General features: G+C 72.0%; 412 protein-coding genes, 8 tRNA genes, 3 rRNA genes, 5 pseudogenes and 2 riboswitches (2 of these 430 running past the window's edge). Of the genes and pseudogenes, 276 read left to right on the top strand and 152 right to left on the bottom strand.

The features are described from left to right. Both OG245_RS06635 and OG245_RS06630 read left to right on the top strand, forming a co-directional pair. Positions 1-283, top strand: partial view of a hypothetical protein gene (locus tag OG245_RS06635; RefSeq protein ID WP_371622607.1) — the end only. 689 nt of this gene lie to the left of the window's left edge; only the last 283 of its 972 coding nucleotides appear in the window; the start codon falls outside the window, past its left edge; its stop codon occupies positions 281-283. Between the two features lie 46 nt (positions 284-329). Next, complete coding sequence (locus OG245_RS06630; RefSeq protein WP_371622606.1) at positions 330-1901, top strand: APC family permease; 1572 nt, start codon at positions 330-332, stop codon at positions 1899-1901. A gap of 77 nt (positions 1902-1978) precedes the next feature. Here OG245_RS06630 and OG245_RS06625 read toward each other — a convergent pair whose 3' ends face one another. Continuing rightward, on the bottom strand, positions 1979-3376 hold the full coding sequence (locus OG245_RS06625) for a GntP family permease (protein WP_371622605.1): 1398 nt from the start codon (positions 3374-3376) through the stop codon (positions 1979-1981). Positions 3377-3387: 11 nt separating this feature from the next. After that, positions 3388-3897 (bottom strand): gluconokinase, encoded by a 510-nt coding sequence (locus OG245_RS06620; protein WP_371622604.1) that lies wholly within the window; start codon positions 3895-3897, stop codon positions 3388-3390. 150 nt (positions 3898-4047) lie between these two features. Between OG245_RS06620 and OG245_RS06615 the strand changes: the two genes are divergently transcribed. From OG245_RS06615 to OG245_RS06605, 3 genes are all read left to right on the top strand, one after another. Next, the gene (locus OG245_RS06615) at positions 4048-4749 is read left to right on the top strand and encodes a FadR/GntR family transcriptional regulator (RefSeq protein ID WP_371622603.1); all 702 of its coding nucleotides are present in this window, start codon (positions 4048-4050) and stop codon (positions 4747-4749) included. 71 nt (positions 4750-4820) lie between these two features. Then, on the top strand, positions 4821-5906 hold the full coding sequence (locus OG245_RS06610; RefSeq protein WP_371622602.1) for an S-(hydroxymethyl)mycothiol dehydrogenase: 1086 nt from the start codon (positions 4821-4823) through the stop codon (positions 5904-5906). Continuing rightward, on the top strand, positions 5906-6535 hold the full coding sequence (locus OG245_RS06605) for an MBL fold metallo-hydrolase (RefSeq protein WP_371622601.1): 630 nt from the start codon (positions 5906-5908) through the stop codon (positions 6533-6535). Before OG245_RS06610 ends, OG245_RS06605 begins: the two co-directional genes overlap by 1 nt. Positions 6536-6547: 12 nt before the next feature. On the opposite strand, the gene OG245_RS06600 is transcribed toward OG245_RS06605, so the two are convergent. Further along, on the bottom strand, positions 6548-7486 hold the full coding sequence (locus tag OG245_RS06600) for an RluA family pseudouridine synthase (protein ID WP_371622600.1): 939 nt from the start codon (positions 7484-7486) through the stop codon (positions 6548-6550). Between the two features lie 62 nt (positions 7487-7548). Then, positions 7549-7636 (bottom strand) — tRNA-Leu (locus tag OG245_RS06595). 183 nt (positions 7637-7819) lie between these two features. Here OG245_RS06595 and OG245_RS06590 point away from each other — a divergent pair. The 3 genes from OG245_RS06590 to OG245_RS06580 all read left to right on the top strand — a co-directional run bounded on the left by OG245_RS06590 (position 7820) and on the right by OG245_RS06580 (position 10493). Beyond that, positions 7820-9154, top strand: coding sequence for a M20/M25/M40 family metallo-hydrolase (locus OG245_RS06590; protein WP_056703072.1), 1335 nt, complete (start codon positions 7820-7822; stop codon positions 9152-9154). A gap of 153 nt (positions 9155-9307) precedes the next feature. Next, on the top strand, positions 9308-9541 hold the full coding sequence (chpH, locus tag OG245_RS06585) for a chaplin ChpH (RefSeq protein WP_015607544.1): 234 nt from the start codon (positions 9308-9310) through the stop codon (positions 9539-9541). 139 nt (positions 9542-9680) lie between these two features. Next, positions 9681-10493 carry a chaplin gene (locus tag OG245_RS06580; protein ID WP_371622599.1) on the top strand — a complete coding sequence of 271 codons (813 nt, stop codon included), beginning with the start codon at positions 9681-9683 and terminating at the stop codon, positions 10491-10493. A 70-nt stretch (positions 10494-10563) separates the two neighbouring features. Here the strand turns inward: OG245_RS06580 and OG245_RS06575 are convergent, their stop codons facing one another. Next, a complete protein-coding gene (locus OG245_RS06575; protein ID WP_003970138.1) occupies positions 10564-10752 on the bottom strand; it encodes a DUF5703 family protein in 189 nt (62 codons plus the stop codon). Between the two features lie 47 nt (positions 10753-10799). Between OG245_RS06575 and OG245_RS06570 the strand changes: the two genes are divergently transcribed. After that, a complete protein-coding gene (locus OG245_RS06570) occupies positions 10800-11465 on the top strand; it encodes a hypothetical protein (protein ID WP_371622598.1) in 666 nt (221 codons plus the stop codon). A gap of 89 nt (positions 11466-11554) precedes the next feature. Here the strand turns inward: OG245_RS06570 and OG245_RS06565 are convergent, their stop codons facing one another. Then, a complete protein-coding gene (locus OG245_RS06565; protein ID WP_371622597.1) occupies positions 11555-13864 on the bottom strand; it encodes a helix-hairpin-helix domain-containing protein in 2310 nt (769 codons plus the stop codon). Then, positions 13861-14844: an aldo/keto reductase gene (locus tag OG245_RS06560; RefSeq protein ID WP_371622596.1), complete on the bottom strand. Its 984-nt coding sequence runs from the start codon at positions 14842-14844 to the stop codon at positions 13861-13863. The genes OG245_RS06565 and OG245_RS06560 overlap by 4 nt, the downstream gene beginning before the upstream one ends. A 138-nt stretch (positions 14845-14982) precedes the next feature. Between OG245_RS06560 and OG245_RS06555 the strand changes: the two genes are divergently transcribed. After that, on the top strand, positions 14983-16032 hold the full coding sequence (locus OG245_RS06555) for an LLM class F420-dependent oxidoreductase (RefSeq protein ID WP_371622595.1): 1050 nt from the start codon (positions 14983-14985) through the stop codon (positions 16030-16032). 225 nt (positions 16033-16257) lie between these two features. Continuing rightward, positions 16258-17046, top strand: a complete 789-nt coding sequence (locus OG245_RS06550) for a ferritin-like domain-containing protein (RefSeq protein ID WP_371622594.1) — start codon at positions 16258-16260, stop codon at positions 17044-17046. 55 nt (positions 17047-17101) lie between these two features. On the opposite strand, the gene corA is transcribed toward OG245_RS06550, so the two are convergent. After that, positions 17102-18094, bottom strand: coding sequence for a magnesium/cobalt transporter CorA (gene corA, locus OG245_RS06545; RefSeq protein WP_371622593.1), 993 nt, complete (start codon positions 18092-18094; stop codon positions 17102-17104). 55 nt (positions 18095-18149) lie between these two features. On the opposite strand from corA, the gene OG245_RS06540 reads away from it, so the two are divergent. The 4 genes from OG245_RS06540 to mshC all read left to right on the top strand — a co-directional run bounded on the left by OG245_RS06540 (position 18150) and on the right by mshC (position 21737). Next, positions 18150-18872 (top strand): histidine phosphatase family protein, encoded by a 723-nt coding sequence (locus tag OG245_RS06540; protein WP_371622592.1) that lies wholly within the window; start codon positions 18150-18152, stop codon positions 18870-18872. Positions 18873-18942: 70 nt separating this feature from the next. Then, positions 18943-19533, top strand: a complete 591-nt coding sequence (locus OG245_RS06535) for a DUF3090 domain-containing protein (protein ID WP_371622591.1) — start codon at positions 18943-18945, stop codon at positions 19531-19533. Beyond that, complete coding sequence (locus OG245_RS06530) at positions 19497-20336, top strand: SCO1664 family protein (protein WP_371622590.1); 840 nt, start codon at positions 19497-19499, stop codon at positions 20334-20336. The genes OG245_RS06535 and OG245_RS06530 overlap by 37 nt, the downstream gene beginning before the upstream one ends. A 171-nt stretch (positions 20337-20507) precedes the next feature. Further along, complete coding sequence (gene mshC, locus OG245_RS06525) at positions 20508-21737, top strand: cysteine--1-D-myo-inosityl 2-amino-2-deoxy-alpha-D-glucopyranoside ligase (protein ID WP_371622589.1); 1230 nt, start codon at positions 20508-20510, stop codon at positions 21735-21737. Between the two features lie 87 nt (positions 21738-21824). On the opposite strand, the gene OG245_RS06520 is transcribed toward mshC, so the two are convergent. From OG245_RS06520 to OG245_RS06495, 6 genes are all read right to left on the bottom strand, one after another. After that, positions 21825-22877 (bottom strand): PAC2 family protein, encoded by a 1053-nt coding sequence (locus OG245_RS06520; protein ID WP_371622588.1) that lies wholly within the window; start codon positions 22875-22877, stop codon positions 21825-21827. A 187-nt stretch (positions 22878-23064) separates the two neighbouring features. Continuing rightward, complete coding sequence (locus OG245_RS06515; protein ID WP_371622587.1) at positions 23065-24123, bottom strand: LLM class flavin-dependent oxidoreductase; 1059 nt, start codon at positions 24121-24123, stop codon at positions 23065-23067. A 141-nt stretch (positions 24124-24264) separates the two neighbouring features. Next, entirely contained in the window at positions 24265-25875 is a 1611-nt protein-coding gene (locus OG245_RS06510; protein WP_371622586.1) for an FAD-dependent oxidoreductase, read from the bottom strand. Positions 25876-25889: 14 nt separating this feature from the next. Beyond that, positions 25890-27434 (bottom strand): glycerol kinase GlpK, encoded by a 1545-nt coding sequence (gene glpK, locus OG245_RS06505; protein ID WP_371622585.1) that lies wholly within the window; start codon positions 27432-27434, stop codon positions 25890-25892. Positions 27435-27488: 54 nt separating this feature from the next. Next, a complete protein-coding gene (locus tag OG245_RS06500; protein WP_371622584.1) occupies positions 27489-28280 on the bottom strand; it encodes an MIP/aquaporin family protein in 792 nt (263 codons plus the stop codon). Positions 28281-28622: 342 nt separating this feature from the next. Next, positions 28623-29387, bottom strand: a complete 765-nt coding sequence (locus OG245_RS06495; RefSeq protein WP_032752890.1) for an IclR family transcriptional regulator — start codon at positions 29385-29387, stop codon at positions 28623-28625. Between the two features lie 239 nt (positions 29388-29626). Here OG245_RS06495 and metH point away from each other — a divergent pair, with 239 nt between their 5' ends. The 3 genes from metH (at position 29627) to OG245_RS06480 (ending at position 35915) form a co-directional block, all read left to right on the top strand. Continuing rightward, complete coding sequence (metH, locus tag OG245_RS06490) at positions 29627-33139, top strand: methionine synthase (RefSeq protein ID WP_371622583.1); 3513 nt, start codon at positions 29627-29629, stop codon at positions 33137-33139. Positions 33140-33282: 143 nt separating this feature from the next. Then, on the top strand, positions 33283-33993 hold the full coding sequence (locus OG245_RS06485; protein WP_371622582.1) for an HAD family hydrolase: 711 nt from the start codon (positions 33283-33285) through the stop codon (positions 33991-33993). Between the two features lie 323 nt (positions 33994-34316). Next, entirely contained in the window at positions 34317-35915 is a 1599-nt protein-coding gene (locus OG245_RS06480) for an ABC transporter substrate-binding protein (RefSeq protein ID WP_371622581.1), read from the top strand. A gap of 136 nt (positions 35916-36051) precedes the next feature. Here OG245_RS06480 and OG245_RS06475 read toward each other — a convergent pair whose 3' ends face one another. Together OG245_RS06475 and OG245_RS06470 are read right to left on the bottom strand one after the other, a co-directional pair. Then, positions 36052-36723 (bottom strand): response regulator transcription factor, encoded by a 672-nt coding sequence (locus OG245_RS06475; protein ID WP_003970158.1) that lies wholly within the window; start codon positions 36721-36723, stop codon positions 36052-36054. A gap of 9 nt (positions 36724-36732) precedes the next feature. Further along, complete coding sequence (locus OG245_RS06470) at positions 36733-37578, bottom strand: RecB family exonuclease (RefSeq protein WP_371622580.1); 846 nt, start codon at positions 37576-37578, stop codon at positions 36733-36735. A 177-nt stretch (positions 37579-37755) separates the two neighbouring features. Here OG245_RS06470 and OG245_RS06465 point away from each other — a divergent pair, with 177 nt between their 5' ends. The 3 genes from OG245_RS06465 (at position 37756) to OG245_RS06455 (ending at position 40759) form a co-directional block, all read left to right on the top strand. Then, complete coding sequence (locus OG245_RS06465) at positions 37756-39006, top strand: site-2 protease family protein (protein ID WP_371622579.1); 1251 nt, start codon at positions 37756-37758, stop codon at positions 39004-39006. Positions 39007-39078: 72 nt separating this feature from the next. Continuing rightward, positions 39079-39996: a tRNA (adenine-N1)-methyltransferase gene (locus tag OG245_RS06460; RefSeq protein WP_371622578.1), complete on the top strand. Its 918-nt coding sequence runs from the start codon at positions 39079-39081 to the stop codon at positions 39994-39996. A gap of 181 nt (positions 39997-40177) precedes the next feature. Continuing rightward, positions 40178-40759, top strand: a complete 582-nt coding sequence (locus tag OG245_RS06455; RefSeq protein ID WP_371622577.1) for a hypothetical protein — start codon at positions 40178-40180, stop codon at positions 40757-40759. 52 nt (positions 40760-40811) lie between these two features. On the opposite strand, the gene OG245_RS06450 is transcribed toward OG245_RS06455, so the two are convergent. Then, the gene (locus OG245_RS06450; protein ID WP_073745426.1) at positions 40812-41123 is read right to left on the bottom strand and encodes a ferredoxin; all 312 of its coding nucleotides are present in this window, start codon (positions 41121-41123) and stop codon (positions 40812-40814) included. Positions 41124-41363: 240 nt separating this feature from the next. Here OG245_RS06450 and arc point away from each other — a divergent pair, with 240 nt between their 5' ends. The 6 genes and pseudogenes from arc to prcA all read left to right on the top strand — a co-directional run bounded on the left by arc (position 41364) and on the right by prcA (position 47295). Further along, positions 41364-43130 carry a proteasome ATPase gene (gene arc / locus OG245_RS06445; RefSeq protein WP_371622576.1) on the top strand — a complete coding sequence of 589 codons (1767 nt, stop codon included), beginning with the start codon at positions 41364-41366 and terminating at the stop codon, positions 43128-43130. 235 nt (positions 43131-43365) lie between these two features. Then, a complete protein-coding gene (dop, locus tag OG245_RS06440; RefSeq protein ID WP_371622575.1) occupies positions 43366-44877 on the top strand; it encodes a depupylase/deamidase Dop in 1512 nt (503 codons plus the stop codon). A 130-nt stretch (positions 44878-45007) separates the two neighbouring features. Further along, the gene (locus OG245_RS06435) at positions 45008-45226 is read left to right on the top strand and encodes a ubiquitin-like protein Pup (RefSeq protein ID WP_003970166.1); all 219 of its coding nucleotides are present in this window, start codon (positions 45008-45010) and stop codon (positions 45224-45226) included. Between the two features lie 151 nt (positions 45227-45377). Continuing rightward, positions 45378-45567 (top strand): annotated as a pseudogene (locus OG245_RS06430) (endonuclease domain-containing protein); the annotation flags it as partial. Beyond that, on the top strand, positions 45519-46364 hold the full coding sequence (prcB, locus tag OG245_RS06425) for a proteasome subunit beta (protein WP_371622574.1): 846 nt from the start codon (positions 45519-45521) through the stop codon (positions 46362-46364). The pseudogene OG245_RS06430 and the gene prcB, both read left to right, overlap by 49 nt. Before the next feature lie 127 nt (positions 46365-46491). Then, complete coding sequence (gene prcA / locus OG245_RS06420) at positions 46492-47295, top strand: proteasome subunit alpha (protein WP_371622573.1); 804 nt, start codon at positions 46492-46494, stop codon at positions 47293-47295. A gap of 54 nt (positions 47296-47349) precedes the next feature. Here prcA and OG245_RS06415 read toward each other — a convergent pair whose 3' ends face one another. Beyond that, complete coding sequence (locus tag OG245_RS06415; RefSeq protein ID WP_371622572.1) at positions 47350-48384, bottom strand: LacI family DNA-binding transcriptional regulator; 1035 nt, start codon at positions 48382-48384, stop codon at positions 47350-47352. Positions 48385-48519: 135 nt separating this feature from the next. Between OG245_RS06415 and OG245_RS06410 the strand changes: the two genes are divergently transcribed. The 12 genes from OG245_RS06410 (at position 48520) to OG245_RS06355 (ending at position 60885) form a co-directional block, all read left to right on the top strand. Next, positions 48520-49779: an MFS transporter gene (locus OG245_RS06410; RefSeq protein WP_371622571.1), complete on the top strand. Its 1260-nt coding sequence runs from the start codon at positions 48520-48522 to the stop codon at positions 49777-49779. Between the two features lie 9 nt (positions 49780-49788). Then, the gene (gene pafA / locus OG245_RS06405) at positions 49789-51150 is read left to right on the top strand and encodes a Pup--protein ligase (RefSeq protein ID WP_026290808.1); all 1362 of its coding nucleotides are present in this window, start codon (positions 49789-49791) and stop codon (positions 51148-51150) included. A gap of 313 nt (positions 51151-51463) precedes the next feature. After that, positions 51464-52402: an FKBP-type peptidyl-prolyl cis-trans isomerase gene (locus OG245_RS06400; RefSeq protein WP_371622570.1), complete on the top strand. Its 939-nt coding sequence runs from the start codon at positions 51464-51466 to the stop codon at positions 52400-52402. 43 nt (positions 52403-52445) lie between these two features. After that, a complete protein-coding gene (locus tag OG245_RS06395; protein ID WP_371622569.1) occupies positions 52446-52817 on the top strand; it encodes an FKBP-type peptidyl-prolyl cis-trans isomerase in 372 nt (123 codons plus the stop codon). A 162-nt stretch (positions 52818-52979) separates the two neighbouring features. After that, a complete protein-coding gene (locus OG245_RS06390) occupies positions 52980-53933 on the top strand; it encodes a helix-turn-helix transcriptional regulator (protein WP_371622568.1) in 954 nt (317 codons plus the stop codon). Between the two features lie 10 nt (positions 53934-53943). Next, positions 53944-54900 carry a helix-turn-helix transcriptional regulator gene (locus OG245_RS06385; RefSeq protein ID WP_371622567.1) on the top strand — a complete coding sequence of 319 codons (957 nt, stop codon included), beginning with the start codon at positions 53944-53946 and terminating at the stop codon, positions 54898-54900. Positions 54901-54922: 22 nt separating this feature from the next. Then, entirely contained in the window at positions 54923-55234 is a 312-nt protein-coding gene (locus OG245_RS06380) for a hypothetical protein (RefSeq protein WP_371622566.1), read from the top strand. A 77-nt stretch (positions 55235-55311) separates the two neighbouring features. Next, entirely contained in the window at positions 55312-55509 is a 198-nt protein-coding gene (locus OG245_RS06375; RefSeq protein WP_018959516.1) for a hypothetical protein, read from the top strand. Positions 55510-55726: 217 nt separating this feature from the next. After that, the gene (tatA, locus tag OG245_RS06370; protein WP_371622565.1) at positions 55727-56023 is read left to right on the top strand and encodes a Sec-independent protein translocase subunit TatA; all 297 of its coding nucleotides are present in this window, start codon (positions 55727-55729) and stop codon (positions 56021-56023) included. Positions 56024-56072: 49 nt separating this feature from the next. After that, positions 56073-57038, top strand: coding sequence for a twin-arginine translocase subunit TatC (tatC, locus tag OG245_RS06365; protein ID WP_371622564.1), 966 nt, complete (start codon positions 56073-56075; stop codon positions 57036-57038). Between the two features lie 19 nt (positions 57039-57057). After that, entirely contained in the window at positions 57058-57951 is an 894-nt protein-coding gene (locus OG245_RS06360) for a diacylglycerol kinase (RefSeq protein ID WP_371622563.1), read from the top strand. A gap of 93 nt (positions 57952-58044) precedes the next feature. Further along, entirely contained in the window at positions 58045-60885 is a 2841-nt protein-coding gene (locus OG245_RS06355; RefSeq protein WP_371622562.1) for a DEAD/DEAH box helicase, read from the top strand. 147 nt (positions 60886-61032) lie between these two features. Here the strand turns inward: OG245_RS06355 and OG245_RS06350 are convergent, their stop codons facing one another. From OG245_RS06350 to OG245_RS06340, 3 genes and pseudogenes are all read right to left on the bottom strand, one after another. Continuing rightward, entirely contained in the window at positions 61033-61470 is a 438-nt protein-coding gene (locus OG245_RS06350) for an SPW repeat protein (RefSeq protein ID WP_371622561.1), read from the bottom strand. Between the two features lie 174 nt (positions 61471-61644). Next, positions 61645-61809: pseudogene (locus OG245_RS06345) on the bottom strand (ADP-ribosylglycohydrolase family protein); the annotation flags it as partial. A gap of 280 nt (positions 61810-62089) precedes the next feature. Then, entirely contained in the window at positions 62090-62737 is a 648-nt protein-coding gene (locus OG245_RS06340) for a fasciclin domain-containing protein (protein ID WP_371622560.1), read from the bottom strand. Between the two features lie 316 nt (positions 62738-63053). Between OG245_RS06340 and OG245_RS06335 the strand changes: the two genes are divergently transcribed. The 5 genes from OG245_RS06335 to OG245_RS06315 are packed head-to-tail and all read left to right on the top strand — an operon-like array spanning position 63054 to position 68467. Next, positions 63054-64337, top strand: a complete 1284-nt coding sequence (locus OG245_RS06335) for an NAD(P)/FAD-dependent oxidoreductase (RefSeq protein ID WP_371622559.1) — start codon at positions 63054-63056, stop codon at positions 64335-64337. Then, positions 64334-65056, top strand: a complete 723-nt coding sequence (locus tag OG245_RS06330) for a DUF1365 domain-containing protein (protein ID WP_371622558.1) — start codon at positions 64334-64336, stop codon at positions 65054-65056. The genes OG245_RS06335 and OG245_RS06330 overlap by 4 nt, the downstream gene beginning before the upstream one ends. Further along, the gene (locus OG245_RS06325) at positions 65053-66318 is read left to right on the top strand and encodes a class I SAM-dependent methyltransferase (protein ID WP_371622557.1); all 1266 of its coding nucleotides are present in this window, start codon (positions 65053-65055) and stop codon (positions 66316-66318) included. The genes OG245_RS06330 and OG245_RS06325 overlap by 4 nt, the downstream gene beginning before the upstream one ends. Next, entirely contained in the window at positions 66315-67667 is a 1353-nt protein-coding gene (locus OG245_RS06320) for a class I SAM-dependent methyltransferase (RefSeq protein WP_371622556.1), read from the top strand. The genes OG245_RS06325 and OG245_RS06320 overlap by 4 nt, the downstream gene beginning before the upstream one ends. Then, positions 67664-68467 carry a DUF1295 domain-containing protein gene (locus OG245_RS06315; protein WP_371622555.1) on the top strand — a complete coding sequence of 268 codons (804 nt, stop codon included), beginning with the start codon at positions 67664-67666 and terminating at the stop codon, positions 68465-68467. The genes OG245_RS06320 and OG245_RS06315 overlap by 4 nt, the downstream gene beginning before the upstream one ends. 69 nt (positions 68468-68536) lie before the next feature. Here the strand turns inward: OG245_RS06315 and OG245_RS06310 are convergent, their stop codons facing one another. From OG245_RS06310 to OG245_RS06290, 5 genes are all read right to left on the bottom strand, one after another. Next, on the bottom strand, positions 68537-69904 hold the full coding sequence (locus OG245_RS06310; RefSeq protein WP_371622554.1) for a deoxyribodipyrimidine photo-lyase: 1368 nt from the start codon (positions 69902-69904) through the stop codon (positions 68537-68539). Between the two features lie 49 nt (positions 69905-69953). Further along, a complete protein-coding gene (locus OG245_RS06305; protein WP_371622553.1) occupies positions 69954-70706 on the bottom strand; it encodes an anti-sigma factor domain-containing protein in 753 nt (250 codons plus the stop codon). Then, positions 70703-71287: a sigma-70 family RNA polymerase sigma factor gene (locus OG245_RS06300; protein ID WP_371622552.1), complete on the bottom strand. Its 585-nt coding sequence runs from the start codon at positions 71285-71287 to the stop codon at positions 70703-70705. The genes OG245_RS06305 and OG245_RS06300 overlap by 4 nt, the downstream gene beginning before the upstream one ends. Before the next feature lie 113 nt (positions 71288-71400). Continuing rightward, complete coding sequence (locus OG245_RS06295; protein ID WP_371622551.1) at positions 71401-71838, bottom strand: ABA4-like family protein; 438 nt, start codon at positions 71836-71838, stop codon at positions 71401-71403. Further along, a complete protein-coding gene (locus tag OG245_RS06290; RefSeq protein WP_371627822.1) occupies positions 71835-72764 on the bottom strand; it encodes a hypothetical protein in 930 nt (309 codons plus the stop codon). Before OG245_RS06290 ends, OG245_RS06295 begins: the two co-directional genes overlap by 4 nt. Positions 72765-73047: 283 nt before the next feature. Between OG245_RS06290 and OG245_RS06285 the strand changes: the two genes are divergently transcribed. Then, positions 73048-73767 carry a MerR family transcriptional regulator gene (locus tag OG245_RS06285; RefSeq protein ID WP_371622550.1) on the top strand — a complete coding sequence of 240 codons (720 nt, stop codon included), beginning with the start codon at positions 73048-73050 and terminating at the stop codon, positions 73765-73767. Between the two features lie 381 nt (positions 73768-74148). Here OG245_RS06285 and OG245_RS06280 read toward each other — a convergent pair whose 3' ends face one another. Together OG245_RS06280 and OG245_RS06275 are read right to left on the bottom strand one after the other, a co-directional pair. Next, entirely contained in the window at positions 74149-75000 is an 852-nt protein-coding gene (locus OG245_RS06280) for a siderophore-interacting protein (RefSeq protein WP_371622549.1), read from the bottom strand. A gap of 52 nt (positions 75001-75052) precedes the next feature. Further along, entirely contained in the window at positions 75053-75961 is a 909-nt protein-coding gene (locus OG245_RS06275; protein ID WP_371627821.1) for a 5'-3' exonuclease H3TH domain-containing protein, read from the bottom strand. 320 nt (positions 75962-76281) lie between these two features. Here OG245_RS06275 and OG245_RS06270 point away from each other — a divergent pair, with 320 nt between their 5' ends. The 4 genes from OG245_RS06270 to OG245_RS06255 all read left to right on the top strand — a co-directional run bounded on the left by OG245_RS06270 (position 76282) and on the right by OG245_RS06255 (position 81594). Beyond that, entirely contained in the window at positions 76282-77358 is a 1077-nt protein-coding gene (locus tag OG245_RS06270) for a glycine betaine/L-proline ABC transporter ATP-binding protein (RefSeq protein WP_371622548.1), read from the top strand. Beyond that, complete coding sequence (locus OG245_RS06265) at positions 77351-79972, top strand: ABC transporter permease/substrate binding protein (protein ID WP_371622547.1); 2622 nt, start codon at positions 77351-77353, stop codon at positions 79970-79972. The genes OG245_RS06270 and OG245_RS06265 overlap by 8 nt, the downstream gene beginning before the upstream one ends. Positions 79973-80135: 163 nt before the next feature. Then, positions 80136-80681 carry a helix-turn-helix domain-containing protein gene (locus OG245_RS06260; protein ID WP_371622546.1) on the top strand — a complete coding sequence of 182 codons (546 nt, stop codon included), beginning with the start codon at positions 80136-80138 and terminating at the stop codon, positions 80679-80681. Between the two features lie 202 nt (positions 80682-80883). Next, the gene (locus tag OG245_RS06255; RefSeq protein WP_371622545.1) at positions 80884-81594 is read left to right on the top strand and encodes a helical backbone metal receptor; all 711 of its coding nucleotides are present in this window, start codon (positions 80884-80886) and stop codon (positions 81592-81594) included. Here the strand turns inward: OG245_RS06255 and OG245_RS06250 are convergent. Further along, positions 81533-82720, bottom strand: coding sequence for a TDT family transporter (locus OG245_RS06250; RefSeq protein WP_371622544.1), 1188 nt, complete (start codon positions 82718-82720; stop codon positions 81533-81535). The two genes, OG245_RS06255 and OG245_RS06250, sit on opposite strands and share 62 nt — an antisense overlap. A 70-nt stretch (positions 82721-82790) precedes the next feature. On the opposite strand from OG245_RS06250, the gene OG245_RS06245 reads away from it, so the two are divergent. Both OG245_RS06245 and OG245_RS06240 read left to right on the top strand, forming a co-directional pair. After that, complete coding sequence (locus tag OG245_RS06245) at positions 82791-83726, top strand: LysR family transcriptional regulator (protein WP_371622543.1); 936 nt, start codon at positions 82791-82793, stop codon at positions 83724-83726. A gap of 57 nt (positions 83727-83783) precedes the next feature. Beyond that, on the top strand, positions 83784-84758 hold the full coding sequence (locus OG245_RS06240; RefSeq protein ID WP_371622542.1) for a DUF2510 domain-containing protein: 975 nt from the start codon (positions 83784-83786) through the stop codon (positions 84756-84758). 56 nt (positions 84759-84814) lie between these two features. On the opposite strand, the gene OG245_RS06235 is transcribed toward OG245_RS06240, so the two are convergent. After that, positions 84815-86017: an amino acid deaminase/aldolase gene (locus OG245_RS06235; RefSeq protein WP_371622541.1), complete on the bottom strand. Its 1203-nt coding sequence runs from the start codon at positions 86015-86017 to the stop codon at positions 84815-84817. Between the two features lie 1079 nt (positions 86018-87096). Between OG245_RS06235 and OG245_RS06230 the strand changes: the two genes are divergently transcribed. Both OG245_RS06230 and mycP read left to right on the top strand, forming a co-directional pair. Then, a complete protein-coding gene (locus OG245_RS06230) occupies positions 87097-87966 on the top strand; it encodes a hypothetical protein (protein WP_371627820.1) in 870 nt (289 codons plus the stop codon). After that, positions 87963-89144, top strand: a complete 1182-nt coding sequence (gene mycP / locus OG245_RS06225) for a type VII secretion-associated serine protease mycosin (protein ID WP_371622540.1) — start codon at positions 87963-87965, stop codon at positions 89142-89144. The genes OG245_RS06230 and mycP overlap by 4 nt, the downstream gene beginning before the upstream one ends. A gap of 31 nt (positions 89145-89175) precedes the next feature. Here mycP and OG245_RS06220 read toward each other — a convergent pair whose 3' ends face one another. Then, a complete protein-coding gene (locus tag OG245_RS06220) occupies positions 89176-90126 on the bottom strand; it encodes a DMT family transporter (RefSeq protein WP_371622539.1) in 951 nt (316 codons plus the stop codon). Positions 90127-90192: 66 nt separating this feature from the next. On the opposite strand from OG245_RS06220, the gene OG245_RS06215 reads away from it, so the two are divergent. The 3 genes from OG245_RS06215 (at position 90193) to OG245_RS06205 (ending at position 92446) form a co-directional block, all read left to right on the top strand. Then, on the top strand, positions 90193-90798 hold the full coding sequence (locus tag OG245_RS06215; RefSeq protein WP_371622538.1) for a TetR/AcrR family transcriptional regulator: 606 nt from the start codon (positions 90193-90195) through the stop codon (positions 90796-90798). Positions 90799-90886: 88 nt separating this feature from the next. Beyond that, the gene (locus OG245_RS06210; protein WP_371622537.1) at positions 90887-91615 is read left to right on the top strand and encodes an SseB family protein; all 729 of its coding nucleotides are present in this window, start codon (positions 90887-90889) and stop codon (positions 91613-91615) included. 117 nt (positions 91616-91732) lie between these two features. Next, entirely contained in the window at positions 91733-92446 is a 714-nt protein-coding gene (locus OG245_RS06205) for an MIP family channel protein (protein ID WP_371622536.1), read from the top strand. 253 nt (positions 92447-92699) lie between these two features. Here OG245_RS06205 and OG245_RS06200 read toward each other — a convergent pair whose 3' ends face one another. Beyond that, positions 92700-93062, bottom strand: coding sequence for a DUF1844 domain-containing protein (locus OG245_RS06200; RefSeq protein ID WP_371622535.1), 363 nt, complete (start codon positions 93060-93062; stop codon positions 92700-92702). Between the two features lie 382 nt (positions 93063-93444). Between OG245_RS06200 and infC the strand changes: the two genes are divergently transcribed. From infC to OG245_RS06095, 21 genes are all read left to right on the top strand, one after another. After that, entirely contained in the window at positions 93445-94161 is a 717-nt protein-coding gene (gene infC / locus OG245_RS06195) for a translation initiation factor IF-3 (protein WP_371627819.1), read from the top strand. Positions 94162-94281: 120 nt separating this feature from the next. Next, complete coding sequence (rpmI, locus tag OG245_RS06190; protein WP_003970213.1) at positions 94282-94476, top strand: 50S ribosomal protein L35; 195 nt, start codon at positions 94282-94284, stop codon at positions 94474-94476. 107 nt (positions 94477-94583) lie between these two features. Further along, a complete protein-coding gene (gene rplT / locus OG245_RS06185) occupies positions 94584-94967 on the top strand; it encodes a 50S ribosomal protein L20 (RefSeq protein WP_003970214.1) in 384 nt (127 codons plus the stop codon). Positions 94968-95093: 126 nt separating this feature from the next. Further along, entirely contained in the window at positions 95094-95939 is an 846-nt protein-coding gene (locus OG245_RS06180) for a TrmH family RNA methyltransferase (protein WP_371622534.1), read from the top strand. Positions 95940-96106: 167 nt separating this feature from the next. Beyond that, complete coding sequence (locus tag OG245_RS06175) at positions 96107-97273, top strand: ATP-binding protein (protein WP_371622533.1); 1167 nt, start codon at positions 96107-96109, stop codon at positions 97271-97273. Positions 97274-97388: 115 nt separating this feature from the next. After that, positions 97389-98528, top strand: a complete 1140-nt coding sequence (gene pheS, locus OG245_RS06170) for a phenylalanine--tRNA ligase subunit alpha (RefSeq protein ID WP_371622532.1) — start codon at positions 97389-97391, stop codon at positions 98526-98528. Then, on the top strand, positions 98528-101041 hold the full coding sequence (gene pheT, locus OG245_RS06165; RefSeq protein WP_371622531.1) for a phenylalanine--tRNA ligase subunit beta: 2514 nt from the start codon (positions 98528-98530) through the stop codon (positions 101039-101041). The genes pheS and pheT overlap by 1 nt, the downstream gene beginning before the upstream one ends. Positions 101042-101463: 422 nt before the next feature. Then, the gene (locus tag OG245_RS06160) at positions 101464-102810 is read left to right on the top strand and encodes a transcriptional regulator (protein WP_371622530.1); all 1347 of its coding nucleotides are present in this window, start codon (positions 101464-101466) and stop codon (positions 102808-102810) included. Between the two features lie 86 nt (positions 102811-102896). Continuing rightward, positions 102897-103427: an NUDIX hydrolase gene (locus tag OG245_RS06155; protein ID WP_371622529.1), complete on the top strand. Its 531-nt coding sequence runs from the start codon at positions 102897-102899 to the stop codon at positions 103425-103427. Between the two features lie 284 nt (positions 103428-103711). Next, positions 103712-104578: a diiron oxygenase gene (locus OG245_RS06150; RefSeq protein WP_371622528.1), complete on the top strand. Its 867-nt coding sequence runs from the start codon at positions 103712-103714 to the stop codon at positions 104576-104578. Beyond that, positions 104578-105423 (top strand): hypothetical protein, encoded by an 846-nt coding sequence (locus OG245_RS06145; RefSeq protein WP_371622527.1) that lies wholly within the window; start codon positions 104578-104580, stop codon positions 105421-105423. Before OG245_RS06150 ends, OG245_RS06145 begins: the two co-directional genes overlap by 1 nt. Position 105424: 1 nt before the next feature. Further along, positions 105425-106099: a 4'-phosphopantetheinyl transferase superfamily protein gene (locus OG245_RS06140; protein ID WP_371622526.1), complete on the top strand. Its 675-nt coding sequence runs from the start codon at positions 105425-105427 to the stop codon at positions 106097-106099. A 29-nt stretch (positions 106100-106128) separates the two neighbouring features. Continuing rightward, a complete protein-coding gene (locus tag OG245_RS06135; RefSeq protein WP_371622525.1) occupies positions 106129-106956 on the top strand; it encodes a class I SAM-dependent methyltransferase in 828 nt (275 codons plus the stop codon). Between the two features lie 11 nt (positions 106957-106967). Beyond that, on the top strand, positions 106968-107921 hold the full coding sequence (locus OG245_RS06130) for a 3-oxoacyl-[acyl-carrier-protein] synthase III C-terminal domain-containing protein (RefSeq protein WP_371622524.1): 954 nt from the start codon (positions 106968-106970) through the stop codon (positions 107919-107921). A gap of 5 nt (positions 107922-107926) precedes the next feature. Beyond that, a complete protein-coding gene (locus tag OG245_RS06125) occupies positions 107927-109297 on the top strand; it encodes a hypothetical protein (RefSeq protein WP_371622523.1) in 1371 nt (456 codons plus the stop codon). Continuing rightward, complete coding sequence (locus tag OG245_RS06120) at positions 109294-110568, top strand: diaminopimelate decarboxylase (RefSeq protein WP_371622522.1); 1275 nt, start codon at positions 109294-109296, stop codon at positions 110566-110568. Before OG245_RS06125 ends, OG245_RS06120 begins: the two co-directional genes overlap by 4 nt. Before the next feature lie 17 nt (positions 110569-110585). Further along, the gene (locus OG245_RS06115) at positions 110586-110846 is read left to right on the top strand and encodes an acyl carrier protein (RefSeq protein ID WP_371622521.1); all 261 of its coding nucleotides are present in this window, start codon (positions 110586-110588) and stop codon (positions 110844-110846) included. 11 nt (positions 110847-110857) lie between these two features. Next, complete coding sequence (locus OG245_RS06110) at positions 110858-111712, top strand: hypothetical protein (protein ID WP_371622520.1); 855 nt, start codon at positions 110858-110860, stop codon at positions 111710-111712. Further along, complete coding sequence (locus OG245_RS06105) at positions 111709-112320, top strand: hypothetical protein (RefSeq protein WP_371622519.1); 612 nt, start codon at positions 111709-111711, stop codon at positions 112318-112320. The genes OG245_RS06110 and OG245_RS06105 overlap by 4 nt, the downstream gene beginning before the upstream one ends. Next, the gene (locus tag OG245_RS06100; RefSeq protein ID WP_371622518.1) at positions 112307-113476 is read left to right on the top strand and encodes an acyl-CoA dehydrogenase family protein; all 1170 of its coding nucleotides are present in this window, start codon (positions 112307-112309) and stop codon (positions 113474-113476) included. The genes OG245_RS06105 and OG245_RS06100 overlap by 14 nt, the downstream gene beginning before the upstream one ends. A 44-nt stretch (positions 113477-113520) precedes the next feature. Next, positions 113521-113916: a holo-ACP synthase gene (locus OG245_RS06095; protein WP_371622517.1), complete on the top strand. Its 396-nt coding sequence runs from the start codon at positions 113521-113523 to the stop codon at positions 113914-113916. 113 nt (positions 113917-114029) lie between these two features. Here the strand turns inward: OG245_RS06095 and OG245_RS06090 are convergent, their stop codons facing one another. Both OG245_RS06090 and OG245_RS06085 read right to left on the bottom strand, forming a co-directional pair. Beyond that, a complete protein-coding gene (locus OG245_RS06090) occupies positions 114030-115169 on the bottom strand; it encodes a LuxR C-terminal-related transcriptional regulator (protein WP_371622516.1) in 1140 nt (379 codons plus the stop codon). A 32-nt stretch (positions 115170-115201) separates the two neighbouring features. Next, complete coding sequence (locus OG245_RS06085) at positions 115202-115966, bottom strand: thioesterase II family protein (RefSeq protein WP_371622515.1); 765 nt, start codon at positions 115964-115966, stop codon at positions 115202-115204. 1104 nt (positions 115967-117070) lie between these two features. Here OG245_RS06085 and OG245_RS06080 point away from each other — a divergent pair. Beyond that, positions 117071-117658: a pyridoxamine 5'-phosphate oxidase family protein gene (locus tag OG245_RS06080; protein ID WP_371622514.1), complete on the top strand. Its 588-nt coding sequence runs from the start codon at positions 117071-117073 to the stop codon at positions 117656-117658. Positions 117659-117871: 213 nt separating this feature from the next. On the opposite strand, the gene OG245_RS06075 is transcribed toward OG245_RS06080, so the two are convergent. Further along, entirely contained in the window at positions 117872-118411 is a 540-nt protein-coding gene (locus tag OG245_RS06075; RefSeq protein WP_371622513.1) for a TetR/AcrR family transcriptional regulator, read from the bottom strand. Between the two features lie 88 nt (positions 118412-118499). Here OG245_RS06075 and OG245_RS06070 point away from each other — a divergent pair, with 88 nt between their 5' ends. Both OG245_RS06070 and asnB read left to right on the top strand, forming a co-directional pair. After that, positions 118500-119762: an MFS transporter gene (locus OG245_RS06070; protein ID WP_371622512.1), complete on the top strand. Its 1263-nt coding sequence runs from the start codon at positions 118500-118502 to the stop codon at positions 119760-119762. 59 nt (positions 119763-119821) lie between these two features. After that, a complete protein-coding gene (gene asnB, locus OG245_RS06065; RefSeq protein WP_371627818.1) occupies positions 119822-121693 on the top strand; it encodes an asparagine synthase (glutamine-hydrolyzing) in 1872 nt (623 codons plus the stop codon). 93 nt (positions 121694-121786) lie between these two features. On the opposite strand, the gene OG245_RS06060 is transcribed toward asnB, so the two are convergent. Beyond that, positions 121787-122647, bottom strand: coding sequence for a 3-hydroxybutyryl-CoA dehydrogenase (locus OG245_RS06060; RefSeq protein ID WP_371622511.1), 861 nt, complete (start codon positions 122645-122647; stop codon positions 121787-121789). A gap of 232 nt (positions 122648-122879) precedes the next feature. Between OG245_RS06060 and OG245_RS06055 the strand changes: the two genes are divergently transcribed. Then, a complete protein-coding gene (locus OG245_RS06055) occupies positions 122880-124148 on the top strand; it encodes a glycoside hydrolase family 10 protein (protein ID WP_371627817.1) in 1269 nt (422 codons plus the stop codon). Between the two features lie 95 nt (positions 124149-124243). On the opposite strand, the gene OG245_RS06050 is transcribed toward OG245_RS06055, so the two are convergent. Both OG245_RS06050 and OG245_RS06045 read right to left on the bottom strand, forming a co-directional pair. Next, the gene (locus tag OG245_RS06050) at positions 124244-124477 is read right to left on the bottom strand and encodes a DUF1918 domain-containing protein (RefSeq protein WP_371622510.1); all 234 of its coding nucleotides are present in this window, start codon (positions 124475-124477) and stop codon (positions 124244-124246) included. A 47-nt stretch (positions 124478-124524) separates the two neighbouring features. Continuing rightward, on the bottom strand, positions 124525-125592 hold the full coding sequence (locus tag OG245_RS06045) for a DMT family transporter (protein WP_371622509.1): 1068 nt from the start codon (positions 125590-125592) through the stop codon (positions 124525-124527). Between OG245_RS06045 and OG245_RS06040 the strand changes: the two genes are divergently transcribed. Further along, complete coding sequence (locus tag OG245_RS06040; protein ID WP_371622508.1) at positions 125591-127051, top strand: PLP-dependent aminotransferase family protein; 1461 nt, start codon at positions 125591-125593, stop codon at positions 127049-127051. The two genes, OG245_RS06045 and OG245_RS06040, sit on opposite strands and share 2 nt — an antisense overlap. On the opposite strand, the gene OG245_RS06035 is transcribed toward OG245_RS06040, so the two are convergent. Both OG245_RS06035 and OG245_RS06030 read right to left on the bottom strand, forming a co-directional pair. Beyond that, positions 127048-130302, bottom strand: a complete 3255-nt coding sequence (locus OG245_RS06035) for a lantibiotic dehydratase (protein WP_371622507.1) — start codon at positions 130300-130302, stop codon at positions 127048-127050. The two genes, OG245_RS06040 and OG245_RS06035, sit on opposite strands and share 4 nt — an antisense overlap. Positions 130303-130402: 100 nt before the next feature. Beyond that, complete coding sequence (locus OG245_RS06030; protein WP_371622506.1) at positions 130403-130636, bottom strand: hypothetical protein; 234 nt, start codon at positions 130634-130636, stop codon at positions 130403-130405. A gap of 549 nt (positions 130637-131185) precedes the next feature. Between OG245_RS06030 and OG245_RS06025 the strand changes: the two genes are divergently transcribed. From OG245_RS06025 to OG245_RS06010, 4 genes are all read left to right on the top strand, one after another. Beyond that, positions 131186-131761, top strand: coding sequence for a histidine phosphatase family protein (locus tag OG245_RS06025; RefSeq protein ID WP_371622505.1), 576 nt, complete (start codon positions 131186-131188; stop codon positions 131759-131761). Between the two features lie 192 nt (positions 131762-131953). Then, positions 131954-133123, top strand: a complete 1170-nt coding sequence (locus OG245_RS06020; RefSeq protein WP_371622504.1) for a serine hydrolase domain-containing protein — start codon at positions 131954-131956, stop codon at positions 133121-133123. Between the two features lie 75 nt (positions 133124-133198). Continuing rightward, complete coding sequence (locus OG245_RS06015) at positions 133199-133696, top strand: peptidylprolyl isomerase (protein ID WP_215109274.1); 498 nt, start codon at positions 133199-133201, stop codon at positions 133694-133696. Between the two features lie 201 nt (positions 133697-133897). Next, positions 133898-134437 carry a hypothetical protein gene (locus tag OG245_RS06010; RefSeq protein ID WP_371622503.1) on the top strand — a complete coding sequence of 180 codons (540 nt, stop codon included), beginning with the start codon at positions 133898-133900 and terminating at the stop codon, positions 134435-134437. Between the two features lie 39 nt (positions 134438-134476). On the opposite strand, the gene OG245_RS06005 is transcribed toward OG245_RS06010, so the two are convergent. After that, entirely contained in the window at positions 134477-134875 is a 399-nt protein-coding gene (locus tag OG245_RS06005; protein ID WP_371622502.1) for a DUF5997 family protein, read from the bottom strand. Positions 134876-134933: 58 nt separating this feature from the next. On the opposite strand from OG245_RS06005, the gene OG245_RS06000 reads away from it, so the two are divergent. Both OG245_RS06000 and OG245_RS05995 read left to right on the top strand, forming a co-directional pair. Then, positions 134934-135734: a LysR family substrate-binding domain-containing protein gene (locus OG245_RS06000; RefSeq protein WP_371622501.1), complete on the top strand. Its 801-nt coding sequence runs from the start codon at positions 134934-134936 to the stop codon at positions 135732-135734. A gap of 221 nt (positions 135735-135955) precedes the next feature. Beyond that, positions 135956-137308 (top strand): hypothetical protein, encoded by a 1353-nt coding sequence (locus OG245_RS05995; protein WP_371627816.1) that lies wholly within the window; start codon positions 135956-135958, stop codon positions 137306-137308. Here OG245_RS05995 and OG245_RS05990 read toward each other — a convergent pair. From OG245_RS05990 to OG245_RS05980, 3 genes are all read right to left on the bottom strand, one after another. Next, on the bottom strand, positions 137287-138285 hold the full coding sequence (locus OG245_RS05990; protein WP_371622500.1) for a MerR family transcriptional regulator: 999 nt from the start codon (positions 138283-138285) through the stop codon (positions 137287-137289). The two genes, OG245_RS05995 and OG245_RS05990, sit on opposite strands and share 22 nt — an antisense overlap. A 3-nt stretch (positions 138286-138288) precedes the next feature. Beyond that, positions 138289-139059 carry a HEAT repeat domain-containing protein gene (locus OG245_RS05985; protein WP_371627815.1) on the bottom strand — a complete coding sequence of 257 codons (771 nt, stop codon included), beginning with the start codon at positions 139057-139059 and terminating at the stop codon, positions 138289-138291. Positions 139060-139143: 84 nt separating this feature from the next. Next, complete coding sequence (locus tag OG245_RS05980; RefSeq protein WP_371622499.1) at positions 139144-139752, bottom strand: GPP34 family phosphoprotein; 609 nt, start codon at positions 139750-139752, stop codon at positions 139144-139146. Between the two features lie 179 nt (positions 139753-139931). Here OG245_RS05980 and OG245_RS05975 point away from each other — a divergent pair, with 179 nt between their 5' ends. After that, a complete protein-coding gene (locus OG245_RS05975) occupies positions 139932-140261 on the top strand; it encodes a deoxyxylulose-5-phosphate synthase (RefSeq protein WP_371622498.1) in 330 nt (109 codons plus the stop codon). A gap of 351 nt (positions 140262-140612) precedes the next feature. Continuing rightward, positions 140613-140957, top strand: coding sequence for a hypothetical protein (locus OG245_RS05970; protein ID WP_007445858.1), 345 nt, complete (start codon positions 140613-140615; stop codon positions 140955-140957). 134 nt (positions 140958-141091) lie between these two features. On the opposite strand, the gene OG245_RS05965 is transcribed toward OG245_RS05970, so the two are convergent. From OG245_RS05965 to OG245_RS05955, 3 genes are all read right to left on the bottom strand, one after another. Further along, a complete protein-coding gene (locus OG245_RS05965; protein ID WP_371622497.1) occupies positions 141092-141610 on the bottom strand; it encodes a pyridoxamine 5'-phosphate oxidase family protein in 519 nt (172 codons plus the stop codon). A gap of 78 nt (positions 141611-141688) precedes the next feature. Further along, complete coding sequence (locus OG245_RS05960; protein ID WP_371622496.1) at positions 141689-142147, bottom strand: SRPBCC family protein; 459 nt, start codon at positions 142145-142147, stop codon at positions 141689-141691. Continuing rightward, complete coding sequence (locus OG245_RS05955) at positions 142147-142500, bottom strand: ArsR/SmtB family transcription factor (protein WP_371622495.1); 354 nt, start codon at positions 142498-142500, stop codon at positions 142147-142149. The genes OG245_RS05960 and OG245_RS05955 overlap by 1 nt, the downstream gene beginning before the upstream one ends. 115 nt (positions 142501-142615) lie before the next feature. Between OG245_RS05955 and argC the strand changes: the two genes are divergently transcribed. The 5 genes from argC to OG245_RS05930 are packed head-to-tail and all read left to right on the top strand — an operon-like array spanning position 142616 to position 147527. Beyond that, complete coding sequence (gene argC / locus OG245_RS05950; protein WP_371622494.1) at positions 142616-143644, top strand: N-acetyl-gamma-glutamyl-phosphate reductase; 1029 nt, start codon at positions 142616-142618, stop codon at positions 143642-143644. Further along, positions 143641-144795 carry a bifunctional glutamate N-acetyltransferase/amino-acid acetyltransferase ArgJ gene (argJ, locus tag OG245_RS05945; protein ID WP_371622493.1) on the top strand — a complete coding sequence of 385 codons (1155 nt, stop codon included), beginning with the start codon at positions 143641-143643 and terminating at the stop codon, positions 144793-144795. The genes argC and argJ overlap by 4 nt, the downstream gene beginning before the upstream one ends. Further along, entirely contained in the window at positions 144792-145769 is a 978-nt protein-coding gene (gene argB, locus OG245_RS05940; protein WP_371622492.1) for an acetylglutamate kinase, read from the top strand. Before argJ ends, argB begins: the two co-directional genes overlap by 4 nt. After that, positions 145766-146965: an acetylornithine transaminase gene (locus tag OG245_RS05935; protein ID WP_371622491.1), complete on the top strand. Its 1200-nt coding sequence runs from the start codon at positions 145766-145768 to the stop codon at positions 146963-146965. Before argB ends, OG245_RS05935 begins: the two co-directional genes overlap by 4 nt. A 25-nt stretch (positions 146966-146990) precedes the next feature. Beyond that, on the top strand, positions 146991-147527 hold the full coding sequence (locus tag OG245_RS05930; protein WP_371622490.1) for an arginine repressor: 537 nt from the start codon (positions 146991-146993) through the stop codon (positions 147525-147527). Positions 147528-147537: 10 nt separating this feature from the next. Here OG245_RS05930 and OG245_RS05925 read toward each other — a convergent pair whose 3' ends face one another. Next, the gene (locus tag OG245_RS05925) at positions 147538-148239 is read right to left on the bottom strand and encodes a L,D-transpeptidase (RefSeq protein WP_371622489.1); all 702 of its coding nucleotides are present in this window, start codon (positions 148237-148239) and stop codon (positions 147538-147540) included. A gap of 225 nt (positions 148240-148464) precedes the next feature. Here OG245_RS05925 and OG245_RS05920 point away from each other — a divergent pair, with 225 nt between their 5' ends. The 3 genes from OG245_RS05920 to OG245_RS05910 all read left to right on the top strand — a co-directional run bounded on the left by OG245_RS05920 (position 148465) and on the right by OG245_RS05910 (position 152273). Continuing rightward, positions 148465-149658 carry an argininosuccinate synthase gene (locus tag OG245_RS05920; RefSeq protein WP_103507470.1) on the top strand — a complete coding sequence of 398 codons (1194 nt, stop codon included), beginning with the start codon at positions 148465-148467 and terminating at the stop codon, positions 149656-149658. A gap of 113 nt (positions 149659-149771) precedes the next feature. Beyond that, positions 149772-151202: an argininosuccinate lyase gene (gene argH / locus OG245_RS05915; RefSeq protein ID WP_371622488.1), complete on the top strand. Its 1431-nt coding sequence runs from the start codon at positions 149772-149774 to the stop codon at positions 151200-151202. A 99-nt stretch (positions 151203-151301) separates the two neighbouring features. Next, positions 151302-152273: an aldo/keto reductase gene (locus tag OG245_RS05910; RefSeq protein ID WP_371622487.1), complete on the top strand. Its 972-nt coding sequence runs from the start codon at positions 151302-151304 to the stop codon at positions 152271-152273. A 30-nt stretch (positions 152274-152303) separates the two neighbouring features. Here OG245_RS05910 and helR read toward each other — a convergent pair whose 3' ends face one another. After that, positions 152304-154469: an RNA polymerase recycling motor ATPase HelR gene (gene helR / locus OG245_RS05905; RefSeq protein WP_371622486.1), complete on the bottom strand. Its 2166-nt coding sequence runs from the start codon at positions 154467-154469 to the stop codon at positions 152304-152306. A 275-nt stretch (positions 154470-154744) separates the two neighbouring features. Between helR and OG245_RS05900 the strand changes: the two genes are divergently transcribed. Beyond that, entirely contained in the window at positions 154745-155296 is a 552-nt protein-coding gene (locus OG245_RS05900) for a TetR/AcrR family transcriptional regulator (protein WP_371622485.1), read from the top strand. Beyond that, positions 155293-156837 carry an MFS transporter gene (locus OG245_RS05895; protein WP_371622484.1) on the top strand — a complete coding sequence of 515 codons (1545 nt, stop codon included), beginning with the start codon at positions 155293-155295 and terminating at the stop codon, positions 156835-156837. The genes OG245_RS05900 and OG245_RS05895 overlap by 4 nt, the downstream gene beginning before the upstream one ends. Before the next feature lie 72 nt (positions 156838-156909). Here OG245_RS05895 and OG245_RS05890 read toward each other — a convergent pair whose 3' ends face one another. Then, positions 156910-157581 (bottom strand): lysophospholipid acyltransferase family protein, encoded by a 672-nt coding sequence (locus tag OG245_RS05890; RefSeq protein WP_371622483.1) that lies wholly within the window; start codon positions 157579-157581, stop codon positions 156910-156912. A gap of 263 nt (positions 157582-157844) precedes the next feature. On the opposite strand from OG245_RS05890, the gene OG245_RS05885 reads away from it, so the two are divergent. The 3 genes from OG245_RS05885 (at position 157845) to OG245_RS05875 (ending at position 160230) form a co-directional block, all read left to right on the top strand. Further along, a complete protein-coding gene (locus tag OG245_RS05885) occupies positions 157845-159002 on the top strand; it encodes a glycerophosphodiester phosphodiesterase (RefSeq protein ID WP_371622482.1) in 1158 nt (385 codons plus the stop codon). A gap of 134 nt (positions 159003-159136) precedes the next feature. Then, positions 159137-159709, top strand: coding sequence for a sigma-70 family RNA polymerase sigma factor (locus tag OG245_RS05880; RefSeq protein WP_371622481.1), 573 nt, complete (start codon positions 159137-159139; stop codon positions 159707-159709). A gap of 17 nt (positions 159710-159726) precedes the next feature. Then, positions 159727-160230: a GNAT family N-acetyltransferase gene (locus tag OG245_RS05875; RefSeq protein WP_371622480.1), complete on the top strand. Its 504-nt coding sequence runs from the start codon at positions 159727-159729 to the stop codon at positions 160228-160230. Positions 160231-160266: 36 nt separating this feature from the next. Here OG245_RS05875 and OG245_RS05870 read toward each other — a convergent pair whose 3' ends face one another. Both OG245_RS05870 and OG245_RS05865 read right to left on the bottom strand, forming a co-directional pair. Next, positions 160267-160707, bottom strand: coding sequence for a hypothetical protein (locus OG245_RS05870; protein ID WP_371622479.1), 441 nt, complete (start codon positions 160705-160707; stop codon positions 160267-160269). Between the two features lies 1 nt (position 160708). Beyond that, entirely contained in the window at positions 160709-161068 is a 360-nt protein-coding gene (locus OG245_RS05865) for a hypothetical protein (protein WP_371622478.1), read from the bottom strand. A gap of 597 nt (positions 161069-161665) precedes the next feature. Between OG245_RS05865 and OG245_RS05860 the strand changes: the two genes are divergently transcribed. The 8 genes from OG245_RS05860 to OG245_RS05825 all read left to right on the top strand — a co-directional run bounded on the left by OG245_RS05860 (position 161666) and on the right by OG245_RS05825 (position 173253). Further along, on the top strand, positions 161666-162778 hold the full coding sequence (locus tag OG245_RS05860; protein WP_371622477.1) for a methionine ABC transporter ATP-binding protein: 1113 nt from the start codon (positions 161666-161668) through the stop codon (positions 162776-162778). Further along, entirely contained in the window at positions 162775-163446 is a 672-nt protein-coding gene (locus OG245_RS05855) for a methionine ABC transporter permease (RefSeq protein ID WP_371622476.1), read from the top strand. The genes OG245_RS05860 and OG245_RS05855 overlap by 4 nt, the downstream gene beginning before the upstream one ends. An 83-nt stretch (positions 163447-163529) precedes the next feature. Then, on the top strand, positions 163530-164396 hold the full coding sequence (locus tag OG245_RS05850; RefSeq protein ID WP_371622475.1) for a MetQ/NlpA family ABC transporter substrate-binding protein: 867 nt from the start codon (positions 163530-163532) through the stop codon (positions 164394-164396). A gap of 101 nt (positions 164397-164497) precedes the next feature. Continuing rightward, positions 164498-165184, top strand: a complete 687-nt coding sequence (locus tag OG245_RS05845; RefSeq protein WP_371622474.1) for a GNAT family N-acetyltransferase — start codon at positions 164498-164500, stop codon at positions 165182-165184. A gap of 109 nt (positions 165185-165293) precedes the next feature. After that, the gene (gene cbiE / locus OG245_RS05840) at positions 165294-166532 is read left to right on the top strand and encodes a precorrin-6y C5,15-methyltransferase (decarboxylating) subunit CbiE (RefSeq protein WP_371622473.1); all 1239 of its coding nucleotides are present in this window, start codon (positions 165294-165296) and stop codon (positions 166530-166532) included. Positions 166533-166865: 333 nt separating this feature from the next. Then, entirely contained in the window at positions 166866-170732 is a 3867-nt protein-coding gene (cobT, locus tag OG245_RS05835; protein WP_371622472.1) for a nicotinate-nucleotide--dimethylbenzimidazole phosphoribosyltransferase, read from the top strand. Between the two features lie 331 nt (positions 170733-171063). After that, positions 171064-172365 (top strand): uroporphyrinogen-III C-methyltransferase, encoded by a 1302-nt coding sequence (cobA, locus tag OG245_RS05830; protein ID WP_371622471.1) that lies wholly within the window; start codon positions 171064-171066, stop codon positions 172363-172365. A gap of 69 nt (positions 172366-172434) precedes the next feature. After that, a complete protein-coding gene (locus tag OG245_RS05825; protein ID WP_371622470.1) occupies positions 172435-173253 on the top strand; it encodes a TrmH family RNA methyltransferase in 819 nt (272 codons plus the stop codon). A 55-nt stretch (positions 173254-173308) separates the two neighbouring features. On the opposite strand, the gene OG245_RS05820 is transcribed toward OG245_RS05825, so the two are convergent. Beyond that, the gene (locus OG245_RS05820) at positions 173309-174643 is read right to left on the bottom strand and encodes a protein kinase (RefSeq protein WP_371622469.1); all 1335 of its coding nucleotides are present in this window, start codon (positions 174641-174643) and stop codon (positions 173309-173311) included. A 616-nt stretch (positions 174644-175259) separates the two neighbouring features. Here OG245_RS05820 and OG245_RS05815 point away from each other — a divergent pair. The 3 genes from OG245_RS05815 to OG245_RS05805 all read left to right on the top strand — a co-directional run bounded on the left by OG245_RS05815 (position 175260) and on the right by OG245_RS05805 (position 177105). Then, on the top strand, positions 175260-175466 hold the full coding sequence (locus OG245_RS05815) for a hypothetical protein (protein WP_215110628.1): 207 nt from the start codon (positions 175260-175262) through the stop codon (positions 175464-175466). A 305-nt stretch (positions 175467-175771) separates the two neighbouring features. Continuing rightward, on the top strand, positions 175772-176734 hold the full coding sequence (locus OG245_RS05810; RefSeq protein ID WP_371622468.1) for a phosphotransferase family protein: 963 nt from the start codon (positions 175772-175774) through the stop codon (positions 176732-176734). A gap of 65 nt (positions 176735-176799) precedes the next feature. Continuing rightward, entirely contained in the window at positions 176800-177105 is a 306-nt protein-coding gene (locus OG245_RS05805; RefSeq protein ID WP_371622467.1) for a zf-TFIIB domain-containing protein, read from the top strand. A gap of 110 nt (positions 177106-177215) precedes the next feature. Here OG245_RS05805 and OG245_RS05800 read toward each other — a convergent pair. The 5 genes from OG245_RS05800 to OG245_RS05780 form a co-directional block, all read right to left on the bottom strand. Further along, positions 177216-177290 (bottom strand) — tRNA-Val (locus OG245_RS05800). Positions 177291-177313: 23 nt separating this feature from the next. Further along, a tRNA-Val gene (locus OG245_RS05795) sits at positions 177314-177385 on the bottom strand. Positions 177386-177404: 19 nt separating this feature from the next. Beyond that, positions 177405-177476: transfer RNA gene (locus OG245_RS05790), tRNA-Val, on the bottom strand. A gap of 1 nt (position 177477) precedes the next feature. Further along, positions 177478-177551, bottom strand: a tRNA-Cys gene (locus OG245_RS05785). A gap of 38 nt (positions 177552-177589) precedes the next feature. Continuing rightward, a tRNA-Gly gene (locus OG245_RS05780) sits at positions 177590-177662 on the bottom strand. A 145-nt stretch (positions 177663-177807) separates the two neighbouring features. On the opposite strand from OG245_RS05780, the gene OG245_RS05775 reads away from it, so the two are divergent. The 3 genes from OG245_RS05775 (at position 177808) to OG245_RS05765 (ending at position 180598) form a co-directional block, all read left to right on the top strand. After that, entirely contained in the window at positions 177808-178866 is a 1059-nt protein-coding gene (locus OG245_RS05775) for a chorismate-binding protein (protein WP_371622466.1), read from the top strand. Then, the gene (locus OG245_RS05770) at positions 178863-179684 is read left to right on the top strand and encodes an aminotransferase class IV (RefSeq protein ID WP_371622465.1); all 822 of its coding nucleotides are present in this window, start codon (positions 178863-178865) and stop codon (positions 179682-179684) included. The genes OG245_RS05775 and OG245_RS05770 overlap by 4 nt, the downstream gene beginning before the upstream one ends. Before the next feature lie 77 nt (positions 179685-179761). Further along, a complete protein-coding gene (locus tag OG245_RS05765; protein WP_371622464.1) occupies positions 179762-180598 on the top strand; it encodes a GNAT family N-acetyltransferase in 837 nt (278 codons plus the stop codon). A gap of 22 nt (positions 180599-180620) precedes the next feature. On the opposite strand, the gene OG245_RS05760 is transcribed toward OG245_RS05765, so the two are convergent. Then, positions 180621-181139 (bottom strand): DsbA family protein, encoded by a 519-nt coding sequence (locus OG245_RS05760; RefSeq protein ID WP_371622463.1) that lies wholly within the window; start codon positions 181137-181139, stop codon positions 180621-180623. 166 nt (positions 181140-181305) lie between these two features. Here OG245_RS05760 and OG245_RS05755 point away from each other — a divergent pair, with 166 nt between their 5' ends. After that, the gene (locus OG245_RS05755; RefSeq protein WP_371622462.1) at positions 181306-181785 is read left to right on the top strand and encodes a hypothetical protein; all 480 of its coding nucleotides are present in this window, start codon (positions 181306-181308) and stop codon (positions 181783-181785) included. A 166-nt stretch (positions 181786-181951) separates the two neighbouring features. Next, positions 181952-182107, top strand: a complete 156-nt coding sequence (locus OG245_RS05750; protein ID WP_371622461.1) for a hypothetical protein — start codon at positions 181952-181954, stop codon at positions 182105-182107. A 36-nt stretch (positions 182108-182143) separates the two neighbouring features. Here the strand turns inward: OG245_RS05750 and OG245_RS05745 are convergent, their stop codons facing one another. Next, the gene (locus OG245_RS05745) at positions 182144-182740 is read right to left on the bottom strand and encodes a CGNR zinc finger domain-containing protein (protein WP_371622460.1); all 597 of its coding nucleotides are present in this window, start codon (positions 182738-182740) and stop codon (positions 182144-182146) included. 270 nt (positions 182741-183010) lie between these two features. Beyond that, positions 183011-183424: an SsgA family sporulation/cell division regulator gene (locus OG245_RS05740; RefSeq protein WP_003959770.1), complete on the bottom strand. Its 414-nt coding sequence runs from the start codon at positions 183422-183424 to the stop codon at positions 183011-183013. A 190-nt stretch (positions 183425-183614) separates the two neighbouring features. Here OG245_RS05740 and OG245_RS05735 point away from each other — a divergent pair, with 190 nt between their 5' ends. Together OG245_RS05735 and OG245_RS05730 are read left to right on the top strand one after the other, a co-directional pair. Next, positions 183615-184070, top strand: coding sequence for a TIGR02611 family protein (locus OG245_RS05735; protein WP_371622459.1), 456 nt, complete (start codon positions 183615-183617; stop codon positions 184068-184070). A 55-nt stretch (positions 184071-184125) separates the two neighbouring features. Then, positions 184126-184197: transfer RNA gene (locus tag OG245_RS05730), tRNA-Val, on the top strand. A 109-nt stretch (positions 184198-184306) separates the two neighbouring features. On the opposite strand, the gene OG245_RS05725 is transcribed toward OG245_RS05730, so the two are convergent. Beyond that, complete coding sequence (locus tag OG245_RS05725; protein WP_371622458.1) at positions 184307-186892, bottom strand: SCO7613 C-terminal domain-containing membrane protein; 2586 nt, start codon at positions 186890-186892, stop codon at positions 184307-184309. A 140-nt stretch (positions 186893-187032) separates the two neighbouring features. On the opposite strand from OG245_RS05725, the gene OG245_RS05720 reads away from it, so the two are divergent. Continuing rightward, positions 187033-187104, top strand: a tRNA-Val gene (locus OG245_RS05720). 65 nt (positions 187105-187169) lie between these two features. Here the strand turns inward: OG245_RS05720 and OG245_RS05715 are convergent. Then, on the bottom strand, positions 187170-187895 hold the full coding sequence (locus OG245_RS05715; RefSeq protein WP_371622457.1) for a 3'-5' exonuclease: 726 nt from the start codon (positions 187893-187895) through the stop codon (positions 187170-187172). 226 nt (positions 187896-188121) lie between these two features. On the opposite strand from OG245_RS05715, the gene OG245_RS05710 reads away from it, so the two are divergent. The 3 genes from OG245_RS05710 to thrS all read left to right on the top strand — a co-directional run bounded on the left by OG245_RS05710 (position 188122) and on the right by thrS (position 192038). Further along, positions 188122-188718, top strand: coding sequence for a DUF4365 domain-containing protein (locus OG245_RS05710; RefSeq protein ID WP_371622456.1), 597 nt, complete (start codon positions 188122-188124; stop codon positions 188716-188718). Continuing rightward, a complete protein-coding gene (locus OG245_RS05705) occupies positions 188718-189962 on the top strand; it encodes a hypothetical protein (RefSeq protein WP_371622455.1) in 1245 nt (414 codons plus the stop codon). The genes OG245_RS05710 and OG245_RS05705 overlap by 1 nt, the downstream gene beginning before the upstream one ends. A gap of 99 nt (positions 189963-190061) precedes the next feature. Further along, a complete protein-coding gene (thrS, locus tag OG245_RS05700; RefSeq protein WP_032794016.1) occupies positions 190062-192038 on the top strand; it encodes a threonine--tRNA ligase in 1977 nt (658 codons plus the stop codon). Positions 192039-192066: 28 nt separating this feature from the next. On the opposite strand, the gene OG245_RS05695 is transcribed toward thrS, so the two are convergent. Then, on the bottom strand, positions 192067-192744 hold the full coding sequence (locus tag OG245_RS05695; protein WP_371622454.1) for a potassium channel family protein: 678 nt from the start codon (positions 192742-192744) through the stop codon (positions 192067-192069). Positions 192745-192810: 66 nt separating this feature from the next. Here OG245_RS05695 and OG245_RS05690 point away from each other — a divergent pair, with 66 nt between their 5' ends. Further along, on the top strand, positions 192811-193386 hold the full coding sequence (locus OG245_RS05690) for an HIT domain-containing protein (protein ID WP_371622453.1): 576 nt from the start codon (positions 192811-192813) through the stop codon (positions 193384-193386). Positions 193387-193512: 126 nt separating this feature from the next. Here the strand turns inward: OG245_RS05690 and OG245_RS05685 are convergent, their stop codons facing one another. Together OG245_RS05685 and OG245_RS05680 are read right to left on the bottom strand one after the other, a co-directional pair. Further along, entirely contained in the window at positions 193513-195183 is a 1671-nt protein-coding gene (locus OG245_RS05685; protein WP_371622452.1) for a hypothetical protein, read from the bottom strand. Positions 195184-195335: 152 nt separating this feature from the next. Beyond that, entirely contained in the window at positions 195336-197561 is a 2226-nt protein-coding gene (locus OG245_RS05680; RefSeq protein WP_371622451.1) for an elongation factor G-like protein EF-G2, read from the bottom strand. Positions 197562-197928: 367 nt separating this feature from the next. Between OG245_RS05680 and pgsA the strand changes: the two genes are divergently transcribed. The 15 genes from pgsA to OG245_RS05605 all read left to right on the top strand — a co-directional run bounded on the left by pgsA (position 197929) and on the right by OG245_RS05605 (position 213421). Continuing rightward, the gene (gene pgsA / locus OG245_RS05675) at positions 197929-198657 is read left to right on the top strand and encodes a phosphatidylinositol phosphate synthase (RefSeq protein WP_371622450.1); all 729 of its coding nucleotides are present in this window, start codon (positions 197929-197931) and stop codon (positions 198655-198657) included. Beyond that, positions 198654-199574 (top strand): phosphatidylinositol mannoside acyltransferase, encoded by a 921-nt coding sequence (locus tag OG245_RS05670; protein ID WP_371622449.1) that lies wholly within the window; start codon positions 198654-198656, stop codon positions 199572-199574. Before pgsA ends, OG245_RS05670 begins: the two co-directional genes overlap by 4 nt. After that, positions 199571-200731 carry a glycosyltransferase family 4 protein gene (locus tag OG245_RS05665; RefSeq protein WP_371622448.1) on the top strand — a complete coding sequence of 387 codons (1161 nt, stop codon included), beginning with the start codon at positions 199571-199573 and terminating at the stop codon, positions 200729-200731. The genes OG245_RS05670 and OG245_RS05665 overlap by 4 nt, the downstream gene beginning before the upstream one ends. Before the next feature lie 91 nt (positions 200732-200822). Further along, positions 200823-201371 (top strand): hypothetical protein, encoded by a 549-nt coding sequence (locus OG245_RS05660; RefSeq protein WP_371622447.1) that lies wholly within the window; start codon positions 200823-200825, stop codon positions 201369-201371. A 154-nt stretch (positions 201372-201525) separates the two neighbouring features. Further along, positions 201526-202446 (top strand): pyridoxal 5'-phosphate synthase lyase subunit PdxS, encoded by a 921-nt coding sequence (pdxS, locus tag OG245_RS05655; protein WP_018960500.1) that lies wholly within the window; start codon positions 201526-201528, stop codon positions 202444-202446. A 6-nt stretch (positions 202447-202452) separates the two neighbouring features. Further along, complete coding sequence (gene pdxT / locus OG245_RS05650) at positions 202453-203046, top strand: pyridoxal 5'-phosphate synthase glutaminase subunit PdxT (RefSeq protein WP_371622446.1); 594 nt, start codon at positions 202453-202455, stop codon at positions 203044-203046. A gap of 61 nt (positions 203047-203107) precedes the next feature. Next, entirely contained in the window at positions 203108-203863 is a 756-nt protein-coding gene (locus OG245_RS05645) for a YebC/PmpR family DNA-binding transcriptional regulator (protein WP_371622445.1), read from the top strand. Between the two features lie 173 nt (positions 203864-204036). Continuing rightward, positions 204037-204651, top strand: coding sequence for a crossover junction endodeoxyribonuclease RuvC (gene ruvC, locus OG245_RS05640; RefSeq protein ID WP_371622444.1), 615 nt, complete (start codon positions 204037-204039; stop codon positions 204649-204651). After that, positions 204648-205274: a Holliday junction branch migration protein RuvA gene (ruvA, locus tag OG245_RS05635; RefSeq protein ID WP_371622443.1), complete on the top strand. Its 627-nt coding sequence runs from the start codon at positions 204648-204650 to the stop codon at positions 205272-205274. Before ruvC ends, ruvA begins: the two co-directional genes overlap by 4 nt. A gap of 29 nt (positions 205275-205303) precedes the next feature. Next, entirely contained in the window at positions 205304-206392 is a 1089-nt protein-coding gene (gene ruvB / locus OG245_RS05630; protein ID WP_371622442.1) for a Holliday junction branch migration DNA helicase RuvB, read from the top strand. Between the two features lie 166 nt (positions 206393-206558). Further along, positions 206559-207062, top strand: a complete 504-nt coding sequence (yajC, locus tag OG245_RS05625; RefSeq protein ID WP_371622441.1) for a preprotein translocase subunit YajC — start codon at positions 206559-206561, stop codon at positions 207060-207062. A gap of 150 nt (positions 207063-207212) precedes the next feature. After that, positions 207213-208985, top strand: coding sequence for a protein translocase subunit SecD (gene secD, locus OG245_RS05620; RefSeq protein WP_371622440.1), 1773 nt, complete (start codon positions 207213-207215; stop codon positions 208983-208985). A 1-nt stretch (position 208986) separates the two neighbouring features. After that, on the top strand, positions 208987-210075 hold the full coding sequence (gene secF / locus OG245_RS05615; protein ID WP_371622439.1) for a protein translocase subunit SecF: 1089 nt from the start codon (positions 208987-208989) through the stop codon (positions 210073-210075). Positions 210076-210078: 3 nt separating this feature from the next. Further along, the gene (locus OG245_RS05610; protein WP_371622438.1) at positions 210079-210630 is read left to right on the top strand and encodes an adenine phosphoribosyltransferase; all 552 of its coding nucleotides are present in this window, start codon (positions 210079-210081) and stop codon (positions 210628-210630) included. Between the two features lie 217 nt (positions 210631-210847). Continuing rightward, positions 210848-213421: a bifunctional (p)ppGpp synthetase/guanosine-3',5'-bis(diphosphate) 3'-pyrophosphohydrolase gene (locus OG245_RS05605; RefSeq protein WP_371627814.1), complete on the top strand. Its 2574-nt coding sequence runs from the start codon at positions 210848-210850 to the stop codon at positions 213419-213421. Positions 213422-213487: 66 nt separating this feature from the next. Here OG245_RS05605 and OG245_RS05600 read toward each other — a convergent pair whose 3' ends face one another. Together OG245_RS05600 and OG245_RS05595 are read right to left on the bottom strand one after the other, a co-directional pair. After that, positions 213488-214717: a DUF349 domain-containing protein gene (locus OG245_RS05600; protein ID WP_371622437.1), complete on the bottom strand. Its 1230-nt coding sequence runs from the start codon at positions 214715-214717 to the stop codon at positions 213488-213490. Between the two features lie 225 nt (positions 214718-214942). Continuing rightward, positions 214943-215734, bottom strand: a complete 792-nt coding sequence (locus tag OG245_RS05595; RefSeq protein ID WP_371622436.1) for a peptidylprolyl isomerase — start codon at positions 215732-215734, stop codon at positions 214943-214945. Positions 215735-215883: 149 nt separating this feature from the next. On the opposite strand from OG245_RS05595, the gene OG245_RS05590 reads away from it, so the two are divergent. The 4 genes from OG245_RS05590 (at position 215884) to OG245_RS05575 (ending at position 220233) form a co-directional block, all read left to right on the top strand. Beyond that, positions 215884-216573, top strand: a complete 690-nt coding sequence (locus tag OG245_RS05590; protein ID WP_371622435.1) for an MBL fold metallo-hydrolase — start codon at positions 215884-215886, stop codon at positions 216571-216573. Positions 216574-216588: 15 nt separating this feature from the next. Next, the gene (hisS, locus tag OG245_RS05585; protein WP_371622434.1) at positions 216589-217851 is read left to right on the top strand and encodes a histidine--tRNA ligase; all 1263 of its coding nucleotides are present in this window, start codon (positions 216589-216591) and stop codon (positions 217849-217851) included. Positions 217852-218163: 312 nt separating this feature from the next. Beyond that, entirely contained in the window at positions 218164-218802 is a 639-nt protein-coding gene (locus tag OG245_RS05580) for a vitamin K epoxide reductase family protein (protein WP_371622433.1), read from the top strand. 63 nt (positions 218803-218865) lie between these two features. Then, positions 218866-220233, top strand: coding sequence for a replication-associated recombination protein A (locus OG245_RS05575; protein WP_371622432.1), 1368 nt, complete (start codon positions 218866-218868; stop codon positions 220231-220233). 18 nt (positions 220234-220251) lie between these two features. On the opposite strand, the gene OG245_RS05570 is transcribed toward OG245_RS05575, so the two are convergent. Continuing rightward, positions 220252-220953 carry a DUF2470 domain-containing protein gene (locus OG245_RS05570; protein WP_371622431.1) on the bottom strand — a complete coding sequence of 234 codons (702 nt, stop codon included), beginning with the start codon at positions 220951-220953 and terminating at the stop codon, positions 220252-220254. Between the two features lie 191 nt (positions 220954-221144). Here OG245_RS05570 and rpsD point away from each other — a divergent pair, with 191 nt between their 5' ends. Then, positions 221145-221759: a 30S ribosomal protein S4 gene (gene rpsD, locus OG245_RS05565; protein ID WP_007457953.1), complete on the top strand. Its 615-nt coding sequence runs from the start codon at positions 221145-221147 to the stop codon at positions 221757-221759. 17 nt (positions 221760-221776) lie between these two features. Here rpsD and OG245_RS05560 read toward each other — a convergent pair whose 3' ends face one another. Further along, entirely contained in the window at positions 221777-223990 is a 2214-nt protein-coding gene (locus OG245_RS05560) for an AAA family ATPase (protein ID WP_371622430.1), read from the bottom strand. 223 nt (positions 223991-224213) lie between these two features. Here OG245_RS05560 and OG245_RS05555 point away from each other — a divergent pair, with 223 nt between their 5' ends. The 13 genes from OG245_RS05555 to nusB all read left to right on the top strand — a co-directional run bounded on the left by OG245_RS05555 (position 224214) and on the right by nusB (position 237606). Next, entirely contained in the window at positions 224214-224675 is a 462-nt protein-coding gene (locus OG245_RS05555; protein ID WP_007457957.1) for a DUF948 domain-containing protein, read from the top strand. Positions 224676-224682: 7 nt separating this feature from the next. Next, positions 224683-225030 (top strand): DUF6167 family protein, encoded by a 348-nt coding sequence (locus OG245_RS05550; protein WP_371622429.1) that lies wholly within the window; start codon positions 224683-224685, stop codon positions 225028-225030. Then, entirely contained in the window at positions 225030-227699 is a 2670-nt protein-coding gene (alaS, locus tag OG245_RS05545; protein ID WP_371622428.1) for an alanine--tRNA ligase, read from the top strand. The genes OG245_RS05550 and alaS overlap by 1 nt, the downstream gene beginning before the upstream one ends. Positions 227700-227707: 8 nt before the next feature. Further along, the gene (gene ruvX / locus OG245_RS05540) at positions 227708-228181 is read left to right on the top strand and encodes a Holliday junction resolvase RuvX (protein ID WP_371627813.1); all 474 of its coding nucleotides are present in this window, start codon (positions 227708-227710) and stop codon (positions 228179-228181) included. A 100-nt stretch (positions 228182-228281) separates the two neighbouring features. After that, positions 228282-230054 (top strand): endolytic transglycosylase MltG, encoded by a 1773-nt coding sequence (mltG, locus tag OG245_RS05535; protein WP_371622427.1) that lies wholly within the window; start codon positions 228282-228284, stop codon positions 230052-230054. Then, positions 230051-230878 carry a shikimate dehydrogenase gene (locus OG245_RS05530; protein WP_371622426.1) on the top strand — a complete coding sequence of 276 codons (828 nt, stop codon included), beginning with the start codon at positions 230051-230053 and terminating at the stop codon, positions 230876-230878. The genes mltG and OG245_RS05530 overlap by 4 nt, the downstream gene beginning before the upstream one ends. A gap of 145 nt (positions 230879-231023) precedes the next feature. Further along, entirely contained in the window at positions 231024-232208 is a 1185-nt protein-coding gene (gene aroC, locus OG245_RS05525) for a chorismate synthase (RefSeq protein ID WP_371622425.1), read from the top strand. Next, positions 232205-233842, top strand: coding sequence for a 3-dehydroquinate synthase (aroB, locus tag OG245_RS05520; protein WP_371622424.1), 1638 nt, complete (start codon positions 232205-232207; stop codon positions 233840-233842). Before aroC ends, aroB begins: the two co-directional genes overlap by 4 nt. Further along, positions 233839-234279 carry a type II 3-dehydroquinate dehydratase gene (gene aroQ, locus OG245_RS05515; protein ID WP_371622423.1) on the top strand — a complete coding sequence of 147 codons (441 nt, stop codon included), beginning with the start codon at positions 233839-233841 and terminating at the stop codon, positions 234277-234279. Before aroB ends, aroQ begins: the two co-directional genes overlap by 4 nt. 143 nt (positions 234280-234422) lie before the next feature. Further along, a complete protein-coding gene (locus OG245_RS05510) occupies positions 234423-235334 on the top strand; it encodes a Pro-rich N-terminal domain-containing protein (protein ID WP_371622422.1) in 912 nt (303 codons plus the stop codon). Positions 235335-235448: 114 nt separating this feature from the next. After that, positions 235449-236555, top strand: a complete 1107-nt coding sequence (locus OG245_RS05505) for a M24 family metallopeptidase (protein WP_371622421.1) — start codon at positions 235449-235451, stop codon at positions 236553-236555. Positions 236556-236605: 50 nt separating this feature from the next. After that, a complete protein-coding gene (gene efp / locus OG245_RS05500) occupies positions 236606-237172 on the top strand; it encodes an elongation factor P (RefSeq protein ID WP_007453234.1) in 567 nt (188 codons plus the stop codon). A gap of 2 nt (positions 237173-237174) precedes the next feature. Continuing rightward, positions 237175-237606 carry a transcription antitermination factor NusB gene (gene nusB / locus OG245_RS05495; RefSeq protein WP_007453233.1) on the top strand — a complete coding sequence of 144 codons (432 nt, stop codon included), beginning with the start codon at positions 237175-237177 and terminating at the stop codon, positions 237604-237606. 214 nt (positions 237607-237820) lie between these two features. Here nusB and bldD read toward each other — a convergent pair whose 3' ends face one another. After that, the gene (gene bldD / locus OG245_RS05490) at positions 237821-238321 is read right to left on the bottom strand and encodes a transcriptional regulator BldD (protein WP_003970358.1); all 501 of its coding nucleotides are present in this window, start codon (positions 238319-238321) and stop codon (positions 237821-237823) included. A gap of 222 nt (positions 238322-238543) precedes the next feature. Between bldD and pyrR the strand changes: the two genes are divergently transcribed. The 14 genes from pyrR to OG245_RS05420 all read left to right on the top strand — a co-directional run bounded on the left by pyrR (position 238544) and on the right by OG245_RS05420 (position 255201). After that, complete coding sequence (gene pyrR / locus OG245_RS05485) at positions 238544-239128, top strand: bifunctional pyr operon transcriptional regulator/uracil phosphoribosyltransferase PyrR (protein ID WP_371622420.1); 585 nt, start codon at positions 238544-238546, stop codon at positions 239126-239128. A gap of 96 nt (positions 239129-239224) precedes the next feature. Next, entirely contained in the window at positions 239225-240211 is a 987-nt protein-coding gene (locus OG245_RS05480) for an aspartate carbamoyltransferase catalytic subunit (RefSeq protein WP_047175695.1), read from the top strand. Positions 240212-240213: 2 nt separating this feature from the next. Next, on the top strand, positions 240214-241500 hold the full coding sequence (locus OG245_RS05475; protein WP_371622419.1) for a dihydroorotase: 1287 nt from the start codon (positions 240214-240216) through the stop codon (positions 241498-241500). After that, on the top strand, positions 241497-242105 hold the full coding sequence (locus OG245_RS05470) for a hypothetical protein (protein WP_371622418.1): 609 nt from the start codon (positions 241497-241499) through the stop codon (positions 242103-242105). Before OG245_RS05475 ends, OG245_RS05470 begins: the two co-directional genes overlap by 4 nt. Further along, a complete protein-coding gene (gene carA, locus OG245_RS05465; RefSeq protein WP_371622417.1) occupies positions 242102-243241 on the top strand; it encodes a glutamine-hydrolyzing carbamoyl-phosphate synthase small subunit in 1140 nt (379 codons plus the stop codon). The genes OG245_RS05470 and carA overlap by 4 nt, the downstream gene beginning before the upstream one ends. Beyond that, a complete protein-coding gene (gene carB / locus OG245_RS05460; protein WP_371622416.1) occupies positions 243234-246542 on the top strand; it encodes a carbamoyl-phosphate synthase large subunit in 3309 nt (1102 codons plus the stop codon). The genes carA and carB overlap by 8 nt, the downstream gene beginning before the upstream one ends. 94 nt (positions 246543-246636) lie before the next feature. Then, positions 246637-247749: a quinone-dependent dihydroorotate dehydrogenase gene (locus OG245_RS05455; RefSeq protein WP_371622415.1), complete on the top strand. Its 1113-nt coding sequence runs from the start codon at positions 246637-246639 to the stop codon at positions 247747-247749. After that, entirely contained in the window at positions 247746-248585 is an 840-nt protein-coding gene (gene pyrF, locus OG245_RS05450; RefSeq protein ID WP_371622414.1) for an orotidine-5'-phosphate decarboxylase, read from the top strand. Before OG245_RS05455 ends, pyrF begins: the two co-directional genes overlap by 4 nt. 246 nt (positions 248586-248831) lie before the next feature. Further along, positions 248832-249155 carry an integration host factor gene (locus OG245_RS05445; protein WP_003970367.1) on the top strand — a complete coding sequence of 108 codons (324 nt, stop codon included), beginning with the start codon at positions 248832-248834 and terminating at the stop codon, positions 249153-249155. Positions 249156-249193: 38 nt separating this feature from the next. Further along, positions 249194-249787 carry a guanylate kinase gene (gene gmk, locus OG245_RS05440; protein ID WP_371622413.1) on the top strand — a complete coding sequence of 198 codons (594 nt, stop codon included), beginning with the start codon at positions 249194-249196 and terminating at the stop codon, positions 249785-249787. Positions 249788-249849: 62 nt separating this feature from the next. After that, on the top strand, positions 249850-250122 hold the full coding sequence (gene rpoZ, locus OG245_RS05435; RefSeq protein WP_003970369.1) for a DNA-directed RNA polymerase subunit omega: 273 nt from the start codon (positions 249850-249852) through the stop codon (positions 250120-250122). Positions 250123-250270: 148 nt separating this feature from the next. Further along, positions 250271-251482: a bifunctional phosphopantothenoylcysteine decarboxylase/phosphopantothenate--cysteine ligase CoaBC gene (gene coaBC / locus OG245_RS05430; RefSeq protein ID WP_371622412.1), complete on the top strand. Its 1212-nt coding sequence runs from the start codon at positions 250271-250273 to the stop codon at positions 251480-251482. 232 nt (positions 251483-251714) lie between these two features. Continuing rightward, positions 251715-252923 (top strand): methionine adenosyltransferase, encoded by a 1209-nt coding sequence (gene metK, locus OG245_RS05425; protein WP_003970371.1) that lies wholly within the window; start codon positions 251715-251717, stop codon positions 252921-252923. A gap of 133 nt (positions 252924-253056) precedes the next feature. Next, positions 253057-255201: a primosomal protein N' gene (locus tag OG245_RS05420; protein ID WP_371622411.1), complete on the top strand. Its 2145-nt coding sequence runs from the start codon at positions 253057-253059 to the stop codon at positions 255199-255201. Between the two features lie 113 nt (positions 255202-255314). Here OG245_RS05420 and OG245_RS05415 read toward each other — a convergent pair whose 3' ends face one another. Next, positions 255315-255878 (bottom strand): hypothetical protein, encoded by a 564-nt coding sequence (locus tag OG245_RS05415; protein ID WP_371622410.1) that lies wholly within the window; start codon positions 255876-255878, stop codon positions 255315-255317. 432 nt (positions 255879-256310) lie between these two features. On the opposite strand from OG245_RS05415, the gene fmt reads away from it, so the two are divergent. The 4 genes from fmt (at position 256311) to OG245_RS05395 (ending at position 260817) form a co-directional block, all read left to right on the top strand. Continuing rightward, positions 256311-257243 carry a methionyl-tRNA formyltransferase gene (gene fmt / locus OG245_RS05410; RefSeq protein WP_371622409.1) on the top strand — a complete coding sequence of 311 codons (933 nt, stop codon included), beginning with the start codon at positions 256311-256313 and terminating at the stop codon, positions 257241-257243. 138 nt (positions 257244-257381) lie between these two features. Next, positions 257382-258815 (top strand): RsmB/NOP family class I SAM-dependent RNA methyltransferase, encoded by a 1434-nt coding sequence (locus OG245_RS05405; RefSeq protein WP_371622408.1) that lies wholly within the window; start codon positions 257382-257384, stop codon positions 258813-258815. 189 nt (positions 258816-259004) lie between these two features. Further along, a complete protein-coding gene (gene rpe / locus OG245_RS05400) occupies positions 259005-259688 on the top strand; it encodes a ribulose-phosphate 3-epimerase (RefSeq protein WP_371622407.1) in 684 nt (227 codons plus the stop codon). A 133-nt stretch (positions 259689-259821) separates the two neighbouring features. Further along, entirely contained in the window at positions 259822-260817 is a 996-nt protein-coding gene (locus OG245_RS05395; RefSeq protein ID WP_371627812.1) for a sugar-binding transcriptional regulator, read from the top strand. Between the two features lie 70 nt (positions 260818-260887). Here the strand turns inward: OG245_RS05395 and OG245_RS05390 are convergent, their stop codons facing one another. Further along, positions 260888-261964 carry a terpene cyclase gene (locus OG245_RS05390; RefSeq protein ID WP_371622406.1) on the bottom strand — a complete coding sequence of 359 codons (1077 nt, stop codon included), beginning with the start codon at positions 261962-261964 and terminating at the stop codon, positions 260888-260890. Positions 261965-262272: 308 nt separating this feature from the next. Here OG245_RS05390 and OG245_RS05385 point away from each other — a divergent pair, with 308 nt between their 5' ends. The 9 genes from OG245_RS05385 to OG245_RS05345 all read left to right on the top strand — a co-directional run bounded on the left by OG245_RS05385 (position 262273) and on the right by OG245_RS05345 (position 275729). Continuing rightward, positions 262273-263739: a GuaB1 family IMP dehydrogenase-related protein gene (locus tag OG245_RS05385; RefSeq protein ID WP_371622405.1), complete on the top strand. Its 1467-nt coding sequence runs from the start codon at positions 262273-262275 to the stop codon at positions 263737-263739. Between the two features lie 166 nt (positions 263740-263905). Further along, positions 263906-265363, top strand: coding sequence for an aldehyde dehydrogenase family protein (locus OG245_RS05380; protein WP_371622404.1), 1458 nt, complete (start codon positions 263906-263908; stop codon positions 265361-265363). A gap of 139 nt (positions 265364-265502) precedes the next feature. Continuing rightward, complete coding sequence (locus tag OG245_RS05375) at positions 265503-265961, top strand: Lrp/AsnC family transcriptional regulator (protein WP_007453204.1); 459 nt, start codon at positions 265503-265505, stop codon at positions 265959-265961. 204 nt (positions 265962-266165) lie between these two features. Beyond that, complete coding sequence (locus OG245_RS05370) at positions 266166-266963, top strand: carbon-nitrogen hydrolase family protein (protein ID WP_371622403.1); 798 nt, start codon at positions 266166-266168, stop codon at positions 266961-266963. A 52-nt stretch (positions 266964-267015) separates the two neighbouring features. Further along, positions 267016-268710: a flavin monoamine oxidase family protein gene (locus OG245_RS05365; RefSeq protein ID WP_371622402.1), complete on the top strand. Its 1695-nt coding sequence runs from the start codon at positions 267016-267018 to the stop codon at positions 268708-268710. A 161-nt stretch (positions 268711-268871) separates the two neighbouring features. Beyond that, positions 268872-269684 (top strand): CoA ester lyase, encoded by an 813-nt coding sequence (locus OG245_RS05360; protein ID WP_371622401.1) that lies wholly within the window; start codon positions 268872-268874, stop codon positions 269682-269684. A 382-nt stretch (positions 269685-270066) separates the two neighbouring features. After that, positions 270067-271503 (top strand): aminopeptidase P family protein, encoded by a 1437-nt coding sequence (locus OG245_RS05355; protein ID WP_371622400.1) that lies wholly within the window; start codon positions 270067-270069, stop codon positions 271501-271503. 102 nt (positions 271504-271605) lie between these two features. Then, positions 271606-273048: an aminopeptidase P family protein gene (locus OG245_RS05350; protein WP_371622399.1), complete on the top strand. Its 1443-nt coding sequence runs from the start codon at positions 271606-271608 to the stop codon at positions 273046-273048. Continuing rightward, the gene (locus OG245_RS05345; protein WP_371622398.1) at positions 273045-275729 is read left to right on the top strand and encodes a LuxR C-terminal-related transcriptional regulator; all 2685 of its coding nucleotides are present in this window, start codon (positions 273045-273047) and stop codon (positions 275727-275729) included. Before OG245_RS05350 ends, OG245_RS05345 begins: the two co-directional genes overlap by 4 nt. Before the next feature lie 91 nt (positions 275730-275820). Here OG245_RS05345 and OG245_RS05340 read toward each other — a convergent pair whose 3' ends face one another. The 12 genes from OG245_RS05340 to OG245_RS05285 form a co-directional block, all read right to left on the bottom strand. Then, complete coding sequence (locus OG245_RS05340; protein WP_371622397.1) at positions 275821-277173, bottom strand: hypothetical protein; 1353 nt, start codon at positions 277171-277173, stop codon at positions 275821-275823. 264 nt (positions 277174-277437) lie between these two features. Then, positions 277438-278673, bottom strand: a complete 1236-nt coding sequence (locus tag OG245_RS05335; protein ID WP_371622396.1) for an MDR family MFS transporter — start codon at positions 278671-278673, stop codon at positions 277438-277440. 45 nt (positions 278674-278718) lie between these two features. Continuing rightward, a complete protein-coding gene (locus tag OG245_RS05330; protein WP_371622395.1) occupies positions 278719-280185 on the bottom strand; it encodes an amidase in 1467 nt (488 codons plus the stop codon). After that, a complete protein-coding gene (locus OG245_RS05325) occupies positions 280178-280384 on the bottom strand; it encodes a hypothetical protein (RefSeq protein WP_018960563.1) in 207 nt (68 codons plus the stop codon). The genes OG245_RS05330 and OG245_RS05325 overlap by 8 nt, the downstream gene beginning before the upstream one ends. A 41-nt stretch (positions 280385-280425) precedes the next feature. Further along, a complete protein-coding gene (locus OG245_RS05320) occupies positions 280426-281319 on the bottom strand; it encodes an ornithine cyclodeaminase family protein (protein ID WP_371622394.1) in 894 nt (297 codons plus the stop codon). Continuing rightward, positions 281316-282542 (bottom strand): aminotransferase class I/II-fold pyridoxal phosphate-dependent enzyme, encoded by a 1227-nt coding sequence (locus OG245_RS05315; protein WP_371622393.1) that lies wholly within the window; start codon positions 282540-282542, stop codon positions 281316-281318. The genes OG245_RS05320 and OG245_RS05315 overlap by 4 nt, the downstream gene beginning before the upstream one ends. After that, positions 282542-283423: an alpha/beta hydrolase gene (locus OG245_RS05310; protein ID WP_371622392.1), complete on the bottom strand. Its 882-nt coding sequence runs from the start codon at positions 283421-283423 to the stop codon at positions 282542-282544. The genes OG245_RS05315 and OG245_RS05310 overlap by 1 nt, the downstream gene beginning before the upstream one ends. A gap of 29 nt (positions 283424-283452) precedes the next feature. Next, positions 283453-284343: a hypothetical protein gene (locus tag OG245_RS05305; protein ID WP_371622391.1), complete on the bottom strand. Its 891-nt coding sequence runs from the start codon at positions 284341-284343 to the stop codon at positions 283453-283455. 15 nt (positions 284344-284358) lie between these two features. Further along, positions 284359-285219, bottom strand: coding sequence for a CoA ester lyase (locus OG245_RS05300; protein WP_371622390.1), 861 nt, complete (start codon positions 285217-285219; stop codon positions 284359-284361). Continuing rightward, on the bottom strand, positions 285216-286163 hold the full coding sequence (locus OG245_RS05295; RefSeq protein ID WP_371622389.1) for an isopenicillin N synthase family dioxygenase: 948 nt from the start codon (positions 286161-286163) through the stop codon (positions 285216-285218). Before OG245_RS05295 ends, OG245_RS05300 begins: the two co-directional genes overlap by 4 nt. Continuing rightward, positions 286160-286663 (bottom strand): MaoC family dehydratase, encoded by a 504-nt coding sequence (locus tag OG245_RS05290; protein ID WP_371622388.1) that lies wholly within the window; start codon positions 286661-286663, stop codon positions 286160-286162. The genes OG245_RS05295 and OG245_RS05290 overlap by 4 nt, the downstream gene beginning before the upstream one ends. After that, complete coding sequence (locus tag OG245_RS05285; protein ID WP_371622387.1) at positions 286660-288264, bottom strand: 2-isopropylmalate synthase; 1605 nt, start codon at positions 288262-288264, stop codon at positions 286660-286662. Before OG245_RS05285 ends, OG245_RS05290 begins: the two co-directional genes overlap by 4 nt. A 314-nt stretch (positions 288265-288578) precedes the next feature. Between OG245_RS05285 and OG245_RS05280 the strand changes: the two genes are divergently transcribed. Continuing rightward, a complete protein-coding gene (locus OG245_RS05280) occupies positions 288579-289973 on the top strand; it encodes an MFS transporter (RefSeq protein WP_371622386.1) in 1395 nt (464 codons plus the stop codon). 77 nt (positions 289974-290050) lie between these two features. Continuing rightward, positions 290051-293569 carry a carboxylic acid reductase gene (car, locus tag OG245_RS05275; RefSeq protein ID WP_371622385.1) on the top strand — a complete coding sequence of 1173 codons (3519 nt, stop codon included), beginning with the start codon at positions 290051-290053 and terminating at the stop codon, positions 293567-293569. An 89-nt stretch (positions 293570-293658) separates the two neighbouring features. Here car and OG245_RS05270 read toward each other — a convergent pair whose 3' ends face one another. The 3 genes from OG245_RS05270 to OG245_RS05260 form a co-directional block, all read right to left on the bottom strand. After that, entirely contained in the window at positions 293659-294564 is a 906-nt protein-coding gene (locus OG245_RS05270) for an LLM class flavin-dependent oxidoreductase (RefSeq protein ID WP_371622384.1), read from the bottom strand. Between the two features lie 179 nt (positions 294565-294743). Then, entirely contained in the window at positions 294744-296132 is a 1389-nt protein-coding gene (locus OG245_RS05265; protein ID WP_371622383.1) for a uracil-xanthine permease family protein, read from the bottom strand. Between the two features lie 167 nt (positions 296133-296299). Continuing rightward, the gene (locus tag OG245_RS05260) at positions 296300-297529 is read right to left on the bottom strand and encodes an MFS transporter (protein ID WP_371622382.1); all 1230 of its coding nucleotides are present in this window, start codon (positions 297527-297529) and stop codon (positions 296300-296302) included. A 158-nt stretch (positions 297530-297687) separates the two neighbouring features. Here OG245_RS05260 and OG245_RS05255 point away from each other — a divergent pair, with 158 nt between their 5' ends. Further along, positions 297688-298878, top strand: coding sequence for an ROK family transcriptional regulator (locus OG245_RS05255; protein WP_371622381.1), 1191 nt, complete (start codon positions 297688-297690; stop codon positions 298876-298878). Positions 298879-298949: 71 nt separating this feature from the next. On the opposite strand, the gene OG245_RS05250 is transcribed toward OG245_RS05255, so the two are convergent. Together OG245_RS05250 and OG245_RS05245 are read right to left on the bottom strand one after the other, a co-directional pair. Further along, a complete protein-coding gene (locus OG245_RS05250; RefSeq protein WP_371622380.1) occupies positions 298950-299696 on the bottom strand; it encodes an SDR family oxidoreductase in 747 nt (248 codons plus the stop codon). A 163-nt stretch (positions 299697-299859) separates the two neighbouring features. After that, positions 299860-302223: a chitinase C-terminal domain-containing protein gene (locus OG245_RS05245; RefSeq protein WP_371622379.1), complete on the bottom strand. Its 2364-nt coding sequence runs from the start codon at positions 302221-302223 to the stop codon at positions 299860-299862. A 290-nt stretch (positions 302224-302513) separates the two neighbouring features. Then, a riboswitch (FMN riboswitch) is annotated at positions 302514-302644 on the top strand. 173 nt (positions 302645-302817) lie between these two features. Between OG245_RS05245 and ribD the strand changes: the two genes are divergently transcribed. The 10 genes from ribD (at position 302818) to OG245_RS05195 (ending at position 311396) form a co-directional block, all read left to right on the top strand. After that, a complete protein-coding gene (gene ribD, locus OG245_RS05240) occupies positions 302818-303918 on the top strand; it encodes a bifunctional diaminohydroxyphosphoribosylaminopyrimidine deaminase/5-amino-6-(5-phosphoribosylamino)uracil reductase RibD (protein WP_371622378.1) in 1101 nt (366 codons plus the stop codon). Next, positions 303919-304527, top strand: coding sequence for a riboflavin synthase (locus OG245_RS05235; protein ID WP_371622377.1), 609 nt, complete (start codon positions 303919-303921; stop codon positions 304525-304527). Continuing rightward, complete coding sequence (locus OG245_RS05230; protein ID WP_371622376.1) at positions 304524-305168, top strand: nicotinamide riboside transporter PnuC; 645 nt, start codon at positions 304524-304526, stop codon at positions 305166-305168. Before OG245_RS05235 ends, OG245_RS05230 begins: the two co-directional genes overlap by 4 nt. Further along, complete coding sequence (locus tag OG245_RS05225; protein WP_371622375.1) at positions 305165-306463, top strand: bifunctional 3,4-dihydroxy-2-butanone-4-phosphate synthase/GTP cyclohydrolase II; 1299 nt, start codon at positions 305165-305167, stop codon at positions 306461-306463. Before OG245_RS05230 ends, OG245_RS05225 begins: the two co-directional genes overlap by 4 nt. Positions 306464-306504: 41 nt before the next feature. Further along, complete coding sequence (ribH, locus tag OG245_RS05220) at positions 306505-306990, top strand: 6,7-dimethyl-8-ribityllumazine synthase (RefSeq protein WP_007453188.1); 486 nt, start codon at positions 306505-306507, stop codon at positions 306988-306990. 35 nt (positions 306991-307025) lie between these two features. Continuing rightward, on the top strand, positions 307026-307298 hold the full coding sequence (locus OG245_RS05215; RefSeq protein WP_371622374.1) for a phosphoribosyl-ATP diphosphatase: 273 nt from the start codon (positions 307026-307028) through the stop codon (positions 307296-307298). Positions 307299-307389: 91 nt separating this feature from the next. Then, positions 307390-308238, top strand: a complete 849-nt coding sequence (gene hisG, locus OG245_RS05210) for an ATP phosphoribosyltransferase (RefSeq protein ID WP_371622373.1) — start codon at positions 307390-307392, stop codon at positions 308236-308238. 32 nt (positions 308239-308270) lie between these two features. After that, positions 308271-308741, top strand: a complete 471-nt coding sequence (locus OG245_RS05205; protein ID WP_371622372.1) for a PH domain-containing protein — start codon at positions 308271-308273, stop codon at positions 308739-308741. Positions 308742-308934: 193 nt separating this feature from the next. Then, positions 308935-310293: a hemolysin family protein gene (locus OG245_RS05200; protein ID WP_371622371.1), complete on the top strand. Its 1359-nt coding sequence runs from the start codon at positions 308935-308937 to the stop codon at positions 310291-310293. Continuing rightward, positions 310290-311396, top strand: coding sequence for a hemolysin family protein (locus OG245_RS05195; RefSeq protein ID WP_371622370.1), 1107 nt, complete (start codon positions 310290-310292; stop codon positions 311394-311396). The genes OG245_RS05200 and OG245_RS05195 overlap by 4 nt, the downstream gene beginning before the upstream one ends. Positions 311397-311440: 44 nt before the next feature. Here OG245_RS05195 and OG245_RS05190 read toward each other — a convergent pair whose 3' ends face one another. Together OG245_RS05190 and OG245_RS05185 are read right to left on the bottom strand one after the other, a co-directional pair. Next, positions 311441-313345, bottom strand: coding sequence for an AAA family ATPase (locus OG245_RS05190; RefSeq protein ID WP_371622369.1), 1905 nt, complete (start codon positions 313343-313345; stop codon positions 311441-311443). A 357-nt stretch (positions 313346-313702) separates the two neighbouring features. Continuing rightward, positions 313703-314332, bottom strand: a complete 630-nt coding sequence (locus OG245_RS05185) for a uridine kinase (protein WP_371622368.1) — start codon at positions 314330-314332, stop codon at positions 313703-313705. 186 nt (positions 314333-314518) lie between these two features. Here OG245_RS05185 and OG245_RS05180 point away from each other — a divergent pair, with 186 nt between their 5' ends. The 3 genes from OG245_RS05180 (at position 314519) to OG245_RS05170 (ending at position 317157) form a co-directional block, all read left to right on the top strand. Beyond that, complete coding sequence (locus tag OG245_RS05180; RefSeq protein ID WP_371622367.1) at positions 314519-315883, top strand: peptidase C39 family protein; 1365 nt, start codon at positions 314519-314521, stop codon at positions 315881-315883. 91 nt (positions 315884-315974) lie between these two features. Further along, a complete protein-coding gene (locus tag OG245_RS05175) occupies positions 315975-316757 on the top strand; it encodes an SAM-dependent methyltransferase (RefSeq protein WP_371622366.1) in 783 nt (260 codons plus the stop codon). Positions 316758-317004: 247 nt separating this feature from the next. Further along, on the top strand, positions 317005-317157 hold the full coding sequence (locus OG245_RS05170) for an SCO1431 family membrane protein (protein ID WP_371622365.1): 153 nt from the start codon (positions 317005-317007) through the stop codon (positions 317155-317157). A gap of 92 nt (positions 317158-317249) precedes the next feature. Here the strand turns inward: OG245_RS05170 and OG245_RS05165 are convergent, their stop codons facing one another. Then, entirely contained in the window at positions 317250-318521 is a 1272-nt protein-coding gene (locus OG245_RS05165) for a glycoside hydrolase family 18 protein (RefSeq protein WP_371622364.1), read from the bottom strand. A gap of 385 nt (positions 318522-318906) precedes the next feature. Between OG245_RS05165 and OG245_RS05160 the strand changes: the two genes are divergently transcribed. After that, positions 318907-320079: an acyl-CoA dehydrogenase family protein gene (locus tag OG245_RS05160; RefSeq protein ID WP_371622363.1), complete on the top strand. Its 1173-nt coding sequence runs from the start codon at positions 318907-318909 to the stop codon at positions 320077-320079. A 427-nt stretch (positions 320080-320506) separates the two neighbouring features. Here OG245_RS05160 and OG245_RS05155 read toward each other — a convergent pair whose 3' ends face one another. After that, on the bottom strand, positions 320507-320905 hold the full coding sequence (locus OG245_RS05155; protein ID WP_371622362.1) for a hypothetical protein: 399 nt from the start codon (positions 320903-320905) through the stop codon (positions 320507-320509). A 202-nt stretch (positions 320906-321107) separates the two neighbouring features. Here OG245_RS05155 and OG245_RS05150 point away from each other — a divergent pair, with 202 nt between their 5' ends. From OG245_RS05150 to fxsA, 4 genes are all read left to right on the top strand, one after another. Continuing rightward, the gene (locus tag OG245_RS05150) at positions 321108-321548 is read left to right on the top strand and encodes an Lrp/AsnC family transcriptional regulator (protein ID WP_371622361.1); all 441 of its coding nucleotides are present in this window, start codon (positions 321108-321110) and stop codon (positions 321546-321548) included. A 67-nt stretch (positions 321549-321615) separates the two neighbouring features. Continuing rightward, complete coding sequence (locus OG245_RS05145; protein ID WP_371622360.1) at positions 321616-323262, top strand: amidohydrolase; 1647 nt, start codon at positions 321616-321618, stop codon at positions 323260-323262. A gap of 582 nt (positions 323263-323844) precedes the next feature. Continuing rightward, entirely contained in the window at positions 323845-324681 is an 837-nt protein-coding gene (locus tag OG245_RS05140; protein WP_371622359.1) for a polyprenol monophosphomannose synthase, read from the top strand. A 46-nt stretch (positions 324682-324727) separates the two neighbouring features. Next, positions 324728-325336 (top strand): FxsA family membrane protein, encoded by a 609-nt coding sequence (fxsA, locus tag OG245_RS05135; protein WP_371622358.1) that lies wholly within the window; start codon positions 324728-324730, stop codon positions 325334-325336. A gap of 160 nt (positions 325337-325496) precedes the next feature. Here fxsA and OG245_RS05130 read toward each other — a convergent pair whose 3' ends face one another. From OG245_RS05130 to OG245_RS05115, 4 genes are all read right to left on the bottom strand, one after another. Beyond that, on the bottom strand, positions 325497-325871 hold the full coding sequence (locus OG245_RS05130) for an RNA polymerase-binding protein RbpA (RefSeq protein WP_003959706.1): 375 nt from the start codon (positions 325869-325871) through the stop codon (positions 325497-325499). 266 nt (positions 325872-326137) lie between these two features. After that, the gene (locus OG245_RS05125; protein ID WP_371622357.1) at positions 326138-327511 is read right to left on the bottom strand and encodes an MFS transporter; all 1374 of its coding nucleotides are present in this window, start codon (positions 327509-327511) and stop codon (positions 326138-326140) included. 46 nt (positions 327512-327557) lie between these two features. After that, entirely contained in the window at positions 327558-328319 is a 762-nt protein-coding gene (locus OG245_RS05120; RefSeq protein WP_371622356.1) for a glycerophosphodiester phosphodiesterase, read from the bottom strand. Next, a complete protein-coding gene (locus OG245_RS05115; protein WP_371622355.1) occupies positions 328316-329035 on the bottom strand; it encodes a YitT family protein in 720 nt (239 codons plus the stop codon). Before OG245_RS05115 ends, OG245_RS05120 begins: the two co-directional genes overlap by 4 nt. A gap of 102 nt (positions 329036-329137) precedes the next feature. Between OG245_RS05115 and OG245_RS05110 the strand changes: the two genes are divergently transcribed. Continuing rightward, positions 329138-330637 carry a PLP-dependent aminotransferase family protein gene (locus OG245_RS05110; RefSeq protein WP_371622354.1) on the top strand — a complete coding sequence of 500 codons (1500 nt, stop codon included), beginning with the start codon at positions 329138-329140 and terminating at the stop codon, positions 330635-330637. Between the two features lie 84 nt (positions 330638-330721). Here OG245_RS05110 and OG245_RS05105 read toward each other — a convergent pair whose 3' ends face one another. Continuing rightward, a complete protein-coding gene (locus OG245_RS05105) occupies positions 330722-332407 on the bottom strand; it encodes a hypothetical protein (protein ID WP_371622353.1) in 1686 nt (561 codons plus the stop codon). 37 nt (positions 332408-332444) lie between these two features. Beyond that, positions 332445-332639, bottom strand: coding sequence for a hypothetical protein (locus tag OG245_RS05100; protein WP_003970432.1), 195 nt, complete (start codon positions 332637-332639; stop codon positions 332445-332447). Positions 332640-332963: 324 nt separating this feature from the next. Here OG245_RS05100 and OG245_RS05095 point away from each other — a divergent pair, with 324 nt between their 5' ends. The 8 genes from OG245_RS05095 (at position 332964) to OG245_RS05060 (ending at position 347547) form a co-directional block, all read left to right on the top strand. Continuing rightward, a complete protein-coding gene (locus OG245_RS05095; RefSeq protein WP_047175649.1) occupies positions 332964-333356 on the top strand; it encodes an ankyrin repeat domain-containing protein in 393 nt (130 codons plus the stop codon). Positions 333357-333645: 289 nt separating this feature from the next. Beyond that, positions 333646-335064, top strand: a complete 1419-nt coding sequence (locus OG245_RS05090) for a HEAT repeat domain-containing protein (RefSeq protein WP_371622352.1) — start codon at positions 333646-333648, stop codon at positions 335062-335064. Between the two features lie 90 nt (positions 335065-335154). Then, positions 335155-335730, top strand: a complete 576-nt coding sequence (locus tag OG245_RS05085; RefSeq protein ID WP_371622351.1) for a DUF4240 domain-containing protein — start codon at positions 335155-335157, stop codon at positions 335728-335730. A gap of 490 nt (positions 335731-336220) precedes the next feature. Next, entirely contained in the window at positions 336221-339997 is a 3777-nt protein-coding gene (locus tag OG245_RS05080) for a hydantoinase B/oxoprolinase family protein (protein WP_371622350.1), read from the top strand. An 82-nt stretch (positions 339998-340079) separates the two neighbouring features. Continuing rightward, positions 340080-341609 (top strand): hypothetical protein, encoded by a 1530-nt coding sequence (locus tag OG245_RS05075; RefSeq protein ID WP_371622349.1) that lies wholly within the window; start codon positions 340080-340082, stop codon positions 341607-341609. Continuing rightward, positions 341606-341740: a hypothetical protein gene (locus OG245_RS05070; RefSeq protein WP_371622348.1), complete on the top strand. Its 135-nt coding sequence runs from the start codon at positions 341606-341608 to the stop codon at positions 341738-341740. Before OG245_RS05075 ends, OG245_RS05070 begins: the two co-directional genes overlap by 4 nt. Next, positions 341737-342681 (top strand): hypothetical protein, encoded by a 945-nt coding sequence (locus OG245_RS05065; RefSeq protein ID WP_371622347.1) that lies wholly within the window; start codon positions 341737-341739, stop codon positions 342679-342681. The genes OG245_RS05070 and OG245_RS05065 overlap by 4 nt, the downstream gene beginning before the upstream one ends. A 96-nt stretch (positions 342682-342777) precedes the next feature. After that, the gene (locus OG245_RS05060; RefSeq protein ID WP_371622346.1) at positions 342778-347547 is read left to right on the top strand and encodes a hypothetical protein; all 4770 of its coding nucleotides are present in this window, start codon (positions 342778-342780) and stop codon (positions 347545-347547) included. 98 nt (positions 347548-347645) lie between these two features. On the opposite strand, the gene OG245_RS05055 is transcribed toward OG245_RS05060, so the two are convergent. Continuing rightward, positions 347646-347999 (bottom strand): hypothetical protein, encoded by a 354-nt coding sequence (locus tag OG245_RS05055; protein WP_371627811.1) that lies wholly within the window; start codon positions 347997-347999, stop codon positions 347646-347648. 622 nt (positions 348000-348621) lie between these two features. On the opposite strand from OG245_RS05055, the gene OG245_RS05050 reads away from it, so the two are divergent. The 4 genes from OG245_RS05050 to OG245_RS05035 are packed head-to-tail and all read left to right on the top strand — an operon-like array spanning position 348622 to position 353261. Then, entirely contained in the window at positions 348622-351783 is a 3162-nt protein-coding gene (locus OG245_RS05050) for a nitrate- and nitrite sensing domain-containing protein (RefSeq protein WP_371622345.1), read from the top strand. Beyond that, positions 351780-352223, top strand: a complete 444-nt coding sequence (locus OG245_RS05045; protein ID WP_371622344.1) for a roadblock/LC7 domain-containing protein — start codon at positions 351780-351782, stop codon at positions 352221-352223. The genes OG245_RS05050 and OG245_RS05045 overlap by 4 nt, the downstream gene beginning before the upstream one ends. Positions 352224-352234: 11 nt before the next feature. Then, the gene (locus OG245_RS05040; protein WP_365081478.1) at positions 352235-352672 is read left to right on the top strand and encodes a DUF742 domain-containing protein; all 438 of its coding nucleotides are present in this window, start codon (positions 352235-352237) and stop codon (positions 352670-352672) included. Beyond that, positions 352653-353261, top strand: a complete 609-nt coding sequence (locus tag OG245_RS05035) for an ATP/GTP-binding protein (protein WP_371622343.1) — start codon at positions 352653-352655, stop codon at positions 353259-353261. Before OG245_RS05040 ends, OG245_RS05035 begins: the two co-directional genes overlap by 20 nt. Positions 353262-353409: 148 nt before the next feature. Here the strand turns inward: OG245_RS05035 and OG245_RS05030 are convergent, their stop codons facing one another. The 4 genes from OG245_RS05030 to OG245_RS05015 form a co-directional block, all read right to left on the bottom strand. Then, the gene (locus OG245_RS05030) at positions 353410-354600 is read right to left on the bottom strand and encodes a lipid-transfer protein (protein WP_371622342.1); all 1191 of its coding nucleotides are present in this window, start codon (positions 354598-354600) and stop codon (positions 353410-353412) included. Further along, positions 354597-355082 carry a Zn-ribbon domain-containing OB-fold protein gene (locus OG245_RS05025; protein ID WP_371622341.1) on the bottom strand — a complete coding sequence of 162 codons (486 nt, stop codon included), beginning with the start codon at positions 355080-355082 and terminating at the stop codon, positions 354597-354599. The genes OG245_RS05030 and OG245_RS05025 overlap by 4 nt, the downstream gene beginning before the upstream one ends. A 191-nt stretch (positions 355083-355273) precedes the next feature. Continuing rightward, positions 355274-355669: an Mpo1-like protein gene (locus tag OG245_RS05020; protein WP_371622340.1), complete on the bottom strand. Its 396-nt coding sequence runs from the start codon at positions 355667-355669 to the stop codon at positions 355274-355276. Between the two features lie 132 nt (positions 355670-355801). Then, positions 355802-356599, bottom strand: a complete 798-nt coding sequence (locus OG245_RS05015; protein ID WP_371627810.1) for a M15 family metallopeptidase — start codon at positions 356597-356599, stop codon at positions 355802-355804. Positions 356600-356733: 134 nt separating this feature from the next. Between OG245_RS05015 and OG245_RS05010 the strand changes: the two genes are divergently transcribed. Continuing rightward, on the top strand, positions 356734-357297 hold the full coding sequence (locus OG245_RS05010) for an NUDIX domain-containing protein (protein ID WP_371622339.1): 564 nt from the start codon (positions 356734-356736) through the stop codon (positions 357295-357297). A gap of 48 nt (positions 357298-357345) precedes the next feature. Here OG245_RS05010 and OG245_RS05005 read toward each other — a convergent pair whose 3' ends face one another. Then, on the bottom strand, positions 357346-359709 hold the full coding sequence (locus OG245_RS05005) for a glycoside hydrolase family 31 protein (protein WP_371622338.1): 2364 nt from the start codon (positions 359707-359709) through the stop codon (positions 357346-357348). Positions 359710-359928: 219 nt separating this feature from the next. Between OG245_RS05005 and OG245_RS05000 the strand changes: the two genes are divergently transcribed. Together OG245_RS05000 and OG245_RS04995 are read left to right on the top strand one after the other, a co-directional pair. Continuing rightward, a complete protein-coding gene (locus OG245_RS05000; RefSeq protein ID WP_371622337.1) occupies positions 359929-361908 on the top strand; it encodes an acetoacetate--CoA ligase in 1980 nt (659 codons plus the stop codon). A 285-nt stretch (positions 361909-362193) separates the two neighbouring features. Continuing rightward, complete coding sequence (locus OG245_RS04995) at positions 362194-363123, top strand: hypothetical protein (RefSeq protein ID WP_371622336.1); 930 nt, start codon at positions 362194-362196, stop codon at positions 363121-363123. An 81-nt stretch (positions 363124-363204) separates the two neighbouring features. Here OG245_RS04995 and ptsP read toward each other — a convergent pair whose 3' ends face one another. Next, the gene (gene ptsP / locus OG245_RS04990) at positions 363205-364875 is read right to left on the bottom strand and encodes a phosphoenolpyruvate--protein phosphotransferase (RefSeq protein WP_371622335.1); all 1671 of its coding nucleotides are present in this window, start codon (positions 364873-364875) and stop codon (positions 363205-363207) included. A 76-nt stretch (positions 364876-364951) separates the two neighbouring features. Further along, positions 364952-365401, bottom strand: a complete 450-nt coding sequence (locus tag OG245_RS04985; protein WP_371622334.1) for a PTS glucose transporter subunit IIA — start codon at positions 365399-365401, stop codon at positions 364952-364954. A 707-nt stretch (positions 365402-366108) separates the two neighbouring features. Between OG245_RS04985 and OG245_RS04980 the strand changes: the two genes are divergently transcribed. The 13 genes from OG245_RS04980 to OG245_RS04920 all read left to right on the top strand — a co-directional run bounded on the left by OG245_RS04980 (position 366109) and on the right by OG245_RS04920 (position 381434). After that, positions 366109-367634 (top strand): 16S ribosomal RNA (locus tag OG245_RS04980). 303 nt (positions 367635-367937) lie between these two features. After that, positions 367938-371062, top strand: a 23S ribosomal RNA gene (locus OG245_RS04975). Between the two features lie 77 nt (positions 371063-371139). Then, positions 371140-371256 (top strand): 5S ribosomal RNA (gene rrf, locus OG245_RS04970). Together the 16S, 23S and 5S rRNA genes form the textbook arrangement of a ribosomal RNA operon. Positions 371257-371406: 150 nt before the next feature. Further along, the gene (locus OG245_RS04965) at positions 371407-372015 is read left to right on the top strand and encodes a CDP-alcohol phosphatidyltransferase family protein (protein WP_018957757.1); all 609 of its coding nucleotides are present in this window, start codon (positions 371407-371409) and stop codon (positions 372013-372015) included. A 111-nt stretch (positions 372016-372126) separates the two neighbouring features. Beyond that, complete coding sequence (locus OG245_RS04960; RefSeq protein ID WP_371622333.1) at positions 372127-374622, top strand: sugar phosphate nucleotidyltransferase; 2496 nt, start codon at positions 372127-372129, stop codon at positions 374620-374622. A gap of 98 nt (positions 374623-374720) precedes the next feature. Next, positions 374721-375635, top strand: coding sequence for a DUF881 domain-containing protein (locus tag OG245_RS04955; RefSeq protein WP_371622332.1), 915 nt, complete (start codon positions 374721-374723; stop codon positions 375633-375635). Further along, positions 375632-375964: a small basic family protein gene (locus tag OG245_RS04950; protein WP_003970459.1), complete on the top strand. Its 333-nt coding sequence runs from the start codon at positions 375632-375634 to the stop codon at positions 375962-375964. The genes OG245_RS04955 and OG245_RS04950 overlap by 4 nt, the downstream gene beginning before the upstream one ends. A 20-nt stretch (positions 375965-375984) precedes the next feature. Continuing rightward, the gene (locus tag OG245_RS04945) at positions 375985-376794 is read left to right on the top strand and encodes a DUF881 domain-containing protein (protein ID WP_371627809.1); all 810 of its coding nucleotides are present in this window, start codon (positions 375985-375987) and stop codon (positions 376792-376794) included. A 190-nt stretch (positions 376795-376984) separates the two neighbouring features. Then, complete coding sequence (locus tag OG245_RS04940; RefSeq protein ID WP_371622331.1) at positions 376985-377764, top strand: FHA domain-containing protein; 780 nt, start codon at positions 376985-376987, stop codon at positions 377762-377764. 42 nt (positions 377765-377806) lie between these two features. After that, positions 377807-378550, top strand: a complete 744-nt coding sequence (locus OG245_RS04935) for a MerR family transcriptional regulator (protein WP_371622330.1) — start codon at positions 377807-377809, stop codon at positions 378548-378550. A 53-nt stretch (positions 378551-378603) separates the two neighbouring features. Beyond that, complete coding sequence (locus OG245_RS04930; protein WP_006123076.1) at positions 378604-379077, top strand: bifunctional nuclease family protein; 474 nt, start codon at positions 378604-378606, stop codon at positions 379075-379077. A 168-nt stretch (positions 379078-379245) separates the two neighbouring features. Beyond that, complete coding sequence (locus tag OG245_RS04925) at positions 379246-379872, top strand: MerR family transcriptional regulator (RefSeq protein ID WP_371622329.1); 627 nt, start codon at positions 379246-379248, stop codon at positions 379870-379872. Between the two features lie 101 nt (positions 379873-379973). Further along, on the top strand, positions 379974-381434 hold the full coding sequence (locus OG245_RS04920) for a DNA polymerase IV (protein WP_371622328.1): 1461 nt from the start codon (positions 379974-379976) through the stop codon (positions 381432-381434). On the opposite strand, the gene OG245_RS04915 is transcribed toward OG245_RS04920, so the two are convergent. After that, positions 381356-381727, bottom strand: a complete 372-nt coding sequence (locus tag OG245_RS04915) for a PRC-barrel domain-containing protein (RefSeq protein WP_371622327.1) — start codon at positions 381725-381727, stop codon at positions 381356-381358. The two genes, OG245_RS04920 and OG245_RS04915, sit on opposite strands and share 79 nt — an antisense overlap. 132 nt (positions 381728-381859) lie before the next feature. Beyond that, a riboswitch (glycine riboswitch) is annotated at positions 381860-381957 on the top strand. A 193-nt stretch (positions 381958-382150) separates the two neighbouring features. On the opposite strand from OG245_RS04915, the gene gcvP reads away from it, so the two are divergent. Continuing rightward, a complete protein-coding gene (gene gcvP / locus OG245_RS04910) occupies positions 382151-385036 on the top strand; it encodes an aminomethyl-transferring glycine dehydrogenase (RefSeq protein WP_371622326.1) in 2886 nt (961 codons plus the stop codon). 103 nt (positions 385037-385139) lie between these two features. On the opposite strand, the gene OG245_RS04905 is transcribed toward gcvP, so the two are convergent. Together OG245_RS04905 and OG245_RS04900 are read right to left on the bottom strand one after the other, a co-directional pair. Continuing rightward, the gene (locus tag OG245_RS04905) at positions 385140-385343 is read right to left on the bottom strand and encodes a DUF5999 family protein (RefSeq protein WP_371622325.1); all 204 of its coding nucleotides are present in this window, start codon (positions 385341-385343) and stop codon (positions 385140-385142) included. 329 nt (positions 385344-385672) lie between these two features. Continuing rightward, complete coding sequence (locus tag OG245_RS04900; protein ID WP_371622324.1) at positions 385673-386257, bottom strand: hypothetical protein; 585 nt, start codon at positions 386255-386257, stop codon at positions 385673-385675. Positions 386258-386741: 484 nt separating this feature from the next. On the opposite strand from OG245_RS04900, the gene OG245_RS04895 reads away from it, so the two are divergent. Further along, positions 386742-388247 (top strand): glutamate--cysteine ligase, encoded by a 1506-nt coding sequence (locus OG245_RS04895; protein WP_371622323.1) that lies wholly within the window; start codon positions 386742-386744, stop codon positions 388245-388247. 54 nt (positions 388248-388301) lie between these two features. Here the strand turns inward: OG245_RS04895 and OG245_RS04890 are convergent, their stop codons facing one another. Further along, positions 388302-388655 (bottom strand): hypothetical protein, encoded by a 354-nt coding sequence (locus tag OG245_RS04890; RefSeq protein ID WP_371622322.1) that lies wholly within the window; start codon positions 388653-388655, stop codon positions 388302-388304. A 529-nt stretch (positions 388656-389184) separates the two neighbouring features. Here OG245_RS04890 and OG245_RS04885 point away from each other — a divergent pair. Continuing rightward, a complete protein-coding gene (locus tag OG245_RS04885; protein WP_371622321.1) occupies positions 389185-389964 on the top strand; it encodes a CPBP family intramembrane glutamic endopeptidase in 780 nt (259 codons plus the stop codon). A gap of 48 nt (positions 389965-390012) precedes the next feature. Here OG245_RS04885 and OG245_RS04880 read toward each other — a convergent pair whose 3' ends face one another. From OG245_RS04880 to OG245_RS04870, 3 genes and pseudogenes are all read right to left on the bottom strand, one after another. Then, a complete protein-coding gene (locus OG245_RS04880; RefSeq protein ID WP_371622320.1) occupies positions 390013-390834 on the bottom strand; it encodes a PhzF family phenazine biosynthesis protein in 822 nt (273 codons plus the stop codon). A 74-nt stretch (positions 390835-390908) separates the two neighbouring features. Next, positions 390909-391157 (bottom strand): annotated as a pseudogene (locus OG245_RS04875) (MFS transporter); the annotation flags it as partial. 161 nt (positions 391158-391318) lie between these two features. Then, positions 391319-391714: a RidA family protein gene (locus OG245_RS04870; RefSeq protein WP_371627808.1), complete on the bottom strand. Its 396-nt coding sequence runs from the start codon at positions 391712-391714 to the stop codon at positions 391319-391321. 135 nt (positions 391715-391849) lie between these two features. Here OG245_RS04870 and OG245_RS04865 point away from each other — a divergent pair, with 135 nt between their 5' ends. After that, positions 391850-392851, top strand: coding sequence for a helix-turn-helix transcriptional regulator (locus tag OG245_RS04865; RefSeq protein WP_371622319.1), 1002 nt, complete (start codon positions 391850-391852; stop codon positions 392849-392851). 31 nt (positions 392852-392882) lie between these two features. Here OG245_RS04865 and OG245_RS04860 read toward each other — a convergent pair whose 3' ends face one another. The 3 genes from OG245_RS04860 to OG245_RS04850 all read right to left on the bottom strand — a co-directional run bounded on the left by OG245_RS04860 (position 392883) and on the right by OG245_RS04850 (position 394321). Beyond that, complete coding sequence (locus OG245_RS04860; protein ID WP_371622318.1) at positions 392883-393389, bottom strand: FBP domain-containing protein; 507 nt, start codon at positions 393387-393389, stop codon at positions 392883-392885. Positions 393390-393513: 124 nt separating this feature from the next. After that, entirely contained in the window at positions 393514-393945 is a 432-nt protein-coding gene (locus OG245_RS04855) for an RNHCP domain-containing protein (protein WP_371622317.1), read from the bottom strand. Positions 393946-393970: 25 nt separating this feature from the next. After that, positions 393971-394321, bottom strand: coding sequence for an RNHCP domain-containing protein (locus OG245_RS04850; protein ID WP_371627807.1), 351 nt, complete (start codon positions 394319-394321; stop codon positions 393971-393973). Between the two features lie 550 nt (positions 394322-394871). On the opposite strand from OG245_RS04850, the gene OG245_RS04845 reads away from it, so the two are divergent. Beyond that, the gene (locus tag OG245_RS04845) at positions 394872-395303 is read left to right on the top strand and encodes a DUF4240 domain-containing protein (RefSeq protein ID WP_371622316.1); all 432 of its coding nucleotides are present in this window, start codon (positions 394872-394874) and stop codon (positions 395301-395303) included. A 430-nt stretch (positions 395304-395733) separates the two neighbouring features. Further along, entirely contained in the window at positions 395734-396333 is a 600-nt protein-coding gene (locus OG245_RS04840) for a PadR family transcriptional regulator (protein WP_371622315.1), read from the top strand. A gap of 132 nt (positions 396334-396465) precedes the next feature. Here OG245_RS04840 and OG245_RS04835 read toward each other — a convergent pair whose 3' ends face one another. Together OG245_RS04835 and OG245_RS04830 are read right to left on the bottom strand one after the other, a co-directional pair. Next, entirely contained in the window at positions 396466-396897 is a 432-nt protein-coding gene (locus OG245_RS04835; RefSeq protein ID WP_371622314.1) for an SRPBCC family protein, read from the bottom strand. 79 nt (positions 396898-396976) lie between these two features. Next, a complete protein-coding gene (locus tag OG245_RS04830; RefSeq protein ID WP_371622313.1) occupies positions 396977-397171 on the bottom strand; it encodes a hypothetical protein in 195 nt (64 codons plus the stop codon). A gap of 243 nt (positions 397172-397414) precedes the next feature. On the opposite strand from OG245_RS04830, the gene OG245_RS04825 reads away from it, so the two are divergent. The 3 genes from OG245_RS04825 (at position 397415) to OG245_RS04815 (ending at position 400256) form a co-directional block, all read left to right on the top strand. Then, complete coding sequence (locus OG245_RS04825; RefSeq protein ID WP_371622312.1) at positions 397415-397957, top strand: Clp protease N-terminal domain-containing protein; 543 nt, start codon at positions 397415-397417, stop codon at positions 397955-397957. Between the two features lie 151 nt (positions 397958-398108). Further along, positions 398109-399140 carry a DMT family transporter gene (locus OG245_RS04820; RefSeq protein ID WP_371622311.1) on the top strand — a complete coding sequence of 344 codons (1032 nt, stop codon included), beginning with the start codon at positions 398109-398111 and terminating at the stop codon, positions 399138-399140. A 159-nt stretch (positions 399141-399299) separates the two neighbouring features. Then, the gene (locus OG245_RS04815; protein WP_371622310.1) at positions 399300-400256 is read left to right on the top strand and encodes a DMT family transporter; all 957 of its coding nucleotides are present in this window, start codon (positions 399300-399302) and stop codon (positions 400254-400256) included. 62 nt (positions 400257-400318) lie between these two features. On the opposite strand, the gene OG245_RS04810 is transcribed toward OG245_RS04815, so the two are convergent. Continuing rightward, complete coding sequence (locus OG245_RS04810; RefSeq protein ID WP_371622309.1) at positions 400319-401014, bottom strand: pyridoxamine 5'-phosphate oxidase family protein; 696 nt, start codon at positions 401012-401014, stop codon at positions 400319-400321. A 36-nt stretch (positions 401015-401050) separates the two neighbouring features. On the opposite strand from OG245_RS04810, the gene OG245_RS04805 reads away from it, so the two are divergent. Beyond that, complete coding sequence (locus tag OG245_RS04805) at positions 401051-402382, top strand: aminotransferase class I/II-fold pyridoxal phosphate-dependent enzyme (protein ID WP_371622308.1); 1332 nt, start codon at positions 401051-401053, stop codon at positions 402380-402382. Here the strand turns inward: OG245_RS04805 and OG245_RS04800 are convergent. Beyond that, positions 402369-403511: a DMT family transporter gene (locus tag OG245_RS04800; RefSeq protein ID WP_371622307.1), complete on the bottom strand. Its 1143-nt coding sequence runs from the start codon at positions 403509-403511 to the stop codon at positions 402369-402371. The genes OG245_RS04805 and OG245_RS04800 overlap by 14 nt on opposite strands. A gap of 74 nt (positions 403512-403585) precedes the next feature. Between OG245_RS04800 and OG245_RS04795 the strand changes: the two genes are divergently transcribed. Beyond that, positions 403586-404512 (top strand): LysR substrate-binding domain-containing protein, encoded by a 927-nt coding sequence (locus OG245_RS04795; protein ID WP_371622306.1) that lies wholly within the window; start codon positions 403586-403588, stop codon positions 404510-404512. A 94-nt stretch (positions 404513-404606) separates the two neighbouring features. Here OG245_RS04795 and OG245_RS04790 read toward each other — a convergent pair whose 3' ends face one another. Then, on the bottom strand, positions 404607-405077 hold the full coding sequence (locus tag OG245_RS04790) for a pyridoxamine 5'-phosphate oxidase family protein (protein ID WP_371622305.1): 471 nt from the start codon (positions 405075-405077) through the stop codon (positions 404607-404609). 170 nt (positions 405078-405247) lie between these two features. Here OG245_RS04790 and OG245_RS04785 point away from each other — a divergent pair, with 170 nt between their 5' ends. Then, on the top strand, positions 405248-405928 hold the full coding sequence (locus OG245_RS04785; RefSeq protein WP_371622304.1) for a cysteine hydrolase: 681 nt from the start codon (positions 405248-405250) through the stop codon (positions 405926-405928). Here OG245_RS04785 and OG245_RS04780 read toward each other — a convergent pair. From OG245_RS04780 to OG245_RS04745, 8 genes and pseudogenes are all read right to left on the bottom strand, one after another. Further along, positions 405915-406360, bottom strand: a pseudogene (locus tag OG245_RS04780) (Rieske (2Fe-2S) protein). The gene OG245_RS04785 and the pseudogene OG245_RS04780 sit on opposite strands and share 14 nt — an antisense overlap. Before the next feature lie 295 nt (positions 406361-406655). Then, positions 406656-407645, bottom strand: coding sequence for an alpha/beta hydrolase (locus OG245_RS04775; protein WP_371622303.1), 990 nt, complete (start codon positions 407643-407645; stop codon positions 406656-406658). Positions 407646-407705: 60 nt separating this feature from the next. Further along, complete coding sequence (locus OG245_RS04770) at positions 407706-408419, bottom strand: C39 family peptidase (RefSeq protein WP_371622302.1); 714 nt, start codon at positions 408417-408419, stop codon at positions 407706-407708. Positions 408420-408555: 136 nt separating this feature from the next. Then, positions 408556-409578 carry a winged helix-turn-helix domain-containing protein gene (locus OG245_RS04765; RefSeq protein ID WP_371622301.1) on the bottom strand — a complete coding sequence of 341 codons (1023 nt, stop codon included), beginning with the start codon at positions 409576-409578 and terminating at the stop codon, positions 408556-408558. 179 nt (positions 409579-409757) lie between these two features. Further along, the gene (locus OG245_RS04760; protein WP_371622300.1) at positions 409758-411383 is read right to left on the bottom strand and encodes a hypothetical protein; all 1626 of its coding nucleotides are present in this window, start codon (positions 411381-411383) and stop codon (positions 409758-409760) included. An 81-nt stretch (positions 411384-411464) separates the two neighbouring features. Then, positions 411465-411959, bottom strand: coding sequence for a hypothetical protein (locus OG245_RS04755; RefSeq protein WP_371622299.1), 495 nt, complete (start codon positions 411957-411959; stop codon positions 411465-411467). An 804-nt stretch (positions 411960-412763) separates the two neighbouring features. After that, complete coding sequence (locus OG245_RS04750) at positions 412764-413075, bottom strand: EthD family reductase (protein ID WP_371622298.1); 312 nt, start codon at positions 413073-413075, stop codon at positions 412764-412766. Further along, the gene (locus tag OG245_RS04745; RefSeq protein WP_371622297.1) at positions 413068-413265 is read right to left on the bottom strand and encodes a hypothetical protein; all 198 of its coding nucleotides are present in this window, start codon (positions 413263-413265) and stop codon (positions 413068-413070) included. Before OG245_RS04745 ends, OG245_RS04750 begins: the two co-directional genes overlap by 8 nt. 140 nt (positions 413266-413405) lie before the next feature. Between OG245_RS04745 and OG245_RS04740 the strand changes: the two genes are divergently transcribed. Beyond that, positions 413406-413702: a winged helix-turn-helix transcriptional regulator gene (locus tag OG245_RS04740; protein WP_371627806.1), complete on the top strand. Its 297-nt coding sequence runs from the start codon at positions 413406-413408 to the stop codon at positions 413700-413702. A gap of 492 nt (positions 413703-414194) precedes the next feature. Continuing rightward, entirely contained in the window at positions 414195-414728 is a 534-nt protein-coding gene (locus tag OG245_RS04735; protein WP_371622296.1) for a GNAT family N-acetyltransferase, read from the top strand. A 420-nt stretch (positions 414729-415148) separates the two neighbouring features. On the opposite strand, the gene OG245_RS04730 is transcribed toward OG245_RS04735, so the two are convergent. Beyond that, complete coding sequence (locus OG245_RS04730) at positions 415149-415808, bottom strand: ABC transporter permease (RefSeq protein WP_371622295.1); 660 nt, start codon at positions 415806-415808, stop codon at positions 415149-415151. A gap of 362 nt (positions 415809-416170) precedes the next feature. Here OG245_RS04730 and OG245_RS04725 point away from each other — a divergent pair, with 362 nt between their 5' ends. From OG245_RS04725 to OG245_RS04695, 7 genes are all read left to right on the top strand, one after another. Next, complete coding sequence (locus tag OG245_RS04725; protein WP_371622294.1) at positions 416171-417046, top strand: HipA family kinase; 876 nt, start codon at positions 416171-416173, stop codon at positions 417044-417046. Continuing rightward, complete coding sequence (locus OG245_RS04720) at positions 417043-417426, top strand: DUF3037 domain-containing protein (protein WP_371622293.1); 384 nt, start codon at positions 417043-417045, stop codon at positions 417424-417426. Before OG245_RS04725 ends, OG245_RS04720 begins: the two co-directional genes overlap by 4 nt. 220 nt (positions 417427-417646) lie before the next feature. Then, positions 417647-418408, top strand: coding sequence for a 3-oxoacyl-ACP reductase FabG (gene fabG / locus OG245_RS04715; RefSeq protein WP_030582031.1), 762 nt, complete (start codon positions 417647-417649; stop codon positions 418406-418408). Positions 418409-418439: 31 nt separating this feature from the next. Then, positions 418440-419195 carry an SDR family oxidoreductase gene (locus OG245_RS04710; protein ID WP_371622292.1) on the top strand — a complete coding sequence of 252 codons (756 nt, stop codon included), beginning with the start codon at positions 418440-418442 and terminating at the stop codon, positions 419193-419195. Positions 419196-419313: 118 nt separating this feature from the next. Beyond that, complete coding sequence (locus OG245_RS04705; RefSeq protein WP_371622291.1) at positions 419314-420894, top strand: ABC transporter substrate-binding protein; 1581 nt, start codon at positions 419314-419316, stop codon at positions 420892-420894. 92 nt (positions 420895-420986) lie between these two features. After that, positions 420987-421670, top strand: a complete 684-nt coding sequence (locus OG245_RS04700; RefSeq protein WP_371622290.1) for a uracil-DNA glycosylase — start codon at positions 420987-420989, stop codon at positions 421668-421670. A gap of 115 nt (positions 421671-421785) precedes the next feature. Further along, on the top strand, positions 421786-422307 hold the full coding sequence (locus OG245_RS04695; protein ID WP_371622289.1) for a hypothetical protein: 522 nt from the start codon (positions 421786-421788) through the stop codon (positions 422305-422307). A 30-nt stretch (positions 422308-422337) separates the two neighbouring features. Here OG245_RS04695 and OG245_RS04690 read toward each other — a convergent pair whose 3' ends face one another. Further along, positions 422338-422808, bottom strand: a complete 471-nt coding sequence (locus OG245_RS04690) for a hypothetical protein (RefSeq protein WP_371622288.1) — start codon at positions 422806-422808, stop codon at positions 422338-422340. Positions 422809-422982: 174 nt separating this feature from the next. Next, on the bottom strand, positions 422983-423495 hold the full coding sequence (locus OG245_RS04685) for a DinB family protein (RefSeq protein WP_371622287.1): 513 nt from the start codon (positions 423493-423495) through the stop codon (positions 422983-422985). A gap of 143 nt (positions 423496-423638) precedes the next feature. Here OG245_RS04685 and OG245_RS04680 point away from each other — a divergent pair, with 143 nt between their 5' ends. Next, positions 423639-424544, top strand: a complete 906-nt coding sequence (locus OG245_RS04680; RefSeq protein ID WP_371622286.1) for a Gfo/Idh/MocA family protein — start codon at positions 423639-423641, stop codon at positions 424542-424544. Here the strand turns inward: OG245_RS04680 and lnt are convergent. The 4 genes from lnt to OG245_RS04660 form a co-directional block, all read right to left on the bottom strand. Further along, positions 424468-426162, bottom strand: a complete 1695-nt coding sequence (lnt, locus tag OG245_RS04675; RefSeq protein WP_371622285.1) for an apolipoprotein N-acyltransferase — start codon at positions 426160-426162, stop codon at positions 424468-424470. The genes OG245_RS04680 and lnt overlap by 77 nt on opposite strands. A 173-nt stretch (positions 426163-426335) precedes the next feature. Then, positions 426336-426848: a nuclear transport factor 2 family protein gene (locus OG245_RS04670; RefSeq protein ID WP_371622284.1), complete on the bottom strand. Its 513-nt coding sequence runs from the start codon at positions 426846-426848 to the stop codon at positions 426336-426338. Between the two features lie 82 nt (positions 426849-426930). Next, positions 426931-427800, bottom strand: coding sequence for a universal stress protein (locus OG245_RS04665; protein WP_371622283.1), 870 nt, complete (start codon positions 427798-427800; stop codon positions 426931-426933). Positions 427801-427880: 80 nt separating this feature from the next. Next, complete coding sequence (locus OG245_RS04660; protein ID WP_371622282.1) at positions 427881-428936, bottom strand: ferric reductase-like transmembrane domain-containing protein; 1056 nt, start codon at positions 428934-428936, stop codon at positions 427881-427883. Positions 428937-429174: 238 nt separating this feature from the next. Here OG245_RS04660 and OG245_RS04655 point away from each other — a divergent pair, with 238 nt between their 5' ends. Then, positions 429175-429846, top strand: coding sequence for a hypothetical protein (locus OG245_RS04655; RefSeq protein ID WP_371622281.1), 672 nt, complete (start codon positions 429175-429177; stop codon positions 429844-429846). Positions 429847-430237: 391 nt separating this feature from the next. After that, positions 430238-430888 (top strand): sigma-70 family RNA polymerase sigma factor, encoded by a 651-nt coding sequence (locus OG245_RS04650; RefSeq protein ID WP_371627805.1) that lies wholly within the window; start codon positions 430238-430240, stop codon positions 430886-430888. Here OG245_RS04650 and OG245_RS04645 read toward each other — a convergent pair. From OG245_RS04645 to OG245_RS04630, 4 genes are read right to left on the bottom strand one after another with little or no spacing between them, the layout of a single operon-like run. Next, entirely contained in the window at positions 430885-432213 is a 1329-nt protein-coding gene (locus OG245_RS04645; RefSeq protein ID WP_371622280.1) for an MFS transporter, read from the bottom strand. The two genes, OG245_RS04650 and OG245_RS04645, sit on opposite strands and share 4 nt — an antisense overlap. Positions 432214-432223: 10 nt before the next feature. Next, a complete protein-coding gene (locus OG245_RS04640) occupies positions 432224-433447 on the bottom strand; it encodes an ATP-grasp domain-containing protein (RefSeq protein ID WP_371622279.1) in 1224 nt (407 codons plus the stop codon). Continuing rightward, complete coding sequence (locus OG245_RS04635) at positions 433444-434574, bottom strand: pyridoxal-phosphate dependent enzyme (protein WP_371622278.1); 1131 nt, start codon at positions 434572-434574, stop codon at positions 433444-433446. Before OG245_RS04635 ends, OG245_RS04640 begins: the two co-directional genes overlap by 4 nt. Then, positions 434571-435311, bottom strand: a complete 741-nt coding sequence (locus OG245_RS04630) for a class I SAM-dependent methyltransferase (RefSeq protein ID WP_371622277.1) — start codon at positions 435309-435311, stop codon at positions 434571-434573. Before OG245_RS04630 ends, OG245_RS04635 begins: the two co-directional genes overlap by 4 nt. A 380-nt stretch (positions 435312-435691) precedes the next feature. Here OG245_RS04630 and OG245_RS04625 point away from each other — a divergent pair, with 380 nt between their 5' ends. Together OG245_RS04625 and OG245_RS04620 are read left to right on the top strand one after the other, a co-directional pair. Beyond that, positions 435692-439897, top strand: a complete 4206-nt coding sequence (locus tag OG245_RS04625; RefSeq protein ID WP_371622276.1) for a molybdopterin-dependent oxidoreductase — start codon at positions 435692-435694, stop codon at positions 439895-439897. 18 nt (positions 439898-439915) lie between these two features. After that, positions 439916-440482 (top strand): AAA family ATPase, encoded by a 567-nt coding sequence (locus OG245_RS04620; protein ID WP_371622275.1) that lies wholly within the window; start codon positions 439916-439918, stop codon positions 440480-440482. Between the two features lie 187 nt (positions 440483-440669). Here OG245_RS04620 and OG245_RS04615 read toward each other — a convergent pair whose 3' ends face one another. Beyond that, complete coding sequence (locus tag OG245_RS04615; protein WP_371622274.1) at positions 440670-441542, bottom strand: undecaprenyl-diphosphate phosphatase; 873 nt, start codon at positions 441540-441542, stop codon at positions 440670-440672. 178 nt (positions 441543-441720) lie between these two features. After that, positions 441721-442443, bottom strand: coding sequence for a TVP38/TMEM64 family protein (locus tag OG245_RS04610; protein ID WP_371622273.1), 723 nt, complete (start codon positions 442441-442443; stop codon positions 441721-441723). A 49-nt stretch (positions 442444-442492) separates the two neighbouring features. On the opposite strand from OG245_RS04610, the gene OG245_RS04605 reads away from it, so the two are divergent. The 4 genes from OG245_RS04605 to OG245_RS04590 all read left to right on the top strand — a co-directional run bounded on the left by OG245_RS04605 (position 442493) and on the right by OG245_RS04590 (position 445628). Continuing rightward, positions 442493-443206, top strand: a complete 714-nt coding sequence (locus OG245_RS04605) for a DNA alkylation repair protein (protein WP_371622272.1) — start codon at positions 442493-442495, stop codon at positions 443204-443206. A gap of 76 nt (positions 443207-443282) precedes the next feature. Then, on the top strand, positions 443283-443438 hold the full coding sequence (locus tag OG245_RS04600) for a hypothetical protein (RefSeq protein ID WP_371622271.1): 156 nt from the start codon (positions 443283-443285) through the stop codon (positions 443436-443438). A gap of 95 nt (positions 443439-443533) precedes the next feature. Further along, positions 443534-444709: an elongation factor Tu gene (tuf, locus tag OG245_RS04595; protein ID WP_371622270.1), complete on the top strand. Its 1176-nt coding sequence runs from the start codon at positions 443534-443536 to the stop codon at positions 444707-444709. A 73-nt stretch (positions 444710-444782) separates the two neighbouring features. Beyond that, positions 444783-445628 carry a spermidine synthase gene (locus tag OG245_RS04590; RefSeq protein ID WP_371622269.1) on the top strand — a complete coding sequence of 282 codons (846 nt, stop codon included), beginning with the start codon at positions 444783-444785 and terminating at the stop codon, positions 445626-445628. Between the two features lie 45 nt (positions 445629-445673). On the opposite strand, the gene OG245_RS04585 is transcribed toward OG245_RS04590, so the two are convergent. Beyond that, on the bottom strand, positions 445674-446765 hold the full coding sequence (locus OG245_RS04585; RefSeq protein ID WP_371622268.1) for a hypothetical protein: 1092 nt from the start codon (positions 446763-446765) through the stop codon (positions 445674-445676). A 121-nt stretch (positions 446766-446886) separates the two neighbouring features. On the opposite strand from OG245_RS04585, the gene OG245_RS04580 reads away from it, so the two are divergent. Next, the gene (locus tag OG245_RS04580; RefSeq protein ID WP_364872413.1) at positions 446887-447324 is read left to right on the top strand and encodes a DUF4442 domain-containing protein; all 438 of its coding nucleotides are present in this window, start codon (positions 446887-446889) and stop codon (positions 447322-447324) included. Between the two features lie 86 nt (positions 447325-447410). Here the strand turns inward: OG245_RS04580 and OG245_RS04575 are convergent, their stop codons facing one another. Further along, positions 447411-447941 (bottom strand): gamma carbonic anhydrase family protein, encoded by a 531-nt coding sequence (locus OG245_RS04575; RefSeq protein ID WP_371622267.1) that lies wholly within the window; start codon positions 447939-447941, stop codon positions 447411-447413. A gap of 176 nt (positions 447942-448117) precedes the next feature. Between OG245_RS04575 and OG245_RS04570 the strand changes: the two genes are divergently transcribed. The 3 genes from OG245_RS04570 to OG245_RS04560 all read left to right on the top strand — a co-directional run bounded on the left by OG245_RS04570 (position 448118) and on the right by OG245_RS04560 (position 450203). After that, positions 448118-448867 (top strand): acyltransferase, encoded by a 750-nt coding sequence (locus OG245_RS04570; protein WP_371622266.1) that lies wholly within the window; start codon positions 448118-448120, stop codon positions 448865-448867. Positions 448868-449031: 164 nt separating this feature from the next. Next, on the top strand, positions 449032-449604 hold the full coding sequence (locus OG245_RS04565) for a helix-turn-helix domain-containing protein (protein ID WP_371622265.1): 573 nt from the start codon (positions 449032-449034) through the stop codon (positions 449602-449604). 44 nt (positions 449605-449648) lie between these two features. Next, positions 449649-450203, top strand: coding sequence for a YbaK/EbsC family protein (locus OG245_RS04560; RefSeq protein ID WP_371622264.1), 555 nt, complete (start codon positions 449649-449651; stop codon positions 450201-450203). Between the two features lie 45 nt (positions 450204-450248). Here the strand turns inward: OG245_RS04560 and OG245_RS04555 are convergent, their stop codons facing one another. After that, a complete protein-coding gene (locus tag OG245_RS04555) occupies positions 450249-451070 on the bottom strand; it encodes an aminoglycoside N(3)-acetyltransferase (protein WP_371622263.1) in 822 nt (273 codons plus the stop codon). 46 nt (positions 451071-451116) lie between these two features. After that, positions 451117-451548 carry a CoA-binding protein gene (locus OG245_RS04550; RefSeq protein WP_371622262.1) on the bottom strand — a complete coding sequence of 144 codons (432 nt, stop codon included), beginning with the start codon at positions 451546-451548 and terminating at the stop codon, positions 451117-451119. Between the two features lie 75 nt (positions 451549-451623). Here OG245_RS04550 and OG245_RS04545 point away from each other — a divergent pair, with 75 nt between their 5' ends. From OG245_RS04545 to OG245_RS04530, 4 genes are all read left to right on the top strand, one after another. Next, the gene (locus tag OG245_RS04545; RefSeq protein WP_371622261.1) at positions 451624-452250 is read left to right on the top strand and encodes a YigZ family protein; all 627 of its coding nucleotides are present in this window, start codon (positions 451624-451626) and stop codon (positions 452248-452250) included. A 154-nt stretch (positions 452251-452404) separates the two neighbouring features. After that, positions 452405-452572 (top strand): hypothetical protein, encoded by a 168-nt coding sequence (locus OG245_RS04540; protein WP_371622260.1) that lies wholly within the window; start codon positions 452405-452407, stop codon positions 452570-452572. After that, positions 452569-453738, top strand: coding sequence for an exonuclease SbcCD subunit D (locus tag OG245_RS04535; RefSeq protein WP_371622259.1), 1170 nt, complete (start codon positions 452569-452571; stop codon positions 453736-453738). The genes OG245_RS04540 and OG245_RS04535 overlap by 4 nt, the downstream gene beginning before the upstream one ends. Further along, complete coding sequence (locus OG245_RS04530) at positions 453735-456788, top strand: AAA family ATPase (RefSeq protein ID WP_371622258.1); 3054 nt, start codon at positions 453735-453737, stop codon at positions 456786-456788. Before OG245_RS04535 ends, OG245_RS04530 begins: the two co-directional genes overlap by 4 nt. A gap of 21 nt (positions 456789-456809) precedes the next feature. Here the strand turns inward: OG245_RS04530 and OG245_RS04525 are convergent, their stop codons facing one another. Beyond that, the gene (locus OG245_RS04525) at positions 456810-457256 is read right to left on the bottom strand and encodes an Lrp/AsnC family transcriptional regulator (RefSeq protein ID WP_371622257.1); all 447 of its coding nucleotides are present in this window, start codon (positions 457254-457256) and stop codon (positions 456810-456812) included. An 88-nt stretch (positions 457257-457344) separates the two neighbouring features. On the opposite strand from OG245_RS04525, the gene OG245_RS04520 reads away from it, so the two are divergent. Next, a complete protein-coding gene (locus OG245_RS04520; RefSeq protein WP_371622256.1) occupies positions 457345-457839 on the top strand; it encodes a rhodanese-like domain-containing protein in 495 nt (164 codons plus the stop codon). A gap of 34 nt (positions 457840-457873) precedes the next feature. Here OG245_RS04520 and OG245_RS04515 read toward each other — a convergent pair. The 3 genes and pseudogenes from OG245_RS04515 to OG245_RS04505 form a co-directional block, all read right to left on the bottom strand. Then, positions 457874-458745 (bottom strand): annotated as a pseudogene (locus OG245_RS04515) (ATP-grasp domain-containing protein); the annotation flags it as partial. A 55-nt stretch (positions 458746-458800) separates the two neighbouring features. After that, positions 458801-460489: a DUF885 domain-containing protein gene (locus tag OG245_RS04510; protein ID WP_371622255.1), complete on the bottom strand. Its 1689-nt coding sequence runs from the start codon at positions 460487-460489 to the stop codon at positions 458801-458803. 99 nt (positions 460490-460588) lie between these two features. Beyond that, a complete protein-coding gene (locus OG245_RS04505; RefSeq protein WP_371622254.1) occupies positions 460589-461068 on the bottom strand; it encodes an Lrp/AsnC family transcriptional regulator in 480 nt (159 codons plus the stop codon). A gap of 59 nt (positions 461069-461127) precedes the next feature. On the opposite strand from OG245_RS04505, the gene OG245_RS04500 reads away from it, so the two are divergent. Continuing rightward, positions 461128-461373 carry the beginning of a PLP-dependent aspartate aminotransferase family protein gene (locus tag OG245_RS04500; protein ID WP_371622253.1) on the top strand. Its footprint extends 1002 nt past the window's final position, so 246 of the gene's 1248 nt are visible here — the first part of the coding sequence; its start codon is at positions 461128-461130; its stop codon lies off the right edge, out of view.

Genomic DNA, 461373 nt, shown 5'->3' with positions numbered 1-461373 from the left:
GGACCCGGCCGCCTCCGAGCACTGGTCCGGACGCCGGGCCCGCCAGGTGATGAAGGCCGCCTTCGACTGGTGGCTGGAGTGGGAGCGCGAGGACCACCCGCGCCACCGTCTCGACCTGAACTTCCTGGCGCACGCCAAGGTCTGCGAGGGACGGCCCGCCGAGGCCGCCGCCCTCTTCCACCGCATAGGCCCGTACGCCACCGCCGCGCCCTGGTCGTACGCGGGCCGGGAGCCGCACGCCGCGTTCGTCGCCGCGCGCGCCTACGCGCTCGGCACCCCGTGAAGCACGAAAGGCACCACCCCACCACGAAGAAGGGATCCATCCCGCCATGTCGAGGGGCAGTTCATCCATCAGCGAGACCGGCACCACGTCGGGGAGGGCCGACACCGGCGGGATCAACACCTACAAGGGCGAGGAACGAGCCCTGCGGGCGGACCGGCTCGGCACCCCCGGCCTCCTGCTGTCGGTCGTCGCGGCCAGCGCCCCCCTGATGGTGGTCGCCGGAGTGATGCCCACGGTCTTCGGCGTGATGGGCATCGTCGGCCAGCCGCTGCTCTACATCATCCTGGGCGTCGTCCTGATGCTGTTCGGCGTCGGCTACGCGGAGATGAGCCGGCACGTCCACAACGCCGGCGCGTTCTACGCGTACATCGCCCGGGGGCTCGGCCCGACCGCCGGCGCCGGCGCCTCGCTCGTGGCGCTGGTGGCGTACAGCGCGATGCAGGTCGGCATCTACGGAATCCTCGGCTTCGAGGTCTCCGGCATCTTCGCCACGTATCTCGACATCGAGCTGGCGTGGTGGATCCCGGCCCTGGTCGCGGCGGCCGTCGTCGGCGTCCTCGGCTGGCTGAAGATCGACCTCAACGCCAAGGTGCTCGGCGTCCTGCTGGTCATCGAGTGCGCGCTCGTCGTGATCTTCGACATCGCCGCCGTGAGCAAGCCCGGCCCGGAGGGCCTGTCGCTGCACGCCTTCAACCCCGAGACCCTCACCGGCGCCGGGCTCGGCACCGCGCTCTGCTTCTGCATCGCCGCGTTCGTCGGCTTCGAGCAGGCCCCGGTGTACGCGGAGGAGACCAGCCGACCGCAGATCGTGGTGTCCCGGGTGATGTTCCTCGCGGTGGGCTACGCCGCGCTGTTCCTGGCGATCAGCTCCTGGGCCCTCACCGTCGCCGCCGGACCCGGATCCATCGCCGACACCTCCCTCAAGGAGGGCCCCGGCATGCTGTTCGGCCTCACCGAGGCGCGGCTCGGCTCCACCTTCACCGACGTCCTGCACATCCTCTTCGTCACCGGGATGTTCGCCGCGCTCCTCAGCTTCCACAACGTCGTCGCCCGCTACGCGTTCGCGATGGGCCGCGAGGGCCTGCTGCCCTCCCGCTTCGGCCGCACCAACCGGGCGAGCGGCGCCCCCGGCACCGGCTCGCTGCTCCAGACCGCCGTCTCCGTGGTGATCATCCTGGCGTTCGCGTTCACCGACGACAACCCGGTCGGCGACCCCACCGCGCCCGTCCTGCGGCTGTTCACCTGGATGGGCAACGTCGGCGCGCTCGGCGTCATCCTGCTGATGGCCGCCGCCTCCTTCGCCGTCATCGCCTTCTTCGTCAAGCGTGGAGCCGGCCGCGCGCAGGCCCCGCGCCTGGTGGCCTCCGGCCTCGCCGGACTCGCACTCCTGTCGATCGCCGTCTTCACCGTCCGCGACTTCGACGTCCTCGTCGGCTCCGGCACCGGCTCGGCCCTCAACTGGCTGCTGCCGGGCGTGATCATCCTGGCGCTCGTCGGAGGCCTCGTGTACGGGGCGGTGCTGCGCTCGGTCAAGCCCGAGGTGCACGCCCGCATCGGCCTCGGCAACGAGGCGTTCCAGCTGGAGAAGGCGGCCGAGAGCGAGTCGGCCCGCCGCTGACGGCCCCCGCGGTCACGCGGAACGCCCGCCCCGGTGCCGTACCGGGGCGGGCGTTCCGCGTGACCGCGGGGGAGGGGCTACAGCAACAGCGACAGCAGCAGGATGAAGGCCATGGCCACCACGGAGATGATCGTCTCCATCACCGACCAGGTCTTCACGGTCTGGCCGACGTCCATGCCGAAGTACTCCTTCACCAGCCAGAACCCGGCGTCGTTGACATGGCTGAAGAACAGCGAACCGGCGCCGACGGCCAGCACCAGCAGGGCCGCGTGCGAGGTCGACATGTCGGCGGCCAGCGGGGCGACCAGACCGGCGGCCGAGATGGTGGCGACGGTGGCCGAGCCGGTGGCGAGGCGGATCGCGACGGCGATCAGCCAGCCGAGCAGCAGGGCCGGGATCGACCAGTTCTCGGAGAACTCCAGGATCATCTGGCCCACCCCGGCGTCGATCAGCGTCTGCTTGAAGCCGCCGCCCGCGCCGACGATGAGCAGGATCCCGGCGATCGGGGCGAGGGACTTCTCCACGGTGCCGGCGAGCCGGTCCTTGGTGAACCCGGCCGCCCGGCCCAGCGTGAACATCCCGACGAGGACGGCCGCGAGCAGGGCGATCAGCGGCGAGCCGATGACCGCGGTGACCTTCTGGAGACCGTTCTCGGGGTTGTCGACCACGATCTCGACGAGCGCGTTCAGCAGCATCAGGACGACCGGCAGCAGGATGGTCGCCAGGGTCGCGCCGAAGCTCGGACGGCGGTCCAGGTCCTCGGAGGGGCGCTGCGGGATCATGTTCTCCGGCGGCTTGATGTCCACCCAGCGCGCGGCGTAGCGGGAGAAGACCGGACCGGCGATGATCACCGTCGGGATGGCGACCAGCACGCCGAGCGCCAGCGTCACGCCGAGGTTGGCGTCCAGGGCGTCGATCGCGACCAGCGGGCCGGGGTGCGGCGGGATCAGCCCGTGCATCACGGAGAGTCCGGCCAGCGCGGGGATGCCGATCCGCATCAGGGAGTAGTTGCCGCGCTTGGCGACGAGCAGGACGACCGGGATCATCAGCACGATCCCGACCTCGAAGAACAGCGGCAGACCGATGATCGAGGCGATCAGCACCATCGCCCAGGGCATGACCCGGCCGCTGGCCTTCGCGAGGATGGTGTCGACGACCTGGTCGGCCCCGCCCGAGTCGGCGAGCAGTTTGCCGAGGATCGCGCCGAGCGCGATCAGGACGCCCACGCCCGCGACGGTGGAGCCGAGGCCCGCGGTGAAGCTGAGGATCGTGTCGGCCGGGGCGGCTCCCGCGAAGGAGCCGAGCGCCAGCGAACCGATGGTCAGCGCCAGGAACGCGTGCATCTTGAGCTTGGTGATGAGGAGAACGATGACGGCGATGCCCGCCAGGACGGCGATGCCCAACTGAGCGTTGCCTGCCGAGGTGATCGGTTCGGCGGCGTCCGCTGCCAGCATCTCGACGCTGAGACTGGTCACGGTGATGGTCCTTAACTATCGAGCCGGCGCAGCGCGGCGACGGCTCGGCGGGTGATTTCCTCGGGAGTGCCGGACACGTCGACGCTCACCCCGGCCTCGTCGGCCTGGAGCGGCTGCAGCGTCGCGAACTGCGAGTCGAGCAGCGCGGTGGGCATGAAGTGGCCCTTGCGGTCCGCCATCCGCTCCTCGATCAGCGCCCGGTCACCGGTCAGATGCAGGAAGACGGCGTCCGGCGCCCCGTCCCGCAGCCGGTCCCGGTAGACGCGCTTGAGCGCGGAGCTGGAGACGACCCCGCCGACCCCGGCCCGTCCGTGCGCCCACGCGCCGATGGCGTCCAGCCAGGGCCACCGGTCGTCGTCGTCCAGGGGGGTGCCGGCCGACATCTTGGCGATGTTCGCCGGGGGATGGAAGTCGTCGCCCTCGGCGTACGGAACGCCGAGCTCGGCGGCGAGCAGGGGACCGATCGTGGTCTTGCCGGTTCCTGCTACGCCCATCACCACGACGACGTGGGGGGTGCTCATGGGGGGTGCCGTGTTCATGGAGGTGTCTCGCTGTCTTCTTCGACATCGGTCCGTCGCGCTACTGAAACCTATTAGGTACGACTTATTCAAGAGTCTGTGACGTAAACGTCGTACTTATTGTTCCCGAGGGTCTCCCCGTAGGCTTGACCCATGACCACACAGAGCCAGGGGCTGCATACGCATGTGCTGGACACCCTGGGTCTGGAGATCTCCTCCGGCCAGTGCCCGCCCGGCAGCGTCCTGCGCACCGACGAGCTGGCCCAGCGCTTCGACGTCTCCCGTACGGTCGTGCGCGAGGTGGTCCGGGTCCTGGAATCGATGCACCTGGTCGAGTCCCGCCGCCGCGTCGGTGTGACGGTCCGCCCCACCGAGACCTGGAACGTCTACGACCCCCAGGTCATCCGCTGGCGCCTGGCCGGCGCCGACCGCCCCCGCCAGCTGCGCTCCCTCACCGTGCTGCGCTCCGCGATCGAGCCGGTCGCGGCGGGCCTCGCCGCCCGCCACGCCACCGCCGCGCAGTGCGCCGAGCTCACCGAACGCGCCCTCGGCATGGTCGCCACCTCGCGCGGCCAGCAGCTGGAGGGCTACCTCGAACACGACATCGCCTTCCACCGGATCGTCCTCAACGCCTCCGGCAACGAGATGTTCGCCCGGCTCGGGGACGTCGTCGCCGAGGTCCTCGCGGGCCGCACCCACCACCAGGTGATGTTCGAGGACCCCGACCCGGCCGCCGTCACCCTCCACGTCCGCCTCGCCGAGGCGGTCCGCGAGGGCGACCCGGACGCCGCCGAACGGATCACCAAGGAGATCGCGGTCGGCGCCCTGCACGAGCTGGACGTCCTCGCCCCGTAGCGGGTCCCCCAAGGCGTACGGTTGGCCGCGATCGATCATCGCGAAAGCTCAGGAACAGGGAGAGCACGGTTATGGCGCAGCAGGTGCAAGGGGTCATCGCACCGGGGAAGAACGAGCCGGTCAGGGTCGAGACGATCGTGATTCCGGACCCCGGCCCCGGCGAGGCGGTCGTGAAGATCCAGGCGTGCGGCGTCTGCCACACCGACCTGCACTACAAGCAGGGCGGCATCAACGACGAGTTCCCCTTCCTCCTCGGCCACGAGGCCGCGGGCGTCGTGGAGTCCGTCGGCGAGGGCGTCACGGACGTCGCCCCCGGCGACTTCGTCGTCCTCAACTGGCGTGCCGTGTGCGGCCAGTGCCGCGCCTGTCTGCGCGGCCGCCCCTGGTACTGCTTCGACACCCACAACGCCAAGCAGAGGATGACCCTGCTCGACGGCACGGAGCTGTCGCCCGCGCTGGGCATCGGCGCGTTCGCCGAGAAGACCCTCGTCGCCTCCGGCCAGTGCACCAAGGTCGACCCCGAGGTCTCCCCGGCCGTCGCCGGGCTGCTCGGCTGCGGCGTCATGGCGGGCATCGGCGCCGCCATCAACACCGGCCAGGTCGGCCGGGGCGACTCCGTCGCCGTCATCGGCTGCGGCGGCGTCGGCGACGCGGCGATCGCCGGGTCCCGGCTGGCCGGCGCGGCGAAGATCATCGCGGTCGACATCGACGACCGCAAGCTGGAGACGGCGAAGAAGATGGGCGCCACCCACACCGTCAACTCCCGCTCCACCGACCCGGTGGAGGCCATCCGCGCCCTCACCGACGGCAACGGCGCCGACGTCGTCATCGAGGCCGTCGGCCGCCCGGAGACCTACCAGCAGGCCTTCTACGCCCGCGACCTCGCCGGCACGGTCGTCCTCGTCGGCGTCCCCACCCCGGACATGAAGCTCGAACTGCCGCTCCTGGACGTCTTCGGCCGCGGCGGCTCGCTCAAGTCCTCCTGGTACGGCGACTGCCTGCCCTCCCGCGACTTCCCGATGCTCGTCGACCTCCACCAGCAGGGCCGCCTCGACCTCGCCGCGTTCGTCACCGAGACCATCGGTCTGGGCGACGTCGAGCAGGCCTTCGCCCGGATGCACGACGGCGACGTCCTCCGCTCGGTGGTGGTCTTCTGATGACCGCCCGCATCGACCACCTGGTCACCTCCGGCACCTTCGCCCTCGACGGCGGCGAGTGGGACGTCGACAACAACGTCTGGATCGTCGGCGACGACACCGAGGCGATCGTCATCGACGCCGCCCACGACGCCGCCGCCATCGAGGCCGCGCTCGGCGGCCGTACGCTGCGTGCCATCGTCTGCACCCACGCGCACAACGACCACGTCGACGCCGCGCCCGCCCTCGCGGACGCCACCGGCGCCCCGATCCTGCTGCATCCGGACGACCTGCCGCTCTGGCAGCAGACCCACCCGGACCGCGCCCCCGACGGCCCCCTGGCCGACGGCCAGGAACTGACCGTCGCGGGCACCACGCTCACGGTCCTGCACACCCCGGGCCACGCCCCCGGCGCGGTCTGCCTGTACGCCCCCGGGCTGGGTACGGTCTTCACCGGCGACACCCTCTTCCAGGGCGGTCCCGGCGCCACCGGCCGGTCCTTCTCGTCGTTCCCGACGATCATCGACTCGATCCGGGACCGGCTGCTCACCCTGCCCGGCGACACCGCCGTCCGCACCGGCCACGGCGACCCCACCTCCATCGGCGCGGAGGCCCCGCAGCTCGACGAGTGGATCAAGCGCGGCCACTGAGCGCCGCGCGCCTCACCCCTCCGGCCAGGCGGAGAGCCGCAGCCCGCTCGTGAAGCGGCGCGGCTCCCCGCCGACCGGATCGGTGAACTCCAGCACCCGGGCCAGCAGCTGCAACGGCCGCGAGAAGTCGTCGGCGGCCCCTTCCTCCTCCACCACCGGATACAGCGGATCGTGGACGATCGGCAGCCCCAGCGCGTTCATGTGGACCCGCAGCTGATGGGTCCGCCCGGTGGCCGGCAGCAGCCGGTAGCGCCCGGTCCCGCCCCGGTGCTCCAGCAGCTCCACCCGGCTCTCGCTGTTCGCCTCGCCCGGCTCCTCACGGGCGGCGAGCACCCCGCGCTCCTTCACGATCCGGCTCCTCATGGTCCGGGGAAGGACGAGCTCCGGATCGTACGGGGCCACCGCCTCGTACTCCTTCCGCACCAGCCGGTCCCGGAACAGCGTCTGGTACGCGCCCCGGTCCGCGGGCCGCACCACGAACAGCACGAGCCCCGCGGTCAGCCGGTCCAGCCGGTGCGCGGGCTGGAGCGCCGGCAGATCCAGCTCCCGCCGCAGGCGGGCCACCGCGGTCTCGGTGATGTGCCGCCCCCGGGGCACGGTCGCCAGGAAGTGCGGCTTGTCGGCGACGACGAGCCGCTCGTCCCGGTACACGACGCCGACCGGGAACGGCACCGTCTCCTCCGGTGCGAAGTCCCGGTGGAACCAGAGACACCGCCCCGCGGTATACGGCTCGTCACCCCGCACGGCGACCCCGTCGGCCCCCACGAACCGCCCGGCCGCCAGCATCTCCGCCACCCGGGCCGCCCCGATCGCTCCGCCGAACCGCCCGACGAGATGGTCCCCGACACGGCCCCAGAGCCCTGCGGGATCCTCCGGCAACCGCACCCGCACCGCGTCGATCCCGTGCCGCTGGGGGAGCGGCGCGGGAGGCGGCTTCCTGCGGCCTCGCATCGTCGCCCCTCTCCGTGGTCGCCCGGTGACGCAAAAGAGCCCCACCGAAGTGGGGCTCCTGCTGGTGTCCGAGGGGGGACTTGAACCCCCACGCCCGATAAAGGGCACTAGCACCTCAAGCTAGCGCGTCTGCCATTCCGCCACCCGGACAAGGTGTCTGTCTCGCGGGCCGTGCCCGTTCCGACGTGGAAAACCATAGCAAACATTCGAGGGTGCTCGATCACGCCCCGATGGCTGTGAACGGTGCGTGACGGGGGGTGCGCGGCCTTGGGCGCGGGCCATGGGCGCGGGAGGATGAAGAGGAGCACCACAGCGACAGCGGAAGGAATCAGCGTGAGCGAGAGCAGCACGGGCAAGGCCGTCACCGGTGGCAACGCCGAGAGGGAGGTCGTCGACCTCTGTCGTGACCTGATCCGGATCGACACCAGCAACTACGGCGACCACTCCGGCCCCGGTGAGCGGCTCGCGGCCGAGTACGTCGCGGAGAAGCTCGCGGAGGTCGGCCTGGAGCCGCAGATCTTCGAGTCGCACAAGGGCCGGGCCTCCACGGTCGCCCGGATCGAGGGCGAGGACCCCTCCCGCCCGGCGCTCCTCATCCACGGGCACACCGACGTCGTCCCGGCCAACGCGGCGGACTGGACGCACGACCCGTTCTCCGGGGAGATCGCGGACGGCTGCGTCTGGGGCCGGGGCGCGGTCGACATGAAGGACATGGACGCGATGACCCTCGCGGTCGTCCGCGAGCGCATGCGGACAGGACGCAAGCCCCCGCGCGACATCGTGCTCGCCTTCCTCGCGGACGAGGAGGCCGGCGGGACGTACGGGGCGCGCTACCTCGTCGACAACCACCCCGGGCTCTTCGAGGGCGTCACCGAGGCGATCAGCGAGGTCGGCGGCTTCTCCTTCACCGTCAACGAGAACCTGCGGCTGTATCTGGTGGAGACGGCCCAGAAGGGCATGCACTGGATGAAGCTGACCGTGGACGGCACCGCCGGACACGGATCGATGATCCACAAGGACAACGCCATCACGGAGCTGTCCGAGGCGGTCGGCCGCCTGGGGCGGCACAAGTTCCCGGTGCGGGTCACCAAGACGCTGCGGCACTTCCTGGACGAGCTCTCCGACGCGCTGGGCACCGAGCTGGACCCGGAGAACATGGACGAGACGCTCGCCAAGCTCGGCGGCATCGCCAAGCTCATCGGCGCCTCCCTCCAGAACACCGCCAACCCCACGCAGCTCGGCGCCGGCTACAAGGTCAACGTCATCCCGGGGCAGGCGACCGCCCACGTCGACGGCCGGTACCTGCCCGGTTACGAGGAGGAGTTCCTGGCGGACCTGGACCGCATCCTCGGGCCCAACGTCCGGCGCGAGGACGTGCACGCGGACAAGGCCCTGGAGACCACGTTCGACGGCGCTCTGGTCGACGCCATGCAGACCGCGCTGGTCGCCGAGGACCCCATCGCCCGTGCCGTGCCGTACATGCTCTCGGCCGGCACCGACGCCAAGTCCTTCGACGACCTGGGCATCCGGGGCTTCGGCTTCGCTCCGCTGAAGCTGCCGCCGGAGCTGGACTTCGCCGGGATGTTCCACGGCGTCGACGAGCGGGTCCCGGTCGACGGCCTGCAGTTCGGCGTGCGGGTGCTCGACCGGTTCATCGACCACTCCTGACCGCTCCGTGACCGATTCACCGCTGATTCGTCCACCTGTGCGGACATGTCCGAACGAGTGAAACGAGCCGTTCACACGTAGCCCCGGGAAATCCTCCTCGTTACAAGGTTTGCGGTCCGCGGCTGGGACCGCATTTTCCAACTAGGAGGAATCATGATCAAGAAGGTCGTCGCAGTTGCGGCTGCTACGGGTGGCCTCGTTCTCGCGGGTGCGGGCATGGCTTCCGCCGACGCGGGCGCCCAGGGTGCTGCCATCGGCAGCCCCGGCGTGCTCTCCGGCAACGTCGTCCAGGTTCCGGTCCACGTGCCGATCAACCTGTGCGGCAACACGGTCTCCGTGATCGGTCTGCTGAACCCCGCCTTCGGCAACACCTGCGTCAACGCCTGACGTTGAACGTCGACCCGTAAGGGTTTGAGCTCGACCGGTCCCGGAGTGCACTCCATGCACTCCGGGACCGTTCGGCATTCGGCTCCCGCACGGTCATGTCCGGGGGCTTTTCGGAAGCCAGAAGGCAGGAAACGAACCTATGCGACAGGTCACTCGTAAAGGCCTGATCACCATGGCGGCTGCGGGCGGAGTGCTCGCGCTGAGTGGCGGATACGCCCACGCCGACTCCGGGGCGGCCGGTACCGCCTCCGGCTCACCGGGCGTGCTGTCCGGCAACTCGGTCAGCGTCCCGATCGACATCCCGGTCAACGCCTGCGGCAACTCCGCCAGCGTCGGCGGTCTGCTCAACCCCGTCTTCGGCAACGACTGCGGAAACGGATCAGCAGAATCCGACCACTCCGGGAACCGCTCGGCGGCTCCCCAGGAGCGCTCCGTCCAGGGAAGCTCCGGAAACGGCGCCCGGGCCGGCGACACCACCGCCTCGGACGGGCACTCCGACGCGTCGGACCGGTACTCCGAGCCCGGCACCGGCCGTCACCGGGCCCCGGGCGGCGGCGCCACGGCCGAGGGGATCGCCCAGGGCTCGCCCGGCATCCTCTCCGGCAACCTGATCCAGGCGCCGATCGACATCCCCGTGAACCTCTGCGGGAACAGCGTCACCGTCGTCGGTCTGCTGAACCCCGTCTTCGGCAACAGCTGCTCCAACGACGCCGAGGTTCCGCCCCCGCCGCCCGAGCAGCCGGAGAAGCCCCCGGTCACGCCGGAGAAGCCGGTCACCCCGCCGGCCAACCAGCCGCCCGAGCCGAATGTCCCCGAGACCCAGCACATCCCCGGGGAGCAGCTCGCGCAGACCGGTGGGGGCGGGCTCGAACTGCTCATCCCGGCCAGTGCCGGACTGCTGCTCGCCGGCGCCGGATCGGTTCTCTACCGCCGCTCGCGCAGCGCCGCCTGATCCGGGCGGGCGCACCACGGCACAGCCCGGGTGAGGGAGCGGGCCCCGCGGCCACGGGGCCCGCTCCCTGTCACCAGGTGGCCCGCAGCTGACGGATGATCCGTCTGCGCAGCCGCACCCTGCGGCTGCCGTCCCTGCGGAGCGTCAGGCGGTCCAGTTCCCAGTGTCCGTACTCGGCGTGGTCGGTCAGGAGTCGGGCCGCTTCCTTGCGGGAGACCCCGCGCGGCACGTACACGTCGACGAATTCGTATTCCGGCATCGCATCTATTGTGCGGGCAGAGCCCCGGTACGGATAGCGTCTGCACTATGTCTGATGCTGCGCAGCCCACCGCTGCCGAGGTACGCGCCGCCGCCGAGGCGGTCAAAGCCGCGATCGACCGTCACCTCGGCGCGGTCGAACGCCGCACCGGGGACGACGACCCCGCCGTCTACGACGCGTTCAACGCCCTTGCCGCTGCCGCCGAGGTCTACGACGAACTCCTCTACGAGCGCTACGACGAAGTCACCCCCTTCGAGATCCCCGGCGCGGACGACTCCCTGCCTCCCTACGCCGGTCCCGCCGAGCCCAGCGCGCTCAGCGTTCTGATCCGGCGCGACTACGTGGTCGCGGAGCCCCCGCGGCTGCTCGCACAGGCTCAGCGCCTCGCCGACCTCGACGCGGGTCCGGGCGGCGGGCAGGGCACGGCCCCGGTGGTCGGCACCAGTGTCCACGCCGCGCTCGGCGTGCTCTTCGGCGAGTACGAACCGGACGAGATCGCCTCCCGGCACAAGGAGTTCGGCCTGGAGGAGGGCGACTCCACCCTCTGGGTCTCGGCCGGGGAAGCGCCGCCGGAGCCGGGGGAGTGGCTCGGCGCCCCGTTCGAGGACGCCGACCCCGAACTGGTGGTCTGCCGCTTCGACGTCAGCGCGGTCTTCGACGACGAGGACGAGTCGGACGAGGACTTCCCCGGGCCTCCGGCGGGCGGCCTCTGACCCTTCCCCCTCCTCCCGCACCGGACAGCGGTGGGGCCCCGGCGCACAACGCGCCGGGGCCCCACCGCTGTCCGGACCGGCCCGACCGCTCAGGACGAGGCGTCGGGCGTCGGCAGCGCCTCCAGCAACGCGCGCAGCCGTGTCGTGCGCTCCTGGGCCGGAACCTGCGCCACCGCGTGCGGGAGCGCCTGGTCCACCCCGTGCACCACGGACAGATGCCGCTCGCCCCGGCCGAACGCCGTGTACACCCACGGCCTGCTCAGCCCCTGCGCGGCGTCGCCCGGCAGCACCACGACCGCGGCGGGCCAGCGCATCCCGGCCGCCTGGTGGGCGCTGAGGGCCCAGCCGTGCCGCACCGACGACTCCACCCGCTCCTGCGGTACGACGACGGGGACGCCCCCGCAGTCCAGCCGCAGCCCCTCGGCGTCGGCCGAGCGCACCACCCCGGGCACCGCCCGGCCGGGCGCGGGCACATGGACCACGCGGTCGCCCGGGTCGAAACCGCCGAACCGGCCGGGCCCCGGGTTGAGCCGCTGCTTCAGCGCCTCGTTCAGCGCCCTGGTTCCGGCGGACCCGCCATGGCCCACGGTGATCACCTGGGTCTCCTCGGCGGGGATGGAGAACGCCCGGGGCACCGAGTCCGCGACCAGCTGCACGGTGCGGTGGACCGCCTCGCCCGCGTCGCGGACCGGAACGATCACCACCTCCTTGCCCGGGGCGTCGACCTGATGCAGCTCGCCGATGCCGATGCCGGAGACCAGCTCGCCGATCGGTCCGGGGTCCGGGGTGCGGGAGACGACCTGCGGACAGGCGTGGGAGGCCAGCACATCGGCGAACACCCGCCCGGCGCCCGCCGAGCCCAGCACACCCGGGTCGCCGCTCAGCACCAGCCGGGCGCCGTCGGCCAGCGCCTCGACCAGGACGGCCGCACCCTCCACGTCCAGCTGCGGGGCGTCCAGCACGACCAGCAGGTCCAGGGCGAGCGCCCCGTCCTCGTCCCGGCCGGGGCCCTGCGCGCCGGAGAGCAGGCCGGCCAGCGTGACCGCCGTGTCCGGATCGCCGGTGGCCGCCGCGAGCCTGTGGCGGCCGTCCTCGCTGTGGGTGGCGCCCAGCGCCCGCAGCCCCAGGCCGCGCGCCGCTGCGATCAGGGCGGCGGGCTCGGCCCGGGCCGCCTCGCCGCCGCTGTGCGCGACCAGTCCGGCCGCCGCGGCCGCACGGATCAGCTCGGCGGCCGACGGGCCGGGGGCCGCGGCGGCCGCCTCCGCCCAGTCGTCGGCCTTCTCGCAGGCGTTGGCCAGCCGGGCCAGACCATCGGCGAGGCTCTCCTCGGCCAGGGCGTAGCGGTCCAGGCCCAGCAGCACCTGGACCGGCTCCCGGGCCGCGTCGGCCTCCTCCGCGAGGCCCGCCCCGTCCGCTTCGCCGTCCTCGGCCCCGGTGTCGTCCGGCGCCGGCTCGTCGTCCTCCTGGAAGAGCAGGGCGACGCCCTCCTCGACGGCGTCCCGCACCGCCGCCTCCGGATCACCGACCGCGCGCTCGGCGAGCGCCGCCCGCACGGTCTCGGCGTCCAGTGCCGTGTGGCCCCGGAGTGCGGCACGCTCCAGCACCCAGCCGACCAGGGCCGCCGTCCTGCGGCCGTCGTCCGGGCCGCAGTCGGCGCCCAGCAGAGCCCGAGCGAAGCCGTCGGCCTGTTCCGGCCGCACGCCGGGCACGGCCAGCAGCTGCCAGGGGTCGGTGCGCAGCAGCTCGGCCGCCTGCTCGCCGAGCGCGCCGGCGGCCGGGCGGGCCAGCGCCTCGGGGGCCCCGCCCTCCGTGAGCACCGCGCGCACCGCGTCCAGGACCTCCGGCGTGGCGGCCCGCGCCGCGGGGGCGGCCCCGGGCGCGGGGGCACGGGACGGCTTGGCGGCCTGCTCGGGGCGGCGGGAGGCCGGGGGCGCGGCGGGCCGGTCGAAGAACGCGGTGCCCGCCTTCTCGCCGCTCTCCACGGCCCGGACGGCCGCGAGCAGATCGGCCGCCGTGCCGCTCAGTCCCGTTCCCGCGGCGATGGGCGCGGCCTTCTCCGACTTGCGCTTCTCGATCCGCTCCCGCAGCTCCCGTTGGGCGGCCAGCTCGGCCTGCGCCTCCGAGAGCTCGGCGGCGGGAGCGGCGTCGGCGGTCGCGGCGTCAGCGGTCGCTTCGGCCGTCCCGTCCTCCGCATCGCCCTCCGCATCGCCCTCCGCGTCATCCTCGACGTCCGCCGGAGTGCCCGACGGCTCGGTGTCCTCGGACGCGTCGGGAACGTCGGGCCCATCGGGCGCTTCGGCGTGCTCGGGGCCTTCGGCACCGGTCTCCGGCGGGGACACGGCGTCCTGTGGTGTGTCCGTGCCGACGGTGCCGGGGGTCTCCCCGGGAAGCGCAGTCACAGCGTGCTCCAGTCCTGGTCGGGATAGCGGTGCACGGGCGCCGACACATCGTCGAGCGCCTGGCAGATCTCGTAGGGAAGACTAAGCGCCTCCACTGACAAAGCCTCCGCGAGCTGCCCGGCGTTGCGCGCACCGACGATCGGCGCGGCCACCCCGGGCCGGTCCCGGACCCAGGCCAGCGCCACCTGGAGCGGACTCGTCGCCAGCCCGTCCGCCGCCGTCGCCACCGCGTCGGTGATACGGGCCGCCGCGTCGTCGAGATACGGCTCGACGAACGGGGCGAGCCGTGTCGACGCCCCCCGGGAGCCGGACGGGGTGCCCTGGCGGTACTTGCCGGTGAGCACGCCGCGCCCCAGCGGCGAGGACGGCAGCAGCCCGATCCCGAGGTCCAGCGCGGCGGGCAGCACCTCGCGCTCGATGCCCCGCTGGAGCAGCGAGTACTCCATCTGCGTACTGGCCAGCCGCGTGCGCACGCCGGGCGCGGCGAGCTGCCAGGTGGCGGCCTTCGCCAGCTGCCAGCCGCAGAAGTTCGACACGCCCGCGTACCGGACGCGCCCGGAGGAGACGGCGAGGTCCACCGCCTGGAGGGTCTCCTCCAACGGGGTCGCCGGGTCGAAGGCGTGGACCTGCCACAGATCCACGTAGTCCGTGCCGAGCCGCTCCAGGGAGGCGTCCAGGGCGGCCAGGAGATGGCCACGTGAACCGTTGAAGCGGCGATAGGGGTCCGGCACGTTGCCCGCCTTCGTGGCGAGGACCAGATCCTGACGGGGGACCAGGCTCCCGACGAGCCGCCCGAGCAGATATTCGGCCTCGCCGCCCTCGTACACATCGGCGGTGTCCACCAGGGTGCCGCCCGCGTCCCAGAAGGCCTTGAGCTGGTCGGCGGCGTCGTGCTCGTCCGTGTCCCGGCCCCAGGTGAGGGTGCCGAGCCCGATCCGGGACACGCGAAGGCCGGTACGGCCGAGATGCCTCTGCTCCATGGGCGCTGAGATTACTGGCCATGACCCCACGGGGCGCAGGCCTGTGGACAACGGGAGGTCGCGTGGGCCTGCCGGATCGCCGCCGGCCGCGCTAGAGTCGCGCGGAAGGGACGTTACTGATCAGTAAGGGGAGCGGCTATGCGGCTCGGCATCAATCTCGGTTACTGGGGCGCCGGCATGGACGGCGACAACCTCGCCGTCGCGCAGGAGGCCGACCGGCTCGGCTACGACGTCTGCTGGGCGGCCGAGGCGTACGGCTCCGACGCCCCGACCGTGCTGACCTGGGTCGCGGCCCGGACCGAGTCGATCGACGTCGGCTCCGCGATCATGCAGATCCCGGCCCGCCAGCCCACCATGACGGCGATGACCGCCGCCACCCTCGACTCGCTGTCCGGCGGCCGTTTCCGCCTCGGCCTCGGGGTCTCCGGCCCGCAGGTCTCCGAGGGCTGGTACGGCGTGAAGTTCGACAAGCCGCTGGCCCGCACCCGGGAGTACGTGGAGATCGTCCGCAAGGCGATGACCCGCGAGCGCGTGTCGTACGACGGAGCGCACTGGACGCTGCCGCTCCCCGACGGCCCGGGCAAGCCGATCAAGCTCACCGTGCACCCCCAGCGCGAGCACATCCCGCTCTACATCGCCGCGATCGGCCCCAGGAACCTGGAGCAGACCGGCGAGATCGCCGACGGCGCGCTGCTGATCTTCCCCTCCGCCGAGCACCTGGAGGAGACCGCGATCCAGCCGCTGCGCGCGGGCCGGGAGAAGGCCGGGAAGACGATGGAGGGCTTCGACGTCAGCCCGACCCTTCCGCTCGCCGTCGGCGACGACGTGACCGGCCTCGCCGACATGTTCCGCCCGTACACCGCGCTGTACGTCGGCGGCATGGGCAGCCGGAAGCAGAACTTCTACAACCAGCTCGCCCAGCGCATGGGATACGAGAAGGAGGCCGCCGAGATCCAGGACAAGTACCTCGGCGGGGACAAGGCGGGGGCCGCCGCCGCCGTTCCGCACCAGCTGATCGACCAGACCGCACTGCTCGGCCCCGTCGAGCGGATCGCCGAGCGGATGCAGGCCTACGCCGCCGCCGGGGTCACCACGCTCAACCTCGCCCCGGCCGGCTTCACGCTGGAGGAGCGGCTCACCGCCCTGCGCGCCGGCACGGACGCCCTGGAGCGCTCCGGACTCGCCTGACGGATCCCGGGACAGCACTACGGCCGTGGTGGGGGCTCGGGGGTCTTCCCCGCCACGGCCGTCACCCGGAACAACGCGCCGCGCGCCCAGGGGTTACGCCGCCGCACCGGGCGCCGTGCCCGGCCGCTCCGGTTGCCGACCGTCCCGCGGCGCATTTGACTCTCCCTGCGCACTACCGCTCCGCGGAGTTGGATTCCGCGGGCAACGGGTACGGAGGTGGCCGTCATGCTCTCAGCGCAGACCCTGTTCCAGGAGATCCTGGACGACGACGAGTCCTACCGGCTCTTCTGCTCCATCGCCGCGAGCGGTGAGGCCCAGGGGGGCTGGGAGAACGCCCGCATCGCCGCCCTCGTCCCGGAGAGCGGCCGCGACCTGGCGCCCAGGATCGTCCGGCACGGCGCCGACGAGGACAAACACGGCCGGATCTTCAACGCGCTCCTGAAGAAGCGCGGACTGCCGCCCGTCGAGGTCCCGCCGGAGACCGACTACACGATGCTGCTGGAACAGCAGGGCATCGGCCTCGCGCACTCCCGGCTGCGCGGCGAGGAGCGGCTCACCGAGCGCGACATCATCACCTATCTGGCCCACAGCCGCGTCACCGAGCAGCGCGCCTCCGAGCAGATGCGGCTGCTGCGCCGGTACTTCGCCGACCACCCCGACATCGGCCGCGCGGTGAAGATGATCTCCCACGACGAGGACAGCCACCTCGCCTACTGCCACGAGGAACTCCTCCGCCTCGCCCGCGCCGGGCACGGCCGGACCATCCAGCGGACCATGCGCGAGTGCGCCCTGGCCGAGATCCGCGTCTACCGAGACGTCAGCCTCGCCGTCATGGCCCACATGGGCCGCGTGCTCGGCTGGTCGCGGCCCAAGGCCGCCGTTCTCGCCGCGGGCATCCACGCGGTGTACGCGTACGAGCGCCTCGTCGGCTGGCGGCGCATGGTGAGCCTGGAGATGCCGCGGCACCGCGACGCGCTGGGCAGCCCCGCCGCGCCGGAACACGCGTACGTCTGAGCGCGGACGGCCCGCGAAGACGTCCGAGCGCGCAGGGTTCGCGGGCGCCGGGCGGTCAGAGCCAGCCGCGCCGCTTGAACAGCCGGTAGAGACCGAACACGGCGCACGCCATCGCCGCGACCACCGCCGGGTAGGTCCACACCCAGTGCAGTTCCGGCATGTGGTCGAAGTTCATGCCGTAGACGCCCGCCACCATCGTCGGAACGGCGGCCATGGCCGCCCAGGCGGAGATCTTGCGCATGTCGTCGTTCTGCCGCACGCCCATCTGGGCCAGATGCGCCGACAAGATGTCCGAAAGCAGCCGGTCCAACCCCTCCACCTGCTCGTTGGCACGCGTCAGGTGGTCGGCCACGTCCCGGAAGAACGGCTGCGCGTGCTCGTGGACGAACGGCACGCCCGCCCCCGAGAGGCGGGCCATCGGAGCGGTCAGCGGCCCGGCGGCCCGGCGGAACTCCAGCACCTGCCGCTTGAAGGTGTAGATCCGGGCCGCGGTGTTCTTCGAGTCGCCGCCGCTCGGGGCGAACACCTGCGCCTCCAGCTCCTCCAGGTCGAGCTGGAGCTCACCGGACACGTCCATGTAGTGGTCCACGACCGCGTCGCTGACCGCGTACAGCACCGCGGTCGGGCCGTGCTTCAGCACCTCGGGTTCGGCCTCCAGCCGGCGGCGCACGGCCGCCAGCGGGGCGGCCTCGCCGTGCCGGACCGTCACCACGAACGCGTCGCCTATGAAGACCATCAGCTCGTCGGCGCTGACCGTGTCGCTCTCGGGCTCGTAGACGATCGGCTTGAGGACCGCGAACAGGGAGTCGTCGTACACCTCCAGCTTGGGCCGCTGATGCGCCCGCAGAGCGTCCTCCACGGCCAGCGGATGCAGCCCGAACTCGTCCCGTACGAGGTCGAACTCCTCCTCCGTCGGCTCGTGCAGCCCGATCCACAGGAACGCGTCGTGCGAGGCCCTCGCCTCGTCCAGGGCATCGGAGAAGTCGTCGGGCCGTTCGGTGCGGCGCCCGTCCCGGTAGATGGCACAGTCCACGATCACGGCGGGCATTCTTCCCCCTGAACCGGCCGTCACGCACCTTCTCCGTCCCTCTACGCTGGCGGGTATGCCCACCCTGATCCTCGTACGCCACGGTCGCTCCACCGCCAACACCGCCGGAGTGCTCGCGGGCCGCACCCCCGGCGTCTCCCTCGACGAACGCGGCGCCGAACAGGCCGCGGCCCTCCCCGCGCGGCTCTCCGCGGTGGTCCCGGTCCTCGCCGTCAGCAGCCCCCTGGAGCGCTGCCGGCAGACGCTCCAGCCGCTCCTCGACGCCCGCCCCGGCCTGCCCCTGCACACCGAGGACCGCATCAGCGAGTGCGACTACGGCGACTGGTCGGGGCGGAAGCTGGCCGAACTGGCCGACGAGCCGCTGATGTCCGTCGTCCAGCAGCACCCCTCCGCGGCGGCCTTCCCGGGCGGCGAGTCGATGCGCGCGATGCAGGCCCGCGCCGTCGACGCCGTACGCGACTGGAACGACCGGGTCGAGGCGGAGCACGGCGAGGACGCCACCTACGTCATGTGCTCGCACGGCGACATCATCAAGTCCCTCGTCGCCGACGCGCTGGGCATGCACCTGGACCTCTTCCAGCGCGTCCACGTCGACCCCTGCTCGGTCACCGCGATCCGCTACACCCGGCTGCGCCCCTTCATCCTGAGGCTCGGCGACACCGGCGACCTCGCCTCCCTGGCCCCCCGCGAACAGTCCATCGGGGCGGACGCCACCGCGTCCCCCACCGGCGACGGCGCGGCGGACGCGACGGTCGGGGGCGGCGCGGGCGCACCGTGATCGCTCCGGGCAGTAGGGTGGACGCGCCGTAGCGCCGCCCAACCACCATCGAAGCTCAAGGGAGCAGGACGTGTCCCGTCAGGTGTTCCTCTACGACCCGCCGGACCGATTCGTGGCCGGTACGGTCGGGTTGCCTGGCCGCCGTACGTTTTTCCTGCAGGCGTCCTCGCAGGGCCGGGTCACCAGCGTCGCCCTGGAGAAGGCCCAGGTCACCGCTCTCGCCGAGCGGATCGACGAACTGCTCGACGAGGTCGTACGCCGCACCGGGGGCAACTCCCCGGTGCCCGCCGTGGCCCCCACCGACGTCTCCGACACCGCGCCGCTCGACGTGCCGGTCGAGGAGGAGTTCCGGGTCGGCACCATGGCCCTGGCCTGGGACGGCGAGGAACAGCGCATGATCGTCGAGGCGCAGGCCCTCGTCGAGCTCGACGCCGAATCCGAGGACGACCTCGCGGAGGCCGAGGAGAAGCTCCTCCAGGACGAGGAGAACGGCCCGCCGATGCTCCGCGTCCGGCTCAGCGGCGCCCAGGCCCGCGCCTTCGCCAAGCGGGCCCTGGACGTCGTCAACGCAGGCCGCCCGCCGTGCCCGCTGTGCAGCCTGCCGCTCGATCCGGAAGGACACGTATGCCCGCGCCAGAACGGATACCGTCGCGGAGCCTGACGGACGGCGAGCTGCTCACCCTGCTCACCGAGGGCACGATCACCGTCCTCGGGCAGGTCGGCGGCGCGTCCAACGCGGTGCTGCACTGCACGGTGGCGTACGACGGCGAGGAGCGCACCTGCGCCTACAAGCCGGTCGCCGGGGAGCAGCCGCTGTGGGACTTCCCCGACGGGACCCTCGCCCAGCGGGAGGTCGCCGCGTACGAGATCTCCCGGGCCACCGGCTGGGACCTCGTGCCGCCGACCGTGCTGCGGCAGGGGCCGTACGGGCGGGGCATGTGCCAGCTGTGGATCGACGGCCCCGCACCCGACGAGGACGCGCCCTCGCTGCTGGCGCTCGTCGAGGGCGAGGAGCCCGGTGACGGCTGGAAGGCCGTGGGCTTCGCGGACGTGGGGGAGGGGAAGACCGCGCTGCTGGTCCACGCCGACGACGCCCGGCTGCGGCGCCTCGCCGTCCTGGACGCGGTGATCAACAACGGTGACCGCAAGGGCGGGCACCTGCTGCCCGCTCCCGGCGGACGGCTCTTCGGCATCGACCACGGCGTCACCTTCAACGCGGACGACAAGCTGCGGACCCTGCTCTGGGGCTGGGCCGGCGACCCGCTGACCGAGGAGGCGCTGGCGGTGCTGGGCCGGCTCGACGGTGAGCTGGCGCCGGGCACCGCCCTCGCCACCCGGATGGCCGAACTCATCACGCCGGCCGAACTGGAGGCCCTGCGGCAGCGGGTCGCCGGGCTGGTCGAGAGCGCGGTGCACCCGCGGCCGAGCGGCCAGTGGCCGCCGATTCCCTGGCCGCCGGTCTAAGGGCTGTCCCGCAATCCCCGGCGGGCGCGCGACGACAGCTGGCACGCACGGGAAGCCCCGGCGCCCGCGGGGCTTGTACCGCCTGCCGGAGGTTTCGCGCAAGAGGGCCTCTTCGGACAGGTTTCCGGAGCCGGTTCGTATCCGGAAGCATCGTCCGGTTACGCTCATGACATGCATGCCTGGCCCGCTTCTGAGGTCCCCGCCCTGCCTGGCAAGGGCCGCGACCTTCGGATCCACGACACCGCGACCGGCGGACGGATCACCCTTGACCCCGGTCCCGTCGCCCGCATCTACGTCTGCGGCATCACGCCGTACGACGCGACCCATATGGGTCATGCGGCGACCTACAACGCGTTCGACCTCGTTCAGCGCGTGTGGCTCGACACCAAGCGGCAGGTCCACTACGTCCAGAACGTGACCGACGTGGACGATCCGCTCCTGGAGCGGGCCGTGCGCGACGGTCAGGACTGGACCGAGCTCGCGGAGCGCGAGACGGCGCTCTTCCGCGAGGACATGACCGCCCTGCGGATGCTGCCCCCGCAGCACTACATCGGAGCGGTCGAGGCGATACCGGGCATCGTGCCCCTCGTCGAACGCCTCCGGGACGCGGGCGCCGCCTACGACCTGGACGGCGACGTCTACTTCTCCGTCGACGTCGACCCCCACTTCGGCGAGGTCTCCGGCCTCGACGCCGAGGCGATGCGGCTGCTCTCCGCCGAGCGCGGCGGCGACCCCGAGCGCCCCGGCAAGAAGAACCCCCTCGACCCGATGCTCTGGATGGCCGCCCGCCCGGGTGAGCCGAGCTGGGACGGGGCCTCCCTGGGCGAGGGCCGCCCGGGCTGGCACATCGAGTGCGTCGCCATCGCGCTCGACCACCTCGGCATGGGCTTCGACATCCAGGGCGGCGGCTCCGACCTCGCCTTCCCGCACCACGAGATGGGCGCCTCCCACGCCCAGGCGCTGACCGGCGAGCACCCGTTCGCCAAGGCGTACGTCCACGCCGGAATGGTCGGCCTGGACGGCGAGAAGATGTCCAAGTCGCGCGGCAACCTGGTCTTCGTCTCGACGCTGCGTCGCGACGGCGTGGACCCGGCGGCCCTCCGGCTCGCCCTGCTCTCCCGCCACTACCGCTCCGACTGGGAGTGGACCGACCAGGTGCTGGCCGACGCCGTCGAGCGTCTCGCGCGCTGGCGGGCCGCCGTCTCGCGCCCCGACGGACCGTCCGCCGACGCGCTGGTCGAGGAGGTCCGCGAGGCTCTCGCGGACGACCTGGACAGTCCTTCGGCGCTCGCGGCCGTGGACCGCTGGGCCGCGCTCCAGGCCGCGGAGGGCGGTACGGACGAGGGCGCTCCGGGCGTCGTCTCGCGCACGGTCGACGCCCTGCTGGGGGTCGCGCTGTAGGACGGAGCCCGGCTCCGGACACACGAACGGGGCGCCGCACGGGATCGTCTCCCGTGCGGCGCCCCGCTGTGCGTCACCGGCGCCCGGTCACTCCTCGTCGGAGGCGTCCCCGGAGCCTTCGCCGGGGTCGTCCCCCGGCGCCGCGTCAGGACCCCTGGCGCCCTTGTCGTCGGGGGCCTTCCCGCGCCCCGTCTCCGGACGCGGCGGCTTCGGCGGGCGGGTGCGGCCGCTGGAGGGGTCGCGCAGATACGGCACGTCCCCGCTCTCCGTCGCATGGCCGCCCGGCCCCTGCCCGGGGCCGCCGTCCCGCCGTCGCAGATAGCGCTCGAACTCCCGGGCGATGGCCTCGCCGGACGCCTCGGGAAGCTCCGCGGTGTCCCGCGCCTCCTCCAGCGTCTGCACGTACTCGGCGACCTCGCTGTCCTCCGAGGCCAGCTGGTCCACCCCGAGCTGCCAGGCCCGCGCGTCCTCGGGCAGTTCGCCCAGCGGGATGCGCAGCCCGATCAGATCCTCCAGGCGGTTCAGCAGGGCCAGCGTCGCCTTCGGGTTCGGCGGCTGCGAGACGTAGTGCGGGACCGCCGCCCACAGGCTGACCGCGGGCACCCCGGCGTGCGTGCACGCCTCCTGGAGGACCCCGACGATGCCCGTGGGGCCCTCGTACCGCGTCTCCTCCAGGTCCATCGTCCGGGCCAGGTCCGCGTCCGAGGTGACCCCGCTCACCGGCACCGGCCGGGTGTGCGGGGTGTCGCCGAGCAACGCGCCCAGGATGACGACCATTTCGACGCCCAGCTCATGGGCGAAGCCGAGGATCTCGTTGCAGAACGACCGCCAGCGCATGGACGGTTCGATGCCGCGCACCAGGACCAGGTCCCGGGGCTTCTCCCCGCCCACGCGCACCACCGACAGCCGTGTCGTCGGCCAGGTGATCTTCCGCGTACCGCCGTCCAGCCACACCGTGGGCCGGTTGACCTGGAAGTCGTAGTAGTCCTCGGCGTCCAGCGCCGCGAACACCTCGCCCTTCCACTCCCGGTCCAGATGACCGACCGCTGTGGAGGCGGCGTCCCCGGCGTCGTTCCAGCCTTCGAACGCGGCCACCATGACCGGGTCGATCAGCTCGGGCACCGACTCGAGCTCGATCACCCGGGCCTCCTTCCGATGTCTCCATACGTACGGAGCAACCTTACGGCTTCCGGGGGCCCCCGCCGCAGCCCTCTTGCACGGCCGGGTGAACCCTGCCACCAGGAGTGGATCATCGGCCGGATCAGTGCATCATGGCCCCCCGCGGCACGGCGGCCGGCCGCCGTGCCGCGGGGGGCCGGCTCCCGCGTCAGCGCCGCGGCGAGGACGGCGCCTCCCGCCGCACCACCGGGGCGATCTCCTCCGCGAACCGCTGGAGCGTCTCCAACTGCTCCGGCCGGCCCAGCCCGAAACCGTCCACGGTGATCGACTGGAGGTCGTGGCGGTAGACCTCGTGCCAGCCGAGGATCTTGTCGATGATCTGCTGCGGACTGCCGATCAGCTGCGGGCCGTCCGCGATCGCCTCCTCGATCGTGCGGAAGGGCGTGTTGTAGCCGGCCCTGCCCTCCAGATGGGGCTTGAAGGTCTGCCGCACCCGCGCCTCGTACAGCTCCTTGTACCGGTCGACGGCCGCCTGGGAGCTGTCGGCGATGAGGAGTCCGCCCGATCCCGCCGCCACCTCGGCGTCCGCCGGATCGTGCCCGTACGCCTCGAACCGCTCCCGGTAGTGGGCGATGAGCCCGGCGTACGCCTCGCGCGGCTGGATGGCGTTCGCGGTGAACAGCGGGTCGCCGTGCTTGGCCGCCAGCTCGGGGGAGTTGAGGCTCGTCGCCGAGCCGTGCCAGACGCGCGGCACGCCCGCGTACGGGCGCGGCACCGTCGTCACGTTCTTCAGGGGCGGCCGGAACTCGCCCTCCCAGTCGACGCCCTCCTCGCTCCACAGCCGCCGCAGCAGCTCGTACTTCTCCTTCTGGAGGTCCCACTGCCGTGCCTCGTCGAGCCCGAACAGGTCGAAGTGGCCCGCCTCCGCGCCCTTGCCGACGACCAGTTCGACCCGGCCCCGGGAGATCTGGTCGAGCGTCGCGAAGTCCTCCGCCACCCGGACCGGGTCGAGGATCGCGAGGACGGTCACCCCGGTGAGCAGCCGGATGGTGCTCGTACGGGCCGCGATCGCGCCCAGCACCACGTTCGGACTGGAGGAGAGGAAGGCCCCGGCGTGCCGTTCGCCCACGGAGTAGGCGTCGAAGCCGAGCCGCTCCGCCACGGCTGCCGTGTCGATCACCTCCTCGAACCGGTCGGCGGCCGGAAGGAGTTCACCGGTGAGCGGGTGCGGCTCGTGGCCGATCAGGGAGAGCACGGAGAATTTCATGAACTCCACTGTCCCCGGGGCACGTTGCGGGCGTATGGCGGGAGTGTGGCGCGTGCGCCGGGGCGTTCGCGCACGTCGACGGGGGCGGTCCCGGTGGGGCCGCCCCCGTCGACGTGCCCACGGCGGACCGTGGGGAACCGGTCAGTCCCGGTCGGCCAGCAGCTTCTCGACGCCGGCCCGGACGTCGTCCGTCGCCAGGCCCCGGATCGTCAGCGTGGTCCGGCGGCGCAGCACGTCGTCCGCCGTCTCGGCCCACTCGTGGTCCCGGGCGTAGGCGACCTGGGCCCAGATCTCCGGGGCGTCCGGGTGGACGCGCTCGGCCAGCTCCGGGCTCTCGTTCGCCAGCCGGGCGATGTCGAAGGCGAGGGAACCGTAGTGCGTGGCCAGGTGCCGGGCGGTGTCCGGCGCCATCCGGGGGCCGGGCGTACCGCCGTCGACCAGCAGGCGGTGCGCCACCGCGTTCGGGTTGGCGATGCCGGGCAGCGGCAGCTTCCTCGGCAGCCGGTCCATCGGCTCCATGTCCTCGGCGAGCGGGTGGCCGGGAAGGGCGGCCAGCTTGTTCATCACCGTACGGCCGATGTGGCGGAAGGTCGTCCACTTGCCGCCGGCGACCGACAGCATCCCGCCGCGGCCCTCCGTGACGACCGTCTCGCGCTTGGCCTTGGAGGTGTCGCCGGGGCCGCCGGGCAGCACCCGCAGCCCCGCGAAGGAGTACGTGATCAGATCGCGCGACAGCTGCTGGTCCTTGATCGAGAACGCCGCCTCGTCGAGGATCTGCGCGGTGTCCGCCTCGGTCACCGCGACGTCCGCCGGGTCGCCCTCGTACTCCTCGTCGGTCGTGCCGAGGAGCAGCATGTCCTCCCAGGGCAGGGCGAACGTGATCCGGTACTTGTCGATCGGGGTGGCCAGCGCCGCCCGCCACGGCCGGGTCCGCTTGAGCACCAGGTGCGCGCCCTTGGACAGCCGGATGGAGGGGGCCGCGTTCGGGTCCTCCATCGTGCGGAGGTGGTCGACCCAGGGGCCGGTCGCGTTCAGCACCAGCCGGGCGTCGACGCCGAACTCGGTGCCGTCGGCGCTGTCCTTCAGCTCGGCGCCGGTGACCCGGCCCCGGGTGAAGCGGAGCCCGGTGACGGCCGCGTGGTTGAGGACGACCGCGCCCGCGTCGACCGCCGCGCGGACCGTCATCAGGGCCATGCGCGCGTCGTTCATCTGGTCGTCGCGGTAGACCGCGACCGCCTTCAGGTCGTCCGTACGCAGCTCGGGCACGTCGCGCTGCGCCTTGGCCGGGGAGATGACGTGGCCGACGCCGTCGCCGAACGCGGAGAGCGCGGAGTAGGCGAAGACGCCCGCGCCGAGCTTGGCCGCGCCGTGCGGGCCGCCCTTGTAGACCGGCAGGTAGAAGGTGAGCGGGTTGGCCAGGTGCGGGGCCACCTCGCGGGAGACCGCGCGGCGCTCGAAGTGGTTCTCCGCGACCAGCTTGACCGCACCGGTCTGGAGGTAGCGCAGACCGCCGTGGAGGAGCTTGGAGGAGGCGGAGGAGGTGGCGCCGGCGAAGTCGCCGGCGTCCACCAGCGCCACCCGCAGCCCGGACTGCGCGGCATGCCAGGCGGTGGAGATGCCCAGGATGCCGCCGCCGATGACCAGGAGGTCGTACGTGGCCCGGGACAGCTGCTCCCGGGTCTCGGCGCGGCTCGGCAGCGAGCCGGAGGCCGGGTGCGTTCCGAGGGCGGGAACGCTCTGCAGGGTGGTCATGGTGATGCTCCTCGTCAGCTTTCTTCGTCCTCGACCCAGCCCATGGTCCGTTCGACGGCCTTGAGCCAGCTCTTGTACTCACGGGCACGGGTGTCCGCGTCCATGCGGGGTGTCCACTCGGCGGCCCGGCGCCAGTTGGCGCGCAGCGCGTCGGTGTCCGGCCAGAAGCCGACGGCCAGACCGGCGGCGTAGGCGGCGCCGAGGCAGGTGGTCTCGGCGACCATGGGGCGCACCACGGGCGCGTCCAGGAAGTCGGCGAGCGTCTGCATCAGCAGGTTGTTGGACGTCATGCCGCCGTCGACCTTGAGCGCGGCCAGCTCGACGCCGGAGTCCTTCGTCATGGCGTCGCTGATCTCGCGGGTCTGCCAGGCGGTGGCCTCCAGGACGGCACGGGCGATGTGCGCCTTGGTGACGTAGCGGGTGAGACCGGTGATCACCCCGCGGGCGTCGGGGCGCCAGTAGGGGGCGAACAGCCCGGAGAAGGCGGGCACGAAGTACGCGCCGCCGTTGTCCTCGACCGAGGAGGCCAGCGTCTCGATCTCGGCGGCCGACTTGATCAGGCCCATCTGGTCGCGCATCCACTGCACCAGCGAGCCGGTGACCGCGATGGAGCCCTCCAGCGCGTACACCGGGGGCTTGTCGCCGATCTGGTAGCCGACGGTGGTGAGCAGCCCGTTGTACGAGTTCACCGGGGTGGAGCCGGTGTTCATCAGCATGAAGGTGCCGGTGCCGTACGTGGACTTGGCCTCGCCCTCGGCGAAACAGGTCTGGCCGAAGAGCGCCGCCTGCTGGTCGCCGAGCGCGGAGGCGACGGGGACGCCGTCGAGGATGCCGCCCTTGGCGTGGCCGTACACCTCGGCGGAGGAGCGGATCTCGGGGAGCACCGCCGCCGGGATGCCGATGGAGTGGAGGATCTTCTCGTCCCACGCCATGGTGTGCAGGTTCATCAGGAGGGTGCGCGAGGCGTTGGTGACGTCGGTGACGTGCACCCCGCCGTCGGTGCCGCCGGTCAGGTTCCAGATGACCCAGGAGTCCATGGTGCCGAAGAGGATGTCGCCGGCCTCGGCGCGCTCGCGCAGGCCCTCGACGTTGTCGAGCAGCCAGCGGACCTTGGGCCCGGCGAAGTACGAGGCGAGCGGCAGCCCGGTCTCGCGGCGGAACCGGTCCTGGCCCACGTTGCGGCCGAGCTCCTTGCAGAGCGCGTCGGTGCGGGTGTCCTGCCAGACCAGCGCGTTGTGCACCGGCTCACCGGTGTTCTTGTCCCACATCAGGGTGGTCTCGCGCTGGTTGGTGATGCCGATCGCCTTGACGTCGGCGGAGGTGATGCCGGCCTTGACGATGGCGCCGGCGACGACCTCCTGGACGTTCTCCCAGATCTCGGTCGCGTCGTGCTCGACCCAGCCCGGCTTCGGGAAGATCTGCTCGTGCTCCTTCTGGTCGACGGAGACGATCCGGCCGTCCTTGTCGAAGACGATGCAGCGGCTGGAGGTGGTGCCCTGGTCGATGGCCGCGATGAACGGCCCGGTGCCGTGGGTGCCGGTGGTGTGTGCGTCGGTCACGGTGTGCTCCCGGAGGTCTGTGAGGTGAAGAGGTGCGGCTCGGGCTGGAGGGGCCTACGCGAAGGCGAGGTTGTAGAGCCCGCCGGCGAGTGCGCCGCCGACGAGCGGACCCACGATGGGTACCCACGCGTAGCCCCAGTCCGAACCACCCTTGTTCGGCAGCGGCAGCAGGGAGTGCACGATGCGCGGACCGAGGTCGCGGACCGGGTTGATGGCGTAGCCGGTCGGGCCGCCGAGCGAGAGGCCGATACCGACGACGACCAGGGCGGTGATCAGCGCGCCGAGCGTGCCGAGGCCGTTGCCCTCGTCGTTGAGGCCCTGGGTCAGGATCGCCAGGACCAGCACGGCGGTCGCGATGATCTCGGTGATGACGTTCTGGGCGCCGTTGCGGATCTCGGGGCCGGTGGAGAAGACGCCGAGCACCGGGCCCGCCTTCGGGGCGGCGGCCTGGTCGACCATGCCCTCGTCGGTGGACTTCGTCCCGATGATCTCGGGGTCGGTGAGGTGGGCGTGGAACTGCCCGTAGTAGACCGCCCAGACCAGCAGGGCGCCGATCATCGCGCCGAGCAGCTGCGAGCCGAGGTACAGGGGGACGTCGCCCCACGCGGTGCCGCCCTCGATGGCGAGGCCGACCGTGACCGCGGGATTGAGGTGGGCGCCCGATACGCCGCCGGCGAGATAGGCGCCGGTGAGGACGGCGAAACCCCACCCGAAGGTGATGGCCAGCCAGCCCGCGTTCCGGGCCTTCGAGCTCTTCAGCGTGACGGCGGCACAGACACCGCCGCCGAGCAGGATGAGTACGGCGGTACCTATGGTCTCGCCGATGAAAATGTCGGAGCTGGACACCCGCGACTCCTTTGTCCTTCGTCCAGGGGAGAGCGGAGCACCGGTCCCGCCGGTGATCCGCGCCCCAGATGGGTATCCACGAAGCGTGGGCAGCCCACCTGTAAGGGCTTGACCGGCCCTTGGCACTGTCACACCCTAACGCGTATTGCCGTTAGGCGTTCGACAATGCCGACCGTTGAACGGCAGTGTTTCCCCCGAGTGAAGGAAGCGTCAAGGGTTCTGTGGCGCACGACTCGGTGCGCGACGCGATCGTTACCGCGCAGGCTCCGGGCGCCCCCGGGCGTGGGAGGTCACCGGCCGGTACGGAGGGCGGGGAGGGGCGGGACGGGCCGTGCGGGGCGCTCAGAAGCGGCCGGCGCCCAGATCCCGGGATACCGCGCGGGCGCAGTCGCGCACGGCCGCGATCAGCTCGGGACGCAGCGTCCCGCCCGGGGCCACCCGCTCCACCGCGCCGGTCACGGCGACCGCCCCGACGGGCATCCTGCGCCGGTCGTGGATCGGGGCGGCCACCGCGGCCACGCCCTCCCAGGTCTCCTCGGCGTCGGCGGCCCAGCCCTGGGCCCGGATCAGGTCGAGCATCGACTCGAAGGCGTCGGCGGCGGTGACGGTCCGCCCGGTGAAGGAGCGGCGCTCCGCCTCCATGACCTCGCTGTGGGCCACCGGGTCGTACGCGGACAGCACCTTGCCCAGCGCCGTGGAGTGCAGCGGCTGCATGGCCCCGACCTCCAGCACCTGGCGGCTGTCGTCGGGCCGGAAGACGTGGTGGACGATCAGCACGCCGTGCTGGTGCAGCACCCCGAGGTGGACGCTCTCGCCGCTGGAGCGGGCCAGGTCGTCCGTCCAGACCAGGGCGCGCGCCCGCAGTTCGTGGACGTCCAGATAGCTGTTGCCCAGCCGCAGCAGCTCCGCGCCCAGCTGGTAGCGGCCCGACGCCGCGTCCTGCTCGACGAAGCCCTCCAGCTGGAGCGTGCGCAGAATGCCGTGCGCGGTGCCCTTGGCCAGCCCCAGCGAGGAGGCGATGTCGGAGAGCCCGAGCCGGCGCTCGCCGCCCGCCAGCAGACGCAGCATCGCGGCCGCCCGCTCCAGCGACTGGATGTTCTTGGCCATCGCGCCGTACTCCTCCACCTCGGTTCGACAATGCTGAACACTATCGGTCGATGCCGACCTGCGTCGGACTCCGGGGGAAAGTCTCCGCCACCGGGCCGCACCCGCCGCACCCGCACAGCATGCAGTCCGTCCCATGGACGCACCTACGGTCCTGGGCCGCGTCCGGCTACGCTGGCGAGGTGCGCCTTCCCCAAGAAGGACGCAAAGCCGACAGCCGTCGCATCCCTGGGAGATCATCCATGGCCTCGTTGCCGACATCCGCCGCCGACAGCCGGACCCGCGCCGACGCACTGCGAGAAGCACTCGCCACCCGTGTGGTGGTGGCCGACGGGGCGATGGGCACCATGCTCCAGGCACAGGACCCCACGCTGGAGGACTTCGAGAACCTCGAAGGCTGCAACGAGATCCTGAACGTCACCCGGCCCGACATCGTGCGCTCGGTCCACGAGGAGTACTTCGCGGTCGGCGTCGACTGCGTCGAGACCAACACCTTCGGCGCGAACCACTCCGCCGCGAACGAGTACGAGATCGCCGACCGGATCTTCGAACTCTCCGAGTCCGGCGCCCGGATCGCCCGCGAGGTCGCGGACGAGTTCGCGGGGAAGGACGGACGCCAGCGCTGGGTCCTCGGCTCGATCGGCCCCGGCACCAAGCTGCCCTCGCTCGGCCACATCACCTACGACGTCCTGCGCGACGGCTACCAGAAGAACGCCGAGGGTCTCCTCACGGGCGGCTCCGACGCCCTGATCGTCGAGACGACCCAGGACCTGCTGCAGACCAAGTCCAGCATCATCGGCGCGCGCCGGGCGATGGACGCCCTCGGCGTCCACGTGCCGCTGATCTGCTCCCTCGCCTTCGAGACGACCGGCGTCATGCTGCTGGGCTCCGAGATCGGCGCCGCCCTGACCGCCCTGGAGCCGCTGGGCATCGACCTGATCGGGCTGAACTGCTCGACCGGCCCGGACGAGATGAGCGAGCACCTGCGCTACCTCGCCCGCCACTCCCGTACGCCCCTGATGTGCATGCCCAACGCCGGGCTGCCCGTCCTCACCAAGGACGGCGCGCACTTCCCGCTCGGCCCCGACGGTCTCGCCGACTCCCAGGAGAACTTCGTCCGGGACTACGGCCTCTCCCTCATCGGCGGCTGCTGCGGTACGACGCCGGAGCACCTGCGGGCCGTCGTCGAGCGCGCCCGGGGGCTCACGCCGACCGAGCGGGACCCGCGCCCCGAGCCCGGCGCGGCCTCTCTCTACCAGACCATCCCCTTCCGCCAGGACACCGCCTACCTGGCGATCGGGGAGCGCACCAACGCCAACGGCTCCAAGAAGTTCCGCGAGGCCATGCTGGAGGCCCGCTGGGACGACTGCGTGGAGATGGCCCGCGACCAGATCCGCGAGGGCGCGCACATGCTCGACCTCTGCGTCGACTACGTGGGCCGCGACGGCGTCGCGGACATGGCGGAGCTGGCCGGCCGCTTCGCGACCGCCTCCACCCTCCCGATCGTGCTGGACTCCACCGAGCTGCCCGTGCTGCGCGCCGGTCTGGAGAAGCTCGGCGGCCGGGCCGTGCTGAACTCGGTGAACTACGAGGACGGCGACGGCCCGGAGTCCCGCTTCGCGCAGGTCAGCGCCCTGGCCTCGGAGCACGGGGCCGCGCTGATCGCCCTGACCATCGACGAGGAGGGCCAGGCCCGTACGGTCGAGCACAAGGTCGCCATCGCCGAGCGGCTGATCGAGGACCTCACCACCAACTGGGGCATCCACGAGTCGGACATCCTCATCGACACCCTGACCTTCACCATCTGCACCGGCCAGGAGGAGTCCCGCGGCGACGGCATCGCCACCATCGGGGCGATCCGGGAGCTGAAGAAGCGCCACCCGGACGTCCAGACCACGCTGGGCCTCTCCAACATCTCCTTCGGCCTGAACCCGGCCGCCCGGGTCGTGCTGAACTCCGTCTTCCTCGACGAGTGCGTCAAGGCGGGCCTGGACTCCGCGATCGTGCACGCCTCGAAGATCCTGCCGATCGCCCGGCTGGAGGAGGAGCAGGTCACGGTCGCCCTCGACCTGATCTACGACCGCCGCGCCGAGGGCTACGACCCCCTCCAGAAGCTCATGGAGCTGTTCGAGGGCGTCAACATGAAGTCGATGAAGGCGGGCAAGGCCGAGGAGCTGATGGCCCTGCCGCTGGACGAGCGCCTCCAGCGCCGCATCATCGACGGCGAGAAGAACGGCCTGGAGGCCGACCTCGACGAGGCCCTCCAGGACACCCCGGCCCTCGACATCGTCAACAACACGCTGCTGGAAGGCATGAAGGTGGTCGGCGAGCTGTTCGGCTCCGGCCAGATGCAGCTGCCGTTCGTGCTCCAGTCGGCCGAGGTCATGAAGAGCGCGGTGGCCCATCTGGAGCCGCACATGGAGAAGACCGACGACGACGGCAAGGGCACGATCGTGCTGGCCACCGTCCGCGGCGACGTCCACGACATCGGCAAGAACCTCGTCGACATCATCCTCTCCAACAACGGCTACAACGTCGTCAACCTCGGCATCAAGCAGCCCGTCTCCGCGATCCTGGAAGCCGCCGAGGAACACCGCGCGGACGTGATCGGCATGTCCGGCCTCCTGGTGAAGTCGACGGTGATCATGAAGGAGAACCTCCAGGAGCTCAACCAGCGCAAGATGGCCGCCGACTTCCCCGTCATCCTCGGCGGCGCCGCGCTGACCCGGGCCTACGTCGAGCAGGACCTGCACGAGATCTACGAGGGCGAGGTCCGCTACGCCCGGGACGCCTTCGAGGGCCTGCGCCTCATGGACGCGCTCATCGGCGTCAAGCGCGGTGTGCCCGGCGCGGTCCTGCCCGAGCTGAAGCAGCGCCGGGTGCCGAAGAAGGACGTCGCGGTGCTGGAGGTCGAGGAGCCCGAGGGCGCGGTGCGCTCGGACGTCTCCACGACCAACCCCATCCCCGAGCCGCCGTTCCGGGGCACCCGCGTCATCAAGGGCATCCCGCTCAAGGACTACGCCTCCTGGCTCGACGAGGGCGCCCTGTTCAAGGGCCAGTGGGGCCTCAAGCAGGCCAGGACCGGCGACGGACCGACGTACGAGGAGCTGGTGGAGACCGAGGGACGCCCGCACCTGCGCGGCTGGCTCGACCACCTCCAGTCCAACAACCTCCTGGAAGCGGCCGTCGTCTACGGCTACTTCCCCTGCGTCTCCAAGGGCGACGACCTGGTCCTCCTCCACGACGACGGCTCCGAGCGCACCCGCTTCACCTTCCCGCGCCAGCGCCGCGGCCGCCGCCTCTGCCTCGCCGACTTCTTCCGCCCCGAGGAGTCCGGCGAGAGGGACGTCATCGGCCTCCAGATCGTCACCGTCGGCTCCCGGATCGGCGAGGCCACCGCCGAGCTGTTCGCCGCCAACTCCTACCGCGACTACCTGGAGCTGCACGGCCTGTCCGTCCAGCTCGCCGAGGCGCTCGCCGAGTACTGGCACGCCCGGGTCCGCAGCGAGCTGGGCTTCGCGGGCGAGGACCCCGCGGACGTCGAGGACATGTTCGCGCTGAAGTACCGCGGCGCGCGGTTCTCGCTCGGTTACGGGGCGTGCCCGGACCTGGAGGACCGGGCGAAGATCGCCGACCTCCTCCAGCCGGAGCGGATCGGCGTGCACCTCTCCGAGGAGTTCCAGCTCCACCCGGAGCAGTCCACCGACGCCATCGTCATCCACCACCCCGAGGCGAAGTACTTCAACGCCCGGTAACCCCGTGTTCCCGCCGCGGCCTCGCGTCCTTCGCGCGCCGCGGCCGGACACGTCGTACACTGGTCGGTCCAGTGCAGGCCGGTCGCCCTCCCGTTTCCGGGAATGGCGGCCGGCCTTCTCGTCCCTTACGGAAGGTGTGCCGGATGACCAGTACGGTCCCCGCGTCCTTGACCCGCACGGCCGAAGGCGCCGCCCTGCAGGCGGTCCTTCTCGACATGGACGGAACCCTGGTCGATACCGAGGGCTTCTGGTGGGACGTCGAGAAGGAGGTCTTCGCCGGCCTCGGGCACCGGCTGGACGAGTCCTGGCGGGACGTGGTCGTCGGCGGTCCGATGACCCGCAGCGCCGGCTATCTCATCGACGTCACCGGCGCCGACGTCCGGCTGGACGAGCTGACCGTGCTGCTCAACGACGGATTCGAGAAGCGCATCGAGCGCGGGGTGCCGCTGATGCCGGGCGCCGAGCGGCTGCTCGCCGAGCTGGCCGCGTACGAGGTGCCCACCGCGCTCGTCTCCGCCTCCCACCGCCGGATCATCGACCGGGTGCTGGAATCGGTGGGCCGTCACCACTTCGCGCTCACCGTCGCCGGGGACGAGGTCACCCGGACCAAGCCCCACCCCGAGCCCTATCTCACCGCGGCCGCCGGCTTCGGCGCCGACCCCTGGCGCTGCGCCGTCATCGAGGACACCGCGACCGGAGTGGCCGCCGCCGAGGCCGCCGGCTGCCGGGTCGTCGCCGTGCCGTCCGTCGCCCCCATCGCGCCGGCGGCCGGACGCGTGGTCGTCGGCTCCCTGGAAGAGGTCGACCTCGCCTTCCTGCGCAAGCTCATCACCCAGGCGGGCGGAACGGGCTGACCCGAGCCCGGCGTGCGCCCGCGCCGGTCGCCCACTTGTGAACGAACAGCGGATGTTCCGGTCAGGGCCGTGTGCGTTCCGACAACGTTCCGTGGATGTGGATCAGTCGCGGGGTGCATCTGTGAAGAGCCCTGATGGGTGACCTTCCTCACCCGTGGGCCTCCGCTGGGCCGTCGGGATCGGGTGGGCTGTCCGTAATGGTGGCCGTATGTCGCCCCCTTCGTGCGTCGGGTGAGCGGGAGCCGCCCGCCGGACGGTCGGAGGGGTCACCCGCGGCTACTAGCTTTGATTCCTCACCTGCCGGGATGAGGGAGAACGTCCAGATGAACCGCAAGACCCTGGTGCTGCCGGCCGTCGTCGGCCTGCTCGCCCCCGTGCTCGCCGCCTGCGGCAGCACGGACAGCGGCGCCGGTGGCGAGGGGGCCATCGTCGTCGGCACCACGGACCAGCTCGTGGCCTCCCAGGAGAACCCCGCCCCGCTCGACCCGGCCATCGGCTACGAGGCGGGCGTCTGGAACGTCCTGCGGCAGACCGTGCAGACCCTGACCACGGTGCCGGCCGGCGGCGGCGAGCCGGTGCCCGAGGCCGCCCGCAGCTGCGCCTTCACCGACACCGCGAACGAGAGCTACCGCTGCACCCTGCGGGCCGGCCTCACGTTCGCCGACGGGACGCCCGTCACCGCCGAGGACGTGAAGCACTCCATCCAGCGCGTCATCGACATCGACGCGGACAGCGGGCCGGTCGGACTGCTCGCCAACATCGACATGGTCGAGACCAAGGGCGACGACCAGGTGATCTTCCACCTGAACACACCCGACGCGACCTTCCCGTACAAGCTCGCCACCCCCGCCGCCGGCATCGTCCCGAAGGCGCAGTACCCGGCGAAGGCGGGCCGCACCGGCCTCCAGGTGAACGGCTCCGGCCCGTACACCATGAAGCCGCAGGTCGAGGACGGCCGGGTCGTCAAGATCGCCTTCACCAAGAACCCCTCGTACAAGGGCGAGCTGAAGGTTCTCAACGACAAGGTCGAGATGGACCTCTTCCCCGACGCCGAGGCCATGGGCAAGGCGCTCGACGAGGAGAAGATCCACATGATGACCCGGGCGATGTCGCCCCAGCAGGCCGGCGACATGCTCGTGAAGCCGGAGGAGGGCGTCGAGCTCACCGAGCTGCCCGGTCTGGCCATCAGCTACGTCGGGTTCAACACCAAGGACCCCGTGGTCAGCAAGCCCGTCCGCCAGGCGATGGCGCAGATCGTCGACCGGGGCGAGATCGCCGGCAAGGTCTACGGCACCACCGCCGAACCGCTCTACTCGCTGATCCCGTCCAGCATCGCCGGGCACACCAACGCCTTCTTCAACAAGTACGGCGAGCCCAGCACCGCCAAGGCCGCGGCGATCCTCCGCGGCGCCGGGATCAAGACACCGGTGAAGTTCACCCTGCACTACACCAGCGACCACTACGGCCCGGCCACCGCCGAGGAGTTCAAGGCGATCCAGCAGCAGCTGAACAGCTCGGGCCTCTTCGACGTCTCCGTCCAGGGCAAGGAGTGGTCGCAGTACCGCCCGGAGCAGAAGCGCGGCGACTACGCGGCGTACGGCATGGGCTGGTTCCCCGACTTCCCGGACCCGGACAACTACACGGCGCCCTTCCTGGACGAGAACAACTTCCTCAACTCGCCCTACCGGTCGCGCGAGGCGCAGAAGGTCCTCATCCCGCAGTCCCGCCGCGAGACCGACCGCACCGCCGCCGCCGTCACCTACGAGAAGCTCCAGGACATCGTCGCCACCGATGTGCCGGTGCTGCCGATCTGGCAGGGCAAGCAGTACGTGGCCTCCCGCGACGGGATCGCCGGGGTGGAGCGGTCCGTCAGCGCCACCTCCGAGCTCCAGCTCTGGGAGCTGAACCGGCCCGGCGTCTGAGACCCGACCGGAAAGCCGTCCGGCCCGCCCCTCCTGTTCCAAGGACGGACGCGGGCCGGACGGCTTCGTCGTGTGCGTGTGCGCGCGAGCTACCGCGTGTGCGTGCGGGCTGCTGCGCGTGCGTGCGCGAGACCGGCTACTGCGCGCCGGGACGCACCAGCCCGCTCTCGTACGCGTACACCGCGGCCTGCACCCGGTCCCGCAGGCCCAACTTCGTGAGCACATGGCCGACATGCGTCTTCACCGTCGTCTCGCTGACGAACAGGTCCGCCGCGATCTCCGCGTTCGACAGGCCCCGCGCCACCAGCTTCAGCACCTCGACCTCACGGTCCGTCAGCGTGTGCAGGGCGTCCGGCACCGGGTCCTCACCGGACGGCAGGTGATCGGCGTACTTGTCCAGCAGCCGACGCGTGATGCTCGGCGCGAGCATCGCCTCGCCCGCCGCCACCACCCGGATCGCCTGCACCAGCTCGGCCGCCGGAGCGTCCTTCAGCAGGAATCCGCTCGCCCCGGCACGCAGCGCCTCCACCACGTACTCGTCGAGATCGAAGGTGGTCAGCACCAGCACCTTCGCCGGGCCGTCCTTCCCGGGGCCGGTGATCTGACGGGTCGCCTCGACCCCGTCCATCCGCGGCATCCGGATGTCCATCAGCACCACATCGGGCTGCAGCGCCCGCACCTGATCGATGGCCTGCAGACCGTCACCGGCCTCACCGACCACCGCCAGATCGCCTTCGGCCTCCAGGATCATCCGGAAACCGGTGCGCAGCAGAGGCTGGTCATCGACCAGAAGGACGCGGATCGCCACAGGAACTCCTTAAGGGCCCTCAAGGGCCACGGCACGGCCGGCCTCGGCCTGGACCGGTCCCATTCTGCCCTGGCCATCCTCACCCGGATCCGCAGGGCGGACCGACAGCGGGTATACCGGGGGAGTCCCGCCGAATTCCGGACACACCGCCTGGTGGTCGCACCAGCCGCACAGCTTCGTCGGCCGGGGCCGCCAGTCACCGGTCTCCGTCGCCAGCGAGATCGCGTCCCACAGCGCCAGCAGCCTGCGCTCCACCCGCTCCAGATCCGCCACCACCGGGTCGTACGTCATGACGTCCCCGCTGCCCAGATACACCAGCTGGAGGCGGCGCGGCACCACACCCTTCAGCCGCCAGATCACCAGCGCGTAGAACGTCATCTGGAACAGCGGACCATCGGCGTACTCCGGCCGCGGCGCCTTCCCCGTCTTGTAGTCGACGATCCGGACCTCACCGCTCGGCGCGACGTCCACCCGGTCGATCACCCCGCGCAGCCGCAGCCCCGACTCCAGCTCCGTCTCGACGAACAGCTCACGCTCCGCCGGCTCCAGCCGCGTCGGGTCCTCCAGCGAGAACCACCGGTCCACCAGCCGCTCCGCCTCACCCAGCCAGCGCGTCAGGCGCTCGCCCTCGGTGTCCCCGGCGAACAGCCCGGTCAGCTCCGGCTTCGACTCCAGCAGCCGGTCCCACTGGCCGGGGATCAGCGCCCGCGCCCGCGGCGCCGTCCGGTCGGCCGCCGGGGCGTCGAAGAGCCGCTCCAGCACCGCATGGACCAGCGTGCCGCGGGTAGCCGCCTCGCTGGGCTTCTCCGGCAGCCTGTCGATGACGCGGAAACGGTAGAGCAGGGGACACTGCATGAAATCGCTCGCCCGCGACGGCGACAGGGACGAAGGCGGCCGGGGCGGCCGCGGCACGGAGGTCATGTCTGAAGACCCTACGGCCCGCCACTGACAGCGAGCGGCATACCATCGACGGCAGCCCCTCGCACACTGCATGATCGTGGCCAACGCCACTCACCGAACCGAAGGGACCCCGTGGACGACAGCGGCGACAGCGGGCGGCCGCAGCCCGGCGCAGGGGGAACGGCCCCCGGCACCGATCCCGACAACGGCAAGCCGAAACGCCCCGAGGAGCCGGGCGGCGGCCTGCTCATGGGCCGGCCCTTCGGCGTGCCCGTCTACGTCGCCCCCAGCTGGTTCGTCGTCGCCGCCCTGATCACCTGGGTGTTCGGCGGCCAGCTCGACCGCGTGCTGCCCGAGCTGGGCGCCGCACGCTATCTCGTCGCCCTGTTCTTCGCCATCGCCTTCTACGCCTCCGTACTCGTCCACGAACTGGCCCACACGGTCGCCGCGCTGCGCTACAAGCTCCCGGTCCGCCGCATCCAGCTCCAGTTCTTCGGCGGCGTCTCGGAGATCGAGAAAGAGAGCGAGACACCCGGCCGCGAGTTCGTCCTCGCCTTCGTCGGACCGCTCCTGTCCCTGGTCCTCGGCGGCGTCTTCTACGGCGCGATGCAGTTCGTCGAGCCCGGCACGGTCCCCGGCGTCCTGGTCGCGGGCCTGATGATCTCCAACCTCATCGTCGCCGCCTTCAACCTGCTGCCGGGCCTGCCGCTGGACGGCGGCCGGATGCTCCGCGCCGTCGTCTGGAAGATCACCGGCAAGCCCATGAGCGGCACCATCGCCGCCGCCTGGGTCGGCCGCGGCCTCGCCGTCGTCGTCCTCGTCGGACTGCCGCTGCTCACCCACACCGGAGCGCTCGGCGGCACCGCCCAGGACATCGGCGGGGTCGAGACCGTCATGGACGCCCTCCTCGCCGCGATCCTCGCGGGCATCATCTGGACCGGCGCCGGGAACAGCCTGCGCATGGCCCGCCTCCGCGAGCACCTGCCCGACCTCCGGGCCCGCACCCTGACCCGCCGAGCCGTCCCCGTCGAGTCCGCCACCCCGCTCTCCGAAGCGCTGCGCCGGGCCAACGAGGCGGGCGCCCGCGCCCTGGTCGTCGTCGACGGACAGGGCAACCCCAAGGGCGTCGTCCGCGAGGCCGCCATCGTCGGCGTCCCCGAGCACCGCCGCCCCTGGGTCGCCGTCAGCGGCCTTGCCCAGGACCTCACCGACGGCATGAAGGTCCCCGCGGAACTGGCCGGCGAGGCCCTCCTGGACCGGCTCAAGGCCACTCCCGCCACCGAGTACCTGGTCGTCGAGGAGACCGGCGAGATCTACGGAGTCCTCTCCACCTCCGACGTGGAGCGCGCCTTCGTCAAGGCCATGGCCCGCCCCGGCGCCTGACAGCGCTCCCGGGCCGTCGGCCGGCGCGGCCCGGGCGGTCGGCGGCCCGGGAATCACCGGTAGGCTGGTCACATGTCTGAACCGACCGGTGCCGCCCGCCGACGTGGGCCCTTCAAGGTCGGGGACCAGGTACAGCTCACCGACCCCAAGGGCCGCCACTACACCTTCACGCTCGAAGCCGGAAAGAACTTCCACACCCACAAGGGTTCTTTCCCGCACGACGAGCTGATCGGTGCTCCCGAGGGCAGTGTTGTCCGCACCACGGGAAACGTCGCCTATCTCGCGCTGCGCCCCCTGCTCCCCGACTACGTCCTGTCCATGCCCCGCGGCGCCGCCGTGGTCTACCCCAAGGACGCGGGGCAGATCCTGGCCTTCGCCGACATCTTCCCCGGCGCCCGCGTCGTGGAGGCGGGGGTCGGATCCGGCTCGCTCAGCACCTTCCTGCTGCGCGCCATCGGCGAGCAGGGCATGCTGCACTCCTACGAGCGCCGCGAGGACTTCGCCGAGATCGCCCAGCAGAACGTCGAGCGCTACTTCGGCTCCCCGCACCCGGCCTGGCAGCTGACCGTCGGTGACCTCCAGGACAACCTCTCCGACACCGACGTCGACCGCGTCGTGCTCGACATGCTCGCCCCCTGGGAGTGCCTGGAGGCCGTCTCCAAGGCCCTGGTGCCCGGCGGCATCCTCTGCGCCTACGTCGCCACCACGACCCAGCTCTCGCGCACCGTCGAGTCCATCCGCGAGATCGGCTGCTTCGCCGAACCGCAGCCCTGGGAGTCGATGATCCGCAACTGGCACGTGGAGGGCCTCGCCGTCCGCCCCGACCACCGGATGATCGGCCACACCGGCTTCCTGGTCACCGCCCGCCGCCTCGCGGACGGCGTCGAGCCGCCGCTGCGCCGCCGCCGCCCGTCCAAGGGCGCCTACGGCGACGACTACGAAGGACCCGGCAGCCAGAGCCGTGGAGGCCCCGCCGCCGAACGCGGCTGATCCTTCCAACGCACCGGTGCCGCCGCGCAGTTCCCCGACCGACCGGGGAACCGCGCGGCGGCGCCTTTTCGTTGCCCCCGCCGTTCCGCCCGGATGTGAGGTGTGGCACGATGCCGGCAACCCCACGGAGGTGTCCCCACCCCCTCGCCGGGCTTCCAGGAACCATCAGGAGACATACCGCGTGCAGACCCCCGCGCTCCCGGATCTCGCCCACACCGCCACCAGGCCGGTGCACTGGCTCGCCACGGCCGCGGCGATGGCCGGAGTCGTGGCGCTGGCCGGGCTGCTCCAGCCCCGTACGGCCACCGCGACCGCCACGGCCCCCGAGCAGCGGACCACCGCGCAGCACGGCGCCCCCGTGCCCGCACCCGACCCGGCCGGCGTGGAGTTCCCGCTGGAGTGCGGCGGCGCCGGGACGACCGTCGCGAAGAAGGCCTCCGGCGACCTCGACGGCGACGGACGGCCGGAAACCGTCGCCGTGGTGCACTGCGACGCCGGATCGGGGACCCCGCCCGGCGGCATCTACGTCCTGACACAGAACAGCGGGGCCGCGCCCCGGGTCGTGGCGACCCTGGTGGACCCCGCCGACAGGAAGACCGTCGGGGACTTCGCCGTACGCGACGGAACCGTCTCGGCGACCCTCCTCGGCTACTCCTCGCTGGAGGTGCCCCGCTGCTGCCCCGACCAGGAGGAACAGGCCTCCTGGCGATGGCAGGGGAAGGCGTTCGTCCGCACCTCCGGGGACCTCGCGCGCAGCGTCTGACCACGCCCCCGCGGGGCTCCGGCCGGGACCGGGGCGCGAGCCCCCGTACCGGCTAGTCGGCGTCCGGCCCGTACACCTCGACGCTGTCCTTGACGCGCCGCACGTGGATGCAGTCCCCGGGGCACTCCTTGGCCGAATCGACGACGTCCTGGAGCAGCGGCAGCGGCACCGGAGTGGTCGCCCCCGGGTTCTGCAGGAGCTCGTCGTCGCCGCTCTTCACATACGCCAGACCGTCGATGTCCAGCTCGAAGACGTCGGGGGCGTACTGCACACAGATGCCGTCGCCCGTACAGAGGTCCTGGTCGATCCAGACCTCCAGGTCCTGGGTGTCACTGTCGCCCGGCGAGTCCTGCTGCACGGTCATGTGTCCTGCCGTTCCTGCGTATCTGAACCAATTGGAGCGAGCCCTGACGGGTGTTGAACAGTTCGACGATACAACCGGCGGCTTTCCGGTGCCGAAGGGTGGGTATTCCCTTGACGTGAGGGAGAGCGCAAGGGTGAAGATCGGACACGCCCCGCAGTCTTTGTGATCTAGGGGTTTCAATCACCACCCACCCAGGTAGGGTCAGGAAGCGTCCAGCTCCCCATGGAGGAGGTGAGGACCGTGGCAGCCCACGACGACGACATCAACCGCGGCACCCGGCCCGCGCGAGGGTCAGAGGACCCAGCCGGCCAGGTTGCCTATCTCGAGCAGGAGATCGCCGTCCTGCGACGTAAGCTCGCCGACTCTCCGCGTCATACGAGGATTCTCGAAGAGCGGATCGTCGAGTTGCAGACGAACCTGGCGGGCGTGTCCGCGCAGAACGAGCGGCTCGCCAACACGCTCCGTGAGGCGCGTGACCAGATCGTGGCCCTCAAGGAGGAGGTCGACCGGCTCGCGCAGCCGCCGGCCGGCTTCGGTGTCTTCCTGCAGGCCAACGAGGACGGCACCTGCGACATCTTCACCGGGGGCCGCAAGCTCCGGGTGAACGTCAGTCCCAGTGTCGAGCTCGACGAGCTCCGGCGCGGCCAGGAGGTCATGCTCAACGAAGCGCTCAACGTGGTCGAGGCCATGCAGTTCGAGCGCGCCGGGGACATCGTCACCCTCAAGGAGATCCTTGAGGACGGCGAGCGCGCCCTGGTGGTCGGGCACACCGACGAGGAGAGGGTGGTGCGGCTCGCCGAGCCGCTGCTGGACATCACCATCCGCTCCGGCGACGCCCTGCTCCTGGACTCCAGGTCGGGTTACGTCTACGAGGTGGTCCCCAAGAGCGAGGTCGAGGAGCTCGTCCTCGAAGAGGTCCCGGACATCGACTACGACAAGATCGGCGGCCTGGGCGACCAGATCGAGCTGATCCGCGACGCGGTCGAGCTTCCGTACCTGCACCCCGACCTCTTCAAGGAGCACGAACTCCGCCCGCCGAAGGGCATCCTGCTCTACGGTCCGCCCGGCTGTGGCAAGACCCTCATCGCCAAGGCCGTCGCCAATTCGCTCGCCAAGAAGGTCGCCGAGGTCACCGGGCAGCCCACGGGGAAGAGCTACTTCCTCAATATCAAGGGCCCCGAGCTCCTCAACAAGTACGTCGGCGAGACCGAGCGGCACATCCGCCTGGTCTTCCAGCGTGCGAGGGAGAAGGCGAGCGAGGGCACCCCCGTCATCGTCTTCTTCGACGAGATGGAGTCCCTCTTCCGTACCCGCGGCAGCGGCGTCAGCTCGGACGTGGAGAACACCATCGTCCCGCAGCTGCTCGCCGAGATCGACGGTGTGGAGGGCCTGGAGAACGTCATCGTCATCGGCGCCTCCAACCGCGAGGACATGATCGACCCCGCCATCCTGCGCCCCGGCCGTCTCGATGTGAAGATCAAGATCGAGCGTCCGGACGCCGAGGCGGCGAAGGACATCTTCGCGAAGTACCTCACCCCGGGGCTCCCGCTGCACGCGGACGACCTGGCCGAGCACACCGGCTCCCGGCCGGCCGCCGCCCACGCGATGATCCAGTCCGTCGTGGAGCGGATGTACACGGAGTCCGAGGAGAACCGCTTCCTGGAGGTCACCTACGCCAACGGCGACAAGGAAGTCCTCTACTTCAAGGACTTCAACTCCGGCGCGATGATTCAGAACATCGTCGACCGGGCGAAGAAGATGGCCATCAAGGCATTCCTGGAACAGGGCCAGAAGGGACTGCGGGTCGCTCATCTCCTGCAGGCCTGCGTGGACGAGTTCAAGGAGAACGAGGACCTGCCGAACACGACCAACCCGGACGACTGGGCCAGGATTTCCGGCAAGAAGGGTGAGCGGATCGTATTCATCCGCACACTCGTCACCGGAAAGCAGGGCGCGGACACCGGACGCTCCATCGATACGGTGGCCAATACCGGCCAGTACCTGTAAAACGCGGACCGGCTGCGGAAGCCCCCAGGGGCCTCCGCAGCCGGTTTCATTCCCCCGTTCCGGCCCTGCCGGAGCAATGTCGTAATGGAGCTCCCCACCGGCGCAGAGGCGCTCTAGGCTCTGCGGTACCGCCGAGTCGCGCAGTGCGGTGACGGGCACCGCACACGCACCGGACTCAGCAGCGGTACTTGAGCGTCGTCCCCGGAGGGGGCCGACGCCGGGCAAGGAGGGCCGCATGACCGTACGGCGAGTAATGGGCATCGAGACGGAGTACGGGATCTCCGTCCCCGGCCACCCCAACGCCAATGCCATGCTCACCTCGTCCCAGATCGTCAACGCCTACGCGGCGGCGATGCACCGGGCGCGCCGCGCCCGCTGGGACTTCGAGGAGGAGAACCCGCTGCGTGACGCGCGAGGCTTCGACCTCGCCCGGGAGACCGCCGACTCCAGCCAGCTGACCGACGAGGACATCGGCCTGGCCAATGTCATCCTCACCAACGGCGCCCGGCTGTACGTCGACCACGCGCACCCCGAGTACAGCTCCCCGGAGATCACCAATCCGCGCGACGCGGTGCTCTGGGACAAGGCCGGCGAGCGGATCATGGCGGAGGCGGCCGAGCGGGCGGCCGCCATCCCCGGCGCGCAGCCGATCCACCTCTACAAGAACAACACCGACAACAAGGGCGCCTCCTACGGCACGCACGAGAACTACCTCATGCAGCGGGAGACGCCGTTCTCCGACATCGTGCGGCATCTGACGCCGTTCTTCGTCTCGCGCCAGGTCGTCACGGGCGCGGGCCGGGTCGGCATCGGCCAGGACGGCAACGAGCACGGTTTCCAGATCAGCCAGCGCGCCGACTACTTCGAGGTCGAGGTCGGGCTGGAGACCACGCTCAAGCGTCCCATCATCAACACCCGGGACGAGCCGCACTCCGACGCGGAGAAGTACCGCCGGCTCCATGTGATCATCGGCGACGCCAACCTCTCGGAGATCTCCACCTATCTCAAGCTCGGCACCACGTCCCTGGTGCTGTCCATGATCGAGGACGCCTTCATCAACGTCGATCTCGCGGTCGACCAGCCCGTGCGCACCCTGCACCAGGTCTCCCACGACCCGGACCTGCGGCAGCTGATCACGCTCCGCAGCGGCCGGACGCTCACCGCGGTCCAGCTCCAGATGGAGTACTTCGAGCTGGCCCGCAAGTACGTCGACGAACGGTACGGCGCGGACGCCGACGAGCAGACCAAGGACATCCTGACCCGCTGGGAGGACACCCTCAACCGGCTGGAGACCGATCCGATGAGCCTGGCGGGCGAGCTGGACTGGATCGCCAAGCGGGAGCTCATGGAGGGCTACCGCCGCCGCGACGCGCTGGACTGGGACGCGCCCCGGCTGCATCTGGTGGACCTCCAGTACGCGGACGTGCGGCCCGACAAGGGCCTCTACAACCGCCTGGCGGCCCGCGGGAAGATGAAGCGCCTCCTGGACGAGGACGAGGTCACCAGGGCCCGTGCGAAGCCCCCGGAGGACACCAGGGCCTACTTCCGCGGGCGCTGTCTGGAGCAGTACGCCGACGACGTGGCGGCGGCCTCGTGGGACTCGGTGATCTTCGACCTGCCGGACCGCGACTCCCTCCAGCGGGTGCCCACCCTGGAACCGCTGCGCGGCACGAAGGAGCACGTCAAGGACCTGCTGGACCGCTGCCGGACGGCGGAGGAGCTGGTCCGGGCCCTGTCGGGCGGCTGAAAGGCCTCCGGGCTGGGAATCAATCACCTGAGGCGCGGGCGTTGCATCAACTACCGGGTCAAATATCGGGCCCCGTGGGTAGGGTCTGATCAAGAGCTTCGATTGCTTCGAACCGAGCGGGGTGAGCTACATGGCGACCAAGGACACCGGCGGCGGACAGCAGAAGGCGACACGTTCCACCGAGGAGGTCGAGGAGCAGGCGCAGGACGCGCAGGCGTCCGAGGACCTCGCGGAGCGCCAGGAGAAGCTGAGCGACGACGTCGACTCGGTCCTGGACGAGATCGACGACGTCCTGGAGGAGAACGCCGAGGACTTCGTCCGGTCGTTCGTTCAGAAGGGTGGACAGTAGTTCACCAGTGTGAACGCCCGGACGTGTTCCGGGCGCTCACGCGGACATCGGGGGAGAGGGGTGACGGCGTGCGCCACCGTGCGCGCCGTCACCCCGCCCACCGACCCGGGGGCCGGTTCCCGGCCCCGCCGGATCGGTGCGGACAACCTCCGCCGAACATGTGGATCACTCCCGCCTGGCGGGTAGGGTCCGTGGCGTACGTGCTTGCTTCAACGGCAATTCGGCCATCGGCAGGTCGGGGGATGATCCTGACTCTCCTGCGCAGGGCCATCGCATACCTGGAGGGAAACGCGTGGAAGCCAACACTCGTAGCACCGGGCGTCTACCAGCTGCCTTCCTGACGCCGGGTTCGTCCTCGTTCATGGACTTCCTGTCCGACCAGTCGCCCGAGATGCTCCCGGGCAACCGGAGCCTGCCGCCGCTCCAGGGGCCCATCGAGGCGCCGCACGGGACGACCATCGTCTCGGCGTCCTTCCCCGGTGGCGTGGTCCTGGCCGGCGACCGGCGCGCCACCATGGGCAACATGATCGCCTCGCGCGACATGCAGAAGGTCTTCCCGGCCGACGAGTACTCCGCGGTCGGCATCGCCGGCACCGCCGGACTGGCCGTGGAGATGGTCAAGCTGTTCCAGCTGGAGCTGGAGCACTTCGAGAAGGTCGAGGGCGCCCAGCTCTCCCTGGAGGGGAAGGCCAACCGCCTCTCCACCATGATCCGCAGCAACCTCGCCATGGCCATGCAGGGCCTCGCCGTGGTGCCCCTCTTCGCCGGCTACGACGTCGACCGCGAGAAGGGCCGCATCTTCTCCTACGACGTCACCGGCGGGCGCAGCGAGGAGAGCGGCTACGCGGCCACCGGCTCCGGGTCGATCTTCGCCCGCAACGCGATGAAGAAGCTCTACCGCGAGGACCTGACGGAGGACCAGGCCCTCACCCTGGTCGTGCAGGCGCTGTACGACGCGGCGGACGACGACTCGGCGACCGGCGGCCCCGACGTGGCCCGCCGCATCTTCCCGATCGTCACCGTCATCACCGACGAAGGCTTCCGGAGGCTGACCGACCAGGAGTCCTCCGCGATCGCGCGCTCCATCCTGGAACGCCGACTCGAGCAGCCCGACGGCCCGCGCGCCGCGCTGCTCTGATCCGGACCCCTGGGGCGTGGTTCGAAAGTCCCGCCTGCTCGGCGGCGCCCGGGCGGACGGCGCTACTTCCGAAACACGCTCCAGCTTCCCGACGCACTCGTCACTGACAGAAAGGGACGGATAGCCGGTGTCGACGCCGTTCTATGTCTCACCCCAGCAGGCCATGGCCGACCGGGCGGAATACGCCCGCAAGGGCATCGCCCGTGGTCGCAGCCTCGTTGTGCTGCAGTATGCCGACGGCATTGTGTTCGTCGGCGAGAACCCGTCCCGCGCACTGCACAAGTTCAGCGAGATCTATGACCGGATCGGCTTCGCGGCCGCCGGCAAGTACAACGAGTACGAGAACCTCCGCATCGGCGGGGTGCGCTACGCCGATCTGCGCGGATACACCTACGACCGGGACGACGTGACGGCCCGTGGGCTGGCCAACGTCTACGCCCAGACGCTCGGCACCATCTTCTCCAGCGCGGCCGAGAAACCGTACGAGGTGGAGCTGGTGGTGGCCGAGGTCGGCAGCGCGGCCGAGGGCGACCAGATCTACCGGCTGCCGCACGACGGCTCCATCGTGGACGAGCACGGCTCGGTCGCGGTCGGCGGCAACTCCGAACAGATCAGCACCTTCCTCGACCAGCGCCACCGCGACGGCATGACGCTGGCCGAGGCGCTCAAGCTGGCCGTCCAGGCGCTCTCGCGGGAGCCGGGCGGCGGCGAGCGGGAGATCCCCGCGGAGCGCCTGGAGGTCGCGGTCCTGGACCGCACCCGTCCCCAGCAGCGCAAGTTCAAGCGGATCGTCGGCCGACAGCTGGCCCGGCTGCTGGACACGGAGGCCGCCGGCAGCACGCCGACGGACGCCCCGTCCGACACCGAGGACGCCGACAGCACGGACGCCACCGACAGCGGCCCCGGCTCCACGGAGGAGACGGACAAGTAGGCGAGCGACGCCTTCAGGGGCGTCGTGCCCCCGGGTCCCGGCCCGGGGGCACCGTCATGTCCGGGCAGCGGGCGGCGGTGCCGTGGACCCGCGCACGACGAGCCGGACCGGCAGGCCGCCCCGCTCGACGGGACGGCCGTCCAGCACCGCGAGCAGCGCCTCCATGCCCCGTTCCCCGACCCGCTCCGCCGGCAGCCGCACCGTGGTCAGCTCCGGCTCCAGCGCGGTGGCCAGCGCCAGGTCGTCGAATCCGGTGACGGACAGCTCGTCCGGCACCCGCAGCCCCAGCCTGCGGGCCGCCTTGCAGGCACCGGCGGCCAGGATGTCGTCGTCGCAGACGATCGCGGTGGGCCGGTCCCCGGCGGCCGACAGGGCCTGCTCGACCGCCTCGCGCCCCGCCCCCACCTCCAGCGGGGCGCGCACGGTGCGCACCGTGGCGCCTCCCGCCGCTCCCAGCGCCTCGTGCAGTGCCCCGGCGCGCACCGCGAACGTCCAGGTGTCCACGGCGGACGCCAGATGGAGGAAGCGGCGGTGGCCGAGGCGCAGCAGATGGTCCGTCACCTGCCGCATCCCGTCGGCGATGTCGAGGTTCACATGGGCGGCGGGCCCGGCGTCCGAGGGATCGCTGTCCAGCATCACCAGCGGCAGATCCGCCCCGTGCAGCGCGCCGAGCGCGTCGGCGGCCATCGAGGACGCGATGACCCCGTCGAGCGCCGCGCGGGCCGAGGCGAACGGGTCGCGGGCCGGGCCCGTGCCGTCGGGCGAGGGGTAGAGCACCACGCCGAAACCGTGTTCGGCGGCGAGCGCCGCCGCCCCGGCGTACACCCGCGCGAAGAACTCGTTGGTGAGCGCGGGCACCACCAGCAGTGCGGTCCTGGTGCGGCCGAGCCGCAGACTGCGGGCCGCCAGATTGGGCCGGTAGCCGATCTCCGCCGCGGTGTCCCGGACCCGCTGGGCCGTGGTCTCCGACACCCTGCCCAGCCACTTCTCGCCGAGCACCAGGGAGACCGTCGCCTGCGAGACGCCCGCCGCACGGGCCACGTCGCGGCTGGTGGGCCGGGCGGGGACGGGCTGCTGCGCGCTGGTCACTCGTGCCTCCGTGCGAGATGTTTCCGTAACGCCGCGAGGTGGACCCGCGAACTGCGCACATGGTACGTATGAACCTCGACGTTATACGTAACACCTCGGGGGCGGCACAGCCGGTCGGGGCGGAGAGGGGCGGGAATGGCCGCGGGATATCTGGAGATCCTCCGGGCGCGGCATGCCGCCCGGCTGCTGACGGGCACCCTGGTGGGGCGGCTGCCCAACGGCACCGCGCACATCGCGATCGTGCTGTTCACCCGGGCCGAGGGCGGCAGCTACACGCTGGCCGGCGCGCTCGCCGCCGCCTACGGACTGGCCACCGCCGTCGGGCAGCCGCTGCTCGGCCGGGCGGTCGACCTCCACGGGCAGCCGCGCGTCCAGCTCCCGGCCGCCGTCGTCTCCGCGCTCGGCATGTCCCTGCTGGCCCTCACCGGCCTCTCCTCGCTCCCGCTGGCCTACCTCGCCGTCGTCATCGCCGGGGTGGCCACACCGCCGTTGGAAGGCGGCCTGCGGGCCCTGTGGCCCAGCGTCCTCAAGGGCGAGGGCCAGGTGCACCGGGCCTACGCCATGGACGCCGTGGCGCAGGAGATCATGTTCACCGTCGGCCCGCTCCTGGTGACCCTGCTCGTCTCGCTCTGGTCACCGGCCGCCGCCCTGCTCGTCATCAACGCCATCGGCGTGCTCGGCGCCCTCTCGGTCGTCCTGTCCGAGCCCTCGCGCACCTGGCGCTCCGCACCCCGCGAGGCGCACTGGCTCGGCGCCCTGCGCTCACCCGGACTCCTCGCCCTGCTCGGCGCGTTCTTCTTCGTCGGGCTCGCCCTCGGCTCCATCACGGTGGCCGGGGTGGCGTACGCGGACGACCACGGCCGGGAGTCGGTGTACGGCTGGCTGATGGCCGCGCTCGGCCTCGGTGCGCTGATCGGCGGCCTCGCCTACGGGGCGCGGCAGTGGGCCGGTGCGCCCGAGAGGCAGCTGCGGGTCATCGTCGGGCTGCTGGCGCTGGGCTATCTGCCGTTGACCCTCACCCCCTCGGTGCCTGTCATGGCCGCGCTCGCCGCCCTCGCCGGAGTGTTCCTCGCGCCGGCCATCGCCTGCTCCTTCATCGTGGTCGACCGGCACGCCCCGCGCGGCACGGTGACCGAGGCGTTCTCCTGGCTCGTCACCACCTTCGGCGTAGGCGCGGCGGCCGGTACGGCCGTCGCCGGACCGGCCGTCGAACTCGGCTCGACCGCCTGGAGCTTCGCCGTCGCCGGGGCCGGTGGAGTGGCGGCTCTGATCGTCCTGCTGGCCACCGGGAGGGTCCTGGCGGGTGTCTCCCGTACGCCCGCCGTCGTGGCGGGATCGGAAAATGATCGAAACGGAGCCGTCGAACCCGGTTTCAGCTCAGGCCATAAGGCGTAATGTTCAGTCATGGACCGCCGCATTTTCGGGCTGGAGAACGAGTACGGCGTCACGTGCACGTTCAGGGGACAGCGCCGACTGTCACCTGACGAAGTGGCGCGCTACCTCTTCCGCCGTGTTGTGTCATGGGGCCGCAGCAGCAATGTCTTTCTGCGGAACGGCGCCCGCCTCTACCTCGACGTGGGATCGCATCCGGAATATGCAACCCCCGAATGCGACAACGTGACCGAACTGGTCACGCACGACAAGGCGGGCGAGCGCATTCTCGAAGGCCTGCTCGTCGACGCCGAACGCCGCCTGCACGAGGAGGGAATCGCGGGCGACGTCTATCTCTTCAAGAACAACACCGACTCGGCGGGAAACTCCTACGGCTGCCACGAGAACTACCTCGTCGCCCGCCACGGAGAATTCTCCCGGCTCGCGGACATCCTCATTCCGTTCCTCGTCACCAGGCAGCTGATCTGCGGTGCGGGCAAGGTGCTCCAGACCCCGCGCGGCGCGGTCTACTGCGTCAGCCAGCGCGCCGAGCACATCTGGGAGGGCGTCAGCTCCGCGACCACCCGCTCCCGGCCGATCATCAACACCCGCGACGAGCCCCACGCCGACGCCGAGCGGTACCGCCGCCTCCACGTCATCGTCGGTGACTCGAACATGTCCGAGACGACCATGCTGCTCAAGGTCGGCGCCACCGACCTGGTGCTCCGCATGATCGAGGCGGGCACGGTGATGCGCGACCTGACCCTGGAGAACCCGATCCGGGCGATCCGTGAGGTCAGCCACGACCTCACGGGGCAGCGCAAGGTGCGCCTGGCCAGCGGCCGGGAGGCCTCGGCCATCGAGGTCCAGCGGGAGTACTACGAGAAGGCCGTGGACTTCGTCGAGCGCCGGGGCATCCGCACCGGCACCGTGGACCAGGTCCTGGAGCTGTGGGGCCGCACCCTGGACGCGATCGAGGCAGAGGACCTCGACCGGATCGACACCGAGATCGACTGGGTCATGAAGTACAAGCTCATCGAGCGGTACCGGGCCAAGCACAACATGACCATGTCGAATCCGCGGGTCGCCCAGATAGACCTCGCCTACCACGACATCCACCGTCGCCGAGGCCTCTTCTACCTCCTGGAGCGCAAGGGGCAGACCGCCCGCATCTGCAACGACCTGAAGATCTTCGAGGGCAAGTCGGTGCCCCCGCAGACCACCCGGGCGAGGCTGCGCGGCGACTTCATCCGCAGGGCCCAGGAGCAGCGGCGGGACTTCACCGTCGACTGGGTCCACCTCAAGCTCAACGACCAGGCGCAGCGCACGGTGTTGTGCAAGGACCCGTTCCGCTCCGTCGACGAGCGGGTGGAGAAGCTGATCGCCGGCATGTGATCCGGCGCCACCGCATCACGGCCCCGGCCTCCAGGACCCACCGGTCCTGGAGGCCGGGGCCGTCCGTGCGGGGTCCGGCCCCAACCGGATCGGAGGGCCTGGGGGTTGTCCCGCTTCTCCCGGTGGATCGGCGCGCGGCGTCAGACGCGGTGCATCGCACGGCGGAGGGACGTCCGCATACTGGATGTATGCGGACGTTCCGACAACGCGGCGAGGTGCCGTGGCTGTCGTCGCGTGCCCGCCGGGAATCGCGGGACAACCCTTAGAGTGTTGCGGGACCGATCGACCGTGCCCCCTGAGATCTGAGGAACCAGTGCGCCGAATTGCCGGCCTTCTTCTCGCCCCCCTCCTGCTGCTGTCGGCAGTGGCGTGCGGCAGCGACGACAAGGCCTCCGACTCCGCCTCGTCCAAGAACGGCGTCCCCGCGATCACCGCGGGCGCCAAGTTCGGCGAGAAGCCCACCCTCTCCAAGGGGAAGGGTGGCCCGCCCAAGGAGCTGAAGACCGACGTCATCAGCGAGGGGGACGGCGCGAAACTCAAGAACGGCGACGCGATCCAGGTCAACTACCTCGGTCAGGCGTGGGACTCCACCAAGCCGTTCGACAACAGCTTCGACCGCAAGCAGCCCTTCGATCTGACGCTCGGCGCCGGAATGGTCATCCAGGGCTGGGACAAGGGCCTGGTCGGCCAGAAGGTCGGCAGCCGTGTCGAGCTGGTCATCCCGCCCGAGCTCGGCTACGGCGAGCAGGGCCAGGGCGACATCAAGCCCAACGCCACGCTCGTGTTCGTCGTCGACATCCTGAAGGCCACCCAGATCCCGGCCTCCGCCAAGGGCACCGAGGTCGCCCAGGACAACGCCGACCTGCCCAAGGTCGGCGTGAAGACCGACGGCAAGGCCCCCACGGTCACCATCCCCAAGGGCGACCCGCCGAAGAAGCTCGTCTCCAACTACGTCCTGGAGTCCGACGGCGAGGTCGTCAAGGAGTCCGACAGCGTCGTCGTGAACTACGTCGGCATGATCTGGAAGGGCGCCAAGGAGTTCGACAACACGTACACCACGGGCAAGACCCAGACCTTCCCGCTGTCCCAGGTCACCCTCAAGGGCCTGAAGAACGGCCTGGTGGACAAGAAGGTCGGCAGCCGGGTACTGCTCGTCATCCCGCCGGACCAGGCCTTCGGGGACCAGCAGCAGCAGGCCATCCCGAAGAACTCCACCCTGGTCTTCGCCGTGGACATCCTCGCCAAGGTGTAACACTGTCCCGGTTGTCCAGTTCATCATTTAGAGGAGCAGTTCAGTGAGCATCGAGAAGCCCGAGGTCGACTTCCCGGGTGGCGAGCCGCCGGCCGACCTGCAGATCAAGGACATCTGGGAGGGCGACGGCGCGGTGGCCCAGGCGGGCCAGACCGTCTCCGTCCACTACGTGGGCGTGGCCTTCTCCACCGGCGAGGAGTTCGACGCCTCCTGGAACCGCGGCACCCCGCTGCAGTTCCAGCTCGGTGCCGGTCAGGTCATCTCCGGCTGGGACCAGGGAGTGCAGGGCATGAAGGTCGGCGGGCGTCGCGAGCTGATCATCCCCGCGCACCTCGCCTACGGCGACCGCGGCGCCGGCGGCAAGATCGCCCCGGGCGAGACGCTGATCTTCGTCTGCGACCTCGTCGCGGTCTGATCGGTTCCGGTTGTACGCGTGAGGGCCCCCGCCGTGCGGCGGGGGCCCTCACCGTTCTCCGGCGGGCCCGTCACCGTTCTCCGGTCGGCGGCCCGCCTTTTGGTCCCCACACCCCGGGGCGGTACGGTCGACGGTCGTAGAGCAACAAGAGAAAGGGCGTCGATGGCGATTGCCAAGGCCGAGCGGTTGATGAACCTCGCGCTGTGCCTGCTGGGGACCCGGCGCCCGCTCAGCAAGCGCGAACTCCGCGGATCCATCGAGGCCTATCTCGAAGCGGGCTCCGACGACTCCTTCAACCGGATGTTCGAGCGCGACAAGGACGATCTGCGCGAGCTCGGCCTCGTCATCGAGACCGTCGAGAACCTCGACGGCGACACCGGCTACCTGGCCCGCCGCGACAGCAACCGGCTGCCCCCCATCACCCTGGACGCCGAGGAGGCCGCGGCCCTCGGCCTCGCCGCCAAGGTCTGGCAGCAGGCCCGCCTCGCCGGAGCCGCCAGCGGCGCCCTCCAGAAACTGCGGGCCGCCGGGATGCCTGAGGCCGAGGACGCCTACGAGGTCCACAGCGCCCTCGAACCCCGCATCCCCGTCCACGAGGCCGCCTTCGAGCCCCTCATGCTGGCGTGCCGCGACCGCCGGCCCGTCACCTTCGACTACCGCAAGGCCAACTCCGCCCGCCCCGAGCAGCGCCAGGTCGAACCCTGGACCCTCGAATGCTGGCGCGGCCACTGGTATCTGGCGGGCTGGGACCGCGGGCGCGGCGCCGAACGCGTCTTCCGGCTCTCCCGCATCACCGGCAAGGTCCGCTCCCGCGCCGGGGCGTTCAGCGCCGAGGTGCCCGACGTCGTCACCGTCCGCGAGACCGTGGAGAGCTGGGCCGGCGAGACCGCGACCCGTACCGCCCGGATCAGGCTGCGCGCCGGAGCCGGCTACCCGCTGCGGTCGCGCGCGATAACCGTGAGGGAACGCGGCGACGGCTGGGACGAGCTGGAGATTCCGTACGGGCACGGCCTCGACGCCTGGCTCGTCGAGTTCGGCCCGGACGTCGTCGTGGAGGAACCCGCCGATCTGCGGGCCGATGTGGTGGACCGGCTCCGCGCCGTGGCCAAGGACTAGGGGCAGGGAAATGGCCACGAACGCGATCGACCAGACCCGTCGGATGCTGTCCCTGGTGACGTATCTGCGCGAGCGCCCCGGAGCCCACGTCCAGGACGTGGCGCGGGCCTTCGGGATCACCGAGGACGAGCTGATCTCGGACCTCGACGTCCTGCCCATGTGCGGCACCAGCTTCCGCGGCGGCGACCTCCTCGACATCGACACCGACGGCGACCGGATCTGGTGGCACAACCCGGACGACGTCGCCGAGCCGCTCCGCCTCGCCGCCGACGAGGCCACCGCGCTCCTCGTCGCCGCCCGCGCCGTCGCCACCCTGCCCGGCCTGCGCGAGAGCGACCGGCTCGCCCTCGTCCGCGCCACCGCCAAGCTGGAGACGGCCGCCGGCGAGTCGGGGGCGGCCAGCTCCCGGCTCTCGGTGACCTTCGAGGCGGAGGGCGGCGTCTTCGCCGACGTCGACCGGGCCATCTCCGAGCGCCGCCGGCTCTGGCTGCGCTACTACTCGCCCGCCCGCGACGAACTCACCGAGCGCGAGGTCGACCCGATCCGGCTGTTCGCCGTCGGCCACACCTACATGGAGGGCTGGTGCCGGCTCTCCGAGGCCCGCCGGACCTTCCGCCTGGACCGGGTCGCCGAGATCCGCCTCCTCGACGCCCCCGCCGCCCCGCCCGAGCTGGAGCTGCGCGACCTGTCCGCGGGGCTGGTCCAGCCCGCCGCCGAGGACCCGGAAGTCGTCGTCGAGGTCGGCACCGGCGGCCGCTGGGTCGCCGAGTACTACCCGCACGACTCCGCCGAGGAGCTCCCCGACGGCGGCCTGCGGATCACCCTGCGCACCCCGGACCCGGCCTCCCTGCGCCGGCTCGCCCTGCGGCTCGGCGGCGACGGCCGCATCGTCGCCCCGCCGGAACTCGCGGACAGCGCCCGCGAGGCCGCCCGCGAGGCCCTCGCCGCCTACGAGGGCGCGGTCTGAGACCCGAGGAGGGGAGACAACGATGAACCGGACGCCGCTGTTTCCGGCCGCCGTCACCGGAATCCGCCCGGCGCCCCTGCCCGGCGCCGGGCCCGTCCGCGTGCCCGTATCCGCCGCCGTACGCTTCCGGGCCGCCTGCCCCGACTGCCGCGGGCGCTTCGAGCTGGCCGCCGCGGCGCTGCGGCTCGCCATCGGCGCCACCAGCCGTACCACCTTCTACACCTTCACCTGCCCCGAGTGCGGCGCCTCGGTCCGCAAGCCCGCCGGGGAGCGCATCATCGAACTGCTCACCGGCGGTGGCGTACGGACCCTGCGCCTGCACACCGCCCTGTAGCGCCCCGACCGCAGCCGCCCGTCGGACAGCCCCGTCGGACAGCCCCGTAGGAAGCCCGTAGGAAGAGGCACCGCCGTATGTTCTGGCCCATGCTCGCCATCGCCCTGGGATTCCTGGGCATCGCCGTGCTCGGTGTGCTCGGCGTCAAGGTCTTCGTCGAAGCCCAGCGCCTCGGCCGTCAGGTCACGGTCACCACGGAGCGGATCAACCGGGCGTCGGAGGACCTCGAACGGGCGGCGACCCGCCTCGCGACCACGGGCGAAGGCCTGCGATAGCGGACCCGGGGGCCTGATGTTCGACAGCACCGGAGGGTACGCTGCATGGGTCGGCCCAGGCAGGGAGGTGCGGGTCGCAATCGGGAGTACGCACGCGCATTGCCTCGCGTTTACCCCTGCGGGTTACGATCGCTGCCAAGCGCAACGATCGGACATACGCCCGGTCGAACGGATAGCGAGCCCACCTCCAGCCGCCTCAGTGAGAAGGAAGTCGCACATGATCGGCAATCTGAAGCCCCTCGAGATCGTTCTGATCATCGCTGTCATCCTGCTGCTCTTCGGTGCCAAGAAGCTTCCCGACATGGCGCGCTCGCTCGGCAAGTCGGCCCGCATCCTCAAGAGCGAGGCCAAGGCCATGAAGAAGGACGACGCGACGACCGCGACGCCCACGACGGAGACCGTCGAGGACCCGACGCCCCCGCAGTCCACCACCGCGCGCACCATCCAGGCCGCTCCGGGAGACGTCACCAGCTCCCGCCCGGTCAGCGAGGCCAAGCCCACCACCCAGAGCTGACAGCTGACGCGCTCCGCCGACAGCCGCCGCACGAGACGAGGGAAGTGGGTTGCTCAAGTCTGCCCGCAAGCAGGAGAAGGACGACGAGGGGCGGATGCCCCTCCTCGATCACCTGCGTGAGCTGCGTAACCGGCTGCTGAAAGCCGTGCTCGCGATCGTCGTGGTGACGATCGTGGCAGCGTTCTTCCAGAAGGAGATCTACGACTTCCTTCTGCGCCCCCTTCTCGAATCCGTCGGGTGCAAGGACGGCGTGGTCGTCGCCGTCAACGGCAAGCCCTGCGCGCTGCTGAAGACCAACACCCTGCTGGCGCCGTTCACCAACGCCCTCAAGGTCGCCCTGATGTCCGGCGTCCTGCTGGCCACCCCGGTCTGGCTGTATCAGCTGTGGGCCTTCGTGGCTCCCGGGCTGCACCAGGGCGAGAAGCGCTACGCCTACGCCTTCGCCGTCGTGGGCGCGCCCCTGTTCCTCTCCGGCGCCTACCTCGCGTACGCGATCCTGCCGCAGACCGCCGAGATCATGCTCGGGTTCAGCCCCGAGAACGTGCAGAACCAGATCGAGCTCGACAGCTATCTGGACCTGCTGGTCCGCATGGTGATCGTCTTCGGCCTCGCCTTCGAACTGCCGCTGCTCCTCATCGCGCTGAACATGACCGGTGTCGTCTCCGGCAAGCGGATGCTCGGCTGGTGGCGCGGAATGATCGTGGGCCTCACCGCTTTCGCGGCCATCGCGACCCCCGGCGGTGAACCGGTTTCCATGCTGCTCCTCGCCGGTCCGCTCGCGGTCCTCTACTTCATCGCCGTCGGCTTCTCCCTGCTGAACGACAAGCGGCGCAACCGCAGGAACCCCGATGCCGAGCTCAGCGACGACGAGGCCTCGGATCTTGATCTGACGCCCGAGCCCGTAGGCGGCGTCGAGAGCGTCTCCGGCTCCCGCGCCGCACTTCCGGGCCAGGCGTCCGGCGGGGCGGACGGTGCCGGATCGCACCGGCTGAATGGTTACGACGACATCACCTGACCTTGTAGGGTCCGGAAGGGTGACCAGCGAGATCACCCTCTTCGTCAATCCCACCGCAGGACGCGGCCGGGGCGCGCACGCCGCGCAGCCGGCCGCTTCCGCGTTGCGGGACGCCGGATTCTCCGTCGTGACGGTGCTGGGCGAGGACGCCGACGACGCCCTGCGCCGGGCCCGCGAGGCCGTCGCGGCGGGGACCGGGGCGCTGATAGCCGTGGGCGGGGACGGTCTGATGTCCCTCGCCCTCCAGGCCGTCGCCGGGACCGCCACCCCGCTCGGCGTCGTCGCCGTCGGCACCGGCAACGACTTCGCCCGCGCGCTGGGGCTGCCGATACGCGACCCGGCCGCTGCCGGACGGCTGGCCGCCCGGGCGCTCAAGGAGGGCGGTCACCGCGACATCGACCTGGGGCGGGTGGGCGACCGCTGGTTCGGTTCCGTCCTCGCCTCCGGCTTCGACTCCCGGGTCAACGACCGGGGCAACCGGATGCGCTTCGTCGGCGGCCGGTTCACGTACGACCTCGCGATCCTCGCCGAACTGGCCGCCTTCCGGCCGATCCCGTACCGGATCCGGCTCGATGGCAAAGAGGCCACCGAGATCGAGGCCACCCTCGTCGCGGTGGGCAACGGAACCACGTACGGCGGGGGCATGCGGATCTGCGCCGACGCGGAGATGGACGACGGCCTCTTCGACGTGACCGTGGTGGGGCGGTGCACCCGCACCACGCTCCTCAAGGTCTTCCCGAAGGTCTACCGGGGCACGCACCTGGACCACCCCGCCGTCACCGTGCACCGGGTCTCCTCGATCGAGCTGGCGGCGGCCGGGGTCACGGCGTACGCGGACGGTGAACCGCTGGGCGCGCTGCCGCTCACCGCCACCTGTGTGCCGGGCGCCGTGCGGGTGCTCACCGGGAGCTGAGCAGGCGCCGGCCGGGCCCCGGGCGAGGGATGGGCCAAGGGCATTTAAAGATCGCGCTGAGTGTCGGAGGTGACGGGTAGGCTCGTAACCAAGATGACAGAGGACCTCTCACCAGCTGAGCGATACCAGGCTTCTCGGGACCGTGCGGCCGAGATGGCGACGGCCCTCGGGCCCTTCCGCGAGATGTACGAGTTCGGACTGGACCCGTTCCAGATCGAGGCCTGCCAGGCCCTGGAGGCGGGCAAGGGGGTGCTGGTCGCGGCCCCCACCGGGTCGGGCAAGACGATCGTCGGCGAGTTCGCCGTGCACCTGGCCCTGGAGCAGGGCCGCAAGTGCTTCTACACGACACCGATCAAGGCGCTCTCCAACCAGAAGTTCGCCGATTTGGTCAAGCGGTACGGCGCCGACAAGGTCGGCCTGCTGACCGGCGACAACAGCGTCAACTCCGAGGCGCCGGTGGTCGTGATGACCACCGAGGTCCTGCGGAACATGCTGTACGCGGGCTCCCAGTCGCTCTCCGGCCTCGGCTACGTGGTCATGGACGAGGTGCACTACCTCTCCGACCGCTTCCGGGGCGCGGTGTGGGAGGAAGTGATCATTCATCTCCCGGAGTCGGTGACGCTGGTCTCCCTGTCGGCGACCGTCTCCAACGCGGAGGAGTTCGGCGACTGGCTGGACACTGTGCGCGGCGACACCGAGGTGATCGTCTCCGAGCACCGTCCGGTGCCGCTCTGGCAGCACGTGATGGCCGGACGCAGGATGTACGACCTCTTCGAGGAGGCGACCGACCACGGGGGGCGCGGCGCCGGACGGCGCGAGGTCAACCCGGACCTGGTCCGTCTCGCCCGGCAGGAGAGCCAGAACGTCTACAACCCCCGTGACCGCCGACGGGGCAAGATGGTGCGCGAGGCCGACCGCGAGCGCGAGAGGCGACAGCGCGGCCGGATCTGGACGCCCGGCCGGCCCGAGGTCATCGACCGGCTGGACAACGAGGGCCTGCTGCCCGCCATCACCTTCATCTTCAGCCGGGCCGGCTGCGAGGCCGCCGTCCAGCAGTGCCTCTACGCCGGTCTGCGGCTCAACGACGAGGACAAGCGCCGGCTGGTCCGGGAGATCGTCGAGGAGCGGACCGCGTCCATCCCCGGCGAGGACCTGCACGTTCTCGGCTACTACGAGTGGCTCGAAGGCCTGGAGCGGGGCATCGCCGCGCACCACGCGGGCATGCTGCCGACGTTCAAGGAAGTCGTCGAGGAGCTGTTCGTCCGCGGCCTGGTGAAGGCCGTCTTCGCCACCGAGACACTGGCGCTCGGCATCAACATGCCCGCGCGTTCCGTGGTGCTGGAGAAGCTCGTCAAGTGGAACGGCGAGCAGCACGCCGACATCACCCCCGGCGAGTACACCCAGCTCACCGGCCGGGCGGGACGCCGCGGCATCGACGTCGAGGGCCACGCGGTGGTCCTGTGGCAGCGCGGCATGGACCCGACGGCACTGGCCGGCCTCGCGGGCACGCGTACCTATCCGCTGCGCTCCAGCTTCCGTCCCTCGTACAACATGGCGGTCAACCTGGTGCAGCAGTTCGGGCGGCACCGCTCGCGGGAACTGCTGGAGACCTCGTTCGCCCAGTTCCAGGCGGACAAGTCCGTCGTCGGGATCTCGCGTCAGGTGCAGCGCAACGAGGAGGGCCTGGAGGGCTACAAGGAGGGCATGACCTGCCACCTCGGCGACTTCGAGGAGTACGCGCGCCTGCGGCGCGACCTCAAGGACCGCGAGACGGAGCTGGCCAAGCAGGGCGTGGCGCAGCGGCGGGCGGCGGCGGCCTCCTCCCTGGAGAAGCTGAAGGCCGGAGACATCATTCACGTGCCCACGGGGAAGTTCGCGGGGCTCGCCCTGGTGCTGGATCCCGGCCTGCCCGCCGGGCGGGCCAACGGGCACCGCGGGTTCGACCACCACGACGGGCCGCGTCCGCTGGTGCTGACGGCCGAGCGGCAGGTCAAGCGGCTGGCCTCGATGGACTTCCCGGTGCCGGTGGAGGCGCTGGACCGGATGCGCGTCCCGAAGTCGTTCAACCCGCGCTCGCCGCAGTCCCGGCGTGATCTGGCCTCGGCGCTGCGGACGAAGGCGGGTCACATCGTGCCCGACCGGCACCGCAAGGGCCGGGCGCCGGCCGCCGACGACCGCGAGATCAGCCGGCTGCGGACCGAGCTGCGCGCCCACCCGTGCCACGGGTGCGACGAGCGGGAGGACCACGCGCGGTGGGCCGAGCGCTACCACCGGTTGCAGCGGGACACCCGGCAGCTGGAGAAGCGGATCGAGGGGCGGACGAACACGATCGCCCGGACCTTCGACCGGATCGTCGCGCTCCTCACCGAGCTGGACTACCTCCGGGGCAACGAGGTCACCGCGAACGGGCGGCGGCTGGCCCGGCTGTACGGGGAGCTTGACCTGCTCGCCAGCGAGTGCCTGCGGGAGGGGGTCTGGGAAGGGCTCAACCCCGCTGAGCTGGCGGCGTGCGTCTCGGCCCTGGTGTACGAGGCGCGGCAGGCCGATGACGCGGTCGCGCCGAAGCTGCCGTCGGGTCCCGCCAAGGTCGCCATGGGCGAGATGGTGCGGATCTGGGGGCGGCTGGACGCCCTGGAGGAGGACTTCAAGATCAACCAGACGGAAGGGGTCGGGCAGCGCGAGCCCGATCTCGGCTTCGCCTGGGCGGTCTACATGTGGGCCTCCGGCCGGACGCTGGACGAGGTGCTGCGCGAGGCGGAGATGCCGGCGGGGGACTTCGTGCGGTGGTGCAAGCAGGTGATCGACGTGCTGGGGCAGGTGGCCGCGGCGGCTCCCCGGGACGCGGGGGAGGGGGCGAGTTCGGTGGCGAAGAACGCGCGCAAGGCGGTGGATGCGGTGCTGCGGGGCGTGGTGGCTTACAGCTCCGTCGGCTGACGCATACGGGTGCGGGGCGGGTGGTGCGCCCGCGGCGGGCTGGTTCGCCTGTCCGCCCCTTCCCGAAACCGGGGCTCCGCCCCGGACCCCGCTCCCCAAACGCCGGAGGGGCCGGGTCGGGAGCGGGGCTGTCGGGGTGCTTCGGGGTCAGGTGTCGCGGGTTTTGGCCGCTGCTCCCGCGCAGACCATGCCCAGCAGTACGGCCAAGCCGCCGACGATGATGTTGTTGATCACGATCCCGGCGTCCGGGCTGCTGCCCACCACCCAGCTCGACACGATGATCCACGCACCCATCGCGCAGATCGCCCAGCTCAGGCCGTACATGCGCTCCGGCATCGCGGTGAAGCCGAGAGCCAGTACCGCGATGGCGATGCCCATCACCAGGTTGTGCGTGACCAGGGCCGGCTGGCTGGCCGTGAAGTGGAGCACCCACGGGGAAACGGCGCAGTAGAGGCCGAGCAGGAAGACCGGCGCGTCCACCAGCGCCACATCGCGACCGCCCATCACGCGGTCGTACCGCGCACGCATTTCGGAGGCATCGGGGTGGCCCGATAGGTCACTCCTCGCGTGTGAGACGTTGCTCATGAGATCTCGTCTCCTTCGTCGTGCGGGCCCCGCCGCCGTACGGATGGATGCGGCAGGCACCCTCATCCCCATAGTGCTCTTATCCGGCGCTTATGTGTACTTTTCGGGCGATGTTATGGGCGGGGATTCTCAGGTGCTCCCGGAGTCCAGCCGGCCTGCCAGGGCGCGAAGGTCCCCCGCGGTCAGCCGACGGTCCCCGTGGCCGGGCATCGGTAGGTGCAGGGGCTCGGTCCAGCGGGCGGTGAACACGCCGGCGGGGCCGAACTCGAACGGGGCGCCGAGCGCGTCCCCGGCGGCGGACCCGACCACGGCTCCGGCCACACGGTCGCCACGGCCCAGGGGTTCACGGTGTGTCGTCCGGTCAGGCTAAGGGCTGTCCCGTAATCCCTGGCGGGCGTGCGACGACAGCTACGGCACCTCGCCGCGTTGTCGGAACATCCGCATACATCCAGTATGCGGACGTCCCTCCGCCTTGCGATGCACCGCATCCGACGCCGCACGCTGATCCACCAGTGATCACGGGACAGCCCTTAGGGCAGCACCCACGCACGACGAGGGGCGGGGAGCAGCGGCGTACACCGCGGCTCCCCGCCCCTCGGTCCCGTGGGGGGCGGTGGGGTTACTTCGGGGGCATCAGGACCGAGTCGACGATGTAGACCGTCGCGTTGGCGGTCGGGACGTTGCCGCAGACGACCTTCGAGGAGTCGTTCACGGTGTACTCGACGCCCGAGCCGGCCGTCGTCAGCTTGCTCTTCTCCAGCGTGTCGAAGGATCCCTTCTCCAGCTGCTGCGGCGTCAGCTTCTCGCCCACCACGTGGTAGGTGAGGACCTTGGTCAGCTCGGCCTTGTTCGCCAGCAGTGCGTCCAGGTCGGCCTTCGGGATCTTGGCGAAGGCGTCGTTGGTCGGGGCGAACACCGTGATGTTCTCGGCGTTGTTGAGGGTGTCGACCAGGCCTGCCTGCTTCACGGCGGCCACCAGCGTCGACAGCTCCTCGTTGTTCGAGGCGGCCGTGGCGACCGGGTCCTTCGCCATGCCGTCGAACGAGCCCGCGCCTTCCTTCGGCACCGACGAACAGGCCGGACCGAACGGCTCGTCCATGGTCGCCGAGTCATCGGCCGAGGGGCTCGCCGGCGCGGACGAGCTGGGGGTCGAACCCGCCGCCGAGTCCTTGGAGGAGTCGTCCGACGAGCAGGCGGTGAGGGCGAGCGGCAGCACGGCCGCTGCGGACACGGCGACGGCTGCGCGGCGGAAGAGGAGCGTGTTCATGGCGTTTCTCCTGGGTGGTAGGGCGTGTGCGTGTGTGTCAGGTGAAGCGAGACAGCGAAGAGAAAGAGGGGAGTGGGCCACGGGACGGGCGGGACCGCCGGGGCGGAAGTGCCCCGGTCATCCACGCGTCGTTCCGGCCTGCTCTCACACAAGGGGTTCGACGCCGGTCGGCCGGCGGATTGGTCCCGGGCCCTCATTCACCCGTTCGGAGTAGATGCGCTGATCGACCAATCCATCCGGCCGCCGGCCACGAATGCAGGGTGAGGAGCACTCCAGCAGCGCTCCGATCTGTGCGGAAGGACCGGAGGGAGCCGGAATGGCAGGGGAGCGACGGCGGACGGCCGTGGTCGGATCCGGAGTGGCGGGACTGACCGCCGCCCACGTTCTCCGGGACGCCCACGAGGTGACGCTGTACGAGGCGGAGGACCGCGTCGGAGGCCACGCCCACACGCACGACCTGGGCGCGTCCGACGGCCGGGTGCACCGCGTCGACTCCGGGTTCATCGTGCACAACGAGCGGACCTACCCCCACCTGCTGCGGCTCTTCGACGAACTGGGCGTCGCCACCCAGGAGTCCGAGATGTCGATGTCCGTACGGTGCGAGGGATGCGGCCTCGAATACGCGGGGGCGCGCGGCCCGGCCGGGCTCTTCGCCCAGCCGCGTTCCGCCATGCGCGGCCCCTACCTGCGGATGCTCGCCGAGGTGCCGCGCTTCCACCGCGCGGCGCGGGCCCTTCTGGAACTGCCGGAGAGCGGGACGGGCGGGCCGAGTGGGATGACGCTGGGGGAGTTCGCCCGGCGCGGGCGCTTCTCGCCCTACTTCCACGCCCACTTCCTCACGCCCGTGGTCTCCGCCGTCTGGTCCTGCGACCCGGTGACCGCCCTGCGCTACCCGGCCCGCTATCTCTTCCGGTTCCTCGCCCACCACGGCATGCTCACCATCGGTGACTCCCCGGTCTGGCGCACCGTCACCGGCGGCTCCCGCGCTTACGTCGACCTCCTCGTCAAGCGGCTCACCGCCGTGCGCACCGCGACCCCGGTGCGCGCGATCACCCGGCACGCGGACGGCGTCGAGATCACCACCGAGGACGGCACGAGAACCCCGTACGACTCCGTCGTCATCGCCACCCACCCCGACCAGGCGCTGCGGCTGCTCACCGACCCGACCGACGCCGAGCGCGACACGCTCGGCGCGTTCCGCTACTCCCGCAACCCGACCCTGCTGCACACGGACACCACCCTGCTGCCGCGTGCCCGGGGCGCCAGGGCCTCCTGGAACTACCTGATGCCCTCGTGTGCCGCCGACGCCGACCGCGTCACCGTCAGCTACGACATGAGCCGGCTCCAGCGGCTCGACGCGCCCGAGACCTTCGTGGTCACGCTGAACGGCGCCGACCGCGTCGACCCCGCCTCCGTACGCGCCCGCATGGTCTACGAGCACCCCGTCTACACCCCGGAGTCCGTCGCCGCCCAGGACCGCCTGCCCGCCCTGTCCGGTCCCGTCACCGCCTACGCGGGGGCGTACCACGGCTGGGGGTTCCACGAGGACGGCTGCCGATCGGGGGTCGGCGCCGCGGCGGCCCTGGGGGTGAGGTGGTGAACGCCCTCTACCCGTGCACGATCACGCACGTGCGGAACCGGCCGACGCGGTACGCGTTCCGGCACCGTACGTATCTGTGGCTCATCGACCCCGACCGGCCGCCCCGGCTGCCACGCCTCCTGCGACCGCTGGCCCGGTTCGACCCCCGCGACCACTTCGGCGGCACCGCCCCCACCATCCGGGCCGGGCTGGAGGGCTTCCTGCGGGCGCGGGACGTGGAGCTGGGCGGGGGCACCGTCACCATGCTCACCCAGGCCCGGGTGTTCGGGTACGTCTTCAACCCGATCACCGTCTACTGGTGCCACCGCGCCGACGGGAGTCCCCTCTGCGTCGTCGCCGAGGTGCACAACACGTACGGCGGACGGCACGGCTACCTCCTGAACCCCGACGGAAGCGACCGGTCCGTGGCCGACAAGGAGTTCTACGTCTCGCCGTTCTTCCCCGTGGACGGCGGCTACCGGATGCGGCTGCCCGAGCCCGGGCCCCGGCTCGACCTGAGCATCCATCTGGAGCGCGACGGGGCCCGTCCGTTCACCGCGACCGTCCGGGGCCGACGCCGGCCCGCCGGCCCCCGGGAGCTGGTGCGGCTCGCCCTGCGCCACCCCCTCTCCACCGTCCTCGTCTCCGCCGCGATCCGCCTGCACGGCATCCGGCTCTACCTGCGCGGGCTCCCCGTGCAACCCCGTCCCCCGCACCGCCCACAGGAAGGCATGCAGTGACCGCGCCCACCTCCGCGCTGCCGGCTGAACACACTCCCGGGACCGACCCGGAACGCTGGCCCGACATCATCGCGCCGCCCCGGACCTCCCGCGCCCGGACCGCCGTCGCCGAACGCATCGTCCGCCGCGCTCTCGCCCGGCTCCCCCTGCGCGCCCGGCTCGCGGGCAGGGACGACATCGGCCTCGGCGGGCCGCTCATGGACATCCGCGACCCCGACGCCTTCTTCCGCCGGATCGGCGCGAGCGGACTCATCGGCTTCGGCGAGTCCTACATGGCCGGGGAGTGGGACGCGCCCGACCTGGTCGGCGTGCTGACCGTGCTGGCCGACAACGCCGCCGACCTCGTCCCCCGGTCGCTGCAACGCCTGCGCGGCATCTGGGCGCTGCGCAGGCCCGCCGCGCAGCTGAACACCCCCGAAGGCTCCCGGGACAACATCAGCCACCACTACGACCTGTCCAACGAGCTGTTCGCCCTCTTCCTCGACGAGACGCTCTCCTACTCCTCCGCCGTCTTCCGCGGCTTCCCCGCCGAGCACGAGCTGCTGCCCGCCGCCCAGCACCGCAAGATCGACCGGCTGCTGGACGCCGCCGGGGTCACCGCGGGCACCCGCCTCCTGGAGATCGGCACCGGCTGGGGCGAACTGGCCATCCGCGCGGCCGCCCGCGGCGCCCGGGTCGTCACCGTCACCCTCTCCGCCGAACAGCGCGAACTGGCCCGCGCCCGGATCCGCGAGGCCGGGTACGCGGACCGCGTGGAGGTCCGGCTGAGCGACTACCGCCACGTCACCGGCGACTACGACGCGATCGTCAGCGTCGAGATGATCGAGGCGGTCGGCGAGGAGTTCTGGCCGGTCTACTTCCAGACCCTGGACCGGCTGCTCGCCCCCGGCGGGCGGGTCGCCCTCCAGGCCATCACGATGCCCGACGACCGGCTGCGCGCCAGCCGCTCCACGTACACCTGGATCCACAAGTACATCTTCCCCGGCGGGCTGCTGCCCTCCACCGAGGCCGTGGAGCGGATCACCACCGGCCACACCCGCCTGCGCACCACGCAGCGCATCCGCTTCGGCGCGCACTATGCCGAGACGCTCCGGCTGTGGCGGGAGAGGTTCACCGAGCGGGCGGCCGAGGTCGACGCCCTCGGCTTCGACGCCGTCTTCCGCCGGATGTGGACCTTCTACCTCGCCTACTCCGAAGCGGGCTTCCGCTCCGGCTATCTCGATGTGCAGCAACTGCTTCTGACCCGCGAGGAGACCGCGTGACCACGACCGCACCCAAGCCCCCCGCCCGGCGTACCCCGACCGGGGCCGCCCAGCGCGTCGAACCGCTGATCGAGCGGTTCCTCGGTGGCCCGCCGCCGGTCCGGGTGCGGATGTGGGACGGCAGCGAGACCGGGCCCAGGGACGCCCCCACCGTCCATGTGCGGACCCGCAGAGCGCTGCGCCGCCTGCTGTGGGAGCCGGGCGAACTCGGGCTAGCCGAGGCCTACATCACCGGCGACATCGACCTGGACACCGACCTCGGCGACGGGCTGCGGGCCATGCGCCGCGCCGCGCGCGACCGCGGCCTGACCGCGCCCGCGCCGGCCCTCGCCGACCGGCTCAGGGCGGCGGGCCTCGCTCTGCGCCTCGGTGCGGTCGGTCCCCGGCCGCCGGTCCCCGCCGCCCGCGCCGGACTGCGCGGGGCCCTGCACAGCAAGGCCCGCGACCGGGCGGCGATCAGCCACCACTACGACCTCTCCAACGCCTTCTACACGCTGCTCCTCGACGAGACGATGGCGTACTCCTGCGGCTACTGGACCAGCGACGCGCCCGGCTACGGCGCGGCCGACGCGCAGCGCGACAAGCTGGAGCTGATCTGCCGCAAGCTCGGACTGCGGCCCGGCGCACGGCTGCTGGACATCGGCTGCGGCTGGGGTTCGCTGACCCTGTACGCGGCCGAGCGCCACGACGTCCGCGTCACCGCCGTCACCCTCGCCGCCGAACAGGCCGCGTACGTACGGGAGCAGGTCACCGCACGCGGCCTCGACGATCGGGTCGAGGTGCTGAACATCGACTACCGGGACATCGCGGGGCGGCCGGAGACCCGGGGCGCGTACGACGCCGTGTCGACCATCGAGATGGGCGAGCACGTCGGGGACGCCGAGTACCCGGCGTTCACCGCGATCCTGCACGACGCGCTGCGGCCGAAGGGCCGGGCCCTGGTCCAGCAGATGTCCCGGGGGACGACCGCGCCGGGCGGCGGCGCGTTCATCGAGTCGTACATCGCCCCCGACATGCACATGCGGCCGCTCGGCGAGACCGTCGGCCTGCTGGAGGGCGCCGGGCTGGAGGTGCGGGACGTCGAATCGCTGCGCGAGCACTACGTGTGGACGGTGGAGGCCTGGCGGCGCACCCTGGAGGAGCGCTGGGCGGAGTTCGTCGCGCTGGTGGGGGAGGAGACCGCGCGGGTGTGGCGGCTCTACCTCGTCGGCGGCGCGCTCGCGTTCGAGGAACGGCGGATGGGCGTCGACCAGATCCTCTCCGTACGGCCCGATCCGGTCGGCTCCGCGGCCATGCCCGCCACCCGGCGCGAGTGGTCCGTACCGGAGGACCCGGGAGCGGAGCGGTGAGCGGCTTCGTCTGGCACGAGTTCGCGAGCGGGCTCGCGGGCGCGGCCGTCGCCGCCCTCGGCGTCATGCTCGTCACCTTCGCCGTCGCCGTGCGCAAGGGCGTGCACCGCATCGTCGACATCGCCTGGGGCGTCGGGTTCGCCGCCGTCGCCCTGGTCTCCTTCGCCCTGTCGGCGGGCGTCGGCGACGACGGCCGCCGGCTCCTGGTGACCGCGCTGACCGTGATCTGGGGTCTGCGCCTGGCGATCCACATCGGGCGGCGCGGCCGGGGCCACGGGGAGGACCCGCGCTACGAGAAGATGCTGGCCAAGGCCCCCGGCAACCCGAACCTCTACGCCCTGCGCAAGGTGTATCTGCTCCAGGGGGCGCTGGTCTGGCTGGTCTCGCTCCCGGTACAGGCCGCGCAGTACCTCACCGCTCCGCTCGCCTGGTGGGCCTGGGCGGGGGCGCTCCTGTGGGCGGTCGGTCTCGCCTTCGAGGCGATCGGCGACGCGCAGCTCGCCCGGTTCAAGGCCTACCCCGCCAACAAGGGGAAGATCATGGACCGGGGGCTGTGGTCCTGGACCCGCCATCCGAACTACTTCGGTGACTTCTGCGTCTGGTGGGGCCTCTTCCTCTTCGTCTGCCAGGCCCCGGCCGCCGCTGCCGCCACCGTCGTGGCCCCGCTGGTGATGACCTTCCTGCTGACCAAGGGCAGCGGCGCGGCCCTGCTGGAGCGTCATATGGCCGACCGGCCCGGGTTCGACGCGTACGTGGCGCGGACGAGCGGCTTCTTCCCCCGGCCGCCGCGCCGGACCTGAGCACACGAGGAGGGCCCCCTACCGCGGCAGCGGTAGGGGGCCCTCCTCGATGCCGTGTCGTCCTACGGGTCAGTCCAGGCCCCGGGCGTGCTCGAAGCGGGACCGCGCCTCGGCCAGGTCCACCACCGGGTCCGGGTAGTCCAGCCCCGCCCGGTCCAGGCCCTGGAGCTTCCACGGCTCGTGGATCGCGGCCCCCTCCAGCTCCACCAGCTCGGGCACCCAGCGCCGTACGTAGTCACCGCGCGGGTCGAAGCGCTTGCCCTGGATCACCGGGTTGAGCACCCGGTTGGGCCGGGTGTCCGTCCCGGTGCCCGCCACCCACTGCCAGTTGAGCTGGTTGTTCGCCACGTCGCCGTCGACCAGCAGGTCCAGGAAGTGCCGGGCGCCCACCCGCCAGTCCACGTACAGCGTCTTGGTGAGGAAGCTCGCGACCAGCATCCGGCCCCGGTTGTGCATCCAGCCCTCGTGCGCGAGCTGCCGCATCGCCGCGTCCACCAGCGGATAGCCCGTCCGCCCGGCCTTCCAGGCGTCGATCTCGTTCTCGTCGGAGCGCCAGCGGTCGTGGCGCGGCCGGTAGTCGGACCAGGAGGCGTCCGGCCGGTCCGCGAGGACCTGGTGGTGGAAGTCGCGCCAGGCCAGCTGCCGCACGAACGCCTCGCCGCCGGACCCGCCCTTCTCCCGGGCGCGGTGCACCAGTTCGGCGGCGGAGACCGTACCGAAGTGCAGATGGGGGGAGAGCCGGGACGTCGCGTCGCCGGCCAGGTCGTCGTGGCCGTCCTCGTAGTCGGCCATCGGCCCGTTCACCCAGGCCGTGACCAGTTTCCGGCCCGCCTCCTCGCCGCCCCGGGCGAGACCGGGGGAGAGGTTCTTGACGGTGTCCCGGTCCGGGAGCGGATCGCAGGCCACGCCGTCCGGCACCCGTACCGCGCGGGGAGCGGTCAGTGTGCCCCGTACTCCCTCCGCCTCCCAACGGCGGAAGTACGGGGTGAACACCGCGAAGTGGCCCTTGCCGCCCGTCGGGACCACCCGGCCCGGAGCGAGCGCGGTGACCACCGCGTCATGGAGGCGCAGCTCGCACCCGGCGCCCGCGAGGGCCTCCCGGATCCGCTCCTCGCGCCGCGTCGCGTACGCGCTGACTCCGGCGGCGACGTGCACGGAGGCGGCCCCGGTCCGCTCGACGACCCGTTTCACCTCGGCGGCGATCTCGCCCTGCCGGACGATCAGCCTGCCGCCCCGGTGGCGGAGTCCGGCGTCCAGGTCCGCCAGGCAGTCCGCGAGGAACGCCAGCCGGTTGGGCGCGTCGAACCCGGCGCGGTGGACGGCGTCGTCCCGGACGAACAACGGGACGACCTCGTCCGCGTCGCGCAGGGCGGCATCCAGCACCGGGTTGTCGTGCAGCCGCAGGTCGGAGGTGAACAGCACCACCGCGACACTCATGGAACAGGCGCTCCTTCGCATGGTTCGTGGGTGATTCGTGGGTGAAGGGTCAGGCGGTCGGGAAGTCCATCAGCGCCACCGGGGACGAGGTCGGCTCCTCCGAGCCTCCGGCGGGTTCGACCGTGATGCCCATCCCGGACGCCCGGTCCACCGGCCCGTCCAGCAGGACAGCGTCGTCGCTCGCCTTCGGGTCCATCAGACCGGCCGAGCGCATCGTGCCCTCGTCGTTGAACCAGATCTGGTAGACCTTGCCGCTCGGCGGCCGTGCCATCCCCGAGGCCAGGAACACCGCGCGGTTCTGGCTCGACGAGACGACGACGGTGCCGTGCGCGCCGCCGGTCAGCTCGGCCGAGGAGGTCTTCGCGTCCGGGGCGGAGAGCACCTGGGCCAACGCCTCGTTCTGCCGCTGAGCCAGGTCCGCCTCCTGCCGCGCGTCCTGCGCCACCTGGTTCTGCCAGACCGCGACCCCGCCGAACGCGGCGGCCGCGGCGACACAGGCGGCGAGCGCGAAGGCGTACCACCGGCCGGTGCGTCCGCTCCCGCCGGTCCGCGTCCGACCGCCGTGCGCCGGATTCTCCTGGCGTACGGTCGTGATCTCCCGCAGCACCCTCTCGCGCAGCTCGCGCGGCGGGGTCTCGGCGACGGCGAGGCCGAGCCGGGCGGCGGTGGCCGACAGCTCCCGCACCTCCTGGGCGCAGGCCTCGCAGTCCTCCAGATGCCGCTCGAACGCCAGCCGTTCGGGCTCCGGCAGCGCATGCAGGGCATAGGCCCCGGTCAGCGTGTGCAGTTCTGCCGTGTTCACGCGCTCACCCCCAGGCAGTCGCGGAGGCGGATGAGGCCGTCGCGAAGTCGTGTCTTGATGGTGCCCAGCGGCACGGCGAGCAACTCCGAGACCTCACGGTAGGTCAGGCCCCGGTAGTAGGCCAGGGTCACCGACTCCCGTTGCAGCTCGGACAGCGTGCGCATGCAGCGCCGTACCTGTTCTCTCTCCAGCCGGGTCTCGACCTGCTCGGACACCTCGTCGAAGGCGGGCGTCCGGTCCAGCAGGGCCGCCTTGTGCTCCCGGGCGGCAGCGGACTCGGCCGAGCGGACCCGGTCGACGGCCCGGTGGTGGGCCACGGTCAGCACCCAGTTCATCGCGCTGCCCCGGGAGGCCCGGAAGCGCGGCGCGGTGCGCCACACCTCCACCAGCACCTCCTGCGCCACCTCCTCGGACTGCGCCGGGTCGCGGAGCACGCTGCGCACCAGGCCGAGCACGGGCCCGCTCACCGCGTCGTACACCGCGGCGAACGCGTCCTGGTCGCCCCGCGCGACCCGCACCAGGAGCTCCTGGAGATCGGGACCGGGCGAGGGCACCCCACTGATGTGTACGGCTTCCTTCACGCGGTTTTCCTCCCGGGACGATCGTCGCTTCCGGTAGTGATTCGGAGCCGAGGCGCGTGCGGATTGGTCGGATGCCCGCGATCTTTCCAGACGGGACCCCGGGAGGACGCGACTCAGCCGGTGAGCGCCGCGCGCCGCCGCAGACGGACGGCGCGGACGGCGAGGAAGATCAGCAGCCCGAACGGCGACAGCAGGATCGTCAGGACCAGCAGCGGACCCATCAGCAGCGGCGACAGCCCCAGCTTCCGGCCCTGGAGATACATCCACTGCCCGACCAGCAGGTCCCAGGCGATCACCTGCGCCCAGACGGTCCCCGCTCCGCCGGCCAGCGCCGTGAGCTCGCGGAAGGTGTCGATGTCCGGGCTGCTCACCGCCGCCCAGAGCTCCGGGAACACCGGGACGGCCATGACGACGTAGACGGCGAGCACGGGCAGCACGGTCAGCGGCGAGGCGGCGACGCGGGCCGTTCCGGACCAGGTGGGGGCGAAGATCATCAGCAGCCAGAACGGGGCGGCCAGATAGAACGTGATCTCGAACAGTGCGCCGGTCATGCGACGGGCTCCTTGTCGTCGTTGGTGTTGCCGTCGGTGGTGCGGGACGGGCAGGTGGGAGCGGCCGGGCGCAGCGCGCTCCAGGTTCCGCACGCCACCGCCGCGAGGAGGACCCCGGCGGCGGCCAGCGTGGCCCCGTCCGGGTGGATCAGCGGCTGGCCCCGGAGCGCCTGCCAGGTGATGAGCGCGACGAGCGCCGCGTAGCCGGCCACGGCGACCCGGACGAGGCGCAGCCGCACCCCGGCGTCGCGCAGCGGGGCGAAGCGGGGCGCGAGGAGCACCAGGACGATCAGGAGGAGCGGCAGCAGCTGGAGGGCGTGCATGCCCACGAAGTGCGGGGCCCGCAGATCGCCGCCGGTCGTCGACCAGCCGGTCAGCGGCATGGCGGGGCCGCCGTCCGGCACCCCCACGGAGTGCGCGCCGACGATGTCGGCGGTGTCGAGGTTTCCCGACGCCCGCTGGCTCTCGCTCGGCTGCCCCATCAGGAAGCCGAGGGCCGCGCCGGCCAGAGCGATCAGCAGCCCGCCCCGGACGGCCAGGGCCGTCGCCCGGTCGGCGATGCGGGTGCGCAGCAGCAGGACGGCGATCACCAGGCTGGCCCCCCACAGGACGACGACGGTCTGCCCCATCGCGTCCCACAGAGCCGCGTCGAGCGGGGTCGCGGAGTTGAAGTGGCTGCGTCTGCCCCGGACGACCTGGACCGTGATCAGTACCATCTCGCCCAGGCTCGTCAGCACGACGGCGTTCCCCGCCCACCGGCCGACGCGCCGCCCGCGTGTGGACAGGGTCAGCATCCAGGCCAGGGTCAGGCAGTACGCGGCGAAGGACACGGCGAACTTGAACGGCTTCGCCCAGATCGGTGCGCCGACCAGGACCCGGTCGTCGACCACGAGGCCGACGGCGGAAACGAGCGCCAGAATGACCATCGCGGCGGAGCAGACGACTAAGGGGCGATGCCAGGAACGCCATGGCGACGACATGGGAGACCTCCTGTGACGATGGGTGCGGTGACGGTGCGTCCAGTGACGGTGACTTCACTGACGGTGCGTTCGATGACGGTGATATGAGTGATGATGTGATCAGTATGGATAGTCGCGCTGTCTGCTATCCGATAGGTGGACTATCTATGATGAGTGCGGTTTCTGGCAAGGGTGAAAGGGCGAACACGCGGTGCGCATCGGCGAATTGAGTCGCAGGTCCGGGGTCCCGGTGCCGACGATCAAGTACTACCTACGGGAAGGGCTGCTGCCGGCAGGGGAGTTGACCAGCCCGAATCAGGCGCACTACGGCCCCGGACACGAGCGCCGACTCCGCCTGATCCGGGCGCTGCTGGACGTGGGCGGTCTCTCGCTCGCCGACATCGGCGAGGTCCTGGAGGCCATGGACGACCCCGAACAGCCGGTGCACAAGGTGCTCGGCATCGCGGCGGACGGCGTCACACCGGCCGGTGAGGACGAGGAGGAGGCGGGGGCCGACCTGGAGGAGGCGCGGGAGGAGGTGGCCGGGCTGCTGCTGCGGAGGGGCTGGCACGCCGACGAGCGGGGTCCCGCCGCCGAATCACTCGCGAGGGTCCTGGCCGCGCTGCGCCGGGCCGGGCACGGCGGGTACATCGACCTGCTGGACGTCTACGCGGCTGCCGCCGAGCCGGTCGCCCGCGCCGACCTCGACTACGTACAGCGGCGGGTGGCCCGCGAGGACCTGGTCGAGAGCGTGGTCGTGGGGACCGTCCTCGGCGAGGCGATGTTCGGCGCGCTGCGGAGACTGGCGCACATCGATGTGTCCTTCCGGCGCTTCGAGTCCCCGGGGTACCTCTCGGGGCCGGTCGGGCGGGAGGGCTTCCGCACCGCGGAGGGGGACGGGGACGGGGACGGGGTGCGTGGCGGCGGGGCTGGTGTGCGCCGTGCGGAGGCCGGCCCTACGGACGCCTGAAGCCGGGGGGCGGGGGCCGAGGGCTGAGAGGTGGCGGCGTGGCGCCCGTCGGCCAGGTTGGCCTGCGTGTGGCCCCGGCGGCGCGGGTCGGCGTCGCGTATCCGGTGCGGCCGCCTCGGCGCTGCGTATCCGGTGCGGTGGCACGGGCGCGCTTGCCGTGACGCCGGGCTCGTCCGTCGCGGCCCTCGCGTACCTGGTGCGCCGGCCCCGGTGCGGTGGTCCCGGCCCGGTTGCCGTGGGGCCGGGGCTCCCGCGCCGTGCCCCTGCACGTGGACCCCGCCCGCCGCGGGTGCGGCGGACGGGGTCCGGTGGTCTGCTCGGCCGGGCCGCCCCGGGCGGGCCGACGGGTGGCTCGGGGCGCGGCCGGTGTCGGGGCGGGTGCTACGGGGCGGTGGTGCCGCTCTCCTGCTCGCGCTCCACCTGCTCGTTCCACTCGCGCTTGACGGCGCGCCAGGCGTCGTCGTCCTTGCCGAGGCGCCAGTAGCCCGAGATCGACAGCCGCGACAGCGGGATCTGCCGCTCCATGCGCAGATACCGGCGGATCTCCTTCACGAAGCCGGCCTCCCCGTGCACGAAGGCCTGGATCTCGCCCCCCGGGAAGTCCAGCCCCTTCACGGCGGCGGTCAGCAGCTCGCCGACGGGCCGGTCGCCGCGGTGCAGCCAGGTCACGGTCACCCCGTCGGGCGTCACGATCTTCTGCTCCTCGGTGGCGTCCGGCACCTCCACGAAGGCGTGCACCAGCGCACCCGACGGCATCTGCTCCAGCGCCGCCGCGATCGCCGGCAGCGCGCTCTCGTCGCCGGCCAGCAGGTGCCAGTCCGCCGACGCCTCGGGGCCGTAACCGCCGCCGGGGCCGAGGAAGGTCACCTGCTCGCCCACCCGGGCCCGCTGCGCCCACGGTCCCGCGAGACCCGCGTCGCCGTGCACGACGAAGTCGACGGCCATCTCGCGGGCGACCGGGTCCCACGAGCGCACCGTGTACGTGCGGGTGGTGGGCCACAGCTCGCGCGGGTACTCCTCGCGGATCGCGGCCAGGTCGAACGGGTGCGCGTAGTCGGCGCCCTCGGGCGCGAAGCACAGCTTGATGTAGTGGTCGGTGAAGCCGGAGAGGGTGAAGTCAGCGAGCCCTTCGCCGCCGAGGACCACCCGCACCATGTGCGGGGTGATCTGCTCGGTGCGCACGACCTGCGCACCCTGAGCCGTGGGTCCCTGCCGGGCCGGGCGGTCTGCCACGAGGTACTCCCTGGTTCGAGAACGTGAGGTTAGGTATGCCTAAGTTAACACCTCAGTGCTGAAGGGTGGTCAGGAGTCGCTGAAGCGCTCCACCGAGCCCCCACCGCTCCGCCAGCGCCTCCAGGGCGGCCGGGTCGCGCGGCTCGCGGGGCAGCGCCGGGTCGAAGTCGGGCAGGGGGACGTCCCCGGCCACCCGGACCACCTTCGGGGCGACGGCCACATAGGCGCGCGACTCGTCCAGCCGCTTGCGCTGCGACGGGGTCAGCTTCGCCTTCGGATCGTCCACCGCCGCCATGATCCCGTCGAGGTCGCCGTACGCGTCCAGCAGCTTCGCCGCCGTCTTCTCGCCGATGCCGGGCACGCCCGGGAGCCCGTCGCTCGGGTCGCCGCGGAGCAGCGCCAGGTCGACGTAGCCCGCGCCGTCCACGCCGTACCTCTCGCGCAGCCAGGCCTCGTCGGTCACCTGGAGGGTGCCGACGCCCTTGAGCGGGTAGAGCACCCGCACCTGTCGGGCGTCGTCGACCAGCTGGTACAGATCGCGGTCGCCCGTGACGATGTCCACCGGTCCGGTCGCCCGCCCCGTGAGGGTGCCGATGACGTCGTCCGCCTCGTACGGCGTGACGCCGACCCGGGCGATCCCGAGCGCCGCCAGCACGTCCTCGATGATCGGGACCTGCGGGGACAGCGTGTCGGGGATCTCCTCCTCGTCCGTCTGTCCGGCGGGCGTCTCCTCGGCGACCCGGTGCGCCTTGTACGTCGGGATCAGGTCGACCCGCCACTGCGGGCGCCAGTCGTTGTCCCAGCAGGCGACCAGGTCGTCCGGCCGGTGGTCCTGCACCAGGCGGCCGATGAAGTCGAGGAGGCCGCGCACGGCGTTCACCGGTGTGCCGTCCGGCGCGCGCACCGAATCGGGCACCCCGAAGTAGGCGCGGAAGTAGAGGGAGGCGGTGTCGAGGAGCATCAGGCGTCGCGTCACAGACCCGATGATGCCCCACCGCGCCCACAGTCGCTCCGGGTAACCGCTTACTGTCGCTCCGTCGCAGGTCAGTGACCTGGATCACTGTTGTGTTTGGGCTGTGTAAGCGAGGGCAGGCGCGCCATCGGAGCGAACCACGTCGCATTTTCAACTAGTGCATGTGCCACGCGGACAGAACCCGCACCGCTCCACGGTCTGCCGTAGGGGGTGGCAGACCGTTTTTCGGTTCAACGCGTGAGGTGTATGTGTCCAGGCTGCAAGCCGAGCACTTGTACAAAGTCTTCGGCAGACGACCCGATGAAGCCGTGCGGAAGCTCGAGAGCGGCTCCGACCGCGACGAGTTGCGCGCCGAGGGAACGACCGCAGCGGTGATCGACGCCTCGTTCACCGTGGAGCCGGGTCAGATCTTCGTCGTCATGGGGTTGTCCGGCTCGGGCAAGTCCACCCTGCTGCGGATGCTCAACGGTCTGCTCGACCCCACCGCGGGCCGGGTGCTCTTCGACGGTCAGGACCTGACCGCCCTGAGCCCCCGCGAGCTGCGGAACGTCCGCTCCACCAAGATCAGCATGGTGTTCCAGCACTTCGCGCTCTTCCCCCACCGGAGCGTCATGGAGAACGCCGCGTACGGCCTGGAGGTCCAGGGCGTGCCGCGCGAGGAGCGCGAGCAGCGCGCCACCGAGGCCCTGCGGCTGACCGGCCTCGAAGGCTGGGAGAAGTCCTGGCCCGACGAGCTGTCCGGCGGTATGCAGCAGCGCGTGGGCCTCGCCCGCGCGCTGGCCACCGACGCCGACCTGCTGCTCATGGACGAGTCCTTCAGCGCGCTCGACCCGCTGATCCGCCGTGACATGCAGGACCAGCTGCTGGAGCTCCAGAAGCGCCTGAAGAAGACCATCGTCTTCATCACCCACGACCTCAACGAGGCCATGCGCCTGGGCGACCGGATCGCCGTCATGCGCGACGGGGAGATCGTGCAGCTCGGCACCGCCGAGGACATCCTCGTCACTCCGGCCAACGACTACGTCGCCTCCTTCACCCAGGACGTCGACCGCTCCCGGGTGCTCACCGCGGGCGCGATCATGGCCGAGGCGCACACCGTGATGGGCACGAAGGCGGCGGACGGCAAGGAACTGCGCACCCCGCAGGACGTGCTGGCCGCGGCCCCCGCCACGGTCCCGGAGTCCACGCCGATCATCGACCTGTTCACGCCCTGCTCGCAGAGCGCGAACCCGGTCGCGGTGACCGACGCCAAGGGCAAGCTCGTCGGCGTCGTCCCCAGCGCCCGGCTGCTCGCCGTCCTCGGTGAGCCGATGACCCCGGCCGAGGCCCCCCGCGACACCGAACCCGCGGCAGCGGACGGCGTGAAGAAGGTGGCCAGTGTTTAGGCTCCCCCTCGGCGAATGGGTCGACTCCGCGGTCGACTGGCTGCAGACCCACCTCGCCTGGCTCTTCGACGCCATCAGCTCGCTCGTCAGCGGCATGTTCGACGGCATAGCCGCCGTCCTGTCCGCCCCCGCACCGCTGATCTTCGCGGGCATCGTCGCCGTCATCGCCTGGTGGCTGCGCGGCCTGCCCGCGGCGCTGCTCACCTTCGTCGGGTTCGCCCTCATCGACTCCGTCGAACTGTGGGACGAAGCGATGGACACCCTCACCCTGGTGCTCGTCGCGACGCTGGTCACCCTGGTCATCGCCGTACCCCTGGGCATCTGGGCCTCCCGGTCCAGGACGGTCAGCGCGATCACCCGGCCGGTCCTGGACTTCATGCAGACCATGCCCGCCATGGTCTACCTGATCCCCGGCGTCATCTTCTTCGGCGTCGGCGTGGTCCCCGGCATCATCGCCACCATCATCTTCGCGCTGCCCCCGGGCGTCCGGATGACCGAACTCGGCATCCGCCAGGTCGACGGCGAACTGGTCGAGGCGGCCGAGGCCTTCGGCACCACCTCGCGCAACACCCTGCTGCGCGTCCAGCTGCCGCTCGCCCTGCCCACGATCATGGCCGGAATCAACCAGGTCATCATGCTCGGCCTCTCCATGGTCGTCATCGCGGGCATGGTCGGCGGCGGCGGCCTCGGCGGCTCCGTCTACCGCGCCATCGGCAACGTCGACGTCGGCCTCGGCTTCGAGGCGGGCATCTCCATCGTCATCCTCGCCATGTACCTGGACCGGATGACCGGCGCGCTCGGCACCGAGGTCTCCCCGCTGGGCCGCCGCGCGGTCGCCAAGGCCCAGGCCATGGCCGAGGGCTGGAAGATCTGGACCTACCGCCCGCAGCCCCGTATCGCGGCCGTCGGCATCGTCGTCCTCGCGCTCGTCGCGGGCAGCATGAGCATGTTCGGCGGCTCGAAGGACGACACCGCCGGCAAGAGCGCGCGGATCGGCGACGGCAAGAAGGTCAGCATCGGCTACATCCCGTGGGACGAGGGCATCGCCTCCACCTTCCTCTGGAAGGAGATGCTGGAGCAGCGCGGCTTCGAGGTCGACGTCAAGCAGTACGAGGCCGGCGCGCTGTACACCGGCATGGCCAACGGGCAGATCGACTTCCAGACCGACTCCTGGCTGCCGGTCACCCACGCCAGCTACTGGGCGAAGTACAAGGACCGCCTGGAGGACCTCGGCGCGTGGTACGCCCCGACCTCGCTGGAACTCGCCGTCCCCGCGTACATGAAGGACGTCCGGACGATGGACGACCTGAAGGGCCGGGCCTCCGAGTTCAAGGACCGGATCGTCGGCATCGAGCCGAGCGCCGGTGAGATGGGCCTGCTCAAGGACAAGCTGCTGCCGGGCTACGGCCTGGACAAGGAGTACAAGCTCATCGACGGCTCCACGCCGTCCATGCTGGCCGAGCTGAAGCGCGCGTACGCCAAGGAGGAGCCCATCGTGGTTCCGCTCTGGTCGCCGCACTGGGCGTACAACGAGTACGACCTCACCAAGCTGAAGGACCCCAAGGGCCTCTGGGGCAAGGGCGACGGCGTCCACAGTCTGGCGCGCAAGGGCTTCTCCGCCGAGAACCCCGTGGTCAGCAAGTGGATCAAGGACTTCAAGATGAGCGAGAAGCAGCTCACCAGCCTTGAGGCCCAGATCCAGAAGTCCGGCTCCGGCAAGGAGCAGGACGCCGTCCGCATCTGGCTGGAGGACAACCCGGGCGTCGCCGACAAGTGGACCCCGGTCCCGAAGGACGCCAAGGCCGCCGGCGGCAAGGACGAGCGCGACCGTGCCGTCGAGGTCGCCTGGTTCCCCTGGGAGGAGGACATCGCCGCCACGTACCTGTGGAAGGCGGTCCTGGAGGAGCGCGGCTACAAGATCAACCTCAAGCAGTTCGAGGTCGGCCCGATGTACGCCGCGATGTCACGCGGCCAGATCGACGTGCAGTTCGACGGCTGGCTGCCGTACACCCAGAAGAACTACTGGGACAAGTACGGCGACAAGCTGACCGACATCGGCTCCTGGTACGGGCCCACCTCCATCGAGGTCGCCGTCCCCGACTACGTCAAGGACGTCAAGACCCTCGACGACCTCAAGGGCAAGGGCTCCGACTTCAAGGGCCGGATCGTCGGCATCGAGCCCGGCACCGCCACCATGGAGAACCTCAAGAAGAACGTCCTGCCGAGTTACGGCCTGGACAAGGAGTACGAGGTCCTCGACTCCTCCACGCCCGGCATGCTGGCCGAGCTGAAGCGCGCGTACGCCAAGAAGGAGCCCATCGCGGTTCTGCTGTGGACCCCGCACTGGGCGTACAACGAGTACGGCATGACCAAGCTCAAGGACCCGAAGAAGGCGTTCGGTGAGGGCGACCGCCTGCACACCATCGCCTCCAAGGAGTTCCCGAAGCAGTACCCGCAGCTGACGAAGTGGTTCAAGGACTTCAAGCTCAGCGAGAAGCAGCTCGCCGGCCTGGAGAACGAGATCCAGAAGCGCGGCGTGGGCCACGAGGAGGAAGCCGTGAAGGCCTGGATGGACGACAACCCGGGCATCGCGGACACCATGGCGCCCCAGTAGGGGCCCACGGGCACGAAAGCAGCAGGTCGAAAGGGGTGGCCCCCGCCTTCGGGCGGGGCCACCCCTTCCGGCTGCCCGGGGTCGTTTACCGGACGTCGTGCGCAACCATGTGCGTAAGGTGCTGGCAACCGGGAGGATGGCGGAGGCGGGAGGGAGCCGGGACATGGACGACAAGGACACACCACGGGTGGGCGCCGCCGTCCGGCGACGGCGCAGAACCCTGGGGCTCACGCTGGCCGCGGTCGCCTCGCGCAGCGGCCTCTCCGTGCCCTTCCTCAGCCAGATCGAGAACGAGCGCGCCCGCCCCAGCGCCCGCTCCCTCGACCGGGTCGCCGAAGCGCTGGAGACCACCACCGGGCGTCTGCGGGCCGCCGCCGACTCCGCGCGCGCCGTCGACGTCGTCCGGGCCGGGGAGGGCGAGGGCGTACGCCGCCTGGTGCGCGGCCGGCATCAGCTCAGCGCCCTGGAGTTCACCGGCGAACCGGACCTCGGGCGCGAGTGCCAGCACCGCAACGACGAACTGATGTACGTCGTCGAGGGTGCCGTCGACGTCGAGGCCGAGGGCCAGGTCCACCGCCTGGAGCGTGGCGACACCCTGTTCCTCTCCGGCGGGGTCCGCCACCGCTGGCGTGCCACCGTGCCCGGCACCCGGCTCCTGGTCGTCGCGGTGGCCGAACACATCGACGCCACGTTCGACTCGCGCCGCTGACCCCGTACGGATGCGCCCGGCAGGGCGCCGAGTCCGTACGGTGCCCAGCCCGTCCGGGGTGAGTCGTCCGGTGCCCAGCCCGTCCGGGGTGAGTCGTCCGGTGCCCAGCCCGTCCGGGGTGAGTCGTCCGGTGCCCGGTCCGTCCGAACCGGGTCCGTCCGGGGCGGTTCCGGCTCCCCCTCCACCCGCGAAAGGCCCGCCCGTGCGCGTCGTCTCCCTGGTCCCCTCGCTCACCGAGGCCGTCGCCCACACCGCACCCGGGCTGCTCGTCGGGGTCACCGACTGGTGCACGCACCCCGCGGACCTCACCGCCGCCCGCGTCGGCGGCACCAAGAACCCGGACGTGGCCGCGATCGCCGCCCTCGCCCCCGACCTCGTGATCGCCAACGAGGAGGAGAACCGGGTCCCCGATCTCGACGCGCTCCGGGCGGCCGGGCTCGACGTCCTGGTCACCGAGGTCCGCACCCTGGACCAGGCCCTCGCCGAACTGCACCGCGTCCTCGTCGACGGCTGCGGGCTCGCCCGGCCCCGCTGGCTGGACGAGGCGGAGGCCGCCTGGGCGGCGCTGCCCGCGCCCTCCGGGAGCCCGCGCCCCGCCGTCGTACCGATCTGGCGCAGGCCCTGGATGGTCCTGGGCCACGACACCTTCGCCGGCGACCTCCTCGCCCGCCTCGGCGTCCGCAACGTGTACGCCGACCACCCCGAGCGCTACCCGCGCATCCCGCTCGACGAGCTGAACGCCTCCGGGGCCGAGCTGGTCGTGCTGCCCGACGAGCCCTACCGCTTCACCGCGGACGACGGGCCCGAGGCCTTCCCCGCCCTGCCCGCCGCACTCGTCGACGGGCGGCTGCTCACGTGGTACGGGCCGTCGCTGGCCGAGGCGGCACGGGCGCTGCCGTCAGCGCTCCGCTGACCACCCCGAGCGCCGTCCGCGCCCCGGCCGCCGCCCACGCCACGACCAGCGCCCCGTACAGCGCCACCGCCAGCCAGGTCAGCGCGTCGAGACCGGTGTGCCGCGCCAGACCCGCCGCGCCCGTCACACAGGTGCCGACGGGGAAGGTGAACGCCCACCACGTCATCGCGAAGCCCATGCCGTTCCGGGCGGCCCGCACCACCATCGCGGTCGCCAGGGCCAGCCACAGCAGCGCGAAGCCCATCACCGGCACTCCGTACAGCACGGCGAACGCGCCGAACGCGGACGCGTAGGGAGCGCCGACCGCGCCCGGGGCGACGTCGGCCAGCTGGTTGACGGCGGTCGTCGACTGTCCGAGCGGCCCCAGCACCAGAAAGAGCGTCGGGGTCAGCGCGAGCGGCAACGGGCCCTGGTGGACCAGCCGGGAGAAGACCAGCGGCAGCACGACCAACGTGGCCAGCAGCGACAGGCCGAACATCGCGTAGCAGGCCAGCAGCAGCGCCTCGCGCCCCTGCCCGGCGGCGACGTGCGGCACCAGCAGCGCGCCCTGCGACGCCGACACCATCGGGGCGACCAGCGGCAGCAGCCAGACGGGGGACGCGGTCCCGGGCGCGGGACGGTGGCGTACGACCATCAGATACGGCACCACGACCGCGGCCACCAGACCGATCGCCGTACCCGCCACGAACAGCACCACGTCCACCGCGAGCGCCGCCCGCGCGCCCACCACGTCCTGGCCCACCGTCAGAGTGGCCCCGCCGACCGCCATCAGCGCCATCGACAGACAGCCGTAGAACGGGGCCACGGCCGGGTCCAGCAGATGGGCCCGCGCCTGGTCACGGTGGCAGAGCCAGTGCCCGGCACGGGCGGCGAGGACGGCTAGGAGCAACAGGGCCGACAGCGCCCACACCACGGTGCACGCGGCGCGCAGCCCGGGAACGTCCACCGGAAGCATCGCGCCGGCGCTCGCGACGATCGCGGTGCCCATGACGCTCGCGTACCAGTTGGGGCCGATGTGCCGCAGGAACGGCAGGCGCGTCCCGTCGCCCGGCGCCTCGGCCGGGCGGGCCAAAAGCGCGGCGGGAGGCGACGGTACGGCGGTCCGGGTCACCGGAAAGATGGTCATGCCACGATTCTTCGCGGCCGGGCCGCGGCCCACCAGGGACCCCGTTCCTATGAGGTCATAAGCTGGCTCTATGACCGGCGACGACGCACACGCACCCCACGTTTCCCTCTCCCACCGGGTCCCCGACCTCGGGGCGCTGGAACTGCTGCTCGCCGTCGCCCGGCACGGCAGCCTCGGGCGGGCCGCCCGGGACGTCGGCATCACCCAGCCCGCCGCCTCCAGCCGCGTCCGGTCCATGGAGCGCCTGCTCGGCGTCGCGCTCCTGGACCGTTCCCCGCGCGGCTCCCGGCTCACCGACGCGGGCGCGCTGGTCACCGACTGGGCGCGCCGGGTCGTCGAGGCGGCGGAGGCCTTCGACGCCGGCGCCCAGGCGCTGCGCGACCGCCGCGACTCCCGGCTGCGGGTCGCCGCCAGCATGACGATCGCCGAGTACCTGCTGCCGGGCTGGCTGATCGCGCTGCGCGGCGAGCGGCCGGACACGGCGGTCTCGCTCCTCGTCGGCAACTCCGCGGCCGTCGCGCGCCGCCTGGTCACCGGCGAGGCCGACCTCGGTTTCGTCGAGGGCCTGTCGATACCGGAGGGCCTCGACGGCACCGTCATCGCCCACGACCGCCTCGTCGTCGTGGTCGCCCCCAGCCATCCCTGGGCCCGCCGCCGCACCCCGCTGCTGCCCGGCGAACTCGCCGCCACCCCGCTGATCCTGCGCGAACACGGCTCCGGCACCCGCCAGGTCCTGGACGCCGCGCTCGCCGTGCACGGCGGACTGGCCCAGCCGCTGCTGGAGCTCTCCTCCACCACGGCGGTCAAGGGCGCGGCGGAGAGCGGCGCGGGCCCCTGCGTCCTGAGCGAACTCGCCCTCGGCGAGGAGCTGTCGTCCCGCCGCCTCGTCAAGGTCCCCGTCGCGGGCGTACGGCTGCGCCGCCAACTGCGCGCTGTCTGGCCCGGCGGCCACCGCCCCACCGGCCCCGCCCGCGACCTGCTGTCCCTGACCGCCCGCGACGCCTGACCCGCGAACCCCCAGAGCCCCGGCCGCCGTGTCCGAGCCGGACCCTAGAGTGGGGGGATGAGCTACGCGACGCCGCCCGGCTGGTATCCGGACACGGGTGCATCCGGCCTGGAGCGCTGGTGGGACGGCACGGCCTGGACCGGGCACACCCGCACGCCCGGCGCCGCCCACGCCGCACCGGAACAGCCGCCGGCACCCGCGGGGTTCGGCCCGCCGTCGCCTCCGCTCCCGCACCAGCGCGGTCCGATCGACCAATCCGGCGGCGGCAGCCGGACGAAGGTCCTGGCGATCACGCTCTCGGGGGTGCTGGTCCTGGGCGCGGCCGTCGCCGGGGCCGTGCTGCTGGGCCGCGACGAGGGCGGTACGCCCGCGGCTCCGACGGCGACCACCTCCTCCGCGGCCCCCGTCACCGCACCCACGGCCACGTCCTCCTCCGCCGGCCCCGACTCCGGCCCCGGTCCGGACGAGGACCCCACGGTCCTCGTCGACCAGCTCAACGGGGTCACCCTGCCGGTGCCCAAGGGCTGGGAGAAGCCGGAGAACACCTCCGACGACGCCGCCACCATCCGCACCGAGCAGTCCTACGACTGCCCCGGAGGCGCGGCGTTCTGCTACCACGGCACGGTCAGCACCCGCACCGCCCGGGGCGGCGAGACCGATGTCCGGGCCCTGGCCGAGGCCGACATCGCCACCGCGGCCGACAGGGCCTACGAGGAGGACAGCCTCGGCCGGCGCACCCACGGCGGTATCACGTCCCACCAGGTGCTCAAGGCCCAGGAGCTGACCGTCGCCGGCCGCACCGGCTACCTGGTGCGCTGGCAGGTCACCACCGGCAAGGGGCCCGGCGGGTATGTGCAGTCCCTCGTCTTCCCCTCCTCGGTGGGCGCCGGGACACCGGTGATCGTCAGGTTCGCCTTCGACGCCGAGGTCTCCGCCCTGCCGCTGTCCCTGATGGACACGATCACCCGGGGCATCCGCCCGCTCGGGGACAGCGCGACGAGCGCCGGCGTGGGCGCGTCCATCGGCCCCTGAAGCCCGGATCGCCCACGGGCGCGGGCTCAGAGGCCGGATCGCCCACGGGCGCGGGCTCAGAGGAAGGTGCGGCCCTCGCCCCGGTACGTCGGAACGCTCGCCGTGACCCGGTCGCCCTCGATCAGGTGCAGCGCGTCGAAGCGCTCGCACAGCTCCCCGGCCTTGGCGTGCCGGAACCAGACCTTGTCGCCGATCAGCAGGTCGTCGGCGGGGGAGCCCAGCAGCGGCGTCTGGACCTCGCCCGCGCCCTCCTGCGGGTCGTAGCGCAGCCCCTCCGGCAGATACGGCACCGGCGAGCGGTCGGCGCCGGCCGCGCCGGACGCCGGATAGCCGCCCCCGAGCACCGTCACCACACCCACGCCGGGCCGACGCACCACGGGCTGTGCGAACAGGGCCGCGGGCCGGCCGGTGAACGACGTGTAGTTGTCGAACAGCCGGGGCACGTACAGCCCCGAACCGGCAGCGATCTCCGTGACCGCGTCCTCGGCCGCCGTGTGCTGCACACTGCCGGTCCCGCCGCCGTTGACGAACACCAGCTCCGGCGCGACCGCGCGGACCGCCCGCACCACCTCGGCCCGGCGGACCGCCAGTTCCCTGCGGGCGGCCGACTGCATCAGCCGGATCGCCCGGGACCGCAGCGGCCGACCCGTCAGCGCGTCGCCGACCCCGGCGACATGCCCCTCGTACGCCATCAGCCCCACCAGCCGGAAGCCCGGCCTGCGGGCCACCGAGCGGGCCAGCTCGGCGAGCTGCGCGGGGGAGCGCAGAGGCGAGCGCAGCGCCCCGATCCGGACCCGGCCGCCCAGCATCCGCAGCGAGGTGTCCAGCTCCAGGCAGACCCGGATCTCCTCCCGGCCGCCCGCCCGGGAGGCGTCGATCAGCTCCAGCTGGGCGTGGTCGTCGACCATCACGGTCACGGCCGCGGCCAGTTTCGGATCGGCGGCCAGCTCGGCGAAGGCGGACCGGTCGGCCGACGGGTAGGCGAGCAGGACGTCGTCGAATCCGGCCCGCGCCAGCCACAGCGACTCGGCCAGCGTGTACGACATGATCCCGGCGAATCCGGGACGCGCGAGAACCCGCTCCAGCAGGGCCCGGCACCGCACCGACTTGCTCGCCACCCGGACCGGCTTCCCGGCCGCCCGCCGCAGGAGATCGTCGGCGTTGGCGTCGAACGCCTCAAGATCGACGATCGCGATCGGGGCGTCGAGATGGGCGGTGGCCCGGTTGTAACGGGTCCGGTCAGCGGCGCGGGCAGTCATGGCCGCAGCTTGCCAGAGAGCCGCTACGGCTGGGTAGGGGGACGATCAGGACAGATCCTCCGCCGATCGTCCGCCGACCGGGGCGTCCCGTTCCCCGCCGCCCGCCCGCAGCCCGTAGAGTGACGTGCACGCGAGCACCAACGGGCCTGTCAGCGGCGGTGATCCGTGGTCGGTACGAGGACGTGTATGCGGGGGGCCGGATGAGTACCGAAGCGCAGCGCGCCCCTGTGCCGCCCCGCCCGACCGTCCCTCCCACGGCGTCCGCCCCCGCGCCCTCGACACCCGCTTCCGCGACCCCGCCGGCCTCGCGGACCGCACCGCCTCAGCAGGTTCGTCCGGAGGCCACCGCGCAGGGTGCTCCGGAGTCCCCGGCCGACGCGGCTGCGTCGGCCCCGCAGGGAGCGCCCGCGGCCCCGGCTCCGGTCCAGCAGGCTTCCCCGCCGCACCTGCCCGCTCAGGCCCCGCAGGCTTCTGCGCCTCGCCCGGGCGCTCCGGCTCAGCGGGCCCCGCGGGCCCCGCAGGCCCCGCCGGTTCGTTCGGCTGCACCGGCTGCACCGGTCCCGCTGGACCCGAAGGCCCCGCCGACCCGCTTCACTCTGGCGGCCAACGCCGCCCCGCAGGCCCGCCCGGCCCCGCCTGCCCGTCCGGCCGCACCGGCCTCGCAGGCCGCCCCGGCCACTTCCGCCCGTCCGGCCGTCCCAGCCTCGCAAGCCACACCGGCCCCTTCCGCTCCGCAAGCCACACCGGCACCTTCCGCTCCGCAAGCCACACCGGCACCTTCCGCTCCGCAAGCCACACCGGCACCTTCCGCTCCGCAGGCCGCCCCGGCCGCTTCCGCAGCACCGGCCCCGCAGGCCCCTCCCGTCCCGCAGGCCCCACCGGCCCAGCGCCCCGCGCCTGCCAGGACGTCCGCGTCCGCGCCCGCCTCCACGAGGCCCACGCACCCGGCCCCGCCCTCCGCGGGTTCCGCGAGCCCTCCGCTTCCCGCTCCGCCTCCGGCACCGCTTTCCGCTCCGCCACTCGCACCGCCCGCCGGCCCGCCGCCCGTCACCCGGCGCAGGCCCGTCGGAGCCGTCGACCTGACGCCCGCGCCGGGAGCCGTTCCGCCGCCCCCCGGCGGCTACCGGACGCCGGTCCGCTACGGCTACCCGGAGACACCGGCCGAGACCACCACCCGGCTGCGGCCGGTCCGGCCCCGGCAGCGGTGGCGTACCGCAACAGCCGCCGCCTGCGTCGTGCTCGGCCTCGGGCTCATCGGCGGGGCGGTCACCGGAGCCTGGCTGACCGGCGACTCCTCGGCCGAGACCACCGGGAACCCGTACACCGCCGCACGCGGCGCCTGGCACAGCGTCCCCGTCGACACGCTGTTCCCCCGCACTCTCCAGGGCAAGGGCGCGGGCCCCGGCGGCACCCACCGCACCTGGACCCGGGTCGCCGTCGCCGCCGACAGCACCTGCAAGGGCGGGCTCGACCCGCTGCTCCTGACCACGCTCCGCTCCGTCGGCTGCGAACGGCTGGTGCGCGCCACCTACACCGACGCGACCCGCTCCGCCGTCACCACCGTCGGCCTGGTCTTCACCGAGGCCGACGCCCAGAGCATGCGGGCACTGCGCACCCGGTTCACCGAGCAGAAGCTCGGCGCGCGCAGGGACCTCATGCCCCGTACGTACGCTCCCGAGGGCACGCCGGCGGCCTCCTTCGGCGACCGGCAGCGCGCCAGCTGGACCGTCAACCCGCTCACCGAGATCCCGGTCGTCGTCCTCGCCGTCTCCGGCTTCGCGGACGGGCGCACCGTCGCCGCCCCGCAGCCCGCGCCCGACGCCATGGCCCCGGGCGCCACGACGGACATCGCCCAGGCGGGGCTCGGCCACGAGGCGAAGGGCATCGCGGACCGGGTGGAGCGCGCACTGCGCACCCACGTCGCCGACCTCACGGAGCAGCCCGGATGACCCGACGACCCCACCGCGTCCTCGCCGCGGTCTGCGCCGCCGCCGTCCTCGCGCTCACCCCCGCGGCGCCCGCCCACGCGGACGCCATCCGCGACCAGCAGTGGGCCCTGGACGCCCTGCACACGGACCGGGCCTGGGAGACCACCCGGGGCCGGGGCGTCACCGTCGCCGTCCTGGACACCGGGGTCGACGACGCCCACCCCGACCTGACGGGCCAGGTGCTCCCCGGCAAGGACCTCGTCGGCTTCGGCGCCGCCCGCGGCGACTCCTCCTGGGCCCTGCACGGCACCGCGATGGCCGGCATCATCGCCGGGCGGGGCAACGGCCCCGGGCGCTCCGACGGCGTCCTCGGCATAGCACCCGAGGCCCGGATCCTGCCCGTCCGGGTCATCCTGGAGTCCAAGGACCCGGCCCGGGCCAAGGCCCGCAAGTCCCGCGGGACCGCCCTCGCCGACGGCATCCGCTGGGCCGCGGACAACGGCGCCGACGTCATCAACCTCTCCCTGGGCGACGACAGCAAGTCCGCCCACCCCGACCCCGGCGAGGACGCGGCCATCCAGTACGCCCTGTCCAAGGGCGTCCCCGTCGTCGCGTCGGCGGGCAACGGGGGTGAGAAGGGGGACCGGATCTCCTACCCCGCCGCCTACCCCGGGGTGATCGCGGTCGCCGCGGTCGACGAGTACGGTACGCACGCGTCGTTCTCCACCCGCCGCTGGTACGCCACCGTCAGCGCCCCCGGCGTCGACATCGTGGTCGCCAATCCGGACGGGCACTACTACATCGAGTGGGGCACCTCGGCCGCCGCCGCGTTCGTCTCCGGCGCGGTCGCCCTGGTCCGTTCCGCGCACCCCGGCCTCGACCCGGCCCAGATCAAGAAGCTCCTCGCCGACACCGCCCGCGACGCCCCCGCCCAGGGCCGCGACGACGCCCGCGGCTACGGGATCGTCGACCCGGCGGAGGCCATCGAGGCGGGTTCCCGGCTGCGCACGGCCGGCCTGGACGCCAAGGCCGCCCCGGCGGGACACCGGGGGCGGTACTTCGGCGAGGGCCCCGCCCCGGACCGCGCCGCCGACGCGACGGCCAACTGGGCCGCCCCGCTCGCCGGCGGCCTCGGCGCGGCGCTGCTGGCCGCGGCCGTCGTCCTGTGGCGCGGCCGTAACGCCCCCGGCCGCCGCTGAGCGCACCGCGCCCGGACCGTCCGGCGCCGGTTCACCGGGTCGCCGCGGACACCGCGTCCGACCGGTCGCGCGCGGCCGGATCCCGAGCCGGACCACCGGCCTGCACGTCGCCGCGCGGGGCGGCCCCGCGGTGCACCACGACCACCGCCACCAGACCGAGGGCCAGGCCGAGCGCGGACCGGGGGCCGAACGGCTCCCCGAACATCAGGGCTCCCCAGACCGCCGTGACGGGGGCCATCAGGAACATGAGCGTGTTCACCGCCGTGACGCCCGAGCGCCTCAGGATCAGCCAGTACAGCCCGTACCCGCCGAAGGTGGACAGCACCACCAGCCAGCCGACCGCGCCCCAGAACGCGGGCTCGGCGGGCGGCAGCGCGGTCCCCGTCCCGACGGCGAGCGCGGTGAAGATCACGGTGCTGGCGGCGCAGTGGACGGTCAGCGACACCGAAGGGGCCACCCGGGTGGCGGAACGGCTCTCCAGGAAGGTGGCCGCCACCAGCGACAGCATGCCGACGAACGGCAGGGCGTAGGCCCACCCGGCCACCCCGGCGGCGGCCGAGGCGTCTGCCGTCGTGACCACGACGACCCCGGCCACTCCCAGGCACAGGCCGAGCCACTGCCGGGCGGTCACGTGACTCCGCAGCAGCGGTCCGGCCAGTGCCCCCGCCACCAGGGGCTGGACCCCGTCGATCAGGGCCGTGGTGCCGGTGGAGACCCCGAGCTGGATCGCGTAGTAGACGGTCAGCAGATAGCCGCTCTGCGACAGCGCGCCGATCACGGTCTGCCGGGCCACGTCCCGTACGCCGAGGCCCCGCCAGGAGGCGCGCGCGGCGGTCACCGCGACCACGGCCAGGACGACCGTCAGGGGCAGGAACCGCCACATCAGGATCGTGAGGGCGGACGCGCTGCCCGCGCCGAGCTTGGCCCCGATGAACCCGGAACTCCAGCACAGCACGAAGGCGACCGGGAGAAGGACGTTCATGGCGCACCTCGCTATACAGATCGGTATACCTCGCCCTCGACTATACAGATCGGTATACTGGGTGCCATGGGCACTTCCGAGGAACCGCGACGGATCACGATGACGCCTGCCGCGCGACGGGCCCTGGCCGCCGCCGGGCGGCTCTTCTACGACCGGGGCATCCACGCCGTCGGGGTGGACCTGATCGCGGCCGAGGCCGGGGTGACCAAGAAGACCCTCTACGACCGCTTCGGCTCCAAGGAGCAGGTCGTCGTGGAGTACCTCGCCGACCGCGACGAACGCTGGCGCGCCTTCCTCGCCGGGCGTCTGGACGCCGCACCGCCCGCGCCGCGCGCCCGGATCCTGGCCGTCTTCGACGCCTCGCGCGACTGGATGTCGGACCACGGCTCCAAGGGGTGCAGCATGGTCAACGCCCATGCGGAGATCAGCGACCCGTCCCATCCGGCGCACGCGGTCATCACCGGCCAGAAGCAGTGGATGCTGGACCTGTTCACCCGACTGGCCCGGGACGTCGAGGGTCTCGGCCCCGACGCCGCCGACCGGCTGGGCCGGACGCTCATGCTGCTGCACGAAGGGGCTCTGGTCGCGCACGGCCTGAAGGTCTTCCCCGACCCGGTCGCCCACGCCCGCGAGGAGGCCGACGCCCTGCTGTCCGTGGCGACCGGGCGCTGAGACCCGGCCCCCGCCGTCGTGCCGGGTCCCGTGCCGGAGGGGCCCACCTGCGGGCGGGCGGCGGAACCCCAGGCACTACCCTCGTCCCGTGGAGCTCAAGAACATCCCGGACCCCGGTTTCTCCGACGACGACGGCTCGGCGTCCCCCGCCCTGACCAGGGCTCTGGACGCCTGGTCCCGCGACCGGAGTGCCGTGGGCCCGGTCCTCACGGCCCTGCGCGACGCCCGGCTCCTGGTCCCCGTCGTCGCCGTCCTCGGCGAGGTCGAGGAGGACGAGAACGGGCTCCGGCGCGAGAAGACCAGCGACATGGCCGTGCCGACCCTCCGGGCCGGCGACCGGCGCGCGCTCCCCGCCTTCACCTCGACCGCGTCGCTGGCGCTCTGGGACCCGGAGGCGCGCCCCGTCGCCGTACCGCTGCACCAGGCCCTCCAGGCCGCCGCCCACGAGAAGGCCGACACCGTCGTGCTGGACCTCGCCGGGCCCGTCGCCTTCGAGCTGAGCGGGCAGGCGCTCCTGGCGCTGGCCGAGAACCGCACCAGCACCGACCCGCTCCAGGACCCCGCCGTCATCGAGGCCGTACGGGAGACCGTGGCCGCCGACCCCGCCGTGGTCCGCGCCCACCTCGGCCCCGGCACCGCGGACGGCACCCTCGCGCTCGTCCTCGCCCCGGACGCCGTGCCTGCCGAGGCGGCCCGCCGCATCGCGCAGGCCCTCTCGGCCAGTGAGGTGCTGCGGGCCCGGCTGGTCAGCGGCCTGGACCTGGCCCTCCTCCCCGCCGGGACGGCCATGCCGGGGGAGCCCCTCTTCGCCCGCTGATGCCCCGGGCCGGCCCGGGGCCGCCCCGGTTCGACGCGCGCCAACCACCTGCCGCCGTGAGAATTGTCGGGATTGCGGAGAAATCCGACCGACCGATCAAGCGCGCGAGGTGGTTCCATGCAGAAGCGGATCGTGGCGTCCGAGTTCCTCGGCACCCTGTTGCTGGTGTTCTTCGCCGTGGGGTCCGCGGTGGTCGCCGTCGAGTACCTCGGCACGGTGGGCATCGCCCTCACCTTCGGTTTCACCCTCCTCGCGCTGGCGTACGCGCTCGGCCCGATCTCCGGCTGCCATGTCAATCCCGCGGTGACGCTGGGGATGTACATGGCGGGCCGGATCGACATCCGTACGGCCGTCGAGCGCTGGGTGGCCCAGTTCCTCGGCGCGATCGTCGGATCGGCCCTGCTGTTCCTGCTGGCGAAGCAGATCCCGGGCCTGGAGACCAGTGGCGAGTTCGGCACCAACGGCTACGACGACCGGTCGGCCGTCGGCATCAACATCGGCGGCGCCTTCCTCGCCGAGGTGGTCCTGACGTTCCTGCTCGTCTACGTGGTCCTCGCGGTGACCCACAAGGTGGCGGTCACCGGCTTCGACGGGCTGCCCATCGGCCTGGCGCTCGCCGCGATCCACCTGGTGGGCATCCCGCTGACCGGAACGTCGGTCAACCCCGCGCGCAGCTTCGGCCCGGCGCTCTTCGCGGGCGGCGCGGCCCTCTCCCAGCTCTGGCTGTTCATCGTCGCGCCCCTGGTCGGCGGAGCGATCGCCGCCTACGCCCACCGGCTCACCCACCCCTACCCCAACGTCATGCCCGCGGAGACCGAGGACGCCATCTGAGGAACCGCTCCGGCCAGCCGCACATGCGGAAGCCCGCCGCCCCACGGGGAGACGGCGGGCTTCCCGGCGTACGGGAAAGGGGCCGGTGGCTAAGGACTGTCCCGCACTTCCCGGCGGGCGCGCGACGACAGCTACGGCACCCCGCCGCGTTGTCGGAACGTCCCCATACATCCAGTATGCGGACATCCCTTCGCCTTGCGATGCACCGCATCTGACGCCGCGCGCCGATCCACCGGGAATTGCGGGACAGCCCTTAGCCGTAGACGGGACCGGTGTACTTCTCGCCGGGGCCGTGGCCGGGCTCGTCCGGCACCAGCGAGGCCTCGCGGAAGGCGAGCTGGAGGGACTTCAGGCCGTCGCGCAGCGGCGAGGCGTGGAAGGTGCTGATCTCCGTGGCGCTCGCGTCCAGCAGTCCGGCCAGTGCCTGGACCAGCTTGCGGGCCTCGTCGAGGTCCTTGTGCTGCTCGCCCTCCTCCGTGAGACCGAGCTTCACGGCGGCTGCGCTCATCAGGTTGACGGCGACCGTCACGATCACCTCGACCGCGGGGACCTCCGCGATGTCGCGGGCCATGTCGTCGAAGCCGGGGTTGTCACTGCTGGGGGTCGCGTCACTCATGCCCACACGATAAGGCCAGGCCACCGCCCTCCCGCGCGCGGGAGCCGCTTCGGGGGCCGCGGGTAAAGACCTGGGGCGACAGGGAGGGCGATACCGGGGGATGTGCGGGATTAGCGCACCCGGGGCCGGGCTGCTAACCTTGTGTAACGACCGGCCGGACACCTATGTGCCCGGCCCACAAGTGGAGGCTCCGATCTCCCACCTGGCTGTCCTCACCGGACGGCGGGTCACCGGTCAGACGGTCCCCATCGTTCCGTACGGACGATGGAACCGTCCGATGCGCCCCGCGGTTGACCGCGGCGGTGCTCCGGTAGTTCCTGGAGCCTCGCCTGTGTCCCGTCCGGGGCATTTTTGCGCTTCCGGCTCGGTTGGTCTTGACGTTATAAGACGTTACGCGGCTGTCCGCCAGGCGGTCGCGTGGTGCTACCGAGGAGGATCCATCAGCGCCGAGCCCCGCATCAACGACCGGATTCGCGTTCCCGAGGTCCGACTTGTCGGTCCCAGTGGCGAGCAGGTCGGGATTGTTCCGCTTGCCAAGGCCCTGGAACTCGCACAGGAGTATGACCTCGACCTGGTCGAGGTGGCGGCGACAGCCCGTCCGCCCGTGTGCAAGCTCATGGACTACGGGAAGTTCAAGTACGAGTCGGCCATGAAGGCCCGTGAGGCGCGCAAGAACCAGGCGCACACGGTCATCAAGGAGATGAAGCTCCGGCCGAAGATCGACCCGCACGACTATGACACCAAGAAGGGTCACGTCGTCCGGTTCCTCAAGCAGGGCGACAAGGTCAAGATCACGATCATGTTCCGTGGTCGTGAGCAGTCCCGCCCCGAGCTGGGCTTCCGACTGCTCCAGCGTCTCGCTTCGGACGTGGAGGACCTGGGCTTCATCGAGTCCAACCCGAAGCAGGACGGCCGGAACATGATCATGGTTCTGGGCCCGCACAAGAAGAAGACCGAAGCCATGGCCGAGGCCCGTGAGGCCCAGGCCGCCCGCAAGGCCGAGCGTCAGGGCACGACCGACGCGCCGGCCGAGGGTGAGACCGCCCAGGCTCCGGCCGAAGCGGCCGAGGCTCCGGCCGAGACACCTTCCGAGGCGTGACCTCAGGGGCTGCCATCCAGGCGGCCCCGGGTCCCCCCGGAATCCCATAGAGATCTGACGCCCCTGCAGTCCGGTGCCCCGCACCGTGAGGGGCGCCACTGACGAGGAGAGAACGGCGCGATGCCGAAGAACAAGACGCACAGCGGTGCCAGCAAGCGCTTCAAGATCACCGGCTCCGGCAAGGTGCTCCGCGAGAGGGCCGGCAAGCGCCACCTGCTCGAGCACAAGTCGTCCAAGAAGACCCGCTCGCTGACCGGCACGGTCGTCGTGGCTCCGGCCGACGCCAAGAAGATCAAGAAGCTTCTCGGCAAGTGAGGCTCGGCCTCCGGCTCGCCCCGGAGGCACGACCTCGATCACACCGGGACCAATTCGTTTCCGGGCCGTGTGAGGACACCCACGGCCCCGCTACAAGGAGTTAACAAGTGGCACGCGTCAAGCGGGCAGTCAACGCCCACAAGAAGCGCCGGGCAATCCTCGAAGCCGCCAGCGGCTACCGCGGTCAGCGCTCGCGTCTGTACCGCAAGGCCAAGGAGCAGGTCACCCACTCCCTGGTCTACAACTACAACGACCGCAAGAAGCGCAAGGGCGACTTCCGTCAGCTGTGGATCCAGCGCATCAACGCCGCTGCCCGCCAGAACGGCATGACGTACAACCGCCTCATCCAGGGTCTGAAGGCCGCCAACATCGAGGTGGACCGCAAGATCCTGGCCGAGCTCGCGGTCAACGACGCCAACGCGTTCGCCGCCCTCGTCGAGGTCGCTCAGAAGGCCCTCCCGAGCGACGTCAACGCCCCGAAGGCCGCCTGATCCAGGCACCCCCTTCCAGGTAAGCGAACCGGACCCGCAGGCGCACGCCGCCTGCGGGTCCGGTGCGTCGGCCCCCCAGACACTCCCCACCGCCACAGCCGTACGCAGAGAGGCTCGCCGCCGACCATGGGCACCCCCGAACTGATCTCCCCGCGTTCCCCCCGTGTCGCCGCCGCCCGCCGGCTGGCCCGCCGCAACTTCCGCGGCAAGGAGCGCAGGTTCATCGCCGAGGGGCCCCAGGCCGTACGCGAGGCCGCCGCCCACCGGGGCGGCGACGGCGAACCGACCCTCATCGAGCTGTTCGCCACCCCCGAGGCCGCCGACCGGTACGCCGACATCGTCGAGGCCGCCCACGCCGCGGGCGCCCGCGTGCACCTGGCCGACGACGACGTCCTCGCGGACGTCTCGCAGACCGTCACCCCGCAGGGCCTCATCGGCGTCTGCCGCTTCCTGGACACCCCGTTCCAGGAGATCCTCGCCGCGAAGCCCACCCTGGTGGCCGTTCTGGCCAACGTGCGGGACCCCGGGAACGCCGGGACGGTCCTGCGCTGCGCCGACGCGGCGGGCGCGGACGCGGTGATCCTGACCGACGCCTCGGTCGACCTCTACAACCCCAAGTCCGTACGGGCCTCCGTCGGTTCGCTCTACCACCTGCCCGTCGCCGTCGGCGTACCCGTCGAACAGGCCGTGCAGGGCCTGAGGGACGCGGGGGTGCGCATCCTCGCCGCCGACGGGGCCGGGGCCGACGACCTGGACGACGAGCTGGACGCGGGCACCATGGGCACCCCCACCGCCTGGGTCTTCGGCAACGAGGCCTGGGGGCTCCCCGAGGAGACCCGTGCGCTCGCCGACGCCGTCGTCCGCGTCCCCATCCACGGCAAGGCGGAGAGCCTCAACCTCGCCACCGCCGCCGCCGTCTGCCTGTACGCCTCCGCCCGCGCGCAGCGGCCCCGGCGCGCCCCCCACGCGTAACACCGCTCCCGGGGCCCGTCAGCACACGATCCCGGCCATTCCCGCGCCCCTCCCACCGGCGCACTCCCCTCCGCGCCCCCACAGGGTGTCGCCGGTTCACCGACGACTAGTAGGGTGACGAACTCGGGGGCCCACTGCACCGGTTCGAGAGGTGGGGATACGGGAAGATGGCTGTCGGCATGAGCTCGCCGGGACCGGCGCACACCACCGCACCGCGCGCGGCGGAAGAGGAGCAGGACGGGCCGGCGGCCCGTCCGGACGGCCTCGGCCCGGAGGCCCCGGGCCTCGACCCGGACGACCTTCCCGACGGTCTCGTCGTCGCCGACGCGAGCGGGCACGTCGTCTGCTTCAACGCCGCCGCCGCCCGCATCACCGCCACCACCCGAGCCGACGCCATCGGACGTCCCCTGGACGTCGTCCTCCCGCTGGAGGACCTCAAGGGGAAGCGCTGGTGGGCCCTGACCGACCCGTACGGCGGACTCGCCATCCGCCACGGCCAGCCCGAGCGCAACCTGCTGCTGCCCGGCGGCCGTGAGGTGCTGGTCTCCGCCCGTTACGTACGCGAGCACCCGCTCGGCCCGGTGCGCCGGGTCGTCGTCTCGCTGCGGGGCACCGAGGCCCGCCGGCGTACCGAACGCAGCCACGCCGAGCTGATCGCCACCGTCGCCCACGAACTGCGCTCCCCGCTGACCTCCGTCAAGGGGTTCACCGCCACCCTGCTCGCCAAGTGGGAACGTTTCACCGACGACCAGAAGCGGCTGATGCTGGAGACCGTCGACGCGGACGCCGGCCGGGTCACCCGGCTCATCGCCGAGCTGCTCGACATCTCCCGCATCGACTCCGGCCGCCTGGAGCTGCGCCGCCAGCCCGTCGACGTCTCCGCCGCCGTGGCCCGGCACATCCAGGCGCTCATCACGGGCGGCCAGGAGCCCGACCGCTTCCGGGTCCGGGCCCGCGGACCCCTGCCCGCCCTGTGGGCCGATCCCGACAAGGTCGACCAGGTCCTCGGCAACCTCCTGGAAAACGCGGTGCGCCACGGTGAGGGAACCGTCACCATTGAGATCGCCCCGGCACCCGCGCCGGGCGCGAACGACGAGACGGGAACGGCTGTCACCGTGAGCGACGAGGGCCCCGGCATCCCCGAGGAGTCGATGGGCCGTGTCTTCACCCGCTTCTGGCGGGGGAGCAAGCGCGGCGGCACGGGCCTGGGCCTCTATATCGTCAAGGGCATCGTCGAGGCCCACGGCGGCACGATCACCGTCGACCGGGGGCCCGGCGGCGGAGCCGAGTTCCGCTTCGTCCTGCCCGTGAGCATGCCCGCCTACCTGGTGTGAGCAGCCTGCGGGCGCCCCGACCGTCCTGCGGCCTTTAGACTCGACCTTTGGCACCTTTGCGTCCAGCGGTCTCCAGCCGGGTCGCGCCACCAGCCAATCGGAAGCACGGGAAGAGATGTCGGCACCGAACAAGTCGTACGACCCAGTCGAGGTCGAGGCACTGAAACCGGAAGAGATCGAGCGCCTGCGGGACGAGGCGTTCGCCGCCTTCGCCGCCGCCGGCGACCTCGACGCGCTCGCCCAGGCGAAGACCGCGCACACCGGAGGTACCTCGCCGCTGTCCCTCGCCAACCGCGAGATCGGCGCCCTGCCCCCGCAGGCCAAGGCCGAGGCGGGCAAGCGCGTGGGCCAGGCCCGCGGCGCCGTCTCCAAGGCGCTCGCCGCCCGCCAGGCGGAGCTGGAGGCCGAGCGGGACGCCCGGGTGCTCGTCGAGGAGGCCGTGGACGTCACGCTGCCCTACGACCGCACTCCGGCCGGCGCCCGCCACCCCCTGACGAGCTTCATGGAGCGCGTCGCGGACGTCTTCGTGGCCATGGGCTACGAGATCGCCGAGGGCCCCGAGGTCGAGGCGGAGTGGTTCAACTTCGACGCCCTGAACTTCGTGCCCGACCACCCGGCCCGCCAGATGCAGGACACCTTCTTCGTGCGGGGCGCCACGCCCGGCGGGAAGGCGACCGAGGGCGACGAGTCCGGCGTCGTGCTGCGCACGCACACCTCGCCGGTCCAGGCCCGCACGCTCCTGGAGCGCAAGCCCCCCGTCTACGTGGTCTGCCCCGGCCGGGTCTACCGCACCGACGAGCTGGACGCCACGCACACCCCGGTCTTCCACCAGATCGAGCTGCTCGCCGTCGACGAGGGCCTCACCATGGCCGACCTCAAGGGCACCCTCGACCACATGGTCCAGGCGCTCTTCGGACCGGACATGAAGACCCGGCTGCGGCCGAACTACTTCCCGTTCACCGAGCCGTCCGCCGAGATGGACATGGTCTGCTACGTCTGCCGCGGCGCGTCCGTCGGCAACCCGGACCGCCCCTGCCGCACCTGCGGCAGCGAGGGCTGGATCGAGCTCGGTGGCTGCGGCATGGTCAACCCCAAGGTGCTCGTCGCCTGCGGCGTCGACCCCCAGAAGTACAGCGGATTCGCCTTCGGGTTCGGCATCGAACGGATGCTGATGTTCCGCCACAACGTCGAAGACATGCGAGACCTGGTCGAGGGTGACGTCCGGTTCACCCGGCCGTTCGGGATGGAGATCTGATGCGCGTCCCGCTTTCCTGGCTGCGGGAATACGTCGACCTGCCGGCGACGGAGACCGGCCGTGACGTACAGGCCGAGCTCGTCTCCGTCGGCCTGGAGGTCGAGACCGTCGAGCGGATCGGCGAGGGCCTCAAGGGCCCCCTGGTCGTCGGACAGGTCCTGACCATCGAGGAGCTGGAGGGCTTCAAGAAGCCCATCCGCTTCTGCACGGTCGACGTGGGCACCGCCAACGGCACCGGCGAACCGCAGGAGATCGTCTGCGGCGCCCGTAACTTCTCGGTCGGCGACAAGGTCGTCGTGGTCCTCCCGGGCGCGGTCCTGCCCGGCGACTTCGCGATCGCCGCCCGCAAGACGTACGGCAAGACCTCGCACGGCATGATCTGCTCCACCGACGAGCTCGGCATGGGCGACGACGGCACCCACGGCATCATCGTGCTGCCGCCGGAGCACGAGGTCGGCACCGACGCGATCGAGCTGCTCCAGCTCGTCGACGAGGTCCTCGACATCGCCGTCACCCCGGACCGCGGCTACTGCCTCTCGATGCGCGGTGTCGCCCGGGAGACCGCCATCGCGTACGGGCTGCCGCTGCGCGACCCGGCGCTGCTGGACGTGCCCGCGCCGAACGCGTACGGCTACCCGGTCAAGATCTCCGAGCCCTCTCGCTGCGACCGCTTCACCGCGCGCACCGTCACCGGTCTCCAGCCGGAGGCGCGCTCCCCGATCTGGATGCGGCGCCGCCTCCAGAAGGCCGGGATGCGCCCCATCTCGCTGGCCGTCGACATCACCAACTACGTGATGCTGGAGCTCGGCCAGCCCCTGCACGCCTACGACCGCACCCGGGTCGAGGGGCCGATCGGCGTGCGCCGCGCCGCGCAGGGCGAGAAGCTCACGACGCTGGACGGCACCGTGCGCGTGCTGGACGCCGAGGACCTCGTCATCACCGACGACCGCGGGCCGATCGGCCTCGCGGGCGTCATGGGCGGCGCCAACACCGAGATCGCCGACGCGGACGGCGAGCACGCCCTCACCACCGAGGTCGTCATCGAGGCCGCGCACTTCGACGCGATCTCGATCGCCCGCACCGCGCGCCGCCACAAGCTGTCCTCCGAGGCGTCCAGGCGCTTCGAGCGCGGCGTGGACCCGCAGGCCGCCGCCGCTGCCGCCCAGCGCACGGTCGACCTGCTGGTCCTCCTCGCGGGCGGCACCGCCGAGGCCGGGGTCACCGAGATCACCGCCCCGTCCGCGCCGCGCACCATCGCGATGCCGGCGAACCACCCGGACCGGGTGGCCGGTGTGGAGTACGGCCGCGAGACCGTCGTCCGCCGCCTCCAGGAGGTCGGCTGCGACGTCTACGGGCAGGACGAGCTGATCGTCACCGTCCCGTCCTGGCGGCCCGACCTGAACGAGCCGAACGACCTCGTCGAAGAGGTCATCCGGCTGGAGGGCTACGAGAACCTGCCCTCCACCCTGCCGACGCCCCCCTCCGGCCGCGGCCTCACCGACCGCCAGCGGCTGCACCGCCGCGTCGGCCGGGTGCTGGCCGGAGCCGGGTACGTCGAGGCGCTGAGCTACCCGTTCATCGGCGACGCGGTCCTCGACCAGCTGGGCCTGGAGGCGGACGACGCCCGCCGCCGCACGGTCCAGCTCGTCAACCCGATCTCCGACGAGGAGCCGGCGCTGCGCACCACGCTGCTGCCGGGCCTCCTCGGCGCGCTGCGGCGCAACGACGGCCGCGGCAGCCACGACCTGGCGCTCTTCGAGACCGGCCTCGTCTTCCGGCCCACCGGCGAGGAGACGCCCGCCGTCCGGCTGCCCGTCGACCGCCGGCCCACGGACGAGGAGATCGCCGCTCTCGACGCGGCGCTGCCGCGTCAGCCGCGCCGCGCCGCCGTCGTCCTCGCGGGCGCCCGCGAGCAGGCCGGCTGGTGGGGCAAGGGCACCCCGGCGACCTGGGCGGACGCCATCGAGGCGGCCCGCTCGATCGCCGCCGAGGCCGGCGTCGAGGTCACCGTCCGCGCCGACCAGCACGCCCCCTGGCACCCGGGCCGCTGCGCCGCGCTGTACGTCACCGTGGACGGCGAGGAGACCCTCTTCGGACACGCGGGCGAACTGCACCCGCGCGTGATCAAGGCACTCCACCTGCCCGAGCGGACCTGCGCCGCCGAGGTCGAGCTGGACATCCTGGAGAAGGCCGTCGACGGTGCGCTCCAGGCGCCCCGGATCTCCACCTTCCCGGTGGCGACCCAGGACGTCGCGCTCATCGTCGCCGGAGACGTGCCGGCCGCCGACGTGGAGCGCGCGCTCCGCGAGGGCGCGGGTGAACTCCTCGAATCGCTCCGGCTGTTCGACGTCTTCACCGGCGAGCAGATCGGCGGGAGCAACAAGTCCCTGGCGTACGCGCTGCGCTTCCGCGCCGCCGACCGCACCCTGACCGTCGAGGAGGCCTCGGCCGCCCGCGACAGCGCGGTGGCCCTGGCCGCCGAGCGCACGGGCGCGGTGCTGCGCGGCGCGTAGTCCTCACGCGCCGAGGCGTTGAGAAGGGGCGTATCCGGCCACCGGATACGCCCCTTCTCCCTTCCCGCCGAGCGACGGTGGGACCACACGCCGGATCCGGAGCCGGAACCGGGAGGAACGCGGTTCCGACGTCCGTTCCGCAGCCACCCTCCTTCGTCGTCGGTCAGTGGGCCGTGCGGTCCGGGCGCCGTCCGCGCTGCCTCGGAGTGTCGGGCAGGTCAGCAGCGCGGACGGCGCGGTTGCGGGTCGTAGGCCGTTACGAGGGGGAGCCGACGACCCGGCCGCCTCTTGCGAGGGAGCTCATTCAACCGAGCCCGGGACCCGCGCGGCAGAGCGCACAGCGGGAGGGTTCGGGCATTTGGTTCACACCCCGTGTGAATCGTGCTCCACTAGGCTGATCGCGACACGCACCTGGGGGGACGATGGAGCCCAATGTCCTGCTCGAAGCCCTGATCGAGGAGGCCGGTGTGTCCCGTGCGGGCCTCGCCGGTCACGTCAACCGGGCGGGCCTCGCCCGTGGGCTGAGCCTGCGGTACGAGCACACGGCGGTCTCCCGCTGGCTCAAGGGCCAGCGTCCGCGCGGTCAGGTTCCCGACCTGATCTGCGAGGTGCTGGCCGGCCGGCTGGGGCGGCCCGTCGGGCTCGACGACGTCGGGCTGGGCACCTGCGCCGGGCCCGGGGCGGACTCCGGCGAGGGCGCGTCCCTCTCCGGGTTCGTCGAGCGGGCCACCGCCCTGTGGCGCTCCGACGAACAGCGGCGCCCGCACCTGGCCACCGTGCCCGCCGTCACCGGCACCCCGGCGGTGATGCCGGTCTGGGAGTGGGAGAACCCGCCGGAGGACACGGACGTCTCACGGCCGGGGCCGGGCCGGGTCAGCGCGGCCGACATAGCGATGCTCAAGTCGGCCCGCGACCACTACGAGCAGATGTACCGCAAGACGGGCGGCGTCGCGACCAGGTCCCGGATCGTCCGCTTCCTCAACGCGGAGGCCGCGCCGCTGCTGCGCGGCGGCTACAGCGATGCCCTGGGCCGGAGCCTGCACCGGGCGACGGCGGGACTGGTGGCGGTGGCGGGCATCTGCGCCTACGACTCCGACGCCCACGGACTGGCCCAGCGCTACTTCCACCAGGCGCTGCGGCTCGCGAAGTCCAGCGGCGACCGGGGGCTCGGCGGCTATGTGATCGCCCTGCTGGTCACCCAGTCGCTGTTCCTCGGCGACTACCGTCGCTCCATCGCCTTCGCCGAAGCCGCGCTGCGGGCCGCCGGCGGCCACATCACCCCCGCCCTCGCCGCGGATCTGCACGCCATGCAGGCCAAGGCGTACGCCCGGCTGGGCGACGCGGCCGGCGCCCGGGCCTGCATCGGGCGGGCCGAGGCGCAGGCCGGCCGGATCCACACCGGCCGGGAGCCGGACGAGACGGGTTACGTCCAGCCGGGCCTGGTCGACGTCCAGGTGGCGGAGGCGCTGCTCGGTCTCGGGGATCTGCCCGCCGCCCGGGAGCACGCGGCCTCCGCCGTGCGCGCCCCGGCGCACGACCGGGGGCGCGTGCACCGTCTCGCGATGTTGAGCCATATCGAGCTGCTTCAGGGCGAGCCCGACCGCGCGGCCGGTACAGCGGCCGAAATGGCGCTGAGGGCCCGGGGGATGGAGTCCCAGCGGCTGCGCGACCGGCTGCGGCAGGTCCGCGGCGAGCTGGCCGCGAGCGGCTGCTCCGAAGCGGTGGGGACCACCGAGCTCATCGACGAGGCGCTCCGCGTGCCTCTGTGAGCTCTGCCGACGCCCCGTCGTTCGCTCCCTCCGGCAGTCGAGCCTGCTGGCATGTTGACCCCAACATGCCGAAAGGCGGCAGAACCGTGCAGTGGACGAACTTAAGCGAACAGAATGTGTATCAGAACCCGTGGTTCCGGGTGAATCTGGCGGACGTCCAGCTCCCCGACGGCAGCCACCTCGACCACTTCGTCATCCGGCTGCGACCCGTCGCGGCCGCCACCGCGGTCAACGAGGCGAACGAGGTGCTGCTGCTCTGGCGGCACCGGTTCATCACCGACAGCTGGGGGTGGGAGCTGGCCGCGGGCGTCGTCGAGGACGGCGAGGACATCGCGGTGGCGGCGGCCCGCGAGATGGAGGAGGAGACCGGCTGGCGCCCCGGCGCGCTGCGCCCGCTGCTCACGGTGGAGCCGTCGAACGGCCTCACCGACGCCCGCCACCACCTGTACTGGTCCGACGAGGCGCACTGGACCGGCCCCCCGCAGGACGCCTTCGAGTCCTCGCGCCGTGAGTGGATACCGCTCAAGGTGGTCCCGGACATGATCGCCCGGGGCGAGGTGCCCGCCGCGAACATGGCGGCGGCCCTGCTGATGCTGCACCACCTGCGACTGGGCTGACCCGGCGGCGCCCCGTACGCGCGAGGGGCCGGTCCCGGGGCGACCGGGGCCGGCCCCTGACAGCGGAACGAGGGGCGGCCCAGGCGTACGGATGGAAGCCCGAGCCGGTCCGGTGACCGAGGTGGTCCGCGTCGTGTTGGCCGTTCCGGGCCAGGCCGCTTTCGGTCCTTGCGTCGGCCGATCGGCCGTCCTTACTGTCGTGACGTCGCCGATTATGTCGGCGGTCGACGAAATCGCCAATGGGCACGCGTGCAGGTTCGAGATGAGTTGGAGGCCAATCGCACATGGTCAGTAACCTGATCGATCAGGACGAGCGCTTCCTCGGAATTCTGAATCGTCTGACCTCGAAATCGATCGACGACTACTACAACCCGTACCAGCTTTTCGAGTGGCCGGACAGCCTTCCCGAGAACATGTGGTGGATGAGCCCGGAACTGACCACCACCTACGGTACGGAAGCGGCAGAGCGACTCACCGAGAACCAGCTCTTCGCGCTTTCGCGCCACGAAAGCATCAACTTCTACAGCCTGAACGTGCACGGTATTCGCGAACTACTCATCGAGGTGACCAAGCGGATCCACACATCCGGCTTCGAGACGCCTTCCGAGTTCTTCCACCACTTCATCGGTGAGGAGAACGAGCACATGTGGTTCTTCGCGGAGTTCTGCCTGCGGTACGGGAAGAAGATCTACCGGCAGCCGGGGGGTGTCAACATGGAGATACCCCAGTCGAACATCGAGAGCCTCATGGTTTTCGTCCGGATCCTGATTTTCGAGGAGTTGGTCGACCACTTCAACTCCAAGATGGCGCTGGACGATCGTCTCGACGAAACGATCCGTGCCATCAACCGCATCCACCACCAGGACGAATCCCGCCACATCGCCTTCGGCCGGGAGCTGGTGACAGTTCTTTTCGCCGACGTCCGGAAGAACGCGTCCGAAGAAGAGCTGAAGGACATCTCCACGTACATCAGGCGCTACCTGACCTTCAGCTTCGAGTCGCTGTACAACCCCCAGGTGTACCGCGACGCCGGGATAGAGAACCCGCAGCAGCTGAGGCGCGAGTTGCTCGACTCGCCCCAGCGAATCGAGCTGGAGAAGGCTGTCTTCCGCAAGACGGCCAAGTTCCTGGAGAAGACGGGGATCATCTGATGCCGGCGTCGCAGGAGGAAGCGAGCCTCTCCGACGCGCTGGTCATCCTGGATCCCGACCAGACCGATCTGCTGAGGGAACTCGACGCGACGTTCACCGGATGGGGAAGGTCGGCCGGCGCACGCGAGATCCTGCCGCCGCCCATGTACCCGGTCTCCGATCTGGAGAAGTTCGACGTCTATGTGAACTTCCCCCACCTGAACCTGGTGGCGGCGCCGCTCGACCTGGAGGCCGGCCGCGGCAAGCCGGTCGACGGACGCTTCGCCGCCGGCGATCTGGGCGCTGCCCGGTTCGGACTGCCGCACGCGACCTGCTACGGCGCGTACCTCTACTACGAGGGCACGCGAGTCGACGACAACACCCTGGTCACGCTGGTGAACCGCTGCTTCCGCAACGAGGACCGCTTCAGTCCCCTCCGGCGGCTCGTGAGCTTCCAGATGCGGGAGATCGTCGCCCTGGGGAGCTTCGAGCACACGCAGAACGTCATCGCCGAGTTCACCGGCCGCATCGATCGGTTCGCCCGGGCGCTCTCGCTGGATCTCAAGAAGGTCGCCGCCACCGACCCGTTCTTCGAGAACGACGGTGCCCGCGCTCTCCTGCAACGGCTGAGCCCCGTCAAGTACGAATTCTGCCGGGGCGACCTGGCCATCGCCTCGGTGAACACCCACCGGAACTTCTTCGGGGAGCGGTGCGACATCCGGCTGCGACAGGGCGGCGAACACGCCTATACGGGCTGTGTCGCGTTCGGTCTCGAACGCTGGCTCGCCGTGCTCGACGAACAGTACGGCGGCGACGCGCGACAGGCGCTCGAATCGGTACGGGCCGCCGCACAACAGGTCGGCTGATATGCGGGGCGGGCGGGTCGGAATCGATCTGGTCCCCTTCAGCCGCGTACGGAAAATGCTGGCCCCGGGATCCGAACGGACTCTGTACCGGCTGCTCACCGAGGAAGAAATCGGAATACTGCGCCTGCCGGACGACCCCGACATCGAGGGCATCGCGGGCCGGCTGGCCGCGAAAGAAGCGGTCTTCAAGCTGTTTCACCTGCCGGGACAGACGCTGCCCTGGCGCGGTATCGAGATTCTTCGGGGGGCCGGCGGCTGGCCCGAGGTCCGGCTCAGCGGCCGGGCGAGCGAGCTGGCCGCCACCGTCGGTATCGAACACATCGAAGTGAGTATCGCGCACGATTCCCCCTGTGCCATCGCAGTCGCTTATTCGACCTGTATGAGCGACCGAGGAACAGAGAAGCTCACATCACTCCGAGCGATCGAGGAGACTGACATGCCTTCTGCCGACATAGGCGAAGTACGCGAGTGGATCCTGAGCCGCCACCCCGAACGCCAGACCATAGAAGCCGACGAAAACCTCATCGAGAGCCGACTCGTCGATTCGCTCTCCTTCGTCGAACTCGTCTACGCGATCGAAGGTGCGAGCGGCGTCGAGATCGACTTCGACAACATCGAACTGCAGGACTTCCAGACCCTTTCGGCCATCGAAAAGGCGTTCTTCACCGTCGTCTGAACACCCGGCTCACGGAGGGCACACGAACCATGGAAGCCGTTTCGTACACCGCCCAATGGACGGCGGCCGCTCGCGCGCTCGAATCCGAGCGTGACAGTGACGCCATGTTCCAGGACCCCTATGCCCGAGCGCTCGCGGCGCCGCGCGGATTCGAGTTGCTCAAGAAATACGGAGGTGCCGGACTCCTTCCGTTCATCGCCATCCGCACGGCATACATGGATGAAAGCGTCCAGGAAAGCCTGCGCGACAGCGACATCAGGCAGGTCGTCTTCGTCGCCGCGGGAATGGACACGCGGGCCTTCCGCCTGGAGTGGCCCGACGGCACGGTCGTGTACGAGGTCGACCACGCGGCCCTCATCGAGGAGAAGCGTGAGCGCCTCGCGCGACTGGGCGCGGAGCCCAGGACCGAGCGCAGGGAGGTCTCCGCGGACCTCGCCGGAGCGTGGCTGCCCGAGCTGGAGCGCGCCGGCTTCGACCCGGCCGCGCCCACGCTCTGGGTCGCGGAGGGTCTGCTGTTCTTCCTTGAGAAGGAGCAGGCCGAGACGCTCCTGGCGACCCTGGGATCGGTCTCGGCGCCGGGAAGCCGGCTGGCGGTCGACCTCGTGAACAAGGCGCTGCTGCGCAGCCCGTTCTCCCGCGAGTTCCTCAAGGCGCTGAAGGACGACGACACGCCGTGGCTCTTCGGCACCGACGAGCCGGAGGAGTTCCTCGGCAGCGCGGGCTGGAAGGTCCAGGACATCAAGGAGCCCGGGCAGCCCGGAGCGGGTGCGGGGCGCTGGCCCTACGAGGTGCAGTCCCGGGACCGTCGCGGCATCTCCCGGAGCTGGCTCGTGCGTTCCGAATTCGCCGGTCGATGAGAGGACACCCGATGAGCGGGGCCACGACCCTGGAGAGGATCGAATCGTTCCTCCCCGAACCCAGCGTGACGATCGACGAGGTCGCCGGCAGTCTCGGACTCAGGCGGCCCGAGATCGGTGTGTTCCGGAAGATCTACGGACTCGACCGGCTGCGCTTCGCTCCGGACGTGGGCCTGTTCGACCTGGTGCTGCCGGCCGCGCAGCGGGCCCTGAAGGCCCTGCCCGCGGGCCGCACCGTCGACTACGTGATCTTCGCGCACACCATGCAGACGCTCACCCCGCCGCACATCGACGCGGCCCAGGTGATCAAGGACAACCTGGGGCTGCACGACGCCGAGGCCTTCGCCCTCAGCCACCAGGCGTGTGTGAGCAGCCTCGGGGCCGTCGACGTGGCGGGCGAACTGCTGCGGGCCGAGGGCTCCGGGACGTCCTACGCCCTGATGGTCACCGGGGAACGCGCCTACTCGCCCAAGGTGCAGCTGATCCCCAACAGCGCGATCATGGCGGACGCGGCGGCCGCCTGCCTGGTCACCGTGGACGGACCCGGTGACGTGGTGCGCTCCTACGTGACGCGCACGCTCGGCCGGTTCGCCGCGGGCCTCGACCTCAGCAGGGAGGAGACCCAGGACTTCGGCCGGGCCTACGGCTCCGTACTCGGCGAGGTCATCGAGCAGGCCGTGGACCGGGCGGGACTGGCGTTCTCCGACATCGAGCTCGTGATCCCGCACAACGTGAACATGGTCTCCTGGCGCCAGACGATCAAGGAGATGGGCGCGGACCCCGAGAAGTTCTTCCTGAGCAACATCCCGCGCTACAGCCACTGCTACGCGTCCGACGTCTTCGTCAACTACACGACGCTCCGGGACGAGGAGGACCGTCTCGTCGACGGGGCCAACTACGTGCTGGTCTCCGTAGGACTGGGAGCCACCTTCGGCGCGATGGTCATCACCCACCGGAGGCGGTGATCACCGTGTCCGAGCCCGTGTACACGAGCGACCTCAAACAGGCGCTCACCGGCGACCGCGAGGCCCGGTTCGTCTGGCTGTGCAATTTCGAGGTGGAGAGGGAGTGGGCCCTCGACTACGTCGGTCTCCCGGCGCCCCGCGTCTCGAACACCACCGCGACCGTCCAGCGGATGGAGGAGCTGGGGGCGCTCCTCGCCGAGCCGGCCGACTACCTCCTGCTGGACCGGCCGCTGTCGGGCGGCTACCGCCGCTACATCGAGAAGTCCGGGCTCGGTGCGCCCACCGAGCTGCTGACCCGGGCCCCCGCGGGCGCCGGAGGCACCAGCCGGGCCGTGCTCGACTCCCCGGAGCTGATGGACCGCCTGCGCACCCTCGCCCGGGGCGGGGCCTATCTGATGCCCATGGGGAACTCCGCGCAGGAGCAGCGCATCTCGGAGCAGACGGGGCTGCGGCCGGCCGTACCCGACGCCGGCGTGTACGAGCGTGTCAACAGCAAGATCTACAGCCGACGGCTGGTCGAGGAACTCCGGCTGCGGGCGATTCCCGGCTTCTGCTGCGAGACGGTGGGAGAGCTGCACCGGGCCCTGGACCGGGACTGGGGCGACAACGCGGGATCCGTCATCGTCAAGGACGCCTTCGGTGTCTCCGGCAGGGGTCTCGTGGTGGTCGACAGCGGCCGCAAGGCCGACCGGCTGCTCCGGCTGATCGACCGCAGGGCGCGCTCCACCGGAGACGACCGCATCCACGTCGTCGTCGAGTCGTTCCTGCCCAAGCGGTTCGACCTCAACTACCAGTTCACCATCGACCGCACGGGCAGCACCCGCCTCGACTTCGTCAAGGAGGCGCTCACCGCGGGTGGCGTGCACCTCGGCCACGTGATGCCCGCCAACCTGACCGCCGAGCAGCACGCGACCCTGGCCGAGGCCGCCCAGCTCCTCGGCGCGAGGCTCTACGCCGACGGATTCTTCGGAGTCGTCGGCGTGGACGCCCTCCTGGGCGCCGACGACCTGGTCTACCCGGTCCTGGAGATCAACGCCCGGCTGAACATGTCGAGTTACCAGGGACGGGTCACCGAGCTCTTCCAGCGGCCCGGCGGGGTCGCCCTGGCCAAGCACTATCCGCTGCGCCTCGACGCACCCGTCCCGTTCGAAGAGGTGGCCGAGGCCCTCGGTCCTCTGGCCGATCCGCCGGAGGACGGCACCGGACTGGTCATCACCTGCTTCGGCACCGTCAACGCGCAGGCCGACTCCCCACCGCCGTTCGGCGGCCGGCTGTACAGCGTGCTCTTCGCCCACGACGCGCGGCAGCTGACAGAACTCGACCGGCGGGTGGAGGGAACGCTCCGTCGCTTCGGTATCGACGAAAGGACACCGTGAAGACCACGGAATGGCATGTGCAGGGTGTACCGGTCTCCGAGATCGCTGAGGAGTTCGGCACCCCGCTGTACCTCTACGACGCCGATGTGCTGCGGTCCGTCTACCAGCGGCTGCGGGATCTGCTGCACCCGGCCGTGGACATATTCCTCTCCCTCAAGGCCAACCCGAACGTGAGCGTCTGCTCCTACCTCGGGTCGCTCGGCGCGGGGGCGGAGATCTCCTCCATGGTCGAGCTGCTGACCGCGCAGCGTGCGGGCATCGCCCCGGAGGACATCATCTTCCTCGGCCCGGGCAAGACCCCCGCCGAGCTGGAGGCGTGCGTCGCCGCCGGCATTCACGCCATCGTGTGCGAATCGCTGGAGGAAGTGCTCCAGCTGGAGAGGATCGCCGCCGAGACGGGCAGGGCGGAGGTCCCGGTCCTGCTCAGGATCAACCCCGACTTCCACAGCAAGGGCTCCGGGCTGTCGATGGGCGGCAAGCCCCGGCAGTTCGGGATGGACGTGGAGCTGCTGCGCCGGTCCCGTGAGGTGCTCGACGGGCTGGAACGTGTCCATGTGCGGGGCATCCACGTCTACATGGGCACCCGCTTCCTCAACGCCGACGACCTGGTGCACAACACCCGGCAGATCCTCGCGACCGCCCATGAGCTGTCGGAGCAGCTCGGCATCCCCCTGGAGACCGTCGACTTCGGCGGCGGTTTCGGTGTCGGCTACTTCGACAACGAGAGCGACCTCGACATCGAACGGACCGCCGCCGGCATCAACGAGGTCGTCGCCCCCTTCGCGGAGGCCCACCCCGGCTGCCGCCTGATCAACGAACTGGGGCGGTACCTGACGGCCTGGTGCGGTACGTACGTCGTACGCGCGCTGTACGTCAAGGAGTCCCAGGGCGAGCAGTTCGTCGTCGCCGACGGAGGCACCAACCACCACATGGCCGCGGTCGGCATCGGCAGCTTCGTCAAGCGAAACTTCCCCATCCGGTCCCTGACCCGGTACGCCGACGAACCGGTCGCCGCCTACACCGTCACCGGCCCGTTGTGCACACCCAACGACGTCATCGGCAAGAAGGTGGCCCTCCCGGCCGTCGAGCCCGGTGACCTGCTGGGGGTCGAGCGGTCCGGTGCGTACGGTCCGAGCGCCTCACCCGGCCTCTTCCTCAGCCACGGCTTCCCGGCCGAGGTCCTCGTCCACGACGGGCTGCCGCACCTGGTGCGCGAGCGGGACCGGGCCGAGGAACTGCTCTTCAAGCAGCGCCTTGTCGACTTCAAATGACCAGAGGAGCACATGCCATGGAACCTCAGAACGTGGTGACCGCCATCGAGGCCGCCCTCAGCGAGGTCCTGGAGCGTGAGGTCGACGGCCTCACCAAGGACGTCCGGCTGTTCGAGGATCTCCACCTGGACTCGACCTCGGTGCTGGAGATGCTGATGGCGCTGGAGGACGGCATCGGGATCGTGGTCGACCCGGAGGATCTCGACATGGACGACTTCAAGTCCGTCGGGACGCTCACCGACTACGTCCTCGCCCAGCAGCCCACCAGCGAGGTGTGAGGCCTACCACGATGTCCACACTCCAAGCGGCCAGCGCGGTGATCTCCCCGCCCGGCACGCCCTATGACGAGTCCCCCGCCACGCTCTCCTACTACCGCGACCTGGTGGAACCCTTCGGGATGACGGTGGACGAGGAGCTGCTGCGCTCCGCGCCCCACGTCACCCACCGCGAGCTGATCGACCGCCTGGGCGCGCCGGAGGACATCCGGCGGTGCGACCCCGACCTGGTGATCGTGACGCACGCCCTGCCCGACGTCACCCCGTTCGCCGCGATAGCACCGCATCTCAACTGGCTCCTCGGCGACAGGGCCACCACCAGCTTCGGCATCTCCCAGCAAGGACTGGCGGCGCCGTTCACCGCGCTGCGCATCATCTCCGCGTTCCAGCGGTCCGGACGCAGCCGGACGGCCGTGCTGGCGGTCCTGGAGCAGACCACCCTGCCCACCCGCTTCGCCCTGGCACACGACACCCCTCTCACGGACTCCGGGGCCCTGCTGGTCCTCGGTGTCGACGGCGGGCCCCAGGTGACGGACGTGTCGGCCATCGACACGACGCGAGCCGCCGTGGAGAGGCTGACGGAGCTGGTCGCCGCGGACCCGCAGGGCACCCTGCTGGTCCTCGGACCGTGGTTCGACGAGTCGGGTCTCGATCCGGCCGCGCGCCGTCAGCGGCTCGCCGCCGGCACGTACGCCACCAGTGTCTGGCTGGCTCTGGCGCGCCACTGGCGCACCTGGCGGCAGGAGTACGCGGCGGTCGTGCTGTGCGACACCGATCCCCGGACCGGCAGCACCCACCTCGCCGTACTGCGCTCGGACCGGGAGACTCCCGGCCGTACCGGTGCGGCCGGGACGGGAGCGGGCACATGACGACGCTGAAACCCCCCGCTCCCGCGGCGGTCACCGGCCTGCCGGAGTTCGCCGCCCTGCTGGACGGCTGTCACGAAGAGGCCGCGCCCGGTGCTCTCGTGGTCTCCCGGGGCGGACACACGGTCGCGTCCGCCCTGCGGCTGCGGACCGGCGTACCGGTTCCGGGCAGCTCCGGGACCCTGGCGGTGGCGAGCGGCGGTCCGCCCTCGGCCGGCCGTGAACTGGTCGCGTTCGCCGACCGGTTGGTACGGCTGCACCGAGCGGCCGTACACGCGGTGCTCGACCAGGCCGTCACCCGGCTCGGCGAACGCACCTCCGAGGGCACCAGCCTGCTCAACCGGCAGCTCGTGCAGGGCTCGGTGGCCGATGTGGCCCTGGCCCTGTCCGAGACCCAGGACCTGCTCGCACTGCCCTCCCTCACCGCGGCCGGGCTCCGGCGCGCACACGCGGACCTGGTTCGCGCGGGGCGCACGGTGCTCAAGCTGTACGGCGCCCACAGCCTGACGAGTGAGGGCCCCGGACCGGTTCTCTACGTCGCCGAGCTGCTGGGCAACACCTATCTGCATCTGGGAAGCGAGTGGGGGGACACAGGAGATGGCAGCAGCTGAGAGCGACCGCACGACCGTACTGCGGGGCCATGTCGCGGAAGCCGCCGCGGAGCTGCGCGCGCGCGGCCTGGGCCTGGAACTCGACCAGGATCCCACGGCGATCGACCGGTGGCTGGACCTCAGGGCCGTGGAGTTGATGCGGTCGTGCACCATTCCGTTGGAGTACGTCGACGAGCCCATCGTGGCCGGCCCCTACACGTACGACATGACCTCATGCCTCGAACACGTGGTGACCATAGAGGAGCTGAGCTACGGAGACACCGGCTTCATGCTGGCCTGTCCCGGCCCGCTGATGTCCGGTGTGACGGTGGGCGCGCTGGGCGACACCTCGCAGCGCAAGGGCTACTACGAGCGGGTAGCCGGCCGGGAGCCGACCTGGACGTTCTTCGGGCTCACGGAACCGCGCAAGGGCTCGGCCGCCACCGAGCTGGAAGCGACGCTCGTTCCGGAGGGTGACGGATACCGGCTCAGCGGGACGAAACGCTATGTGGGCAACGCCGCGTTCGCCCAGCTGGGCGTGGTGTTCTGCCGGCGGGCGCCGGGCCCGCTGGGGATCGAGGCGGTGCTCCTCGACACGGACGAGCCCGGGTTCAACGCGGAGCCGATCCCCACCGTGGGACTGCGCGGAGCGCGCATCTCCCACATCACCCTGGACGACGTCCGGGTCGAGCCCGAGCAGATCCTCGGGTTCAAGACCCTCAAGTCCACGCGGCGCGGGCTGGTGGGCGCGATCCGGACCCTCCAGCGGTTCCGGCCGGTCCTCACGGGTACGGCGCTGGGTCTCGCCCGCGCGGTCCTCGACCATGTCCAGGAACAGCGCCCGGGAATCACGGGAACGGACCGCCTGCGTCTGGAGGAGCTGCGGGACCGGGTCGCCGCCGTCCGGCAGCGGAACTACCAGGTGGCCTCGGCCATCGACGCGGGCCGGGTACGGGCCGACCACATCGCCGGAGTCAAGACGAGAGCCGCGGAGCTGGCCGAGGGCTGCACACTGCTGGCGGCCGACCTGCTGGGTCCCGGCTCCCTCGTCACGGACCCCTGGCTGAACAAGGCCTACCGCGACGCGCGCGCCTTCGAATTCATGGAGGGCACCGGACACATCCAGCGACTGGCCGTATTCCAGGGCGTGTACAAGGGGACGTTCCTCAAGGACTGAGCCCGAGGACCGCACGCTTCCGTGACGAGGTGAGGTGGTGCGCCGTGTGGATCGGTGTGGATGTGCTCCAGGCGGGCGAGCTCGACCGGCTTCTGCGCCGCGACTGGTTCCGCGCGTATGTGTACGCCCCCGAGGAACTGGCTGTCGCGGCGGGCTTCGGGGAGGACCGGGCCCGGGAGTTCCTCACCGGCCGGTTCGCCGGCAAGGAAGCCGCGCTCAAGGTGATCGGCACCGGCTTCGGATCGGGAGTGACTCCTCGCCAGATCGCCATCCTGCGCTCCGGCGGTGGAGCCCCCGTGGTCCGGTTGTCGGGGAGAGCGGAACGGATCGCCGCCGATGCGGGTATGGCGGGCATCCACCTCTCCATCACGCACAAGAAGGGGATGGTCGTCGCCGCGGCCATGGGCGTGCCCCGTTACGTCGGGCAGTCCTTCGCGTGATCCACCCCCGGGCCACGCGGTCGGTGGGAGACACCCCCGGCAGGGGGCGTGCGAGCCGGGCGCGGTGCGGCGCCCGGCCTACCGGGGCACACGGTCGAGCCCCCCGGCCGGCCTCAGACGAGTGCCGCTCCCTGCAGAAAGCCGGCCTCCGCCGCGGCCACACCCGCCTGGAAGCGGCTGTCGACACGCAGTTCTTTCATGATCACGGAGATGTGGCGTCGCAGGGTGCGCGGAGCGATGCCCACCCGGCGGGCTATCACGTCGTCCTTCAGCCCTGACGCGAGCATCCGCAGGATCGTGATCTTCAGTTCGTCGAGCGTGTCTCCGTAAGGGGAGCTGACCTGGCCGTCGAACCGTTTGGCGGCCTGCCAGGCGTTCTCATAGGTGCGGCGCAGGTGGTTCACGACGGACGACTCGTACAGAGCGCTGACCGCGAAGGTGTCCTGACTGGCGGTGTGATCCTGGATGAACGCCGCCTGGTGGTCGGCGACGACCACGAAGTCGGAGAACTCGTCGGAGGTCCGCACCAGCGCCCCACCGGTCACGTACTGCTCCATGTCGGAGCGGATGCGCATGTGGGAGCGGGCGGTGTGGGGGTACAGCAGACGCACGTTCACACCGCGCTGCAACGCCTCGTTCGCCAGCACCATGGTCCTCGTGAACAGCGTGGTCATGTGGATGCCGTCCGGCCAGACGGCCAGGATCTCGTGCGTGCAGCGCCGGATGGCGTCGGCTAGCCGCAGCAGGATCTCGTCCTGGTCGCTGGAGACGACGACGGTGCCGCTCCGCAGTCGTTTGCGCTGTACGTTGCCGAAGACCTCGGTGAACGGCTGGAGTTGGCGGTTGATGTCCGACAGCTCGCGGCGTTTGTCATGTATGGCCTGCTCCAGCGGGAACACCAGCTCCAGCTGGGCCGCTTCCGGGCTCACCGCGATGTAGGCGTTCCGCGTCCCGCAGTATTTGACGAGTCGTAGCTCCCGCAGGACGTCTATGGCTCGTTGGACCGCTTCGGTCGGCAGCCGAAGCCACACGGCGATCTCCGAGGCCAGGACCGAGTGGTGGGCCAGCGCGCGCTCGTACACGAGAACCGTCAGCGCGTCGATCGCGCCCGTGCTCGTGGTCCCGACGGTTTCCTCGCCCGGAATCGCCGGATAGGAGAAGGAAGACGGCGGGTGAACTTCTTGGCGGTCGAGAGACTGCTGTTCTTCCGGTGCGACCGCTATCTGCCGGTGTTCCACGATGCTGTGTTCCACGGTGCTCAACCCCCATCGGTGAAATCGGATCTTCAACCCGATATGATCTGTAAGTCCCTGAGGAACTCGTCGACCACGGCCGAAATCTGATCTTTCAGAAAGAAGTGGCCGCCCGGAAAGTGTGCCGTCCTGAATTTGCCGGTCGTGTGCTTCCGCCAGCCGGGTGCGGAGTCTGGGTCCAGATAAGGATCGTCGTCGGCCAGGAGGAAGGTAATGGGACACTCGACGGTCGATTCTTTGGGAGCCCGGTAGCCGAAATTCGCCCGATAGTCGTTCTTCACCACCGTCAAGATGGCCTGAAGTAGTTTTGGCTTGCTCAGGAGCCTGGAGGGTATGGCCCCCATGTCCTTGAGTTCCGCCACTATCTCTTCGTCGTTCTGCGGGGTGTGCGGGCCGAGCCCGTCGGAAGGGGAGCGCCGGCCCGACACGAAGAGATGCACGGGCGCTGCCCCCTCCGCTTCCAGCCGCCGGGCCACCTCGAACGCGATCACCGACCCCATGCTGTGGCCGAAGAGTGCGAGGGGCCGGCCGTCCCGGATCCAGGGGAGCAGCTCGGCGCGGATGCGGTCCGCCAACTGTCCGATGTCGCTGATCGCGGGCTCGCTGCGCAGCCCTGACCGGCCCGGGTACTGGACCGACAGCCCTTCGACCGACGCGGGCAGGGCTGCGGACAGAGAGGTGAAGACGCTGGCGGAGGCGCCCGCGTACGGACAGCAGACGAGGGTCAGCGCCGCATCGGGTGTGGGGTGATAGCTCTTCAGCCAGCCGTTCGCGGCTGTGGCAGTGGTGTTGTCCATGGAACATCCATCCGTCGGCAGGGCGATACGAAGGGAGCGCATAATGCGGTGGACTATGGAGCACGCCATTACTGGTGATGCGAGCTGACTTGCTTGACTCTTCCGTGCTGCCGATTCGTGCAGGAATCGCGTGGGATGTCAGCGCTGCACAAATCGACAGTCGAAGGAGAAGTGGCGCCATCGAGAAGTGGCGCCCGTCGAGCCAATTCAACTGAACGATCCTACCCACCCGATGCGGGTATATGTCAACTGCTGTTGCAGCAGCGCATCGAGGCCGGTGACGTCGGCACATGGGGCGATGGTACGGCGTCGTGCACACGGAGAATTTTGGCCGGTTCGCTGAGGTTCGCATCGCCTGTTCGCGACCGTGCATTCGAGTCGCCGGACGCCGCGCGGTCGAAAGGAAGTGGCGAAAACGATGCGCGTGGGCAGACCTGGCACATTCCCGTCGGTGCACTGCTGAGGCTGGAAATGCGGCGCTCCGCCATCCGGCTATCCGGTACGGAAGGTCGCCTTGCGTAATCCTCGCCGTGTCCGGGATCCGTACCTCCGGTCAGGCGGAGGCGCGCCGGGGAAGGTGCGTGGCGACCGCGTTTCGGCTGCGCGAGCGCCCCTCACCCGGTCCGTCGCGGCGACGGGCGCGAAGCGCGAGCCCGCTGCGGCCGTCCGGCGGGCCGACACGGGCCGCGGAGGCTCCGGGCCGGACAGTACCGAGGAGGGGCCGGACAGTACGCATGTCCGCGCCGACGCGTATCGGTGAAGGACTCAGGCGTCTCTGCCATTTTCGGGATACCTTTCGGAACCGATGAGTACCATTATCCTCGATGGGCATCGTAGCAGTGACGTGACACGTTACAAAGAGGGCCATAAGTGACGGTACGTGAGGGCTGAGCGCTGGGGCGGTCGGATCGTCCCCTCTGCCGTGCCGCCGCGCCGCCCCCTCGTCGTCTCCCGCTGTCCGGGGCGGGCGGGCCGAGGAAGGCCTGTCCCGCCGGTGCCCGCCACCAGTGGTTCACGTCGGCGCTGACCGCCGTACCCATGTCGAGACGCTACGAAGAAGGGCGTTGAATGAGCCGTTACGCGCAGGTGGCATACACCGAGAGTGTGCAAGAGGTACAGCGGGAGCAGGGCAGCGCGCTGTCCGGCATCCGCCAGCTCGCCCAGGGGGACTCGCCTGACCTCATGGGGGAGCACGAGGCGGGGTTCATCGAGTCCAGGGACGGTTTCTACCTGGCCAGCGTGAGCGAGACCGGGTGGCCGTACGTGCAGTACAGGGGAGGCCCTCCCGGCTTCCTCCATGTGCTGGACGAGCGGACCCTGGCGTACGCGGACGTCCGGGGCAACCGGCAGTACATCACCACCGGTAACGTCCGGGCCGGGGGGCGGGTGGCGCTGTTCTTCATGGACTACGCGCGACAGGCCCGCCTGAAGATCTTCGGGCACGCGGAGACGAAGGAGCTCGCGGACCACCCGGAACTGGCCGAGCGCCTCGACCACCCGCGGACCGACGGGCGGGTCGAACGGCTGATGACGATCCGTGTCGAGGGCATCAACTGGAACTGCTCGCAGCACATCACGCCCCGGTTCTCCGAGGCCGAGCTGGCGGAGGCGCTCCAGCCCATCCGCGCCCGCATCGCCGAGCTGGAGGCGGAGAACGCGACCCTGCTGGCCGAGGCCGCCGCGCGCCGCTGAGGAGGACCGGGAAACCCCCGCCGGCCGGCTTGCGCCGTGCGGGGGAGCGGTGGGGGCGATGTGGCGCCGCGCGGTGCTCGGTGTGGCCCGTCTGGCCGCCTACGGCCAGGCCGGTTCCGGGCGTTGCGCCCCCCGCGGCGTCTTCCTTAGTGTCGGTGTGGGCCCGGGAGGCCGCTACCGCTCACGGTGGCGGCACACCGGGTCGACCACGCGTCAGGCGAGCAGTATCTCCGCTATCTTCCGGGCCCGTCGGGCCGGTTCGCCGGTCTGTTCACGCATCGCAGTGACAATCGCACCGTCCATGAGCAGCGCGAACTGTTCGGCGAGTTCCTGGTGCCGTGGATGGCCGGCCTCCTCGATCAGACGGTCGAGGAAGTCGGTGACCCGGCTCTTGTGCTCCGTGGCGAGCCGGTGGACGTCGCTACGGGGGGAAGCCGTCTCGGCCACGGCGTTGATGAAGGCGCAGCCGCGGAATCCGGGGTTGTCCGCGCCCTCGGCCAGGGCGTCGAACACGGCCAGTGGTCCGCCACCGTGGGCGGTCACGGTGCTCTCCAGCCATGCCCGCCAGTGCTCGTCGCGGTGTTGGAGCACCGCGATCACCAGGGAGTCCTTGCTGGCGAAGTGCCGGTAGAACGAGGCCCGCCCCACCCCGGAGACGGCCAGCAGCCGTTCCACGCCGACGGATTGGATTCCTTCGGCGTAGAAGAGGTCCTCGGCGGCTTGCATCAACCGTTCACGCGCACGGGTCGGCATTTCTCCAGGGTAGCTGATCTTGACGTCAAACGATAATGATCGGTACCATCCAATACGGAACCGATCGGTACCAACATGGGGAGAGTTCATGGCTCGTCCGTCCGCCTCCGACCAGGCGCTACCAGCCGACGCGCCCGACCAGGCCGCTTCCGGTGACGCGGTGTCGCCCAAGAAGGCCTGGCGAGGTGTCGTCATGCTCGGATTCGGCACCTTCGCGATCGGCACGGACGAGTTCGTGCTGGCCGGCGTGCTGCCCGAGTTCAGTCAGTCGCTCGATGTCCCGGTCACCACGGCCGGTCAGGTGGTGACGGTGTTCGCGCTGACCTGCGCGCTGATGTCGCCCACCTTGAGCACCCTGACCGCCGCCTGGCCGCGCCACGGGGTGATCAAGCTCGCCTTCGCGCTCTATCTGCTGGGCATCGTCTGTACGGGCCTGGCCCCGACGTTCGCTCTCGTCCTCGTGGCGCAGGCGGTCGCCGCGGCCGGCGCGGCGCTCTACATTCCGGCGGCCACGGTCACGGCCGCCGCCCTCGTCGGCCCCGAACGCCGGGGCCGGGCCATCGCCACCGTCACCACGGGGCTGACCGCGGCCACCGCGCTGGGGGCCCCGATCGGTACCGTGGTCGGCAGCGCCCTGGGCTGGCGGTCGACCATGTGGTTCATCACGGTACTCACCGGCCTCAGCCTCGTGGGCGTCCTGGCCCTGGTGCCCCGGGTCACGGTCTCGGCGCCCGGCGGGCTCCGCCAGCGCCTCGCTCCGCTCGGTGACCGCCGGGTGGTCGCGGTCCTCGCGACGACCCTGATCTCCTTCACCGCCGCCTACATCGTCTACACGTACATGGCCGAGGTGTTCCACGGCGCCACCGACGGGAGCGGCACCCGCCTGGCCGTTCTCATGTTCGCCTTCGGCGTGACCGGGACCGTGGGCAACTACTGCGCCGGGGCGCTGGCCGACCGGGTCGGTGCCCGGCTGGTGGTGGGCGGCGCCATCGCGCTGCTCGCGGTCAGCCTCGTGGTGCTCCCCCTGGCCACCGACTCGTTCACCACGGCGATGGTGATCATGGTCGTCTACGGCATCGCGGCGTGGGCCATCACCGCGCCCCAGCAGTCCCGTCTGATCGGCCTGAAGCCGGATTCGGCTCCCTTGCTGATCTCGCTCAACGCGGCCTTCCTCTACCTGGCCATCGCCTTCTCCGGAGTCATCGGCGCGGTGGGCATCGGCGCCATCGGGGCCGACAAGATCAGTTTCATCGGTGCGGGCGTGGCCGTACTGGCCCTCGCACTGTCCGAGTTGGGGCACCGGCTGACCAAGCGGCAGCCGGCGGCTCCGGCGGAGATCAGCACCAACTGAGCCACAAGAACTGAGCCACAAACCGCAATGCCATGAATCCTCCGATGAAAGGCATGTCCATGTGTGGGATCGCTGGATGGGTGGACTTCGGCCGTGACCTGACGGGAGAAGGTGCCGCCGCGCAGGCCATGACCGCCACCATGGCCTGCCGAGGGCCGGACGACGAGGGCATCTGGACCGCCCGGCACGCGATGCTCGGTCACCGCCGACTGGCGGTGATCGATATCGAGGGCGGCAGCCAGCCCATGCGTTCGCCCGAGACGGGCCCTGACGGCGATCCCCTCGTGGTCCTCAGCTACAGCGGTGAGGTCTACAACTTCAAGGAGATCCGGGAGGAACTGGTCCTGCTCGGGCACCGGTTCCTGACCAGGAGTGACACCGAGGTGGTGTTGCGCTCCTACCTGGAGTGGGGCACGGACTTCGTCCATCGTTTCAACGGAATGTTCGGCTTCGCGATCTGGGACTCACGGACCGACGAACTCCTTCTCGTCAGGGACCGGCTCGGCGTCAAGCCTCTCTTCTACTACCCCATCGACGGCGGAGTGCTCTTCGGTTCGGAACCCAAGGCCATCCTGGCCAACCCGCTCAGCACCGCCGCACTCGACCTGGACGGGCTCCGCGACGCGCTGGCTCTCGCCCGGGTGCCGGGCAGGACACCGCTGAAGAACCTCTACGAGGTACGGCCCGGCCATATCGTCCGGGTCGGACGCGGCGGTCTGCGCGAGGAGACGTACTGGTCGCTGGAGACCCGCCCGCACACCGACGACCTCGACACCACCGTCGCGACCGTGCGGGAGATTCTCGAGGACGCGGTCACCCACCAGATGATCTCGGACGTGCCGCTGTGCTCGCTGCTCTCGGGCGGCCTCGACTCCAGCGCCCTCACCGCCCTCGCCCAGCGCTCGCTCGACTCGACGGGCGGCGGCAAGGTCCGCACCTTCTCCGTCGACTTCGCCGGCCTGACCGACAGCTTCAAGCCAGAGAAGTTCCGGGAGGCGCCGGACGCCCCGTTCGCCGCCGAAATGGTCCGCCACCTCGGCACCGAGCACCAGGAGATACTCCTGGACACCCGGCACCTCACCGACCCGGGTGTACGCGACGCCGTGCTGCGCGCCTGGGACCTGCCCTACGGCATCGGGGACCACGACCCCTCCCTGTACCTCCTGTTCAAGGCGGTCCGCGAGGACTCGACGGTGGCGCTGTCCGGTGAGTCGGCCGACGAGGTCTTCGGCGGCTACCTCTGGTTCCACGACGCCGTCGCCTCGCAGGCGCAGACCTACCCCTGGCACGCGATCAACGAGGTACCGGTGAGCGAACAGGCGACGGCCTTCCTCGCCCCGGGGCTGGCCAAGCAGCTCAACCTGGCGGAGTACGTCGCCGATCAGTACAGTGCCGCGGCGGCCGAGGTCGTCCACCTTCCCGGGGACAGCGAGACCGAGCGCCGGATGCGGCTGGCCAGTTACCTCAACATCACGCGCTTCCTGCGGATGCTGCTGGACCGCAAGGACCGTATGAGCATGGCGACGGGTCTGGAGGTCCGCGTCCCGTTCTGCGATCACCGGCTGGTCGAGTACGTCTACAACACGCCCTGGGCGATGAAGACGTTCGACGGACGGGAGAAGAGCCTGCTGCGCCACGCGACCAAGGACCTGCTGCCGGAGTCGATCCTGCAACGGCGCAAGGCTCCGTACCCGTCGACCCAGGACCTCGGCTACGACCAGGCGATCAACCGGGAGCTGACCGGGATCGTCGCCGACAAGCGGTCGCCGGTCCTGCCCCTGCTCGACCTGGACGCGGTGGGTTCCCACCTCTCCTCGCCGATCTCCACCCCGTTCTCGATGATGCAGCGGTCCGTGTACAGCGAGGTCCCGGTACGGCTCAACGCCTGGCTGACCCTCCATGACGTCAAGCTCGACGGCATCCAGTTCTGACCGGACCCCCCGACGACAAGCGGCGCCACGACATTCCGTGGCGCCGCATGTCCGGTTTCCGGCGTTCCGGCTCGGGGCCCGCCGGCAGGACGGTCAGCCGTACGGGTAGAAGCCCGACCCGGTCTTGCGGCCGAGACGGCCCGCGGCGACCATGCGCTGGAGCAGCGGGGGAGCGGCGTACAGCGGCTCCTTGTACTCCGCGTACATCGAGTCCGCGACCGAGGCCACGGTGTCCAGGCCGATCAGGTCGGCCAGCTTGAGCGGACCCATCGGGTGGGCGCAGCCCATCTCCATGCCGTTGTCGATGTCCTCGCGGCTGGCGATGCCCGACTCGAACATCCGGATCGCGGAGAGCAGATACGGGATCAGCAGCGCGTTCACGACGAACCCGGACCGGTCCTGGGCGCGGATCGGGTGCTTGCCGAGCACGTCCTGCACGACGGCCTCGGCACGGGCGATCGTCTCGTCCGACGTGGTCAGCGCCGGGATCAGCTCGACGAGCTTCTGCACCGGGGCCGGGTTGAAGAAGTGGATGCCGATGACCCGGTCCGGGCGCGAGGTGGCGACGGCCAGCTTCACCAGCGGGATCGAGGAGGTGTTGGAGGCCAGAATCGCGTCCTGCCGGGTCACCACCTGATCGAGCACCTGGAAGATCTCGGTCTTGACCTGCTCGTTCTCCACGACGGCCTCGATGACGAGATCGCGGTCGGCGAACTCCCCGAGGTCGGTCGTGAAGCTCAGGCGGCCGAGGGTCTCGTCCCGCTCCTCCGCGCTGATCTTGCCGCGCTCGGCGGCCTTCGAGAGGGAGTTGTACAGACGGGTGCGTCCGATCTCCAGTGCTTCGCCCGTGGTCTCGGCGACCTTCACTTCGAGGCCGCTGCGCGCGCACACCTCCGCGATACCTGCGCCCATCTGGCCACAGCCCACCACTCCGACGCGTGCAATGTCGGCCATAGAGTCCGTCACCTCGTGCCTTTCGCCGTTCTCCGTATCGCAGGGTCCCGTGTGGTTCCGGTGCCCGCCTCGACCCCACGACGTTACTCCGCATGCCGACGGGGACGTCCCGCGGGTCGTGACGGCCACGGATGGGAAGGATGCGATTACGTAGAGCCATCGGAGTCGGAGCGGGACGTGGCGGAGAGAGGTGGGCCGGATGCGGCGCACAGGTGTGGCGAGAAGGGCGTTCGTGCTGGGCGCGGCCGGACTGCTGGCGGCGATGACGCCCGCCGGTGACGCGGTCGCCTCCCCGGCGGGGAGGCGGAAGGGCGGCGGGCTGCCGGAGGCGGCGGGGGAGGTGCGGGGCATGTGGATCGCCACCGTCGCCAACATCGACTGGCCCTCGAAGCCGGGGCTCACCGCGGCGAAGCAGGAGGCCGAACTGTTCGCGTATCTGGACCGGGCGGTCGAGCTGCGGCTCAACACGGTAGTGCTCCAGGTCCGGCCGACCGCCGACGCCCTGTGGCCCTCGCCGCACGAGCCGTGGGCCGCCTGCCTCACCGGGACCCAGGGGAAGGACCCGGGCTGGGACCCGCTCGGCACGGCGGTGCGCGCGGCACACGACCGGAGCCTGGAGCTGCACGCCTGGTTCAACCCCTACCGGGTGGCGAACCACACCGACCCCGCCCGCCTCGTCGCCTCCCATCCGGCCCGGCTGAACCCGGGCTGGGTCGTGCCGTACGGCGGGAAGCTCTACTACAACCCCGGGCTGCCGGAGGTCCGCCGCTTCGTCCAGGACGCGATGCTGGACGCCGTGCGGCGCTACGACATCGACGCGGTGCACTGGGACGACTACTTCTACCCGTACCCGGTGGCCGGGCAGGCCTTCGACGACGACGCCGAGTTCGAGCGGTACGGCGGCGGCTTCGCCGGCCGGGCGGCCTGGCGGCGCGACAACATCGACCGGCTCGTGCGCGAGACGGGGGAGCGGATCCGGGCGATCAAGCCGCACGTCCGTTTCGGTATCAGCCCGTTCGCGGTGTGGCGCAACAAGGCGACCGATCCGCTGGGGTCGGACACCCGGGCGGGCGTGCAGACCTACGACGACCTCTACGCCGACACCCGCAAGTGGGTCAAGGAGGGGTGGATCGACTACATCTGCCCGCAGATCTACTGGCACATCGGCCAGACCGCCGCCGACTACGCGAAGGTCCTCGCCTGGTGGAGCGGGACCGTCCGGGGCACGGGCGTCGAGCTGTATGTGGGCGAGGCGCTGTACAAGGCCGGTGATCCGGCCCAGGCCGACGCCTGGCAGGACCCGGCGGAGCTCTCCCGTCACCTCACCCTCGCCCGGGACCACGCGGAGGTGGGCGGGCACGTCTACTTCTCCGGGAAGAGCGTGATGACGGACCGGATCGGCGCGATGCGGCGTGTGGTGGCCGACCACTACACCGACCGGGTCCGGCTCTATCCGGACCGGGGCCGGGCATATCCGCACCGCCGCCCTCGGGCGACGTAGTCCGGGCGCCGGGCCGGAACGCCGGCGGGGCGCGCGGTGGCCGGGCGGCGCGGGACCGAGGGGCGCGGGCGGGTTCGGGGCCGGGGTCCGGCCCCCTAACGCTGCCGCCCGTCCCTCGGCCACAGCGGCTGCTCGTCCCTCGGCGTCTCCGCATGCTGGACGACGCTGTCGGGGCCCGGTGACATCAGGTGTTCGTGGCCGTCCTCGAAGCGGAGCCGGTACGGGGGAGCGCCCCCGTCGCCGAGCACCTCGATGATCTCGGCGACCCGGTCGTGCTGTCCCACGGTCCTGCCGTGCATCAGCAGCCGGTCGCCCGTGTGCGCCTCCATCGGGAGCGACCTCCTCACAGGGGGAGACGGTGTCCGTATCGACAAGTCTATGACCGTACGCGCCGGGATTCCCCCGCTGCGCCGCGGCCGGCGCGCTGGGTGGCGGCGATGCAGACGAGCACGGCCACGGCCGCGACCGGGGCCGCGGCGGACATCTCCTCGCCGAGCAGGAGGAAGGACCACACGAGCGTCAGCAGCGGCTGTGCGAGCTGGAGCTGACTGGCCCGGGCGACACCGATCGCCGCCATGCCCCGGTACCAGACGTACAGCCCGAGGAAGGTCGATCCGGCGGCGACCCAGACCAGTCCGAGGACGCCGTGGGCGTTCAGGCGCACGGGTTCGAGCGGCAGGGCCACCAGGCTGCCCGCCACCGCGAGCGGCAGGCACAGGACCAGGGCCCAGCCGATCACGTGCCATCCCGGCATCGACCGGGCCAGCCGGCCGCCCTCGGTGTATCCGGCCGCGCACACGAGCAGCGCGCCGAACAGGTACAGGTCGCCGGAGGCGAGAGCGCCGCCGCTCTGCTGCACGGTGAAGGCGATCACCACGGCCGCCCCGGCGAGGGCCGCGGCCCAGAACGTGCGCGACGGCCGCTCGCCGGTGCGCAGGGACCCCAGCACCGCCGTCGTCAGCGGCAGCAGGCCCACGACCACGGCCGCGTGCGAGGTGGTGGAGGTCTGCAGGGCCAGCGTCGTCAGCAGCGGGAATCCCACCACCACCCCGCCCCCGACGACCGCGAGCCCGGCCCAGTGCCGGCGTTCGGGCAGCGGGACGCGGGCGGCCAGCAGCACGCTGCCCGCGATCAGGGCGGCGAGCACGCTGCGCAGCGCGACCAGGGACCAGGGGCCGAAGCTCTCCAGGCCCCAGGCCGTGGCCGGAAAGGTCAGCGAGAACGCCACCACGCCGAGCCCGGCGAGCACGGTGCCGCTCCGCCCGGCCGAGGGCCCCGGCGCATGCCCGCTTCCCGGCCCGTCCGCAGCTCCAGCCCTGGTCCCCGTCCCAGCCGCTGTCGACGTCGCTGTCGAGGCGATCAGGGCCGGGGCGGTCCGTGAGGGGTCGGCCGGCGGGGCAACTGCTATCGATGAGGGTGGGATAGCGCTATTGTCTGCTCTCATGCAAGAGCGTAGCAGCGTTGCCGACCTGGTCACTTCCCTGCGGGCCGAGCTCAACCGCTACTCACCCGGTGGAAAGCTGCCGTCCAGTCGTGCGCTCGTCGAACGGTTCCGGGTCAGCCCCGTCACCGTCTCCCGCGCCATCGCCCAGCTCTCCGCCGAGGGGCTCGTCGTCACCCGGCCCGGCTCCGGCGCCTTCCGCGCGCACCCCCGCGTCGCACCGCCCGCGCCGGGCGACACGTCCTGGCAGGAGGTGTCGCTGAGCGGCGACGGAGGACCCGAAGTGGTGCCGCGCACCGTGGACGCCTCCGGGGTGCTCGTCACCCTCGCCGCACCGCCGCCCGGCGTCATCGAGTTCAACGGCGGCTATCTCCACGCCTCCCTCCAGCCCGAGCGGGCGCTCTCCGCGGCCCTGGCCCGTGCGGGCCGCAGGCCCGGCGCCTGGGGCCGCCCTCCGACGGACGGACTGCCCGAACTGCGTTCCTGGTTCGCCCGCGAGATCGGCCCCGCCGTCTCCGGCACCGACGTCCTGATCACCGCGGGTGGCCAGAGCGCCCTGGCCACGGCGCTGCGCGCGCTCGCCCCGCCCGGGGCACCGGTCCTCGTGGAGTCGCCCACCTACCCCGGGATGCTCGCCGCCGCCCGCGCCACCGGGCTGCGCCCCGTCCCCGTGCCGATGGACGCCGACGGGGTGCGCCCCGAGCTGCTCGCCGACGCGTTCCGGGCCACCGGCGCCCGGGTCTTCGTCACCCAGCCGCTCTTCCAGAACCCCACGGGGGCCACCCTCGCGCCCGCCCGCCGACCCGAGATCCTGGCCATCGCCCGCGCGGCCGGGGCGTTCGTGGTCGAGGACGACTTCGCCCGCCGGCTCGTCCACGACGACGCCGGACCGCTGCCGGCGCCGCTGGCCGCCGACGATCCCGACGGCGTCGTCGTCCACGTCTGCTCGCTGACCAAGGTCACCTCGCCCAGTCTGCGGGTCGGCGCCCTGGCCGCCCGCGGGCCGGTGCTGGAGCGCCTGCGGGCCATCCAGGTCGTCGACAGCTTCTTCGTCCCCCGGCCGCTCCAGGAGGCCGCGCTGGAACTCGTCGGCTCCCCGTCCTGGGGCCGTCACCTCGCCGCCGTCGCCACCGAGCTGAGGCACCGCCGTACGGCCATGGCGGCCGCCCTCGCCGGCGAGCTGCCGGAACTCGCGCTGCCGCACCTGCCGGCGGGCGGCGGCAGCCTCTGGCTCCGGCTCCCGGGCAGCGGCGCGGGAACGGCCACCGACGAGCCGGCCGTCGTCGCGGCCGCCCTGCGCGCCTCGGTCGCCATCGCCCCCGGACGCCCCTACTTCTGCGCCGAGCCCCCGGCAGGCCACGTCCGCCTGAGCTTCGCCGCGGTTTCCGGAGAGGCCGAGATCGCGGAGGGCGTCCGCCGCCTCCGTACCGCCTTCGACGGGCTCCCGGGGGACGGCCCTTAGACCCCTCCGGCCGTCGCCGCGCGGCGGGTCAGGTGCGCCTCGACGGCGCCGCGGGCGGTGGCGTACACCGCGCTCTCGGCGGATCGGGAGGGGTTGGCGCTGATGCGGTTGTGGTGCATGTGGAGCAGTGACGCCAGGAGCGGAACCCTCTGCGCGTCGGTGCCGGTCAGGTGGTGTCCGTAGGAGGACAGGGACTCGGCTGTGCCGGTCCACGCCTTCATCAGGGGCGCCGTGGCGGGCAGGGCCCGCAGGGTGGCGAAGCCGTCGAACGGATCGACGATGCGCAGGGCCTCCCGGCGGCGTGCGCGGAAGGTGTCGTGGTGCTCCCCTCGCGGTGCGATCGAGAGCAGCGGCCGCGCGCGGTCCGGCTCCGCCGAGGTGCCGTCCGGCGCGGGGAAGTGGAAGGCCAGGTGGGCCTGCCCGGCGGCGGCGAGCAGCAGCGGGTCCACCGGGGGAGGTGAGGCGTCGAGGAGGCGGAGGTGCTCCAGGGCGGCCGCGCTGTCGGCGTGGAAGACGCGCTCGGCGGCGGCCATGGCCTCGGCCGTGCCGCCGTACCGCGCCGTCTCGGGCTCGTACGTGTCCAGGACCAGCCGCCCGGCCAGCCCCTGCGCCCGCAGGTCCTCGGTGAGGTCGTGCAGGCGCGGGAGCACCCGGGCGGTCAGCGCCCGGGGCTCTCCGTGCAGGCGCAGCCGCAGGTGCGGGTCGGGGTCGGCGTAGCGGACGAAGAACCATCGGTCGGCCTCGTCCGGCAGGCCGTCCAACAGCTCGGGCAGGTGGCGGACCAGCACGGTGTTCTGGGCCCAGGTGGGGCCGTACAGCTTGGCGAAGACCCAATCGCCACCCGGGAGATGCCGGGGCGGACGGCGGCTCGACGGAGTGTCGTGCCGCCGAGGCGGGCCGGACGCGTCGGCAGGGGCGGTGCGACGGAGCAGCGGCACGGAGATCTCCGCGGTGTGGTGGCCACCGGTGGGACCGGTCAGCCAGCCGCTGCCCGAGCCGTCCGGGTCGACGGACGCGTGGATCTCCGCGTCGGGCCGGTGACTCAGTTCCCGGCGCAGCAGCGAGAGGTCGGCGGGGCGGGTCAGGTCGAGGGGGAGGCGCTGGTCGAACGTGCCCACCTCGATGCGGTCGGGCACCCGCCACCGCCGCTGCCAGGCGCGCAGGGCGGGCAGCCAGTGCCGGGTCTCCGCGGCCTGGTCGAGGACGTCCTGGTCCCTGACGAGCCAGCGGGCACGGCTCAGTACGGATGGTCCGTTGCGGACGCCCGGCAGGTACGGCCAGTCCCGTGCCGCCCCCCAGTCCCAGCCGTACAACGGGCGTACCCCGTCCGCGGTCAGGAGTTGCAGCAGCCGTACGTGCGGAGGGGCGTGCGTGCCGGTGTTCAGCATGTGGAAGGTGCCGGCCGCCACCTCACGTCCGCCGTGGAGCGGCGAGACCAGGCGCAGACGGTCCGGGGTGGCGACGACCGCGAGATCCTCCATGCCCAGGGAGCCGGGGGCCGACCGTTCGCCGAAGGTGCCGGGGGCGAGGGTGTGACCGGCCCAGCGGGGTGTTCTGATGACGTTGCCGCAGCGGGCGTCACGGGGGCGGAAGACGAGCTGCACGGGGACGGGAGCGTCCGCGGTGCCGACCGGGCTGCCGGTGAGGGCGGCGGCCGCCAGATTCCGGAGGTCCTGCGCCGCCTCGGGGAGCAGGGGCGCGAAGCGGCCCCACAGCGCGCCGGCGGGCCAGGACCCGGTCAGCGGCGACATGACCAGGGTGAAATCGCCGCGCTTCACGGCGTCCGGTGAGGGAGCCAGGAGGTGGAAGACCGCCTCGGCCGACGGCGGCGGCACCCCGGCGTCGTCCTCCAGCGCGGCGATGTCCTTGTCGGTGAGCTCGATCTCGCGGCGGCCCGCGAGGACCGCCTCCTCGGCGAGGGCGAGCAGGACGCTGTCCCGCCGCCCGTCCCCGCCGGTGCTCGGCACGAACGGTCCGGGGTGCCCCAAACCGTCCACCGGGTCGAGGAGTTCGTCCAGGGGGACCGCCCGCTCGGTTCCGTACCGGTGCAGAAACGCCTTGTGGTACGCGCCCAGCGGGCGCCGCCACTGCGCGGGCGGACCGGTTCGCCACAGCAGTTCGGCGGCGCGGGCGGCCTCCCGGCCCACCGCGTGGGGCAGCTCGATGTCCGCGTCCAGTGCCAGGTCCGCCGTGACCGGGCGCTCGCAGGGTTGCAGGGCGCGCATCCGGCGCACGGCCCGGCGAAGCCCGTGCAGCCCCTGACCCGGAGGCCGGGCGCTGTAGCCGGCCAGATCGGCGGTCACCTCGCGCAGCAGCGCCGCCTCGTCGGCGGCGGCGGGAACGGCGGCGAGCCGATCGGTCAGGTGGCGCAGCGGATCCGGTGCGTCCGGGGCGGGCGGCAGGTCGGTGAGCAGGAAGGAATGGGCGACCAGCTCGGCGATGACTCCCTCGACCGCCCCGGCCGGTGGCTCGGGCAGGCTGTCACGCATCCGGGCCGCCAGCTCCGCGTGGGTGACGGGCGTGCGTGCGCAGACCAGCGCCGCGCGGACCGCTTCGGTGCACCGCACGGACACCTCGTCCACCTCGTCGGCGGGCCGTCCATCCGCCCGGCCGCTGTCGGCAGCGGTGACGTGCGGCAGCACCAGACGCTCGCCGCGCCGCACGCACAGGCCGTTGGCCGACAGCCGCAGGTGCGCCAGGATCGCGGGCCGGCGCTCCCACCGCGAGGTCACCTCCGCCAGCCAGGCCGCGTCGGGCTGTACGGCTTTGCGGTGCGCGCCGGCGAACCGCACGGAGAGGGTGTCGGTGAACCGCACGTGCGTCACCCCTGCCATCAGCCCGAACGGGGTCGAGCGGCCTCCCATCCGGATCCGGTAGCGCAGCACCGCCCGGAAGCAACGGCGCAGTTGGGGCAGTGTGGCGGGCCGGCCCTCCAGCAGACCGTCCACACGGTCGGCCAAGGAAGGGCTCGACAGGGCCAGAGCCTCGGCGACCAGGGGGTCGGCGGCCAGGTGAAGGATCGCCTGCCGCAGCCGGCCGGCCTCTCCAGGAGCACCGGGCGCATGGGCGGTCTCGTCGGCGATCTCCTCGGTGATCCCGTCAGCGGTGGCGCCGGAGGCGGGCGCCGGGCCCGGTGCATCGTCCGTGAGCCCGGCCCGGAGCGCGGGGTCATCGACGGGGAGCACCGGGGCACGCAGGAGCGCCATGCCCACAGGGGCGTACAGCGCACCGGCGGCGTCGGGGGTCGTCATGGTGTCCTTTGGGGGTGTGTCGCTCCGCCCGCGCGGCATCGGCCCCGCCACCGGCGAGGCGGTGGCGGGGCCGGTATCCGCTGTCCGAGCCGCAGTTCGCCTACGCCCAGGTCATCGGGTGCATCGTGTGGCTGGTCATCGGCCGGCCGGCCCGCACGGCCGCGGACTGGGCCCCGGCCATCGGGTGCAGCGTGGTGCTGGTCATCGGCCAGGTCGCCTGCCTCACTGCCGGTGCGAGTCCCTGCCCCGCCCGGCTCCCGGAGTGCTCGTCCCGGCCGCCGATGTCTGCCGACGCGCCTACTCGGACGTCGAGGTCATACGGACTGTTCGTCATGGGTGTTCCTCTCCTTCCAGCTTCCTTAATGCCGCATATCACCACATTGACACCCATAGGGGGCCGTCACGTCATCAAGGGGAAGGAGACCTGTCTGCGACCTTCGGTGGATGCTCCCGGTCCGCCACCGACCGCATCGGCCAAGGTCTGCCGCGGCGCGACGGGTTCGTGGACGGTGTCGTCGATGGCGCGGGCCGTGGTCGGGGGCTTGAGGGCGAGGTCGGAGTGGTCCGGCCTAGGCCCTGTCGTCGAGCTGCCGCCTTCCCCGCGGCACCGTGCACGTGCTCCCGCCGCACCGGGCGCAGGCCCGAGTGCGTCCCGTACGAGTACCCGCACCCGGCACACCGGGAGCACGCACCTGGCCCCGCAGGGCCGCCCTTCGGGCGACGACGGCAGTTCGACGACAGGACCTGGCCGGGCGGGCGGGTCTCGTCCTCCCGTACGACAAGGGCGGGAACGGCCGGCCGACGGCCCGGGGCCCCTCGTCCGGATCATGCCGGGCTCGCACGCCCTCTTGACCAAACAGGCGTTCGCCCTCACGATCCCGCCATGACGCTTCGGGTCTCCCTGGTCGCAGCGGCGCGCACCTCCTCCCGGCTGGCCGAGCGCTTCGACGACGACCGGCCGCTCGATCAGGCCGGCTGGCACGAGGTGCAGCTCGTCGCCCACACGCTCGTCCCGCTCGGCGCCGCCGAGCTGCGCTACTGTTCGCCCACCCCGCGCAGCCGCGCCACCGGGGACGCCCTCGGCTTCGCGCCGATGGCGCAACCGGCCCTGCGCGACTGGGACATGGGCCGCTGGCGCGGGATGACGCTGGGCGAGGTCACCGCCCGGGAACCGGCCGCCGTGGACCACTGGCTCGCGGACCCGCGCAGTGCGCCGCACGGCGGCGAGTCGATGCTCGGCTTCATCGGGCGGGTCGGCGGCTGGCTGGACACCCGCCCCGCCGACGACGGCCTCGTCGTCGCGGTCGCCGAGCCGGCGGTGATCCGGGCCGCCCTCGTCTACGCCCTGAACGCCCCGCCCTCCGCGTACTGGAACGTCGACGTCCGTCCGCTGTCCACCATCACGCTGACCGGTCTGCCGGGCCGCTGGAGCCTGAGCCTGGAGGCGGGCGGCCGCTGACCGGGGCGGGGCCGGGGGAGTCCAGGTCCGCCCCGGGCCTCCAGGGTTCACCAGGGTCCGCCCCGGGAGTCCCGGGTCCACCGGGGGAGTGCGGGGCCTGGGGATGCCGGCCCTTCCCTCCGGTCCGACCAGTCGGTACGTTGCGGGGGCGCCCGGTTCCGCCGGACCCGCGCCCGCGACGAGGGAGGCCCCGTGCCGCAGCTCCACGGCCACTGCGACGACCGGTTCACCGGAGTCCGGGACGCCTTCGAGGAGAACTTCACCGAGCGCGGCGAACTGGGCGCGGCGGTGACCGTCCTGGTCGACGGGAAGCCGGTGGTGGACCTCTGGGGTGGTTGGGCCGACGCGGCCCGCACCCGCCCCTGGGAACGGGACACCCTGGTCAACGTCTGGTCCACCGGCAAGGGCCCGACCGCGCTCTGCGCACATCTCCTGGCCGACCGGGGCCTGCTCGACCTGGACGCCCCGGTCGCCGCCTACTGGCCGGAGTTCGCCGCGAACGGCAAGGGATCCGTCCTCGTACGCCACCTCCTCTCGCACCGCTCCGGGGTGGCCGGACCCGACACCCCGCTCACCCTGGAGGAGCTGTACGACTGGGAGACGGTCTGCGCCCGGCTCGCCGCCACCACCCCCTGGTGGGAGCCGGGAACCCGCTCCGGCTACCACGCGATCAGTTACGGATTCCTCGTCGGCGAGGTGGTCCGCCGCATCACCGGGCTGCTGCCGGGGGCGTTCCTCCGGCGGGAGATCACCGGACCGCTGGGCATCGACTTCACCTTCGGCCTCCCGGAGGACCAGGTCCACCGGCTCGCCGAACTCGTCCAGGAACGTCCCGACCGGGCCGCCCAGGCCGCGCTCCTGGAACGGATGTCGCCGGTGGCCGTCGCCTCCCTGCTCAACCCGCCCACCGGCCGGTCCGCCGCGAACACGCCCGCCTGGCGGGCGGCGGAGATCCCCGCGGCCAACGGCCACGGCACCGCCCGCGCGGTGGCCGCGCTCTACGGCATCCTGGCCGGACGCGGCAGCCTCGACGGCCGCCGGATCCTCTCCGAGAAGGCCGCGGCCCGCGTGGGCGAAGGGCAGGGCCCCTGCCGCGACCTCGTCCTCGGCGACGGCTTCGTCCACGAGACGGAGATCGCCCTCGGCCTCTGGCTGAGCGGCGCGAACCGCTCCTACGGCCCCGACCCACGGGCGTTCGGCCACGACGGCGCGGGCGGCTCCTGCGGCCTGGCCGACCCGGATGCCTCCATCGCGCTCGGGTACGTCATGAACCGGATGGGCTCCCGGCTCGCGGACGACCCGCGCAAGACGGCCCTGGTGGACGCCGCCTACGCGGCCCACGGGGAGACCGCCGGGAGGTGAGCGGAAACAGGACATCCGACGTGCCGACCCAACCCGGGTTTCACCTGCGGTTGCCAGGAATGTGAGGATGTCACCATGACAACCAAGGTCTACTTCGACATCACCATCGACGACGCGCCCGCAGGGCGGATCACGTTCAACCTGTTCGACGACGTCGTCCCCAAGACGGCGGAGAACTTCCGCGCGCTCGCCACCGGCGAGAAGGGCTTCGGCTACGCCGGCTCGTCCTTCCACCGCGTCATCACGGACTTCATGCTCCAGGGCGGCGACTTCACCCGCGGTGACGGCACCGGCGGCAAGAGCATCTACGGCGAGAAGTTCGCCGACGAGAACTTCACGCTCAAGCACGACCGTGTGGGCCTGCTCTCGATGGCCAACGCCGGCAAGAACACCAACGGTTCGCAGTTCTTCATCACCACGGTGCTCACCCCGTGGCTGGACGGCAAGCACGTCGTCTTCGGCGAGGTCGCCGACGACGACAGCATGGCCCTGGTCCGCAAGATCGAGGCGCTCGGCTCCTCCAGCGGCAAGACCCGCGCCAAGGTCACCATCGACAAGTCCGGCGTTCTCTGACCCGACCTGACCGGACATGACCTGACCTGACCGGTCCGGTAACCCGACGGGCCCGTGGCAGGGCCGTTCCCCCGACGTACGCGCCGGCGGGGCGGACCCCTGCCGCGGGCCCGTGGCGTGCGGCCGCCGGTTTCCCCGACACACGCGCACACGTCCCCGGACTCGGGCAGAATCTGACGTGTCCACAGCGGGGGAGACGCGATGCGACGCACCGATGCCGCACGGGAACTGGGCGGATTCGTCCGGGAGCACCGCACGGACGGCGGCAGACGCCTGCGCCTGGCAGGGATCCTGCTGGCCGTCGGCGCGGTCGGCGCCGCCCTGGGAGTGCCCGTGACCATCGCCTCCATCGGCACCACCGACGGCGCACCCGAACTGGCGGGCCTGCTGCTCGGGGTCGGGCTGGTCGGGCTGGGCCTCGGAGTGTGGCGCCTGATTCAGGCCCGCCGCACCCGGGAGCAGTGCTTCGACGTCCACGAGTGGGGGCTGACCCACCGGGTCGCGGGCAACGCCACGCTGATCCCCTGGACGGACATCGAACGCATCGGCTCCGCCTCGGCCGAGGACGGGCGCCCGCTGGCCGAGGCCCGGGGGACGGGCTTCGGCTTCGCCATCGAACTGCGCGACGCGCGGAAGATCCGGGTGGACACGTTCACCGAGGACGCGCGGGAACTGGCCGAGACGATCCACCGTGCGGTGGACCTGGGCCAGTTCCCCCAGGGACGGGGCCGTCGGCCCTGACACCGGGCGCGGTCGACCGCCGGTCCGCCGCCGGCCGGACTACTGGTCGCCGGACTGCGCGGCCCGCTCGGCGTTGCGCTCCTTGATCCGGGCGGTCTCCTTGCGCACCTCGGCCTGCGTGGCGCGCTCCTTCTGGAGCCACTCGGGCGTCTCGTCCTTCAGCGCGTCGATCTGCTCGGTGGTGAGCGCCTCGGTGACCCCGCCGCGGGCGAGCCCCGCGATGGAGATGCCGAGCTTCGCGGCGACGACCGGGCGGGGGTGCGGGCCGGTGCGGCGCAGCTCCACCAGCCAGGCGGGCGGGTCGGTCTGGAGGGCGTTGAGCTCGGTGCGGGAGACGGCACCCTCCTGGAACTCGGCGGGGGTGGCCTGGAGGTACACACCCAGCTTCTTCGCCGCCGTGGCGGGCTTCATGGTCTGGGCGGTCTTGTGCGACGTCATGGGTCCAGGGTATCGACCATGGGACATACCTCCGACCACCTGCCGGTAGCCTGGTTCCGTGACAGGCTCGGACATCCCCTCATCCTTCAGGCTCGCGTACGTTCCCGGCGTGACGCCCACCAAGTGGGTGAGGGTCTGGCGCGAGCGGCTGCCCGACACCTCTCTCGACCTCGTCCAGGCCACCGCGGCGGAGGCACCGGGCCTGCTGGCGGGCGGCGGCGCCGACGCCGGTCTCGTACGGCTCCCGGTCGACCGGAGCGTCCTGAGCGCGATCCCCCTCTACACCGAGACGACCGTCGTCGTGATCCCCAAGGACCACGTCGCGACCGCCGCGGAGGAGGTGTCGCTCGCCGAGCTGTCCGACGAGATCGTGCTGCATCCCCTGGACGACCTCCTCGACTGGGAGACCCTGCCCGGCCGGCCCGCCGTCGAACGCCCGGCGACCACGGCGGACGCGATCGAGCTGGTGGCGGCGGGCGTGGGCGTCCTCCTCGTCCCGCAGTCCCTGGCCCGCCTCCACCACCGCAAGGACCTCACCTACCGTCCGGTCCCGGAAGCCCCCGAGTCCCGCGTCGCCCTGTCCTGGCCCGAGGCGGAGACCACCCCCGACCTGGTGGAGGAGTTCATCGGGATCGTCCGGGGCCGCACCGTCAACAGCACCCGCGGCCGTGCGGCCACCCCGCCGCGCCCGGCGAAGGACAAGGCGAAGGCCAAGGACAAGGCCAGGGACAAGTCCAAGCGGGCCGGGGCGGGCGGCGCGGGCGGCGCCCGGAACAAGCCCGCGGGGGGCAGGAAGCCCCCGTCGGGCGGCCGGGACGGTGGCCGGAGCGGCAAGCGCGGAAAGCCGCGGGGCCGGTAGCGCACCGGGGGCATCGGCCCGCGACCTTCCCGCCCGGATTCGCTCCGCGAACGCCACCCCGCGTCGGTTGACTCGTTGGTGGAGCAACCGCCGTATGCATGGGGAGGCTCCGTCCGATGCCGAACATCCGCAGACCGATGCCGAACATCCGAGGGCTTTCGCCGACGCCCCGCGGCGCGTCGGCGGCCACCCGCCGAACCCGGCGCCCCGGCCTCGCCGGGATGCTGCTCATCGCCGTGGCCTTCGCCGGGCTCCAGCTGACAGCGGTCACCGGACGTGCCTCGCCCGACACGAAGAACTACCTCTCCTACGCCCTGAGCCTCAGCGGTGAGGACCGGCAGGAGGCGGGCCGGCTGGCCATCGGCTACTCCTGTGCCGGCGGACAGCGAGCGCCCCTGGACCTCATCCCCTGGACCAGCAGGAAGGCCGCGGGCGAGACGCGGGAGCAGTGCGTGCGCCGACTCGACGACTCGGTCGCCTACTGGTCGGGCCACGGCAACACGTCGGGGATGACCGCGCCGTTCGCCAACCACCGCTTCATGGCCATCTTCGAGGCCAGGCCCGGCTATCCGCTGTTCCTGGTCCCCTTCCTGGCCGCCTTCGGAGCCACCTGGGGCCTCTGGCTCGCCGGGCTCGTCGTCGCGCTGGCCGGAAGCGTCTGCGTCCTGCTCACCCTCCGGGCCGCGGGGGCTTCCCGGCGCGCCGGTCTGGCCGGGCAGGCCCTGTACCTGGCGCTGCCCACCGGCACCGTCGCCATGAACCCCCTGAGCGACGGGCTCTCCCTGGCGCTCGGCACGGCGGTCGTCCTCGGCTGCGTCCTGCTGCTGCGCGACCGGCCCCGTAGGGGCGCGGCGCTCGTCGCGGGCGGCCTCGCCCTGATGTTCCTCGTCCGCTACTCGCAGGCCCTGTTGCTGGCGGTCGCTCTCGCGGGCGTCTTCCTGGCCCGGGCCGGGTGGCTCCGGCTGAAGCGGCGGGAGTCCGCCCCCGTGCTCCGGGCGGCCGGACTGTGCGGCGCGCTGGCGGCGCTCGTCTACGCCGGGGCGCATCTCCTGTCCTGGCCGATGGGCCAGGACAGCGCCCAGGACCTGCTGACCCACCACTACCAGCGCCCCGATCTGCCCGACCCCTGGCCCGAGTTCTTCGTCCAGGAGCGGGTCTTCTGGTCGGCGTGGCTCCGGCGCCAGGCCACCTACCCGGTCCTGCCCGTCCTGCTCGCGCTCTCGGCCTGGGCGCTGCTGAGGCGGCGCTCCGTGGTGCTGCCCGTCGCCCTCGCGGCAGGGGCGGCCGGCCTCCTCAACCAGGCGGGCCACCCGAATCTGGATCAGCTGCTCGGCTACCGCCTCATCGTGTTCGTCTGGCTGCTGCCCGCCCTGACGATCCCGCTGCTCCTGGACCGACCGCCGACCGACTCCGCACCCCACGACGCGCCACGCGACAGACCCCAGGACGCGTCACGCGACCCGGCACGCGACCCGGCGCGGGCAGGGCGGTCGGCCGACACGACGGCACGCGTCGCGCCGGCCCCCGTGGACGATGTCCCGGGAGCGGACCGTCACTCCGCCTCGCGCAGCTGAACCAGGTACGCCGCCGTCAGCGCGACGGCACGGTCCTCGTCGTGCAGCAGCTCCCGGAGGGCGCGTGAGGAACCCGCCCCCGGGACGCCACCCAGCGCCTGGACCAGCCGCCCGCGCGCCGACGTGCCGGTGGTGTCGCGGGCGATCCGGTCGGCGAGCACGGTCGCGATCCGGTCGGCCGCCGCGTCGTCGGCGGCCAGCAGGCTCAGCGCGTCGGCCGCGTCGGTGTCGTTCGTCCCCGCCACGACCAGATCGACGAGGGCCGGGACAGCGGTCGCCTCGCCCCGTGCCGCGAGGGCCGGAGCGGCGTAGCCGCGGACCACGGCATCGGGGCTCGCCAGGGCGTCCCGCAGCAGCGCGGTGGCCTCGCCGCCGGGCATCTCGGCGAGGGCCCGTACGGCGCGTTCGCGCACCGCGGCCACCGGTGAGCCGAGTCCCTCGGCCAGCAGCGCCGGGCCGCCGCCGCCCGATCGCGCCAGTGCCCAGCGAAGGGCCCCGGCCACATGCGGGTCGCCCTCGTCGAGCGCCGCCTCGACCAGGGCCTCCACCGGAACCTCGTCGACCGAGGCGAGGGCGGCCCGCTGGCGGGCGGCGGGACTCTTGGAGCCCAACGCCCCCAGGAGCGTGACGACCTGGAGGACGTCCTCCCAGCCGGCCGGATCCGTGGCGTGGACCCGATGCAGCCGGGTGAGCAACTCGGTCTCCACCGCGATGCGTTCGCGTGTCCGACGGATCAGGTCGTCGACGAGTGCGGAGGGAGTGAAGCCGGGATCGTCGAGGGCGCGCCCGATCTCCCGCAGTGACAGTCCCACCGCCCGCAGGCTCTCGACATGGAAGATCCGCTGGATGTCCGCCCCGGAGTACTCCCGGTAGCCGGACCCGGTACGGCCCGAGGGCCGCACCAGACCGAGCGACTCGTAGTGCCGGAGCATGCGGGCACTGACCCCGGACCGCCGCGCGACTTCACCGATCAGCACGCCCTACGGACCTTCCTCATCCGAGCCGCTGACGCCGCCGGAGCCGCTGACGCCGCCGGAGCCGCCGACGCCACTGACGCCGCCGGAGCCGCCGGAACCCTCCAAGCCTTCGGAGGCGCCATGGCCGCCGAGGGCCACGACGCGCTTCGCCTCCTCCACGGCGAGCGTGAACCCGGCGTCCGGGTCGCGCAGCAGCCGCTGGGTGGCGAGCGCGTGCGCGCGGACGAGCGGGTCGGGGTTCCTCGCCGCGGCGGCCAGGGCCGACTCCATCGCGTCCCCCAGCGCGACCAGCGCCTGGCTGAGGCTCAGCCGCGTCTCCCGCCCGCCGCGCCCGAGCTGCGACACCAGCACCCCGGCCAACGCGGCCTCCTCCCCTTCCGGTACGAGGACGACCGCCGCCCGCCAGGCACTCCGCGCCACCTCGTCGTCGGCGTCGGTCAGGAACGCCCGGGTGATCGCCGGCCACGCCCTCCGGTCCCCGATCTTGGACAGCGTGTGCAGTGCCTGGCTCCGCGCCCGCGTCCGCTCGGAATGGAGCTCGCGGAGCAACCGGGGAAGCGTGACGGACACCGGGTGGCGGGTGAGCGCCCAGGTCAGCATGTCGCGTACGAAGAACTCCGGCTCGACCGCGCACCGCTCGACGAGCGCGCCGACGAAGCCCGGATCCGGCGTCGAGCCGACCGCCAGAGCGGCTCGCAGCCGCACCGACGCACGGTCGTCCTCCAGCCCACGCAGCGCTCGTACCTTGTCCGTGTCGTGTCCCGTGACCGTCATCGAGACCACCTCCTCGGCAAGCAGTGAAGAGCTTGTCACCGTGTCAAGGTCAACCCTGCGGTGTGCCGGGCCGGGGGCTCCGGCTCACGGTCCGCGCCAGACGTTGGCGAAGGCCGTGTTCTCGATGGTCCGCCTCTGGCGTACGGCCTCCAGCTCCATCACGGCTTCGTGGACGGTGGCGACCACGGTCGTCGCCGTCTCGTCGTCGAGGCTGGGCTCGTCGTCACCCGACCTTCCGCCCTCGATGCCCACGGCCGACGCGAGGGCGGCCAGGACGGGTTCTCCCTCGTCCTGGCGGGCGACGGCCCGGTGCCGGCCGGGTGTGTCGACCAGCTCCACGCGCCTGGGGCCGAAGGGCAGCCGGCCGCTTCTCTTCTGCGTGAGCTCGCCGTCCTTCTCCAGCGTGTCCTGGTAGGTTCCCGCGAGGTCCCGGCCGCGGCGCCACAGCCAGTCCTCGATCCGCTCGTAGGGCGGCTCCCCGGTGATCCGTGCGGCGGCCTCGCCGAGGAGTCGGTCGTCCGGCGCCGGCGACCCGCCCGGCACGATCAGGTCGCCCTCCACGGTGACGGCTCCCGCAGCGACGAGATCGAGCAGCTCGGCTCCCGCGAGTGCGAGCGACAGGTCGCCCTGCCCCACCGTGTGTTCCGGCACCGGATCCATGGCGATGATGAACAGGTCTTTCGCCGTGGTCATGAACGGCTCCCCTCGAAGGCATCGGCAAGGCGGGCCCCACCGGCCGCCCCGGCCAGGAGCCGGTTCGGCGGCGGGGCGACTGCTACGACCAGTATCGCCTCCGCCCGTGTCGTACGGCTCTGACGGGGGTCCGAAGAAAGTCGATGGCCGCCTCCCGGGGCGATCCCTAGGCTGGGCGGGTGAGCCATGCGAAGACCTCGTACGTCTGCCTCCCCTGCCGCGCCTCCTTCAAGCAGACCCACGACCGGGCAAGGCAGCGGAGCTGTCCGCGCTGCGCGGAGCCGATGATCCACGTGGGGTCGGCGTTCGCGGCACCGCGGCGGCGGGACATCGCGGCCTGGCGGGCCCTCACGGTGCTGCTGAACGCGGGCGTGGGGTTCCACAAGAGCTGCTGCGGCGGGCCCGGATTCCGTCCGAGGACGCCGCGTGAGGTGCGTGAGCGGCTGACGTACGCGCGGCGCAGCGGCACGCCGGTGGCCGAGGCGCTCGTCCGACGGGACGTGGCGTAGCGCCGCTGCGCCCTCCCGCGTGACGGGTGCCCGAGGCGGAGCAGGCGGAGAGGGAGCGTGCAGAGGGCGACCAGCACCGTTCCGACGGCACAAGGGCCACGAGGTAGCGCCCGCCGGTCCCGAACCGGGTCCCGGCGGCCACTCTGGATCATGGTAGGTCGCTTTGTGTGTCACCATATGTACGCAGGGTCACGGCGCTGTCGCCTCGGTGATCCGTGCGTCAGTGCGCCTGCGGAAACACATCCCTGCGCGAGGCCCCACCCGGAACCGGACCTGTCTGCCTGCCCGCGGGCCGGGGGAGGGGCGCGGCAGTCCCATCGCAACACCCCATCGCCCAGAAGGATTTCACCCATGCGCTTTCGCTCCACCCTTCCCGCCGTTCTCGGCGCCGCTCTGCTGCTCGCCGCCGTTCCCTCTTCCGCGTCGGCCGCCGAGGGGCAGTTCCGCTACGACTACGTGACCGTCGAGGGGTACGAGGCGACCGGCTTCCTGAACAGCCCGCCCAGCGGCGAGTGCGTCAACCTCCCGGGCGTCGGCCTGGAGAACCCCGAGCCCGGGCACTCCCCGAAGAACCGCACCGACGCCTGGGCGGAGGTCTTCACGGACGTGGACTGCGAGGGCGCTTCCTTCCCGCTCCGCCCGCACACCGGCGGGGCCTCGGAGCGGCTGAAGGTGCGTTCGGTCGTCTTCCACTGACACCCCGCTCCACGCACGGCCGCATGCGCCGCCGCCCGTGGCCCTGTACGGGCCACGGTCGCCGGGCATGCGCCGATCGGACGCTCACCGCGGTGCCGCTCCGGTCGATCCGGTCGGTTCGGCTGTCCGGAAGGTCAGCGCTGGAAGCGGTAGCGGGTCTGGCTGTACGCCGCGCCCTTTCCGAAGGCGAACCCGGTCTCCGGGGCGATGCGATACAGCAGCACCTCGCCGGAGCGGATGGTGTCACCGAGGCCGTACCAGGTGCCCTCCGGGCTCGTCAGGAGGTCGCCGTACTTGCTCTCGTAGGCGTCGGCGGTGGTGCCGCGTTCGGCCGGGTCGCGCACCGGCTCGGCACGTCCTTCGACGGTGATGTCGATACCGTCCAGGATGTTCGTGCCGGTCGTCATGGTGCAGTGGTCGTTGACGCGGAGGTTGCGCGCCTTGCGTTCCTGGTCGCCGGTGGCGAAGTACAGGGCGCCGCCGGTCCAGACGGCCAGCAACGGTGTCACATGGGGCCGGCCGTCGGGGCGGACGGTGGACAGCCAGAACAGTCGCGCCCGCCGGAGCTCGCGCAGTGCGGTCGGCCAGGGGGTCGCGTCGGCGTCGGAGTCGCTGAACGGGCCGAGCTCGGTCATCGGTTCACGGTCGGACATGGAAGCTCCTCGAGGGGTCGGGCGGGAACGCGGTCGGCCGGTTCCGCGGGAGGCGCCGCGACCTCCTCGGCGGCCCGCTCACCCCTGTCCTCCCGTACCCAGCCCGACGCCCAGGGCGTCGAGCCAGTCGCCGGTTCCGAGCCGCCGCCAGGAGGGCTCCTCCCGGCCGTCGAGGAAGGTGCCCTGCTCGGTGAGGACCAGCCGGGCTCCCCTGTCGGCCGGGCAGAACTCCACGGTCGTCAGCGACGCCGTCGCGAGGTCCGGCCCCACGTGCAGCACGGAGGTGTAGACGATGCGCTCGTCCGGGACGATGTCGCGGTACAGCGACTCGAACGTCAACGACGGGCCGCCGTCCGGACGGCGGCGGTTGATCTCCCGGCCCCCGACCCGGAAGTCCAGCTCATGGTCGGCGTCGGGCGTGGAGAACCAGCGGGCCTTCGCCTCCGGGTCGGCCCATGCGGCGAACACCCGGGCCGCCGTGGCCGGGTAGAGCCGTTCCAGGGTGAACGTGGCGTGCGTGACGGAACGGTCGATCATCACTGGGAACCCCTTTGCTCCGGTGTGCCGGGATCGTCGAGCAGGTAGTCGCCGAGCCGGTCCAGCCGCCGTTCCCAGAACGTGCGCTGCTCGGCGAGCCAGTCCTCGGCCGCCCGCAGCACGTCCGGCTCGATGCGGCAGGTGCGGACGCGGCCGGCCTTCTCTGAGCTGACCAGCCCGCAGGCCTCCAGCACCTGGATGTGCTGCATGGCCGCCGGCAGCGACATCTCCAGCGGCCTGGCCAGTTCGCTGACCGACACCGGCCCGCGGATCAGGCGCTCCACCATCGCGCGGCGCGTCCCGTCCGCCAGTGCCTGGAACACCCGGTCCAGCGGTTCGCCATAGTTAGGCATGTCCTTAACTATTAAGGGTCGCCGTTCCCTGGTCAAGTGCTGCCCCGCACCGATGACTCTTTGCATAAAAGTGCGTCGATGCGTATAGTCATGCCATCGATCAGGAGGGTTACCGATGGTGGTACGAGCAGCAGTGGCAGGGGCGAGCGGCTACGCCGGCGGGGAGCTGCTCCGTCTCCTGCTGGCGCACCCGGACGTCGAGATCGGCGCCCTCACCGGGCACTCCAACGCCGGACAGGCGCTCGGGTCGCTCCAGTCGCATCTGCGGCCCCTGGCCGACCGGGTGCTGGAGCCCACCACCGCCGAGGTGCTCGCCGGCCACGACGTCGTCTTCCTGGCGCTTCCGCACGGGCAGTCCGCCGCCGTGGCCGAGCAGTTGGGGCAGGAGGTCCTCGTCGTCGACATGGGGGCCGACTTCCGGCTGAAGGACGCCAATGACTGGGAGACGTTCTACGGGTCCCCGCACGCCGGGACCTGGCCCTACGGGCTCCCCGAGCTGCCGGGCGGGCGGTCCGCGCTCGCCGGGTCCCGGCGCATCGCCGTGCCCGGGTGCTACCCGACCGCCGTCTCCCTCGCGCTCTTCCCGGCGTACGGGGCCGGCCTCGCCGAGCCGGAGGCCGTGATCGTCGCCGCGTCCGGCACCTCCGGGGCGGGCAAGGCGGCCAAGCCGCATCTGCTCGGCTCCGAGGTGATGGGCAACATGACCCCGTACGGCGTCGGCGGCGGGCACCGCCACACGCCCGAGATGATCCAGAACCTCAGCGCCGCCGCCGGTGAGCCGGTGACCGTCTCCTTCACGCCCACCCTCGCTCCCATGCCGCGCGGCATCCTCGCCACGTGCAGCGCGAAGGCGAAGCCCGGCGTGAGCGCCCGGAGCCTGCGCGAGGCGTACGAGAAGGCGTTCGCGGACGAGCCGTTCGTGGACCTGCTGCCCGAGGGGCAGTGGCCCGCCACCGCCGCGGTGTACGGCTCCAACGCCGTACAGGTCCAGGTCGCGTACGACGCGGCGGCCGGGCGGATCATCGTGATCAGCGCCATCGACAACCTCGCCAAGGGCACCGCGGGCGGTGCCCTCCAGAGCATGAACATCGCCCTCGGACTCCCCGAGGACACAGGTCTTTCGACGATCGGAGTGGCACCGTGAGCGTCACGGCAGCACAGGGGTTCTCGGCGGCGGGCATCGCCGCGGGAATCAAGGAGAGCGGCAACCCGGACCTGGCCCTCGTGGTCAACGACGGGCCGCGCCGCGCCGCCGCGGGCGTCTTCACCTCCAACCGCGTCAAGGCCGCCCCGGTGCTCTGGTCGGAGCAGGTACTCAAGGGCGGCGAGGTCACCGCCGTCGTCCTCAACTCCGGCGGCGCCAACGCCTGTACGGGCCCCCAGGGCTTCCACGACACCCACGCCACCGCCGAGAAGGCCGCCGAGGTGCTGAAGGGCCACAGCGCGGGCGAGATCGCCGTCGCCTCCACCGGGCTCATCGGCCTGCTGCTCCCCATGGACAAGCTGCTCCCCGGCATCGAGCAGGCCGCCGCCGCCCTCAGCGAGCACGGCGGCGAGAAGGCCGCCATCGCCATCAAGACCACCGACACCGTGCACAAGACGGCCGTCGCGGGCGGCGAGGGCTGGACCGTCGGCGGCATGGCCAAGGGCGCGGGCATGCTCGCCCCGGGCCTGGCCACCATGCTCGTCGTCCTCACCACCGACGCGGATGTCGAGAGCCCCGCGCTGGACGCCGCCCTGCGCGACGCCACCCGGACCACCTTCGACCGGGTCGACTCCGACGGCTGCATGTCCACCAACGACACCGTGCTGCTGCTGGCCTCCGGTGCCAGCGGCATCACCCCGGAGCAGGGCGAGTTCGCCGAGGCCGTACGGGCCGTCTGCGCGGACCTCGCCCGGCAGCTCATCGGCGACGCCGAGGGCGCGTCCAAGGACATCCGGATCGAGGTGATCAACGCGGCCACCGAGGACGACGCCGTCGAGGTCGGCCGGTCCATCGCCCGCAACAACCTCCTCAAGTGCGCCATCCACGGCGAGGACCCCAACTGGGGCCGTGTCCTCTCCGCGATCGGCACCACCGAGGCCGCCTTCGAGCCGGACCGGCTCAACGTCGCCATCAACGACGTCTGGGTCTGCAGGAACGGCAGCGTGGGCGAGGACCGCGACCTCGTCGACATGCGCTACCGGGAGGTCAGGATCACCGCCGACCTCGCCGCCGGCATCGAGTCGGCCGTCATCTGGGCCAACGACCTCACCGCGGACTACGTCCACGAGAACAGCGCGTACAGCTCATGAGCACCGCGCGGAAGCACACCGCACTCCCGAAGGCGCAGATCCTCGTCGAGGCGCTGCCCTGGCTGACCCGGCACCACGGCAGGACCGTCGTGATCAAGTTCGGCGGCAACGCCATGATCGACGAGGAGCTGAAGGCCGCCTTCGCCCAGGACGTCGTCTTCCTGCGGCACGCCGGCCTCAAGCCCGTCGTCGTGCACGGCGGCGGCCCGCAGATCAGCGCCCAGCTCGACAAGCAGGGCCTGGTCAGCGAGTTCAAGGCCGGGCTGCGGGTCACCACCCCCGAGGCGATGGACGTCGTCCGGATGGTGCTCGCCGGACAGGTCCAGCGCGAGCTGGTCGGCCTCCTCAACCAGCACGGCCCCCTCGCCGTCGGCATGACCGGTGAGGACGCCCACACCATCACCGCCACCCAGCACCGGCCCACCATCGACGGCGAGAGCGTCGACATCGGCCGGGTCGGCGAGATCACCGCCATCGACACCGGGGCCATCCAGGCGCTGCTGGACGACGGCCGCATCCCGGTCATCTCCTCCATCGCCCGCTCCGCCGACGACCACCACGTCTACAACGTCAACGCCGACACCGCGGCCGCCGCGCTCGCCGCCGCCCTGAACGCCGAGACCCTGATGGTCCTCACCGACGTCGAAGGGCTCTACGAGGACTGGCCCAACAGCGACGACGTCATCAGCCGGCTCACCGCGAGCCAGCTGGAGAAGCTGCTGCCCGAGCTGTCCAGCGGCATGGTCCCCAAGATGCAGGGCTGTCTGCACGCCGTGCGCAACGGCGTCGAGACCGCCCGCGTCATCGACGGCCGCGTCCAGCACTCGATCCTGCTGGAGATCTTCACCGACGAGGGCATCGGCACGATGGTGGTGCCCGACGCCCCCATCGACGTACACGGAACAGACGTACACGGAACCGGCGTACACGGAACACCGGCCACGCACGGACACCAGCAGCAGGGGGAATCATGACCGGCGCCGAAGGACTCACTGAGCGGTGGCAGGGCGCGCTGATGGACAACTACGGCACGCCCCGGCTGCCGCTCGTCCGCGGCGAGGGCGCCTACGTCTGGGACGAGGAAGGCACCCGCCACCTCGACTTCGTCGGCGGTATCGCGGTCAACGCCCTCGGCCACGCCCACCCCGCCGTCGTCGAGGCCGTCTCCACCCAGATCGCCTCCCTGGGACACGTGTCGAACCTGTTCATCGCCGAGCCGCCCGTCGCGCTCGCCGAGCGGCTGCTCCAGCTGTTCGGCCGTCAGGGGCGGGTCTTCTTCGCCAACTCCGGCGCGGAGGCCAACGAGGCCGCCTTCAAGATCGGCCGGCTCACCGGACGCGGCCACATGGTCGCCACCGACGGCGGCTTCCACGGCCGGACGATGGGCGCGCTCGCCCTCACCGGCCAGCCCGGCAAGCAGGAGCCCTTCCGCCCGCTGCCCGGCGACGTCACCCACGTGCCGTACGGGGACGCCGACGCGCTGCGGGCAGCGGTGACCACCGACACCGCGCTGGTCATCATCGAGCCGACGCAGGGAGAGAACGGCGTCGTCGTCCCGCCCAAGGGCTATCTGGAGGCCGCCCGGGAGATCACCCGGGCGACCGGCACCCTGCTCGTCCTGGACGAGGTCCAGACCGGCATCGGCCGCTGCGGCCAGTGGTTCGAGCACCAGGCGCACCAGGGCGTCGAGCCGGACATCGTCACCCTCGCCAAGGGCCTCGGCGGCGGTCTGCCGATCGGCGCGACGGTCGCCTTCGGAGCGGCGGCCGACCTGCTGAAGCCGGGGCACCACGGCACGACGTTCGGCGGCAACCCGGTCGCCTGCGCCGCCGGTCTCGCCGTCATCGACACCCTCGCGGCCGACGGCGTGCTCGCCGACGTCAAGCGGCTGGGGGAGAGGATCCGCGAGGGCGTGGAGGCGCTGGGACACCCGCTGGTCTCCCACGTCCGCGGCTCGGGTCTGCTGCTGGGTATCGTGCTCACCGGACCCCTCGCACCGCAGGTGCAGCAGGCGGCCCAGGGAGCCGGCCTCCTGGTGAACGCGCCCGCCCCCGATGTCGTACGGCTCATGCCGCCGCTGATCATCGGTGACGCGGAGGTGGACGCGTTCCTGGAGATCCTGCCGAGCGCTCTCGACGCGGCATACGGGGACGGACGATCCGGAGCATGACCCTCCGGAGAATGAGGCGACGACGATGACCGAGGCGCAGGAATCCGAGCACGGCGGGCCGTCCGTGCCGCAGACCCGCACCGCCCGCCACCGCCGGATCGTGGACATCCTGAACCGGCAGCCGGTCCGCTCGCAGAGCCAGCTGGCCAAGCTCCTCGCCGACGACGGGCTGAGCGTCACCCAGGCGACGCTCTCCCGGGACCTCGACGAGCTGGGCGCGGTGAAGATCCGCAACACCGGCGGCGAGCTGATCTACGCGGTGCCGAGCGAGGGCGGATTCCGCACCCCGCAGGCCCCGCTCGGCGGCTCGGCCAAGGAGGAGCGGATGCGCCGGCTCTCGGCCGAACTGCTCATCTCGGCGGAGGCCTCGGCCAACCTCGTGGTGCTGCGCACCCCGCCGGGCGCCGCCCAGTTCCTCGCCTCGGCCATCGACCAGGCCGAACTGCACGACATCCTCGGCACCATCGCGGGCGACGACACGCTGATGCTCATCAGCCGCGACCCGAACGGCGGCAAGGCGCTCGCCGACCACCTGCTGAGGCTCGCTCAGAACGACCGCTGAGCGTCCCCGTTCAGTAGCGGGTGATCGCGGTCGGGCCCGAGGAGGTGCCGACCGCGATGTGCGGTGCGCGCTCCGGGTCCGCCCAGGCGAGGATCTCCGCCATGGCGGCGGCCGGGACCGAGACGCACCCGGCCGTCGCCCCGCGCCCGTTCACGTGCAGGAAGATGCCCGCGCCCCGGCCGCGTACCGGACGGTCGTAGTTGAATCCGATCACCAGCGCGCGGGCGTACTGCGTGCCGTAGGAGACCAGGTGCTCGGCCTCCGCCGCCCGGCAGTCCGCCGGACGCGGCTCCACCCAGCGGTTGTACGCGCGCGCGTCGTTGTCCTGGCACCACCAGGAGTCCTCGGTGACCTCTCGGTAGGGATACGTCGTGCCGGCCGGGGCCTCCTCGACGCCGAAGGCGTACGGCAGGTCGTACAGCCCGGTGGGCGTGGTGCTGGTGCCCTGCTCCCGGGTCGACCCCTCGGCCAGCCCGTTGGCCCCGAACCTGGCGGGCGCCGACCCGGCCTCCGCCCACCTGCCCCCGCGCCGTTCCCACCAGGTCACGGTCCCGGTCGTGGAGCCGGCGTCCGGGGCCTCGGCGGTGATCAGCTGGGAGCCGCCGCCCGTGTCCGCCAGCCGGTCCGGCAGGGGCGGGGCGTCGGCGGGCCCGGCCCCGAGGGAGCCGGCCAGGGCGAGGAGTACGGCGGCGGTCACCAGTGATCTGCGCATGCTCCGGACCGTACGGCGGCAGTCGGGCACGCCCCACCGGACCTGCTCCGTACGGCCCAGCGGCTCACCGCGACCGTACGCCCCCACGGTGTCCGACAGCCCCCGGCAGACCCACGACATCACGCTGAAACGGCCGAGAACACCGCCCTGACCTGCTGTTTTGACAAACAATACAGAGGACTGCATAGTTATACCCATCAGTGATTGCACCGTAAGGAGAAACCCGTGACCGAGCGCGTCGTACTCGCCTACTCGGGCGGCCTGGACACCTCCGTCGCCATCGGCTGGATCGCCGAGGAGACGGGCGCCGAGGTCATCGCCGTCGCCGTGGACGTCGGCCAGGGCGGCGAGGACCTGGACGTCATCCGCAAGCGTGCGCTCGCCTGCGGTGCCGTCGAAGCCGAGGTCGCGGACGCCAAGGACGAGTTCGCCGAGGAGTACTGCCTCCCGGCGATCAAGGCCAACGCCCTCTACATGGACCGCTACCCGCTGGTCTCGGCCCTCTCCCGGCCGACCATCGTCAAGCACCTCGTCGCCGCCGCCCACAAGCACAACGCCGGGATCGTCGCCCACGGCTGCACCGGCAAGGGCAACGACCAGGTCCGCTTCGAGGCCGGCATCTCCGCGCTCGGCCCCGATCTGAAGTGCATCGCCCCGGTCCGCGACTACGCGATGACCCGGGACAAGGCGATCGCCTTCTGCGAGGAGAAGAACCTCCCGATCGCGACCACCAAGAAGTCCCCGTACTCCATCGACCAGAACGTCTTCGGGCGCGCCGTCGAGACGGGCTTCCTGGAGGACATCTGGAACGCGCCGATCGAGGACATCTACGAGTACACCGAGAACCCCGCCGCCCAGCGCGAGGCCGACGAGGTCGTCATCTCCTTCAAGGAGGGCGTGCCCGTCGCCATCGACGGGCGTCCCGTCACCGTCCTCCAGGCGATCCAGCAGCTCAACGAGCGGGCCGGCGCGCAGGGCATCGGCCGGATCGACATGGTCGAGGACCGGCTCGTGGGCATCAAGTCCCGCGAGGTCTACGAGGCGCCCGGCGCCATCGCGCTGATCACCGCCCACCAGGAGCTGGAGAACGTCACCGTCGAGCGCGAGCTGGCCCGCTACAAGCGGCAGGTCGAGCAGCGCTGGGGCGAGATGGTCTACGACGGCCTGTGGTTCTCCCCGCTGAAGCGCGCCCTGGACGGCTTCATCAACGAGGCCAACCAGCACGTCACCGGCGACATCCGGATGACCCTGCACGGCGGCCGCGCCGTCGTCACCGGCCGGAAGTCCGAGGAGTCGCTGTACGACTTCAACCTCGCCACCTACGACTCGGGCGACACCTTCGACCAGTCCAAGGCGCAGGGCTTCATCGAGATCTTCGGGCTCTCCTCCAAGATCGCGGCCAAGCGCGACCTCGCCTGACCCTCCCTCGTCGTACAGCCGCCTCCCCGTCGTCACGCGGCAGGGAGGCGGCCGCATATCCGCACCCTGGCCTACGTCCTGGCCTTTGCCTTCGCCTTCTTGAGGAGCACGCAGTGAGCAGCAACAACGGTGACGTCCGGCTCTGGGGCGCGCGTTTCGCCGACGGACCGGCCGAGGCGCTGGCCAAGCTGTCCGCGTCCGTCCACTTCGACTGGCGGCTCGCCCCGTACGACATCGCCGGCTCCCGCGCCCACGCACGCGTCCTCAACAAGGCGGGCCTGCTCAGCGAGGACGAGCTGACCCGGATGCTCGCCGGGCTCGACCAGCTCGAAGCCGACGTCGCGGACGGCTCCTTCACCGGGACCATCGCCGACGAGGACGTCCACACCGCGCTGGAGCGCGGGCTGCTGGAGCGCCTCGGCGCCGACCTCGGCGGCAAGCTGCGGGCCGGGCGGTCGCGGAACGACCAGATCGCCACGCTCTTCCGGATGTACCTGCGCGACCACGCCCGGACCATCGGCGGCCTGATCGCCGACCTCCAGGCCGCCCTGGTGGGCCTCGCCGAGGCCCACGCGGACGTCGCGATGCCCGGCCGCACCCACCTCCAGCACGCCCAGCCCGTCCTCTTCGCCCACCACGTGCTCGCCCACGTGCAGTCCCTGTCCCGGGACGCCGAGCGGCTGCGCCAGTGGGACGAGCGCACCGCCGTCTCCCCGTACGGTTCCGGGGCGCTCGCAGGATCCTCGCTCGGGCTCGACCCGGAGGCGGTCGCCGCCGACCTCGGGTTCGAGCACGGCTCGGTCGCCAACTCCATCGACGGCACCGCCTCGCGGGACTTCGTCGCGGAGTTCGCCTTCATCACCGCGATGATCGGCGTGAACCTCTCCCGGATCGCGGAGGAGGTCATCATCTGGAACACGAAGGAGTTCTCCTTCGTCACCCTGCACGACGCCTTCTCCACCGGCTCCTCGATCATGCCGCAGAAGAAGAACCCGGACATCGCGGAGCTGGCCCGGGGCAAGTCCGGCCGCCTCATCGGCAATCTGACCGGCCTGCTCGCCACGCTCAAGGCGCTCCCGCTCGCCTACAACCGGGACCTCCAGGAGGACAAGGAGCCCGTCTTCGACTCCTGCGACCAGCTGGAGGTCCTGCTCCCCGCCTTCACCGGGATGATGGCCACCCTCACCGTCAACCGCGAGCGCATGGAGGAGCTGGCCCCGGCGGGCTTCTCGCTCGCGACCGACATCGCGGAATGGCTGGTCAAGCAGGGCGTTCCGTTCCGGGTGGCGCACGAGGTGGCCGGCGCCTGCGTCAAGGAGTGCGAGCGGGACGGCATCGAGCTCGACCAGCTCACCGACGAGCAGTTCGCCAAGATCTCCGAGCACCTCACCCCCGAGGTCCGCACGGTGCTCAACGTGCGGGGCGCCCTCGCCTCCCGCGACGGCCGGGGCGGAACGGCCCCCTCCGCCGTCGCCGTACAGCTCGCCGAGGTGAAGGAAGACCTCGCCGCCCAGCACGCCTGGGCGACCGCCCGCCGGCCGTAGCGGCGGCCGCGCGGGGAGCCGTGCCGCACCGGATGGACGAAGAGCATCGCGGGCTCACCGGGGTAGGAGTAACCGAAACCCGACCCCGAGGAGCCCGCGATGCCCTTCGCCGCCCTGGCCGCCGCGACGACCCCGACCGCCCACATCGGGCTGGGCCTTGCCGCCGTCGGAAGGCCCGGCTACATCAATCTCCACCGAGACCGGGACCTGCCCGCCGACCGCGACCCCGACGCCCTGCGCGCCCGCACCCACGAACTGCTGGACGCCGCCTACGCCCAGGGCGTCCGGTACGTCGACACCGCCCGCTCCTACGGCCGCGCCGAGGAGTTCCTGGGGGAGTGGCTGGACGCCCGGCCCTCGTTCACCGACCTCGTCGTCGGCAGCAAATGGGGGTACACCTACACCGCCGACTGGAGCGTCGAGGCAGCGGAACACGAGGTCAAGGACCACAGCCTCGCCACCTTCGAGCGGCAGTACGCCGAGACCCGCGGCCTCCTCGGCGACCGGCTCAGCCTCTACCAGGTCCACTCGGTCACCCCGGACAGCCCGGCGCTCACCGACAAGGAACTGCTCGGCCGCCTGGCCGCCCTGGCCGCCGACGGCGTCACCGTCGGCCTCTCCACCAGCGGGCCCGCCCAGGCCGACGCGATCCGGGCCGCCCTCGCCGTCACGGTCGACGGCGAACCCCTCTTCCGTACGGTCCAGGCCACCTACAACGCGCTGGAGACCTCGGCCGCGCCCGCGCTCGCCGAGGCCCACGACGCCGGACTCACCGTGATCGTCAAGGAGGGCATGGCCAACGGACGCCTCGCCGGGGACGAGGCCCCCGCGGTGTTCCAGGAGATCGCCGCCGCCGCGGGCGTGGGCGGTGACGCGGTCGCCCTCGCGCTGGTCCTGCACCAGCCCTGGGCGGGCGTCGTGCTCTCCGGCGCGGCCACGGCGGGCCAGCTCTCCGGCAATCTGCACGCCGCCGTCGTCGACCTGGACGACGAGCAGCGAGCGGGGCTCGACGCCCTGGTCGAGGACCCGGAGTCCTACTGGCGGCACCGGGCCGGCCTGCCCTGGCACTGAAGCCCCGCCCGCGACCCGGCCCCGACGGCCTCAGGAGCTCGTCAGGACGACGAGCTCCCGGGTCGCCCGGGTCATCGCGACATAGCGGTCCACCGCCCCCGCGACGCCCGTACCGAAGTCCTCCGGGTCGACGAGGACGACCAGGTCGAACTCCAGGCCCTTCGACAGCTCCGGGGTCAGCGACCGCACGCGGGGCGTCGCCCGGAACGCGGGGGCGCCGATGACACAGGCGATCCCGTCGTCGTGCGCGGCGAGCCAGTCGGCGAGGACGGTCTCCAGGTCCCCGGCGGGGCCGTACCTGACGGGGATGCCGCTGCCGCGCACGGAGACCGGCACGTTGGCGTCGGGGAGCACGGCCCGGACCACCGGTTCCGCCCGAGCCATGATCTCCTCCGGCGTCCGGTAGTTGATGGTCAGGGACGCCAGGGTGATCCGGTCGAGCCCGACCCGCTCCAGCCGCTCCCGCCACGACTCGGTGAACCCGTGCCGGGCCTGCGCCCGGTCCCCGACGACGGTGAAGCTCCGGGACGGGCACCGCTGGAGCAGCATCTGCCACTGGGCGTCGGTCAGTTCCTGCGCCTCGTCCACGACGATGTGCGCGAACGGCCCGGCCAGCAGGTCGGGTTCGGCTCCGCTCGGCCGGTCGGCGGTGGCCAGGGACTCCCGGAGATCCGCCCCGCGCAGCATCGCCAGCGCACCCTCGCCGTCCGCGTCCGCGTCGGCCAGGGTCTCGTCCGCGAGCAGGCTCTCGACGACCCGGTCCATCTGCTCCCGCTCGGCGGCGGCCGCCGCCCGGTGACGGCGCATGCGCCGGGACGCCTCCGGATCGCCGAGCCGCTGCCGTGCCGCGTCCAGGAGAGGAAGGTCGGACACCGTCCAGGCCCGCGCCTGAGGGCGCTGCAACCGCCCGACCTCCTCCGAGGTCAGCCAGGGGGCGCACTTGCGCAGATAGGCGGGTACGGACCAGAGGTCGCCGACCAGGTCGGCCGCCTCGACCAGCGGCCAGGCGCGGTCGAAGAGGGCGAACAGCTCCCGGTTCCGCCGCAGCGAGGCGCGCAGCTGTTCCTCCGGGGCGTCGCCGTCGTGCTTGTCCACGAGGATCGTGACCAGCTCCTCCCAGATCACCTCCCGCGCCTCGTTGTGCGGTGTGCCCGGGTCCGCCGCCCCGAACGCCGCCGCCCAGTCGGCGGCGCCCAGCCAGATGTCGGACCAGTGCGTCCGAACCCGTACGCCCGTGGCGGGCGGCTCCTCGTAGAACCGGACGGCCGGCTCGACCGCCTTCACCAGGTCCGCCGACGCCTTCAGCCGTGCCACCTCCGGGTCGGTCTCGGCGCCCGCCGTCGCTCCCTCGGCGACCAGGTCCCGCAGGGTGCACGTCCGCACGCCCTCCTCCCCGAGGCTGGGCAGGACATCGGAGACGTATCCCAGGTAGGGCTCGTGCGGCCCGACGAACAGCACGCCACCGCGGCGGTGGCCGAGGCGCGGGTCGGAGTACAGGAGAAAGGCGGAGCGGTGCAGGGCGACGACGGTCTTCCCGGTCCCGGGCCCGCCGTCGACGACGAGCGTGCCCCGGGAACCCGCCCGGATCACGGCGTCCTGGTCGGCCTGGATGGTGCCCAGCACATCGCGCATCCGGGCCGAACGGTTGCCGCCCAGACTGGCGATGAACGCGGACTGGTCATCCAGCGCGGCATGCCCGGCGAAGCCCTCCGGAGCGAACACCTCGTCCCAGTAGTCGCTGATCCGGCCGTCGGCCCAGCGGTAGCGGCGACGGCCGGCCAGGCCCATCGGATCAGCGTGGGTGGCCCCGAAGAACGGTTCGGCGGCGGGGGAGCGCCAGTCGAGCAGCAGACGGCGGCCCGTACTGTCGGTCAGCCCGAGCCGTCCCACGTACAGCGGACCGGAGCCGTCCGCGGCGACCATGTGCCCGAGACACAGGTCGAGCCCGAACCGGCGCAGGGCGCGCAGCCGGCCGGTCAGCCGGTGGATCTCCACATCGCGGTCCATCGCCTGCCGGCTCGCCCCGCCGGGCGCCCTGCGTTCGGCCGCGAGCCGGTCGGTCAGCTCGGCGACCGACTGTTCCAGGCACTGGGCGACGGCCGCGAAGTGCTGCTCGTCAGCCGCGATCAGCGCCGGGTCGGCCTTGGGGGAGAGGCGGTCGGGGAGGTCGAAGGCGCTGGCGGTCAGGGGTGTCACGGCATCGGTTCCGATCTGCGGTACGGACGGGGGCGGCGTCCCGTCCCGGCTACGGCGGACGATTCTGCGGCAGACGGGGGGGCTTGCCGCAAGGCCCCCCGTGCGCTATAAGTTGAGAGTGGCAAGGAGTGGATCCACCTCCGGCCACTTTTTTGTTTCCCACCGCGCACTCCGCGCCTCACGGCCTGCCCCGCCTTCGCCCCCGCGTCCTCCTCCTGCCTGCTCGCACACCATTCAATGAGACGAATCTGTCTCAGATGGTTTATGGTCGTCTCATGACTCTCGATCGTGAGCAGGTGCTGCGCAGCGCCGCCGCCCTGCTGACCCGCAAATCGACCGCCACCATGGACGAGGTCGCCAGGGCTGCGGGCATCGGCCGGGCCACCCTCCACCGCCACTTCGCCGGGCGCGACGCCCTGGTGAGGGCGCTGGAGAGTCTCGGCATCCAGGAGTTCGAGGCGGCCCTCGACGCCGCCCGGCTCGACGAGGACACCTCCGAGGAGGGGCTGCGCCGCCTCATCGCGGCCGTCGAGCCCAGCGCCGGACTGCTGTCCTTCCTCGTCAACGAGAACCAGCTCTTCGAGGGCGACGAGGTCAACGAGGGCTGGAACCGGGCCGACGCCCGGGTCTCCGCCTTCTTCCGCCGCGGCCAGGAACGCGGCGAGTTCCGTATCGACCTCACCCCCGCCTGGCTGACGGAGGCCCTCTACGGGCTCGTCGGCACCGGCGCCTGGGCCGTCCAGGCGGGACGGGTCGCCGCACAGGATTTCCAACACATGATCGTCGAGTTGCTGCTCGGCGGAGCACGCCGGAGCGTAGAGCAATGACCAGCACCGACCAGAACCCGGACACCATGGACGCGGTACGCCGCCCGGGGCGGTGGATCGCACTCGCCGTCCTCGTCCTCGCCGTGCTGCTGGTGGCCGTGGACGCGACCGTCCTCGGTCTCGCCACCCCGTTCCTCAGCGAGGACCTCGAACCGACCGGCACCCAGCTGCTCTGGATCGGCGACGTCTACTCCTTCGTCATCGCCGGCCTGCTCGTCTCGATGGGCAGCCTCGGCGACCGGATCGGCCGCAAGAAACTGCTGCTGATCGGCGCCGTCGCGTTCGGCGCGGTCTCCGTGCTCAACGCGTACGCGACCACGCCCGAGATGATGATCGTGGCCCGGGCGCTCCTCGGTGTCGCGGGCGCCACCCTGATGCCGTCCACCCTGGCCCTGATCCGCAACCTCTTCCACGACCCGCGCGAGCGCAGCCTCGCCATCGGGATCTGGGGCGCGATGGCCTCGGCGGGCGCGGCCGTCGGCCCGGTCGTCGGCGGGTTCCTGCTCGAACACTTCTGGTGGGGTTCGGTCTTCCTCATCAACCTGCCCGTGATGGCCGTCCTCGTCGTCGTCGGCATCAAGCTGATCCCCGAGTCCAAGAACCCGGCTCCCGGCCCGTGGGACATGCTCAGCGTCGGGCTCTCCCTGGTCGGCATGATCGGTGTCGTGTACGCGATCAAGGAGGCGGCCGCGCACGGGGTGAGCTGGGGGGCCGGTGCGGCGGCCGTCGCCGGCGTCGGCGCGCTCACCTGGTTCGTCCGCAGGCAGCTGCGGCTGCCCGCGCCCCTGCTGGACATGCGGCTCTTCCACCACCGGGGCTTCTCCGGCGCGGTCCTCGCCGACCTGCTGACCATCCTCGGCCTGTCGGGTCTGGTCTTCTTCCTCTCCCAGTTCCTGCAACTGGTGCAGGGCCGCGGACCGCTGGAGGCCGGGCTCGCCGAACTGCCCGCAGCCATCGGCGCGGTGACCGCGGGTCTGCTGGCCGGGTTCGCCGCCCGCCGCTTCTCGGTCCGCTCCGTGGTCTCGGGCGGTCTGGCCGCGGTCGGACTGGCCCTGGGCAGTGTGACCCTGCTCGACCAGAACACCGGGTATCCGCTGCTCGGCTCCATGCTGCTGGTCGTCGGCGTCGGCGCGGGCTTCGCCTTCACCGTCACCGCCGACGTGATCCTCTCCAGCGTCCCGAAGGAGCAGGCGGGCTCCGCGTCCGCCGTCTCCGAGACCGCGTACGAGCTGGGCGCGGCCCTCGGCATCGCCCTGCTCGGCTCCATCGTCACCGGCGTCTACCGGGGCTTCCCGACCCCGTCCGGCATCCCCGCCGACGTCGAGTCGGCCGCCCACGAGTCACTGGGCGGGGCGGTCGAGGCCGCCGGGGCACTGCCCGCCGCCCAGGCGGGGCCGCTGGTCTCGGCGGCCCAGGAGGCGTTCGTCGACGGACTGCGGTCCGCGGCGGGTGTCGGCGCGTCGGTGCTGCTGGCGGCGGCGGTGGCGGCCTGGTTCCTGCTGCGGGGCCAGAAGCTCGACGACAGCGTCGAGCACCCGTAGGCCGCGCGGCCGTACGAGGAAGGGCCCGCACCCCCTCGGGGGTGCGGGCCCTTCCTCGTACGGCCGCGCGGGTCAGGCCGCCTTCGCCTTCGTCGCGTACATGTCCACGTACTCCTGGCCGGACAGCCGCATCACCTCGGCCATCACCGAGTCGGTCACCGCCCGCAGCACATAGCGGTCGCGGTCCATGCCCTCGTACCGCGAGAACTCCATCGGCTCACCGAAGCGCACCGTGACCTTGCCCGGCCGGGGCAGACCCGCGCCACCCGGCTGCAGCTTGTCGGTCCCGATCATCGCGAACGGGATCACCGGGGCGCCCGTCATCAGCGTCAGCCGCGCGATGCCCGTACGGCCCCGGTAGAGCCGGCCATCGGGGGAGCGGGTGCCCTCCGGGTAGATCGCGAAGGCCTGACCCTCCTCCAGCACCCGGCGTCCCGTCATCAGCGCCGCGACCCCGCCCCGGCCGCCGTCCCGGTCCACCGGGATCATGCCGCAGCCGGTGAAGAACCAGGCCATCAGCTTGCCCTTGAGGCCCTTGCCCGTGACGTACTCGTCCTTGCCGATGTAGAACACCGGCCGGTCGCAGCAGATCGGCATGATCATCGAGTCGATGAACGTGAGGTGGTTGCCCGCGAGGATCACCGGCCCGCTCCCGGGAATGTTCTCGACGCCTTCCACCTGTGGGCGGAACATCAGGCGCAGAATCGGTCCGAGCACTGCCTTGATGACCGTGAGACGGGACAACGGTTCCTCCGGTGTCGTGGCCTGGCCGGCCGCGATGGAATGGGTCGTACGGGCGGTCGCCGGTGCCGACGGGTGATGGTCGGTGCAGGTGAGGACGATACTCGCGGGTATGCCCTGATCGCACATCGGGTTCACGAAGCGGATACATGGTGTTGACGTGTGTTTCCGCCATGTTGGCCGAGGAGCCGTCCTCTCGTACACCTCCCAGCCTACGATCGGGCCTCGCTCGACCGGTCACGGACATCACCAAGCGAGGAGCATTCATGACGGAGCGTGCGTGGACGACCCCCGGCCGGCGGACCCTTCTGGGCGCCGCGGTCCTCGGCACCGCGGCCCTGGGCCTGCCCGCCACCGCCCGGGCGGCCGAGCGGGGCCGCGGCCACGGCGGCGGCCACGGATCGCTGCGCGATCTGCCCGTGCCGACGGTCATCGGCCACCGCGGGGCCAGCGGCTACCGCCCCGAGCACACCCTCGGCTCCTACCAGCTGGCCCTCGACATGGGCGCGCACATCATCGAGCAGGACCTCGTGCCGACCAAGGACGGCCACCTCGTCTGCCGCCACGAGAACGACATCACCGCCACCACCGACGTCGCCGACCACCCCGAGTTCGCCGGCCGCAGGACCACCAAGAGCATCGACGGACTCTCCCTGACCGGCTGGTTCACCGAGGACTTCACCCTCGCCGAGCTGAAGACCCTGCGGGCCGAGGAGCGCATCCCGGGCAGCCGCCCGGACAACACCCTCTACAACGGCCGCTGGACGGTCCCCACCTTCGAGGAGGTGCTGCGCTGGGCGGAGAAGGAGGGCCGCAGGCGCTCCAAGCCCGTCTGGCTGTACGTGGAGACCAAGCACCCCACCTACTTCCGCAAGCTCGGCCTCGGCCTGGAGGAGCCGCTCGCCCGGCTGCTGCGCCGCTACGGCCGGGACCGCCGCGACTCCGCGCTCATCCTCCAGTCCTTCGAGCCCGGCTCCGTCCAGCGCCTCGCGCGCCTCGTCGACACCCCGCGCATCGTCCTGCTGTCCGGCCCGAAGGAGCGCCCCTGGGACTTCGTCGAGTCGGGCGACCCGCGCACCGTCGCCGACCTGGTGAAGCCCGCCGGGCTGAAGTGGATGGCCTCCTTCGCCCAGGGCATCGGCCCCACCCTCGACCTCGTCATCCCCAAGGACGCCTCGGGCCGGCTCACCACCCCGACCACCCTGGTGCGGGACGCGCACGCCGAGGGCCTGCGGCTACACCCGTACACGCTGCGCAACGAGAACAGCTTCCTGCCCGCCGACTTCCGGCGCGGCACCGACCCCAACGCCTACGGTGACGTGTTCGGCGCCTGCGCCGCCTACCTCGCCACCGGCATCGACGGCATCTTCGCCGACCACCCGGACACCGCGCTGCTCGCGGCGGCGGACCACGCCGGACGCTGACCCGGTACGGAGACGGTGACGGCGCGCCCGCCGTACACGGGGTGCGCCGTCAGCCGCCCGTCCTCACGTACCCCGGTCGGGTGGTGCGGTGCCGCCGGGGCAACCGGCGGCGCTCACGGCACGTCCGCCGGGGCATGACGCTTCTCGACCACGACCCCGGACCGGCCGCTTCCACCGCACTCGTCGTCCGTGCCTTACAACCCCTGGTGCGCGCGGAGGCGAGGGCCGAGGCCCCGGCCGCCGGGCTCGATCCCGCCGACCTCGAACAGAGCGTCTGGGTCAGGCTGCTGGAGCGTCCGGCCGCCGCCGGGCCACCCGTCGACGCGGCCCGCTGGGTGCGCGACACCGTACGGGGCGAGGCCCGCCGCGGACGCCGGACCGCCCGGCGGGAACGCCCGTACGCCGGAACGGAACCCGCCGCCGGACCGGCCGACTGCCCGGAACGCGCCGCTCTCGGGGCCGCCGAACGCCGCGCGTTGCGCTCCGCGATGGCCCGGCTGCCCGGCCGCTGCCCCCGGCTGCTGGAGGCGATGCTCGCCCCCGGCGACCCGACCTACCGGGAAATCGCAGGGGAGTTGGGTATGTCACAGGGGAGCTTGGGCCCGATCCGTTCCCGTTGCCTTGGATGTCTGCGCAGAATGCTGGCTGCGGAGGTTGTCGCTCCTTCCGTGCGGGAAGGGAGCGGTAGGCAACCGGCGAACAGGTGAGCGGGAGGCGTGCACACATGGGCATGAGCGTGACCATCTCGGCGGCGACGGCACAGGACGTCGAGCAGATCTTCAGACTCCAGTACCTCTGCTTCCAGCGCGAGGCGGAGCTGTACGACAACTACCGGATCGACCCGCTCGTCCAGAGCCTCGCATCCCTGCGCGCCGAAGTCGACGACGACCTGGTGTTCGTGGCCCGGCTCGGGGACGAGGTCGTCGGCTCGGTCCGAGGGGGCACCGACCCGGACGGCACGGGCCTCATCGGCAAACTCTGCGTCCACCCCCGGCTCCAGGGCCACGGACTCGGAGCCCGGCTGCTGCTCGCCGCCGAGTCGGCGCTCTCCGCCGAGCGCGCGGCGACCCGCTTCCGGCTGCACAGCGGGCACCGCAGCGAGGGCAATCTGCGGCTCTACCGGCGGGCCGGATACGCCCAGGTCGGGGCCGTCACCGGAGCCGACGGCGTCCGGATGGTCCTGCTGGAGAAGGACGCCGCCGACCGGGACTACGTGGCCAGCGCCTGACCGTGCGCCGCGCGCGGCGGGGCCGGAACGGCGTCGCTACACCGCGACCGTCTTCGCGCGGCGCAGCCAGATCATCCCGGTGACCGGCAGGATCACCGGGATGAAGAGGTAACCCATCCCGAAGTCCGACCACACCGTCGAGTCCGGGAAGGCGGTCGGCTCGGCCAGCGTCCACGCGCCGACGACCAGCACACCGACCAGCTCCGCGGCACAGCACACCAGCGCCGCCCGGCGGGCCTTCTCCCCGCCGCGCACCAGCGAGTACGTGATGAAGCCGTACACCAGCGCGGCGACCGCCGAGAGCGTGTACGCCAGCGGCGCCCGGTCGAACCCCCTGGCCATCTCGACGATCGTGCGCGAGGCCGCCGCGACCGTGAACACCCCGTAGAACCAGACCAGGACCCGTCCGGGCCCGGTGCCCAGCTCGAAGGCCGGCTTCGGGGCCGCGGCCACCTCGGTGCGGTCGGTGTCGCTCACGTCAGTTTCCCCAGATGTCATAGAGCCGGACCTCCAGAACCGCCAGCACGACCGCGCCCGCCGCCACCGTGACCGAACCCCAGCGGGTCCGCTCGGTCAACGACAGGAATCCGGCCGCGGGCACGGCGGCGAACGAACCGATCAGATACGCGACGAACACCGCCATCCCCTGCTCCGGCCGCTCCCCGCGCGCCAGCTGCACGACGCCCACGACCAACTGGGCCAACGCCAGCACGGAGACGACCGCCATCCCGATGAAATGCCAGTCCTTCGTCGGCTGGTCCCGGTAGGCGGCATGTCCGCACCAGGCGGCGAGGGCGAGCGCGGCCACGGCGACCGCGACCGTCAGGGCGTCAAGCATGGGTCGAGGGTATTACGGACGGAACGCCCGCCCGCGTGCGGCCCCGGCCACCGCGGAGAGCGCCGCCCGCGCGGAGCGCGCACCGTGGCCTTGGCCACAACCGGTGGAGGAGGTTCCGCTCCCCCGGCATCCGGCCGGCCCCGGTCCCGCTCCAGCGAACACCTTGTCACCGCAGGTCACAGCCGTGCGCCGAGAGTCGGCCGACGTAACCGGAGTGATGGCGTCCGGCCATCCAGCCCTGTCCGATATGCGGACAGGGTGGATCGCGGAGACCTCACGTCTGTTTTACTTGGCCCATGACCACGACGAGCAGCCGCATCCTTGCGACCGAGGCGATCAGCACGCCCGGTGCTCGTTGTATGTGTCGAATGCGCGCCTTCTGAGGGCCCCCGCCTGAGCCTCGCGCCCCGAAGCGAGACCGAGCCTGCGCCGTCCGCACCCCGCGGAACGAGCGCGCCCGCGCATGCGCTGTCCTCCCGGCCGACCGCCGCGCAGCCATGCCGAGACCCCGGCCGACCAGCCCGAACAGTCTCTTCAGACGAACGCCCCGTGCCCGGCGGACACCGCGCCGCGCACTCGACAGTGACGGAAACCCCTGTGATCACCACGACGGGCCTCACGAAGGTCTACCAGTCGCGCGACCGTGAGGTCACCGCACTCGACGGCGTCGACCTGCACGTCCGCGAAGGCGAGGTGTACGGCGTCATCGGACAGAGCGGCGCCGGAAAGTCCTCCCTCATCCGCTGCGTCAACCTCCTGGAACGCCCCACCTCCGGAACCGTGACGGTGGCCGGCCAGGACCTCACCGCCCTCGCCGGCCGCGGCCGGCGGGCCGGCGCCGAGCTCCGCCGGGCCCGCACCCGCATCGGCATGGTCTTCCAGCACTTCAACCTGCTGGACTCCCGCACCGTGCTGGACAACGTGGAGCTGCCGCTGGAGATCCTCAACCTCTCCGGCCAGGAGCGCACCCGCAAGGCCAGGGAACTCCTCGACCTGGTCGGCCTCGCCGACAAGGCGAAGGCCTACCCCGGTCAGCTCTCCGGAGGTCAGAAGCAGCGCGTGGGCATCGCCCGCGCCCTGGCGGGCGACCCCCAGGTGCTGCTCTCGGACGAGGCGACCTCCGCACTCGACCCCGAGACCACCCGCTCCATCCTCCAGCTGCTGCGCGACCTCAACCAGCAGCTCGGCCTGACCGTCCTGCTCATCACGCACGAGATGGACGTCGTCAAGACCATCTGCGACTCCGCGGCGCTCATGCGGCGCGGCCGGATCGTCGAGTCGGGGACCGTCGCGGAACTCCTCGCCACCCCCGGCTCCGAACTGGCCCACGAGCTGTTCCCGGTCGGCGGGACCGCCTCCGGCCCCGACCGCACGGTCGTCGATGTCACCTTCCAGGGGGAATCGGCGTCCCAGCCGGTCATCTCCCAGCTCTCGCGTACGTACAACATCGACATCTCGATCCTCGGCGCCGCGATGGACACCGTCGGAGGCAGGCAGATCGGCCGGATGCGCATCGAGCTGCCCGGCCGCTTCGAGGAGAACGTCGTGCCCATCGGGTTCCTGCGCGAGCAGGGCCTCCAGGCCGAGGTCGTCGAGGGCGGGTCCGGACGGACGTCCCGTGCCGCGACCGCCGAGGCCGACGGGACCGCCGCCACCGTCGTTCCGGGGCAGCAGGCGTCCGTCGCGCTCACCAAGGAGGCCGTCAAGTGACCTGGTCCGAAATGCAGCCCCTGCTGGCCCAGGGCACCGTCGACACCCTCTACATGGTGCTGTGGTCCGCGCTGGTCACCGTCGTCGGCGGACTGCCGCTCGGCGTGCTGCTGGTCCTCACCGACCAGGGCGGACTGCTGCAGAACACCGTGGTGAACAAGGTCGTCGGCGTGATCGTGAACATCGGCCGCTCCCTGCCGTTCATCATCCTGCTGATCGCCCTGATCCCCTTCACCACCTGGGTCGTCGGCACCTTCATCGGTCCCACCGCGATGATCGTGCCGCTCGCCGTCGGAGCCATCCCGTTCTTCGCCCGGCTCGTCGAGACGGCGATCCGCGAGGTCGACCACGGACTCGTCGAGGCGGTGCAGTCGATGGGCGGCTCCATCCCCACGATCGTCCGCAAGGTGCTCCTCCCGCAGGCCCTGCCCTCGATCGTCTCGGGTGTCACCACCACCCTCATCGTGCTCATCGGCTACTCCGCGATGGCCGGAGCGGTCGGCGGCGAAGGGCTCGGCTCGCAGGCCATCACCAACGGATTCCAGCGCTTCGACAACCGTTTCATGCTGGTCACCGTCGCGCTGCTGGTCGTCATCGTCACCGTGATCCAGGTGATCGGCGACATCGCCGTCCGGCTGCTGGCCCGCCGCGGCCGCACCGCCTCCTGAGTCCCACCCCCCCCAGAACTTTCCGTCCCACCGAGCCCGAACTCCTTGTCCGGGCGCACCACCACAAGAAAGAGGCACTTTTCGTGCGCAAGAACATCAAGATCACCGCAACCGTCGCTTCCGCCGCCGCCCTCGCCCTGGGCCTGAGCGCCTGCGGCACGGCCTCCGACCCGGCCTCCAAGAGCGAGACCGGTGCGAACGCCGACACCTCCAAGGCCCTGGTCGTCGCCGCGTCCCCGACGCCGCACGCCGACATCCTGAACTTCGTCAAGAAGAACCTGGCGAAGAAGGAGGGCCTCAACCTGGAGGTCAAGGAGTTCACGGACTACGTCCTGCCGAACACCGCCACCCAGAGCGGCCAGGTCGACGCCAACTTCTTCCAGCACAAGCCCTACCTGGACGACTTCAACGCGAAGCAGAAGACCACCATCGTGCCCGTGGTCGACGTCCACCTGGAGCCGCTGGGCCTCTACTCCAAGAAGGTCAAGGACCTCAAGGGCATCAAGGCCGGCCAGACCGTCGCCGTCCCCAACGACACCACCAACGGCGGCCGCGCCCTCCAACTGCTCGCCGAGAACGGCCTGATCACCCTCAAGGACGGCGTCGGCACCAGCGCCAAGCTGAGCGACATCACCGACAAGAAGGGCCTGGAGTTCAAGGAGCTGGAGGCCGCCACCGTGCCCCGCGCGCTGGACGACGTGGACGCCGCCGTCATCAACGGCAACTACGCCATCGAGGCCGACCTGAAGCCCGGCAAGGACTCCCTGGTCCTGGAGAAGGCCGAGGGCAACCCGTACGCCAACTTCCTGGCGGTCAAGGACGGCAACGAGAAGGACCCGCGCGTCGAGAAGCTCGCGAAGCTCCTCAACTCCGACGAGGTCAAGAAGTTCATCGAGGACACCTACCAGGGTGCGATCGTCCCGGCCTTCGGGACCCCCGCCACCTCCTGACGCCCACCCGGCACCTCTCGACGGAGCCCCGCACTTCCCTCCCGGAGGCGCGGGGCTCCGGCGTGCCGACCCGCCCATGCGCACGGCGGACCCGATGTTGCATGCTGTGCTTTTACCCGGTCCTCGGCATGGAGCTGCGCATGACTAACACCTTTCCGTCCATCTCCATCAGCACGGACAGGTTGGTGATGCGCCCCTTCGAGATGGACGACATCCCCGCGTACATCGAGATGATGAACGACGAGGCTGTCACCGCGTGGATGGACGGGCCGAACCCGTACACCCAGGTCGACGCCGAACGCTGGGTCCGCAGAATCGCTCCCGCGGAGCGCACCGCGGGCCACGGCATCGCCCTCGCCGTCACCGAGTTCCTCACCCAGCGGCTCGTCGGCAGCGTCCGCCTCCTCAACACCGACTGGCGCACCCTGGCCACCGAGGTCCGCTACATCACCGCGCCCTGGGCCCGGGGCGAGGGGTACGCCACCGAATCCGTGCTCGCCATAGCCCAATGGCTCTTCCGCGACCAGGGCTTCGAACGCATCGAACTGCGCACCCCCGCCGACAACACCGCCTCCCAGCAGGTCGCCCAGAAGCTCGGCTGCATCAGCGAGGGAGTCCTGCGCAACGCCCGCATCGCCCGGACCCGGACCGAGAACGGCACCGACGGAGGCTGGACCGACATCCGCACCGACCTGATCCTCTGGGGACTCCTCCCCGAGGACCTCGAAGGGGTCGCGGAACAGCTCGCCGACGCCGGCGACTACGGCACGTACAACAACTGGCAGTAGAGCCCGAGGCCCCCCCGCGAGCCCGAGGCCAGGACCGGGTACTCTCACCCCTGCCCGGCACCGCGCGGGCAACGCCCGCTCCCTTTGACACCCCAGGAGACAGACGACGATGGCCGACCGGGTCACGGTGATCGGCTGGGACGGCTCGCCACTGACCAGAGCGGCCGCGGCCGCGCTCTCGGGCGCCACGCTCGTCGCCGGCGCCGCCCACCACCTCGCCCTGCCGGAAGTGCCCCCGCACGCCGAACGCATCCGCCTCGGCAGCGTCGACCTCGCCGCCCGCAGGATCGCCGGACACCGCGGCAGCGCCGTGGTCCTCGCCGACGGCGACCCCGGCTTCTTCGGCGTCGTCCGCGCCCTGCGCGACCGCGAACACGGCATGGAGGTCGAGGTCGTCCCCGCCGTCTCCTCCGTGGCCACCGCCTTCGCACGGGCCGGCATGCCCTGGGACGACGCCCAGGTGGTCGTCGCCCACCCCCGCACCCTGCGCCGCGCGGTCAACGTCTGCCGGGCCCACCACAAGGTCGCCGTCCTCACCTCACCTGGCGCCGGACCCGCCGAACTGGCCCTGCTCCTCGACGGCGTCCACCGCACCTTCGTGATCTGCGAGGAACTCGGCACCGCCCGCGAGCGCGTCACCGTCCTCACCTCCGACAAGGCGGCCGACCACGCCTGGCGCGACCCCAACGTCGTCATCGTCATCGGCGGCGGCCCCGAGACCACCGCCGCCGGCGCCTGGATCGCCGGCCGCCCGCCCGCCTACCCCCAGGGCATACGGGGCTGGGCCCTGCCCGCCGAGGCCTACCGGGCCGCCGGGGCCGAGCGGATGCAGGAGTCAGGCGAGGGCGAGTTCCCCGGCCTGCGCGCCGCCCAGCTCGCCCGGCTCGGCCCCCGCACCGGCGACCTGGTCTGGGACATCGGCTCCGGCAGCGGCGCCCTCGCCGTCGAGGCCGCCCGCTTCGGCGCGGCGGTCCTGGCCGTGGACGACGACCCGGCCGCCTGCGCCCGCACCGAGGCCGCCGCCCGCGCCTTCGGCGTCCCCGTCCAGGTGGTCCGCGGCCGCGCCCCGCACATCCTGGAACGCCTGCCCGAACCGGACGTCGTACGGATCGGCGGCGGGGGAGTCCCGGTGGCCCGGGCCGTCATCGACCGGCGACCGGAACGCATCGTCACGCACGCCTCCCACCGGGACGAGGCCGAGGCGCTCGGCGCGGCCCTCACCGGCAACGGCTACACCGTCGAGTGCTCGCTGCTCCAGTCCGTCGACCTGGACACCGAGGTGTGGACCGAGCGCGAGAGGTCCGTCGTGTTCCTGCTCTCCGCGGGGCGTTCGGACCTCGCCCCCTGACCCGCTCGGCCCGGTGCGGAAGGTAGGCTGGCGGATTGTTGTACCGCACCCGGCCGTTCGTCGCTTCGTTCGTCAATGTCCGGAAAAGTGGACTGCTTTGTTCCGCACTGTGGTACGGCACAACCCGGGGGACGCGCAACGTGGCGCAGTCCACAGTGAGCCGTGGCAGAACTGCCTGTCGCGGCGGCGAACGGCCGCGAGAATAGGAAGCCCCGCGGGCGTTTCGTGCCGCGCGGCGAGCCCGCTCGTTCTTCATGACGAGCACCGGCGTGCCGTGGTTCGGCGTCCCGGGCGAAGGGCCGAAGGAGCACTGACGATGGGCGAGGGGTACGCATGACTGACACCGGCCAGATCCCGGGCGAGGGACTGCCGGAGAACGCAGGCATGGTGGAGCAGCCGGGCATCCCCGCCCCGGACGCGTACACCTTCCTCGACCCCTCCGAGCACACTCCCGAGGACGACGACCTTCTGCTGATGCCGACCTCCCAGGGCGCCTGGAGCGACCCGCAGGCCGCCCCGGCCCCCGCGCAGGGCCAGCCCGCCGCACAGACCGCGGTGGCGCAGCCCGTCGCCCACGAGCACGGCGCGCAGCCCCAGCGGCAGGCCCCCGCGCAGCAGGGCCGGGCGGCTGCCGCCTCCGCGCCCGCCGAGACGCACAGCACCCATGAGTCCGGTGGCCGCGACTCCGGCTCCGTGGACCTCAACGGCGTACGCATTCCCGCGCCCGCACCGGTCGGTGCGCACGCCGCGGCCGCCCCCGCCCGCCGCCCGCTGCACCGGGGCCCCGCCTCCGCCGATCCCCCGTCGTACGGCGGTACGCAGGGCGGCGTCGTGCGCTCACTGGCCGACCGGGGTCCCGCCGGAGCCACCCGGACCGCCGCTCCCGCACGCCACGCCGGCCCGCCGACGCCCGGCCCCGAGCACGTCGACGTCCCGGCCGTGGACCCCTCGACGCTGCCCGGCCCGCAGCTGGGCGAGATTCCGCCGCAGGCCGGCGCCCCGTGGGGGGCGCAGCCGCCGCAGCCGGAGCCGGAGCAGGTCGTCGCGGAGCCGGCGCCGGCGGAGCAGGCCCAGCAGCCGGAGCAGGTTCAGGCCGTCGAGGCCGAGCAGCCGGTGGCCGAGCAGCCGGTGGTCGAGCAGCCGGTGGCTGAGCAGCCGGTGGCTGAGCAGCCGGTGGTCGAGCAGCCGGTGGCTGAGCAGCCGGTGGTCGAGCAGCCGGTGGCTGAGCAGCCGGTGGTCGAGCAGCCGGTGGCTGAGCAGCCGGTGGTCGAGCAGCCGGTGGGCGAGCCCGAGGTGGTCGAGCAGACCGTGGCCGAGGAGCCGGTTCGGGCGACTCCGCCGGTTCAGGCGGTTCAGCAGGCAGAGCCGGTGGCCGTGCCCGCCCCGGCGGCGGTTTCGGTGCCCCCGATCGAGCAGCCGGAGCAGCCCCAGCCCACTGCCGGTGCGCAGCCCGAGCAGCCCCCGCAGGCCCTCCCGGCAGAAACGGTCGTTCCCGTGACGACCGCCGCGGAGATGCCCCCGGCCGGTCCTGTCGTCGTACCGGAGGATCAGGCGGCCCGGCCGGAGGCGCTGACGGAAGCACCCGCCCAGGCCCCGGCCGATGAGGTGGCCGCGCCCGCGCCCGAGCCCGAGGCGTCGGAACCGGTGGAGGCGCAGCACGCTGCCGTCGTGGCCCCGGAGCCCGAGGCGCCGGCCGTCCCGATGGAGACCGCGTCCCCCGGACCTCAGCCCCCGGCACAGGACGCGCCTGTCGTGGAGCCCGTGGTGCAGCCCGGGCCGGTGACACAGCCCGAGCAGGAGCAGCCCGTCGAACCGGCCCCCGAGTCCGCCCCGGCGGCAGCGGTTGCCGGGAGCCCGGAAGCCGTCCCCGCTCCGGAAGCCGCTGTGGTTCCGCACGCGGTCCCCGCTCCGGAAGCCGTCGTGGCTCCGGAGGCGGTAGGGGCGGAGCCGGTGGCCGAGCCGCTCGCACCCGGGCCCGTGCAGCCCGAGCCCGTCGCCGCGGAACCGGCCGAGCCCGTGGCGCCCGTGGAGTCCCCCGAGCCCGTGACGGCGGAAGCGGAGGGCGCGGAGGCGCAGGAGCCGACGGCTCAGCAGCTTCCCGCGACGGAGCAGGAAGCTGCCCCGACCCCCGCCCCCGAGCCCACTGCCGAGCCCCGCGTGGAAACGGCGGCCGAAGCGGCCGACCCGGTCGCGCCGGAAGCCGAGGACGGCACCGGCCCCGAGGTCATCGAGACTCCGGAACTCCCGGAACCGCTGGAGCACGACCAGCAGGCGCAGGCAGCCGAGCAGCAGGCACAGGCCGGGGCGTCGCAGCCGGTCGAGGCGCCGCAGCAGCCTGAGGCGGCACAGCCGCTCGAAGGGCCCACCGAGCCCGCGCAACCCACCGAACAGGCCGCATCCACCGAACAGGCCGCATCCACCGAACAGGCCGCATCGACAGAACAGGCCGAACAGGCCGAACCGTTCACTCCGCCCGCCCCCGGTTACGACGACGCCGAGCGGGAAGCGGTCCTGCGGGTCATGCGCGAGCGCCGGGACATCCGCAACGGCTTCCGCAGCGACCCGATTCCGCACGAGGTCCTGCTCCGGGTGCTGGAGGCGGCGCACACCGCTCCGAGCGTCGGCCACTCGCAGCCGTGGGACTTCGTCGTCATCCGCTCCGCGGAGACCCGTCGCTCCATGCACGAACTGGCCCAGACCCAGCGCGACGCCTACGCCAAGTCGCTGCCCAAGGGCCGGGCGAAGCAGTTCAAGGAACTGAAGATCGAGGCGATCCTCGACACCCCGGTCAACATCGTCGTGACCGCCGACCCCACCCGCGGCGGTCGTCACACCCTCGGCCGGCACACCCAGCCGCAGATGGCGCCGTACTCCTCGGCCCTCGCCGTCGAGAACCTCTGGCTCGCCGCGCGCGCCGAGGGCCTCGGCGTCGGCTGGGTCAGCTTCTTCGACGAGCGGGAGATGGTCCGCGCGCTCGGCCTCCCCGAGCACCTGGAGGTCGTGGCCTACCTGTGCGTCGGCTACGTCGACGAGTTCCCCGAGGAGCCCGAGCTGATGCAGGCGGGCTGGTCCAAGCGCCGCCCGCTGTCCTGGGTCGTCCACGAGGAGACGTACGGCCGCCGCGCGCTGCCCGGCGCCGAGCCGCACGACCTGCTCCAGGAGACGATCTCCGCGATCCGCCCGCTGGACGCCAAGGCGCTCGGCGAGGCGTGGGAACGCCAGAAGCGGATGACGAAGCCCGCCGGCGCGCTCGGAATGCTGGAGATCATCTCCGCACAGCTGTCCGGGCTCTCCCGGATGTGCCCGCCGCCGATCCCGGAGCCCGCGGCCGTCGCGATCTTCGCCGGCGACCACGGGGTGCACGCCCAGGGCGTGACCGCCTGGCCGCAGGAGGTCACCGCCCAGATGGTGGCGAACTTCCTGGGCGGCGGAGCCGTCTGCAACGCCTTCGCGGCCCAGGTCGGCGCGGAGGTCTGTGTCGTGGACGTGGGCGTGGCCACGGACCTGCCGGCGACCCCGGGTCTGCTGCCCCGCAAGGTACGCGCGGGAACGGCGGACTTCACGACGGGTCCCGCGCTCTCCCGGGAAGAGGTCCTCGCGGCGATCGAGGTGGGCATCGAGACCGCCCGTGACCTGGTGGCGGCAGGCAACAAGGCCCTGCTCACCGGCGAGATGGGCATCGCCAACACCACCGCGTCGGCCGCCCTGATCTGCGTGTACACGGGGGCCGACGCCTCCGAGGTGACCGGTCGGGGGACCGGCATCAACGACGAGATGCACGCCCGCAAGGTCGACGTCGTCCGCCGCGCCCTCGACCTGCACCAGCCGGACCCGGCCGACCCGATCGGTGTGCTCGCGGCGGTCGGCGGCCTGGAGCACGCGGCGATGGCCGGCTTCCTCCTGGGCGGCGCCTCCCTGCGTACGCCGGTGATCCTGGACGGCGTGAGCGCGGGCGCGGCGGCCCTGGTGGCCCGCGCCATCGCCCCCGAGGCACTGGCCGCCTGCATCGCCGGCCACCGCAGCGCGGAGCCCGGCCACGTGGCCGCGCTCAACAAGCTGGGCCTGCGCCCGCTGGTCGACCTCGACCTGCGGCTGGGCGAGGGCACCGGCGCGCTGCTGGCGCTCCCGATCGTGCAGAGCGCGGCCCGCGCGATGCACGAGGTGGCGACGTTCGACTCGGCGGGCGTGACGGAGAAGTAGCGAGAAGCCAGGGCGGGGGCCTCCGACCCCCGCCCTGGCATCGCCTCGCTCGCGCCGCGGCCCGCCGCTCCGGCAGCCCACTCAGTCCCTCCGGCGTCTGAGGAGCGTGGTCCGGGGCGGAGCCCCGAATCCAGCCGGTCCGGCGCTCGAGGACAGGGGCCCGGGCGGAGCCCCGGTTTCGGGAAGGGGCGGGCAGGGGGGGACAGGCCCGCCGCGGGCGCCCCCCACCCCGTATCGTGTTCCCGACCCAGACCTCAGCTTTCCGCACGTCACAGCCGCTCCACCGCCGCAGCGGCCCTACGCAGCACCCGCACGAGGAGCCCGCACCGCCATGGCCGAGCACGCAGACCACGCCGAGCACGCCGACCGCGCAGACCACCCCGCGTACCCCGTAGGACTGCGCCTGCACGGCCGCCGCGTCGTCGTCGTCGGTGGCGGACAGGTCGCCCAGCGCAGGCTGCCGCAGCTCATCGCCACCGGGGCCGTCATCACGCTCGTCTCCCCGTCCGCGACGCCCTCCGTCGAGGCGATGGCGGACGCGGGGGAGATCCGCTGGGAGCGCCGCCGTTACCAGGACGGCGACCTCGCCGACACCTGGTACGCCCTGATCGCCTCCTCCGACACCACGGCCAACGACGCCGCCTCCGCCGAGGCCGAGCGCACCCGCACCTGGTGCGTGCGGGCCGACGACGCCGAGGCCGCCACCGCCTGGACCCCGGCCACCGGCCGCAGCGAGAACGTGACGGTCGCCGTCCTCACCACCACCTCCCAGGGCCGCGACCCCCGGCACTCCGCCGCCATCCGCGACGCGATCGTCGAGGGCCTGCGCGACGGCACCCTCGCCGCCCCGCACCACCGCACCCGGGCCCCCGGCGTCGCGCTCGTCGGCGGCGGCCCCGGCGACCCGGACCTGATCACGGTGCGCGGCCGCCGCCTCCTCGCCGAGGCCGACGTGGTCATCGCCGACCGCCTGGGCCCGCGCGACCTGCTCGACGAACTCCCGCCCCACGTCGAGGTGATCGACGCCGCGAAGATCCCGTACGGGCGGTTCATGGCCCAGGAGGCGATCAACCAGGCGCTCATCGAGCACGCCAAGGCGGGCAAGTCCGTCGTGCGGCTCAAGGGCGGCGACCCGTTCGTCTTCGGCCGCGGCATGGAAGAGGCCCAGGCGCTGGCCGCCGAGGGCATCCCCTGCACGGTCGTCCCCGGGATCTCCAGCACCATCTCCGTCCCCGGGGCGGCGGGCATCCCGGTCACCCACCGGGGCGTGGCCCATGAGTTCACCGTGGTCAGCGGCCACGTCGCCCCCGAGGACCCGCGCTCGCTGGTCGACTGGGCGGCCATCGCCCGGCTGCGCGGCACGCTCGTCCTGCTGATGGCGGTCGACAAGATCGGCGCCATCGCCGCCGCCCTGATCGCCCACGGCAAGGACCCGGCCACCCCGGTCGCCCTCGTCCAGGAGGGCACCACCTCCGCCCAGCGCCGGGTCGACGCCACCCTCGCGGACGTCGGCGAGCGCGCGGTCGCCGAGGACGTGCGTCCGCCCGCCGTGATCGTCATCGGCGAGGTCGTCGCGGTCGGCCCGCACTCCGCACCGGGGACCGGCCGGGACGGCTCGGACGGCCAGGCGTGAAGTAACCCGCGGTTACCTATCTCCCTCCCAGGCGTTGGCACCACACACCGGACAAGGCAGTATCACCCTGTGGCAGAACTCATCACCGTCGACGACCCCGACGACCCGCGGCTGAGCGACTACATCGGCCTGACCGACGTCGAGCTGCGACGACGGCGCGAACCCGCCGAAGGCCTCTTCATCGCCGAGGGCGAGAAGGTGATCCGCCGGGCCCGGCAGACCGGGTACGACATGCGGTCGATGCTGCTCTCGGCCAAGTGGGTCGACGTCATGCGCGACGTCATCGACGAGGTCCCGGCCCCGGTGTACGCCGTCGCCCCCGAACTCGCCGAACGCGTCACCGGCTACCACGTCCACCGCGGCGCGCTCGCCTCCATGCAGCGCAAGCCGCTGCCCGACTCCGACGAACTGCTCGCCACCGCCCGCCGGGTGGTGGTCATGGAATCGGTGAACGACCACACCAACATCGGCGCCATCTTCCGCAGCGCAGCGGCCCTCGGCATGGACGCGGTCCTGCTCTCCCCGGACTGCGCCGACCCGCTCTACCGGCGCTCCGTCAAGGTCTCCATGGGCGCGGTCTTCTCCGTCCCCTACGCCCGCCTCGAAGCCTGGCCCAAGGCGCTGGAAGGGGTACGGGAGGCCGGCTTCCGGCTCCTCGCCCTCACTCCGGACGCCAAGGCCACCAGCATCGACGAGGCGGCCCCGCACCGGCTGGACCGGGTGGCGTTGATGCTCGGAGCGGAGGGCGACGGCCTGTCCACGCAGGCGCTGATGGCCGCCGACGCCTGGGTCCGCATCCCGATGGCGCACGGCGTCGACTCGCTGAACGTGGGCGCGGCGGCCGCCGTCGCCTTCTACGCGGTGGCCACCGGACGCCCGGAGAGCTGAGCCGCGGTCCCGGCGCCGGGGCGCGGGCAGCTCACTGCTCAGGTCGGCCTCGGCGTCAGGACGACCGCAGCGGGACCCGCACAGCCTGCGCCTGAGCGTGTGCCTGCGGCGCCCGGTACTGCTGCTCGACCCCGGTCCCGATCCCGCCCAGCCCACGCGCGGGCCCCTGGCAGCCCTGTGCCGCCGCGATGCCCAGCGCCACCAGCAGCGTCACCACGACGAACACCACCAGCCGCTGGCGCAGCAGCCGCGGATTGGCGGGACGCCGCCCCGCCGAGGTCGTGCGCCCCCCGGAGCGGGTCCCCGGACGGCCGTTCGTCCCGGCCGGCGCCCCCGGCCGCTTCCCGGAACGCGTCGTGTCGCGCGACGCCTGCTGCGGGCGCGAGCCACCGGTGCGCGGCGGCCCCGAACGCGCGGGCGCGCCGCGTCTGCCCGGCTGCGGGCGGGAGGCGGACGGGCCCTCCGAGCGGCGGGTGTGCTGATCGGCGTACGGATCGGCCATCCGGCCGGTCGGCCGGTCGGCCTCCTGGGCGGAGCGCTGGACGGGCGGCCGGCTCTCGTGCAGCCCCTGCGCCTCGCGCGCCGCGATCTCCTTGAGCCGCATGGACAGTTGCAGCGTGCTGGGCCGCTCCTCCGGGTCCTTCGCCAGACAGGCGCTGATCAGCGGGGCCAACGCGTCGGGCACCCCGTGGAGCTGCGCCTCCTCGTGCACGACCCGGTACAGCATCACCTCGGAACTGCCGTGCCCGAAGGGGGAGTCGGCCATCGCCGCGTACGCGAGCGTCGCGCCGAGCGAGAAGACGTCCGTCGCGGGCGTCACGGCCGCGCCCCGGACCTGCTCGGGCGCGAGGAACCCGGGTGACCCCACCGCCGTACCGACATGGGTGAGCGTGCTCGCCCCGGTCGCCCAGGCGATGCCGAAGTCGATGATGCGGGGGCCCTTGGGGGAGAGGAGGATGTTCGACGGCTTCAGGTCGCGGTGGACCACCCCCGCCTCGTGCACCGCCACCAGGCCCTCGGAGAGCGCCGCCCCGATCGAGGCGACCTCGGCGGCGGCCAGGGGGCCCTCCTCGGCGACCTTGTCGTGCAGCGAGGGTCCGGGCACGTACTGCGTCGCGAACCACGGGCGGTCCGCCTCCAGATCGGCGGCGACCAGCCGGGCCGTGCAGCCGCCGCGGATCCGCCGGGCCGCCGACACCTCCCGCGCGAACCGCGAACGGAACTCCTGGTCCTCCGCCAGGTCGGGCCGGATCACCTTGAGCGCGACCCGCTGGCCGCGCCGGTCGGAACCGAGGTAGACGACGCCCATGCCGCCGGCGCCGAGCCGCCGGTGCAGCCGGAACGAGCCGACGAGACGCGGGTCCTCGCGCCGGAGCCGCATCATCGCCATCGTCTGCCCATCCCCGCTGCCTGGTCCGCCTGACGAGGCACAGCTTACGTACCCCGCGCCCGGCGCGCTCAGAGGCCGCGCCCTCGCCGGGGATTCGATTGTCCGTGCCGGGCGGGAGAGGTGAAGAGGGGTCAGGGCACGGCGGATCCGGGCCCCTCGGCCGACCGGCCTGCTCAAAGGGCCACCGGGCAAGGGAGATTGGATCACCGGGGGAGCACCCGGGCGCGGCCGTCACGGAGGCCGTGACCACCGCCCGGGCCTGCGGGGCGACGGTGCCCCGGGGGGTCCCGGACACGGGGAGGGCCGTCCGCCGGGGGCGGTGGGCGTGAGTGAAGTCACCCGGCGCACGCGCACGAGCGGCCGGCCGCACACCGGCAAGCGTGCCGGACCGGCCCGGGCGTCCCCTCCGGGATGACCCCAACCTCCGGTGGTCCGTCTCCACCCAGGGGAGTACGCCGATCGACGACGGCTCATCCTCCGGGAGGCCCGGTATTCGGTACGCGGGCATGACGCCCTGTACTCGGCGCTTACCTAATGTTGTGGTCAAGCGGTGGGCGCAGCACTCGTCCCCCGAGGTCACACGCCCGCCGCTCCCCATCAGGTCAGGAGAGGAACCATGTCGGACACGGCAGCGCGGACCATGGTCCGTACGCAGGGACGCAGGGCGTACGCCGCGTTCGGCACCCGTTCGTCCGGCACCCGCCACCCCTTGGTGGCGACGGCGATGGTCCTTCCCCTGGCGGCCCTGCTCGCGGTCGTCTTCGGCGGCTGGGAAGCGGTGGTCACACAGGCGTCGTCCGTGGCGGTGATGCTGGGGCGCTGAGCGGCGCCCGGGGTCCGGAAGAGCGGTCCGGACCCGCACATCCGGCCAACAGCCCCGTGGGGACGGGGGTGCGGCGGACGGCAGCGTTTGTCCGGTCAGCTGGGGAGCTGACCGGGCATCGCGCTGTCCGGGCCCACCCGTCCCCCGCCGGGCCGACGTACGCGTCACCGGCCGGCCCGGCTTCCTGTCGGGCGCTCCGGCCCGGGCTGCGGCTTCCGGGCCGGTCGGTCTCCCGTGCGGGCCCTCGCGTTACGCTCGCGGCGGGACCGGTGCCACGGCCGGGCCGACCGCCGCCGGGGGAGCCGTTGACCACCACCGAGACCTCAGCCGTCCATGACCTGGGCGCCCTCGCGCACCGGCTTTCCCACCCCGCCGGGGCGCGTTGCGTGTGCGAGCCGCCGCAGGTTCTCGCGGACCGGCCCGACGGCACGGTGGTCCGCAGCGGCGCGATCGTCGCGAAGGCCCACGCCGCCGACACCGACCGCGAGGCGCTGGCGGCCCGGATCGGCCTGGCCGCCGCCCCGCGGCTCTCCGGGATCCTGCTCCCGCCGCTCGACGTCCCGCCGCCCGCCGGTCCCGGTGCCCGCCCGGTCACGCTCTGGCCGCTCGGCGCGCCCGTCGACCCCACCGACCCCGAGGCGGCCCCCTGGGCCGAGGCCGCGGTGCTGCTCGCCCGCCTGCACCGGACGGAGCCGCCGTTCCGGCTCCCGCCGATGCGTGGACCGGCCAAGGCCGCGCGAGCCGTCGCCCGGATGCGCGCCGCCCTTCCCGGTGACCCGGCCGTCCTGCCCGTGCTGGCCGGCTGGCGGGCCCTGCCGGCCTGGGCCCGGGCCGAGGCCCCGGCACCCGCCCGGAGGGCCGGCTTCCTGTGCCACGGGGACCTGCACCTCGGCCAGCTCGTACGCCATCCCGCTCCGGACGGGCCCTGGTTGCTCATCGACGTGGACGACGCGGGGACGGGCGATCCGGCCTGGGACCTCGGCCGGCCCGCCGCCTGGTACGCCGCCGGTCTCCTGGCCCCCGAGGACTGGTCCGCCTTCCTGGACGCCTACCGGTCCGCCGGGGGACCGGCGGTGCCCGCCGACGGGGACCCCTGGCCCGAACTCGACGTCCCGGCCCGCGCGCTGACGGTGCAGACGGCGGCGCTCGCCCTGGTCAAGTGCGCCGCGGAGGGAAGGGTTCCGGACGAGCTCGAACAACTGATGATCGAATCCTGTGCCCGAATCGCTACGCTGCCGCCCGAGTTGGCCGCCGACCACGCGTCGTAGGGTGAACGGACCGCCGCCGGGCAGACATTCCGGCGACGGCACAACGAGGGCGAGGAGCCGAGCCGATGATGCAGTGCCCGAAGTGTCACGCGCAGATGAACACGTACAACCGCAACGGCGTTCAGATCGAGCAGTGCAGCGGTTGCCGGGGGATATTCCTCGACTACGGCGAACTGGAGTCGCTGACCCGCCTGGAGTCCCAGTGGTCCCAGCAGGCCCCGCCCGCGCCCCCCGCCCCGCAGGCCTACCCGGCCGCGCCGGCCGCCCACGCCCCCGCCCCCGCCTGGGGCGCGCCGCAGCACGGCGGGCACGGTGGGCACTACGGCCACCACCGCCAGAAGGGCTTCGGCCGGATGCTGTTCTCGTCCTGATCGTTCCGAACGTCCTCCGTGTCCCGGCGGCCACGTGCCGCCGGGACACGGAGGGGCCGGACCGTACGACGAGAGAACCCCCGGTCGTGGAGACGGCCGGGGGCTCTCTGTGGTGCGCGATACTGGGATTGAACCAGTGACCTCTTCCGTGTCAGGGAAGCGCTCTCCCGCTGAGCTAATCGCGCAGGGCGAACCTGCGTGTACTGCGTGCGCGATACTGGGATTGAACCAGTGACCTCTTCCGTGTCAGGGAAGCGCTCTCCCGCTGAGCTAATCGCGCGGGGATCCTCGCGGACCAGTGGACGATACTGGGATTGAACCAGTGACCTCTTCCGTGTCAGGGAAGCGCTCTCCCGCTGAGCTAATCGTCCTTGGAGGTGGAGACGGGATTTGAACCCGTGTAGACGGCTTTGCAGGCCGTTGCCTCGCCTCTCGGCCACTCCACCAGGGATGGGGGCTCGGGAAGAATCCCCCACCTTCTGCGAGCGGACGACCAGGTTCGAACTGGCGACCTCAACCTTGGCAAGGTTGCGCTCTACCAACTGAGCTACGTCCGCTTGTCTTTCCCGGCCCGCTTGCGCGTCCCGGCGACGTGTTGAACTCTAGCGGATTCCTGGGCCAGTACAAAAACGCGTTTGTGCAGCGTGCTGCGGTGACCTCGCCCCGGCGCAGGTCACCGCGCGCCGTCCTAGACTCATTCGCGTGTCCGACCTCGCCCCCTTGGCCCGTTTCGACGGCCTCATCGCCTCAGGTCTGCAGGATGTGACCCACGATCCCGCGGCTCTCGACTCATCCGGTTTCTGGGCGGTATGCGCCGATTTCGAAGGGCGCAGCGTCTGTGCCCGCTTCTCCGACGTGCGCAAGGAGGCGGTGCCTCCTCCCGTGCCCGGAGCGTGGCGCGGGCCCGCCACCGGGGACTGGACCTCCTCGCTGGACCGTGACGCCTACACGGCGGGCGTACGGCGGATCCGTGAACACATCGCGGCGGGCGACGTCTATCAGGCCAACCTCTGCCGGGTGCTCTCCGCACCGCTCCCCGGCGGCGGGGCCGGGGCCGATGTCGACGCCCTGACGTCCCTGCTCGCACGCGGCAACCCCGCCCCGTACGCCGGAACGATCCGGTTGCCGGGCCACGGCGTGGAGATCGCCACCGCCTCCCCGGAACTCTTCCTCCGGCGCGACGGGCGGACCGTGGAGTCCGGCCCGATCAAGGGCACCGGCCGGACCGAGGACGACCTGCTGGCGAAGGACCACGCGGAGAACGTGATGATCGTGGACCTGGTCCGCAACGACCTGGGCCGGGTCTGCGCCACCGGAAGCGTGAGCGTGCCCGATCTCTGCGTGGTGGAGAAGCACCCGGGTCTCGTCCACCTCGTCTCCACCGTCCGGGGCCGGCTGGCCGACGGAGCGGGCTGGCCCGAGCTGTTCTCGGCGGCCTTCCCGCCCGGCTCGGTCACCGGGGCGCCGAAGTCCAGCGCGCTGCGGATCATCGCCGAGCTGGAGCGGGCCCCGCGCGGACCGTACTGCGGTGCGATCGGCTGGGTCGACGCCGACCGGGGCACGGCCTCGCTCGCCGTCGGGATACGGACGTTCTGGATCGACCGGGCCGGGCCCGCGCCGCTGCTGCGGTTCGGGACCGGGGCCGGGATCACCTGGGGATCGGACCCGGAGCGCGAATGGGACGAGACCGAACTCAAGGCCTCCCGGCTGCTCGCTGTAGCGTCGGGTGCGTATTCGGAGACAGGAAGGACCGCGCTATGAGGATCTGGGTCAACGGCGGACTGCGGGACGCCGACGACGCCCGGCTGTCGGTGCTCGACCACGGGCTGACCGTGGGCGACGGCATCTTCGAAACGGTGCGTACGAGCGAGGGGCGCCCCTTCGCGCTGACCCGGCACCTCGACCGCCTCACCCGTTCCGCCCGGGGCCTGGGGCTGCCCGAGCCGGACCACGACGAGGTCCGCCGCGCGGCCGCCGCGGTCATCGACGCCAATCCCGTCGCCCTGGGACGCCTGCGGATCACCTACACCGGCGGGCTGTCCCCGCTCGGCTCGGACCGGGGGACCGACGGACCGAGCCTCGTCGTCGCCCTCGACGGGGTGAAGCGCCGCCCGGACAGCACGGCGGTGATCACCGTCCCCTGGACGCGCAACGAACGCGGCGCGCTCGCCGGCCTGAAGACCACCTCGTACGCCGAGAACGTCGTCGCCCTGGCACGGGCACGGGAGCGGGGCGCGTCCGAGGCGCTGTTCCCCAACACCGCCGACCGCCTCTGCGAAGGCACCGGCTCCAACGTGTTCGTCGTCCTGGACGGCCGCATCCACACCCCGCCGGTGGCCTCCGGCTGCCTCGCCGGGATCACCCGCGCGCTGACCGTGGAGTGGACCGGGGCCGAGGAGACCGACCTCCCGATGGATGTTCTCGCCGAGGCCGACGAGGTGTTCCTTACCTCGACGCTCCGTGACGTCCAGGCCGTGCACCGCCTCGACGACCGCGAGCCGGCCTCCAAGATCGGGCCGGTGACGGCGAAGGCCATGCGGATCTTCGCCGAGCGGTCCGGCGACGACCTCGACCCGTAACGGGCCGGGCGGCCCCACAGCCCCGAAGGCCCCGAAAAGCGCGTGACGGGGCCTCGCGCAGGGGATACAAACCCTTGATGACCACGACACTCCGGCCGTCCGGGCCGCTTCAGCAGGGCGCCGACGGCGCGCGGGCCCGCCATTACGACGTGTGCGACAACGGACGGCCCGTCGGCGCCGTCGCGATCAGCACCGACGACGCGTTCGGCCCGACCGCCGGGGTGCTGGGCTCGCTCGCCGTCGAGGAGTCCCGGCGCAGACGCGGCCGGGGCACCATCGCCGTGCTCGCCGCCGAGGAGGTGCTGCGGGGGTGGGGCTGCACCCGGGTGCGGGTGGAGGTCCCCGCCGACAACGACCCGGCCCGCCGCCTCGCGGCCGCCCTCGGCTACACCGAACGCAGCCGGAACATGGTCAAGGACCTCGGCCCGGACCCCGCCCCGCTCCCCGCGGGCCTCACCTCGCGCGCGATGGGCGACGAGGAGTTCGCCGCCTGGCGGCAGGACGCGGTGCGTGCGTACGCACAGGGCTGGATCGACCGCGGCGTGCCGCCCGAGCAGGCCGGGCTCAAGTCCGAGGCCGACCACGCCACCCTCCTGCCGGACGGACTGGCGACCGACGGGGTGCGCTTCCAGGTGCTGGTGCGTGCGGGCGAGGTCGTCGGACATGTGTGGGTGGCCCGCCGGGAGCTGCCGCCCGGTGGCGACGCCGGGTTCGTCTTCGACGTCGAGGTGCGCGAGGAGCACCGGGGCCGGGGCTACGGCAGGACCCTGATGCTGCTCGCCGAGGACGTCACCCGCACCTGGGGCGCGGACCGGCTCGGCCTGCACGTCTTCGCCTCCAACACCCCGGCCCTGCGGCTGTACGAGTCCCTCGGCTACGCGACGACGCGCTACAACCTGGCCAAGGCGCTGTAGCCCCTCCCCTCGCTGCCGGCCGCTACCGGTCCCGTGCGGCCAGGAGGCCGTCGAGGATCTCCTCGATCCGCTCGCGCAGCCCGTCCTGGCTCTGGCCGCCGTCCAGCCGCTCGTCGCCGATCACATAGGTGGGCGTGCCGGTCACGCCGATCGCCTTGCCCTCCGCGTGGTCGGCGTCGACGATCAGCAGATGCCGGCCGTCGATCAGCGCCGTGTCGAACTCCTCGGCGTCCAGGCCCAGTTCCCGTGCCACCGCGAGGAGCACCGGCTCGCCCGTGCCGCCGAGATCGGCGGTGCGGGACAGCAGGGCCTCGATGTACGGCCAGCCCTTGCCCTGGTCCGTCGCCTCCTCGGCGGCCTGGGCCGCGGCGTAGGCGTGCTTGTGCTTGTCCAGCGGGAAGTGCCGCAGCCGGATCTCGACGCGGTCCCCGTACCGGGCGCGCAGGGCGCGCACATCGTCGAGGGCTCGGTGGCAGTCGGGGCATTCGAGATCGCACCAGAGGTCGAGGACGACCGGTGCCGCGGGGGAGGAATCGCTCATGTGCCCAGTCTTCCAGGCCGGGCGGGCGCTACCCAACCGGGACCGGCCCACCCCCTGGGGAGGAGTCCGGCCCTGAAATGTCCCTGAGGTGGACGACCACCGTGGCCCCGACGGCGGTCGCCGGTGCAGGATGGAAGGGACGTATCCCCTGCGCCTGGAGGCCCTGATGCTTGCCGAGACCATCTGTTCCGCGGTGTCGGCGGCCGGCCTCGGCATCGCCGCGGTGACCGCGTACCGCAAGCGGTTCCTCACGGCGACGAGGATCGCCGCCTACTCCCTCGTCCCGGTCGGGCTCGTGCTGACCGGGGTCGTCGACTGGCTCGCCGGGATCGCCTTCAAGCCGAGCATCTGGCTCGGCTTCGGGGTGCTCGGCCTCTCCTGGCTGCTGTTCATGACCACCCGCGCCATCGAGCGCCGCAGCGGCACCACCCGCGCGGAGCGCAAGGCCGCGCGGGCGGCCGGGCGGAACGAGGCGGTGGCCCCGGCCGCCTCCGCCCCCTCGCTCGGCGCCGGCGGTGCGGCGGGGCCCGCGGCGGCGGCCACGAAGCCGCAGGCGCAGCCGAAGCCGAAGAAGAGGCAGGAGGCCGCCGCGCCCGGCGACGACTTCAGCGACATCGAGGCGATCCTCAAGAAGCACGGCATCTGAGACCGCGGCCCGTCCTGCGGGCGCGGGCAGGCGCCCACCGGCCCGAAAGCCTGATGGCGACCCGCACGCCGGAGCGATTACCGATGGCCACGGGACGGTGAACTCCCGGGGGAATGACCCCGGTTGATCGCCAACCCGGCCGTCGGTGCGTCATGATCACTCAGAGATGGTGGACCTTTCCCGGGGCGATGCCCCCGCACCCCCCGCCGAAGAGCCCCGCGGCTGTCTCTTCGCGCTCTCCCAGCCGCCCCTGATGATCTTCCTGACGGTGATCGGGGGTCTGCTGCTGATGGCCGCCCTGCACGATCTCTTCGTCCTGTGACGCCTCGCGCCACGGTGCGGGGCGGCGGCGTGGGCGTCAGCCCGCGGCTTCCTTGCGCCGGGCCCGGTACGCCGCGACGTGGAGCCGGTTTCCGCACGTACGGCTGGAGCAGTAGCGGCGGGAGCGGTTGCGCGACAGGTCGACGAACGCGTGCCCGCAGTCCGGCGCCTCGCAGCGCCGCAGTCGCTCCTGCTCGCCCGCCACGATGATGAAGGCCAGCGCCATGCCGCAGTCGGCCGCGAGATGGTCGGCGATCGAGGCGTCGGGGGCGAAGTAGTGCACGTGCCAGTCGTAGCCGTCGTGGTCGGTGAGCTGCGGGGTGGTGCCGGCCGCCGCGACGAGGCGGTTGACCAGGTCGGCGGCGGTGCGGGGGTCGGGCGCCGCGAAGACCTCGGCGAAACGGGCCCGGACGTCGCGCACGGCGGCCAGGTCCTTCTCGCCGAGCGAGCCGACCCCGCTGATGAGATGCCGCTCCGCGAAGGCGTACAGCGCGGCGATGTCGGCGAGGCCGTCCTCGGATCCGCCCGCGAGCCTGTCCGAGGGGTCGTCCCGCGGCGGCTCGTCCTCCGGTGCGGTGTTCACCAGATCGACCACCGTGTCGAGGGCGATCCGGGTGTCGTGAGGGATCAGCACGCTTCGCTCCCTGGCCTTCCGGCGGGCGGGCGCCTGCCGATGGCGGCTGACTCTACTGGCTCGGCCCGGCGGTGCCAGGCCCGGTGCGGGCCCGGCAGGGAGCGGAACGGGCCCCTCCGGCCCCTGGGAGGAGGAGTCGCGGGAGCCGGGCGCACCGGCGCCGTCGTCGCGGTGGATTCCGCGACGACGGCGCCGGTGTCTGCCCTATGCGGTTGTCGGCACGACGCCGTCGCCCCGAGTCGGACGGCGTCGAGCGGCTCTCTGCCTGGCTCAGCTCTCGGCCAGGATGTGGGAGAGCTCCGTGTCCAGATCGAAGTGACGATGCTCGGTGCCGGGCGGAACCGCGGCGTCGGTCCTCTTCAGGAACGACTCCAGGGCCCGCGCCGGGGCTTCGAGCAGGGCTTCACCCTCTGGGGAGCTCAGGGCGATGCATACGACGCCTTGACCGTGACTACGAGATGGCCAGACGCGGACGTCTCCGGTGCCGGTGGGCCGGTGAAGACCCTCGGCAAGGAGGTCGCGGGCGAATACCCATTCGACCGTCTCCTCCGCTCCGGTGTGGAAGGTGGCGTGCACGGCATAGGGATCGGCCGTGTCATACCGCAGGCCCGCGGGTACAGGCAGTGAGGACTCGCTCGACACAACGAGGCGCAGGTGCAGCTCGCAGCTGACCGTGGTGTTCATAAGCGCCAGGGCCTTTCGCTCAGTGTGCGCTCGGGGATTCGCACGTCGGCGAAATCGACATGCCACCTACGGTGGCGTTGTAAACCCCTCTGACCCATTTGTGATGCTTCGGGTCCCTCGCTCAGCGGCGTGTAACTTTGAGTTATGCGCCCATTCCAGTGACGAAGACGGGTCGGGTAAGTTGAGCTTCATGAACGCGGAGAGTGACGAGCGGAGCGAGGTCGCCGACCAGGCGGCACGCGCATCCGCCACGGGGGAATCGGACCGGGAGGAGCGCGAGCTGGGCTCGCGGGCGCCGGGTTTCATCAAGGCGTCGAAAGCGCTCCATCTGAGCTGGCAGGTCGGCGTCTTCATCGTCGGGCTCGGCGTGGTGATCGCGGGCGTGCTCATGCTCGTGCTGCCGGGGCCCGGCTGGCTGGTGATCTTCGGCGGCATGGCGATCTGGGCGACCGAGTTCGTCTGGGCCCAGCTGGTGCTGCGCTGGACCAAGCGCAAGGTCACCGAGGCGGCGCAGCGGGCCCTCGATCCCAAGGTCCGGCGACGCAACATCATCCTCACCACGCTGGGGCTCGTGATCATGGCGGTGCTGGCCGGGATCTACGTCTGGAAGTTCGGGCTCACCATGCCGTGGAAGATCAGCGAGTAGCCCGGGGGACGGTCCAGGAGCACCGCTGACATGGGGTAATGTTTGCGGTGCGCCCGGGCGATTAGCTCAGTGGGAGAGCGCTTCGTTCACACCGAAGAGGTCACTGGTTCGAACCCAGTATCGCCCACCCGGACAGAGGGCCCGGGAGACGGAATCCGTCTCCCGGGCCCTCTGCGTTGCGCGCCGGGCCCCGGCCCGGGAGCCGCTGTGACCAGCGGGCCCGGACCGGGCGTGGCTCACCGCATCCGTCCCAGCGCGTCCCTCAGCCGGCGGGCGTCGCGCAGCCGCTGCTCGTACGTCGCTCCGACCACCAGCAGCAGCAGCCCGGCCAGGGCCGGCGGCAGCCAGCGGGGCAGCGCGCCCGCGACCTGCACCACGTACGGCGCCAGCTCGTGCAGCCCGTCCAGCGCCAGCACCGCCCCACCGAGCAGCAGCAGCGCCTGGAGGCGGTAGCGCGCGCCCAGCAGCGTGATCACCAGCGCCGCCACCCCCAGCAGCAGCGGCCGCAGCCAGTCCGGGTCGGTCCAGGCGACCGCCAGGCTCGGCAACAGCGTCGCCGCGAGCCCCGGCCCGTACGCCGTCCACGACGAGACCTCCCGGTCCCCGCGCCGCCGCAGCACCCCGACCACCAGCGCGGGCACGGTCACCGGCAGCGTGTACGCCTCCGGGAACGACACCTCCGAGGCGGCCAGCCGGACCCAGGTGGCCAGCACGAACAGCGCCGCCGCCAGGTAACCCGCCACCGGCCGCCGCTCCGACCGCACCGCCGCGCCCGCCGCCAGCACCCCGCTCAACGCCAGCACCAGGGCCAGGAAGGGCGCGTCGGACACCGCGAGCCCCACGGCGACGAGCGCACCCAGCGCACCCGCCAGCTCCACCGGCAACGCCACCGGGTTCCGCCGCAACCGTGCCCCGAGCAGCACCGTCAGCGCGGGCACCAGAAGCATCAACGGCGCGGACTCATGCGGTGCGAGGTCCAGGGACCGGCCCGCGAACCCCGTGAGCACGGTGCCCCAGACCACCGCGGCGACCGCGAGCACCGCACGCGGCACCTCGGCCCCCGCCCGTACCGCCGCCCCGGCGAACAGCGCCGCCAGCGCGCCGAACACCGCGTAGGAGGCCCCCTCCGACGCCAGCGACAGCACGGCGACGCTCATCGCCCCGGCCACCGCCCCCAGCAGCGCGATCACCGGCACCGCCGACGCGCTCCGGCCGCTCCCGGCACTCCGGACCGCCGACGCGAGCAGCCCGCCCACCAGGGCCGTCTCCCCGGCCACCGCGACCGCGTAGGGCACATCCAGCACGACCCCGGCCAGCAGCAGCGCGCCCCAGCCGAGAGCCACCGCACCCGCACCGGCGGCCCCGCGCAGGGCTGCCCCGGAAGGCCGCTGGCGAGCGCCGGCCCCACCGGCCGCGTACCAGGGAGCCCCGGCAGCGGGCGGCGCCGTCCGGGCCGCGCCCGGCACATCCGCCTCCGCCGGAGCCGCGTCCCGGGCCGCCAACGGCGCCGTGATCCGCACGACCGAGGGCCACCACCGGTACGCCGCCCCCAGCAGCCCGGCCACCAGGGCGAGCGTCAGCGGGGCCGCGGCCAGCTCCGACCACGGCAGCGTCGACCCCAGCGCGGACCGGAATCCCTCCGGCGCCCCCGCCCACACGTCCGACAGCAGCGTCACCGGACCCAGCAGCACCGCCGCGAGCGGCGGCAGCGCCCACGCCAGGGAGCCGGCCACCACGGCCGCCGACGCCGCCAGCACCCCGCGCGCCGCGTCCCTCGGCACCCCTGCCCGCAGGACCCCTGCCAGGGCGAGGCCGCCCAGCAGATACGCGAGCACCCGCCAGCCCTCCGGCAGTGCGGCGGCCGGTACGCCGCCCACCGCGGCCACCGCCGCGAGGCCCGCCACCACACCGCCCGTCCGCGCGAAACCTCTCGGCGCGCGCCACGCCCCGGCCAGGGCCGCCGCGGCCGCCGCCAGCAGCAGCGCCCCCGGTCCCGCCGCCCCGAGCGGCCCGGAGGCCGTCGTGGACAGCGCGAGGCCCACCATCAGGGCCGACAAGCCCATCGCCGATCCACCGACGCACGCCGTGACCCGCACCCCGGCGCCCTTGCCCCACAGCGCGATCGCTCCGTCCAGCACCGCGGTCGCCAGCAGCGCCCACCCGACCACCAGCGCCGGCGCGCCCGCGGCCCAGGCCCAGAACAGCAGCGGCCACTGGGCCAGCACCACGGCGGCCGGCAACGGCAGGCGCAGCTTGCCCAGCGCCAGCCCGTACGCCGTCCACAGCGCCGCGAGCACCGCCGACGCGACGGCCGTGAAACCGAGCCCGTCGGTGTCGGGCGCGGCCACCGCGTGGACCGCGTAGACGTCCAGCAGCGTCAGCACCAGGGCCAGGGCCGCCAGCGCCTCGGCGGTGGCCGCCAGACCCCGCCGCAGCAGCACCGCCGGGGCGGCCATCGCCCCCAGGGTCACCGCGGCCAGCACGGCCGACCGGCCGCCGATCCCCATCGAGCCCCAGCTCACCAGCGTGAACGCGACGGCAGCGACCGCCAGCAGCAGACCGCCCAGCGTCAGCAGGATGTTCTGCGCGCTGCGCGGCGCGGACGGCTGCTTCGGCACCTGGCCCCACGGCTGCGCGGGGGCGCCGGGAGGCGCGCCCCAGCCGGACGGGTTCCAGCCCGGGGCGGCCGTCGGCGCGGGCGGCCGCAGCGCGGCGAGCAGCCAGGTGCGCCGGGTCAGCAGCTGGGCCCGGCGGGCGTCCAGCTCGGCCAGTTCTCGGTCGAGGAGGGCCAGTTCCTCGGCGGGCGGGGGCACGTGTTCCATGTACGGGAGTGTGGCCCCGGCCACCCGGCCCGTACATGCGCTCGGATACTCACTTCCCGGCCGCACCGCCCTGAGTAGAGCCCTACCCGGAAGCGGTTTGAACGAAGCCCTCGAAGCCCTGTATGGTTCATCCCGTTCCCGGGCGATTAGCTCAGTGGGAGAGCGCTTCGTTCACACCGAAGAGGTCACTGGTTCGAACCCAGTATCGCCCACCGGGGAAAGCCGGTCCGTCAGCATCACGCGGACCGGCTTTCGCATGTCCCGCCCCTCGAACCCCTTACGCGGCCGCGGGCAGTTCCGGACGCAGCGGCCACGCCGGATCCACCGTCTCCGGCGTCCCGCTCTTCGCGAACCACGCCTCCAGGCCCCGCGCCTGGGCCGCGTGCCAGGTCGCCTGAAGGACGTGCAGCTCGGCCGGCGACAGCCGCTCCAGCCGCGTCGAGAAGCGCCGGCACACCGCCCGTACCAACTCCAGTGAAGCCGTCGCGTCGGCCGCCGCGTCATGGGCCCCGTCGAGCACCACCTCGTAACTCGCGCACAGGTCCGTGAGCGTACGGCGGCCCTTGCGGTAGCGGTCCAGATGCTTGTCCAGCACCCTCGGGTCCACCACCCGCATCGGCACCCCGTCGAGATACCCGGCCAGCGACGACGCCCGGTGCCGTCTCAACTCCCGGTCCAGCAGCGTCAGATCGAAGGGCGCGTTCATCACGACCAGCGGACGGCCCGTCGCACAGCTCTCCGCCAGGGCCCGGGCTATCTCGTCCATCACCGGGGCGGGCCAACGCCCGTAGCGGTGAAGGTGGTCGTCGGTCAGACCGTGGATCTCGGTCGCCCCCGGCGGGACCGGGACCCCCGGATCGACCAGCCAGCGCGTGACGCGGACGCGACCGCCCGCGGTGTCCTGCGCGACGAGAGCGGCCGAGACGATCCGGTCCTGCTCGACGTCCACGCCTGTCGTCTCCGTGTCAAAAGCGGCCAGTGGCCCCTCGAACCAGTGCATCATCCCCGAACTCCTCGCACCCGCACGGCAGATGGAATGTTTCCTCTGCCCGATTCGGTGATACCCGGGCTGTTTGCCTGATACGCCGTTTGCGGGCGGTCCGATGCGGTGACAACACAGGTGGGACGCCGGGAAGTTGCCGCCGGCGTCCGTCGATCCGTCCAGCCCACGACACCCCGCCGGCAGACCACCTGCCATCGATCGGCACGCCCGGAAGGCACACGGAGCCATGGCGCTCGCGCAGCCCGACCCCGGGGGAACCGCCCGCGCCGAGGCCTTCGGGCCGCGGCTGCCGCAGCGGCCCGACACGCCACTGCGCGGCTCCCTCGCCACCACCGCCTGCATGGAGACCCTTCAGGTGGGCTACCTGCACGCCGTCGCGGCGGCGGCGGGATGCTCCCTGTCCCAGCCCTTCCCCGACAACGGCATCGACTGGCACGTCAGCCACGGCGCCCCGGCCCACACCGTCGACGACGAAGTGACCATCAAGGTGCAGCTCAAATGCACCTACCAGATACCGCCGCACCCGGCGGGCGGGGCGTTCTCCTTCACGCTCGACAACGCCCACCTCGTCAAACTCGCCCGCAGCCCGGTGTCGGTGCACAAGATCCTGGTCGTGATGATCGTCCCCCGCAGCCAGGACGACTGGCTGCGCGCCGGGCCCGGGGGCCTCGACCTGCGCCACTGCTGCTACTGGACCAACCTGGCCGGCCACGCGGTGACGGGCCGGAACCGGACCACTGTGCGCATCCCGACCTCGCGGATCTTCGACGACCGCGCACTCTGCGACATCATGGCCCGGGTCGGGGCCGGAGGGAGACCCTGATGCACCGGTCCATGGACGAGCCCACGGGCGGAGCGGGACTGCCCGCCGCCCGCTCGCACCCCACCGCCCGCCCGGGGCCCCCGCCCCTCGCCGGGGAACTGCCCGACCCCGCCGTCCTCGGGGCCCTCCTGCGGCGGCACGGCTGGCAGCGGCGCGGGGGAGCGCCGGGTCGCTACGGCCGCTGGACCCCGCCCGGTTCCGCCGGCGGGACGACCAGCCTGCTGGTGCCCGAGAACGCGTCCTTCCCCGACAGCGGGGAGCTGATCGAGGAGGCCCTCGACGCCCTCGGCCGCAGCGCCGACCCCTCCGCACGCGACATCCTGGTCTCCCTGACCCTGCCCAGCGACGAGATCCGCTGGTGGCGCGAGGTCCCCGAGTCGGCGGCCGGAGCCGCGGGCGCCTCGGGCTGGACCGAGGCGGAGGAGCTGCGCTCGGCCGCCCGCCGGGTCCTCATGGCCGGGGCCCTCGCGGCCCGCGGCCGGGCCGGCTACCACGGGGCCCGGCACCGCCGGAAGGCACGCGCCGCCCTGGACGACGCCCTGATCGGGCCCGGAGCCGACGGCCGGAGCCTCACCGCGTACGTCCCCGTCGCCTCCGGCCGCGCCATCGCCGTGCGGCTCTGCCACGCCCTGCACGCCACCCGCGAGGCGGTGGACTACCAGCGCGCCACCGGCGGCCTGGAGGCCTTCGACAGCGCGGTCGCGGCGGGCGTCGGCCGGGAGCTGACCGAGGCGCTGATCGCCCTGGTGCGCGGCTCCGAGGGGGCCCGGATCGACCTGCGGTGGGCACCCGCCGCAGGCACCCCGGACGGCTGCCCGGCCCGCCCCGCGCCCGTCGAGTTCTCCCCGGGCGACCTGCCCGCCCTGCGCGCCGCCGGAGCCCGCTACCTCCGCGACGAACCCGCCGTGCGGGTGCGGCTGACCGGCGTGGTGGTCCGGCTGCGCCGGTCGGGGCCGCGCGGCGCCGGGATCGTACGGCTGCGGGTGCTGGCCGGGGCCGAGGTCGCGCACGTCCGCGTGGAGCTGGACGAGGAGGCGTACCGCATCGCGGGCCACGCCCACCTGGTCGGACTGCCGCTGCGGGTGGAGGGGCGGCTGGAGAACCGGGGCGGCTTCCGGCGGCTCACCGGGGCCTCGCAGGTCGCGCCCGTCCAGGTCGACGAGGCCGAGCGGGACCGGCTGATGAAGGCGCTCCAGGAGAACGTGGACTTCTTCGAGGAGGCGTGCGCTGGGGAGGAGCCGTAGCCCGGCCCGGAAGGCGTTCGCGTCGGGGGCGTACGGCTCGGTACGATTCGCAGTGCTTGGCCATGTGAAGGCAGGCGCCCCCTCAGACAGGAGAGACCGGTGTCAGACGTCCGTGTGATCATCCAACGCGATTCCGAGCGGGAAGAGCACGTGGTGACGACGGGCACGACGGCCGGCGAGCTCTTCCCCGGGCAGCGCACCGTCGTCGCCGCCCGCATCGGCGGTGAGCTGAAGGACCTCTCCTACGAGCTCCAGGACGGCGAGAGCGTCGAGCCGGTGGAGATCTCCTCCGAGGACGGCCTGAACATCCTGCGCCACTCCACCGCGCACGTCATGGCCCAGGCCGTGCAGGAGCTCTTCCCCGACGCCAAGCTCGGCATCGGCCCGCCGGTCAAGGACGGCTTCTACTACGACTTCGACGTCGAGAAGCCGTTCACGCCCGAGGACCTCAAGGCCATCGAGAAGAAGATGCAGGAGATCCAGAAGCGGGGCCAGAAGTTCTCCCGCCGCGTGGTCTCCGACGAGGCCGCCCGCGAGGAGCTGGCCGACGAGCCGTACAAGCTGGAGCTCATCGGCATCAAGGGGTCCGCCTCCTCCGACGACGGCGCGGACGTCGAGGTGGGCGGCGGCGAGCTGACCATCTACGACAACCTCGACCCCAAGACCGGCGACCTGTGCTGGAAGGACCTCTGCCGGGGTCCGCACCTGCCCACCACCCGGTTCATCCCGGCGTTCAAGCTGATGCGCAACGCCGCGGCGTACTGGCGCGGCAGCGAGAAGAACCCGATGCTCCAGCGCATCTACGGCACCGCCTGGCCGACCAAGGACGAGCTGAAGGCGCACCTGGAGTTCCTGGAGGAGGCCGCCAAGCGCGACCACCGCAAGCTCGGCAACGAGCTGGACCTCTTCTCCTTCCCCGACGAGATCGGCCCCGGCCTCGCGGTCTTCCACCCCAAGGGCGGCGTCATCCGCCGGGCCATGGAGGACTACTCGCGCCGCCGTCACGAGGAGGAGGGCTACGAGTTCGTCTACTCGCCGCACGCCACCAAGGGCAAGCTCTTCGAGAAGTCCGGCCATCTGGACTGGTACGCCGACGGCATGTACCCGCCCATGCAGCTCGACGACGGGGTGGACTACTACCTCAAGCCGATGAACTGCCCGATGCACAACCTGATCTTCGACGCGCGCGGCCGCTCCTACCGCGAACTGCCGCTGCGGCTCTTCGAGTTCGGCACCGTGTACCGGTACGAGAAGTCGGGCGTCGTGCACGGCCTGACCCGCTCGCGCGGCTTCACCCAGGACGACGCGCACATCTACTGCACCAAGGAGCAGATGGCCGAGGAGCTCGACCGCACGCTCACCTTCGTGCTGAACCTGCTCCGCGACTACGGGCTCACCGACTTCTACCTGGAGCTCTCCACCAAGGACCCGGAGAAGTACGTCGGCTCCGACGAGACCTGGGAAGAGGCCACCGAGACGCTGCGCCAGGTCGCCGAGAAGCAGGGTCTGCCCCTGGTCCCGGACCCGGGCGGCGCCGCGTTCTACGGCCCGAAGATCTCCGTGCAGTGCAAGGACGCCATCGGCCGCACCTGGCAGATGTCGACCGTGCAGCTCGACTTCAACCTGCCGGAGCGCTTCGACCTGGAGTACACCGGGCCCGACGGCTCCAAGCAGCGCCCGGTGATGATCCACCGTGCCCTGTTCGGCTCCATCGAGCGCTTCTTCGCCGTGCTCCTGGAGCACTACGCGGGCGCGTTCCCGGTCTGGCTCGCGCCGGTCCAGGCCGTCGGCATCCCGATCGGCGACGCCCACATCCCCTACCTCCAGGAGTTCGCCGCCAAGGCGCGCAAGCAGGGGCTGCGGGTGGACGTGGACGCGTCCTCGGACCGGATGCAGAAGAAGATCCGCAACCAGCAGAAGGCCAAGGTGCCCTTCATGATCATCGCTGGCGATGAGGACATGGCCAACGGTGCCGTCTCCTTCCGCTACCGCGACGGTTCGCAGGAGAACGGCATCCCGGTCGACGAGGCCCTCGCCAAGATCGCGAAGGCCGTCGAGGACCGCGTACAGGTCTGATCCGTCACGCGGGAACGGCCCCGGAGCGCTACCCGCGCTCCGGGGGCCGTTTCTCGTCCTCCCGGGTGAACACCTGGATCAGCCACGACGAGAACGACCCCGTGACCGCGCCGAGCAGCGCCAGGCCGCCGGCCATCAGCCCCGCCGCGACCGTCCGGCCCCAGAACGTCACCGGGGCGACATCGCCGTAACCGACCGTCGTGAGCGTCTCGCAGGCCCACCACACCGCGTCGCCGAAGGTGCGGATGGAGGCGTCGGGGGCCGTGTGCTCCAGGTGGTAGACCGCGAGCGAGGCGGCGAAGCCGAGCAGGGCGGCGGTCAGGCCCGCGTACGAGATCACTCGCGCGTACAGACTGAGCCGCGGGCGGTCGCGGCGTTGCTGCACCGCCGTGTACACCTTGACCATGCGCAGCGGGCGCAGCAGCGGCAGCAGCAGGACCAGGGTGTCGAGCCAGTGCACGCGCGGGAAGCGCGCGCCCAGCCCGCTGAGCCGCAGCCGCGTCCCGTAGTCCAGGAGGAACAGCAGCCAGGTCGTCCAGACGAGGATCAGGGCGAGGTCGTTCCAGGGCTCGTCGTCGTGCGGGGTCAGCACCCGGACCGCGTACCCCGCCAGGAAGAGCAGCCCCGCGGCGAAGAGCGGGACCTCCGTGCGCTGCTCCCAGCGGGTCAGCCGGGCGGGTCGATCGGAGGCGGGTCGGTCGCTCATCGCCTCAGCATCGCGGGCGGCCGGGCGGTGCGGCCCCGGCGACACGCTCGGCCGGGGCGACGCAATATGCTGATCGGCATGACGAGTGAGCCGGAGCAGCAGATCGGCGTGGGGACGCCCGACGCATTCCAGCGCCTGTGGACTCCCCACCGGATGGCGTACATCCAGGGCGAGAACAAGCCCAGCGGCCCGGGCGCCGAGGACGGTTGTCCATTCTGTTCGATCCCCGCGAAATCCGACGAGGACGGGCTCCTCGTGGCGCGCGGCGAGCACGTCTACGCGGTGCTGAACCTGTACCCGTACAACGGCGGCCACCTCATGGTCGTCCCCTACCGTCATGTGGCCGACTACACGGAGCTGGACGACCCGGAGACGGCGGAGCTGGCGGACTTCACCAAGCGGGCGATGGTCGCGCTGCGCGCGGCCTCCGGGGCGCACGGCTTCAACATCGGCATGAACCAGGGCTCGGTGGCCGGCGCCGGGATCGCCGCGCATCTGCACCAGCACCTGGTGCCGCGCTGGGGCGGGGACACCAACTTCATGCCGGTCATCGGCCACACCAAGGTGCTGCCCCAGCTGCTCGGCGACACCCGGGCGATGCTGGCCGACGCCTGGCCGAAGGGCGAGCTGCCGGCCCGCTGAGCACGGCCCGCTGAGCACGGTACGGAGAACTCGGTACGGAGAACTCGGTACGGAGAACTCGGTACGGAGAACTCGGTACGGAGAAGGGGGGAGGCTCGGCCGGGCCTCCCCCCTCTCGTTCCGTTCCTACGCGTCGTAGACGTCGGCCTTGCGCGGGGCCGGGTCCTGGACGAGGCCGCTCAGTATCATCGAGCGGTTGTCGAAGCGCTCCGTGTCGACGCCGTTCTCCGCGAGGACGCGCATCGCCGCCGTGTGGACGGCCCGCAGCACCGGGGTGGCGGCGCGCATCGCGTCGTCCGCCATGAAGCGGTGGTTCCACGGCTTGGCCGCCCACGCGTGCCGCAGCCCGAACGGCTCGGGCAGCACGATCTTCCCGCCCAGATAGTCCAGCAGCGGCGGATACCAGGTCAGAGGGGCCCGCAGCGCGAGCCGGACGACCTCCTTGGCGTCTACCAGGGCCAGCTGGATGTCCCGGGTCTCCCAGAAGCGGACGGTCTTGTTGACCGTCCGCGTCTTCGCCGCCGGCTTGGAGAGGAACAGGCCGTGCACCGGCCCCAGCGCGTGGCCCGTGACCTCGATGCGCAGGGTCTCGTGGAGCACGGTGACGGTGATCATCATGGTGATCACCAGCTGACCGTCCCACAGGGTGAACTGGACGCCCAGGTAGTGCCGGTCACCGCTGCCGAACTGCTGGTGGTTGCAGATCCGCTGTATCTCGTGGGGCTTCACCTGGAAGGTGGCGACGTCCTCCCCCTCGGGGCGCGTGACGGAGTCGGCGCCCTCCCCGATCGGCGAGACGATCCAGTGCTTCACGTCCGGCTTCGGGAAGCCGCCCGTGTTCAGCGGCCCGCGCTCCAGCATCTTCAACTGGTCGTGGATGATCCGGATCAGGTCCCAGCTGCGGAACTGGTGGATCTCCTTGGTCGGGTCCTTGGGGAGCAGCTCCTCGGCCAGCTGCCAGCTGCCCCAGCGGGTGCCCATCCCGAGGACGCCCTTGGGACCGGCGTAGAAGACGGCGTTGGACTGCTGTTCGGCCGACAGCTTCTCCAGTCCCTGGCGCAGCGCCTCGCGGGCGGTCTCGTTGGGGTTCTTCGGCACCGCCTCGGGAATCTTCGCGATCACCCCCGTGCCGGAGAGCAGGCCGCTCCAGCGCGCCCGCAGGTCCCTGGCCGAGGTCTCCGCGATCCGCTTGGCGATCAGCCAGCCGATCACCGGGGCGATGAGCGCGCCCCGGACGTAGAGCGCGAGCAGCCCGTCCAGGGGGAGCTTGACCATCAGGACCAGCGCGCCGATGCCGAAGGCGGCCAGGAGGATCGTGCCGACCGCGCGGAACGCCGTGTCCTTGGACTTGCTGAGCGCCTCCCGGACCCGGAAGGCGATCACCCAGGCCAGCATGCCGGGCAGGAACAGGACGCCGAACACCACGGTCACCAGGGTGAGCCGGGTGTCCCGGGCCTTGCGCAGGTTGTTCGCCGACAGACAGTGCTCCACCACGGTCTGCGGGTCCATGCCGAAGGACTGGATGAGCGCGCCGCGCGCGCCCCCGAGCATCCGCTCCTGGACGGCACGGGCGAACGCCTCGCCGAGATTCGGCTTGAAGTAGTCGGACTTGAAGAGTTTCGAGGAGCCCGGCTTCACCACCGATTTGTGCCACTCGCTGTTGGCGTCGAGGATCGTCTCCACCGGACTGTCCCGATACGCCGCCGAGGCCAGGGCATTGGTCGCCACGGTCTGGCCGCCCGAGCCCTGGATCGGGATCTGGGCCCCGGGTGAGAAGTCGAATCCGTCGTTGGCCACCTGTCGCCCCCACTCGCCGCACGTCTGCTCCTGCGGTGTGCCCAACTACCGTACGCGGCATACCTTCTGAGCTGCGACCACAGCGTATCGTCCTGATCACGCCACTGCCCGTCACCCGCGCGCATCGAACGGCGTGTGCGACAGTGCGCCGGTCACGCGCCGGGGGACCCGTCCGCCCGCTCCGCCCGGACCCGGTCCGCGACCTGCGGCGGCATCGCCTCGTGGCGGGCGTACGCGCGGTCGAAGCGGCCCGTGCCGTGCGACAGGGAGCGCAGGTCCACCGCGTACCGGCCGACCTCGATCTCCGGCACCTCGGCCCGTACGACGGTGCGCCCGCCCGGACTCTGCTCGGTTCCCACGACACGGCCCCGCCGCCCCGAGAGGTCGCTCATCACCGGGCCCACATAGTCGTCGGGGACCAGGACGCTTACCTCGCAGACCGGTTCCAGGAGCTGGATGCGGGTGTCGGAGGCGGCCTCGCGCAGCGCGAGCGCCCCGGCGGTCTGGAACGCGGCGTCCGAGGAGTCCACCGAGTGCGCCTTGCCGTCCAGCAGTGTGACGCGCACGTCGACCAGCGGATGCCCGGCGGCCAGCCCCCGGGCGGCCTGGGCCCGCACGCCCTTCTCCACCGAGGGGATGAACCGACGCGGCACCGAACCGCCGACCACCTTGTCGACGAACTCGATGCCCGAGCCCGGCGGCAGCGGCTCCACCTCGATCTCGCAGATCGCGAACCGGCCGTGCCCGCCCGACTGCTTGACGTGCCGTCCGCGCCCGGCGGCCCGCCCGGCGAACGTCTCGCGCAGCGGCACCCGGTGCGGTTCCGCGTCGACCTGGACGCCGTAGCGGTTGCGCAGCCGATCCAGGGCCACCTCCTGATGGGCCTCGCCCAGGCACCACAGGACGACCTGACCGGTGTCCGGGTTCTGTTCGAGGCGCAGCGTGGGGTCCTCGGTGACCAGCCGGGCCAGGCCCTGCGACAGCTTGTCCTCGTCCGCCTTGCCGTGCGCCCGTACGGCCAGCGGCAGCAGCGGGTCCGGCGTCGACCAGGGCTCGATCAGGACCGGATCGTCGGCCGGGGAGAGCGTGTCGCCGGTCTCCGCCTCGCCGAGCCGGGCCACGCACGCCAGATCGCCCGCGACGCACCGGTCCAGGGCGTGCTGCCGGCGGCCGAACGGCGAGGTGAGCGCCCCGACCCGGATCTCCGCCTCGTGACAGGGGCGCGGCGCGTGCCCCGTCGCGTCCAGGCCGTGGCCGCAGAGGTGTACGGAGTCGTCGGGGCGCAGGGTGCCGGAGAAGACGCGGACCAGCGAGACCCGGCCCACGTACGGGTCGGAGGCCGTCTTGACGACCTCGGCGACCAGCGGGCCCCCGGGATCGCAGACCGGGGCGGGCCGCGGCTCGCCCGACGGGGTGGTGACGGCGGGCGGGGTGCGCTCCAGCGGGGTCGGGAAGCCGCGGGTGATCAGCTCCAGCAGTTCGACGGTGCCGATGCCCTGGCGGGCGCCCTCGGCCGCGGGCGCGGCGGTGAGGACGGGGTGGAAGGAGCCCCGGGCGACGGCCCGTTCGAGGTCGGCGATCAGCGTCGCGACGTCGAGGTCCTCGCCGTCGAGATAGCGGTCCATCAGGGACTCGTCCTCGCTCTCGGCGATGATCCCCTCGATCAGCCGGTCCCGGGCCGCCCGCAGGGACTCCTCCTGGTCGGGCGCGGGCGGCAGCTCGGCGCGTTGCCCCGAGGAGTAGTCGAGGATCCGCCGGCTCAGCAGCCCGGTGAGCCCGGTCGGCGGGGCGTGCCCGTCGGCGCCCTCGGGGCCCGGCACGGGCAGGTACAGCGGCAGTACGGCGTCGGGGTCCTCGCCCCCGAAGGCCTCGGCGCAGATCCGGTTCATCTCCCGGTAGGAGGTGCGGGCGGTGTCCAGGTGCGTCACGACGATCGCGCGCGGCATGCCGACGAGCGCGCACTCCTCCCAGGCTGCCCGGGTGGTCGCGGCCACGGACGCGGCGTCCTGGGCCGCCGAGACGACGAAGAGGGCCGCGTCCGCCGCGCGCAGACCGGCCCGCAGCTCGCCGACGAAGTCCGCGTAGCCGGGGGTGTCCAGCAGATTGATCTTGCAGCCGTCCCAGGCCACCGGGACCAGCGAGAGCTGGACGGAACGCCGTCGACGCCGCTCGATCCCGTCGTAGTCGGAGACGGTCGCCCCGTCCTCCACCCGCCCGGCCCGGTTCACGGCTCCCGCCGTCAGGGCCAGGGCCTCGACCAGCGTGGTCTTGCCCGATCCGCTGGGGCCGACCAGCACCACGTTCCGTACGGCGGAGGGGTGGCCGGCCGTCGGTACTCCTCCGGCGGCCCCGGGGTGTGCGTGTGCCTTGTCGCCCATGATGCGTTCCTCCCGGTCGGCGGCGCGGTGCGGGGGAGGGCGACCGCGCGCGGAGCAGCGGTGGTCACGGACACGGGGAGGCCGCCGCGGCGGCTTCGGCGACGCCCGAGGTCCTTCGAGCTTGGCACCGCGACGGGGCCTCGTCCATATGTCGCGCACGGCACGGTCCGGATGCCGTGCACCCGTACGTCCCCCGCCGCGCACGGGCGCGGTCCCCGCGTCGTGTACGGGCGGGGTCCGGGCCGGCGGGGAGCCCGTGTGACACCCGGCGGCGGGTGCCCGTCCGGTGGAAGGCACCGGCGGTGACTACGATGGGCCAGCCGGTGGCCGAAGGGGCCGCACGGCGAACCGAACCCTCGGGAAGGCCATGCTGAACAAGTACGCGCGTGCATTCTTCACGCGTGTCCTCACACCGTTCGCCGCTCTGCTGCTCCGCCTCGGGGTCAGCCCCGACGCGGTCACTCTCGTCGGCACGGCCGGAGTGATGGCAGGTGCGCTGGTCTTTTTCCCCATGGGGGAGTTCTTCTGGGGCACGATCGTCATCACGATCTTCGTCTTCTCCGACCTCGTCGACGGCAACATGGCGCGGCAGGCCGGGATCTCCAGCCGGTGGGGCGCGTTCCTCGACTCGACGCTGGACCGGGTCGCCGACGGGGCGATCTTCGCCGGATTCGCCCTCTGGTACGCGGGCGGCGGCGACGACAACATCCTGTGCGCCGTGGCGATCTTCTGCCTGGCCAGCGGCCAGGTGGTCTCGTACACCAAGGCGCGCGGCGAGTCGATCGGCCTGCCGGTCGCGGTCAACGGCCTCGTGGAGCGCGCCGAGCGCCTGGTGATCTCGCTGGTCGCCGCCGGACTCGCCGGACTGCACGCGTTCGGCGTCCCCGGTATCGACGTCCTGCTGCCGATCGCGCTGTGGATCGTCGCCGCGGGCAGCCTCGTGACGCTGATCCAGCGCGTGGTGACCGTGCGCCGCGAATCCGCCGAGGCGGACGCCGCGGAAGCCGCCGTGGGGCAGGCCGCCGCAGGCCCGTCCGCCGCCGGTTCCGGCGGTTCCGCCGGCCAGGCCGGCCAGGGGAGCGAGGGCGACCGGTGAGCAGCGGTACGTCCGATCTGAAGGGCCGACTCACCGACGGGCTGTACGGACTGGGCTGGGGCGCGGTCAAGAGGCTGCCCGAGCCGGCCGCCGCCCGCCTCTTCCGCACCATCGCCGACCAGGTGTGGAAGCGGCGCGGCAAGAGCGTGCTGCGGCTGGAGTCGAACCTGGCCCGGGTCGTCCCCGACGCGGGTCCTGAGCGACTGGCGGAGCTGTCGCGGGCCGGGATGCGCTCCTACATGCGCTACTGGATGGAGTCGTTCCGGCTGCCGACGTGGAGCCCGGAGCGCATCGAGGCAGGCATCGACATCGCCGGCACCCACCACCTGGCCGAAGGCCTGGACGCCGGGAAGGGCGTGGTCGTCGCCCTGCCGCACCTGGCCAACTGGGACCTCGCGGGGGCCTGGGTCACCACCGACCTGAAGGTCCCCTTCACCACCGTCGCCGAACGCCTGGAGCCCGCGACGCTCTACGACCGGTTCGTCGCCTACCGCGAGGGCCTGGGCATGGAGGTCCTCCCGCACAGCGGCGGGTCCGCCTTCGGCACCCTGGCCCGGCGGCTGCGCGCCGGCGGTCTGATCTGCCTGGTCGCGGACCGGGACCTGTCCGCGTCCGGCGTCGAGGTGTCGTTCTTCGGCGCCACCGCCCGGATGCCCGCGGGCCCGGCACTGCTCGCCCAGCAGACGGGCGCGAAGCTGCTGCCGGTGACCCTCTGGTACGACGGGCCGGTGATGCGCGGGCGTATCCATCCGGCGGTCGACGTGCCGCCGGAGGGCACCCGCGTCGAGAAGACCACCGCCATGACCCAGGCGCTGGCCGACGCCTTCGCCGGCGGTATCGCCGAGCACCCGGAGGACTGGCACATGCTCCAGCGGCTCTGGCTGGACGACCTGGACCCCCGGGGGGAACCCACGTGAAGATCGGCATCGTCTGCCCGTACTCCTGGGACGTACCGGGCGGTGTGCAGTTCCACATCCGGGACCTCGCAGAACACCTGATCCGGCTCGGCCACGAGGTCTCCGTCCTGGCCCCCGCCGACGACGAGACCCCGCTGCCGCCGTACGTCGTCTCGGCGGGCCGGGCCGTCCCCGTCCCGTACAACGGCTCCGTCGCCCGGCTGAACTTCGGCTTCCTGTCGGCGGCCCGGGTGCGGCGCTGGCTCCACGACGGCACGTTCGACGTCATCCACATCCACGAGCCGACCTCCCCGTCGCTCGGCCTGCTGGCCTGCTGGGCGGCGCAGGGGCCGATCGTGGCCACCTTCCACACCTCCAACCCGCGCTCCCGGGCGATGATCGCCGCGTACCCGATCCTCCAGCCCGCGCTCGAGAAGATCAGCGCCCGGATCGCCGTCAGCGAGTACGCCCGGCGCACCCTGGTCGAGCACCTCGGCGGGGACGCCGTCGTCATCCCCAACGGCGTCGACGTCGGCTTCTTCGCCCGGGCCGAGCCGAAGGCCGAGTGGCAGGGCGGGACCCTCGGCTTCATCGGCCGCATCGACGAACCCCGCAAGGGCCTGCCCGTCCTGATGAAGGCGCTGCCCGCGATCCTCGCCGCGCACCCCGAGGCCCGGCTGCTGGTCGCCGGACGCGGCGACGAGGAGGAGGCGGTGGCCACGCTGCCGAAGGAACTGCGCGAGCGCGTCGAGTTCCTCGGCATGGTCAGCGACGAGGACAAGGCCCGGCTGCTGCGCAGCGTCGATGTGTACGTGGCCCCGAACACCGGCGGCGAGAGCTTCGGCATCATCCTGGTCGAGGCGCTGTCGGCCGGTGCGCCGGTGCTGGCCAGCGATCTGGACGCCTTCGCGCAGGTGCTGGACCAGGGCGCGGCGGGCGACCTGTTCGCAGGCGAGGACGCCGAGGCGCTGGCCGCCGCGGCGATCCGGCTGCTGGGCGACCCGGAGCGCCGGGCCGGACTGCGCGAGCGCGGCGAGGCCCACGTCCGGCGGTTCGACTGGGCGACGGTGGGGGCCGACGTCCTCGCGGTGTACGAGACGGTGACCGACGGGGCCGCCTCGGTCGCGGCGGACGAACGCTCGGGGCTGCGGGCCCGGTTCGGGCTGGCCCGGGACTGAGCACGGGCCGGCCCCGGTGGACCGGGCACCCGGCCGCTCCCGGGGCCTCCTGTTGAAGCGGGGGCCCCCGGCGACGGTAGCGTGTGGGCCCGTGACCGTAACCCTCATCGTCTGGATCGTCGTCGCCCTCATCGCGGTCGGCGTGTACCTCAGCTGGACCGCCGGCCGGCTCGACCGCCTGCACTCCCGGATCGACGCCGCCCGTGCCGCCCTCGACGCCCAACTGCTGCGCCGCGCCTCGGTCACCCAGGAGCTGGCCACCTCCGGCGTCCTGGACCCGGCCGCCTCGATCGTCCTGTACGAGGCCGCGCACGCCGCCCGGCAGGCCGAGGAGGACCACCGCGAGGTCGCCGAGAGCGAACTGAGCACCGCCCTGCGCGCCGTATTCGGCGAACCGGCACAGGTCGACGCGGTGAAGGAGATCCCCGGCGGGGAGGAGGCGGCCACCGAACTGGCCGCCGCCGTACGCCGCGTCCCCATGGCCCGGCGCTTCCACAACGACGCCGTACGCGCCGCCCGCGCCCTGCGCCGGCACCGTACCGTCCGGCTCCTCCGGCTGGCCGGGCACGCGCCGTTCCCGCTCGCCTTCGAGATGGACGACGCCCCACCGGTGGCCCTCGCGGACCGGCCCGGCACCTGACAGCCTCCGAACCGGGACCGGTTCAGGGACCGATGAGGGGATCGATCCAGGGCCAAAACGATCCACGGCCTGTTCATTGGCCCTTGCTGTGGACTGGTCCCGGGGCGTTTGCTCGGCGTTGCAGCATCCAGCGTCTTTCACCGAGTGAGGTCCCGTGTCCACGCTTCCCAGCACCCCGCAGTCCGCCGAGTACCCCGCCACCGGCACCGCCCGCGTCAAGCGCGGCATGGCCGAGCAGCTCAAGGGCGGCGTGATCATGGACGTCGTCGACGCCGAGCAGGCGAAGATCGCCGAGGACGCGGGCGCCGTGGCCGTCATGGCCCTGGAGCGCGTCCCGGCCGACATCCGCAAGGACGGCGGAGTGGCCCGGATGTCCGACCCCAACATGATCGAGGAGATCATCGGGGCCGTCTCCATCCCCGTCATGGCCAAGTCCCGCATCGGCCACTTCGTCGAGGCCCAGGTGCTCCAGTCCCTCGGCGTCGACTACATCGACGAGTCCGAGGTCCTCACCCCGGCCGACGAGGTCAACCACAGCGACAAGTTCGCCTTCACCACCCCCTTCGTCTGCGGCGCCACCAACCTGGGCGAGGCCCTGCGCCGCATCGCCGAGGGCGCGGCCATGATCCGCTCGAAGGGCGAGGCCGGCACCGGCAACGTCGTCGAGGCCGTCCGCCACCTGCGCCAGATCAAGAACGAGATCGCCCGGCTGCGCGGCTTCGACAACAACGAGCTGTACGCCGCCGCCAAGGACCTCCGCGCCCCCTACGAGCTGGTCAAGGAGGTCGCGGAGCTCGGCAAGCTGCCCGTCGTGCTGTTCTCCGCCGGTGGCGTCGCCACCCCGGCCGACGCCGCGCTGATGCGCCAGCTCGGCGCCGAGGGCGTCTTCGTCGGCTCCGGCATCTTCAAGTCCGGCGACCCGGCCAAGCGCGCCGCCGCCATCGTGAAGGCCACCACCTTCTACGACGACCCGAAGGTCATCGCGGACGCCTCCCGCAACCTGGGCGAGGCCATGGTCGGCATCAACTGCGACACCCTGCCCGAGTCCGAGCGCTACGCCAACCGCGGCTGGTAACCACTGATGAGCGAGACCCCCCTGATCGGCGTGCTGGCTCTCCAGGGCGACGTACGGGAGCACCTGATCGCCCTGGCCTCGGCGGACGCCCTGGCCAGGCCGGTCCGGCGCCCCGAGGAACTCGCCGAGGTCGACGGCCTGGTCATACCGGGCGGCGAGTCCACCACCATGTCCAAACTGGCCGTGCTCTTCGGCATGATGGAGCCGCTCCGCGAGCGGGTCCGGGCCGGGATGCCGGTCTACGGCACCTGCGCCGGGATGATCCTGCTGGCCGAGAAGATCCTCGACCCCCGTTCGGGTCAGGAGACCGTCGGCGGCATCGACATGATCGTGCGGCGCAACGCCTTCGGCCGGCAGAACGAGTCGTTCGAGGCCGCTGTCGAGGTCGGCGGCGTCGAAGGCGGCCCGGTGGACGGTGTGTTCATCCGCGCTCCGTGGGTCGAGTCCGTCGGGGCCGAGACCGAGGTCATCGCCGAACACGGCGGGCATATCGTGGCCGTCCGGCAGGAAAACGCCCTCGCCACCTCGTTCCACCCCGAACTGACAGGCGACCATCGCGTACACGCTCTGTTCGTGGACATGGTGCGCGCGGTGAACTGAGCTGACCCCGGTAGGATCTCTCGGGTTCGACTCGATTTTGGTGACGCGAAGGAGAAGGCAGATGTCCGGCCACTCTAAATGGGCTACGACGAAGCACAAGAAGGCCGTGATTGACGCCAAGCGCGGCAAGCTCTTCGCGAAGCTGATCAAGAACATCGAGGTCGCGGCGCGCTCCGGCGGCGTGGACCCCGACGGCAACCCCACGCTCGTCGACGCCATCCAGAAGGCGAAGAAGAGCTCCGTCCCGAACAAGAACATCGACTCCGCGGTCAAGCGCGGTGGCGGTCTCGAAGCGGGCGGCGCCGACTACGAGACGATCATGTACGAGGGATACGGCCCCAACGGTGTCGCGGTGCTCATCGAGTGCCTCACCGACAACCGCAACCGTGCCGCGTCCGACGTACGTGTCGCGATGACCCGGAACGGCGGCTCCATGGCCGACCCGGGCTCCGTCTCGTACCTGTTCAACCGCAAGGGCGTCGTGATCGTGCCCAAGGGCGAGCTGACCGAGGACGACGTCCTCGGCGCGGTCCTCGACGCGGGCGCCGAGGAGGTCAACGACCTCGGCGACACCTTCGAGGTGGTCAGCGAGGCCACCGACATGGTCGCGGTGCGCACCGCGCTCCAGGAGGCGGGCATCGACTACGACTCCGCCGAGGCCAACTTCCTGCCGACCATGCAGGTCGAGCTGGACGAAGAGGGCGCGCGCAAGATCTTCAAGCTCATCGACGCGCTGGAGGACAGCGACGACGTGCAGAACGTCTTCGCCAACTTCGACGTGTCCGACGAGGTCATGGAGAAGGTCGACGCGGCCTGACGGCACGGTCGGCAGGGCGGACACGGTCCCGTGCGACGGGCCGACGGGGCACTCCCCGTCGGCCCGTCGTCCTGTGGTTGCGACGGATTGTCAGTGCGAGCCGATAGCCTGCGGGAACAGATGATCGAGCGGGCGCGGCGCGCGTCGGCGACGGGCTGAGGACAGGGGGCTCCATGCGGGTTCTGGGCATCGACCCGGGGCTGACCCGATGCGGCGTCGGGGTGGTCGAGGGAGTCGCGGGAAGACCTCTGACCATGATCGGCGTCGGCGTCGTGCGCACCTCCTCCGACGCGGAGCTCGGCGACCGGCTCGTCGCCGTCGAGCGCGGCATCGAGCAGTGGCTCGACGAACACTCCCCGGGCTTCGTCGCGGTCGAGCGCGTCTTCGCCCAGCACAACGTCCGCACCGTGATGGGCACCGCCCAGGCCAGCGCGGTCGCCATGCTCTGCGCCGCCCGCCGCGGCATCCCCGTCGCCCTGCACACCCCCAGCGAGGTCAAGGCGGCCGTCACCGGATCGGGCCGCGCCGACAAGGACCAGGTGGGAGCCATGGTGACCCGGCTGCTACGGCTGGACGCACCGCCCAAGCCCGCCGACGCCGCCGACGCCCTGGCGCTCGCCATCTGCCACATCTGGCGCGCCCCCGCGCAGAACCGGCTCCAGCAGGCCGTCGCCGCCCACCGCACGTCCGGCACGTCCCGCACACCCGGGGCTCCCGGCACATCCCGCACGCCCGGCGTCTCCCGTACGCCCGGCACGCCTCGCCCGCTGAAAGGCCGCACCGCATGATCGCCTTCGTCTCCGGCCCGGTGGCCGCCCTCGCCCCGACCACGGCCGTCATCAAGGTCGGCGGCATCGGCATGGCGGTCCAGTGCACCCCGCACACCCTCGCCGACCTGCGCGTCGGCAAGGAGGCCCGGCTCGCCACCTCGCTGGTCGTCCGCGAGGACTCCCTCACCCTCTACGGCTTCCGGGACGACGACGAGCGGCAGGTGTTCGAGCTCCTCCAGACCGCCAGCGGCGTCGGCCCCCGCCTCGCCCAGGCGATGCTCGCCACCCACAGCCCCGACGCCCTGCGCCTCGCGGTCTCCACCGGCGACGAGAAGGCGCTGACCGCCGTCTCCGGCATCGGCAAGAAGGGCGCGCAGAAGCTGCTCCTGGAGCTCAAGGACCGGCTCGGCGAACCGGTCGGCGCGCACATCGGCGCGCAGGGCATCGGCACCCCGGTCACCTCCGGCTGGCGCGACCAGCTCCAGGCCGCCCTGATCGGCCTCGGCTACGCGAGCCGCGAGGCCGACGAGGCCGTCAACGCCGTCGCCCCGCAGGCCGAGGCCGCCGTCGCCGAGGGCGCGGCGCCCCCCGTGCCGCAGCTGCTGCGGGCCGCCCTGCAGACTCTCAACCGCGCACGCTGACCGGCAACGAACCACCGAAGAGGCCCTTGATGAACTGGGACGAGACCGGACCCGAGACCGACGAGCCGACCGGCCCGGTCCTCGACGACCGGCTGGTCGACGCCGGCCATCTCGACGGCGAGGACACCGCGGTCGAGGCGGCGCTGCGCCCCAAGGACCTGGAGGAGTTCGTCGGCCAGGAGAAGGTCCGCGAACAGCTCGACCTGGTCCTCAAGGCCGCCCGCGCCCGCGGCGCCACCGCCGACCACGTCCTGCTCTCCGGCGCGCCCGGCCTCGGCAAGACCACTCTTTCGATGATCATCGCGGCGGAGATGAACGCCCCGATCAGGATCACCTCGGGCCCCGCCATCCAGCACGCCGGCGACCTCGCGGCGATCCTCTCCTCCCTCCAGGAGGGCGAGGTCCTCTTCCTCGACGAGATCCACCGCATGTCCCGGCCCGCCGAGGAGATGCTCTACATGGCGATGGAGGACTTCCGGGTCGACGTCATCGTCGGCAAGGGCCCCGGCGCCACCGCCATCCCGCTGGAACTGCCCCCCTTCACCCTGGTCGGGGCCACCACCAGGGCCGGACTGCTCCCGCCCCCGCTGCGCGACCGCTTCGGCTTCACCGGGCACATGGAGTTCTACGCCCCCGCCGAGCTGGAGCGCGTCATCCACCGCTCCGCCCGCCTCCTCGACGTCGGCATCGACGTGGAGGGCGCCGCCGAGATCGCCGGACGCTCCCGCGGCACCCCCCGTATCGCCAACCGCCTGCTGCGCCGCGTCCGCGACTACGCCCAGGTCAAGGCGGAGGGCACGATCGACCGGGAGATCGCGATGGCCGCCCTCAAGGTGTACGAGGTTGACGCCCGCGGACTCGACCGGCTGGACCGTGCCGTCCTCGGCGCCCTGCTGAAGCTCTTCGGCGGCGGCCCGGTGGGGCTGTCCACGCTGGCGGTCGCGGTGGGGGAGGAGCGGGAGACCGTCGAGGAGGTCGCGGAGCCCTTCCTCGTACGGGAAGGACTGCTGGCCAGGACGCCGCGCGGCCGTGTCGCCACCCCGGCGGCCTGGGCACATCTGGGACTGGTCCCGCCGCAGCACGGAGCAAAGGGACAACAGGGCCTGTTCGGGGCGTGACGCGTCACAGGTTCGCGTGCACAGGAACCCCGGTGCCATGCTGGGCGTTGTTCCATCGATGCGGACTCATCTAGACTCCGCCGATGCCGCCCTTACCGGTCGGTGTACCCACCCCCGTATATACAGGCCGCATGCCAGCGCGGTCGTGCGAAGGAATTCCCGTCCCGTGGATATCTTGACTCTCCTCCCCTTCATCGTGCTCATCGGGGCCATGTTCCTGATGACCCGCTCCGCCAAGAAGAAGCAGGCGGCGGCCGCGCAGATGCGCAATGACATGCAGCCCGGCACCGGCGTCCGGACGATCGGGGGCATGTACGCCACCGTCAAGGAAGTCCACGACGACACGGTTCTCCTCGAGGTCGCTCCCGGCGTGCACGCCATCTACGCGAAGAACTCCATCGGCGCCGTCCTGGACGACGCGGAGTACAACCGCATCGTGCACGGTGACGACCCGGAGCTGGACGCGGACGGCACCGTCGTTCCCGACGACGCCTCCTCGCTGACCGGCGAGTCCGACTCCGCCGAGGTCGCCAAGATCGACCTGGCCAAGGACGACGCTGCCGACGACGCCGAGCCCGAGGACGCCGCGGTCAAGGACGCCAAGGAAGTCAAGGACGTCAAGGACGCCAAGGACGAGAGCAAGACCGACGGCGAGGCCGACTCCAAGTAGTTCTCACGATCCCGGGGACGTCGCGCGCCCACCGGCGCGCGGCGTCCCCGGGACCGTGCGGTCGTCTGCGGGGGCAGGGTCCCCACTACACTTCGTGGCCGCTCGGGCGCGTACCCGGCGCGGGGCGGTTGGACAGGGAGAAACGAGAAGGTGGCAGCACCCAAGAAGGGCCGAGGGCCGTCCGGCGGTCATGGCAGGCCGGGGCGTGCCCTGGCTCTGATCCTCATCGCCATGGTCGCGCTCGCAGGCGGGATGTTCCTCTCGGGGCACACCACGCCCCGGCTGGGCATCGACCTGGCCGGCGGGACGTCGATCACGCTGGAGGCGCAGAACCAGCCCGGCAAGCCGAACGCGATCAACCCGACCAACATGAACACCGCGGTCGGGATCATCGAACGGCGAGTCAACGGGCTGGGCGTCTCCGAGGCCGAGGTCCAGACCCAGGGCTCGAAGAACATCATCGTCAACATCCCCAAGGGAACCAACTCCGAGCAGGCCCAGAAGCAGGTCGGCACCACCGCCCAGCTCTACTTCCGGCCCGTTCTGACGGTGCAGGCGAGCGGTCCAGCGGAGCCCACGCCCTCCGGTTCCGCGACGCCCTCGGGCAGCGCCACCCCGAAGCCCGGTGAGTCCGCCGAAGGCGCGGACAAGCCCAAGGGCGAGGAGGCCACAGGTTCGGAGGCCACCCCCTCGGCGAGCGCCACCACCCAGGGCCGCGCGGTGACCGGCGCCCTGACGAAGGACGACCCGACCCCCGGGGCCTCCGACAAGCCGAAGCCGTCCGACTCCCCCGAGGCCTCGCCCTCCGCGGACCCGGCCACGGCCAAGCTCCAGGAGGAGTTCGCCAAGCTCGACTGCACCGACCCCAAGCAGCGCTCGGAGGCCGGCCAGAACGCCAAGCCCACCGACTCGATCGTCGCCTGCGGATCGAACGTCCCCGGCAGCTACGAGAAGTACGTCCTCGGCCCGGCCGAGGTCTCCGGCAGCGACGTCGACGACGCCAAGGGCGCCATCGAGCAGCAGACCGGCGAGTGGATCGTGTCGATGGAGTTCACCTCCGCCGGCGCCAAGAAGTTCCAGACGATCACCAGCCGGCTCTCGCAGCAGCAGCCGCCGATGAACCAGTTCGCGATCGTCCTCGACGGCGAGGTCGTCTCCGCTCCCTCGGTGCGCACCGCGCTCAGCAAGAACGCCCAGATCTCCGGCAGCTTCGACCAGCAGTCGGCCGAGGACCTCGGCAACATCCTGTCCTACGGCGCACTGCCGCTGACCTTCAAGGAGGTCAGCGTCACCACGGTGACCGCCGCGCTCGGCAGCGAGCAGCTCAAGGGCGGTCTGATCGCCGGCGCCATCGGTCTGGCACTGGTCGTCGTCTACCTGGTCGTCTACTACCGGGGCCTCGCGTTCATCGCACTCCTGAGCCTCCTGGTCTCCGGCCTACTGACGTACACGATCATGGCCTTGCTGGGGCCGGCCATCGGCTTCGCGCTGAACCTGCCGGCGGTCTGCGGCGCCATCGTCGCCATCGGCATCACAGCGGACTCGTTCATCGTCTACTTCGAACGGGTCAGAGACGAGATCCGCGAGGGACGCACGCTCCGTCCCGCCATCGAGCGCGCCTGGCCGCGCGCCCGGCGCACCATCCTGGTCTCCGACTTCGTGTCGTTCCTGGCCGCCGCGGTGCTCTTCATCGTCACCGTCGGCAAGGTGCAGGGCTTCGCCTTCACGCTCGGCCTCACCACGCTCCTCGACGTCGTCGTGGTCTTCTTCTTCACGAAGCCCCTCATGACGCTCATGGGACGGACGAAGTTCTTCTCCAGGGGCGGCCCGTGGTCCGGGCTGGACCCGAAGCGGCTCGGCGCCCAGCCGCCGCTGCGCCGCTCGCGCCGTGTCAACGCCCCCACCGAACCGAAGGAGGCGTGAGATGTCGCGACTCGGCAATCTCGGCGCCCGGCTCTACCGTGGCGAGGTCGGCTACGACTTCATCCGCAACCGCAAGATCTGGTACGGGATCTCGATCCTGATCACCATCACGGCCATCATCGGCGTGGCGGTCGGCGGTCTGCGCATGGGCATCGAGTTCAAGGGCGGCGCGGTCTTCACGACCGACACCAAGGCCCAGATCTCGACCGCCCAGGCCACCGACGTGGCGACCGAGGCCTCCGGTCACATGGCGATCGTCCAGGAGCTGGGCAACGGCGGTCTGCGCATCCAGATCACCGAGGTCGACACCGCCAAGGCCAACGAGATCAAGGAGACGCTCTCCGACGAGCTCGGCATTCCCGCCAACGACATCAACGCGGACCTGGTCGGCCCCAGCTGGGGCGAGCAGATCGCGAACAAGGCGTGGACCGGCCTCGGGGTCTTCATGATCCTGGTGGTGATCTACCTGGCCATCGCCTTCGAGTGGCGGATGGCCGTCGCCGCCCTCATCGCGCTGATCCACGACATCACCATCACGGTCGGCGTCTACGCCCTGGTCGGCTTCGAGGTCACGCCGGGCACGGTGATCGGTCTGCTGACCATTCTCGGTTACTCCCTGTACGACACGGTGGTGGTCTTCGACAGCCTCAAGGAGGGCCAGAAGGACATCACGAAGCAGACCCGCTTCACGTACAGCGAGATCGCCAACCGGTCGATCAACAGCACCCTGGTCCGCTCCATCAACACCACGGTGGTGGCGCTGCTGCCGGTGGCCGGTCTGCTGTTCATCGGCGGCGGCGTCTTCGGCGCGGGCATGCTGAACGACATCTCGCTGTCGCTGTTCGTCGGTCTCGCCGCCGGCGCCTACTCCTCGATCTTCATCGCCACGCCGCTCGTCGCCGACCTCAAGGAACGCGAGCCGCAGATGAAGGCGCTGAAGAAGCGGATCCTCGCCAAGCGGGCCGCCGCTGCCGCCAAGGGCGAGTCCCCCGACGACGACGGCCCCGAGGACCCGCGCGACGACACCGAGACGGCGGGCACGACGATCGGCCGCCCCCGGTCGCACGGCCGTACCCCCGGGAAGCGCTGAGCGATGACGAGCACCACCGAACCCATCAAGGAGCTGCTGCTCAGCCGGATCCGCGATGTCGCGGACTACCCGAAGCCCGGCGTGATGTTCAAGGACATCACCCCGCTGCTCGCGGACCCGGTGGCCTTCACGGCGCTGACCGACGCCCTCGCGGAGCTGTGCGTACGGCACGGCGCCACGAAGATCGTCGGCCTGGAGGCGCGCGGCTTCATCCTGGCCGCGCCCGTCGCGGTCCGGGCGGGCATCGGCTTCATCCCGGTCCGCAAGGCCGGGAAGCTCCCCGGCGCCACGCTGAGCCAGTCCTACGAGCTGGAGTACGGCAGCGCGGAGATCGAGATCCACGCCGAGGACCTCGACGCCGAGGACCGGGTCATGATCATCGACGACGTCCTCGCCACCGGCGGCACCGCCGAGGCCTCGCTGGAGCTCATCCGGCGGGCCGGCGCCCGGGTCGCGGGCGTCGCGGTCCTCATGGAGCTCGGCTTCCTCGCGGGCCGGGCCCGCCTGGAGCCGGGCCTCGCAGGCGCACCCCTGGAGGCCCTGATCACGGTCTGATCCGCCGGTCGGCGACCTGCGGCGGACACCGAGCACGACGGATGGGCACCCGGGAACACCGGGTGCCCATCCGTCGTCGTGCGGGCTCCCGCCGTCCCCGGGCGAGGTCCCGCCGGGGGATCGATACCATGGGCTCTCCGGGTACCCCGGATCCGCACGAGGAGCGCTCTTGCCAGACGAGGCCCAGTCAGCCGCCGCCCCGCAGCCCGACAAGCCCGTGGCGGCCCCCGCCACGCCGCGGAAGGCCGCGCCCTCGAACGCGCCGGAGCCCGCGCCCGCCGACGCCGCGCGCCCCCCGGCCGCCGCGAAGCCCACCGGGCCGGCCGCCCCTCCCGCGAAACCCGCGGGCCCCGAGACGCCGCCGAATCCGGCCGGGACGACCGGGCCCGCGCAGCCACCGGCGAGGAAGCCGGCCCCCGAGGCGCCCAAGCCCCCGGCTCCCGGACCCCCCGCGAAGACCGGGGCCAGCGCCGGGTCCGCCTCCCGCACCGGCGGCTCATCCAACCGCGTGCGGGCCCGCCTCGCCCGACTGGGCGTACAGCGCTCCAGCCCGTACAACCCGGTCCTGGAACCCCTCCTGCGTACGGTCCGGGGCAACGACCCCAAGATCGAGACGGCCACGCTCCGCCAGATCGAGAAGGCCTACCAGGTCGCCGAGCGCTGGCACCGGGGCCAGAAGCGCAAGAGCGGCGACCCCTACATCACCCACCCGCTGGCCGTCACCACGATCCTCGCCGAGCTGGGCATGGACCCGGCGACGCTGATGGCGGGCCTGCTCCACGACACCGTCGAGGACACCGAGTACGGCCTGGACACCCTGCGACGGGACTTCGGCGACCAGGTCGCCCTGCTCGTCGACGGCGTCACCAAGCTCGACAAGGTCAAGTTCGGCGAGGCCGCGCAGGCCGAGACCGTACGCAAGATGGTCGTCGCCATGGCCAAGGACCCCCGGGTCCTGGTCATCAAGCTCGCCGACCGCCTGCACAACATGCGCACCATGCGCTACCTCAAGCGGGAGAAGCAGGAGAAGAAGGCCCGCGAGACGCTGGAGATCTACGCCCCGCTGGCACACCGGCTGGGCATGAACACCATCAAGTGGGAGCTGGAGGACCTCGCCTTCGCGATCCTCTACCCCAAGATGTACGACGAGATCGTCCGGCTCGTCGCCGAGCGGGCCCCCAAGCGCGACGAATACCTCGCCATAGTGACCGACGAGGTCCAGGCCGACCTGCGCGCCGCCCGCATCAAGGCCACCGTCACCGGCCGCCCCAAGCACTACTACAGCGTCTACCAGAAGATGATCGTGCGAGGACGCGACTTCGCCGAGATCTACGACCTGGTGGGCATCAGGGTGCTCGTCGACACGGTCCGCGACTGCTACGCGGCGCTCGGCACCGTCCACGCCCGGTGGAACCCGGTGCCCGGGCGGTTCAAGGACTACATCGCGATGCCCAAGTTCAACATGTACCAGTCACTGCACACCACGGTGATCGGTCCCAGCGGCAAGCCCGTCGAGCTCCAGATCCGCACCTTCGACATGCACCGCCGCGCCGAGTACGGCATCGCCGCCCACTGGAAGTACAAGCAGGAGGCCGTCGCGGGCGCCTCCAAGGTGCGTACCGACGTCCCCAAGCACACCGGGCGCGGCCAGGACACCGTCAACGACATGGCCTGGCTGCGCCAGCTCCTGGACTGGCAGAAGGAGACCGAGGACCCCAGCGAGTTCCTGGAGTCCCTGCGCTTCGACCTCTCGCGCAACGAGGTCTTCGTCTTCACGCCGAAGGGCGACGTGATAGCGCTACCGGCCGGCGCGACCCCCGTCGACTTCGCGTACGCCGTCCACACCGAGGTCGGCCACCGGACCATAGGAGCACGCGTCAACGGGCGGCTCGTCCCGCTCGAATCGACGCTCGACAACGGCGACCTGGTCGAGGTCTTCACCTCCAAGGCGGCCGGCGCCGGACCCTCCCGGGACTGGCTCGGCTTCGTCAAGTCGCCGCGCGCCCGCAACAAGATCCGCGCCTGGTTCTCCAAGGAGCGCCGCGACGAGGCCATCGAGCAGGGCAAGGACGCCATCGCGCGCGCCATGCGCAAGCAGAACCTGCCGATCCAGCGCATCCTGACCGGTGACTCCCTGGTCACCCTCGCCCACGAGATGCGCTACCCGGACATCTCCTCGCTGTACGCGGCCATCGGCGAGGGCCATGTCGCCGCGGCGGGCGTCGTGCAGAAGCTGGTGCAGGCACTCGGCGGCCACGACGAGGCCAACGAGGACCTCGCCGAGTCCACGCCGCCCTCGCACGGAGGCCGCGGCAAGCGCCGCGCCAACGCGGACCCCGGAGTCGTCGTCAAGGGCGTCGAGGACGTCTGGGTCAAGCTGGCCCGCTGCTGTACGCCCGTCCCCGGCGACCCGATCATCGGCTTCGTCACCCGGGGCAGCGGCGTCTCCGTGCACCGCGCCGACTGCGTCAACGTGGAGTCGCTCTCGCAGCAGCCCGAACGGATCCTGGAGGTCGAGTGGGCCCCCACCCAGTCCTCGGTCTTCCTGGTCGCCATCCAGGTCGAGGCGCTGGACCGCTCCCGGCTGCTCTCCGACGTCACCCGGATCCTCTCCGACCAGCACGTCAACATCCTGTCCGCGGCCGTCCAGACGTCCCGCGACCGGGTGGCCACCTCACGCTTCACCTTCGAGATGGGCGACCCCAAGCACCTGGGCCACGTCCTGAAGGCCGTACGCGGCGTGGAGGGCGTCTACGACGTCTACCGCGTCACCTCGGCCCGCAGGCCGTAGCGGAGAAACGAGGAGGCCCCGGTACGCATCGCGTACCGGGGCTTCCCGCTTACCTGGCTCTTCTTCTCAGCCGCCGAACTCCTCCAGGCCCTTGAGCGCCTGGTCCAGCAGCGCCTGGCGGCCCTCCAGCTCCTTGGCCAGCTTGTCCGCACGGGCGTTGTTGCCCTGGGCGCGCGCGGTGTCGATCTGGCCGCGCAGCTTGTCCACGGCGGCCTGGAGCTGACCGGTCAGACCCGCGGCGCGGGCCCGCGCCTCCGGGTTCGTCCGGCGCCACTCCGACTCCTCGGACTCCTGGAGCGCCCGCTCCACCGCCTGCATCCGGCCCTCGACCTTCGGGCGGGCGTCACGCGGTACGTGGCCGATGGCCTCCCAGCGCTCGTTGATGGACCGGAACGCGGCCCGGGCGGCCTTGAGGTCCTTCACCGGCACCAGCTTCTCGGCCTCCGCGGCGAGCTCCTCCTTCAGCTTGAGGTTCTCGCCCTGCTCGGCGTCCCGCTCCGCGAAGACCCCGCTGCGGGCGGCGAAGAAGATGTCCTGGGCGCCGCGGAAACGATTCCACAGGTCGTCCTCGGACTCGCGCTGGGCGCGGCCCGCCGCCTTCCACTCGGTCATCAGGTCGCGGTAGCGCGCGGCCGTGGTCACCCAGTCCGTGGAGCCGGACAGCGCCTCGGCCTCGGTGACCAGCTTCTCCTTGGCCTTGCGGGCGTCCTCGCGCTGGGCGTCCAGCGCGGCGAAGTGGGCCTTGCGCCGCTTGGAGAACGCCGAGCGGGCGTGCGAGAAGCGGTGCCACAGCTCGTCGTCCGACTTGCGGTCGAGACGGGGGAGACCCTTCCAGGTGTCCACCAGCGCCCGCAGCCGCTCGCCGGCCGAGCGCCACTGCTCGCTCTGCGCCAGCTCCTCCGCCTCGACGACCAGCGCCTCCTTGGCGTGCTTCGCCTCGTCGGTCTGCTTGGCCTTCAGCGCCTTGCGCTCCTCGCGCCGCGCCTCGACCGTCGCGACGAGCGCGTCCAGCCGCTTGCGCAGCGCGTCGAGGTCGCCCACCGCGTGGTGCTCGTCGACCTGCTGCCGCAGGTGGTCGATCGCGGTCGTCGCGTCCTTCGCCGACAGATCGGTGGTCTTCACCCGCCGTTCGAGGAGGCCGATCTCGACCACAATGCCGTCGTACTTGCGCTCGAAATAGGCCAGAGCCTCCTCGGGCGAACCGGCCTGCCACGATCCGACGACCTGCTCGCCCTCGGCCGTACGCACGTACACGGTGCCCGTCTCATCGACGCGGCCCCACGGGTCGCTGCTCACAGCGCCTCCTCCACCTGATGCCTGCGAGGGGGTTCGCCCCCCGGGCATCGTCCACAGTTTCCTGGGGCGGGCATCGCCCGCCCTGCACAACGCCAATCTAGGCGACCGGCCACCCGGCTGTCCGCACTCAGCACGGCCGAAATTCTTCGCTCCGGCTGCCGGCGGCGCTCCGCCCCGCCGGCAGCCGCCCGGCCGGTCGCCGTACCGCTCGTCCCGTCCGCCGGTTCAGTCCTTCTCGACCGCGGCCTTCTCGACCGTCACGGCCTTCTTCGGGGCGCCGTCGCCCGCACCGCCCTCGACACCGGCCTCGCCGACCTTCTGGACGGCCTTCAGCGAGGCGTCGTCCATCGTGCCGAACGGGGTGTAGGTGGGCGGGAGCTTCGTCTCCTTGTAGACCAGGAAGTACTGGCTGCCACCGGAGTCGGGCTGGCCGGTGTTGGCCATCGCCACGGTTCCCGGCGGGTAGACGACCGTGCCGTCGGCGCCCGCCTTGCCGAGCGCGTCCAGGTTCTCGTCCGGGATGTTGTAGCCCGGACCGCCCGTGCCGTCGCCCTTCGGGTCGCCGCACTGGAGCACGAAGATGCCCTGGGTGGTCAGCCGGTGGCACTTGGTGTCGTCGAAGTAGCCCTTGTCGGCGAGTGCCTTGAAGGAGTTCACCGTCTCCGGAGTCTTCGCCGCGTCCATCGAGAACGCTATGTCGCCCTGGCTCGTGTCGAGCGACATCGTGTACTTCGCCTTTTTGTCGATCTTCATCGGCGGCGTGGGAGCCTTGCTCTCGCTCTTCGACGGCTCCGGAGCGGGGCTCTGGCTCGACGCCGCGTCGCTCTTCTTGTCCTTGTCGTCGTCCTTGCCCGCCACGACGAACGCGCTCACGCCCACGACGGCGACCACGGCCACCGAGGCCGCGACGATCGCGGTGACGCGCCTCGTCCTGCTGCGGGCCTCCTCCCGGCGCTTCTGCTGGCGCTCGAACTTTTCCCGGGCGAGCTGCCGCCGCCGCTGTTCGCTGCTGGACACCGGTTGGGCTCCTTGTTACGTCGTGGGATGGGGGCCTGAGTTGCCCGTACCGTATATGGGTTACCTGTGTCATGAGGAGCGCCGGTAGGCTCTGATCTGCCGCATCCTCCGCCGTTGCCGCATCCTCCGGACGAACATTAAGGACGATCGTGCTCATTGCCGGGTTCCCCGCCGGGGCCTGGGGGACCAATTGCTATCTGGTCGCCCCCGCCGCCGGTGAGGAGTGCGTGATCATCGACCCGGGCCACCAGGCCGCCCAGGGCGTCGAGGAAACGCTGAAGAAGCATCGGCTCAAGCCCGTCGCCGTCGTGCTCACCCACGGCCATATCGACCATGTCGCCTCGGTCGTCCCCGTCTGCGGTGCCCATGACGTCCCCGCCTGGATCCATCCCGAGGACCGCTACATGATGAGCGACCCGGAGAAGGCGCTCGGCCGCTCGATCGGGATGCCGCTCATGGGCGAGCTGACCGTGGGCGAGCCGGACGACGTCAAGGAGCTGACCGACGGCTCGAAGCTGACCCTGGCCGGTCTGGAGTTCGGTGTCTCGCACGCGCCCGGCCATACCAAGGGGTCGGTGACGTTCGGGATGCCCGAGGCCGCGGACATTCCGCCGGTCTTCTTCTCGGGCGACCTGCTCTTCGCCGGCTCCGTCGGACGCACCGACCTGCCCGGCGGCGACCACGCCGAGCTGTTGAAGTCGCTGGCCCGCGTGTGCCTGCCGCTCGACGACTCGACCGTGGTGCTGTCCGGCCACGGACCCCAGACGACCATCGGCCGCGAGCGCGCCTCCAACCCGTTCCTGAACGGGCTGGACGCGGCGCCGCGCCGAGGAATGTAGACGAGAGACGTAATCGTGAGCACCTTCCAGGCCCCCAAGGGCACGTACGACCTGACCCCGCCCCGTTCCGCGACGTTCCTCGCCGTGCGCGAGGCCATCGCCGCCCCGCTGCGCGACTCGGGCTACGGCTACATCGAGACGCCCGGCTTCGAGAACGTCGAGCTCTTCGCACGCGGTGTGGGTGAGTCCACCGACATCGTCACCAAGGAGATGTACACCCTCACCACCAAGGGCGGCGACCAGCTCGCCCTGCGCCCCGAGGGCACCGCGTCGGTGCTCCGCGCCGCCCTGGAGGCCAACCTCCACAAGGCGGGCAACCTCCCCGTCAAGCTCTGGTACTCCGGCTCGTACTACCGCTACGAGCGCCCGCAGGCGGGCCGCTACCGCCACTTCTCGCAGGTCGGCGCCGAGGCCATCGGCACCGAGGACCCGGTCCTGGACGCCGAGCTGATCATCCTCGCCGACCAGGCGTACCGCTCGCTGGGCCTGCGGCAGTTCCGCATCCTGCTGAACTCGCTGGGCGACAAGGAGTGCCGCCCGGTCTACCGCGAGGCGCTCCAGACCTTCCTGCGCGACCTGGACCTCGACGAGGAGACCCGCCGCCGCATCGAGATCAACCCGCTGCGCGTCCTGGACGACAAGCGGGCCGACGTACAGAAGCAGCTCACGGACGCCCCGAAGCTCCGGGACTACCTCTGCGACGCGTGCAAGGCGTACCACGAGGAGGTCCGGGCGCTGCTCACGACCGCCGGGGTCGCCTTCGAGGACGACGAGAAGCTGGTGCGCGGCCTCGACTACTACACCCGTACGACCTTCGAGTTCGTCCACGACGGTCTCGGCGCCCAGTCCGCGGTGGGCGGCGGCGGCCGCTACGACGGACTGTCCGAGATGATCGGCGGCCCCGAGCTGCCGTCCGTCGGCTGGGCGCTCGGCGTGGACCGCACGGTCCTCGCGCTGGAGGCCGAGGGCATCGAGCTCGACCTGCCCTACACCACCAGTGTGTACGCGGTCCCGCTCGGCGAGGAGGCCCGCCGGGTGCTGTTCGGCGTCGTCACCGAACTGCGCCGCGCGGGGATCGCCGCCGACTTCGCGTTCGGCGGCCGCGGGCTGAAGGGCGCGATGAAGAGCGCCAACCGCTCGGGCGCGCGTTACACCCTGGTCGCGGGCGAGCGCGATCTCGCCGAGGGCGTCGTCCAGCTCAAGGACATGGAGTCCGGCGAGCAGGGCCCGGTGGAGCTGGCCGAGGTCGCGGCGGAGCTGACGAAGCGCCTCGGCTGACCGGGGCGTGAGCGGGGCGCGGGCGGCGGGACCTCGGTCCTGCCGCCCGCGCCTTTCCCGTCCGCCGTCAACCCGGTGAGCGGGGATTCATCCCGGCCGGTGACCCCGGCTTGGAGCCGCCCGCGCGGCCGGCGTCGCCGGACGGGCGCGGGGGACACGTGCATCTTCCGTCGTCCCGGCCCCGTCGCCCGGTGACCCCGCCCGGGGGAGTGCTCGCGGGCGCACACCTTTATGCCCATCGAACGGTTGATCCGTACGGGGGTGCGGCACAATAACCATGCCCGGCTGACCACTCGGTGACGGAACGGCGATATGACGACTGCAGCGGTAGACCACGAACTCTCCTCCGATCAGGACGAGGGTGGCCGCAAGCGCACCTTCGGGGCCGGACGCGGTCTCGCCCTGCTCCTGGTGATCACCGGCGCGGCCGGACTGCTGGCCGCCTGGGTCATCACGATCGACAAGTTCAAGCTGCTGGAGGACCCCTCCTTCACCCCCGGGTGCAGCCTCAACCCCGTCGTCGCGTGCGGCAACATCATGAAGAGCGAGCAGGCCTCCGTGTTCGGGTTCCCCAACCCGATGCTGGGCCTCGTCACGTACGGCATGGTCATCGCGATCGGGATCGGCCTCCTGGCCGGCGCGCGCTTCCGCAGCTGGTTCTGGCTCGGGCTGAACGCCGGGACGCTGTTCGGCGTCGGCTTCTGCACCTGGCTCCAGTACCAGTCGCTGTACAACATCAACTCGCTCTGCCTCTGGTGCTGCCTGGCCTGGGTCGCCACCATCGTCATGTTCTGCTACGTGACCACGCACAACGTCAAGCACCGCATCCTCCCGGCCCCGGCCTGGCTGCGCAGCGGGCTCACCGAGTTCCCCTGGGTGCTGCCGGTGATGTGGATCGGGATCATCGGGATGCTGATCCTGACCCGCTGGTGGGACTTCTGGACCAGCTGAGCACCTACGGATCTCCGGAGGTGACCGGCGGCGCTGTCAGTGGGGTCGCATAGGCTTCATGACGTGGAGCCCGACCTCTTTACCGCAGCCGCCGAAGACCGCCAGGAGAAGGACCCGTCCAGCAGCCCCCTCGCTGTCCGGATGCGTCCGCGCATCCTCGACGAGGTCGTCGGCCAGCAGCATCTGCTGAAGCCGGGCTCGCCGCTGCGCCGGCTCGTCGAGGGGAGCGGCGGTCCGGCCGGTGCGTCGTCGGTGATCTTGTGGGGCCCGCCCGGCACCGGGAAGACGACCCTGGCGTACGTGGTCAGCAAGGCGACCAACAAGCGCTTCGTCGAGCTCTCCGCGATCACCGCCGGGGTCAAGGAGGTCCGGGCCGTCATCGAGAGCGCGCGCCGCGCCACCGGTGGGTACGGCAAGGAGACCGTCCTCTTCCTGGACGAGATCCACCGCTTCTCCAAGGCCCAGCAGGACTCCCTGCTCCCCGCCGTGGAGAACCGCTGGGTGACCCTGATCGCCGCCACCACGGAGAATCCGTACTTCTCGATCATCTCTCCGCTGCTGTCGCGGTCCCTGCTGCTCACCCTGGAATCGCTGACCGACGACGACCTGCGTGATCTGCTGCGCCGGGCGCTGACCGACGAGCGGGGCCTGGGCGGGGCGGTCACCCTGCCCGAGGACGCCGAGGGCCATCTGCTGCGCATCGCGGGCGGCGACGCGCGCAGGGCCCTGACGGCGCTGGAGGCCGCGGCGGGCGCGGCCATCGCCACGGGCGAGGCGGAGATCACCCTGGCGACGCTGGAGGCGACCGTCGACCGTGCCGCCGTGAAGTACGACCGGGACGGCGACCAGCACTACGACGTGGCCAGCGCGCTCATCAAGTCGATCCGCGGCTCCGACGTGGACGCCGCCCTGCACTACCTGGCCCGCATGATCGAGGCGGGGGAGGACCCGCGGTTCATCGCCCGCCGGCTGATGATCTCGGCCAGCGAGGACATCGGCCTGGCCGACCCCACCGCGCTCCCGACCGCCGTGGCGGCCGCCCAGGCGGTCGCCATGATCGGATTCCCGGAGGCGGCGCTCACCCTCAGCCACGCCACGATCGCACTGGCGCTCGCCCCCAAGTCCAACGCGGCGACCCTGGCGATCTCCGCCGCGCAGGAGGATGTGCGCAAGGGGCTCGCGGGGCCGGTCCCGGCCCATCTGCGCGACGGCCACTACAAGGGCGCGGCCAAGCTCGGCCACGCCCAGGGCTATGTCTATCCGCACGACGTGCAGGGCGGCATCGCCGCCCAGCAGTACGCCCCGGACGCGGTCCTCGACCGGCGGTACTACACCCCGACCCGCTACGGCGCCGAGGCGAGGTACGCGGACGTCGTCGAGCGCGTCCGCGAGCGCCTGGGCCGTTCCGGCGGGAGCGCGGAGCCGTCCTAGGGGAAGCGGCCCCCGGGATCAGGAGGCGGCCGCCTCGAAGAGCGTGTGCATGGCGCGGCGCAGCTCGGTGACGTCGCGGACCGGCTCGGGGAACTCGAAGCGGGCGTCGAAGCAGGAGCCCCGGTCCTCGACGAAGCGGACCCGCAGCCCGAAGCGGTCGAGCGCGACCGGCACGGCCCTGGGCTGGTGGGAGGAGCAGGCGCGGGCGGTGCGCTCGCCCAGCAGACCGCACAGGGTGCGCATCTGCTCGTCATGGGCGGAGTGCAGATGCTGGAGCAGCTCCGGCTCGTGGAAGGCCAGCGGATCGGGGGCCGCGTCCCGGAAGTCCTCCGGCTCGATGTCCTCGGCGCCCCAGAGGTCGTCCACGTACGCCTCGCCGAACTCCAGGCGCAGCATCATCCGGCCGGGCCGGGCCAGGCCGGGCACGGAGGTGAGCCAGCCGGAGACCCAGGCGCGGCCGCGGATCCGGTGCGGTACGGAGACCGGGGCGACGTCCGTGATCTCCAGCACGGCGGTCAGGTCGTCGCCCTGAGCGTGCGTCGCGGCCCGGACGGCCGGGGAATCCGCGGGGAACTCGAGGAACAGGTCCCCCTCGGGGCCCACGCTCCTGCTGTCCGGGATCAGGGCCTCGGCGCGGGCCAGATCGAGCCCCGGTACGACGAGCAGCGCGGAGCAGGTACTCTGTACGAGAGTTCGTGTGCGCTCGGCTGCTGACGGCATCCGAGTGTTTTCTAGCCCGCTGGGACGCGGCTGACCACGATCTGATCGGCCTTCCGTCGTAGCAGCACCCTCTTCCGAGGTGCTGCCGCTGTCTGTGCTGTCCGTGACGTGAGTGGTGTTCCCAGGGCGAGACATGCGATCTCCTTGAGTAAGGTAAGCCTAACCTAACCTACAACGGAGGTCTGGAGAACGTGCCTAACCAGTCGCGTCCCAAGGTCAAGAAGTCGCGTGCCCTCGGCATCGCTCTGACGCCCAAGGCTGTCAAGTACTTCGAAGCTCGTCCGTACCCGCCGGGCGAGCACGGCCGTGGCCGCAAGCAGAACTCGGACTACAAGGTCCGTCTGCTGGAGAAGCAGCGCCTGCGCGCGCAGTACGACATCAGCGAGCGCCAGATGGCGCGCGCCTACGACCGTGCCAAGAAGGCCGAGGGCAAGACGGGCGAGGCGCTGGTCGTCGAGCTCGAGCGCCGCCTCGACGCCCTGGTCCTGCGTTCGGGCATCGCCCGCACCATCTACCAGGCCCGTCAGATGGTCGTCCACGGCCACATCGAGGTCAACGGTGGCAAGGTCGACAAGCCGTCCTTCCGCGTGCGCCCCGACGACATCGTCCAGGTCCGCGAGCGCAGCCGCACCAAGGTCCCCTTCCAGGTGGCCCGCGAGGGTGGCTACGACACCGACGGTGAGACCCCGCGCTACCTCCAGGTGAACCTGAAGGCCCTGGCCTTCCGCCTGGACCGGGACCCGAACCGCAAGGAGATCCCGGTGATCTGCGACGAGCAGCTCGTCGTCGAGTACTACGCCCGCTGATCCAGGCGTAGCCGCTCTCACCAGCGCTCCGGCCCGCCCCTCCCTGTCATCCGGGAGGCGGCGGGCCTTCGCGTTCCCCCGGGTCCGCCGGCCGTCGGCGCCCCGCCCGCGCCCGGCCCGTCCATCGCCGCGCCCGGTCCGCCGCCGGCCAGCGCCCGGTCGACCGCGGCGCCCGGATCCAGCCGCCGGCCCGCCCGCAGCCCCTCCTCGTACGCCGCGTTCCCCAGCACCCGGCGCGCCTGCTCCTCGCACTCCGCCCGCGGCCGCCCGTAGAACGCCGAGCCGAACAGCTGCAACCCCACCGACGGCCAGATGCCCTCCGCCGCTCCCTGGAGCACGGCGGCCTCCCCGGCGTCCCCCTCCACCGCCGTCACCAGGGCCAACAGCTCCAGCGACAGCACGGTGCCCAGCAGATCGTTGAACGTCCGGCCGATCGTCAGGCACTCCCCGAGCATCTGCCGCGCCCCGGCCGGCCGCCCGCGCCGCAGTGCCGCGTACGCCAGGACGTACAGCGCGTAAGCCAGCGCCCACCGCTCCCCGTGGTCCTCGCAGATCTCCCGGACCTCGTCGCAGATCGACGCCGCCGCGTCCAGATCGCCGAGGAACGCCACCGCCATGGCCAGCTCCACCTGCGCCATGAGCACATTGCTGTTCAGCTCGCCGACCTCGCGGTACCGGTCGAGCGCGTCGCGGAGCAGGACCTCGGCGCGCGGCATGTCGTCCGTCACGATCGCCAGGCACCCCGTGCGGTGCACCGCGTACGCCAGTGCCGTCGCGTCACCGGAGCGCTCGGCCTCCTCCCGGCACTCCTGGAGCGCCGAGATCGCGCCGACCGCGTCGCCCTGCAGCACGGCCACATAGCCCAGCACCCACAGCACCTTCAGCCGGGCGGCATCGTGCGGGGTCGGCTCCTCCAGGACGTGGTCCAGCCAGTGCCGCCCCTCGGACAGCCGTCCGCAACCGGCCCAGTAGAACCACAGGGTGCCCGCCAGATGCTGCGCCAGATGCACCTCCGCGGGGCTCTCCATCGAACACTCCATCGCCCGCCGGAGATTGGGCAGCTCGCTGTCGATCCGCGCCGCCACCTCCGCCTGGCGCGGACTGAACCAGTCCAGCTCGCACCAGGTCGCGAGCCCCAGGAACCAGTCCCGGTGCCGCCGGCGCAGCCGCGGGGCGTCCCCGGCGGCCGCCAGCCACTGCGCCCCGTACTCGCCGACCATGTCCAGCATCCGGTAGCGGGCGCCGGCCGGGCCGTCCTCGCGCTCCACCACCGACTGGGCGAGCAACTCGTCCAGCACATCGAGCACCGAGTCGGCGGGGAGGTCCGTCCCGCCGCAGATGTACTCGGCGGCCTCCAGGTCGAACTGCCCTGCGAACACCGAGAGCCGTGCCCAGAGCAGCCGTTGCTCGGGGGTGCACAGCTCATGGCTCCAGCCGATCGCCGTTCGCAGCGTCTGGTGGCGGGGCGGCGCCCCGCGGCGGCCCCCGGTCAGCAGCCGGAACCGGTCGTCCAGGCGCAGGAGCACCTGTTCCACCGAGAGCGCCCGCAGCCGCCCGGCCGCCAGCTCCAGGGCCAGCGGAATCCCGTCGAGACGGCGGCAGAGCTCCAGGACGGCCGCCCGCTCGCCCGCCGTCGGCTCCCAGCCCGGCCGCACCCCGCGTGCCCGTTCGGTGAAGAGCTCCACCGCGTCCCGGTCGGACATCGGGGCCAGCGGGAACGTCCGTTCCCCGTCCACCCGGAGGGGGCAGCGTCCGGCCGCGAGCACCTGGAGGCGCGGGGCCCGGCGCAGGAGCTCCGTGACGAGGTCGGCGCAGGCGTCGACGAGGTGCTCGAAGCCGTCGATCACCAGCAGCGTCCGGCGCTCGGAGAGATGGTCGACGAGGACGGCGCGCGGGGGCCTGCTGGTGTGATCGGTCAGGCCCAGCGCGTCGACCAGGGCGTGTTCCAGCAGATCGGGGTGGCGGACGGCGGACAGCTCGGCCAGCAGGACCCCGTCGCAGTACCGTTTCTCCCAGAGTGCCGCGACCCGGATGACGCACCGGGTCTTGCCCACGCCCGCCACTCCGGCGACGGTGACGAGCCGGGACTCCTCCAGCAGCCCGCCCAGCCCGGCCAGTTCGTCCTCGCGCCCCACGAAGGGGTTCAGCTCGGCCGGGAGGTTGCCGGGCGCCGGTGCGGGGTGCGCGTCCGGATCGTCGGGATTCGGGCAGGGGTCGTGCAGGCGTCGCATGAAACACGGAGCGTACTGGCTTGAAAGCTCTCCGTACAATCTCGTTATGGCAACTCCCGCCCGGCCCGCGGAGAATGCGGTAGGGGAGGAGATGCGCGGCGCGATAGGCTCGTGTGACGACGATCGGGCGTTGCGGGCCGAGGCCCGTACGCGACCGACGCAGACAAGGCCCGGCAGGGCCCGAGCGACGAGCAGAGAGCGGTGCACTGTGTCCGGTGGAGAGGTGGCCGGGATCCTCGTGGCCGTCTTCTGGGCGATCCTGGTCTCGTTCCTCGCCGTGGTGCTGGTGAGGCTCGCCCAGACGCTCAGGGCGACCACCAAGCTCGTGGCGGACGTGACCGACCAGGCCGTTCCGTTGCTGGCCGACGCGTCGGCGACGGTGCGTTCCGCGCAGACCCAGCTGGACAAGGTCGACGCCATCGCGAGCGACGTCCAGGAGGTCACCTCCAACGCCTCCGCGCTCTCCACGACGGTCGCCTCCACCTTCGGCGGCCCCCTCGTCAAGGTCGCCGCGTTCGGCTACGGCGTACGGCAGGCCCTCGGCCGCCGCACCGCACCCGAGCCCGAACCGGAACCGGCGCGGGGCCGTGGCTCGGCCCGCCGCACGGTGATCGTCGGCAGGACCGTACCCTCGGCGCGCGGACGCAGGCGCGAACGCCGAAACGCCCGCGGACAGAAGGACTGATCGAGCGATGTTCCGCCGCACGTTCTGGTTCACCGCCGGCGCAGCCGCCGGTGTGTGGGCCACCACCAAGGTCAACCGCAAGCTCAAGCAGCTGACCCCCGAGAGCCTCGCGGCGCAGGCCGCCGACAAGGCGATCGAGACCGGTCACAAGCTCAAGGACTTCGCCCTCGACGTACGCGACGGCATGGTCCGGCGCGAAGCCGAACTGGGCGGCGCCCTGGGCCTCCAGGCGCCGGTCGACCCCGAACTTCCCGTACAGCGGCACTTCGCCGTCGAAGCGGCCGAACCGCCCGCGAACGCGAACACGTACCGCAAGCTCCCCTACAACTCGAACAACCGGAATGAGGACCACTGATGGAGTCGGCTGAAATTCGCCGCCGCTGGCTGAGCTTCTTCGAGGAGCGCGGTCACACCGCCGTGCCTTCGGCGTCGCTCATCGCGGACGACCCGACTCTGCTGCTGGTCCCCGCTGGCATGGTCCCCTTCAAGCCGTACTTCCTCGGCGAGGTCAAGCCGCCCGCACCGCGCGTCACCAGCGTGCAGAAGTGCGTCCGTACGCCGGACATCGAAGAGGTCGGCAAGACCACCCGCCACGGCACCTTCTTCCAGATGTGCGGCAACTTCTCCTTCGGGGACTACTTCAAGGAAGGCGCCATCCAGCTCGCCTGGGAGGCGTTGACCAACTCCGTCGAGGACGGCGGCTACGGCCTCGACCCCGAGAAGCTCTGGATCACGGTCTACCTCGACGACGACGAGGCCGAGCAGATCTGGCGCGACAGGATCGGCGTTCCCGCCGAGCGCATCCAGCGCCTGGGCAAGAAGGACAACTTCTGGTCCATGGGGGTCCCCGGACCCTGCGGCCCCTGCTCGGAGATCAACTACGACCGCGGCCCCGAGTTCGGCGTCGAGGGCGGCCCGGCCGTCAACGACGAGCGCTACGTGGAGATCTGGAACCTGGTCTTCATGCAGTACGAGCGCGGCGCCGGCGACGGCAAGGAGGACTTCCCGATCCTCGGGGACCTGCCGTCGAAGAACATCGACACCGGTCTCGGCCTCGAACGCCTCGCCATGATCCTCCAGGGCGTACAGAACATGTACGAGACCGACACCCTGCGCGTCGTCATGGACAGGGCCACCGAGCTGACCGGCGTCCGCTACGGCGCCGAGCAGGGCACCGACGTCTCGCTCCGCGTCGTCGCCGACCACATCCGTACGTCGGTGATGCTCATCGGCGACGGCGTCACCCCCGGCAACGAGGGCCGCGGCTACGTGCTGCGCCGCATCATGCGCCGCGCCATCCGCAACATGCGCCTCATGGGCGCCACCGGCTCGGTCGTGAAGGACCTGGTCGACGTCGTGATCGACACGATGGGCCTCCAGTACCCGGAGCTGATCACCGACCGCAAGCGCATCGAGACGGTCGCGCTCGCCGAGGAAGCCGCCTTCCTCAAGGCCCTCAAGGGCGGCACCAACATCCTGGAGACCGCCGTCACCGAGACCAAGGCCGCCGGCGGCCAGGTCCTCGCCGGCGACAAGGCGTTCCTGCTCCACGACACCTGGGGCTTCCCGATCGACCTCACCCTGGAGATGGCCGCGGAGCAGGGGCTCTCCGTGGACGAGGACGGCTTCCGCCGCCTCATGCAGGAGCAGCGCGACAAGGCCAAGGCCGACGCCCGCGCCAAGAAGACCGGCCATGCCGACCTCTCCGCCTACCGCGAGGTCGCCGACACCTCCGGCGCCACCGAGTTCACCGGCTACACCTCCACCGCCGGCGAGTCCACCATCGTGGGTCTGCTGGTCGACGGCGTGCCCTCGCCCGCCGCCACCGAGGGCGACGAGGTTGAGGTCGTCCTCGACCGCACCCCCTTCTACGCCGAGGGCGGCGGCCAGCTGGCCGACACCGGCCGCATCCGGCTCGACACCGGCGCCGTGATCGAGGTCCGCGACGTACAGAAGCCCGTCCCCGGCGTCCACGTCCACAAGGGCGTCGTCCAGGTCGGCGAGGTGACGGTCGGGGCCCCCGTCTTCGCCTCCATCGACAACACCCGCCGCCGCGCCATCGCCCGCGCCCACAGCGCCACCCACCTCACGCACCAGGCGCTGCGCGACGCGCTCGGCCCGACGGCCGCCCAGGCCGGCTCGGAGAACTCCCCGGGCCGCTTCCGCTTCGACTTCGGTTCGCCCGCCGCCGTCCCCGGCACGGTCCTCACCGACGTCGAGCAGCGGATCAACGAGGTCCTCTCCCGGGAGCTCGACGTCCAGGCCGAGGTCATGTCCATCGACGAGGCCAAGAAGCAGGGCGCCATCGCCGAGTTCGGCGAGAAGTACGGCGAGCGGGTCCGCGTCGTCACCATCGGCGACTTCTCCAAGGAGCTGTGCGGCGGCACCCACGTCCACAACACCGCCCAGCTGGGGCTGGTGAAGCTGCTCGGCGAGTCCTCCATCGGCTCCGGCGTGCGCCGTATCGAGGCCCTCGTCGGCGTGGACGCGTACAACTTCCTCGCCCGGGAGCACACGGTCGTCGCCCAGCTCCAGGAGCTGGTCAAGGGCCGTCCCGAGGAGCTCCCCGAGAAGATCGCGGGCATGCTCGGCAAGCTCAAGGACGCCGAGAAGGAGATCGAGAAGTTCCGCGCGGAGAAGGTCCTCGCGGCCGCCGCCGGACTCGTCGAGTCCGCCAAGGACGTCCGTGGCACCGCGCTGGTCACCGGCCAGGTCCCCGACGGCACCTCCGCCGACGACCTGCGCAAGCTGGTCCTGGACGTGCGCGGCCGCATCCAGGGCGGCCGGCCGGCCGTCGTGGCCCTGTTCACCACGGCCAACGGCCGCCCGCTCACCGTCATCGCCACCAACGAGGCCGCCCGCGAGCGCGGCCTCAAGGCCGGTGACCTGGTGCGCACCGCCGCCAAGACCCTCGGTGGCGGTGGCGGCGGCAAGCCGGACGTCGCCCAGGGCGGCGGCACGAACCCGGCCGCCATCGGCGATGCCGTGGCCGCGGTCGAACGCCTCGTCACCGAGACGGCGTGACGAGCGGGATGACGCCGATGCGCCGGGGCCGACGGCTCGCCGTCGACGTCGGGGACGCCCGGATCGGGGTCGCCTCGTGCGACCCCGACGGGATCCTGGCCACGCCGGTGGAGACCGTGCCGGGACGCGATGTCCCGGCCGCCCACCGGCGGCTCCGCCAGATCGTCGACGAGTACGAGCCGATCGAGGTCATCCTCGGCCTGCCGCGCTCCCTCGGCGGCGGCGAAGGACCGGCGGCCGTCAAGGTCCGGGAGTTCGCCCAGGTGTTCGCCCGCTCGATCGCACCCGTTCCGGTGCGGCTGGTGGACGAGAGGATGACCACAGTGACGGCCGCTCAGGGGATGCGCGCCTCGGGCGTGAAGTCCAAGAAGGGCCGGTCTGTCATCGACCAGGCTGCCGCTGTGGTGATCCTTCAGAACGCTCTGGAGTCCGAACGGGCGTCAGGCAATCCCCCGGGCGAGGGCGTCGAAGTGGTTGTCTGATCGCGATACGGTAACGTTCCGCGCGATGCGGCGGTGTTCGAACAAACACCGCACAGCGAAGCGAAGAGACGGAACGTCGTCTCGCGGCTCAAGGGGATCGATGACTGAGTATGGCCGGGGCCCCGGCTCCGAACCGTGGCATCCCGAGGACCCCTTGTACGGGGACCAGGGATGGGGAGGCCGGCAGGCCGCCCACGGCCAGGGCCAGTACGGCGACCAGCAGCAGTCTTTTCCGCAGGACCCGTACGCCCAGCAGCACCAGCAGGACCCTTATGCCCAGCAGCATCAGAACCACCAGCAGTACCCGCAGCAGCAGCCGTACGACCAGCATCAGCAGTACGGGCAGCAGCAGAGTCATCAGCAGCAGTACGGCACACCCCAGCAGGACCCGTACGCCCAGCAGCCGGATGCCCAGCCGCAGTACGACGGCGGTTGGGACTCCGGACAGCAGGCCGCCGTGCCGTACGGGGCCGAGCCCCAGGACCCGTACGCCCAGCAGCCCGGCGGCTACGACGGATCGCAGGACTACTACGGCACCCCTGAGGCCTACCCTCCGCCGCAGCCTCCGGGCCGCCGTGACGCCGCAGCCGAACAGCAGCAACACCAGCAGCGACAGTCGTCGACGGACTGGGACCCGGACGCGCCGCAGGAGGAGACGCACCCCTTCTTCACCGGTGCGGACGAATCGGCCGGCCGCGAGCCGCGCGACGACGATGACCCGGACGACGACGGATCGCGCGCCTCGCGCCGCGATCGCGGCGGCAGTGACCGCCGGGGCGGCAAGGGCAAGAAGAAGGGCCGCAGTGGCGTCGCCTGTCTGGTGGTCACCGTCGTCCTGGTCGGCGGCCTGGGCGGAGTCACCTACGTCGGCTACACCTTCTGGAAGAAGCAGTTCGGCGCTCCGGCCGACTACGCGGGGGCGGGCACCGACCAGGTCGAGGTCGAGATCCCCGAAGGGTCCTACGGCTACGACATCGCCAACATCCTGCGCAAGAAGGGCGTCATCAAGTCCTCCGACGCGTTCGTCGCGGCGCAGAACGACAACCCCAAGGGCAAGTTGCTCCAGGCCGGCGTCTACCTCCTGAAGAAGGAGATGTCCGCCGCCAGCGCGATCGACCTGATGCTCGACCCCAAGAGCCAGAACGCCTTCGTGATCCCCGAGGGGACCCGCAACGTCACGATCTACGAGATGATCGACAAGCGGCTCGAGCTCAAGGAAGGCACGACGGCCGACATCGCCAAGACCAAGGCGGAGAGTTTCGGACTGCCCGACTGGGCGGATGACAATCCGGACGTGAAGGACCCGCTGGAAGGCTTCCTGTACCCGGCCGCCTATCCGGTCTCCAAGGGGTCGAAGCCCGAGGACGCGCTCAAGCGGATGGTCACGCGGGCGAACAAGGAGTACAAGAAGCTGGACCTGCCCGCGAGTGCGAAGAAGCTCGGTCTCAAGAACCCGTGGGAACTGATCACCGTCGCGAGCCTCGTACAGGTCGAGGGCAAGTACAAGCACGACTTCGACAAGGTCTCACGCGTCGTCTACAACCGTCTCAAGCCGGGCAACATGGAGACGGTCGGGCGGCTCGAATTCGACTCCACGGTCAACTACATCAGAGGTCAGAGCACCCTGGACATCGGTGCGGTCGACGAGGTCCGGAAGATCGACGACCCGTACAACACGTACAAGATCATCGGCCTGCCCTCGGGCCCGATCAGCAATCCCGGCGCGGACGCCCTGCACTCGGCGATGAACCCCGAGCCGGGCCCCTGGTACTACTTCGTCTCGATCAACGAGGACAAGACGGTCTTCGCCGAGACCAACGAGGAGCACGAGAAGAACCGGCGGGAGTACGAAGAAGGGAAGTCCGGCCAGTGAGTGAGCCTCGCCGGGCCGCCGTCCTCGGCTCGCCCATCACCCACTCCCTCTCCCCGGTCCTGCACCGCGCCGCGTATGCCGAGCTGGGCCTCGACGACTGGTCCTACGACCGGTTCGAGGTCGACGAGGCGGCGTTGCCGGGCTTCGTCGCGGGGCTGGACGCCTCCTGGGCCGGGCTGTCGCTGACCATGCCGCTCAAGCGGGCGGTCATCCCGCTGCTCGACGAGATCAGCGCGACGGCCGCATCGGTGGAGGCCGTCAACACGGTCGTGTTCACCGAGGACGGCCGGCGGGTCGGCGACAACACCGACATCCCCGGCATGATCGCCGCCCTCCGGGAGCGCGGCATCGACAAGGTCGACTCCGCGGCGGTCCTCGGCGCCGGAGCCACCGCCTCCTCCGCGCTCGCCGCACTCTCCGCGGTCTGCGCCGGACCCGTGACGGCGTACGTGCGCGGCCCCGGGCGCGCGGAGGAGATGCGGGCCTGGGGAGAGCGGCTCGGCGTCGACGTGGTGATCGCCGACTGGGCGGACGCCGCAGCGGCACTGGCCGCGCCGCTCGTCGTCGCCACCACCCCGGCCGGCGCCACCGACGCCCTGGCCGGATCGGTGCCGACGGCCCCGGGCATCCTCTTCGACGTGCTGTACGAGCCGTGGCCCACCGCGCTCGCCGCCGCCTGGTCGGCGCACGGCGGGGCCGTCGTCGGCGGACTCGACCTCCTCGTGCACCAGGCGCTGCTCCAGGTCGAGCAGATGACCGGCCGTGTCCCGGCACCGCTGGCCGCCATACGCCAGGCCGGAGAAGCCGCGCTCGCGGCCCGCTGACGGGCCCGCCGACCGGCGCCGCCCGTCCGTCTGCTGGACCGGCGGCCGGATCGTGCCCCCGGTCGTGGGAGGATCAAAGGCGGCGGGCCAGGGCCGCGCACCCGGTGGCGCCGTTGGATTTCAGGCGCGAGCATGAGGAGCACCGTTGAGCAGGTTGCGCTGGCTGACCGCGGGGGAGTCGCACGGCCCCGCACTGGTGGCGACGCTGGAGGGCCTTCCCGCCGGCGTCCCGATCACCACGGAGATGGTGGCGGAGGCGCTGGCCCGGCGACGGCTCGGTTACGGCCGCGGCGCGCGGATGAAGTTCGAGAAGGACGAGGTCACCTTCCTCGGCGGCGTACGCCACGGCCTCACCATGGGCTCCCCGGTCGCCGTCATGGTCGGCAACACCGAGTGGCCCAAGTGGGAGCAGGTCATGTCGGCCGACCCGGTCGACCCCGACGAGCTGTCCCAGCTGGCCCGCAACGCTCCGCTGACCCGCCCCCGGCCCGGCCACGCCGACCTCGCGGGGATGCAGAAGTACGGCTTCGACGAGGCCCGCCCGGTCCTGGAGCGCGCCAGCGCCCGGGAGACCGCCGCGCGCGTGGCCCTCGGGGCCGTCGCCCGCTCCTACCTCAAGGAGACCGCGGGCATCGAGATCGTCAGCCATGTCGTCGAGCTGGCCGCCGCCAAGGCGCCGTACGGGGTCGTTCCCGTCCCCGCCGACGTCGAGAAGCTGGACGCCGACCCGGTCCGCTGCCTGGACGCCGACGCGTCCAAGGCGATGGTGGCCGAGATCGACCAGGCCCACAAGGACGGCGACACCCTCGGCGGAGTCGTCGAGGTGCTGGCGTACGGCGTGCCCGTCGGGCTCGGCTCGCACGTGCACTGGGACCGGCGCCTGGACGCCCGGCTCGCCGCGGCCCTCATGGGCATCCAGGCCATCAAGGGTGTCGAGGTCGGCGACGGCTTCGAGCTGGCCCGGGTCCCCGGCTCCAAGGCGCACGACGAGATCGTCGCCACCGAGGACGGCATCAGGCGCACCTCGGGCCGTTCCGGCGGTACCGAGGGCGGTCTCACCACCGGTGAGCTGCTGCGCGTCCGCGCCGCGATGAAGCCCATCGCGACCGTGCCGCGCGCCCTGGCCACCGTGGACGTCGTCACCGGCGAGGCCACCAAGGCCCACCACCAGCGCTCCGACGTCTGCGCCGTCCCGGCCGCGGGCATCGTCGCGGAGGCCATGGTCGCCCTCGTCCTGGCCGACGCGGTCGCGGAGAAGTTCGGCGGCGACAGCGTCCCCGAGACCCACCGCAACGTCCGGTCGTACCTCGACCACCTCCAGATCCGATGAGCGGCCCCCTGGTCGTCCTCGTCGGACCGATGGGCGCCGGCAAGTCCACCGTCGGCGAGCTGCTCGCCGCCCGGCTCGGCACCACCTACCGGGACACCGACGCGGACGTCGTCGCCGAGGCGGGCAAGCCGATCGCGGAGATCTTCTACGACGAGGGCGAGGAGCACTTCCGCGCCCTGGAGCGCCGGGCCGTCGAGGCGGCCGTCGCCGGGCATCCGGGCGTCCTCGCCCTGGGCGGCGGGGCCGTCCTGGACGCGGCGACCAGGAAGCTGCTGGCCGGCCGGCCGGTCGCCTACCTCTCCATGGACGTGGACGAGGCCGTCCGCCGCGTCGGTCTCGGTGCCGCCCGCCCGCTGCTCGCGGTCAACCCGCGCCGGCAGTGGCGCGAGCTGATGGACGCCCGCCGCCCCCTCTACGAAGAGGTCGCCCGGACCGTCGTCGCCACCGACGAGCACACCCCCGAAGAGGTCGCCCAGGCGATCATCGACGCACTGGAACTGCCGGAGGGCCACGCCGCCCCCGGCGTGGAGAACACCGGCATGACGCAGCAGGGTCCCACCCGCATCCAGGTCGCAGGCTCCGCGGGCTCCGACCCGTACGAGGTCCTCGTCGGCCACCAGCTCCTGGGCGAGCTGCCCCAGCTGATCGGCGACCGCGCGCGACGCGTCGCCGTACTGCACCCGGAGGCGCTGGCCGAGACCGGTGAGGCGGTCCGCGAGGACCTCGCGGCCCAGGGGTACGAGGCCATCGCCATCCAGCTGCCGAACGCCGAGGAGGCCAAGACCGTCGAGGTCGCCGCCTACTGCTGGAAGGCGCTCGGCCAGACCGGCTTCACCCGCACCGACGTCATCGTCGGCATCGGCGGCGGCGCCACCACGGACGTCGCCGGGTTCGTCGCGGCCAGCTGGCTGCGCGGGGTGCGCTGGATCGCGATCCCGACCACCGTGCTCGGCATGGTCGACGCGGCCGTCGGCGGCAAGACCGGCATCAACACCGCCGAGGGCAAGAACCTCGTCGGCGCCTTCCATCCGCCCACCGGGGTCCTCTGCGACCTCGCCGCGCTGGACTCGCTGCCGGTCAACGACTACGTCTCCGGCATGGCCGAGATCATCAAGGCCGGGTTCATCGCCGACCCGGTCATCCTGGACCTGGTCGAGGCCGACCCCGAGGGTGCGCGCACCCCGGCCGGGCCGCACACCGCCGAGCTGATCGAGCGCTCCATCCGGGTCAAGGCCGAGGTCGTCTCCAGCGACCTCAAGGAGTCCGGACTCCGCGAGATCCTCAACTACGGTCACACCCTGGCCCACGCCATCGAGAAGAACGAGCGCTACAAGTGGCGCCACGGCGCGGCCGTCTCCATCGGCATGGTCTTCGCCGCCGAGCTGGGCAGGCTCGCCGGACGCCTCGACGACGCCACCGCCGACCGGCACCGCAGCGTCCTCGCGTCGGTGGGCCTGCCGCTCGCCTACCGCGGCGACCAGTGGCCCAAGCTGCTGGAGAACATGAAGGTCGACAAGAAGTCGCGGGGTGACCTGCTGCGCTTCATCGTCCTCGACGGCATCGGCAAGCCCACCGTCCTGGAGGGCCCCGACCCGGCCGTGCTGCTCGCCGCCTACGGGGAGGTCTCCGCGTGACCCGCAGGGTCTTCGTCCTGAACGGCCCCAACCTCGGACGGCTCGGGTCGCGCGAGCCCGACGTCTACGGGGCCACCTCCTACGCCGGACTCGTCGAGAGCTGCACGACCCTCGGCAAGGAGCTCGGCTTCGACGTGGAGGTGCGGGAGACCAACGACGAGGGCGAGCTGATCCGCTGGCTCCACGAGGCGGCGGACGGATCGATTCCGGTCGTTCTCAACCCGGGCGCCTTCACGCACTACTCGTACGGCATGCGGGACGCGGCCGCCCAGCGCACCGCCCCGCTGATCGAGGTGCACATCTCCAACCCGTACACCCGCGAGGAGTTCCGGCACACGTCCGTGGTCGCCGCGGTGGCCACGGGCACGGTGGCCGGGTTCGGCATCGGCTCCTACCGGCTCGCCCTGCGCGCCCTGGCCGACGAACTGACGGACTGACACCACACGCGATGCCCGTCCGCCCTCCGCGCGGCCGACGGGCACTTCGCACCCTCCCGGGCCGTTCACCCCGAGACGGCCCGGGAAGGTACGGTGGCCGTCCCATCAGCGTCAGTTGCAGTTACGAGACGGAGTGGCACCGGATGCAGCACGCAGTGGGGGCCCCGCTGCCGCCGCCCCACGGCCCCGGCATCGGGCACGTCGGCCGGCCGTACCAGGCCCAGCACCCCGGCCCGCCCCCGATATCCCCGCCGCCCGGCCAGGCCCCGCCTCCGCCCGGGCAGGCGCTCCCGGCTCCCGGCCAGGCCCCGCCTCCGCCGGCCCAGGGCCGCCCGCAGCAGCCGCCCGCCCCCGGCCAGGCCCCGCAGCCCGGCTGGAGCGGCACCGGACCCACGCCGCCGCCCGCCGGGCAGGCCACCGGGCACACCGGGCACGTCCAGCTGCCCCCGGGCGGCCCCGTTCCGCTGCCCGCACCGCCCGCCGAGGCCGGCACCGGCGGCGCCACGCTCGCCGTCCTGCTCATCGGCCCCGCCGGGGCGGGCAAGACCACGGTCGCCAAGCTCTGGGCGGCCCGCCGCCGGGTGCCCACCGCCCACGTCTCCCTCGACGACGTCCGCGAATGGGTCCGCTCCGGCTTCGCCGATCCGCAGGCCGGCTGGAACGACCACTCCGAGGCCCAGTACCGGCTGGCCCGCCGCACCTGCGGCTTCGCCGCCCGCAACTTCCTCGCCAACGGCATCTCCTGCATCCTCGACGACGCCGTCTTCCCCGACCGCCCGGTCGTCGGCCTCGGCGGCTGGAAGCGCCACGTCGGCCCCGGCCTGCTGCCCGTGGTCCTGCTGCCCGGCCTGGAGATCGTCCTGGAGCGCAACGCCGCCCGCAGCGGCAACCGCAGGCTCTCCGACGAGGAGGTCGCCCGCATCCACGGCCGGATGGCCGGCTGGTACGGCTCCGGCCTCCCGATCATCGACAACTCCACGTACGACGTCGAGACCACCGCCCGGGTCCTGGACGACGTGCTGGCCCGCTCGATCGCGAGCCCGCCCGCCTGGTAGCCGTCGGGAGCCCCGTCCGGGCGGAAGGCCCTCCCGGCGGCGGCCGACCGCGCGCGGCCCCCGGTCGGATGCGCTGACCGGGCGGCGAGCCGCCCCCGCTCGTACGCTCGAACCATGTCAGAGGTGCACGCCGTCCGACGCGGGCTGCTCCGCGACCGGTGCGCCGCCGCGGGCTCCGCGGCCGCCCTGGTCTCCCGCCCCGCCAACGTCCGCTATCTCGCGGGCGGAGCGCCGCCCGGCGCCGTGCTGCTGCTCGGCCCCGGCGAGGACGTTCTGCTCTGCCCCCGCGCTCCGACCGGCGAACCCGCCCACGGGCGGCCCGACGAGGCGCTGCGGGTCGACCTCCTGCCCGCCCCGGACGGGGACCCGGTGGTCGCCGCCGCGGGGCTCGCCGCCACGGCGGGCGCGGATTCGCTCGCCGTGGAGGAGCACGACCTGACCGTGGCCCGGCACCGTGCCATGGGCAAGGCCGCCCCGCGCCTGAGGCTGGCCGATCTGGGCCTCACCGTGGAACAGCAGCGGATCGTCAAGGACGAGGAGGAGATCGGCTGCCTCCGGATCGCCGCCGAGATCACCGACCAGGCCCTCGGGGAACTCCTCGAATCGATCCTGGTCGGCCGCACCGAGCGGCACCTCGCGCTCGAACTGGAGCGCCGCCTGGTCGACCACGGGGCGGACGGGCCCGCCTTCGCCACCTCCGTGGCCACCGGCCCCAACTCCGGTCAGGGACGGCACCGGCCCTCGGACCGCAGGGTGGAGGAGGGGGATTTCCTCTCCGTCCGCCTCGGGGCGAGCTACCACGGCTACCGCTGCGAGATCGGCCGGACCTTCGTCATCGGCACCGCCCCCGCCGAGTGGCAGATCGAGCTCTACGACCTCGTTTTCGCCGCTCAGCGGGCCGGTCGGGAGGCCCTGGCGCCGGGGGCCGCCTACCGGGAGGTGGACCACGCCGCCCGGCATCGGCTGGAGTCGGCGGGGTACGGAGAGGGCCTTCAGCCGAGGACCGGGCATGGTGTGGGGCTCGAAATCGAGGAGGACCCGCAACTGGCACCGACAGCCATGGGTAAACTGGACGCTTGTGTGCCGGTCACCGTCGAACCGGGGGTCCACCTCCCGGGCCGGGGCGGTGTCCGGATCGATGACACGCTCGTCGTGCGCCCCGAGGCGGACGGCGGACCCGAGCTACTCACCATGACGACCAAGGAGCTGCTCGCGCTCTAGCGCGCATCCGCGGTCGTTCCACCAGCTTCAGTCCAGGAGATTCCGCAACCGTGGCTTCCACGAACGACCTCAAGAACGGCCTGGTGCTCAAGCTCGACGGAGGCCAGCTCTGGTCCGTCGTCGAGTTCCAGCACGTCAAGCCCGGCAAGGGCCCCGCCTTCGTGCGCACCAAGCTCAAGAACGTGCTCTCCGGCAAGGTCGTCGACAAGACGTTCAACGCCGGCGTGAAGGTCGAGACGGCCACCATTGACCGCCGCGACATGCAGTTCTCGTACATGGACGGCGAGTACTTCGTCTTCATGGACATGGACACCTACGACCAGCTCATGGTCGACCGCAAGGCCGTCGGCGACGCCGCCAACTTCCTGATCGAGGGCTTCACCGCCTCCGTCGCCCAGCACGAGGGCGAGGTGCTCTACGTCGAGCTGCCCGCCGCCGTCGAGCTGACGATCCAGCACACCGACCCGGGCGTCCAGGGCGACCGCTCCACCGGCGGCACCAAGCCCGCCACGCTGGAGACCGGTTACGAGATCGGCGTGCCGCTCTTCATCAGCACCGGCGAGAAGATCAAGGTCGACACCCGCTCGGGCGACTACCTCGGCCGGGTGAACAGCTAACCGTGGCTGCCCGGAACAAGGCCCGCAAGCGCGCCTTCCAGATCCTCTTCGAGGCCGACCAGCGCGGTGAGTCCGTGCAGAGCGTGCTCGCGGACTGGGTTCGGCTCTCGCGGACCGACGACCGTCAGCCGCCGGTCGGGGAGTTCACGATGGAGCTCGTCGAGGGGTACGCGCAGTACGCGGACCGGATCGACGACCTCATCGTCACCTACGCCGTGGACTGGGAGATCGACCGCATGCCGGTCGTCGACCGGAGCATCCTGCGGCTCGGTGCCTACGAGCTGATCTGGATGGACGAGACCCCGGACGCCGTGGTGATCGACGAGGCCGTCCAGCTCGCCAAGGAGTTCTCCACCGATGACTCCCCGTCCTTCGTGAACGGCCTGCTGGCCCGTTTCAAGGACCTCAAGCCGAACCTCCGCCGGGAGCAGTAGCCCCGGCCGCGACGGTTCGGTCGCACACACCACGAAGGGCCCGCGGTCAGCCGACCGCGGGCCCTTCGGCGTGCCCGGAGCGCGCGCCGGGCACGCCGTACCCGGCTACGTACCAGGCCGCGGGCGCGGGCACGGAAACGCCGGGTGGGCGGGGGCCCGAAGGTCCCCGCCCACCCGGCGGCACGTTTCTGCTGTGGGGTCCCGCCCCGCTCGCTCAGCCCTCGTCGTGGGAGACCGCGCGGCGCGCGTCCGCGTCCAGCACGCCCCAGCTGATGAGCTGCTCCGTCAGCACGGACGGCGACTGGTCGTAGATCACGGCGAGCGTGCGCAGGTCGTCCTGGCGGATCGAGAGCACCTTGCCGTTGTAGTCACCGCGCTGGCTCTGGATGGTCGCCGCGTAGCGCTGGAGCGGACCGGCCTTCTCCGGCGGGACGTGGGCGAGGCGCTCCAGGTCCAGGACGAGCTTCGGCGGCGGCTCGGCGGCCCCGCCCGGAGTCGTACCGGGCAGCAGCTCCTGCACGGGGACCCCGTAGAAATCCGCCAGCTCGGCGAGGCGCTGTACGGTCACGGCACGGTCGCCGCGCTCGTACGAACCGACCACGACGGCCTTCCAGCGACCCTGGGACTTCTCCTCCACGCCGTGGAGGGAAAGGCCCTGCTGGGTGCGGATGGCACGGAGTTTGGCCCCGAGCTGTTTTGCGTATTCGCTGGACATATGGCTCCCCGGACGCTGGAACAGTGTGCGGCTCCGCCGCGTGGCTGGTAACTCACTGTGAGGTTACGCAGCGTTACTTGGATGCGTCAAGCCGAATGGTCCGGACCGGCACCTCCCGGGGGCGGGGCCAGGGCCGAGCACAAGCCCTGGTAGCGTGGATGACGCAATTTCGACGTCCTTTAACGATCCGTCCCGTGAGGCGGAGAAGGAGGTCCGTTTCTTATGGACGCACAGCACGACCACACCGGCAACGCGGCACGCCCCGTTCTCGAGGCTCCCGACATCGCCCGTGTGCTGACCCGTATCGCCCACGAGATCGTCGAACGCGCCAAGGGCGCCGACGACGTGGTGCTGCTCGGCATCCCGACCCGGGGCGTCTTCCTCGCCCGCCGGCTGGCCGAGAAACTCCAGGAGATCACCGGCCGGAAGACGCCGGTCGGATCGCTCGACATCACGATGTACCGCGACGACCTGCGGATGCGCCCGGCGCGCGCCCTGGCCCGCACCGACATCCCCGGCGAGGGGATCGAGGGCAGCCTGGTCGTCCTGGTCGACGACGTGCTCTTCTCCGGCCGCACGATCCGCGCCGCCCTCGACGCGCTCGGCGACATCGGCCGCCCGCGCGCGGTGCAGCTCGCGGTCCTCGTCGACCGCGGCCACCGGGAACTCCCGATCCGCGCGGACTACGTCGGCAAGAACCTCCCCACGTCGCTGCGGGAGACGGTCAAGGTCCAGCTCGCCGAGGAGGACGGCCGCGACGCCGTGCTGCTGGGCGTCAAGCAGGCCGCCCCCGCGGACTCGCAGTAGCCCGAGCCCTCCCGTACGGCCTTTCGGGGACGTACGGCTGCTCGTCCGCGCGCCCGCATGCCTGAAACTCCCTCCAGCAACCCGGAGAACCCCCAGATGAAGCGTCACCTCATCTCGGCCGCCGACCTCACCCGCGACGACGCCGTCCTGATCCTCGACACCGCCGAGGAGATGGCCCGGGTCGCGGACCGGCCGATCAAGAAGCTCCCCACCCTCCGCGGCCGTACCGTCGTCAACCTCTTCTTCGAGGACTCGACCCGCACCCGCATCTCCTTCGAGGCGGCCGCCAAGCGGCTGTCCGCCGACGTCATCAACTTCTCCGCCAAGGGCTCGTCCGTCTCCAAGGGCGAGTCCCTGAAGGACACCGCGCTGACCCTGGAGGCGATGGGCGCCGACGCCGTCGTCATCCGGCACGGCGCCTCCGGAGCCCCCTACCGGCTCGCCACCTCCGGCTGGATCGACGGGGCCGTGGTCAACGCCGGGGACGGCACCCACGAGCACCCCACCCAGGCCCTGCTGGACGCCTTCACGATGCGCCGCCGGCTCGTCGGCGCCGACGCCGGGCTCGGCCGCGACCTGGACGGCCGCCGCATCACGATCGTCGGCGACATCCTGCACAGCCGCGTCGCCCGCTCCAACGTCCACCTGCTCACCACGCTCGGCGCGCACGTCACCCTGGTGGCCCCGCCGACCCTGGTCCCCGTCGGCGTCGAGAAGTGGCCCTGCGACGTCAGCTACAGCCTCGACGACGTGCTGGCGAAGTCGGACGCGGTGATGATGCTGCGTGTGCAGCGTGAACGGATGAACGCCGCGTACTTCCCGACCGAGCGCGAGTACTCCCGCCGCTACGGCCTGGACGGCGAGCGCATGGCGAAGATGCCCGAGCACGCCATCGTCATGCACCCCGGCCCGATGGTCCGCGGCATGGAGATCACCGCCGAGGTCGCCGACTCCGACCGCTGCACGGTCGTCGAGCAGGTCGCCAACGGGGTCTCCATCCGCATGGCCGTGCTCTACCTGCTGCTCGGCGGCTCCGACACCGCACTGTCCGCCGCCCCCGCCCGTACCGAGGAGAACAAGTAACCATGAGCAAGATCCTTATTCGCGGCGCGCGGATCCTCGGCGGCGAGCCCGGGGACGTACTGATCGACGGCGAGACCGTCACCGAGGTCGGCACCGGCCTCGACGCCGCCGGCGCCACCGTGATCGAGGCCGAGGGACAGATCCTGCTGCCCGGCCTGGTCGACCTGCACACCCACCTGCGCGAGCCCGGCCGCGAGGACTCCGAGACCGTCCTCACCGGCACCAGGGCCGCGGCCGTCGGCGGCTTCACCGCCGTGCACGCGATGGCCAACACCTTCCCCGTCGCCGACACCGCCGGCGTCGTCGAGCAGGTCTGGCGCCTCGGCAAGGAGTCCGGCTACTGCGACGTGCAGCCCGTGGGCGCCGTCACCGTCGGCCTGGAGGGCAAGCAGCTCGCCGAGCTCGGCGCGATGCACGACTCCGCCGCCGGGGTGAAGGTCTTCTCCGACGACGGCAAGTGCGTCGACGACGCGGTGATCATGCGCCGCGCCCTGGAGTACGTGAAGGCCTTCGACGGCGTCGTCGCCCAGCACGCCCAGGAGCCCCGCCTCACCGAGGGCGCCCAGATGAACGAGGGCATCGTCTCCGCCGAACTCGGGCTCGGCGGCTGGCCCGCCGTCGCCGAGGAGTCGATCATCGCCCGCGACGTCCTCCTCGCCGCCCACGTCGGCTCCCGCGTCCACATCTGCCACCTCTCCACCGCCGGCTCCGTGGAGATCGTCCGCTGGGCCAAGTCCAAGGGCTGGGACGTCACCGCCGAGGTCACCCCGCACCACCTCCTCCTCACCGACGAGCTGGTCCGCACCTACAACCCGGTCTACAAGGTGAACCCGCCGCTGCGCACCGAGGCCGACGTGCTGGCCCTGCGCGAGGCGCTCGCCGACGGCACGATCGACTGCGTCGCCACCGACCACGCCCCGCACCCGCACGAGGACAAGGACTGCGAGTGGGCCGCGGCCGCCATGGGCATGGTGGGCCTGGAGACCGCGCTCTCGGTCGTCCAGCAGACGATGGTGGACACCGGCCTGATGGACTGGGCGGGCGTCGCCGACCGCATGTCCTTCCGCCCCGCGGCCATCGGACGGCTCGAAGGACACGGCCGCCCCGTCTCGGCGGGTGAGCCCGCCAACCTCACGCTGGTCGATCCGGCATACCGTGGAGCCGTGGACCCCGCGGGCTTCGCGTCCCGCAGCCGCAACACCCCCTACGAGGGCCGTGAGCTGCCGGGCCGCGTCACCCACACCTTCCTGCGGGGCCGTGCCACGGTCGTCGACGGGAAGCTCGCGTGACAACTCTGACCCCCCTGTACCACCTGGCCGCCGAGCAGAAGTCGGCGGAAGTGACGGACTGGGCCGCCCGCATCGCGTGGGTGATCGGCCTGTTCGTCTTCATCGCCCTCGTCTACTGGCTGATGCGCCAGGGCTGGAAGTGGCGCGCCAGCCTCCAGTCGGACCTGCCGGAGCTCCCGGCCACTCCCGAGGGCTTCGCCGACGACGAGACGCTGCTGACGCTTCAGGGGCGCTACCACGCCTCCACCACCGCCGGACAGTGGCTCGACCGGATCGTCGCGCACGGCCTCGGCACCCGCAGCCGCACCGAGCTCACGCTCACCGCCCGCGGCCTGGACGTCGTACGCCCCGGCGCGGCCGACTTCTTCATCCCGGCCGACGCCCTGCGCGAGGCCCGCCTCGACAAGGCGCTCGCGGGCAAGGTCCTCCCCGAGGGCGGCCTGCTGATCATCACCTGGGCGCACGGCGAGACGCTGATCGACTCCGGCTTCCGCTCCGACCACGCCGCCGAGCACCAGGCCTGGGTCGACGCCGTCAGCCGGCTCACCGGCGCACCGGCCACCACCGAACTCACCAGCACCACTACGGAAGGCACCGCACGATGACGATCTCCACCCGGGGGGCCCAGACCCCCGCCGTACTCGTCCTGGAGGACGGTCGCGCCTTCCGCGGCCGTGCCTACGGGGCCGTGGGGGAGACCTTCGGCGAAGCGGTGTTCTCCACCGGCATGACCGGCTACCAGGAGACGCTGACCGACCCCTCGTACCACCGCCAGGTCGTCGTCATGACGGCCCCGCACGTCGGCAACACCGGCGTGAACGACGAGGACCCCGAGTCCGGCCGCATCTGGGTCTCCGGCTACGTCGTCCGCGACCCCGCCCGCAAGCCCTCCAACTGGCGCTCGCAGCGCTCGCTGGACGAGGAGCTGGCGGCGCAGGGCGTCGTCGGCATCAGCGGCGTCGACACCCGCGCCCTCACCCGCCACCTGCGCGAGCGCGGCGCGATGCGCGTCGGGATCTTCTCCGGCCACGCGATCCCCGACGAGGGCACGCTCCTCGCCCGGGTCCGCCAGGCCCCCGAGATGACCGGCGCCGACCTCTCCGCCGAGGTCGCCACCAAGGAGGCGTACGTCGTCCCCGCGATCGGCACGAAGAAGTTCACCGTCGCCGCGATCGACCTCGGCATCAAGGGCATGACCCCGCACCGGATGGCCGAACGCGGCATCGAGGTGCACGTGCTGCCCGCCACCGCCACCCTGGAAGAGGTGTACGCGGTCCGGCCCGACGGCGTCTTCTTCTCCAACGGCCCCGGCGACCCGTCCACCGCCGACCACCCGGTCGCCCTCATGCGCGGCGTCCTGGAGCGGTCCACGCCGCTCTTCGGCATCTGCTTCGGCAACCAGATCCTCGGCCGCGCGCTCGGCTTCGGCACCTACAAGCTGAAGTACGGCCACCGCGGCATCAACCAGCCGGTGCAGGACCGCACCACCGGCAAGGTCGAGGTCACCGCGCACAACCACGGCTTCGCCGTCGACGCCCCGCTGGACAAGGTCTCCGACACGGAGTTCGGCCGCGCCGAGGTCTCCCACGTCTGCCTGAACGACCAGGTGGTCGAGGGACTCCAGCTCCTGGACCGGCCCGCCTTCAGCGTCCAGTACCACCCCGAGGCGGCCGCGGGCCCGCACGACGCCGCGTACCTCTTCGACCGCTTCGTTTCCCTGATGGAGGGCCAGCGTGCCTAAGCGCTCCGATATCCAGTCCGTCCTGGTCATCGGCTCCGGTCCGATCGTCATCGGCCAGGCCGCCGAGTTCGACTACTCCGGCACCCAGGCCTGCCGCGTCCTCAAGGCCGAGGGCCTGCGCGTCATCCTGGTGAACTCCAACCCGGCGACGATCATGACCGACCCGGAGATCGCCGACGCCACCTACGTCGAGCCGATCACCCCCGAGTTCGTCGAGAAGATCATCGCCAAGGAGCGCCCCGACGCGCTCCTGCCCACCCTCGGCGGCCAGACCGCGCTGAACACCGCGATCTCCATGCACGAGAACGGTGTCCTGGAGAAGTACGGCGTCGAGCTGATCGGCGCCAACGTCGAGGCGATCAACAAGGGCGAGGACCGCGACCTCTTCAAGGGCGTCGTCGAGGCCGTCAAGCAGAAGATCGGATACGGCGAGTCCGCCCGCTCCGTCATCTGCCACACCATGGACGACGTCATCGCCGGCGTCGACACCCTCGGCGGCTACCCCGTCGTCGTCCGCCCCTCCTTCACCATGGGCGGCGCCGGCTCCGGCTTCGCCCACGACGAGGAGGAGCTGCGCCGCATCGCCGGACAGGGCCTCACGCTCTCCCCGACCACCGAGGTCCTCCTGGAGGAGTCCATCCTCGGCTGGAAGGAGTACGAGCTGGAGCTGATGCGCGACCGGAACGACAACGTCGTGGTCGTCTGCTCCATCGAGAACTTCGACCCGATGGGCGTCCACACCGGCGACTCCATCACCGTCGCCCCGGCGATGACGCTCACCGACCGCGAGTACCAGCGGCTGCGCGACGTCGGCATCGCGATCATCCGCGAGGTCGGCGTCGACACCGGCGGCTGCAACATCCAGTTCGCCATCGACCCCACCGACGGCCGGGTCATCGTCATCGAGATGAACCCGCGCGTCTCCCGCTCCTCGGCGCTCGCCTCCAAGGCCACCGGCTTCCCGATCGCCAAGATCGCCGCCAAGCTGGCCGTCGGCTACACCCTGGACGAGATCCCCAACGACATCACCGAGAAGACGCCGGCCTCCTTCGAGCCGACCCTCGACTACGTCGTCGTCAAGGCCCCGCGCTTCGCCTTCGAGAAGTTCCCCTCCGCCGACTCCACCCTCACCACCACCATGAAGTCGGTGGGCGAGGCCATGGCGATCGGCCGGAACTTCACCGAGGCCCTCCAGAAGGCCCTGCGCTCCCTGGAGAAGAAGGGCTCGCAGTTCGCCTTCACCGGCCCGGTCGGCGACAAGGCCGAGCTGCTCGCGGAAGCGGTCCGCCCCACCGACGGCCGCATCAACACCGTCATGCAGGCGATCCGGGCCGGAGCCACCCAGGAGGAGGTCTTCGACTCCACGAAGATCGACCCCTGGTTCGTCGACCAGCTCTTCCTGATCAAGGAGATCGCCGACGAGCTGGCCTCCGCCGAACGCCTGGACGCCGACCTGATCGCCGAGGCCAAGCGGCACGGCTTCTCCGACGCCCAGATCGGCGAGATCCGCGGGCTGCGCGAGGACGTCGTCCGCGAGGTCCGGCACGCGCTCGGCATCCGCCCGGTCTACAAGACGGTCGACACCTGCGCCGCCGAGTTCGCCGCGAACACGCCGTACTTCTACTCCTCCTACGACGAGGAGAGCGAGGTCGCGAGCCGCACCAAGCCGGCCGTGATCATCCTCGGCTCGGGGCCCAACCGCATCGGCCAGGGCATCGAGTTCGACTACTCCTGTGTGCACGCCTCCTTCGCCCTGAGCGACGCGGGCTACGAGACCGTCATGGTCAACTGCAACCCGGAGACCGTCTCCACCGACTACGACACCTCCGACCGGCTCTACTTCGAGCCGCTCACCCTGGAGGACGTCCTGGAGATCGTGCACGCCGAATCGCTGGCGGGCCCGATCGCCGGTGTCATCGTGCAGCTCGGCGGCCAGACCCCGCTCGGCCTCTCGCAGGCGCTCAAGGACAACGGCGTGCCCGTCGTCGGCACCTCCCCGGAGGCCATCCACGCCGCCGAGGACCGCGGCGCCTTCGGCCGGGTCCTGGCCGAGGCCGGACTGCCCGCGCCCAAGCACGGCACCGCCACCACCTTCGGCGAGGCCAAGGCCATCGCCGACGAGATCGGCTACCCGGTCCTGGTCCGCCCGAGCTACGTGCTCGGCGGGCGCGGCATGGAGATCGTGTACGACGAGACGCGCCTCGCCTCGTACATCTCCGAGTCCACCGAGATCAGCCCCACCCGGCCGGTCCTGGTCGACCGCTTCCTCGACGACGCCATCGAGATCGACGTGGACGCCCTCTACGACGGCACCGAGCTGTACCTCGGCGGCGTCATGGAGCACATCGAGGAGGCCGGCATCCACTCCGGCGACTCGGCCTGCGCCCTGCCCCCGATCACCCTCGGCGGCTACGACATCAAGCGGCTGCGCGCCTCCACCGAGGGCATCGCCAAGGGTGTCGGCGTGCTCGGACTGATCAACATCCAGTTCGCGCTCTCCGGCGACATCCTCTACGTCCTGGAGGCCAACCCGCGCGCCTCCCGCACGGTCCCCTTCACCTCCAAGGCGACCGCCGTACCGCTCGCCAAGGCCGCCGCCCGCATCTCGCTGGGCGCGACCATCGCCGAGCTGCGCGCGGAGGGCCTGCTGCCGAGGACCGGAGACGGCGGCACCCTGCCGCTGGACGCGCCGATCTCCGTCAAGGAGGCCGTGATGCCGTGGTCCCGCTTCCGCGACATCCACGGCCGGGGCGTCGACACGGTCCTCGGCCCGGAGATGCGCTCCACCGGCGAGGTCATGGGCATCGACTCGGTCTTCGGCACGGCGTACGCCAAGTCGCAGGCCGGCGCGTACGGCCCGCTGCCCACCGAGGGCCGCGCGTTCATCTCGGTCGCCAACCGCGACAAGCGCTCGATGATCTTCCCGGCCCGCGAGCTGGTCGCCCACGGCTTCGAGCTGATGGCCACCTCCGGCACCGCCGAGGTCCTCAAGCGCAACGGCATCAACGCCACCGTCGTGCGCAAGCAGTCCGAGGGCACCGGCCCGAACGGCGAGAAGACCATCGTCCAGCTCATCCACGACGGCGAGGTCGACCTCATCGTCAACACGCCGTACGGCACCGGCGGCCGGCTCGACGGCTACGAGATCCGCACCGCGGCCGTCGCCCGCGCCGTACCGTGCCTGACCACGGTCCAGGCGCTCGCCGCCGCCGTCCAGGGCATCGACGCCCTCAACCACGGCGACGTCGGGGTCCGTTCCCTCCAGGAACACGCGGAACACTTGATCGCGGCCCGCGACTAGGGCCCGGAGAGGGGGACACCGTCGAACGGTGTCCCCCTCTTTGCGAGCCCCGTCGAGCCCTGTCGAGCCCACCGAGCACCAAGGACACCACCCCATGTACAAGCTCTTCTTCCGGCTGGTCTTCAAGCGGATGGACCCCGAGCAGGCCCACTACGCCGCCTTCCGCTGGATCCGCCTCGCCGCCCGCGTCCCGGTCCTGCGCACCTTCGTCGCCGCCGCCCTCGCCCCGCGCTTCGAGGAGCTGCGCACGGAGGCCCTCGGCCTGCGGATGCACGGCCCCTTCGGTCTCGCCGCCGGCTTCGACAAGAACGCGATCGCGATCGACGGCATGGCGATGCTCGGCTTCGACCACATCGAGATCGGCACCGTCACCGGCGAGCCGCAGCCCGGCAACCCCAAGAAGCGCCTCTTCCGGCTGGTCGCGGACCGCGCGCTGATCAACCGCATGGGCTTCAACAACGAGGGCTCCGCCGCCGTCGCCGCCCGTCTGGCCGCCCGCAACCCCGTCTTCCGCACCACGGTCGGCGTCAACATCGGCAAGACCAAGGCCGTCCCGGAGGCCGAGGCCGCCGCCGACTACGTGAAGTCCACCGAAGCCCTCGCCGGCCACGCCGACTACCTGGTCGTCAACGTCTCCTCGCCCAACACCCCCGGCCTGCGCAACCTCCAGGCCACCGAGTCGCTGCGCCCGCTGCTCACCGCGGTGCGCGAGGCCGCCGACCGCACCGTCACCACCCGGCGCGTCCCGCTGCTCGTCAAGATCGCCCCGGACCTCGCGGACGAGGACGTCGACGCCGTCGCCGACCTCGCCGTGGAGCTGGGCCTGGACGGCATCATCGCCACCAACACCACCATCGCCCGCGAGGGCCTGGGCCTGAGGTCGGCCCGCGACCTGGTGGCGGAGACCGGCGGACTGTCCGGCGCGCCGCTCAAGGAGCGCTCGCTGGAGGTCCTGAGCCGCCTGTACGCCCGCGTGGGGGACCGGATCACGCTGGTGGGCGTCGGGGGCGTCGAGAACGCGGAGGACGCCTGGCAGCGCATCCTCGCCGGAGCCACCCTCGTCCAGGGCTACAGCGCCTTCATCTACGAAGGCCCCTGCTACGCCCGCGCGATCCACAAGGGCCTCGCCGCCCGGCTCGCCGCCTCCCCGTACGCCACCCTCGCCGAGGCCGTCGGCGCCGAGACCCGGAAGAAGGCCGCCCTGTGACCCCCGAACCCTTCGGCGCCCGGCTGCGCCGTGCCATGGACACCCGCGGGCCGCTCTGCGTCGGCATCGACCCGCACGCCTCCCTGCTCACCTCCTGGGGCCTCGACGACGACATCGCCGGCCTGGAGCGCTTCACCCGGACCGTCGTGGAGGCGCTGGCCGACCGGGTCGCCGTCCTCAAGCCGCAGTCCGCGTTCTTCGAGCGCTTCGGCTCGCGCGGCGTCGCCGTCCTGGAGAAGGCCGTCGCGGAGGCACGGTCCGCCGGGGCGCTCGTCCTGATGGACGCCAAGCGCGGCGACATCGGCTCCACCATGGGCGCCTACGCGGCGACCTACCTGGACCAGGACTCGCCGCTCTTCTCGGACGCGGTCACCGTCTCCCCGTACCTGGGCTTCGGCTCGCTGCGCCCGGCACTCGACGCCGCCGCCGCGTCCGGCGCGGGCGTCTTCGTCCTCGCCCTCACCTCCAACCCGGAGGGCGCCGAGGTCCAGCGGGCCACGGCGGCCGACGGCCGCTCGCTCGCCCAGCTGATGCTCGACCACATGGCCGCCGAGAACGCGGGGGCCGCTCCGCTCGGCTCGGTCGGCGCGGTGGTCGGCGCGACGCTCGGCGACGCCGGGGTGGACCTGGCGATCAACGGACCGCTCCTCGCCCCCGGCATCGGCGCCCAGGGGGCGACCCCGGCGGATCTTCCGGCGGTGTTCGGCGAGGCGGTGGGCAACGTGGTGCCCAGCGTGAGCCGGGGCGTGCTGCGCCACGGCCCGGACGTGTCCGGGCTGCGCGAAGCGGCCGAACGGTTCGCGGACGAGGTCCGCGGCGCCGTATCCGGCAGTTGACCCTGACACGTTTACAGCGCGTTGACGAATTACTGACCAGAAACCTGGTCGATATGTCGGGAAAATCCTGGTCGGCCACAGCTGACCAGGACTTTTCGTCTGTTCTCGCTGACTACAGCGGCCCTTGGCGCTAGTCTCCGTCGAAGAGCGGCCGAGCACAGTGTGCTCGGCTCTCACCTGGTGGGGTGGCGTCCAGCTTCCCCGCCGGTCCGTATCCGACAGATCGACATCCGAGGTGACGTAGGCGTGGCTCTTCCGCCCCTTACCCCTGAACAGCGCGCAGCCGCGCTCGAAAAGGCCGCCGCGGCTCGCCGGGAGCGGGCCGAGGTCAAGAATCGACTCAAGCACTCCGGCGCTTCCCTCCACGAGGTCATCAAGCAGGGCCAGGAGAACGACGTCATCGGGAAGATGAAGGTCTCCGCACTGCTGGAATCCCTTCCGGGCGTCGGCAAGGTCCGCGCCAAGCAGATCATGGAGCGTCTCGGCATCTCCGAGAGCCGCCGGGTCAGGGGTCTTGGCTCCAATCAGATCGCATCCCTGGAGCGTGAGTTCGGCGGCAGCCCCGCCTGACGTTCTCAGGCACTCCTGAGAGCGGGGATAATCGCCCCATGGCTGCAACATCCCGGGGGACGTCCCCCGTACCCCCGGACGTACGTCCGCGGCTGACCGTGCTCTCCGGCCCCTCAGGGGTCGGCAAGAGCACGGTCGTCGCTCATATGCGCACCGTGCACCCCGAGGTCTGGCTCTCCGTGTCGGCGACGACACGCAAGCCGCGCCCCGGGGAGCGCAACGGTGTGCACTACTTCTTCGTGGACGACGAGGAGTTCGACAAGCTCGTCGCCAACGGCGAACTGCTGGAGTGGGCCGAGTTCGCGGGCAACCGTTACGGCACGCCCCGCCGCGCCGTGCTCGACCGCCTGGAGGCCGGTGAACCGGTCCTGCTGGAGATCGACCTCCAGGGCGCCCGGCTGGTCCGCCAGTCGATGGGCGACGCGCGGCTGGTCTTCCTGGCCCCGCCGAGCTGGGACGAGCTGGTGCGCCGGCTCACCGGCCGGGGCACCGAGGCGCCCGAGGTCATCGAGCGCCGGCTCGCCGCCGCGAAGGTGGAACTGGCCGCCGAGGCCGAGTTCGATACGACGCTCGTCAACACCTCCGTCGAGGACGTGGCGCGTGAGCTGCTAACGTTGATGCTTCAGGCCTAGATCTCCATGATCGTGTCAGATCCTGTTGATCTTTGATCTACATCCCCTTCGGAAGGCAGAGAGTGTCCTCTTCCATCACCACGCCCGAGGGCATCATCAACCCGCCGATTGATGAGCTCCTCGAAGCCACCGACTCGAAGTACAGCCTGGTGATCTACGCGGCCAAGCGCGCCCGTCAGATCAACGCGTACTACTCGCAGCTCGGTGAAGGCCTCCTCGAGTACGTCGGTCCGCTCGTCGACACCCACGTGCACGAGAAGCCGCTCTCGATCGCACTCCGCGAGATCAACGCGGGCCTGCTGACCTCCGAGGCCATCGAGGGCCCCGCGCAGTAACGCAGGAGCACCACAGCACCTTCACTCCAGGCCCGGCGGCCCGTCCGCCGGGCCTGAGGTGTGTCCGGGGCCGGGTGAACGCGTTCCGCGCGGTGAGGCAGCATGGGACGCACACGTTGCCTTACGTTGCCGAGTGCGGGGAGACGCAGTGGACAAGCCGAAGGTGGTCCTGGGGGTCAGCGGGGGCATCGCCGCCTACAAGGCGTGCGAGCTGCTGCGCCGGCTGACCGAGTCCGGCCACGACGTACGGGTCGTCCCGACCGCCGCCTCGCTGCACTTCGTGGGGGCCGCCACCTGGTCGGCGCTCTCCGGCCACCCGGTCTCCGACGAGGTCTGGAGCGACGTCCACGAGGTCCCGCACGTGCGGATCGGGCAGGAGGCCGACCTCGTGGTGGTCGCGCCGGCCACCGCGGACATGCTGGCCAAGGCCGCCCACGGGCTCGCCGACGACCTGCTCACCAACACCCTCCTGACCGCCCGCTGTCCGGTGGTCTTCGCCCCCGCCATGCACACCGAGATGTGGGAGCACCCGGCCACCCAGGAGAACGTCGCCACCCTGCGCCGCCGGGGAGCCGTCGTCATCGAGCCCGCTGTCGGGCGGCTCACCGGCGTCGACACCGGCAAGGGCCGGCTCCCCGACCCCGGCGAGATCTACGAGGTCTGCCGCCGGGTGCTGGCGCGCGGGGTCACCGGGCCCGACCTCGCGGGCCGTCATGTGGTGATCAGCGCCGGCGGCACGCGCGAGCCGCTCGACCCGGTGCGCTTTCTGGGCAACCGCTCCTCCGGCAAGCAGGGATACGCGCTGGCGCGCACCGCCGTGGCCCGGGGGGCGCGGGTCACCCTGATCGAGGCCAACACCGGGCTGCCCGACCCGTCCGGGGCCGATGTCCTCCGCGTCGGCACGGCCGTCCAGCTGCGCGAGGCCGTGCTGAAGGCCGCCCCCGACGCGGACGTCGTCGTGATGGCGGCCGCGGTGGCCGACTTCCGCCCCGCCGTGTACGCCTCCGGCAAGATCAAGAAGAAGGACGGCGAGGAGGCGCCCGCCGTCACCCTGGTCCGTAACCCCGACATCCTGGCCGAGGTCTCCGGCGAGCGGGCCCGGCCGGGCCAGATCGTGGTCGGATTCGCCGCCGAGACCGACGACGTGCTGGTCAACGGCCGCGCGAAGCTCCGCCGCAAGGGCTGCGACCTCCTCGTGGTCAACGAGGTGGGGGAGCGCAAGACCTTCGGTTCGGAGGAGAACGAAGCGGTCGTCCTCGCCGCCGACGGGCAGGAGACGCCGGTGCCGTACGGCCCCAAGGAAGCGCTCGCCGACACGGTCTGGGACCTGGTCGCGGGAAGGTTCCAGCCGATTTCATAATCAATCCTCCGGGCGAGCGAAATCACCCCATAACGCGCAAAAAGAAGGTCGGGAAGGGTGGATTGTCCTACTGGTGACCCGCGTGGCGCACGTCACGAACCTCCCAAAGGGCGAGACACCTGCCCCGCTCGCCGGATGCGACCGATAAACTGGCCGACGGTACGCGCCGAGCGCAGCTCTCGGACGTGCCACCCATGATCAGCCAGCAGCCGCTGCAACCCCAGGGAGCGATGTGTCCCGCCGTCTCTTCACCTCGGAATCCGTGACCGAGGGTCACCCCGACAAGATCGCTGACCAGATCAGCGACACGATTCTCGACGCGCTCCTGCGCGAGGACCCCACCTCGCGCGTCGCCGTCGAGACCTTGATCACCACAGGTCTGGTGCATGTCGCGGGCGAGGTCACCACCAAGGCCTACGCCGACATCCCCAACCTCGTGCGCAACAAGGTTCTGGAGATCGGATACGACTCCTCCAAAAAGGGCTTCGACGGTGCTTCCTGTGGCGTCTCGGTGTCGATCGGCGCGCAGTCGCCGGACATCGCACAGGGCGTCGACACCGCGTACGAGAAGCGGGTCGAGGGCGATGAGGACGAGCTCGACAAGCAGGGCGCGGGCGACCAGGGCCTGATGTTCGGCTACGCCTGCGACGAGACCCCGGAGCTGATGCCGCTCCCGATCCACGTCGCGCACCGCCTCTCCCGGCGACTGTCCGAAGTGCGCAAGAACGGGACCATCCCCTACCTGCGCCCCGACGGCAAGACCCAGGTCACCATCGAGTACGACGGTGACAAGGCGGTCCGGCTGGACACGGTGGTCGTCTCCTCGCAGCACGCCTCCGACATCGACCTGGACTCGCTGCTCGCGCCCGACATCCGCGAGTTCGTCGTCGAGCACGTGCTCGCGCAGCTCGTCGAGGACGGCATCAAGCTGGACACCGAGGGCTACCGCCTCCTGGTGAACCCGACCGGCCGCTTCGAGATCGGTGGCCCGATGGGCGACGCCGGCCTCACCGGCCGCAAGATCATCATCGACACCTACGGCGGCATGGCCCGGCACGGCGGCGGCGCCTTCTCGGGCAAGGACCCGTCCAAGGTCGACCGCTCCGCCGCGTACGCGATGCGCTGGGTCGCCAAGAACGTGGTGGCCGCCGGTCTCGCCGCGCGCTGCGAGGTCCAGGTCGCGTACGCGATCGGCAAGGCCGAGCCCGTCGGACTGTTCGTGGAGACCTTCGGCACCGCCGCGGTCGACACCGAGAAGATCGAGAACGCGATCGGCGAGGTCTTCGACCTCCGCCCGGCCGCGATCATCCGGGACCTCGACCTGCTCCGCCCGATCTACGCCCAGACCGCCGCCTACGGCCACTTCGGCCGTGAGCTGCCCGACTTCACCTGGGAGCGCACCGACCGCGTCGACGCCCTGCGCGCCGCCGCCGGTCTGTAGCGAGACCCGCCCGCGTACGACAGCGGGGCGGGCGTCATCGAGCACGACAGCGGGGCCCGGACACCGAACGCGGTGGCCGGGCCCCGCTGCCGTGCCCCCGCCGCTGTCAGTGCTCTCTGGTAGGAATTCAGCTGTGAGCAGCGAGAACGAGCAGTCCGCCGAACCCGGTGCCGGGGCGCCGGAGCAGCTTGCGCTGATCCGGGAGACCGTGCGCCGGGCGAAGGTGCCGCGCGCCAAGCCGCGGACCTGGCGCGGCGCGGCCCTCGCCGAGGAGCTGCCCGTCGCCCGCGTCCTGGTCAACAAGGGCGTCCTCCACCTCGACCAGTACTTCGACTACGCGGTCCCCGAGGAGCTGGACGACGACGCGCGTCCGGGCGTCCGGGTGCGCGTCCGGTTCGGGGCCGGAGGGCGCAACATCCAGGGCGGGCGGCGCGAGGGCGGCGGGCTGATCGACGGCTTCATCGTCGAGCGCCGCGCCGACTCCGACTACCCGGGGGCGCTGGCCGCCCTCGCCTCCGTGGTCTCCCCGGAGCCGGTCCTCGGGCCCGAACTGCTCGGCCTCTGCCGCGCCGTCGCCGACCGGTACGCGGGCAGCCTCGCCGACGTCCTCCAGCTCGCCGTCCCGCCCCGCAACGGCCGCGCCGAGTCCAAGCCCTCCCCGGACCCGCTGCCCCCGCCCCCCGCCCCGGAGCCGGGCACCTGGGAGCGGTACGGCCAGGGCCCGGCCTTCCTGCGCGCGCTGGCCGAGAGCGGTGCGCCGCGCGCGGTGTGGACCGCCCTGCCCGGCCCCCACTGGCCCGCCGAGATCGCCGGGGCCGTCGCCGCGACGCTCTCCTCCGGGCGCGGCGCGCTGGTCGTCGTCCCGGACGGACGGGCCGCCGCACGGGTCGACGCGGCCCTGACCGAGGCGCTCGGCGCGGGCCGGCACGCCCTGCTGACCGCAGACTCCGGCCCCGAGAAGCGCTACCGCCAATGGCTCGCGGTGCGCCGGGGCTCGGTCCGGGCGGTCGTGGGGACCAGGGCCGCCATGTTCGCCCCCGTCCAGGACCTCGGCCTGGTCGTCGTCTGGGACGACGGGGACTCCAGCCACAGCGACGACAACGCCCCCTTCCCGCATGTCCGCGAGGTCCTGGAGCTGCGGGCGGCACAGGGCCGCTGCGGCTTCCTCCTCGGCGGGACCAGCTGCACCGTCGAGGCCGCCCAGCTCGTGGAGAGCGGCTGGGCGCTGCCGCTCCTCGCGGACCGCGAGCGGCTGCGCCGGGCCGCGCCCCTCATCCGTACGGTCGGGGACGGCGAGCTGGCCCGGGACGGCGCCGCCCGTTCCGCCCGGCTGCCCAGCCTGGCCTGGGGGGCCGTGCGCGACGGTCTGCGCAGCGGTCCGGTGCTGGTCCAGGTGCCCCGCCGCGGTTACGCCCCCCGCCTCGCCTGCGAACGCTGCCGCGCCCCCGCCCGCTGCCGCCACTGCGCGGGCCCCCTCCAGGCCCCGGACCAGCAGGATCTGAACTGCGCCTGGTGCGGGCGGGCCGAGCGGGCCTGGCACTGCGCGGAGTGCGGCTCGACCCGGCTGCGCGCCCGGATCGTCGGCGCCCGCCGCACGGCGGAGGAGCTGGGCCGGGCCTTCCCCGCCGTGCCCGTCCGCACCTCGGGGCGCGACCACATCCTGGACGCGGTGCCCGGCACCCCGTCGCTCGTCGTCAGCACGCCGGGCGCGGAGCCCGTCGCCGAGGGCGGCTACGCGGCGGCCCTGCTCCTGGACGGCTGGGCCATGCTCGGCCGGCCCGATCTGCGGGCGGGGGAGGAGGCGCTGCGCCGGTGGACGGCGGCGGGGGCGCTGGTGCGGGGCCAGGACGAGGGGGGCACGGTGGTGATCGTGGCCGAGCCGACGGAGCGCGCGGTGCAGGCGCTGGTCCGCTGGGACCCGGCGGGATTCGCCCGGCGGGAGCTGGCGGAACGGGCCGAGCTGGGCTTCCCGCCGGTCTCCCGGATGGCCTCCGCGACCGGCCCCGCCGAGGCCCTGGCCGCGTTTCTCCAGGCCGCCGGGCTGCCGCCGGAGGCCGAGATCCTGGGGCCGGTGCCGGTCCCGTCCGCCGAGCCCGGCAGGCCCCGCCGACCGGGGGACGTCCCGCCGGGCGAGACCTGGGAGCGGGTCCTGATCCGGGTGGTCCCGGGACGGGGGGCGGCGCTCGCCCGCGCCCTGAAGACGGCGCTCGCGGCCCGCACGGCCAAGGGAGCGGCCGACCCGGTGCGCATCAGGATCGACCCGCCCGACATCGGCTGAGGCCGCGGGGGAGAGCTCTGCGGCGGTCCGTGGTCGCCGGACAGCCGGTGGCCACGGACGCGGGGCTGCCCCGCCGTGCGACCGGCACGGTGGGGCAGAGGGTCGGCGTGCGGTCAGCCGTTGCGGGGCCCCGGGAAGGCGCCGGGACGCAGCTCCTCGCGGACCGGCCGGTCCGCGAGGGACTGCGGCGGCATCGAGCGGGCCGCCGGGACCGAGGGCACCGGGGAGCCGGGTCCTGCGGCGGAGGAGCCGGACAGCCCGGGCCCGACGGAGACCGGGCGGGACACGGCCGCGGTCTCGCCGCCCGTCTCGGCGGTGGGCTGCGGCGTCGCCCGGCGCGTTCCGTAACGGCGGTGCACGGCCTGCTTGGTGACGCCGAGGGCGGAGCCCACCGCGTCCCAGGAGAAGCCCAGGGAGCGGTCGAAGTCCACCGCGGCCGTGACCAGCGTCTCGACGCTGTCCCGCAGTTCCTGCGCGAGGCGGACGGTGGGGGCCGGGGCCCTGCCGTAGACGACGAAGCCCGCGGACGGGCCGGAGCGGCGCGGACGGTAGACGTTGCCCAGCTGGGCGGTGAGGGTGCGCAGCGCGTCCACCTGCCGCCGGACCCGCTCGATGTCCCGCACCAGAAGATGCAGACTGGCCCGCGCTTGGGCGTCGTGCGTTGCGTGGTCGGCCATGAAGAAGCCTCTCGAACCGGCGTTGAAAGGGATCGGGCCGCATCGGGGCGGCCCGCTTCGGTCAATCTCCTTTGACCAACGCCCGAGCCGGGTATGTGGTCACGCTATCGGGGCGTATGTGCATATCCACGGGGCGTGCGCGGCGCGCGTACGCCCCCTGCGCGGCGCTCGCTCGCGGTAGCCGGGCCGGACCCCGCCCGGACGGAGACCCTAAGGGCTGTCCCGTCATCCCTGGTGGATCAGCGTGCGGCGTCGGATGCGGTGCATCGCAAGGCGGAGGGACGTCCGCATACGGGATGTATGGGGATGTTCCGACAACGCGGCGAGGTGCCGTAGCTGTCGTCGCGCGCCCGCCAGGGATTACGGGACAGCCCTTAGACTGGTGTGCTGCTCGTCACCGTACGTCTTGGCCCGAGAGGCAGTCAGCCACCCATGAAGCTCGTCTTCGCCGGCACCCCCGAAGTCGCCGTCCCCGCACTGGACGCCCTGATCGCCTCCGGCCGCCACGAGGTGGCCGCCGTCGTGACCCGTCCTGACGCCCACGCAGGGCGGGGCCGCCGGCTCGTCGCGAGTCCGGTGGCCGAGCGGGCGGAGGAGGCCGGGATCGAGGTGCTCAAGCCCGCGATCCCCCGCGACGAGGAGTTCCTCGCCCGGCTGCGCGAGATCGCCCCGGACTGCTGCCCGGTCGTCGCCTACGGGGCCCTGCTGCCCAGGGTCGCCCTCGACGTGCCCGCCCGGGGCTGGGTCAACCTGCACTTCTCGCTGCTGCCCGCCTGGCGCGGCGCGGCGCCGGTCCAGCACGCGGTGATGGCCGGGGACGAGGTGACCGGAGCGTCGACCTTCCTGATCGAGGAGGGCCTGGACTCCGGCCCGGTCTACGGCGTCCTCACCGAGGAGGTCCGGCCCACCGACACCAGCGGCGACCTGCTCACTCGGCTCGCCTTCGCGGGCGCCGGGCTGCTCGCCGCCACCATGGACGGCATCGAGGACGGCACGCTGCACGCCGTGCCCCAGCCCCATGACGGCGTCACCCTGGCCCCGAAGATCACCGTCGAGGACGCCCAGGTCCAGTGGTCCGCGCCCGCCCTGCGGGTCGACCGGGTGGTGCGCGGCTGCACCCCGGCCCCCGGCGCCTGGACCCTCTTCCGCGGCGAGCGGCTCAAGCTGATCCAGGCCACGCCGGTGCTGGACCGCACCGACCTGGCCCCCGGCGAGCTGTCGGCCGCCAAGAACAACGTGTACGTGGGCACCGGATCGCACGCGGTCGAGCTGCTCTGGGTCCAGCCGCAGGGCAAGAAGCCGATGAAGGGCGCCGACTGGGCGCGCGGCGTCCGCATCGTCCACGGCGAGCTGCTCGGCCTGTAGCGGGACGCCCGAGCGCGGCAGGGGCGCGCCGGGCCCCGGGTGGTGTTCGACGGGCCCGGGCTGCCGTTCGGGCGCCCGGGGACGGCGACGTACGCTGGGAGGGTTCGCCCCTCTCACCATCAGCGGAGCACCTTTCACGTGAACGACCAGCCGCGTCGCCGTCCCGCCAAGCCCCACCGCCGTCCGCAGAAGGACCCCGTGCGGTTCCTCGCCTTCGAGGCGCTCCGGGCCGTCGACGAGCGCGACGCGTACGCCAACCTCGTGCTGCCCCCGCTGCTGAAGAAGGCCCGCGCCAAGGGCGACTTCGACGGCCGGGACGCGGCGCTGGCGACCGAGCTGGTCTACGGGACGCTGCGCCGCCAGGGCACGTACGACGCGATCGTGGCGGCCTGCGTCGACCGGCCGCTGCGCGAGGTGGACCCGCCGGTCCTCGACGTCCTGAACATGGGCGTCCACCAGCTGCTCGGCACCCGCATCCCCACCCACGCGGCCGTCTCCGCCAGTGTGGAGCTGGCCCGGGTGGTGCTGGGGGAGGGGCGTGCGAAGTTCGTCAACGCGGTGCTGCGCAAGGTCACCGCGCACGACCTCGACGGCTGGGTGGAGAAGGTCGCCCCGCCGTACGACGAGGACGCCGAGGACCACCTGTCCGTCGTGCACTCGCACCCCCGCTGGATCGTCTCCGCCCTCTGGGACGCGCTGGGCGGCGGCCGGGCGGGCATCGAGGACCTGCTGGAAGCCGACAACGAGCGGCCCGAGGTGACGCTGGCGGCCCGCCCCGGCCGCTCCACCACCGATGAGCTGGCCAAGGCGCTCGGCGAGGACAACTCCCTGCCGGGCCGCTGGTCCCCGTACGCGGTCCGGATGGCCGAGGGCGGCGAGCCCGGAGCGCTGGAGGCCGTCCAGGAGGGCCGGGCGGGCGTCCAGGACGAGGGCAGCCAGCTCGTCGCCGCGGCCCTGGCCGCCGCACCCGTCGAGGGCCGCGACACCCGCTGGCTGGACGGCTGCGCCGGCCCCGGCGGCAAGGCCGCCCTGCTGGCCGCCCTCGCCGCCGGACGGGGCGCCGCCCTGCTCGCGGCCGAGAAGCAGCCGCACCGCGCCCGGCTGGTCGAGCGGGCGCTCGCCGGTAACCCCGGCCCGTATCAGGTGATCACCGCGGACGGCACCCGTCCGCCGTGGCTGCCCGGCAGTTTCGACCGGATCCTGATGGACGTGCCCTGCTCCGGCCTGGGCGCTCTGCGGCGCCGCCCGGAGTCCCGCTGGCGGCGCCGCGCCGAGGACCTGGAAGCCTTCGCCCCGCTCCAACGCGGCCTGCTGCGCGAGGCGTTGAAGGCCGTACGGGTCGGCGGCGTGGTCGGCTACGCGACCTGTTCGCCGCATCTCGCGGAGACCCGCGTGGTGGTCGAGGACGTCCTCAGGGGCCGGGGCGGGGAGCCGGTGGAGGCGGAGTGGATCGACGCCCGCCCGCTGATGCCCGGGGTGCCCGCGCTGGGGGACGGCCCCGACGTCCAGCTGTGGCCGCATCTGCACGGCACGGACGCGATGTACCTGGCGCTGCTGCGCCGGACCGGCTGAGCCTCCCGCACGCGGGCTGGCGGCCGTGTCCGGCCGTTCGGCCCCGCGTCTGCCGGTCTCGCCCCGAGGGCGGCAAAGGAACGGTAAAGCGCTGGCAAAATGCGCAGAATGTGCGAAGTGTGATGGCCCTGTGGGGCTTCGGAGCGCATCGAGGCGGGGAACGGGCGGGAGACGTGGCAGGCTTGGGTCATGGCGCAGATCAACCCCAGCATCCTGTCCGCCGATTTCGCGCGTCTCGCCGAGGAGGCGAAGGCCGTCGAAGGCGCGGACTGGCTCCACGTCGATGTCATGGACAACCACTTCGTGCCCAACCTGACCCTCGGCGTGCCGATCGTCGAGGCGCTCAGCAAGGCCACGGACACCCCGCTGGACTGCCACCTCATGATCGAGGACGCGGACCGCTGGGCCCCCCAGTACGTGGAGGCGGGGGCCGGGTCCGTCACCTTCCACGCGGAGGCCGCGGCGGCCCCGGTGCGCCTGGCGCGGGAGATCCGGGCGAAGGGGGCGCGCGCCTCGATGGCGCTCAAGCCCGCGACGCCCATCGAGCCGTACGAGGACCTGCTGCCCGAGCTGGACATGCTGCTGATCATGACGGTCGAGCCGGGCTTCGGCGGCCAGTCCTTCCTGGACATCATGCTGCCGAAGATCCGCCGCACCCGGGAGCTGATCAGCAAGCACGGCCTCGAACTGTGGCTCCAGGTCGACGGCGGCATCTCGGCCACCACCATCGAGCGCTGCGCCGAGGCCGGCGCCGACGTCTTCGTGGCGGGCTCGGCGGTCTACGGCGCGCAGGACCCGGCCGCGGCGGTGCGGGAGCTGCGGGCGCAGGCGGACGCGGCCACGGCCGTCGCCCCCTGGGCATGCGGACACTGAACCAAGGGCAGATGAACGCGGTCCGACAGGGCCGATCAAGGATCGCCGGATCTGACAGGATGAACGGCGTATCGGGCGTGTGAACAGCAGTGAGGAGATCGCGGTGTCTGGCATCTCGGCGGGTCGGTCAGCCATGCGGATGGGACCCGCGGAGCTGGTGCAGGCGGCGGCCATGGCCCGCCGGTTCTACCTGGAGGGCAAGTCCAAGATCCAGATCGCCGAGGAGTTCGGCGTGAGCCGCTTCAAGGTGGCCCGGGTCCTGGAGACGGCCCTCGAACGCGATCTCGTACGCATCGAGATCCGGGTGCCGGCCGAGCTGGACGCCGAACGCTCCGACGCCCTGCGGGCCCGTTACGGGCTGCGGCACGCGGTGGTCGTCGAGTCCCCGGCCGAGGAGCAGGAGGACGCCCCCGACCCGGAGAACCTCGGCGAGGTCGCGGCCGACCTCCTCGGCGAGCTGGTCGCCGAGGGTGATGTGCTCGGCCTGGCCTGGGGCCGCTCCACCATCCACATGGCGGCCGCCCTCGACCGGCTCCCTCCGTGCACGGTCGTCCAGCTGACCGGCGTGTACGACGCGGGCACCGCCGAGCGCGGCTCGGTCGAGGCGGTCCGCCGGGCGGCGCAGGTCTCCGGCGGCGAGGCGCATCCCATCTACGCCCCGATGCTGCTGCCCGACCCCGCGACGGCCGCCGCGCTGCGCGAGCAGACCGGTATCGCCCGCGCCTTCGAGTACTTCGACAAGGTGACGGTCGCCGCCGTCTCCATCGGCTCCTGGGAGCCGGGCATCTCGACGGTCCACGACATGCTCTCGGACGCCGAGCGCGCCCACTACGCCTCGCTCGGTGTCGCCGCCGAGATGTCCGCGCACCTCTTCGACTCCGAGGGCCGCCGGGTCGGCCGTGACCTGGGGGAGCGCTGCATCACCGTGGAGGCGGACCGGCTGCGCCGGATCCCCGAGGTGGTCGCGATCGCGGGCGGTCAGCGCAAGGCGGCGGCGATCGGCGCGGTGCTGCGCTCCGGCCTCGTCACCAGCCTGGTGACGGACACCGCCGCGGCCGACTTCCTGCTCACCGAGTCCCCCGCGGGCACCCGTCCGGCGCTGGAGCGGGCCGACCCCGACGGGGAGTGAACCGAGCGGAACACACCGAGGGCCGTGCACCGCATCCGGTGCACGGCCCTCGGCCCGTCCTGACCCGCTTTCAGCCGCCCGGCGGGGCCTCGGCCGCGCACGGGGCGGGGGCGGCGGCCTCGGCGCGCGCGGACGGAACGCCCAGCACGGTCTCCTCCAGATACTCCTCGGGCTCCTCGTACTGACCCACGTCGGCGGGGTTGTAGCGCGGCGTCCGGCGGGACCAGTCCAGGTTGCCGCGCATCCAGCTCCGCATCCCGTCGAGGTAGGGCACCAGCAGCCCGGACAGCTCCGGATACAGCTCCAGCAGCTCGTCCTCGGCGGTCAGGAACCGCTCGGTCTCCCTCGCGAGGCGCTCCGCGACGTGGTCCAGCGCCTGCTGCTCCCCGAGGCCCCGGTGGTGGCGGACCAGGTGGACGAGGTTGTGGATCTCGCCGAGCACCTGCTCCTTCTCGAAGGAGTACACGTCATTCGCCCAGCACACGTGGTTGCACGCGGCTTCCAGGGCGGTGATGAAGCGGGGGTCGTTGTGGATCGACTCCGGGGCGTCGATGCCCGCCACGATCTCTATGAGGTCCATACAGACGTGGATGGCCCCGGTGTGCCGCCGCTTGGCTATGTACGTGTCCTCCGAGGGCACCACCTCCTCGGCGCGGTTCCCCGCCTCCCAGGTCGTGGCGGTCGTGAGGTAGGTGACCAGGTGCCAGGCGAACCGGGTCCGCCAGTGCGGGGCGGCGTTCGGCGTCGTACGTTTCCACAGGTCGGCCAGGGCCGTCACGGCGGCCGGGGCGTTCTCGCCCGGCAGCGGCTCGGGGGCGGAGCCGTCGACCACCGCCCGCATCCGTTCGACGACGTCCCTCACCCGGTCGGGTGAGCGCCCGAGGTGGCCGTCGTCGAGCTGGTCGTCGACGAGGAAGAGCCAGACGAACCAGTCGGCCACCAGATCGAGGTTCTCCTCGTCGGCGGTCGGATAGACCATGCCGACGAACGACCCGAAATCGGCCTGTTCGAATCGGTCCCTCGCGGACTCGCGGTGGACCAGACCCGTCCATCTGGTCCAGCTGTCCAGATGCCCGCGGGTGTGGGCCACGTGCGGGTTGGTCCGCTGCGGGAACGGGCAGTAGATGTCCGGCAGTTCGCTGTCCACAGGCGGATCGGGATCCTCTCCGGTCAAACGGTGTGCCCAGGGGCGCCGACGAGCCGGATCGACGTTTCGGACACCCCCGAGACCTGCGGGTTTGAAGCTACCTGACCCCTTGTCACCCGGTCCAGGGATGGTGATCACGAATGATTCGCATCCCGTTCGGGTAGGGTCCGTGGGTAAGGCAGGTTCCACTTGCCCGGAGCCCCCGGCCGCCTCATCGGGCCTCTTCGGAGGAAGAGACGAACGCGGGGGTCTTTTGTTGTGTCTTCGTGGAAACGACCTGCACCGTTTCGTATGAAAAAATGAGTGTTATGCGTTTTCTTGAGCCGGGCACCGGTCGCTACACAGAGTCCCCCGCGGTCCCGTACGACCTCACGTACGACGACGTCTTCATGGTCCCGGGCCGTTCCGCGGTCGGTTCCCGGCAGGGTGTGGACCTCTCGTCGCCCGACGGAACCGGCACCACCATTCCGCTCGTGGTCGCCAACATGACCGCCATCGCGGGCCGCCGGATGGCCGAAACCATCGCCCGCCGGGGCGGCCTCGTCGTCATCCCCCAGGACATCCCGATCGAGGTCGTCACCGACGTCATCTCCTGGGTCAAGACCCGCCACCTCGTCCTCGACACCCCGATCGAGCTGGCCCCCGGACAGACCGTCGCCGACGCGCTGTCCCTGCTGCCCAAGCGGGCCCACGGCGCGGGCGTCGTCGTCGACGCCGACCGCCGTCCGGTGGGCGTCGTCACCGACCACGACCTCACGGGCGTCGACCGCTTCACCCAGCTCTCCGAGGTCATGTCCAAGGACCTGGTCCTGCTCGACGCGGACATCGACCCGCGCGACGCTTTCAACAAGCTCGACGGCGCCAACCGCAAGCTCGCCCCCGCGGTCGACGCGGAAGGGCGCCTCGTCGGCATACTCACCCGCAAGGCCGCCCTGCGCGCCACGCTCTACACCCCCGCCACCGACGCCCAGGGCAAGCTGCGCATCGCGGCCGCCGTCGGCATCAACGGTGACGTGGCCGGCAAGGCCAAGCAGCTCCTGGACGCGGGCGCCGACGTCCTCGTCGTGGACACGGCCCACGGCCACCAGGAGTCCATGATCAGCGCGGTGAAGGCCGTCCGGGCCCTCGACCCCCGGGTGCCGATCGTCGCGGGCAACATCGTCGCCGCCGAGGGCGTGCGCGATCTGATCGAGGCGGGCGCGGACATCATCAAGGTCGGCGTCGGCCCCGGCGCCATGTGCACCACCCGGATGATGACCGGCGTCGGCCGCCCGCAGTTCTCCGCCGTCCTGGAGTGCGCCGCCGAGGCGAAGAAGCACGGCAAGCACGTCTGGGCGGACGGCGGCGTCCGCCACCCGCGCGACGTCGCGATGGCGCTCGCCGCCGGCGCGTCCAACGTGATGATCGGCTCCTGGTTCGCGGGGACGTACGAGTCGCCCGGCGACCTCCAGCAGTCCGCCGACGGCCGCTTCTACAAGGAGTCCTTCGGGATGGCCTCGGCCCGCGCCGTGAAGAACCGCACCTCGGACGAGTCCGCGTACGACCGCGCCCGCAAGGCGCTCTTCGAGGAGGGCATCTCCACCTCGCGGATGTTCCTCGACCCGACACGCCCGGGAGTCGAGGACCTCGTCGACTCGATCATCGCGGGTGTCCGCTCCTCCTGCACCTACGCCGGCGCCGGCTCCCTCGCGGAATTCGCCGAGAAGGCGGTCGTGGGCGTCCAGAGCGCCGCCGGTTACGCCGAGGGCAAGCCGCTCCACGCCAGCTGGAGTTGATCCTGCGATCAGCACAACGACCCTGCCCCCTACGGTACTTCGCGCCGGAGGGGGCAGGGTCGTTTCCGGCCGTTTTGAGGCAGGTCGGGGGAGCGCTTCAACTTCGTTGCATGGAAAGTAATATGAAGCCCACTCAGCTGCCCGCCTCTTAGCGGTAAGGGATCTCATGTCCTTCTTCACTGACCTGGCCCACCAGTACATCGACGGCGAGTGGAGGCCGGGGAAGGGGTCCTGGGACATCATCGACTTCAACCCGTTCGACGGGGAGAAGCTCGCCTCGATCCCGGTCGCCACCGCCGACGAGGTCGACCAGGCCTACCGCGCCGCCGAGCGCGCCCAGCAGGCGTGGGCGGACACCAACCCGTACAGCAGGCGGACGGTCCTGGAGAAGGCGCTGCACCTCGTCGAGGAGCGCGAGCCGGAGATCAGCGACGCGATCGTCGCCGAGCTCGGCGGCACCCGGCTGAAGGCCGCCTTCGAACTGCACCTGGCCAAGGAGTTCCTCCGCGAGGCGATCCAGCTGGCGCTGCGCCCCGCCGGACAGATCCTCCCCTCGCCGACCGAGGGCAAGGAGAACCGCGTCTACCGCGTGCCCGTCGGGGTCGTCGGCGTGATCAGCCCGTTCAACTTCCCCTTCCTGCTCTCCCTCAAGTCCGTCGCCCCCGCGCTGGCCCTCGGCAACGCCGTCGTCCTCAAGCCGCACCAGAACACCCCGATCTGCGGCGGCACCCTGCTGGCCAGGATCTTCGAGGACGCCGGGCTGCCCGCTGGGCTCCTGAACGTCGTGATCACCGACATCGCGGAGATCGGCGACACCCTGCTGGAGCACCCCGTGCCGCAGGTCATCTCCTTCACCGGCTCGGACAAGGTCGGCCGCCACGTCGCCACCGTCTGCGCCCGCAACCTCAAGCGTGCCGTCCTCGAACTCGGCGGCAACAGCGCCCTGATCGTGCTCGACGACGCGGACGTGGACTACGCCGTCGACGCGGCGGTCTTCAGCCGGTACGTCCACCAGGGCCAGGTCTGCATGGCCGCCAACCGCATCCTGGTCGACCGCGCCGTGGAGGCGGAGTTCACCGAGAAGTTCGTCGCCAAGGTCGCCTCGCTCACCGTCGGCGACCCCGCCGACCCGGCCACCCAGATCGGCCCGCTGATCAACTCCTCGCAGGCCGAGTCCATCTCCAAGCTCGTCGACCAGACCGTGGCGGCCGGGGCGACGGCCCTGCTGCACGGCAGCGCCGACGGCAACCTGGTCAGCCCCTCCGTGCTGACCGGCCTCGCCGCCGACTCGCCCGTCCTGCACCAGGAGATCTTCGGACCCGTCGCCCTGCTGGTGCCCTTCGACGGTGAGGACGAGGCCGTCCGCATCGCCAACGACACCCCGTACGGCCTCAGCGGCGCCGTCCACACCGGCAACATCGAGCGCGGGGTGCGGGTCGGCCAGCGCATCCACACCGGCATGATCCACATCAACGACGGCACCGTCCACGACGAGCCGATCGTCCCCTTCGGCGGCGAGAAGAGCTCCGGCCTCGGCCGGTTGAACGGCGACTCGATGGTCGAGGCCTTCACCACCCAGAAGTGGATCTCCATCCAGCACGGCCGCTCGCGGTTCCCCTTCTGAGCACCCTCCCGCCCGGCCCCGGCCGGACGGGCCCCACCGCGCCGGGCACGCCCGCGACGGCGGCTCATGGTCTACTGCGGGAGGCGGCACGCTCCGCCTCCCGCAAGCCGACCCACCGCAGAGAAGTGAACCGCCCGACGTGCGCCTGAACGACCTCGACGAACGCATCGTCCACGCCCTCGCCGAAGACGCCCGGCGCTCCTACGCCGACATCGGCGCGATCGTCGGCCTCTCCGCCCCCGCCGTGAAGCGCCGCGTCGACCGGCTGCGGGCCGAAGGCGCGATCACCGGCTTCACCGTGCGGGTCGACCCGGCGGCGCTCGGCTGGGAGACCGAGGGCTTCATCGAGATCTACTGCAGCCGCAACACCTCCCCGGACGCCATCAAGCAGGGCCTCGCCCGCTACCCGGAGATCGCCTCGGCCTCCACGGTGACCGGGGAGGCGGACGCGGTGGTGCAGGTCTTCGCCGCCGACATGCGCCACTTCGAACAGGTCCTGGAGCGGATCGCGGGGGAGCCGTACGTCGAGCGCACCAAGTCCGTCCTGGTGCTCTCGCCGCTGCTGCGGCGGTATTCGGCGGAGGGCCCGCCCGCCTGAGGGCCCTCCCGGGCCTGCCCGGGCAGTGGCGCACGTCACCCCCCTGGCCTGCGATGACGCCGCACGCAACGATTCGCCGCGGCAGGCCCTCCCCGCGCAACGAATCGACGGTCGGTACGCAACACTCGCGCCTTGTCCGTGCCGATCCGGGCCACGTACCTTCGATACGTCTCCCCACCCCGCACGCACCGCCCGAGGTCAGCCATGCCGTCGTTGCGCACCGCCCTGCTCCAGAGCTCCGGACGCCCGGGCGCCGTCGCCGAGAACCTGAAGGCGCTGGACGAGGCCGCCGCACGGGCCGCCGACGCGGGGGCCCGGCTGCTGGTCTCGCCCGAGCTCTTCCTCACCGGCTACGCCATCGGCGACGCCGTCCCCGAACTGGCCGAGCCCGCCGACGGGCCCGGCGCCGGGGCCGTCGCCGAGATCGCCGCACGCCACGGCCTCGCCGTCCTCTACGGCTACCCGGAGCGCGACGGCGAGCGGATCTTCAACGCGTCCCAGCTCATCGGCCCCGACGGCGGGCGCCTCGCGAACTACCGCAAGACCCACCTGTTCGGCTGCTTCGAGCAGGAGTGGTTCACCCCCGGCGACCGGACGGTCGTCCAGGCCGACCTCGACGGCATCCGCGTCGGCCTGCTGATCTGCTACGACGTCGAGTTCCCGGAGAACGTCAGGGCGCACGCCCTGGCCGGCACCGATCTGCTGCTGGTGCCCACCGCGCAGATGCACCCCTTCCAGTTCGTCGCCGAATCCGTGATCCCCGTACGGGCCTTCGAGAGCCAGATGTACGTGGCGTACGTCAACCGCACCGGCCCGGAAGGCGAGTTCGAGTTCGTCGGGCTCAGCTGCCTGGCCGGACCCGACGGCACCGTGCGCACCCGCGCCGGACGCGGCGAGGAACTCGTCGTCGGCGAGGTGGACCCGGAGTTCCTGGCGGCCTCGCGCGCCGCCAACCCCTATCTGCACGACCGCCGCCCCGGCCTGTACGGCTCCCTCGCCTGAGCCCGTTCCTCCCCAGAGTCATCAGAGTCATCGCGCAAGGAGTCCGTACCCCATGACGTCCACGGTGCCCAACGCCGTCCAGCACACCGACACGGCAGCCCCGCCGATCACCATGTTCGGGCCGGACTTCCCCTACGCGTACGACGAATTCCTCGCCCACCCGGCGGGCCTCGGGCAGATACCGGCGACCGAGCACGGCCAGGAGGTCGCCGTCATCGGCGGCGGACTCTCCGGGATCATCGCCGCCTACGAGCTGATGAAGATGGGCCTCAAGCCCGTCGTCTACGAGGCCGACCGGATCGGCGGCCGGCTGCGCACCGTCGGCTTCGACGGCTGCGACCCCTCGCTCACGGCCGAGATGGGCGCCATGCGCTTCCCGCCCTCCTCCACGGCGCTCCAGCACTACATCGACCTGGTGGGCCTCGAAACGCGGCCCTTCCCCAACCCGCTCTCCCCGGCCACGCCCTCGACCGTCGTGGACCTCAAGGGCGAGTCGCACTACGCCGAGACCATCGACGACCTGCCGCAGGTCTACCGCGATGTGGCCGAGGCCTGGAACGCCTGCCTGGAGGAGGGCGCCGACTTCTCCGACATGAACCGGGCGCTGCGGACGCGCGACGTGCCGCGCATCCGGGAGATCTGGTCGCAGCTCGTCGAGCGGTTCGACAACCAGACCTTCTACGGCTTCCTCTGCGACTCCGACGCCTTCAAGTCCTTCCGGCACCGCGAGATCTTCGGCCAGGTCGGCTTCGGCACCGGCGGCTGGGACACCGACTTCCCCAACTCCATCCTGGAGATCCTGCGCGTCGTCTACACCGAGGCCGACGACCACCACCGCGGCATCGTCGGCGGCAGCCAGCAGCTCCCCCTGCGCCTGTGGGACCGCGAGCCGCGGAAGATCGTCCACTGGCCGCTCGGCACCTCGCTGTCCTCCCTGCACGGCGGCGAGCCGCGGGGCGCCGTGACCCGGCTGACCCGTACCGCGGGCAACCGCATCACGGTCACCGACGCCACCGGCGACATCCGCACCTTCCGGGCCGCGGTCTTCACCGGCCAGTCCTGGCTGCTGCTCTCCAAGATCGACTGCGACGACGCGCTCTTCCCGATCGACCACTGGACGGCGATGGAGCGCACCCACTACATGGAGTCGTCCAAGCTCTTCGTCCCGGTCGACCGGCCGTTCTGGCTGGACAAGGACGAGACCACCGGCCGCGACACCATGTCGATGACGCTCACCGACCGGATGACCCGGGGCACGTACCTCCTGGACGACGGCCCCGACAGGCCCGCCGTCATCTGCCTCTCCTACACGTGGTGCGACGACAGCCTGAAGTGGCTGCCGCTCTCCCCGAAGGAGCGCATGGAGGTCATGCTCAAGTCGCTCGGCGAGATCTACCCGAACGTCGACGTCCGGAGCCACATCATCGGCAACCCGGTCACCGTCTCCTGGGAGAACGAGCCCTGGTTCATGGGCGCGTTCAAGGCGAACCTGCCCGGCCACTACCGCTACCAGCGGCGGCTGTTCACCCACTTCATGCAGGACGCTCTGCCCGCCGACAAGCGGGGCCTGTTCCTGGCGGGCGACGACATCTCCTGGACGGCCGGCTGGGCCGAGGGCGCCGTGCAGACCGCGCTGAACGCCGTGTGGGGCGTCATGCACCAGTTCGGCGGGGCGACCGACGCGACCAACCCGGGACCCGGCGACGTCTTCGACGAGATCGCCCCGGTGGAGCTCCCGGAGGACTGACCGGAGGACTGAGGGGAGCCCCGGGGCGGGACACCGCCCGGGCTCCCCTCGGCGGTGGGCGCGCCGCGCCGCGCCGACGTGCGGGCCCCGGAGGGGGCGGCCCTCCCCCTCACCGAGCATGATGGCGCTCCTGGACCAGCCGTAGAGGAGAGGCCATCCGTATGAGCATGCCCGTGAGCCGGCTGGAAACGGCCCGCAGCCTGTTGTTCGTGCCCGGGGACCGGCCGGACCGGTTCGACAAGGCCGTCGCCACCGGAGCGGACGTGGTCATCCTCGACCTGGAGGACGCGGTCGCGGCGCCGGACAAGCATCGCGCGCGTGACCACGCCGCCGCCTGGCTCGGCGCGGGCAACAGTGCCCTGGTCCGGATCAACGCGCCCGGCACGCCCTGGTGCGACGACGACCTCGCGATGGCGGCCGGGCGCGGCATGCCCGTGATGGTGCCCAAGGCCGAGGACCCGCTCGTGCTCGCGGGCCTGGCCTCCCGGACGGGAGGGGTGCCGTTCCTGATCCCGCTGATCGAGACGGCGGCCGGGATCGAACGGGCCGTGGAGGTGTGCGCCACCCCGGGCGCGGTCCGTGTCGCCCTCGGCAACGTGGACCTGGCCGGGCAGCTCGGAGTCGCTCACGACGACCACACGGCCCTCGCGTACGCCCGGTCCCGGCTGGTCTCGGCCTCGGCGGCGACGGGGCGGTGCGCTCCGGTCGACGGTGTCACGACCGGCGTGCGGGACGCCGACGCGCTCGCCGCGGACATCGCCCACGGGCGCCGGCTCGGCTTCACCGGGAAGCTGTGCATCCACCCCGCCCAAGTCCCCGTCGTGGCGGAGCGGTTCGCGCCGACCGCGAGCGAACGCGCGTGGGCCCGGGCCGTGGTCGCCGCGGGTGACTCCGTCACCGTGGTGGACGGACAGATGATCGACAAGCCCCTGCTCGAACGCGCCCGCCGGATCCTCGCCGCCGGGGGTGGCTGACCGGCCCAGACTCCACGAGAGCGGCCGGGCCCGCCCAGCGACAAATGACGCAAGAGCATCCGCGAGATTTCATACATGTGTATGACGTGGGGAGGGGAGGCGGCTGCAAGAGTGCGGTTCACGGCAAGGAGCCCTACCGCCGGGGGAGTTGGGGGTCGCCGGGCCGGCACTGCCCGGATCGTGCGGGTCTGTGCCGCAGCAGCGCGGACAACCGGGCCCACCGCATGCCCCGGCCCCCGCCCCGACTCAAGGCGTTTGCCCGGAAAGGCCGTTGCCGGGACGGGCGCGCTTCCTGGAGGATTCTCCGGTCGGTCCCCGGGGCGGGCATCGACTTCTGCGATCGAGAGGAACACGCGTGACGGATTCGCATCAGGAGGATGTCGTGGCTGGTGAGACGGATGAGAACAAGACGCGGAAGAACGGTCTGTACGTGGACGTGAGTGCCGAGCTGGCCGAGAACATGAAGCAGGGTTGGGCCGACACCGAGCGCCGCGACCTCGAACCCATCGCCCAGGCGGCGTACACCGCGCGCCGCCGGGCGGCGCTCTCCGCGCAGTTCCCCGGTGAGCTGCTGGTGGTCCCGGCCGGCAACCCGAAGGTCCGTGCCAACGACACGGACTACCCGTTCCGCCCCTCCTCCGACTACGTCTACCTGACGGGTGACCAGTCCCAGGACTCCGTACTGGTCCTGGAGCCCGGTGCGGACGGCGAGCACGTGGCGGTCGCCTATCTGCTCCCCCGGTCGGACCGCGAGAACGGGGAGTTCTGGCGCGACTACCACGGTGAGCTCTGGGACGGCCGTCGCAACAGCCTCACCGAGAACGAGCGGCTCCTGGGCCTGCCCTGCCGTGATGTCCGCACGCTGACCGAGCGGCTCGCCGAGGCCACCGGCCCGATCCGTCTGCTGCGCGACTACGACTCCGGGGTCGACGCCGCCCTGAACGACAAGGTGACCGCCGAGCGCGACACCGAGTTCCGCGTCGCCCTGTCCGAGATGCGCCTGCTCAAGGACGAGTTCGAGATCGCCGACCTGCGCCACGCCTGTCAGGCGACGGCGCGTGGCTTCGAGGACGTGGTGCGCATTCTCGGTACGGACACTCCGACCGCGGAGCGGGCCATCGAGGGCACGTTCTGGATGCGTGCGCGGACCGAGGGCAACGACGTGGGTTACGCGTCGGTCTGCGCCGCGGGAGCCCACGCCACGACGCTGCACTGGGTCCGCAACGACGGCGAGACCCGGCCGGGCGAACTGCTGCTGATCGACGCCGGAGTGGAGAGCCGCAACCTCTACACCGCCGACGTCACCCGCACGCTCCCGGTCGACGGCCGTTTCACACCGGTCCAGCGCAAGGTGTACGACGCGGTGTACGCGGCGCAGTCGGCCGGCATCGCCGCGGTCCGGCCCGGTGCGAAGTACCGGGACTTCCACCACGCCGCCCAGCGGGTGCTGACCGAGCACCTCGCCTCCTGGGGCCTGTTCGGCGAGCGGTCGGTGGACGAGGCGTACGAGCTCGGCCTGTACCGCCGCTGGACGCTGGCCGGCACGGGCCACATGATCGGCCTGGACGTCCACGACTGCGCGAAGGCCCGTACCGAGCTGTACGTGGACGGGACGCTGGAGGCGGGCATGGTGCTCACCGTCGAGCCCGGCCTGTACTTCCAGTCGGACGACCTGACCGTGCCCGAGGAGCTCCGCGGCATCGGCGTGCGCATCGAGGACGATCTGCTGGTCACCGACGAGGGCAACGAGAACCTCTCGGCCGACCTTCCTCGGACGGCCGACGACGTGGAGGAGTGGATGGCCCGGCTTCGCGGCTGACATCGGCCGCCGCGGCCCTTCGGGGCCGCGGCTCGAACACGTGCGTTCTCCCTGTGGAGTGAGGGCGCAGCACCACGGAACGGAATGACGGGGAGGCGTGCGATGGAACGTCAGGACGGCCCGCGCGGAGCGCGGAGTCACGATCGTCGAGCACCGGCGGCGGTGGCGGAGGTCTTTCGGCAGGGGTGGGCGGACACGGACAGGAGGCTTCCACCCGTCTCCGGAGCCGCATACGCGGCCAAGCGGCGTGCGGCGCTGTCGACGCGGTTCCCCGGAGAGCGGATCGTCGTCCCGTCGGGCGGGCTCAAGGCCCGCAGCAACGACTTCGACTACGCCTTCCGCCCGCATTCCGCGTACATCCACCTCACGGCCGAACAGGGGACGGGAGCGGTGCCCGACAGTGTGCTCGTCTTCGAGCCCACCGGCAGCGGGCACGAGATCACCCTGTTCACCCGGCCCCGGTCACCGCGCGACGCCGGTCCGTCCGGCGCGGAGTTCTACAGCGACCGGCAGCACGGCGAGTTCTGGGTCGGCCGGCGCCGGACGCTCCGGGAGACCGCCGAAGCCCTCGGCGTCGAGGCGGTCTCCCGGGACGGGCTGGAGCGGGCACTCGCCGGTGACGTCCCGACCCGGGTGGTGCGCGGCGAGGACGCGCTCGTCGACGCGACCGTCCCGCCGTCCGCACCGGCCGACGCCGAACTGCTCGCCTTCCTCTCCGAGTCGCGGCTGGTCAAGGACGCGTGGGAGATCGAGCAGCTGCGCGCCGCCGTGGGGCACACGGTCGCCGGCTTCCACGACGTCGCCGGTGAACTGCCCCACGCCACACGCCTCGCACGCGGGGAGCGGTGGGTGGAGGGCACCTTCAACCGGCGCGCCCGGCTGGAGGGTTACGGCCTGGGGTTCGAGACCATCGCGGCGGCCGGCGCGCACGCGTGCGTGCTCCACTGGATGCACAACGACGGCCCGGTGCGGGAGGGGGAGCTGCTCCTGCTGGACGCGGGCGTCGAGGCCGACTCGTTCTACACCGGGGACGTCACCCGGACCCTGCCGGTCGGCGGGCGCTTCACGGATGTGCAGCGCCGCGTCTACGACCTGGTGTTCGCCGCCCAGTCGGCGGGCATCGCCGCCCTGCGGCCCGGAGCACCGTACGGCGCCTTCCACGACGCCGCGACGCGGGTCGTCGCCGAGGGGCTCGACGCCTGGGGCCTGCGGCCCGGCGGCGCCGCGATCCCGCACGAGTCCGACCTCTACCGTCGCTACACCGTGTGCGGCACCGGCCACATGCTCGGCCTCGACTGCCACGACTGCGCCGCCGCCCGCAGCGAGACGTACCTGGGCGGTGTGCTGGAGGAGGGGCACGTGCTCACCGTCGAGCCGGGGCTGTACTTCCAGCCCGACGACCTGACGATCCCCGAGGAACTGCGCGGCATCGGCGTGCGGATCGAGGACGACTTCGTCATCACCTCCGACGGCGCGCTGTGCCTGTCGTCGGGCCTGCCACGCGACGCGGACGCGGTCGAGGCGTGGATGGACGCGTTGCGGTGAGGGCGCGCCGCCCGCTGGTCGACCAGGTCTCCGGTGAGCTGCGGCAGGCAGGTGCGGTGGCGGTGGTCGGACCCACCGGTTTCGGCAAGTCCGCGGTGCTGGACGCGGTGTGCGCGGGGTGGCAGTCCTCCGGGGACCCCGTGGTCAGGCTCAGCTCGGCGCCCGCCGACGCACACCTGCCCTACGTACCCCTGGTGGACCTGTTCACCGTGTGCCCGGCGGACGTGAGCGGCGACCTGCCGGACGTCCAGCGATCGACGATCGACTGGGTGCTGCGCCGGGTCACCGGGCCCCCGCCCGACCCCGCGATCCTGCGGGTCACGGTCCTGTCGTGCCTCCAGACGTGGGGGCGCCGGGCCCGGCTGCTGCTGGCCGCCGACGACATGCACTGGTGGGGCCCGGACAGCCTGGACGTCTTCGGCTTCGCGGCACGCCGCAGCCGCGGCAGTGTGTCGCTGCTGGCGGCGCTGCGGCCCGACGGCCCGCTGCCGCACGACGTCCTCGGCGGTGACGCGGTGGAGATCGCGGTCCCCGCGCTCACCCCGCACGAGTCGGCGGCCGTGGTGCGGTCCTTCGGGATTCCCCTGCGGACCGCCGCGCGCATCCACACGGCGACGGGCGGCAACCCCCGCCTGGTCTCGGACATCGCCGCCGGACTGGCCCGGGCCGGGGCGACGGCGGTCCTGGACGTACAGCCGCTGGCCCCGCACGCGCGCAAGGCCCTGAGGGCCTGGCTGGCGGGGCTCGCGGCCCCCGTGCACTGGGTGCTGCTCCTCGCGGCGCTGGCGGCCGACCCCTCGCTCGACGCCGTCCGCCGGGCCGCGGGACCGTCGGCCGACGCCGCCCTGGCCGACGCCGAGGCCGCCGGGCTGATCCGGGTGGCGGGCACCGTGTGCTTCCCGGCCCCGGTCGTCCGCGAGTGCCTCCTCGCCGAGTCCAGCGGCGAGGCGGTCCGCCAGGCGCATCTCGCCCTGGCCGCCGCCGCGTCCGAGGACGACGACCGCGTCTGGCACGAGGCCTCCGCCCTGAGCGCGGCCGAGATTCCCGCGCGGCTGGTTCCCGGCCTGGCCGACGCCGCCACCGCCGCACGGGAGGGCGGTGACCACACCCGGGCGGCCGAGTTCGGTCTGCTCGCGGGCGGCCGGGCCAGCGGCGCCCGGCACGACCTCCTGATCGCCGCCGCCCGGGACGCCGAGGCCGCCGGGCGGTTCGACCTGGCCTGCACGGCGTTGGAGCAGCTGGACCGCAGGCGGGCCGTGCCCACCGCCCGCGCCCAGGCGCGGCTCGCCGTCGCCGACGCCGCCGGCCGGGGCGCCGCGGTGGCGGAGCGGATGGCGGCGCGGGCCCTGTCCGAGGCCCTGGCCGCCGACGATCCCGCCCTGGCCTCGGCGGCGCACCTGCGTCTCGCCCGGAGCCTGGGCGCCAACCGGGGCTACCACGCGGAGGCGCTGACGCACGCCCGCTCGGCCGCCGAACTGGCCGAGCGGGCCGGCGACGCGGCGATCCACTCCTTCGCCCTGGCCCTGACCGCCCGGATCGAGCAGGTCCGCGGTTCGCCGGGCCAGGCCGAGCTGCTCCGGCGTGCCCTGGCGACGGGCACGCCGGCCGGCGCCGGCCGGACCCCCGGGGAGCCACGCCGGGTCGGCGTCGCGTTCGCCCTGCTCGACGACCGGTTGGACGAGGCAGGGCGGCTGTTGGACGAGATGCGCCCGCCGGACTGCCCCGCCGACCGGCTCTGGGTGCTCAGCCGCGCCGTCCGGATCCACGCACACCGGGGCGAGGGCCAGCTCGCCCGCGAGGAGGCGCACCGGCTCCTGGCGCTGACACGTGACCTGGGTACCTCGCCCGGCCCGCCGTGGTACGCGGCGGCGGTCGCCGAACTCGCCGGCGGGACCCTGGAGCAGGCGCTCGCCTACGCGGACCTCGGTCTGACGGCCTCGCAGGAGGACGAGGACACCGTCTTCGCCGCGCACTGTCTGCACCTGTCCGGGATGACCCGGCTGCTGCTGCGGGACGCGGGCGGAGCCCTGGCGGATCTGCTCAGGGTCCGGGACCTGGTGCAGGACCTGGGCATCGCGGACCCCGCGGAGGTCCGCTACGACGCCGATCTGGCCGAGGCGCTGGTCGCCGCAGGAGACCTGCCGGCCGCCCTGCGGACGGTCTCCGACGCCCGGTCCCGGGCCGAGGAGCTGGGACGGCGCGGAGTCCTCGCCTCGCTGGACCGGGCCGAGGCGCTGTGCCACGCGGCGGCGGGCGACCACGCGTCGGCCGAGGAACTGGTCGGCCGCGCCCTGCGCACCTTCGAACGGCTCGGATACCCGTTGCAGTGCGGCCGGGTGCTGCTGGCGTACTCGTCCGTCGAGCAGCGGCACAGGCGCCCGGCCCGGGCCAGGGAGCTCCGGGCGGCGGCCGACGCGGTGTTCCGCAGGGCGGGCGCGCCGCTGTGGGAGCCGGAGCCGAACCGGGTGCGGTCCTCGCCGGCCGGTCTGACGGACGCGGAGCGGCGGATCGCCGAGCTGGTCACCGAAGGGCGCGGCAACCGCGACATCGCGGCCGCCCTGTACGTCAGCGTCAAGACCGTGGAGGCGGCGCTCACCCGGATCTACCGCAAGCTGGGGGTGCGGTCGCGGGTCCAGCTGACGGCGCTCGTCCAGAAGAGCGCCCACCCCGAGCGGCGGTGACCGGGACGTCCGGCAGGATGTCCGGGCCGGGACCGGCCCACCGGCGGAATCCGCCGGCGGTCCCGGCCCGGACACGGGACGGGCGTCCCGGTCAGCCCGCCTGCCAGCCGACGGACCCCAGGATGCTCGATCCCGCCGCCCGCGGTGCGGAGCCGCCCGGGGCGGGTACGTCGTAGCGCACCCCGCATCCGGTCATGCGTCCGCCCATGAACAGGGGGCCGAACACCGCGCGCGTCGCGATGCCGAGGTGTTCGCCCCGGTCGCAGTCGAGGACGTCCGCGTGGATCTCGGTGCTGTGGACGGTCTCCTGCGCTATCCAGGTGCCGGCCTCGCGGGCCTTGGCGATGACGTCCTCCCAGGTGGACGCGTCGGTCAGCGCGCCGATGTGCACGTCGAAGTTCTGGTCGCCGTCGGAGCGCTTCAGGACGAAGTCCGCCCGGCGCCCGCGCAGCAGTTCGTCCAGCTTCCAGGACGTGCCCCGGTACTCGACGGTCTCCTCCCGGACCGAGCGCGACCAGGGGATGTACCGCCGCACGAACTCCCGGTCCCGGTCGCTCATCCAGTCCTGCCCCTGGGACAGCAGGGCGAAGAGCTGCTTGTTCGCCGCCTGGTAGGAACTCTGCGGCGTCAGCACCGCGGCGCCGCACTTCCTGATCGTCAGCAGCGGTCCGATCTCCCGGCCGGCGTCGATCCACTCCTGTGGCACGGTCCGCTCCAGGACCAGCGGGAACTCGCCCCGGCGGGAGCCGAGGGCGTCGATGAACTCGTCCGTCTCGAAGTACTCCGCCCTGATGCCCGACTTCCGCAGGGCGTCGGCCTCGATCTCGTAGTACCTCCGGTTCCCCCCGGAGTCGGAGAGGAAGACGTCCGGGAGATGGCCGACGAGCGCGACGTACGGTTCCAGACCGAGGTCGTCGAGGACGGTGCGCAGCATGTCCCCGCGTGTCTTGAGCGGATCGGCGAGCGTGAGGGTGCTCAGGGCGTCGTCGGGCAGGAGCTGCCGCCACAGCTCGTTGAGGAGGTGGACGTAGACCTGACCGCCGGTGGACGAGCAGAAGTTGAACTCGATGAACTTCCATCCGGCGTCGGTGAGGATCACGTCCGGTCGGCCCATGACCGTCGCGTAGGCGTTCTCGAACTCCTCGTCCCCGTAGAACTCCGTCAGCCGCTCGTCCAGGCCCAGCGCCCGGTGCCGGGAGACGCAGTCGTCGCCCAGGTGGTGCACCGCCCGCCGCAGCAGGTCGGCCAAGTAGCCGATCGCGTCCTCCAGTTCGGCGCCCAGCGCCGCGGGCAGGACGACGGGACCGGCCGGGGCGATCCGGTCGAACCAGAAGGTCCTGAAGCCCCGGAACTGGTGGTCGAACGCGTTGAGGAGCCTGCGGGGGTCCGTCACGTGCGGCCTCCGCGAGGCCGCTGCCCGCGAGGTCGTCGAGGTGTCTTCCATGTCTTTCCACTCCTGCTAGAAGGCTGTGCGGACTGGGGGCCGCAGGGCCTAGGGCGTGTTTCGAAAGTAGCGCCGTCCGCCCGGAGGGCGGGCTCGGCGGCGTCTGGTGCGTGCGATCGCAAGGCGGAGGGTCGCCCCGATACTGGATGTATCGGGGCGATCCCGACAACGCGGCGAGGGATGGGGCCTCCCCTGCTCGAGCGAAGCCGGGAGCTTGGGGAAGTGCCAGGCGTCGCCGAGCAGGCGGGACTTTCGAAATACGCCCTAGGGGGCCTGCGTGGACCGGAGGGCTCGTGCGGGTCCGGGGGCGTCGTCCTTCCCGCGGCGCGGCCGCAGCAACGCGACGTAACCGACGGCCGCGAGCGCGCCGATCACCGCGCACCCCGCCCAGAGGGTGTCCGTGCCGTGGGCGTCGATGATCAGACCGCTCGTCAGCGGTGCCACGAAGCCGCCGACGGCCCAGGTCAGGACCATCACGCCCTCGTAGCGGCCACGTGCGTGCTCCGGAGCCATGGCGGGCACCTGCGCCTCGCTGGTGGGTACGTAGGCGATCTCACCGAGGGTGTAGACGACGGCGGCGCAGCAGTACAGCAGCACGGTGCCGGCGTGTCCGTTGAGCACCGAACTGAGCGCGATCAGCAGCGCCCCGCAGGCCAGCACCCAACCGGCTGGCCGGTGCTGGGTGAAGCGGGTGACGGCGAGCTGCAGAGTGACGATCATGACGCCGTTGACCCCGGCCACGATCCCGTAGTCCGCGGTGGACAGGCCGGATTCGGCGATGGACAGCGGCAGTGCCAGGTGCCGCTGCGTGAAGACGGTGACCACCAGGAGGTTCAATCCGGCCAGACACATGAACCGGCGGTCGCGGACCACGGCGGCCAGGGACGTGCGCGGGGCCGCCGCCGCGGACGGTTCCGTGCGGAGCTTCGCCGGCAGGGTCTCGGGAATCCGCCAGAAGACCAGCACCGCGCACAGCAGGGTGCTGGCGGCGTCCACCACGAACAGGGTCAGGTAGCCGAAGGCGGCGAGGGTGCCCGCCGACAGGGCGGAGACGGAGAATCCGAGGTTGAGCGCCCAGTAGTTGAGCGAGTAGGCCCGGGGCCGGGACTCCTCGGGGACCAGGTCCGCGAGCATCGCCCCGATCGCGGGCTGCGACACCTTCAGCGCGACGCCCAGCACGGTGACGCACGCCGCGATCGTCACGGGCTGTTCGGCGAGTCCCAGGGCCAGGGTGAACGCGGCGGCGCCCAGCTGCCCGGTGAGCAGCGTGGGCCGCCTGCCCCACCGGTCGCTGAGCGACCCGCCGATCAGCGATCCGGCTATCCCGCCGAGTCCGTACAACGAGATCACCAGGCCCGCGTACGTGGCGGAGTAGCCCCGCTCCACGGCGAGGTAGAGCGACAGGAACGGCATGACGAACAGGCCGAACCGGTTCACCAGCGTCGCGGTCCACAGCCACCAGAAGCCGGCGGGGAGCGGGGGGCGAGTGCGGTCGTTCACCTCAGCCCTTCTGCCGACGGGTCGCCGAAGGGCGGGACCGCCGTCTCATGCCGGCACCGGACGGGTGTCCCGTCGGCCGAACTCGGCCTCCAGGGCGAGGCCGGCCCGGAACAGGCTCGCCTCGCCGTAGGCGGGCCCCACGAGCTGCACACCGATGGGCAGACCGTTGCCGGCGAACCCGAGGGGCAGGGACATCGCGGGGTGTCCGGTGACGGCGAACGGGATGGTCTGCATGTCGTTGGCCAGCTTCGGCGGGGGCCAGTCGGCGCCGAAGGCGTCGATCCGGGCCGCGGTGGTCTGACCGCACGCCGTGATCAGCAGGTCGTGGGAGGCGAAGACCCGCCGGTCGAGCGCCGCGGCGAGGCTGTCGCGGACCTGGCGGGCCCGCTGGAGCTCGTCGGCGCCGACCCCCGCGCCGGGCATCAGTTTCTGGTAGGTGTAGCGGCCGAAGGACCGCGGCGCGCGGCGCAGGTTCTCCCGGTGCACGGCGAACCCCTCCGCCATCAGGATGACCCGGCCGCAGGCGTCGAACAGCTCGTACGGCGGCAGCTCGCACTCCTCGACGACGGCGCCGAGCCGGTCGAGGTGGGCCAGGGCCCGGTCGATGCTCTCGGTGATCTCCGGAAGGGTCCCCGGGTCCGACGCGTACCAGGCCTTCGAGTACGCCACGCGCAGGCCGCGGACCTCCCCGCTCAGCGAGCCGAGGAAGTCGGGCGTCGGCGCCTCGCGGGTGCGCGGGTCCCTGGGGTCGGGCCCCGCGACCACCTGGAGGGCGGCGGCGGCGTCGGCCACCGTCCAGGCGAGGGGCCCGAAGTGGTCCATGGTGGGCGCCAGCGGGGTGGCGCCGTGGCCCGAGACGCTGCCGTAGGTGGGCTTGAGGCCGACGGCCCCGCAGTGGAACGCCGGGCCGCGCAGCGAGCCGGCGGTGTCGGACCCGAAGGCGACGCGGAGGAACCCGGCCGCCACCGCGGCGCCCGCTCCCGACGAGGAGCCGCTGGGGATGTGCTCGCGGTTCCAGGGGTTGCCCGCCGGCGGGAAGGGCAGGTCGGTACTCGGTCCGCCGAACGCGAACTCGTAGGTGGCCAGCTTGCCCAGCAGCACCGCGCCGCCGGCCCGCAGCCGGGCCTCCACGGTGCTGTCCTCGGTGGCGAGGTCGGTGAGGGTCAGCCGCGAGTGGTTGGTGGTGGGCAGGCCCTCGGCGGCGAGGATGTCCTTCAGCGCGTACGGGATGCCGTGCAGCGGCCCGCGGTCGACGCCGTCGCGCAGCTCCCGGTCCGCCCGCGCCGCGCGCCGCAGCGCGAGGTCACGGGTGACCAGGACGAACGCGTGCAGCTCGGCGTCGTACGCGTCGATCAGGCTCAGCGCGTGCTCCACCAGCTCCACCGACGTGAGCGTCCCGGCGCGCAGCCGCGCACCGGCCTCCGCCACGGACAGCCCGGACAGGCCCGGGGCTTCGCGCGGTTCGGCTACGTCGGGCCGTGGGCCCGGCCGGACGGGGGCGGTGTCAGACATCGGCGATCTCCACGTCCCGCAGCAGTCGGTTCATCGCGCGCAGCGAGCGGTGTCCGGCCAGGACTCCGGGCGCCAGGTCCGGCGGCATCTCGATGCCGAGGCGGGCGAGAGCCGCGTCGAACTCCCGGTCGGCGGCCGCCCCCGCCGGTTCTCCGTCCTCGTGCGACCCCGTGGTCTCTTCCGTGCCGACGTGTGCCACGTACGGCCGTCCTTTCGTTCCGGTCAGCGCTGACCGCTCGGTCAACGGTGTGGCCGCGCCACCAGATGGGCGCAGGTGATCAGGTCCAGCGAGGCGTGCCCGGTGGAGCTGAAGACGGTCCGGCGGCGGTCGAGTCCGTGGTGCCCGCCGGTCTCCAGGGACTCCAGGTCGATCGCCGTACGGTGGATCTCCCCGGCCTCGGCCACCGCGATCGCCCTGTCCTCGACGACCAGCGTGGCGGCGGCCAGGAGCGAGCGCGGCAGCTCCCGGGACTCGGTGGTGTGCGCGCCCATGCAGTTGATGTGCACGTGCTCCGGCAGTTCGGCGGCGATCGGCAGCGGCCGTACGGAGGTCGTCGCCGTCGAGACGACATCCGCTCCCGCGGTCGCCTCCTCGGCCGACGCGCCGACCAGGGCGCGTACGCCCGGATCGGCGCGCCGGATGCGCTCGCACAGGATCCCGGCGTGCTCGGGGGTGCGGGAGTGGACCCGTACCTCGGTGATCCGGCGCACCGCCGTCACCCCGAGGTACTGCTGCCACGCCTGCACCCCCGATCCGACGATCCCGAGGACGGCGCTGCCCGGGGCCGCGCAGGCGTCGGTGACCAGCGCCGTCACGGCCGCGCACTTGAGGTTGGTGACGGCCGCGCCGTCCAGCACCCCGAGGAGCTCCCCGGTCGCGGTGGAGAACACCGGGACCACGGACGTCACGGTCGGGCCCGGACCGTCGGTGATGGTGGCGGTCTTGTTGACGCACAGCCCGTGGTCGGCGCTGACGGCTGGCATGGACAGGAATCTGGTGCCGCGGCCGTCGTCGACGACCTGCCGCAGCGGTACGGCCATCCTCCGCACCGCGCCGCTGCGCAGGCTCTCGCGCATCAGCGCGGCCACGGCCGCCACGTCGGACCCGTCGTGGTCCGTGCCCGCGGGGGTCATGAGAGCTCCGCCAGCACGTCGAGGAGGTCCGCCGCGAAACGTTCGGTCAGCTCCGCCGGCATGTCGCCGCGCAGCATCATCCGCACGCCCGCCTGCCCCTGCGCCACGATCGGGAAGAACATCGCGGAGCAGTAGTAGCCGCGCCGGTAGAGCTCGGTCGACAGCCGTACCGCCCGGTCGTTGTCGCCGACGGTGACGAACTTGATGTGCGATCCGGCGCCCCGCAGGCCGTGGTCGCGCAGCCGCTCGTCGAAGAGGGCGATGTTCTGGGCGAGTCGTCGCTGTCGCAGGCCGAGCTCCGGGCTCCGGTGGACCTCCAGGGCCCCGAGGGTGGTGCCGACCGCGGCGGTCCGCAACCCCTGGGACCAGGCCAGCGGCCCGGACCGGTAGAGGAGTTCGAACATCTCGCGGTCGCCGACCATGGCGATGCCGCCGGTGCTGCCGAACGCCTTGGCGATCGAGGCGACGACGATTGTGCGGGAGCCGAGGGTGTCGAACACGGTGCGCGCGTATCCTTCACCGCGCTCGCCCACGGCCGACAGCGCGTGGGAGTCGTCGAGGTAGACGAACATCCCGTACCGGTCCTGGAGGTCCTTGATCCCCTTCAGGTCCGCCTGCCCGCCGGTGGAGTAGGCGCCTTCGGCGACGTAGGCCACCCGCGGATACCGCTTGCAGACGTCCTCCAGGTACTGCATGTCGTTGTGGGGACAGGTCAGCACCAGCGTCTCGTCGGCGAGAACGGGCTTGAGGAAGTTCAGGGAGAAGTGCGCGAACCGGTCGAGGACCACGACGAGGGGCTCGCCGTCGGTGAGATGCCCGGAGGCGAGCAACGGCAGGATCGCCGAGCTGAGCACCCCGCAGGACACCGAGGGCAGGACATGGGCGCCGAAGTGCTCCGCGAGCTCCTCCTCCAGCCGTTCCATGATGCCGAGCCGGATCCGGAACTCGCCCATGGACAGCCCGGTGATCCGCTCCTCCTCCAGCGCGGCCCGTCCGGCCTCGACCACCGTGGGGTGGCTGTTGAGGCCCAGGTACGAGCAGGACGACAGGTTGGCGAACTCGTGCCCGGTGCGGATGTCGCGCAGCCGGTTCTGCCCTTCGACGGCCTCGACCACGAGGCCGAGCATCCCGTGCTTGCGGGACAGGCCCCACGCGGCCTCACCTGCGGGCACCATCTTCCGGTTGTTGCGGTACCGATGGGGCCCGGTGATGTCCTCGGTCATCACGCCCCCGTCGCCTGGGCGCGGAGCCAGCCGCCGAGCCGGCTCACGGCCTCGCGGGCCTTGCCGAGGCGCGAGTGGTGGAGGTGCCAGACGTGCACCATGCCGGGCCAGACCTCCAGCACACCGGTGCCGCCCGCGCGCCGCAGCCCGGCCGCGAACCGCTCGGCGTCGCTGCGCAGGATCTCGCGGCTGCCCACCTGGAGGAGCACCGGGGGCAGACCCGCGAGCTCCCCGAACAGCGGGGAGACGTACGGATGCGTGCGCGGGGTGTCCGCCAGGTACGACGCGGACACCAGGTCCACGACCGGCTTGCTGAGCATGGGATCCTCGTGCTCCAGGGCGTGATAGCTCTCCCCGCTGCCCGTGAGGTCGGTCCACGGCGAGACACAGGCCGCCGCGGCCGGGACCGGCAGCCCCGAGTCCCGCAGCCTCAGCAGCATCGCGAGCATCAGGCCGCCGCCCGCCGAGTCGCCCGCGAGGACCACGTCACCGGCGGCGACCCCGTCGGCGAGCAGACTCCGGTACGCGGCCTCGGCGTCGTCGAGCGCCGCCGGATAGGGGTGCTCGGGGGCTCGCCGGTAGTCCACGAAGAACATCGGGCAGCGGGCCGCGCGGGCGATCTCGGAGACCATGTGACCGTGGCTGCGCAGCGATCCGTAGACGTACCCGCCACCGTGCAGGTAGAGCCCGGTCAGGGAGCCCTCCGCGTTCGGCGGGGTCAACAGATGGCCGCCGTCGCGCTGTTCGACCACGATGTCGTCGGCGATCGGTGCGCCCCAGGCGTCGTAGAACACCCGGGCGTCGTCGATGTCCAACGGCCACTCGCCCGCCGCGAGGGCCGCGAGGAGCTTGTCGAGCTCCTCGCGGTCGCTCGCGGACATGGACGGCACGCTGTATCGCGCGGACGTCGTCACTGGTTCGTCCCGACCGGGTCGATACCGCGGTGGAAGCGCTCGCGGGCGGCCTCGTCCGGCACCTGGAGGCTGGGCTGCGGGATCTCCAGGCGGTAGTGCCGGTACCACTTCGACAGCTCGACACCCTCGGCGAACTGGTACTCCAGGTGCCGGATCGGACGGCGGGCGGGCCGGGTGGAGTCGGTGGGGCGGGGCTCGGAGCCGGCGTGCGCGAGCCCGCGGTCCACCTCGTTCAGCAGGACGACCATGACCAGGTCGGCGGAGAGGTCGGCCTCCACGGCGGCGGCGTACCCGGCCAGGACCGGCCCGGCGTGCTCCTCCTTGACCGCGACGTTGTAGCTGTGCGGCATCAGTTCCAGCAGATCGGCGGGGGCGACCCCGGTCTCCTGGCAGTAGGCCCGGGTGTCGCAGACCATCGGGGTGCCGTGGGTGATGTTGGTGTTGGGCCCGTAGATGTTCCCGATGAACGGTGTGGCGGCGTCGAAGTGCACGCACTTGGTCGTCAGGAACTCGCGCTCGGTGGTGTGGTCGCCGTTGGGCGTGAAGTGCGTGTTCTTGTTGTACCCGTCGACGTCCATGCCGGCGATGCGGTCGTAGTCCATCGCGACAGGGCTGAACCGCGAGACGTCGACGTGCTCCCCGAAGCCGCGGAACAGCGATTCGAGGTAGTCGCGGGCGATCGCGGCGTCCTGCTCCTTGTGGACGTCGAGTCCGTGGTGCGCCAGCGTCTTGGCGACGCCGAGGCAGACGGCCACGCCGTCGCCTTCGGCGACCAGCCGTACCAGTTCCCGGACGAGTTCGTCCCCGACGGCCCGGAGCCGGCCGTCGGTCAGCTCGGTCGGGTGGGTGGAGACGTCGATGACGGCGTGCTGCGGAAGCTTCTTCACTGGGATCCCCCTGGGCTAGTTGGTGCGGGCGTTCCGGCCGGTTTCGGCGGGTGCGTGGAGTGCGAGCATGCGTTGGGCCCGCAGCACGAACGGCGGGGCGAGTACCCGGTCCTCCTCGACCGCGAAGCCGTAGGACGTGGAGTGGTAGTCCTCGACCACGCTGCGGTACTCGGCGATCTTGTCCGGGCCGACGGTGAACGTCTCGGCGATGGTGTCGACCTGCCGGGGATGGATGGCCGCCTTCCCCGTGAATCCGGCGTCCCGGGCGGCCCGGCACTGCGCCGCGACGGCGTCGAGGTCGTGCAGTTCGAACGAGTTGGTGTCGATCGCGGGCACGCGGTACTTGGCCGCCGCGGTGCAGAGCCGGGCCCGCGCGTGATCGAGGTAGAAGGTGTTCTCGGCGTACAGGTCGGCCGTCAGATCCGCCTGTCCGAAGCAGAGGCCGTCGCTGACCGCGGCGATCTCGACGGCGTTGTCGACGGCGTCGACGCTTTCGATGAAGCTGCAGATCTCCGGTGGCCTGGAGGTGTGCGACAGCAGTGACCGGTAGATGGCCACGTCGCCGGCGCCGGAGATCTTCGGGATGAAGACCACGTCGAGGGGTACGCCGCCGATGGTGGCGTCCATCTCGATCAGCGCCCGCAGGTCCTCCAGGCCGTCGGGCGTCGCGATCGTGTTCACCCGCATGCCGAGTGCGGGCAGCCCGGCCCCGCTGAGGTCCGCCCGCGCCAGCAGCTCGCGGGCCTCGGCCTTCCTGGCCGGATGGATGGAGTCCTCCAGGTCCAGTACCAGCATGTCGGCGCGGACCCGGCCGGGCCTGGCGACCGACGCCAGCAGCAGCGCCGGGGTGTAGAGCAGGCTCGCGTACGACTTCACCGTGCGTCTTCCCTTCCGAACAGCAGGTTCATCTTCTGGAGGGAGTAGTCCTCGTAGCGGATGGGCTCGTACTTCGCGGGGCGGTCCGACGCGAATTTGGGGAAGCACTCGATGACGGTGTCGTCGTTGGCCAGCTTGAAGAACACGATGGACTGCCGCCGCCGGTCCGCCAGCCGCACCCGGTGCGGCGTCGACACGTACTCGTCGTTCGACCAACGAGCCATCAGGTCACCGATGTTGACGATGAAGCTGTCGCGCTCGGGGACCTCGATGTCCAGCCAGCGGCCGGAGCGGTCCTGGAGCTGGAGGCCGGGGCCGTCCTGGGTGAGCAGGGTGATCAGGGTGCCGTCCGTGTGCTGCCCCATGCCCTGGTCGTTGAGGAACTCGGGGGCGACCCCGGGGTAGAGGTGCGAGCGGAGCGAGTCGTTGGAGGTGTTCGTCCGGGTGGCGAAGAAGTCGCGGGGCAGGTCCAGGGCGAGGGCCAGCAGTTCGGCGATCCGGCCCGCCACGGTCTCGCAGGCGGCGAAGTACCGCTTCAGGGCCGTGCGTAGCTGCGCCCCCGACTCGTCCTCGGGGAACGGGAGCTTCTCCTCGTCGTCCAGGATCAGCCTTCCGGTGCTGAACTTCTCGACGTAGTCCGAGGGCATTCCCGGTTTCCCGGTGTAGGCGTAGGCGTTCTCGGAGAGGAGGGCGCTGTACCCGTAGGGGCTGTAGTCGTTGTCGCCGCGTGCGGTGGAGGTGCTCATCGGGAACTCGCGCTTCCTCTCCAGCGGGAGGCCGAAGAAGCGCAGCGAGGCGTCGTAGGCGTCGTCGAAGACCTCGCGGGCGATGCCGTGTCCGCGGACGACGAAGAACCCGGTCCGCCGGCAGGCGTCGGATATCTCCTCGGCGGTCCCGTGTTCGAGGCCGGGCCGTTCCGGAGCCAGGTCGATGACCGGAATCATGGGTGTGCCTCCTGCTTGGGGACGAGAATCGTCCGCTCGAATTCGATGACCGTCGTGTCGTCCTGGTTCCGGCCGGTGGTGTGGACGGTCACGATCCCCTGGTCGGGACGTGAGCCGGACTCGCGCCGGGAGACGATGCGGGTCTGTGCGTAGAGCGTGTCGCCCACGAACACCGGGGCGGTCAACCGCACGTTGTCCCAACCGAGGTTGGCGACGCACTTGGCGCTGATGGTGGAGACGGTCATCCCGTTCACGATCCCGAAGGTGACCAGACTCGAGACGACGATCCTGCCGAACCTGGTCTGCTCGGCGTAGACGGCGTCGATGTGCAGCGGATGCTGGTTGAGGCAGAGCAGGGAGCTCCACACGTTGTCGGTCATGGTGATCGTCCGGCCCGGCCGGTGTTCGACCACCTCGCCGGGGACGTAGTCCTCGTAGACCATTCCGCTGTCCTCCCGGTAGATACCGGGGCCGACCGTGTGGAACGAGTTGTTCTTCACTGGTCTCCTTCGTGCGTGCCCGCCCGTAGCAGCGCGGAACGGGCGGATCTGTGTGCGGCGTCGGCGACGGTGGCCGCCCGGCCGAGCCCCCAGACGGTGCGGCCGTCCGTCTCCACCGCGACGAGGCAGGTCATCGGTGCGCCGGCCGCCGTCGAGCCGGTGAACCGGGGCCGGGTGAACCCGACACCGTGCTCGGCGGCGAGCCGTGCGAGGACCGCGGCGCCGTCGGCACCACCACCGTCGTCGGGCGGCGCGGGCGAGTCGTCGAGGCAGTAGGTCTCCAGGAGCAGCTGCCAGATCTCCGGCGGCTCCAGTTCGCGCCGCAGGGCGTCGGCCGCGGACTGGACCACGGCCGCGAAGTCCCGCCGCAGCTCGGCCGGCAGGTCGACACCCCAGCCCGCCTTGAGCACGTAGGCGATGCCGCCCTTGCCCGACTGGCCGTTGACCCGGATGATCGCCTGGTAGTCGCGGCCGACGTCCTTCGGGTCGATGGGCAGGTAGGGCACCTGCCAGGGCATGTCGTCGACGTCCCTGCCCTCCCGTTCGGCCCGTTCGGACAGCGCGGCCAGGCCCTTGGCGATGGCGTCCTGGTGGGTGCCGGAGAAGGCGGTGTAGACCAGGTCGCCGGCGTAGGGGTGGCGGGGGTGCACGGGCAGCCGGTTGCAGTCCTCCACGATCGCGCGGACGGCGTCGATGTCGGAGAGCTCCAGCTGGGGGTCGACCCCGCTGCTGAACAGGTTGAGCGCGAGCGTCACCAGGCAGACGTTCCCGGTGCGTTCGCCGTTGCCGAACAGGGTGCCCTCGACCCGGTCGGCCCCGGCGAGCACGGCCAGTTCCGCCGAAGCGACGGCGGTGCCGCGGTCGTTGTGCGGATGGACGGAGAGGATGATCGCGTCACGCCGGTCGAGGTTGCGGTGCATCCACTCGACCTGGTCGGCGAAGACGTGGGGCGAGTGGGTCTCCACGGTGGTCGGGAGGTTCAGTACGAGCGGCCGGTCCGACGTGGCGTCGACGACCTCCGCGACCCGGTTCGCTATCTCCAGGGCGAGCTCCGGCTCGGTCAGGTTGAAGGTCTCGGGGGAGTACTCGAACCGGATGTCGGTACCGGGCTCACGCTCCGCCAGGCGCACCAGGTGCTGTGCGCCGTCGACAGCCATGCGCAGGACCTCGCGCGGCGACATCCCGAACACGACCTCGCGCCACAGGCAGGCCGTCGCATGGCACAAATGCACCACGGCGCGGTCGGCTCCGCGAATCGCGTCGAAGGTTCGCTCGATGAGTTCTGGACGGGCCGGCGTGAAGACGGAGATCGTGACGTCGTCCGGAATTCCGCCCTTGGTGGCCAGTTCGCGGACGAAATCGAAATCGTGCGCACTGGCAGCTGGATATCCGACTTCTATGTCTTTGAAGCCCGTCGCCACGAGCAGGTCGAACATCCGCTGCTTGCGGCCTGTGTCCATGGGCTCGGCCAGCGCCTGGTTTCCGTCCCGGAGGTCGACCGAGGCCCAGATCGGAGCCCGGTCGAGTGTGGCGTCGGGCCACCGCCGTGACCAGCCTGAAGTGGGAGAAGTGGCGTCCCGCGCATAGCGGTGGAACGGCATGGGCGACGGGCGCTGTTGAATTCCCCGGAACTCTCGGGAAAAGGACAATGGTGTTCCCCCCTGCACTTCCAGGCTGTGCCCTCTGGTGATTCTCAGCGCTTCGAGGCTATGGAGCGTCAGGCCCTACGGGGAAGTGGACCATTCTCTATGCCTGACCCTGGAATCGGACGATTCAGACATCGAGGTCGGCCCGGCCGGCTGCGTGGTTGACGCTGCGCGTTTTGTCACTAGGGTTTCGCAGTATTGTCGGCATCAATTCACCGGCTCATGCGCGCTCACGCGAACCCATGCGAACTCATGCGAAATGGCAGGCCATGGCCGAATCCACCAGTTTCGACAACCGCACGTCCGACACCGGCCCCGCGGCCCTGCGGCCCGGCCGCGTCCTGGCGGTGGCCTGTCTGGCGCACGGGATGATCGTCGTCGACACCAGCATCCTCCACGTCGCGATCCCGGCGATCCGCGACAGTCTCGACGCGAGCCTTCCGACGATGCAGGCCGTCGTCACCTCCTACGTGGTCGTCATCGCCGGCCTGATGCTGGCCGGCGCCGCCGCGGTGGGTCGCTACGGCGCGGTCCGGATGTTCCGGCTCGGGGTCGTGCTGTTCGGGGTGGCCTCCGTGCTGTGCGGCCTCGCCCCCAACGGCCCCGTGCTCGTCGCCGTACGGGCGGCCCAGGGACTGGGCGCGGTGCTCGTCATGCCCGCCACGCTGGTGATGCTCACCGACACCTACCGGGAGCCCGGCAAACGCGCCAAGGCCATCTCCATCTGGTCGATGGTCGCCGGGAGTCCGGTCGCCTTCGGTCCCACGCTCGGGGGCGCCCTGGTCGCGTCGGTGGGCTGGCGGAGCATCTTCTGGATCAACGTGCCCATCGTCCTGGTCGTCCTGTGGCTCTCGGCGCGGAACATGCCCCGGGTCGAACGGTCCACGTCCAGGGAACCGCAGGACGTGCCGGGCCAGTTGCTGTCCGTCGTCTTCCTCGGCGGTCTCGCGCTGGCGCTCGCCGAGGGCCAGGAGCTGGGATGGATACGGCCCCTGCCCGTGGTGGCGGCGGTGGCGGCCCTGGCCGCGTTCGCCGCGTTCGTGGTTCGCCAGCGCCGCTACGCGTATCCCATGATCCCGGCGGACCTGTTCCGGGCGCCCGGGTTCCGCGGCTACGTCGCGGTCGGCCTGCTGCTCTTCGTCGGCTACAACGGGCTGATGTTCACGCTCAGCGTGTTCCTCCAGCAGGTGCGGGGCTACGACCCGGTCACCGTCGGGCTGTTCTTCCTGTCGTCCGCCCTGCCGATCACCTTCATGCCGCTGGCCGCGGGACGCTTCGCCGCCAAGTACGGCGCCCGGGCCGTGCTGGGCGCCGGCGTCCTGCTGTCCCTGCTCGGCGCGGTGGTGCTGGCCGCCGTGGGCGCCACCCCGGTCGGCACCTGTGCCGGGCTGGCGTTGATCGGGTTCGGCTTCGGCCTGGTGACGGTGCCCCAGATCACCCTGACCCTGTCCGCCGCCCCCGAGCACCGGTCGGCCATCGCCTCCGGGCTGATGTCGGCGGGCCGTTCGACCGGATCCCTGATCGGGGTCGCGCTGCTCGCCGGCCTCCAGTCGGGAGGCGGCATCGCCGCGCCGGCGTTCGCCCTCGTCGCCGTCTACACCCTGATGGGCCTGGCAGCCCTCCTCGGCGGCCGGGCCAGGCCCGCCGACGCGACGCCCGGCTGAGGGCCGTCCCACCGGGCCGCACTCCGCCCCGCACGCGCGCTCGCAGCTGATCCCACTCCACACACACCGGAGCCCTCATGTCCGAGCATCAGGCAGGTCACGACGTCGCATCGAGGATCGCGGCCCTGTACGCGGATGATCCCGAGTTCGCCGGGGCGGTACCGTCCCCCGACGTCGCCGACGCGATGGGCCGCAAGGACGGCCTCATGGGGGTCATCGCGGCCGCCATGCACGGGTACGCCGACCGGACGGCCCTCGCCCGCAGGTCCGGCCGTGTCGTCCGCGACCCCGCCACCGGCCGGCACACCCGTGAACTCCTGCCTTCCTTCGACACGTTGACCTACGCCGAGCTGTGGCAACAGGTCGGCCGGCTGGCGGCCGGCTGGGCCGACGGCGCCGACGGTGTGCGCGCCGGGGACTTCGTCGCGACCCTGGGGTTCACCGGTGTCGACTACGCGGTCATCGACCTGGCCTGCATGTACCTGGGTGCGGTGTCGGTGCCGCTGCCCACCGGCTCGTCCGCCGCACGGCTGGCTCCGGTGGTCGCCGAGACGGGACCGAGGATCCTCGCGGCCGACGTCGCCTCGCTCGACGCCGCGGTCGGCGCCGTCCTCACGTCCGCCTCCATCGAGCGCCTGGTGGTCTTCGACTACGACCCCCGGGTGGACGACGACCGGGAGGCGATCGCGTCGGCCCGCGGCAGACTGAACGGGCGGGCCGAGGTGGTTCCGCTGGTGGACGAGGTGGACCGGGGCGCCCGGCTGCCCGCCGCGGAACCGTACGAGGACGGGGATCCGGACCGGCTGGTCGGGCTGATCTACACCTCCGGAAGCACGGGCACGCCCAAGGGCGCGATCTACACCGCCTCCATGATCACGAGGATGTGGCAGAACGCCCGCAGCGGGCTGAACGCCGGAGGCGGCAGCGGGACCCCGGTGTTCGTGCTGCACTACATGCCCATGAGCCACGTCAACGGCCGCGCCTGGCTGGTCAACGGCCTCGCCGCCGGCGGCACCGGCTATTACGCGGCCCGCGGCGACATGTCGACACTGTTCGACGACATCCGCCTGGCGCGTCCCACGGTGCTCAGCCTGGTGCCGAGGATCTGCGACATGGTGTACCAGCGGTACCTGCTGGAGGCCGACCGCGTCGGCCGCACCGGCACACCCCGCCCGCAGGCCGAGGCGACCGCGTCCGCCCGGGTCCGCGACGACATGCTCGGCGGCCGGATCGTCTTCGCCCTGTGCGGCAGCGCGCCCTTGTCGGAGGCGATGCACACCTTCACGGCCTCGCTCCTCGGCACGCCGATCATCGACTGCTACGGCTCGACGGAGACGACCCGGGCCATCGTCGTCGACCAGGTGGTCCGCTGCCCGCCGGTGACCGGCCACCGGCTGGCCGACGTTCCCGAACTCGGGTACTTCAGCACCGACAAGCCCTACCCCCGGGGCGAGTTGAGGGTGAAGTCGGTCGGGCTGTTCCCCGGGTACTACCAGCAGCCCGAGGTCACCGCCCGCGCCTTCGACGAGGACGGCTTCTACCGCACCGGCGACGTCTTCGCCGAGACCGCGCCGGGCCGGCTGGTCTACGTCGACCGGATGAACAACGTGGTGAAGCTGTCCCAGGGCGAGTTCATCGCCGTGTCCGGTCTGGAGGCGCTGTACACGACCAGCCCGCACATCGCGCAGATCTATGTGTACGGCAGCAGCGAGCAGGCGTTCCCGCTGGCGGTGGTGGTCCCCGACGCCGAGCGCCTGGGACGGGCCGACGACGACGCCGTACGGACCGCGGTCCTGGACTCCCTGCGGGAGCTCGCCCACGGTGCGGGCCTGCACGCGTACGAGATCCCGCACGACGTCGTCGTCGAGCGGCAGCCGTTCACGGTGGCGAACGGGCTGCTGTCGGGGGCCGGCAAGATTCTGCGGCCCGCCCTGAAGGAGCGCTACGCACCGCGCCTGGAGCGGCTGTACGCGGACATCGCGGCCGGCCGGGCGGGCCAGATCGCGGCACTGCGGGCCGCGGGCGGGAAGGTCACGCCGCTGGACGCGGTCCGCGCCGCCGCGCAGATCACCCTCGGCTGCCCCTCGTCGCTCGTCCGGGCGGAGGCCGCCTTCACGGATCTGGGCGGCGACTCCCTGTCGGCACACACCTTCTCGACCGTCCTCGAACAGATCCTCGACGAGGAGGTGCCCATCCAGGTCATCCTCCAGCCCTCCTCGACGCTGGCCCGCATAGCGGAGCGGCTCGGCCGCCCGGCGCGGGACGCCCGGGAGGCGCGCCCCACCTTCGCCTCGGTGCACGGAGGCGACGCGCACGAGGTGAGGGCCGCCGATCTGACTCTCGACCGCTTCCTCGACGGGCGGCTCCTGGCCACCGGGCGCGGCGCGCGGCCCGGTCCGGCCTCCGTCGGGAACGTCCTGGTCACCGGGGCGACCGGGTATCTCGGACGGTTCCTGGCGGTCGACTGGCTGCGGCGCGTCCGCGAGACGGGCGGCCGGCTGACCTGCCTGGCCCGGGCCACCGACGACGGGGCCGCACGGCAGCGTGTGCTCGCCTGCCTGCGCGCCGCGGTGGCCGACCCCGCCGACTGGTTCGACGCGGCCGCGGAGCGGCATCTGACGGTCCTGGCCGCCGATGTGTCGGCGCCACGGCTGGGCCTGGCGGAGACGGCCTGGGAGTCGCTCGCCGAACAGACCGACCAGATCGTGCACGCGGCGGCGCTGGTCAACCATGTCCTGCCGTACCGGAGCCTGTTCGCGCCGAACGTCGCCGCGACGGCGGAGCTGATCGGGCTGGCGCTCACCGGCCGGGCGAAGCGGTTCGCCTATGTGTCGACGGTGGCGGCCGCGATGCTGCCCGACGGCTCGTTCCTCGACGAGACGGCCGACATCCGCACGGTGTCCCCGGTACGGCCGCTGGACGACTCCGACGCGAACGGATACGCCACGAGCAAGTGGGCGGGCGAGGTCCTGCTGCGCGAGGCGCACGAGAGGGCGGGGCTGCCGGTCACGGTGTTCCGGCCGGACATGATCCTGGCCCACAGCAGCCTGCCCGGCGGGCTGAACCTGACCGACCGGTTCAGCCGGCTGCTCCTGAGTGTCCTCACGACCGGCATGGCGCCGCGCTCCTTCTACGGGATCGACCGGGACGGCAACCGTTCGCGGGCGCACTACAGCGGTCTGCCGGTCGACTTCACCGCCGCGGCGATCACCGCGCTCAGCGCCGGGAACGAGGACGGGTACGTCACCTACAACGCGGTCAACGCCCACGACGACGGGATCTCCTGGGACGAGTTCGTGGACTGGCTGATCGAGGCGGGCCACCCGATCGCCCGGTTCGACGACCACCGGCAGTGGCACATGCGCACCGAGGCGGCTCTGCGCGGTCTGCCCGACCACCAGCGCCGGCTGTCGCTGCTGCCGCTGATGCGGGCGTACGCCCGGCCGGGCGTACCGAGGGCGGGCTCCGCCGTGCCGGCCACCCGGTTCAGCACGGCGGTCGGCGCCCTCGGGGTGGGGGAGGGACGGGTGCCGTCGCTCTCGCCCCCGTACCTCGCCAAGTGCGTGGCCGACCTGCGGCTGCACGGCCTGCTCTGAGCGGTCTCCGCGCGCAGCGGCCTCCGGGTACGGACCCGGCCCCGTCCACGATCGCGGTGGACGGGGCCGGGAGGCGCGGCAGGGGGCGCTCAGCCGTTGGCGGGGGCGATCTCCTCGATGACGTGACGGGGACTCGCGAAGAACCCGGACTCGCGCGGGTAGTGGACCACGATCTCGGTGAACCCCAGCTCGGCGCACCGCCCCGCGACGTCCGCGAACGCCTGTGCGGACTCCGTCGTCGGCAGCAGGGAGAAACCGGTCAGCAGCGTACGGTCCAGGGACTTCGGGTCGCGGCCCTCCCGTTCGCACGCCTCGTCCAGCTGCTCCATACGCCGCGCGAGCACCGACCAGGTCCAGGACGCGGTCCGCTCCTGCCTGGGCACGTCCCCCTGGTCGGTGACGACCCATGAGGCGCCGTACCGCGCGACGGTGCGCATCCCCAGCGGACCGTTCGCCGCCAGCACGAACGGCACCCTCGGCCGCTGGACGCAGCCCGGCTCCAGCCCGGCGTCGACGGCCTCGTAGTAGCGGCCGAGGAAGGTCGTCCGCTTGCGGCCGTCGGGCGTTCCGGTCAGCAGCCGGTCCAGGAGTTCCACGGACTCGCGGAACCGGCCGCCGCGTTCGTGCACCGACCAGCCCTTGCCGTGCTCGCCCTGGCCGAGCACGAAGGCGTCGGCGTCCGGCGAGCCGGCGCCGAAGCCGAGGACGAAGCGGCCCTCACTGATGGCGTCCAGCGTGACGACGTCGTGGGCGAGGGGCACCGGGTGGCGGTAGTTCGGCGACGTCACCAGCGTGCCGATCCTGATCCGCGAGGTGACCCCGGCGGCGGCGGCCAGCGTGGGCATCGCCCCGTACCAGGCGCTGTCCGGCAGTCCGGCCCAGGTGATGTGGTCGTAGGTGTAGGCGGCGTGGAAGCCCAGCTCCTCGGCGTGCCGCCAGCTCGCGGCCGCCTCCCGGAACGGACGGTCGGGCAGGATACAGACGCTGATGCGCACGGGGGACTCCAGATTCGTTGCTGCTTCCCGGGGATCCCGACAGTACTGATCACGCGCCTCGGCGCGGAGTCAGGAGATCTCTAGACCACACCCTCGAATCCGGCCAATGCGGCACGTCCGACGGAAGACGGCCCGCGGGAGTCGCCTCGGGCGTCTCGGCCCATCCGCGGAGTCCGCGCTCACGACCCGCCCGGCAGCCCCCGGTCGTACCCCGGGTTGTCCGCATCGGTGAGCGGCGGTTCGGCCTTCATGTGGGCGGGAGCCAGGGCCCGGAGGGCGTGGTAGCCGACGAGGACGATCAGCGTGCCCAGCGCGATGCCGCTCAGCTCGAAGTTGTCGGTGAGCTTCAGGCTCACGTTGCCGATGCCCACGATGAGCCCCGCGGCCACGGGCACGAGGTGGAGCGGGTTGGACAGGTCGACGCGTGAGCGGACCCAGATCTGGGCGCCGAGCAGGCCGATCATGCCGTAGAGGATGACGGTGATCCCGCCGAGGACACCGCCGGGGATGGCGGCCACGACGGCGCCGAACTTGGGGCAGAGACCGAACAGGATCGCGAAGCCGGCGGCGCACCAGTAGGCGGCGGTCGAGTAGACGCGGGTGGCGGCCATGACGCCGATGTTCTCGGCGTACGTGGTCGTCGCGGGACCGCCGACCGACGTCGCCATCACGGTGGCAGCGCCGTCGGCCATGATCGCCGTGCCGAGCTTGTCGTCCAGCGGGTCGCCGGTCATCTCGCCCACGGCCTTGACGTGTCCGGCGTTCTCGGCGATGAGCGCGATGACGACGGGCAGGGCGACGAGCACCGCGGAGAGCGAGAAGCTCGGGGCGTGGAGGGTGGGAAGGCCGATCCAGTCGGCCTCGGCCACCCCCGAGAGGTCCAGGCGCCAGTGGTCGACCGGTTCGGTGCCTCCGGCGGGGGAGTGGATCTTGCCGAAGACGCGGTCGAAGACCCAGGAGACCAGGTAGCCGAAGGCGAGGCCGAGGAAGATCGCGATACGGGACCAGAAGCCTCGCAGCACGACGAGGCCGAAGCCCGTGAAGACCATGGTGAGCAGCGCGGTCCACTGGTCCTGCGGCCAGTAGGTGCCGGCCGTGACGGGAGCCAGGTTGAAGCCGATCAGCATGACCACCGCGCCGGTGACCACCGGCGGCAGGACGGCGTGGATGACACGGGCGCCGAGGGCGCGGATGGCCGCCCCGCACAGGAAGAGGACCGCGCCGACGACCAGCAGCGCGCCGGTGAGGGTCGCCGCGTCGCCGCCCTGGGTCTGGATGACCGCGGCCACGCCGATGAACGACAGGCTGCTGCCGAGATAGCTGGGAATGCGGCCACGGGTGATGAGCAGGAAGAGGATGGTGGCCGCACCGGAGGCCATGACGGCGAGGTTGGCGTCCAGGCCCATCAGGATCGGGGCGACGAAGCAGGCCCCGATCATCGAGACCACGTGCTGTGCCCCGAGACCGGCGGTGCGCCCCCAGGTGAGCCGTTCGTCCGGCCTCACGATCTCGCCCGGTGCGAGGTTCTTCCCGTCGCCGTGCAGTCTCCAGCGCACGCCGAGACTCATGGTTGCTCCCTGAAGGTCTGCTCGGTGTGCCGGCCGGTCTGCGACCCGGTGTTCGGTGTTCACCTGCGGAAAAGATCAGCGCCATGGTAGTGGTGCGCCGAGCGGCGGCCGCGCGGAGGTCTCCCGCCGCGCGCCGCCGCACCCGTGCGCGCCGCCGCCCCGTCCCGTCAGCTTCCGGTCGCGCTCTTGGCCGTCGTACCGCTCCCGGCCGCCGAGCCGGTGACCTTGCGGTCGGCCGACCGCAGCACGCCCGCGCCCAGCACCAGGCCGAAGGCCAGTGCGGTCACCACGCCGAACGACACCACCAGCGAGGTGGCCTCGGCCAGCGAGCCGATCGCGGAGGGGGCGATCAGGCTGGAGGTGTACGTGATGGTGGCGACGCCCGCGATGGCCTGACTCGGGTTCGGTCCGCTGCGCCCGGCCGCCGCGAAGGCCAGCGGGACCACGACCGCCACACCGAGGCCCAGCAGTGCGAAGCCGCACATCGCGGCCGCGGGGGAGGGCGAGAACACGACCAGCAGCCCGCCCGCGGTGGCCATGAGGCCGCCGGTGCGCACCGTGCGGACCGCGCCGAAGCGGTCGACGATGCGGTCCCCGGCGATCCGGGCCAGGGCCATCGTCAGGGTGAACGCCGTGGTGGACGCCGCGGCGAGACCGTCCGAGCTGTCCAGGACGTCCCGCAGGTAGACCGCCGACCAGTCCAGGCTCGCGCCCTCCGCGAACACCGCGCAGAACCCGATCGCCCCGATGATCAGGGCCGACTTCGGCGGCAGCGTGAAGCGCGGCGGCGGTTCCTCGTCCGGGCGGCTCTGGAGATCGAGGACGCCCCGGCAGGCGATCAGGCCCAGGGTCGTCAGCACCAGGGCGGCGACGGCGTGGTGGAGCCGGGCGTCGGTCGCGGTGTGCGCGGCGACGGTGCCCGCCGCCGAACCGATCAGCGCGCCCACGCTCCACATGCCGTGCAGGCCCGACATGATCGACTTGTCGAGACGGTTCTCCACCTCGATGCCCAGCGCGTTCATCGCCACGTCGGACATCCCGGCCGTCGCCCCGTAGACGAACAGCGCCGCGCACAGCGCGACCAGGCTCGGCGCGAGCGCGGGCAGGATCAGCGCCAGCGTCCACAGTGCCAGCAGCGTCCGCAGGGCGGTCCGCGCGCCGAACCGGTGGCTGATCCGGCCGGCGAGCGGCATCGCGATCGACGCGCCGATCGCCGGGAAGGCCAGCGCCAGACCGAGCTGGCCCGCGCTCACCCCGGCGTGGTCCTGGATCCACGGCACCCGGGTCGCGAAGCTGCCGGTCACCGCCCCGTGGACGGTGAAGACCGCGGCGATGGCGATCCGCGCCCGCTTCACCTGCTCCGTGCTGTAGACCGTGACGGTCGGGTCGTCTCTCATGCCGTCGTGTCCCTCCCCTGGGAATGCTCGGACGCCGGTGGTCCCGGCGCTCCCGTGCGACGATGCGGGCCGTAAACTATCAGGAACCCTGCCTGATAAATAGTCGTTACTTCGCCGCCCCGGGAAGCGGCGGGGCGGCGATCTGGAAGGATCCCGGTATGCCCGCATCTCCGAGCACGGCTCGGGCCATCAACGACCGGCTCGCCCTGCGGCTGCTCCAGCAGGACGGCCCGCTGACGGCCACCCAGCTCAAGACGTCGACCGGACTCTCCCGCCCGACCGTCGCCGACCTCGTCGAACGGCTCCAGGGGGCCGGGCTGATCCAGGTCGTGGGCGAGTCCGGGGCCGTCCGCCGCGGACCCAACGCCCGGCTGTACGGGATCGTCGCGGACCGGGCCCATCTCGCGGCGCTCGACGTGCGTCTGGGAAGCGTCAGCGTGGTCGTCACCGACCTGGTGGGGGCCACGCTCGCCGAGGGCTCCCTGCCCATCGGCAGCGACACCGGCACCGAGCCCGCGGTCGGGCTGGCCGTCGCGCTGCTGGAGCGCACCGCCCGCGCGGCCGGGTCCGTCCCCCTGCACAGCGTCGGGGTCGGAGCGCCGGGGCTGATCGACCCCGGCACCGGCGAACTGCGCGACAGCACCGGCCTGCCCGCCTGGCACCGGGGCCTGGTCCGGGAGCTCCAGCGGCGGCTGCCCGCCACGGTCCTGGTGGAGAACGAGACCAACCTCGCGGCCGTCGCGGAACACCGGGCGGGCGCGGCCCGCGACCGGGAGACCTTCGTCCTGCTCTGGCTGGGCCAGGGGGTCGGGGCCGCCGTCATGCTGGACGGCAAGCTGCGTCAGGGGGCGTCCGGCGGTGCGGGGGAGATCGGGTTCCTCCCCGTCCCGGGAGTCGGCGGGCTGCCCTCGGCGGTCAACTGCGAGGGCGGCTTCCACTCGCTGACCGGCTCCGCCGCCCTCTGCGAACTCGCCGCCGCGCACGGCCTCGTGGACCCCGTCGCGGTGACCGACGGCCGGGAGGAGGCGGCGGCCGTGGACGCGGTGCGGGCCGCCCTGGAGGCGGGGGCGGCGGGCGAGCCCTTCCTGAAGGAGCTGGCGGACCGCCTCGCGCTGGGCGCCGCCGCCGTGGTCTCGGTGCTCGACCCCGGCTGCGTCCTGCTCGCGGGGGCGGTCGGTCACGCGGGCGGCGCCGCGCTCGCCGCCCGGGTCGAGGAGCGGCTCGCCGCGATGTCACCCCTGCGGACCGAGGTCCGGGCCGGTTCGCTGGGCGACGGGGCCGTGCTGCGCGGTGCGCTGCTCACCGCCCGGGACGCGGCGCAGGACGCGCTGTTCGCGCCGGAGGGCTGAACCGGCCGGAGTTCCACGTCCGCCTTCCCCGGCCGGAGCCGCGCGTACGCGGCCGGGGAAGGCGGTCCGGTTCAGGCCGGGTGGCGGTGACGGCGGTCGAGGAACTCCTCGAACGTCACGCTGCCCGTGGCGTGTTCGGGCGCCAGGTGGTCGCCGCGCCGGTAGCCGGCGTACGCCTTGCCGGCCAGCCGGACCGGCACCACCCGCCGCTTGCGTCCGGTGGCCCGCAGGAACGCCCCCGCCAGGTCCGTGAACCCGCGGACCTCCGGGCCGCCCAGGTCGGGAACCCGGCCCGCCGGTCCGCCCAGCGCCAGGTCCGCCAGCCGGTCGGCGACCTCGCCGCTGTCGACCGGCTGGACCTGGACACCGGAGGGCGCCGGCAGCACGGGCAGCTTCGCCGCGCCGGCCAGGACGCGCAGGACCAGGTCGTGGAACTGCGTGGTCCGCAGGATCGTCCAGCCGAGCCCGGAGTCCTCGATCATCCGCTCGACCCGGTGCTTGATCGTGTAGTAGCCCAGCGGCAGCCGGTCCACGCCGACGATCGAGATGTAGAGGAGATGCGGCGTCCCGGCCCGCCTCGCCGCGTCGATGAGATACCCCGCCGCCAGGTCGTCGCCACCGCGCGGGGCCGAGGCGCAGTGGACGATCGCGTCCGCTCCCTCGACCGCCGCGTCCAGGCCCTTGCCGTCGCGCAGATCGACGGCGTACGAGGGGGATCGGCGGCTGAGACCGCGGACGTCGGCGCCTTCGGTGCGCAGCTGCTCCGCGACCTGCCGGCCCAGGGTTCCGGTGGCGCCGGTGACCAGAATCGTCGTCATGGGGCCAGCCTGCCAGAACGGGGTCCGGCCCGCCGGAAGGCACCCGGCCCCGGCAACGCCCCCGGCCCCGGCGGTGGACGCCGGGGCCGGGGACGACAGGGCTGGTCGCCCGGTGGTGGACGGAGGGGTGGAGCCGCTCACCACCGGGCGGTCGCAGGAGGGTTCAGCAGGCGCCGAGGTCCTTCCAGGCGCCCCACTGGCCGGCGGATCCGGGCGTCTCGCCCTTCGTCCACCACGAGGCCTTCCACTGGTGGCCGCCGTGGCTGACGGTGGAGCCGCCGCCGTACTCGGTGGCCGCGTTCCAGGCCGGGGCCGCGCAGCTGCCGCCCGGCTGCGTCGGGGTCGGCGTCGGCGTCGGGCCGGTCGGGGTCGGCGTCGGGGTCGGCGTGGGGTTGGTCCCGGTGCCGGGCTCGACGGCGGTGGTGCCGCGCGCCAGGTCACCGGCGAGCGAGTAGGACTTCCCGCCGAAGGTCACGGTCCAGTTGGACGGGGTGGAGGTCGGCAGGTAGTAGACGAAGTCCAGCTCCACCGAGGCGCCGGGGGCCAGCGTCTGCCAGGCCGGGAGCTTCAGGGAGACCCGGTTGTAGGGGCCCTTGAGCCCGCCGATGTTGTTGGCGGCCGTGTGGTCGCTGCGGATGATCGACGTACCGAAGCCGGACTGGTCCTTGGCGTTGGCCGGGGCGGAGGTGGAGTAGTCGAACTGGAACTCCGTGCCGCCGGGCAGCGTGGCCTGGGTCCGGTTGGTGATCTTCAGCTTCGGGCTGATCGGGTAGTTGGAGTCACCGAGCGCGAACTGGTTGAAGGAGACGTCGATGTTGACGGCCTCGGTGGGCAGGGTGACCGTGGAGCGCTTCGCGCCGTACGGGGCCGCCGACTTGAAGGCGTCGTACATCGCGGTGGTCAGCGTCTCGCCGCTCTCGTACTGGCCCTTCGCCGCGTTCCACTGGTAGTCGCCCGCCAGCTCCCAGATCATCGTCCCGCCGATGCCCTTGTCCACGACGTAGTCGGCCTTGGCCTTCACCGACTGCTCGTCCTCGGTGGAGAGGAACACCTTCTTCTGGGCGTTCCACAGCCACGGGGCGACCAGCGTGGAGTCGTACTTGCGGACGTAGGTGCCGGTCAGCTGGGTGTTCGCGGGGAAGCCGTAGTCGGCGAGGTAGTCGCCGGCGATGCCCTTCTCCAGGTTCTTCGCGTGCCACATCGGGTTGGAACCGGCCGGCGATTCCTTGCCGTTGTCGTCCTTGTCGTGCCACAGGTTGTCGATGCCGACGGCGCCGTCACCGCACTTGGTCAGACCCGCGCCCGCCGGGCAGGTGGTCGTGGCCGCCTTGCCCCACAGGCCGTCGGTGCCGCCCTGCACGTTCTTGAAGCCGCGGGTGTAGTACGGCAGGCCGATGTTGATGCGGCCGGCCGGCATCGAGCCGCGGAAGTAGTGGTAGGCCCAGTCGGTGTTGAGGTAGCCGACCCCGCCGTACTGCGAGGTGGTGTAGACACCGGCCTGCGCCAGCTCGTTGTCCTTGCCGTCGTCGAACAGCTGGGCGTTCGGGCCGACGTACTCGTTCCAGGCGCCGTGCAGGTCGTAGGACATGATGTTGACGTAGTCCAGGTACTTCTGCATCTGGTACGTCTCCATGCCCCGCAGCAGGTAGCCGGAGGACGGGGCGGCGACGGTCAGGAGGTAGTGCTTGCCGTCGGCGGCGCCCGCGCGGTCCAGCTTCTCGCGCAGGGTCTTCATCAGGGCGTCGTAGCCCTTCACCAGGCCCGCGCGGCGGCCGTTGGCCAGCGTGTGGTCCATGGGGTTGCCCGCGTCCTTCATGGACGTCGCGTACTCGTAGTCGATGTCGACGCCGTTGAAGCCGTACTTCTTGATGAAGGTGACGGCCGAGTCGGCGAACGTGTTGATGCCGGTCTGGTTGACCGAGCCGTCGGCGTTGGTCGCCATCGAGTAGAAGCCGCCGGAGTTGACGCGCTTGCCGTCCGGGCCGAAGTAGCCGCCGGTCTCGGCCCAGCCGCCCACGGAGACCAGGGTCTTCACGTCGGGGTGCTGCTTCTTGTACTTGGTCAGCAGGTTGAAGTGACCCTTGTACGGGAGCGTCGGGTCCATCTCGGCGCCCGCGACACCGGGCCAGGTCATCCCGGTGGAGGCGTTGTCGGCGCTGTCGGGGCCGACCGAGAGCTTGTTGGAGCTGTCGACGTGCGCGAAGGCGTAGTTGAGGTGCGTGACCTTGTCCCAGGGGATGTCGGGGACCAGGTAGGCGTCCTTGCCGTCCTTGCCGGTACGCCAGTTGGTGAAGTAGCCGATGACGCGGCGCTTGTGGTCGGCGCCCATCTTCTCGCGTCCCTCACCGTCGTAGACGGTGCAGTACGGGGTGTCGACGCCGGAGGTCTTGTACAGCCCGTCGGGGCGACAGGACTCGTGGTCGGTGGCGGCGGCCGACGGGGTGGCGGCGAGGGAGGTCATCAGCAGACCGGCGACAGCGGCGCCGGCGGCGAGGAGCGTGGCTCTCGCTCGGGTGGGGGACAGCATGTGGACGTTCCTCCTGGGGAGGTCGGCAGAACACAACTGGCAAAGGGGGGTGGGTCGTGTCGGGGTCCTGGTGTGCGCACACCGCCGGACCGAACCTCGGAGGTGACGCAGAGATTAAGAGGACTAGACCAGTGCGTCAATAGGTCTGGACCTTTAGCCGTCAACTTTCCCGATGACTACGTTGTCGACTTCTCGCCGACGGAAACGCGCCAGGTTTCCTGTGACCCAGCCCACAGTGCTCACCCGCATGGCCGTGAGGCGTCCGTGGCAGACTGGTTCCGTACCAGTAGCAGCGCACTCCGGGGTCGGTGCAATTCCGAACCGGCGGTTATAGTCCGCGACCCGTCCGCAGCCAGCGGCCGGTTGACCAGGTGAGATTCCTGGACCGACGGTGAAAGTCCGGATGGGAGGCAGTGCGCGGCGGGTCGTCATCGGTACGCCGCCGTCGGCGGACGCATGGCCGGGATTCTCCCGTGACGCCGTGCGTTCCTGGCGTTCCCGTTCGCGGGTTTTCGGCGTTTCCGCTGGTGAGCCGCTCTATCTGTCGTCATCGACAGGCCCCGGAGTCCGTGCCCGAAGAGGCAGGAGGACCCGGTGGACACCGCAGCCGACATCACCGCCATGCGCCGAGCGATCACACTCGCGGCGCGCGGTCTCGGCTCCACCAGCCCCAATCCGGTCGTCGGATGCGTGATCACCGACGCCGCCGGAGCCGTCGTCGGCGAAGGCTTCCACCAGCGCGCCGGAGGGCCGCACGCCGAGGTCCACGCCCTGCGCGCGGCCGGCGGACGGGCCCGCGGCGGCACCGCCTACGTCACCCTCGAACCCTGTGACCACACCGGCCGCACCGGCCCCTGTTCCCAGGCCCTCCTGGCCGCCGGGATCAGCCGCGTCGTGTACGCCGTCGCCGACCCGAACCCTGGGGCCGCGGGCGGCGGCGACACCCTGCGCCACGCCGGGGTCCGGGCCGAGCAGGGCCTCCTCGCGGAGGAGGCCGAGGCGGGCAACGCCGCCTGGCTGACCTCGGTGCGCCTCGGGCGGCCGTACGTCCTGTGGAAGTACGCCGCCACCCTCGACGGCCGGATCGCCGCAGCCGACGCCACCAGCCGCTGGATCACCTCGCCCGAGGCCCGCGCCGACGTCCACCGGCTGCGCGCCGAGGCCGACGCCGTGCTCGTCGGCTCCGGCACCGCCCGCACCGACGACCCCCAGCTCGCGGTACGCGGCATCGACGGCGTCACCCAGCCGCTGCGGGTCGTCGTCGACACGAACGCCACCGCGGTGAAGCCCGGCGCCCGGGTCCTGGACGACACCGCGCCCACCCTCGTCGCCGTCGCCGACGACGCCCCGGCCGGCCACCTTCCCGGGGCCGCCGTCCTGCGCCTGCCCCGTGCCGCCGCCGGACCCGGCCTCGACCTCGACGCCCTCCTCGGGGCCCTGCACGGGCGCGGCGTCCTCTCCGTACTCCTCGAAGGCGGCCCCACCCTCGCCGGCGCGTTCGTCGCCGCGGGAAAGGTCGACAAGGTCGTCGGCTATCTCGCCCCGGTCCTGCTCGGCGCGGGCCCCGCCGCCCTCGCCGACGCCGGAATCTCCACGATCGCCGAGGCGTTGCGCCTCGATGTGACCGAGACCGTGCCGATCGGCCCCGATCTGCGTATCACCGCCGTCCCCGCCCCTGCTCGGAAGGGAAACTGAGTGTTCACCGGAATTGTCGAAGAACTGGGTGAGATCACCGCCGTCGAGCAGCTGGCCGACGCCTCCCGCTTCCGGCTGCGCGGCCCCGTCGTCACCGAGGGCGCCAAGCACGGCGACTCGATCGCGGTGAACGGCGTCTGCCTCACCGTCGTGGACACCTCCGACGGCGAGTTCACCGCCGACGTGATGGCGGAGACGCTGAAGCGCTCCAGCCTCGGCGCGCTCACCACCGGCTCCCGGGTCAACCTGGAGCGCCCGATGGCGCTCGGCGGCCGGCTCGGCGGACACATCGTCCAGGGCCATGTGGACGGCACCGGCACCATCGTCGAGCGCACCCCCTCCGAGCACTGGGAGCTCGTCAAGGTCTCCCTGCCGCCCGAGCTGACCCGGTACGTCGTGGAGAAGGGCTCCATCACCGTCGACGGCGTGAGCCTCACCGTCGTCGACGCGGCGGCCGACCACTTCACCATCAGCCTCATCCCCACCACCCTCGCCCTGACCACGCTCGGCCGCAAACAGCCCGGCGACCCGGTCAACCTGGAGGTGGACGTCCTCGCCAAGTACGTCGAGCGGCTGCTCGGCGACCGGGCCGGACAGGACCCGCGATGAACCTCGCGAACTGGCTCAACTCCGAGGCCTTCACCGTGTTCGGCCAGCACATCAAGTGGTCGGACATGATCGGCAACACCGTCGGCCTGATCGCCCTGGCCCTCGGCTGGCGGCGCTCGATCTGGACCTGGCCCGCCCAGCTCCTCTCCGGCGTGATCCTGCTCGTCGCCTTCGCCTCCGCGCACCTCTCCGGCAGCGCGGGCAAGCAGCTGGTCGTGATCGTCGTCGCCCTGTGGGGCTGGTGGTCCTGGAACCGCGGCAAGCAGCAGGCCCAGGACGGCTCCATAGCCGTCCGCTTCGCCACCTGGCGCGAGCGCGGCGTGCTGATCGGCGCCGCCGCTCTCGGCACGCTCGCCGTCGGCGGCCTGTTCACCGCCTTCCCGTCGCTGTCCTGGGACCCGTGGCCGGACGCGTACATCTTCGTCGGCACCGTCGTCGCGATGTACGCCCAGGCCCGCGGCATGGTCGAGTTCTGGTTCGCCTGGCTCCTCGTCGACCTGGTCGGCGTCCCGCTGAACTTCGCCAACGGATTCGCCTTCTCCGGCTTCGTCTACGTCATCTACGGCGCCCTCGTCCTGTGGGGGATGCGCGACTGGTGGCTGCGCACGCGGACACCCGCTCTGGAAGGAGCCACGGCATGACTGCCCAGCCCACCTGGCTGCACCCCGACCACGAACCGCTCCCCGAGAACCTCTCCCTGGACCCGGTCGAGCAGGCCGTCCGGGACATCGCCGCCGGCCGGCCCGTCGTCGTCGTGGACGACGAGGACCGCGAGAACGAGGGCGACCTCGTCATCGCCGCCGAGAAGGCCACCCCGGAGATCGTCGCCTTCATGATGAGCGAGTGCCGCGGCCTGATCTGCGCGCCCATGGAGAGCGACGAGCTGGAACGCCTCGACCTCCCGCAGATGGTCGAGCACAACACCGAGTCGATGCGGACCGCGTTCACCGTCTCCGTCGACGCCTCCGCGGAGCACGGCGTCACCACCGGCATCTCCGCCGCCGACCGCGCCACCACCCTGCGCATGCTCGCGGGCGGCGTCGCCGGCCCCGGCGACTTCGTCCGGCCCGGCCACATCTTCCCGCTGCGCGCCCGCTCCGGCGGCGTCCTCGTCCGCAACGGCCACACCGAGGCCGCCGTCGACCTCGCCCGGCTCGCCGGCCTCCGCCCCGCCGGGGCCATCGTCGAGATCGCGGGCGAGGACGGCGTCATGCTCCGGCTGCCCGAGCTGATCCCCTTCGCCCGCAAGCACGGCCTGACGATCATCTCCATCGAGGACCTGATCGCCTACCGCCGCAGCAGCGAGCCGACCGTCCGCCGCGAGGCCGAGACCCGGCTGCCCACCGCGTTCGGCGACTTCACCGCGTACGGCTACCGCTCCAGCGTCGACGGCGTCGAACACGTCGCCCTGGTCCACGGCGACCTCGGCGACGGGGAGGACGTCCTCGTCCGGATCCACTCCGAGTGCCTGACCGGCGACATCTTCCAGTCCCAGCGCTGCGACTGCGGCCCCCAGCTGCACGCCTCCATGCGGCGCATCACCGAGCGGGGCCGGGGCGTCGTCGTCTACCTGCGCGGCCACGAGGGACGCGGCATCGGCCTGCTCTCCAAGCTGCGCGCGTACGAACTCCAGGAACGCGGCGTGGACACCCTCGACGCCAACCTGGAGCTCGGCCTGCCCGCCGACGCCCGCGACTACGCGGCGGGCGCCCAGATCCTCGCGGACCTCGGCGTGCGCAGCCTGCGGCTGATGACCAACAACCCCGACAAAACCGCCGCCGTCGTCCGCCACGGCCTCGCCGTCACCGGCCGGGAACCCATGCCCGTCCAGGCCGGCGAGCACAACCTGCGCTATCTGCGTACCAAGCGCGACCGCATGGGCCACGACCTGCCCTGGCTGGACGGCGCCCCCGCGTCGACCTGCGCCAACCAGTAACGCGAACCACCGCACACCACGTAACCAGCAACAGGAGAGACATGAGCGGCAAGGGTGCACCCGAACTGTCCGTACGCAACTGCGGCGACCTGCGCGTGGCCGTGATCGCGGCCCAGTGGCACGAGAAGGTCATGGACGGACTCGTCGACGGCGCCCTGCGCGCCCTGCGCGAGCTGGGCATCGACGAACCGACCCTCCTCCGCGTCCCGGGCAGCTTCGAGCTGCCCGTCGTCGCCAAGGTGCTCGCCGGACGCGGCTACGACGCGATCGTCGCCCTCGGCGTGGTCATCCGGGGCGGCACCCCCCACTTCGAGTACGTCTCCCAGGGCGTCACCCTCGGCCTCACCCAGGTCACCGTCGACACCGGTGTTCCCGTCGGCTTCGGCGTACTGACCTGCGACACCGAGGAGCAGGCGCTGGACCGGGCCGGCCTCGAAGGGTCCAACGAGGACAAGGGGCACGAAGCGGTCACCGCCGCCGTGGCCACCGCCGCCACGCTGCGCACCGTCAGCGAACCCTGGCGCTGAGTGCCCTCCGGCGACCCCGTATTCTGAGGACCATCATGGCTGACAAAACCTTCGAAGAGCTCTTCACCGAGCTCCAGCTCAAGGCCGCCGAGGGCGACCCCGCGACCTCCCGCACCGCCGAACTGGTGGGCAAGGGCGTGCATGCCATCGGCAAGAAGGTCGTCGAGGAGGCCGCCGAGGTCTGGATGGCGGCCGAGTACGAGAGCAAGGAGGCAGCCGCCGAGGAGATCTCCCAGCTGCTGTACCACGTCCAGGTGATGATGGTCGCCCGCGGGATCACGCTCGACGACGTCTACGCCCATCTCTGAGCCGACCTCCACGCCGTTCCCCGGGCCCGGCCCGGGTGGCACCACCGCGAAACCGCCCGCACACTCCCTCCGCACGAAGGAAGCCGACCTCATGCTGCGCATCGCCGTTCCCAACAAGGGTTCACTCTCCGGGCCTGCGATGGCGATGCTCCATGAGGCCGGCTACCAGCAGCGCAAGGAGTCGAAGGAACTGGTCCTGGTCGACCCCGGGAACGAGGTCGAGTTCTTCTACCTCCGCCCCCGCGACATCGCGATCTACGTCAGCTCCGGCAAGCTCGACATCGGCATCACCGGCCGCGACCTGCTGCTGGACTCCGGGGCCGACTCCGAGGAGATCCTCCAGCTCGGCTTCGCCCGCTCCACCTTCCGCTACGCCACCAAGCCCGGCACCGCCGCGGGCCCGCAGGACTTCGACGGCATGACGATCGCCACCTCCTACGAGGGCATCGTCGCCGACCACCTCGAAAAGGCCGGCGTCAGGGCCTCCGTCGTCCACCTCGACGGCGCGGTCGAGACCGCCATCGAGCTGGGCGTCGCCCAGATCATCGCCGACGTGGTGGAGACCGGCACCAGCCTGCGCAACGCCGGACTCGAAGTGATCGGCGAGCCGATCATGACCTCCGAGGCCGTCGTCATCCGCCGCGACGGCGCTCCCGCCGACGACCCCAAGGTGCAGCAGTTCCTCCGCCGCCTCCAGGGCGTCCTGGTCGCCCGGTCCTACGTGATGATGGACTACGACTGCCGCGTCGAGCACCTGGAGCGCGCCGTCGCCCTCACCCCGGGCCTGGAGTCGCCGACCATCTCCCCGCTGCACCACGAGGGCTGGGTCGCCGTCCGCTCCATGGTCGCCGCCAAGGAAGCCCAGCGGATCATGGACGACCTGTACGAACTCGGCGCCCGCGCCATCCTCACCACGGCCATCCACGCCTGCCGCCTCTGACGGCCCGCCCGCACCTCCCGAGAGAAGACCCGATGTCCGCGCCCAGGCCCGAACAGCCCACCCTGCCGGTCACCTTCCGGCCCACCCTCACCCGGGTGGTCCTGCTGAGCACGGGCCTGGCGATGTTCCTCGTCATCACCGTCATCGCGCTGATGCTGGAGCGGCTCAACCCGGGGGAGCGGGTCACCTTCGTCTTCGTCGCGGCGCTCTTCTTCGGCGTCCTGGCCCTGCTCAGCAGGCCCAGGGTCACCGCCGACGACACCGGGGTCACGGTCGTCAACCTCACTCTGACCCGCAGGCTGGCGTGGGAGGAGATCCTCCGCGTCAACCTGCGCTCCGGCGACCCCTGGGTCTTCCTCGACCTCAGCGACGGAACGAGCCTGCCCGCCCTCGGCATCCAGCCCGGCCTGGCCAAGCAGCAGGCCATCCGCGACGCCCGCGCCCTGCGCTCCCTCGCCGAGTCGCGCGGCTCCGGGAGCGACGACACCCCGGCCGGCGGCTGAGCCCCTGCCCCGCGCGCGGCCTTCCTGGCTACTCTGGTGGGCGGCGGCGCCCCGCGCGCCCCGCCCCGCCCGTACCACGGCCCGCTCCCGGGCCCGCGGGGCCTTCCCTGCGACCCAAGGAGTGACTCCCTCCAGCAATGGACGGATCGTCCGGTAGTACCTGCGCCGCCCCTTCCCCGGAGGCGGCGGCCTCATGACCACCCCCCTGCTGCTCCTCGGAGCGGCCTTCCTCCTCATCCTCGCCAACGGATTCTTCGTGGCAGCCGAATTCGGGCTCGTCACCGTGGAGAAGGCCGACGCGGAGCGCGCCGCCGCCGAAGGCGACCGACGGGCCCGTACCGTCGTCGAAGCCCTGCGCGAACTCTCCTTCCAGCTCTCCGGCACCCAGCTCGGCATCACCATCACCTCGCTGGTGGTGGGCATGCTCGCCGAACCGGCCCTCGCCCAGCTGCTCGCCGGACCCCTCACCGCCACCGGACTGCCCTCGGGCGCGGTGTCCGGTGTCGCCGTCGTCATCGGCATGCTGCTGGCCTCCGCCGTCCAGATGATCGTCGGCGAACTCGTCCCGAAGAACTGGGCGGTCTCCCGGCCGCTCCAGGTGGCCCGATTCGTCGCCGGACCGCAGGCCCGTTTCGCCGCGCTCCTGCGTCCGGTGATCACCCTCCTCAACGCCCTGGCCAACCGGCTGGTGCGGCTCCTGGGCGTCGAGCCCACCGACGAACTGGCCTCCGCCCGGACCCCGGGCGAGCTGGTCTCCCTGGCCCGGCACTCCGCCGAGGCCGGGGCACTCGAACAGGACACCGCCGACCTCTTCGTCCGGACCCTCTCGCTGGCCGGTCTCACCGCCCAGCACGTCATGACCCCCCGGGTGAAGGTCAGCGCCCTGCACTCCACCGCGACCGCCGCGGACGTCCTCAACCTCACCCGCGCCACCGGCCTCTCCCGCTTCCCCGTCTACCGGGACCGCATCGACGAGGTCATCGGCATGGTCCACCTCAAGGACGCCCTCGCCGTCCCCGCCCCCGACCGCCTGCGCACCCCGGCCGGACGGATCGCCGTCCCCCCGCTCCTGGTGCCCGGGACGCTCCCGGTGGAGGCACTGCTGCGGCGGCTGCGCCACGAACAGCCGATAGCCGTGGTCGTCGACGAGTACGGCGGCACCGCCGGCGTCGTCACCCTGGAGGACATCATCGAGGAGCTCGTCGGAGAGGTCCGCGACGAGCACGACGCCGAGGGCGCGGGCCGCCCCGAGCTGACCGCCGCCCCCGGCGAGGACGGCCGCCCGGTGTGGGACGCCGAGGGCAGCTGCCGGGTGCACACCCTGCGCCGCAGCGGACTCGATGTGCCCGAGGGGCCCTACGAGACCGTCGCCGGGCTCGTCGCCGGACTGCTGGGCCGCATCCCCGCCCCCGGCGACCGGGCCGACCTCCCCGGCTGGCGGATCTCCGTCCGCCAGGTCGGCCACAACCGCGCCGAACGGGTCCGTTTCACCCGGATGCCCGAACCGCGGCCGGACAGGGCCGCACCGGCACTGCTGGAGGCCGCGCGATGAGCATGCTCCAACTCCTCCTCGCCGCCCTCCTCGTAACGGCGAACGGCTTCTTCGTCGGCGCCGAGTTCGCCCTCGTCTCCGTACGCCGCAGCCAGATCGAACCGCTCGCCGCCCAGGGCTCCGGCCGGGCCCGCACGGTCCTGCACGGCCTGGAGAACCTGCCGCAGATGATGGCCGCCGCCCAGTTCGGCATCACCGTCTGCTCCCTCACCCTCGGAGCCGTCGCCGAGCCGACGCTCGCCCATCTCCTGGAGCCGCTCTTCCACGCGGCGCACGTACCCGACGGACTCGTCCACCCCCTCGGCTTCGCCCTCGCGCTCCTGTCCGTGGTCGTCCTGCACCTGGTCATCGGAGAGATGGTCCCGAAGAACCTCGCGATGGCGGCGCCCGAGCGGACCGCACTGTGGCTGAGCCCCGGTCTGGTCGCCTTCGCCCGGCTCTGCCGCCCGGTCACCACCGCACTGGGCGCCTGCGCCGGCCTCGTGCTGCGGCTGTTCGGCGTCGAGCCGAAGGACGAGGTGGAGGCCGTCTTCACCAGCGAGCAGCTCAACCGGCTCGTGGGGGACTCCGGACAGGCCGGCCTCCTGGGACCCGAGGCGGCGACACGCCTGGAGGACGCCCTCGAACTGGGCAGCAGACCCGTCGCCGACGTCCTGCTGGGGCGGGCGTCCCTGGTCACGGTCGACCCGTCCGTGACCCCGCGCCGGATCGAGGCGCTGACCGTGCGCACGGGCTTCTCCCGCTTCCCGGTCTGCGCGGACGGCGATAGCCCCTTCATGGGCTACCTCCACGTCAAGGACGTCCTGGAGCTGGAGGACGCCGACCGCGCCGTTCCGCAGCAGCTCTGGCGCCCGATGGCGACCGTACGGGCCGAACTCCCGCTGGACGACGCGCTGACCGTGATGCGCCGCGCCGCCACGCACCTGGCGCAGGTCGCGGACGCCTCGGGCCGGATCCTCGGCCTGGTCGCCATGGAGGACGTCCTGGAGACGCTGGTGGGAGAGGTCCGGGACCCGGCCCACCGGACGGTCTCGGTGCCCCGCCACACGGTGGACGCGCCGAAGGCGCCGGCGCTTCCGGCGCCCGGGGCGCTCGTGCACTGAGGCAGGACCGCGCCGCGCCGGGAGCGAACGCCCCCGGCGCGGCGTCACAGCGTGCCCGGCTCCTGCTTGCCCCGGCCCACCGGACCGCGCCCCGACAGCACCTCGCCGTACGCCTGCATCAGGTCGGCCAGCCGCAGCGTCGACAGGTCCTGGCGGGTCAGCTCGCCCGGATAGCCGGAGAGCCGCAGATCGCGGTAGGCGCAGCTCTTCTCGTACAGCGTCCGCAGGAAGCGGCCGTTGCCCAGCTCGTCGATCCAGCCCTGGTCCACCACATGGCCGCTGATCGAGCGCAGCTCGTCCACCGCCTCCTCGTCCCAGACGTCGTCGTTCTCGGCGGCCAGCACGGCCCCGATCGCGGTGAGTTCGAGCGGCCGGTAGCTGGGGAAGTCGACCCGGCTGGTGAAGCGGGAGGAGAGCCCCGGGTTCGTGGCGAGCAGCCGGTCCATGCCCTCCGGATAACCCGCGAGGATGACGACGAGATGGTCCCGGTTGTCCTCGGCCCGCTTGAGGAGGACCTGGAGCGCCTCGTCGCCGTACGCGTCGCCCTTGCTGTAACCGGAGTTGGCCAGGCTGTACGCCTCGTCGACGAACAGCACCCCGCCGAGGGCCGAGTCGATCAGCTCGTTGGCCTTCACCGCCGTCTGCCCCAGGAACTCACCGACCAGATCGGACCGTTGGGCCTCGACCAGATGATCGCCGCCGAGCAGCCCGAGGGCGTAGAAGACCCGGCCGAGGATGCGTGCCACGGTGGTCTTTCCGGTGCCGGAGGGGCCGGAGAAGACGAAGTGGCGCTTCGGCGGCTGGACGGGGAGACCCTGCTCGGCCCGCAGCCGGGCCATGTTCAGCTGCGCCGAGAGCGCCTTGACCTGACGCTTGACCGGTTCGAGACCGACCATCCGCTCCAGCTGCGCCAGCGCGTCGGCCAGCAGCGCGGGATCGCTGGGCCCGGCCGGGAAGGGCGGCGGCTTCCGGGTCCTGGTGCGGCGGGCGCCCTCGACGGGGACGGGCGGGCCGGGGACGGGCTCGTCGCCCAGCAGCCCCGCGTCGCTCATGGGCCAGGACTCCCGCCCGTCCACCGGATCGGCGCCGAGCAGCGCGTCGCCCTCCGGCTGCGCCCCCGTCCCCGACGCACCCGAACCGAAACCGGTCAGGGTCACGGCGGCCAGGTCCGCCGACTCGTCGTACCCGTCGCCCTCCACGAGCGCGGCGAGCCGGGCGGAGGTGTCCATGAAGGCCGGGTCGACCCGGTGCACCGCCCGGTACAACGGCAGGGCGGCCGCGCTGCGCCCGGTGCCCTCGTGGGCCCGCGCCAGCCAGTAGCGCAGCTCCTTGCGCTGCGGCTGTTCGCTGCGGCAGCGCATCAGAGCGGCCGACAGCAGGGGCTCGGCCTGCCCGAACATCTCCAGCCGCACCCGCGCCATCCCGCCGAACAGACCCGCCTCGATGCCCAGCATCGGATCGTCGACGAGCTGCTCGGTGCAGCGCACCAACTGCTCCCAGTCCTTGACCAGATAGGAGCGACACGCGTGCAGGAACCGCACCTGCGGATCCGTGTCCACCGGCGGCAGCCCCGCCAGCGCCCGGTCCAGCTCCGGCACGTGGCGGCCGTCCAGCCAGTGCGAGGCGTGCGCCAGCAGCAGATCGCGCCGGCTCTCCAGCACCGGCTGCACCCACCAGCCGAGCCAGTACCAGGAGTTGAGCGTACGACGGTGGCGTGCACGCTGTTCGCCGAAGCGGTCGCGGTGCCGGTACATGCGTAACAGCGCCGTGGTGGTGTCGATGCGCAGCGCGTGGAGGCCGAGCCAGCCGTCCGCCATGCCCGGATCGAACCGCACCGCGGCTCTGAACTCCTCCTCGGCCTGCGGGTAGGCGCCCATCGTGTAGGCGTCCATGCCACGCAGCCAGGCGAGGTCGGCAGGGGCTCCAGCGCCCTGTGTGCCGATGTCCATCAGGTCCCCCACAAACCGTGCCCCCAGGATGTCCCGCCCGCACAGCATGCCCACCGGAGCGTGCTGAATCACGGCGTGGAGGAAGGGAATTGACCACACCGAGGTGCATCGTACCCGCGCACGGGGAGGCGGACGTCCGACGGCCGACCCCTGCGGTGGTGACCCAGGGTGAGCGAATCGCTCTGCGTGGTCGCCGGGGTGGCGGGGGGAGCACAGGGCGAAGCCCCCGATCACGGGGGAACAACCGGGGGCTTCGCGTCCATGGGGGCTCCGAAAAGCCGCACAATGAGAACGTAAGACCAGTAAGGCCCCCCGGTCAAGCGGAGTTGGGGCACTTCCGGGCCGATTTCCGACTGCTCAGTATGGCGGGGCGTCCTGGCTACCGTGCGTGACGGTTCGGTTCGCTCCCGCTGTCGCGCGGGGCCCCGCCAGCCACGCGTACCCCTGCGGCAACTGGCGTACCAGAGTGTCGGCGTACGGCCGCGACGGATCCTCGGCGAAGTGGCGCGCCTCGGCGAGCGTCCACCCGTCCCAGAACCCGGTGAGCCCGGTCCCGTCCCGCCGCCGGCCCCGCTCCCAGGACACCTCCCGGTCCAGCTCCATCCAGCACAGCGCCGCCAGCCACGGGCGCACCCGACGGCGTCCCGCGCCGACGCCCTCCACCAGCACCACCGGGGCCGGTTCCAGGGTCCGCGCCGGGCCGAAGCGCCGCTCCGCCCAGTCGTACGGGGCGTAGCGGGCGCTCTCGCCGCGCGAGAGGGGCAGGAGCACCTGCTCCCGCAGCCGCCCCGTCCACCCGAACAGCTCCTCGTGCGTGGCGAGGTCGTCCAGATGGAGGACCGGCGCACCGCCCAGCGCCGCCGCGAGGCGGGCGGCGAAGGTGCTCTTGCCCGAGCCGGCGTGCCCGTCGACCGCGACGAGCCGCACCGGTCCGCAGGAGGGGGGCAGTGCGGCGAGGTCATCGGCGTGGCGGGCCAGGTCGTCCATGGCTCCAGGGTACGTTCCGGCACGAAAGCACCCGGGGGCCACCGCAGGTCACGCCAGTGGTCCAGACCCATATCCGGTCCGGTGGCGACTGCCGGGCACTGGCCCGATCCGGCTGCGAACCGGGATAGTTGGCGCACCGCACGGCACCCGCAGACCACCTTCCGCATCCGACCGGGGGTCACGACCATGACCAGTCCGACTTCGCGCAGAACCGTTCTGACCGCCGCGCTCGCCGCGGCGGCGGCCGCCGGCACGCTGGGCTCCACCGCGTCCGCGTCCGCCGCCCCGACCTCGCCCACCGGCTCCTCCGCCGCCCCGGAGGCCCTCGTGGAGAACCACTTCTGGCACACCTGCACCGACTGGCGCCGCGGCACGGGCGACGGAACCCGGGTGCTTCCGGGCCCCCGGTCCGGCGTGGTGATCGCCGTGCCGGCGGGCCGCACCGACTACACCGACCCGCACACCGGCACGACGGCCGCCTGGGACTACGCCACCTGGACCTCCCCCGTGCACCGCTCCGCCGTCCCCGCCACCGAGGTGATCGCCTCCTGGAACGCCCACACCCCGGAAGGGACCTGGATCCAGGTCGAGCTGAGCGGCGTCTACGCGGACGGCACCGCGACGCCCTGGTTCGTGATGGGCCGCTGGGCGGCGGGCGACGGCGACATCCGCCGTACGTCCGTCGACGGCCAGGGCGACCCGCACAGCTCGGTGTGGACGGACACCTGGTCGGTGGACGACCCGGCGAGCGGCGTCCGCCTGGCCTCCTACCGGCTGCGGCTCACGCTCTACCGCACCCCGGGCAGCCGCCTCACCCCGACCGTCCGGCGGGTCGGCGCCATGGCCTCCGACGTGCCCGACCGCTTCACCGTGCCCGCGAGCACCCCCGCGGTCGCCCGCGAACTGCCGGTGCCCCGCTACTCGCAGAACATCCACATCGGGCAGTACCCCGAGTACGACAACGGCGGCGAGGCGTGGTGCAGCCCCACCTCCTCGCAGATGATCATCGAGCACTGGGGCCGCCGCCCCACCGCGGAGGACCTGGCCTGGGTCAAGCCCGGCCTGCCCGACCCCCAGGTCTGCCACGCCGCCCGCCAGACCTACGACTACCAGTACGCGGGCTGCGGCAACTGGCCGTTCAACGCCGCCTACGCCGCCACGTACCGCGACCTGAACGCCGTCGTCACCCGGCTCGGCTCGCTCACCGACCTGGAGCGGCTGATCGGTGCCGGCATCCCCGTCATCACCTCCCAGTCCTTCCTGAAGGAGGAGCTGACCGGCGCCGGATACGGGACGGCCGGCCACCTGATGACGGTCATCGGCTTCACCCCCGGGGGCGACGTCATCGCCAACGACCCCGCGTCCCCCGACAACGACGCCGTACGCCGGGTGTACCGGCGGCGCGAGTTCGAGAACATCTGGCTGCGGACCAAGCGCTACGACGCGAGCGGCAAGGTCAGAAGCGGCTCGGGCGGTGTGTGCTACGTCTACTGGCCGACCCGGACGACACCGGGCCGGCACCGCGTGCTCAGGTCGCTCGGTCTGCTGTGAGCGGGTGCGGCCCCGCGGCCGCCCCCGCCGGGGGCGGCCAAAGTGCCGTGGCCGCAGAGGAGTTGCCGAAGGGCCGCGCTATGTTGACCGCGTGAACGACATCGACGCGCGCATCGACACATCCCGCCCGCACACGGCCCGGATATGGAACTACTGGACCGGCGGCAAGGACAACTACCCCGTCGACCGGCAGGCCGGAGACGAGATCCGGGAGCTGCACCCCGGGATCGGTGCGTACGCGAAGGAGGACCGCCTGTTCCTGGGACGGGCGGTCCGGCACCTGGCCGAGCAGGAGGGCATCACCCAGTTCCTGGACATCGGAACGGGGCTGCCCAGCGCCGACAACACCCACGAGGTCGCCCAGCGCGTGGCCCCCGACGCCCGCGTCGTGTACGTGGACAACGACCCGCTCGTGCTGGCGCACGCCCAGGCCCTGCTGGTCGGGACGCCCGAGGGGCGCATCGACTACCTGGACGCCGATCTGCGGGACGTGGACGCGATCCTGGCGGCCGCGGCGAGGACTCTCGACTTCTCGCAGCCGGTGGCGCTGATGCTGCTCGGGGTCGTCATCTTCATCGAGGACGACGAGGAGTCGTACGCACTCGTCCGCCGGCTGATGGACGCGCTCGCCCCCGGCAGCCACCTCGTCCTGTCCCACACGGTCACCCACCCCGACATGCCGGACGTCGACGAGGCGGTGGCGTTCTGGAACGAGCACGGGACGCCGAAGCTCACGCAGCGGACCCCGGACGCCGTGGCGCGCTACTTCGACGGCCTGGAGCTGCTGGAGCCCGGGGTGGTGCCGTGCTCCGCGTGGCGGGCGGCCACGCCGGCGCCGGACGTCGCGATGTACGCGGGCGTCGGCCGCAAGTGAGGGAGGGGCCCGGTGGTCCGCCGGGCCGCCGGGCGGCGGGTCCGGTGTGGCGTGGCCCACTGTGCGCTCCCGCGGACGTCGCCCGTACCGGCCCGTTCTCCCCGCCGCGCAGGGGGAGCGGGACGACGCCGGAGGCCCGGTCCGCCCCGGGCCGTGACCGGAATCTCGTTTCCCGCGGCCCGGGGTCCTGGCACGCTGGTCGGGTCACGGGGGACCCCAGCCGAAGCCGTACGAAGAGCGAGACGCCATGACCGCGACCACCGCCGCAGGAAACGCCCACCACGCCCGCCGCGCGCGCACCGGCGGCCCCGAGGACGGCTCGAAGCTGCTGGAGCACATCGCCGGCTGGGCGTTCGTGGTCGTGTTCGCGATGCTCGTCACCCAGCTCGGCCTGCTGTGAGGTCCGACTCCGGTCGTGAGCGCGGGCAGGGCGCGCGAAGGGGCGGGGCACCGTCCGGCGCCCCGCCCCTTCTGTCCGTCGGCCCGTGAACGCTAGCGGATCGCCTTGATCAGCTCGCCGTTCCCGGTGTCACCGCTCAGCTCCCAGAAGAACGTGCCTCCCAGGCCCTGTTCGTTCTTGTAGTTCATCTTGGTGCCGATGGTCTCCGGGGTGTCGTAGCTCCACCAGTCGGTGCCGCAGTGCGCGTAAGCCGTACCGGCCACCTTGCCCGTGGCGGGGCAGCTGTTCTTGAGGACCCGGTAGTCCTCGATGCCCGCCTCGTACGTACCCGCGGCCGCCCCGGTCGCGCTGCCGCCCGGCTCTGACTGGGTGACGCCGGTCCAGCCGCGGCCGTAGAAGCCGATGCCCAGCAGCAGCTTCTCCGGCGGGATGCCGAGGGCCTTCAGCTTGGAGACCGCGGCGTCGGAGTTGAAGCCCTCCGTCGGGATGCCCGGGTAGGAGGTCAGCGGGGAGTGCGGTGCGGTCGGCCCCTTCGCCTCCCAGGCGCCGAAGAAGTCGTACGTCATCGGCAGATACCAGTCGAGGTGCTTCGCCGCCCCCGCGTAGTCGACCGCGTCGATCTTGCCGCCGTCGGAGCCGTCCGCGGTGATCGCCGAGGTGACCAGGTCGGTCCCGAAGGACTTGCGCAGCTCGCCCAGCAGGTTGCCGTAGGCGTCGCGGCCGCTGGTGTCACAGGTGAGACCGCAGGCGTTGGGGTACTCCCAGTCGATGTCGATGCCGTCGAAGACATCGGCCCAGCGGGGGTCCTCGACCAGGTCGCGGCAGGACTTCGCGAACGCGGCCGGGTTCTGCGCCGCCTGGCCGAAGCCGCCGGACCAGGTCCAGCCGCCGAACGACCAGAGGATCTTGAGGTCGGGGTGGAGCTTCTTCAGCTTGCGCAGCTGGTTGAAATTGCCGCGCAGCGGCTGGTCCCAGGTGTCGGCGACCCCGTCGACCGACTGGTCGGCGGTGTAGGCCTTCTCGTGGTCGGCGTACGAGTCGCCGATCGTGCACTTGCCGCCGGTCACGTTGCCGAAGGCGTAGTTGATGTGGGTGAGCTTGTCCGCGGAACCCGACGTCTCGATGTTCTTGACGTGGTAATCGCGGTCGTACGTACCCCAGTTGGTGAAGTATCCGATCACTTTGTCTCCCGCCGCCGTGGGGGCGGCCTCGGCCGCGGCGGGGGTCGCGGCCGGCTGTGCGGCGGGGGCGGCGCCGGCCGGGGACATTCCCGCGACGCCGAGCAGGGTGGCGCCGAGGGCCGCCGTACAGGCGGCCGCGGCGAGCGCCCGGAGCCGGGCGCGGGGACGGTGCAGCTTGAGCATCGTGGCTCCTCGTGGGGGAGGGCTGGTGCGTGGGGGGTGCGGGGGGAACCGCGGGCCGGTGCGCCCGCTTTGACATGAACGCGATAGGCGTCCGGTGGAACCGTAGAAGGACTAGACCAGTTGGGTCAATGGTTCGGACCAATTCACCGGTGCCCCGCGGCTCCGTCAACCCCTCCGGCCTGCGCGTTGACCCCGTGACGGGAGGCATTCGATCGGGCATACTCAACCCGCCACGCCCGATGACCGCGCCCCCCGTGATCCGGGAGGGCAGGATCGGCGGGGCAGTCCTTCTTTCCCGGGCCACTTCCGGGAGATCACCCGGCGGCGCCTCTCCCACCCCGAGCGCGCGACCGCCGCAACGCCCGACAGGGAGGAGAGCGCCGTCATGTCCGACCGTGCCCCGCAGCCGGTGGAACGCCGTCTGCCCACCGAGGAGTCCCGGCAGCTCGTCGCGCTCGTCCGCGACATCGTGTCGAAGGAGATCGCTCCCCGGGCGGCCGAGCAGGAGGAAGCGGGCGTCTTCCCGCGCGAGGTCTTCACCCTCCTGTCCGAGGCCGGACTCCTGGGGCTCCCGTACGACTCCGCCCACGGCGGCGGTGACCAGCCCTACGAGGTCTACCTCCAGGTCCTGGAAGAACTGGCCGCCGCCCGGCTCACCGTCGGTCTCGGCGTCAGTGTCCACTCCCTCGCCTGCCACGCCCTGGCCGGATTCGGCACCGACGGGCAGCGCGCCGCGCACCTGACGGACATGCTCTCCGGCGGCCTGCTGGGCGCCTACTGCCTCTCCGAACCCGCCTCCGGATCCGACGCCGCCTCGCTGCGCACCAAGGCCGTGCGGGACGGGGACGAGTGGGTCATCACCGGCACCAAGGCGTGGATCACCCACGGCGGCGTCGCCGACTTCTACACCGTCCTCGCCCGCACCGGCGTCGAGGGCCCCCGCGGCATCACGGCCTTCCTCGTCCCCGGCGACGCCGAGGGGCTGAACGCCGCCCTCCCCGAGAAGAAGATGGGGATGAAGGGCTCGCCCACCGTCCAGCTCCACTTCGACGGCGTCCGGGTCGGCGACGACCGGCGCATCGGCGAGGAGGGCCAGGGCTTCGCCATCGCCCTGTCCGCGCTCGACTCCGGGCGGCTCGGCATCGCCGCCTGTGCCGTCGGGGTCGCCCAGGCCGCCCTGGACGAGGCCGTCCGGTACGCCACGGACCGGCGGCAGTTCGGCCGCCCCGTCGCGGACTTCCAGGGGCTGCGGTTCATGCTCGCCGACATGGCCACCCAGATCGAGGCCGGCCGTGCGCTGTACCTGGAGGCGGCGCGGCTGCGGGACGCGGGGGAGCCGTTCTCCCGGCAGGCGGCCATGGCGAAGCTGTTCTGCACGGACGCGGCCATGCGGGTGACCACCGACGCCGTCCAGGTGCTCGGCGGCTACGGCTACACGCTCGACTTCCCGGTCGAACGGCTGATGCGCGAGGCGAAGGTGCTCCAGATCGTGGAGGGCACCAACCAGATCCAGCGCATGGTCATCGCGCGCCACCTCGCGGGTCCCGAGACGCGCTGAAGCGCGGCGGCGCCTCGGGCCAGGGAGGCAGTGCCGCGGCCTGGTGCCACTCCGGGTCGCGGCGGCCCGGCAGGGTGCGGCCGTCGCTCTCCCACTGCCTGAGCAGCGCGCTGTAGATCGGCGGGTCCACGGGGGTGCCCAAGGGGGAGGCCCCCGTGGAGCGGAGCAGCGGCCGGGGGAGCGTCCCCGGCCGCGGAACCGATTCTTCGGTGGCGGGCACGGCGAAAAGGCGGCGACCCGGACCGACTGTCGAATGCGGCGTGGTCATACGGGGCCAACGCGACCGGGCGTGCCGGGGTCACTGCCACGCCGATTCGAGCGCTCGTTCGCGGGTGTCCGCACCCGTCGCCGGCGACCTGCGCCGCGGTGCTCGGGCACCACGGCGGCCGGGCCGTCGTGGTGCTGGGCAGGGCGTACGGCGTACGGGTCAGGCGGCCTCGCGCCGCATCCTCGGCACGCGCAGCGGACGGGAGCCGGGTCCTCCGGCGTGCGAGAAGGGCTGCATCCGCCAGTCGAGCCCCTGGGGGAGCGTCAACAGCAGCCCCGCCTCCTGCTCCTGGAGTTCCAGCGTCTCGTCCGCGGGCCGCGCGTCGCTCACGCCGCGGCCGGTCCCGGCGCAGACGGTGAGGACGAAGGGGTTCCACGGCGTGGGGCACCGGGCGTGCTCCGGCAGGACGTCCTCGTCGGCCAGCAGCGCGATGGGCTGGGCGCAGTCCGGGCAGATCACCCGGACCATCTCGAACATGTCGTACGCGTCGGCGCTGTCGTCGTCGTCCGGATCGACAGGCTCCGGTTCGCCGCGTTCGGTGAGCTTCAGGCTCTGCATGGAAGTTCCCCCCTCGGGTGGGCCGACAAGGCGCCACGGCCTCGACCACAGCAAGCACTTCCCGTCGCGCATCGCCGGTAATCGCGAGGCGGCCCGCTACCGACCCGCGAGCGTGTGGCATTGGTCACATGTGGCCCGCGGGTGCCCAACCGTGACCCGCGCGACTGTGCCGAGCGGTGCCCGGGGCCATAGGTTGATCCACATGGAGGAGCTGGACCGTCAGATCGTTGAGTTGCTCGTCAGGGACGGGCGGATGAGCTACACCGACCTGGGCAAGGCCACGGGCCTGTCCACGTCGGCGGTTCATCAGCGCGTCCGCCGACTGGAGCAGCGCGGGGTGATCCGCGGCTACGCCGCGGTCGTCGACCCCGAGGCCGTCGGGCTGCCCATCACCGCGTTCATCTCGGTGAAGCCGTTCGACCCGAGCGCACCCGACGACATCGCCGAACGGCTCGCCGGGGTGCCCGAGCTGGAGGCCTGCCACAGCGTCGCCGGGGACGAGAACTACATCCTGAAGGTGCGCGTGGCGACCCCGTTGGAGCTGGAACACCTGCTCACCCGGATCCGTACGCTCGCCGGCGTGTCCACCCGGACCACCATCGTCCTGTCCACCCCGTACGAGGCCCGGCCCCCGCGTATCTGAGCGGCGGGCGCCCGCTCCGGAGGGGGCCGGGGGCCAGGTGGCGGCCGGCAGGCGCGAGACTGGTCCCATGAGCCAGAGCACCGCCCCCCAGAGCGCCCCCGAACACCGCACCGTGCTGTTGCGCGGCGGAGACGTCCACAGCCCCGCCGACCCGTTCGCCACCGCGATGGTCGTCGAACGCGGTCATGTCGCCTGGGTGGGATCGGAGGGGGCCGCCGACGCCTTCGCGAGCGGCGTGGACGAGGTGGTCGACCTCGAAGGCGCCCTGGTCACCCCGGCGTTCACCGACGCCCATGTGCACACCACCGCCACCGGTCTGGCCCTGACCGGGCTCGACCTCTCCGGTGCCCGCACGCTGTCCGAGGCCCTCGGCCTCGTCCGTGCGTTCGCGAACGGGCGCCCCGCCGGGGACGTTCTGCTCGGACACGGCTGGGACGCCGCCCGCTGGCCCGAGCGGCGTCACCCCTCGCGCGCCGAGCTCGACGCGGCGGCGGGCGGCCGGGCCCTGTACCTGCCGCGGATCGACGTGCACTCCGCGGTCGTCACGACGGCCCTGCTCGACCTCGTCCCCGGCGTCACCGCGATGACCGGGTACCACCCCGACGCGCCGCTGACCGGCGACGCCCACCACGCGGTACGGGCCGCCGCCCACAGCGCGCTCCCGGCCGCCCAGCGGTCGGCCGCGCAGCGCGCCGCCCTCGACCACGCAGCCTCCCTCGGCATCGGCAGCGTGCACGAGTGCGGCGGACCCGAGATCACCGACGAGGAGGACTTCACCTCCCTCCTCGCCCTCGCCGCCGAGCGGCCCGGACCGCGCGTCCTCGGCCTCTGGGCCGAGGAGATCGCCGACGAGAAGGACGCCCGGCGCATCCGAGAACTGGGCGCGGTCGGCGCGGCCGGCGACCTGTTCGTCGACGGCTCCCTGGGCTCGCACACCGCCTGCCTGCACCAGCCCTACGCGGACGACCCGCACACCGGCACCGCCCACCTGGACGCCGCCCGGATCGCCGCCCATGTCACCGCCTGCACCGAGGCGGGTCTCCAGGCGGGCTTCCACGCCATCGGCGACGCCGCGGTCACCGCCGTGGTGGACGGGATCAGGGCCGCGGCCGCGACGCTCGGCCTCGACCGGATCCGGGCCGCCCGCCACCGCGTCGAACACGCCGAGATGCTCACCCCCGAGACGATCGCCGCCTTCGCGGAACTGGGCCTCACCGCCTCCGTCCAGCCCGCCTTCGACGCCGCCTGGGGCGGCCCGGAGGGCATGTACGCCGAGCGCCTCGGCACCGAGCGGGCCGCCGGCCTCAACCCGTACGCGGCGCTGCTGCGCGCCGGAGTGCCGCTGGCCTTCGGCTCCGACAGCCCGGTCACCCCGCTCGACCCCTGGGGCACCGTGCGGGCCGCCGCCCACCACCGCACCCCGGAGCACCGCATCTCGGTCCGCGCCGGGTTCACCGCGCACACCCGCGGCGGTTGGCGGGCCGTCGGCCGAGACGACGCGGGCCTCCTGGTGCCCGGCGCCCCGGCCGACTACGCCGTCTGGCGCACCGCCGAACTCCTGGTCCAGGCCCCCGACGACCGGGTCGCCCGCTGGTCCACCGACCCCCGGTCCGGCACGCCCGGCCTGCCGGATCTCACCCCCGGGGCCGACCTTCCCGTCTGCCTGCGGACCGTGGTCTTCGGACAAACTGTCTACGTGCGACCGAACGAGTGATGCCGGAACATTTCGTACCGCCGATCGATGGCCCGATCATGGGTCCGCGACCTGCGGCCCTTCGGCACTGACCAGGCAATTTCGGAAAAAGCCGCAGGTCGGACGCCTATTGACAGAAAGCGCCCACGGGCCGGTAGGTTCGGCCGGGTCCACCACAGGACGTCCGTCCGGTTAAACCTCCACGCAGTCGTCGAACGCCGCTGGGTCATGAGGTGGTGTGCCGCACCGGCCCACCACCGCTGGCAGCCAGGTTCAGCGCCCGCGCCTCGGGGGCGAGGGAAGGTTCCAGCCGGACGGAGGGTGGGATCCGGGTGGGGCCCGGACGTTCAGTAGACAACGGCTTTCGGTCGACCCGCAGCCAGCGGGTCCCAGGTCGGCCCGAAGGGCGCCGGGCCCCGATCCGAAGTTCCGACGTTCCTCGCGCGCTCCTCCCGGACGTTCGCCCGTGACGTGGAGCCGTGTTCTGTCCGCAGTTCCACGGATCTGTCCACGCCGCGCCACACGCCCGCGCGACCGCGTCGGAGACCGGCGGCGGTGCGCTGGATATGGTGTCCCCCTGTGTACGGACTCTAAGGGGCAGTAGTGAACGACGGCGGTCAGAGGCAGTTCGGCCCGCTCGGCAAGGTCCTGGTGATCATTCCGACCTACAACGAGGTCGAGAACATCGGGCCGATCGTCGACCGGGTGCGCACCGCCGTCCCGGATGCCGACATCCTGGTGGCCGATGACAACAGCCCCGACGGCACCGGCAAGGCGGCCGACGAGATCGCCGCGGCCGACGACCAGGTCCACGTCCTGCACCGCAAGGGCAAGGAAGGGCTCGGCGCCGCCTACCTCGCGGGCTTCGCCTGGGGCTCCGAGCACGGCTACGGCGTGCTCGTCGAGATGGACGCGGACGGCTCCCACCAGCCCGAGGAGCTGCCCCGGCTGCTCACCGCGCTCAAGGGCGCCGACCTGGTCCTCGGATCCCGCTGGGTGCCGGGCGGCCGCGTGGTGAACTGGCCCAAGAGCCGCGAGGTGATCTCGCGGGGCGGCAGCCTCTACTCCCGGCTCGCCCTCGGTCTCTCCGTCCGGGACGTCACCGGCGGCTACCGCGCCTTCCGCACCGGGACGCTCGACGGCCTCGGGCTGGGCGAGGTCGCCTCGCAGGGCTACTGCTTCCAGGTGGATCTCGCCCGCCGCGCGGTCGAGGCGGGCTATCACGTGGTCGAGGTCCCCATCACCTTCGTCGACCGGGAGATCGGCGACTCCAAGATGAGCCGGGACATCCTCGTCGAGGCGCTGTGGCGGGTCACCGGCTGGGGCATCACCTCCCGCGCGAACAAGGTCCTGGGCCGCAAGACCCTCTCAGCCCCCGGGCCGGGCGAAGGCCGGGACACCGGTCCGGCGGACGAGGCCGCCGCCGGCCCGGCTTCATGATCACCCCCTTACGCCGCTTGCACGCCCGTACAGGCACACTGGGGACATGACGACCGGCACTCCGCCCCCGACCCGTCCCCGGCGCTCGCGCGCCCGTAGATTCCTGCCCCTGGCCCTGGCCGCCTGGCTGGTCCTGGAGGTCTGGCTCCTCACCCTGATCGCCTCGGCCGCGGGCGGCCTCGTCGTGCTGCTGATCCTGGTGGCCGGGGCCGCGCTCGGCGCCGTGGTCATCAAGAGCGCCGGCCGGCGCGCCTTCAAGAACCTCACCGAGACCCTCCAGCAGATGCCGGGTCAGCCCGGCGCCCCCGCCACCCCGCCGGCCGCGCCCGCGGGCGGCAAGGGCTCCCGGGGCAACGGGCTGCTGATGCTGGGCGGGCTGCTGCTCCTGATCCCCGGTCCGATCTCGGACGTGGCCGGACTGATCCTGCTGGTCCCGCCGGTGCGCACCATGATCAGCCGGTACGCGGAGCGCTCGCTGGAGGCCCGTATGCGGGCCGCGACGCCGGGGGGCCTCTCGGACGCCTTCCAGCAGGCCAGGATGCACCGGCCGGACGGCAAGGTCGTCCAGGGCGAGGTCATCCGCGAGGACGGCCCCCAGACGCCCTCCGGGCCCGATGACGGCCCCCAGGGGCCCCGCCCGCCTCTCACGCCCTGACAGGAGGCTTCCCGGCGCACCGGCTCCCGGCGCGTCAGTGTGTCGGGGAGCCGTGACATCGGGGCCAGTGGCCCGGACGGGCCATGCAGAAGAGCCGCGGGCCGTGACACAGGTGCTGTGTCACGGCCCGCGGCTCTTGCTGCTGTGCGGTTTTACGCGGTCAGGCAGACTTCCTGCTGTCCCGCGGGTGCACGGCGATGTTCATGGCTCCGGAGCGCAGAACCGCCAGCCTCTCGGCCAGCACCTCCTCCAGCTCCTCGCGGGTGCGCCGCTCCATGAGCATGTCCCAGTGCGTGCGCGCCGGCTTGCCCTTCTTCTCTTCGGGGCCGTCCCCGTCCACCAGGAGTGCCTGGGCGCCGCACGCCTTGCACTCCCACTCCGGCGGAATCTCTGCTTCTACCGAGAACGGCATCTCAAATCGATGTCCGTTCTGGCATGCGTACTCCACCGCCTGGCGCGGGGCCAGATCGATGCCGCGGTCCGTCTCGTAGCTGGTAACCACAAGTCGCGTGCCGCGGAGAGCTCGCTCACTCATGAATCGTGCCTCCCGGGCTTGTCGCCCACAGGACAAAATGTCGCTGTCGTCGTCATCCGGTCAACGTCCGGTCGGCGGCAAAGATTCCCGTTGCCGGTCATGCGTCGCCCGTCGTGCCGCTGCTTTGTCTGGGTTGAATACCCGCGCATGCCCGGTTTGTCACCTCTGATGGAAGTTGTCACTCAACGGTCGAGCCGCTTCCACTGGCAGTAACGGTCCTCCCGGGCAGGCCAAAGACGTATACTACCGCCCTTTGACTTCAACGTCTAAATCCGTTCCGGCACGGGGTTGCCCGCGGCCTCCACCGCACGCCTCACCGGGACCCGCGCGAGCAGCACCGCGCCGAGTGCGAAGAAGACGATCAGCGAGATGATCGCGTCGCGATAGCTGCCGGTCAGCTGGTACGCCAGACCGAACACCAGGGGCCCCAGCCAGCTCAGCCCGCGGTCGCTCAACTCGTACGCGGAGAAGTACTCCGCCTCCTTGCCACGCGGCACCAGATGCGAGAACAGCGACCGCGACAGGGCCTGGCTGCCGCCCAGCACCAGGCCGATCGCCGCCGCCAGGACGAAGAAGAACGCCGGAGCGTCGGCGGGCAGCAGATAGGCGGAGACCAGGATGAGGGTCCAGATCACCAGCGATCCCAGAATGGTGCGCTTCGCGCCGTACGTCCGGGCGAGCCGCCCCATGCCCAGCGCCCCCGCGACCGCCAGGATCTGCACCAGCAGCACGGCGACGATCAGCGTCGTCTGATCCAGACCCAGCTCCTCGGAGCCGTACAGCGAGGCCTGCGAGATCACCGTCTGGATCCCGTCGTTGTAGACGAGGTAGGCGAGCAGGAAGGAGAGCGTCAGCGGGTGGCGCCGCATGTCGCGCAGGGTCGCCTTCAGCTGCTGCCACCCGGATCCGACCGCTCCCTCGCCGCCCGGCGGGATCCGGCGGTCGCGCAGCCTGCGCAGCGGCACGAGGGTGAACGCGCCCCACCACAGACCGGCCGAGGCGAGGCAGATCCGCACCGCGTCGGACTCCGAGAGCCCGAAGGACTCGTGGCCGGTGTAGAGGATCAGGTTGAGCACCAGGACGATCGCGCCCGAGGTGTAGCCGAAGGCCCAGCCGCGCGAGGAGACCGCGTCGCGCTCCTCCGGCTCGGCGATCTGCGGCAGGTAGGCGTTGTACAGGACCGTCGACACGGAGATGGAGGCGTTCGCCACGATCAGCAGGAACGCGCCCAGCAGATAGCGGTGGCCGTCCAGGAAGAACATCCCCGCCGTCGCCGCGGCCCCCGTGTAGGCCGCCGCCGCCAGCAGCGGCTTCTTGCGCCCGGTACGGTCCGCCGCCGCGCCCACGATCGGCATCAGCACGACGGCCACCACGATGGACGCCGAGACGGAGTACGCGAACAGCGACCCCGCGCGCACGGGTATGCCCAGCGGATGCACGAACCCGTCGGGATCCGCCGCGGCCTTGGCGATCGACGTCAGATACGGACCGAGGAAGACGGTCAGCACACTGGTGGAGTAGACGGAGCACGCGAAGTCGTAGAAGTACCAGCCGTGCTGCTCGCGTCGGCGGGCGGCCGCCGTGCCGTCGTCCGGCGGCCGCCCGGACGGATCGGCCTTCCCTGTGGTCCCGGTGCTCAAGCCGCGCCCCCTCGGTCGTCCCCTGTGGACGTGGACGGACCGGGCGTCAGGACCATTCCCCCCGCTCGCTCAGCACCGTACGCAGCGTCTCGATGTGATCGGTCATGATGCCATCCACACCGAGGTCCAGGAGCGCCGCCATCCGCTCCGGTTCGTTCACCGTCCAGACGTGCACCTGGAGCCCGAGCGCGTGCGCCGTGCGGACGAAGCGGGCGTCCACCACCGGGATGCCGCCCTGCCGCTCCGGGACCTGGGCGCAGACCGCGCCCGCCCGCAGCGGCGCCGGGACGCCGTACGAACGCAGCCGCAGCCCCAGGACGCCGCGCACCCCGTACGAGGTGGCCAGCCGGGGCCCCGCCTGGCGCTGGGCACGGGCCACCCGGGCCTCCGAGAACGAGCCGACGCAGACCCGGTCCCAGGCGTCGGTGCGACGGATCAGGCCGAGCAGGGGCTCCAGCGCCGACTCCGCCTTCAGGTCCACGTTCCAGCGGGCCCGGGGGAACTCCTCCAGCAGCTCCTCGAAGAGCGCGAGCGGTTCGCCGCCCCCGACCCGGGCCCGGCGCACCTCGCTCCAGGGCAGCGCGGAGATCCGGCCCCGGGCATCGGTGACCCGGTCCAGCGTCGCGTCGTGGAAGGCGACCAGACGGCCGTCCGCCGTGGTGTGCACATCGGTCTCGAAGTAGCGGTAGCCCGCCTCCGACGCCCGGCGGAAGGCGGTCGCGGTGTTCTCCACGCCGTCCGCCGCCCCGCCGCGATGGGCGAAGGCGATCGGCGTCGGGTGGTCCAGATAGGGGTGGCTCGGATTCACTGCGGCAGTATGGCCTGCCCGGATGCCGGGCCGGCGACGGGGCCGGAACCGGCGGGCGGCGCGGTGGTGGACGGTTCGCCCGAGGCGACGGTGACACCCGCGCCCGCGGGCGCGGGGAGCGCGAACATCCGCAGGAAGAGCTGGGCGAGCGGGCCGATGGCCAGCGCGTACAGCACCGTGCCCGCCCCCAGCGAGCCGCCCAGCAGGAACCCGGTCACCACGACCGCCACCTCGATCGCCGTGCGGACCAGCCGGATGGAACGCCCGGTGACCCGGTGCAGCCCGGTCATCAGCCCGTCGCGCGGTCCCGGCCCGAACCGGGCCGCGATGTAGAGACCGGTCGCCACGCCGTTGAGCACGATGCCCAGGACCATCACGGGAACGCGGAACCCGAGCCCGTCCAGATCGCCGACCACGGCGAGCGTCCCGTCCATCGCCAGGCCGACCACGAAGACGTTCGAGACCGTGCCGAGCCCCGGCCGCTGGCGCATCGGGATCCACAGCAGCAGCACCACCGCGCCGACGATGATCGACACCACACCGATCGATATACCGGTCAGCTCCGCCAGGCCCTGATGCAGCACGCCCCACGGCTCCAGGCCCAGCTCGGCCCGCACCAGGAGCGCGGAGCTCGCCCCGTACAGCGTGAGACCGACGTACAGCTGGACCAGCCGCCGGGTGAGGTGAGTGGTGCTCCGGCCGGTGGTCCTGGCCACGTTGTGCCCCCTGCTGTAGTGGTGGTGGACTGCTTCATGTCACTCTGTGGCAGGGGATCGGTCACCAACTATGGCCAATTCGAGGAAGGTGGACTGATTTCGATGGCGCAGTGGACATCGACGGTGGGGGCGGCCCAGCTCGCCCGGCAGCTCCGGTCGCAGACGGCCCGGCCCACCGGACCCGGCGGCCGCAAACCGCCCGCCTACCGCGCGCTCGCCGACGGGGTCCGGCTGCTCGTCCTGGAGGGCCGGGTCCCGGTCGCCGCCCGCCTCCCCGCCGAACGTGAACTGGCCCTGGCCCTCGCCGTCAGCCGTACGACCGTCGCGGCCGCCTACGAGGCGCTGCGCGCCGAGGGCTTCCTGGAGTCCCGGCGCGGCGCCGGCAGCTGGACCGCCGTCCCGGCGGGCAACCCGCTGCCCGCCCGCGGCCTCGAACCGCTGCCGCCGGAGTCGCTCGGCTCGATGATCGACCTGGGCTGCGCGGCCCTGCCCGCGCCCGAGCCCTGGCTGACCCGCGCCGTCCAGGGGGCGCTGGAGGAGCTGCCGCCGTACGCCCACACGCACGGCGACTACCCGGCCGGACTGCCCGCCCTGCGGCAGATGATCGCCGACCGCTACACCGCGCTCGGCATCCCCACCATGCCCGAACAGATCATGGTCACCACCGGCGCGATGGGCGCCATCGACGCGATCTGCCACCTCTTCGCCGGCCGCGGCGAACGGATCGCGGTCGAGTCCCCCAGCTACGCCAACATCCTCCAGCTGATGCGCGAGACGGGCGCCCGCCTCGTCCCGGTCGCGATGGAGGAGGGGCTCGGCGGCTGGGACATGAACCGCTGGCGCCAGGTGCTGCGGGACGCCGCGCCCCGGCTCGCCTACGTGGTGGCCGACTTCCACAACCCCACCGGCGCGCTCGCCGACGAGCAGCGGCGCCGGGACCTGGTGGACGCGGCCCGGTCCGCCGGAACGGTCCTGGTCGTCGACGAGACCATGAACGAACTCCGCCTGGACGCCGACATCGACATGCCGCGCCGCGTCTGCGCCTTCGACCCGGCGGGCAGCACGGTCCTGACCGTCGGCTCGGCCAGCAAGGCCTTCTGGGCCGGCATGCGCATCGGCTGGGTGCGCGCGGCCCCCGACGTCATCCGCAGCCTGGTCGCCGCCCGCGCCTACGCCGACATGGGCACCCCCGTCCTGGAACAGCTCGCCATCAACTGGCTCATGGGCACGGGCGGCTGGGAACAGGCCGTCGAGGTCCGGCGGAGCCAGGCGCGGGAGAACCGGGACGCCCTGGTCGCGGCGGTGCGCCGGGAGCTGCCGGACTGGGAGTTCGCCGTGCCGCGCGGCGGACTGACGCTGTGGGTGCGCACCGGGGGCCTCTCCGGATCGCGGCTGGCCGTGGCCGGCGAACGGGTCGGCGTCCGGGTGCCCTCGGGGCCCCGCTTCGGGGTCGACGGGGCCTTCGAGGGGTACGTGCGGCTGCCGTTCACGGTCGGCGGGCCGGTCGCCGACGAGGCGGCCGTACGGCTGGCCGCGGCGGTGGACCTGGTGCGCTCCGGGGCGGGTGTGGGGGCCGACACCCCGCGCAGCTTCGTGGCCTGAGGGCTGCTGCCGGGCCCCGCGCGGACGACCGCGGGCGGGAAGCGGACCGTCCTCCCGCCCGCGGTGCCGTGCCGGGCGCCCCGGTCAGCTCTCGGCGCCCGCCGGCTGCGCCTTCGCCAGCGGCTCGGACGGCCTGGCCTCGACGGCCATCGCCTCCACCGGAACGGCCTGGACCGGACGGGCCGCCGTCTCCACCGCCACCGGGACCTGCTCCGTCGAGGGCCCCTCGTCGGCGGGCTCCGGCGCGGACGCCGCCTCCACCGAGGTATGCCGGCCGGGCAGCAGGTCGAGCACCGCCTGCCGGTGCGCGTCGCTCGTGGCGTCGTCGTACGGGTCCGGGGTGGCGGGCACCTGGAGCCGCAGGACCGGACCCGCCCCGAGGCGGACGTAACCGCGCCCCGGGGGGACCTCGGACGGCGGTGTGGTGTGCGGTTCGGCGCCGAGGACGGCCTCGATCTGCTCACGGGAGGCCGGTCCGAGGACCGCGCGGGCGCGGGTGTGGGTCGTGACGGTCTCGGTGAGGGTGTCCAGCGCGTCGAACTGCTCGGCCAGCACGACGGTGACCTGGGCGGCCCGGCCGTGCCGCAGCGGGATCCGGAGCAGCTCCAGCGGATCGGTCCTGCCGTCGGCCGCCGCGAGATGGCCCAGCGCTCCGGGGCGGTCCAGCAGGATCCACAGCGGGCGCCGGATGTCGTCCGGCACGGGATGGCCGCTCTGCCGTGCCCGGTTGGCGGCGATCAGCCGGCGCTCCGTCTCGTGCGCCGCCCACTCCAGCGTCGCCAGCGCCCCGCCGAGGCCCGACTCGACGGCGAGGACGCCGCCGCGCCCGGCGAGGGCGCCGTACTCGCCGGTGCCGCCGCCGTCGACGACGATGACGTCGCCGTCCCGGAGCGCCTGGAGGGCGATCGAACGGACCAGGGTCGTGGTGCCGCCGCCGGGCTGTCCGACGGCCAGCAGGTGCGGTTCGGTGGAGCGGCCGCCGGTCCGCCAGACCACGGGCGAGGCGTCCACCGTCATGTCGCCGTCGCGCACGGGGACGGTGCGCGAGACGGCGTCCGGGTCGGTGAAGCCGAGCACCGTCTCGCCGGGGGCGGTGACGAAGCGCTGCGCGGCGATCGTCGTGGGGAGTGCGTCCAGCACGGTCATGACGAGGCGGTTGGCCTCCTCGTCCCAGCCGAAGCGGTACTCGCGGCCCCGGCCGGACTTGGTGTGGAGCAACTGCTCGATCCGGGAGCGGGCGGCCGCCTCGCCGTCCGTGAAGTACGCGGGGTAGGAGACCCGCAGGCGGGTGAGCCGCCCGTCGGCGTCGAAGGCGTACCCGTCGAAGGCCTTGTCCCAGTCGCCGCCGTGGGCGAACAGCGGAGCGGGGTCGTCGGGCGTCGAGAAGTACGGCACGAGGGCCTCGTACAGCGACCGCAGGCGCGCGGTCTCCGCGTCGTCGGGCCCGGTCCTCACCGGGGTCCGCTCCCGCCCCTTCCACGCGGCAGCGCCCATCACCGTGACCAGGGCCAGGATCGGCCCGTAGGGGACGAGCGCCACCGCCAGCACGCAGGCCGCGCCGAGGAACAGCTTGGGACCGCGCCGTTCCTTGGGCGTCGCGACCCACTTCTGCCGGCCGGACACGGCCAGCAGCCGCAGTCCGCGGACCACCGTGATCAGCGGATGGAGGACATCGGTGGCACCGTCGGCGGCCGTGCGCGCGATCTCTCTGCCGCGAGTGATCGAAGCGCTGCCGCTGCTCAGAATGCGGGGGAGTGGTCGCCGGGCCACGTCGGTCTCCTGAAGGGGTGGGAGCGGTTGCGGAGCGTCAGAACTTGATCCCGCCCAGCAGGCCGGCGAGGCTCGCCCCGCCCGCCGTGATGCTCGGCGCGATGGCGGTGCCGGCCAGGTAGAAGCCGAACAGGGCACAGACGATGGCGTGGGAGGCCTTGAGTCCGTCCTTCTTGAAGAACAGGAAGACGACGATGGCGAGCAGTACCACGCCCGAGATGGAAAGGATCATGAGCGGTTCTCTCCTGGTTGAAGGGGACAGTCACCATGAGTCCTTCCAGGATCACGAGAAGTATCTATACGACAAAAGGTGCAATCGAGTGAATAACCTGCTCTTTCACTTGACTGGCCCACGGAAGTCGGCTCCCGGAGAGCGGCATCACCTCGTCCGTGCCGGGCAGGATCAGCCGCGGTGATCCCTTGCCGCATCCGGGCCGGGTCATGTCGTCCCGGGAGCAGTACCCTGTCGATTCACTCGTACGGTCCCGTGCCGTACTCCCCACCAGGTCAACGCGGCGGTGAGCCGTGGCAGCAGTCAAGGAAGGCGGTCCGTCCGATGAGCGAAACCCCTGATCCCGAGGTGGTCGAGCTGGCGACCAAGGTCTTCGACCTGGCCCGCGCCGGCGACACCGAGGCGCTCACGGCATACGTCGAGGCCGGAGTCCCCGCCAACCTGACCAACGACCGGGGCGACACACTGCTCATGCTCGCCGCCTACCACGGGCACGCCGGGACGGTCGCCGCCCTCGTCGCACGCGAGGCAGACCCGGACCGGGCCAACGACCGGGGCCAGACCCCGCTGGCCGGAGCCGTCTTCAAGGGCGAGGACGCCGTCATCGACGCGCTGCTCGCCGCCGGCGCCGACCCGGCCGCCGGAACACCGTCCGCGCTGGACACGGCCCGGATGTTCGGCAAGTCCGACCTGCTGGAACGCTTCGGTGCCCGGTGAGACGCCGGCGGGCGCGCCGCATCGCGCGTCCGTCGTGGGCTCCGCTGACCGGTCCGTCGTAAATGTGGTCGCGGTGGCGAAATGGCTGGGTCATCATGACGTCGCGGGCCCTCTCAGGGCCACCGACGAGAGGCAGAGGAAGATGCTCTACACCAGGCGAAAGACGGCGGTCGGCCGATCATGTCACTGCGCGGCGTAACGGTGTCCCCCGGACACTCCCGCGTGCCGAGAGGCACGGGGCACTGCACAGTCCCGGTTGCGTCGACAGCTTGATGTGAGGCTTTCTCCCATGTTCGATCCGTTCATAGCGCCGAGCGGCACCCTGCTCGGCCTGTTGCAGAGGGGCCGCGGCGACGGCACGCTCCACGCGCTCGCCGCACCGCGCCCCGAGGCCCTCGCGGCTCTCAACCACTGCGTCGTGAGCGACCCCCGTCACGACTGGCAGGTGGAGAACCGCTCCCTCTACTACGCGCGCCTCTACCTCGACCTCGACGGCGGTATCGAGGAGATCGAGCGACACCTCGCCGATCCCGACGACCACCTCGACACCGACGACTCCCGGACCGGCCTGGCGCTGTCCGTCCTCGGCCACCTCGCCTCCTACGGGCGCGACGACGCCCTGGCCCTGCTCCGCCGCTACGCGGCGACCGGCGCCAACTGGGCCTGGGCCCTGGACGAACTCGCCCTGCGCGACGACGACGCCGGCCTGCGCTCCCTCGCGCTGCCGGTCCTCGCCCGCTTCCCGGCCACCGACCAGGGCTCGGCCGACCTCGCCGCCGCCGTACGGGACTCCTTCGAGCCGCGGCCCTGGCGGCTGTGGGCCGACGACCCGCGCGAAGCGGTCGGCGCCCGGGTCAGGGCCGCCGGCGAACAGGGCTCGTTCGACCGATGGCAACGCCAGATGCGCCCCGGGGGTCCCCGCCCCGGCTGGAGCGTCCAGGCGGTCTTCGACTGGGCCCAGCAGGCCCTGGAGCGCGGCAGCGAACTGCACGTCCCCGCGGCCCGCTGCCTCTCCGCCGTCGCCGGACCCGACGATCTGCCCCTGATCGTCGAGGCCGCCCGAAGCGGCCCCGAAGGCGCACGCTGCGCCGCCCTGCACTACCTCGCGGAGGCGGGCGATCCCGCCGTCCTCGACCTCATCGAGGCCGCCGCCGTCAGCCCCTCCCGTACCGTCGCCGACTCGGCCATCGCCGCCTTCGAGCGGATGACCTGCGACGACGCCGTGGAACGGGCCCGGCGCTGGGCCCACCGCCCCGACGCACTCGGGGCCTCGGCCGCCGGAGTGCTCGCCTGCCGAGGCACCGCCCAGGACGCTCCCCAAGTCCTCGGCGCGCTGCGGGAGGCCGTACGCGGCGACGGACCCGACGCCCCCCGGCTCTGGACGCTGGTCGACGGAGCGGGCCGCCTCGGCATCGCCTGCGCCGCGCCCGTGCTGCGCCACGTCTACCGCGAGACGTCCTCCTCGCACCTGCGGGGCAGGGCCGCCCGCGCCCTGGCCGCCACCGACCCGTCCTACCCGACCGGGTTCGCGGTGGAGTGCCTCTGGGACTGCGAGGAGACCACCCGCGAGGTGGCCGCACTGCACGCCGAGACCGGAGACGTCCGCGTCGCCGAACGCCTGCGCCGCCTGGCCGCCGATCCGGCGGAGGAGGCCGAGGTCCAGACGGCGGTACGGAGCCGCATCGGGCCGGACGCGCCGGCTCTCTGACCGCGGGAGCCCAGGAGCGCACGCGAGCCCGGGAGGCCCCGGCAGCCCAGGAGGAGGGGCGTTGTCAGACCCTCCTCCTAGGGTTCCCCCATGGACGACAACGAGTGGTGGGAGCTGGTCGAACGGGCTCGCGACGCGGCCGGGGACCGGGCGGACGACCGGGACCCGCCCGACGACCCCCTGCCCGGAGCCCTGACCGATGTGCTCGCGGCAGCCCTGGAGCCGGAGCGGATCGCCGCCTTCGCCGTCACGGCGGCGGACGTGACCCGGTCCGCCTACCGGTGGCCCCTGTGGAACGCGGCCTATCTCATCGAGGGCGGCTGCGGCGACGACGGGTTCATGGACTTCCGCGACGGGCTCGCCCTGCTCGGCCGGGAGACCTTCACCCGGGCGGTGGCCGATCCGGACACGCTGGCCGCACTGCCGGTGGTGATCCGGATGAGCCGGGGGGAGAGCGGCTGGATCGGATACGAGTCCCTGAACACCCCGATCACCGAGGCCTACCAGCGTCTCCGGGGCGAGAGGGCCTCCCTCGACGCCGCCGTGGAGGCGGCGCTGCGCGAGCGCATACGGCCGGCGGACCCGGCGGGCGAGAGCTGGGACGCCGAGGACGCCGCCGCGAACAGCCGCCATCTGCCCCGGCTGGCGGCGCTCTTCCAGGACTGAGTCCCCTCCCTGGGGGACGGAATCCCGCGCGGGCACTCCGGCCCGGGTCCTGTCGTCGAACTGCCGTCGTCGCCCGGAGGGCGGCCCTGCGGGGTCGGGTGCGTGTTCCCGGTGTGCCGGGTGTGGGTCGGGACGTACTCGGGCCTGTGCCCGGTGCGGCGCGAGCGCGTGCAGGGCGCAGCGGGGCAGGCGGCAGCTCGACGACAGGGCCTAGGGCGTGTTTCGAAAGTAGCGCCGTCCGCCCGGAGGGCGGGCTCGGCGGCGTCTGGTGCGTGCGATCGCAAGGCGGAGGGTCGCCCCGATACTGGATGTATCGGGGCGATCCCGACAACGCGGCGAGGGATGGGGCCTCCCCTGCTCGAGCGAAGCCGAGAGCTTGGGGAAGTGCCAGGCGTCGCCGAGCAGGCGGGACTTTCGAAACACGCCCTAGCGAGACCCTGCGGATGCTCCGCCCCCTGCGAGGCTGCGGGCGCGGGCACAGAATGGCGCCATGACCGGACGCTGGGAGTTCTGGATCGACCGGGGCGGCACCTTCACCGATGTGGTGGGCCGCCGTCCCGACGGCCGCCTGATCACCCGCAAGCTCCTCTCCCACGACCCCGGCCGCTACGACGACGCGGCCGTCGCCGGAATCCGGCTGCTCCTCGGCCTGGGCCCCGGCGAACCGGTGCCCGCCGACCGGGTCGCCGCCGTCCGGATGGGCACCACGGTCGCCACCAACGCCCTGCTGGAGCGACGGGGCGAGCCGACCGTCCTGCTGATCACCGAAGGATTCCGCGACGCGCTGCGGATCGCGTACCAGAACCGTCCCCGTCTCTTCGACCGGCACATCGTCCTGCCCGAGTCCGTCCACGAGCGCGTGATCGAGGTCCCCGAACGCCTCGATGCCCGCGGCCGCACCGTACGCCCTCTCGAACTCGACCCCGTACGCGAACAGTTGCGCGCCGCGCACGCCGACGGTCTGCGCAGCGCCGCCGTCGTCCTGATGCACGGCTACCGCTACCCCGCCCACGAACGGGCCGTCGCCGAGGCGGCCCGCGAGGCGGGATTCACCCAGGTCAGCAGCTCCCACGAGGTCAGCCCGCTGATCAGGCTCGTCCCCCGCGGCGACACCACGGTCGTCGACGCCTACCTCTCGCCCGTCCTGCGCCGGTACGTCGACGAGGTCGCGGCCCGCCTCGACGGGATCCGGCTGATGTTCCTCCAGTCCAACGGCGGCCTGCGCGAAGCCGCCCGGTTCCGCGGCAAGGACGCCGTCCTCTCCGGCCCGGCCGGAGGCGTCGTCGGCATGGTCCGCACGTCGCGGCAGGCCGGATACGACCGCGTCATCGGGTTCGACATGGGCGGCACCTCCACCGACGTCTCCCACTACGCCGGCGCGTTCGAACGGGAGCTGGGCACCGAGGTCGCCGGGGTCCGGATGCGCGCCCCGATGATGAGCATCCACACCGTCGCGGCCGGCGGCGGCTCCGTCCTGCACTTCGACGGCAGCCGCTACCGCGTCGGCCCCGACTCGGCCGGCGCCGACCCCGGCCCCGCCTGCTACCGCCGGGGCGGTCCCCTCACCGTCACCGACGCCAACGTGATGCTCGGCCGGGTCCAGCCCGGCCACTTCCCGGCGGTCTTCGGCGAGGACGGAGGCCTCCCGCTCGACGCCGACCTGGTACGGAAGCGGTTCTCGGCGCTCGCCGACGAGGTGGGGCGCGCCACCGGGCGACGGCCGGACGAGGCGGAAGCGGCTGCGGGCTTCCTGGAGATCGCCGTGCTCAACATGGCCAACGCCGTCAAGAAGATCTCCGTGCAGCGCGGCCACGACATCACCCGCTACGCGCTGACCGGCTTCGGCGGCGCGGGCGGCCAGCACGTCTGCGCGGTCGCCGACGCCCTGGGCATCGACACGGTCCTCGTCCCCCCGCTCGCCGGGGTGCTCTCCGCCTACGGCATCGGCCTGGCCGACGCCACCGCCATGCGCGAGCAGTCGGTGGAGGAGCAGCTCGACCGGGCCGCCCGGGAGCGTGTGGAGAGGCTCTGCGCGGAGCTGGCCGACCGTACCCGCGAAGCCCTGCGCGCCGACGGAACGCCGGACTCCGCGATCACCACGCAGGCCCGCGTCCTGCTGCGGTACGCCGGGACGGACGCGGCGCTGCCGGTGGACCTGGACACGGAGACCGCCATGGCGGAGGCGTTCGCCGCCGCCCACCGGGCCCGGTTCGGCTTCACGATGGACAAGCCCGTCGTCGTGGAAACGGTCACGGTGGAAGCCACCGGAGCGACCGATGCCACCGCTGAGACCGGTGCGACTGATGCGACCAGTGATGCCGGTCGTGCCGATGCGACCAGTGATGCCGGTCGTGCCGATGCGACCAGTGATGCCGGTCGTGCCGATGCGACCCGTGATGCCGGCGGTGCCTGTGGTGCCGATGCGACCGGTGATGCCGCGCCCGCCGCCGGCACCGGTCCGCGCGACGGCGACCCCGGCACCCCGCCGCGCCCGGCCGACACCGTGGACCTGTACGCCGAGGGGCGATGGCAGCGGGCCCCGCTGTACCGCCGGTCGGACCTGCGCCCCGCCGACACCGTCACCGGGCCCGCCGTCGTCGCCGAGGACGACGCCACCACCGTCGTCGACCCCGGCTGGCGGGCGGAAGCGGCCCCCACCGGACATCTCGTCCTCACCCGCGGCCGCCCCCGGCCCGAACGCACCGCCGTCGGCACCCGGGTGGACCCGGTGATGCTGGAGGTCTTCAACAACCTCTTCATGTCGATCGCCGAGCAGATGGGCGTCCGGCTGGAGAGCACCGCCCACTCGGTCAACATCAAGGAGCGCCTCGACTTCTCCTGCGCCCTGTTCGACGCCGAGGGCAACCTGATCGCCAACGCCCCGCACATCCCGGTGCACCTCGGCTCGATGGGCGAGTCGATCAAAGAGGTCCTGCGGCGCAACGGGGGGAGACTGCGCCCCGGCGACGTGTACGCCGTCAACGACCCGTACCACGGCGGCACCCACCTGCCCGATGTCACCGTGGTGACCCCCGTGTTCGACGAGGGCGGGGCGGGGGAGCGCGGCCGCCTGCGCTTCCTGGTCGCCTCGCGCGGCCACCACGCCGAGATCGGCGGCATCACCCCCGGCTCCATGCCCGCCTTCAGCCGGACGATCCACGAGGAGGGCGTCCTCTTCGACAACTGGCCGCTCGTCCGCGACGGCCGGCTCCTGGAGGACGAGACCCGCGACCTGCTCACCTCCGCCCCGTACCCCTCCCGCGACCCGGACGCCAACCTCGCCGACCTGCGCGCCCAGATCGCCGCCAACGAGAAGGGCATCGCCGAACTGCGGCGCATGACCGACCAGTTCGGGGCCGACGTCGTGGACGCCTACATGGGGCACGTCCAGGACAACGCCGAGGAGTCCGTACGCCGCATCGTCGCCGGACTGCACGACGGGCACTGCCGCTACGAGACCGACGGCGGGGCCGTGATCCAGGTCCGGCTGACCGTGGACCGGGAGGCCCGCGGCGCCCACCTCGACTTCACCGGGACCTCGCCCCAGCAGCCCGGCAACGCCAACGCGCCCCGGTCCGTCGTCATGGCCGCCGTCCTCTATGTCTTCCGGACCCTCGTCGGGGAGGACATCCCGCTCAACAGCGGCTGCCTCGAACCCCTGGAGGTGACGATCCCGCCCGGGTCCATGCTCGACCCCGCCTACCCGGCGGCGACCGTCGCGGGCAACGTGGAGACCTCCCAGGCGGTCACCGGAGCCCTGTACGGAGCGATCGGCGGCCAGGCCGAGGGCTCCGGCACCATGAACAACCTCACCTTCGGCAACGACCGCGTCCAGTACTACGAGACGATCGCCAGCGGCTCGGGTGCGGGGGACGGCTTCGACGGCGCCGACGCCGTACAGACCCATATGACCAACTCCCGGCTCACCGACCCCGAGATCCTGGAGTGGCGGCTGCCCGCCCTGCTGGAGGGGTTCACCGTCCGGGACGGCAGCGGGGGAGCGGGGCGGTGGCACGGCGGCGACGGGGTCGAGCGTCGTATCCGCTTCCTGGAGCCGGTCACGGTCGCCCTGCTCTCCGGACACCGCCGTGTCCCGCCGTACGGAGCGGGCGGCGGCGGGCCGGGGGCGCTCGGGGAGCAGCACATCGAGCGGGCCGGAGGCGAAGTGGTCCCGCTGGAGGGCCGCGACACCGCCGAACTCGACGCCGGAGACGTGCTCGTGGTGCGCACACCGGGCGGCGGCGGCTACGGACCCGCACGGACGTGAGGCCGGCCTGGAGGCCCGCACGGGGCCGGTCGCATAAACGCCGTTTCGACCGTTGTCGGTGCGAGGACCTAATCTGTCCCACGTGACTTCGCCTGCCTACCCGGACACCGCCTCGCCGCAGCTCAGCGCGGGGCCGCGGCCTGCCCCGGGCCCCGCCGCCGACGAGGGGCTCTCGCGGCGGCTGCGCGCGCTCGCGTGCACGGCGCCGCTGCACGACCTCGATGTCCGCAAGGCGAATCTGGCCGGCGAGTACACGGTGTACGCCATGGCGGAGGTCGCCCTCGCCGCGATCGACCACGTCACGCTCAACATGGACTTCGACACCGGTGCCGACCACGACCAGATAGTGGCCAGACTGCTGTCCCGGGTCGGCGCCCAGGCCCCCGACCGCCCCGTCACCGAGCACGAACGGGTCGCCCGCTGGGTCCTGGAGAACCTGATCAACGTCGGCAGCGTCGACCGCGGCTTCCGCGCGGTCTACGGCACCTTCGGTCCCGACGGGGTCTACGTCCGCCGGGACTACGACTTCAAGCTCATCGAAGAGGTCCCGGGCTACGGCGGCACGGTCTACCTCCGCGCCACCGACGAAGCGGTCAACGTCCTGGTCGGCGCGCTGGACACCGATGTCACCAGCGCCCAGATCGCCGCCGAGGTCAAGCTGGAGGTCCTCATCAGCCGGGGCCGCCTCGCCGACGCCCAGCTCGCCGCCGAACAGGCCCGCTACCGCACCGTGCAGTACGCCGAGACCCTGCGCCGGACCCTGGAGGCCACCCGGCGCAACGTCCGCGCCGTCGACTGGCTCCACACCGTCCCGGACATGATCGCCGAGGCCCTCGACCACGTGGCCGACCGCTACCGCCACGAGAACGCGATCCTCACCAACATCCGCAAGGCCCGCGACGAGGCCGAGGACCCCGAGCACAAGCGCCGGGCCGCCGAGCTGGTCGACATCGTCAAGGACTGCATCCGCCGCCACACCCAGCTCCAGTCCCGGCTCCTGGAGGCGGGCCCCCTCTTCCGCGCGGAGCAGGACCGGCAGGCGTTCGCCCCGCCCACCGCCCACGCGGGCCTCGATCTGTACGGGCAGCTGCTCGCCCCGCTCCTTCCCCTCCCCGTCGAGCAGTCCACCCGGGCCACCGACGCCTTCTTCGCCCACGGCACCGGACTGCGCACGCCCACGTCCGTACGGGTCGCGGACCTGGTCGACCTGCTGCTCACCCCGCCGCTGGAGCGCGAGCACCTGGGCGCGGAGATGCCCGAGCCCGACCTCATCGCCACCCCCGACGACAGCCGGTTCAGCGAGGAGCAGCTCGCCCGCGCCATGACCCTGCTCGACCTGGAGCACGACGCCCCGCGCCGGCTCTCCGGACTGCTCGCCGAGGCCCGCGACACAGGAGACACCGACCTGCCCTACCTGGTCGCCCTGCTCGCCGTTCACGCAGCCAGCCCGCCGGTCGGTACCGCCTACCGCCAGGGCGAACGACGCCTGCTGTTCGCCGTGGACGACGGCGCGCAGCTGGACGACCCGGAGTTCGGTGGCGCCGACCTGATCGTGGGCACCGCCCTGCTGGACGCCGTCGGCATGGCCGCCGACCGCAAGGAGGCCTCGTGACAGGCCCCGCGGCCTCCGCCGCGCACCGCTCCGCGGCCTCCGCCGTGCACCGCTCCGCGCCCTCCGCCGCGACCGGGCCCGCCCTCCTTCCGCACCAGCACGTCTTCCGTACCGAGGAGTCCCAGCCGTGAGCGACCACGACGCCGAGCACGCCGACGCGTGGACCGAGCCCTCCGCGCACGCCGGGCCCCCCACCCCCTACGCGGGCGACTTCGCGCACCCGGGCGCCGCCGCGCCCGCCGGGCAGCCGCCCGTCACGCCGGCCGACGCGGCCGACGCCGCCCGGCTGGTCTCCTTCGGGCTCCAGCCCAAGCTGCTGCCCGCCCGCGACGCCGAATACGCCGACCTGCTGCGGCGCTACCGCGAGGAGAGCGCCTTCGCCCGGCTCGCCGACGCCGTCGCCACCGGCCTCGGCCTCATTGTCCTGGAGGTCTCCCCGCGCGCCGGGATGGCCGTGACCGCGGGTGAGGACTCCGTCTTCGCCGTCCGCATGGGCGACTACGCCCGCCGCGCCTCCTCCGACGCCGCCGACCGCTTCCTGCACGGCCTCGCCCACCTCGCCGTCGCCGCCCTGGCCTTCCCCCGCCCCGAGGACCTCGCCGACGACGCCTACATCGGCCGCATCACGGTCAACGGCGTCGACGCCTTCGTACGCCAGGCCTGCCACCGACTGGAGGAGCGGGCCGAGGAGCAGGGCGACAACACCGACCCGGCCAGCGACGCCCCCGGACTCGAAGCCGGCTGGCGGATCTACGCCCGCCGCAGCTCCACCGGCGCGACCAAGGACGCCCGCCGGCTCGCCGGATCCACCACCGGCATCATCGGCAAGGCCGTCGCCTTCCTCACCGACTCCGGCTTCCTCCAGCGCACCGGCGACGACGCGGGCGGCGCCTACCGCACCACCGCCCGCTACCAGCTCCAGGTCCGCGACCTGGCGGGCGGCGCCGCCATGGCCGAACTGCTGGAGCTCGGCGTCGTCCCCGTCACCGACGGCTCCGCCACCCTGCTGCCGCCGCCCGACCCCGACAGCATGGAGCTGGCCGCCGACGCGGGGCTGCCCTTCCACTCCTGACCTTCCCTTCCCACCCGACCGGCCGTTACCGACCGGCCCGCACACCCCGCACCTGCCGCTCCGCCCCCGCTCACCGAACGACGAGAGTCCGCCGCCATGTACGAGTTGTCCCGGGTCCGCCTCTACTCCATCGGGCCTGCCGGTGCGCGCTACGCCGACACCGTCCTCGACCTGCGCGGCGTCGGCGCACCCGTTCCCAGCCCCGCCCCCGCCCAGGCGGAGTTCTTCGAGGACGAGGCGGTCGGCCCGCCCCGCCGCCCCGCCCCCGCGGGCGTCCTCTTCCTGGAGAACGGCGGCGGCAAGTCCGTCCTGCTCAAGCTGATCTTCTCGGTGATGCTCCCCGGCCACCGCAACACCCTCGGCGGCGCCAGCTCCGGCGTGCTGCGCAAGTTCCTCCTGGCCGACGACTGCGGGCACGTCGCCCTGGAGTGGCAGCACACCCTCACCGGCGAGTGCGTCGTGGTCGGCAAGGTGAGCGAGTGGCGCGGCCGTCAGGTCTCTGGCGACCCCCGCAAGTTCGCCGAGGCCTGGTATTCGTTCCGGCCCGGCCCCGGGCTCAGCCTGGACAGCCTGCCCGTCGCCGAGTCCTCCGCCGTGGGCCGCCCCGCCGAAGGCGTCTCCGGCGCACGCGGCAGGCGGCGCACCATGAAGGGCTTCCGCGACGCGCTGATGGACGCGGGCAAGTTCTACGCGCACCTCGACGTGCACTGGGAAGAGATCCACGACCGCTGGAACGAACACCTCGGCGACCTCGGCCTCGACCCCGAACTCTTCCGCTACCAGCGCGAGATGAACGCCGACGAGGGCGAGGCCGCCGGGCTCTTCGCGGTGAAGAAGGACTCCGACTTCACCGACCTCCTGCTCCGCGCCGTCACCGACACCCGCGACACCGACGGACTCGCCGACCTGGTCAGCGGCTTCGGCAACAAGCTGGGCCGCCGCGCCGAGCTGACCGCCGAACGCGACTTCACCGCGGGCTCCGTGGACCTCCTGGGCCGGATCGTCGAGGCCACCGACACCCGCGCCCGCACCCGCGACATCCACGCCGGCGCCGAGCGCCGCACCCGCACCCTGGCCCGCCGGCTGACCGCCCGCGCCGCCGAGGAGCGCGGCCGCACCGCCGAGCTGGCCGAACGGGTCACCGCCGCAGCCCACACCGTCACCGAGGCCGAGTCCACCCGGGGCAGCCGGTCCCTGATCGCCGCCGAACTGGCCTACCGGCACGCCTCGCTGGCCCTGGCCGCCGGCGAGAAGAGCGCCGCCGCCGGCCGCAAGGAGCTGGTCGAGGCCCGCACCCTGCACGCCGCCTGGCAGGCCGCCGAGGCCGTCCTGCGCCACCGCGCCGCCGCCGACCGCTCCGCCAGGGTCGCCGCCGCCATCCGCGAGGCCGAACGCGACGCCGCCCCCGCCCTCGCCGCCCGCAGCGCCGCCGCCACCGACCTCGTCCGCGCCCTGCACAGGGCCGCCGAGGAGGGCGAGCGCGTCGCCAACGAGGAGGAGGAGCGCTCCGACACCCTCCAGGCCACCGGCGAACGCGCCCACCGCGACGCCACCGTCGCCGCCACCGAGGCCCAGCGCGCCCGCAGCGAGGCCGGACACCTGCGCCAGCGCCTCGCCGAAGTCGGCCAGGAGACCGCCGAAGCCGTCCGGGCCGGCTGGCTCGACGACACCGCGCCCGACGCCGACCCCGCCCGCGCGGCCCTCGCCGCCAGCGATGCCGAACAGTCTGCCGTCGCCGCCTGGGACACCGCCCGCGAAGCCGCGCGCGCCGCCGCCGACACCGCCCGTGAGGCGGCCGTCGCCGAGAGCCGCGCCGATCTGGCCGCCGCCCGCGCCGCCGACGGGGCCAGGGCGGCCGAGCAGAGCCACGAGGACGAGTTCCGCGCCGCGGCCTCCATCGCCGCCGACCCCCGACTCGCGGACCTGCTGGGCCTGCCCTCCACCACCGGCGTCCCGCACCCGCGCCGGGAAGCCGCCGACGAGGCCCCGGGACCCGACCGGACCGCCACCACCGCCGGCCCCGGCCGGACGGGCGGCGACGGCGCGGACACCGCCGCCGAACCGGCCGCCGACCGCGCGGTGGCCCTCGCCGACCAGCCCGCCGCCGCCCAGCAGCCGCTGACCGCCGAGGAGTTCGACCGCGGCGCCGACGAGCTGCGCGACCTCCTCGACCAGTCCGTGGCCGGCGCCGAACGCCGCCTCTTCGACCTGCGCACCGCCGCAGCCGACGACGCCCGCATCCTCGGCGCGCTCGGCGAGGGCGGGCTGCTGCCGCCAGGACCCGACGTCCTCGCCACCGTCGAGTATCTCGGCGAGCACGGCATCCCCGCCCTGCCCGGCTGGCGCTACCTGGCACAGGCCGTCGACCCGGCCGACCACGCCACCGTCCTCGCCGCCCGCCCGGAGCTCGTCGACGGTGTCGTCATCACCGACCCCGACGCCCACACCCGCGCCCGCGAGGTCCTCGGCAGCGCTGCCCTGCTGCCCCGGTCTGCCGTGGCCGTCGGCACCGCCGCCGCCCTCCTCGCCCCCGTCCCGGCCCCCGGCTCCGACGCGCAGCACGACGGCGTCTTCCTCGTCCCGCCGAACCCGGCCATGCACGACGAACACGCCGCCGACGAGGAGCGCCACGCGCTGCGCAGCCGCGCCGCCGCCCGCGACGAGGACATCAGGACGCTCGCCGCCCGCCTCTCCGGGGACCGCGCCCTCGCCGCCCGCATCGGCTCCTGGCGCGCGGACTGCCCGCCCGGCATGCTCACCGAACTGGCCGAGGCCGCCACCACCGCCCGTACGGCGACCGAGAGCGCCGAAGCCGTCCTCGCCGAGGCCCGCACCGCCCGCGCCGAGGCCGACGAGACCGCGGCCGACACCGCCCGCGTCCGCGACGAGCGCCAGGAAGCCGCCCAGCGGGCCCGCCGCGCCGCCGACGCCCTGGCCGGGCTCGCCCACCGGCTGCGGGAGCGGGCCGGCTGGCAGGTCCGGCTGCGCGAACTGGTCGACGAGGCCGCCGAGTCCGAGGCCCGCGCCGCCGTCTGCCTCGACCTCGCCCGCGCCGCCGACGAGGACCGCAGGGCCGCCCAACGCGCCGGGGACGACGCCCGCCGCACCGCCCGCGCCCTGCGGGCCGAGCGCGCCGAGATCGCCGGCGTCCCCGAAGTCCTCCCCGAGCCGGACGCGACCGCGGCCCGCACCGCCCTGCCCACTCTGCGCGAGGCCTACCGGGCCGCGTCCCAGCTGTACGAGAAGGTCGGCGTCGGCGCCGACCTGCGCGCCGAACAGGCCCGCGCCGAGAGCGACGAGAGCGCCGCCCTCGCGGAGCTGGACCGCCTCACCAACAAGGTCCGCACCCGCGCCGCGCAGCTCCTGGAGGGCACCGACGGAGCCGACGGGCCCTCCCGCCAGGCCGCCGCCGCCCGCGCCGAGGCACACGTCCAGCTCCTGGAGACCCGCGCCTCCACCGCCAGCGAGCACCTGGGACGGCTGCGCGGCGAGGCCGAGCGGCTCGCCCCCGACGACGAGCGGCAGCACCACACCGAACTGCCGGACGAGCTCGTACCGGCCGACGCCGAAAGGGCCCAGGCCCTCCTGCGTACCGCAACCGCCGAGCTGGCCGCCGCCACCGGGGCCCTGGACACCGCCCGCGCCGCCCACAGCGAGCTTCTGCACGCCCACCGCACCGCCGAGGACTCCGCCGGCGGCTTCGACGAGACGGCAGCCCTGCTGCGGGACCTCCTGCGCGACCACGGCACGGAGGACGGGACCGAGCACCCCGACCCCTACCCCGGCACCCTGGAGGAGGCCCGGCAGTCCGCCGCCGAGTCCCGCCGCTCCCTGCGCGGCTGCAACGCCGACCTCTCGGCGGCCGAGAGCGCCGTCCGGGAAGCGAGCGACGTCCTCGTCCGGCACGCCAACTCCACCCGGTACGAGCAGGTCCGCACCCCCGCCCGCCAGCAGATCCGCGAGCTGCCCGCCTCGGCGCTGCCCGAGCACGCCCAGAAGTGGGCCGACGCCTTCGCCCCCCGGCTGCGCGTCCTCACCGACGAGCTGATCCAGCTGGAGCGCAACCGCGACTCGATCGTCGACCGGCTGCGCGGCCTGGTCGACTCCGCGCTCACCACCCTGCGCTCCGCCCAGCGGCTCTCCCAGCTCCCCGAAGGACTGGGGGAGTGGTCGGGCCAGGAGTTCCTCCGGATCCGCTTCGAGGAACCCGACCAGGCCACCCTCACCGAACGCCTCGGCGAGGTCGTCGACGAGGCCACCCACGCCGCCCTCAAGAAGAATTCCGACCTGCGCCGGGACGGCATGTCCCTGCTGCTGAGGGGCGTGGAGGCGGCGCTGCGGCCCAAGGGCATCGCGGTGGAGATCCTCAAGCCGGACGCCGTGCTGCGCGCCGAGCGGGTCCCCGTCGGGCAGATGGGCGACGTCTTCTCCGGCGGGCAGCTGCTCACCGCCGCCATCGCCCTGTACTGCACGATGGCGGCGCTGCGCAGCAACGACCGGGGCCGCGACCGCCATCGGCACGCGGGGACCCTGTTCCTCGACAATCCGATCGGCCGCGCCAACGCCACGTACCTGCTGGAGCTCCAGCGGGCGGTGTCGGACGCGCTGGGCGTGCAACTGCTCTACACGACCGGCCTGTTCGACACGACCGCGCTCGCCGAGTTCCCTCTCGTCATCCGGCTGCGCAACGACGCGGACCTGAGGGCCGGACTCAAGTACATCAGCGTGGAGGAGCATCTGCGCCCCGGTCTGCCGCAGCAGGACCCGGACGGGGAGACGGTCCACGGCGAGATCACGGCGACCCGCATGTTCAGGAGGAACGAGCAGACCGCCGCCGAAACCCCGGCACCGCGGTCCGGCGCGTAGCCACGGACCGCCACCGCCGTCGCCGCCGAGCGGTTCTGCTCGGCGGCGACGGTGGCGGTGGCGGTGGCGGTGGCGGCGATGCCGATGGCGGTCCCCGATCAGGCCCGGGAGAGGTCTCCGGTCTTCCGGCGGTCGCCTATGCCACCGCCCGTGCCGTCCCGCTCGGCCGCCCGCTCGGCCCGGCGGGACCGGCGCCGCTCACGGCGTATCTGCCGGGCCGAGCTGCTCGGCACGGACACCACCCCGTTGCGCTGGTTCCACACCTGGCGGGTCACCCAGACGTCGAGTACCGACCAGGTGGCGACCACCGTGCTGGCCACACTGCTGAGCACCATCGGGAAGGCCAGCCAGGAGCCGGTCAAGGTGCTCAGGAAGGCGACCATCGCCTGGATGATCGTCAGCGACATGATGAGCACGGCCCGCACGGCCGCCGTCCGCACCGCGTCGGGCATCCGGCGCTTCGACGCCGGCTCCTCCACCCACAACTGCCGCGGGACCCGTGCCCCGTCCGCGGCTTCCGTATCCGCGGCCGCCGGTGCTCCGGCGCTCCCGCGTTCCTGCGTGCTCAAGGACCTTCAACTCCCCACCACTGTCCGACTTCAGGGTGGCTGCCCGGCTTGCGCCGGTTCTACGCGGGCGGAACACGTCCGTCCTGCCGCGCACGACCCCACCGTGCGTCTACCCCGTACATATGGACGAACCACTCGTCCCGAAGATTCCCCTGAAAACGCTCGCAGGGCGCAGAAGGGCACGGAGCGAATAATTCCAGCCAACCGATACGTGTCGGCGCCGACAGATCCAGTGGGTGTCCACTGTCGCTTTCGCGAATTTCATCTCCGGGAATACCGGGACAACTCATGATCAAGTCCAGTGCGGGCGGCTGAAAATCATCCGGACGTGTCTTCGAGTTGTCTGTGTGTCGGTAGTAGGCTCGCGCCGTTTATTGACGCAGGACGGACCTCGCCCGCGTCCGCCCGATGCGCGCCGGTGTACGCACGGTGCGCGGCGGGGCCGGGCCGAGGGACGACCGGGAGAAGACCACCCCCGCGATGCGGGGCCGATCTGGGGGAGGCCATGCGCTTTCGCGGGAAGTCCATCCGCAGGAAGATCGTGGCGTTGCTGCTGGTGCCGCTCGTCTCCCTCACAGGCCTCTGGGTCTTCGCGACCTACATCACCGGCCGTCAGGCCGATGAGCTGCTGAGCGCCGGATCCATCGTGGAGAAGGTCGGCCACCCGCTGGAGGACGCCGTCCGCGCCGTCCAGGGCGAGCGACGGCAGACGCTGGTCTTCCTCGCCGATCCCCGGGCCTCCGACGCGCTCCCCGTGCTCATGGGCCAACGCGCCGCCACCGACCGCATCGTGGGCGAGGTCAGGGAGAACGCCCGGGAGCAGGAAGTCCGGGAGGCGCTGACCGACTCCGACGCCGACCGCCTGGACGCGATCCTCAGCGCACTCGACGGACTGGACGCCCTGCGCGAATCGGTCGAGAAGCGCACCATCGGCCGGGCGAAGGCGATGGACTTCTACAACGGCCTCGTCGACCCCTCGTACCGCTTCCTCAACGGACTCCACACCCTGGAGAACGTGTCGATGGACAAGCAGATGCGGGGCTTGGTCGGGGTGTCCCGGGCCCGCGAGATGCTCTCCCGCGAGGACGCGCTGATCGCGTCGGGCCTCATCGCGGGCCGCTTCACCACCTCCGAACTGCGCCGGATATCCGGCCTCGTGGCCCAGCGCGAACTGCTCTACGAGGTCAACCTGGAGCACCTGCCGGCAGCCGAGCGCCGACGCGTCGAGCAGTTCTGGGGCAGCCCCGACACCGAACCGCTGCGCACCGCCGAGGACACCCTGATCGCCGCCGGTCCGACGAAGAGCCCCCGCGCCGTCGACGCCGACCGCTGGGAGGAGTCGGCCGGCCTCGTCCTCGACCGGCTGGCGGGCGACGCCACGGAGATGGGCAACCGTTTCCAGGACCGTTCCGAGCCGGCCGCGTACCGGGTCCTGGCCCAGGCCGGGATCGCCGGGATCCTCGGCTTCCTGGCCCTGATCGTCTCCGTCTTCGTCTCCGTACGCATCGGCCGTGAGCTCGTCCGCGACCTCTCCCGGCTGCGCAAGGACGCCCACGAGGTCTCCGGCGTCCGGCTGCCGAGCGTCATGCGCCGGCTGGCCGCGGGCGAGCAGGTGGACGTCGAGACCGAGGCCCCGCACCTCAGTTACGAGCCCGACGAGATCGGCCAGGTCGGACAGGCGCTCAACACCCTCCAGCGGGCCGCCGTCGAGGCCGCGGTCAAGCAGGCGGACATGCGCCGCGGCGTTTCCGAGGTCTTCGTCAACCTCGCCCGCCGCAACCAGGTCCTCCTGCACCGTCAGCTCACGCTGCTGGACGCGATGGAGCGCCGTACCGAGAACGGCGACGAGCTGGCCGACCTGTTCCGCCTCGACCACCTCACCACCCGCATGCGGCGCCACGCCGAGGGCCTCGTGATCCTCTCCGGCGCCGCACCCTCCCGCCAGTGGCGCAAGCCCATCCAGCTGATGGACGTCGTGCGGGCCGCCGTCGCCGAGGTCGAGGACTACGAACGCATCGAGGTCCGGCGCCTGCCCCGGATCGGCGTGGGCGGCCCCGCCGTGGCCGACCTCACCCATCTGATCGCCGAACTCCTGGAGAACGCCACCGTCTTCTCGCCCCCGCACACCGCGGTCCAGGTGCACGGCGAACGCGTCTCCAACGGCTTCACGCTCGAGATCCACGACCGGGGCCTCGGCATGGCCCCCGAGATCCTCCTCGACGCGAATCTGCGGCTCGCCGAGACCCCCGACTTCGAGCTCTCCGACACCGACCGGCTGGGCCTGTTCGTCGTCAGCCGGCTCGCCCAGCGGCAGAACGTCCGCGTCTCCCTCCAGAAATCACCGTACGGGGGCACCACCGCGGTCGTGTTCATCCCCGCGGCGCTGCTCACCGACGCCCCCGACACCCACGGCACCGGGTTCCGCCTCGACCGCCGCGCCGAGCGCGCGATCGGCAGCGGCCGCGGCCCGGAGGCGGCGCAGGGCGAGCGGACCACGGCCACGGGCGGGGAGCGCCGCGTCAACGGCAGGTCGACGTCCCTGTCCCCGGTCCCCACCGGACTCACCGCACCGGGTGTCCTGGACGGGCCGGTCGAGCTGGAGGCCCCGGTCGGCCCGCTGGACTTCACCGGCGACCGGCTGGACCGGTCACCCGATCCCGACCCCGAGCTGGACCCGGCCCTGGGCCCGGTCCTGGACGGCGTGTCCGACCTGGAGGACACCGAGAGCGAGCGCGGCGGCATCTTCCGCGCCCGGGACCTGCGCCGCGAGGACGACCGGGGCTCCCGTCGCGACGAGCCCGGCGGCATGCGCCGGGCGGCCGACCGGGACCAGCACCAGCAGGCCCGCGACCACGGCGACGAGTCCACGGCGGAGGTGCGCCCGATGCGCCCCGCCGGACCCGTTCCGCTGCCGCGCCGCACCCCGACGCTGGTCTCCGACCGGGGCCGCCGGGTCGACACCCCGGGGGACGACCCGGCCGAGACCCCCGCGAAGGCCACCGGTCCGGTCCCGCACACCGCCGACCGGCCACCCGGGGCGGCACACAGGACCGGGGCCTCCGACGCGCCCTGGACCGTACGAGCCGCCGCGCACCGCACGACCGAGGCACACCGCACGGCAGAGGCACCCCGCGCGACAACCGAGGCATCCCGCCCGGCAGAGGCATCCCGCGCGACCGAGCCCTCGCGTGCCGCAGGAGCATCCCGCGTCACTGAGCCGTCACACGCCACGCGAGCCCCACGGGCCACAGGGCCGTCCCCGACCCCCGGGACACGGCACGAAGGGACCCCTGAGCCGGCCGCCCCACCGGAGCCCGACACCGTGGGCGGACTGCCCCGGCGGGTCCGGCAGGCCAGCCTCGCCCGTCAGCTCCGCGAGGAATCCGCGGACCGGACCCCGCAGCGGGCGCCCGTGGACACCTACGACGACGGCGAGCGCGACGCGGACGAGGTACGCGACCGCATGGCCTCGCTCCAGCGGGGCTGGCAGCGCGGCCGCCGGCAGAACGCCGCCGAATCCACCGGAAGCACGGCGGACACCGAACCCACCGCGCCCACCGCGCGTACCGACACCACCGAAGCCACCGCGAACACCGAGGACACCGAGCCCACCGGCGGCCCCGGTGGCACAGCACCAGGAACCACTCCGGGAGGGGACGGTCGATGACCGCACCGAACGCCGCAGCACACAACCCCGCACGCCACGGCTCGGGCGAACTGAACTGGCTGCTCGACGAACTCGTCCAGCGCGTCGCCAGCATCCGCAAGGCGCTGGTGCTCTCCAGCGACGGTCTCGCCACCGGCGCCTCGGCGGACCTGACCCGCGAGGACAGCGAGCACCTCGCCGCCGTGGCCTCCGGGTTCCACAGCCTCGCCAAGGGAGTGGGCCACCACTTCGACGCGGGCCGGGTGCGCCAGACCGTCGTCGAACTGGACGAGGCGTTCCTCTTCGTCACGGCCGCCGGCGACGGGAGCTGTCTCGCCGTCCTGGCGGACGCCGACTCCGACGTGGGCCAGGTCGCGTACGAGATGACACTGATGGTCAAGCGCGTGGGGGCCCATCTCGCCAACGCCCCACGGACGACCGGTCTGTCCGCCGGAGGGTGAGGGTGGCGGGCATGAGCGCCGACTCCCCCCGGGGCACCGGCCCCGGATCCCCGGACGGGTCCGTCGACCCCCAGGCCTCGCGGTGGTACGACGCGGAGGCGGGACCGGTGGTCCGCCCGTACGCGATGACCCGCGGACGCACCAGCAGCGCCTCCCGTCACCGCCTCGACCTGATCGCGCTCGTCGTGCCGGAACCGGCCGCCGACGATCCCGGCCGGGACCAGACGCTCGCCCCCGAACATGTGGCGATCGTCGAACTCTGCAGCGACATGCCCCAGTCGATCGCCGAGCTCGCCGCCGAACTCGACCTGCCCGTAGGGGTGGTACGGGTCCTGGTCGGCGACCTCGTCGAGGACGAGCTGGTGCACGTCACCCGTCCCGTTCCGCCGGCCGAGCTGCCGGACGTGAACATTCTTCGCGAGGTTATCAATGGCCTTCGGGCGCTCTAGCCGCCGCAAGCAGCGGCACGTCGAGCCCGTCACCCTCAAGATCCTGGTGGCGGGAGGGTTCGGCGTCGGCAAGACGACCGCGGTCGGCTCGGTCAGCGAGATCAGGCCGCTGCGCACCGAGGAACGCCTCAGCGAGGCGGGCCGCCCGGTGGACGATCTGGCGGGGGTCGAGTCCAAGACCACCACCACGGTCGCGATGGACTTCGGCCGGATCACGCTGCGGGAGGACCTGGTCCTCTATCTGTTCGGCACGCCCGGCCAGGACCGCTTCTGGTTCCTGTGGGACGAACTGGCCCAGGGCTCCCTGGGCGCGGTCGTCCTCGCCGACACCCGCCGTCTCGAGGACTGCTTCGCCGCGGTCGACTACTTCGAGCGCCGGAGGATCCCGTTCACGGTCGCGGTCAACACCTTCGAGGGCGCCGAGCGGTTCCCGACGAAGACCGTGCAGGCCGCCCTCGACCTCGACCCCGAGGTCCCGGTGCTCGTCTGCGACGCGCGGGACCGGTCCTCCGTGCGTGACGTCCTGGTCGCTGTCGTGGAGCACGCCCTGGAGCGCGCGGCACGGGCCCGCGAACCCGTCGCCACCTGAGCCGGGGCGTCCCGGGTACGCGTACGGCCCGAACCCCCGCCGACAGGGGTACGGGCCGCACGTCGTCCGGCGGACCGGGCCCCGAGTGTTCTGCGGCGGTGACGCCCAGTCAAGTAAAGGGCAGGGAAAACCTGTCGGGGAGCCGGGCTCAGCGGACCGCCACCACCGCCGAGCCGTGCCCGAACAGCCCCTGGTTCGCCGTGATGCCGACCCGTGCCCCCGGTATCTGCCGCTCCCCGGCCCGTCCGCGCAACTGCCGGGTGAGCTCGCAGACCTGCGCGACGGCCTGGGCGGGGACCGCCTCACCGAACGAGGCCAGGCCGCCGCTCGCGTTCACCGGGACCCGGCCGCCCAGGGCGGTCGCCCCGGTCCGGAGCAGCTTCGCTCCCTCGCCGGGACCGCAGAGGCCGATGTCCTCGTACCACTCCAGTTCCAGGGCCGTGGACAGGTCGTAGACCTCGGCCAGTGAGAGATCCTCCGGTCCGACCCCCGCCTCCTCGTACGCGGCCCGCGCGATCGAGGCGCGGAAGCTCTCGGGGGAGGGGTCCACGGCCACCGCCGAGTCCGTGCCGATGTCCGGCAGGTCCAGGACGGTCCTCGGGAACGTCGGCGTCACGGTGGAGACGGCCCGGATGCGCACCGGATCACGCACCCCGCGCCGCCGCGCGAACTCCATGCTGGACAGCACCAGGGCGGCGGCCCCGTCGGACGTGGCGCAGATGTCCAGCAGCCGCAGCGGATCGGCGACCATCGCGGAGGCGGCGACCTCCTCGGCGGTGACCGGCGCCCGGTAGCGGGCGTACTCGTTCAGCGCTCCCGCCGCCGCGTTCTTCACCTTGACCAGCGCGAAGTCCTCCGGGGTGTCCCCGTACAGCGCCATGCGGCGGCGGGCGTACAGCCCGAAGTACGCCGGATTCGTCGCCCCGAGCACCCGGAAGCGCAGCCAGTCCGGGTCGTCCGGCCGCTCCCCGCCCGCCGGGGCGAAGAAGCCCTTGGGCGCCGCGTCGGCACCCACCACCAGCACCACGTCCGCCAGGCCCGCCAGGATCTGCGCCCGCGCCGTGTCGATCGCCTGCGCCCCGGAGGCGCAGGCCGCGTACACGGACGCCACCCGCGCCCCCTGCCAGCCGAGCGCCCGGGCGAACGTCGCGCCCGCCACGTAGCCCGGGTAGCCCCCGCGCACCGTCTGCGCGCCGACCACCGACCGCACCTCGGGCCAGCCGATGCCCGCGTCCGCGAGGGCGGCCTGTGCGGCGATCCGGCCGTACGTGACGAAACCGCGTCCCCACTTGCCCCACGGGTGCATCCCGGTCCCGAGGACGGCCACGTCGCCGGTCATGAACCGGCCTCCCGCTCCCGGGCGATCCCCCGCGCCGCTACGGGACGCCAGTGCCAGGTCGTGTGCGCGACTCCCGTCGCCCGGTCCTCGTCCAGGACGCCCGGCACGACCTCCACCACCGAGCCGACGGGGAGATCGGCCACGCCCACCCCCGGGGCGGCCTGCCCCAGCACCACCATGCGCTCGGCGGCCAGCTCGACGGCGACCAGGGTGTACGGAGTCCAGGGCGCCTCGGGGTCGCTGACGTACGGGGGAGGGGGCCGGTAGCGCCCGTCGGTGCAGGACCACACCGTGCCCCGCTTGGAGAGCGGAGCCTCCTCCAGCTCGCCGCCGGGACAGCCCGGGTTGCGGCAGTGGCCGTCCTCCCGGGGGAAGTGCACCGACCGGCAGCCGGAACACCGGGTGCCCAGCAGCCGGAAGTCCTCCTCCGCGGCGTCCTCGGTGAACCAACCGGCCACCACGGGTATGCGCGTGCGCGACAAAGCCCCTCCCGGCACTGGATCTGACGGAACGTCAGAAGTGTGCCACGGGCGCCCTCGCCCGGGGAGGGGTCCGGCCCGTCGGTCTTGGCCCGGCCCCTCCCCGGCCCCTCCCCGGCCCCTCCCCGACCCCTCCCCGGCCCCGGCCCCGGCCCAGGTCCAGGCCCCGGCCACGGCCCCGGTCGCGCCGGGCCTCAGCCGAGCCTGCCGCCGTCGCGCTCACTCCCGGCCGTGCTCCCGCCCTCGCCGTGCTCCGCCAGCCACTTCGCCGCGGTATCCGCCAGCTCCGCGTCCCGGCCCGCGAGCATCGTCCGGATCATCTGCGCGTCCCCGCGCAGCGACCACGCCGGATGCCCGAACGTGGCCGGGTTGTTCTTCTCGATCAGGAAGTGGGCGGGCCACGCCGTGCCGTACCCGATCAGCGGCAGGGCGGCCAGATAGCGTTTACGGCCCCGCGCGAGCCCGTACGCGGAGATCGCGAGCCCGGTCAGGGTGCCGGTGAGATGGACCCAGCGGGTGGCGGCCCGGGAGTGCATCGCGACGTAGTACGGCCAGAATTCCTCGTACGTGTCGAACGTCTGCTGTGACATACGGGCACCGTAGCCGCCCGATCGGCAACCGAACACGCCCCTTTCGCGTCCGAGATGAAGAACGGGCGGCCGGAGCCCACGGGGGTGGTCCCGGTCGCCCGTTCCCCGCCTCGCGGAGCGGACCGTTTCCGGTCAGTGCCCGGCGACCGACCGGCGGTGCACCGGGAAGTCGAAGTAGGTGTCCGGGAACGGCTCGGGTGTGAACGTGAAGTGCCACCACTCCTCCGGCAGGTTCACGAACCCCACCTCGGTCAACGTGCGCTTCAGGAGCTGCCGGTTGGCGCGCCGAAGTCCCTGGATCCGGGGATCGTCCGTGTGCGACAGGGTGTCGAAGCAGTCGTAACCGGTGCCCATGTCCACCGAGTTGTCGGGGAACCGCACGTCCTTCGGCGCGAAGCACGGGGCCAGGCGCTCGCCCGGACGGTACGGCCTGGTCGGCAGGGCGGGGAGCCGGACCAGGGTCAGGTCCACCGTGCTGCCCCGGCTGTGCCCGGACTTCTCCGCGATGTAGCCGTCCTCGAACAGCCGTCCCTTGTCGACCCGGGGATAGAACTCCCCCTTCATGGACTGGTCGTCGAGGTCCTTCGCCCAGCGCACGAAGTGGTCCACGGCCCGCTGCGGCCGGTAGCAGTCGTACACCTTCAACGAGTACCCCTGACGCGACAGCCGCTTCTGCGCCAGGTGCAGGGCGCGGGCGGCGGGCCGGGTCAGCACGCAGACCGGCTGCCGGTATCCGTCCACCCGTTCGCCGAGGAAGGTGTGCGCCGTCGTGTAGCGCATCTCCTGGATGACCGTCGGGTCCACCGAGCGCAGTGCCACGAACTCCTCGGGAGCTTTCGGTTCGGGGCGCGCCTGTGCCGCGGGGGAGAGCGCGGTGACGGCGAGGAGGGCGGCGGCCGTGGCGGCCAGAGCACGCAGAGCGGTACGCATTCCTGTCATGGGCACATCGTCTATCAGCTTCGCGGCCCGCGGGAGAGGACACGGCGTCGCGCCCAGGGAAGCGGAGAGGCCCGAAAAGCCGAAAGGGCCGGAAAGCCGCAAGACCGGTTCGGTACAGTCCGCCCGTGTCCGAACCCGGCAACAGCCCATCCCCGACCGCCCCGCAGCCGCCCCGGTACGTACGGGACTCCCACTGCGGCACCTGCGGAACCCCGTACACCGCGCTCCCGTCCACCGATGCCTGGCCCCGCACCTGCGCGCACTGCGGAACCACCGCCTACCGCAACCCCCTCCCCGTCGCGGTGGCCCTCCTCCCCGTCACCGGCCCGCGCTCCACCGGACTCGTCGTCATCACCCGCACCATCGAGCCGCAGAAGGGCGGCACGGCCCTGCCCGGCGGGTTCATCGACCACGCCGAGGACTGGCGTGCGGCGGTCGCCCGGGAACTGCGCGAGGAGACCGGCATCGAGGCCGCCGCGCAGGACGTCCGGCTCGCCGACACCCTCAGCGACACCGCCGGCCACCTCCTGGTCTTCGGCCTCCTCCCGGCGCGCCCCCTCGCGAGCCTCCCGCCCTCGGCACCCACCGACGAGACATCCGGCTACGACATCCTGTACAGCCCGCGCCCCCTGGCCTTCCCGCTGCACACGGAAGCGGCCGACGCCTGGTTCGCCGGCCGCCACGGCTGAGGCCACCGGGCCCGCGCCGGACCCGCACGCACCGGTCCCTATGCCGCCCTAGTCCGGCCCCCGCGCGCCCCGCACCCGTACCGGACAGTCGACCCCGTCCTCCGTGCCGTCCCGCTCCACCACCACGCGGTCGCCCTCCCACCGTGTCACATACCGTTCGACCTCCGCCTCCGCCCACCCGTCGCCCGCGTCCCGCACCACCAGCCCGCCACCGGTACGCCCCGGCGCGGGCGCCCACGCCTCCAGCTCCGCGCCGCCGTCCGCACCCCGCACCGGAATCACCGCGCCCGCCCTCGCGAGCACCGGCACCCGCGACAGCGGAGCGTCGACGAGGACCTGGCCCGGCCCCTCGTACGCCCGCCCGGTCGCCGTGTCGTACCACCGCCCCCGGGGCAGCCGCACCGCCCGCCGCCGCGCCCCGGCCTCCAGCACCGGAGCCACCAGCAGCGCGTCGCCCAGCAGGAACGCGTCCTCGCACTCCCGCAACGCCCGGTCGCCCGGTGCGCCCCACCACATCGGCCGCACGTAGGGCGCCCCGGTCATCCGCGCCACCTGCGCCAGCGTCACGAAGTACGGGCGCAGCCGCTCCCGCTCCACCAGCGCCGCCCGCGCGTGCTCCAGCACCTCGGGACCGAACTCCCACGGCTCCCGCCGCCCCGCGTCGATCGCCGAATGCGTCCGGAACAACGGCAGATACGACCCCAGCTGGAACCACCGCAGATACAGCTCCGGCGACGGGAACCCGTCGAACCCGCCCACATCCGGACCCGAGTACGGCACCCCGCACAGTCCGAGCCCCACCACCAGCGACAACGACGCCCGCAGCCCCGGCCACCCCGTCGACACATCACCGGACCAGGTGCCCCCGTACCTCTGCATCCCCGCCCAGCCCGACCGCGAGAAGAGGAACGGCCGCTCCTGGGGACGGCACCGGAGCAGGCCCTCGTGGCCCGCCCGCGCCATCGCCAGGGCGTACACGTTGTGCGCCTCCCGATGATCACCGCCGGCGCCCTCCAGCACATGCCGCGCCGAACGCGGCAGCGACGGATCCCCGAACGCCGCGAACGACACCGGCTCGTTCATGTCGTGCCAGACCCCCGAGAAGCCCTGCGCAAGCCGTTCCTCGTACAGAGATCCCCACCAATCCCGCACAAGCGGATCGGTGAAGTCCGGATAGACCGAGGCCCCCGGCCACACCTCCCCGACCACCACCCGCCCCCGCGCGTCCCGGACGTACGCCCCCCGCTCCCCGACCGCCGCCCCCGCGTCGAACACCGCCTCGCCCGGCTCCGCCTTCACCGCCGGATCCACGATCGACACCAGCCTCACCCCGTCCCCGCGCAGCTCCTTCGCCAGCGCGGGCAACGCGGGGAACCGCTCACGGTCCACCGTGAACACCCGGTGCGCGTCGTAGTGGTCGATGTCCAGATGCAGCACCGACAGCGGCAGCCCCCGCTCCCGGTACCCGTCGACGACCCGCCGCACCTCGACCTCGCCGCCGAACCCCCACCGGGCATGCTGCGGCCCCAACGCCCAGGACGGCGGCAGCGCCGGCGCACCCGTCAGCGCCGTCCAGCCCTGGAGCACCCGGGCCGGCGTCCCCGCCACCACCCAGCAGCGCAGCGGCCCGCCCTCCATCCGCACCTCGCAGGCGCCCGGCCGGTCATGCCCCGAACCGGCGCCCTCCTCGCCCTCCCGCAGCACCACCCGCCCCGCCCAGCTGTTGTCGTGGAACATCAGATGCGTCCCCGCGTCCGACACCACCACCTGCACCGGCATCGTCAGATACAGCGGATCGTCCCCCGGACCGAAACGCCCGCCCGGATCGGTGTTCCACAGCCCGTACACCCCGTCCCGCAACCGGGGTCCCGCCGCCCGCCCGCCCAGACCGAAGAACCGCGCGTCGGACGGCACCTCGGACCGCTGCACCCACCGCACCGGCCCCCCGCCCACCGGCTCCCACCAGCGCGGCGGCAGCTCCCGCCGCAACAGCAACCCGCCCGGCGTCCGCAGCTCCACCGCCCCGGCCCGCGACACCACCACCGTCAGCCGCTCCGACACCACCTGCCAGCCGCCGTCCTTGTCCGGCTCCAGCACCGCCCGCGGATCCGGCGCCGGCGCCTCGCCCGCCACCGCGTACGACGGCAGCGGCTGAGCCCCGTCCCACGCCCAGAACACCGCACCGCCCACCGACACACGGATACGCAGCTCCGAACGGGCGAACCGCACCACACCCCCACCCGGGCCCGGCTCCGCACCCGTCAGCGCACCGGGCACCCGGGCCCGCTCCACCCCGCGCGGCGGCAGCGCCGCGGCGTCCGCGGACCGCCGCCGCCACGCCGAACGCACCGTCCGCAGCCCCCGCAGCGAACCGACCCATCTCACCCGACGCACCAGGTCACGACCGTCCATGGCGCACACCCTGCCACCCGCCCGACCCGCAGAACCTTCCGTTCAACTGCCGTTCACCCATGCCGGCCGGGGAGGGACGGACCTCCTGACGGAGGGGCCACCCTGGTGCCGAGGACGATCACATGGCATCGTCCGTGTCAGCCGCCCACGCGCACATCCCGGCCCGTGCGGCACCGACACGCCCACCCCGCGTACCCGTACAGCCAGGGAGCAGCCCTCATGACCGCAGCCACGCCCGACGCCCCGCTCTGGCAGCCCGGCCCCGACCGCATCGAGGCCGCGGCCGTCACCCGCTTCCAGAAGTGGGCCGCGACCCGGTACGGCGCCCCGGCCGAGGGCGGATACGCGGCCCTGCACCGCTGGTCCGTCGACGAACTCGACACCTTCTGGCGCGCCGTCGCCGAATGGTTCGACATCCGCTTCTCCACCCCGTACGAGAGCGCCATCGGCGACCGCGCGATGCCCGGCGCCATTTGGTTCCCCGGCGCCACCCTCAACTACGCCGAACACGCCCTGCGCACCGCCGAGGACCCGGCCCGCGCCGACGCCCCCGCCCTGCTGTACGTCGACGAGACGCACACCCGGTCCCCCGTCAGCTGGGCGGATCTCCGCCGCCAGGTCGGCGCGCTCGCCGCCGAACTCCGCGCCCTCGGCGTCACCCCCGGCGACCGCGTCAGCGGCTACCTCCCCAACATCCCGCAGGCCGTCGTCGCCTTCCTCGCCACCGCGGCCGTCGGCGGCGTCTGGACCTCCTGCGCCCCCGACTTCGGCGCCCGCAGCGTCCTCGACCGGTTCCAGCAGATCGAACCCGTCGTCCTGTTCACCGTCGACGGCTACCGCTACGGCGGCAAGGAGCACGACCGCACGGAGACCGTCGCCGAACTCCGCCGCGAACTGCCCACCCTGCGCGCCGTCGTCCACATCCCGCTGCTCGGCACCGACGCCCCCGAGGGCGCGCTCGCCTGGGCCGCCCTCACCTCCGCCGACACCGAACCGGTCTTCGAACAGGTCCCCTTCGAGCACCCGCTCTGGGTCCTCTACTCCTCCGGCACCACCGGCCTGCCCAAGGCCATCGTCCAGTCCCAGGGCGGCATCCTGCTCGAACACTTCAAGCAGATCGGCCTGCACTGCGACCTCGGACCCGAGGACCGCTTCTTCTGGTACACCTCCACCGGCTGGATGATGTGGAACTTCCTCGTCTCCGGCCTCCTCACCGGCACCACCGTCGTCCTGTACGACGGCAGCCCCGGCTATCCGGACGTCCAGGCCCAGTGGCGGGTCGCCGAACAGACCGGCGCGACGCTCTACGGAACCTCCGCCGCGTACGTCATGGCCTGCCGCAAGGCCGGCGTCCACCCCGGCCGCGACTTCGACCTCTCCCGCGTCCAGTGCGTCGCCACCACCGGCTCCCCGCTCCCGCCCGACGGTTTCCGCTGGCTCCACGACGAGGTCGCCGAAGACCTCTGGATCGCCTCCGTCAGCGGCGGCACCGACGTCTGCAGCTGCTTCGCCGGAGCCGTCCCCACCCTCCCCGTCCACATCGGCGAACTCCAGGCCCCCTGCCTCGGCACCGACCTCCAGTCCTGGGACCCGTCCGGCAAACCCCTCATCGGCGAGGTCGGCGAACTCGTCGTCACCAACCCGCTCCCGTCCATGCCGATCCGCTTCTGGAACGACCCCGACGGCAGCCGCTACCACGACAGCTACTTCGACACCTACCCCGGCGTCTGGCGGCACGGGGACTGGATCACCCTCACCGACCGCGGCTCGGTGATCATCCACGGCCGCTCCGACTCCACCCTGAACCGCCAGGGCGTCCGCATGGGCTCCGCCGACATCTACGAGGCCGTCGAACGGCTCCCCGAGATCCGCGAATCCCTCGTCATCGGTCTCGAAGAACCCGACGGCGGCTACTGGATGCCGCTCTTCGTCCACCTCGCCGACGGCGCGACCCTCGACGACGACCTGCGCGCCGCGATCAAGCGGACCATCCGCGAGAACCTCTCCCCGCGCCACGTACCCGACGAGGTCATCGAGGTCCCCGCGATCCCGCACACCCTCACCGGCAAGCGCATCGAGGTTCCGGTCAAGCGGCTCCTCCAGGGAACCGAACTGGCCAAGGCGGTCAACCCGGGCTCCGTCGACAACCTCGACCTCCTCCACTTCTACGCCGAACTGGCCGCGACCCGACGCCGCTAAGGGCTGTCCCGCGATTCCCGGTGGATCAGCGTGCGGCGTCGGATGCGGTGCGTCGCCAGGCGGAGGGGCGTCCGCATACTGGATGTATGGGGATGTTCCGACAACGCGGCGAGGTGCCGTAGCTGTCGTCGTGCGCCCGCCGGGAATCGCGGGACAGCCCTTAGGTCCTGTCGTCGAACTGGCGGCTGCCCTGCGGGCCAGTACACCTGGACCGCCGGGCAGCCCGCTTGTCAGTCCCCCTGATTACGCTGAGTGAGCAAGGATTCACCGCGCACAGGGGGACACATGGCGCAGACCGGCCACACCGAGAACAGCACCACCCACCACACGGAGCACGGCACCGGCACCACCATGCGACGCACACTGCGCCGCGAAGCACCCAGCACGATCGGCCTCCTCGCCGACGCACAGGACTTCGCGGCCATGCGGCGCTACCGCACCTTCGCCTTCGACGACCACACCGTCTACCTCCAGCAGGTCGAGGGCCTGCTCAAAGCGCTCGCGGCCCAAGGCGTGCACACCACCGTCGCCCTCTTCGACCCGGAGGACTACGCGGAGTTCTGCGCCGAGTCGGGCCTCGACGCCGACACCGGCGCCAGCCGCAGCCGCTTCACCGCGGAGATCGCCGCCGCCGGAGCCACGGTCACCTACACCGGCCAACGCCTGAGCGACCTCATCCCCGTCCTCGTCTCCCGTGCGGTCCGCCGGGCCACCTGGGAGTACGCCACCCTTCTCCTCACCGACCTCGGCGCCTGCGCCGACTGCGGCCAGGACATCGGACGCGCGGCCTTCGACCGCGCCTCCCACCTCCTCATGCGCCTGCTGGAAACGGCGGGACCAGGCACCCACCACCTGGTGTGCAGCACCCCGACGGAGCACGACCAGCTCCTGGCCGTGCTCCACACCCACCGCGACCCCACGGGACCGGCCCGCCTCGACAGCACGGAGGGAGCGGAGTTCGCCACCGTCCTCGCGGTGGCCATCGCCCTGGAATCGCGCGGGGGAGTCGTCCTGCGCACCAGCGCCCCCGACAGCCCGGACCGCGTCCACGGCTGGCGCCTGGCCCACGGCGCCCTCGCCCCGCTCACGGCGGGCGAGGTCTTCAACGCCTACTGCACCGACGCCGACACCGGAGAGCCCGTCTCCCCGGAATCCGGCGTGGAGTACTGCGCGGGATTCGACATCGGAGCGGACCCGGCGGAGCCCCACCACTGACACACGGCAACCACACAGCAGGAGGGGCTTCCCGCCACCCGGCGGAAAGCCCCTCCTGGACCTGGCCCTACAGGAATCCGGCTACTCGCCGGACAGCACAGCCTGAGCGGCGCTGCGCGCCTCGTCGGCCGAGTCCGCCGCACGAGCGGCGTTCGCCGCCCGCTCGCACTGCGCCAGCGTGTACTTGGCCAGCGTGGCCCGTACGTAGGGAATCGACGCGGCGCCCATCGATAGGGAGGTGACACCCAGACCCGTCAGCACACAGGCCAGCAGCGGATCCGCCGCCGCCTCACCGCAGACACCACAGCTCTTGCCCTCGGCACGGGCCGCGTCGGCGGACAGCGCCACGAGATCCAGCAGCGCCGGCTGCCACGGATCCTGGAGCCGCGACACCGCTCCCACCTGACGGTCGGCCGCGAAGGTGTACTGCGCCAGGTCGTTGGTGCCCAACGACAGGAACTCCACCTCCTGGAGGATCGACCGCGCCCGCAGAGCGGCCGACGGAATCTCCACCATCGCGCCGAACTTCGCCCGCAGCCCGGCCTCGCGGCACGCGTCCGCGAACGCCTTGGCGTCGATGCGGTCGGCCACCATGGGGGCCATGACCTCCAGGTACACCGGCAGCCCCTCGGCGGCCTTCGCCAGCGCGGTCAGCTGGGTACGCAGCACCTCGGGGTGGTCCAGCAGGCTCCGCAGCCCACGGACGCCGAGCGCCGGGTTCGGCTCGTCGGCCGGCGTCAGGAAGTCCAGCGGCTTGTCGGCGCCGGCGTCCAGCACGCGCACGACGACACGCCCCTCGGGGAATGCCTCCAGCACCGCGCGGTAGGCCGCGACCTGCTTCTCCTCGGAAGGAGCCTGCTTGCTGTCGTCCAGGAACAGGAACTCGGTCCGGAACAGCCCGACGCCCTCCGCCCCCGCCTCGACCGCCGCGGGCACATCGCCCGGACCGCCGACATTGGCGAGCAGCGGCACCTTGTGCCCGTCCGACGTGGCGCCGGGACCGGTCGAGGCGGACAGCGCCGCCCTACGAGCGGCGGCTGCGCTCTCCAGCTCGGCGCGCTTCTCGTCGCTCGGGTCGACGAAGATCTCGCCCGTGCTGCCGTCCACCGCGACGACCGTGCCCTCGGCCAACTCACCGGCGCCTGGCAGCGCCACCACGGCGGGAACGCCGAGCGCCCGCGCCAGGATCGCGCTGTGGCTGGTCGGCCCGCCCTCCTCGGTGACGAAGCCGAGCACCAGAGTCGGGTCGAGGAGCGCGGTGTCGGCCGGCGCGAGGTCGCGCGCGATCAGCACATACGGCTCGTCGCTGTCCGGCACGCCGGGCATCGGCACACCGAGCAGCCGCGCCACGATCCGGTTCCGTACGTCGTCGAGGTCCGCGACCCGCCCCGCCAGGTACTCCCCGGCATTGGCGAGCAGCGCCCGGTACGCGGCGAACGCGTCGTACACCGCACGCTCGGCGGTGCTGCCCACGGCGATGCGCCGATCGACGTCGGACATCAGCTCGGGGTCCTGCGCCATCATGGCCTGCGCCTCGAGCACGTGCTGTGCCTCGCCGCCTGCCAGGTTGCCGCGCGCGATCAGATCCGCGGCGACCGCTTCCACCGCCTGCCTGGCGCGCCCCTGTTCGCGGCCGGCCTCCTCGGCGGGAATCGATTTGGCGGGCGGCTCCAGCACCGCCGTACCCATGTGCCGAACCTCGCCGATGGCCACACCGTGGCTCACGCCGACGCCTCGCAGCGTTGTCTCCATTTCACCCGTCTCCGGTTGTGCGGCGACCGAGTCACCGCGGTGGTTGTGCAACTGGCTTGTCACTGCGCCCGAGGCGTCACTGCCAGCCGAACAGCGGGTCGCCGACCTTCACGTCCCCGTCCTCACGGACCTCGGAGAGCGACTCGGCGGTGGCCTCCAGGGCCACGATCGGACAGATGGGTGATTTGCCTGCGGCCTCGACGGCGACCGGGTCCCAGCGCACGATGCTCTGGCCGCGGGTCACCGTGTCCCCCTTGTTCACGAGGAGCTCGAAGCCCTCGCCGTTGAGCTGGACGGTGTCGATGCCGAGGTGCGTCAGGACCCCGTGGCCGTCCGCGTCGACGACGACGAACGCGTGGGGGTGCAGGGATACGACGATGCCGTCGACCGGGGACACGGCCTCGGAGGGCTCACGCACGGGGTCGATGGCGGTGCCGGGACCGACCATCGCGCCCGAGAAGACCGGGTCGGGAACCGCGGTGAGTCCGATGGCGCGTCCAGCAAGAGGGGACGTCACGTTGGTCATGGGGAGCCTCCCAGGGGGTGGAGATTCAGGTGTCGCCGCCGCGACTGATGGGGGACGGCGTACTGCTCAGCAGAGTAAGTCATATGAAGTCCCGGTTCCGCCCGAGACCTACCGCTTGGCGGACCTAGGGGTGCACCAGAAACGATTTGCCTCGACTCCCCGAGACCTGTACTGTCGTACTCCTGCCTGACCCAAACGCGACTTTGAGTCGAGGGTCGGCGGCGACCTTCAAGCCCAGATCCTAACCTTCAACCTTCCTTCGGCATGCCCGCAGGACGTGGTCAAGGGGACAGGAAAGGCCTGATAGAGTCGGACTCGCCGAAAGGGAAGGCGCGAAAGCGAATTACCTGAAAGCGAAAAGCAAGTCCCGCTTCGACCGGGAATCGGACGCGAAAGAGTCTGATAGAGTCGGAAACGCAAGACAGCGAGACAAAAGAAGTAAACGAAGGGAAGCGCCCGGAGGGCCCCGGTGACACGGGACCGAAGGAAGCGTCCGTTCCTTGAGAACTCAACAGCGTGCCAAAAGTCAACGCCAGATATGTTGATACCCCGGCCTGCTTCGGCAGGTTGGTGGTTCCTTTGAAAGTCCTGCGGGTCCACTTCGGTGGCCGGCAGGCAATTACACAGCGAGGACGCTGTGAACAACGGGTCTTATTCCGACCGGTTGTTCCGCTCTCGTGATGTGTGCACCCGATTACGGGTAAACATTCACGGAGAGTTTGATCCTGGCTCAGGACGAACGCTGGCGGCGTGCTTAACACATGCAAGTCGAACGATGAAGCCTTTCGGGGTGGATTAGTGGCGAACGGGTGAGTAACACGTGGGCAATCTGCCCTTCACTCTGGGACAAGCCCTGGAAACGGGGTCTAATACCGGATAACACTCTGTCCCGCATGGGACGGGGTTAAAAGCTCCGGCGGTGAAGGATGAGCCCGCGGCCTATCAGCTTGTTGGTGGGGTAATGGCCTACCAAGGCGACGACGGGTAGCCGGCCTGAGAGGGCGACCGGCCACACTGGGACTGAGACACGGCCCAGACTCCTACGGGAGGCAGCAGTGGGGAATATTGCACAATGGGCGAAAGCCTGATGCAGCGACGCCGCGTGAGGGATGACGGCCTTCGGGTTGTAAACCTCTTTCAGCAGGGAAGAAGCGAAAGTGACGGTACCTGCAGAAGAAGCGCCGGCTAACTACGTGCCAGCAGCCGCGGTAATACGTAGGGCGCAAGCGTTGTCCGGAATTATTGGGCGTAAAGAGCTCGTAGGCGGCTTGTCACGTCGGATGTGAAAGCCCGGGGCTTAACCCCGGGTCTGCATTCGATACGGGCTAGCTAGAGTGTGGTAGGGGAGATCGGAATTCCTGGTGTAGCGGTGAAATGCGCAGATATCAGGAGGAACACCGGTGGCGAAGGCGGATCTCTGGGCCATTACTGACGCTGAGGAGCGAAAGCGTGGGGAGCGAACAGGATTAGATACCCTGGTAGTCCACGCCGTAAACGTTGGGAACTAGGTGTTGGCGACATTCCACGTCGTCGGTGCCGCAGCTAACGCATTAAGTTCCCCGCCTGGGGAGTACGGCCGCAAGGCTAAAACTCAAAGGAATTGACGGGGGCCCGCACAAGCAGCGGAGCATGTGGCTTAATTCGACGCAACGCGAAGAACCTTACCAAGGCTTGACATATACCGGAAAGCATCAGAGATGGTGCCCCCCTTGTGGTCGGTATACAGGTGGTGCATGGCTGTCGTCAGCTCGTGTCGTGAGATGTTGGGTTAAGTCCCGCAACGAGCGCAACCCTTGTTCTGTGTTGCCAGCATGCCCTTCGGGGTGATGGGGACTCACAGGAGACTGCCGGGGTCAACTCGGAGGAAGGTGGGGACGACGTCAAGTCATCATGCCCCTTATGTCTTGGGCTGCACACGTGCTACAATGGCCGGTACAATGAGCTGCGATGCCGCGAGGCGGAGCGAATCTCAAAAAGCCGGTCTCAGTTCGGATTGGGGTCTGCAACTCGACCCCATGAAGTCGGAGTTGCTAGTAATCGCAGATCAGCATTGCTGCGGTGAATACGTTCCCGGGCCTTGTACACACCGCCCGTCACGTCACGAAAGTCGGTAACACCCGAAGCCGGTGGCCCAACCCCTTGTGGGAGGGAGCTGTCGAAGGTGGGACTGGCGATTGGGACGAAGTCGTAACAAGGTAGCCGTACCGGAAGGTGCGGCTGGATCACCTCCTTTCTAAGGAGCACTTCTTACCAGGTTCGCTTGGTCAGAGGCCAGTACACCGGCGAATGTTCGGTGCTGGTTGCTCATGGGTGGAACGTTGACTATTCGGCACGATGAGCACGGTTTCGTGAGTACTGCTTCGGCGTGGAAAACGGGAACGGGTTGGTCGTGTCGGGCACGTTGTTGGGTATCTGAGGGTACGGGCTCGTTTGAGTCTGTCCTTCGGTTGCCGGCCCCAGTGAACTCGCCCTTAGGGGTGGGGTGATGGGTGGCTGGTCGTTGTTTGAGAACTGCACAGTGGACGCGAGCATCTGTGGCCAAGTTTTTAAGGGCGCACGGTGGATGCCTTGGCACCAGGAACCGATGAAGGACGTGGGAGGCCACGATAGTCCCCGGGGAGCTGTCAACCAAGCTTTGATCCGGGGGTTTCCGAATGGGGAAACCCGGCAGTCGTCATGGGCTGTCACCCGCTGCTGAACACATAGGCAGTGTGGAGGGAACGAGGGGAAGTGAAACATCTCAGTACCCTCAGGAAGAGAAAACAACCGTGATTCCGGGAGTAGTGGCGAGCGAAACTGGATGAGGCCAAACCGTATGCGTGTGATACCCGGCAGGGGTTGCGCATGCGGGGTTGTGGGATCTCTCTTTCACAGTCTGCCGGCTGTGGGACGAGTCAGAAACCGTTGATGTAGGCGAAGGACATGCGAAAGGTCCGGCGTAGAGGGTAAGACCCCCGTAGCTGAAACATCAACGGCTCGTTTGAGAGACACCCAAGTAGCACGGGGCCCGAGAAATCCCGTGTGAATCTGGCGGGACCACCCGCTAAGCCTAAATATTCCCTGGTGACCGATAGCGGATAGTACCGTGAGGGAATGGTGAAAAGTACCGCGGGAGCGGAGTGAAATAGTACCTGAAACCGTGTGCCTACAAGCCGTGGGAGCGTCGCTGTATGTGCTTGCACATGCAGTCGTGACTGCGTGCCTTTTGAAGAATGAGCCTGCGAGTTAGCGGTGTGTAGCGAGGTTAACCCGTGTGGGGAAGCCGTAGCGAAAGCGAGTCCGAACAGGGCGATTGAGTTGCACGCTCTAGACCCGAAGCGGAGTGATCTAGCCATGGGCAGGTTGAAGCGGAGGTAAGACTTCGTGGAGGACCGAACCCACCAGGGTTGAAAACCTGGGGGATGACCTGTGGTTAGGGGTGAAAGGCCAATCAAACTCCGTGATAGCTGGTTCTCCCCGAAATGCATTTAGGTGCAGCGTCGTGTGTTTCTTGCCGGAGGTAGAGCACTGGATAGGCGATGGGCCCTACCGGGTTACTGACCTTAGCCAAACTCCGAATGCCGGTAAGTGAGAGCGCGGCAGTGAGACTGTGGGGGATAAGCTCCATGGTCGAGAGGGAAACAGCCCAGAGCATCGACTAAGGCCCCTAAGCGTACGCTAAGTGGGAAAGGATGTGGAGTCGCAGAGACAACCAGGAGGTTGGCTTAGAAGCAGCCACCCTTGAAAGAGTGCGTAATAGCTCACTGGTCAAGTGATTCCGCGCCGACAATGTAGCGGGGCTCAAGCGTACCGCCGAAGTCGTGTCATTCGTACATATATCCCCAACGGGAGTACGGATGGGTAGGGGAGCGTCGTGTGCCGGGTGAAGCAGCCGCGGAAGCGAGTTGTGGACGGTTCACGAGTGAGAATGCAGGCATGAGTAGCGATACACACGTGAGAAACGTGTGCGCCGATTGACTAAGGGTTCCTGGGTCAAGCTGATCTGCCCAGGGTAAGTCGGGACCTAAGGCGAGGCCGACAGGCGTAGTCGATGGACAACCGGTTGATATTCCGGTACCCGCTTTGAAACGCCCAGTACTGAATCAGGCGATGCTAAGTCCGTGAAGCCGGCCCGATCTCTTCGGAGTTGAGGGTAGTGGTGGAGCCGATGAACCAGACTTGTAGTAGGTAAGCGATGGGGTGACGCAGGAAGGTAGTCCAGCCCGGGCGGTGGTTGTCCCGGGGTAAGGGTGTAGCCCGTGTGGTAGGCAAATCCGTCACACGTTAAGGGTGAGACCTGATGCCGAGCCGATTGTGGTGAAGTGGATGATCCTATGCTGTCGAGAAAAGCCTCTAGCGAGTTTCATGGCGGCCCGTACCCTAAACCGACTCAGGTGGTCAGGTAGAGAATACCGAGGCGTTCGGGTGAACTATGGTTAAGGAACTCGGCAAAATGCCCCCGTAACTTCGGGAGAAGGGGGGCCATCACTGGTGATAGCACTTGCTGCTTGAGCTGGGGGTGGCCGCAGAGACCAGCGAGAAGCGACTGTTTACTAAAAACACAGGTCCGTGCGAAGCCGTAAGGCGATGTATACGGACTGACGCCTGCCCGGTGCTGGAACGTTAAGGGGACCGGTTAGCTGCCTTTCGGGGTGGCGAAGCTGAGAACTTAAGCGCCAGTAAACGGCGGTGGTAACTATAACCATCCTAAGGTAGCGAAATTCCTTGTCGGGTAAGTTCCGACCTGCACGAATGGCGTAACGACTTCTCGACTGTCTCAACCATAGGCCCGGTGAAATTGCACTACGAGTAAAGATGCTCGTTTCGCGCAGCAGGACGGAAAGACCCCGGGACCTTTACTATAGTTTGATATTGGTGTTCGGTTCGGCTTGTGTAGGATAGGTGGGAGACTTTGAAGCGGCCACGCCAGTGGTTGTGGAGTCGTCGTTGAAATACCACTCTGGTCGTGCTGGATGTCTAACCTGGGTCCGTGATCCGGATCAGGGACAGTGTCTGATGGGTAGTTTAACTGGGGCGGTTGCCTCCTAAAGAGTAACGGAGGCGCCCAAAGGTTCCCTCAGCCTGGTTGGCAATCAGGTGTTGAGTGTAAGTGCACAAGGGAGCTTGACTGTGAGACCGACGGGTCGAGCAGGGACGAAAGTCGGGACTAGTGATCCGGCAGTGGCTTGTGGAAGCGCTGTCGCTCAACGGATAAAAGGTACCCCGGGGATAACAGGCTGATCTTCCCCAAGAGTCCATATCGACGGGATGGTTTGGCACCTCGATGTCGGCTCGTCGCATCCTGGGGCTGGAGTCGGTCCCAAGGGTTGGGCTGTTCGCCCATTAAAGCGGTACGCGAGCTGGGTTTAGAACGTCGTGAGACAGTTCGGTCCCTATCCGCTGTGCGCGTAGGAATATTGAGAAGGGCTGTCCCTAGTACGAGAGGACCGGGACGGACGAACCTCTGGTGTGCCAGTTGTCCTGCCAAGGGCATGGCTGGTTGGCTACGTTCGGAAAGGATAACCGCTGAAAGCATCTAAGCGGGAAGCCTGCTTCGAGATGAGTATTCCCACCCTCTTGAAGGGTTAAGGCTCCCAGTAGACGACTGGGTTGATAGGCCAGATGTGGAAGCCCTGTAAGGGGTGGAGCTGACTGGTACTAATAGGCCGAGGGCTTGTCCTCAGTTGCTCGCGTCCACTGTGTTAGTTCTGAAATAACGAACGGCCGTGTTTTTCCGGTGTTGGTTAATTTCATAGTGTTTCGGTGGTCATTGCGTTAGGGAAACGCCCGGTTACATTCCGAACCCGGAAGCTAAGCCTTTCAGCGCCGATGGTACTGCAGGGGGGACCCTGTGGGAGAGTAGGACGCCGCCGAACAATTTTTCCGGGAAAGCCCCGCACCTTTTGGTGCGGGGCTTTCCTGCGTTCCGGGACCGTCTTCGACCTCCACCCCCGTGCGCCGGACGGGGGAAGCTGAGGGTAGGGTCAGGGGGCATCATTGGCACGTTCTTCACAGGAGGCCCCCGGGTGGAGGTCCAGGAGACTCGGGTCCAGACGGACCGGGTCCTCACCATCCCCAACATCCTCAGCATGGCTCGCCTTGTCGGGGTACCGCTCTTCCTGTGGCTGATTCTTCGCCCCGTGTTCGGAGGGCCCAACAGCGACAACTGGGCGCTGCTGGTACTGATGCTCAGTGGCATCAGCGACTACCTCGACGGGAAGCTCGCCCGCAAGTGGAACCAGATCAGCAGCCTCGGCCGGCTCCTGGACCCGGCGGCTGACCGCCTCTACATCCTTTCCACCCTTGTGGGCCTCACCTGGCGGGAGATCCTGCCCCTCTGGGTCACCGCGGCGCTTCTCGCCCGGGAGCTGATGCTCCTGGTGATGGTGGCCATCCTGCGACGCCACGGCTATCCGCCCCCGCAGGTGAACTTCCTCGGAAAAGCTGCAACCTTCAACCTGATGTACGCGTTCCCCTTGTTGCTGCTCAGCGACGGGAGTGGTTGGCTGGCCACACTGGCCGCCGTTTTCGGATGGGCGTTCGCAGGATGGGGTACAACGCTCTATTGGTGGGCAGGAATCCTCTATGTGGTTCAGGTCCGCCGGATCGTGAAGGCGGACGCAGTAGCCGATTGAGCTCGTTGATGCGGTGCCGCGCAGTGTGGCCGGCCCGCGGCAGACAGTGTGAATGATGCCCGACGGGCGATCTCGGCTAACCGTCGTCTCTTTTAGGAGGACGTTTCCGACATGAAGGCCGTCGTGATGGCTGGCGGCGAGGGCACACGCCTTCGCCCCATGACCTCGAGCATGCCCAAGCCGCTCCTGCCCGTGGCCAACAGGCCGATCATGGAGCACGTCCTGCGGCTGCTCAAGCGGCATGGGCTCAGCGAAACCGTAGTGACCGTCCAGTTCCTCGCGTCCCTCGTCAAGAATTACTTCGGGGACGGCGAGGAGCTCGGGATGGAGCTCACCTATGCCAACGAGGAGAAGCCACTCGGCACCGCGGGCAGCGTGAAGAACGCCGAAGAGGCGTTGAAGGACGACACGTTCCTCGTCATTTCCGGTGACGCGCTCACCGACTTCGACCTCACCGACCTCATCGCGTTCCACAAGGAAAAGGGCGGCCTCGTCACGGTCTGCCTGACCAGGGTTCCCAATCCGCTGGAATTCGGGATCACCATCGTGGACGAGGACGGCCAGGTCGAGCGGTTCCTGGAGAAGCCGACCTGGGGACAGGTCTTCTCGGACACCGTGAACACGGGCATCTACGTCATGGAGCCCGAAGTATTCGACTACGTCCAGGCCGACACCTCGGTCGACTGGTCCGGTGACGTCTTCCCTCAGCTGATGAAGGAGGGCAAGCCCATCTACGGCTATATCGCCGAGGGCTACTGGGAAGACGTGGGCACCCACGAGAGCTATGTGAAGGCGCAGGCGGACGTCCTGGAGCGCAAGGTCGACGTGGAGCTCGACGGCTTCGAGATCTCGCCCGGCGTATGGGTCGCCGAAGGCGCCGAGGTCCACCCCGACGCCGTGCTGCGCGGGCCGCTCTACATCGGCGACTACGCCAAGGTCGAGGCGGACGTCGAGATCCGCGAGCACACGGTCGTGGGGTCGAACGTCGTCGTCAAGACGGGCGCCTTCCTCCACCGGGCCGTGGTGCACGACAACGTCTACATCGGGCAGCACAGCAACCTCCGGGGCTGCGTCGTCGGCAAGAACACCGACATCATGCGCGCGGCCCGGATCGAGGACGGCGCCGTCATCGGGGACGAATGCCTGGTCGGCGAGGAGTCGATCATCCAGGGCAACGTCCGGGTGTACCCGTTCAAGACGATCGAGGCCGGCGCGTTCGTCAACACCTCGGTGATCTGGGAGTCCCGCGGACAGGCGCACCTCTTCGGGGCGCGCGGGGTCTCCGGGATCCTGAACGTCGAGATCACCCCCGAACTGGCCGTACGGCTGGCCGGCGCCTACGCCACTACCCTGAAGAAGGGCTCGACGGTCACGACCGCACGTGACCACTCCCGAGGCGCCCGCGCCCTCAAGAGGGCCGTCATCTCGGCCCTCCAGGCCAGCGCCATCGACGTGCGGGACCTGGAGAACGTCCCCCTGCCCGTGGCGCGCCAGCAGACCGCCCGCGGCAGTGCCGGCGGCATCATGATCCGTACGTCGCCCGGAGTGCCCGACTCGGTGGACATCATGTTCATCGACGAGCGGGGCGCGGACCTCTCGCAGGCACAGCAGCGCAAGCTCGACCGCGTCTACGCGCGCCAGGAGTACCGCAGGGCCTTCCCCGGCGAGATCGGGGACCTGCACTTCCCGTCCAGCGTGTTCGACTCGTACACCGGCTCCCTCCTGCGGAACGTCGACGTCGACGGCATCGCGGACTCCGGCCTCAAGGTCGTCGTCGACGCCTCCAACGGCAGCGCCGGGCTCGTCCTGCCCAGCCTGCTCGGGCGGCTCGGCGTGGACGCGCTGACCATCAACCCCGGACTCGACGAGGCTCGGCCCACCGAGTCCGCCGACACCCGGCGGGCCGGTCTCGTACGGCTCGGGGAGATCGTGTCCTCCGCGCGGGCGGCCTTCGGAGTGCGGTTCGACCCGGTGGGCGAGCGGCTCTCCCTCGTCGACGAACTGGGCCGGATCATCGAGGACGACAGGGCCCTGCTGGTCCTCCTGGATCTCGTCGCCGCCGAGCGGCGCAGTGGTCGGGTCGCCCTGCCCGTCACGACCACACGCGTCGCCGAACAGGTGGCGGCCTACCACGGCACCCAGGTGGAGTGGACGACCACCTCGCCCGACGATCTGACCCGGGTGGGCCGTGAAGAGGACACCATCTTCGGAGGAGACGGGCGCGGAGGGTTCATCGTTCCCGAATTCAGCAGCGTCTTCGACGGGACCGCCGCCTTCGTCCGGCTGATCGGGCTCGTCGCGCGCACCCAGCTCACCCTGAGCCAGATCGACGCCCGGATTCCCCGGGCGCATGTCCTGCGCCGCGACCTCGCGACGCCCTGGGCCGTCAAGGGGCTCGTCATGCGCCGGGTCGTCGAAGCGGCCGGTGACCGCAGCGTGGACACCACGGACGGGGTCCGTGTGGTCGAGGCGGACGGACGGTGGATCATGGTCCTGCCCGACCGGGCGGAGGCCGTCACCCATCTGTGGGCGGAAGGCCCGGACGACGCCTCGGCCCAGGCACTGCTCGACGAGTGGGCCGCCGTGGTGGACAGCGCCGGAGAGTGACGCCATGACGGTGTGCCGCGACGCCCCGGCCCGGGGCGTCGCGGCACACCGGTGGGGCCATTCGGCGGCAGCCGTGATGACGTGCGACGATGTGCGGCATGTCGCAGCAGTCCCCCGATCGGAGCACCGCCTCGCCGCCCGCACGCCCCGACGCCTCCATGTCGCTGCTGAACAACGTGATGGACCACAGCCTCGACGACGGGTACGCGGAGGCGTCCGCGCGGCGCAGGGCCGACGGGAGCGCCGGGCTGCCCCGTACGCTCAAGTCGAAGCTCGGCCTGGCCGCCGGACTGGTGGTGGCCGCCCTCGTGGTCACCCTCGGTGCCGCGGAGGCGCGGATCTCCGCGCCGGTCGTCGCCAAGGAGCGCGAGGAGCTGATCGACCGCATCGACGCGGAGACGGAGGCCGCGGACACGCTGGAGTCCGAGGTCGACGAGCTCCGCACCGATGTGAGCGAACGTCAGCGCAAGGCACTTGAGCAGCACGGCGGGGACCAGGGGCAGCTGGTGGCGCTGCTGGCCGGAGCGACGCCGGTCGAGGGCCCGGGCGTGCAGTTGGTCGTCGACGACGCGAAGGACACCGACCAGGGTGGCGGAGGGCCCCGTGAGTCGACGGGCTTCGCCGACACCGGGCGGGTGCGCGACCGGGACATGCAGCGTGTCGTCAACGGCCTGTGGGAATCCGGGGCCGAGGCCATCGCCATCAATGGGCAGAGGCTGACGGCGCTGTCGGCCATCCGGGCCGCCGGCGACGCCATACTGGTCGACAACAGACCGCTCGTGCCGCCGTACACGGTGCTCGCGGTGGGCGACGGCAAGAAGCTCGCGACCGCCTTCCAGGACAGCGCCGACGGCCAGTACCTCCAGGCGCTCAAGGAGAGCTTCGACATCCGCACCAGCATCTCCGATCAGGCGAAGGTGCGGCTTCCGGCCGCGCCGAGCCTCATCGTCCGTACAGCAGAGCCGAAGGCCGCCGGCAGTGGTGCGGCAGACACAGGGAAGGGCACATCGTGATCGCCGTACTGGGCCTCGTCGTGGGAGTCGTGGTCGGACTGTTGGTCCGGCCCGAGGTACCGGCGGTGGTCGAGCCCTACCTGCCGATCGCGGTGGTCGCCGCGCTCGACGCCGTGTTCGGAGGTCTGCGGGCCATGCTCGACGGCATCTTCGTCGACAAGGTCTTCGTGGTCTCGTTCCTCTCCAACGTCGTGGTGGCCGCGCTGATCGTCTTCCTCGGCGACAAACTGGGTGTCGGCGCCCAGCTCTCCACCGGTGTGGTGGTCGTGCTGGGCATCCGGATCTTCTCCAACGCCGCCGCGATCCGCCGGCACGTCTTCCGGGCGTGAGGCCGATGAACAACGAGCCGATGAACAACGACGAGAATCCCCGCAGCGAACAGCCCGAGGGTGGCGCGTCCGTCGCCCCCGAGACTCCCGCGCCGCCGCCCGCCCCGGAGGTGACCGGTCGGCAGAGGCTCAAGGCCGGCCTGTGGCCGCCGCGGCTGAGCCGGGCCCAACTGATCGTCGCCGTGCTGCTGTTCGGGCTCGGCCTGGGGCTCGCCATCCAGGTGCGGTCCACCAGCGACGACAGCGCACTGCGTGGCGCCCGGCAGGAGGACCTGGTCCGTATCCTCGACGAGGTCGACGACCGGACCCAGCGTCTGGAGGACGAGAAGCAGCGGCTGGACGATCAGCGCACCGAGCTGGAGAACAGCTCCGACCAGGCCGAGGAGGCCCGGAAGCAGACGCTGGAGAAGGAACGCCAGCTCGGCATCCTCGCGGGCACCGTGGCGGCGCAGGGCCCCGGCATCACGCTGACGATCACCGACCCGTCGAGGGCGGTCGCGCCCGACATGCTGCTCGACGCCATCCAGGAACTGCGGGCGGCGGGTGCCGAGGCCATCCAGGTCAACGGGGTGCGGGTGGTGGCCAACACCTACTTCTCCGGGGACGCCGGGGACGTCCAGGTGGACGGGAAGAAGATCGAGGCACCGTACGAGTTCACGGTGATCGGCAAACCGCAGGATCTGGAGCCCGCCCTCAACATTCCCGGCGGTGTGATCCAGACGCTGGAGAAGGAGCAGGCCACGGTGCTCGTGGAGCGGTCCGACGACATCGTCGTCGACGCCTTGCGACCGGCGCAGCGGCCTGACTACGCTCGGTCGTCATCCCCGTGAGCCGGGGATGTGTGAGGGCCGCTGGAGCGGGTCGGACGGTTGCGGGGGGTCGGCGCACCGGATTGGTGGTGCGTGGTGGAAACTGTCGGGTGGATACGGACGTTGTGAAGATGTCCGGGTCGGCAGGTGTGTTCAATCAGGGTTCGTCCTGCCCCACGGGCGGGTCTATGTCGGTCAAGGGGAATCGCCCGTGAAGTTGTTTGCGAAGTTGTTCGGGAAGAGTGCACGCGAGGACAGCAACAGTGCTGCCCGCCACCGCGCGCCGCGCCACGGTCAGGGCGAGGAGCAGGAGGCGGAGCGTCCGCTCTTCCGTGACGAGGTGTCCGGCGCCCCGGGTGGTGACGGCGTGTCGTCTGTTGACCCTGCCGGTGCCGGACGCATAGGTTTCGGCGCACCATCAGCCTCGGGTGCGGGTGGAGGGTTCACCCCGGAGGGCTCGTCGATGCCGGTCTGTACGAGGTGCGGTCACCGCAACGCGGAGGCCAGCAGGTTCTGTTCCAACTGCGGCGCGCCGCTGCGGGGCGGTGTTCCCGAGCGTCCCTCGGAGACGACGTCCACCATCTCCATCTCCGGCCTCGAGGCGTACGAGGCGGAGGCGACGGGCCAGACGGCTCTGCCCTCGCTCTCCCCGGAGGCCCAGGCGGCGGTCGACGCGCTGCCCGGCGGATCGGCGCTGCTGGTCGTGCGGAGGGGCCCGAACTCCGGGAGCCGCTTCCTGCTCGACAGCGACCTGACCACGGCCGGCCGTCACCCGCAGAGCGACATCTTTCTCGATGACGTGACCGTGTCGCGGCGTCATGTGGAGTTCCGCAGGAGCCCGGACGGTAGCTTCACCGTGGGTGATGTCGGCAGCCTCAACGGCACCTACGTCAACCGTGAGCGCATCGATTCGGTCCAGCTGTCCAACGGCGACGAAGTCCAGATCGGAAAGTACCGCCTGGTCTTCTATGCGAGCCCGCGGGGCGTGTGACCAGCCCCCGGACTCCGTCCGGGGGGACCCCGAGGAAGGCCCATGCTGCGAACACCGACAGGCGGTGCCGGACACGGCACCGCCACCGCGGAAGCGCGCCCGATGAGCATCGGTACGGTGCTCATCCAGCTGCGCGACGAGTTTCCCGAAGTCACCATCTCCAAGATCCGGTTCCTGGAGGCCGAGGGGCTCATCGAGCCGCAGCGCACTCCTTCCGGATACCGGAAGTTCGCCCCGCGTGATGTGGAGCGCCTGGCCCAGGTGCTCCGCATGCAGCGGGACCACTACCTGCCGCTGAAGGTCATCCGGGAGCACCTGGACGCCCTGGCCCGGGGCGAGCAGCCCACTCTGCCCTCGCCCGGCGAGCGGCGGGACCTCGCCGACGGGGTGTGGGAGACCGGCCCCGGGACCGCGACCGCCGCCAGGATCGGGCGGGCCGAGCTGCTCGCGGCCGCCGAGGTCGACGAGGACCGGCTGGCCGAGTGGGAGTCCTACGGGCTCATCGTCCCCGTACCCGAGGGCGGCTACGACGCCGAGATGGTGACGGTCGCCAAGCTGGTGGCGGACCTGGGGCGTTTCGGTCTGGAACCGCGTCATCTTCGGGCCATGCGGGCCTCCGCGGACCGCGAGGCGGGGCTGGTGGAGCAGCTGGTCGCGCCCTTGCGCCGGCACCGTAATCCGCAGACCAGAGCCCATGCGGAGGCCACCGCGAACGAGCTCGCCGAGCTGTCCGTACGGCTGCACGCCGCACTCGTGCAGAGCGCTCTGCGCAGCCGTCTGCACTGACCTCGGCCGAGCCCGACTACCCAAACATGGCGAGCACGTCCTAGGGTTGCTGTGTGAACGAGCTCGACGTTGTCGGTGTCCGGGTGGAAATGCCCTCCAACCAACCGATCGTTCTCCTGCGTGAAGTGGGAGGCGACCGGTACCTCCCCATTTGGATCGGTCCGGGGGAGGCGACCGCGATTGCCTTCGCCCAGCAGGGCATGGCTCCCGCCAGGCCGCTGACCCATGACCTGTTCAAGGATGTGCTCGAGGCCGTGGGCCAGGAGCTCACCGAGGTCCGCATCACGGACCTCCGCGAAGGGGTCTTCTACGCGGAGCTCGTCTTCGCCAGCGGAGTGGAGGTGAGCGCCCGGCCCTCCGACGCCATAGCGCTCGCCCTGCGGACCGGCACGCCGATCTACGGCAGTGACGGCGTGCTGGACGACGCGGGCATCGCGATCCCCGACGAGCAGGAGGACGAGGTGGAGAAGTTCCGCGAATTCCTCGACCAGATCTCTCCGGAGGACTTCGGTACGAACAGTCAGTGACCGTCCCGCAGGGGTGCTGTCAGCGCATCCGACAAGCCTTTCCCGGAAACGAGACACGGGAAACCACCCTCAGGGTGATTATCACTCGGCGTGCCGAGTGTGGCGATCGTTGACGCACCCCGAGTGACTGCCTACCTTCGAGTGGGCAGGTCAAGGACGGAGGTCGGCGTGAGAAGCAGCGGCGACGGTACGGCGGCGGGTGGGCCGTATCCGCAGCACGGCAGTGGAGCCGACCACGCCATCAGGCAGCCGGTTCCACCGGCAGCGGTGGCAGCGGGCGGCGTGGCAGCGGCGAGCGGTGCCGACGACATCGGCTATCGCGGACCGACGGCGTGCGCGGCGGCGGGGATCACCTACCGCCAGTTGGACTACTGGGCCCGTACGGGACTGGTCGAGCCCAGTGTGCGGCCGGCCTACGGGTCGGGGACCCAGCGTCTCTACAGTTTCCGGGACGTGGTTCTGCTCAAGATCGTCAAGCGTTTCCTGGATACCGGGGTCGCCCTGCAGAACATCCGCACCACGGTCCAGCATCTGCGGGCCCGCGGTTTCCAGGATCTTGAGCGCATGACGCTGATGAGCGACGGGGCCACGGTCTACGAGTGCTCCTCGCCCGACGAGGTCGTCAGCCTGCTCCAGGGCGGGCAGGGAATCTTCGGGATCGCCGTCGGCGTCGTCTGGCGGGACGTGGAGGCGGCGCTCTCGCAGCTGCACGGCGAGCGGGTCGACACCGGCGAGACGCTCGTCGGCCACAACCCCGCCGACGAGCTCGCACGGCGCCGGAACCGCGCCGTCTGACCGCCCCGGACGGACGGCACGAACACGACGACGGGACGGTCCGGCACCCCACGGGGCGCCGGACCGTCCCGTTGTCAGTGCCGTAGGGCAGCATCGACGGTGTGAGACCCGCGCCCACCATCCTTCACCTGGACATGGACGCCTTCTACGCGTCGGCGGAGCAGGCGGCCAAGCCGAGCCTGCGCGGCAAGGCGGTCGTGGTGGGCGGCCTCGGACCTCGCGGAGTGGTCGCCACCGCCTCGTACGAGGCCCGGCGCCTGGGCGTGCACTCGGCGATGCCCACCGCCCAGGCCCGGCGGCTCGCACCGAACGCCGCCTACCTGGTGCCGCGCTTCTCGCTGTACCGGGCGGTGAGCGACCAGGTGATGGAGCTCCTGGGGCGGCTGTCGCCCCTGGTGGAGCCGCTCAGCCTGGACGAGGCCTTCGTGGACCTGGAGGCCGGCGGGACGGCCGACGACGCGGCGTCGGCCCGTGCGACGGGTGAGGGGCTGCGGGTGGCGATCCGCGCGGTGACCGGCCTCAGCGGATCCGTCGGACTGGCCGGTTCCAAGATGCTCGCCAAGATCGCCTCCGAGGAGGCCAAGCCGGACGGGCTGCTGCTCATCGAGCCGGGCACCGAGCGCGAGCTGCTCGCTCCCATGTCGGTGCGCACCCTGCCGGGGGTCGGACCGGCCACCGGCGACCATCTCAGACGCGCCGGGATGACCACGGTCCACGACCTGGCCGAGGCGGGCGAGGCGGAGCTGGTACGGCTGGTCGGCAAGGCCCACGGCCACGGGCTCTACCGGATGGCGCTGGGGCTCGACGACCGGCCGGTGGTCGCCGAGCGGGACGCCAAGTCCGTATCGGTGGAGGACACCTTCGACGTGGACCTGCACGACCGGGTGCGGGTGCGGGCCGAGGTGGAGCGGCTGGCGGTCCGGTGTGTGGAGCGGCTGCGCGCCGCCGACCGTTCGGGGCGCACGGTGGTCCTGAAGGTGCGCCGCTACGACTTCTCCACGCTGACCCGCTCCGAGACGCTCAGAGGCCCCACGGACGACCCCACGGTGGTCCGTGAGGCGGCGGGGCGGCTGCTGGAGTCCGTCGACACCACGGGCGGCGTACGGCTGCTGGGCGTCGGCGTGACGGGGCTGGCCGACTACACCCAGGAGGACCTGTTCGCCCAGGCCGCCGACGCCCGGGAGCTCGCCCGGCGGGTCGAGGCGGAGGACCGGGCGGCACCTGTGGAGGGCGGCGGGGGGAACGCGCCGGCGGAGCCCGAGCCGGAGGGCGCGGAGCTGCTCGCCGCGCGGCTCTGGCCCGCCGGGCACGACGTGCGCCACGAGGAGCACGGGCACGGTTGGGTGCAGGGGAGCGGCGTGGGCCGGGTCACCGTCCGGTTCGAGGAGCCGTGGAGCGCACCCGGCCGGGTGCTGACGTTCCGCGTCGACGATCCGCTGCTGCGGCCCGCCGACCCGCTGCCGCTCGTCCGTGACGCGGCCGACTACTCCTCCTGGCCCGCCAGCCTGCCGAAGTCCCGGTCGCGCGCCGGCTCTCCGGGCGACGAGGAGTCCAGCCCGTAATGGCGGTAGAGCTGCAGTTCCTGCTCGGGCGAGAGATGCCGGCCGACGCCGAAGTCCGGCGCGCCCTTGATCAACGCGCGGTCGAAGGGGACGCGCAGCGCGTCCTCGACGAATTCGCTGGGCTCCAGGGGGACGAAGGCGTCCCTGCTGAACAGGCCGGTGCGGACGGCCGCCCACTCGGGCACACCCGTCGCGTCGTCGAGATAGACCTCATCCACCGTTCCGATCTTGGCGCCCTTGCGATCGAATGCCTTGCGGCCGATCAGGCGGCGCGGATCGATATCGGTCTGCACGGTGCCTCCCACTGGTCGCAGCTGCTCAGGGTGGACGCTGCCGCTCCACCAGCACCACACAAGTGCAGATCCGTGGCGTCGGCCACTCGAGGATTGCCGCACGGTGGCCGCTGGTAGGCTGACAGTGGCTGCTGACCCCGTGCGGGAGAGTCCTCCGGTGCAGAATCCGGAGGCGCCGAAGGAGCAACTCCTCCCCGGAATCTCTCAGGCCCCCGTACCGCACGGACGAGGTCACTCTGGAAAGCAGGGCGATTCCGTGCGGGCGCAGGCCCAGGCGGACTCGACCCTCACCGACGGTGAAAGTCGGCACGCCCCCGGGCGGGCCGGTGAAGCTCTCAGGTTGAGATGACAGAGGGGGAGGCCGTTCGGGCACCCGCGCCGTGGTGCCCCTCGCAGGTCGTGACAGACCAGGAGGCCTCCACCATGACCCCCCGTCGCACTCCGCTCTCCCAGCTGGAGCAGGGCATTCCGTTCGAGCAGCGCCACATAGGGCCCGACGCCGGAGCCCAGGCGAAGATGCTCGCCCAGGTCGGCTACGGCTCCCTCGACGAGCTCACCGCCGCCGCGGTGCCCGACGTGATCAAGAGCGCGGAGGCCCTGAACCTTCCGTCGGCGCGCACCGAGGCGGAGGTCCTGGCCGAGCTGCGGTCGCTGGCCGACCGCAACGAGGTGCTGGCCCCGATGATCGGCCTCGGCTACTACGGCACCTTCACGCCGCCCGTCATCCTGCGCAACGTCATGGAGAACCCCGCCTGGTACACGGCCTACACCCCGTACCAGCCGGAGATCTCCCAGGGCCGCCTGGAGGCCCTCCTCAACTTCCAGACGATGGTCGCCGAGCTGACCGGGCTGCCCACCTCCGGCGCCTCGCTGCTCGACGAGGGCACCGCGGCCGCCGAGGCGATGGCCCTCGCCCGGCGCGTCGGCAAGGTCAAGAAGGGCGTCTTCCTGGTCGACGCCGACACCCTGCCGCAGACCGTCGCGGTGATCGAGACCCGCGCCGAGCCCACCGGCGTCGAGGTCGTCGTCGCCGACCTGAGCGACGGCATCCCCGCCGAGATCGCCGAGCGCGGCGTCTTCGGCGTGCTGCTCCAGTACCCGGGCGCCTCCGGCGCCGTGCGTGCCATCGAGCCCGTGATCGAGCAGGCCCACGGGCTCGGCGCGATCGTCACCGTCGCCGCCGACCTGCTGGCCCTCACGCTCCTCACCTCGCCCGGCGCGCTCGGCGCGGACATCGCGGTCGGCACCACCCAGCGCTTCGGCGTCCCGATGGGCTTCGGTGGTCCGCACGCGGGCTTCATGGCGGTCCGCGAGAAGTTCGCCCGCTCCCTGCCCGGCCGCCTCGTCGGCGTCTCCGTCGACGCCGACGGCAACAAGGCCTACCGCCTGGCCCTCCAGACCCGCGAGCAGCACATCCGTCGCGAGAAGGCCACCAGCAACATCTGTACCGCGCAGGTCCTGCTCGCCGTGATGGCCGGGATGTACGCGGTCTACCACGGCCCCGACGGGCTGCGGACGATCGCCCGGCGCACCCACCGCTTCGCCGCGATCCTGGCCGACGGCCTCCGGAGCGCCGGCGCCGACGTCGTGCACGGCGCGTTCTTCGACACCCTGACCGTGCGGGTGCCCGGCAAGGCCGCCGGCATCGTCGCGGACGCCCGGCAGCGCGGGGTCAACCTCCGCCTCGTCGACGCCGACCAGGTCTCCATCGCCTGCGACGAGACCACCACCCGTGCGCAGGTCTCCGCCGTCTGGGCGGCCTTCGGCGCCGAGGGCGACATCGAGGCGCTGGACGCGACGGTCGCCGACACGCTGCCCGAGGGCCTGCTGCGCTCCGACGACATCCTGACCCACCCGGTCTTCCACCAGCACCGCTCCGAGACCGCGATGCTGCGCTACCTGCGCAGGCTCGCCGACCGTGACTACGCGCTGGACCGCGGCATGATCCCGCTCGGCTCCTGCACCATGAAGCTGAACGCGACCGCCGAGATGGAGTCGATCACCTGGCCCGAGTTCGGCGCGCTGCACCCCTTCGCCCCGGCCGAGCAGGCGCAGGGCTTCCTCACCCTCATCCGTGAGCTGGAGGAGCGCCTCGCCGAGGTCACCGGCTACGACGCGGTGTCCCTCCAGCCCAACGCCGGTTCCCAGGGCGAGTTCGCGGGTCTGCTGGCGGTCCGCGCCTACCACCGCGCCAACGGCGACGACCAGCGGACCGTCTGCCTCATCCCGTCCTCCGCGCACGGCACCAACGCCGCCAGCGCCGTCATGGCGGGCATGAAGGTCGTCGTGGTGAAGACCGCCGACGACGGCGAGGTCGACATCGCGGACCTGCGGGCCAAGATCGAGCTGCACCGCGACGAGCTGGCCGTGCTCATGATCACCTACCCGTCCACGCACGGGGTGTTCGAGGAGCACGTCGCCGACATCTGCGGCGAGGTGCACGACGCGGGCGGCCAGGTCTACGTCGACGGGGCCAACCTCAACGCGCTGGTCGGGCTGGCCAAGCCCGGCAAGTTCGGCGGCGACGTCTCGCACCTGAACCTGCACAAGACCTTCTGCATCCCGCACGGCGGCGGCGGCCCCGGCGTCGGCCCGGTCGGCGTCCGCGCTCACCTCGCCCCGTACCTGCCCAACCACCCCCTCCAGCCCGCCGCGGGCCCGGAGACCGGTGTGGGCCCGATCTCGGCCGCCCCGTGGGGCTCGGCGGGCATTCTGCCGATCTCGTGGGCGTACGTCCGCCTGATGGGCGGCGAGGGCCTCAAGCGGGCCACTCAGGTCGCCGTGCTGGCCGCGAACTACATCGCCAAGCGCCTGGAACCGCACTTCCCGATCCTGTACAACGGCCCGGCCGGTCTGGTCGCGCACGAGTGCATCGTGGACCTGCGCCCGATCTCCAAGGCGACCGGCGTCTCCATCGACGACGTGGCCAAGCGCCTGATCGACTACGGTTTCCACTCGCCGACCATGTCGTTCCCGGTGGCCGGCACGCTGATGATCGAGCCGACGGAGAGCGAGAACCTCGCGGAGCTCGACCGGTTCTGCGACACCATGATCGCGATCCGTACCGAGATCGAGAAGGTCGCCTCGGGGGAGTGGAGCGAGGACGACAACCCGCTGCGCAACGCCCCGCACACCGCGGCCGCGCTCGGCGGCGACTGGGACCACGGCTACAGCCGCGAGGAGGCCGTCTTCCCGGCCGGAGTGTCCGCCGCGGACAAGTACTGGCCGCCGGTGCGCCGCATCGACGGGGCCTTCGGCGACCGGAACCTGGTCTGCTCCTGCCCCCCGCTGGACGCGTACGACGACTGAGACGGACCGCGGGTGGGCGTGCGCCGTGAGCGGTGCACGCCGGACATGCGTCGGGGCCGGTGCGGAGATCTCTCCGGGCCGGCCCCTGTTCGTTCGCCCGTCCTCAGGCGGCCTTCACCACGCCGGCCGCCAGTGGCCGGTGCGGGGCGATGATCTGCCCGTCGGGCAGCAGTTCGCCGGTGTCCTCGAAGAGCAGGACGCCGTTGCACAAGAGGCTCCAACCCTGCTCGGGATGGTGGGCCGTCAGGCGGGCGGCCTCCCGGTCGGGTGAATCGGCGGTGGGGCAGGGTGGCTGGTGCTGGCACATGGATGGGTTCTTTCGCTGCGTCGAGTCGAGTGTCCTGCGGCTGGATGAGGTGTTCATGGCCGCCCCCCGTATCAGTCGGTCCGGTCCCAGTGTTGCCCTACGGGGAAGATTCCGCAGGGATTTCGCTGCAGCACCCGTACTCCTCCCATGACGCATCACCCGCGCGGACGGTTCACCGCAATTGCACTGTCCCTTTGGGTGGTTCGGGGTGGCCGGATGGAGCTAGTCCGAGTGGGCAGCAGAGCGCCCCCGCAGTGACCCCTTCCCCGCCCGGAGTTCGGGCGGGGTCAGGATCGCCGCGGGGGCGCTCTGCCGGGGCGGCGCTCCGGTCAGGCGGAGCTGAGGAGCGGGCCGGGGGTCACGCGCAGCGAGATGACGGGCAGCAGGTCGGCGACCCGGTGCGGGCGGTGGGCGGCGATGCCCGGCGGGGCCGGCGCCAGCGGCACCAGGACGTCCGTCGGCAGGAGCACCCCGCCGGCGGGATCGGCCTCGGTGTCGCCGTGCAGCCAGAGGGTGAGCATGTACAGCTCCGGGATGGACAGCAGCCGGGCCTGGCAGGCGGTGGCCGACGCCTCCGCCTGCCGGACCGCCAGCTCGGTCGAGGCGAGGTAGGGCCCCTCGAAGAAGTGCGAGAAGGTCCAGCCGTCGGGGGTGAGCACGGTGTCCGCCGCGGCGACCGCGCGGCCCTCGCTACGGATCAGGAAACGCCAGGCCGCCAGGCGTGTCAGCGGTGCGGTCCCGGTGGGCGCGATCCGGTCCAGCACATGTACGGGAAGCGGTAGTTCGGGGCTCGGCGGTCCCTGGACGGACCGGAGAGCGGACGTGCGGGCCTCGCGGACGGCGGTGGGAGAACCGAGGGCCGCGAGAACACTGCGCAGGGCGGGCGCGGGAGCCGGGGGAACATGCAGCGGCATAGTGGGACGCCTCTCACTTCGGAGACACGGTGACGCTTGGGCGGGTGCAGACGGCGCTGTCGGCATGTGGGCCTGAGACGGCCGGTGACGGGCGAGTCGTATCAACTCTCTGCCTCGTTGAGCGGAGTTTATATGACGCGTGTTCACATAGTGTTTCCACTAGCGGTCGGAGATATGCCGCGCAAGGCCTCATCCGGCCTTCGAGTCGCGGTATTCCGGGTGATTTGATCTGCCGTCCACGGCCCCGACCTGGCACCCTTCGGGCGGAGCGGTCGGCCGAAACTCGTCGGCGTTTTCGTCGTGCATACTCCGATCGAATATGTGGAGGACCGTATGCCACCGGAATGTGCCCCAGGTCTCCTTCAACCATACTATCGGGTATCGGAGTGTCGTGGGGGCGTTACGGATCACTCCCGCTGGGCATTATCGATCGTGATGCGAGCGGCCTGGGCCGCGGGCCGCCCACTGGAGGAAGGACCCCTCGATGGGGGAGAAGGTCGTGGCGGAAGCCGTTGACCTGTCCAGTCGACAGGCGTACCGAACCAAGCTCAACCAGTGCCTGGAGGGGCTGGGCAGACTCCTGGCGGAGCGGAGGTTCGACCGTCCGCGGAACCTGATGGGGCTGGAGATAGAGCTGAATCTCGCGGGTTCCGACGGGATGCCCCGGATGATGAATCAGCAAGTGCTCCAGCGCATCGCGAGCCGCGATTTCCAGACCGAACTGGGGATGTTCAATCTCGAAGTGAATATCGTCCCGCACCGTCTCGGCGGCCGGGTATTCGATCAGCTCGCGGAGGAGTTGCGGACCGGCCTCGCCTATGCCCACCGCAAGGCGGGGGAGGTGGACGCCGGGATCGTGATGATCGGAATCCTGCCCACGCTGGGAGAGCACGACGTGGTGTCCGCGAATCTCTCGGACGTGGACCGCTACACCCTGCTCAACGATCAAATGGCGGCCGCCCGGGGGGAGGATTTCCTCCTGGATATCGAAGGCGTCGAGCGATTGGTCTGCACCTCGCCCTCCATCGCCCCGGAATCGGCCTGCACCTCGGTGCAGCTGCACCTCCAGGTGACGCCGGCCCGGTTCGCCGACGTGTGGAACGCCGCCCAGGCGATCACGGGTGTCCAGATCGCGCTGGGCGCCAACGCCCCCTTCCTCTTCGGCAAGGAGCTGTGGCGGGAGTCCCGGCCGCCGCTCTTCCAGCAGGCCACCGACGTACGGCCGCCGGAGGTGGCGAACCAGGGCGTGCGCCCCAGGACCTGGTTCGGGGAGCGCTGGATCGGCTCCGCCCGCGAGCTCTTCGAGGAGAACCTGCGCTACTTCCCGCCGCTGCTGCCGATCTGCGACGACGAGGATCCCCTGAAGGTGCTGGACGAGGGCGGGGTGCCCGAGCTGGCCGAGCTGGTGCTGCACAACGGCACCGTCTACCGCTGGAACCGCCCGGTGTACGGGATCGCCGACGGCGTTCCCCATCTGCGGGTGGAGAACCGCGTGCTGCCCGCCGGGCCGACGGTCACCGATGTGATCGCCAACGCCGCCTTCTACTACGGACTCGTACGGGCGCTCGCCGAGGAGTCGCGGCCGGTGTGGAGCAGGCTGCCGTTCGAGGCCGCCGAGGAGAACTTCACCGAGGCCTGCCGGCACGGCATCGAGGCCGAGCTGCTCTGGCCGCGGTCGGGCCGCGCCGGCGGGCTGGCCAGGATCCCGGCCGTACAGCTGGTGCTGGAGGAACTGCTGCCGCTGGCCGCCGCGGGGCTGGACGCCTGGCACATCGAACCGGCCGACCGGGACCGCTACCTCGGGGTGATCGAGGAGCGCTGCAGACGGCGCGTCAACGGGGCGTCCTGGCAGGTGGCCACGTACCGCCGGGCCCTGGGCGCCGGACTGGGGCGGGACGCGGCGCTCGCGGCCACCACGCGCCGCTACGCCGAGCTGATGCACGCGGGGGAGCCGGTCCACACCTGGCCGGTGGGCTTCCCGGCGCCCTGAGGCAGGCGTGGAGCCGGGCGTCGGCGACGGGCCCGGCTCCGGCTCCCGGCCCGGTCACTCCCGCGCGGCGATCCCGTACTGCCCCGCCGCCACGATGGCCTGGAGGATCACCGCCTGGATCTCGGCCGGGTCACTCACCTCGTAGCCGTCGCCGGTGACCCGCGCGATCTCCGCGACCTCGTCGCGGTCCGCGTCCGGGCCCACCGCGATCGCGATGACCGGGACGGGGCGCTCCGGGTCGCGGAGCGCCTTGAGCTCCGCGACGAGCCCGCTCCGCGTGATGCTCCGCTCGTCCTGGTTCGAGCCGTCGGTGAGGATCACCAGGGCGTTGAACTTGCCCTTCCGATACGCCGACCGGGCTTCCTCGTAGGCGGTCGGGCAGCCAGACCTGGAAGTCGGGCTCCACATCGCCCGCCGCGAGGGATTCGGCGACCTCGTGCGAGTCGCGGGCCAGCACCTCCACGGCAAGGCAGCGGCCGTCGATTCTCATCTCGTCCGCCGGGGCCCGTTCGGCTATGGAGCGAACAGCGGGGGCGATGTCCGGGGAGGCCACCAGGGCCAGACGCACGGCCGGGTCCTCGCAGGACCGGGAGAACGACAGCAGACCGGCCTTGGCCGCCACGGCCGTTCCCGTCGCCACGGTGAGGACGAGGAGGGTGGCGATGGCGACCGTGCGGCGCCGGCGCCGGGGGGCTGGGGAGGTCCCGGGGTCCTTCCGCCGCGTGGCTGTCGGGCAAGCTATGACGTCCCATGCCGGTGGCGCCCCTCGTTGAGGATGAAACAAGGAAAAGGGGGACCGCACCATCAGTGATGGTGGTCGTCCCCCGGCCTGTCGCGCATGATCTTCGTACCTCTATTCGAGACCCTAGTGCGGCGGTCGGTGGGATAAGACGTGATTGCAGAACAAAAGGCAGGTGTACAGGTGGAGGCCGGGCGCGTGGCTGATTCTTTTCCCCAAGAGGCCGTGTCACGAAGGATCCTGCGGTCCGAGGTGGTGCTGGTCCTGGCGCTCTCGCTGGGCGCCAGCGCGGTGTCCGCCCTTATCAGTTTTGTCGGATCGCTGACGAAACCCGGAGGTTTGAAGGATCAGGCGGCGACGCTCAACGGCTCGTACGCGCCGGGCCGCCCATGGCTTGATCTGTCATGGCAAATGTTCGGAATCGCAACGGCTCTGGTGCCGGTCGCGCTGGTCGCACACCTGCTGATCCGGGAAGGAGCGGGGCTGCGGGCCATCGGGTTCGACCGCACGAAGCCCTGGTTCGACCTCGGCCGGGGAACCCTGGTCGCGGCCGGCATCGGCAGCGCCGGCCTCGCCTTCTACCTGGTGGCCCGCGCCACCGGATTCAACCTGACGGTCGTTCCCGAGTCCCTGCCCGAGGTCTGGTGGAAGTTCCCCGTACTGATCCTCTCGGCGATCCAGAACTCCGTGGTGGAGGAGGTCATCGTCGTCGGGTACCTGTTGCGCAGGCTCGGGCAGTTGGGCTGGACGCCGATGGCCGCGCTGGTGGCGAGCTCCGTGCTGCGCGGGTCGTACCACCTGTACCAGGGCATCGGCGGCTTCATCGGCAACGTGGTGATGGGCGTCGTCTTCGTGCTGCTCTACCGGCGGTGGGGCCGGGTGGGTCCGCTGGTCGTCGCGCACGCGCTCCTGGACATCGGGGCGTTCGTCGGATACGCCCTGCTCGCGGGCCGGGTCGACTGGCTGCCGACGCCCTGAGCGGGGCGCTGTCGGGGCGGGGGGTGCTCGGCGCACCCCGGCGCGACGTCAGAGCGCGGTGAGCAGTTCGCCGTCGATCACCGTGACCGCCGCGCCGGTCAGCAGCGTGCGCTCGCCGCGCAGCCCGGTGCGGACCCGTCCCGAGCGGGCGGACGCCTGGAGGCCGGTGAGGTCGTCGCGGCCGAGGCGGGCCGACCAGAAGGGGGCCAGTGCGGTGTGGGCGCTGCCGGTGACCGGGTCCTCGTCGATGCCGACGCCGGGGAAGAAGCCGCGCGAGACGTAGTCGTAGCCCCGGGCGGGGTCCTCGGCGGCGGCGGTGGCGATGACACCGCGCCGGGAGTGGGCCACCAGCGCGGCGAAGTCCGGGGCGAGCGCCCGTACGGCCGCCTCGTCGCGGAGCTCGACCAGCAGGTCGCCGATGTGCTCACCGGTGGCGTGCACCGAGACGGGGTCCGCCCCGAGGGCGTCGGCGAGGCCGTACGGCACCGGCTCCTCGGTCAGCGGGGAGGTCGGGAAATCGAGGGTGAGGGTGCCGTCCGCGTGAGCGGTGGAGCTCAGGATCCCGCAGCGCGCGGCGAAGCGCACCGGGCCCGTGGCCAGGCCCGTGGTGTGCAGGACGTGAGCGGTGGCGAGCGTCGCGTGCCCGCACATGTCCACCTCGGTGGCCGGGGTGAACCAGCGCAGCGCCCAGTCGGCCGTGCCGCCCGGCGGCAGCGGGTGGGCGAAGGCCGTCTCGGAGAGGTTCACCTCGGCGGCGATCTCCTGAAGCCGTTCGGCGGCCGGGAACGTACCGCCGTCCAGCAGGAGCACGCCGGCGGGGTTTCCGGAGAAGGGGCGGTCGGTGAACGCGTCGACGATGCGAATCCTCATGGGGCGACCGTAGAGCGGACGAGCGGAGACGGGCCAAGGCCAATTCCGGGTGTCTGGCCCCTGCCCGTCCGTCATCACCGGCACGCCCGCGGCGCCGGAAGCTCCCGTCCCAGCCGTGCGAGCGGGGGCGCCGCCATCAGGACCGGCGACAGCATCATGCCCGCGGCCGTCACCAGAAGGTCGGTGCGCAGACCCCACTCCTGCGCGAGGAGGCCGCCGAGCAGCGAGCCGAGCGGAGTGAACCCCATGCCGACGAAGGTGATCGTCGCGGCGGCGCGCCCCTGCATCCCGTCCGGTGTGGCGGCCTGCCGCACAGCCCGCACGAGGCGACCGGCGCCGACAGCAGCGACACCAACGCGCCGCCGAGCGCGGACCGCCGACGGCGCTCCTCGGCGTCCGCGATGCGAAGCACCGGAAAGTCGGCTCACCGCCCGTACCGTTCCCGCCGGTTGGTCGGCGGGAACGGTACGGGCGGTGAGCAGCCTCACGCGACGGCGGTGCCCTCGACCTCGACCAACTGGCCGGGGACCGCCAGTCGCGTCACCCCGAGCAGGGTGCTGGCCGGCGCCACCCCGGCCGCGCCCAACCGCCCCGCCAGCACGCCGTAGTGCTGGAAGAGCAGATCGACGTCGGTCGTGTAGACGTTGAGGCGGACGAGGTTCGCGAGAGACATGCCCGCCTCGCTCAGCACAGCCTCCAGGTTGTGGACGCTCAGGGCCAACTGCGCAGCCATGTCCCCGTCGTGCTGAGGTCTGCCGTCGTCGCTCATCGCGGTCTGACCCGAGATGTACAGGGTCCGGGTCTGCCCGGAGACGACTTCACCCTGGTTGAAACCCAGGTCCGTCGACCAGGTCACCGGGTTGACGGTCGTTCGTTCCAGCGCCACTTCAGCTCCATTCGATGCACGGGGGTACGGAGGTCCGTCGGCTCGGCAGTCGCCGGCTTCGACGTCCTGCGGGGGAGCCTTCCAACCAATGACGACACCCTTGGTCAGGTATTTCGCTACCGTTTCCGCATGCGCGCCGACCGATTGGTCTCCTTGGTACTGCTGTTGCGACAGCGCGGCCGGCTGACCGCCGACACGCTGGCCCGCGAGCTGGAGGTGTCCACCCGCACCGTGCTGCGCGACATCGAGGCACTGTCCGCGGCCGGAGTCCCGGTCTACGCCGAACGCGGCCGGCACGGCGGGTTCGCCCTGCTGCCCGGCTTCCGGACCGAGCTGACCGGGCTGAACCACGACGAGACCCTCGCCCTGCTGGCCGCCGGATCGGCGCGCGGGGAGCAGGTGTTCGGCCTCGGACCGGCCCTCGCCTCGGCCATGCGGAAGGTGGTCGACGCGCTGCCCGTAAGCCATCAGGTGGCCGCGAGCGACGCGGCCCAGCGGTTTCTCGTCGACCCGGAGACCGATCTGCTCTCCCGCCGGCCGGTCGCCGACCAGGTACCGGGCACCACCATGATCGAGGTCCGCCGGGCAGTGCTCTCGGGCCGCAAGCTGCGCATCCACTACGCGGCCACGGACCAGGCGCCGCAGTGGCGCACGGTGGACCCGATCGGCCTGGTGACCGTACGGGACCGGGGCTATCTGCTGGCCACGAGAGCCGGCGCGGACCGCACCTACCGGCTGTCACGGGTGCTGGCCGCCGAGGAACTTCCCGAACCGGCCCAGCGGCCGAACCGGGTCGACCTGGACCGGATCTGGCGCGACCGCTCCGCGCGATTCCTCTCCGGCGGAGACCACCTCACCGTGCTGGTGCGGGTGAACCCGGCACGGCGGGAGGAACTGCTGGGCACCGTGCTGGCCGTCCGCGCGGAGGATCCCGACACGGACGGCTGGCCACGGCTGGAGGTCACCTTCCAGGACGCACGGCACGCCGAATGGGCGCTGTGGCGGCTCGGCACGGACGCGGAGGCCCTGGCCCCGCAGTCCCTGCGCGACGCCCTGCGCGACCGTGCGGCCATGCTCGCGGCCCGCTACGCAGCCGTGCCGCGAGAGCCGCTCCCGCAGGCTGGTCCCTGAAGTCGCGTCCATGGGACGGGTCGCCCATCGGTCATTGCCGCCGCGGTTCGGCCACCGAACGCACGAAGGCGATCGTGCGTGTGTGCAGGCCTTCTCGGCGCGACCTGATGATCTCGTCGACCGGACGGTCGAAGGCTTCACGGACCGGCTTGCCGTGCACCTTCACCGCGCAGTCGAGATCGGTGCACAGGAGGAGCCCGACCGCGTTCAGGCGTGCGCGTTTGTCGCGTGAGGGGCGTTGGGCGGTGAACAGCGAGACCTCGTTGAACCGGCGGGCGAACCGGCACAGGTCGCACATCATCGCGCGCGAACCGTGCGCCGAGTCGTTCGGTGCCTGCCGCAGCAGCACCCCACGCGCCTGGCCGTCCGCCTCGGTGACGACGTAGGCGCGCTTCGGGGAGCTCAGATCTCTCCACCCGAGGTAGTCGATCCGGTGCCATCGGACGTCGTCGAACCAGAGGGGCAGGCGGATCCTCTTCGTGGCCGGGTCCTGGTTCACGATCGCGCCGCGCACCTCTTCCCTGGTCATGGGGCGCATGGCTTCTCCTGGTGATGCGCGCACGGATGCGCTCGGTGGAGGGACGCCGGGAGCGGGAACCCCGAGCGTCGAGGTGGGAGGGGTGTGGGCGTCCTGTGACACGGCACCGCGCGTGACGCCCGGATCACGGCGCGAGTCGCATGCGGTGGGCGATGCCGGGATCCCGCAGTGGTCTGAGAGCCAGGCGAACCAGGGCCGGCGCGTTGTCGTCACCGGCGATGCGATTGGCGCCCAGCTCACCGCAGGACACGCACCGGTGGATGATCAGCCACTCGCCGTCGGCCCTGACCGACATGCCCAGGGCTTCCATCCGGGCGCCGCAGTCCGCAGCCCGGTCGCCCGGCACCCGTCGGTCGACGTGCAGGCTGACCAGGCAGTTCGGGCAGTGGTTGCGGTGCCTGGTGCCCGGTGCGTCCAGGGACACGTCCAGTCGGCAGCCCGCGCACCGGAAAGAGTGTCCCCGGTGCCCTCCTTGGCTGTGCAGGATGTCCTTGTACCGCTGCGGCCGCCGGGCGTTCCGGGCACGGCGACGGGTGTTCTTCGCTCGTCTCGGCATGGCAGGTCCTCTCCTTCCTTCCGGTTCAGCGGTCGCCGAACGCTTCGAGCGGAAAGGGAGGTTGAGCCAGTGGCCGGACGGCCAGCCGCATCAGGACGAGCTGGTTGTCGTCCGCGCGGGTGGGGCTGGAGGCCAGTTCGTCGCAGCGTACGCAACGGTGAATGACCATCCAGTCGCCCGTACGCGGCACAGCGACGGCGATCGGCGACATCCGGCCCCGGCAGTCACTGGAGCCGCCTTCGACGGGGTCGAGAACGTGCTGGGACTGCAGGCAGGACGGGCAGTGCCCGCGCCGTGTGCCGTCGTCCGCGACGGCGGACGCGGTCCGGCCGCACCACGCACAGGAGAAGACGCTGTTCAGCGCGGTGCGCGGCAGGCTTGAGCGGGTTCTGCGAGTTGAGTTGGTGCTGGACACCCGGGGTGCTCCTTGCTGGGAAGTCTGTGATGACAGCAAGAGCAGGCCGAGCGGCCTCGACGAAGACGCCCACCTCGTGCGACGCGACATGCGTGCGGGCGGAGGCAGGGGCTGATTCAGTGCACCGGAAAGTACCGGAAAGTACCGGAGAGTGCCGCGGAGTCACGTTCGGACGCCGTCGGAGAAGGACGGCAGGAGAAGGACGGACTGCTGGCTAGACGGTGCAGCGAGGCGCGCGCGGCGCGGGCCGGAACATAAAAATCTCTCTTTTCCGAGGCATGGAAGCCCAGTAGGACCGAGGAACGCCGTCAGAGTAGCCAGGCTCCGTCGAGGGAGCCACTGGTTTTATCGGTGACCGCGCTTTGAGGACAGACCTGTTGGAAGGACTGATGGAGGCCAACAGCCGGATCCGGGCGGAAGGAAACGCATGGGCAGCCTGAAACAGCCGCCGGTCCTGGCGGCCGGCGTTCGACGCCCTGGGGTGTCACACCCGTACGCCATGCTCTCCGGCATGAACGAGAACGCCTTCTGGCAGCTCATCGAAGCGTGCAGTCCCTCGATCCCCGACCCGGAGGGGGATGAGCTGGCCGCTTCCTTGACAGCCCACCTGGCCAACGGCCCCGTACCCGACGTGGTCGCTTTCGCGGAGCAGCTCTCCTGGGCCCTGTACAGGCTGGACCGTAAGGAATACGGCGATGACCTGTCGAGCGACCAGTTCCTCTACACCCGGGCGGCGGTCGTCGCAGCCGGCCGTGAGGAGTACGAGAGCGTGCTTCGCGACCCACGACGGTTCACGCCGTACGCCGACAACCTCATCTGGGCCGAGGCCCTGCTCTACGTGCCCGACAACACGTACAGGCACCTCACCGGTGAAGAGTGGCACCGCAACACCCGATACAGCTACGAGTCGTACTCCAACACTGCTGGGTGGACCGACGCATAGACACCGGCGACCTCTCGCGGCTTGCCCTGGCAACGAGGTCCCGCGTCCTTCAGGGATGGCCTCGCAAGCCCCGGACTCGCCGCGTGCTCGACCGGATCACCGGCACCGGCATTTTCGGTATCAGGCCGGCGCTCAGCAGCTGATGATCCGAGGGCCCGTGCCAGCGACCTGCTCAGCACCGGACCCGGATCAGGACGGACGCGACGTGGAGTACGGCCTGGTAGCCGATGGCGAGTTCGTCCGTCCGCAGGGCCAGGCCGCCGAATTTTGAGCCGACCGTGCTGCTGGTGGGCCTTGCGCTTCTGACCTGCGGTGGTTCGTCTGCGCTGTCCGAGGTCGATGGCCGTCGCCGTCGCCGGCCTTGTCGTTCGATAGTTTCCGATATATCGTTGACGCATCGCGACAGATCAACGATGGAAGGAGCGTAGAGATGCGTTCACACGGACACGAGTTCGGGCCGGGGCACTGCGGGCCCGGGCATCACGGTCGAGGCGAGGGTGACGGTCGTCGGGCCGCTTTCGGGCCGTTCGGGCCGCCCTTCGGTGGCGGCCCCTTCGGAGGCGGGCGCGGGCGGGGCGGCGGTAGGGGACGGGCGCGGCGCGGTGACGTGCGGGCCTCGATCCTGGCCCTGCTGAAGGATCGCCCGATGCACGGTTACGAGATGATCCAGGAGATCGGTGAGCGCAGCGGCGGGGCCTGGCGGCCCAGCCCGGGCTCCGTCTATCCGACGCTCCAGCTGCTGGAGGACGAGGGTTTGATCGTCAGCGCCAGCGAGGGCGGCAAGAAGCTGTTCACGCTCACCGAATCCGGGCGGAGCGAGGCCGAGAACGGCCCCGAGGCTCCGTGGGAAGAGGCCGGGCGTGGCGTGGACTGGGAGGGTGTCAACGAGATCCGGCAGGCCGGATTCGGCCTGATGGAGGCGTTCGGGCAGGTCTGGAAGACCGGCTCCGCCGATCAGCGGCAGAAGGCGCTGACGGTCATCAACGACGCGCGCAAGAAGCTCTACCTGATCCTCGCCGATGAGCACTGAGCACTGAGCACTGAGGCACTGGGCGTCGAGTGCTTGGTGCTGAGCAAGCCGGCCAGCGTGAAAGCGGGCCGTGCGCGCGAGGCCCCGCAGGATGACTCCGCGGGGCCTCGCGCATGTCGCGCGGGCGTGCGGTCAGGAGGTGACGAGCCCGCCGAGCTTGCGCAGCGACTCCTGGAGCGCCGCCGTCGCGGAGTCCTTGAGCTTGCCGCCCATCAGCGAGACCGCCGCGCCGGTGAACTCCCCGTCGATGCGCATCGTCGTGGCCTCGCCCTGCGGGGTGAGGGAGTACCGCATGAGCAGGTTGACCCCCATCGGGCCCTTGCCCCGGGTCGCCAGGAGGCGGCCCTCCTCCAGTCCGTCGACCGTCCAGGTCACCTCGGCCGGGAAGCCCATGAGCTTCATGTTCTCCTCGTAGGTGGCCGCGAGCTCCAGTTCGGCGGGGCCGCCCCGGGGGAAACTGGTGTGGGTGGCGTTCCACTCCCCGTACGACGAGAAGTCCGTCAGGCGACCCCAGACCTTCTCGGCGGGTGCCTCGATGCGTGCCTCGGCGCTGACTTCGGCCATGCGACCACCCCTGGTTCGTCCGGTTCCGGTGTCGCGGAAGGTAGCGGGGGCCGCGGCAACATTCAATACTGATGAACCGTCAGATCTGTTGGGGCTGTCTGTTCCGCCAGATTTCCGCCGCGTCGAACCTGTCCGACGCGCGAGGGTGGGGGCCCTCGTCGTGGCAGTGGAAGGCCGACCAGAAGAGGTCGGCGGGCAGGGCGTCGTCGGGTGCGTACACGCGGTAGACGTACTGCAGCCCGTCCTGGGCGAGCAGCGCGACCATCCAGAACACCCGTACCTCCCCTCCCGTCCCCGCCGTGTGCGTACGGCGTGAGGGACGTGCGCGCGGGGTCTGTGGTTGCCGCGGGGGCGTGAGATGCAAGGCGGCGCGCGCTCCGGACCGTGATGGTTGTGCCGTTCGACGCGATCTCATCCGCAAGGATGACGGACCGCTCCGGTGTCCCCAACTTCGGTGGGATGCCCAATGGGTCGCTCCGGGGATGTCCTTCGGCCGTGGGACTGATGGGGTAGAGGTGTGCAAAACCGGACGCCTCGCATGCCTGACCAGCCCGCACCGATCCACGCCGAGAACGATGCCCGCTTCACCGTGGAACTGGCATCGGTGCTCAACGGTGCGCGCAGGCGCGCGCTGCGCGACGGTGACCGGCAGATCGACACCGCCCACCTGCTGCATTCGCTGATCGAGGCCGACCCCGAGGTCCGCGAGGCCTTCGACGGCGGGCCCCAGTTGGCCAGAGTGCTCGGCTATCTCGTCCAGCGCAGCATCGGCTACGGGCTCCGCTGGCAGGGCTCCGTCGAGGACTCCGGCGCCGTTCCGGTGGTGCGCGACCCGGCGGTCGACGGCTGGTCGCCCTCGGCCCTCGCCGCGATGGAGGGCGCGCTGTGCCGTGCGGCGTCGCGCGGCGAAGCGCGCGCGGCCGGCCTCGATCTGCTCGCCGCCCTGGCGGCCGACCCCGAGTGCCGGGCGGTCGAGGTGCTCGCCCGTGGGGGCGTGGACGCGCGGTGGCTGGCGGACCGGGTGGCCGTGCTCACGGCCGAGGGGACGCGTCACGCCTGAGCCGCGCGGTGTGGGTCGCCCCGTGGGTCGCCCTGGGTGAGCCGCCCCGTGACGGTGCCGCGCAAGCCCCTTCCCGTCGTCGCGGCCGCGGTGCCGTCTCGACAGGTGTCACGGGGATGACGGTGCTGTCGACTGCTGCCATGATGTGCCGATGCAAGCGTCTTCGGGATTCCAGGGCAGAAGTGCCGGGCTGGGCCTCGCGCTGGTCTCGGCCTTCGCGTTCGGCGGTTCGGGTGTGGCGGCCAAGCCGCTGATCGAGGCGGGGCTCGACCCGCTGCACGTGGTCTGGCTGCGCGTCGCGGGCGCCGCCGTCTTCATGCTCCCGGTCGCCTGGCGCCACCGGAATCTCGTACGGGAACGCCCCGCGCTGCTGGCCGGGTTCGGCCTGTTCGCGGTGGCCGGGGTCCAGGCCTTCTACTTCGCCTCCATCTCCCGCATCCCGGTCGGTGTGGCGCTCCTGGTGGAGTATCTGGCGCCCGCGCTGGTCCTCGGCTGGGTCCGCTTCGTGCAGCGCAGGCCCGTCACCCGGGCCGCCGCGGTCGGCGTGGTGCTGGCGGTGGGCGGCCTGGCGTGTGTCGTCGAGGTCTGGTCCGGGCTCAAGTTCGACCTGCTCGGCCTGCTGCTGGCCCTCGGCGCGGCCTGCTGCCAGGTCGGCTACTTCGTCCTCTCCGACCACGGCGGGCAGGACGGCCGGGACGGCGGGGGCAAGCACGCCGAGCCTCCGCACCCCGTTGGCGTCATCGCGTACGGTCTCCTCGTCGGCGCGGCCGTCCTCACCGTCGTCGCCCGCCCCTGGGGCATGGACTGGTCGCTGCTCGGCGGCAGCGCGGCCATGAACGGCAACGAGGTGCCCGCCTGGCTGCTGCTCGGCTGGATCGTGCTGCTCGCCACCGTGCTCGCGTACGCCACCGGGGTCGTCTCCGTCCGGCTGCTCTCGCCCCAGGTGGCCGGGGTCGTCGCCTGCCTCGAAGCGGTCATCGCCACCGGCCTGGCCTGGGTGCTCCTCGGCGAGCACCTCTCCGCGCCGCAGCTCATCGGCGGATTCGTGGTCCTGACCGGCGCGTTCATCGCCCAGTCCGCCGCGCCGAAGCCTCCGTCGGGTCCCGTCGCCTCCGGCGTCGGCGTGGGCACGGTGGCCGGGGCCGTCGAGGGCGAGTTGTCCGGCGACCGGGCCCCGCATTAGTGTGACGGCCATGCATCTGACTGTGCTGCCGCCCCCTGCCGCCTAGCGCGGGCGGCCACTCCTGACGAAGACCGGGCTCGGGCAGTCCCCGAGCGGCTCGTCGCTGCCCGCGTGCGGAGCCGAGCGACCTGCCATCCCGTCCTCCTCTGGAGAAGTCACATGTCCATCCCTGTTGCCTCCGTGCTGCCCGTCGGGCGGAGCATGCTGTACCTGGTCGTCGCCGGAGTCGCCTGGGGCACCGCCGGCGCGGCGGCGTCCCTGATCTTCCGGGTCAGCGATCTCGGCCCCCTCGCGCTGTCCTTCTGGCGCTGCGCGGGCGGCCTCCTCCTGCTCGCCGGCGCGCTCGCCCTGCGCCCCCGCCGGGCGCCCCGGGAGGCCGAACCCCGGCGTCGCCGGCTGCTCCGGATCCTCGGTACCGGCATCGGTCTCACCGTGTTCCAGAGCGCGTACTTCGCGGCGGTCGAGGTCACCGGACTCGCGGTCGGCACCGTCGTCACGCTCGGCGCCGGGCCCGTCCTGATCGCCGTCGGGGCGCGTCTGCTGCTGGGCGAACGCCTCGGCCGGGGCGGCCTGGCCGCCGTGACCGGTGCGTTGACCGGGCTCGTCGTGCTGGTCCTGGGCGGCGAGGGCGGCGACGTCGTGCCGGCCGGCGTGCTGCTCGCGCTGCTTTCCGCCTCCGGGTACGCGGCCATCACGGTGCTCACCCGTCTGCTCGGGCGGGACGGCGGCGGCGGTGACGCGCTGACCACCAGCGCCTGGGCGTTCGGCATCGGAGCGGTGGGCCTGCTGCCCATGGCCATGGCCGAGGGACTGGTGCCGCACACCGCCGAGACGGGGCAGGTGCTGTGGTTGCTGGTCTACGTGGCCGCGGTTCCCACGGCGCTCGCCTACGCGCTGTACTTCGCCGGGGCGGCCGCCGTCCGATCGGCCACCGTCTCCGTGATCATGCTGCTGGAGCCGGTGAGCGCGGCCGTCATCGCGGTGACCGTCCTGCGGGAGCGGCTGACGGCGGCCACGGTCCTCGGCACGCTGCTCCTGCTGACCGCCGTGGCCGGACTGGCCCTCGCGGAGACGCGCGGCGCGGCGGCCCGCCGGAGGGAGGCGCCGGCGGTGTGACGGGCCCGGCCCGGTGGGGGCCGCGGTGGAGGTCGCGGCAGCCACGGCTGCCGCGACCGGGTTCAGAGCGCGGACAGGTAGTCCGGTACGGCGATGGCCGGATCCAGGTCGTCCGCGGGGACCGGCGCTCCATAGCCCCGCGTGAGCGGCACGATGCCGGTCCAGTGAGGGAGGGAGCTGTCCTCGGGCTCGTCGTTGGGCCCGCCGGTGCGGACCTTCGCGGACACCTCGTTCAGGTCCAGCCGGATCACCGCCGTCGCGGCGAGCTCCTTGGCGTCGGCGGGCCGGGAGTCGTGGGAGCGGCCGGGCACGACCTGCTCCACGATCGCGTCCAGGGCGAGGCGGCGCTCCTCGGGGTCGGTCACCGTCACGGCCGTGCCGTGCACCACCACGGAGCGGTAGTTCATCGAGTGGTGGAAGGCGGACCTGGCCAGGACGAGGGCGTCGACATGGGTGACCGTCAGGCAGACCGGCAGGCCGGGGTCCGCGCTCTTCGCCGTCCTCAGCGGTCGCGAGCCCGTCGAACCGTGGACGTACAGCCGCTCTCCTATCCGGCCGAAGAGGGTCGGCAGGACGACCGGGGCGCCGTCGCGCACGAAACCCAGGTGGCAGAGGTAGGCATCGTCGAGGATGGAGTGGACCAGCTCGCGGTCGTAGGAGGCGCGCTCCTTGGACCGGGTGGGTACCGTGCGGTCGGTGGGCAGGTAGGGGGCGGCGACGCCGGAGCCCGTGTCGTCGGGCGTTGCGGTGTGCTGCATTTGCTGACTCCATTGCACTAGTGCATACTGTTGTTTGTGCTAGGAGAGTATCGGATCAGTGGGCGGCGTGCGGCGGAGATCGCCGCCAGTGTGGAGCGCGGAGTCGGCTCCGGAGACCTTCCGCCGGGCCATGTGCTGCCCCCCATGCGGGAGTTGGCGGCGCGTCTGGAGGTCAACCCCAATACGGTGGCCGCCGCCTACCGGACGCTGCGCGAGCGCGGCGTGATCGAGACGGCGGGCCGGCGGGGGAGCCGGGTGCGTCCGGCCCCGGCCAGCACGCCGCGCGGGTCGCTGCGCATCGAGGCGCCTCCGGGCGTACGGGACCTCGGCGAGGGCAATCCCGACCCGGAGCTGCTGCCCGACCTCGGGCCGGCGCTCGCCGTGGCGGCCGCGGCCGACGCGGAGAGCCATGGTCTGTACGGGCAGGCCTCGGTGGTCGCGGAGTTCGCCGCGTACGCCCGTGCCGCGATGGACGCCGACGGGGTGCCCGCCGGGCCGGTCGCGGTGACGTCCGGAGCGCTGGACGCGATCGAGCGGGTTCTCGCGGCGCACCTGAAGCCGGGCGACGCGGTGGCGGTGGAGGACCCCGGCTGGGGCAGCGTGCTCGACCTCGTACCGGCGCTCGGGCTGCGCGCCGTCTCGGTCGGCGTGGACGACTCCGGTCCGCTGCCCGCGGAGGTGGAGCGGGCGCTGCGAGCCGGGGCGCGGGCCCTCGTCGTCACCGATCGGGCGCAGAACCCGACCGGCGCGTCCCTGGACGCGCCGCGCGCCCGGGAGCTGCGCGCGGTCCTGGGGCGCCACCCGGACGTGCTGCTGATCGAGGACGACCACGGGCACGCCATCGTCGACCTGCCGCTGCACCCGCTGGCCGGGGTGACGGCCCACTGGGCGTTCGTCCGCTCCGCGGCCAAGGCGTACGGCCCCGATCTGCGGGTCGCCACGCTCACCGGGGACGCCGTCACGGTCGACCGGGTGGCGGGGCGGCAGCGGCTCGGGCCCGGCTGGGTCAGCCGGCTGCTCCAGCGCGCCGTGCTCCACCTGTGGACCTCGGGCGCTGTCGACACCCCTGCGGTGTCCCGGTCCTACGGTGATCGGCGGGACGCGCTCATCCATGCGCTGGCGGAGCGGGGCGTGAGCGCCCGGGGCCGCAGCGGGATGAACGTGTGGGTACCCGTGAGCGATGAGACCGGAGCGGTCGCCCGGCTGCTCCATGCGGGCTGGGCCGCGGCCCCGGGCGCCCGCTTCCGACTGGACACGCCCCCGGGGGTGCGGCTCACCGTCTCCCCGCTGACGGCGGCGGACATCGGGCCCCTGGCGGACGCGGTGGCGGCCGCCGCGGGTCCGGCGCGGCCGGTCAGCTACGGCTGAGACCGGCGGCGTCCGCACCCGGCGGGGCCGCTCGGTCCGCCGCGGGCTCCGGAGCGGCGACGGCCAAGGCTCGCGTGGGCTCCGGTGCGGTGGCGGCCGGGGTTCCCGCGGGATTCGGACCGGCGGCGACCCGTGCTCCCGCGGGCTCCGGCGCCGCGGCGGGGCGCGCCCGGCTCTGGGTGAGGGCCGCCCCGACGAGGACGATCGCGGCTCCGACCGGAGTGTTCCAGCTCAGCTGTTCGCCGAGCAGCGCGACGCCCGCCGCCGTCGCGATCACCGGGATGAAGTACGTGACCATCTGGGCCGTCGTCGGGCCGACCTCCTGGACCAGGCCGTACTGGAGCAGCAGCGCGAGGCCCGTGCCCAGTGTGCCCAGGGCGAGCACCGAGAGGGTCGGGAGCAGGGGGAAGGATGTCGGCGCCGAGGTGAACATCGGTGTCACCACCGCCAGTTGCAACGTGCCGAGGAAGAGCTGGCTGCCCGTCAGCGCCAGCGTCGACGACCCCGTTCCGGCCAGGGTGCGGCGGACGTAGATCCAGCCGACCGGGTAGCAGAACGAGGCGAGCAGCGCCATGCCCGTACCCGGCAGGTCCAGGCCGGAGAAGCCCTGCCAGGCGCCCAGCACCGTGAGGACGCCGAGGAAGCCGACGCCGAGACCGGCCACCCGGCGGCGGGTCGGGCGGTCCTCCGACAGGGCGACCACCGAGAGTGCCATGCCCCAGAGCGGCGAGGTGGCGTTGCAGATCCCGGCCAGCGTCGAGGGGATCGTCAGCTCCGCGTAGGAGAAGAGCGAGAACGGCAGCGCGTTGAGGAGGAACGCCGCGACCGTCAGGTGCCCCCAGGTCCGGGCGGAGCGCGGCAGCCGGTCACGGCGCATCGCCATGGCGGCGACCAGGACCGCCGTACCGGCCAGCAGCCGGCCGAAGGTGACCTGGAACGGGGCGTAGCCCTCGGTCCCGACCTTGATCAGCAGAAAGCTGAACCCCCAGATGAGCGAGAGTCCCACGAACCGGATGCGCCAGTCGAGGGCAGGGCGCCGCGCGGCCGGCGCGGTCGGGGCGGACGGAGGAGGCGGCGGGGGAGGTGCTGACGCCGGGACCGTGGCCCTCGGCTCGCAGGGAGCGCTCATGAGGTCCACCCTGGCGAAGATGATGTCTTAGGACAAGTGAATCCTTCTTCGCTCGATCGCGTAGCATCGCTTACATGTTGAACCTGGAGCGGCTGCGCACGCTGGACGCCCTCGCCCGCCACGGCTCGGTGAGCGGGGCGGCCGACGGGCTGCACGTCACGACGTCGGCGGTCTCCCAGCAACTGGCGAAGCTGGAGCGCGAGGTGGGGCAGCGGCTGCTCGCCCGAAACGGCCGCGGCGTCCGCCTCACCGATGCCGGCCGACTGCTCGCGGACCACGCCGCGCGGATCCTGTCGCAGGTGGAGCTGGCCCAGTCCGACATCGAGGCGCAGCGCGGCGAGGTCGTCGGCGAGGTGCGGATCTGTGCCTTCCCGACCGCGGCCCGCGGGCTGTTCCCCGCGATGCTCACCTCCCTGCGAGCGGACCACCCCGACCTCACCGTCCGCACCCGGGAGCTGGAGCCCGAACAGGGGCTGCGCGAGGTGCTCCGCGGCGATGTGGACCTGGCCGTCGTGCTCGACTGGAGCAACAAGCGGCTGCCCGTGCCCGGCGGGCTGGCCAAGGCCGAACTCCTGGACGACGCGCCGGACATCGCCATGCCGGCCGGACATCCGCTGGCGGACCGTGACGTGGTGGAGCTGGAGGACTTCGCGGACGACGAGTGGGTGTCCTGGCCCGAGGGCGAATTCTGTTACGAGTGGCTGATGTTCACCCTGCGTTCCCGGGGCATCGAGCCCCGCATCGCCCACCTGGCAGGTGAGCACCACACGCAACTCGCGCTGATCGCGGGCGGGTTCGGTGTCTGTGTGGCTCCGCGGCTGGGGCGCGGCCCGGTCCCCGAGGGCGTGCGACTCGTGCCGGTGCGGCAGACCGTGCGGCGGCACGTCCACGCGGTCTGGCGCACGGACGCGGACCGTCGGCCGTCGGTCCGCGCCGCGGTGGAGGCGCTGCGGACGGCGGGCGCGGGCGTGAGTGCGGGCGCGGCGGCGGCCGGCGGTTGAGCCCCGGAGGCCGGGGCCGGGGCTCAGCCGGGCCGCGCCTCTGTACGCGGGCCGCGCCTCGGTTCGCGGGTGCTCGCCCCGGGTTCGCGCGGGCTCAGGCGAGACCGGCGAGCTTGCGGAAGTCCCAGGAGGTGATCGTCTCCGGGGCGATCCGCAGCCAGGCGTGCCGTCCGTCGTGCGGCATCTGCGTCATGCCGAAGTACTTCACGGGGAACAGCCTCTCCGGTTCCACGAGTTCGGGGCAGGGCTCGCCCGTGCGGGGCGCCTCGCCGACGAACTCCGCCCGGCCGGTGAGCTCCACGCCGCGCAGCTCCTCGTACCCCTCGCCGTCGTCCACGACCACGGCGATCCTGGCGTCACCGCGCAGCTGGGACCAGCGCAGGCTGCGCGTGATGGAGTACAGCCAGAGGGAGCGGCCGTCCCAGACGAACCACAGGGCGCCGACGTGCGGGGCGCCGTCGGGGCCGAGCGTCGCCACCCGACAGGTGCGCTGTTCGCCGAGGTAGGCGTCGCGCTCCCCGGGCGTCATCATGATCCGGCGGCCTCGTCGCTGGGTGTCGGTCATGGCCGCCCTCTCCTGGGATCTCCTGGAATCTGACTGTGTGTCAGAAATCATGGACGCTCTTCCTTCATGGCGCAATGGCCGCTACTCTCGCGCGCCCCGTGCGTCCACAGGAGTCCGTCCGCGTGAGCCCGTCCTCCCGGGCGGGGGACACCGGAAAGGGAGGAGCGCCCATGCCGTCGAAGCCATCACAGGAGCGGCTCACCGAACTGCTCGACCCCGCCACCACCGTCCTGCTGACCGTCGAGTGCCAGCAGGGCGTCGTGGGGCCGGACAGCGCCCTGCCCGAACTCGCCGCCGCAGCCCGCTCGTCGGGCGCGCTCGCCAACATCGCCCGCCTCGTCGCCGCCGCCCACGGGAGCGGAGTGCAGGTGATGCACGCGGTCGCCGAGAGCCGGCCCGACGGTCGCGGCGGAAACCACAACGCCCGGCTCTTCCGCGCTGCCGCCCGGCTGCCCGTCCAGCAGCACACCGGCAGCACCGCCGTCCGGGTCGCGGCCCCCATCGAGGTGGCCGAGGAGGACCTCGTCGTCCGCCGGCTGCACGGCCTCTCGCCGCTGGCCGGCACCGACGTCGACCCGCTGCTGCGCAATCTCGGCTGCCGGACGCTCGTCGTCACCGGCGTATCGGCCAACATCGCGATCCCCAACGCCGTCTTCGACGCGGTCAACCTCGGCTACACGGCCGTCGTACCGGCCGACGCCATCGCGGGGGTGCCCGCCGAGTACACCTCCGCGATGGTCCGCAACACGCTCGCCCTGGTCGCCACCGTCACCACCACGGACGCCGTACTCGTCGGCTGGAAGCGACCGCGCAGGCGGAGGGCGGGGCGGGGAGCGGTCACGCCAGCCTGATCGAGTCGCCCTCGACGGTGATCTCACGGGCGGGCAGCGGCCGGGTGGCGGGCCCGCCGGTCGGGCTGCCCGTGGCGGCGTCGAACGTGGAGTTGTGGCAGGGGCACGTGATCGCGCCGTTCGCGACGTCCTTGACCGCGCAGCCCTGATGAGTGCAGCCGAGAACGCCTTGAACTCGCCCGGCTGCGGCTGGGTCACCACGACCTTCTGCGCGGCGAAGACCACCCCGCCGCCCTCCGGGATGTCCGCGGTCGCGGCGAGCACCTCCCCGCCCTTCCCGCCGCCGCTCCCGGGCTGCTCGACCCTGTCCGCGCCTCCCGATCCGTCCGATCCGCCGCACGCGGTGAGGGCCGCAGCCGCTCCGACCGCTCCCACCGCGGCGACGACCGTGCGGCGTCCGAGGAGGCTCCGGTTCTCCTGCGTTGCGCTCATCGCGGCATTCCCTTCGTCGGTCTTCTCGCCGGTCTTCCCGGATCGGGCTCCGGCGCCACCGCCTCCCACCGCTACCCGTCCGCCCAGCGCACCTACACCGTGCAGCTGACCGTCACGGACCGGGGCGGCCGCAGCGGCACGACCTCCCGTCAGGTCTCCTGCTACGCCTTCTCCGGCGGCCGGCCGCTCTGCTTCGCCGGCTGACGGCCGTACGCGCGGAACTCCGCGAGCCGCCGCGGACCCGGAAGTCCCCCCGGGCCCGCGGCGGTTCCGCCGTACGCCGGTGGGCGGCCCGTCAGGCCTTACGGAGGCGGGCGACGATCCCGTCCAGGTCCCGCTGGAAGAGGTCGGGGCGGACGAAGTGACCGCCGGGCACCTCGTGCCACTCGTGCCCGATGCCTGCCGAGCCGAGCCGTTCGCGGAACTCCCGCTGCCCGGCCAGGACTTGCGTCTCGTTGACCGTGTCGAACCAGTTGACCGGGTCGGGGCTGGTGCCGGCGGCCAGGAACACGCGCTTGTTCCGGTAGCTCTCGACGCGCTGGACCGGGTTGTCGGCGCTGACCCTGGCCTCGTCCCACAGCGGTGCACCGTAGACCGTGGCGCCGCCCAACTCCACAGCGGCGGAGGAGAGGTTGGCCCAGTGGACGACGAGCCCGCCGTCGCGTCGCAGACTGGCCGGTCCGGAGTGGGAGCTGACCGAGGCGAAGTGCCCGTAGTACTTGGCCGCGTACTTCAGCGCCCCGAAGCCCCCCATCGAGAACCCGGAGACCGCCCGGCCGTCGTACTCGGCGTACGTACGGAAGTTGGCGTCGACCCACGGGAGCAGCTGCGCGATGTGGAAGGTCTCCCAGTCGCGGGGGCCGACGTTGGAGCCGACCGGGTTCGAGTACCAGCCCGCGGAGCCGCCGTCGGGCATCACGACGATGATCGGCTTCCCGGCGGTCCAGGCGCGGATGCCCATCCGGTCGAACGTGATGAAGTCCTGGCCGGTGCCACCCCCGTGGAACAGATACAGGACCGGGTACCTGCGCCCGCCGGTGTGGTAGCCGTCCGGAAGCAGGACGTTGACGCCCGGGTCCCAGCCGATCGCGTCGGTCGCGAAGCGGAAGTAGCGCATACGGGGATCGCGCTCGTCGCGGTCCACGACGCGCAGGCCGAAGCCGTCGCCCACGGCGTGTGCGGCGGATGCCGAGGACAGGACGCCTGCCGCGCCGAGTGCCGTCGTCGCGGTCAGTCCGGCGGCGGCTTTCATGACGCCTCTGCGGGTGGGCCGTTGCGTGTTCAACGTGACCTCCTGGTCAGGGGGAGTGGGGTCGCGGGCGGAGTCGGACGGAATCAGACGGAGTCAGGCGGAGTAGCCCTTCGGCGGGATCAGGGTGGCCAGCTGGTCGAAGGAGATCCAGTAGATCTGGTTGCCGCCGAAGGACGCGGGGTCCGCGATGAGCACGGTGCGGTCGACCGCGTCGTAGCCGAAGACGGTGAAGTAGTGGTAGATCGTCTGCTCCGGGGGGTAGCCGGGCGGCTGGTTGCCGGGAGGGGCGACGATGTTGGCGACCAGCGGATGGTCGCGGTCGATGTCGTACACGATGTCGTGCCACAGGAGGTCCCGCTGTCCCTGGGTGGGCGGGTCGTCCGGCATCTCCTTGGTCTCGTACCAGCCGCCGCCGAGCCGTGCGTTCAGCACGGCGGTGACCTGGCCGATGTGGTCGGTGCCCGCCTCGGTCGTGCCGAGCTGCGCGGCCAGCTCGCCCTGGCTCGGCGCGGCGGTCCGGGCGGAGAGCGCGATGCGCGTCGCGGCGGGGCCGCACCAGTAGCCGGTCTCCTGGACCTGGTAGTCGATCTCCAGCCAGCGGGCGGCGCCCGTGCGCCCGGCGGCGACCCGCAGCCGGGTTCCCGGCCCGTCGTACCCGGAGGCGAGGGCCGTTCCGGCCGCCGAGTCGTGGGCCCGCACATCGACGACCGGGACGGCGGGGGCGGGCGACGCCTGAGCGGTGCCGGGGAGGAGAAGTGCTCCGAGGGTGAGTGCGGCGACCGTGCTGGGGACGAGTCTCGCGCGCATGAGGGCTCCTGTGGGGGACGGGGCCGTACGGGGACATCGGCGCGGGGACGGCAGTGGGGGCCGTCCGGCCGGGTGCGGTGGCAGGAGACAGCGTGAGGTCCCGGCCGAGCCGGGCACAAGCGGTGTAAGCCCAGGCTTACGGGTGCGGTTCGCCGTCCGGCCCGGGACCGGAGCGGCGGTCCTCCGCGGCCAGCAGCGCACGCCCCTCGGCGGTCGCGAAGTGAAAGGCGCGGCCTGCCGTGCGGACGGTGGTGGTCAGCCCTGCCGCGCGCAGGACGTTCATGTGCTGGCTGACCGCCGGGTGGGTCACCTGGAGCATCCGGGCCGCCTCCACGGTGGAGCAGCCGGCACGGGTCGCCCGTAACAGGTCCGCACGGGTCTGCCCGAGGAGGCGGCCGAGGGCGCCCCGGCCCGTCGCCGGTCCTGTCGCCGCCGTGGGCCGGGCCCAGTCGGCCGTGTGGTGGATGGGGTGGACCAGAACGGGCGGCAGGCCGCCGTCCGCGAGGGTGGTCGGGGTCGGCCAGCAGAAGAACGACGGCTGGAGCACCAGCCCCCGCCCGTCCAGCCGCAGCCGCTGTTCGACCGGATAGGTGACCTCCAGCACGGGCGGCCGCCAGCGGACGTCGGGCCCGAGCCCGGCCAGCAGCGCCTCGGTGCCGCCGTCCATCAGGTGCCGTGTCCGCAGCGCCCGGTCCGCCTCCAGGGCCGCGCGGACGTACGGCCAGTGCGGCACGAGCGCTTCCGCCTGGTAGGCGTGGAGCGCCTCGCCCAGCCGTGCGAGCGCGTCGGTGTCGCCCTCGGCCAGGGAGGCGGCCCAGCCGGGCAGCCGCGTCGACCCGGCCAGCCGGGTCAGCTCCGCACGCAGCCTCGTCCGCGGTGTCCCGAGCAGGGTGTCGACGGAGGCCCGGAGTGTGGTGCGGGCGCCCGCGGTGGGGGTGAGGAAGTCGGGGGAGTAGCCGCGGGGCGGCAGCAGCGGGGCGAGCAGGCGACGGCTCTCCGGGAGCCGGGGCCGCGCCCAGCGGCGCCACGCGCCGAAGACCCGTTCCCCGTCCGTCCGTTGCAGGGTCTGCACGCTGTTGGTGATCTCCCACAGGAAGTCCGGCCCCCGGGCCACCCTGACCCGCGTCAGGTCCTCGGGCGTGAAGTGGATCCGTAACATGGACGCTCCATCGGAAGGCGGGGCCGGCCACCGCACCCGCGGGCCGCCGTGCCACCACCGGCGGGGAACAGGCCACTACCCGCCCTCGCGACGGGATATGCCGCGCCACCGACCTCGCCGACTCCGCCGACTGCTCTTCGCGCCTGTGCGGAGCTTGGCCGCTGCCCTGTTCGCGGCGCTCAGCCCCACGCCGCGTCGAGCCGCCTCCGCATCCAGGTGACGCGCTCGGCGATCGGCCGCCTACGGAGATCGATGACGGGGCGGGTGAACTCCCGCAGGAAGGAGTTCCCGGGGTCGTCCGACACGACGTCATCGGCGCGCACGATCACCGGAAACCCGGACAGAGCAGGGTCGTCCGGTGTGAGGGGCTCGCCGAGCTGTGGCACCTCGCCGGCCCAGAACTCCGGGTTGCCGAAGGGATCTACAGGCTTCTCCAGTATGACGACGCTGTCGTCGGCGCGCCCCAACTCTTCGATCAGTTCGAGTTCCTGCAGCAGGGCAGGGGTTTTCTCGCCCGCCCAGACGACGATGCGCTCGGCGAGGGCGATGAGCACGCGCACGCTGTCCAGCCAGCCGTCGTCAGGGAGGTACAGGAACCGCTTGAGCTTCATGTGGACGCCGAGCAGGGAATCGATCTGGCTGTCTATCCCGAACGCGGCCGCCTTGGTGTTGGCGACCTGCACGATGTCAGTGATCTCCGCCAGCTGGTTCAGTATGCGCTGGCCATTCGTGAAGCGGATGGTTCGGACATAGTTCTCCGGACCTGTCTGCTCGAATATCTGATTGCGCTGGGAGCTGGCGAAGGAGGTCTCCGTGAGGTCGAAGTTGCGTAGCAGCAGAACCGTGGGGTCTCCCGTACACGCGGATCTCCGGACGAGATTCGCCGTCGCGTGATGGATCTGTCCGGCCAACCGGATGTGCTGGGCATCGTAGTCTCGCGGGACGCCGGTCGTCCCTTCCGGGTCGTGACGCCCCGTTCGCCGAGCTTCCCGCATCATCGCGTCCAAGAACTCGGTCTTGAACTCCGGTTGCGGGAAACTCACCCTGTGCAGGACGTTCAGCGCATGTCGAGCTAGGGAAACCTGCTCGCGCAGCGTGGGGTTTTCGGTCTCGGCAACGTTCACTGCGAACAATTCGACGATGCGCGCATAGGTGAGTCCGGCCGCCGGCTCCTCGCCGATTTCCATACAGCTGATTGCTCTGTTCGTCATGGTGGCGGCGACGTTCCCGCGCAGCCAGGTGTCGTTGCTCGACTCCCAGCGCTCGATGATCTCGTCGCAGACTGCGATGCTCGCTCGCGTGCGCTGCTGGTGGTTGTGGGTATCTCTGCCGAGGGTGAGGAGCGTGCTGAGGTCCATCAGCGCTCTACAGATCAGCCGTTCCGTCTCGGTCTCTCCTCCGCGGGGTACCGAGTCGACCATGCGCCTGAGAGAGTCTGTCGCGTGTGCGTACAGCTCGGGCACCAGACCTGCGTCACGGTAGAGTTCGACGGCTCCGGAGATGGTCTGTAGCGCGAGGCTGCCACCATGGGGCGCGTAGAGTCCGACAAGCCAATCGGTCAGAATGAGCGAGTCGTCGAACCGGCCAAGAGCAATGCAGCGTTCTATGGTCGCGGCGACGGTCATGCAGTGCGCCAGATCGTCGTCGGGCGCCGGTCCGAGCTCATGGGCGAGCGCCGGAAACGTACGCATCAGCCAATGATGGAACTCCGCATCCGCGTCGGCCTGCATCGCCGCCTGCTGTCGTGCCACGTCCCATCGAGCCAGAATGTTGTCCGCAGTCGTTTCCATGTCGAATTCGGGCAAGGCGATCAACTCCTTCTGGGCCTGGCGCCCCGATGGTCCCGCGCCCTCGGGTCGCCCGAGCACCGAGAGCGTAGAGGCAGGTCACGCGGCCAGTGCGCCGCCCAGCAGAAGCAGATGTGCCGCGACGAACACCAGGGGCACGAGGCGCTCGGACGTCCCCAACTCGGCGTAGCGCTTGCGCCGGCCGACGATCGGGTCGCGGCGCAGGGCTTCCCACTCGTCCGCGAAGATCTTGACCGGGAGGCGCTCCTCGATCTTGTTGATGCCCTTGAACTTGGCGGTGTTGAGGTCCCGGTAGCTGCGAAGCTGGAGCCACCAGGTGGCGGACAGGGTCACTCCGGCCAGCGCCACCGCGAGCGCCGCCCACCAGGAGGACTCGGAGAGCTCCGGGAATCCGAAGCCGACGAGGCCCACGAACGCGGTCTGGACGGACAGGAAGAAGGCGTTGGCGGTCCCTCGGCGCGCGGAGACGCGGTCGGCCATCTCCACGGCGAGCTTGTAGAGCTCAAGGATCTCCGTGATCTCCGTGCGATGGCCCGGATCGTTGTGATGGTCCGGTTCGTGAGGCGTTGTCACCGGTGGCCCCCGGCAGGTGCTTCGGGATGGGGCCACGCCGATGCGCGGAGTCCGTGGGACGTCTCCTTGATCGCCCCGTCATGCAGACCGAAGGGCGAGTCGGGCCTCTTCGGCTGCTCTATCAGGAGGCCCTTGAGCGTCTTGTCGTAGTCGAAACCGCCACAACCGACTAACACACGCTTCCGCATCGGTGCTCCCTACTCCAGGTGGACGTACCTGCGCGCATCGTAGGGGGCGCCATCGACGAACAGAAAGGATCCCAGGGCATGTGGACTCCCTGGCATCTCCCCAGAGCCGTTCGCGCGCGGATTTCGTGCCCAGCCCCTCCGGAGACGGTCGTGCTGCGCAAGGTTGAAGAGACGGGTGACCTGGAAAAGTGTGGGAAGAGGTCGAGCGACCCGTTATGTCACGCCCTGTGAGCGTCCGTCGGACAGGCCGGGCGAACCCGCCCCTCACCCGGCACCACCCAGCCAAGAATCCCCATGCTCTAGCCGTTGACCAGGACATACACCGATGTCCGCCTGGAGTCCTAGGGCGTGTTTCGAAAGTCCCGCCTGCTCGGCGACGCCTGGCACTTCCCCAAGCTCTCGGCTTCGCTCGAGCAGGGGAGGCCCCATCCCTCGCCGCGTTGTCGGGATCACCCCGATACATCCAGTATCGGGGCGACCCTCCGCCTTGCGATCGCACGCACCAGACGCCGCCGAGCCCGCCCTCCGGGCGGACGGCGCTACTTTCGAAACACGCCCTAGTCGGCCCCAGCCTTAAGCGGCCGACCGAACGCGTCCCGGAGCGTACCGGCCTGCCTCAGCCGGTGCCGTCCTGCACCGGATAGTTGATGACGACCAGACCGCCGGTGGCGTAGTTGACGACATCGGCGGCCACCCGCTGGCCATGCGGCGACGCCAGCGCCGCGTCCATGGCGGCGGCGTCAGCGAAATCAGCTTCGAAGACCGCGAAATACGGGGCTTCTCCCTCGGCCGCCGCTACGTCGAAGCTGTAGCGCCACGCAAGTGGGCCGGGCCAATTCCTGACCAGCGGAAGGTGGTTGTTCACGTAGTAGTCGCGGAAGTGGTCAGGGTCGGCGGGCTCGTAATACAGGACCAACGACCTATGCATGAGGACCTCCGTCCAGGGACGTCAGCCGGCTGCCCAACTCGTAGCGACCCCACCCGTGCATGGCGCCGGCCATCGGGAGGTCTCTGGCGAACATGCGGAACAGCGGCGGGGCGTCCCCGGGCATCATGCGCGCGAGCCGTGCGCCGGCCTGGTCGGTGCACGGCGGTTCCAGCAGGGCTATCCGCGACATCGGCTCTCCCGTCGAGTTTGTTTCGAAATCAGAAACACCCGGGTGGATGCTAGTGTTTCGAATAAAGAAACACAAGGAGGGTCATGCCGACGCCGCGCCCAGGAACGCCGGTTCGTGGATCGACGACCGGCCGCCCCGTCATGGCCGCGATGGACCTGTTCGGCCGTCGGTGGGCGCTGCGAATTCTCTGGGAGCTGCGTGCGGGGCCGCTCGGTGCACGCGCGCTGCTGGCACGGTGTGAAGGGCTGTCATCCAGCGTCCTCTACCAGCGGCTCCGCGAACTCGCATCGAGCGGGATCGTCGCGTCCTCGGCCGACGGCTACGAGCTGACTCGGCTGGGAACAGCACTCCGTGATGCCCTACGTCCGCTCGACGAATGGGCGATCGCCTGGGCGCAGGAGCAAGAACACGACGATCAGGAGCCCACGGAGACGTGAAGGTCACGCCCGGCCGGCCCGCATGTAGCCCGTGGGCTGCGGTGACGCCCACCGCGGCCCGGACGTCTTGAGGTACTGCTCGATCTCCCGGTGCGCGCGTACGGACAGGAGGGTCCATCCGCCTACCGGGTTCAGGGACGCACCACCGGACATCTCCATGCCGCGCTCGGAGTCATTCGTAGGTGCACCTGAACGGCAGGCCGACGACGTGACGGTCAGCCTGTCGCCCCACGTTCCCGGCCGCATCGCTGCCGTCATTTCACCTCGACATCCACAAGCCAAATGATCACCAGGTGTGAATGCCTCCTGCCGACGGGCAGGTCTACGCTGTGACCTGCGGCCACCGCATGATCTTCCGTCTCCACACACCGATGATCAACAATGGCCGCACCTGTTCCCGCAGTGGCCCCTGCCAGCGTGACCGAGCATCCCTTCTGGCCACCCTGAGTGCTTCGGTTGCCCAGGGTCCGGCACGAACAGGATCATGGCGAGATGACAGACCGCCTCTCTTCCGCACCGCCAACCGTGGTGCGACTCACGGAGTACACGAAGACCGAGCAGATCGAAATCATCGGCGACAGTGCCGATCCCTTCGGTGTCGCAGACGCCGGATTGACGTGGCTGCCCAAGGACGATCATTTCGGTATCAGGCAGAAGGGCCGCCTCGTCGCACACGCCGGTCTGCTGCGGCTCCCCCTATCGATCGGCGGGGCCGGCACGCAGGTGGTGGGCGTCGGCGGGGTGGCTGTTGCGCCTGATCTGCGCGGGCGCGGACTGGCACGACTGGTCGTGTCGGCGGCCGTGGACCACGCCCGGACGATGGGGCCACAGTACGGGCTTCTCTTCTGCCGGCCGCCCCTCGTTCCGCTGTACCAGCGACTCGGCTGGCGAACTGTTGAGCAGGACGTCCACGTCGAACAACCCGAGGGGCCCGTGATCATGCCGCTGCGAACCATGTGGACGCCACTGTGCGACGGTGCGAATTGGCCTGCCGGAGAGGTCCGCCTCCTCTCGCTCCCCATGTGATCGATGGCGCCGGCGGGCCCCGTCCCCGGTTTTACGCCCCTCACCCGTGGTGATGACTGAGCACGGGATCGCCGCCTCCGGTGCCCACCGGCCAACCGAAGCGCCCCATCACCACCAGCAAGAGCACGATCTACGTCTGGTGGAGCACTGCCGCGGGGCACCCCAGGAGTGGCGACCCGCGGCAGCTGTTCCTCACAGGCCGTCACCGCGAGGAACGGTGTACGGCAGCCGTCGTCGATGGTGCCGCACTGCGCGGCGCTCCTTCCAGGACAACCGCGCGCAAGGGGCATTCGCCACAGGACGGGCGGCGGATCGGTCCGCGAGACGATTTCTCATCGGCCGGCCTGCCCTCCTGATCGTGTGCGAGGCCCGGGCGTGACATCCATGGCGGCGGCTCGCCCCATCGCCGGAAGGTGCCCCTCACCCGAGGGTGATGCGCCGGAACCTCCTGAGCGCGAGCAGCATGAACGCGCCCGTGATCAGGCACGCGCAGACCACGGCGTAGGGGAGCGCGTGCACGACCGGCCAGGTGTCGCTCGTCGGAAGGCCGGCCGGCGGCGGGTTGCCGAAGAGCTGTCGGACCGCGGTGGCCGTGCCGGAGACCGGGTTCCATTCCGCGATCGTCCGCAGCGGGCCGGGCATGGTGTGCGTGGAGACGAAGGCCGAGGAGACGAACGTGACCGGGAAGAGCCAGATCAGCCCTGCGCTCTGCGCGACCTCGACGCTGCGGGCCATCAGCCCGATCGCCGCTCCCACCCAGGACATCGCGAAGGCGAAGAGGAGGATCAGCAGGTAGGCCAGGAGCGCGTCGACAGGCGACGCGGTGATCCGCCAGCCCACCAGCAGCCCGCACAGCGAGGTGACGACCAGGGTCACCGTGCTCATCGTCAGGTCCGACAGGGTCCGGCCCAGCAGCACCGCCATGGCGGGCATCGGCAGGGAGCGGAAGCGGTCGACGATGCCCTTGTCCATGTCGTTGGCCAGGCCCAGGGCGGTGAACGCCGCGTTGAACGTGACGGCCTGGCGAAGATGTTCCCCGCGGTGGAAGGCCCGTGGGGGACGGCTGTCGCGGGGCGTCACTCTCCTGGGCGCCCCGCGACCTTCATGCCCTGTGCGCGCTCGCGGCGGCGAGCGTGCCGTAGATGACGAGGCTGTCCCTGTGCTCGCGGCGGCTGCCGCCGCGGGAGCCCGGGCGGGCGAGCTCGTGCGGGCAGGTTCACCACCCGTGGGCGATCACCCTCGGTTACTATGCTCACTTCGTGCCGGAAGCCGGCGGCAAGGGGCGCGGCACCGTCGACGGTCTGCTGCGGGAGCGGGGAGGCCGACTTGTCGGCCGGGACTCCCGGATTCTCCCCGGTGCCGCCGACCGGTGATTCCTGCCTGTACGGCCCGGAGATGTCGTCCGTGGATGGTAAGGCTGATGAGATGGGTGGCCCGGAGAAGTGTTGGAAGAGGTCGTAGCGACCCGCTATGTCACGCCCCTGCGGGAGGGCGGCTCGCTCCCGGGGATCGTCGAGGCCGACGATCTCGGCACATACGTCATGAAGTTCACCGGGGCGGGGCAGGGCCGTAAGACGCTCGTCGCGGAGATCATCTGCGGGGAGCTCGGCCGTCGGCTGGGGCTGCGGGTGCCCGAGCTGGTGACCATCGAACTCGACCCCGTCATCGGACTCGCCGAGCCCGACGAGGAGGTGCAGGAGCTGCTCCGCGCGAGCGGCGGACTGAACCTCGGGATGGACTACCTGCCGGGCTCGTTCGGGTTCGATCCGCTCGCCTACGAGGTCGGGGCGGCCGAGGCCGGGCGGATCGTCTGGTTCGACGCGCTGATCAACAACGTCGACCGCTCCTGGCGCAACCCGAACCTGCTCGTCTGGCACGGCGACCTCTGGCTCATCGACCACGGCGCGACCATGATCTGGCACCACAACTGGCCCGGCGCCCAGGCCTCCGCCGCCAAGCCCTACAACGCCTCCGACCATGTCCTGGCGCCCTTCGGCCCGGACATCGCGGCCGCGGCCGCCGAGCTGGCCCCGCTGGTCACCGAGGACCTGCTCACCGAGGTCGCCGCCGACGTGCCGGACGTCTGGCTGGCCGACGAGCCCGGCTTCGCCTCCGCCGACGAGGTGCGCCGGGCCTACATCGCACCGCTGCTCGCGCGGGCCGCCGACATCCACGGGCGGATCACCCTGGAGGCGCCGGCCGCGACCCGGCCCTCCCAGGCCCCGGGCTGGCTCACCGAGCGGCTGCCGCCGCGGCAGAAGCCCGGCGGCGACCGTGCCGCGGCGGCCGCCCGTACCGGCGAGGAGGGCGGCCGATGACGCGCCGCGATGTCTTCGAGTACGCGCTCCTGCGCGTCGTGCCCCGGGTCGAGCGGGGGGAGTGCTTCAACGCCGGGGTGCTCGTCTACTGCCGGGCCCACTCGTTCGTCGCCGCCCGCACGCACCTGGACGAGGCGAAGCTGAAGGCGCTGGACCCGGGGGCCGATGTCCTCGGGGTGCGGGCCGCCCTGCGCGCCGTCGAAGGCGTCTGCGGCGGCGGCGCGGGCGCCGGCCAGGCGGCGGGCGACGACGCCGGGCGGCGGTTCCGCTGGCTGATCGCCCCGCGCTCCACGGTCGTCCAGCCCGGCGCCGTGCACAGCGGCCTGACCACCGACCCGGCCGGCGAGGTGGAACGGCTGCTCGACCTCCTCGTGCGCTGATCCGCGCCCCGGTCGGACCGCGACGTCGCAGCGGCGGGTGCTCCCGCCCGGTGTGACGTGCGGCCCGCCGGGGCGTGCGCCGTTGACACCGGGTGCCAGGGCTTCTAGCGTCTCGTCCTGCTGAAGGTACTAAGCGGTTGCTCAGCGATCGGGAGCCTTTCTGTCAGGGAAACGCGCCGACGCCCGCTGAGCCCCGATCCAAGGGCGAGGAGAACCAAGCATGTCCACCACCGAGCAGCGCGTCGCCATCGTGACGGGAGCGGCGCGGGGCATCGGCGCCGCCACCGCCGTACGTCTCGCGGCCGAGGGCCGTTCCGTCGCCGTACTCGATCTCGACGAGGCGGCCTGCAAGGACACGGTCGAGAAGATCACCGCCGCCGGGGGCACCGCGCTCGCCGTCGGCTGCGACGTGTCGGACGCCGGCCAGGTGGAAGCCGCCGTCGCGCGGGTCGCCGCCGAGCTGGGCGCGCCGACGATCCTCGTGAACAACGCGGGCGTGCTCCGCGACAACCTGCTGTTCAAGATGAGCGAGTCCGACTGGGACCTCGTGATGAACGTGCACCTCAAGGGCGCGTTCCTGATGGCGAAGGCCGTCCAGGCCCACATGGTCGAGGCCAAGTTCGGCCGGATCGTCTCGCTCTCCTCCTCCTCGGCCCTCGGCAACCGGGGCCAGGCCAACTACTCCGCGGTCAAGGCGGGGCTCCAGGGCCTCACCAAGACGCTCGCCAAGGAGCTCGGCAAGTTCGGCGTCACCGCCAACGCCGTCGCGCCCGGCTTCATCGTCACGGAGATGACCGCGCAGACGGCCGCCCGCGTCGGCATGGGCTTCGAGGAGTTCCAGGCCGCGGCCGCCACCCAGATCCCGGTCCAGCGCGTCGGCCGTCCCGAGGACGTGGCGAACGCCATCGCGTTCTTCGCGGGCGACGACGCGGGCTTCGTCTCCGGCCAGGTCATGTACGTGGCCGGCGGACCCCTCAACTGATCCGGAAGCGATCCGAAGGGCAGCGGACAACATGACGGTGCAGGACAGCGGAAAGGTCGCCCTCGTCACGGGCGCGAGCCGGGGCATCGGCTACGGGATCGCCGAGGCGCTCGTCGCCCGCGGCGACCGGGTGGCCATCACCGGGCGGGGCGAGGACGCCCTCAAGGAGGCCGTCGAGCGGCTCGGCTCCGACCGGGTGATCGGCATCGCGGGCAAGGCGCACGACGAGGCGCACCAGGCCGTGGCGGTCGAGCGCACGATGGAGGCCTTCGGCCGGGTCGACTACCTGGTGAACAACGCCGGGACGAATCCGGTCTTCGGCCCCATGGCGGAGCTCGATCTGAACGTCGCCCGCAAGGTCTACGAGACCAACGTGATCTCGGCGCTGGGCTTCGCCCAGCAGACCTGGAGGGCCTGGCAGCAGGAGAACGGCGGGGCGATCGTGAACATCGCCTCGGTCGCCGGGGTCTCCGCGTCGCCGTTCATCGGCGCGTACGGCATGAGCAAGGCGGCGATGGTCAACCTGACCCTCCAGCTGGCGCACGAGTTCGCCCCGGTCGTCCGGGTCAACGCCATCGCCCCGGCCGTGGTCAAGACCAGGTTCGCCGAGGCCCTCTACGAGGGACGTGAAGCGGAGGCGGCGGCCGCCTATCCGCTGGGCCGGCTCGGTGTGCCCGAGGACATCGGCGGTGCGGCGGCCTTCCTCACCTCCGCGCAGTCCGACTGGATCACCGGCCAGACCCTCGTGGTCGACGGGGGAATTTTCCTCAACGCCGGCGTGGGCTGAGAGTGGCCTGAGCCGATTTGGCCCTGATTGAGTCAAGTGCCCCGCCGGGCCAGCGGATTGACCCGGTGGGGCGCTGCGGTATGGTCTGCCGACCCATGGCTGATCGAGGAGCGTGCACGTGTTCTACCGGGCCAGTCTGCAGGCTGCTGCAGCCCTAGCTTCCCTTTCTCTGCTGGCCGGCTGCGGTCTCCTTTCCGACAGTGGATCGGAAACGGACCAGAAGATAACCGTCGGGACGACCAGCTCCCCGTCCACGCTGGATCCCGCGGCAGCCTGGGACGGCTCCTGGGAGCTGATGCGGAACGTCTACCAGACCCTGGTGAGCTTCCCCTCCGGCAGCACGAGCCCGGAGCCGGACGCGGCGGACTCCTGCAAGTTCACCGACGCCACGAGCATGGCGTACCGGTGCACGCTCAGGAAGAACCTCACGTTCTCCAACGGTGAGAAGCTCGACGCCGAGGCCGTGAAGTTCTCCATCGACCGCATCGTGGACATCCACTTCAAGGGCGGCCCGGCCGGGATGCTCGACTCCCTGGACCGGATCGAGACCAAGGGTGACGACACGGTCGTCTTCCACCTGAACAAGTCCGACGCCACGTTCCCGTTCATCCTGGCCACGCCCGCGATGTCGCTGGTCGCTCCCCGCGACTACCCCAAGGACAAGATCCGCGACGACGGCAAGGTCACCGGTTCCGGCCCCTACCTCCTGGAGTCCTACGAGGACCGGGTCACCGCCGAGCTGAAGAAGAACCCGGACTACAAGGGCTTCGCCGACCGGAAGAACGACGCGGTCACCATCCGCTACTTCGAGCAGTCCGCCGACATGGTGACCGCGCTCAAGGCGGACGAGATCGACGCCACCTACCGGGGCCTGACCGCCGAGGAGGTCGTCAGCCTGGAGGACAACAAGGACGACAACGCCGGCCTCCAGATCGTCGAGAGCACCGGCGCGGACATCCGCTTCCTGGTCTTCAACCCGAAGGACCCGGCCGCCGCGAACCCGGCCGTCCGCAAGGCCATCGCCCACGTCGTGGACCGCGACGCCCTCGTCGCCAAGGTCTACCGGGGAACGGCCGAGCCGCTGTACTCCATGGTCCCCAAGGGCATCGCCGGACACACCACGAGCTTCTTCGACACCTTCGGCGACCCGGACGTGAAGAAGGCGAAGGACATCCTCACCGGGGCCGGCATCACCAAGCCCGTGAAGATGAAGTTCTGGTACACCACCGACCGGTACGGCTCCTCCACAAAGCCCGAGTTCGAGGAGCTGGGGCGCCAGCTGGAGGCGTCCGGGCTGTTCGAGATCACGCTCCAGGGCGAGCCCTGGAAGACCTTCCAGGAAGGCTTCAACAAGGGCGAGTACCCGGTCTTCGGCCGCGGCTGGTTCCCGGACTTCCCGGACCCCGACAACTTCATCGCCCCCTTCGTGGGCAAGGAGAGCGTCACCGGCACCCCGTACATCAACAAGGAGATCACCCAGCAGCTGATCCCCGCCTCGCGGCAGGAGAGCGACCGGGGTGCGGTCAGCAAGCAGTTCGAGCGGGCCCAGGAGATCCTCGTCGAGGACGTCCGCCTGCTGCCGCTGTGGCAGGGCAAGCTGTACGTCGCCTCGGGCGAGGACATCGGCGGCAGCGAGCGCGCACTCGACCCGCAGACCGTGATGCAGCTGTGGGAGCTGTACCGCAAGGCCAGCTGGTAGACGCCGTACGGAAGGGGCTCCCGGGGTCCGTTGTCAGTGGCGCCCGGTAGGTTCTGGGATCAAGAACCTGTTGCTCACCGGAGGTTGTGGACGTGACCGATATCGACCTGCTGCCCGAGTCCTGGCGCGCCGTCCTCGGCGAAGAACTCCAGAAGCCGTACGTCAAGGAACTGGCGGACTTCGTCGAGGAGGAGCGGGCGAAGGGACCCGTGTATCCGCCGCGCGAGCAGGTCTTCGCCGCCCTGGACGCCACACCGTACGAGAAGGTGAAGGTCCTCGTCCTCGGCCAGGACCCGTATCACGGCGAGGGCCAGGGGCACGGGCTCTGCTTCTCCGTACGGCCGGGCGTCAGGACGCCTCCGTCGCTGCGCAACATCTACAAGGAGATGCAGCAGGAGCTCGGTCTGCCGATTCCGGACAACGGCTATCTGATGCCCTGGGCCGAGCAGGGCGTCCTGCTGCTCAACGCCGTGCTCACCGTCCGGGCCGGCGAGGCCAACTCCCACAAGAACAAGGGCTGGGAGAAGATCACCGACGCGGTGATCCGCGCCGTCGCCGACCGGCCCGACCCGGCGGTCTTCGTGCTCTGGGGCAACTACGCGCAGAAGAAGCTGCCCCTGATCGACGAGGAGCGCCACGTGGTGGTGAAGGGCGCGCACCCGTCGCCGCTCTCCGCCAAGAAGTTCTTCGGCTCCCGCCCCTTCACGCAGATCAACGAGGCCGTGGCCGCCCAGGGGCACCAGCCGATCGACTGGCGGATCCCCGAGCTCGGCTGACGGACCCCGACCCGGCCCACGGGCCCCGGCGCCCGTGTCTGACCGGTTCTGCGCAGGCCCGGCGTTAGCGTCGGACCGACGGAAACCGGCTGGACCGGCGACGGAGGAGACCGCAGTGGTGGAGCAGCAGGAGGCGTCCGACGACGCCGTCATGACCAGGATCGGCCAGGCGATCATGCTGCTCCACGGAGGTGACCGGGAGGAGGCCCGCAACCGCTTCGGCGCGCTCTGGTCGGAGCTCGGAGCGGACGGCGACGCCCTGCACCGCTGCACCCTCGCCCACTACATGGCCGACACCCAGGACGACCCAGGCGACGAGCTGGCCTGGGATCTGCGTGCCCTGACGGCCGCCGAGGGGCTGAGGACCGCCGGGGCGCCGGGGGAGGGCGACGGGCCGGGCGAGGGGCGCGGCGGAGCCCCGGCGCCGGAACACCGGGACACCCCGGCCGTCCGGGCGTTCTACCCCTCGCTGCACCTCAACCTCGCGGCGGACTACCTCAAGCTCCAGCGCCCCGACTCGGCCCGTATCCACCTCCAGCGGGCCCGCGCCGCGGCCGAGTCGCTCGCGGACGACGGGTACGGCGGCGGGGTCCGCGCCGCCATCGACCGCCTGGAGCTCCGCATGCGGGAGCAGTGACCCCTGCGGTGCCGCGCGGGGGCAGGAGCGTCAGCGACCGTACGTCTGCGAGCAGATGCGGGACTCCGGGCTGCCCGCGGGCCAGCCGCCGTACCCCCGGCCGAGCGCGCAGACGCCCGGCCCGCCGGCGGCGCGCGGCGGTGCGGGCACGGGGACGGACGGGATGCCCGGGGCCCGGCGTGGCGTCCGGGACCTCGGCTGGTCCGGGCGCTCGCGAGGACGGGAGGCCCCCGCCGGTGCGGTGCGCCGGGCCTGCGGCGGGGAGCCGGCGGCCGGTGGCGCGGGGGAGGGCGGCAGGGCCGCGGACGGGCTGGGATCCGGCACGGCCTCCAGCGCCTCCCGGGCGGGTGGCTGCACGACCTGAGGGGCCACGTCCTGGACAGGTCCGGTGGTGCCCGGCCGCGGGGAGGGCAAGGCGCGGGGCTCCACCGATACGCAGCCCGAGACGGCGGTGACCGCCAGCCCGACCAGGAGTCCCGCGGTGATTCTGGTTCTCTGCACCCGACAACTCTGCGGTGTCACCCGGCCTCCGGGGGGCCGGTGCGCGGGGAATGGCCCGCACGAGTGACCCGGTCAGCACGGTGCCCGGCCCGTGCCCACCGGGGAGGCGGCACCCGCCTCCTCACGCGGTGGCCGCCGCGCGGGCCCGGTCCGTGCCGACCGGGGACGCGGCCGTCAGTCGCCGGTGGCGCCGTCCACGCGCTCGCGCACCAGGTCGGCGTGGCCGTTGTGCCGCGCGTACTCCTCGATCATGTGCGTATAGATCCAGCGCAGGCTGAACGGCTCGCCCGCCGAGCCGACGCCCTGCGAGAAGTCGTCCAGGTGGTGCGCGGCGGCGTTCTCCCGGGCCGCCGCGACCTCCGCCCGCCAGGCGGCATCCGCCTCGGCCCAGGTGTCCGACTCCGTCACATGCCACTCACCGTCGGGGTCCTCCTCGGTGGAGTAGAGGTCCGGCAACTCCTCGCCCGCCAGCACCTCACGGAACCAGCCGCGCTCCACCTCGGCCATGTGCCGGAGGAGCCCGAGCAGCGTGAAGGCGGACGGCGGCACCGAGGCCTCGCGCACCTGGGCGTCCGTCAGCCCCGCGCACTTCATGGCCATGGTCGCGCGGTGGTAGTCGAGCCAGCCCTCCAGCATGGGGCGTTCGGCTGCGTCGAGAGCGGGTTCGGAGCGTTCCGGAAAAGTCATGGGGGCCATGGTGACCCATGATCATGGCCCTGGCCAGGGGATTCGCGAGCGGACCGGACGAGGGGCGCAGCACGGCGGCGTCGTATGCTGCCGGGGCGCGCACAGCCGCGCACCGCGGCGCGGCACGGCGACAGGGAGACCTCGTGAAGATCGGTTGCATCGGGCTCGGCGACATCGCGCAGAAGGCGTACCTGCCGGTGCTCACGGCCGTACCGGGGGTCGAACTGCATCTGCAGACCCGCACCCCCGCCACGCTCCACGCGGTCGGCGACACCCACCGCGTTCCGGCCGACGCCCGTCACACGACCCTCGACTCCCTTCTCGCCGCAGGGCTGGACGCGGCATTCGTGCACGCCCCGACCGCCGTGCACCCGCAGATCGTGGAACGGCTCATCGACGCCGGCGTCGCCACCTATGTCGACAAGCCGATCGCCTATGAGTACGCCGACTCCGAGCGGCTGGTGGCCCTCGCCGAGGAACGCGGCGTCAGCCTCGCCGTCGGCTTCAACCGCCGCTTCGCCCCGGGCTACGCGCAGTGCGCGGAGCACCCGCGCGAACTGGTCCTCATGCAGAAGAACCGGGTCGGGCTGCCCGAGGACCCCCGGACGATGATCCTCGACGACTTCATCCACGTCGTCGACACCCTGCGCTTCCTGGTCCCGGGCACCGTCGACCACACCACCGTGCGGGCCCGGATCGTGGACGGCCTGATGCACCACGTGGTGCTCCAGCTGTCCGGCGACGGATTCACCGCGATCGGCATGATGAACCGGCTGAACGGATCGACCGAGGAGATCCTCGAAGTCTCCGGCCAGGACAGCAAGCGACAGGTCCTCAACCTCGCGGACATCGTCGACCACAAGGGGCAGCCGAGTGTGCGGCGGCGCGGCGACTGGGTCCCCGTGGCCCGGCAGCGCGGCATCGAAGCCTGCGTGCACGCCTTCCTCGACGCCGTGCGCCGGGGCGAAACGCTCAGCGCCCGGGACGCCCTGGCGACCCATGAGCTGTGCGAGCGGGTGGTCCGGGAGGCCCTGGAGCAGGCCTCCTGAGCGCCCGCAGTCCCTCGACGGCGCACAGCACGGCCAGCGCCGCCAGCGCCCCGTACACCGGCCAGTCCCCGAACCGGCCGTAGAGCGTCTCCCCGCGTGCCAGCGGCAGGTCGAACACCTCCGCCGCGCTCGCGTCCGTGCCGAGCGGGCGGCCCACCCGCTCGCCCCGGGGCCCGTACGCCGCACTGATGCCCGTGAGCGTGGCGTGGACCATCGGGCGGCCGTTCTCGGCCGCCCGCAGCGCCCCCAGCGAGGCGTGCTGGGCCGGAGCCCAACTGTCCTGGAACGTCGAGGTGGCGGACTGGGCGACGATCACCTGCGCCCCGTCGCGCACCAGCCTGCGGCTCATGTCGGGGAACGCCGTCTCGAAGCAGACCAGGGGGCCGATCCGCAGCCCCGGCGCCCCGTCCGGCAGGGTCATCACCACCTGGCGGTCGCCGCGCAGCCGGTCCTCGCCCGCCGCCTTGCCCACGGACGTCGCCCACCCCAGCAGGGAACGGGCCGGGACGTACTCGCCGAACGGGACCAGACGCATCTTGTCGTAGCGGTCCCCGGTCGGCCCGCCGGGACCCACGAGCACCGCCGACTTGAAGATCCCCGACCGCCCCGAACCGTCCGTCTGCCGGGCGTCCACGTTGACCAGCAGATCCGCGCCGACCAGACGGGACAGCCCGGCCAGCCGCCGCGCGGTCTCCGGGCGCTCCCACGCACCCGCACCGATACTGCTCTCACCCCACACCACCAGGTCCACGCCCCGGCCCCGCAGCGAACGGGTCAGCTCCTCGCCCCGGTCGAAGCGGCGCGCGACGCTTCCCGGCCCCTCCACGACGCCAGGCTGCACGACGGCGATCCTGACCGCGCCGGTGCTCGTGGGCCGGGGCGCCCAGGCCGCCACCGCCGCGACGGACAGGGCGCACACCACCAGCAGGACCCCGGCGGTCGTACGGGCCGCTCGGCCGACGACCAGCAGCGCCACGCCGGTGTTCACCGCGAGCACCAGCAGACTCACCAGCCACACCCCGCCCACCGAGGCGACCCGCAGGGCGGGGGCGACCTCCCACTGACTCGCGCCGAGAAGCCCCCAGGGGCCGCCGAGCCCTTCCCAGGACCGGACCAGCTCGATCATCAGCCACCCGGAGGGCACGACCACCACGGCGGCGACGGCACGCGACGCGGAAGGGGACCCGCCGAGCAGCCGGGACACCAGCAGCCCCCAGGGAGCCCAGAGGAGCCCCAGCAGGGCGGCCAGCAGCACGATGAAGACGTGGAGGCTCGGCACCAGCCAGTGGTGCACCGCGACGACGAAGCCGATGCCGCCGATCCAGCCGTCCAGCGCGGCCCTGCGGGGCGCCTGCGCGGTGCGGATCAGCAGCAGCCAGGGGACCAGCGCGACGTAGGCGAACCACCAGAGTCCGGGCGCGGGAAAGGCGAGCGCGGGCAGCGCCCCGGCGAGCAGCGCCGCCGCGCCCCGGGTCCAGGGGGACGCGAACGCCCCTCGGCCGGCCGACGGCCCGTCACCGGGGGCGCCACCACCGGAGGCACCGCCACCGGACGTGCCCTCGTCGGACGCACCCGCCGCCTTCCGGCCGGCCGGGAGACGCCCGCCCCGGATTCGCATGCCGTGCCCTCCTCGGTCGTGCGCGGGCGGGCGGTCGCCGTCACCGCGTCAACCCCTGGATACCCAGTGTGGGGGAGGTGATCCGCGCCGGACACAGGACGCGGGCCGAGCGGGGCACGGCGGGCGGCCCCGGCGCCCTTCGGGCGGCGGCGACGGCGGTGCGACGGCGGGGCCTACGCGCCCGGCGCCCGGCGCCACTTCTCGTGGACGGTGACCGAGCGGATGAGCCAGTCCGGTTCGGCGCGCCGCAGCTCGAAGGTGTAGCGGCCGCCGGTCACGAAGTCGGGCGTCGCACCCCCGGCCCGCCCGGAACCGGCTCCCCCCGGCGCGTCCGCGTCCGGGCCGCTCGCCGTCTTCCGGGCCAGGCACATCGGATTGAGGTAGTCGGCCCGCACCTCGGCCCGGTCGCCCGTGTAGCCGCCCAGGTCCTCCAGGTCGATCCGGCGGTTGACGATCAGGTGCTGACGTACGGGGAAGAGGCGCATCGTCTCCTCCAGCCACCGGGCGATCTCGTCGGCCGGGCCCTCCACGCCCCCCGCGCCCCGGTAGTCCGCGCGGCCGTCCGGGGTGAACAGGGCGCCGTAGTCCGACCAGGCCCCGTCGTCGACGGCCACCGCGTATCCGGTGATCACCGCATCGACGGCGAGCCGGTCCATCACGGTCGCGAGTGCCACACGCTGTGTCATCGGTCAAGTCTCGGTCAAACCGCCCGCCAGGCCAAGGGGCCCGCACCGACGGGACTGCCGGGGCGGGAAAGGGCCGGCCGGCTCAGCAGGGCACGACGGCGACCGGTCCCAGCGCGTGCGTGACCGCCGTCTGCGCCACCGGGGACAGCCCGAGCCCGAGCGACTCGCCGCCCTTGCGGCGGCCGACCACCGTCAGGGCCGCGGTGGCCGACGCCGTCACCAGGGTGCGCGAGGCCGAACCGTTGACGGGCTCCCGGACGATCTCCACCTGCGGGTACTTCTCGTGCCACCCCGACGTCAGCTCGGCCAGGGTCCGAGCGGCCGAGCCCGCCGCCTCCTGCCGGTCCAGGACGGGGCCGCCCGCGAGCATCGAGGAGAACATCGTCCAGCCGTGCACGATCCGCAGCCGTGCGCCCGGCCGGGAAGCCGCGGTGGCGAAGGCGAACTCCAGGACCGCCTCGCTGCTCTCGTCGGCGGCCACCCCCGCCACGATGTCGGTGAAGGCCCCCGCGTCCCCGGCGCGGTCGTCGTCCCCCTCCGGGCGGCCCTCCTGCACGACGACGACGGGGCAGCTCGCCATCGACGCGGTGGCGAGGCTGTTGGAACCGACCATCAGCGAGCGGAAGCCGCCGAGCCCGCGCGACCCGACCACGATCATCGACGCGTCCCGGCCGAGCGAGACCAGGGCAGCGGACGGGAAGTCCAGCGGGGCCAGCGTCGAGGGCCGCAGCTCCGGAGCGATCAGCGCGCTCCGGCGCACGGACTCGGCCAGAAGGGTCTCCGCCTCGCGCCGTCCGGTCTCCTCGTCGACCTGCCGGGTGAGCGGACGGACGTGGACGATCAGCAGGGGCAGTCCCCGCCGCACGGCTTCGTGGGTGGCCCAGTCGAGCGCCTGCCGACTGTGCGCGGAACCGTCGACTGCGGCGATCACGGGAAGATCGTTGGTGGTCATGCCTCCGAGCGTACGTCGCCGGGCGGACGGCTCTCACCCGCGGTGGCGGCCGGCGCGCACGCGCGGAGGCGGACGGCCTCTCAGTCGTGGTTGTGGGTGGAGGAGGTGTCCTCCGGGGGCACGCTGCGCCCGCCGTCGCTGCCACTGGCCACGACGGCGACGAGTGCCGCCAGGACCGCCACCACGACGAGCCGGCCGCCCACGCGCAGAACCCACCCGGTGCGGGCCCCGGCGGTCGCTCCGGGCCGGGACGGCAGCTTCTCGGAGCGGCGGGCGGGCCGCAGCAGCCGCAGGAGCAGCAGCGCGGCGATCGGGAGCTGGAGCAGCCAGACGCTCGTGCGGAACCAGCCGTCGTACCAGACGTTGGTCCCGTACAGCAGGGTGTGCCAGACGCTGAGGACGTAGACGACGATCACGCAGCGGTGCAGTATCCGCCAGGTCTTCTGGCCGATGCGGTGGCGTACGTAGAAGACCAGGCCGAGGGGGATTGCGAGGTACAGGGCCGCTTGGCCGATGGGGATGGCGATCTTCCCGGTCCCCGAGTCGTAGCCGCCGGGAACGAGGGCCTCCACGAAGGCGGTGGCGACCGCGGAGTTCCAGGAGGCGGTGTCGTGCCGGACCAGCTCGGCCCCGAACAGCAGGGCGTGGGCCGCGATCAGGGCGATGGTGTTGAGGCTCGTGGTGCGGTGCAGGCGCTCCAGCCGGGGGCCCGACAGCGGCAGGCGGCCCGGCCGGGGGCCGGACAGCATCAGCCCGAGGATGACGGTTCCCCAGGCCCAGAGCAGGGCGGACCAGCCGAACGCCTGGCTGAGGAAGTACAGCCAGAAGTCGCCCGCCTCGGCCATGAACGGCATCACGGTGACCGTGGACGAGGTCTTGTTGCGGATACGTATGTAGAGCAGGACGAAGATCGCCGCGGTGATGAGGAGCGCCACCAGGCCGTCGGGCCACGAGGCCCGCAGGTCGGAGCGGAGCGTCGGCCGTTTCGGCGCTCCCGGCTGCCGGGGGGAGGGGACGCGGCCGTCGTCCGGTGCGGCGCCGTCGGTGGCCGTGGCGTCGGGTCCGGTCCCGGTGGCGGCGCTTTCGGGCGTCTCGGCGGCCGCTGCCGGTTCGGGGGTGGGGAGTGGGTTCGTCATGCGGCCTCTTCGGGGCGGGGGTATCGGCTGGTGGGGGGCGGATGCGGCGGCCCCGGGCCACGAGGCGTACGCAGACGCGTTGTTGGAGCAGTCGGACGCGGCGGGCGGAAAGTTCCCGACACCTGTATGTGATATGGATCACACCATGTTGCCGGTGGGGCAAACAAGGTGAACTCCCGTTGTTTCGGCATCTGGTGCCCTTCTCTCCGGGGTGGGTGCGACTGGCACGATGGCTGCCATGGGAGCCGGAACCGCACTCCGACTCGTACGCACCGCGCTGTTCGCGGTGGTGTGCGTCGCCGTGTCCGGACTCGGCCACGCGCTGATGTCCGGCGCGCCCCTGCCCCTGCTCGTCCAGGCCGCCGCGCTGCTGCCGGTGTGCGGGACGGGGTGGTGGCTCGCCGCGCGGGAGCGGAGCGCTCCGGTGACCGTGACGGCCCATGTCCTGGGCCAGTTGGGGCTGCACGCCTTCTTCGCCTCCGCCGGATCCTGGCTGCCGTCCGGCTTCGGCGCGCACCACTCGGGCGGCGGCCGTGCGGCGGGCGCGATGAACCACTCCGCGCACGAGGCCGCGATCGGCGGCCCGTCGGGCCTGATGGGGCTTCTGGCCGCCTTCGACGGCACGGTGTTCACCCTCGGCATGGCCGCCGCCCACGCGGCGGCCGGGCTGATCTGCGGCTGGTGGCTGTGGCGGGGCGAGGTCGCCCTCGCCCGGCTGGGCCGCTGTCTGGTGCTGTTCGTCCGGGCGCCGCTGCGGACGGCCTGGCGCCTGTGGTCCGCGACGCCCCCCGTGCCCGCGCCGCCCGTCCGACGACGCGTCCGCCGCCGGCCGCGCCGCCGCTTCCGGAACCTCCTCGCCCTGCACGCCATCTCCCGGCGCGGGCCGCCGCTCTCCCTCCGCCTCCTCTGACCTCCATCCGTCCTCCGCCCACTGCGCGCCGGAGGCGGTACGGGTGTGCGCCCCGCGCACACCCGTGACAGGCATGCCGGTTCCGGCCCACCAGGGGCCCGGGACCGGTCGCCGGAGCCGGGCGACCGCTGTCGCCGGCTCCGCAAGGACGCGAAGGACCGCTGTGACACTTCCTGCTCCCGCGCTGCCGGCTCCCGCGCCACGCACCGCCGGGCCGCCCGCCGCCGCCCCACCGGCCGTCGGACCGGCCGCCACGGCACGACCCGCCGCCGCCCCACCGGTGGTCGCACGACCGGCCGGCGCGCGATCCGCCGCCGCACCACCACCGGCCGTCGCGAGGCCCGTCGCGCCCCCCGTCGCCGCGCCCGCCTCCCGGCCGCCGGTCATCCGGCTGTCCACGACCCGCCCGCCCCACACCCGGGTCCCGGCCGCCCGGCAGAACGACGGGCAGATCACCGACTGGGCGCTGGCGGCGGGCGGCGGGGACCGGGAGGCAGCCGACCGCTTCGTCCGGGCGACCTACGAGGACGTCCGCAGATTCGTCGCCTACCTCAGCTCCGACGTCCCGGGGGCCGACGACCTGGCTCAGGAGACCTACCTCCGGGCGATGAGCGGACTGGCCCGGTTCGCGGGGCGTTCCTGCGCCCGGACCTGGCTGATGTCGATCGCGCGACGCGTCGTCATCGACCGGCACCGAGCCGCCGCCGTACGCCCCCGGACCGCCGACACCGCGGACTGGCAGACCGCCGCGGAACGCGCCCAGCCCCGTCACCTGCCCGGATTCGAGGAGTCCGTCGCGGTGCTGGACGCCTTGGGCCGGCTGGAACCGGCGCGCCGCCAGGCCTTCGTCCTCACCCAACTGCTGGGCGCCTCCTACGAGGAGGCGGCGGCCGCCGCGGGCTGCCCGATCGGCACGGTGCGCTCCCGCGTGGCCCGCGCCCGCCGCGAACTCGCCGGGCAGTGGCGCGCGGGACCCGCCGAAGCGCACCCGGGCCCGCTCCACCACTCCGTGACCGGCCTGCGCCCGGACGGAGACACCTAAGGGGTGTCCCGCACCTCTTGGCCGGCGCCCGCCCGCGACCCCTCGGGGTCCCGGGCGGTGCGCCGCCGGCGGAGCAGGAACACCGGCACCAGCAGGCACTGGAGGCAGACCGCGGCCCAGAACCCCCGCGCCGAGCCCGCCGACTCCGCCGCCCCGTACAGCTGCCCGCCCACCACCCCGCTGGCGAACGCGCCGATGCCCGCCGCCAGCCGCTGCCGCCCGAACACGCTCGCCGCAGCCGCCGACGAACGGGCCAGCGCCTCCAGGTCGTTCTTGAGGAAGAGCACGATCTCCCCGAGGCACAGCAGCGCCCCGCCCACCGCGATCCCCGCGTGGCCCCCGGCCCCGATCGCCGCCATGCCCGCCGCCATCGCGCCGAACCCCCACCGCAGGGCGGCCGGGTAGCCCAGTGCGGCGACCCGTTCCGCCAGCAACGGCTGGGCGACGACGAGGAGGGCCGCGTACCCCGCCAGGACGGCCCCGTAGAAGGCCGCCGACGTCCGGGGGACCGCGTACAGCGCCAGATAGTGCTGGAAGAACATGAACGCGTACACACTCAGCACGGTCGCCACGAACGGTGAGGGCCCGGGACGCGGTGCGCCGGACTCCGGGGCCCGCCCGGCGGCGGGCGCTGCGGACGACCCGCCGGACGATCTGCCGGCGGGCCGGTCCGCCGCACTCGCCGGCAGCAGCGCGTGCCCGGCCCCCACGAGCGCGAACAGCACGGTGACGCAGGAGAACAGCACCCCGGGGGAGCCCAGGACGAGCGGCGCGGCGGCCGGAGGGCCCAGCGCCATCCCCGCGTTGAACGCCGAACTGCTCGCCGACAGCAGCCGGGGGCGCCGCTCCTCGGACGCCCCCTCCACGAGATACGCCTTGTTCGCCGGGAGGTAGAGCGCCGCGCCCGCCGACACCAGCAGCAGCGCCCCGACCGCCAGGACCGGACTCGTCAGCCCGGGGACGAACGCGGCGAACCCCGCCGTACGCAGCCCCAGCGCCAGCAGCATCGCGCGCCGCAGCCCGATCCGCCCGGTCACCGGCCCCGCCACCACGCCGCCGGCGAACTGGATCAGCGAGGCGACGGCCAGCACGACGCCGACCGTGCCGAGTCCGAGGCCGAGCCGCTGGTGCAGCAGCACCGACATGTAGGGCAGCACGGCGAAGCTGCCCAGCGTGATCAGGAACGAGCCCCCGAGCAGGAACCGCTGCGGGCCGGTGAGCGGCGGGCCGCCCGCCCGCCGGGGGGCGGACCTCCGCCCCGGGGCCCGGCCCGTCGGCCCACCGTCCGCGCCGGCCCCCGGAGCCCCGTCCGTCCGGCGGCTCACCTCCGCGGGCTCACGGCGCCCCGGCGACGACCGGGCGGACCCGGACGGCCGCGCTCCACGCCCGGTGCTGGGCCAGCTCCGCCGTCCGCCCCTTCGCCAGCACCATGCCCGTACAGCCCCGCTGGTCGCCGACGTGGAGCACGCTCTCGCCGGGCTCGCGGACCGGGAACCACTCCACCTCCCCGGGGAACGCCCCGAGTTCGTCGAGGCCGTGCCAGCCCTTCAGCACCCCGGGCTGCTCCGCGTACACCAGGACGAAGCCGTACGCGGGCCCTTCGGCGTCGAGCGGGGCGTCCAGCAGTGCCGGGCGGCGGCCGAGCGCCTCGTCCATCATGGCCGTGTAGACGTTGGTCCGCAGCGTCCGGCACAGCACCTCGCCGACCAGCGCGCCGCCGATCCTGCGGTTGATCTCCACCAACTCGGGCCCGTCGGCGGTCAGGACGAACTCCACATGGGCGAAGCCGCGGGCGTGCCCCGCCACCGCCAGGACCCGGCCCACCCACGCCTCGATGGCGGCGAGCTCCTCCCGGGGCAGCGCCACCGGGAACGCCGCCGCCTCCTCCCGTACCACCGCGGCCCGGGACGTCTGGCGGCTCAGCACCCCGAGCAGCCGTGTGGTCCCGTCCCAGCTGAAGGTCTCCGCGCTGTACAGCGGACCGGAGAGGAACGCCTCGGCCGACAGGTCGCCGATCAGGCGCTGTCGGCCCGCGTCCGCCAGCGCCCGGTGCAGCTCCTCCTCGTCGTGCACGATCCACACGTAACGCGAGGAGGTGCCCGCCGAGTCCTTCAGGACCGCGGGCAGCCCCACTGCCCGCAGCACCTCCCCGGCGCCTTCGGGGCCCGGCGGGACGGATACGGCCGTACTCCGGCTCAGCCCGTGCGCGTGCAGCGTCTCCCGGACCCGGCGCTTGTCCCGCAGCAGCCGTACGGCTCCGGGACCGGCGCCCGGGAGCCCCAGTTCGGCGGCCAGTTCGGCGGCCGGCAGGCTCCAGGTGTCCGTCGTGTTGATCAGCCCGGCCAGGTCCGGCACGGCGGCCAGGGCGCGACGGGTGGCCTCCGGATCCGTCGTGTCGACGTCCACGACGTCCAGCGCGTCCGGCGGCAGGACCGCCAGCTCGTGCCGGTAGACCGAACGGTCGCCGGTCAGCAGGCAGAGCCGGTGCCCCGCCTCGGCGGCGGCCTCCGCCATCCGGCCCAGGCCGAAGGACAGGGACTCCAGTGCGGCGATCGTCATGGCAGCAGCTCCACGGTCGGTACGGGGGAGGGACCATCGCCCTCGGCGGTCCTGGCGGCCTCCGGAGCGGCGCGCCCGGCCCATTCCATCACCGACCACGGCGGCCGCAGGTCGGCCGGCGAGGTGATGGTCCGGGGCCGCAGCCCGGCCGGGTCCAGGGCCTCGGCGTGCCGGGCGAACACCCGTTCCGCGTACCGGTGTCCGGTGTCGGCGCCCAGCACCAGATGCAGCCGCCCGGGATCGCGGGCCGCCTCCCAGGCAGCCGCCAGATGGGCCGCCCCGGTGGACAGGCCGGCGAACACCGCGTGCTCCCGCAGCAGTCCGACCGCCCCCGCCATCGCATGGCGGAAGTCCAGCCAGTGGACGGTGTCGTACAGCTCGTGGCGGACGTTCCCGAACGGGATCGAGCTGCCGATGCCCGCGATGATCGCCTCCGGGTCCTCGAACCGCTCGCTCCCGAACGTCACGCTGCCGAACGGCTGGATGCCCACCAGCCGCACCGACCGCCCCGACTCCCGCAGCGCGCGGGCCAGTCCGCCGGTCGACGCACCCGTGCCCACCGCGCCGACCACGGTCAGCGGGCCCTGGGGCAGCGCCCCGGTGAGCAGCTCCGCGAACTCCCGGTAGCCCTCGTGGTGGACCTGGTCGTGGTACTGCCGCATCCAGTGGAAGTCCGGCCGCTCCGCCAGCAGCCGGCGCACGTGGCGCACCCGCAGCTCCTGGTCCAGGCGCAGGCTCTGCGAGGGCGGCATCGCGTCGACCGTCGCGCCGAGGATCTCCAACTGCGCCCGCATGGTGGCGTCCACGGTGGTGGAGGCGACGATGTGGCAGCGCAGCCCGTAGCGGTGGCAGGCCATGGCGAGCGCCAGCGCGTAGATCCCGCTGGAGCTGTCGACCAGGGTCTGCCCGGGGACCACCCGGCCCCGGCGCAGCAGCGAGCGGACCGCGCCCAGTGCCGCGTACACCTTCATCGTCTCGAAGCGGGCGAGGACGACGTCGCCGGTCAGCCGGATCAGGTCCGGGGTCTTCACCGCGTCGGTGATGTGCTCGTGGACCGTCGCGACGGCCGGGCGCACGGGCGTGTCCGGCCCGGCCGTGCGCGGAGCGGCGTCCGCCCCGGCCCTCACTTGCGCCGCCCGCGCACGATCAGCCGGTCCGAGCGCTGGTCGTAGCCCGACGCGTCGAATCCGCCGAAGCACTCCACGTCGGTGAAGCCCGCGCTCTCGAAGAGGGCGTGCAGCTCGGCCGCCGAGTAGAGCCAGCAGGTGATGGACGCCGTCCGCGCCGTCGTGCCGCGCACCAGCGTCCAGTCCGTGCGCAGCCGCCGCCAGCTGTCGAGGACGGTGTCGCGCTGGACGACGTAGGCGCCGTCGGGCAGGTCGACCGCCTTCGGCCGCCCGATCCAGCCCGCCAGCACCTCCTTGCCCATCACGTCCACCAGGAGCTGCCCGCCCGGGGCGAGGCTCTCGTGGGCGTTGCGCAGCACCTGGAGATTGTCCTCGGCCTCGTCGAAGTAGCCGAAGGACGTGAAGACGTTCAGCACCACGTCGAACGCGCCCGGCTGCCGGTACGTGAGCATGTCGGCGCGCTCCAGCCGGACCTCGGCGCCCGCCGTGTCGCAGGCGGACCGGGCGCTCTCCAGCAGGGAGGGCGACAGATCGACCCCCGTCACCTCGTACCCGCGCTCCGCCAGCGGCACCACGAAGAGACCCGGCCCGCAGCACAGGTCCAGGACTCTCGTGCCCGGTGGGAAGTCCAGCAGAGGAGAGGACGCGACCAGGGCGGCCGCGGACTCGGCCCGCGCCGCCGGGAACATCGTCGGGGCGAAATCGGACCAGAGCGCGTCGTCCTCGTACCAGTGCATGCCTCGCGGCCTCCTCCCGGGCCCGGGGGCCCCGTGGGTGTGCTGCTGCCGTCGCCCCGGCAGCCGTGTACACGTCACCGGCCGCCGTTTCCTTCACCGGACGGATCTCCGGCGTCCGGCGTCTCTCCAGTAGTCGGCCGCCCCGGCCGGGAAGTTCCCCGCGATCACCGGGCGGGCCGACGGGACCACCGCCCGGCACCGCCCGCCACCGGGCGGGTCTCGCCCGGGCCTCACCGGCGGCCCCCGGGCGGTGTGCAGGCGACGTAACCGTCGTCGTTCGCCCGGTGTCATCCCCGGGTAACGGGCCCTTCCTAGATTCGGGGGTGACCGCAGCCACGCCCCCGCGTCCCTCCGGGAACGCCCGCCCCCGAAGGGCCCCCATGACCGTGCAGCCCCCGCCGCCGGACGCTCCCGCCACCGATCGGGTGCGCACGGTCTGCTCCTACTGCGGTGTCGGCTGCGGGATCGTCCTCGACCTCGCCGCCGGCCCCGACGGCCGCCGCACCGTCGTGAAGGCGTCGGGGGACAAGGAGCACCCGTCGAACGCCGGCCGGCTGTGCACCAAGGGAGCCACCGGCGCGGACCTCCTCGCCGCCCCCGGCCGGCTGACCACCGCCCTGGCCCGCCCCGACCGCAGCGAGCAGCCCGCCCCGCTCGGCCGGGACGCCGCCATCGCGGAGACCGCGCGCCGGCTGCGGTCCGTGCTGGACGCCCACGGCCCCGACGCGGTGGCCCTCTACGTCTCCGGCCAGATGACGCTGGAGGCGCAGTACCTCGCCAACAAGCTGGCCAAGGGCTTCATCGGGACCAACACCATCGAGTCCAACTCCCGGCTCTGCATGGCGAGCGCGGGCAGCGGCTACAAGCTGTCCCTCGGCGCGGACGGGCCGCCCGGCTCCTACGACGACTTCGCCCACGCCGACGTCTTCCTCGTCACCGGCGCCAACATGGCCGACTGCCACCCGATCCTCTTCCTGCGGATGATGGAGCGCGTCAAGGCGGGCGCGAAGCTGATCGTCGTCGACCCCCGGCGCAACGCCACCGCCGCCAAGGCCGACCTGTACCTCCGGATCCGGCCCGGCACCGACCTGGCCCTCCTCAACGGGCTGCTGCACCTCCTCGTCGGGAACGGGCACACCGACCCGGAGTTCATCGCCGAGCACACCGAGGGCTGGGAGCGGATGCCCGCCTTCCTCCGCGACTACGCGCCCGCCGCCGTCGCGGAGACCACCGGCATCCCCGAGGACGACATCCGGCGGGCGGCCCGCTGGATCGGCGAGGCGGGCGACTGGATGAGCTGCTGGACGATGGGCCTCAACCAGTCCACCCACGGCACCTGGAACACCAACGCCATCGTCAACCTGCACCTGGCGACCGGGGCGATCTGCCGGCCCGGCAGCGGCCCGTTCTCGCTCACCGGCCAGCCCAACGCCATGGGCGGACGCGAGATGGGCTACATGGGCCCCGGACTGCCCGGCCAGCGATCGGTCCTGGTCGACGAGGAACGCGCCTTCACCGAGGAGCTGTGGGGCGTGCCGCCCGGCACCCTGCGCGCGGACGGCTCGGGCAGCGGCACCGTCGACATGTTCCGGCGCATGGCCGACGGGGAGATCAAGGCCTGCTGGATCATCTGCACCAACCCGGTCGCCTCGGTCGCCAACCGCCGGACCGTCATCGAGGGGCTGGAGGCCGCCGACTTCGTCGTCACCCAGGACGTGTTCGCCGACACCGAGACCAACGCGTACGCCGATGTCGTGCTGCCCGCCGCCCTCTGGGCCGAGTCCGAGGGCGTGATGATCAACTCGGAGCGCACCCTGACCCTCTCCCGGCGCGCCACCGACCCGCCGGGAGAGGCCTGGCCGGACTGGCGGATCATCGCCGCGGTGGCCTGTGCCATGGGGTACGAGGACGCCTTCGGCTACACGAGCGCCGAGGAGGTCTTCGCCGAGATCACCCGGGCGTCGAACCCGCGCACCGGCTACGACCTGCGCGGAGTGACGTACGAGCGGCTGCGCGGGACGCCCGTGCAGTGGCCCAGCGCCGATGCCGACGGCCCGGCCCGCAACCCCGTGCGCTACGTCAACGACGGCGTCAGCCAGGAGCTGACCGTACGGGCCGACGGGAGCGTGCCGAGGCTCGCCTTCCCCACGCCGAGCGGCCGGGCCGTCTTCCACGCCCGCCCGCACCTGCCGGCGGCCGAAATGCCCGACGAGGACTTCCCGTACGTCCTCAACACCGGGCGGCTCCAGCACCAGTGGCACACCCTCACCAAGACCGCGAGGATCGCGAAGCTGAACCGGCTGGACCCGGGCCCCTTCGTCGAGATCCACCCCGACGACGCGGCGGTCCTGGGCATCGGCGAGGACGACGGCGTCGAGGTCGCCTCGCGGCGCGGGCGGGCGGTGCTCCCGGCCCGGATCACCGACCGGGTCGGGGCGGGGGAGTGCTTCGCCCCGTTCCACTGGAACGACCTGTTCGGCGAGTACCTCGGTGTGAACGCCGTGACCAACGACGCGGTCGACCCGATCTCGTTCCAGCCCGAGCTGAAGGTGTGCGCGGTCCGGCTGGCGAAGGTCGCCGCGCCCGCGCCGCGCGGCGGACCCGCCGAGGCGGAACGGCCCGCGCCCGGCGGTGGCCCCGGTCCCGGATTCACGGGTACCTCGGGCCCGGCGAACCCCTCGGGTCTGGTCGGCACGCTGGGCCCGGCGGACACCGCCCCACCCGTCCTCACGGAGACGGAACGCCGCTATCTGGCCGGATTCCTCGCGGGCCTCGGCGCCCGGCCGGAAGGCACCCCGGTGCTTCCCGAGGGCGCCCCGTTCGCCCCGGACCACGCGCTCTGGGTCAACGGAGTGCTCGCCGGGACGTACTCCCGGCTCGCGGGGGCGGCGGGGCCCGGACCCGCCGCGCCGACGGCCACCCCGGACGGACAGGGCCGGCCGGTCGTCGTGCTGTGGGCCTCGCAGACCGGCAACGCCGAGGAGGCCGCCGCGACGGCCGCCCGGACCCTGGCCGCCGAGGGGTACCGCACCACGCTCCTCGGCATGGACGACGGGACGCCCGGGGCCCTTCCGAGCCCGGCCGACCTCCTCGTCGTCACCAGCACCTTCGGCGACGGCGACGCCCCCGACAACGGCTCCGCCTTCTGGGAGTCGCTGAACGCCCCCGGGACCCCGGGCCTGGAGGACGTCCGCTACGCCGTACTCGCGCTCGGTGACTCCAGCTACGACGACTTCTGCGGCCACGGCCGCCGTCTGGACGAACGCCTCGGCGAGCTGGGCGCGGAGCGGCTGGTCCCGCGCACCGACTGCGAACCGGAGTACGAACAGCCCTTCGGCCAGTGGCTCAAGGAGGTCCGGACGGCACTGGAGGCCACGACGCCGGAAGGGACGGCGGAGCGGACGGCGCCCGCACCGCCCGCCGCGGCGACGGCGTCGCCCGCAGCGGCGGCGCCCGCCCGCCCCTCCAGGGCCGCGCCCGTCACCGCCCTTCTCACCGGGAACCGCCTCCTGAGCCTGCCCGGCGCGACGAAGGAGGTCCGCGCCTTCACGATCGACACCGGGCACGCCGACACCCCCCTGACGTACACGGCCGGGGACGCGCTGGGCGTACAGCCCCTCAACTCACCGGACCTGGTCGCCGAATGGCTCGCCGTCACCGGACTCGACCCCGCCGCCGAGGTGGACGTCCCCGGACACGGCCCGGTCGCCCTCGAAACGGCCCTGCACCGCCACCTCGACATCGCCCGCATCACCCCGGACCTGCTGCGCCTGGTCGCCGACCGGACGGGGGACCGGTCCCTGAAGAAGCTGCTGCGCCCCGACAACAAGGGCGAGAGGGACCGGTGGATCTGGGGGAGGCAGGCCGTCGACGTCCTCGCCGAACACCCGGTACGGGCCGCGGCCGCCACCTGGGCCGAGGTGCTCGGGCCGCTGAGGCCCCGGCTGTACTCCATCGCCTCCAGCCCGCTCGTGGACCCCCACCGGATGCGGCTGACCGTCTCCGTGATCCGCTACGAGAGCCACCGCGGCCGGATGCGCAAGGGCGTCGCCTCCACGTTCCTCGCCGACGCCGGACCGGACAGCCCCCTGTCGGTGTTCGTCCAGCGGAACGACCGTTTCCGGCCGCCCGCCGACCCGGCCGCCCCGATGATCATGGTCGGGCCCGGTACGGGAGTCGCCCCGTTCCTGGGCTTCCTGGAGGAACGCCGGGCGCTCGGACACCCCGGCGCCAACTGGCTGTTCTTCGGCGAGCAGCACCGCGCGACGGACTTCTACTACCGCGACGAACTCGACGCGCTGAGCCGCTCGGGCACCCTCACCCGGCTGGACACCGCCTTCTCCCGCGACCAGCGGGCCAAGGTCTACGTCCAGGACCGGATGCGCGAGCACGGAGCCCAGCTCTGGTCCTGGCTCCGCGACGGCGCCCACCTCTATGTCTGCGGCGACGCCTCCCGCATGGCCAAGGACGTCGACCGGGCCCTGCGCGACATCGCCGTCGCCCACGGGGGACTCGAACCCGACGCGGCGGCCGCGCAGGTCAAGCAGCTAGCCTCGGACCGCAGATACGTGCGTGACGTGTACTGAACGAGGGAGCGTGGCCACATGGGGTGGACAGAGGTACCGGTCGACACCGGATCACCGGCGGCGGGCGCCGTCCTGCTGATCGGCATCCCCGGCAGCGGCAAGAGCACGGTGGCCGCGGCTCTCGCCGCCCGCTTCGCCACCGCCGCCCACATCGAGGTGGACGCCCTCCAGGAACTCATCGTCTCCGGCGGCCGGTGGCCCTCGCCCGAGAAGGACGAGGAGGCGGACCGGCAGATCTTCCTCCGGGCCCGCAACGCCTGCCTGCTGGCGGACAGTTTCGCCGCCGCGGGCTTCCTCCCGGTCATCGACGACGTCGTCGTACGCCGTGCCCACCTCGACTTCTACCGCGCCACGCTCACCGGCGTACCGCTGCACTGCGTGGTCCTGGCCCCGGGAGCCGCGAAGGCCAGGGAGCGCAACCTCGCCCGGGACAAGACGCTGACGACGGACTGGTCCCCGCTGGACGACGTCATGCGCGCCGAACTGGCCGACGAGAAGATCTGGATCGACAGCGCGGAGCTGACCGTGGACGAGACGGTCGACGCAGTCCTGACCGCCACCGGCCTGACGCCGCCACCGGCCTGACGCCGCCACCGGCCTGACGCCGCCACCGGCCTGACGCCGCCACGGGGCCGAGGCCCGGTAGGTGTCCGGGGCCCCGGCGTTGTCAGACCCCCGCCGTACGGTGGGGGCCATCTATCCGCGCTGCTGGCTGCTGCGCTGCTGGATCGCCCCGCCCGGCTGCTCCCGGGCGGGGCGCACAGCGATGACGTCAGCCCGCCGACTCACCCGCGTGCGGGCTGAGCACCCCGGCCCAGATCAGGATGAAGAGGACGATGCCGAGCAGGATGCGGTAGATGACGAACGGCATGAAGCTCTTGGTCGTGATGAACTTCATGAACCACGCGATGACGGCGTATCCGACGAAGAACGCCACCAGCGTCGCGAAGATCGTCGGGCCCCAGGAGACATGCCCCTCGCCCACGTCCTTGAGCTCGTAGGCGCCCGAGGCGAGCACCGCGGGGATCGCCAGCAGGAACGAGTAGCGGGCGGCCGACTCGCGGGTGTAGCCCATCAGCAGGCCACCGCTGATCGTCGCGCCCGACCGGGAGACCCCGGGGACGAGCGCCATCGCCTGGCAGAACCCGAAGATCAGACCGTCCCTGACCCCGAGGTCCTTGAGCGTCTTGCGCTCCTTCACCACCCGGTGCTTGCCGCCCGACTCGTCGCGCGCGGCCAGCCGGTCGGCGATGCCCAGCACGATGCCCATGCCGATCAGCGTCGTCGCGATCAGCCGGAGGTCGCGGAACGGTCCCTCGATCTGGTCCTTGAGCGTGATGCCCAGGACGCCGATGGGGATCGAGCCGACGATGACCAGCCAGCCCATCTGGGCGTCGTGGTCACCGCGCATCGCACGGTCCGTCAGCGAGCGGAACCACGCGGACAGGATGCGTGCGATGTCCTTGCGGAAGTAGATGAGCACCGCCGCCTCCGTGCCGATCTGACTGATGGCGGTGAAGGCGGCCCCCGGGTCGTGCCAGCCGGCGAACGCGGCGGTCAGCCGCAGATGGGCGCTGGAGGAGATCGGCAGGAACTCGGTCAGTCCCTGAACGAGTCCCAGGACGAATGATTCGAACCAGCTCATGGGGCTTCGGCCATCCCGGAGGTGATCGTGCATCGGCCACGGACGGCGGGGCCCGTCGGCTGCGTGCGGGGTACGGAGTGCGGTCAAGGACAACAAGGACATCGAGGTCGCGGGCAGCGTATCGCCTGAAAGTAAACGTCAGACCTACTGCACCGGTCATCCACGTGCCGCCGTACGTTCAGTTCTCCGGCGTGTCCCGGCCGAGCCGGTGACGCTTGCGCCAGGCGACCAGCGCCCCGCCGAGAGCGGACAGCACGATGAAGCCCGTGGCGGCCAGGAAGACCGGCGAGGTCGGCGACGCGGCCTCGCTGCCGGCTATCACGTACGCCGCCGTGTTCGGGATCGACCCCAGCCCGGTGGCCAGGAGGAACGGCGGAGCGCTCATCCGGGAGGTCGCCGCGCAGTAGTTGGCGGCGGCGAACGGGATCCCGGGGAAGAGCCGCAGCGCCAGGACGGACCGGAAGCCGTGCCGGCTCAGCACCCCGTCCGCGGCGGTCAGCAGCCTCCCCCGCAACAGGGTCCGCAGCGCGTCCTGGCCCAGCACCCGGCCCAGCATGAACGACACGCCCGCGCCCAGCACCGTGCCCGCCAGCGCCGCCGCGAGACCCGCCTGCGCGCCGAACAACGCGCCCGCGGCGATGTTGAGCAGCGGACGCGGCACGAACGCCACCGTCAGCGCCCCGTACGCCAGCCCGAAGATCATCGCGGCCGTGCCGCCGGTCAGCTGGGGCGGCCAGCCCGACGCCAGCAGCCGCTGTGGTTCGAACAGCAGCATCGTCGACGCGGCCCCCAGCAGGACGACCACGAGCAGCGAGAACCGGGACCACGGCGACAGCAGCGCCCTGGAGAGGCGCAGGGCGGGACCGGTGGCGGGCCGGGCGGAGGGGACGGGGTCGAACATTCGGGGAGAGTAACCGAAAACGCTGTGTGATCGCCGTAATGTGCCTCGCGTGAACCCCGCCGCCGACGCCCCCGTCCCGCCGGACAGCGCCCTCGCCGACACCGTCCTGGAGCGGCTCGTCGCCGTCTATGCCCCGGCCGCCGACCCCGTGCGGGCCGCGGGAGCCGCCGCGTACATGAAGCACGTGGCCCCCTTCCTCGGGATCCCCACCCCCGAGCGCCGGGCCCTGTCACGGACCGTGCTGGCGGGCGCCGGGCGGCCGGAGGAGGCGGACTGCACGGCGATCGCGCTGCGCTGCTGGCGGCTGCCGGAGCGGGAGTACCAGTACTTCGCCGCCGACTACCTGCGCCGGTACGCGGGCCGCTGCACCTCCGGCTTCCTGCCGGTCCTGCGCCACCTCGTGACCACCGTCCCCTGGTGGGACACGGTCGACGTGCTCGCCGCGCATGTCGCGGGCCCCCTGGTCGCCGCCGACCCGGCGCTCGCCCGGGAGATGGACCGGTGGATCGACGACCCCAGCCTCTGGGCGGCCAGGACCGCCCTGCTGCACCAGCTGCGCTACCGGGAGGCCACCGACACCGGCCGGCTCTTCGGCTACTGCCTGCGCCGCGCGGACCACCCCGACTTCTTCATCCGCAAGGCGATCGGCTGGGCCCTGCGGGAGTACGCCAAGACCGACCCCGCCGCCGTACGCGACTTCGTCGTGGGAGCCGGGACCCGCCTGTCGCCGCTCTCCGCGCGCGAGGCGCTCAAGAACCTCTGAGGCGTCGGGAAGAGGACCTCCGAGGCGTCGGGAAAACCATTCGACGGCGACGCCCCGCCCGGCCATGATCAGGGGCATGTTCCGGTACGCCTTCCCCGCAGCGCCGTCCGCAGTCGCGGACGCGCCGAAGGCTGCCGTGAACGACTTCGCCCTCGCGGCGGCGTTCGCCGCGGCAGCGGCCACGGCAGCGTGCACCGCCGCCGCAGCGCCCATCGGCGGCGCCCGAAGCTGACCCTCCCCCGACAGTCCGGCGGACCCCGTGAGGGGAGGGTCGGCGGGGCCCTGGGGTCTTCTCTTCTCAGCTTCGAGTTCTTCAAGGAACGAGCCATGTCCAAGACCGCTTACGTACGCACCAAGCCGCACCTCAACATCGGCACCATGGGCCACGTCGACCACGGCAAGACCACGCTCACCGCCGCCATCACCAAGGTCCTCAGCGAGCGCGGGGGCAGCTCCACCTCCTACGTGTCCTTCGACCGGATCGACCGTGCCCCCGAGGAGGCCCAGCGCGGCATCACGATCAACATCGCGCACGTCGAGTACGAGACCGACACCCGCCACTACGCGCACGTCGACATGCCCGGACACGCCGACTACATCAAGAACATGGTGACCGGGGCGGCGCAGCTCGACGGGGCGATCCTCGTCGTCTCCGCGCTCGACGGGATCATGCCGCAGACCGCCGAGCACGTGCTGCTGGCCCGTCAAGTGGGCGTCGACCACATCGTCGTCGCCCTCAACAAGGCCGACGCGGGCGACCCCGAGCTGACCGACCTGGTCGAGCTGGAGGTCCGCGAGCTGCTCTCCGCGCACGGGTACGGCGGCGACACCGTCCCCGTGGTCCGGGTCTCCGGGCTCAGGGCGCTGGAGGGCGACCCCCGGTGGACGGCGGCGATCGAAGGGCTGCTGGACGCCGTCGACACCTACGTACCGATTCCGGTGCGCTACACCGACGCGCCGTTCCTGCTGTCCGTCGAGAACGTCCTGACCATCACGGGCCGGGGCACCGTCGTCACGGGCGCCGTCGAGCGCGGCACCGTCCGCGCCGGCGACCGGGTCGCGGTGCTCGGCGCGGACGTCGAGACGGTCGTCACCGGCCTGGAGACCTTCGGCAAGCCGATGGAGTCCGCCGAGGCCGGGGACAACGTCGCGCTGCTGCTGCGCGGGGTGGAGCGCGACCGGGTCCGCCGCGGCCATGTCGTCGCCGCGCCCGGCAGCGTGGTGCCGAGCCGCCGGTTCACCGCCCAGGTGTACGTCCTGTCGACGAAGGAGGGTGGCCGCTCGACCCCGGTGACCACCGGCTACCGGCCGCAGTTCTACATCCGTACGGCGGACGTCGTCGGCGACGTCGACCTCGGCGGGACGGCGGTCGCGCGCCCCGGCGACACGGTCACGATGACCGTGGAGCTGGGCCGTGACGTGCCACTGGAGTCCGGTCTCGGCTTCGCGATCCGCGAGGGCGGCCGCACGGTCGGCGCGGGCACGGTCACCGAGCTGCTCTGAGCACCCCCGCTGCCCGTCACCCCGCGTCCCGGGGGTGACGGGCAGCGGGGGCGGGGGAGGCGACAATGGAGACGTGAACGAGCCGATACCCGTCATCCGCGAGGTCGACTGCGGCACCGCCCGGCTGCTGCCCGACGTGGACCGCGACCGGGCCTGGCTGCTCATGGTCGACGACGCGCCCCAGTCCTACGTCGACCTCGACGACCCGTCCCACCTGGAGTTCGAGTACGTACGCAGGCTCGCCCACGTGGTGGACGGCGCGGCCGGACCGGGCGAGCCCCTGGACGTCCTGCACCTGGGCGGCGGGGCGCTGACCCTGCCCCGCTACGTGGCGGCGACCCGCCCCGGATCGCGCCAGGACGTCGTCGACGCGGACCGGGGGCTGCTGCGGCTGGTCCGGGAGCATCTGCCGCTGCCCGGGGGCGGCGGCATCTCCCTGCACGCGGCCGACGCCCGGGAGCGGCTGGAGGCGGCGGTCCCCGCCTCCGTCGACCTCCTGATCGCGGACGTCTTCGGCGGCTCCCGTGTTCCGGCGCACCTCACGTCCGTCGAGTACGCGCGGGCCGCGGGCCGGGCGATGCGCGAGGACGGGATCTACGCCGCCAACCTGGCCGACAGCGCGCCGTTCGCCTTCCTCCGCTCCCAACTGGCGAACTTCGCCGCGGTCTTCCCGGAACTCGCCATGATCGGGGAGCCGGCCGTGCTGCGCGGGCGGCGCTTCGGCAACGTCGTCCTGCTCGCCTCGTACGCGCCCCTCGACGTGGCCCCGCTCGTCCGCGCCTGTGCCGCCGACGCCTTCCCCGCACGGGTCACCCACGGCCCCGCGCTGACCCGGTTCATCGGCGGGGCCCGCCCGGTGGCGGACGTGGACGCGGTCGCCTCGCCCGAACCGCCCGCCGGAGCCTTCAGCGTCGGCTGAGGCTCCGGCGGGCGGCTCGGCGGCGGGAACGGACAGGCGCGCGGGTCAGCCGGTGGGCTGCCCGGAGAGGCGGACCGTGCTCAGGATCTTCTGGATGGTGGTGTCCGGAAGCTCGTCCTTGACGTCGGCCGCGGCGTAGAGGACCCAGGTCGAGTAGTCGCCCTTGGAGTTCTTGAAGGAGAAGGCGATCGACTTCCCGTCGCTGTCGCACTTCTCCTTGTTGGCGAGGCCCAGCGCGGTGGCCTGGACGACGCTGCCGGAGAGGCCCGACTCGGTGGTGTACGCCTTGGGCTTGCCGATCTTGACCTTGCTCTTGGGGTCCAGCTGGGCGTAGGCGGCCCACACCCAGTTGGCGGCCTCGTTCGTCGCGGCCTCGTCGGTGTTCTTGGCGCCCTGGGCGCCCTTCGTCCCGACGCCGGCGAGCCCGGTGTCCTCCTCGCTGCCGTCCCCGTCGGAGTCGTCGACGCACCACTTGCTCTTGTAGTAGGCGGGCGCGGAGAAGCCGGCGACGGGCGGGCCGTCGGGCTTCTTGGCGTCCTCGAATCCGGAGAACATCCCCGAACTCGCGACCTCCCAGTCACCGGGAACGTCGAACTGCGTGCCCCACTTGGGGTTGGTGACGACCTTCCAGCCCGGAACGACCGGCTTGGGGTCGCTCTCGGAGCCGCGCGGGTTCTCGGCAGGCGGCGCGGAGCCGGTGTCCGCCTCGCTGGGCTTGGCGCTCGGCGACGCGGACTTCTTGTCGTCGGCGACGGTCTTGCCCTCGTCGTCCTTGCCGAGCACGAGGAAACCGGTGACGCCCGCCGCGACCACGACGGCGGTCGCCGCGACGATCGCCACGATCGTCGTCTTCTTCTTGTCGTCGCCGGGCTTCGGCCCGCCGGGCGGACCCGGGACGGCGTACTGCGGCACCGTCGGCTGCTGGTAGGGATTCGGCTGCTGGTACCCCGGCTGCCCGGCGGGCGGGCCCTGCGGGTATCCGTAGCCCGGCTCCGTGGGCTGGCCGGGCTGCCCCTGCGGCGGATATCCCGGTTGCTGGTAGGGATTCGGCTGCTGGTACCCCGGCTGCTGGTACGGGTTCTGGTTCTGGTCCTGCGGGTTCTGCTCGCCCCCGGGCGGCTGCGTTCCTGGCCACATGGCCAGTAACCATAGATGGGGTACCCGGTCACTTCTACGGCCGCCCTGTCCCAGAGCCGTCACAAGGGGATGGCCAAACGGTTCTACTGGTGAGTAACCTTCGGGCATGAGCGCTGAACAGATGACCGTGGGCGAGATGCTCGTCGCGACGGTCCCGATGGCCCGGACCCTCAACCTCGACTTCCTGGAGACGACGCCGGAGCGCGCCGTCGTCCGGCTGCCCGACCAGGCGGACTACCACAACCACCTCGGCGGTCCCCACGCCGGAGCGATGTTCACGCTTGCCGAGTCCGCCAGCGGCGCGATCGTCATCGCCGCCTTCGGCGACCAGATGTCGCGCGCCGTGCCGCTCGCCGTGAAGGCCGAGATCGGCTACAAGAAGCTCGCCAAGGGCGAGGTCACCGCCACCGCGACCCTCGGCCGCCCCATCGCCGACGTCGTCGCCGAACTGGACGCCGGCGAGCGGCCGGAATTCCCCGTCGCCATCGAGATCCGGCGCGCCGACGGCGCGGTCACCGGCGAGATGACCGTCGTGTGGACCCTGCGCCCCAACAGCTGAGAAGCGCCGTACGTCTGCGGGCCGCCGCCCCTCCCGTTCGGGCAGGGGCGGCGGCCCGCAGACGTACGGCGGCCGGAATCCGGGCCTCAGCCCCCGTGCGCCTCACGGTGGGCCTTCGCCAGCTCCACGTACCCGGCCGCGTTGAAACGGATGCTCTCCAACTCCTCCACGGTCAGCGGCCGCTTCACCTTCGCGGGCACCCCCGCGACGAGCGAGCCCGGCGGCACCCGCATCCCCTGCGGCACCAGGGCCTGCGCCGCGACCAGCGAACCCGCCCCGATGTGCGCGCCGTTGAGCACCGTGGCGCCCATCCCCACCAGCACGTCGTCCTCGATCACACAGCCGTGCAGCACCGCGTTGTGGCCGACCGAGACCCGTGCGCCCACGGTGAGCGGGAAACCGGGGTCGGTGTGCACGCTGCAGTTGTCCTGGATATTGCTGTCGGGGCCGAGCGTGATGGGACCGCAGTCGGCCCGCAGCACGGCCTGGTACCAGACGCTGGAGCCCGGGGCGAGCGTCACCTCGCCGATCACCACGGAGGTCGGCGCCACGAACGCGTCCACGTCGATGTCCGGCTCCTTGCCGCCCATGCCCGTGATCAACGCCTGCTCCGCCATCGCCTGCTCCTTCGCGCCGGTGTGGTGCTCCTGGGCCTTCCCCGCGGAATCGCTCGCATCCGCCGGACGGCCGTCTCACACGGTAGGGGACGACTCCCGGCGCACAGCGCCCGGTGGGGCGAACATCACAGGTCATCGCACGGATCGCCCACCGCGCCGCCGACTACCGTGAGCGCGTGCCGAAGAACCGAAACGCGTTCTCCCCCCTCGCCCGCTGGCCGCGCCGCGCCGCCTCCCGCGCGGTCCACCTCGGCTGGTCCTGGGCGCAGCGGGCGGGCGCGGTCACCGCCGAGCACCCCGGGCGGCTGCGGTTCCGCGCGATCGGCACGGGGACCCGGCTCGCCTTCCCGCAGGGGACCGTGTTCGGGGAGCCGTGGATCGAGCTCGGCGCGCACTGCGTCATAGGCGAGCAGGTCACGCTCACGGCCGGGATGATGCCGGACCTGGACCTCGGCCCCGACACCGTCCTCACGCTGGGCGACGGCGTGGTGCTGGGGCGCGGCAGCCATGTGATCGCGGACACCACGGTGACGATCGGCCCGGACACCTACTGCGGCCCGTACGTCTACATCACCTCGACCAACCACAGCTACGACGACCCGCACGAGCCCGTGGGCAAGCAGTGGCCCCGGATGGAACCGGTGGCGATCGGGCCCGGCTGCTGGATCGGCACCGGCGCGGTGATCCTGCCCGGCGCCCGGCTCGGCCGGAACGTCGTGGTCGCCGCCGGCGCGGTCGTCCGGGGCGAGGTGCCCGACCACGCGGTGGTCGCCGGGGCGCCCGCCCGGGTCGTCCGCAGCTGGGACCCGGAGCAGGGGTGGCAGCCGCCCCTGCGCACACCGGCGCCCGTGCCGATCCCCGAGGGCGTCACGCCCGAACAGCTGCTGGCCCTGGCGGAGCTGGACGAGGCACGGGAGACGCCGTAGGGCGGCGGTGGCGGTACAGCCCGCCGGACGCGGGGAGTGCACCGTACGGCGGTGCAATATTCTTGACCCCGGCACGCGCCGTACACGAATCCACGCCCAGCACGCTGCAACCGGTACGCCGCACTCCGCCACCCGAACTCCGCCATCCACCGCAGGGACGGTACGTGCCCGACCTCGACCAGCTCACCCAGTCGCTGGCCCGCAACCTCAAGCGCTGGCGGGGGGAGCGCGGCTTCACCCTCGACGCCCTCGCGGCCCGCGCCGGGGTCAGCCGCGGGATGATCATCCAGATCGAGCAGGCGCGGACGAACCCGAGCGTCGGCACCACCGTCAAACTGGCCGACGCGCTCGGCATCAGCATCACCACCCTCCTCGAACACGAGCAGGGCGCCCAGGTCCGGCTGGTCCCGGAGAGCCGGGCCGTCCGCATCTGGTCCACCGGGGCGGGCAGCTCCAAGACACTCCTCGTCGGCGCCGAGGCCCGCGGCCCGCTCGAACTGTGGACCTGCCGGCTGATGCCCGGAGAAGGCACCTCCTCCGACCCGCACCCCGAGGGCACCGTCGAACTCCTCCACGCGACCGAGGGCGAACTGACCCTGGTCGTCGACGGCCGCACCCACCTCGTCCCCGCCGGAACCTCCGCCACCTTCGAGGCGCACGTGCCGCACGGCTACCGCAACGACGGCTCCGGACCGGCCGTGTTCACCATGGCCGTCGCCATCCCGCCCGTCCGCTGAGACGCCCGGCCGGACCCGCCCCCGCCGCTGTTAGCGTGAGCGCCATGCGCGCACCCATCGGAACCTTCGAGGACGCCGCTCCCGCTGCGGAACGGCTCGACCTGCTCCCCGCCCCCGTCGTCACGGCCCTGACCGCAGGCTGGGGCGAGTTCACCGCCGAGCAGGTCATCCACGTCGACAGCGACCCGGCCGTCGCCGACACCGCCGTCTTCGCCGAGCACTACGGCGTGGAACTGCTGGAGACCTCGGCCAACTGCGTCGTCGTGGCGGGCAAGCGCGGCCAGGACGTCACCCTCGCCGCCTGCGTGGTGCTCTCCCGCACCCGGGTCGACGTCAACGGCGCGGTCCGCAAACACCTCGGCGCCCGCAAGGCCTCGTTCGCGTCGATGGACACCGCGGTCGGCGAGAGCGGCATGGAGTACGGCGGCATCACCCCGATCGGCCTGCCCGCCGCCTGGCCCCTCCTGCTGGACCCCGCCGTGGTGGACGAGGAGTGGGTCCTGATCGGCAGCGGCAGCCGGCGCGGCAAGCTCATCGTCCCCGGCAAGGCGCTCGCCGCCCTCCCGGGCGCCGTCCTCGTCGAGGGCCTCGGCGTCTGACGGCTGCCTCCGGGGCCGTCCCGACTCCCCTCCGGGCGGCCGGCGTCAACGCCCGGCCGCCCGGTGCTCCGTGAGCCAGTCCGTGGCGAAGTCGACGGCGGGACGCAGCCGGAGGAGCCTGCAGTCGGCCGCGCCCACGCGTCCCGCGCGTACGGCACCGTCCGCCGCGGCGTCCTCGAACGCCGCGCCCAGGGCGGCGAAGTCCCCGTCGTCCAGGGCGACATCCTCGTACTCCCACCACCGGCGCACCCCCCGCGACGTCACCACGCAGCGGTAGCCCCGGCGCGGCGGCCCCGGCATCCGGTACTCGCCCAGGTGGAACGCCGTACACGTGGTGTAGCCGGTGCCGAGCAGCAGGATCCGGGCATCCGCCTCGTACAGCCGGGCCAGCGGCGAGTCCTCCCCGAGATGGCAGTCGGCCCGGTGCCCGGAGAGCAGGCGCGCCGCCTCCGGGCCGAGCGCCGCGAACGAGGTCTGCGGATGCGCGCTGCGCCCGGCCCCCGCAGCCGTCCGTACGGTCTCGGCCAGCACGCCCATCGACGGAGCGGGGGTCAGCGATGGGTCGTACGGCTCCATCGAGGCCCGCACGGCGTCGACGGCCCCCGCGTCCAGGTCACGCACCCGCTCGCGGTAGTGCGGGGAGGTGTCGGAGTTCTCCGGGGTGAAGGCGGGGACCACCAGGGTCCCCTCCCGCCCCACGGCCCGGCGGAGCGCGTCCAGCACCCCGCGCGCACCGCCCGCCACCGGCCCCAGCGACCTCAGCGAGGCGTGCACCAGGAGCACGTCGCCGGGCCGCACGCCCAGCGCGGTCAGAGCGGCCGTCGTCCGGGCCCCGTCGAGCACGTCCGCGTCGAGTACGTCGTCCACGGCGGAGATCCTTCCCGTCCCGGACGGCCTCCCACACCCCGGCCGCTCAGGCGGGCCCCTCCAGCCGCGGGATCTCGATCGCGGGGCACCGGTCCATGACCATGTCCAGCCCCGCCGCGCGCGTCCGCCCGAAGGCGTCCGGGTCCACGACGCCGAGCTGGAACCACACCGCCTTCGCACCCACCGCCACCGCTTCGTCCGCGACCGCGCCCGCCAGCTCGCTGTTGACGAACACGTCCACCACGTCGACGGGGAAGGGGATGTCCGCGAGCGAGGCGTACCCCCGCTCCCCGTGCACCGTCTCGGCCTTCGGGTGCACCGGCACCACCCGCTTGCCGAACCGCTGGAGGACCTCCGCCACACCGTAGGCGGCCCGGGAACGGTTGCCGGACAGACCCACCACCGCCCAGGTGTCGCCCGTGTCCCGAAGAATCCGCCTGATCGTCGCGGCGTCCGCGTACGTGTCGTCTGCGCTCATGCCGGGACAACCGACGAGCCCCGCCCGCCCATTCCCGCCGGGACCCGTCCTCACGGCGGCGCATAGGGTGGACGGATGCAGGAGCAGTACCGGACCGTCGCCCGCGCGGGTGTGCACGAGAGCGAGATCAACCGATCCCGCTTCCTCTGCTCCCTCGCCCCCGCCGCCACCGAACAGGAGGCGCAGGACTTCGTCGCCCGCGTCCGCAAGGAGCACCCGACCGCCTCCCACAACTGCTTCGCGTACGTGATCGGCGCCGACGCCTCCGTGCAGAAGGCGAGCGACGACGGCGAACCCGGCGGGACCGCGGGGGTCCCGATGCTCCAGATGCTCCTGCGGCGGGAGGTGCGGTACGCCGTGGCGGTCGTCACCCGCTACTACGGCGGGGTCAAACTCGGCGCGGGCGGGCTGATCCGGGCGTACGGGGGAGTGGTCGGCGAAGCCCTCGACGCGCTCGGCACCATCACCCGGCAGCGCTTCCGGCTCGCCACGATCCAGGTCGACCACCAACGCGCCGGAAAGCTGGAGAACGACCTGCGGGCCACCGGGCGGGACGTCCGCGAGGTGCGGTACACCGAGGCCGTCACCATCGATATCGGGCTGCCGGACGGCGACGTCGAGGCGTTCACCGCCTGGCTGGCGGACGCGACCGCGGGGACCGCCGTGCTGGAGCTGGGCGGCGAGGCGTACGGCGACGTGTGACGGCGCCGAGGTCCGACACGCTCGCGATGAGGGCAATCCCACGGACGCCGAAATCATGATCGATGCGGATTCGGCGGCCCGGCGGCGTTAGCGTGGTCGGTGCCGAGCGGGATCACGGGCCGCCGGTGCGCGGCCCACGGGGTGGAGGACGACGATGCAGGCCGGAACCGGCGGAGTGACGATGCGGGCCGCGACGGGCGCGGTGGCGGGGCGGGCCGGAAGCGGCGGGGCGGCCCTGCGGGCCGGAAGCGGCGGGCTGGCGACGCGGGCCGGAAACGGCAGGGCGATGGCGCCGACCGGATCCGCTGGAGTGCCGGCGTGAGGATCCTGCACACCTCGGACTGGCACCTGGGCCGGTCCTTCCACCGGGTCTCCCTCCTCGACGCCCAGGCCGCCTACCTCGACCACCTCGTGGCGACCGCCCGGGAACGCGAGGTGGACGTCGTCCTCGTCGCCGGCGACGTGTACGACCGGGCCGTCCCGCCGCTCACCGCCGTCGAGCTGTTCGACCGCGCGCTGCACCGGCTCGCCGCCGCGGGCGTCCCCACCGTCATGATCTCCGGCAACCACGACTCCGCCCGCCGGCTCGGCGTCGGCGCCGGGCTCTTCGAGCGGGCCGGGATCCACCTGCGGACCGACCCGGAGAACTGCGCCACCCCCGTCGTGCTCGCCGACGACCACGGCGACGTGGCGTTCTACGGGCTGCCCTACCTGGAACCGGCCCTGGTCAAGGACACCCTCCGGGCAGCCAGGACCGGCCACGAGGCGGTCCTCACCGCCGCCATGGACCAGGTCCGCGCCGACCTCGCCACCCGCCCCGCGGGCATCCGCTCCGTCGTCCTCGCGCACGCCTTCGTGGCGGGCGGGGAGCCCAGCGACAGCGAACGCGACATCACCGTCGGCGGGGTCGCGGCGGTCCCGGCCGGGGTCTTCGACGGCGTCGACTACGCGGCCCTCGGCCACCTCCACGGCTCCCAGCGGGTCACGAGCCGCGTCCGCTACTCCGGCTCCCCGCTCGCCTACTCCTTCTCCGAGGCCGACCACCGCAAGACGATGTGGCTCATCGACCTCGACGGCGACGGGGACATCGCGGCCGAGGAACGGATCGACTGCCCCGTCGAGCGGCCCCTGGCCCGGCTCCGGGGCCGGCTCGACACCCTTCTGGAGGACCCCGCCCTGGACCGCCACGAGCACGCCTGGGTCGAGGCCACCCTCACCGACCCGGTGCGCCCCGCCGAACCGATGGCCCGCCTCGCCCGGCGCTTCCCGCACACGCTCAGCCTCGTCTTCGATCCCGAGCGGCCGCCGGACGACCCGGGGGCGTCCTACGCCCAGCGCCTCCGGGGCCGTGACGACCACCAGATCGCCGAGGACTTCGTCGCCCACGTCCGCGGCGGCAGCGGCCCTAACGACCTCGAACGCACCGTGCTGCGGGCCGCGTTCGACGACGTACGGGTGGACGAGGCCGTGGGCGAGGTGTCCCGGTGAGACTGCACCGCCTGAGCATCACCGCCTTCGGCCCGTTCGGCGCCACCCAGGAAGTCGACTTCGACGCCCTCTCCTCCGCCGGTCTCTTCCTGCTCCACGGACCCACCGGCGCCGGGAAGACCTCCGTCCTGGACGCCGTCTGCTTCGCCCTGTACGGAGCCGTCCCCGGCGCCCGGCAGAGCCCCGGCGCCTCCCTGCGCAGCGACCACGCCCCGGCGGACCTGCCCACCGAGGTCCAGCTGGAACTGACCGTCGGCGGACGACGCCTCGAAGTCACCCGCAGTCCCGCCCAGCCCCGTCCCAAGAAGCGCGGCGACGGCTTCACCATGGAGAAGGCCCAGAGCCGGCTGCGCGGTCACGACCCCGAGCGGGGCTGGCAGGCTCTCAGCAAGTCGCACCAGGAGATCGGCGAGGAGCTGACCCAGCTCATCGGCATGAGCCGGGACCAGTTCTGCCAGGTGGTGCTGTTGCCGCAGGGCGACTTCGCCCGCTTCCTGCGCTCGGACGCCGAGGCCCGCGGAAAACTCCTCGGCCGGCTCTTCGACACCCGCCGCTTCGCCGCTGTCGAGGAACGCCTCGCCGAGCTGCGCCGGGGCGCCGAGGCCAGGGTCACCGCCGCCGACGAGCGGATCCTCGCCCTCGCCCAGCGCATCGCCCAGGCGGCCGGACCGGCCGGGGCCGAGGCCACACCGATCACCGCACGGCCCGGCGAACCCGGTCTCGCCGAAGCCGTTCTGGAGTGGGCCGCCATCGCCCGGTCCACGGCCCGCGAACGGCTCGGCATCGCCCACTGCGTCCTGACCGGGGCCGAGGGCCGGCAGCGGGCGGCGCGCCACGCCCTGGACACCGCGCGCGAACTCGCCCGCCTCCAGCAGCGGCACGAGGAGACCGTGCGGCGCGCCGCGGCCCTGGAGGAGCTGCGGCTTGAGCACGACCGCTGCCAGGAGCAGCTGGAGCGCGCCCGCAGGGCGGACCGCGTCGCCCCCGCACTGGACCTGCGCGAGGAGGCGGAGCGGGCCCACCGCCGGGCGGGCGCCGCCGTCGACCGGGCCAGGGCGCAGCTGCCGCCCGACCTCGCCGACGCGGGCCCCGACCGGCTCACCGAGCTGGAGCGCCGGTTCCGGCAGGAGCTGGGCGGCCTGGAGTCGGCCCGCCGGGCCGAGGCGCGCAGCGCGGCGATCGACGAGGAACGGGACCGGCTGGAGCGCGAGTCCCGGGCCGACGACGCGACCGTCCGGGACGCGGACGCCTGGCTGGCGGGGTGGGACGCCGTCCACGCCGGCCTCAGGGAACGCATCGCCACGGCACAGGAGGCCGCGACCCGCGCCGAACAGCTCGCCGGGCTCCTCGCCCCGGCCCGCCGCAGACTGGAGGCCGCCCGCCGCCGCGACGCGCTGGCCGCCGAGGTCCTGGCCGCCCGGCGGACACTCACCGAGGCCCGCGAAGACGCCCTCGACGCCCATGAGACCTGGCTCGGGCTGCGGGAGCGCCGACTGCGGGACATCGCGGCGGAGCTGGCCGCCGGACTCGTCGACGGCGCGCCCTGCACCGTCTGCGGCTCCGCCGAGCACCCGGCCCCCGCCACCGAGGGCGACGGCCACGTCGACCGGGCCACCGAGGAGGCCGCCCTCACCGCCCACCGGCACGCCGAGGAGACCCGCGCCCGCGCCGAGCAGGCCCTCGGGCTCGTCCGCGAACGCCACGCCACCGCGCAGGCGGAGGCCCGCGACGCCGATGCCGCGGCGGAGCCCGTCGAGGGCGGGAGCGACAGCGGGGCGACGACGGACCCCGGCCCGTCCGTCGCCGAACTCCGCGACACCGTCGACCGGTTGGCCGCCGAGCACGCCGAGACGCACCGCCTCGCCGCCGGAACGCACGCCGCCCGCGAGGCGCTCGACGCCGCGGAGCGCGAGCACCTCGGGCGCCTCGAACTCCGGCAGGAGGCCGAGCGCCGGGCCGCCGCCCGCACGTCCCGCCGGGAGACGCTCGACCGCGAGCAGACCGTGCTGCGGGATGAACTCGCCGCTGTCCGCGACGAGTCCGGGTCCGTCGCCGCGTACGCCGAACGCCTCACCCGGCGGGTGGCGCTCCTCGCGGAGGCCGCCGACGCGGTGCGCGCCGAACGGGACGCCGACCGGCAGCGCAAGGAGGCCGACGGCCGGCTCTCCGACGCGGCGTTCCGGGCGGGTTTCGACACCCCGGAGGAGGCCGCGGCGACCCTCCTCGACGCCGCCGCCCAACGCGACCTCCAGCACCGCGTCGACGCCTGGCAGGCCGAGGCCGCGGCGGTCGCCGACCGCCGCGCCGAACGCGACGCCCGCGAGGCGGCCGCGCAGCCCCCGGCTCATCCATCGGCCGCACAGGGCGCGTTCGAGACGGCGGAGTGGCTGTCGCGCGAGGCGTCCTCCGCACGGGCCGCCGCCGACGAGCGCTGCGGCGAGCTGACCCGGCTCTCCCGGGAGGCCGCCGACGAGGTGCGGCGGCTGGGCCCGGTGCGGCAGGAGTACGAGCGGATCGCCCGGCTCGCGGGTCTGGCGGCGGGCACCTCCGCCGACAACGAGCGCAAGATGCGCCTGGAGGCGTACGTCCTGGCCGCCCGCCTCGAACAGGTGGCGGCCGCCGCCACCGCGCGGCTCCAGCGGATGTCCTCCGGCCGCTACACCCTGGTCCACTCCGACGCCCGCAGCGGCGGACGCAGAGCGGGGCTCGGGCTGCATGTGGTCGACGCCTGGACCGGCAGCGAACGGGACACCGCGACGCTCTCCGGCGGCGAGACGTTCTTCGCCTCGCTGGCGCTCGCGCTGGGCCTCGCCGACGTCGTGACCGAGGAGGCCGGCGGCGTACGCCTGGACACCCTCTTCATCGACGAGGGGTTCGGCAGCCTGGACGACCAGACCCTGGACGAGGTGCTCGACGTACTGGACTCCCTGCGGGAGCGGGACCGCAGCGTCGGCATCGTCAGCCATGTGGCCGACCTGCGCCGCCGGATCCCGGTCCGGCTGGAGGTGGTGAAGGAGCGTCAGGGCTCCTCCGTCCGCCACCGCCTGTGACCGGCCCGGCCGCCCGGAGGGTCAGCGGCCGATCGCCCGGCGGGGGAGCGGCGAGGAGTACACGACGCTGGTGGTGACGGCCCCCAGCGCGCCGATCCGCCCGGTGGTCTCCTCCAGATGCCTCATCGACCGGGCCGTGACCTTGAGGACGAAGCAGTCGTCGCCGGTGACGTGGTGGGCCTCGATGATCTCCGGCGTGGTCTCCAGAAGATCGTGGAAGGGCTTGTAGTTCCCGTTCGGGTAGCGCAGGCGCACCAGGGCGAGGATGGGCAGCCCGATCCGCTCGGCGTCGACCACCGCCGCGTACCCGCTGATCACCCCCAGCTCCTCCAGCCGGCGCACCCGCTCCGTCACGGCGCTCGGGGACATGGCGACGGCGCGTGCGAGCTCGGCGAAGGTGGCGCGGCCGTCGCGCTGGAGGACGTCGAGGATGCGCCAGTCGGTGGCGTCCGGGGAATAGTCGGTCACTCGGCCGAGACAACAGGGAAATCCCCGGCGAATCAAGAAGTGTGCCGGGGAATCCCACTTCCCGGTCCCGTTCCGCGGTCATAGATTCATGGTCATGACCTCGCACATCACGGCCACGGCCGACAACCCCGTCCTGCGCGTCGCGCCCGCCTCTCCCGCTGCCGCGGCCGCCTACTTCGGTGCTTCGCTCGCCTTCCACGCCGATGTCTCCGACGTCGCCTCCACGCTGGCCGCCGGCGGTGATCCCGGGTTCGTCGTCCTGGACAGCCGCTCCACCGCGTCCTGGGACCAGGGGCACGTGCCCGGCGCGGTGCACCTGCCCACCGCGCTGATCCCCGAGCAGGCGGCTGCACTGCTGGACCCGGCCTTTCCCGTCATCACGTACTGCTGGGGTCCGGGCTGCAACGGCGCGACCCGCGCGGCCCTGGCCCTCGCCCGACTCGGCTACCGGGTGAAGGAGATGCTCGGCGGCTTCGAGTACTGGGTGCGCGAGGGCTTCGCCTTCGAGACCTGGGAGGGCGTCGAGCGGCGCGGAGCCGACCCGCTCACCGCGCCGGCCGCCGCCGCCGACTGCGGCTGCTGAGGCCGGGGCCGGAGCCGGGTGGAGGCCAGCGCGGTCCGGCGCCCGCCAGCGCGGCGAACAGGGCCCCGGTCTCCGCCCCGGCGGGAAGGCCGCTGACCTGGCCGTCGCCGACCTCCACCACCCGCCACACCCCGTCCTCGCGCAACGCCAGGTCGGTGGTGACCCAGCGCGGCCCGAGTCGGCCCACGGCCTCTCGCGGGAGCGCCGGTTCGGGAACGGACACCGCGCCCGGGGTGTCGGGGTGGGCGGTGACGAGCACGGCCGCACCGTCCACCCACCACACCCGCGCCTCGCCGCCCGCGACGAACGGCTCGAAGGACCGCAGCACCAGGCCGCCCGAGAGAAACGTGCCCTGCAGTTCGACGAACCGGCCGACCACGGCGGCCAGTCGCCCCGCGTCCGCCAGCTCCGGCACGTAACACGCCTCGTGCCACTCGTGCTTGCGGGACTTCACGAAGTCCTTCACGATGCCGGGTCCCGGCCCCAGGGGCGCCGCGAGCGCGGCCAGCTCGCCGGCGGTGGGCGGCGGAGCCCCCGGAGCCGTGGCACACCAGACGCTGCGCGGCGTGAGCCCGGCGAACTCCTCGTACCATCCGGGGAGTTCATGTGCCCGCCATATGCGGCGGCACCGGTGAGCAGGGCGCAGCCCCGCGCGCCGAGCGCCGCCTCCAGCTCCGCGTACCGGTCGGAGGGGATCATCCAGCCCCGGTACCAGTACGGCCCGGAGTCCCGCGCGACCCGGGCCACCGCTCCGGCCGCGTCGCCCGCGAGCAGCGCGTCATGATCGAGCAACGCGATCCGCCCACCGGCCGCACGCGCCGCCGCGACCTCGTCGGCGAACTGCGGATCGGGCCGGGAGGGCCGCAACGGGTCGCCGCAGAACAGGAATCCGTTCCGCTCGCTCATGACGGGCCGCCTCACTTCCACCGACGGGGACTTCGGACCGTGCGCGCCGTCCGGATCAGAGCCGAGACAGCTCGTCGACCAGATCGTCCAGGCCCAGCGACCCCTGGGAGAGCGCCGCCATGTGCCAGGTCTTCAGATCGAACGCCTCGCCGTGCGCGGCCCGCGCGTTCTCCCGGCCGAGCAGCCAGGCGCGCTCCCCGAGCTTGTAGCCGATGGCCTGACCCGGCATCGACAGATAGCGGGTCATCTCGCTCTCCACGAAGTCGGCGGGACGGCTGCTGTGGTCGCCGAAGAACTCCTGGGCCAGATCGGGCGTCCAACGCTCGCCCGGGTGGAAGGGGGAGTCCGCCGGAATCTCCAGCTCCAGGTGCATGCCGATGTCGACGATCACCCGGCAGGCGCGCATCATCTGCGCGTCCAGATAGCCGAGCCGCCGTTCCGCGTCGGGCAGGAAGCCCAGCTCGTCCATCAGCCGTTCCGCGTACAGCGCCCAGCCCTCGGCGTTCGCGCTGACCATGCCGACCGACGCCTGGTAGCGGGAGAGGCTGTCGGCGACGTGCGTCCACTGCGCGATCTGCAGGTGGTGGCCGGGAACGCCCTCGTGGTACCAGGTCGAGACCAGGTCGTACACCGGGAAACGGGTCTCGCCCATGGTGGGCAGCCAGGTGCGCCCGGGGCGGGAGAAGTCCTCGGAGGGACCGGTGTAGTACGGCGCGGCGGCCCCGCCGGGCGGCGCGATGCGGGACTCCACCTTCCGTACCCGCTCGGCGAGATCGAAGTGCGTGCCGTCCAGCGCCTCGATCGCCTCGTCCATCACGCCCTGCAGCCACTCGCGGACCTCGTCCACGCCCTCGATGTGCTTGCCGTGCACGTCGAGATGGGCGAGCGCCTCCCAGGGGCCGGCCCCGGGCAGGATCTTCTCGGCCTCGGTCCTCATCTCCGCGAGCAGCCGGTGGTATTCCGACCAGCCGTACGCGTACGCCTCGTCGAGATCCAGGTCGGTGCCGTTGTACTGCCGCGACCACAGGGCGTAGCGCTCCCGGCCGACCGGGTCCGGGGCCCCCTCGATGCCCGGGGTGTAGACGTCGCGCACCCAGTCCCGCAGGGAGAGCACCGAGGCCGTCGCGAGCCGGGCGGCCTCGTCCAGCTCCGCCCGCAGCGACGCGGGGCCGGGGGCGACGAACTCCGCGAAGAACGCCGCGCCCTCGCCCTCCCCGCCCCACTCCGTGAGCTGCCCGACGAACGTGGCCGTCGCGCGGGGACCGCCGTACAGCTTGCGCTCCAGACCGAGCGCCAGCGAGGCGCGGTACCCCTCGTGCGCGGCGGGCACCGCCCGCAGCCGTTCCACGACCGCCGCCCAGTCCTCGTCCGTCGCGGTCGGCGTGAGGGTGAAGACCTCGGTGATGCTGTGGGCCGGCGACTGCATGTTGGAGACCGTCCGCAGGCCCTCCTCGGCTTCGTGCACGGCGAGTTGTGCCGTCAGACGTTCCCGCAGGAGGCGTCCGCAGCGCCGCTCGGCATCGCTGTCCGCACCGGGACGCCGCTCGGCGGCGTCCAGCTCCCGCAGCGTCGCGCGGACGAGGTCGGCGACCGCGTCCTGACCGGCCGGTGAGAAGTCGGGCAGCCGGCGCGAGCTTTCGGGCACACCCAGATAGGTGCCCGTGACGGGGTCGAGTTCGATGATTGCGTCGACGTAGGCGTCGGCGACCTGACGGGGCAGCGCGCTGCTCGAAGTGTCTGACATGCGGACATCCTCGTACGCCGGTGGCCTCTTCGTCATCACCGGGGCCCCCGGGCGTCCGAAAGACGATCACCGCGGCGTGTCCCGGCACGTCCCCGGGGCTCAGCTCCCGGCGGGCGGCAGCAGCGGCCCGCAGTCCCACTGCTGGAAGATCAGCCGCGTGTCCACCCGGGCCACCTCCCGCCGCGAGGTGAACTCGTCCAGCACCAGCCGCTGCAGATCCGCCGCGTCGGCCACGGCGACCTGCACCAGATAGTCGTCGGGACCGGTGAGATGGAAGAGCGCACGCGACTCCGGCAGGGACCTGACACGTTCGACGAACGGTCCGATCAGCTCCCGGCGGTGCGGCCGTACCTGCACCAGGAGCAGCGCCTGGAGGCCCCGGCCCAGCTTCGCCGGATCGAGGCGCAACCGGTCCCCGAGGATCACCCCGGAGCGGCGCAGCCGGGCCACCCGGTCCAGGCAGGTCGAAGCGGCCACGCCGACCTCGGCCGCGAGCTCCCGGTAGGTGGTCCGCGCATCGTTCTGCAACAGCCGCAGAATCTGCAGATCCACCGGATCGAGAGCGACGGAATCGGACATGCCGCGAACGTAACACGGGATTCGGCCGCTACGAACCGGTAGCTGTTCAGAGTGACGGCATGGACAACGAAGTCTCGATGACGCCCCCTGCCCCCACCCCGTCCAGGGCTCTCGCCACCGATGCCGTGCACGCCGGACGCGACGACCTCGCCTCCCTCGGCGTGCACGCCCCGCCGATCGACCTGTCCACCACCTACCCCTCCTACGACTCGCGCGGCGAGGCGATGCGGATCGACGCCTTCGCCACCACCGGGGCCCGCCCCGACGGGCCGCCGGTCTACGCCCGGCTGGACAACCCCACCACG

The sequence above is a fragment of the Streptomyces sp. NBC_01116 genome (genome assembly GCF_041435495.1).
Taxonomy (GTDB): domain Bacteria; phylum Actinomycetota; class Actinomycetes; order Streptomycetales; family Streptomycetaceae; genus Streptomyces.
The sequence above is the reverse complement of the archived record's forward strand: the minus strand, read 5'-3'. Positions and strand labels throughout refer to the sequence as shown.

Bases quoted from the DNA above. Each gene is read 5' to 3' on its own strand.
- OG245_RS06630 (WP_371622606.1), top strand. From the start codon at position 330: ATGTCGAGGGGCAGTTCATCCATCAGCGAGACCGGCACCACGTCGGGG.
- OG245_RS06620 (WP_371622604.1), bottom strand. From the start codon at position 3,897: ATGAGCACCCCCCACGTCGTCGTGGTGATGGGCGTAGCAGGAACCGGC.
- OG245_RS06615 (WP_371622603.1), top strand. From the start codon at position 4,048: ATGACCACACAGAGCCAGGGGCTGCATACGCATGTGCTGGACACCCTG.
- OG245_RS06610 (WP_371622602.1), top strand. From the start codon at position 4,821: ATGGCGCAGCAGGTGCAAGGGGTCATCGCACCGGGGAAGAACGAGCCG.
- OG245_RS06605 (WP_371622601.1), top strand. From the start codon at position 5,906: ATGACCGCCCGCATCGACCACCTGGTCACCTCCGGCACCTTCGCCCTC.
- OG245_RS06600 (WP_371622600.1), bottom strand. From the start codon at position 7,486: ATGCGAGGCCGCAGGAAGCCGCCTCCCGCGCCGCTCCCCCAGCGGCAC.
- chpH (WP_015607544.1), top strand. From the start codon at position 9,308: ATGATCAAGAAGGTCGTCGCAGTTGCGGCTGCTACGGGTGGCCTCGTT.
- OG245_RS06580 (WP_371622599.1), top strand. From the start codon at position 9,681: ATGCGACAGGTCACTCGTAAAGGCCTGATCACCATGGCGGCTGCGGGC.
- OG245_RS06575 (WP_003970138.1), bottom strand. From the start codon at position 10,752: ATGCCGGAATACGAATTCGTCGACGTGTACGTGCCGCGCGGGGTCTCC.
- OG245_RS06570 (WP_371622598.1), top strand. From the start codon at position 10,800: ATGTCTGATGCTGCGCAGCCCACCGCTGCCGAGGTACGCGCCGCCGCC.
- OG245_RS06560 (WP_371622596.1), bottom strand. From the start codon at position 14,844: ATGGAGCAGAGGCATCTCGGCCGTACCGGCCTTCGCGTGTCCCGGATC.
- OG245_RS06555 (WP_371622595.1), top strand. From the start codon at position 14,983: ATGCGGCTCGGCATCAATCTCGGTTACTGGGGCGCCGGCATGGACGGC.
- OG245_RS06550 (WP_371622594.1), top strand. From the start codon at position 16,258: ATGCTCTCAGCGCAGACCCTGTTCCAGGAGATCCTGGACGACGACGAG.
- corA (WP_371622593.1), bottom strand. From the start codon at position 18,094: ATGCCCGCCGTGATCGTGGACTGTGCCATCTACCGGGACGGGCGCCGC.
- OG245_RS06540 (WP_371622592.1), top strand. From the start codon at position 18,150: ATGCCCACCCTGATCCTCGTACGCCACGGTCGCTCCACCGCCAACACC.
- OG245_RS06530 (WP_371622590.1), top strand. From the start codon at position 19,497: ATGCCCGCGCCAGAACGGATACCGTCGCGGAGCCTGACGGACGGCGAG.
- mshC (WP_371622589.1), top strand. From the start codon at position 20,508: ATGCATGCCTGGCCCGCTTCTGAGGTCCCCGCCCTGCCTGGCAAGGGC.
- OG245_RS06515 (WP_371622587.1), bottom strand. From the start codon at position 24,123: ATGAAATTCTCCGTGCTCTCCCTGATCGGCCACGAGCCGCACCCGCTC.
- OG245_RS06510 (WP_371622586.1), bottom strand. From the start codon at position 25,875: ATGACCACCCTGCAGAGCGTTCCCGCCCTCGGAACGCACCCGGCCTCC.
- OG245_RS06495 (WP_032752890.1), bottom strand. From the start codon at position 29,387: ATGGCCAAGAACATCCAGTCGCTGGAGCGGGCGGCCGCGATGCTGCGT.
- metH (WP_371622583.1), top strand. From the start codon at position 29,627: ATGGCCTCGTTGCCGACATCCGCCGCCGACAGCCGGACCCGCGCCGAC.
- OG245_RS06485 (WP_371622582.1), top strand. From the start codon at position 33,283: ATGACCAGTACGGTCCCCGCGTCCTTGACCCGCACGGCCGAAGGCGCC.
- OG245_RS06480 (WP_371622581.1), top strand. From the start codon at position 34,317: ATGAACCGCAAGACCCTGGTGCTGCCGGCCGTCGTCGGCCTGCTCGCC.
- OG245_RS06470 (WP_371622580.1), bottom strand. From the start codon at position 37,578: ATGCAGTGTCCCCTGCTCTACCGTTTCCGCGTCATCGACAGGCTGCCG.
- OG245_RS06460 (WP_371622578.1), top strand. From the start codon at position 39,079: ATGTCTGAACCGACCGGTGCCGCCCGCCGACGTGGGCCCTTCAAGGTC.
- OG245_RS06450 (WP_073745426.1), bottom strand. From the start codon at position 41,123: ATGACCGTGCAGCAGGACTCGCCGGGCGACAGTGACACCCAGGACCTG.
- dop (WP_371622575.1), top strand. From the start codon at position 43,366: ATGACCGTACGGCGAGTAATGGGCATCGAGACGGAGTACGGGATCTCC.
- OG245_RS06435 (WP_003970166.1), top strand. From the start codon at position 45,008: ATGGCGACCAAGGACACCGGCGGCGGACAGCAGAAGGCGACACGTTCC.
- OG245_RS06410 (WP_371622571.1), top strand. From the start codon at position 48,520: ATGGCCGCGGGATATCTGGAGATCCTCCGGGCGCGGCATGCCGCCCGG.
- pafA (WP_026290808.1), top strand. From the start codon at position 49,789: ATGGACCGCCGCATTTTCGGGCTGGAGAACGAGTACGGCGTCACGTGC.
- OG245_RS06390 (WP_371622568.1), top strand. From the start codon at position 52,980: ATGGCGATTGCCAAGGCCGAGCGGTTGATGAACCTCGCGCTGTGCCTG.
- OG245_RS06385 (WP_371622567.1), top strand. From the start codon at position 53,944: ATGGCCACGAACGCGATCGACCAGACCCGTCGGATGCTGTCCCTGGTG.
- OG245_RS06380 (WP_371622566.1), top strand. From the start codon at position 54,923: ATGAACCGGACGCCGCTGTTTCCGGCCGCCGTCACCGGAATCCGCCCG.
- OG245_RS06375 (WP_018959516.1), top strand. From the start codon at position 55,312: ATGTTCTGGCCCATGCTCGCCATCGCCCTGGGATTCCTGGGCATCGCC.
- tatA (WP_371622565.1), top strand. From the start codon at position 55,727: ATGATCGGCAATCTGAAGCCCCTCGAGATCGTTCTGATCATCGCTGTC.
- OG245_RS06355 (WP_371622562.1), top strand. From the start codon at position 58,045: ATGACAGAGGACCTCTCACCAGCTGAGCGATACCAGGCTTCTCGGGAC.
- OG245_RS06350 (WP_371622561.1), bottom strand. From the start codon at position 61,470: ATGAGCAACGTCTCACACGCGAGGAGTGACCTATCGGGCCACCCCGAT.
- OG245_RS06340 (WP_371622560.1), bottom strand. From the start codon at position 62,737: ATGAACACGCTCCTCTTCCGCCGCGCAGCCGTCGCCGTGTCCGCAGCG.
- OG245_RS06335 (WP_371622559.1), top strand. From the start codon at position 63,054: ATGGCAGGGGAGCGACGGCGGACGGCCGTGGTCGGATCCGGAGTGGCG.
- OG245_RS06310 (WP_371622554.1), bottom strand. From the start codon at position 69,904: ATGAGTGTCGCGGTGGTGCTGTTCACCTCCGACCTGCGGCTGCACGAC.
- OG245_RS06295 (WP_371622551.1), bottom strand. From the start codon at position 71,838: ATGACCGGCGCACTGTTCGAGATCACGTTCTATCTGGCCGCCCCGTTC.
- OG245_RS06290 (WP_371627822.1), bottom strand. From the start codon at position 72,764: ATGGTCATTCTGGCGCTCGTTTCCGCCGTCGGCCTCGTGGTCGACGAC.
- OG245_RS06275 (WP_371627821.1), bottom strand. From the start codon at position 75,961: ATGCTCCTCGACACCGCCTCCCTCTACTTCCGCGCCTACTTCGGGGTG.
- OG245_RS06260 (WP_371622546.1), top strand. From the start codon at position 80,136: ATGGACGACAAGGACACACCACGGGTGGGCGCCGCCGTCCGGCGACGG.
- OG245_RS06250 (WP_371622544.1), bottom strand. From the start codon at position 82,720: ATGACCATCTTTCCGGTGACCCGGACCGCCGTACCGTCGCCTCCCGCC.
- OG245_RS06245 (WP_371622543.1), top strand. From the start codon at position 82,791: ATGACCGGCGACGACGCACACGCACCCCACGTTTCCCTCTCCCACCGG.
- OG245_RS06240 (WP_371622542.1), top strand. From the start codon at position 83,784: ATGAGCTACGCGACGCCGCCCGGCTGGTATCCGGACACGGGTGCATCC.
- OG245_RS06235 (WP_371622541.1), bottom strand. From the start codon at position 86,017: ATGACTGCCCGCGCCGCTGACCGGACCCGTTACAACCGGGCCACCGCC.
- mycP (WP_371622540.1), top strand. From the start codon at position 87,963: ATGACCCGACGACCCCACCGCGTCCTCGCCGCGGTCTGCGCCGCCGCC.
- OG245_RS06220 (WP_371622539.1), bottom strand. From the start codon at position 90,126: ATGAACGTCCTTCTCCCGGTCGCCTTCGTGCTGTGCTGGAGTTCCGGG.
- OG245_RS06215 (WP_371622538.1), top strand. From the start codon at position 90,193: ATGGGCACTTCCGAGGAACCGCGACGGATCACGATGACGCCTGCCGCG.
- OG245_RS06205 (WP_371622536.1), top strand. From the start codon at position 91,733: ATGCAGAAGCGGATCGTGGCGTCCGAGTTCCTCGGCACCCTGTTGCTG.
- OG245_RS06200 (WP_371622535.1), bottom strand. From the start codon at position 93,062: ATGAGTGACGCGACCCCCAGCAGTGACAACCCCGGCTTCGACGACATG.
- rpmI (WP_003970213.1), top strand. From the start codon at position 94,282: ATGCCGAAGAACAAGACGCACAGCGGTGCCAGCAAGCGCTTCAAGATC.
- OG245_RS06180 (WP_371622534.1), top strand. From the start codon at position 95,094: ATGGGCACCCCCGAACTGATCTCCCCGCGTTCCCCCCGTGTCGCCGCC.
- OG245_RS06175 (WP_371622533.1), top strand. From the start codon at position 96,107: ATGGCTGTCGGCATGAGCTCGCCGGGACCGGCGCACACCACCGCACCG.
- pheS (WP_371622532.1), top strand. From the start codon at position 97,389: ATGTCGGCACCGAACAAGTCGTACGACCCAGTCGAGGTCGAGGCACTG.
- pheT (WP_371622531.1), top strand. From the start codon at position 98,528: ATGCGCGTCCCGCTTTCCTGGCTGCGGGAATACGTCGACCTGCCGGCG.
- OG245_RS06160 (WP_371622530.1), top strand. From the start codon at position 101,464: ATGGAGCCCAATGTCCTGCTCGAAGCCCTGATCGAGGAGGCCGGTGTG.
- OG245_RS06150 (WP_371622528.1), top strand. From the start codon at position 103,712: ATGGTCAGTAACCTGATCGATCAGGACGAGCGCTTCCTCGGAATTCTG.
- OG245_RS06145 (WP_371622527.1), top strand. From the start codon at position 104,578: ATGCCGGCGTCGCAGGAGGAAGCGAGCCTCTCCGACGCGCTGGTCATC.
- OG245_RS06140 (WP_371622526.1), top strand. From the start codon at position 105,425: ATGCGGGGCGGGCGGGTCGGAATCGATCTGGTCCCCTTCAGCCGCGTA.
- OG245_RS06135 (WP_371622525.1), top strand. From the start codon at position 106,129: ATGGAAGCCGTTTCGTACACCGCCCAATGGACGGCGGCCGCTCGCGCG.
- OG245_RS06130 (WP_371622524.1), top strand. From the start codon at position 106,968: ATGAGCGGGGCCACGACCCTGGAGAGGATCGAATCGTTCCTCCCCGAA.
- OG245_RS06115 (WP_371622521.1), top strand. From the start codon at position 110,586: ATGGAACCTCAGAACGTGGTGACCGCCATCGAGGCCGCCCTCAGCGAG.
- OG245_RS06110 (WP_371622520.1), top strand. From the start codon at position 110,858: ATGTCCACACTCCAAGCGGCCAGCGCGGTGATCTCCCCGCCCGGCACG.
- OG245_RS06105 (WP_371622519.1), top strand. From the start codon at position 111,709: ATGACGACGCTGAAACCCCCCGCTCCCGCGGCGGTCACCGGCCTGCCG.
- OG245_RS06100 (WP_371622518.1), top strand. From the start codon at position 112,307: ATGGCAGCAGCTGAGAGCGACCGCACGACCGTACTGCGGGGCCATGTC.
- OG245_RS06085 (WP_371622515.1), bottom strand. From the start codon at position 115,966: ATGGACAACACCACTGCCACAGCCGCGAACGGCTGGCTGAAGAGCTAT.
- OG245_RS06075 (WP_371622513.1), bottom strand. From the start codon at position 118,411: ATGCCGACCCGTGCGCGTGAACGGTTGATGCAAGCCGCCGAGGACCTC.
- OG245_RS06070 (WP_371622512.1), top strand. From the start codon at position 118,500: ATGGCTCGTCCGTCCGCCTCCGACCAGGCGCTACCAGCCGACGCGCCC.
- asnB (WP_371627818.1), top strand. From the start codon at position 119,822: ATGTGTGGGATCGCTGGATGGGTGGACTTCGGCCGTGACCTGACGGGA.
- OG245_RS06060 (WP_371622511.1), bottom strand. From the start codon at position 122,647: ATGGCCGACATTGCACGCGTCGGAGTGGTGGGCTGTGGCCAGATGGGC.
- OG245_RS06050 (WP_371622510.1), bottom strand. From the start codon at position 124,477: ATGGAGGCGCACACGGGCGACCGGCTGCTGATGCACGGCAGGACCGTG.
- OG245_RS06040 (WP_371622508.1), top strand. From the start codon at position 125,591: ATGCAAGAGCGTAGCAGCGTTGCCGACCTGGTCACTTCCCTGCGGGCC.
- OG245_RS06045 (WP_371622509.1), bottom strand. From the start codon at position 125,592: ATGAGAGCAGACAATAGCGCTATCCCACCCTCATCGATAGCAGTTGCC.
- OG245_RS06035 (WP_371622507.1), bottom strand. From the start codon at position 130,302: ATGACGACCCCCGACGCCGCCGGTGCGCTGTACGCCCCTGTGGGCATG.
- OG245_RS06030 (WP_371622506.1), bottom strand. From the start codon at position 130,636: ATGACGAACAGTCCGTATGACCTCGACGTCCGAGTAGGCGCGTCGGCA.
- OG245_RS06025 (WP_371622505.1), top strand. From the start codon at position 131,186: ATGACGCTTCGGGTCTCCCTGGTCGCAGCGGCGCGCACCTCCTCCCGG.
- OG245_RS06015 (WP_215109274.1), top strand. From the start codon at position 133,199: ATGACAACCAAGGTCTACTTCGACATCACCATCGACGACGCGCCCGCA.
- OG245_RS06010 (WP_371622503.1), top strand. From the start codon at position 133,898: ATGCGACGCACCGATGCCGCACGGGAACTGGGCGGATTCGTCCGGGAG.
- OG245_RS06005 (WP_371622502.1), bottom strand. From the start codon at position 134,875: ATGACGTCGCACAAGACCGCCCAGACCATGAAGCCCGCCACGGCGGCG.
- OG245_RS05995 (WP_371627816.1), top strand. From the start codon at position 135,956: ATGCTGCTCATCGCCGTGGCCTTCGCCGGGCTCCAGCTGACAGCGGTC.
- OG245_RS05985 (WP_371627815.1), bottom strand. From the start codon at position 139,059: ATGACGGTCACGGGACACGACACGGACAAGGTACGAGCGCTGCGTGGG.
- OG245_RS05980 (WP_371622499.1), bottom strand. From the start codon at position 139,752: ATGACCACGGCGAAAGACCTGTTCATCATCGCCATGGATCCGGTGCCG.
- OG245_RS05970 (WP_007445858.1), top strand. From the start codon at position 140,613: ATGCGCTTTCGCTCCACCCTTCCCGCCGTTCTCGGCGCCGCTCTGCTG.
- OG245_RS05965 (WP_371622497.1), bottom strand. From the start codon at position 141,610: ATGTCCGACCGTGAACCGATGACCGAGCTCGGCCCGTTCAGCGACTCC.
- OG245_RS05960 (WP_371622496.1), bottom strand. From the start codon at position 142,147: ATGATCGACCGTTCCGTCACGCACGCCACGTTCACCCTGGAACGGCTC.
- OG245_RS05955 (WP_371622495.1), bottom strand. From the start codon at position 142,500: ATGCCTAACTATGGCGAACCGCTGGACCGGGTGTTCCAGGCACTGGCG.
- argC (WP_371622494.1), top strand. From the start codon at position 142,616: ATGGTGGTACGAGCAGCAGTGGCAGGGGCGAGCGGCTACGCCGGCGGG.
- argB (WP_371622492.1), top strand. From the start codon at position 144,792: ATGAGCACCGCGCGGAAGCACACCGCACTCCCGAAGGCGCAGATCCTC.
- OG245_RS05935 (WP_371622491.1), top strand. From the start codon at position 145,766: ATGACCGGCGCCGAAGGACTCACTGAGCGGTGGCAGGGCGCGCTGATG.
- OG245_RS05930 (WP_371622490.1), top strand. From the start codon at position 146,991: ATGACCGAGGCGCAGGAATCCGAGCACGGCGGGCCGTCCGTGCCGCAG.
- OG245_RS05925 (WP_371622489.1), bottom strand. From the start codon at position 148,239: ATGCGCAGATCACTGGTGACCGCCGCCGTACTCCTCGCCCTGGCCGGC.
- OG245_RS05910 (WP_371622487.1), top strand. From the start codon at position 151,302: ATGCCCTTCGCCGCCCTGGCCGCCGCGACGACCCCGACCGCCCACATC.
- OG245_RS05900 (WP_371622485.1), top strand. From the start codon at position 154,745: ATGACTCTCGATCGTGAGCAGGTGCTGCGCAGCGCCGCCGCCCTGCTG.
- OG245_RS05895 (WP_371622484.1), top strand. From the start codon at position 155,293: ATGACCAGCACCGACCAGAACCCGGACACCATGGACGCGGTACGCCGC.
- OG245_RS05885 (WP_371622482.1), top strand. From the start codon at position 157,845: ATGACGGAGCGTGCGTGGACGACCCCCGGCCGGCGGACCCTTCTGGGC.
- OG245_RS05880 (WP_371622481.1), top strand. From the start codon at position 159,137: ATGACGCTTCTCGACCACGACCCCGGACCGGCCGCTTCCACCGCACTC.
- OG245_RS05875 (WP_371622480.1), top strand. From the start codon at position 159,727: ATGGGCATGAGCGTGACCATCTCGGCGGCGACGGCACAGGACGTCGAG.
- OG245_RS05865 (WP_371622478.1), bottom strand. From the start codon at position 161,068: ATGCTTGACGCCCTGACGGTCGCGGTCGCCGTGGCCGCGCTCGCCCTC.
- OG245_RS05845 (WP_371622474.1), top strand. From the start codon at position 164,498: ATGCTGTGCTTTTACCCGGTCCTCGGCATGGAGCTGCGCATGACTAAC.
- cbiE (WP_371622473.1), top strand. From the start codon at position 165,294: ATGGCCGACCGGGTCACGGTGATCGGCTGGGACGGCTCGCCACTGACC.
- cobT (WP_371622472.1), top strand. From the start codon at position 166,866: ATGACTGACACCGGCCAGATCCCGGGCGAGGGACTGCCGGAGAACGCA.
- cobA (WP_371622471.1), top strand. From the start codon at position 171,064: ATGGCCGAGCACGCAGACCACGCCGAGCACGCCGACCGCGCAGACCAC.
- OG245_RS05820 (WP_371622469.1), bottom strand. From the start codon at position 174,643: ATGGCGATGATGCGGCTCCGGCGCGAGGACCCGCGTCTCGTCGGCTCG.
- OG245_RS05815 (WP_215110628.1), top strand. From the start codon at position 175,260: ATGTCGGACACGGCAGCGCGGACCATGGTCCGTACGCAGGGACGCAGG.
- OG245_RS05805 (WP_371622467.1), top strand. From the start codon at position 176,800: ATGATGCAGTGCCCGAAGTGTCACGCGCAGATGAACACGTACAACCGC.
- OG245_RS05770 (WP_371622465.1), top strand. From the start codon at position 178,863: ATGAGGATCTGGGTCAACGGCGGACTGCGGGACGCCGACGACGCCCGG.
- OG245_RS05765 (WP_371622464.1), top strand. From the start codon at position 179,762: ATGACCACGACACTCCGGCCGTCCGGGCCGCTTCAGCAGGGCGCCGAC.
- OG245_RS05760 (WP_371622463.1), bottom strand. From the start codon at position 181,139: ATGAGCGATTCCTCCCCCGCGGCACCGGTCGTCCTCGACCTCTGGTGC.
- OG245_RS05755 (WP_371622462.1), top strand. From the start codon at position 181,306: ATGCTTGCCGAGACCATCTGTTCCGCGGTGTCGGCGGCCGGCCTCGGC.
- OG245_RS05750 (WP_371622461.1), top strand. From the start codon at position 181,952: ATGGTGGACCTTTCCCGGGGCGATGCCCCCGCACCCCCCGCCGAAGAG.
- OG245_RS05740 (WP_003959770.1), bottom strand. From the start codon at position 183,424: ATGAACACCACGGTCAGCTGCGAGCTGCACCTGCGCCTCGTTGTGTCG.
- OG245_RS05735 (WP_371622459.1), top strand. From the start codon at position 183,615: ATGAACGCGGAGAGTGACGAGCGGAGCGAGGTCGCCGACCAGGCGGCA.
- OG245_RS05725 (WP_371622458.1), bottom strand. From the start codon at position 186,892: ATGGAACACGTGCCCCCGCCCGCCGAGGAACTGGCCCTCCTCGACCGA.
- OG245_RS05715 (WP_371622457.1), bottom strand. From the start codon at position 187,895: ATGATGCACTGGTTCGAGGGGCCACTGGCCGCTTTTGACACGGAGACG.
- OG245_RS05710 (WP_371622456.1), top strand. From the start codon at position 188,122: ATGGCGCTCGCGCAGCCCGACCCCGGGGGAACCGCCCGCGCCGAGGCC.
- OG245_RS05705 (WP_371622455.1), top strand. From the start codon at position 188,718: ATGCACCGGTCCATGGACGAGCCCACGGGCGGAGCGGGACTGCCCGCC.
- OG245_RS05695 (WP_371622454.1), bottom strand. From the start codon at position 192,744: ATGAGCGACCGACCCGCCTCCGATCGACCCGCCCGGCTGACCCGCTGG.
- OG245_RS05690 (WP_371622453.1), top strand. From the start codon at position 192,811: ATGCTGATCGGCATGACGAGTGAGCCGGAGCAGCAGATCGGCGTGGGG.
- OG245_RS05680 (WP_371622451.1), bottom strand. From the start codon at position 197,561: ATGGGCGACAAGGCACACGCACACCCCGGGGCCGCCGGAGGAGTACCG.
- pgsA (WP_371622450.1), top strand. From the start codon at position 197,929: ATGCTGAACAAGTACGCGCGTGCATTCTTCACGCGTGTCCTCACACCG.
- pdxT (WP_371622446.1), top strand. From the start codon at position 202,453: ATGAGCGAGACCCCCCTGATCGGCGTGCTGGCTCTCCAGGGCGACGTA.
- OG245_RS05645 (WP_371622445.1), top strand. From the start codon at position 203,108: ATGTCCGGCCACTCTAAATGGGCTACGACGAAGCACAAGAAGGCCGTG.
- ruvC (WP_371622444.1), top strand. From the start codon at position 204,037: ATGCGGGTTCTGGGCATCGACCCGGGGCTGACCCGATGCGGCGTCGGG.
- ruvA (WP_371622443.1), top strand. From the start codon at position 204,648: ATGATCGCCTTCGTCTCCGGCCCGGTGGCCGCCCTCGCCCCGACCACG.
- ruvB (WP_371622442.1), top strand. From the start codon at position 205,304: ATGAACTGGGACGAGACCGGACCCGAGACCGACGAGCCGACCGGCCCG.
- secF (WP_371622439.1), top strand. From the start codon at position 208,987: ATGTCGCGACTCGGCAATCTCGGCGCCCGGCTCTACCGTGGCGAGGTC.
- OG245_RS05610 (WP_371622438.1), top strand. From the start codon at position 210,079: ATGACGAGCACCACCGAACCCATCAAGGAGCTGCTGCTCAGCCGGATC.
- OG245_RS05580 (WP_371622433.1), top strand. From the start codon at position 218,164: ATGACGACTGCAGCGGTAGACCACGAACTCTCCTCCGATCAGGACGAG.
- OG245_RS05570 (WP_371622431.1), bottom strand. From the start codon at position 220,953: ATGCCGTCAGCAGCCGAGCGCACACGAACTCTCGTACAGAGTACCTGC.
- OG245_RS05560 (WP_371622430.1), bottom strand. From the start codon at position 223,990: ATGCGACGCCTGCACGACCCCTGCCCGAATCCCGACGATCCGGACGCG.
- OG245_RS05550 (WP_371622429.1), top strand. From the start codon at position 224,683: ATGTTCCGCCGCACGTTCTGGTTCACCGCCGGCGCAGCCGCCGGTGTG.
- alaS (WP_371622428.1), top strand. From the start codon at position 225,030: ATGGAGTCGGCTGAAATTCGCCGCCGCTGGCTGAGCTTCTTCGAGGAG.
- ruvX (WP_371627813.1), top strand. From the start codon at position 227,708: ATGACGCCGATGCGCCGGGGCCGACGGCTCGCCGTCGACGTCGGGGAC.
- mltG (WP_371622427.1), top strand. From the start codon at position 228,282: ATGACTGAGTATGGCCGGGGCCCCGGCTCCGAACCGTGGCATCCCGAG.
- aroB (WP_371622424.1), top strand. From the start codon at position 232,205: ATGAGCGGCCCCCTGGTCGTCCTCGTCGGACCGATGGGCGCCGGCAAG.
- OG245_RS05510 (WP_371622422.1), top strand. From the start codon at position 234,423: ATGCAGCACGCAGTGGGGGCCCCGCTGCCGCCGCCCCACGGCCCCGGC.
- OG245_RS05505 (WP_371622421.1), top strand. From the start codon at position 235,449: ATGTCAGAGGTGCACGCCGTCCGACGCGGGCTGCTCCGCGACCGGTGC.
- bldD (WP_003970358.1), bottom strand. From the start codon at position 238,321: ATGTCCAGCGAATACGCAAAACAGCTCGGGGCCAAACTCCGTGCCATC.
- pyrR (WP_371622420.1), top strand. From the start codon at position 238,544: ATGGACGCACAGCACGACCACACCGGCAACGCGGCACGCCCCGTTCTC.
- OG245_RS05480 (WP_047175695.1), top strand. From the start codon at position 239,225: ATGAAGCGTCACCTCATCTCGGCCGCCGACCTCACCCGCGACGACGCC.
- OG245_RS05475 (WP_371622419.1), top strand. From the start codon at position 240,214: ATGAGCAAGATCCTTATTCGCGGCGCGCGGATCCTCGGCGGCGAGCCC.
- carA (WP_371622417.1), top strand. From the start codon at position 242,102: ATGACGATCTCCACCCGGGGGGCCCAGACCCCCGCCGTACTCGTCCTG.
- OG245_RS05455 (WP_371622415.1), top strand. From the start codon at position 246,637: ATGTACAAGCTCTTCTTCCGGCTGGTCTTCAAGCGGATGGACCCCGAG.
- gmk (WP_371622413.1), top strand. From the start codon at position 249,194: ATGGCTGCAACATCCCGGGGGACGTCCCCCGTACCCCCGGACGTACGT.
- OG245_RS05415 (WP_371622410.1), bottom strand. From the start codon at position 255,878: ATGGCCGACCACGCAACGCACGACGCCCAAGCGCGGGCCAGTCTGCAT.
- fmt (WP_371622409.1), top strand. From the start codon at position 256,311: ATGAAGCTCGTCTTCGCCGGCACCCCCGAAGTCGCCGTCCCCGCACTG.
- rpe (WP_371622407.1), top strand. From the start codon at position 259,005: ATGGCGCAGATCAACCCCAGCATCCTGTCCGCCGATTTCGCGCGTCTC.
- OG245_RS05395 (WP_371627812.1), top strand. From the start codon at position 259,822: ATGCGGATGGGACCCGCGGAGCTGGTGCAGGCGGCGGCCATGGCCCGC.
- OG245_RS05385 (WP_371622405.1), top strand. From the start codon at position 262,273: ATGCGTTTTCTTGAGCCGGGCACCGGTCGCTACACAGAGTCCCCCGCG.
- OG245_RS05380 (WP_371622404.1), top strand. From the start codon at position 263,906: ATGTCCTTCTTCACTGACCTGGCCCACCAGTACATCGACGGCGAGTGG.
- OG245_RS05370 (WP_371622403.1), top strand. From the start codon at position 266,166: ATGCCGTCGTTGCGCACCGCCCTGCTCCAGAGCTCCGGACGCCCGGGC.
- OG245_RS05365 (WP_371622402.1), top strand. From the start codon at position 267,016: ATGACGTCCACGGTGCCCAACGCCGTCCAGCACACCGACACGGCAGCC.
- OG245_RS05360 (WP_371622401.1), top strand. From the start codon at position 268,872: ATGAGCATGCCCGTGAGCCGGCTGGAAACGGCCCGCAGCCTGTTGTTC.
- OG245_RS05350 (WP_371622399.1), top strand. From the start codon at position 271,606: ATGGAACGTCAGGACGGCCCGCGCGGAGCGCGGAGTCACGATCGTCGA.
- OG245_RS05340 (WP_371622397.1), bottom strand. From the start codon at position 277,173: ATGGAAGACACCTCGACGACCTCGCGGGCAGCGGCCTCGCGGAGGCCG.
- OG245_RS05330 (WP_371622395.1), bottom strand. From the start codon at position 280,185: ATGTCTGACACCGCCCCCGTCCGGCCGGGCCCACGGCCCGACGTAGCC.
- OG245_RS05320 (WP_371622394.1), bottom strand. From the start codon at position 281,319: ATGACCCCCGCGGGCACGGACCACGACGGGTCCGACGTGGCGGCCGTG.
- OG245_RS05315 (WP_371622393.1), bottom strand. From the start codon at position 282,542: ATGACCGAGGACATCACCGGGCCCCATCGGTACCGCAACAACCGGAAG.
- OG245_RS05310 (WP_371622392.1), bottom strand. From the start codon at position 283,423: ATGTCCGCGAGCGACCGCGAGGAGCTCGACAAGCTCCTCGCGGCCCTC.
- OG245_RS05295 (WP_371622389.1), bottom strand. From the start codon at position 286,163: ATGATTCCGGTCATCGACCTGGCTCCGGAACGGCCCGGCCTCGAACAC.
- OG245_RS05285 (WP_371622387.1), bottom strand. From the start codon at position 288,264: ATGCCGTTCCACCGCTATGCGCGGGACGCCACTTCTCCCACTTCAGGC.
- OG245_RS05280 (WP_371622386.1), top strand. From the start codon at position 288,579: ATGGCCGAATCCACCAGTTTCGACAACCGCACGTCCGACACCGGCCCC.
- car (WP_371622385.1), top strand. From the start codon at position 290,051: ATGTCCGAGCATCAGGCAGGTCACGACGTCGCATCGAGGATCGCGGCC.
- OG245_RS05265 (WP_371622383.1), bottom strand. From the start codon at position 296,132: ATGAGTCTCGGCGTGCGCTGGAGACTGCACGGCGACGGGAAGAACCTC.
- OG245_RS05260 (WP_371622382.1), bottom strand. From the start codon at position 297,529: ATGAGAGACGACCCGACCGTCACGGTCTACAGCACGGAGCAGGTGAAG.
- OG245_RS05255 (WP_371622381.1), top strand. From the start codon at position 297,688: ATGCCCGCATCTCCGAGCACGGCTCGGGCCATCAACGACCGGCTCGCC.
- OG245_RS05250 (WP_371622380.1), bottom strand. From the start codon at position 299,696: ATGACGACGATTCTGGTCACCGGCGCCACCGGAACCCTGGGCCGGCAG.
- OG245_RS05245 (WP_371622379.1), bottom strand. From the start codon at position 302,223: ATGCTGTCCCCCACCCGAGCGAGAGCCACGCTCCTCGCCGCCGGCGCC.
- OG245_RS05230 (WP_371622376.1), top strand. From the start codon at position 304,524: ATGAACCTCGCGAACTGGCTCAACTCCGAGGCCTTCACCGTGTTCGGC.
- OG245_RS05225 (WP_371622375.1), top strand. From the start codon at position 305,165: ATGACTGCCCAGCCCACCTGGCTGCACCCCGACCACGAACCGCTCCCC.
- ribH (WP_007453188.1), top strand. From the start codon at position 306,505: ATGAGCGGCAAGGGTGCACCCGAACTGTCCGTACGCAACTGCGGCGAC.
- OG245_RS05215 (WP_371622374.1), top strand. From the start codon at position 307,026: ATGGCTGACAAAACCTTCGAAGAGCTCTTCACCGAGCTCCAGCTCAAG.
- hisG (WP_371622373.1), top strand. From the start codon at position 307,390: ATGCTGCGCATCGCCGTTCCCAACAAGGGTTCACTCTCCGGGCCTGCG.
- OG245_RS05205 (WP_371622372.1), top strand. From the start codon at position 308,271: ATGTCCGCGCCCAGGCCCGAACAGCCCACCCTGCCGGTCACCTTCCGG.
- OG245_RS05200 (WP_371622371.1), top strand. From the start codon at position 308,935: ATGACCACCCCCCTGCTGCTCCTCGGAGCGGCCTTCCTCCTCATCCTC.
- OG245_RS05195 (WP_371622370.1), top strand. From the start codon at position 310,290: ATGAGCATGCTCCAACTCCTCCTCGCCGCCCTCCTCGTAACGGCGAAC.
- OG245_RS05190 (WP_371622369.1), bottom strand. From the start codon at position 313,345: ATGGACATCGGCACACAGGGCGCTGGAGCCCCTGCCGACCTCGCCTGG.
- OG245_RS05185 (WP_371622368.1), bottom strand. From the start codon at position 314,332: ATGGACGACCTGGCCCGCCACGCCGATGACCTCGCCGCACTGCCCCCC.
- OG245_RS05180 (WP_371622367.1), top strand. From the start codon at position 314,519: ATGACCAGTCCGACTTCGCGCAGAACCGTTCTGACCGCCGCGCTCGCC.
- OG245_RS05170 (WP_371622365.1), top strand. From the start codon at position 317,005: ATGACCGCGACCACCGCCGCAGGAAACGCCCACCACGCCCGCCGCGCG.
- OG245_RS05165 (WP_371622364.1), bottom strand. From the start codon at position 318,521: ATGCTCAAGCTGCACCGTCCCCGCGCCCGGCTCCGGGCGCTCGCCGCG.
- OG245_RS05160 (WP_371622363.1), top strand. From the start codon at position 318,907: ATGTCCGACCGTGCCCCGCAGCCGGTGGAACGCCGTCTGCCCACCGAG.
- OG245_RS05155 (WP_371622362.1), bottom strand. From the start codon at position 320,905: ATGCAGAGCCTGAAGCTCACCGAACGCGGCGAACCGGAGCCTGTCGAT.
- OG245_RS05150 (WP_371622361.1), top strand. From the start codon at position 321,108: ATGGAGGAGCTGGACCGTCAGATCGTTGAGTTGCTCGTCAGGGACGGG.
- OG245_RS05145 (WP_371622360.1), top strand. From the start codon at position 321,616: ATGAGCCAGAGCACCGCCCCCCAGAGCGCCCCCGAACACCGCACCGTG.
- fxsA (WP_371622358.1), top strand. From the start codon at position 324,728: ATGACGACCGGCACTCCGCCCCCGACCCGTCCCCGGCGCTCGCGCGCC.
- OG245_RS05130 (WP_003959706.1), bottom strand. From the start codon at position 325,871: ATGAGTGAGCGAGCTCTCCGCGGCACGCGACTTGTGGTTACCAGCTAC.
- OG245_RS05110 (WP_371622354.1), top strand. From the start codon at position 329,138: ATGGCGCAGTGGACATCGACGGTGGGGGCGGCCCAGCTCGCCCGGCAG.
- OG245_RS05100 (WP_003970432.1), bottom strand. From the start codon at position 332,639: ATGATCCTTTCCATCTCGGGCGTGGTACTGCTCGCCATCGTCGTCTTC.
- OG245_RS05095 (WP_047175649.1), top strand. From the start codon at position 332,964: ATGAGCGAAACCCCTGATCCCGAGGTGGTCGAGCTGGCGACCAAGGTC.
- OG245_RS05090 (WP_371622352.1), top strand. From the start codon at position 333,646: ATGTTCGATCCGTTCATAGCGCCGAGCGGCACCCTGCTCGGCCTGTTG.
- OG245_RS05085 (WP_371622351.1), top strand. From the start codon at position 335,155: ATGGACGACAACGAGTGGTGGGAGCTGGTCGAACGGGCTCGCGACGCG.
- OG245_RS05080 (WP_371622350.1), top strand. From the start codon at position 336,221: ATGACCGGACGCTGGGAGTTCTGGATCGACCGGGGCGGCACCTTCACC.
- OG245_RS05060 (WP_371622346.1), top strand. From the start codon at position 342,778: ATGTACGAGTTGTCCCGGGTCCGCCTCTACTCCATCGGGCCTGCCGGT.
- OG245_RS05055 (WP_371627811.1), bottom strand. From the start codon at position 347,999: ATGCCCGACGCGGTGCGGACGGCGGCCGTGCGGGCCGTGCTCATCATG.
- OG245_RS05050 (WP_371622345.1), top strand. From the start codon at position 348,622: ATGCGCTTTCGCGGGAAGTCCATCCGCAGGAAGATCGTGGCGTTGCTG.
- OG245_RS05045 (WP_371622344.1), top strand. From the start codon at position 351,780: ATGACCGCACCGAACGCCGCAGCACACAACCCCGCACGCCACGGCTCG.
- OG245_RS05040 (WP_365081478.1), top strand. From the start codon at position 352,235: ATGAGCGCCGACTCCCCCCGGGGCACCGGCCCCGGATCCCCGGACGGG.
- OG245_RS05035 (WP_371622343.1), top strand. From the start codon at position 352,653: ATGGCCTTCGGGCGCTCTAGCCGCCGCAAGCAGCGGCACGTCGAGCCC.
- OG245_RS05030 (WP_371622342.1), bottom strand. From the start codon at position 354,600: ATGACCGGCGACGTGGCCGTCCTCGGGACCGGGATGCACCCGTGGGGC.
- OG245_RS05020 (WP_371622340.1), bottom strand. From the start codon at position 355,669: ATGTCACAGCAGACGTTCGACACGTACGAGGAATTCTGGCCGTACTAC.
- OG245_RS05015 (WP_371627810.1), bottom strand. From the start codon at position 356,599: ATGCGTACCGCTCTGCGTGCTCTGGCCGCCACGGCCGCCGCCCTCCTC.
- OG245_RS05005 (WP_371622338.1), bottom strand. From the start codon at position 359,709: ATGGACGGTCGTGACCTGGTGCGTCGGGTGAGATGGGTCGGTTCGCTG.
- OG245_RS05000 (WP_371622337.1), top strand. From the start codon at position 359,929: ATGACCGCAGCCACGCCCGACGCCCCGCTCTGGCAGCCCGGCCCCGAC.
- OG245_RS04995 (WP_371622336.1), top strand. From the start codon at position 362,194: ATGGCGCAGACCGGCCACACCGAGAACAGCACCACCCACCACACGGAG.
- ptsP (WP_371622335.1), bottom strand. From the start codon at position 364,875: ATGGAGACAACGCTGCGAGGCGTCGGCGTGAGCCACGGTGTGGCCATC.
- OG245_RS04985 (WP_371622334.1), bottom strand. From the start codon at position 365,401: ATGACCAACGTGACGTCCCCTCTTGCTGGACGCGCCATCGGACTCACC.
- OG245_RS04960 (WP_371622333.1), top strand. From the start codon at position 372,127: ATGAAGGCCGTCGTGATGGCTGGCGGCGAGGGCACACGCCTTCGCCCC.
- OG245_RS04955 (WP_371622332.1), top strand. From the start codon at position 374,721: ATGTCGCAGCAGTCCCCCGATCGGAGCACCGCCTCGCCGCCCGCACGC.
- OG245_RS04945 (WP_371627809.1), top strand. From the start codon at position 375,985: ATGAACAACGACGAGAATCCCCGCAGCGAACAGCCCGAGGGTGGCGCG.
- OG245_RS04935 (WP_371622330.1), top strand. From the start codon at position 377,807: ATGCTGCGAACACCGACAGGCGGTGCCGGACACGGCACCGCCACCGCG.
- gcvP (WP_371622326.1), top strand. From the start codon at position 382,151: ATGACCCCCCGTCGCACTCCGCTCTCCCAGCTGGAGCAGGGCATTCCG.
- OG245_RS04905 (WP_371622325.1), bottom strand. From the start codon at position 385,343: ATGTGCCAGCACCAGCCACCCTGCCCCACCGCCGATTCACCCGACCGG.
- OG245_RS04900 (WP_371622324.1), bottom strand. From the start codon at position 386,257: ATGCCGCTGCATGTTCCCCCGGCTCCCGCGCCCGCCCTGCGCAGTGTT.
- OG245_RS04895 (WP_371622323.1), top strand. From the start codon at position 386,742: ATGGGGGAGAAGGTCGTGGCGGAAGCCGTTGACCTGTCCAGTCGACAG.
- OG245_RS04890 (WP_371622322.1), bottom strand. From the start codon at position 388,655: ATGTGGAGCCCGACTTCCAGGTCTGGCTGCCCGACCGCCTACGAGGAA.
- OG245_RS04880 (WP_371622320.1), bottom strand. From the start codon at position 390,834: ATGAGGATTCGCATCGTCGACGCGTTCACCGACCGCCCCTTCTCCGGA.
- OG245_RS04865 (WP_371622319.1), top strand. From the start codon at position 391,850: ATGCGCGCCGACCGATTGGTCTCCTTGGTACTGCTGTTGCGACAGCGC.
- OG245_RS04860 (WP_371622318.1), bottom strand. From the start codon at position 393,389: ATGCGCCCCATGACCAGGGAAGAGGTGCGCGGCGCGATCGTGAACCAG.
- OG245_RS04855 (WP_371622317.1), bottom strand. From the start codon at position 393,945: ATGCCGAGACGAGCGAAGAACACCCGTCGCCGTGCCCGGAACGCCCGG.
- OG245_RS04845 (WP_371622316.1), top strand. From the start codon at position 394,872: ATGAACGAGAACGCCTTCTGGCAGCTCATCGAAGCGTGCAGTCCCTCG.
- OG245_RS04840 (WP_371622315.1), top strand. From the start codon at position 395,734: ATGCGTTCACACGGACACGAGTTCGGGCCGGGGCACTGCGGGCCCGGG.
- OG245_RS04835 (WP_371622314.1), bottom strand. From the start codon at position 396,897: ATGGCCGAAGTCAGCGCCGAGGCACGCATCGAGGCACCCGCCGAGAAG.
- OG245_RS04820 (WP_371622311.1), top strand. From the start codon at position 398,109: ATGCAAGCGTCTTCGGGATTCCAGGGCAGAAGTGCCGGGCTGGGCCTC.
- OG245_RS04815 (WP_371622310.1), top strand. From the start codon at position 399,300: ATGTCCATCCCTGTTGCCTCCGTGCTGCCCGTCGGGCGGAGCATGCTG.
- OG245_RS04810 (WP_371622309.1), bottom strand. From the start codon at position 401,014: ATGCAGCACACCGCAACGCCCGACGACACGGGCTCCGGCGTCGCCGCC.
- OG245_RS04800 (WP_371622307.1), bottom strand. From the start codon at position 403,511: ATGAGCGCTCCCTGCGAGCCGAGGGCCACGGTCCCGGCGTCAGCACCT.
- OG245_RS04795 (WP_371622306.1), top strand. From the start codon at position 403,586: ATGTTGAACCTGGAGCGGCTGCGCACGCTGGACGCCCTCGCCCGCCAC.
- OG245_RS04790 (WP_371622305.1), bottom strand. From the start codon at position 405,077: ATGACCGACACCCAGCGACGAGGCCGCCGGATCATGATGACGCCCGGG.
- OG245_RS04785 (WP_371622304.1), top strand. From the start codon at position 405,248: ATGCCGTCGAAGCCATCACAGGAGCGGCTCACCGAACTGCTCGACCCC.
- OG245_RS04770 (WP_371622302.1), bottom strand. From the start codon at position 408,419: ATGCGCGCGAGACTCGTCCCCAGCACGGTCGCCGCACTCACCCTCGGA.
- OG245_RS04765 (WP_371622301.1), bottom strand. From the start codon at position 409,578: ATGTTACGGATCCACTTCACGCCCGAGGACCTGACGCGGGTCAGGGTG.
- OG245_RS04750 (WP_371622298.1), bottom strand. From the start codon at position 413,075: ATGCATAGGTCGTTGGTCCTGTATTACGAGCCCGCCGACCCTGACCAC.
- OG245_RS04745 (WP_371622297.1), bottom strand. From the start codon at position 413,265: ATGTCGCGGATAGCCCTGCTGGAACCGCCGTGCACCGACCAGGCCGGC.
- OG245_RS04740 (WP_371627806.1), top strand. From the start codon at position 413,406: ATGGCCGCGATGGACCTGTTCGGCCGTCGGTGGGCGCTGCGAATTCTC.
- OG245_RS04735 (WP_371622296.1), top strand. From the start codon at position 414,195: ATGACAGACCGCCTCTCTTCCGCACCGCCAACCGTGGTGCGACTCACG.
- OG245_RS04720 (WP_371622293.1), top strand. From the start codon at position 417,043: ATGACGCGCCGCGATGTCTTCGAGTACGCGCTCCTGCGCGTCGTGCCC.
- fabG (WP_030582031.1), top strand. From the start codon at position 417,647: ATGTCCACCACCGAGCAGCGCGTCGCCATCGTGACGGGAGCGGCGCGG.
- OG245_RS04710 (WP_371622292.1), top strand. From the start codon at position 418,440: ATGACGGTGCAGGACAGCGGAAAGGTCGCCCTCGTCACGGGCGCGAGC.
- OG245_RS04685 (WP_371622287.1), bottom strand. From the start codon at position 423,495: ATGACTTTTCCGGAACGCTCCGAACCCGCTCTCGACGCAGCCGAACGC.
- lnt (WP_371622285.1), bottom strand. From the start codon at position 426,162: ATGCGAATCCGGGGCGGGCGTCTCCCGGCCGGCCGGAAGGCGGCGGGT.
- OG245_RS04670 (WP_371622284.1), bottom strand. From the start codon at position 426,848: ATGACACAGCGTGTGGCACTCGCGACCGTGATGGACCGGCTCGCCGTC.
- OG245_RS04665 (WP_371622283.1), bottom strand. From the start codon at position 427,800: ATGACCACCAACGATCTTCCCGTGATCGCCGCAGTCGACGGTTCCGCG.
- OG245_RS04660 (WP_371622282.1), bottom strand. From the start codon at position 428,936: ATGACGAACCCACTCCCCACCCCCGAACCGGCAGCGGCCGCCGAGACG.
- OG245_RS04655 (WP_371622281.1), top strand. From the start codon at position 429,175: ATGGGAGCCGGAACCGCACTCCGACTCGTACGCACCGCGCTGTTCGCG.
- OG245_RS04640 (WP_371622279.1), bottom strand. From the start codon at position 433,447: ATGACGATCGCCGCACTGGAGTCCCTGTCCTTCGGCCTGGGCCGGATG.
- OG245_RS04630 (WP_371622277.1), bottom strand. From the start codon at position 435,311: ATGCACTGGTACGAGGACGACGCGCTCTGGTCCGATTTCGCCCCGACG.
- OG245_RS04625 (WP_371622276.1), top strand. From the start codon at position 435,692: ATGACCGTGCAGCCCCCGCCGCCGGACGCTCCCGCCACCGATCGGGTG.
- OG245_RS04620 (WP_371622275.1), top strand. From the start codon at position 439,916: ATGGGGTGGACAGAGGTACCGGTCGACACCGGATCACCGGCGGCGGGC.
- OG245_RS04615 (WP_371622274.1), bottom strand. From the start codon at position 441,542: ATGAGCTGGTTCGAATCATTCGTCCTGGGACTCGTTCAGGGACTGACC.
- OG245_RS04610 (WP_371622273.1), bottom strand. From the start codon at position 442,443: ATGTTCGACCCCGTCCCCTCCGCCCGGCCCGCCACCGGTCCCGCCCTG.
- OG245_RS04600 (WP_371622271.1), top strand. From the start codon at position 443,283: ATGTTCCGGTACGCCTTCCCCGCAGCGCCGTCCGCAGTCGCGGACGCG.
- tuf (WP_371622270.1), top strand. From the start codon at position 443,534: ATGTCCAAGACCGCTTACGTACGCACCAAGCCGCACCTCAACATCGGC.
- OG245_RS04585 (WP_371622268.1), bottom strand. From the start codon at position 446,765: ATGTGGCCAGGAACGCAGCCGCCCGGGGGCGAGCAGAACCCGCAGGAC.
- OG245_RS04580 (WP_364872413.1), top strand. From the start codon at position 446,887: ATGACCGTGGGCGAGATGCTCGTCGCGACGGTCCCGATGGCCCGGACC.
- OG245_RS04575 (WP_371622267.1), bottom strand. From the start codon at position 447,941: ATGGCGGAGCAGGCGTTGATCACGGGCATGGGCGGCAAGGAGCCGGAC.
- OG245_RS04560 (WP_371622264.1), top strand. From the start codon at position 449,649: ATGCGCGCACCCATCGGAACCTTCGAGGACGCCGCTCCCGCTGCGGAA.
- OG245_RS04550 (WP_371622262.1), bottom strand. From the start codon at position 451,548: ATGAGCGCAGACGACACGTACGCGGACGCCGCGACGATCAGGCGGATT.
- OG245_RS04545 (WP_371622261.1), top strand. From the start codon at position 451,624: ATGCAGGAGCAGTACCGGACCGTCGCCCGCGCGGGTGTGCACGAGAGC.
- OG245_RS04540 (WP_371622260.1), top strand. From the start codon at position 452,405: ATGCAGGCCGGAACCGGCGGAGTGACGATGCGGGCCGCGACGGGCGCG.
- OG245_RS04520 (WP_371622256.1), top strand. From the start codon at position 457,345: ATGGTCATGACCTCGCACATCACGGCCACGGCCGACAACCCCGTCCTG.
- OG245_RS04510 (WP_371622255.1), bottom strand. From the start codon at position 460,489: ATGTCAGACACTTCGAGCAGCGCGCTGCCCCGTCAGGTCGCCGACGCC.
- OG245_RS04505 (WP_371622254.1), bottom strand. From the start codon at position 461,068: ATGTCCGATTCCGTCGCTCTCGATCCGGTGGATCTGCAGATTCTGCGG.